This window comes from Geosporobacter ferrireducens, assembly GCF_001750685.1.
In the GTDB taxonomy this organism is placed as follows: domain Bacteria; phylum Bacillota; class Clostridia; order Peptostreptococcales; family Thermotaleaceae; genus Geosporobacter; species Geosporobacter ferrireducens.
Genome location: NZ_CP017269.1, coordinates 5,189,075 through 5,650,447, shown reverse-complemented (window position 1 = coordinate 5,650,447; position 461,373 = coordinate 5,189,075). Strand labels below are relative to the sequence as shown.

Below are 461,373 nucleotides of genomic sequence, written 5' to 3'. Positions count from 1 at the left end.
TTTACACCAATAATATCAGTGTCTTCCTCTGCCTCTATATCCAGTTCCTGTGATTGTTGTGTTTGGCTGTCATTGTTGGCTACCTCCTGGGTATCTTTACTGCAGCCTGTTACTGTCAATATCATTAAGGTAACTATCATTAGTATTATAAATTTTGTCTTATTCAAATTTTTCATCCTTTCTGTTATCTTATAGTTTAGCCAGTAGCTCTGACTTCTTGGATTGAAATTCTTCTTCCGTAAGTATTCCATTGTTTTTTAGATTAGCCAGTTTTTCAATTTGGGCTAAGATATCCTCCCCTTGACTTCTTCCTTCCTCTCTACTGGCAGCTACGGGAGCAGCTTTGCTTTTCCTTCTATATTCATTCACTACTTTAATGACTCGCTCTGCTTCAATTCTATTTAGGGTTTCAATTCTAAAGTTAGAACCTGCGACATAGATTTCTAGGTCACATTGTTTAAATGCTGTAGCAAGTAGATCTGTAAGTAATCCAGCATCTGTTGACTTGGCAGTTGAGATGGAGGTAATGTTCTCATATTCAAATTGCTTTATCTGCTCTGACAAGCCAAACATTTCTCGATTAATCAAAACTAATCTCTGGGTAGTACATACAACCCAATCCCTTGCAGTAATGGAATCCAATCCAAAGGCTAGATATAGGATATATTCATCTTCATAGAGGAAGCCTTTAATCCTGTTTAATAGCTTTGGTTCAATCTTTTCTTCCAGTACTGCTGAAATCTCCTGATTTGGGATATGGAAGTCTCCCTGATTCAATTTGTCTAAGTACTTCTTTAGGTTTAGTGCATCATAGGAGTTACTATCGGTATCTATGTAAAAGAATTGTTCATTGTTAAGGAAGAGGGCAGTTCCTTCCTTACTTAGCTCCTTTACCTTCATTGAATGAATCATGTTTATATCAATTTTTCCTTTGTAAGGGTGACTAATATTTTTTTCCTTCATTCTAAAGTAAATGTGTTTATCAGTAATGAGAAAGCCTTCCTTAATGAATCCTGCGTAGAGTACCAGTGGAGTTTCTTTTTCATCTAGGTCTGTTGCAAAGGAGCTTTTGACTTTAGTAATGGCTTTATCTGTTATGTATGGATGAAAGCTTAGTTTGGTGTATTCCCACTTTGTACCTGGCATACAAAGCTTTTCGTAGAACTCCTTTGTAAATTCGGTTAATTTCCCCTTTGGATACTTGGCGATTATTCCTTGTCCTCCATTAATGCTGTGTTCAAGCCTATCGATCTTTTCCGACAGAACAACCTGTGCCATTCTTTCTTGAGCTTCAAGTTCCTGTTTCTTCTCGGCTGACTGGAATTTTAATTTATCCAAGCCATTGTCTTTTAAATCCTGGATCTTATCTTGTCTATCCTTTACCACATCATCGTAGATTCCTTTAAATTCCTCTCCTGCTACAATTGCATCCTCACCAAAGGATTTCCTAACAGCCTCATATATGTTTTTATAGTTAACCTGCATGGAGGTAGCTGTATCTACAGCAACACTGATTTCTATGGTTGCCTTGGTGTTTTCTCCATCTAAGTCAACAAAGGAAATCTTTATATTTCCCCTTCCTCCTGCATTCATTGCTATTTTAGAATACTTGGCTTCTATTTGGTGATTATTATTTACTGAAATATTTTTAAAGGATTCCTTTTCTAGCTGACTAGGTAAATGATTCAGCCAGTATTCCTTCTTCCCTTTAACAATTAGAGTTTCCGTTTTGGATTTTGACAATTTAGAACTCACTTCATCTACTTTACTTTTAATCGTATCAGTAGCTCCCTTAGCCTTCTCCATGATATTAGCATCGTCTAGGGTTTTCTTAATATCTTCTGTTGCCTTTTTGAGTTTATTAAATAGACTCATTTTTCTGCCTCCTATCTTTTAGTTTTTTCTTCTGTTACAATCATTTTTCTAATCCATCGCTCTGAGTAGCTGTATTTCAAGGAAAGCTCTTTGATATTGCTACCGTTATATTCGATGGAAACTTGTCTCCTTACATACTCTGTACATAATAATCTTGTAGGGAATGTTATCTGTAGTCCTCTGTAGTGATTGAAAATCATCAGAGCTATATCTATCCCTAAATCATTTGCAATGTCTTTATATATACCATTTAGATGATGAGGTTTTAGTCCGTCCATTTCAACCACCCCTTTCCTAAGGAAAATTTTAACTGTTATCTTCTGATTAATCTTCTGTATTATTCATGGAATTATCTCTTGTAAAATACCATTTAGGTCTACACTTTAAAGATTAATAATAAATACGAAGCGAATGCATTTGAGGACACTCAGACAATTCCTAATGAATGGATTTATCATTAGAATGATTTCTTGGAATTGTCTTTGTGGCTGAAAATCTGCAGCAGCGTGTATTTTTTATTAAGCTTGTTAATTGAATATATAACAAAAGAACCTAGTCAAGATTGATTTCTTCACTAGGCTCTAATCCATCATATTTATTTCATCAAGTAATCTCTTTGGAGTAATGGCTACAGGCATGATTAATGATATGGCAAACTCATTATTTAGTATGATTAATGAGTTAGTATAGTCTTCTCCATCAGTCACCTTGATTAAATCAACATATTCAGCAATGACATCATCCATATCTATGTAAATATCTTTCAATTTTTCAAATTCATCTTTGTATTCTATCACCAAGATATAGCCTCCATCCCCACCATCTACGTCCCGATCTTCTCCGTATTCATTATCAAGGACCGTTGCAATATACTCAATTACTCCTACTACCTCCTGTGGTAAATTTAGACCTTCCGTTTCTTTCACATGTGCTATCTTTATCATATTCTTTTGCTCCTCTCGTTTAATTCATTTTATCCAAACCTCTTTTTATGGCTTTTTTCCCCTTTTGCTTGGTGCAGGCTTCCAAAGCTGTTTTCCTCGTTTTTTTCGGCTTGCCAGTCTTGTGTTCCCCTTCCTGTTCCACCAAACAGAAAAAGCCCAAGAAAGCGGTTTTAGCGGCTCTCTTGGGCTAGTTGTGTGATTCCTCTGGAGTTTTTTCTGATTCCAGTTGCAGTTTTTTCAGCTTCCAACTATGTCGAATTTGTGGGGCGAGGGGGTGGAAGCCTTCCCTCCCTTTGCTGTCCTGAATGGTGCAGAATTTATCTTTATATTCCATTAGCAGCTTTATTACTTGTTCCTGCCTTTCCTTTACCTTCTTATTATTTTCACCTACCTTCCCCCAGGCAATGATTATATTATCTACCTTAGTAGCGGATTTTAGAATTTGAGTATCATTTGTTTCATCTGCTAATTCTTCCACATCTCCTTTTGTAATGATTTTAGTATTTATCTTGGAAAAGATATTAACGATATCTACTGAACCAAAGCCAATCTTAGACAGATTATTGACTACGTACATGGTTGTATGATCTATCAGTAGTTCATCAGCCGAACTGGGGTTAATCATTATAACCATTGCTTTTTTCTTACCTTTATCCCATTCCTTTCTTAGCAGATATCTATGTTGTTTATCTTGGGAAAATATTACTTCTGTTTTCAATATACTTTTCTCTACTATTGACACATTTCTCCCTCCTAGAAAGTATTAGCCCAAGTGTTTTTGTATCACTTGGGCCAAAAGATGCTTTATTGCATATTCTTTATTATCTAATTTTGTTCAAAATCTTCTGGAAGCCAAAATCCATTGGTAACTCTCAGATCCCTTTGTTCATCAGTAAAAATTTTATCACTTTCATCAAGGAATACTTGCAATTTTTCTCTATCTCTAGTCATATTATTAAATCTAGTAACTATGGGATCAGGCGAGCCGATTTCCGAACCTATCCACCTTCTATTTAATAATTCAGCCGCAATATATGTCGTGCCACTCCCTCCAAATGGATCAAACACTATATCGCCTTCATTAGTTGCTAATGAGACAATTCTAAAGAGTAATTTGATTGGCAATTCATTTTCTTCTCTATTTTTATGTCCTTTATGCCTCACTGGATGAATGTCTTCCCAAATATCAGAGATTGTCTGTCCGTTTACATTCACATCTCTTTTCTTTCCACCATAGTCATGTATCTCTCCACCACAATGTCTGCAAGTTTTCATGGGAATTCGTTGAGTATTAAATACATTAGGTTTTTCACCTTTTATATAATAGAGTACCCCATAATGATTGACATTCAGTTTATTCGCAATAGGAGGTGTCACAGCTCTAAAATTAATGGAAATCCAATGTCTGAATAATAAATACTTATTCAAAATATTTGAAGTATACGTTAGCCACTTAGGTATATTATAAACAAATAAAGCTCCTCCTGGCTTTAAGATCCTTACGCATTCAGAAATCCATTTTTCTGTCCAAGCCAAATATTCTTCTTCTGATAAATTATCATCAATACCAGACCCATATGTTTTAGATAGGTTAAATGGCGGATCAGCAAAAATCATATCTATTGAATTTTCCTGCATAGCCTTCATCAATTCAATGCTATCTGCCTGATATAATTCACCGTATTGAGTTGTGAAGTTTGGTATCGGTAACTCTCCCAATGTGTTTATTGGAAGAGTATACTTATTTAGAATAATCTCTGGATTATCAGCTATCCATCTTATTATCTCATTATCTAGCATTCCCAGTCTTATCTTTAACTCAAGTTCTGTATAGCCTGTTACCTCTAAAATTCTATCAAGTACATGTCCATCTGGAAAAATCATATTATCATTATAATATTCCAATTGATCAACTTTGAGCTTTAACTTTTTAGCCACATTTCTCAAATCACTTCTTTCCTTGATATTCAGCACTTTATACAGTCTATTTAAATGAATCTTTTTTTCATTTTTCACATTCATCACTCCTCGTTAACAATAATATTTTATCATAATTTTGATTTCGATACATATAAATTTCCTATTGACTATGAGATCCATATGTAATATTATGGTATCAGGATCACATAACTTTATTTAGGAGGTATTTTATGAAAGTAAAAAGCATTAATACTATCATCAATATTAATAACACTCTTGAAAGGGAAGATCTAAGAACACTTTTAAATAAAGTCAAAGAATTAATAGAATCAATGGATCATCCTAGAGGCACAGGAAAGTTCACTCTATATGAAAAGGAAAAATCAAATGGTGTGAAACCAATAAAAGATAGTTTTTTTGAAGACTTGAAACATTATGGGTGGATACTAGAGCATCGCCTAGATGTGGGCGTAACACCTACTAAGCCAGGACCTATAGATGCTACCTATCCTCTTTCAGGAAAGCATATAGCTTTAGAATGGGAGACTGGAAATATTAGTTCCTCACATAGAGCTATTAATAAGATGGTATCTGGTTTATTAAAAGGCACCTTGATTTGTGGTATATTGGTAATGCCTTCTAGGGAAATGTATAGATATCTAACAGATAGAGTAGGAAATTTCAGAGAGCTAGAGCCTTATTTTCCTGTCTGGAAAAAAGCAAATTATAATATCAAAGAAGGTTGCTTGATTGTTATCGAAATTGAGCATGATGATTTATCCATGGATGTTCCGAAAATAGTAAAAGGCACAGATGGAAGAGCAAAGATATAAAAAGTCGAGCATTTGGATAATCCCTCATACAAAAGGTAGGAGTATGGTTATGTATACTCCTACCTTCTTATATCTTCATAGCTTTATCAATAATAAATTGTACTTCAGCAAATATCTCCCCGAACTTATCCTTACTAAGAAAATGATATTTATCTGTCAATTCTATAATGTTTCCTTCAAATTCTACACCATGAATATCTACACAGCTTAAAATCAACTGAGAATATTCAGGTTTATGATCCCTTATAAATTCGAGTATTTTTACACTATTTTTATCATCTTGTTCGTTTTGCAGAGGTGAATCTATAATTATTGGGCATTTGTAAGTAGAAGAATACTTCTCCATCACCAATAGAACACTGTAGGTATATGCTAACAATGCTCTTGATAGATCACTTCCATTTTCTTTAATAGAACTAGAAATCGATTTAAATGTCTCTTCCTTCAGCTTATTTACGTTTAACTTAAATAAGAATGATTTCATTAGCTTAAAATAGTATCCTTCTATCTCTTCTTGAAGTTCACCGCTAACATATTTTCTCATCTTTTTATTAATATTTTTAATTGTTCCATCAATATCTGCAATTCTATTTCGAAGAATACTTAGCTCATCTTTTAAAGCATCCACTAACTTGCTATTTCCTACGTTTTCGATGTAATCATTAAACTTTATCTCTTCTCTTTTTTGATTTAAGATTGCTTCTATTTCGTTTTTCTTATAAGAATACTCCTCGAGTTCTACATTTTCTTTAGATATCTTTGCTTCAATCTTTCCTTTTTCTTGATTAAGCTGCAATAACAGTTCATAGCATCTATTTTCATCTTGAGCAATAATATACCTCTGAGCAAATGTATTTGGATGCATCGCCCCACATGTAGGACATTCGATCGTTTCATTTAACTGCTCTGCAAAATCATAATCTTTATTTAATTCTTTTATAGTACTTTCTGCTAGCTTAATATGATGATCAATTATAGCCTTTTCATTATATAAGTCTAAAATCTTGGTCCTGTATTTATTCTCAATATCTTTGATTTCGTTCAGTTTAATAACCAGATGTTCAATGTCTTTTTCGAATTGCTTAACATCAATATTTACCTGTAAAACACTGTTATTCTTTTCAATCGCCTTTAAGTACACCCTTTCTAGTGCGTTTAGCTCAGAGGTTATTTCCTTTCCCAGTTCTGACATGAGAATTTTCTCAGCTTTTAATATATAGTATTCATTTGGTTTTATTCCTGTATGATATTCAATTAAATCTTTTCTCCAACCTTTGAATTCTGTCAATCTGTCAAAAGAGTTCCAATTCTTATTCCAGCCTACGTCCTGGTCAATATAGAATGGAAGAAAGTAATGTGAAGGTAAGGGGGTTTTTAGCTCTCCACTAGTAGAGTGAGTTAATTTCAATTTAAAATCAAAAAAGTCTTCATAGTAAGGAGAAAGTTCGTTTCCGATACTGGCAAATGTATTAATAATCTCATAGTTTTCATTGAATAATACGATGTAACTTCCATGCCTAAACATATTGTAAATAATATCATCCTTAGCGAACTTTAGTATCGTTATAGGCATAATTTGAGTCCATTCAGGATGTACCTGAGGAGGAGTAGCTCCTAATGCGTAGTAGATGCTTTTGATAAAGCTAGATTTACCAGTATCATTATCCCCAATAAATACATTAACATCTGCATCAAGATTTATTTTTCTCGCACTGCTCTCTACTAATGATATTATTATTAACTCTTTGAATCTTAATTTTTTCATTTTTCCCTAACCTCAAATTTCTAATTAATTTTTTATAATTTTCAATTTCATTATTTTTCATCATAAACAAAACTCCATTAGTATTATTGCTTTTATATAGTATTCATCATACAACACAGGAAATATCTCGTATCTCTTTGAATATTCAGTAAAAGTACTCTCCATAAGTATCTTATAATTTGAGTCATCCTCTATTGTTTCAAGAATGTCTATAATCCTCTCTCTTATCCCATTTAGTGTAGGATTGCTTTTAATACTAAGTCTTTCTATTTCATATGTCTTCCATTTATCTTTAATTGCCTTTATTTCTCTTAAGCCGCTTCCATTTGCTAAAAGATTAGGTTCAATGTTTTGCCAATCACAATAAACTTGGCTATGTCTTATCAAATCATTCAAGAACCCTGTAAATGTGCTCTTGCTTATCCCTTTATATGTTATGATATCTCCAAAAGACTGTATCTTCCATTCATAGTCATTTCTTTTTGCAATTTCATTGGATAGCATCCTGTATACAGCAGCAGGATTAACTTTTGTCCCTTTGTCTATAGCATCAAAAAACTCTGCTACTTTCCCCTTTGTATATGGCTCGCGTGAATGAATATCTAGTTCTGTAACACGCATATAAGTTATATCCTTAAATTGAGGCTCGTCCTTTAAAATAAACTCATCTTTTATTTTCTTGGTTATTTTTTTTAACGGTTCGTAATCTAATTGATTTAAACATATATCTCTATATCTTAAGCAAGCGTCCTCACTATTTTCATTTTTTAGTTTTAATTTGTAGTGAGCATTTGAGACAAAATTCAATTCTATATTATTCACAGGAAATATCATTTTATTATGATAAAGTTTTCCTAAATGGGAGTTCTTGCCTTTAGTGCTTGTGATTAAGCTATTTAATGTCCAATTTCCATTACTTTTTGTTTTCAGTTGAAAAAACTTTGCAATTTGAGGAGCTATATCTGAATCAATAATAAGAATGTCCTCATGAAAATCCATTATGAGCACATATTCTTCATCATTCATCTGCATTTCTAGCAATTTACATATAGCCCAATCTTTTTGGAATTGAAATCTATTAGCAGAGCTAGACCCACTTATTTCTCTTGGTTTATTTGCTACTAAAGCATCTTTCAAGCTCACTTTTATCCCTCAATCTAAGTATATTTTTTAGATATTACTAAAATAACTATTCAACATTTTCTGCCAGAAACCTCCTATTTTATTAAAATTCTTAGATTTTTTGCTATTGGTTGGTTTACATACTTACACATTTTGTATCAATAAGACCTAACGATCTAAAACAAAACTTCTGTTTTCTTTCTTTTTCAAGAAAACAGAAGTTTATCAATAGTCTACTGAAGAAGATCCAAGCCTCCTACACATGATTTAGGAAACTCTTTATCAAAAAACCGCAGTCATTTTGGTAAGGTTCACCGTTTCGCTTTAACTACTGTTTTCCTATTATATAGTAATCAATTAACAAAAATAATAGCCAACAGGACCATGCTGCTGACTATCATTATAATAAATTTATTTTTAACTATTTAGATGGTATTCTGCTCTTTTGTGATTACTAGAATTTTGCTGTATCTGTGTGTTAATTTTTGTCTTATTTACTTTATATAACCTAGCAAATCAAATTTTCATGTTACCTAATATGACTAATCCCCTCTGCAAATATTGATCAAACGGTACTTTACCAGTCATTTGACTAATTTCTACTTTTCTATCTATTTTACTATCTAATACAAAACCTAGTTCTTTCATTACTGAGTTTAATAAAGACTCTCTGCTTTCTTCATTTAGGTTCTCCTCGTTTTCATCCCTACCAATATACATTATTGTTTGTGTTAACATTATCTCTTTATCAGTGAATGTATTAAGATAATCCTCTAAATTTTTCAGGTTAGCATCATCTTTCACATTTTCAAGGATTCCCTCTAGACTATCCATATCAGAAGAGTCGATATCCATTGGTTGATTTTCAATATGTAACCTATTAATTCTGGCTAATTCGATAGCTTTTTCTAATTTAGGCATAAGTGTTTCTAAAGTCAAAGTCAAAATCATTGTCATCACCTCTCAGAGTTATAGTAAAACAATTTTATATTAATTTTAGCATTTATTCCCTTTATTGAGAATGGTATTTTCAATTATTTATTAAGAATGTTTTTCTCTTTTTTTCGTCTTTCCAGTCTTGTGTTCCCCTTCCTGTTCCCCCAAACAGAAAAAGCCCAAGAAAGCGGTTATAGCGGCTCTCTTGGGCTAGTTGTTTTGTTCTGCGGGGTTTTTTCTGGTTCCAGTTGCAGTTTTTTCAGCTTCAAACTGTGTTGGATTTGTGGGACAAGGGGAAATATTACTTCCTTGTCTTTGTTTTGCTGGTAGGGTTCTATTAGTTTGGGATTATTTTAGTTATTATATTTTAGTTATTATATTTAAAGTAGATTGGAATAGATCTTTACAATTAATTTTTCTCTATCCCTGCATAATTCCATATCAGTAAAGCAGCTTTTGCTAATTCTTCTCCTCTTTTTGAAATTTCTTTTAACCCCCATTTTTCATAATTACATAGCTTTTTAGTAATTTGTATATTTGAATAACTATATATCTTTGTTTTAGCTTGGAATGGATTATTTGAAGCACTAATATTAAGACCACTGCCCAATAAAGTTAGATTGCCTATTCTATTAACAAAAGATTTATGTTTAGTAGCATCTTCTCCTAGATAATACTCCCAATCTCCAAAGCTTTTCTTTGCATTGCCTGAATGAATTTCTACAGGCATTATGTGTTCGATATGTACATCTTGTCTATTGTTCATAGTTTTCTCATTAGTATTATTCGTAATAAAGTTTTCTATTGACTCAAGAATGTATTTTGTTTGGTCATCTCTTAAAAAATCTCTGTCTTTAAAACTTGAGAAAAATTCCTCATCACTAGGTGTTCTAGTTTTTAAATATTCGACAATATATTTTACAGGATTCTCTTGTGAAAATGAATGAATTGCTAAATGATTAAAAATTCTATCTAAATCCCTTGTAGTTGTATTACAAATGCTTCGCCTTAACGAGAATATTTCTATTGCCTTTAAAATACTACAAATAGTATCATCGGTCATGTTATGTTCACTAAAAAGCTTTAACAATAATGTATAAGATGTTGAAATTTCAATTCTATTTATTATTGCAATTTGATAATTAACATGCTTGCTACCAATAATTGAATTATATATTTTTCTGTATATTTCAGACTTCAAAAACATATCTTCTAAAAACCCAACTAAATCATCATTTTTTTCAATTAAATCTTGATACTTTGAATATAATTTAGGCTTACTTACAATTCCACTTTCTGTTGAAAAAAGATAGTGTCTAAAGAATTTTACCTTATCAATATTTTGACTACTTAAATTCTTTATCAAATTATCCCACAATTCTATGCCTCTATTTAGTAAGAAGTTATTATTTGATATTTTGCTTAGAATATCATTTTTAATTAAGTCTACAGCTGATAATTCAAGTCCCCTATTATTTAAAGTTTCAAATAACCTAAAAGCATCATAATACGAATTCGTTCCAATCAAAACGAGACTTACAGAGAATAACAGTTTATCGGTGATTTGTCTTAAATTTACTATTTGTGATTCTAATTTTGTTTTAAAGTAGGAATATGCTATGTATACTTTTCTATTTCTTAATTCAGATGGAATTGGTATCCTTTCCACGAGCATCTCAAAAATTGAGTTATCATTTCTGCCTAGTTGTAACTTAGATTTTTTACTATCAAAGTTTGAACTATAGATATAATTGTCGTTTATATACTTAGCATTGTTTTCATTGCCATTCTCTAAGTATAAGTCTCTTATTGCTATTAAAAATAACAATATTGAAGTTATTCTTTGTTGCCCATCAACTATTTCAAATCTGTTAAAACTTTTCTTATGTATATCGCTAACTACAACAATTGAACCTAAAAAATGAATATCTTCATCATCTGCTAAAGAAGAAATATCCTCCCATAAATCCTCTAACTGATCTTTTCCCCATTCATACGCCCGTTGATAAACCGGAATGCTATATATTTCATTTTTATTATTTAACAAATCGTGAATGCTAATTTCATCAGCAGTAATGCTTTTATTTTTCAACTTTATCCCCCCATTCATTAATTCTATAATAACCTTTGTCTTATAGCTTTTATATTTTTAATTTCTTCATAATTATCTATATTCCTTTATTTAATCAACAATCTTCTCCAAAATTTTTACGTCGATTATTCTACTATTACATTACACTTAAAACAGACACTTCAAATTTCACTATCAAAAAAGTCGAAAAAAGACCTTTAATAAGCCACTTATCTCAATGTTATTTCTAATAAACCACAGTAGTTTATGATAAGATTAACTCTATTAAAGCTAGTGTACTTCGCCGTCGACAATTCCGTCACCGCCGCCGCCTCACCGCCCAGTTATCTAAAAATATCAAAAAACAACGAAAGCCATTTAAAACTGGAATCGTCTTAAATGGCTAATATTCTTTATTTCCTAAACCTATTTAGCTTTTTCTAAAACTACCTAAAAACTACTTCACAAGATTTGAAGACCAGAGGCAACACCAGCCACCATCTACTCCCTTGAAATTGTTACGAGATACAATAGAAATTATACAATATAATGTCACCCAGCACAAGGCATTTATACAAAATATTTTAACTTACCGAATCAGATTGGAAGCACAATCTTCCAATCATTATTTTCATATATCAACTTCCAATACTCAACCAATTCGTCTTCAACACTGGAAATATTGGTCTTTTTTTTCTGATAGGTTATGACCAACACCATTTCTTTTGAATATTTTTGTGTTTGGTACCTTGCGATTTCGTAACCTTTTAATTCTCGCGCATAGTTTCCCATTATCAACCGGAATTTAACGAAATCAATTCGTTTTTTACTATCACTTTCTATCATTTCGTAAGCCGCATTATAATTCGTATTTTTCAAATGATCTAGAAAAAGGTTATAGGTTTCATAAGGTGTAAGGGCTTCTCTTTTTAGAAGCTCCTCATTACGGAAATAGGGCTGTTTTAAAGAGTAGTATTTTTCTATTACATCCACTTTATTCCCCTCTACCAATATTTGTACGCCCTGAATCTCATTGAGTTCTGTCAAGGAATTTACAATAGACCAAATCGTTATTGCCTCATTCATTTGTTGAGACCATCTATAGGTATTTAAGAATTCATTTGAAAGATTAACATAACAAATCCCATCAGTGGTGTTTACAGACAGGAGTTTTGTCTCCGGGGGAATGGATACTTTCAGTATTTTGTTTCTTGGCCCCTTTATTAACTCTTCCATAATTACTTTTTCTTCAGAAAGCTCTTCTGAAACAATTACCCGTTTTTCAATTACGAGCCGTTTGTAATCAGGGCTTCCAAAATAAAGATTTAGCTCATATTTTGTTTTGTCCGGTATGGGTGGTATCGGGGGCTGGTTTTTAGCTGGATCTACATCATTTCTTAAACTATAAAATCCATATCCAAATGTAACGATTATGAGTAATAAGAGTAATACTTTATAAAGTATTCTCAATCCTATTCCCTCCTCTAGTGACTGTATTAATTGCCCATTCCAATGCTTTTGGGGAGCTTGATATAGAATATCGTACCTTTTCCTAACTCACTGTCAACGCTAATACTGCCTTGATGGAGTCCAATAATTTGTTGTGATATTGATAAACCTAAACCTGTTCCGCCTGTGCTTCTTGCTCTTGCTTTATCTACACGATAAAACCGCTCAAAAATATGAGGCAAGCTTTCTTTAGGTATTCCAATGCCATTATCTTCAATTTTTATCACAACATCTTCGTACTCAGAGTATAAAAATATATCTACCTTGCCGCCCGCAGGAGTATATTTAATCCCATTGGATATGATATTGATCAACGCCTGCTGGATTTTGATTTGATCTAATTTAATCTGTATTTTTTCAGTTTCTGTGAAAGTAATCGATATGTTTTTCTTATCTGCCAAAGGCTTCAAATTTCGGATAAGGTTTTCTATGAGGTAATTAACATATGTTACTTGATAATCCAGTTCTAGGCTGTTCTTGCCCAAATCAACCAGCCGCAGAAGATTTTCTATAATTCGGTTTAATCGATCTACTTCCGAATCAATATCCTTGAGAAATTCTCTATAAATACTTACATCAGCTTGGTTCTGATGCAGTAGTGATTCAGACAAAATTTTAATTGCACTCAAAGGCGTTTTGAGTTCATGAGATACATTTGCTACAAAATCCTTTCGCTGTTGTTCTACCAGTGCAAGCTTTGTAGTCATTAAGTTAAAAGCATTTCCGAGATTACTAAGTTCGTCGTTGCCTGTGACTTCTACTTTTTGTTCTAAATTTCCTTGATGCATCTTATTAATCCTATCAGTAAGTTTTTCTATAGGAGAAGAAATAACTTTAGCAAATATAAAACTGATGAGTCCAGTAATGAAAATACTTAGCAGTGATAGCAAAGCAAATCTTTTCATTGTACGTGCAATATTTTGATGGATTTCCTCTACTGAGGAAGATATTAAAACTACCCCCTGGATTTCCCTTCCAAGAAAAACTGGTACTGCCACATAAATCGTTCTTCCATACTTTTTTAGATTGTGTAATCTGGCGTTGCTTTTACCTTGCAGGGCTTCTTGAACTTCCAAGTGATCTAATTTCTGCCCCGTTAATACATCATAAGAGTCACTGATTACAATTCCTTCTTTATTTAATAACATAACTCTCGATTTTATCTCTTTACTGAATCGCTTCATTAAATCAACTAAAGGCTCGTAATCATCATTCTCATTGAATTCCCGGATAGGACTGATAATGCGATCGGCTATAATATTTCCCTGCGCTAATAAATTCATCTTTTTTTCTGTCACATAGTTGATACGCATACTTTCGCTGATAAAAGAGTTGATCAATAATAGCGTCAGGATAATCAATAATAAATAGGTGGAAACCAGTTTCCAACTAATGCTAATAAATCTTCTATTTTGCCCGAAAATAGTAACCAACTCCCCACTTGGTAAGTATGTATTCCGGTTGGCTAGAATTTTTTTCAATCTTTTCTCTCAGTCTCCTAACATGAACATCTACCGTTCTTAAATCACCAAAATACTCATATCCCCATATAATCTCCAGAAGTTCTTCTCTACTGTATATTTTACCTGGGTTTGAAGTCAGCAAAAGCAGCAAATCAAACTCTTTAGCGGTAAGGTTGATTTCTTCATTCCGAAATATTACTTTTCTTCCTAGCGTATTAATAGTAAAATCCTCAATTTTTATAACACTAGTCGGTGAAACATGTTCTGTATTTTGTACCCTTCTAAAGATCGCTTTGATTCTTGCCTTCAACTCTAAAATATTAAATGGCTTCGTTAAATAATCATCAGCACCATACTCTAGCCCTAATATTTTACTGGTATCCTCTCCTTTGGCAGTGAGCATGATAATGGGTACCATGGATTGTTCTCTAATTTTTTTACAAACTTCCAGTCCATCTATCTCAGGAAGCATTAAGTCCAATATAATCAAATCAAAGATATCTTCCGTTGCCTTTTTTAGCGCCTCTTTGCCGTCCTCAGCAGTCTCGATCTGATAGGATTCTTGTTCAAGACTATATTTTAAACCTTTTAACAAAATTGGTTCATCATCAACGATTAATATTTTGTAGGTCATTTAATCACCTCTTAATATATATTATTCCTTTTTTGGAATAAAAAAGTCACCTTTAAAATGTATCCTCTTCAAACAAAAATTTTACAATTTGTAACAGTATTCGTTATTTTAATCATACTGTTTTTTCTTTTTTTTTGCAAGAAAAAAGCTGTAGTTCTTCTACAGCTAATATAATACCCTCTTTTCATCAATTCTTTTCGTTATTTTATTTTGATCGAAGTTTTCGATCAATGGCAGTGCATATTTTCTGGTAGTATGAATCAGGTCTCTGAATTCCGAAAGGGTTATTTGTCCATTTTCTTTTATAAACTGCTTTAACATTTCTTTTGCTTTCTCATAATTTTCTACATGCAATAGGATATCCTCATTGATTTTGATAAGTTGTTTCTTTTCAATAAGCGCTTCTAATACTTCTCTGTATTTTTGCTCATTTTTTTTACTATTTAGAAAATCTTCAGGTGCTGGTGTTTGAAATTCCCTTTCTAAGTACAATCGGTCTATTTCTTCTAAAATTACTAATTGTTCCGGTGAGTACTTAACCTCAAAATCAGCCAGAGCTGTGAAATTATTATGCAATCGAATGATTTGGTTGTTTTCAAAATGCTCTAGCAATTCATCATATAATTTTCCTTTTATTTTAATCTTTAGCTTATTTCTCAATTCTTCTTTACCCATGCCTATTTTTAATGGATTACTATTATGGTAATTTTGAAGTACTTTAATTATAGAATCTTCCAGCTTTGTAAGATAATCAATGTGGACTGGTACTGTACCGGAAAATTTTCTGATGATTCCTTTTTCTGTTAGTTTATCTACGATAGCCAGTATTGTATTTTCACTCAATCCAGTTTGTGTTGCATAAAAACCTATGTTTGCAAAGGCATCATTAAAACGTAAAATTACTTTCTCCAGGATTTGTTCGGGGCTGCCCTCTTCCTTTACTTTTAATTCTTCTAAGGTGTCTGCTTTGAACCGTTTATGTTTTATAGGATTTGGTTCTAAAATAACTCCGCCTCCAAGGGTCTCCATGGGAGAGTAAAAGCGAATTACAAAGTGGTCACCTCTCTTCGCTACAATGGATTCCTCTAATCTTAGCTGGGCATAACAACTTTCTCCAGGCTTAATTTCTTCGCGGTCCAGTAATACGACTCTACAAAGCACTTCAGCTGTACCATGATATAAACGGAGACGATCTCGATTGTCGATGATCCGCTCTGCATGTTTGAGCATATTTAGCTTGACATCAAGCATCATGGTTTCTTTCATGGAATTCTGTTCAGCAGCAACATTTCCTCTTAGTATATCTTCTTTTTTAACCCCTGATAGGTTAATCGCTACACGCTGTCCTGCATAGGCAGATTCTACTTTTTTACCGTGCACGTGAAGATTTCTTACTTTAGCTGTTAATTCTTGAGGATATATAGTCATTTGATCCCCCTCATGGACACTACCCTCAATGAGTGTTCCTGTTATCACCGTACCAAAACCAGACATTGTAAAAACTCTGTCAACCGGGAGTCGAAAAGGTATAGATGTATTTTTCTCCTCAGTTTCTTCTGTATAAAAATCGATTCTTTCAACCAGTTCTTTTAAACCCTGCCCTTGCGTTGAAGATACTGCAAGCATGGGAGCATCTCTTAAAAAGGTATCTTTTACTTTTTCACGAATTTCTTCTTGTACCAAACTTAACCATTCTGGGTCCACAAGATCTACCTTCGTTAGCACAATAATGCCTTTTTTAACTTCTAATATAGTTAAAATATCCAAATGTTCTTGGGTTTGCGGCATAAAGCCTTCATCTGCAGCGATAACCAAAAGTACAATATCGATTCCGCCAACCCCGGCCAACATGTTTTTTATGAATTTTTCATGACCTGGCACATCAATAATCCCTGCCCGCCTGCCGCTAGGCAGGTCAAAATGGGTAAAACCTAAATCAATGGTAATGCCTCGCTTCTTCTCTTCTAATAAACGGTCTGTATCTGTACCCGTAAGGGCTTTAATTAATGTTGTCTTACCATGGTCAATATGACCTGCAGTCCCTACAATTACATTCTTCATTTTGATCTCCCCTTTAAGTCCTCAAAATATCGGCAAAAGCTTCTAACACTATATCGAATTCCTCTCTCTTTATGGTTCGACAGTCAAATAGTAAATGATCATCACTGATTCTAGCTATAATAGGAATGCTCCTATTTCTCAATTCATTTTCTATTTGATTTACGGACTTATCTAAGGGCTTTAGAGCAATTAAAAGAGTAGGTAATTCTTCTAACGGCATAGCGCCACCCCCTACTTGAGATACCCCTCTTTCAATTCTTACATCATGTTTCAAGTCTAATTGCTTTATACTGTGCAGAAAGAGTTTCGCTTTTTCCTCAATTTCTTGAAATGGCATCGTTAACATATGCAGGGTTGGAATTTTCCTAATGGCACTTTTTTCATCCAGATAGAGTCTCAATGTTGCTTCTAAAGCTGCTAAAGTAAGCTTATCTACTCGCAAAGCCCTTGTCAGCGGATTTTTCTTCATAATATCTATATATTTCTTTTTACCAACAATGATTCCTGCCTGAGGTCCCCCTAATAGTTTATCCCCGCTAAAAGTAACAATATCTGCCCCCTCAGCAATACTCTCCTGAACGGTAGGTTCTTTCGCTAATCCATATTTAGAAAAATCAATCAAAGTACCGCTGCCGATATCTTCAACTACTGGTATGTTATATTTTTCTCCTAATGCAACCATATCTGATAATAAAACTTCCTGTGTAAAACCTAGTATTTTATAATTGCTCGTATGTACCTTTAGCAATGCTGCTGTTTCCTCATGAATGGCTCTCTCATAGTCTAACAGATGGGTTTTATTTGTGGTACCCACTTCTTTTAGACGGGCACCACTCTGTTCCATAACTTCCGGAATACGGAATGAGCCGCCGATTTCTACCAGTTGTCCTCTAGATACAATTACTTCTTTGTTTTTAGCTATAGCTCCTAGTACCAATAACACTGCAGCGGCATTGTTGTTAACGACCATGGCGGCTTCTGATCCGCAAAGCTTGGATAGAATTCCTTCCACATGTGTATAACGGGAACCGCGGGAACCTGTTTCTACATTAAATTCCAGAGTAGAATAGTTTACAGCTGTATTCCAAACCTCGTCCCTGATTTCATCACTCAGCAGAGAACGTCCTAAATTTGTATGTATGACTACACCCGTAGCATTGATCACCCTCTTTAAGTTCATACTGTATGCACTTTCAACCTGATGAGCGATTCGTTGAATCAGCCTGTCTTCATCAAGACAATAGCAATCTATTTCTTCATTATTTAATCCAATAATCTCTTGTCGTATCTCTTCAATACAAGCTCTGACTGTATCTACGATAATTGTCCTCGGAAATCTTTCAAATAGTAAATGTATTCTTCCTTCATTAAGCAATTCATCTACCTTCGGTATTAGACAGAATAAATCTTTCTTATGCAGCACACAAATCACTCCATATTCCTTATATTTTACTGTTCTCAAGTATTACCTATATTCGATAAAAATTATAACACAAAATCATATTTTGAAAAAAGTATGATTCCAAAGACAGGATTGAATAAATAAAGCACTGTTTTCAGTGCTTTATTTATCGTATGATAATATCCCATTGTTTTTTTGTAACAACCTCTCCAACAATCGCAAAAGGTAAATCTAGAGAATCCTTTAAAAGATCTGCTAAAGCCGATGCGTTTTCCTTGTCAACCGCGATTAATAAACCTCCAGAAGTTTGTGGATCATACAAAATATCTTCCATCACTTGAGATAGATTTTGGCTCATATGCACTTTTTCTTCGATATATTTTTTATTTGCATAGGTACCTGCGGGAATCAATCCCATTTCAGCGTATTGTACAGCTCCTTCCATAATGGGAATTTTCTCACTTTCTATAATTAAAGAAACAGCACTGGCTTTTGCCATTTCATAGGCGTGGCCAATGAATCCAAAACCGGTAATATCTGTGCATCCATTTGCGCCAACTCTTTGCATTGCTTTAGCGGCATGATTGTTCAGCGCAGCCATACTCTGCATTAGCGTACTTATTTGTTTGTCCGTCAGCATTTCAGCTTTTAAAGCTGTATTTAATATCCCTGTGCCTAAGGGCTTTGTTAAAAACAAGATATCCCCTGGCCTTGCACCGGCATTGCTTACTACCTTTAATGGGTGAACCAAACCTGTTACAGAAAGTCCATATTTTGGTTCATTATCATCTACACTGTGTCCGCCTACCAACAATGCCCCTGCTTCCGCTACCTTATCTGCACCGCCTTTAAGAATTTGTGTCAATATATCTAAAGGTAAACAAGTAGGAAAGCATACTATATTCATTGCCATAATCGGTTCTCCGCCCATTGCATAAACATCACTTAAGGAATTGGCAGCAGCAATCTGTCCATACATATAAGGATCGTCTACTACTGGGGTGAAAAAATCCAAAGTTTGTATAATTGCAGTTTCTTCATTTAGTCGATACACAGCCGCATCGTCTGAAGTATCAAGTCCGACGATCAGTTTTTCATTTTTAATTTTCGGTAAATGGCACAAAACTTGTGCCAAGGTCTCAGGACCTATTTTTGCAGCTCATCCTGATGTTCTCGACATTTCGGTTAATTTTTTATGTTGAATATTCATCATTTTACCATCACCTCCACACCATCATAACATAGTGCAAGAATCAATGTCATCTTTTTTCAATCAGCGTACTGAAATATAATCTTTTATTCCTTCAAATTTTTTATCACCAATTCCAGAAACATTTTTAATCTCATCAATGGTCTTAAATTTTCCCTTTTCATTTCTATATTGAAGAATTCTTTCAGCTAGTACCTTTCCAATACCGTTTAGAGCTTCTAACTCTGCTTGTGTCGCTGTATTAATATTGGTTTTTCCATTTTGTGCAGATAAATTTTCCTGCTGGACTTCTACATTAGCTGTATACTCAATTTCCCCGGCTTCAGGAATATATACTTGTTCTCCATCCTCAAGGATTCTTGCTAAATTAACTTGTCGTCTATCTGCTGTGGGCAATAAACCTCCTGCAATTTCTACTGCATCAATGATTCTGCCGCCTTCCTTTAATTTGACTACCCCTGGTTGTTGTACTGCACCGCATATATCTACTATGATAAACCGTTCCCGCTCCTGCTCCGGTTCATTTGCGTCTGTTTCTACAATATTGGAACCCTCAATTGCTTGATCTTGATAGAATTCGATGGTTGGTTTTTGAGATCTCAATAATATATGTTTTCCGATCATAAAGAAGATCATGCAGGCCGCTAAAGCACCAATGATAATGTATTCTCTTTTAGATAATCTTACCATATTTTTCACTCCTTTACCTTTCTTTACCAATTCTCCTTTTATTTCGGCATTCCTCTTTCTACTAAAATTTTTAATTTTAATTTTCTCTTAAATTTTTTGTAATTTTTTGTTATACTAATAAAAGCAGATATTATATCGACTACGAGGTGAATTCATGAAGAGAACAACACTTTTTTTATTTTTAGCGGTTATCTTTTTTATAAATACATTTGGTGTTCTGCCAAGTCATGCCACTGTTCTTTCACCAGAAATAACCGCTCCAAGTGGTATATTGATAGATGCAGCTACAGGGGATGTTCTCTATGAAAAGAACGCCCATGAAAAAATGTATCCAGCCAGTACAACAAAAATCATGACTGCAATTTTGGTATTAGAAAATAGCGATTTGCAGGATATCGTTATTATTGATAAAGATACGCCATTTACAGATGGCAGCAGAATATATGTATTAGAAGATGAAGAGTTTACTGTAGAACAGCTTTTATATGCATTATTGGTTCAATCTGCAAACGATGCTGCTGTTGCATTAGCCAAGCATGTGTCGGGAAGTGTTGAAGCTTTTACAGCCTTAATGAATCAAAGGGCTAAGGAATTAGGTGCAAAAAACACAAACTTTGTAAATCCTAACGGCTTGCCCAATGAGGCCCATATAAGCACTGCGTATGATCTGGCAATGATCGCAAAACACGGTATGACAATACCTGCTTTTCGTGAGTTTGTCAGCACTGTACGCTATGAAATTCCTCCTACCAATAAGCAGCAGGAAACACGGCATTTAAGAAGTTCAAACCGTTTTCTATGGGGTACTGGAGGAAATAACCGAATTAACTATCGGGGAAAGTGGATAAATATCAAATACGACATTGTAGATGGAATTAAAACAGGCTATACACTGCAAGCCCAACAATGCCTTGTTGCATCAGCGATCCAAAATGATCATCGTGTAATCAGCGTAGTCTTAAAAGCTCAGAACACAAATATCTATTTAGATTCCAGGACACTAATCGACTATGGATTTGAAAATTTTCATTTTGAAAAAGTTGTTGATGCAAATGAATTTATTGAGAAAATACCTATAAAAGGCGGCATAAAAAAAGAGGTTAATCTCATAGCTGAGAATGTTTTTTATAAAGCAGTTCCAAAAGGTGAGACGATTAACAGCATAACAAAGGATGTTGTGTTAAGAGAGGATCTTTCTGCCCCTATAGAAAAAGGCGAGCGATTAGGAAAAATCGTATATACCTCTGAAGATCAGATTATCGGAGAAGTAAATCTAATAGCGGAAGAATCTATCGCAAAAAAAGAAGGCCTCTATGCTGCTTTTCCTTCTGCTCAACGAAATAATATTCCTTTTTCTTATTTCATTGCCGTACCCCTTTTTGCCTATCTTCTATGGAGAAGCTTCGTAACCATTCAGCGCAGTAAGAAAAGGAAAAACAGAGGATTATCTGCAAAGAAAAATCGAAAAAAATCTTATGAAAATGACCTAACGGATATTAATTTTTACTATTACGACAAGCGAGATTAAATAAAAAAATGATGGTTGTTGCCATCATTTTTTTATTTTGTAATTTGAAAATTTTTCTATTTTTGTTCTCCAAATATTCTTTTTTGTATTTCTAAACCCGTAGGTGTAGCTGCTAAGCCACCTAGTGCTGTCTCTCTCAGTTCACAAGGCATCATTCTGCCCACGCGATACATTGCTTCTACTACCTCATCAAATGGAATGATGCTTTCTATTCCAGCTAGAGCTATATCCGCAGAGATAAGCGCATTTGCTGTACCAATCGCATTTCTTTTAACACAAGGTGCTTCTACCAATCCGGCGATTGGATCACACACGAGTCCCATGATATTCTTTATCGTTATCGCCGCCGCGTGAAATGCCTGTTCAGGGCTGCCCCCCATTAGCTCAACAGCAGCAGCTGCAGCCATAGCAGCTGCTGCGCCAGTCTCTGCCTGACAACCCCCTTCTGCGCCAGCAACCGTTGCGTTTCTTGTTATAATATATCCGATTGCAGAAGCTGTGATCAAGCCCCTTACTGTTTCCTCATCACTTAGTTCGAAGGACTCTGCTACAGTAATCAATACACCAGGTAAAATTCCACTTGATCCGGCTGTAGGGGCAGCTACAATTTGTCCCATAGCTGCATTTACTTCCAGCACCGCCATGGCACTGGCAACCGCTTTGTTCATTCTATATCCCGATAATGTTTTATGGTTTTCATATCTCTCTCTAAGTTTTTTCGCATCTCCACCCACTAAACCACTAACGGATTTTACATCCTCATATAAACCTTTCCTTACAGCATTTTTCATAATCTGCAAATTATCCATCATATAGTGGATGATTTCGTTCTTTTCTTTTCCTGTAATCGCGGCTTCTCTTTCTAACATAACTTCCCATATTTTTTTGTTGTTTTGATTGCATAGATCAATACATTCACGGCCATTGTTAAATTCGAAATCCATTCTTCCACTCCCTTTATAAAGCATCAATGAGGTATACGCTAATAAAGTCTTCGCCTAAAGCTTTTGTTTTGCCAATCACTTCTTCGTTTATGCTATTATCTGTTTCAATAATCATAAAGGCATCCTTGCCCTTACTTTGACGAAATACTCTCATAAAAGCTATATTAATATCATATTCACTTAATATCAGTGACACCTTTGCTATAGCTCCTGGTTTATCGATGTGTCTTATGAGAAGTGTTGGATATTCACCAGTAAATTCTACATCCAAGCCGTTGATCCGAAAAACTTTGATATTTCCACCACCTACTGAAGAACCTATCACTTCTGTAGTTTTCCCACTTATACCTTTCATAATAATTTTTACAGTATTGGGATGGACTTCTCCTAAATCAGCTTCAACAAATTCAAATTTAATTCCTTTTTCTAAAGCAATTTCCATGGCATTTCTCAAATTCTCATCGTTTGGCTCCATACCTTGTATTCCCGCTACTAAAGCGCGATCCGTACCATGACCTTTATATGTTTTCGCAAAGGATCCATGAAGATAGAAGGTTACTTCTGTAATCTCTTCTCCTCCAATTTTTCTTGCAACTTTACTCAACCTTGCTGCGCCCGCTGTATGCGAGCTGGATGGACCTATCATCCTTGGGCCGATAACATCAAACATGCTGTAATTTTTCATTTTCTCACCTTCTTTGGATAATATACTCCTATACATTATTTGCTTTTATTGCCATAATCCATTCATTAAAAAAGTGGTCATTTCACATGACCACCTTATCTTTATTTTATCACAGCTATAGCTTCAATTTCAATATTCGCATCTTTGGGCAATCTTGCCACTTCGACACAGGACCTTGCAGGTTTACCTCCTGGAAAATAATTTGCATATACTTCATTAATTTTTGAAAATTGATCCATGTCCTTAATAAATACGGTTAATTTTACAGCTTGCTCTAAAGAGGAACCAGCCGCCTCCAATATAGCCTTTACATTCTCGAGGCATTGTCTTGTTTCAGCCTGTATATCATCTGTAAGCAATTCTCCAGTTGCAGGGTCTACAGGCAGCTGACCTGATGTAAAAATTAAGTCTCCTACTCTTACCGCTTGGGCATAAGGTCCAATTGCTGCTGGCGCATTTTGGGTTTGTATCATTGTTTTATTCATATGAAACCTCCTACTTTGTATTTACTCTAATTTCATCTAAATAGTTATAGATGGTATATCTTGAAACACATAAAACCTTCGCAACGTAATCTATAGCCCCTTTTATTAAGAAAGCTCCCTGGTCATCTAATTTTTTTACAATCGTAACTTTTTCGTCTTTATTCATATACGCTACAGGTTTACCGATATCCTCCAACGTCGTTGCCACAATATTAGACAGTACATCATTAACGCTGTTGGAAACATTTTCACGCAACTTTGTATCTTCCTTATCTTCCGTCTGCGTAATCTCTTGAATGGCATTTTGAGCTACAATTAGTTCAGACATATCAAAGTTAATACAAAGGCAACCAATCACATTTTCGTTTTCGTCCTTTATAAACATCGTACTAGATTTTAACGCTCTACCATCGGTGCTTTTTCCAGTATAATTAATAATATTATCTTCAGTATGCCCTTTTCTTATTGCTTGTAGTCCTACTTCAGTCATTGGACTACCTATGCTTCTACCCGTAACATGACCATTTTCGATCGCAATAATAGAACTTTGAAAATTATTAAAATCATGAAGTACGACTTCACAATTTTTCCCAAAAGTTTTTGAAATGCCCTCCACTATCGGCATTATACTCCTTAAAATTGGATGTATTTCATTAGTCATTTCCCCACCCCTTTATCTTATTATTCAAATGTTTTTGTCTTATTGGAATTTTATATACAGTAATTATTTGATACATCCATAATAATTTTTGTATAATTTAAAATAACATGAGCTTTTCTAAAAAACTTTTTCGTGCTTTTCATAAAAAAAGTACCCTGATCAGTTCTAGTCCCATCAACGAGACGAGATATCTCTCGTGGTACTATATTCAATAGGACATTTTTATTGCCCTAAATCTACATCCCGGCTAAAAGAATCTACAAATCGCTTATAGCTTGTCTCTAAATTTGAAGGTTCAATATTATTTTGAAATGTACTAATATTTTAACAATTCACCAATTAATAATTATTATAATTAGTTAATTTCTATATGTCAATACCTAATTGTGTGGCATCTCTCCAAACTCTCTCAATACTGTAAAAACTCCGTTGCTCCTCAATAAAAATGTGTACAATTACAGTGTTATAGTCCATGAGAATCCAAGTACCAGAATCATAACCTTCTTTATGGTTCAACTCAAAACCCTTGTCCTTCATTTGATCTTCTATTTCATCTGCTATTGCCTTTACATGTCTTGTAGAAGTACCGCTTGCAATTACAAAATAATCAGCGAAGCTTGAAATCTGTCTTATATCCAATATAACGATATCTTGACCTTTTTTAGCATCAGCAATTTTTCCAATTTCAATAGCCATGTTTTTTGTTTCTCCTATCATGAACACCCTCCTGCATCTTTTGTATTTAAAAGGTTATATAATACAACATAAACAAATAACTAATATAGATCGAAAACAGCAAAAAGCCATGCATTCTGTCAATCATTCTCTTATATGAGCCACAAAGTACTAGAATCAACATCAACAGCAAGGATACGGGTATATCTAATACGAGGGTTTGTGGTACATTAACCAAAACATGGTCTAAAATGTGCATATCTCGTGATGATATCATAAGCCCCTTGCCAGAAAGTAGAGAAGACGCTCCCAGTACCATAGTTAGATTTAGAATGTTGGCACCGATAATATTTCCTATAGAAATACCCATATGTCCTTTGACCACTGCTGTAATAGATGTAATTAATTCTGGCAGTGAAGTACCCAAGGCTATCAATGTCAGACTTATAATTTGCTCTGGTATATTAAAAATATTCGCAATCGTCACACCGTTATCTACCAGCAGTCTAGCTCCCAGTATAATCATCCCTGCTCCCAAAATAAAGTTAAAAATATTCTTTATGACTAAAGGTATCGTTACGCTTTCTTCTGATTGATCAATAGCTGAAGCATTCCCCTTCAGTTCTAAGATATTTACTATTATATATAGAATTAAAATCATTAGCAACATATATCCTTCAAATTCATCAACAATAAAGTCACTGGCAAAATAGTAAAAGATCACCAATACAGCTACCATGAGTAATCCTTTAAAGCTGAAAAATTTTCTTCTAATAGCAACTGGAGAAATGATTGCACAGGTACCAAGAATAAGTCCCATATTGCATATCGTAGAACCAATCGCATTTCCAATAGCCATTTCTGTATAGCCCTTAGCAGATGCAATGGTTGAAACAAAGAATTCCGGTAAAGTAGTAGCTAGACTGACTAAAGTGGCCCCAATTATAATTGTTGGGATTCCAGTAACAATGGCCATCCATATAGCGGATTCTACGAACAAATCTCCACCTTTTATTATTATAATCAAACCTAAAAAAAACATCACAAATACTATTATATTGCCCATAGAATCCTCCTTTAAAACTTTATCAATAATATATATACAGGTTGCCTACTGAATATACTAGTTTTGTAAGTATAGGATTTACGGGCTTTTCCAGATTCAAATATAAAAACCACTGGCATCAGCCAATGGTTATTTTTTATAATCGCTGCCTACTATAATCGTAATGTCAGCCTCCGCCTGAAGATATATATCTTTTTCAACATCTTTTATGTCTAGTATTTTTGCTATTTTCTTAGCCTCTGCCATTTTATTCTTTCTGTCGTAGATGTGGGTTTGGCTGTATTTGATGCCTTTTATCGTATCTACATTGACGATATTATACCCTTCGGCTTTTAATTTATTCGATACATCCGTAGCTACACCGCTGATTCCTGAGCCATTTAATACTTCAATGGTAACATCACTTTTAAATTCACTGAGATCTTCAACTTTGTTTACCGGCTGGGTATTTTCTAAAGTATTCTGGAATAAATCCGTCATGATTGTTTTAATTTTATTGGTGTCAGGGATATAATAGGATACTCCGCTAACCATTTTAGGTGCTCCGGGAATTGTAAGCATTTCAATGTTATCCATACTTACCCCATTCGCTTTTAATGCATAGGCAGTTATGGTGGATACTGGCATATCTGTCGCTACATAGGTGCTGAAAGTTTTCGCGATTTTAGGCAGTTTAATAATGGTCTGGGGTTCCAACAGCTTGTCTGCCAAAGCCCTCATAAAGGTTTGCTGCGCTTTGATTCTACCCAAGTCTTGATCCGCATATCCTTTTCTAAAGCGTACAAACTGCATCGCTTTATCCCCATTTAAAACCTGTACACCCTTTTTTAAATCGATTTTTAAAGGTGGATCTGCTGTTGGATCACTATATTTCATATTCATAGGAACATCTACTTCCACGCCGCCTAAATCGTCTACAATCTTTCCTAATGCCTTATAATCCACCCGTACATAATAATGGATCGGAACCTCAAGTAAATCCTTAACGGCTTTTATTGCTAAATCTGGGCCACCATAAGCATGCGCATGGTTAATTTTATCCATTCCCTTTTGTCCTCGGATTACCACTCTCGTATCCCTTGGGATAGAAATCACATTAACTTTTTTGGATTTAGGATCAAAGGTAGCCAACATAATTGTATCGGATCTTGCACCCTGACTATTTTTCACATCCTTGGCATCGACACCTAGAATTAATACATTAACGGGTTCGTCCTTTTCCGGTAAATCTTCTCCTGTTTCTCTAGGGGTATTTAGGTCGTTTCCTGCACTGAGGCTATTGAGAAAAATATATGCACCTGCACTAAAAACGATTACAAAACAAAAAAAGGATATCAGTAGAACCTTAAAAAACTTTTTCACTCTCTCACTCCTGTTCAAGTCCATCTTGCCTCAATAGAAGGAAATTTCTTGCATGAATCGTATCCACATGCAATAATTTACTCTTTTTGATCACATAATAGATCGTATGTTCTAATGCCATTAAAGTAGCTCTATCCAGATTGGATGAAGCCATCGCACGCAGCTGATCCACTCCATCGAAATTTCTTGAGGGTTCAATAAAATCAGCTAAATAAATGATCTTATCTAACATTGTCATATTGCTTCTACCCGTCGTGTGGTATCTAACGGCATCAATGATTTCCTCGTCATGAATACTAAACAAGCTTTTCGCCAAAGCTGCTCCAACTGCCCCATGTAACAGCTCAGGATGGAATTTTGTAAGATCATCAATTATTATATCAAATTGTGCAGCATGTTTCAATAACTGCTCAATAGATAGATCTTTGGCGCAGTCATGAATTAAAGCTGCAATACTTGCTTTTTCAATAGACGCCCCATATTGCTTGGCTAGCTGGATCGCAGTTTTTTGGACGCCTAAGGAGTGTTGGTATCTTTTTTCTGTAAGCATTTCTTTGATATGATTCTCAATATATGACAAATCTTTCATTATATCTCCTCCTAGCGGTAAAGACCGTGTTTATAGATATAATACTCTACAGATTCCGGTAAAAGATACTTAATAGATTGTCCTTCTCTAACACGGCACCTTATATCTGTCGATGATATTGCTAATGCGGGTACATCCATTTTTCGAATGGATGAGTTATACTTATGTTGTAATTGCTGTATCTTTTCTTCTAAGTTCGGAGACTCTAATCCCGGGCGCGTTGCAGCAATAAAATCACACATAGTTACAAGAACCTCTACATCCTTCCAATTTTCTATATCACATATTGCATCAGCTCCTGTAATAAAAAACAACTGCACATCTTCTGAAAATATCTTCTTTAATTTTGTTAATGTATGAATCGTATAAGATATTTCGTCTTCTTCCATTTCGATTTTTGAAACTTCAAAAAACGGATTTGTTACTGTAGCCAGTAATGTCATAAAATATCTATGCTTGCTATTGCTAACGTCTGCATCTAGTTTATGCGGTGGATTTCCAGCGGGAACAAAAATAATTTTATCTAATTGATACTCACAGCGAATTTGTTCTGCTATCACTAAATGACCATAATGAATGGGATCAAAGGTGCCACCCATAATTCCTACTTTTTTAAAATCGCGATTTTCACGTTGAATAATGTCAAGTGAACTGATCGAAGTCATATTTATTCCTCCAAGGTAAATTATCTGATCTTTATTGTAATTATATTATATATAATTGTATGGTTTTGACAACAAAAAAACAAATATTCCTTTTTTTACGATAAACGGATTCCTTTTGTATATTTATTTTTCTTCATTAAAAGGAATTTAATTACTTTTCTAGAATAGTTTATATATCAGGAGGTTGGTGATATGGTGAGACAATCAAAAGCATATTGCGAAAGAAAATATCTTGTTGATCTAAATCCTTTGTCAAAAACTATTCATGATCTGGAAAATAAAAAACAAAGCTGTAATATAGAAAAGATTATAGATCCCTACATAAAGATGTATGACACAAAATCTCAAGTCATCTTTCATATATTAATGTATCCCGAATTTCAGTTTTGCAAATGCTGTATGCGGGACGATTATAATAAAATTCATACGAAATAAAAAGCTCAGTTGATATCCTGAGCTTTTTATTTTGTGTTATATATTTAAGACCTCGGCACCTCTATTTTAGGATTTTCCTTAGACTTCCTATATAGAACAAATTTACTTCCAATAGCCTGTACAAACTCTGCATTTGTCAACTGTGCAGCTTCATTTGCAGCTTCCTTTGAATCCAGAAGACTGTTCTCTAATACATGTACTTTAACAAGCTCTCTTGCCTCTAAAGCACTATCTAATTGTGCAATAAAACTATCAGTAATACCGCTTTTACCAATTTGAGTAATCGGAGTTATTGTATTCGCAAGTCCTTTTAAATAGCTTCTTTGTTTTCCAGTTAGCAATTGTATCCTCCTCTATTAAACCTCAATCTCTTTTCTGAGTTTTCTTCTATGAATTTCGTAGTTTTTGCTTCCTTTTTTCCATCCACCCCTAATTTTATCCTCTAAAGCCTGTGAATTTTGGGATTCATTAATGACAAAATCATTTTTTTCTAAACAGAAATATGCAGGTGATCCTTGTTTGCAGTTTTGGCAGTTAAAACAGCTCATATGAAATCTTTGACCTCCATCTCATCATTAATCATAATATTCAAATTCAAAATCATAAATTTTCACTGTATCGCCATCATGAATACCTAAGGCTTTCAGTTCATCCACAATACCCCTCTTTCTAAGAAAGTTTTGAAAATATCTTAATGAATCCATATCACTTAAATTGGTGGAATACATCAGTTTTTCTACTGGTTTTCCTTCTACAACATAATAATCGTTTTCCCTTCTAACGATGATCTGATTTTTCTCTTGTTCATCTAGCTTATAATATTTAAAGGTCTCTTCTTCTTCATATATAGGTTCCTCTTGTATTTCATCCAATCTATTCGCCACATAACGAAGCAACTGTTCAATGCCTTCTTTCGTTGCAGCAGAAAGAGGGAAAACTTCATATCCTTGTTCTTCTATTGCTTTTTTAAATTTATCAAAATTCTCTGTATCAGATAATAAATCTATTTTATTGGCAGCCACAATCTGAGGTTTTTTAGCTAGTCTTTGATCATAGTGTCTTAATTCGTCATTGATCTTATTAAAATCTTCTAGTGGGTCTCGCCCTTCTATGCCTGATACATCAACAACATGAATCAATAGTTTTGTTCGCTCAACATGTCTTAAAAATTCTAATCCCAATCCAATACCTTCGTGGGCCCCCTCAATTAAACCCGGTATATCTGCCAATACAAAGCTCTTTTTATCGATTTCTACGACTCCTAGATTAGGTGTAATGGTAGTAAAATGGTAATTGGCAATTTTAGGCTTAGCACTAGTAGCGATTGACAAAATTGTGGATTTACCAACGTTTGGGAATCCAACAAGTCCAACATCAGCCAATAATTTTAACTCTAAGATTACCCATCTTTCTTCAGGATGTCCTCCACTCTCTGCAAAATTCGGTGCTTGTCTTGTAGCAGTGGTAAAGTGTACGTTTCCCTTACCCCCTTTACCACCCTTTGCAATTATAGCACGCTGCCCAGAATCCGTCAGATCAGCAATAATAAGATTGGTCTTTTCATCACGCACGATTGTTCCTGGTGGAACCCGCAGGATTAAATCTTTGGCATCTTTACCAAACATTTTTTTCCCTTTACCGTTTTCTCCATCTTCCGCGATGTATGTTCTCTTGTAGCGGAAGTCCATTAGTGTCCTTAAGCCTGCGTCCACTTCAAAGATCAAATCTCCTCCGTCACCACCGTCGCCACCATCCGGGCCTCCTGCAGGAACATATTTTTCTTTTCTGAAAGAAGCAGAACCATCTCCGCCTTTCCCTGCCTTTACAAATATCCTTGCCTTGTCTACAAACATTATATATCACCCTTAACTATGTATTCAATATATTTTTATTCTCCAAAAAACAACAAGTTTCATGTCATCAAGCAGTTTAACTTACTTCATTTTCTAATAAATTTATTATATCAACTGCATATGGGCTGTCAACAGCTTTATTTTATATTTACTTATGCTTTTATATGTATATATTCAACCTATCAGCAGGAAATTATTCTATATCCATAATAAGATTGATGAACCCAATAAAAAATCCACGCTTTAATTGCGTGGATTTTTTATTATTTAGCAACTGCTTCTTCTTTTTCGTATACGCTTACTTGTTTCTTATCTTTACCTTTTCTTTCGAACTTTACAACACCTTCTACCATAGCAAATAGGGTGTCGTCTCCGCCCTTACCTACATTATTTCCAGGGTGAATTTTGGTTCCACGCTGTCTTACCAATATACTTCCGGCAGTTACCAATTGTCCGTCAGCTCTTTTTACGCCAAGTCTTTTAGCTTCACTGTCACGACCGTTCTTGGAGCTACCTACCCCTTTTTTACTTGCAAATAGCTGTAGATCTATATGAAATAGCAACATTCTCTACACCTCCTCATCACGAAGATCAATATATCTTCCATACATCCCTTGTGTCCCTTTAATGCCGATGTACAGCGTATCTAGTATAATACGCGCCTTTTCTCTCTGATCGGAGGAAAGGTCATCGGGCAGCTTGCAGAACACATGGCCGTCATTCACTTCATACATTATGTCAATTTCAGCAATTTCATGCAGCGCTAAAATCGCAGTTTGTGCTAGTATGGATATACTTGCACAAACGATATCTTCACCACGCTCCGCGTAATCTGCATGTCCTTTTACTAAATAACTAATGATGTTTTTTTCTTGATCTCTTGTAACTCTAATAATAATCATAGGACTTCACAAGCCTTATCCATTGATTTGTTCGATTTTCACCTTTGTATACGGTTGTCTGTGTCCTTGTTTCTTTCTATAATCTTTCTTTGCCTTGTACTTGAAAACTATAACTTTCGGTCCTTTACCATTTTCAACTACAGTTGCAGAAACCTTAGCGCCACCTACAACCGGTGTTCCAAGAACTAATTGGCCATCTTTGGAAACAGCTAGAACTTTATCAAATTCTACTGTGTCACCTTGGCTTGCTTCTAATTTCTCAATGAAAAGCGTGTCTCCTTCTTGGACTCTATATTGCTTACCACCAGTTTCAATAATTGCGTACATCGTTACACCTCCTCTAACCAGTCTCGCCAAATCCCAGGTACGTTTCCGTTTGCAACCCGATTTGTGCGGCTACCTACGAATATAAATAATATCATAACAGTTGTTAAATGTCAACGTTTTACTGTCAATTGTTCCCTATATAATAAACTATTAATCTTCTCTATACTCCCCATGGATCGGATAACTAATTCTTCTGGGGCATTATCCTCTACACTCTTAATAAATATTTTTATACCAATCTCATTTTCTAATATTTGAATATGCTGTTCTTCTTGTTTTAAAGCATTATACACAAAAGGATTTACCTCTACCAGCATTGCTTCTGCATTTGTATGCTTAGAAATCCTTTTTGCTTCTCTCTCTAATTGATGAATCCAGTTATGTTCTGAAAGAACTCTTCCTGAACCATCACAATAGGGACACTTTTTTTGAAGTACAGAGCTGATTCGTTGTCTTACTTTTTTTCTTGTCATCTCCAAGAGTCCCAGCTGCGTTATGCCTAATACATTTGTTTTGGTCCTATCATTTGCCAATGCCTGCTGCAGTACTTCCAAAACTGATTTTTCTCCATCAGGATGACTCATGTCAATAAAGTCAATGATAATAATCCCGCCAATATCTCTTAATCGCAGTTGTTTGGCGATTTCTTTTGCAGCCTCTTTATTGATCTTCAAAACTGTATCTTCTAAATCTACGCTTCCTACATATTTACCGGTATTTACATCAATAGCAGTCAATGCTTCAGTTTGATCGATTACAATATACCCCCCGCTTTTTAACCAAACTTTTTTGGAAAGTGCATTTTTAATCATAACCTCAATGTTATAAGTATCATATAAATCTGTTTCTGCCGCGAAAAATTCTACCCTGCTTTTTAATTGAGGAGCAATCCATTCTACCAGTTCTAAGATGGTATCATATTTTTCTTTACTATTAATAACAAACCGGTCAATATCGTTTGTAAACATATCGCGAACCGTTCTTTGCAATAAATCAAGGTCCTTATAGATAGTTTTTGGCGCAAAACCTAAGTATTTTTCTTTTTCAATTCGCTGCCATAGTTTAATCAAGAACTTCAAGTCTTCTTTCAAGTCCTTCTGCTCTTTTCCTTCTGCAGCAGTTCTTACGATAACGCCCATATTATTGGGTATAATTTCTTCCATTACTTTCTTGATACGTTCTCTTTCATTTTCATCTTTGATACGCCTAGAGACGCCAATGTAATTTACATAAGGCATTAAGACAAGATATCTGCCTGGAAAAGTTAGATGGGTTGTAACTCTTGCCCCTTTTGTTCCAATAGGTTCTTTAGTCACTTGTACAATAATCTCTTGTCCATTTTTCACAACATCTTTAATAGATACTTCTCTCGTAGATTTACTGTCGCTTTCGGTATAATCACTGGGAATCGCATCTTTTACATAAAGAAATGCATTTTTTTCTAACCCGATATCTACGAAAGCAGCCTGCATACCAGGCAAAACATTTGTTATTCTCCCTTTGTAGATGTTCCCTACCATTCTTCTATTACTTTCCCGTTCAATATAAATCTCTACCAAATCGCCATCTTCTAGCAAAGCAACTCTAGTCTGATTTAGACTGGCATCAACGACTATTTCCTTCATTCCACCAATCCCCCTAGGCATTAATTATGGCTTACACTATAGGTGTCACCATCTTTCCATCTACCATTGCATAAAGATCCAATCGATGAATTCTTGTTTTTTCTATCTCTAAAGGGATTTGTTCATCTACTGCTAATTTTTGTATAACAACTTCAGGCTTTAAGTTCCCTCTGCTTCCTGTTGCCAATACCATTTTCAGCATCAGCTCATCTTTTTCAATAGAAAATAATTCCAACTGATTAATGTATGTTCTTATGTTTATTTCTTTCTTATTATCATTATTCCTTTTACCTGGTTTCTTAAGCACTAAAATTTCCTCTAAGGATAAAAAATGGTTGATGCTATTTTTAATCTGTTCTATTTCAGCACTTTCTTTTAATCTTACATTTACCAGATAAGACGCATATTCAATCACTGCCATTATGGATTCAGATTTTTGCTCCATATATTTACATTGAAGTATTCTCATTCCTTCTGGGAGTACTTGATTTACTTTTGATTTAAATACATCCAGATCAATAAAGCTTTTGATCTCTACATCCAAGTATTCTCCCTCACTGGAAACACCTACGGATAAGGCTGTCGCAAAAGTAAGCTTTGGATGAGGATTGAAGCCTTGAGAATAGACCATAGGAATTTCTGCCCTTCTAAAAGCTCTTTGCATTAGTCTCACAAGATCCAAGTGAGAGATAAATTTCATCATATCTGTTTTTGTGTATCGTGCTCTAATTTTATACATTAGCAAACACCGCCTATCAAGCCTTGATTAATTCCGCATCCTGTACAATTCATTCTGCAATCCTGCGTTAAGATCCCTTCTTTGGCTTTTTCAGATTCGTTGATTAAAAATTGTTTTCGAATACCTGTCTGTATATGATCCCAAGGTAATCGTTCTTCATATTCTCTTCTTCTAGATGTATAAAAGTTTGGATCAAGTTCCGATTGTATAAAAGCATTCATCCATTGTTCGTAATTAAAAAAATCATTCCATCCGTCAAATTTACACCCCAGCTCCCAAGCTTTAATTATAGCTTGTCCTACTCGTCTGTCGCCCCTTGCAAAAACTCCTTCTAAATAACTGGTCTCTGCTTGATGATAACTATATTTTATATTCTTATGCCTTAATTTGTTTTTTAAGTAATTTTGTTTCTCTTTTATATCCTCTAGGCTGTTCTGCACTTCCCATTGGAAAGGGGTAAAAGCCTTTGGAACAAAGGAAGATGTACTGATGGTAACTGTCAAACCCTTATTTCTTTTTTCCTTAGGGACCTTATAGTAGGTTTCTACAACACGGTGGGCAAGGGCTGCAATACCATCTAGATCTTCGTAGGTCTCTGTAGGAAGTCCAATCATAAAATAAAGCTTTATATTGCTCCATCCCATTGAAAATGCCTTTTCGACAGTACTAATCAAATCTTCTTCTGTTACACCCTTATTGATCACATCTCTCAAGCGCTGGGTTCCCGCTTCCGGAGCAAAGGTTAATCCGGTTTTTCTTACCTTTTGTATTTCTTTGATTAATTCCATTGAAAAAGAATCCAATCGCAAGGATGGTAGCGATATGCCAACCTTTTCTTCTCCATATTCATCAATAAGATGTCGTACCAATGTTTCCAATTGGGAGTAATCGCTTGTACTGAGAGATGCCAACGATAATTCTTCATATCCTGTATTCTTGATTAATTCATCTGCCATTTTTTTTACTTTATCTAGAGATCTTTCTCTTAGTGGACGATAAATCATTCCTGCTTGACAAAATCTGCATCCCCTTGTACATCCTCGGAAGATTTCTACCATAGCACGATCATGAACAATATCCATAAACGGAACAATCACCTTTTCCGGATAATAGATTTCATCCAAGTTTTCAATAATTCTTTTTGTGATTTCCCTGGGATATTCTTCGGAAAGTGGAAAAAAATCCGTTAGCTTACCTTCTCCATCATACATTGCTTGATAGAAAGCTGGAATATATACGCCCGGTATCTTTACAATATGTTCTAAGAAACTATGGCGACTCTTGCCCTTCTGTTTCCACAGTTTGTATTCTTCGACGATCTCAAGAATTACCTCTTCAGCTTCTCCGATCACAAAAATATCTACGATCTCTGCCAATGGTTCAGGATTATATGAGCATGGCCCACCTGCAATGACAAAAGGATCATCCTCCCCCCGCTCGAAACTTCTTAGCGGTATATGTCCCAAATCCAGCATGTTAATAATATTCGTATAACTCAACTCATATTGCAAAGTAAATCCTAAAAAGTCCAACGCTTTTATTGAACTATGGGTTTCTAGTGTGAAAAGAGGAATTTTATTATCTCTCAATTGCTTTTCCATGTCTGTCCAAGGCGCAAAAACACGTTCACAATAAACATCCTCTTGCTGATTCAGCAGATTATAAAGAATATGCATTCCGAGATGCGACATGCCAACCTCATAGATGTCCGGAAAAGCAAATCCAAACCGAACTGAAATTTGATCCATTTGTTTTACTATACTATTAATTTCTTTTCCTATGTAACGGGATGGTTTTTCAACATTGTACAGCAATTCCTCTAAAACAGCTTTATTCATCATTTGTCCTCCTAATCAAAAACAATCTTATTCCTATTATTTGTATCCTTTTGTAGTTAAATGCAACAATACTAAGATTATATGAAGCATAACTATTTTATCATTTTACACTTATCTTAACAACTTATCCAGGGTAACATTTGCACCATACTGTATCATACCCTCAAGCATCTGATTTTCTGTAAGTGTTCCTACAATATTACATCTCGTGTCCATTACTGTAATAATATGATATTTTCTAGGAAGAAACTGATTCATTACCTCCTTTACAGAAGAATTCTGAACTGCAACGAGGTGCTTTGTTTTTAGAACGCCTTTAGAAAGAAGATATTGCTTTTTTTCAGTAATATCCTTCATAAATACAAAAGCTGCCATATTATATTCTCTTTGGGCTGCAACATAAATAAAAAGAGCTGCACAAGATAATATGATATTAATAGGATTATATTTCATTATATAGAAACCGAATGCAGCTAGCACCACACAAAGGATTTTAGAGATCCATAGACTAATTTTTGTAGCTCGTTTAAAGCCAACAAAGTATGCAAGGTATGCACGTAAGATTCTTCCACCATCCAGTGGAATGACCGGCAATAAATTAAAAAAACCGATTACTAAATTTGCCATGATAAAAAAGGTTATCAAATCATTTGTCATCGAACAAAGTACAGAAAATTGATAGCCTATCAAAGCTAATAAAAAACTAGTAAAGGGTCCAGCAGCAGCTATGATAATCTCCTGCCATGGATCTACGCCTATATTCTCTGTGAGTTTTGCTACACCTCCAAATGGGAAGATTTCAATATATTCTACATGATATCCGAAAAGATAAGCTGCTATTGTATGTCCCCACTCATGCAAGAAAACTAAAAGGAAAGAAATGATGGCATTTTCAACATATCCAAAGAAAAAAAAGAAAATAAACCCAATGCATAGCAGTAGGTTCAAACGAATTTCGATGTCATAAAGTTTTAATAACCGCATCGAATAAACCACCTTTGTTAAAGTGTTATTCTATCAAATTGTATATATTGGGTTGGATCCACTACATCTCCATCTATCCAGAGCTCAAAATGGAAATATTTTTCTTGTTCACTTTCCCCAACATTGATAATACCAATTTTCTCACCCTTTTCTAATTTGTCGCCTCGCTGAACAGCAATCTCGGAACAATTTGCATATAGCGAAATGATATTGTTACTATGTTGAATCTGAATATACTTTCCTAATGTGCTGCTTTCTCCAATTTCTATCACTTCACCATGTCCAATTGCAATAATATTTTGTCGTTGGTTTGGCTCTATATCGATTCCTCTTTGAAAGGTTTTTATATTTAGTACTGCATCATAGCTTTCTCCATAACTTGACATGATTTTTCCTTGAATAGGTGGAACGAAGGAAATATTCTCTTGAATAGGCTTTTCGCCATTCCGAAAAACTGCAACCGCTTTTTCAGGAAAATTAGGAATTTCCTTCGCATAGCGAATCGCTTTATTAAAAGAACCTCTAAAATCCATGCTTTCGATTAAAGATGTTTTAATGGCTTCCGTTGCTTTATTCGTTATCGGTAAATTAATTGTCTTTAGTAAAATTGCTAAAAGTACGAGTATAATGCAAATAACTACCTGGCTTAATAACTTTTTATATAAAGTCTTTCCCCTATTTTGTGTTCCCGGATAACTGTGTGTATAGTTTGGATAAGATGTTAGCCTTGGTTTATTTACATTTATTCTTCCATAGAATCTGTTCATAATTACCCTCCCTTTGTATTCTATGATAATAATATATTTTGTCTGGAAAGTAATTATTACAAAAGGACTAAAACTGTAGATAGCTTTAGTCCTTTTCCTTTTATAAGATTACTATTTCACTCTGATTGCCATTTCATCTATAAGTTTATCTAATATGATCACATTCGGGTGGTTCGGCAGATGTCTTAGCGTCTGCCTTGCTTTATGATAATATTTTCTCTCAAATTCTTGCGTATATTTTATGCCTCCAGCCTCTTTTACGAAGCTTATAATCTCGTAGATATCTTTATGCTCTAAGTTTCCCTTATCTAATAAGTCTAAGGTTTTCTTCCTAAACAAATTGTTTTTTAGCGTATACAATAAAGGCATTGTGTAGACTCCTTCTAGAATATCACTGCCAACTGGTTTTCCTGTAGTCTTTACATCGCCCGTAAGATCAATCAAATCATCCTTTAGTTGAAAAGCCGTTCCTATAGACATTCCATACCTTCGCAAACTCCGAATCATTTTTGGACTGCAGTTTGCCGTTTCAGCCCCTACCTGGCAACAAAGAGCAAACAGGAGAGCTGTCTTATACTTAATTCTCTTCAGATAGGTCACTACAGAACCGGAGCTATTGTATTTTGCAGCATGCTGCTCGATTTCCCCTTCACATATAGACTTAATAAACCTAGATAGATGAGTAACCTTTTGCCCTCCATCTATATGGGATACTAGTAAAAATGCTTTACTAAACAAATAATCTCCCGTGTATACGGCAATATCTTTCCCATACTTTGACTGCGCCGTTTCAACGCCTCTTCGTACACTCGCATTGTCAATAATATCATCATGAATCAAAGTCGCTGTATGAAATAATTCTAAAGCAGCTGCTAGGGTAGTCACTTTGTCACTTTCGTACTGCCCGAATTGAGCGGATATAATTGTTAGGGCAGGGCGGATTCGCTTTCCTCCTGCTTGAATTAAGTCCATAGAAGCATCTTGTACAATTTTTCTTCTACTTTTTACTGTATCTGTCAAGATTTCTTCTACTTTATCCATCTCTGTTTGAATATGAGGATATTTACTCCAGTAGCTCATCGTTTCACCTTCTTTGTACAAAATGCTTAGTTCGCCAGATAAAATGTGTCGTTAGAGATCTTTAATTTTCCCTCCATGCCAGAGGATAAATAAACACCTTTGTCCTCTGTTATGATGATACATTCCACATCATTAATATTTTCTATTAATTCCATTCCTTTTTCAAGTCCTAGAACGTATATACCTGTAGATAATGCATCTGCATCAATGGAAGAATTACTTATAATTACAGTACTAATCACTCCATTTTCTGCAGGGTATCCTGTTTTAGGGTCAATAATGTGGTGGTATCGTATATCCCCTTTCATGAAATATCTTTCATAATTACCAGAAGATACAACCGTCATATTATTTATCTCCACAATACCCATATGGGTACCTGTTGGTTCATAAGGATTCTGAATCCCCACCTTCCAATCATCCCCATCGATTTTGTTGCCTAATGCGTATACATTACCCCCTAAATTAACCATAGCATGTTGAATGCCTCTTTTTCTCAAAATATTTGCAACTTCATCAGCCGCATACCCTTTGGCGATACCACCTAAATCGATAAACATTCCTCTATCTGCAAGTTTAATCTTGTTTTCATCTTGAATTTGAATAGCGTTATAATTTACGTATTTGAGGGCTTCATCAATTTCATTTTTTTCAGGCACCCTCTCATGATCCGTTTCAATGCCCCACAATTTTACTAAAGGCCCTATGGAGGGGTCGTAAGCACCTTTTGTTAAAGCAGCATATTCTTTTGCTTTTCCTAATACAAAGGCAGTGTCATTGCTTACTGCAACTTGTTCTATGCCTGCATTCTTATTGATTTTAGTCACTTCACTGTCTTCGATATTGACACTCATATTTTGTTCAATTTCCTGTATTCTGCGAAAGCACTCCGCAATGACCTCTTTTCCTTTTTGTTGATCCTCTGTCCAAATGCTAATTTGCAGATAAGTACCTAACATATAAGCTGAATCTGTTATCAACGTTTTCTCTTTTGTACATCCTGTAAGTAACATTGACAAAGTTAAAATTATTATAAAGATTTTTTTGAACATCTACTTCCTCCATTCGTCAATGATTGTCTTTATCGATAAGAATTATAAACCCCAATACAAAATGCATTGGGACTCTATTCAGAAGTTTATATTTGTTTCATTCCATTTTAATAATATATCCTAAATAAAAAACTGTCAAATGTAAAAAAATAAATTTCCTCTGAATTCGTCCATAAATTTCTTAATAAATCAAAATCTGTAGATACTCTAAGTTTTCCCCTATATAATCTTATTTTCTATTATTTTTATCATTATACTTGGATTGACATTTCTGATATAATAAACTTGTATAATTTATATCAATACTATCCATTAATATTATTTATTACTTAAGGGGGGTTTTATGTGAAAAGAGTAATCGTTCTGGGTGCTGGATATGCAGGCGTAGAAGCAGCTCTAACGCTACATAAAAAGCTTAAAAAAGAACCAGTAAAGATCTCGATTATCGATGTTCATGAAAGACACACTTTATTAACAGAACTCCATGAAGTAGCTGGAAATAGAGTAGATGAAGAAAGTGTAAAAGTATATTTAAAGGATATTTTTAAATATACTAATGTGGAGATTATTCAAGATAAGATTACATCCATTGATTTTGATAATCAAAATCTTTTATCCGAATCAAGTCAATATGAATACGATTATTTGATAATCGGATGCGGTAGTGAACCAGCTTATTTTGGTATCGATGGTATGGAAGAAAATGCCTTTACACTCTGGTCATTAGAGGATGCTAAAAAGATCAATCAGCATATCCGTACCATGTTTCAATTGGCCTCTAAAGAAATGGATCCTGGAAAACGTAAATCCTATCTAACTTTTGTAGTGGGCGGCGGTGGTTTTACAGGCATTGAAATGATTGGTGAATTAATTCAATGGACGCCGGTTCTCTGCAAAGAACACAATATATCAAAAAGTGAAGTACAATTGATTGTTGTAGAAGCTATGGATAAAATCTTACCGGTTCTTGATCAAAGCTTAATAGAAAAAGCTATGAATTATTTGGGAAAAAATAATATTAAAGTTATGACGAATTCGCCGATTTCAAAAGTTTCAGCTGATGAAATCCAAATGAATAACGGTACTTCTATTCCTACACATACACTAATTTGGACCGGTGGTATCAAAGTAAATCGATTTATTGATACACTAGGATTTCCTGCTGCAGCAAGAGGCCGGGGCCGAATTGAGGTGAATGAATATACTCAATCCACCAAAAATCCAAATGTATTTTTTGTAGGTGATAACTCTTATTTTGTTGAAGAAAAAGGTTCTGCACTTCCACCTTTAGTAGAATCTGCATTGCATACTGGAAAAAGTGCTGCACTCAATATTGCCAATATGATTCATGGCAAGCCTTTGGAAAAATGCAAACCTAAATTACATGGCGTGATGGTTTCTATCGGTCGCAAGTATGCAGTTGCAGACACGATGGGTATGAAGACCTCAGGCATCTTTGCCATGTTTATTAAGCATATGGTAAATGTCCACTATCAATTTGGCATCGGTGGTTTTGAACAAGTAATCCGCTACTTGAAGCATCAATTCACTCATCAACGTAAGGACGACAATATCATTAAAAAGCATCTCACTACAGAAACATTTTCTTTCTGGATGGTTATTATGCGTGTTTATTTAGGATATATGTGGTTGATGCAAGGCATTCATAAGTATAGCGATGGATGGTTTTCAAAAGTATCTATTTATGCACAAAAAGTGGCTGCGGGTGCTGCTGATGTTACTGCTGCTGCTTCCCAAGCCGTAGAAGCCACAACTTCTGCCTCTCAAGCTGTCGAAGCTGTCGCCTCTGCTTCTCAGGTTGTTGATACTGCCACAGGTGCTGTTTTGCAAGGGATGAATCTGATCGGACAAAATACTCCGGAATGGTATGCTTGGATATGTGAGAACATTATTGTTCCTAATGCCATGTTGTTTCAACGGCTCATTGTTATCACAGAATTAGGATTGGGTATCGCTTTTATTACTGGAACCTTTACATTTATTGCAGCAATTGTATCTATTGGTATGAATATCAATTTCTTACTCTCTACAGGATTGTGGGATTACTGGTATCTGGTTACTTCTATTGCATGCCTTGGTGGAGCAGGACGTTCCTTTGGTGTTGATCATTACCTAATGCCATGGTTAATGAGACAATGGAGATATTTAGTAAGAAATAAAGGCGTAAAGATTAATATATAAATAAGCTATGAAAAAGGTATCACCCAATAGTGGGCGATACCTTTTTTATTTAATAATTTCTCTCCATTGGAAATCTCCTTTTTCCATGGCTCGTAATAATATTTCAGCAGTAGCAATATTGGTTGCAACTGGAATCTTGTGTACATCACATAATCTTAGTAATGCTAATATGTCCGGCTCGTGGGGTTGTGCAGTAAGGGGATCTCTAAAAAAAATCACCATATCCACACTATTATTGGCGATTTCAGCACCAATTTGTTGATCTCCTCCCAATGGACCTGATAAGTACCTCTTAATCTCTAAATCCGTTGCCTCCTGCACCATCCTTCCCGTAGTTCCTGTAGCTACCAGCTGGCATTGAGATAGAATATGCTTGTAGGCAATAGCGAAGTTCACCATATCTTCCTTTTTTCTATCATGGGCGATCAATGCGATATTCATTGTTTTTATCTCCTCTCTAAATTAAATTTTCATTCTACTCTTTCCTGCATTTAAAACAATCGTATACACAGCCATAGCACAGCCTCTATAACTAAAGTAAGGTTGTCCAGCATAACATCTGAAATTTTAAAATATTTACAAAGTAAACAAGGCTTTATTTTCTATTACAATCAATTTCCGGTACAATTATATCATATGGACCTGAATTTTCTCAATCTTTATTATTAAATGATTTTATCATTTCCTTTTCATGGCTGCAATTTTTACTAAGTTTGAAAATTGCACGCTCGTAGACAATAAAAAACCGACATCGTCGGTTTTTACCTCGTTTTCATTTTTTTAATCGGAATATTTGCTATCAAAGCAGGTACCATAGCTTCATCAGCAGTCCGCTTTGTTTTAGTAATTTTGATATCTGTACCTTCTTCATCAATTTCCATATAATCAGAGATTACTTTTAACAAATCTCCTTTAATCATTTCCAGGAAATCCGAGGAGCAGTTTGTCCGGTCATGGACTAAAACTAGTTTTAATCTTTCTTTTGCCACATTCTTGCTTGAAGTATCTTCTCTACTGAATAATTTAAAAAAATCCATTGTTACAACGCTCCCTTCAAAACTATTTGCCTACACCAAATAGCTTCCTAAGTTTTGACATAAAAGTTTCTTCTCCTTCTAGCTGTAAAAAAGGTACTTCCTCGCCCATAATTCTTTTTGTGATATTTCGATAGGCTCTTCCAGCCATTGACTTTTCTTCTATAACGGCAGGTTCACCTCGATTGGTTGATATAACGATTGATTCATCATCTGGTACAATCCCTAATAAGTCAATCGCTAGAATATCGATCATATCTTCGATATTCATCATATCTCCTCTTTTTACCATTTCAATTCGTATACGATTAATCACTAGCAACGGATTTCTTAATTCTGCTGCTTCTAATAAACCGATAATTCTATCGGCATCTCTTACAGCTGAAATTTCCGGTGTGGTTACAACAATAGCCCGGTCTGCCCCTGCGATTGCATTTTTAAAACCTTGCTCAATGCCAGCCGGACAATCTATTATAACATAATCAAAGGACTCCTTTAGTTCGCTGCACAATTCCTGCATTTGCTGTGGATTTACCGCATTTTTATCTTTAGTCTGAGCTGCGGGTAGAAGATAAAGACCTTCGAAGCGCTTATCTTTGATAAGGGCTTGTCTCAATCTGCATACGCCTTCTACAACATCTACAATATCATAAACGATTCTATTTTCCAATCCCATCACGACATCTAAATTTCTCAATCCGATATCAGCGTCTACAACTACTACTTTTTTTCCGTTTAACGCTAATCCGGCACCGATGTTGGCAGTTGTAGTTGTTTTTCCTACGCCGCCTTTTCCGGAAGTTATGACAATTACTTCACCCATTTTCATTCCCTCCATTGTCAATATTTCATATTTACAAATTTACTTATTGGGGAGATATGGCTCTATCACCACAGTATGATCCTTTATTATAGCTAATTCTGGTACGATTGGTTTAATCGTATCATGATCAGGGGATCTAGCAATTATTTCCGCGATTCGCAGTTGCGTTGGTTGAAGACAATATGCTGCAACAAAAGCCCTTTCGTTCCCTGATGAGCCTGCATGGGCAAAACCTCTCATTGCACCCATGACCAGTATATTTCCCTCTGCAACCACTTCCGCACCAGGATTTACATCTCCAATAATCACTACATTGCCTGGATAGTTGATTTTTTGCCCAGATCTGACAGTTGCTCTTAAAAATTTTGTATTACCTTCTTCAATTCCTTCAAATGCCTTTTTTTCAGTAAGTCTAATTGGATTCTCCTCTTTCTTCTCAAGGATTACCATACCGTATGAGTTATGTATGATTTCTTTTATTTCATTTTTTTCATCTTCTGTTAAAACTCTCCCAATAAAGTCAACAACTCTTGCACCATTGAAGAAGTGCTTACCTGCTTCAATTTTGCAGATAAGTTGCGTCTTTAAATTGTTAAAATCAACACTTCCATCAAAATGTATAATAATACCTTCTTTACTTCCTTTGAACTCTACACAACTATTTCTAGACATACTACTACGACCTCCAGAAAACTCATAAATCTACATCACTATATATTCTTCAAAACAGTAGCAATTCCTCTTTTTTTAGCAAAAAAGTCATATTGGAAAAAGTAGTAATAAAAAAACACACTTACACAGTAATTACTGTGTAAGTGTGTTTTTTAGATTAATCTTCTCTCCAGTGTTGTTTAGTCCAAAATACTCAGCCATAATTTCTCTTGCGATCGGCGCTGCGTATCCTCCAGAACCACCTTGGAATATCATAGAAACCACAACGATTTGAGGGTCGTCATAGGGGGCAAAAGAGACAAACCACGCGAAGTTATCATAATTATCCTTAAACTCGTCCATTTTTGCATCTGTTACCCGATTATTCGTAAGTTCTTTGATCGCTTGTCGCATAGCTAAACCTAGATCTTTATACTGGTCTCTATTTTCTCTCATGATCTCTTTCGCTTTTGCTTCAACCTGTTCTATTTTTAAACCTGGTGCGATCCATCTTAAATACTTTCGAAGATATTCGCCTTCATCTTTTGGCTGTATCTTTCCAGCTCTTTGCGCTGTACCAGTTTTTGCAGTTACTTCAAGGGGAAATTTTGCAAATACACTCCTTGAGGTTCCTTCTTCTCCCTGTGCCGCATCAGCCATTCCCCGTTTAATGTGATTTAAGTTGTTATAATCTTTTAAAGGTATTCTATTTTCCTCGTTTTGAAAATCTTCTTCAAAGGAGAAATCATTTCCTACTTTTTTTACTACACTTACCTTGTTTTTATAGCCTCCATTTGAAATCGCAGCGATATAATTGGCCATTTGCAATGGTGTATAGGCATGTTCCCCCTGACCAATTGAAAGGTTGAATGTATCTCCCTTTGTCCATTTCGCTTGATTAAAATAGCTGAACTTTGCAGTATCTGCAAGGGTTTCAACTTTTTCCTTTTTTACCCCTAGTTGACTGACTCTGTTGATTAGTTCGCCTCTTCCAGGGTTTTCCTCAGCCCAATTCACAATGGTTTCTATTTGTTTTTCCAGAAGTGCTCTGTCTGCAATTACTTCTGGTGTAAAATATTCCTTTGCATTTGCATTAATATGCCTTCGCAACATCGCCTTAATACTGGCAGTTTTTTTCTGCGGATTTGGTGCGCCATATGCAGCTTCCGATATTTCTATTCCCGTTGCTTCACCTAACCCAAACATTCTTGTATAATCCAAAAGCTTGTTTACATTCATACCTCCCGGTAAAGGTTGATTTTTGTAATGATCCCATCCTGTAGCCACATTATAGAAGTAATAATTACAGGATACCTCCAAGGCCCTGTACAAATCTACCCATCCGTGCTTTGCCTTGCTTCGGTTCCACAACCAGCATCCGAAACTCCTGGAACCAAGCTGTATAAAACCATTATCATACATTTTATGAGTTGGACTTAATCCCTGCTCTATAGCAGCTAACCCTGTTATCATCTTAAAGGTTGAACCTGGCTGAATAGCTGCTCTTGTAGCGATATTATATAATGGCAGCGGCGAAATGGGGTCTCTTGGATTCTGATCCTGCAATGCTTTCCAATCTACTGAAGAAATACCTGTAGAAAAAAGATTGGGATTGAAGGAAGGATAATTAGCAAGCGCCAAGACCTCTCCGGTTTTTGCATCTAAAGCCACTACAGCACCTGAAGTGGCATTTTTATATACTTTGCTGTATTTATAGTTTCCCCATTGGCTTTCAAAGGTTCCACCTACTTGGATCTGTTTTAAAGCGTATTCTAAGGCATCTTCTGCAATCTTTTGCAGCTCAGCATCTATTGTTAAATAAACATTCTCACCTTTAACAGGATTCTCTTCTCTTAACACATTAATCAATCTTCCGTATACATCTACTTCAACGTATTTAGCGCCATCTTTTCCTTTTAAGTTTTGTTCATAAACTTTTTCGATACCATCTTTTCCAATTAAGTCACTTGGCTTATAGTTTAATTCATTAATAAATTTTTCCTTTTCATTATCAGAAATTTTACTCAGATACCCAATAACATGAGATGCAAGAAAATCATATGGATAATGTCGAATAGGTTCCATTTCAACATTTACACCAGGGAGCTCCATATTCATTTCTTCAATAGCCGCTACTGTATTGTTAGATACATTAAGAGCAATTTTTACTGGTTGATATTGTCTATATCCCTGCTCTCTCAACTCGTGTCTGAGAATTAATATTTTTCTAGCATCGCCATAGTTATAGGTATCCGGAATGTTAAATCTCTTTTTTAATGCAATAAAACTTTCTTCGGCAGTCAAGGTTGTATCTAAGTTATATTTCTGCAAAAAGTTTTCTTTTTGCATTTCCTGCAAAAACTTCATTGTCTTAACAGAGATTGGCGGAAATATACCGTGATATTGCTGCATTTCCGCTTGTGCTTCAAAAACATCTGCTTTGGGGTCAATTTCTAATCTTTCTCTTAAAATGTTAAAAACTTCCTGTGCATCTTTTGTTTCGTAAATTCCTTGCTCTTCCAGCCAATCCTCAATTTCATTATCATAAGTAAAAATATATTTTCCATTTTCCAAAACGATAGGAAAATTGTCAATTGATTTTTCACCATTCTTTTCTAAAATATTTAAAAGCTTGATAGCAATTTCGTTTGTTTGCTCATCAATAAGTTCGTTCTTCATAATTTGAACAGTAAAACTTGGTTTGTTTCCAGCTAATAATCTACCATATCGATCACGAATTTCACCCCTCGGTGCAGTAATCGGTATCTTTTTAATGCGAATATTATCAGCCATTTCTTGATATTTTTCACCTTCAACAATCGTAAGTGTAAATATCCTAATAAACAGTATTATAATAAATACCGCAAAAAAGAGAATAACTTGATTATATCGATCCTTCAATTTTTCTAACATATTGATCACCTTGTTTTAACCTTAATATAAGGTAATTTAATAAACTCGTATAGCCGCTTGTAAATAAAAGGAGAAAGTAATCCATTATAGACTGCCTCTATAAGAATAACGTTTCTTAAAAGAGGTAAGAAGTCTGTTCGTATCTGGTAAATATACATGAGCGAAAAAAGAAAGAGATGATAAATTGCTGTTGATAATACTGTAAACAGCACCGGTGTTAATGGATTATCTTTAAATATAGCCTTTTCCAGCATTCCGATATTATATCCTAACAGCATATAAATTAATGCATTTACACCAAAGACATTCCCCAAAAAAATATCCTGCAAAAGCCCTGCAAAAAACCCGATCAATGCGCCTCTATTCTTTCCCCATAAAATAGAAAAATGAACGACAAGGATGAGTGCTGTATTTGGAAGGATGCCAAAAACTCTAAAATGCTGGAGAAGCGTTGACTGTAATAAAAAGTTCGTTATTAGAATCATAGATACTGCAAAAATTCTCATGCACAATACTCCTTTTTTTGCTATTCCCCTTGGGATATTAATACCATAACTTTATCGATCTTTTTGAAATTTACAGCCGGTTCTACAGTGATTGTTTTTAACAGCTCATCTTCTTTCTTTGAAACTTCCTTGATCTCTCCGATCACGATACCCTTTGGGTATATACTCAAACCAGATGTAATTAATTTATCTCCAACAACTACTTCGGCTTGCGGATCAATGAGATATCCTGTAAGACTTGCTTTAACACTTCCTCTGATGACACCAATGTATTCATTCTGTCTTAATATTTCAAAGCTTACAGAGCTTTTGTTATCAATGATGGTGATAACTTTCGCCCAGTTTTCTCCAACTTCATATACTCTTCCGACCAACCCATTGCCATTTACGACTGGACTGTCTTTTTTTATTCCATCTCTCGTTCCTACATCAATGGTAAAAATATTAAACCAATTTCCCGTATCTTTCCCTGTCACACTGGCAGAAACATGATGGAATCGATCTTCTTCCTGTACATAGTTTAAGGCTTTCGACAGATTTCTTAATTCCTCCAATTCACTTTGCGCTAATTGAAGTTCGACAAGCTGTTTTGTTAGCTGTTCATTTTCTTCACTTAACTTCTTATTTTCCCTATCAATGCGTCTAAAAGCGAAGATAGGCCTAATAGTATTTTCTACAAATTGTCCGCCGCTGTAAAGGAAACGCTGCACCGGGGTAAACATACTGCCAAAAACATTTTCAGGACCGCTGATTTTTACTCTTCCACCTATAGACATTCCCATTATAATAATGAGAATGATAGTAACAGCTGTTACTATCATTAATGCACCTCTTTTTAAAAGCACCTTCATCCCAATTCACCACTTTATCCCAATTTCTTTGGAGAAATGAGAACTCTTCTAAGAGTTTCTATTTCCTCAATGGTTTTACCTGTACCCAACGCTACACAATCTAAAGGTTCTTCTGCAATTTTAACCGGCATACCTGTTTCTCTTCGCACTAATCGATCTAATCCATCCAATAATGCACCACCGCCAGTAAGCATAATACCGAATTCCATAATATCAGAAGCCAGTTCTGGAGGTGTTTTTTCCAAAGTATACTTAATTGCATCTACAATTGCATTTACTGGCTCATGCAATGCCTCCATTATTTCTGTAGATGATATTTCTAAAGTTTTCGGTAATCCTGAAACCAAATCTCTTCCGCGAATGGCTAGTTTGTCTTCTTTTCCTTTAGGATAGGCAGAACCAATTTTTAGTTTTATTTCTTCGGCAGTTCTTTCACCAATCATAAGGCTGTATTCTTTTTTAATATATTGAACAATTGCCTCATCTAACTCGTCGCCGCCAATTCTTATGGATTTACTCGTAACAATACCACCAAGAGAAATAATTGCGATTTCTGTTGTTCCACCGCCAACATCCACCACCATGCTTCCTGTTGGTTCTTCTACAGGCAATCCTGCACCAATTGCTGCTGCCATGGGCTCTTCAATTAAATAAGCTTCCTTTGCACCAGCCTGCAGGGCTGCTTCTTCGACAGCTCTTTTTTCAACCTCCGTTACTCCAGATGGAACGCCTACAACGACTCTAGGCTGAAAAAATAAAGATTTTTTGGGATATGCTCTTCTGATGAAATATTTCAGCATACTTTGTGTTACATCAAAATCGGCTATAACACCGTCTTTAAGCGGTCTTATAGCAATTATATTTCCAGGGGTTCTACCAATCATTTGTTTCGCTTCCTGACCAACTGCAAGAACCTGTCTCGTATCTTCTTGGATTGCCACAACGGAGGGTTCCCGAACAACAATTCCTCTTCCTCTTACATAAACCAGTGTATTAGCAGTTCCTAAATCTATTCCCATATCTTTTGAAAAAAATTGAAACACTCCCATGAATTCTGCTCCTTCCTAATTGTACATTCGTGATCTTATATAATGGAAAGCTCTTTTAAACTTTTGTAACAACCATCTCCAATAATAATATGATCTAATACATCTATACCAATAATATTACCAGCCTCTATTAATCTTTTGGTGATCGATATATCCTCTTGGCTAGGTTGAGGATTCCCACTCGGGTGATTGTGCAACAGTATAATTGAAGCAGCGCTTTTTTTAATCGCTTTTACAAATACTTCTCGAGGATGCACCAAGGAGGCATTGAGATTTCCAATAGAAATAATTTCTGTAGCGATAATGCTGTTTTTGGTATTCAACAAAAGAATCTTAAAATATTCTTTTTTATGATATCTCATTTCCTCCATAAACATATCGGCTACATCTTTTGGAGATGTAATCTGATTGCTTTGAGTAGGTGTTATTTTTGCTATTCTGCGTCCTATCTCAATGGCTGAAACGATTTGACAAGCCTTAGATGGGCCAATTCCTTTTATCTCACTGAGTTCTTGGACGGTACAATCGGCAAGATATTTCACTCCCTCATGATCCATAGCCAAAATACGATGAGCTAGTTCTATAGCAGAAACATCCTTTGTACCTGTTCTTATCAGTATTGCCAACAGTTCTGCATTAGACAAAGAGGAAACGCCATTCTTTACAAGTTTTTCTCTAGGCCTCTCATTTTCAGCCATCCTTTTGATTAAGACACGTTGGTTTGGATTTATCACTACCTACCACCTACCTCAATAAAGCACAAAATTGACCATCGTCAATTACTTTTTTTAAGGTTTGCCTTATAAGAAAGATCCGTATCCGGACTCCTTTTTATCCAGCATCCCGTTTTACTCACATGAGTTCAATCTTAAAATACTTCCTTAAGATGTCATCAAGTTTTGATATAGGGAGACCTACTACATTAAAATAATCACCCTTAATCCAATCAACCAGTAGAGAGCCTTTTCCCTGAATTGCATAAGAACCTGCTTTATCCCAAACTTCTCCAGATTCAATATATTTCTGAATTCTTTCATGCTCCAGTTTTTTTAGCTTAACCTTTGTACTTTCAAAATCAACAATTTTGATATCAGTCGATTTTTGCATAACAGCAATGCCAGAAATTACAACATGTATATCGTTTTGCAATAGATTTAACATGCGATAAGCATCTTCATAATTCAATGGTTTGCCAAAGATCTCATTTTTGTATACTACTGTATCTGCTGCAATAACAATATCATCTGCCTCGCAATACTGTAAGACATTTAATGCTTTCTCGAAAGCCAAAGCCATTGCTATTTGTTTAGCTTCCTCTCCTTCATGAATACTTTCTTCAACATTTGCAGGTATTATGTCAAAGGGAACTTGAAAATTCTCTAGAATTTCCTTTCGTCGTGGAGAAGCAGAAGCCAAAATTAATTTATTCAAATCTGTCACCTACATTCTTGAAAATATAAATAGAGCTATTATTAGGCCAATGACACCCGCGAGATTTAAATGAAGCATAAATCCAAAAGTAAGCTTTATGACACTGAGATCCAATGTAAAGGGCTGCAGACCTACTGATTTGCCATAGTTCAATATAGGTACAGTTTGCTTAAATACTTCTCCTAAAACACCACCTATAACTGCTCCTACTGTTAACAATACAATAAGAATAAGTGGATTTGCACTTTTTACTTTCATAACAAGTCAAGCCTCCTATTGTAGATTGTTCTCTTGAAACGAATCATTTTGATTCGCAACAATATTTTTTAGATGTTTTGTTGCATATATCGAAGCAAGGCCAACAAAATATCCTGTAAAAAGGCTGACTAGTATCATAATCGGCAAATAGGTGAAAATTAAAGGATTATGGATCATTATACTTGCAACAGTAAGCTGTGCAATGTTATGGGCCATAGAGCCAAATATACTCACACCAATCAGGCTAAAAAAACGTGAAAAATGTTTAAATACAACCCACATAACCACTGTACTAAAAAGGGCTCCTGAAATACTATAGAAAAAGCCAGTTACAGCACCTGTTCCCAATGCAGCAACAATACATCTTGTGACAGCTACAAAAATCGCATATTTAAACCCAAATAATACAAGTGTAATTAGATTTACAATATTAGCTAGTCCTAGCTTCGCACCCGGCACGATAAAAGGAACCGGGATAGATGATTCAATGATATGAAGACATATTCCAGTTGCAACAATTAAAGATAAAAATAAAATATTTCGTATTTTCATATCGGCCCCCTCTAATAGCTAATAATGTCTATATCATTTGTTTCTCCACCAATCAGCTTGACAGAAACTCTATTTGGAAGACAAACACTTATCTGATTTGACCTAGAGAGCCACCCCATTTTAACACACAATTGATCTTTACAATCGGCTTCTTTGATCCTTACCCGATTCCCTTCTACCTCAATGACATTTCTTCCGGCAGCAGTTTCTACTGTAATTATTTGATTTGCTTGGGCCCCGCCTAAAGAAATTGTCTTATAAGGTTTTCCATCTACTTCAATAGCTAAATAAAGATTGGCCTTATTTGTAGATATGGATTTAACATAGAACATTCCAAGTACACTAGAACAAATAACCATAATTATCAATATCTTATCCCATTTTGTCAAGCTTATCATCTCACTATGTCTTATTTATAATTTTACCAAATTCTTCATGAAATATAACTTTTGTTCAATAGTCTTTATGGCTTAAAATGCTGTTTCTATCAATTCTAAACCCAGTTTAAGTTTAACATTTTGAAATTCTCATTACAAGTAGTATTTTTTTCTTATGATTTCCATATTTAAAACAAAAAGGAACATATCCTTTCGGAACCGTTCCTTTTTGTTTGCATATATTAAGACATCTTAATCGTTTTCTTAGGACATTTCTTTTCACAAACTCCACAGCCAATACATTTTTCGGCATTAACTGTGTGTACCTGTTTTAATTCTCCTTCAATAGCATCAACCGGACATTGCTTTTTACATATTGTACATCCAATACAGTTTTCCGCAATGATTTCAGCTTTTCTTCTTTTTTCAAAATTTGCATAGATTGCCTTTGTCGGACATTTTTCTGCACAGATCATACAATTGGTACATTTTTCATAATTAATCTTTGCAAGATTGTTTGAGAATTCCATGGCATCAAATGGACATGCTTTCACACAAATCTGACATGCAATACAACCCACATTACATTTTTGTCTGACCAGCTTTCCCGTCTCTTCATTATTACAATCTACGACAACGTCCTGTTCATAAGGGGTAAAGTGAATTACTTGTTTTGGACAAACTTCTATACATTTACCACAAGCAGTACATCTTTCAGGAATAATTCTCGCAACTTTTCCATCTGTGATCTCAATGGCATCAAATTGGCAAGCCTTTACACAAGTTCCCAAGCCAAGACAACCATAGCCGCAGCTCTTGCTGCCTCCTGCGATCATAGAAGCTGCTTTACAATCTTGTATTCCAAAATAGTCAAACTTCTCTTTACAGTTGCTGCTATCTCCTTTACAAATCACTCTAGCTACTTTTTTCGCCGTATCCCCTGCATCCACACCCATAATTTCAGCAAGTTTTTTTGCACACTCAGGTCCTCCAACAGGACATCCATTTACTGGCGCATTGCCTGCTACTACTCCATTGGCAAAACCATCACAGCCAGGGTAGCCACAGCCCCCACAGTTAGCACCTGGGAGCGCATCTCTTACTGCCACTACCCTAGGATCTACCTCTACTGCAAACTTCTGAGAGGCGAAGGCTAGGCCGGCTCCAAATAAAAGTCCCATTCCTCCCAAGCTTACAATTGGAAGGACAATTGCTGATATATCCATATCATCTTACCTCCTTCTAAACGAGTCCTGCAAAGCCCAGGAATGCTATCGACATTAATCCCGCAGTAATCAGTGCAATTGGAAATCCTTTAAAAATCTGTGGTACATCTGCAATTTCAAGCCTTTCCCGAATACCTGCAAACAGTACAATCGCTAGTGAAAAACCAATTGATGCACCAATAGCGTTTACGATTGTCTCTATCAGATTATATTCAAATTGAATATTTAGTAAAGTTAAGCCCAATACCGCACAATTTGTCGTTATCAGTGGAAGATATACTCCCAATGCTTGATATAGCGTAGGGCTAACCTTCTGAATAACCATTTCAACAAACTGTACTAAGGATGCAATAACTAAAATGAAAGCAATGGTTTGCAAATAAGCCAGGCCCATGAGATCCAATACAAAAACCTGTACAATATAAGTGATAATGGATGCTAAGGTCATTACGAAAGTTACGGCCATCCCCATACCTAAGGCAGTTTCAACTTGCCTTGAAACGCCCAGAAAAGGACAAATTCCAAGAAATCTAGACAAAACATAATTGTTTACCAGTATAGCACTTACCAGTATAACGAAAAGTCCTCCAACTGACATTGTTTACCCCCCTTAATATTGATTCGCTTTCTTTGATGAAGCCCAGTTATACAGTGCTAATAACAATCCTAGTGCAAGAAAAGCTCCCGGCGGAAGAATCATGATTAAAGCCGGCTGGTAAGAAGCACCTAGAAGACTGAATCCAAAAATAGAACCTGCTCCAAGCAACTCTCGCACAGATCCCAGCACTGTGAGGGATAATGTAAAACCAAGACCCATTCCAATACCATCCACGGCAGATTGATGTATAGAATTCTTTGAAGCAAATGCCTCTGCTCTTGCTAGGATTATACAGTTAACAACAATTAAAGGAATAAATAATCCCAAGGCCTTATCTAAGGCAGGTACGAATGCCTTCATTAATAATCCGACAACTGTTACAAAGGTCGCGATAACTACGATAAAGGCAGGTATACGAATTTTACTCGGTATAAATTTTCTGAGTAAAGAAATTACAACATTTGAACCTAATAATACTGCAGTCGTTGCAAGTCCCATTCCAACTCCGTTAACTGCTGAAGTTGTAACAGCTAATGTTGGACACATGCCTAATACTTGAATAAAAATTGGATTCTCATATAAAATACCTTTTATAAAAGTTTTTCCCAAGTTCACAAGCCCACCTCCTATTTCAATTTCTCATTGAATAAACGGACTGCCATATTGACACTGTTGGTAACAGCGCGAGAGCTAATCGTAGCACCTGCTATAGATTGAATTTCATTGTCTTTAGGAACCCCTGATTTGATAACCACTAGCTCAGCGTCTGTTGATTTACCGGTATACTGTCCCTTGAAGGAGTCCTCTGCAGCTTTTGCACCTAGACCTGGAGTTTCTGTATGATTACCCACACTTACGCCATGAACAATGCCATCCAAGCCAATACCTATCATAACTTCGATGGGGCCACCATATCCGTTGGAATTGGCTTTAATCGTATAACCTATAGACGTACCGTTTTGTAAACCCTTATAGACTTCAAGAATGTTATCATAACCATTAAATATTTCGGTTTCAAGAGCCTCAAATTCTTCAGCATCCGGCAAAACACTTTGTCGTGCTAATACGTTAGCCTGCATGATTTGATTTTCTATTGGAGTTTTTGTTACTTCATTGGTAAATCCTAATACTGCAGCAGCAACTGTTGTAATGATTAATAAAATAAGCCCTAACTTCAAAATCTCACGCATGCTATTTCACCTCCCCGAATACCCTTGGTCTGGAATACTTGTCAATTAACGGAGCAGCTACATTCATGAATAAAATTGAATAGGAAACCCCTTCCGGATAGCCCCCATAAAGTCGTATAATACTTGTAAAGAAACCACAGCCTAATGCGAAAATTACTTGACCTCTTGGCGTGACCGGTGAAGATGAATAATCTGTTGCCATATAAATAGCACCTAACATCAATCCTCCAGCTAATACCTGGTAACTCATAAAATAAAAATTAAATCCTCCCAGCAAGAAGGTCAATACTGCAACGGTAGCAATATAAATCACCGGAATGCGTGGTGTAATAACACCTCTATAGATTAGATATACGCCTCCTAGAATTAAAAGGATCGCAGACGTCTCTCCGATACATCCTCCTACATTTCCTATGAGCAAATTAAACAGCGAAGGAAGATTTTGGCCTGCTCCTTCCATTCCTCCGATCAGTGCAAGCGGTGTTGCGGTGCTTACAGCATCGGGTCCCGGCTTTATAAAATTTGTCATCTGTACAGGCCATGATGCTAGAAGCATTGCACGCGCCGCTAAAGCCGGATTCATAAAGTTATGGCCTAGTCCTCCAAAGGCATGCTTTACGATTGCTATAGCAAATACCGAACCTACAGCCGGCATCCACCATGGTGCAGTTGCAGGAATGTTAAAAGCTAGTAGTAATCCGGTTACAACTGCACTCCAATCATTGATGCTAATAGGTTGATTTCTCAATTTTTGCACTGCCGCTTCTGTAGCAACCGCTGCAATCACAGCAGAAAGAATTACCTTAACTGCTCCCATTCCAAAGAAGTAGATCCCCGCCATTGTTGCAGGCAGTAATGCAATTACTACATCACGCATGATTACATTTATAGCTTCATCTGAACGCAGATGAGGTGATGATGATACGATTAACCGATTCTGCATTGTGTTCCCTCCCCCTTACTTCACCTTTCTTTTCTTAGCGATGATTTCACGCTTCGTTACCCTAATTGACTGTAGTAAAGGCCTTTTTGAAGGACAAATAAAGGAACAGGAACCACATTCAATACAATCCAGGGCATTATACTTTTCTGCTGTTTCATGCATATTCTGTAATGCGTAGGCACTAATAAATAACGGTTGAATAAATGCGGGGCAAATCTCTACACACTTACCACATCGTATACATGGCTTTGGTTCAGGAAGCTTCGCTTCTTCTGGTGTTAATACCAGTATTCCAGATGTACCTTTTATGACTGGAATTTCATCTGTATACTGCGCTAGTCCCATCATCGGCCCTCCCATAATCAGCTTTCCAGGAGTACCACTGTATCCACCACATTGTTCTATTAATTCTTTAAATGAAACACCAATCTTAATCAGTAGGTTTTTAGGTTCTTTTATTCCTTTTCCTGTTATGGTTGCAATTCTTTCTATCAGCGGCATACCAGTTTTTAATGCATTGCTAATTGCAGCTGCTGTGCCCACATTATTCACAACGACACCAACATCCATCGGTAAGCCACCTGAAGGTACTTCCCTTTTCGTACATGCATAAATCAATTGCTTTTCTGCCCCTTGGGGATACTTCGTATGCAGTCCAACAATCTGAATCTGATCATTCTTTTCAACTGCTTTTTTCATAGATTCAATAGCATCTTTTTTGTTATCTTCAATACCGATGAATGCTTTATTTACATCTAGCACCTTCATCATAGCCTTCAATCCATAAATAACTTCCTCAGGGTTTTCTAACATTAATCTGTGATCTGCAGTTAAAAACGGTTCACATTCTGCACCATTTAATATAATTGTATCTATTTTCTTTTCTGGAGGCGGCGATAGTTTTACCTGGGTTGGAAATGCAGCTCCGCCCAAGCCTACAATTCCTGCTTCCTTGATAATGTTAAGAATTTCTTTGCCAGAAAGGTCCTCTATCTTGCCCTTTGGTATAACGCTTTCATGTACTGTATTCAGACCATCATTCTCTATAACAATACATACTGCCTCACCCGTTGGCGTCAACATTCTAGCAACTTGTTTTACTTCACCGGAAACACTGCTGTGAACTGGAGAGGACACAAAACCATTTGCTTCCCCAATCTTTTCCCCTACTTTCACCCTATCTCCTGGTTTAACCAAAGGTTCACAGGGGGCACCAATATGCTGTTGTAGCGGTATGGTTACAACTTTAGGTTCTGCTGCCCTTTCAACTCCCTTTCTTGCCGTTGCTTCCTTAAAGTGTGGTGGATGTACACCACCTCGAAAGGAAAGGAAACTCATTGACATTCACCCCTTATTCTTTAAAGTATAGTAAAAGGAAACACTCATTTTTCTTTGCAATACTAATATTAATTATAAAGTAAAACGTTTTTCATGTATACAGTATTATCCAACAAAAATGAAAATTTCTTATACTTATTCTACTATTCACTTAATTGATAAGTATAAGAATTTTTTTTGAAAGTTTATAAATATTCTTACTATATAATAGTATCTGCAATGTCGTTAAATGTCAATTGTTTGACTTTTTAACCATACTTGCATTTTATACAAAAGCAAAGAAAAATGAATTGACAAAAATCACATTTTTCATGATTTACTGTACAATTCATTTAATCCCTCTTGAATATAATCCTTTATCCAAGTTATGACTTCAACAGCAATAATAGGTAATTCTCCAGTGATTTTTTTTATTTCTTTTGTATCAAAAGTAAATATCTCTTTATTATAGATGTGCTTATAATAATATTCTATATATTCATTACCATGAATACAAGTAGCAATTGTTTCTGCCATATTTCCTAATGGCGCCCGATCTATATGACTTCTTTGAAAAACTGCTAATACAGTTGTTCCTTCTCCTTTGACAGACTCTATAGAGAAAGAACCATTACATCTTTCGGCAGCCGCTTTGAATAGAGATATTCCTAGACCTACTCTACGACTTTTTCTTGTAGTTATAAAAGGATCGGTTACCTTTTCCAGCATCTCTCGATCCATACCAATACCATCATCCGTTATCTTTATAGAAAACTTGTCCATTGAATCGTCCTCTTCAATGATTATTTTAATCAAGGAGGCATTGGCCGAAATACTATTTTGAATAATATCTAAAATATGGAGAGATAATTCTTTCATCCCCTCACCTCACTGTATTGTTATTCTGGGAAAGTACAGAAAAAATCTCATCTATCGCTAGTTCACCCACTTCCAAGTAATGTTCTCTTTCAGAAATTTCCCATAGATAATGAGCATCTGAATCTTGTATAATATTATAATTTTTAAGATTAGGGTGTTTTGTTTGGAAAGATTGTATATCTGTTTTTTTAGTTAGCTCTATGGTATTAATTGGAAGATGTTCTGGAATGAATCCCAGGTTAGTGATAATACTATAGGCACCTTTATTAATGTGTGCCGGAACTGCAATACCACCCAAGTTGCTTATTTTTTCTACTGCTTCTTCCAGCGTAATAGCTGCAGAAGTAATTAATAGCCGATGATTTTCTCCAACAATACAATCTTGTTCATCAAAGATCAGTTGTCTTCCAAAAAAATCTGGCAAATTTTCTTGAGTACCTAATTTACCGAGAATAATTTCATGAAAATTTTCTAACATTGAAAGATTTTTAAATAGGCATAATAAGTGGATTTCTTCCTTGGTCTGCAACTCCATTGCCGGTATGACCAAAATTCCATTTTTTTCACCTACTCGAATACAAGCACGACAATTATCTATACTGTTGTGATCTGTGATTGCAATAACGTTTAAACCTTTAATCACACTCATGTTGATAATATTATTCGGTGTCATATCCTTATCTCCACAGGGAGAAAGAGCAGTATGAATGTGTAAATCATAATATGCTTTTATCATTACCTCAGACCTTGTTCATATAGCCGTTTAAATATTTCAAAACTGCTCAAATGTGTTGCTAAGATTGCAATGTCCTCATCTACTGCTTTATCTACAGTGGCATTATCAATTTCTGCATCCTCAGGTATAATGATACATCCTAAATCAAGCAGACTGGCAATAGCTACCACATTCACATGAGTCTGAACAGTAATCCAAGCATCGCCTTGTTTTGCATGGGACATAACCCAGCTAAGCAAATCACAACAGTATAATCCGGTAAGTTCTTTTTCTAAAGCTGTTTTACCAGCTATATGCCGAAAGCCTACTTTCTCAACTAAATCTTTAACGCGCATTTTGATTTTCCTCCTTAATGATTAACCATTTATATAGATGATCATTGTAACAATAGTCGCTTCGCCTTTTTTTGAATGAATGCTAAATTCATTACTGCATCTTTTCATATTCGGCAGTCCCATACCTGCACCAAATCCCAGTTCTCTTACCTTATTGGAAGCGGTTGAATAACCTTCTTGCATAGCAAGTTCTATATTCTCAATACCTGGCCCAAAGTCTTCTGCTGTGATTTGAATATGATCCGGGTTAATTAGCACCTTTATCCTTCCCCCTTCGGAATGGATTACAATATTCATTTCTGCTTCATAGGTTACAATTGCGGTTCTTCGTATAACCGTATCATCAATTCCTAATTGTCTCAAGACTTTCTTTACATTACTGGAGGCTTCCCCTGCTCTAGAAAAATCATCTTTAATAATCTCATACTGTAATTTGATTCCGTTAATGTTGCTTTCTTTGTCCATTTTCTTTATTCAACTCCTCTAATAGGGACTCCTTTTAAACCATTTTTGAATAAAATGCCACATGCATTATACATAATATGTTTTGTTGATAAAAGAACAATGTTATTTTCAACAGCTAAATCTAAGACTTCCTTACTCGGTTTTTTTCCTCTTACGAAAACAATAACATGTATATCTAACATCTCTGCAGTCCGAATTACTTGAGGGTTTGTTAATCCAGTAAGCAACAGCGTCCTTCCACTGGTAAAAGCTAATACATCACTCATTAGATCACAGCCGAAGGCCATATCTACCTCCTCATCCATACATTCTTCCCCGATCAAACAATCAGCTTCTAATAATCTTTTTATCTCTTCAATTTTCAATTCAATCCCTCCATCAGTATGCATCACTAGTCGCAAAACTATAATATTGGTAAAGACTGCTTGTGAATGTATTTTGCAATCTAATAAAAGCATTTTGATCTTTTAAAATCAAAGATTCTTCAAGTCCAACAATCATTTGATCCAGCATTGCTATATAAGCAGCGTTCAACTTGCCCAATTCTGCTGTAGGTGCACTTTTTTCTATCTCTTCTTTAATTTCTTTTACCTGTTGTATCTGTTGGGAAATTTTCTCCAAGTCTTTTATATTTTGATTAATATAGTCCTCAGAGATTTGTTTTGAAAGTTGTTGATAAATTTCAATTAACTTTCTATTTTCGTTTGAAAGTAATAACGTATATTTTGCATCATCCTTATTATACTTCACTGCACGCACAGGTATGTTCGTTGTGACTACAAAAGCATTTTCATCAAAAGCTTTGACTTTTGGAAGTACTTTGTCCACTTCGTTTCTATCCATTAGTGCGATAGAAATCACTTTAAAACCATCCTTCTGCCATAGATAGACTCCAAAGTTTTCTTTTCTCAAAGTATCCATTAAAACTTGGGCATTGTCGGTAGTTGAAAAACTGCCTAGTTGAATACCGTGAATGGTAAAACCTTGAATCTCAAAGGTACTGGCATAAGCCTCCTGTGTTGTCTCTGCATTTGTATTTGCGCTCTCTTGCGGTGAAGGCTGTTCTCGGTTTTCCTGTACCATTTCTTTTTTCTGAGAAAGCTCTTGCTTTGATAAAATATTTGGAATAACAATATATTTGGTACCTATATATCCCAGCGAAATGGCTATGACTGGAAGAAGCAATGCAAAGGCAATAATAATCCCAATATTTCTTCCCTTATATTCCCTGCTTGTTTTCAATCTGGTTTGTCTCATTCCCATTCCCCCTTTATAACATATGATCAAAGTTTAGTTGCATTTGCATAGGTTCATTAGGATGTAGAATATTTGAAACCTGTATCCCAACAAGCCGCAGCTTTTTATCTCTAGATATTTTTTTTACCAGTACATTTTCAGATGCTTCTCTTAACAGCTTTAGATCACTTGTATATCCGCTGAATGAAACCGTTCTTGAGATCTGAGTAAAGTCCTCATATTTTACTTTTACTGTAAGCGTTCTAACAAGCAAATTACCTTCTTGCAGTTTTTTAACAATTGCCTCACATTGCTGATAAATCTGCTCTTTGAGTAGTGTAAGATCATCAGTATCCTTAGCAAAAGTGCATTCTTCTCCCAATGATTTTCTTTTGTATTTATTTTCTACAGGTCTATCATCTTTTCCTCTTGCATAGTTTAACAATTCTATACCTTTTTTCCCGAATTTACCTACTAGAATTCTTTCATCATATTTCAACAAGTCATGTACTTGATAAATCCCAATACGATTTAATTCTTTTTCTGTCTTCGGTCCAACACCCCAAAGTTTTCCAACTGGTAATCGATTTAAAAATTTTTGAATATTTTTCTCTTCAATGACTGTAAAACCATCTGGTTTTTGATATCCGGAGGCTAATTTTGCTAAAAATTTATTGACGGATATCCCTACAGATGCAGTTAAATCTAATTCTTGTTTAATTTTATGCTTGATTTCCAATCCAATCTCTATAGAATCACTTCCACAAACATCCAAGAAAGCTTCATCTAGAGAAAGAGGCTCGATCAAGTCCGTATATTGTGCAAATATCTCATGAATTTGATTTGATATTTCTATGTAACGCTCCATGCGGACAGGAATAATTAGTAACTCTGGACAAAGCTTTTTTGCCTTCACTGTCGGCATCGCAGAATGGATGCCATATTTCCTTGCTTCATAAGATGCAGTACAGACAACCCCTCGCTCCTCTGGATTCCCGCCTACAACAATTGGTTTATTCCTGAGATTTGGATAATCTTTTTGTTCTACAGAAGCGTAAAAAGCATCCATATCAATGTGCACAATGGATCTATGCACATTTTCACCCCCAATGATCTTAACATGATCTGATAATTGAATAAAAAAATAACTTTTTCTTCATTATATCATAAAGATTTTTGGAAATTTGTCCGATATTGTTATTGTGATATTTTTCTTCCAATTATTTTATACTGAGAAAGGAGTGGATTCACATACATAATAAAGTTATTCAGTCAATTTTCCAACAAAAACTTCAAGATATACAAAGCCGTCTTCCAAGTCAGGTGAAATTTCTTAAAAACGAGCAGACGACTGACTTCGAAGACATCTTACAGTCTGCTTTAGAAAGCTCTAAGTTGGATACTGGCCAGTCATCCACAGATTATGACAGTATGATCCAAGCAGCTGCAGACAAATATAAAATCGACTTCAATTTGATTAAAGCCGTCATGAGCACGGAATCCAGCTTCAACCCCAAAGCACTCTCTTCAGCCGGCGCACAGGGTCTAATGCAATTAATGCCACAAACTGCAAAAGGACTCGGGGTTAAAAACCCTTGGGACCCAAAGCAAAACATCGATGGGGGCGTTCGTTATTTAAGAAGTATGCTTGATCGGTATAGTGGCAATATTAACCTGGCTTTAGCAGCCTACAACGCTGGTCCTGCAAACGTTGATAAGTATAAAGGAATTCCGCCCTTCCAAGAAACCATTCGATATGTAGATAAAGTTCTGGCAAAAAAGTCTTCCTATGATACAAACAATCAAGAAGCATAAAACCCTACTACAAAATCTGTAGTAGGGTTTATTTTCTTAGTTAAATATTCTTCTTGCAGTAACAAACCGATCTTTATAGTAACCTTCATTGAGTTCTGAAATAACTACCTTTTTTGCGCTACTCCCAGAGGACGCATGTATGAACTTGCCATCACCGATATACATCCCAACATGTGTTATTTTTCCATCAATCTTGCCTACTGTATCAAAGAATACTAAATCACCTAAGCTTAAATCTTTCTTCAATACCTTTTCTCCTGCAGTAGCTTGATCCTTAGAGCTTCTTGGCAAAACAACACCAAAGTTTTTAAATATATAGGAAGTGAAGCCTGAACAATCAAAACTTTTTGGTCCACTGGTTCCATATTTATAGGGTGTTCCTAAAAATCCTTTTGCATACTCACCTAATTTTGCAAGGCCTGCAAATCGGCTAGCCGATCTGGAAACCGGAGTTGAAGCATCGCTATTATCCAGTACAATAGCTATAAAATCCTGGTGAATCCAACCTTCCCTGTCACTGCCGTCTATAACGCTATACCAACCCTCTTGAAAGCCTTTTACTGCAACATAGGTATCTTGATTTAACTTTATAAGCACTTTTGCATCCATAGATGGATTTGCTCTTAAGTTTACATTACTGCCCGTCACTCTTCCTGTTGAATAGTTAGGCTTCGTTGAAACATAATCACTATGAACCCATCCTTTTAGATCGTCCTGTAGAATGATGTGAAACCACCCATCCATTTCATCTACGATCGTTACTTGCGTATCTTTTCCTATCGTTTTTACAACTTCAGCATTCATATCCGGGCTTTTTCGTACATTCAGATTCTCCCCGGTAATTAAACCTTTTTTAATTAAATCTTTCTTTTCTTCAACGGGGATAATTAAATCGTTGTACACCCATCCAGTACTTCCGTTTGATAACTCAACCAAATACCAATCATCCTCATTGTCCTTTATATTCACATATTCACCGAGTTTTAGGGTCGTCATTACATCAGATGTCTGTTCAGGTTCTTTTCTGACATTTACTTCATTTGCTACTGTGATTCCTTTATTGGCTTCTTCCCCATAAGCTGCTGCAGACATTACCATTATACATAGAATACTGAACATTACAATAACCCGTAATTTAAAACCTTTTGTCATTTGAAACAACCCCCTAAACAGTTTAACATCCTCTATCTACGCTTGATTAAAATAAAGTCCTTACTATTTGATAGACTTCAGTCAACTATAGATATCCTTCTCCATACACTCTATCTCAGTACAATATATTGAAAATTCAGACAAAGTTTCACGATTTGTCCAACTTTATCCAAAGATAATAATTCTATGAAGAATGTCAAATTCCTTCAAAAAATACGAAAAAAATAATATTATACAAAAAAACAAAATGTATTGTAGTATATTTCCCGATTATCCGACTCTTTCACGGGTAGGAGATTGTCCTAAAAAACAGTATATACTTCATCTTTTCTAAAGCATCATACTCTAAGCCTTTCGGAAAACTTTGTTTTCAATAGTATGATCGCCTCTTCCAATCTTTTTTGATTTACTTCATCCAGCTTTTTATAAATGCTTTTTAACTCTTCAATTTCCTCATTGAATCTATCTTGTCTCTCTATCATGGCAGTCTCTCCTTTTTCGAGGTTTTCTGCATATTATATTCTATATCTTAAAGGGATTTCCTGCCTATTGTGTGTATTTTTTGAAAATTCTTTAATTATCAGGAACTTAACCAAAGTTCTTATAAATATACATTCCAGTTTATTTTGTGCCTTATTCTTATTCTATTAGAATTAAATGATCCATAATTTTTTCATAAAAAAAGAGTCTAAAATGACTCTTTAAGTAACTTTAACTCTTTTATAAATTGCGGGTTAATATTTGTGCCAGTAGTATTCAATTTTGTCTGCTACTTTTTGAGCTGTTGTTTCATCAAATAACTTATTCAATAAGTACAGGCCTACATCTATCCCTGAAGAAACACCTGCACCTGTAATGATTTTTCCATCTTGTACTACCTTTGATGACTTAACAATTACCCCCATTTCAGAAAGCTCATCAAAAGCGGTATGATAAGTAGTGGCTAATTTATCTTTCAAAAGCCCTGTAGCAGCAATTATCAATGCACCTGTACACACAGAAGATAAATATTTTAATTCAGCATATCTATTTCTTATGAAACTAAGAATTTTTTCATTTTCCATAGCCAATTTTCTTCCTTGACCACCGGGAACTACTAATACATCTAATTGTGGACAATTATCAATAGTATAATCTGAGAAAAAACGTAGTCCGTTATATCCTCGAATCGATTGTTCTTCATCACTTACAAGCCACACATTAGTGCTTTCAGGCTTTATTTTATTTACGTATGACAAAACTTCAAAAGGTCCAATAAAATCTAGTTCCTCAATTTTTTCAAAAACTAGTATTCCAATATTAATCAACGAATCCACTCTCCAATCATGCTTATTAATTAATAATAACTTCGTTAGCATATTCTTTTACGTTATCATAAAATACATTTGTATTGAATATCACTCGTTTATAATATTCAAGCCAAATAGACTTGCTGCGCCTCTATGACATTTTTGCCAGAAGATAAAGTTATTCCACTTTTCTCATACAGTCTAACTACATCGCTCATATTTTTATGTGTCATTATTGCATCTTCGATTACAGTAACTTTATAACCACGATTTAGAGCACCTATGGACGTGTAGTATACACAATACACTGCATCAAGTCCGGTAATATAGACCTCGTCTACTTGCTTATCAATTAAAAACTTGTTTAAATCTATATTAGAAAAAGCATCTGATATTTTTTTTGTAAAATCATTTTTATTTATTACATTGATTCTTGAATCAACTTCAATTCCTGGCTGTCCATTAATCAATCTACTACGTGTCAAAGTTCTGTTAATAAAGTTGTCTTTAAACCCGTGTCTAATATAAGCTACTTCCATACCTGAATCAGAAGCATACTGAATTATTTTGTTTATCATTACAATTTTTTCTTCTGTATCTTTGTAAGGTTTGACAGCCCCTGGACCGGTCAAATCTTCTTGTACATCAACCACCAAAAGGGCTTTGCATGGTTTTTCATATTTCTTTATTTTTTCACCTTGAGTAGGTGTGTACATCTTCTTATTAATATTTCTTAATAACAAAACAGCCGCAATCACTATAACTATCAAAAAAATTAAAACATAACTACTAAAAAACATAATTTTTCCCTCCTTAAATAACCTTATTAAATATATATAAGCCGCTGCAGATAAATGCCATCGATTTTATCTAATGATATATTACCGAACAGACAAGTTCACTTTTTGTACCTAATTTAATGAGACTTGTGAATGGAGGCACAAGGATATCTAATATACTTGAATTATTACAATAATTAACATTATTTAGATTTTCGAGATATAATTAAATTCTCCTCCTGTTTTCTACAAAATAGTATAGGAATAAAATTTTAGTCTAAAAACAAAAAAAGCCAGAGAACTAAACCCCGGCAATTGTTTTCTGTATATCTGTTGTGAAGTTCTATTCCAGTACCTATACCTTGCAATGATAGATGCTTGGTCTCTCTTGCAATCTATGCAGTGCTTACGACCTTCCGTTCAAAATAGAGATAGTAATTTAAAGCTCCAATTTAAAAGAGCCCTTCATGGGCTCATTACGAATAGAATTCTATTGTCCTTTTTTATTACTCAAAGTGTTATCTTCGCTTGGTATCCACTGCTGTTGTTTCAAATACTCTCCTACTAATTCTTGAGTGTCTTGTGTATTTTGAGTATTCGTGTTTTGACCAGGTTTCCCTACTTTATCTGCTAGCTTCTCTTTTCCACTAGGCACTAATCCAAATTCTTCAAGAAATTCTTTGCTAAGTTCATTGCTCTTAGGTGTACTTCTTGTGTTTTTACTTCTCATATAATCACCTCATCATTAGTATGTGATGCCGCGATTAATATATGCAAATAAAAAAGCTCAAAAGAGTCTCAATTTTTTTTTGTTATTTTATAGAATTTTATATTATTTTTTCTCTTCCGTTTGCATGCTGCTAGCAAATCACATTTTGTTTAGAAACAAAGTAAAAATAAAAAAAGGGCATCATGCCCTAAATTTACAATGGTGCGGATGGCGGGATTCGAACCCGCACAGTCGGTTGACCGCTACCCCCTCAAGATAGTGTGTCTGCCAGTTCCACCACATCCGCAAAAAGTATTAAATTCTTAGTTAGTAACTTTTACCTAGTAAAATAGTTACTTATATAGTATAAATTCATTCTTTATAAATGTCAAGATTACTTTTTAATAATCTTATTGTAATTTTCTGGAAGTCTATTCTTCCATGTCTTCAAGAATCCAATTTTCAATATTATAATAAATGTTGAACGGCTTCGGACTAACATCTCCTCCAACATAATCTCTTATGACCACAGAACTGTTTTTAAAGAATAAACCAAAATAAGGCAATTCTTCTGTGATTTTCCCCTGTATTGCACTATATATTTCCTTCTTCTTTTGGGCATCCGTAGTCACAGCAGCAGTAACTAACAAATTATCCATTTCCGGATTACTGAATCCAATAAAATTATTTGTAGTACCGCTGGCAGAATATAGTGCAAAGCTTAAATCTGGGATTATTGAAAGCTGCCATCCTCCTAAAACCATATCAAAATTATTTGAATAAAGCCTACTCAAATATTCTTCCCAGCTTACTTTATCAATTATTATTTCTATTCCAACATCTTTTAAATGATTTTTTATCATTTCAGCAGTTCTTACTCTTAAATTGTTTTCACTGTTTACCAATAGATGCAGGCTTAACTTCTGACCCGCTTCATTTTCAAAGTAGGGATTAGGATATTTGATTTGCCAGTTGTTTTCCACCAGGCTGTTTTTAGCCCGGGTAAGGTCATACCCATATTTTTTTTCATTCTCATCATAGAGCCATGAATCTGGGTTTATTGGAACATCGGATACGGTCGCATGCCCTAAATAAATGTCATTTATCAGTGCTTGCCGATCAACTCCATAGGCAATAGCCTGTCGAACATTTTTATTCTGCATTAGTTCTCTTTTAAAGTTAAAGCCTAGAAACTCGAATTCTTGGGTCATATGTTCATAAATTTTTAAAGTTTGGTCTTCGCTATACTTTTCCCAGTCAAAATCATTAGACTTTGCTAAAGCAACTTCATTTGCTTCTAATGAGGTTAAAGCGGTTTCTTTATCTGGTACAATTTTTGCGAAAATTGTTTTAATATTTGGCTGTTTTCCCCAATAATCAGAGTTTGCTACTAATTTAATATACCTTGACTTATGGTATTCATTAACCTTGTAAAGCCCGGTTCCAACAGGCGTTAGGTTTTTTGCCGTATATACTTCCTGGACACTTTTAAATTTATGCTTTGGCAAAATAGGAAAAGTAAACAGCTCTGGAAAAGCATTTGCCCCACTGTCAAAGACAATACTTACTTTATTCCCTTGCAAAACCTTCACTTCTTTGATACGGTCCGTATAAAAACCATAAATAGATGATTCTTTTCCCCCTTTACTTAAACGTAATACATCAATGGTAAATTTTACATCCTCGGCTGTAAACGGACTATCATCATGCCATTTCACATTATTTCGCAAAGTAAAAGTCCATGTATTGGCATCTGTCGAAACTTCCCATCCAGTAGCGAGGGCAGATTGCGGCTGCTGATTGCCGTCTAGCTTCAATAAGCCCTCATAGATTAACATATTCAAGTGATAAATACTATTATCCGTATTCATGATTGGATTTAGTGTCTCAAATTTTGTTACAGGTATCAGCAATTCATTGTTATGATTGATTTTCCTGCGACTATTAACGTTCTCTTCTATGTTTTGTATATCTTCGACATCTTCACACCCAGCTGCAAGCACGATGATAAATATCAAGCAAATACAGAATAAAAATCCTCTTTTTTTCACTGATATACCTCCGTATAATCACTGCCTCCATTACCATTCATAATATTTTTCATTACTTCATTTTCTTAAGCTTTGGATTATCGATCAATCCTGGTAGTCTGCCTCTTTTAGCTACAGCTTCACCATTTACCTCTTTAATGTCCATAGTCATATCAATAGCCGATGCACCAGATATATAACTTCCAACGCCAAAAGAATCAGCACCGGCAGCAGATAGTGCTCGAATCTTATCGGGAGACAATCCTCCAGAGACAAAAATCTTCACATATTGAAAACCTGCATGGTCCAGCTTGCTTCTTAATTCTCTTACTAAATGAGGGGTTACACCGCCTCGTTCGCTTGGCGTGTCTAAGCGTATACCAAATAATCGTTCTTTTAACTCACTGGCGATACGAATGCTTTCTTCAACTTCATCTTTAAAAGTATCTACTAGAACAATCCGTTTATGATCTTCTGGCATAACTTGGTCATAGACTTTGGCAATCTTCAATGTATCTCCGGCAATCAACATTGCAGCATGCGGGAGTGTACCGGAGGCACCAATGTGCATCATCTTTGCAGCAAGAACACAACTGGCGCCGTTTGCTCCGCCAATTAATGCAGCACGCTCCATCACAGGAGCGACAGCTGGATGCACATGCCGGGCTCCAAAGCAGAGAAAGGATTTTTCCCCACACGCCTCTTTGATTTCCCTGGAAGCTGTTGCCCAACCGCTGGCACTTGCTAGAGAACCCAGAATAATGGTTTCGTAGGCTCCAAAATTGCTATAGGGCCCTTTAATTCTTACCAATGTCTCCTTTTCCTCAAAAGTTTCCCCTTCGTCTACGGACCATACCTCCACATCTTTATCCCGTAAAATATTTTTCACTTCTTCAATCCCACAGAACACGCCCGGTCTTCTCGCAAAAATCTCCGCAGTTACGATACTTTTATCCAGATCCATCTTTTTTAACAAATCCATTGTTCTTAAAAAATAAACATCGGTTGTTGCTGCACTTAATATTTCTTCGTGAGTTGCAGAATGCAGCAAACGGCCTTCTTCTATCTTAAGCTTTTCTATATCTTCTAAACTTGTCATTGGTTTCATTTCATCACATTCCTTTCTGAATATACAATGGTACAAATACATTGCCGAGAAACAAAGATATCCATTGTCTCATTAAATTATAATGGACTTTTTTTTAATGTTCAACAAAATACTTGCTGCATTATATAAATATATAGATAACAGCATATATCTGTTATCTATATATCATGTTATATATTTTATAGCTTTTCAATACTTTATCGACATATGCTTTTGTCTCCAGAAAAGGTATATGATCTAAAGTCATCCCATCACTGCTATATCGGGGATCATTCAGCCACTTTCTTACATTTCCGCTGCCGCCATTATACGCAGCCAGCATTAACGGAAGATTATTTTTGAATTCCATACGCAACCTGTCTAAATACCAGCAGCCTATCATGATATTTAAATCTGGAATAAAAAGCATTTCTTCATCATAATCTTTTACACTCAATTCTTTAGAAGCCCACTCCCCTGTAATCGGTGCAATCTGCATCAAACCTCTTGCATTTTTACCCGATTGCGCTTTCTCATAAAATTTACTTTCCGTGCGTATAATCGCAGCAACTAAATACGGATCTAAATTATAGTTTTCAGCATACTTAAAGATTAACTCTTTATAGTGCAGCGGATATATCATCTTCATTACCCACCGGGAGCCGTTTACAGTCAGACCAAGTAACATTACGATAAGCACTGCTAAAATCCAAAAACGATATTTTTTTAAATCGATTAAAATCAATGCTATCCCTCCGAAAAATTGCCGGTTAACCCATCTAGCCGTTTCTGAATCTGTGTGTACAAATAATCAATTCCATTATTATTATCTATTACTACATCTGCAAAGTTCACTTTTTCTTCCATGGACATTTGTGCATTAATCCTATTCTCAGCTTCTGCAAAAGAAAATCCATCCCGATCCATCAACCGTCTTCGCTGTGTTTCTTTGTCTACTTTTACAAGCCATACTTCATCAACTAATTGTCTCATATTCATTTCAATTAGTAAAGCCGCATCCACAAATACAATAGAATTTTTTTTACTTTCCCTATATAGTTCTATTCTATTAATAATTCTGCTTATTATTCTTGGATGGGTAATCTCATTTAACTTTTTTAATAGCTTGTCATTTGAAAACACAATTTCTCCTAAGGCTTTACGGTTTAAGCTTCTATCTGCATTTAGAATTTTGCTGCCAAAGTTTAAGCAAATCTCTTCTAAGGCAGGTTGTCCTATATTAACGATTTCTCTAGCTATTTGATCGGCATCGATTACAGGAATATCTTTAGATTTTAAATAGTTAGATACTGTACTTTTGCCCGATGCAATCCCGCCTGTGAGTCCTATAACTTTCATACTCTCTTCTCCTTGCTATTTTGTATCATACCAGCTCTTTCCCAAATGGATATCCACTTTTAATGGAACTGTCAGCTGAATAGCCTCTTCCATTTCTTTTTTTACAATTTGTTTCACTTCTTCGATCTCCTCTTGATGTATTTCAACGATCAGTTCGTCGTGCACTTGAAGAATTAGCTTTGATCTCAGATTTCTTCTTTTCAACTCATCATATACACGGAGCATAGCTACTTTTATAATATCTGCTGCACTTCCTTGTATGGGGGTATTCATTGCCGTTCTTTCTCCAAAAGAACGGATATTATAATTACTGGACAGCAATTCTGGTATATATCTTCTTCGATTAAGGATCGTTGTTACATATCCATTTTTCTTACCTTCCTCAACCGCCTGATTCATATAGGATTTAACGCCTCTATATTTATCAAAATACTCATCAATATATTTTTGTGCTTCTTTCTTGGTAATGCCTAAATTTTCTGCTAAACCAAAATCGCTAATTCCGTAGACAATTCCAAAATTAACTGCTTTTGCACTGCTGCGTTGTTGAGAAGTTACCTGATCAAATGGAACATCAAAAACCTTCGAGGCCGTCATAGTATGTACATCCTGCTCTTTTTCAAAAGCTTCCATCAGGCCTGGATCCTGAGAAATGTGTGCAAGCACTCTCAGCTCAATTTGCGAATAATCTGCATCCAACAGCAGATAATTGTCATCAGTTGGAATAAAAACTTTTCTTATTTCTCTCCCCAGCTCCAATCGAATAGGAATGTTTTGAAGGTTTGGTTCCGTACTACTGATTCTACCAGTAGCAGTAACTGTTTGGTTAAAACTGGAGTGAATCTTTTTTGTCTTTTCGTTGATTACATCAATCAACCCATCAATATAGGTGGACTTAAGCTTAACATATTGTCTATATTCTATAATTTTTGCAATGATTGGATGTTTTTTGCTAAGCTTTTCCAGTACTTCTATATTCGTAGAGTAACCCGTCTTTGTTTTCTTTATTGCAGGCAGCTTAAGTTTCTCAAATAATATATCCCCAAGCTGTTTTGTTGAATTGATATTAAACTGTTCTCCTGCCATATCATAGATTTCAGATACTAATTGTTCTATCTTGCCATTTAACTCTTTTCCTAGACTGCTTAACATCTGGTGGTCTACCCTAAATCCTTCATATTCCATATCTGCAAGGACCTTTATCAGCGGTATTTCTACCTCTTGGAAAAGTTTTTTTAATTCTAAATTTTCCAGCTCAACTGCAAGAATCTTCTTTAATTCTTTTACTGCAGTACAAACTTGATGACCATATTTTACAAGCATATCTCGATCTATGTCTAGAAAAGTGATTCTATTCTTTCCTTTTCCTATTAGTGTTTCTTCACTATTCATATTTTTTCCTAGATACGTATTATATATCTCATGTATTTCATAGGAAGTCCGAGTAGGCTCCAGCAAATATACTGCTATGCTGGTATCAAAGTCTACACCAGTCAAGGATATACCGTATTTTTGTAATAATAGGATTTCATTTTTAATATTATGACCTGATTTTAGTATATTCTCGTTTTCAAAGATAGCTTTAAGCACATCTAGTGACTGCCCTATTTTCTCAAATTCCAAATAATAACTATGTCCATCATCTATTAGGATACTAATGCCCACAATTTTACGGTTTCTTACGTTTTCACCCGTACCAAATATCTTAATATAACAGTGAGCCGCTCGCTCTATGGCTTCTGCCATATCTGATACATCTTCTAAATTTTCAATTGTTTGAATTTTTGTCATATCTGTATCAAGTTCTGTCGTCTCTTCGTTCGTTTTCATTTTTTGAATAAAACTGTGAAACTCCAGGCGGCGAAATACTTCCATTAACTTTTCTTGATTAGGCGATTCTCTTTTCAAAGCCTCTAGAGACAGTTCAATTGGAACATCTGTCTTTATGGTAGCCAGCCGTTTACTAAATATTGCCTGTTCTATGTTAGATTCTATTTTTTCTCTCAATTTTTGATTTTGAATCTCTTTTGTATTCTGAATCATTTTCTCAATGCTTCCAAACTGCTTTAATAGTTTTATTGCCGTTTTCTCTCCAACTCCCGGTACGCCTGGAATATTGTCTGATGGATCACCCATTAATCCCTTTAGATCTATAAATTGACTAGGTGTAACCTCATATCTTTCTATAATGCTATCAGGAGTATATATCTCAAGGTCGGTCATTCCCTTTTTTGTAATGAGTATTCTTGTCTTATCCGAAGCCAGCTGCAAAGCATCCCGATCCCCGGTCACGACCAGCGACTCCAGATTTTTTTCTTCGCAATATCTTACCAGCGTTCCAATCAGATCATCAGCTTCAAAACCATCAATTTCCATCCGATGGATATTCATCACGTCTAAAAGTTCTTTTAAAATTGGAAGCTGTTGTCCTAATTCTTCAGGCATTCTTTTTCTTCCGGCTTTATATGCTTCATATTCTACATGTCTAAACGTGGGGGCTTTTCTATCGAAGGCCACGCTTATGTACTGTGGTCGATAATCTTCATATATTTTATACAGCATGTTTACAAAGCCATAAACTGCATTTGTATAGATACCGTCCTTTGTTGTTAGAGGCGGAAGCCCATAAAAAGCTCTATTGATCAAACTATTTCCATCAATTATAATTATTTTCTCCTGCATCATTCATCTACTCCTTTATCTATGGCACTTTAAATCTACCTATATCCTACCCAAAAAGCAAGTATATATTTAGATGCCTGTTCATACTTATATTCTCATAAATTTTGAAAAATCCTTCTACAATAAATTTCATATGCAGATTAAAAATGACCTCAAAATGAGGTCATTTATTTATCTGCTAATTTTTCTTTTTCTTTAATGCTTTTGCGATAAACCATGCAGATGGTGCTATCACGAGTCCTGCTAAGAGTACTATTGGAAGTATGCTAACAAATCCAATAAGCAGTCTTTCCCCAACTTCTACAATTTGGTTTATTGTTTTGATGAAGCCTTTTTTTGCCTTATCCCACACATGCTCACTGGGTGGTTGAATCCTCTGGTCTTTTGGCGAAATTTCATTTAATGATACCTGTACCGTAGAAAGACTGACAAGGTCATCCCAACGCTTGATCTCGCCTGTTAACCGGTTGATCTCACCACGAATCCGGCTTAATTCTCTCTCTACTTCCAGAATATCCTTTACCGTATTTGCTTTACCCATGATTTCCCGCAAGCGTGCTTCCTGTATTTTTAAGTTTTCTACTTCATTGGCAGTATCTCTGTATTGCAGCGTGATATCACTGCCATTGATACCATAATTTGTAACACTCCCTAGTGTTTTGATCTGTTCTAGAATATTTTCCATCTGATTTTCCGGTACACGTATCAGCATATCTCCAACTTTTAGGGACTCTTCAGGATTATTGACATTATAATATTTATACTGAGTATTTGAATTCTCGATATATCCTCCATAGGCTATAGCAGTGTTCATGATTTGATTAAACTTTTCGTCGTAATTAACAACATCTATATGGATGTTGGCATTTTTTATCACTTTTCTTCCATCCTGTTGTGCTGACTTAATCAGATTTTGCTTTTCCTTCATAGCCACATCCATTTGCTCATTTTCTGTTGACGAGGTTCCATATTCTTCTATGCTAAATTCTGCTCCATTGAGATCGCCTCTTCTGGCACTGTCTTGAGCAATTTGGGGAGACATGGGGGCACTTCCCGTCTGAAACATCTGCGGCTGCTCTGCAGTATTCTCCGTAGGCATTCCTTTACTTTGTCTACTCTTCATTGGCTGGTTGATAACAGAAACAGAAACAATAAAAACAATGAACACAGCAGCAATAGACGTAAGCACCTTCCAGTTGATTTTTCTCTTTTTACTTCTTACATCTGTTAGGTTTAGGATTTCTTCTTTTCCATCACGAACTTCCGTGCTGGCTGCAACCAGTTTTTCATGCAGGGAAGTCTCAAAATCTTCCGGTAATTCTGTCATAGGCAATTGTCTGCATTGGTCTAGGATACTCTTTAACTCCTGATATGCACTTTTACAAGCACTGCATTCTTGAATATGCTTATTTATTATCTCGTTTGTATGTTCATCCAACATATTATCTATATAAAGAGACATTAACTCGTTTAAATCTGTACAGTTCATTATGATCCCTCCTTTCTATATTTTGACGTAATGATTTTTATAAAGTTCCGTATTTTTTTTCAGGGTCTCCTTTAGGGCAATTCTGGCTCTACTTATTCTTGACTTAATGGTTCCTTGTGAACAATCAAGAATCTCTGCAATTTGATCATAGCTAAAACCCTTTATATCCCGTAAAACAATAACCACTCTGTGTTGTTCCGGCAATGCATTAATCGCTTGTGCCAGATCTTGTATGTGTTCTTTTCTTTCAACGAGTTCCTCGGGCATATTGCGGGTATCTGGAATCTCCCTTTCCAAAGCGCCTTCTTCCGTCTCAATATTTTTGTCATAGGATAGAAGGTTATCCTTTTTTTTCTTTCTTAACGCATCCAAACAAGTATTTGTAACAATCCTATAAAGCCATGTAGAAAAATTTGAATTTCCTTTAAAACTAGAAATTGACTTATACACCTTTATCATTGCATCCTGGGTCGCATCTGCTGCATCTTCTGTATTTCCTAACATTCTAAAGGCAATATTAAAAGCAAGCTTTTGATAATTCTTAATCAACAGCTCAAAGCTTTCAATATCTCCCTGCTGACTTTTTTCCACTAATTGTCTTTCCAAATCCGTCACATTTTTCACTCCCTTCTAAAAAAAATCCCCTGTTTGTTAGACGGCAAAAAATAAAAAAGGTTCCCAAATTCCTCCTATTTTTATCATTTTATATATATCATATACCATTCATTTATCTTCGTAAACAAAAGAGATAGTCTTAGAGGACTATCTCATAAAATATTATTGAACAATTGAAGCTGCTTCATCCGTTTCCACGTCTACTTTTTCCTGTGGTTTTGGTGACAGTCGGATATTAAGCTTATACTTATCATATAGGATATCATATTTCATTTCCAGGTCATTTAGTTCTATCCACTGATCCTTCACCACTAGGTTATTCATTTCCAAATCCGCTAAGTTAATTAAAACCCGGCCTTCTTCATATTTAGCAGGTAAAGTCTTGTCGCCAAAATAAAGGACCGGATTTTTAAGCAATTCTATTTGCTTATTATATGAATAGAAGTTATATTCTATTTGAAAAAAATCCTGCAGCTCTACTAAATCCATGTAAGGAATCTTATTGATCCATTGCAGCTTACCCATCTTACCAAGTTCATGCCCCAATACCTCAGACAATACTTTTACTGGAACCACCGGATTATGGGCAGCAACTCCACTTTGATTACTCTCTAAAAACACACCATTTAACTTCAGGAAAGATACATCATACCACAAATTTTTAAGTATGTTATTTTTCTCAAGGTGTCCGCCTACCATGGTTTTTATATCTTCTATAGAAATGTAGTTCTTTTCTTCTGCAGATTTCACTTCTACATCTTTTCCAAGTATTTTTACTTTACCATCTGCGTCCTTTTCAGCTACGATGCCAAAATACTCTTTTAGGGCACCCTCACTGATATAGGTCAATTGATTATCGGTAATGATATCTGTAATCATATCATGGCCATTTACGAGTAGTACCCATTGTTTCGAAAGCGCTACGGGTCTGTTTTTTGAAAATTTTACTGCCTCTTGAATTTTTGTCTCTTCAATGTCATCTTTCATTTTTTCTTCAATTAATTTATTGACAATTGCTTTTTTAAGATCCTTTTCTTTTTTATAGACATCGGGGTAAACCATAAGAACAGTTGGCTTTTCTCCAGTTCCCTGATATGTATGAAAAAGGCTGTATATGACATCTACCTTAGTATTCACTACAACACGCTCAAATAACTCTTTTACATCATAGTTGTACATGCGAACACATCCTGCTGAAGCAGTGGTGCCGATGGATTTTGGATCACTGTTCCCATGAATACCATAATTCGCTCTAAATCCTAACCACCTTATCCCTAAAGGATTTGAAGGGCTTCCGCCTGGAATTTTCAATTTACTGTAGTAGGGATTAATGATCTTGTTTAAGATTCTGTAGTTTCCCGTAGGTGTTTGTGTTGATTTTGATGGTTTGCCAACAGCAACCGGATAGATTTTCTCAACACGATCTCCGTTAAAGAGTGTTAGCGTCCTTGAAGCTATGTTAATAACAATTCTTTTATCTGCTGTAGACTGCTGTCCAAAGCCAAAGCTTAATCCTGTACTTGCAGTAATAAATGCTAAAATGAATAAAATGCTCAGACACTTTTTGACCAATCGATCCCACCCCTCCAATTTTTGATACTTATAATGTTTATGGAGTAAGAAGGGTAATTATGCAAACGAAATAAATTCAATTGTTTTAGGAAGTGGAAGCATTTATCTATAAAAAGAGCGTCTACGACGCTTTCGCTAGGGAATCCTAGGTTCCCTTCGACGACTGCTTTCGCAGTCTGAGCACCCTCCTTAGTACGGCAGGGGATTTCATCCCCTATTTTTTATATAATAGAAAAGTAGAACTTTTCTAATTATATAAGAAAACTACTGTCTCCAGTAGTTTTCTTAGTCTGTTTCTGTAACAGGAATATTCTTTTTTATGGAATAAGGATGAAAAAAAGATTCTACAATGTTTTTTTCCTTATCATAAATGGCAGTTGCATGGTGCATAAAGTTATTTCTCAGATAATATCTCAAATCAATCGATTTTAAGATAATCTTTCCCATTTCCTCAAAATGCATTACATGATAGATTGGTGTGAAATCACGGAAATACCTGCCAATATTTGTTTCTTCAAAGAGTTCCACAATTTCATTTTCTGGCTTCTTGAACTTTTTTCTTTCTTTCAATCCTTTTGTTGCTAAATTCACTTGCCCTACGATATGATGGCTACTTGTATTCACGATATAATCCCATTTATGGAAGACTGTCAGGGATGGCAGTACATTTACATCCATCAACTTATATCCATGTTGATAGTATTGCGTGACAATAATCTTTGCACAATACTTCATGTACAGTCGAAAAGCTAAATATAAACTAAAACTGATAAGTATTACGCCATAAAACAAATAGTTTTTTTGATGTACAAAAATAAGCAGGAAGCATAATATAGTAATCATCGGATCATATAGCATTAGAATACCAACTGTATGTTTCTTACGGGTAAAAGGCATAAATAATTTGGCTCCATAGGAGTTTAGAATATCAAAGAAGGTATGGGACAGGCAACCTATAAAAGTCCAAATAAATACCTGTAAAAAACTAAATTCCTGAAAAAACGGAGATAATCCTACTGTAATAACAGCCGCCAACCCTAAAAGCATCGGTATAGAATGTGAAGTTCCCCTATGATGCTTTAGATATACATAATCTCCCCAAATCCTTGTTACAATATCAATGTCCGGTGACATTGCTCCGATTGCACACCCTAAACTGACAGGATTGGTCAGGGTAACCGGATTGCCGCTAAAAGCTGAAATGGCCAAGCCGATAACCCCATGGGTAACTGGATCCATGTTTTCACCACCAATTATTATTTTGAACGCAATTTTAGTTTACCATAATCGTAGTTGTGTTTCAACTTTTTCTATATTTTTCATAAAAAAAAACCTTGCCATAATATTAATTCTATGCTAATATTATATTTGTAGCGCGCCGAAGTGGTGGAATGGCAGACGCACCGGACTCAAAATCCGGCGGTAGCAATACCGTGAGGGTTCAAGTCCCTCCTTCGGCACCAGTGAAATCAAGAACAATATTGTTCTTGATTTTTTTATTACATAAAAGTAATTGTAAAATATGTATGGCTCAAAGCTGCTTATGCATAGAATATGGTAATTAGCGTTCAATTCCAAAACACTCACACAACCAATGATAAAATATGATTAGATATTGCTACAGAGGTTTAAAAGGGGGTATTGGGATGCAAACAAGCAAAAAAATGGATTTGGTTTACAAGGTTCTAAAGCAATCACCTGAACTAACACCGATTGACCTGGTTTATTTATTTGGTCTCAATGATTCTGCACAAGAACTATTAGAAATCTACGAAAACTTATCTAATGAAAACCAAAGATTTTTGATCGGATATGCAAGGAAGTTTTTGGAGACAGAAAAGAGTGAAGCAACTTCATAAACAAAATAACCCTTTGGCCATAGGCCAAAGGGTTATTTTGTTTATATATACTCACGTTCTATCAATACTAAGAAATCAAGAGTTTTACAGTCTCCTTCATAGCAGTTTAGGGATTAACTCCTTGTGGGGTGCAGCGATGACGGTTGCACTAACGATTTGCCCCGTCTCCTTCAAATGATTCTCACAGGCCTGTACAGCGGATTTTACAGAAGAAATTTCACCCGTTATTACTACAAAACCTTTTCCGCCCAATCCTCTTGCTAAACGTATTTCCATTAATTCAATATTTGCTGCTTTTACAGCTATATCTCCGGCCATGACAGATGCTACAGCCGATATCGTTTCAACAACGCCCAATGAAGTTATCTTCTTCACATCTGCGGTGGCCGTTAGTGCCGGAAATACTTGAGGATGCACATTGGGGATTATAAAATCCTCTACAGTAAATATCCCTCCTGTATCCCTTCCAATTTTCACTGCGGTTTTCACTGCCCCTACATCTCCACGAATCAGGCTGATATATTTTCCAGGGCATAAAGGTGTTGACAAAATCAACTCAACATTTGCAGCTTTTAGCATTTTATCTGTTGCCTCGATTCCCTTTGCTATACTTTTATATTCAACCAATCCTAATGATTTTTTCATCATCTCACCTCGTCTCTATGGCATTCATCCCTTTGATCACAATATAGTAGTCATCAATCTTTTCAATTACCCCTGAGATCGACGCATGGATCCTTGCTCCCAACTTCCCCTCTCCAATCGTTCCTATTTCCTGCCCTTTCTGCACCCTTTCCCCAAGGCTTACGATTGGGTCGGCTTTGATGCCAATATGCTGTTTCAGGGGAATTTTCACTTGATTAAATTCTTCGCTGTTTCCTTCTCTCAAAGGAGCTTTAACGTCGTATTTCTCAAGTCCTAGTCTTGCAATTAATTTTGTAACCGGAAATTGCTTGTATTGTCTATAGGGATGTACTGCTTGAGGTTTGCATTTATGCGGATTTTTCATACCCATTGTATGCATTTGGGATTTTAGTAAAATATGGAGCTTCCATGGCTGCAAATCCATTACACAAGCATATTCACAGAGTGCACATTCACAGCATAAAAAAGCTTCTGTAACAGATGTTTCCTTTTCGCAGGTACTGCTATAGCTGGCTAAGCGGATCAGCTTATCCGGGTGAAGCCTGTGCCCCAGCAGGTTTCTGGGACATACCTCAGTACATAGGGAACAGTGCATACAAGCTGTTTTTGCCATACGCAGCATCGTATTCATGTTTTTTTCCTTAGAACGCAGTAAAGGGTGTCCTTCCGGAAGTATAATCAATCCTTTTGTTGTTTTCGATACCGTTTTTTGTATGTCATCAACAATTTTCCCCATCATAGGACCGCCGTCAATTACTTTGTAGTTTTGTACCGTTGCACCGCCTGCCAACTCAATTGCTTCAGCAATGCTGATCCCGACCGGTACCTTTAATGTCAGGGGGTTTTTTACAGCCCCAGTTACGGTTAAGTATTTTTCTGTAACTGGGGCTCCCTTTATTGCGTTGTAAACATTTAGAAGGGTTTCCACGTTGATGACAATTACGCCAACATCCAATGGAATTCCACCTTCCGGCACGATTCGGTTCAAGACCTCGTAAACGGTCACTTGTTCATCGCCAGCAGGATAAAAGTTCCCCAGCTGAAAGATCTCCATGTTATTAAAGGCCGTAATGGCCTCCTCTAAAGAAGTAACCGCTTCATGATATTTTTTCTTGAGTGCAATATATCCTTTCTGTGCACAGGTATTCTTTATAACAGCATCTAATGCGGATAAAATTTCAAAGGATTTTTCAGCCATTAACTGTTGATCTACACGCAATAAAGGTTCACATTCAGCGCCGTTTACAATGATATATTCCACTTTTGCATTCATCTTTACATGGGTTGGAAATCCTGCTCCCCCGGCGCCAACGATACCCGCATGTTCAATTAGGCTGATCAAGTTTTTTCCCATGGCTGCCACCCCTATTCTATTTTATAGAAAACCCGCCAACAAGAACGCATCTTCTTTTTCTTGTAAAGGTTCTTGCTGAAGTCAGGCCTTCTCCTGTCGGGCCTGCAATGGTAAATGTGGTATAGCCTTCGCCCCCAACACCAATTCCTGCATAAGAAGGACCATTCTTAACAAAAATAGTTGTTTGTATTTCTTTTGCTAAGGCGGTTAGATGATCAACATTCTTAGAATGCATAATTGCAGTATGCTTAAACCCATGCTCAACCTCAACGGCTACTTGAACCGCCTCATGGATATCCTTGACCCGGACAATTGGCAGTACCGGCATCATTAGTTCCTTTTGTACAAATGGGTGGTTTTTGGATACCTCTACAATGATTGCCCTGATCTCAGGGGCACAATCTATACCCATTTTTTTTAGAATATAGTCGGCATTTTTTCCAATAAAATCTTTGTGCGGATATCCTTTCTCATTTAATATAAGTTTTTCGAGCTTTTCAATGAGACTTGGGTCCTTAATCTCAAAAGCATTATTTTTCTTCATATTAAATATTAAGTAGTCTGCTACAGCATCTACTACGATAACTTCCTTTTCGGCAATACAAGGTAAATTGTTATCAAAGCTTCCTCCATCAATGATATCTTTGGCAGCTTTTTCTATATCTGCGGTCTCATCTACCACAGCTGGCGGATTTCCTGCCCCTGCACCAATAGCTTTCTTTCCGGAAGAAAGGACAGCTTTTACAACCCCTGGCCCGCCAGTAGCTACCAGCATATTTACTTTTTTATGCTTCATCATGATTTCAGCATTTTCCAAGGTCGGATTCTTTACGGTGGTGACGAGATTGCCGGGGCCGCCAGCAATAATGATCGCTTTATTAATAATTTGCACTGTCTGCAGGGATGTTTTCCTGGCACTGGGATGTGGACTGAAAACCACAGCATTTCCTGCTGCAATCATACCAATGGCATTGCAAATAACCGTTTCTGAAGGATTGGTTGTAGGGGTTATCGCTCCGATAACACCGTAGGGAGATGATTCAATTAAAGTTAAACCATCATCTCCAGAAAAAACCTCAGATTTTAAATCCTCAACACCGGGGGTTTTGTTGATGACTAAAAGATTTTTCTTTATTTTATCTTCATATCGACCCATTCCGGTTTCTTCATAAGCCATTCTAGATAATAATTCTACATTTTCACTACATGCCTTTCGTATTTCTGCGATAAACTTACTCCGTGTGTCCAAATTAAACTTAATGAGCTCTTTTTGTGCCAGCCATGCGGCTTCAATAGCATCCTCCATCTCGTTATAAATGCCATAATCATCCAAGACTTTTTCTTGTTTTGAAATAATTTCATCCATAACCCGCTTCACAATTTGCTCAATCTGTTGAGCTTCTGTCTTCAAGGCCTATTCTCCCCTTTCCAGTTCAAATATTCTTAGCGCATGCATTGCTATGGCCATATCTTGTTCTACTGAACCTCCGCTAACTCCGATTGCACCTACGATGCGATGATGTACTTTTAAGGGATATCCTCCGCCAAATGTTATGATTCTATTTCCATTGGTCCACTGTAAACCATATAATTCAGTACCAGGTTGGACTAAAGGTGCAACTTCATGGGTGGGAATTTTTAAGAATGCTGAAGTATATGCTTTGTTTATGGATATATCGATACTAACAAGGAGTGCGTCGTCCATGCGATGATACAGCATTAAATTACCGCCCGCATCGACAACAGAAAAAATAATCGGTACGCCTATCTGATATGCCTTTTCCTCTGCCGCTTTAGCCATCTTTTTTACAATTTCTAAATTTAAATACTCTTCTTTGTTTTGAACTTTCAGTTTTTCCAGTACCTTATTTTTTATTTCTTCAATAAAACTCCATTGTTCTTCCATACGCGCAAGCATAAACAAGGTATCTGAAAGACGATTGATATATTGAAGAATTTCCTCTCTAATTTTTTTATTTTTGTTAAGTGAAATTATATTTCTTTCCGCTCTCCGGATAATAGTCCTGGCAACATGCAGAAGGGCAGACCCTGTTGATTTTCCCGGAATAATAAATTCTCTCTGTTCACCCACGATTTGCTGGTAATGATCAATTTTTTCTTCCAGCCACTGAACTTCGTGCTGGTTAATTAGCTGCTTTAAACTGGATCTTCCCTGTGCATCACTTGCCAGCTCAGCACCTACTAAAAAAAGCTGTTGTTGTATTTGATGCAGAATTTCACGAATATCAGTGTTTTTTATGAGAGAGTAAGCAGTTCCAATCATCGCATTTGCCTCATCTAAAGTTCCATAGCAGGAAACACGCAGATCGTCTTTTTCGATTCTACTGCCCCCAAGCAGGCCCGTTTCTCCCTTATCTCCCTTTTTTGTATAGATCTTTCCCATCGTTTCACATCCTCTACTCACTAACCTCTATGGTATCAATAATACCTACAATAGCAGCATCTATAGGAGAATTTGGATTCCCAAAAATTTGCCTAGCCGGACTTCCCTTTGAAACCAGAACATATTCTCCTACACCTGCACCGACTGAATCTATTGCAACCTCCGGATTTCCCACTGGATCTTCCTTAGGGTTTACAGGTTGAACAATGAGTAATTTTTTTCCTACTAAGGTTTCATCTTTTCGTGTGGCCACTACCATGCCAACAACTTTTCCTAAATACATCTCGTCACCACCCTACCCTTCTTGTATGCAGAATTTTATACCAAGTTCTTTTGCAGCATCTCTAGCAAGTGATGTAATGATCGTTTGCGGGGAAATGATTATATGATCTCCGCCTGCGGCTGCATCTATTATATCCGCCCTGGATATTACTTTTTTATGTACTTGAGAGATCTTAGAAATACTATTTGTTGCAGTAGTAGAGCCTGTAAAAAGATTTAAGTCTTTTGCATGGCAATGTAAATCCCCTGCGTCCACCAGCTTTATTCCATAGGAAGATAAAGCTTTCAGATGTCCGGTCATTTTATCTAAGTAGGCTATTGGACTTTTATTCATTCCTAATTGTTTTCGTACAGGATTTTCTAAATCACAAGCATCCTTCGCTGCCAAAATTGGAATGCCTTCCATGATTGCATGGGCAGCAATATTTGTTACCAGTGTATCTGCAATTCCAATGGAAATCTTAACTGCTGTATTCAACGTCATTGTAGCTATAATGATTAATTCAATATCTGAGTAAAGAAATTTCATACTTGTGATCTCTCGTTCAAGATATACTTCCTGCACGCCCAACTCTTTATTGACAAGTTCCGGTGTTAGAACATATTCAGCACTATTAGATAGTAGGACTTTAAATTTCCATCTTTCTTCTTTTAAGCATTTTAATTGTTTTATAGCATCAGGAAAACCAATGGATGCTCCGGTAAACAAAATCAGTGCGCTTCTCGGTCTATTTTGAAGTTTTTTAACTACCTCATTTACAATCTCATCAAGAATTGCATTTATGTCCAACTCATTTCACCTCACTTCTGACAGTTCAGTGCAATACCTAAAGGCGTGACGAGAAGGGGCCTATGGGGTTTTATGGTTTCAATGCCAATTTCCTTTATAAAAACATTCTCAAATTCTGTAAAGCAGCAGGCCCCTCCTACCACATAAATATTTTCTACACCGTAACCAGCTATATGTTTTTTAACGATAGACGCCATCTTTTCTACTACTGGTCTAATAACTGGGAATATTTCCCGTTGTCTGTTCGGATCTTTTTTTAGTACTTCTGCTTCCTCGAAGGAAATCTTATAGTTGCCGGCTACAACTAGACTCATATGGGTTCCACCGGTTGGTTCATCCGCAGTATAAATGACCTCTCCTCCCTTGAGAATACTAATCCCTGTGGTACCACCTCCAACATCTACAACTGCTCCATCTCTTATATTTAGCACTGAAGCCGCAGCTGTAGGTTCATCTACTATATTGATAACCTCCATGTCAGAGGATTCCACTACATTTGCGATCGCTTTGGCGTTTCCTCCCACCGTGCCCGGCGGAACTGCGGTTGCAGCCTGCATTAATTTCTTTCCAAGGATATCTTCCACTTCCTGCCTCAAGTTCCGTACAATGCGAACTGCACCTACATAATCTAACACCAAGCCATCTTTTACTACCGAGGCAGGATACAATGCTCCGGCAATCGGGTTTCCAATACTGTCTACCACCGATATTACAATATTCGCCGTACCCAAATCTACGCCCACTCTTAAGTCGCCTTCATAAGGATTGACACATTTTTTTTCTACAAGTCTTGCAAAAGTTTCTATATATTCGTTAGCTCTTGTTAGATCCATAGACTATAATCCCCTTTAATCCTTTAAAATTTTAACACGATTTCCGGTTTTTAATCCCCCAGCGTTAGCTTCATCAGTATCTACATGCATTTCTAAAGCATATTGATCCGATACTCTAACCAGAACATTATAAAATACAATCTTCCGCAAACCCTCTGTGACTACATTTACAAAATTCTTGTCTTTTAAATCATGCTTTATTGCATAATCTTTTGGAACATGGATATGTCTTAATGCAGCAATGACCCCTTGATCTTTTTGTACTTCTCCTTTCGGCCCAATAATTTTAATACTAGGGGTTCCGCCAATTTTCCCAGATTCTCTTACAGGAGGCTCAAGGCCAAGAATATATCCATCTGAAAAAGAGATTTCTAATTGGGTTAGGTCTCTAACAGGGCCAAGTATTCTAACATTATCAAAAGATCCCTTTTTTCCGACTACCTTTACTGTCTCAACAGCAGCATATTGCCCAGGTTGCTTTAAATCTTTCAGTTTTGTCAATTGATATCCTTGACCAAATAAAGTATTCAGATCTTCCTTACTCAAATGAATATGTCGGTTAGAAACACCTATTGGGATACTATCCTCATTGATAATTTCGTCTATCCGTTTTAAAACTTCTCTTACAATTTTCTCAACGAACTGCTTATCCTGTTGAATCATTTGAAAGCTCCCTTCAATACCCAAGCCCTTATTCTACAGTTCCTTTTGGCAATAACTTTTCAGTATCTATATGAGGTCTTGCGATTACATGAACAGAGACAATCTCTCCAACTTTTGCTGCCGCAGCAGCTCCTGCATCTGTTGCAGCCTTTACTGCACCTACATCTCCTCTTACCATAACCGTAATTAATCCCGAGCCAATTTTCTCATAACCAATTAATGCAACATTTGCCGCTTTTGTCATTGCATCAGCAGCCTCAATAGCGCCTACCAGTCCTTTTGTTTCTATCATTCCCAATGCGTCACTCATCTGTTATTCCTCCTCTCCCTTTTCATCATAATGGATACATAAGGTTTTTAAATCTCCTTTTCTTCTTGGACATTTGGGATCCTTGCATAAATTACATATTTCTGTTGAAACTAGAATCTCTAATTCATCCTCTAAAGGAACTTCTTCTAATTGTAGGCTTTTTTCTTCTTCCCCCTCCAATATTACTTCTTCCGCTTTCTCTTCTATTGCTTTTTCTTCACTCGAGACCGGTTGAGTATCTCCTGCAAGCCCAACAGTTTCCTCCGTTCTAATCAGCTTATCTATTTCTTCATGGGGTCTTGGAATAACTTGTTTACTCCATACCTTATTGATTCTTTCAGCTGCAGCACAGCCTGCCTCTACAGCAGCCTTTACTGCACCTACATCTCCTTCAAATTTGATGGTTACCATTCCTCCACCTTTTGACAATTCGTAACCTATGAGGATTACATTGGCTGACTTTACTGCTGCATCTGCAGCCTCAACTGCTGCTGCCAAACCAACTGTTTCAATAATTCCTAAGGCAAGTTTAGACAATCCTTACACCTCCTTAAGCTTTTATTCTTTTCTTTAACTCCTCTAAAACCTTTACAATAATACTTTCAACATCCATTTCTGTACATTCTGGATCTGGTACCCCTATATCCCTTATAGAATCTACCGATTTAAAAGGTATCCCTTTCACTAACCTAGCAGCATTTGCACCTACAGCCCGCATAACACTTACACTGCTTGTGTGAGGTATTTGGAAAAGGGGCATTTCAAAAGGAAGCTTTCCATAGTGAAGAATAATCAAACCGTCACTGCCGATTCCCAGCCCAACGCTGAGGCTGGATGATTCTGCAGCCATATAACTCAGTTTTAATGAAGTATTTTCTGGCTGCGGCATCATTCGATAAGGAAGTCCTTCTTCTTCAATTCCCCAAATCAAATGATGAAATGCAGATAAATCATCTATACAGCTGCTATAGTACACATAGATAGAAGGTTTTTCTTTTCCATAGGCAATTTTCATAAGCTACGGCCCCACCTTCATCGCCAGAATTAGGCCCGTGGCCACTGCATTTCTAGGCCCTTCAGAGCCTCGAATGTTCCCTCTGCCTGCTACTACACCGTATTGTGATAAAGCATCGGTTACTAACTGCGGAACCTCAAAATCTAAAGCTGAGCCACCAACCAATACTACAAATTCAATATCTCTTATATTTCCGGTAGGACATACCATACTCAAAGCTCTTACTGCGTTGGTAACAAACACCTTTTCCTTTGCAGTCCGTCGAATCAGTTTAATCTTTTCTACTGAATTATGCTCTGGTATAGGAATCATGTTATCATCTTTTAAAATCACTACCTTCGCAAATACGTTAGGATCTAAAGATTTTTCAAAGAATTGGACAGTTCCATCTTCATGACGTATATGAAATAAGCTTTCTACCTTCGCCAATGGGTATTTTTTTATATCTTCAGCTATTTCCAGATCCTCCAGGCCCAATTCAGAGCGTATTAATAAGGTTACCATATTCCCTGCACCAGCTAAATGAATTGATTTGATTTCTCCATTTTTATTCATAATGGAAGCATCCGTAGATCCAGCACCCATATCCAATATTGCAAGAGGGGTACTACTGCCCGGTGTTGTGAGGGCTCCTCTGATTGCCATATCCGCTTCAACACCACCAACCTCTACTGTCACTGCCATCTCAGACTTTAATTCTTCTGCAATCATATCCATTTGCAGTTTATCTGCTTTTACCATAGCTGCTATACCCACAGCATTTTCCATAGAAAACTCTTCAGCTAACCCCCCTTTAACCTTTTGCGGAACAAAAGTATCTACTGCCAGCAAATCCTGAATTTTAATGGAATTAGGATGTTGCTTCGTAAGTTCAGACATCACCTGCCGAACTTTCTCTAACATCCCGCCTGCATTGGTTCCCGGTTCGCCTTTTACATCTTCAATAGGAGCTGCTATTTTTAAAATCTTCATGATTCTTTCAGCACCGTCATCCACATCAACAGTAGCCCTTCGCTTTTCACCGATTATATGAATTTGCCCTGCTGGAATCCTTCTTTCCTGTACATCCCCCTTTGGAGTTTTTATGACTACAGCTGATCGATTGCCTATTAATGCTCTTGCAATCGGTACGATTTGCTTTGTTTCTTCTGAAGTCAATCCAAAAACAGTGGCTATCCCATAGGGATTCGATAATATCTCTACTACACCGCCGGGACTAGCTACCTCTATTGCAGCCTTCATATGAACAGGAACCTTTTCTAGGAGTATCACTTCATCAACAATGGGAATCGGCTTTTTTAATCGATTGTTGATCAAAACACCATCATCCCGTTGAGCAACAGCCCCTGCGATCTGTATCCCGCACTCCATAAATCGATTGATCGTCTCCGCAGCATTCATAAAGTCTACCCATTTCGGAATTAAGACAATCACAGGTTCTCCATGATTACAGTTATCTAATTTATCAATATTGATTGTAATTCCTACTCCTAAGCCAATCCCTCCTGGCGTGGAAGGGTTGTGGCCAATCATGGTCGACTCGGTTATAATCGTTTCCGTAATCGTTTCCATGGCCACATCCCCAATTACAGGAGCAGCTTCATTTATTCTTATTAGATTTAAATCTTCTATTTTATGATTTATTTTATCTAAAGCTTGCTTAAGAGAGGCAAAGACACCATGAATGTTTTGTCTCGTTCCTTTTATCCCTGTAGTATTTACAATGCCGCTGGATAAAAAAATGGTTTCGTTTCGATCGTTGATTTGAGCTACAGCAACTTCTGTAGTGGCATTTCCTATATCTACTCCTGCTACAAGTTTCATATCTTTACCTCCTGGATTTTATCCCGGATTCTAGTCTTGTCTCAATCTATTCCTTTGCTCATATACTTCCGCCGCTTCTCTTACAAAGCTGGCGTTGATTTTAGCATTATATTTCCCCTCTAATTCATCGGCTATTTCTAATAGTTCTTGTTTTGTAGAACGATAAGGCCTTAGTGCATTGTAGATTTCGAGTATCCTATCATCTGGCACAGCAATTAATTCTGCTGCTCTTCTTAGGTTTCTTGCAAAAGCAGATCTTCCAACAGATTCAGCAACCTGTGCTTGCAGCTCCAGGGTTTCTGGGGATATTCTAACATCTGCGGGTGTAACCTCTCCGTTTAAAACACCTTTCAATGTAATTTCATCTAGGCTTTTTCCTGTAGGTGTTTTCACCCATTCAGGTCTGTTGGTCGCCAATGGATAATCAGTTTTAGGATTTATTTGACAAGCATTGGTTTCTTTTGCTAGACCAGCCTCCGCCTTTCCACTTCCCATGCTTAGCATGACTTCTCTTACAATTTGTTCAATTAGTTGTTGTTGATTCATCAATTTCACCTCCGTTTAATAAAAGCTAGCTTCCAGCTCAACAGGTTTCGCACCAGGTACTACATGCTCCGTTTCTTTTATATGAAGCAGTGCAGCCTTTGCTTGGAATTTTGGTCTTGCCATTTGGTCATTTCGTGTAGGAACAGGCTTTGGAGATTCTCCTTTTGCATATTTTGCGGCGTTTTTTCCGATTGCTCTAAAGGTTTCCAAATCAAGCAATGGTGCTTGTGGGAAAAGCTCCAGGTTATTTAGCGGTAATAGGTCTTTTTGATGAATAACGGTAGTACCTTTTGATTGGATTCCGATTCCAATCCCAGAACCACTCAGCTTTGCTGCATCATGGGCAGTAAAAGCTACATCAGATGTTCTGAGTACTCTAACAACTCTAGCCTTTAATCCTTCTTCCTCTATACCTGCAATTACTTCTCTTAAAACATCCATATGAGGAATGTCCGTGATCGTCTTTGTCTGAAACTTGCCGAATGCAGGTGCTAACGCTACTACAACCTCATCTTTTCTTACACCTACAGCAGCAGCACCTTTTTCATTCAATTCTAAGCCCTTTGCTGAGCTTGCCACCCTCGTTTCAACGCTTGTATCTTCAAGATTAAAGCCTTTTAAGACTTCCTCGATTACTTCTCGGATTAACTTTTCACTGACTGCCATCAGCTTTACACCCCTTTCTTTGCTTCCTTTTATTGAATATCTTCCGGTCTGATTGCATTTGGAATGTTCTTGATTTCATTCCATCTGGCTTCACTTAATTGATATCCAGTTCCAGGGCCCATGTAGTCATTGCAGTTATTGACTGCACTGATTACATTAAAGTCCTTATCGATAATCGCAGAGGTATGTAGGTAATCGCCTGAGATCCTTTGCTTTAACATATTTAATACATTTTGCGCCACGTCATCAAAGCCATGCTTGCTTAATGCTCTTACAATATCTAAGCCTGTTACAGCTCTCTTCATCATATCTTCAGCAGCCTTTAAATCTTCGACTACATTTCTGTCCGGCATATCTTTACTGCCATGGGCATATGTTGCTGCGTCTACCTCTTCATCTGTAATTGCGGGAAGTCCTATTTCTGCAAATACGGCCTGTAATGCTCTTGCAGCTTTATTTCTAATGGCAATTACCTCATCTTCAGATACTGGCCTTAATCCTCCATCTACCTTAAGGTCTCTTTGAATGGCATTAAAGTCATCAAAGTCCTCAGCATCTACGTTAGACCCTGCAAACATATTGTCATAGTTCGGAACTGCACTATATCCTGAAGTAATAAAATCAGTACCAGGAAGCATTTGCATCAATAATCTTGCCGTTCTTCTCATATCAGAATGAGAGAATGTCTGATCATTACCAGAGGCAACTTCCATATCTAACATCGTAGTAATTAAGTTTTCAGCAAGTACTGCCCTAATGCCAGAAGGCACGCCCCCAGGAACACCAATACAACTAATAGATCCGTTTTGTAATCCCTGAACTCCGGCACCCTTTGTAATGTAGATACATCTTGCTTCAAGGTAAAGCATTGATTTTCCTTCAGCATAGCCCATTTGTACTTCTGATCCGGTACCAGACGTAAATCTCATTTTTAGACCTCTAGAGGCATACGCAGAGGCTAAAAAAGATTTTGACCATGGCGTGTCATCCCCGTCGATAAACACAGGCTCTGTCCCGTATACAGATACAGTTTCAGCGTAACAAGTTAATCCTCTCATGCCTAAAAGCAGCTCAGTAGCTTCCTCAATGGCACATTGTGTTAATACACCACCTCGTCCTACCTGAGAACCTACTAGTAAAGACAATGCGTTGAAAGGTGCATACCGCACAATCCCTACTGTAGTCTCATGCTCATCGAATCCCCTTAATGCCGCTTCTGCCGAGTCAGCAGCGATTTGTACTGGATGATCCTTCACATTGGTAACGTGACATTGGTTTGAAGGTGTTTTCCTAGCTCTCATTTTTTGAAGTGCCATCATCATTTCTACAACGTTCATATAGCCCACAACTTCTACAATTTTTGCAGGTGTCATTGCGGTTGTTAACGCTACGATTCTTTCTCTTGGCACATTTACATCCACCAGCATCTTTGCCAACTCTTGAGAATTCATTCCCATAACTTCATTAGCCTTATCTAGGTTGATCGCATAATCAGCAACAAAACGGTCAATCATATCAAAATCTTCTCTTTTTTTACTATCCAGCTCAACTACTTTTCCATTTTCAATCTTAATGCTTGGCTTTGGATCATTAGGGCTATTCATGGCAATCAAACCAACTTCTGCCCATTCCCCTACGAATCCATCTTGATTAACAGGACGCTGTGCTAATGCTTGAAAGCGTTTTGATTTCATCCGTTTTCCCTCCTTTATTAACTGCCTGTTCTTATATATATGGTACCGTTACTGGATTTGCTTCGCCTGCAAGTGTTCCGAGAAGCTTTATGCCAACTTCTCGTGCTGCAATGATCGCTTGTCGTACTGCACCAGAATCACCACTAATAAATAGGATCACTTCGTTTGAGTAGCTTGTTCCACCTGCTGGAGATGCATAACCAACTACATCTACGTTGGCAGCCTTTACAGCTGTATCTGCGATCATAACGCCGATAGCTGCCGGAGCACCTACAATTAATCCGAAAGCTTTTCCTAATGGCGCATTAAAAGCTTTATTACAAGCATAGCTTGCTCTAGCTGTATATTGGAACTCTAAGTGTCCTGCATCGTTGGCATATACATCACCAAAGGTTCTATCCAATTCTTTTAATGCAACCTCAACCGCTCTTCTGGCATCAGATACATCTTCCGCACCAAACAGGATTAGGCATCCATGACCTGCGCCGCCCTTTGTATCTCTTGCTAATTCTATTTTAATTATTTCAGTATTTGTAGCTTTAACTGCTTCATCTGCCGCCATGATATGAGGACCTGCCCCTGTACGAGCTCCCAGGATTCCGATGGAGCGGTATTTCTTATCTAAACCCATAATTTCATGTAATTGATTATCTACATTGGCAATTACTAGTCCGATTGAATCACCAATCGCTGTTCCTACAAATTCAGTTAACCCGCAAGCCTTAGGTCCCTTTACTTCTTCGGCTTTAGGCGTTTCTACTTTCTTCATAACCTCTTCCATGATTTTTTCGATTAATTGTTCTTTCATTTTTTACACCTCCATAAATTTACAATTTAACTATCTCGGCAATATTTTCTCAACATCTGTATGAGGTCTTGGAATTACATGCACGGATACTACTTCTCCAACTTTTTCTGCAGCTGCTGCACCTGCGTCCGTAGCAGCTTTTACGGCGCCTACGTCCCCCCTTACCATGACTGTCACTAATCCTGAGCCTATTTTTTCGTAACCTACAAGTGCGACATTTGCTGCTTTAACCATTGCATCTGCGGCTTCTATTGCGCCTACTAACCCTTTTGTTTCAACCATGCCTAACGCTTCCTTGGTCATGCTTAATTCCTCCTTTAATTTTGGGTTTATATTTTGTTTCTAACAAAGACTTTTTCTGTAATAGATTTGATTTCTTTCTTCGCTTTTTACTGAAATCCTATGAAAATGTTTTTTAGCTGCTAGAATTTAAATGAATGATGTAACCAGCCCTCCTTCTTTTGAAATGTAAGTAGATTTCCAAATATATTTGTGTAACTAATTCGAATTTTTCATAAATTAACCTTGCGATAAAATTGGTCTATAGGTGCAAATTATTGTTCAGAATATTTTGTAAAATTTATAGATTGGGTAAATTGTAGTTTCTTAATGATATTTTTTTGTTATTCAACTGTGTTTTTTTGCTATTAGCCTATAACCCATATAAAAAGAGCGTCTCCGACGCTTTCGCTAGGGAACCCTAGGTTCCCTTCGACGACTGCTATTGCAGTCTGAGCACCCTCCTTAGTACGGCAGGGGATTTCATCCCCTACAACCCCTTTTTTTGTATAATAGAAAAATAGAACTTTCCTATTTATACAAAAAAACAATCAAGTTATTATTAATAACCTGATTGTTTTAAATCTTTCCTATTTGATCTCTATATTGAGAAGGTGTTATTCCCTCAACTTTTTTAAAAACCTTACTGAAATAATTTGGCTCATGAAATCCTAATTCAAGAGCAATATTTATTACTGGCATATTGGTATGTATGAGTAAGTCTTTAGCTTTTTCTATTTTCTTTTTTGTGACGTATTCAATAAAGTTTATACCAACTTGTTTTTTAAACAATTTACTTAAATAGAAGGGGCTTAATCCAACATGCTTTGCAACATCTTCTAGCGTTATACCCTTATGATAATTTTTTTCTATGTAATTTAGAATGATTTCTAATTCCTTATTCAAATTCATTTCTTTTTCTCTAAAGACCACATCATAGAGTTTTTCCATCAATCCATTAAACCATTGAATCATAGCTTCTATATTTTTTTGCGCGCCCAACTCATAGGTTGAATAAAATTGAAGATTAATTAACTTTTCTTGTTTATGACTGAGCCCATGGGATATTTTAAATATTTCGGCTATCCACTGGATCAATCTGCTTCTAAAAGAATCAACATCGTGTTTTTCAGCAGCAGCGATTTCCGGTATAATATCGTTTAATGCTTTTTTAAACCTATAATAGTCACCTTTTTTTAATAAGCCAAACATTTCTATTTCTTTCTCAGTAATATCATTCATTTTTATCATTTTAGCAGTATGTCTGTACTTGTTAATTACAGCCAAAATCTCCTGAGGTCTTGCCGGTTTTAAAATATAATCATCGGCACCAGCTTTGATTGCTTTTTGTGCAAGGGAAAACTCATCATATGCCGTTATAATAATAATAACTACATGGGGATTTTCTTTTTTTATTATTTCTGTTGCTTGTATGCCATCAATACCTGGCATTTTTATATCCATAAAAATAATATATGGTTTTAGCGTAGCATGCAAAGCAACAGCTTCTCTTCCTGAAGAAGCTTCTCCTACAATTTCTACATCCTGCATCCCTTCATGTATAATAATTTTAAGCGCCTCTCTTTCCAGATACTCATCATCTGCTAAAAGTACCGTTGTACACATAAATTAATCTCCTCATTTACTGCCTTGGTATTCTTAACTGTACCTTCGTCCCTTCATTAAGCTGGCTTTCTATGCATACACCATAATCAGGCCCATAATAATGAATTAATCTTTGATGTACATTGCTAATTCCAATTCCTGTAGTATTTTTTCCCGAAAAACTACTGTTTTTATCCTTCATAATCAATGCAAGTTTATTGGGAGAAATTCCTATACCATCATCGTAAATGTGAATGATTACATCTGTCTCTGATACAATTCCATCTACTTTTATTGTTCCTCCAGATTCCTTTGTCTCTAAACCGTGATTGATTGCATTCTCTATAAAAGGCTGTAATGTCATGAAAGGGATTCTTATATCTTTAGCATCATCAGGAATATTGATATTAAATTTTATTCTGCTGCCAAAGCGAATGCTTTGAATCTTCAAGTATCTTTCGATATGTAGTACTTCATCTTCCAATGAAACCATTTGACTGACTTTTTTCAAGGTATACCTGAGCATTTCTGCTAATAGAAAAACTGTCTCTTGCGTCCTGTCCGCTTTTTCAATCAATGCCAGTCTTCCAATGGTATTTAACGCATTAAAAAGAAAATGTGGATTGATTTGAGACTGTAAAGTTTTGAGTTCTGAGTCCTTCAATGCTTTCTCAAGTTCTATCCTTGCTTTCATTTCCTCCATCAGTTTAATATTCTTGTTGTGAAGCTCTTGCTGGACAATGTTAATAATTCCCTTTTCGACAATATAGTTCGAAACTAGAAACATCATTTCTGCTCCTGCTATAATTTTATCAAAGGGAATCACAGGGATTTCATTATATGCGTCTAAAATTTCTTGATTTTGTTCCCAACCTGCAACTGTTTTAACGATGTTATCCAATGTAAGCAATTTACTTTCCTCAACCAGTACTTGGCCGGCCATAATAGAACCTAGAAATTGTCCTTGTACGATGATCGGTACTGCAAAGTCTACCAAACCTGTGTGACAGCGGTATATGGATGGATTCCCTGTCCTTGCAGCTTCTAAACCGCCGTGAGCATCAGATTGTTCACATAATTCTCTACAACGATTATTTAGACGTATTAACTTGCAGAATGTGGAAAAATTACTATAGTTTGTAACCGGCTTTCCCTGATAGTCAACCGTTACCGCTGCAAATCCAGTAGCTTCGGCAAACTTGTCCTGAATTTCTTGTAGTATTTCTACATCAATAACATCCCTTAGATGAAATATGCCCTGCATACGTTTTCCTCCTAGAGATATTGAAATTTTCTATATTTTCATAATTCGATTCATTTCATTAAATTCCTTCACCTATTTTAAACTAATTAGAAAAATATTCTTAATGAAATAGTAGTTGATGGGTATAATAGTTTAATAGTAGATGTTTTCTTAAAGTAATTTTCATATGAAAGGAAATAGACATATGGATGAAACACAAAGATATCAAATAGGCAGAAGAACGTCATGGATGAATATTATTGGAAATGTTCTATTAACAGCGCTAAAAGCTGTGGTAGGATATATTGCAGGCAGTACGGCCATGGTTGCTGATGCTTTTCATTCAGGCTCTGATATTTTGGCAACAACCATCGTCCTTCATGGCCTTAAGATCTCTCATCAACCGCCAGACGAAGGACATCATTATGGCCATGGAAAAGCAGAATCCATTGTTTCTAAACTAATTGCAATATTACTGGTTATCACAGCATTGGGGATTGGGCTTTCTGCTTATAACTCCCTTAGAGATCCAGCATTAGAACCGCCAAATAAAATTGCTGTATGGACAGCCCTTATTTCCATATTGTTTAAAGAATGGATGTACCGTTACACAGTTGGAATAGGAAAAAAAATAAAAAGCCAAGCACTCATTGCTGACGCCTGGCATCATAGAACAGATGCTTTTTCATCTGTTGCAGCACTCATCGGGATTAGTGGCGCAATTTATGGCTATCCTATATTAGATCCTATTGCGGGGATTGTTGTAGCAGCTATGATTATCAAAGCAGCTGTTTCCATTTACTTAGAGGCTATTCATCAATTAATGGATACCGCCCCCGCTAAAGAAGTTATGGAGGATATTAAACAAACTTCATTGTCCGTAGATGGCGTTCGCTCTGTCCATGATGTAAAGGCAAGAAAATATGGAGCAGAGATTTTGGTAGATATGAAAATATGTGTAGATCCACTTATCACGGTTGAAGAAGGACATCATTTGGCAGGTCAAGCTAAGCATCTGGTTCTAGAAAAAATTCCTGATGTAAAAGATGTATTAATTCATGTAAATCCCTGTTCAGAAAAGGATTATGAAAAATGCAACCCCTGCGAGCACTATAAAAAAGGATAATTTACTTATCCTTTTTTTTAATTTGATTGATGCCGGGCAGTATTATTTTAAATAGATTTCTTTTTTCTAGGTTTATAATTCTTACCCCGCCAGTATTTGAGAATAACCTATTGATCCTGTGCAAATTCATCCCTTTATGCAAAATTCGATGATTGGCATCTAAAACCATCAGTCGACTATATAACCACTTGTTTCTTATCGAATGATTGTGATCTCTCAGTACGGACTGCATCGTATTCCCTTTAGCCAGGGCTCCGGGATTGCTGATTTCAATCTTATAATCACTAATAACAACGACTATATCTCTCGCAATATCAAAATAATCTCTATGAATCACTGCATTTACAATGCATTCATAAATACTCGCCGCAGGATATTCGTGTTCTGAAAAAAATGCTGAAATCCACGTGTTGCTTTTTTCTAATAATTCGATGAGATTTCCTGAGATGATATGCGTAGCTTTATCCCCGTCCCTGAAAATTACAAAACGAAGTGTACAGTGTGGAAGATAATTTTGGGGATGATTGCAAAATAGAAGCAAGCCTCCAACGGTAGGATATACCTTTCCGGTTTCACTATCTATATGTATAATTCCCATATTGTTCCATACTTCTTTTTCTAAGGATTCTTCAACTACCATTCCAATTTTATGCAAATATTGATTAATGTTTTTCTTGTCCAGATCTTTTATATCACTATGGTAGACTGGAATTAATTCATTATTTATGAGTCCTGCTTCCTGGAACATGCTTGCAATCTCATCTCTTCTTGCAAAATCTGTTGTAGATCCTCTGCGCAAATAAAAAGCACCGGTTTGTCTCATTTGATGCGGTCTCTGTCCACTCTTAAATATAGTTATAACACCAATAAAATTACCTTCATACATTACATGCTCTACTCGGATATTTATTGGTGGATCGCATCGATAACTAATAATCTGTTGAATTCTTTCCTCTTCAAATTCATCGGATTTAATGCCAACAATTTTCTTGCTTTTGTCCTCAACACCAATAATAATATAGCCTCTACCTCCCAAACTGTTGGCAATCGCTATGATGTCTTTAGCAAATTCCTTTTTGCCAGATTCAGTGTCCAGATTTAAACTCTCTTTAAAATCCAGCTTTGTTCCCTCACGCTGTTTCAACAGAATTTTCAGTCTTTGCAGATCCATAGCATCATCCTTTCGTAGTGATTGTTCTAATTATTATTATGCATATTCAAAGTAAAATATTTAAGACTCCCTATAACAGGTTGTAGCTCCATCGATACAATCAATTTGCACAGTTCTCCCTTTCGTTCCTTTTTTCAGTTTGATATAAATAGTACAACATGATAAGATTATTTTATGAAAAAAGGTATTGGAGTGATTTTATGGATTTTCGGCAACTTGAGACCTTTGTAGCAATAGCAAAGTTTAAAAGCTTTTCAAAAGCAGCAGATTACCTATTTTTAACGCAGCCTACCATTAGTAATCATATACAAAATTTAGAAAATCAATTAGGCACCATTTTGATTAATCGTACTAATAAAAAAGTTACTTTGACAAAAGCAGGAGAAATACTGTACTCTCACGCGTTGGACATACTGAATAAACGAGAGTTAGCATTATTCAACCTGGAGCAGTTTAAAGGCAAGATAGAGGGCACCCTCGAAATCGCTACCAGTACTACTCCTGAACAATATATTCTTCCTCAATTCTTAAATTCCTTTCATAGAATTTATCCTGATGTTAAATATCATCTGCTGCATTTTGATTCACTTCAGGTTGTAGATTCTATTATCAATGGAGAAATTGATTTTGGAATTGTTGGTGCAAGAGAAGATAACAAAAGACTGAATTATATAAACCTTATGGCAGACCGTTTAGTAGTTATAGCGCCTAATACAGCACCTTACCGGGATATGAATTCCATCTCTATTGATTTTTTGAAGAGTAGTAAAATGATTCTGCGGGAAGAAGGCTCGGGTACGAGAAAGATTTTTGAACAGGCACTCCATCAGCAAAACATTTCTATTGATGGTTTTAATGTCGTTGCTTATATAGAAAATACAGAGACAATAAAACAATGTGTAAGGCTTGGATTAGGATTATCTATTGTTTCAGAACTTTCCATCGCAGACGAAGTAAACTTCAATTTTCTTAAAAAAATTGAAATCGAAGGTTTGGATCTGTGCCGCAATTTCTATTTTACTTATCATCGATATCGTACATTATCTCCCTTGGCAGAAACCTTTAAAAACTATGTAATTGAGCATAGTCACCCGGCACCTATTAAACAAAAAGTATAATAACCGGCAATATCCGGTTATTATACTTTAAAAAAGGCATGATAAGCTTTGTAAGTCATATATACATCTACTTTGCTAACAATCTCTAAGGGTGCATGCATACTTAATACGGGCACGCCACAATCAACTACCTCGGCACCATAATTTGCTAAAATATATGCGATTGTACCGCCGCCGCCCTGATCAACCTTACCTAATTCTCCTACTTGCCACAAAACCTCATTATCATTAAAAATATTCCGAATCTCTGCTAAAAACTCTGCATTGGCATCGTTGGAGCCACTTTTTCCTCTGACACCAGTATATTTTACTAATATAACACCCTTCCCCAAATACGCTGCATTTCTTTTATCTAATACATCTGGAAAATTCGGATCAAAAGCTGCTCCTACGTCGCCGGAGAGCACTTTGGAATTTGCCATGGACCGTCTGATTAATAACTCAATCGGTCCTTGATTTTGAATAGCAATGAGCTCAGCCACCACATTCTCAAAAAACCTTGACTCCATTCCTGTATTACCCATACTGCCTACTTCTTCCTTATCAACAAATAATGCAACAGCCGTCTTATTTGGAGTTTCAATATCTAATACTGCTTTTAGCGCTGTAAATGCACAAACCCGGTCATCATGGCCATGAGCACCTACCATACTTTTGTCAAAACCAACATCCTTGGCCTTACCAGCAGGAACTGCTTCTACTTCTGCGACAAAAAAGTCATCCTCATATATTCCATACTTTTCATTGAGAATTCTCATGATATTTAATTTGACTCTTTCTTTTATTTCCTGATCTTTGAAGGGGATGCTGCCAATTAAAATATTCAATCCCTCTCCTGTAATCCCTTCACTCAACTTTTTTTCTGCTTGATCCTTTGCGAGGTGAGGCAATAAATCTGTTATAAAAAACACAGGATCTTTTTCATCCTCTCCAATAACGATATTTAGTTTTTCACCGTTTTTCTTTATCACAACACCATGGAGTGCCAAGGGGATTGCTGTCCATTGATATTTCTTAATTCCTCCGTAATAATGGGTTTTAAAAAATGCCATTCCACCATCCTCATAGAGTGGATTTGGCTTTAGATCTAGTCGCGGCACATCTACATGGGCACCGACGATATGCATCCCTTTTTCTAAAGGTTCACTTCCAATCACAAGCATCACAGCAGCTTTGTCTCTATTGTTTGCATAAATCTTTGTTCCAGGCTCTAGCTTGACTTCTCCCGCTATCACCTCTTTAATGGAAACATATCCATGCTCTTTAGCTGTTTCTATAATCTCCCGGATACATTCTCTTTCTGTTTTTCCCCGGTCCAGAAAAGATTTATATTCCTCATTTAATTCTAATAGTACTTTGTTTTCCCTTTCTGTAAGCAAATCCCATCCAGTTTTGAATTCATAAATAACTTTCTTTCTTAGTTCTTTCCCTATTAAGTTATCAGACATAATGATCGCCTCCATGTACAAATATTACTATATGTATGATTATTTTTTTGAATTTATGTGTATTCTCATTTTATAATAAGTTTTCCGTTTTTACCATCATTAATCAATAAAAATTTTTCCAACAAAAAAAGATCTAATTTCTAGATCTTTTTAATATTATGTTTATATGCATAAATTGCTGCCTGTGTTCTGTCATTTACATCAATTTTCTTAAAGATATTGGACACATGATTTTTTACAGTTTTTTCACTTATAAAAAGACTCTCGGCTATTTCTTTATTATTTTGCCCTTCAGCAATTAGTATAAGTACTTCATATTCTCTTCTTGTCAATCGCTCTCTTTTAAATTCTTCATCCGTTGACCCTCTTTTGTTAAATTCACGAACCAGAGAAGACGCCAGAGAAGGATGAATATAGGAATCACCAGCATACACATCTCGTATTGCCTTTGTTAAGCTAGAGGATTCAGCATCTTTTAAAACATATCCTGAAGCACCAATATTAATCGTTTCAAATAAATATTCTTTATCTTCATGAATCGTTAACATAATGATTCGGGCATCAACACCCATATCTTTTAATCTTCTTAGTGCCTGTATCCCATTCATTTGCGGCATATTGATATCCAGTAGCACGATATGGGGTTTTAACTGTTGTGTTTTTTTTATGGTTTCCTCCCCATTTATAGCCAAGCCAACTACTTCAATATCGTCTTCCAGCTCCAATATTTGCTTCAATCCTTGTCTCATAAGTGCATGGTCATCTGCTATCAGCACCTTTATTTTACTTTTTATCATACAATTCCTCCTCTTCTCCTAAAGGAATACTTACTCTAATTCTTGTACCTTTACCAACATCACTGGTAATTTCAATATTCCCTTTTAAAAGTTCTACCCTTTCCCTCATAATAAATAATCCATAGCTACATTCTTCCTTGGTCGATGTAAATGCTTTCTCAACATTAAATCCGATACCATCGTCAATTATGAGCATATTTATGTTTTTGTGCATTACCTCCAGTTTTATTACAACCATACTTGCCTTAGCGTGCTTATTAACATTATGTAAAGCTTCCTGTATAATACGAAAAACAGATAACTGAATAATTGAATCTATGGTAAGTCCCTTTGCCATTACTGAAAAATTAACATTGATCTTTGTCTCATCTTCAAAGTTAATAATAAACCTTTGTATTGTAGGCACCAATCCTAAATCATCTAGAGACATGGGACGTAAATCGTATATAATTTTCCTTAGATCTTTTAGTGCATCCCTAACAAAGTTTTTCAACTGATTCAACTCATACTTTGTTTGTTCAGTATCTCGATTAATTAGCTTTTCACAAATCTCAGCTTTTATGACCACATTTGCCATTGATTGGGCTGGACCATCATGGATATCTCTGGCAACACGCTGCCTTTCTTCTTCCTGTGCTTTAATAATTTTTATTCCCAGTTCTTGCTTTTGCTGGATATCCTCAAGCTGTTCAAAAACATCTCTTAGATTTCCACTTAAATAACCCATTGCCACCCCTACCTGTGAAACGAGCCTCTCTGCTTTTTTTACCACTTCATAGGCATGTTTAAGCCTACGCTCCAACTCAGTTCTTTGTTTAATGAGCTCTCTTTCTTCTTGCCTTTTAAGTGTCATCTTAATCTGTAAGTCTTTAGCTTCTTCATAAGCAGATTTAATATCCTGTTCTGTGAATTTTTTAAAATCCTTGCTCACTAGTACAAGCTTCTGTCTGCTTTTCTTTTCCAGTGCAATTAGCATATCCACTTCTTCAATCAAAAGAGATGCGGCTTTTTTTATGGATTCCAGATCTTGCTCAGCGCTTCTGCACTCATTTCGAGCACTCTCAGCAATATCAAATATCTCATTTTTCCCCTTTTCTAAGGAATCAATGGTTTTTTTTACGATATCATTTAGTTTTTTTACATCTAACGAAGGTTTGTACATACCTGCACCTCTGGCATATTTAATATTCTTACTCCGACAAAATATCTATTTCACTAACTACGATGTATGTAAATTCTGCATGAATATTACATAATCCTTCTGTTTTCTATCATAATTTATTTACGATTTCATGAAAATAGTACTATCTATCTATATATGAAATATTTCTCTTTCTCTACTACTTTCTCAATCGTTTACTTTAATATCTAACAAGAATCGTTTTCACTTTCCTGTTATCAAATTTATATCCTTCTGCCAACAATAAACAAGGCTGCAGAATCTGCAGCCTTTTATTGTGTGATACTGTAATCACTTAATTTCCATACACCTTTATCTTTTAACAAAACAACCTTATATTTTATTTCTTCTAGATAATGTCCTTCTAATCCCTGCATTTTCCATAAAATTGTTACGGTAGCTCGCATATTCGTCTTGCCATAGGATAAATTCTCGATTTTAATTACTTCAACTTTCAACACCTTATCCATATCCGTAGGATCGCTTATCAGGGACTCGAAAGCATCCGTATCAAAAGAAAGTAACGGTTCTGCAACAATTTGGCTTAATCTATTCTTAAACTGCTCGTGATTTTTGTTGGCCTCATACAAATCATTCCAGAGTTCTGTTCTTTGCTTAAATAGGCCCTCAATTAAGGTCATTTCACTTTCATTATTCATTACAGGATATTGATCTTGTACTATGTTATCGTCGGCGAAAATAAATTTTCCATGAATGAATATTGCAATAAGCAGCAAAAACACTAATAGCGCTTTTTTCATTGATTGCACCCCCATATGTTGTATATATGGATAAATTATATACTACTTATAGAGGTGAAATTTCAGTTAACCTGCTGTCAAAGACAATATTTTCATTTACATATTACTTTCTTTTTCTTCGCTTTCGTTTAATTATAGAAGAAAAAAAACAAAAAAAGACGGTTTAATAGAAGTTTCTTTACATATTCTGAATTTTTTCTTTTTCATCTTCTGATAAAATATATTCTAAATCTAATAGCAAGATAATCCTGTCTGCAAGTTTTCCTACACCAATAATATACTTTTTCTCAATACCAGCTACCAGCTCAGGTGCAGGTTCAATATCTTCTTCGGTAATTCTAAGAACCTGTGAAGCTTCATCAACAATAAATCCTACTTGACGATTGTTAATATTAATAACAATAATTCTCGTATCAGAATTCACATCCCCTTCTGGCAGATTAAATCGCTTCTTCAGATTAATAATCGGTGTAATATCTCCTCTTAAATTAATAATTCCATCTACAAATCTCGGCGTATTCGGTACTTTTACACTTTCCTTATATTCACAAATTTCTTTTACATTTACAATTTCAACCCCATATTCTTCTTTTCCTAATCTAAAAATCACATATTGTTTTTCAGACATGAATATCCCTCCCCCATCTTTATGTACATATTGTTTAAAAATCTCTTATATTCTAAATAATATATTCTAGATATTCGACATTTTTCCTCTAATTATACCAGGACTTATACAAATATTTTTTATAAGCCCTTTCTCGAAATATATATCTTCTCCATTATGCTGCGATACAATAAAAGGGAAGAATAAAGTCATTCTTCCCTACTGTTCATCTTTATCGACTATTTTTATAGACTCCAATTGCTTTCTAAAATTCTCTCTAAAATTTTGTAAATATTCTTCTCGAAGTTTTTTTTGTTCTAGTTTTTCTGCCTCTGTAAGTCCTTCTTTTTTAGATTTATTGGCTAGAACGTTAATACGATCGATTTTTTCTTTAAATTCCACTCTTTTTCACTCCCTCTTTTTTCTATCTTATCGCACAAATTATATCGAATGAAATCCCCTCTGTCAAATCATTCAGCACATCTAATAAAAAAAGGGGGACTATGCCCCCGTGTTTCTACAATAATCTTCCTATCGCTTTTTCTACTGCTTCAACAACACGATGACTGGATACTAGTTCTGCACATTTCTGAATATCTATATACATTACCCGGTCCTCATGAAGTGTACTTACTTCCTTCCGGACTATGTCGTATGCAGCCTTTGTTCCCTTTCCAAGATGCTCTGCCTCTTTAAAGTCAATTGCTTGAGCTGCTGCCATCAGTTCTATGCCCAATACATTCATGGTATTAAAAAGTATATCTTTCGCCTTCCTGGCTGCAATGGTTCCCATACTAACATGATCCTCTTGATTTGCTGATGAGGGGATAGAATCTACACTGGCAGGATGTGCCAATACTTTGTTTTCTGATACCAAGGCAGCTGCCGCATACTGTGCAATCATAAAACCGGAATGAAGCCCGCCCTTTTCAGTTAAGAAGGCAGGAAGTCCGCTCAACTGCGGATTTACCAATCTCTCAATTCTTCTTTCAGATACATTGGCTAACTCAGCTATTGCGATACCTAGAAAGTCAAAAGCTAAAGCCAGCGGTTGCCCATGAAAATTGCCGCCAGAGATTACTTCTTTATCTTCTGCAAAAATTAATGGATTATCCGTTGCAGCATTGATCTCAATAAGTACTTTATTTTTCACATAGTCAATGGCATCTCTGCTGGCTCCATGAATCTGAGGTATACATCTAAGGGTATAAGGATCTTGTACGCGGATCTGTCCTTGTCGGGTAGTAGCCTTACTTCCATTTGTCAAATCTCTAATATTTGCAGCGGTGCTCAGCTGACCTCTATGTGGTCGTACTTCATGGACTCTATTGTCAAAAGCATCCGTTATCCCGTTTAATGCCTCTAAAGTCATGGCAGATGCGATATCTGAAAGCTTCATGGTCATTTCCGCATCATAAACAGTTAATGCACCTATTGCCGTCATAACCTGTGTACCATTTATTAATGCCAAACCTTCTTTAGAGGTTAAATGAATGCTATCTATTCCGGCTGCCTCCATTGCATCTTTACCCGATAAACGTGCGCCTTTATAGTAGGCTTCTCCTTCCCCCAGCATAACTAAAACCATATGGGATAAGGGTGCTAAATCACCACTAGCACCTAAAGAGCCTTTCTCCGGAATAATCGGATGAACACCTTTATTCAGCATTTCTATCAAAGTATTTAATGTATTTAAACGAATACCAGAAAAACCTTTTGATAAAGCATTCGCTCTTAGGAGCATGATTCCTCTTACAATTTCTTCAGATAGAGGATTGCCTACACCACAAGCATGACTGATAATTAGATTTCGCTGTAAATCCCTTGTCTCTTCTTTTGTAATTACTATATCACTAAATTTTCCAAATCCTGTAGTAATACCATAGACTACTTTTTCTTCTTCAATAAATTCATCAACAACTTTTCTTGCTTGATTTACCTTCTCTATCGCTTCCTCTTTTAATTCAACAGTATACCTATTTCTTGCAACATTGATCACATCTTCTATCGTAAGACTGTTACCGTCAATATACACCGTTTTCATCAACATCTCTCCTTTTATCATATAGTCTGTCTTGTTATATTATTCTTTATGATTTTAATTTTCCCTTCTGAATTTCAAAATATTTTTTAATGCTTCAAATTATTTTAGCAATTTATAATTGTATTATAATAAAGTGCTAATTGGATATAAAAACAGCCTAGATTATTCTTAGGCTGTCTTACTATTACTTTTTTTTACTTCTATTTTTATTTTTACTATTATTTCGATTTCTATCTTTACCTTTTTTCTTTTGATGCTTATCTGCTTTTACTTCTTCACGATCTTTTCCTAATGGCTTTATTAGTGCTTTTGATCCAAAACCAATCAAATCTTTTCTTCCGGCCAACATCAATGCCCTTTTAACCAATTCGTAATTTTTAGGATTTTTGAATTGTAATAGAGCTCGCTGCATTGCCTTTTCATTTCTATCTTTCGGTACATATACAGGCTTCATCGTTCTTGGATCAAGGCCTGTATAGAACATACAAGTAGATAGCGTTCCCGGTGTTGGGTAGAAATCTTGGACCTGCTCCGGATAGTAGCGTATATCTCTTAGATATTCTGCCATTTCAACTGCTGCCTTTAAATCACTTCCAGGATGGCTTGACATTAAATAAGGTACAATATATTGTTCTTTTCCTAGTTCCTTGTTAATCTTATAATATTTGTCTACAAATTTATCATAGATCTCTCTTCTTGGTTTGCCCATCAAATCCAGTACCTTAGGTGATATATGCTCTGGAGCAACCTTTAATTGCCCACTAATATGATGCTCACTTAGCTCTTTCAAAAAAGTATCTTTGGGATCTGCCATAATGTAATCATAGCGCAGCCCTGACCGAACAAAAACCTTTTTTACTCCCTTTATTTTTCTCAATTTTCTGAGTAGATCTAGATATTCACCATGATCAACCTTCAGATTACTACAGGGATTTGGATAGAGGCACTGCTTGTTTTTACAAGTACCTTCTTTTTTTTGTTTTTCACAAGCAATATTCCTGAAGTTTGCTGTTGGCCCTCCCACATCATGAATATATCCTTTAAAATCATCACTTCCAACGATTTTTTCCGCTTCATCAAGTATAGATGTGTGACTTCGGCTTTGGATTACCCTTCCCTGATGGAATGTTAATGCACAGAAAGAACAACTTCCAAAACATCCTCTTGAGCTGATAATGCTGTGCTTCACTTCTTCAATTGCAGGCACCCCTCCATCTTTCCGGTATGTCGGATGAACTTTTCTACTATAGGGCAAACCATAAATTCGGTCTAATTCTATTTCCGATAAAGCCATAGCAGGAGGATTTTGAACAATATAACTGTTTCCATGTGGTTGAACCAGCACTTTTCCTCTGATTGCATCTTGTTCTTCATATTGTACTTTAAAGGCCTTAGCGTAGGCAATTTTATCCTTTGCAATCGTTTCATAGCTTGGCAGCTCAATAAAATGATATAGATTTTCTTTACTTTCTATTTTATAACAAGTTCCTGCAATATGATGCATGTATTTAATATCCAATCCATTTTTTAAGCTGTCTGCGATCTCAAGAATTTGATGTTCTCCCATTCCAAATACTAATAGATCTGCTTCGCTGTCGAATAAAATTGATCTTCTAACCTTATCGCTCCAATAATCATAATGGGCAAACCGTCTTAAACTTGCCTCAATACCGCCAATAATAAGAGGTACACCTTTATATGCCTGCTTTGCCATATTACAATAAACGATGGTGGCACGATCCGGCCGTAAATTCATTTTACCTCCTGGTGAGTAATAATCTTTTTCCCGCCTGCGCTTACTCACTGTATAATGATTTACCATAGAATCAATATTGCCAGCAGTAATTAAAAATCCATATTTAGGTCTCCCCAATTTTTTAAAATCTTGTACATTTCTCCAATCCGGCTGAGCAATGATGCCTACTTTATACCCTGCTGCCTCTAAAGTTCTAGAAATCACAGCTGCTCCAAAGCTTGGATGATCAATATAAGCATCTCCGGTAATCACAATAAAATCAGCTCGTTCCCATCCCCGCTCTTTCATCTCTCTCATCGTAATAGGTAAAAATTCATTGTGTTCCATTCTTTTCACTCACTCTCATCTATAGAAACTATTCGTGTAACACGATTAATGTCTCAATCACATTATTCTCTTTTTCATTATAGGCTATCCCTATCGTAAAAACTACGAAAATCTTCAACAAAAAAGATCTCCTTAGGAGATCTTTTTAGCTAAGCCTATTTTTTATCTGCTTATAAACATCCTCTACATCCATACCCCTAGCATTAATTACAGGAGCCTTTGTACTTGTGTCATGAATACCCATAAAATTGCCATCCTGACCAGAAACTACTACAGCATCAAATCCATCTAAATTATTTTTTGCAGTGTCTAAATCAGTAACAGCAAATCCCTTTTCCTGAAGATAATTTCTTACATTTCCAAGAGATTTCTCTACAGCTACTTTTTTCATTTTTTCATACCTCCTATCAGTACAATCGTGCAATCTTATTATTCGTACTACAGGAGTAAAATATACTTATTATGCCTACTTACTACTATCTCTCAACACAAGTTCATGCGGTAGTATAACAACTTTGTCCTGAATTTCCTGTCCATTGATCAGTTTTATAATCATTCTCATCGCTACCGCACCAATATCATAGATTGGCTGCCGAATCGTAGTCAAGTTTGGTCGGTAAATAGAAGCAAGCTTAATATCATTAAATCCTACTACCGAAACATCCCCGGGAACTTTGTATCCATGATCTAATAAACAATTAATCGCCCCTATAGCCATTACGTCACTGGTCGCAAAAATGGCCGATGGCAACACTTTATCATCAATGAAACCTTTAACAATATCATAGGCTTTATCCAGCATAAAATTACCATATTGGACTAGCCTTTCATCAATGTTAATTCCACATTCATCCATTGCCTGCTTATATCCTTTATATTGGTCTAAACCAAAAGCATCACTATCCAGATTATTTCGAATCAATGCAATGGATCGATGTCCAGCATCTATAAGGTACTTAGTCATCTCATAGGCACCTTTATAGTTATCGATGGAAACAGATGGAATCTCTAATTGGCTGGTATTTCTATTGATCAAAACAATAGGGATCTCTTGATCAGCCAAATATTGTGTTAGTTTATCATTCAATCGCCAAGTCATGAAGACAATACCTTCAACTTGCTTCGCTCTTAATAGCTTTAAATACCGGAGTTCTTGTTCTAAATCTCCATAAGTATTACATAGTAAAATATCATAGCCGTACATCTTTCCTATTTCTTCAATACCATTTAGTATTTCTCCAATAAAGAAATTGGATATATCCGGAATAATTACACCGATTAATTGACTCTTTTTCATAACTAAACTTCTTGCAACAGGATTCGGCGTATACCCCGTCTCTTCAATAATCTGCAATACTTTTTGTCTTATTTCACTGCTTACTGGTTTAGAGTTATTAATAACTCTAGAAACCGTCGATATAGAAACCCCTGCCTTTTTTGCAACATCTTTAATCGTAACGTTCATGCACTCCACCTCTTTTTTATTAGTTCTCTTTCTAAGATATTAGGTTTATCGGTATTTTTTTCAGAATCTACAGTATTTTACTTACTTTAAATGATTCTATTATAAAATAGCTCCTATAATACTTGTGATAGCATTTACATAGTTAAACGTATTTGAATCAAATTCTCTTTCTTTTATCGATACACTCAGATATAGAATTCCTTTGTTTTTTCCATTGTTTATAATCGGTAAAAACATAACTGATTGCCAGTCTGGAGTCCCCGTAAAATCATCTATGCTAGGTATTGTTTCCCAATCTATAAAAAAATCTCCTGTATTAGATGCTATAATCTCTAACATCTTCATTTCATTTATTTCTATTTTCTCCAACCACTCATCTTTATACCTTTCTCTTGCATAACTTTTTTCTACTTGTTCATTTCGTGTAATAAATAAAGCTCCTTTTTTCGAATCCGTTATCTCTATGATTCTTCCAAGCAATTCATAAACCTTCTTATCTGTATCCCAATCGGTTTTTAGCAATTCAATAATCTCTACTACTACCTCTACTCTTCTATGATCTTGTGCCATATTTCCTGATATAATGCCAGCCAGTTTATCTACTTTCCTCCTAATATTGGCAATATTTTTATCCCATATTACGGTTCTATTTCTTCCTATTTCTTTTGCATGATACAAAGCCTGATCTGCTTTTTCGATTAATTCCTCCTCAAAATAACCGTGTTCAGGAAAAGTAGAAATTCCGCAACTGATCGTAACCGGATGCTTTTCACTCAACAAGTCTGTATTTTCTATCATTCTTCGGACTTTCTCCAATACAGATTTTGCATCTATTTTATTGGTGTTAGGCAAAAGAATAATGAATTCCTCTCCCCCATATCTACCTACTAAATCAATACTTCTAAGATTCTCCTTTATAATACACCCAATTCTTGATAATACTTCATCTCCTTTTCTATGTCCATATAAATCATTCACGGATTTAAATTTATCAATATCACACATAATCAAAGAAAACTCTGATTTATTCCCTCTAGCTTGCAATATTTCTTCCTTGAATTTTTGTTCGAAGTATTTTCGCATATATACATTTGTCAGTTTGTCAATAGAGGCCGTCATTTTTAAATGATAATTTTCAATGGAGAGACTCAGTAGGTTCGTTACCATACTGCACATTTTAAATGCATTCCTATCAAATTTGTTAAAAATTTTATCTGTATCTAAATAGATATATCCGTGTATTATTTTTTCTGGAAGTATTTCTTGATTCTTTCGTTTTTCTTCTGTGACTGGATAGCGATTTTCTTCATTTTTAAAAATCGGAATACATATTGCTGCTTGTGCATCACTTGGTAAAAAATCAAAGGTTTGATCAGCGCGATTATCAAATCTCGTCTTTATAAGAATACCATCCTGCTTTAATTTTACTCGATCCACCAGTGGATAAATATCTGGTAATTTTTGTGACGAATCAAGACTGACAATATTGCCGATACAATTATCTTGATCTACAATGATTACAAAACCTCTTTTTGCAAGTGTAATTTGAACACAATAGCTTAATATTGCTTGTATATTTTCAATATCATTCAAGGTAAGTATTTGAATCAGATCATGAATACTGGAAATCTTCTTTGAAAACAGTTCTTGATATTCCATCATGGCAGATTGTAAAAATTTTGTGTTGCTAAATAAACTTTGTAAATCTGAAAAATCAAAATAACTTTTTAAATCTTGTATATTACGCCAATCATCTGTATTTGCTGAATACTGCTTTCCATGATCCTCTGTTTCAATGATTCTACGTATGTTGTCTATCTGTTTTCTAAGCAGGAGCTTTTTCTTATCTTGATTTAAGTAAGACAGTTGGAAAGAGTGTGGCACCTTATTCGTTAATCTCCGTATGATGTCCAGACCGTTGATATAGCAATTGACAGCATTGTAGTACTCAAATAACCTAAAATATTCGTTTCCTAAAGACTGATAAACTCTCCACTTTATTTCCATAAATTCATCTGAGGAAATCTGTTTTAGTAAATTTTCGAAATATAAAACTTTATCTTTTTGAAAATAGCCCATCAAATAATGCCTTTTTATGCTTAGCATATTTGTATCGAACTGCAGCATAAATGTTTCATCCTTCTGAAGCAGTTCTCTAGCTTCTTCAAATTGTTCTACTTCTATATGATGCATTGCTTCTTCTAAAAGAATTGTTCGAATTTCCTTTGTAAGATTTTTATCTTGAAACTGCTCTGCATGTTTATGTACCCAGGAAGTATGACGGTTTATATTTTGATGTTTATACGTATTCAGTTGATAATCATAATATCCCGTTAGAAATTTAGTTATTTTATCTGCATTCTCTATAAATCCTTCAATACAGCCGATTTCACTTTTAGCAAGATTCATTTCACCAACTGCTGCATACCAGTTCGTCTTAAGTAACCTCAACTGAATCAAATCCTTGTGGCTTACATGCTCGTTATCATATTCACTTTCTGCCTTGAGTAAATAGTTATATGCCTTTGCATACTCAGTCATTTTTAGATTTACTTCTGATAGGTAGAGATAAATCCAGAATAATTCAGTGCAATCTTCGGTTTCTTCTGAAATCTGCAATGCTTTTACAAAATGGTTTTCAGCTTTCTTTAGACAATCTTCTATTAAATAGGTTTCTCCTATATTAAAATGATAGATGTTCGTTCCTACAATATAGTTATACTTTTGAGCCATTTGCAAAGCTTTCTTGTAGTATTTCCTTGCGAGTTTAGTATCTCGAACATTTTCAATGATTAAAACACCCATATTATTAATTGGCTTTATTGCATCCATGACATTATCTGATTTCATAAAATTTTCCATGCTTTGTATGAAATACATCATTGCATCATCATAAGCACCGTATAAATGATACAATTTACCTTTTTGATTTAAAAAATGTCCAATATAATGATCATTCTTATATTCATAACTTTTTACCAGAGATGACTCTACAATTTTTTTAAATTCAGACATATTTTTTTCAATAAAATAAATATTGCTTAAGATATAATATGCTTCTAATGAGCCTTCACTGTATTGAATTTCTTCAGCAATCTGCATCGCATGAGTGATTGTTGTTTTACTTTCATAAATCATTTTCTTATTTAGGTAGACTTCTGAGATTTTATTTTTAGCATCAACAATAGATTGCATTAATTTAAAGGATTTTGCAGACTGTATTGTTTGCTCATAAATTCTCAGAGCTTTTTCACTCTCGCCCATATAGAGATAGATATCTCCCATGGACAATAATACTTTTGTTTTTCTATAATCATCATCACATAAATTATATAATCCTAAAACCTTATTATAAAATTCGAGAGCTTGTGAATGGATACTCAAATCAACCATTTTTTGTGCAGATTGTATACAATAATCAATAGCTTTTTGTATATTTCCACACTTTGTAAGATGATGAATTAATTCATCCTTATTTTCTCTGCTCTCTTTGATATAATTATCTTCTAGAATTTTTGCTGCTTGTCTATGAAAAAAAATGCGTTTTTCGTCAGGAATTCTACTATAAACATAATTTTTTAACTGTCGATTATAGTAATCATAGGTAAAACCCCAGTCTTCCAACTTTTCACTTAGAATCTTCATTTCTACTAAATCAGTCAATAACAACTGAAGCGTGCTATCGTACAGAGGAAGCATATTCGAAATAATAGAAGAAGAAATAGAGGTATTGAATATAGAGATACATTTTAATACTTCTATCATATTATGATCAAAAGCATCCATCTGATGAATCAGGGCTTCATCAATGTTCGCAGGCAGCTGTAGGTCATATAAGTCGTCCACATTGGCTACCCAAAGGTCGTTTTGATTCACAGAAATAAGTCGTTGAATAAATAGATTCTTAACTACTTCTTCAATATATCGGGGATTTCCATCTGTTACATGCATAATACGGGTAGCTAACTGGATTGGTTTCCATGCCATGCCCAGAATGTTTTGGATAATAGATGCGGTTTCTTCTAAATTAAACTTTGTAAGTTGAATCTCTTCCGTCTTGATCATGGAGCGCCATCGGTAAATATGATTCAGTACATCACCATTATCTTCTTTTCTATAGGTTAGTATAAATAATAAAGGGATTGTTTTTTTTTGTTTCAGAAAAAAATCCACTAACTCCATTGTATTTATATCTGCATAATGAAAATTGTCGATCACAATCACAGTAGGGCGCGTTGCTGCACAATCGTTTATAAAATTACAGATACGATCATAAAGTCTGAGCTTCTCCTTTTCGCCTGCCAGAGAAGCTGAAGGTTTTATATCCCAGACACTGCTCATGCTGGGTATAATTTTTACCAATTCAGTACCGTATTTCTGTATGATCTCTTTATTGGCATGCTTCAGCATCTGCTTAATAATCTCTATAAAAGGCTTATACGGAGTTTTGCAAGGCTCTACAAATACGGAAGAATACGTATTGATATTCTTTAATCCTAACCTATAAATGATCTCCTTAATAAATCTACTTTTACCAATTCCATATTCTCCTTGAATCAAAATACATTCTTTCTTCAAAGAACTATATCGGAGCGTATCTACATTATTAAGAACAGCTTGAAGCTCATTTTCTCGATTTACTAACATTGTCTTAAAATTTAGCTTCTCATAATTATTCTTGTCATTTTTAAAATTTTCGGATATTATCGCTTCGAGATTAAGTTCCAGAAGAATCTCTGCAATACTTTTCGGCCTATCTACTTTCTCATAAGCGGTCATTTTTTTAATAATCTGCATGATCATATCTTCTGATTCCAGTTGTTCATTTTCGCTAACTCTGTTCCGGTTAAACTCTGAATCTGTATAGCTTAAACCACAATAAAAATAATATAATAGAACACCTAGAGAATAGATATCACTCGTTGCATCTATACTTGCTCCAAGCTGATATTCTGGTGATAAAAATTTATGATGGCACCCATCTATTCTTGTCCTAGTATATTCAATCTGCGTTATATGTGCTAAATCTGTAAGCTTTACGGCTAATTCGTTTTCGCTGCGATATATTTTAATATTCTCAGGGTTCAAATGTTTATAGGTAATACCACGGAAATGTAAATATTTTAGTACTTTACAAATCTTATAAATACATTCTAATCTTTCTTCTTTAGATAATTGGATATAGGGGAGTGTGATCGATCCAATATATTCTGTGGTATAGAAATATTGGCGCAAAGAAACTTCCTTATTATCAATGGTATGCATAAGACCAAAAGAATAATTTTGCATCATATGTCCATGTTCCAGTGAAGTTAAAAAAATAAACTGTTCTATATAGTATTTTATCCAAGAGCTTTCTGCATACTCAGGTTCAAATAGTCTTAGACATAGCGGCGATTTATTTTTTACAATGTCTGAAACGATATAATAACTAGAGCAGAAATCTCGCTGTAAGTCTTTTATAATTTTATATCTGCCATTGATAAGTTTCATATTCGATTCATCCTCGTCGATAATTATTCTTTTATAATGAACTCACATTCTGAACCTGTTCTTTGATGAATTGTATTTAATGCTTCAATGAGGATTTGTTTGTTCTCTGTGTTTAAATCATATAAAACTTCTTGCAAGTAAGCCCTTCTCGCATCTAATACTTCATCAATCAACTTATGCCCTTTTTCCAACACACGTATTCTGACAACTCGTCGATCTTTGATATCTTTTACTCGTTCCACCAATAAATTTTTTTCCATTCTATCCACTAAATCTGTAATCGTACTGCACGCAAGAAACATCTTTGTACTCAGTTCACTGATTGTTAATTCTCCATCTTTGATCATATGCAATAGTGCTTCAAATTGTGGAGGTGTAATCTCAAAGTCCGATAAAATTTCCCTACCCTTACGCTTTATTGATGTACTTACCCACCTCAATAGTCGCTCTAATTCTACTATTTCTACAGTAAAAGTCTCATTATACATATAAGCCTCCTGAATATTTTTCCATTTAGTCTAATTTATGCTATAATAGTAAAAGTGTAATTTATAATTTTCTTATGATTATTTATACTAATTATATAATTATTTGTATGGGAGGTAAACCTATGTCAAAAAAACTATCTTTCAATCTAAATGCTGTTGAAATTATGCACTTTTACTGGATTTCTGTGGCATCTAGAGAAAAGTTAAATGAAAAATTCATAACAGATATTGCATCTTCAGACGCTTTTCAACTAACTTTTAACGAAAATTTTACAAAAGAATCTGTTCGAAGATGCTTAAGTGCGATCTCTAATCGAGAACCCTTTACCGGAAATCCTACTGAAAGCAGATTCTATACCAGAAATCTCATGATCTTAGAATACTACGATACCCTTGAGGCAAAAATTAATGGTTTTAAGTCACTCAGTCTCAGTAATTTCTCTGAAGACACTATTGAAAACTTTGAAAAGTCAGACCTACTTAATCATGAGATTCTCGTTGTTCCAAATCCCTTTGACACAATGATAAAAGCAGATAACAAATTGATCATCAACTTTTTTAAATTTAATATGATTGATGACACCTTATCAGCAGAAGGTAAAAGCATTGAACAGTGGATTGTAGAAGGTATCAACCTATAAAAAGAGCGTCGACGACAGCAAAGCTGTCTGAGCACCTTCCTGAAGGCGGCAGGGGATTTCATCCCCTACAACCCCTTTTTTTATATAATAGAAAAGTAGAACTTTCCTAACTTATATAAAAAAAGGGAAACCTATGTTTCCCTTTTTTTAACATAGACATAAACTTTTTTACTTTAATCCTTTAAAGCTTCTACAAAAAATTGTTTTTTCCTGCCATTTTCTTTCAAATTATTCTTCTGAAAAAATATTTTTTCCAGTTTCTAAAAGGATTTTGGGAAATTATGTAGAAAATTTTTATTAAATGAATTGTTTTACTGGAGGTATTCCTCATATGAATTTATATAGAAAATTAAAAGATCTTCACAAAGAGTATATGACCTTTATGATTGTTCCACATAGCGGCAGTAATATTAAGCAATTTCATCTAAAGAAAACATTCTACTATTTATTCCTATCTATTTCAGCTGTCCTATGCACGTCGATCATCATTCTGACTGTCTCACTTATCCAATTAAATCACCGATTAGATGTTAATCTGAATAATCTTAAAAAGCTTCAGGCAATAAACAAGGATCAATCTTTAGAAATTGCTGATTTAAAAAATAAAACCAGCTTTGTTAACGAAAAACTGTCCATTCTAAATGATTTAGAAAACCAGGTACGTAGTTTAGTAGGATTAAAAGCTGCGGACAGTCAAAGTACAAAAAAGCCAATATCACGCTCAGCTCTACGATATGCTACAGGAGTTTATGAAGAAATAGAAGTCTCTGATGATCTATCTATGAATGAAAGTTTAGACATCCTTGCAACAGAGATGGATCAAAAAATGGAGAATTTAAGTGATCTTATTGATGACGTGAGTGACCAGTTAAAGGTTTTAGCTGCAACACCTGATAAAATGCCAACAGAAGGCCGTATTACTTCAAAGTTTGGTTATAGAAAATCCCCTCTTAATGGACGCCGGGAATTTCATTCTGGCCTAGATATTGCGAATAAACAAGGAACAGAGATTCTGGCAGCAGGAAACGGTATTATCACTTTTTCAGGATGGAATGCAGGATATGGCAATACAGTGATTATATCGCACGGCCACGGCTATCGGAGTGTATACGCCCACAATAAAGAAAATTTGGTAGAAGTCGGACAGCGTATACAGAAGGGTGATGTTATTGCAAAGATGGGAAGTACAGGGCGAAGTACCGGTTCACACCTGCATTTTGAAATACACTATAATGGTGAGCAGATAAATCCTGAGAAGGTTCTTAAACCATAAAATATAAGTTAAGGAGGTACAAAAATGTTTAAAAAAAATGATGTGATTCCATCAGAAAAAATCGATACGTTCGTAGGTAAGAACTCCAGCTTTGAAGGTGTTCTTCAGGCAGAAGGTACCATTCGGATTGATGGTGCTTTTAAAGGGGATCTACAAATCAAAGGAAATGTAATTATCGGAGAAGAAGGTAAAATAGTTGGAAATATTGATGCCCATAATATTATCCTCGCTGGAAGCGTAGAAGGAAATATCACGGCTTCTCATCAATTGAAAATTAATACAACTGGCAAGTTATACGGTGATATTCAAGTTTCTAGCTTTGTAGTAGAAGAAAAGGCTATTTTTGAAGGGACTTGTAAAATGAAGGATAGCCCTGTCCAAGATAAAAACATAATATCAATTAAAAACAATAAAACAGCCAAAGCATAAGCTAAATTATACTTTGGCTGTTTCATTGCTTTTAGATATGAATATACAATTTTAATCAATAGCCTTTTCTAAAGGCGTATATATCAATCCATAGTTTTCAGCTGCCTTTTTATTAATCAGCAGACCTTTATAAAAAATCAGACCTTTTCTAAATCCCAAATCACGCATTAGTACATTTTTTAAACCTTTTTGCGCAATTCTTTCTACATAAGGCAAAGTTACAGCAGTTAGTGAAGCAGTCGCAGTTTTCGGTACAATTCCGGGCAGATTCGGTATAGCACAATGGATTACATCCTCTATAACATAAGCTGCATGATCATGAGTGGTCGGTTTAGAGGTCTCGATGGTTCCACCTTGGTCACAAGCAACATCTATAATTACACTGCCCTTTTTCATTTTTCGAATCATATCGTTAGTGATAAGGTGATTTTTCTTATCTCCCATTAAGTCTATTGTATTAATGATTAAATCTGCGCGGAGGACTGCTGACATTAATGATTCTTCTGTTAATAAAAGATAAACAATTCGGTCACCATAAATATTTCTTACTTCTCTGAGCCGCCCTATTCCCCTGTTTAGCATCGTCACCCGGCATCCAATTCCTGCAGCAACTTCAGCTGCACCTACAGCAGCATTGCCTGCCCCCAAAATAAGAACCTCAACCGGAGGAATTCCAGGCATAGACGCTAATAAGGCCCCTACTCCGCCATTGACTGATTGCATCAGTTTTGCACCCATAAACACTGCCATCTTACCTGCAATCTCACTCATGGGCATCAATAAAGTTTTTTTTCCTTGTTGGTCTTCTACTGCCTCATAACCTAATGCGGTGACTTTCTTTTCCATGAACATTTTTGTAAGCAATTCATGTCGCTCCGGTAAAATATATGAAAATATAATATGATTAGGAGCTAGATATTCTAACTCCTCTTGTCCAGGGGGTTTTACCTTAACAACTAAATCTGAATGTACATACAAATCCTCTAAGTTATTCAATAAGACAGCTCCAGCCTTCTCATACATCTCATCTGTGATCCCACTGATCAAGCCTGCATTCCGTTGAACGTAGACTTTTTTTCCATAATAAACCAATCTTCTTACACCAACATCTGTCATTCCTACTCTGCCTTCTCCTGAAGCAGTCTCTTTCGGTACACCAATAATCATCTATCCTTCCCTCCATCTCTTCTAAACTGATATATTTTTATTAAACAGATAGAGGGAATATGTCACGAACCTCTTCTTCAGATTCCTCTAGAGTAGTGGTGTATATACACTTGTGGAATTCTTTCTACTTTCTTTTTTTTCTATATATTCTCTTATGGCTTCTGACAATGCGATCATCCCTGGTTCAATTTGCTCTGGGTATACGGCAGCAGTGCTCAGTCGAAAACAATTGGAGTCTTTTTGGCCAACAAAAAAGACTGCACCAGGAACCATAAGGATATTCTTTTTGGCTGCAATATTATATAATTGATTTGTTGAAAAATTTTCATTCAGGCATAGCCAAAAACTCAAACCTCCTAAAGGCGGGTTATATGTTACGCCATATGGCAAGATGTGCTTTCGTATGGCTAGATCCATAATTTCAAACCGTTCTTTATAGATGTGCTCCATAAAATGAATGTGTCTTTTCCAGATACCTTTTCGAAGATATAAATCAAAGGCTCTTTGTATAAGTCCAGAGGTGGAAATATCTGAAGCATGTTTCGCTGCCAAAATACGGTGATAGGTTTTTTCAGGCAATACAAGAAAACCTAACCTTAATCCTGGCATAAATATTTTAGAAAAGCTCTTTATATAAATAACTTGATCATGTTGATCAATGCTTTTCAATGTGATATTCTCTGTATTATAAAAACTCAGATCACTGAGATAGTCGTCTTCAACAATCTGCAAATCATATTGGTATGCTAATTCTAATATCTTATGTTTTTTCCCATCACTATAAGAATAACCTGTTGGATTTTGAAAGTTTGGCATCATATAAATCAGTTTTGGCTTATGTTTTTGAATTACAGTTTCCAATTTTTCTATGTCCATTCCATCTTTATATATCTCTATATCGATAATCTTTGCTCCTCTTGATTTAAATGTAGCAATAGCTCCAGTATAAGTAGGCTTCTCCACAATAACAACATCCCCAGGATTCACAAATGCCTTGGCAATTACATCAATTCCCTGTTGTGCACCAGAAATAATCTGAATATTTTCTGGCTTTGTGTTTATTTCATACTGTTTCATATAAGCCACTAAGGACTCTCTAAGCGGATAATATCCTTGACTTTCTTGATAGCCGAAGGCGTTGCCTTTATCTCGATTAAGTATTTCGTTTAACAAATCTTGAAAATCATCAACCGGAAATAAATCAGGAGTTGGTGTAGCACTTGCAAAGCTAATCATATGCTCTTGAATTTGTATTTGTCCTCTATTCATTAAACTCAGGTCTTCATCTAGCGGAAACTTATCTGGTGCAGTTGAACCCATTTTGGAACGGATGTCAGGAGATACAAATGTGCCGCTGCCAATTCGCTTGTAAATGTATCCTTCCTTCTCTAACAGTTCATAGGCTTTTACCACTGTAGCATTATTGACTCCCAATACTTCTGCAAGCTGCCTTATAGGTGGTAGTTTTTCATCTGCCACAATTAAGCCTTCCAGAATGAAGTTTTTTATTGCTTCAAATAGCTGTACATATAGATGCTGTTCATTTTGTTTACTTAACTGTATTTGTTCATAATACTTCATAAAACGAACCTACCTTTATCAATGTAGAATACTTCCATAGTATATCATCATTATACATAATAATCATTCCTTTCGCCAACAATCAATATGAATCTTTCTTAAATCTTATAAAATTTAAAAATCATTTTATATGAAAACAAGGTGCGATAACCGCACCCTGCTAATGCTTTTCGTATTTATCTATCATCGCCTGGAGTTCTCTTGCCTGCATACCACATTCCTCTGCAAATCTCTTGAACAAATCAGCTACTTCATCATCATCTACCTGCTTAGAAAACATTTCATAATCTCTTACATTTTCCTGTGCATCTAACAGTTTTTTTACAATTGTATCTCTCGTATTCATTTCCATACATTAACACCTCCTCATAGACTCAAATTTATTTTTATCTTTCTGTCTGTATATTATGTATCAAAAAATGCAAATCCATTAGACCATTCTTCCCTGGCTCTCCGTTGTAGCAAATAGCGTTGTTGCCTCAGAACAAATTTGATCAATTTTTTTATTGTATAGCCTTAATAACTCCATCGCTATGTCCTGATCCATCTTTCCATGAAGTGTCTCTGTTTCAAAGAAACGCTTCGGAAATGCTATTTTTTTATAATCAAAGCCTAATGTTTTTTTAACCTGTATTTTAAGGTAAAATATTTTTTTTCCAAGTTTTTTTAATTCATCTTCTTTCCAGCTGATACCGATTGTTTCCAGTGCTTTTATTACAGTACCTAAGTCATAAATATTTCTGGCAAATAAGCAAATGACTAAACAGTTTAAGATGTTTCTTGTTATTTCCTCTTCAATTAACTTATCTACTATTTGATCTTGATCTGCTGGATCTGTTGCTTGATCAATGGAATAACCTGCATTGTCTAAGTGGGAATGTCTAGCCCCCACTGCCATCCCTAATAGATTGCCATAACCCGTATGATATCCTGCGATTTCATGACCGCCAAGCACAGCTGCGAAATCCTCTCCGCCATATTTTTTTGAAGCATATCCTGTTCCAAATGCTAAATCTTTATAAAAACTATTTTTTTCGTTAACAATGTTTTCAATGATCTGTATGTACGCACTTTCATTTCCGAAATCTACCTGTAGATCTAAATCTTTTTCAGTTATGATACCGCTCTTATACGCTTCCGTTATCCATCCCAATAGTACTCCCGTTGTAATACAATCTAATCCAAGCTTCTCGATGCAGTCAATAATTGCTAAAATTTTATTTTTATCTTTTATACCAATAAATGTTCCTACTGCAAAAACCAATTCATGATCGTAGGCAACCGGGGAATATTCATATTCCATTGGTTCTTGAAATTGATTTCTGTAAAGTCCAATATGTATACACCCTATTGGACAACCCGTGCATGCAATTTTTCTAATAAGTTTTTCTTTAGCAAATGCTTCACCACTAACTTCATCTGCAGCTTCAAAATAACTTTGCTTTAAATTTCTTGTAGGCAGTCCATTCATATCATTTAATGGAATTACATTGACCGTTGTTCCTAAGCCATGATATTTTTCCATCACATCGGTTTCCGTAACTTTTTTATAAATTTCAGCATACGTTTTTTGATATTCTTTTTTACCTTCTATCGGTACTGTACTATCCCCTGTAATCACCATTCCTTTTAAATTCTTACTTCCGAATAAAGACCCTAAACCCAATCTTCCGAAATGTCTATAGGTATCTACATTAACTCCAGCATACCTTATTCCTCTTTCTCCTCCTTGACCAATTCGCAGAATTGAACGTAAACCACTGCCTGACTCCATTTCTCTCAGCAATCTTCCGCTTTCTTCTGTATCTAAACCCCATAGTGGTTGTGCTTTTTTTAATTCTACACTTTGACTGTTAATACTAAGATATATTGGCCCTTTCGCTTTACCAGTTATCAGGATCGCATCGTATCCAGCGAAACGAATGGCCATTCCCAATCTTAATCCAGCATAACTTTCTCCTAGTTCCCCAGTTAAGGGAGATCGAAAAACAGCAACAGTTTTCGTTACCACAGGATAAATCGTTTCCAAAGGTCCAATAGAAAAAATGATTGGTTGTTTTTCATGAAAAACGTCTAAATCTGGTTGTTTATACTCATCAAATAACTTGATCGCAACACCTACACCCCCTAAGTAATCTTTCAAATCTTGCCGTTCTATTTTTTCAACTTCTTCCGTAGTCAAGTCTATATATAAAATTCGAATTCCTTCCTTATTTAACATTGATTTCGTTCCTCCATTGACAGAACCTGATGCGGACAAGATTTTACACATATTCCGCACTGTATGCACAGGATTGGTCTCCTACTGCTCTCATCAAAACCAATGGCATGTACTTCACAAGCTTCTATACAGCGTTTACAGCCGATACACTTTTCGCTGTTATATTTCAAGCCTCCCCCTGCCCTAGTCATCAATGACTGTGTTGGACAAACTGGAACACAAGAAGGTTCCTGACACCCCCTGCAGATATCTGCAACAAACTTTCCCTGCAAGCCCCCACTGCTTCTGATTTTTATAGCACTTTTCCCGGGAGAGTAATCCTGATAAACAGTTCTTGCACAGGCCAGCATACATGAAATACAACCTAAACACCGATTCATTTTTTTAGCTTTCAATATTTTTGAGCGCTTCTCCTCTGACATTTACTCACCTGCTTTTTTCATCTATCTCCAGTATTGCCTCTCACCTTTTTTTTATGCCTGCACTGATTGTTAGCATGATCAAAAAAACAAAAAAAAAGAAAGAGGTGAAATCTCCACCTCTTTCAAAACTATCTTACGATACCGACAAATACAAGTAATGCTCCAAATAGTACTCCACCGAATCCTAATACCAATAAGCCTCTGAAAAGCTTGTCTGTATCCTCTGTTTCATGGGCAGAAGCCATTGCTAATGCACCCAACGTAGATATTGGAGAATTTGTAACGAAGTGAGCTCCTAGAATAATCGCAGAGATTAATGTCTCACCTCTCATTGCACCGCCCATAGTCTCAACAATACCCGGTACAGTTGGAATTAATGTTGGCATAACTACTCCAGATGCAGAAGATACCGCGGACATTAAACCAGCAACGATTGTTAATATTGGTGCTGCTGTTTTAGTACCCATAAAAGCAGTCAATGTATCTGTTAAATATTGAATACCGCCTGCTTTGTCAACTACGTTAACCAATACACCAACACCGCAAACAAGAATCAATGTTCCCCAAGGCATAGCAGCAATTGTTTTCTTTTCATCAGCTGCATTCATAAGAAGCAGTACTGCACCGCCAAGGAATGCTACCATACCGATGTGTAGCTTTAAAAGAATAATTGCAGCTACAACCAATGCGATTACAACAAGGGTTTGAATCTGTACACCTGCAAATGCTCCTGGCTTTTCTTTTACTCCACCGGCATCTGATTTTAACTTCAATCCACCTAACACAATATAGCATGCTACAGCAATAACAACTTGAGCAATCAACATATTGATAAATACATGCATTGCAGTATTAAATCCTATTTTTTCCGCTAACTGTGTTCCAATGATTCCTGTTGGCGCGATTGGCGAAAGACCACCAGCATTTGAGCCGGCAATAACCATCGCAGCCATTAATAACGAACTGATTTTTTCTTCATGGGCAACTGCCATTGCAATTGGAAGAATAAGGGCACAAACAGCGATGTTTCCTGGTCCGATAGCAGCTAAAATTGTTGCAAATATGAAGAATAAGATCGGGATTAATTTTTTGTTCCCACCTGCCATATATGCTGCTTTTCGAGCCATTAATTCCAGTGTTCCGTTTACTTTTGCAATACTAAATAAGAAAGTCATACCTACTAGTGTGAAGAATAGGGATGTATTCCAACCAGCAACTAAGGCTGTACCTTTAGCATCGGCTGAAGACATTGATACCATTTTTGCTACTGCTGGGTCTTTAGAGATGTTGATCATTACAAAGAATCCAAGTAAGAATGCAAATGCAATACTTACAAGACCTGTGTTAACGCCTCTCTTAAAACCAATGAAAATTGCTACTACCAAGACTAATAAAGATATAAGTCCCATGTTCATTGTTTTTTTCCTCCTTTATTATTATAATTATTAGTTGTCATTGAAGGCTGAAAAACGTTTTCTTTTTCAGCTCCAATAAACTTGGGTGTAAACATATATAGCAAGTACCATGCCAATTTTTTATCAAAGCTTAATTCTGCATTTTACATTGTTTTCTTGCTAGAATATTGTTTAAAAAATAAAAATAGTGGTAAAATTATTACCACTATGATCAAAAGTTACCAGTTTTCCTTTATTTGGTAATGCTGTACTTTTCAATTTTACGCCTCAAGGTAAGCCTGGATATTCCTAACTCTAACGCCGTTTTGGTAATATTCCAATCATTCTGCTTCAAGGCTCTGTTTACAGTCTCCATTTCCACTGATTCAAGGTTCGCATTCGTAGATACAGCAGTGTCTGCAATACTCTTATCTGCAGTAATGTTTGGAGGCAGGTCTTCAACATCAATCCATTCATTTTCCTGAAAGATCATAATCCGCTCTATTGCATTTTTTAATTCCCTCACATTTCCTTTCCATTCATAAGCCTTGCAAATTGCCAATGCCTTCTCTGTAAAACCTCTAATATTTTTATTCAGCTCTTGATTATAGTAATCTATAAAAGATCTGATTAAAACAACAATATCTTCACTTCGATTTCTTAAAGGTGTTGTATAGATCGGAATAACATTTAGCCGATAGTAAAGATCTTCTCGAAAATTTCCTAGTTTTATTTCTTCTAATAGATTTTTATTGGTTGCAGCAACGATCGTTGCATCAAAAGCAATTTCCTTGACGCCACCAAGCCTTCTAAATCTCTTTTCTTGAAGAACACGCAACAGCTTAGCCTGTAATAGAATATCCATATCCCCGATTTCATCAAAGAATAGGGTTCCTCCATGAGCTTCTTCTATTAATCCTTTTTTAGCTGTTTTAGCATCTGAGAAAGCGCCTTTTTCGTAACCAAACAATTCACTTTCCTGAAGATTTTGGGGAATTGCTGCACAATTTAATGCAACATAGGGCTTATTATTTCTCACACCATTATAGTGAATGGCCTTGGCGATAATTTCTTTACCAGTACCACTTTCCCCTTGTATCAAAATAAAAGTATTGTAAGGCATTTGGCTGACTTTATTTGCGATTTCACGAACTTCCTCAATCTGTTTGCTCACACCAATAATTTCCGAATAGTTCTCATCTTTTTCCTTACACAATTCTTTCTTCATTTTTATATAGTGCACATGATTTTCAATAGAATCTTTTATTTCTTCAATATTAAAAGGTTTCGTAAAGTAATCATGGGCTCCTAATTTCATTGCTTCGACTGCAAGTCTTACTTCACTGATGTAAGTGATCATCAAGATGATGCAAGTTTTATTATCCTTTCGAATTCGTCTAAGAACTTCTATTCCGTCAATTCCCGGAAGTTTAATGTCGATAATCGCAATATCAGGCTTTGTTTGCTCAAATAGGGCAAGTCCTTCCTCACCAGATGCAGCAGTAAATATTTCTACACCTAATTTTTTTAGTCCTACCTGAAGAGATAATCGAATACTCTTTTCATCATCTATAATTAATAGTTTCATCTAATATCTCTCCTTCAAAACATATTATAAACTCTGTATATTCTCCCAATTCACTCCGTACAGAAATCGTTCCATGATTATCCCGGATAATCTTATGGACGATTGATAGGCCCAGTCCCGTTCCATCTTCTTTTGTCGTAAAAAATGGATTGAAGATTTGTTCAACTTTTTCAGGTATAATTCCAATTCCAGTATCTAGAACTGAAATAGATAATATTTTCTGCGAATCCTCTTGTATATTTTTTACTTCAATGATCATTCTACCATTATCCTCCATCGCTTGAATGCTATTTTTAAATATGTTTACAAAAGCTTGTCTTACGGCAGATGGATCAATTGTTACCAGCGGGACTTTATTGGGGTACTTTTTTTCCACATAAATATTTTTATTACTAATCTCGGAACTTAAAATGTTTAAAGCACTGTTAATGATGCCTAAAATGTTTGTAGCTACAGGTTTATTTTTATGGGTTCTTGTAAAATCCAGGAAGTTAATTACGATATTATTTAGCATATTTACTTCTTCTCTCAAGGCTGAATGGAGTTCCTCCCGTAAATCTTTTTCGTCAAAATTATCTTTTAGTACTTCCAGCAGATTGGTCATTCCTGCCAAAGGATTTCCAATTTCATGAATGATTGAGGAAGATAATTCTCCTATAGTTTTTAGACGATCTTCGCGGCGCAGTTGCTCTTCTAACGCTTTTATTCTGGTTAAATCCTTAATCAGGCACACTGTACTGATTACTTTTCCGTCATCATTATATACGGGAGATAGAGATATACTAATAGGAACAATAGTACCATCACTTTTCTTAATACTACATTCTCGTTCTGTCACTGTATTCCCTTCACCATTTATATAGTTTTTAAATATTTCCTTAGGTAGATCCGTATGTGAGGAAAGAAGGTCCAAGTTCTTATTAATAAAGAATTGACTTCGGTAACCAGTAATTTCTTCCGCAGCCGTATTAAAAATAGAGATTCTGTTTTCAAAATCAATAACAATGATGCCGCTGGCAGCACTTTTCAAAATGTTGTTGAGGTATTTTTTTATATCATATTCTCTTTTATGCAGATTTCTTAAAGCTTCCATCTTTAGTCGGAGTTCTTTGCTCATGTTATTGAATGCAAGTTCTAATTCTCCGATTTCATCCTTATTAGATATTTCCACTTCCTGAGTACTGCTATCAAAATTACTGCTCAAGCCTCTTACTAATTCAACTAATTTCTCTACCGGTCTAGTAATGGTATACGCAAAATACATACTTAAAATTAAAACTGCAATCATAACGAATATTACACCAGAAAGAAATCTATATTTTAAAGGGCCGATTTGTCCGGTAATATATTTTTCATTTTGTTCAATAATTACCATTCCACGATAATTTGGGATTTTTTTGAAAGACACATAAATATTTTCAAGATTTTCACTATATTCTCCAACACCATGATCATAATCTTGCAACATGTTTTGCAAGTCTATATTTCTATTATTTACAATTAGGTTTCTGGTTAAGGGCATTCCTTCTTCCTCATGATCTTGATTTGGGCTCACTAATATGGTTCCATCGATATCAACAACGTAAATTTTTCCGGTAAAAGATTCTTGTGTCTTTTCTACAATTTCTTTAATTTTTTCTAAAGGCACGCCTCCCCCGATAATTCCTTTTAGTTCACCGGTTTTTTCATCCATAATGGGTGCTACAATAATAATATGTGGCAAATCGAGTATACTGCTGATAAAAACCTTGCTAATATAAGTTTTCTTATGCTGAATCATGTACTGATAGTATTCTCGCTCTACATAGTCTCTTCTAAAAATAATATCATTGTGAGGATTGCTGTAAGTGATTCTTCCATCTGGTGTCATAAAAAACATCAAATCCATCCAGTTATAGTTGCTATATAAGCGATCAATACTCTCCTTAATTGCATCCATATCATTATGGGAAGCATACTTCGCTACATATTCTACAGTATCCTGAGCCGAAGAAAGATAGAGGCTCACCTGATCAGAGATCATATCTGTAATAATTAAATTCTGATTCAATATTTGATCCTTAATGTCATCTGTAAAAATCTTATAGGACATATAACTGGTACCAGCAATTGTAATAACTACTAACATGATAATTAGTGCAGGTATTCTTACCTTTAAGCTTTTTGTATTTATCATAATTACCTCCAAAGGTGGATAGGGCATTTTTTCTGTTGATTAGATATTCATCATCGCTTTAAATCTATTGGCATTGCTCCTGCTTACAGGGATTTTATCCTTTACATAGCCCTTCATCGTAACTTGATAAGTACCATTAAACCAATTATCAATTTCCAATATCTCATTAATATTAATTAAATAACTGCGGTGACATCTGAAGAATTGATTTGATTTAAGTTTTTCTTCCAACTCTACCAAAGTAAGATTAGAAGAAAAAACTCCTTTTTTTGATTTTATGCAAGAGTTTCTTCCGTCTACGCCAATATATATAATCTCCTCAGGATCTAAGGGGATATGCTTGCCATTGTTGTAAACACAGATTTTTTGAGATATTTTGGGTTGTGCCAAATAGCGGAGCAGTTGTTCGATATTGTCTTCAGTTTTATGTTGTTGCTGCAGTAAACTATATACCCGTGAAATTGTGTTTGACAGCCTAGATGCAGATATAGGCTTTAGTATATAATCTACTGCATTGATTTCGAATGCTTTAATGGCATATTGGTCAAAGGCTGTAATAAAAACGATGAAAGGACTGTTATCAAGCTGCACCACTTCATTCGCAAGGTCAAAACCATTCATTCCTCTCATTTGTATATCTAATAGCACCAAATCCGGCTTTTGTGTCTTTATGATTTCATAAGCAGTCTTTCCATCTCCGGCCTCTCCAATGATTTCAATATCATATCCCTTGATATTGTCTAATAAATATTTGATTTCTTCCCTGGCTGGGGCTTCATCATCTACGATGATACAGCGCATGGCAGTTCCTCCTTATACTTTTCATTTTTTGGAACCTTTGCCCTTACCATAGTTCCCTTCCCGAGTGTACTTATAATATCTAATCCATAATCTGATCCATATTTGACTTTTAGCCGCCGATCTACATTCATTAATCCAATATGATCCTGTTGATCCTTTACGTTCAGCAAATTACTTAGCCTTGTCGGGTCAATTCCCACCCCATCATCCTCGACAGTTAGTTCGATCCATGTATCCTTCTCTCTTGCAGATATCTTTACAATACCCCCTTCTTCTTTATTGAATATTCCATGTTTTACTGCATTTTCGACAATCGGTTGCAGGATTAAAGAAGGGATTACACATTTTATGGTTTGAGGTATATCGTACTGAATTTGAAGTTTGTCTCCAAAACGTGCCAATTCAATAGCTAGATAAGATTCAATATTCTTGATCTCTTCCATAAGGTCTACTTCCTCGCTATTAAATTGTAGATTTTGCCTAAAGTAATCAGCCAGATGAATGATCAGTTCTCTAGCATTTTCTGGCTTTGTCCGAATAAATGAAACGATTGTATTTAGCGCATTGAATAAAAAGTGCGGGTTAATCTGGGCCTGTAGTGCTTTAAGTTCTGCATTTGCTAAAAGTTTTTGATGATATTCAAGCTTACTTAGTTCAATCTGAGTAGAAAAAAGTTGTACCAAACCCAAGGCTAATTGAATATCCATGCTTGTAATACCCATCTTATCTGATTTGTATAATTTTAAAGTTCCTACAACTTTTTTTCCTTCTAATAATGGGACAATCACAACAGAGCGGAGTCTACAAGTTTTAGAGTAACATCCAATTTCTTCTGCCGTACGTGCAATTCTATATTCACCGGTCTGCACCACTTCTTTTGTTAGATTGGTCATTAATTCTTTTCCTTGAAAATGATGATCATTTCCCTCTCCAACATGTGCAAGTATTTTCTCATTATCTGTGATTGCGACAGCTGCCAAATTTGTCATTTCATAAATAATTCTGGCTGTTTTTTCTACGGACTCTACATTGAAACCTGTTCTCAAATAAGGCAAGGTTTTATTAGCAATGTTTAGTGCTAATTGTGCCTGTGCTGCGCCGACTCTTTCCTGTTCAATAAAAATACTCTGAGTCAGTGCAACAAAAATTGCAATTCCAATAGAGTTTACAAATACCATTGGAAACCAGATGATTCTTACCAGGCCTAAAGCTGCTTGAAAGGGTTGTACCAGTCCTAAAATAATAATCATCTGAACCATTTCGCTGACTGCACCTGTTACAAGCGCTCCTAACCAACTGATTTTTACATCTTTTACCAACTTGCTTCCAAACCCGCCAATGAGACCCTCGACAACTGTAGATACAGCACATGCTATTGCGGTGAATCCTCCAATGTCTATTACCCACCGGTGCCCTCCTGCGATGATCCCACTTAGTAATCCTACAAGCGGCCCCCCGAGCCATCCGCCAACAAATACGCCAATGACTCTTGAATTTGCAATAGCTCCGTTTACAGGAATTCCTGAGTAAGTACCGATGATTCCAAAGACTCCAAATACAATAGACATTAGAATTTTTTCGAATAAACTGGTATCTCTTTTTAACACCAGTTTTTTATACAGGGAATTTTTTGATAATAAAAATGCCAGAATAATAATGATGCCTGCACGATTTAGCAGGCTGCTAAATAAATCAAGTACCATATGCTATGCCTTCCTAACTTTAAAATATTGGAGGAAATAGTTTTCTTACTCTTTATTATACAAAATTGTATCCAAAATCTCAAATATAGGCCTACAATAAAGATTTTTATTTTAAAATGCACACGTCATACTCTGCTTTCCACAAATGAAAAAGCAGGTGAAATCATCCACCTACTTTTTTAATTAAAACAATTTAATGTCTAATGTTTTTTTCAATTTCCTCAATCAACATGTTTTCTTCTATGCCATAACGACGGGCAGCGTATCCTACGCTCTTATTTAAAACGCCGCCTCAACCAAAGCATCGAATTCCAAAGTTATTCAATACAGCTTCAGTTTCCGGATGCTTTGATAAAAGTTCACGAATAATCGTATCACTATTAATCATATAAACACCTCCTGTTTATAGCATAGGTAACTATCTTATTTTCATACAAATAAAAATTTATATTTTTTTACTTATTATACCTGTGTAATAGTTCTTCTTCAATTTCATCAATCGTAATATCTTTTTCTGCCATTAATACCAGGGTATGATAGATCAAATCAGAAATTTCATAAATAGATTCTTTTTTGTCCGTATTTTTTGCACTAATAATAACTTCCCCTGCTTCTTCTGCGATTTTTTTTAAAATCTTATCTATTCCTTTTTCAAAAAGATAATTAGTATAACTACCCTCTATTGGAGATTTTTTTCGCTCTCTAATTCTTTGATCAAGCAATCGAATAATCTCTTTTTTTTCTTCTGTATCTTTATCTTTAAAAATCTCCTGGAAAAAGCATGTTCTCTTGCCTGTATGACAGGCATTTCCTGCTGGAATAACTTCTATTAACAATGTATCTCCATCACAATCGTAGAAAATCTTTTTGACAGTTTGATAATTTCCAGAAGTTTCACCTTTATTCCAAAGTTTTTGCCGACTTCTGCTATAAAACCAAGTTCTTTTAGTTTTCAAAGTTTTTTCAAGGGCTTCCCGATTCATATATGCCATCATTAATACTTCTTTACTTGCTGTATCTTGTATAATTGCTGGTATAAGTCCTTTTTCATCAAAACTAAGTTTATCTATTATTTCCATTTATTCTACCCTCCTCACAGGTAATCCATTAGAAGCTAAATAATCCTTAAGATCACAAATTTTTATTTCTCCATAATGGAATACCGAAGCGGCAAGGGCTGCATCTGCCCTACCTTCTGTCAACACCTTTAAGAAATCCTCTTTTTTTCCAGCACCACCGGAAGCCACAACAGGGATCGTAACAGCATCCGAAATAGCTCTTGTCAGCTCTGTTTCATATCCATCTTTAATTCCATCCGTGTCAATACTATTGACAACAATCTCTCCTGCGCCTAATGATTCCCCTTTAATCGCCCAGGTTAACGCATCCAGCTTTGTATCCAGTCTTCCGCCATTAATATAAACCGTCCATTGGCCTTGCTGATTTTTCTTTGCATCGATAGAAAGCACCACACATTGACGGCCATACTTAAGTGCCGCTTCCATTATAATTTCAGGCTTAAGCACAGCTGCCGAGTTAACAGACACTTTATCAGCACCGGCACGCAAAACTGCATGAAAATCTTGTATTCCCCGAATACCTCCACCAACAGTGAATGGAATGTTCACTTCCTCAGCCGTTTGCTCTACTACGTTTAAAAAAATATTTCTCCCATCATTCGATGCAGTTATATCATAAAAAACCAACTCGTCCGCGCCCTCAGCGCTGTAGTATTTAGCCAATTTCACAGGGTCATCTACGTCCGTTAAGTTTTCAAATTTTTTCCCTTTTACAACCCTTCCTTGATTTACATCTAAGCATGGAATGATCCGTTTTGTAAGCATGATTACACCCCCTTATAAATCTTCTAATCGAATATCTCCTGTATATAATGCCTTTCCAATAATCGCTCCATAAAAATCCATCTTCTCAAGCTGTGATACATCCTCCCTGCTGCTAATTCCACCAGAAGCAATTAAATTGATCTCTAGATTTTTTTTCATTTCTACTAATTCTGAATAATTAGGACCTGAAAGCATCCCGTCTTTAGAAATATCTGTATAGATGATTGTTTTTAAACCTATATCCTGTAAAGTTTTTGCATAATCAAGGGCCTTTAAGTCAGTTACTGTTTTCCAGCCATCGACAGCAATCCACCCATTTTTTGCATCAATAGATACGGCAATTCTTTCACCAAATAACTGTATTGCTTGTTCTACAAAATCTTTTTTTAATACTGCCGATGTACCTAAAATAATTCTGGAAACCCCAGTTTCTAGCACTTTTTGAATATCTTCCAGCGTTCTTATTCCTCCGCCAACTTGAATTGGAATCGGAAGTTTTTCTGAGACCTCTTTTATCAAAGCCAAGTGTACCGGTCTTCCTTCTAATGCCCCATCCAAGTCTACAATATGAAGATATTGTGCTCCTTTTTCTAACCATTGTGATGCGATCTCCACCGGATTTTCTCCAAATATACTCTCCCGGTCAAATTCTCCCTGCTGCAGTCGTACACACTTTCCTTTTCTTATATCAATCGCCGGAAAAATAATCATCCTATCATCTCCCCAAAGTTTTTCAATAATTGTATTCCTGTTTTTCCACTCTTTTCAGGATGAAATTGCATTCCGATGATATTATCTCTTCTTACTATAGCAGGAAAATCCGTTCCATAATTGCACCAATAGACCACATCTTTGGGTTGGCAGGTTTTTAAGTAATAGGAATGTACAAAGTATACATACTCCTCGTCAGTCAATCCTCTCCCAATGGGATCATCTATATTCTTTTTAAGATGATTCCATCCCATATGTGGAACTTTTAGTCCTTCTTCAAATCGGTGAATTTCACCCTTTAAAAAGCCCAATCCTTGAAACTCTCCATCTTCAAAACTTTTGTCAAAGAGCAGCTGCATGCCCAGGCAAATTCCCAGCACGGGTTTTCCAGCCGCCACTGACTTCGTTAAACCCTTGATCAAACCGCTGTCGGATAACTGGATTATAGCATCCTTAAATGCACCGACACCTGGTAAAATAACTGCTGCACTGTTATGAATCTCTTGATTTGTAGTAGCTATAACTGCTTGAAGTCCTAAATTGTTCAACGCTTTATAGACACTTTTTAAATTTCCTACACCATAATCAATGATTGCAATCATCAATCAACCCTCCTCTTTCTAAAATCCTTTTATACCTTAAAGCAATCCTTTTGTAGACAAAACACCGTCAATTCGGTTTTGTAGGGCAGTAGCTTGATCTAGTGCTCTCCCCAGCCCTTTGAAAATGGCTTCTATTTTATGATGATTGTTTTTTCCATAAAGTACTTGTATGTGCAGGGTCACTTCTGCATGGGTAGAAAATGCTCTCATAAATTCTTCAACCAGCTCCGTATCAAAATCCCCTAATCTTGGTACATCGAGAACTGCATCAAAATGCAAAAATGCTCTGCCGCTAATGTCTAGAGCCACCAAAGCAAGGGATTCATCCATGGGTGTCAGCACAGTACCATATCTGGCTATTTTGCTTTTGTCTCCCAATGCTTCTTTAAATGCTTTTCCTAATACAATCCCTATATCTTCAACAGTGTGATGTCCATCAACTGCAAGATCACCTATACAATTTAAAGTCATATCCATAAATCCGTGCTTGCACAATAAGATCAACATATGATCAAAGAAACCAATGCCTGTTTGTATTTGTGCATCGCCACTTCCATCTACTGATAAAATAAGATCAATGTCTGTTTCTGCGGTTTTCCTTTTTATCTGGGCTTTACGGGTCATTGGCGCATCACTTCCTGAATCATATTTGTGATAATTTCATTCTCATTCTTTGTACCTATGGTTATACGCAAACAATCTTTTAAAATGCCTTCTTTCCCATAGCTGCGAATTCCCACTTTTCTACTTACGCACTTTTCTTGAAAAGCATCAGATTTCGTCGTTTTAATTAGAATAAAGTTCGACTTAGAAGGAAATACCTTTAATTCATCAAATCCCTTCAACTGCATGAATAACCTCTCCCGTGCTTCACAAATTTCTTGGATATAGCCTCGAAGGATCGTAATATTTTCTAAGAATAATTCACCTAATGCTTGTGAGTAAACATTTAGATTATAAGGAGGCTTTACTTTATAGATATAATCAATCACTTGTTTCTGAGCAAGCAAATAACCGACGCGCGCACCCGCTAAAGCCATTCCCTTTGAAAGTGTACGCAAAACAATAATTCTCTCTTCTTTCTTAATCCAGTCTGCCATGGTTTCCCCATGAAATTCATAATATGCCTCGTCCACTACGAGCATGGCCTTTGTTTCTTTTACCAACCGCAAAATTTCATTTTGAGGTATAACTGTTCCTGTAGGATTGTTCGGATTACATAGAAAAATTATCTTGGCTTGATTCTTATTTGCAGCTGTGATCATCCCTTCAATATTTATATTAAAGTCTTCGTCAGCGTCAATTTCAATAAAATTTCCTCCTGCGATTGCGGTAAATATTTTATACATCGAAAAGCTAGGTCTATGGCTGATGACAACATCTCCAGCCTCAACAAAAGTCTGTATGATGTTTTGTATCATTTCATCGGACCCATTCCCACAAAGGATGTTATCTGCTGAAAATCCTACATACTTGCCAATAGCTTTTCTAAGGGAAGTGCTATCTGTATCTGGATATCGATTCAAGTCGATTTCTTTCAATCTTTCTGCCAAGGTTTTGTAAAATAGGCTTCCGATGTTATAGGGATTTTCATTGGCATCCAGTCTTATAGAGATTTCTTCCTTTGGAACCTGATAGGCCTCTATCTCTGCGATACTTTTTCTAACTAATTCTATCATGGCAAAAACCTCACTTTTATGGAATTTGCATGAGCGTCTAAGCCCTCATGCAAAGCAAAGCTTTCTATTTGATTTTTTACTTTTCCTAATGCAGCTTTGCTATAATAAATCACACTGCTTTTTTTGATAAAATCCTCTACACCTAAAGGGGATGAAAATTTAGCAGTTCCACTCGTTGGCAACGTATGATTGGGGCCAGCAAAATAATCACCTAAAGGCTCCGGTGAGAAATGTCCTAAGAAAATAGCACCGGCATTTTTTATTTTGGGCAGCATTTCAAAGGGGTTATCTGTCATAATTTCTAAATGCTCTGGCGCAATATCATTCACCATCTCTATTGCAGTAGCCATATCCTCTACAATAAAAATTGCACTATTATTTCTTATTGCTTGTTCTGCTATTTGAGCGCGATCTAGAGAAACCATTTGCTGATTTACTGCAGCCTTTACTTTTTCAGCAAAACCATCCGATAAAGTAAGCAAAATAGAGGATGCCATCTCGTCGTGCTCAGCCTGCGATAAAAGATCCGCAGCAGCAAAGGCCGGATTTGCAGTTTCATCTGCTAGAATACATATTTCACTTGGTCCTGCAATCATATCTATATCCACGACGCCGTAAACCTTCTTTTTTGCACGGGCTACATAAATGTTTCCAGGCCCAACAATTTTATTTACAGGTACAATCGTCTCTGTTCCATATGCCAAGGCTGCGATTGATTGTGCTCCACCTGCCTTGTAGATCTCATCTACACCTACTGCTTTTGCAGCTGACAATATATATGGATTTACTTTTCCATCTTTCCCTGGCGGTGTTACCATTACAAGACGCTGTACTCCTGCAATCTTCGCCGGTATTGCATTCATTAGAACAGTAGACGGATATGCAGCCTTCCCGCCAGGCACATACATCCCAATACTTTCGATAGGCGTAACTTTTTGTCCCAGAATAATATCTTCATTGTAGTCAATCCATGAATTTTGAAACTGCTTTTCGTGGTAGGACCATATGTTATTTTTCGCCGCATCTATGATATCCTTGAATTCTTTTGAAACTGCATCCCATGCCTCTTGGATTTCTTTTTCCTCTACCTTGACCTTATTTAAAACAACTTTGTCAAACGTATAGGTGTAGTCTAACAAAGCCTTGTCTCCATATTTTCTAATATCCAGGATGACCCTTTCAACAGTTTCATCAATATCTGCTATATTTTCTTCTACCCGCTGCTTGAGCAATTCTTTTAAGTGTATTTTATAGTTATCTTTATTAACAGATATAATACGCAAAATTTTTATCCCCCTTCTATTCAGCACCCCGCTTTAATCCCTCAATAATGCGGGTAATATGATTCATTTTTGTTTTAAAGCTTACTTTATTTGCTACCAGTCTAGCGCTTACCTTACAGATTTCATTTATAACTACCAAACCGTTTTCTTCTAAGGTCTTTCCTGTTTCTACAATATCTACAATCACATCAGCTAAGCCGATAATAGGTGCTAATTCTACAGAACCATTTAATTTGATTACTTCTATCGGCCTTCCTAGTTCGTTGAAATATTTCTTTGATACGTTGGGAAATTTAGAAGCTACCCTGATTTTCTTTCCAGGCAGATCTACATAGTCTCTTAAAGCCGCTACAGCAAATTTACAACTCCCAAATCCTAAATCCATAACCTCATATAAATCTGCTTCGCTTTCCATTAAAATATCTTTACCCAATACACCTAAGTCTGCAGCCCCTTTTTCTACGTATATTGCCACATCACTGGGTTTTACAAAAATGATACGAATTTTTTCAAAATCATTCTCAAAAATCAGTTTTCTGCTGTTTGTGTGATAATCGGGAAATGTAATTCCCTGGTTATTCATCATTTTTATTGTTTTTTCTGCTAATCGTCCTTTAGCCAATGCAATATTAACAAATTCCACTTTCTGACCTCCCTAATGAATTGAAAAAACTGCTCCACTATTTTCTATATTTTTTAGAAATTGTGCCAAAGAGTTTTTTCTTATTTCATTATTTCTGATATTAATAATCTTCAAATTTTCTTCTAGCAATTGGACAATTTCCTTTATATTACGGAATTCAGCATTTTCAATCTGGTTTTTAATATCTTGTTCATAGAGATCAGATTCTACAATAAAACCTTTATTTCTTAATGTTTCTGCCAAAGCAATAGCTTTTTCCCTTGTTTTTTTTGTATAAAGAATTAAAAAATCAGTAAAGCATGTTGATCCTTTAAGCATATTGTTCATTTCCATAACCTCCATTAACTCATCAATATTTAAACCGAATCCTGTAGCAGGCAAAGCAGTACCATACTTTTTTGTAAGATTATCGTAACGTCCTCCGCTCAAAAGCGGTTTTCCATAATTTTGAACATATCCTTTAAAAATGACTCCGGTATAGTAATCCATATGATTTACTAGTCCTAAATCCACGGTTATATATTGCTCATAACCATAATCTTTGAGAATTTCATATACTTCTTCTAAATACTTTATTGCTTTTTCCATTTCTATATTTAAAGCTATTCTTCTCGCCTCCACAATCACTTCTGCTGCTTTACCATATAAATAAGGTATCTTTAATATCGTTTCTTTAACCCGGCTGGGGATATTGAGCGGTTTTAAAAAATGAGCTAACTCTGAAGTGTTCTTTTGCTCAATTAATTTCCGAATTTGGTCTTTAATTGGTCTTTCTACTGCCACCTCCATCATCAATCCTTTAAAAAATGCCGCTTGACCCAGGTCAAATTGGAAATTCTTTATACCACAATCAAGTATTATTTTAATCCCCACCGCAACCACTTCTGCATCTGCGTCAGCTTTTTCATTTCCTAGATATTCAATGCCTGCTTGCATAAACTCTCTTTTGTTTCCACATTGTTCTTCGCTCACACGAAATACATTGGACACATAGGAAAATTTTAAATATCCTTTGGATGCTTCAAAGCCATTCGCTGCCATTCTAGCAATGGGTATCGTTACATCAGGTCTTAATACTAGGATTTTGCCATTTCCATCTATAAACTTAAACATTTCATCTCGATGGATCGTCCCGTCAATACCAGCAAACAAATCATAATATTCAAAAGTTGGGGTCATGATTTGTCGGTATCCAAAATTTTTAAAATGCTTTTTAATTTGCCCCATGATCCTATCTTTTGTCTCATATTCATCCCAATGTGTATCCGCTACCCCTTCAGGAACATAGTTTTTATACTGCAGCATGATTTACACGAACCCCCTTTATTGATTTATCACTTTACTACACTAAACTATTAATAGTTTAATATTTTTTATTAAGTTCGTCAATAAAGATTTAGAATATTTTTCATAAAAAAAAGAATGTTCATTTTCGAACATCCTTTTATATAAAAACTCTATCAATTGATACTCTTTTATCGCTATTACAATGGCTACAATAAAATAAATGCATACATTGATCATGTGGTACTCCATCAATTCTCTGAGTGAGTTCCATTGGCAGATAGGTGCTATAATCATCAAAATAATCTTGGATTGCCCCGGTATTTTCCATAGAATGGTTACATTTCGGACACTTCAGCAAATAGCTTATCATCGCATTACATAAAGGGCATACCAATTCCATATCCAACGCCTCCATTCATTTCTTAATTCCATTATTATTCTTGGTAGTGTTGAAAAAAACATTCCTCTTAATATTTGGCAATATTGTATTATTTTCTGCTCAAGGCTTTAAAATATCAAACTTGGCAATAAACTTTTTTTCAGGTTGAATATCCGGGTACCAAAGTTCGAGCGCTTCGATTCGTTCATGGTATTTGAAAGTAAGGGTGCTTACCTCCAGCCAAGCTCTTTGACTCTCTTCCCTGCTCCAGCTTCTTCCATAAATGCCTGCTATACTCATGTGAAATACCATTTCATTAGGATGGAATGCTCTTACACGAATGCCTCTATTCTTCATCCCTTCATGTATTGTCGTATATATTTCCTTTAACTCTTTCGTTTTAATTACATGTATTGTAAGGCAGTTATAAGGCTCCGGAATATAACTAAAACCATTGGTTATTATCTCAAAAGGGTATAGTTCTTTGCTGATTTCCATCAGTGCATTTTTTATTTGATGAATATCCTCCATATTTTCATAATAAAAAGCATCAAGGGTTAGATGTAATTGCGGCAAATAGTCTTCTAACAGGTTATATTTCTCCCATAAAGTCCTTTGAATTATACTTCCATTATAATAAATTTCACCGGTGGGTATCGCTACCAAATATGCTAGTTTTTCCATACAATCTCCTCCTTGATCAAATTCTTGTTTGAAGAACAATATTATCCCTAAAGATAAAAGCTAGGTTTTCCCTAGCTTTATTGTATGCATAATCGATTAATTACTTCCAAGACCTCTTCCGGTTTCATATTAGAAGCATTCATAGTTAGAACATACTTTGCTCCGTACTGTCTCATCTCATATGTAAAGATCGTCTCCCAGACTTCATCCACTCCCGTGAAAACGATTGCTGCCACTTCACCGTCCAGTTTGTGGGATGGAATCACTTCATAGCCATTATCTATAAGCAGCTTTTTTACATCGATGAGTTCCTCTTCAACAGATACTTTTATCTTTTTGGGTTTATGATCATGAGTCAATACATCTGGATTCTCCGGTACTGCGGCCACTTGACCAGCTAGTTCGTTTTTCTCTCCTATTTTCTGTATTACTTCTAAAATCTCATTTTTTGTCAATTTAGATGCATTAATCGTCAGAAAAAATTTATTGTCATCATAATGCATCCACTCTAAAGAGCGTAATTGCTCCCAATCTTCATCAATATTTGAAATAATAAAGATAGAAATATCATGACTTACCTCATGGGATGTAATTACATCATGGCCCAGTCCTTTTAGATCTTCGATCAGCTCTTTCAGGTCACTCTGTACGGATATTTTTAGTTTTTTTTCCATTCATACCCCTCCTTTAACATGACGATAAATTTTTGATATACATTCATTGTAATTGCACGGAACTCCTTTTACCAGATGTTTTTTATCTGGACATCATGAATTATATTTATAGACATAATGATTTATTATGTCATCAATATTGACGCTTATCCTCCGCTCAATGATTTATGTTAATATATACCCCTTTAAAAAAAGAAATCACATTTTTATTCTTACGGTATTTTCTAACAACTTCCTCAAAGTAATAGAACAAGATTAGATCGAATATTAATTATATAGTAAATTCCTATGAAGAGGGTGTTGTTTTGAAAAAAAATTCCTTTCTTTACGGTACTTTGGTCTTGATTTTCGTGAATTTTGTTGTTCGATTTCTAGGTTTTGCATATAGAATTATCTTATCTAGAATGATCGGACCTGAAGCCATCGGCATATTCCATCTGGTATTTCCTATTCTTATGGTTATGATTACATTTACATCTGCAGGAATACCCGTTGCCGTATCCAAATTAGTTGCCCATTTTTCATCCTTGGACAACAAAGCTGGCTGCAAAAAGGTATTAGGCATATCTATGGTTATTGGATTAGCTATAAGTGCTGTTTTATCTATTCTTTTATATTTTAATGCTCAATTTATCGCTGAAAAACTCATTAAAAATATAGATATACAGCCTAGCCTTATGGCGCTAATTCCCGCAATTACCTTAATCACGCTTTCTTCCATCATGAGAGGGTATTATTACGGAATTAAGAGCGTAGGGCCTCCAGGTACTTCCCAAATATTAGAACAAATTTTCCGCATCGCTTTCGTCATTGGTATTCTGTTGATCCTTCCCCCATTGGTACCCAAATATGCTTCTGTTATTGCAATATTAGGAATCTCAGTAGGAGAATTTACGGGATTGCTTTGGCTGCTCATGCGATTCGGTGATTTTAAAACTTCTTATATAAAAAGAACTTATTTACAGTTCAAAAACCCTAGTAGTGATATTTTGTCTAAAATTATATATATATCTATTCCTATTACCATCACTCGGATGATTAGTGTGGTTATGCAATCTATTAATGCTGCACTTATTCCGCAAAGACTTATGCATGCAGGTTTTTCTATGCAGGAAGCAGTTGCTATTTTCGGTAAGCTTTCAGGTATGGCGATGCCTTTACTTTTTCTTCCTTTTATTGTCACTTCTGCATTGGTAGTCAATATCATTCCATCTGTAGCAGAGGAAGTAGCATTAAAAAATTGGCATCAACTTAGCTTAAAGTCAAACATCGCCATTCGAATGACCTTATTGGTAGCAATCCCCATAACAGCTCTGTTAATTTTCTTTGCTTCCCCCATATGCAATTTCTTATATCAACATGCGGATGTAGGCGAATATCTATCACTACTCGGATATGCAACGGTATTTTTAAGTCTCCAACATGTATTATCAGGTATTCTCCATGGAATGGGGAAACAAGTTATTACAACCGTTAATTATCTCTGCGGAATGCTGCTGCAAATTTTATGTACCTACTATTTAGTACCTCACCCAAGTTTTGGCGTGAAGGGTTTTATTATAGGTTTCATTTTATCTACTGTTACTATATCCTTACTTAACTACATCGCTCTTAATCATTATATTAAGCTGAAGCCCAAAATAGTCAACGACATAGGAAAGCCTGTTTTTTCAACGGCAATCATGATTTTGATACTACTCAATCTTTATGAGCTTCTTTTAAAATTTGCTATTTCACCGAATGCTGCACTCATCCTAAGTGTTCTGTCCGGCATATTGGCGTATATGATTTCTATTTTTTCTACAGGTTGCATCAATCATAGAACACTGCAATTTATCATTCGAAAAAAATAGAATGCTTATAAGCAAGAAATTCTTCAATTCGCTGCGAAGCGCTTATTTGTATTTACTCGATTAGACAATAAAAAAACTATCCCAGTGAATAATCAGGATAGTCATCAACACGAATATATCATTTTACTAATTGCCCTCAAGCAAATACTAAGTTAGCATCTACTTGAGGGCAATTAATCTTCCCAGAATGCCGTCTGCCTATAAATTCACACCCGCGGCTCACCTAGGTGGGTGCCCTATCCCTTGCTTTTGAAGTCCACTCTCCGGAGGCATTTCATACACGAGGGAACGCGAACTCCCGGATGTTATCTGTAGGTTGAATTTTAAGGTTTTAACGTACACCCCAGGTACTAATATATGACTATTATACACTATTCTCCTTCTTTTTAAAAGCTTTGTTATGGCCCGTGAATACGGTTTAAATTTAATTATCCACTATTACTGTATTATACTACTACTTTACGCAATTATAGTTAGGAAATCGCTTTTAGGAAATATTTACAGCATTCTAAATTGAATTATATTGCTTCTTCATCGGGCATTTTATAAGCGATGATTTCTAAAATTTCTCTATCTAGCTCTTTGAATTGTTTTAACCAATCAATTCTTTCCTTTCTTAGCTTCTCAACTAATCTCTGATATACTTCTGTATTATATATATAAGTATATATGACAATTATTTCATCGGGTTGTCTGTTATTATTTCGCAATATTCTATTTTATGATATACATATTATTTTTAAAAACAATAAAATACCAATAGCCCTCTCACCGGAGAGTTCTATTGGTTTGTAAAATACTCTATTGTACCTTTCAATATCCCCTTAACCAAACGGGCTTGATACGTTGGATCACTTAATAAGTCATCCTCCTGTGGGTTTGACATGTAACCGCATTCGATCAATACCACCGGAACCACAGACCAATTAAATCCTGTAATATCCGCTCTTGCTTTTATTCCTCTATTTTCAGCCTGGGTATTTGCTATCAGACCATCTAGTATATAGGTTGCTGCCAAACGGCTTTTACCAGCAATCTTTTCAGTGTGCTTATTATGCTGAGATGGGTATAGTATGGATATTCCCCGAATCTTCTCATCTGCAGCACCATCTGCATGAATTTTGATAACCAAATCAACATTCAAGTCGTTTCCAATTAATGCCCTCTCTTTATTGGATATATTTACATCATGGTCTTCTCTGATCATAAACACTTCTGCACCCATAGCTGCAAAGGATTCCTTCAACTTCAACCCCATTTCCAGTGTAAATACATATTCAGGAATTCCTGTCGCCACTCCGGTTGTACCATAAGTTACTTTCGTTTTCATTACAGTAGATCCTGGTGCAATGGGTTCCTTTTCTAAATTTCCTTTACCCTGATGACCTGCGTCTATCAAGATTTTCTTTCCAGCTAACGGCATTATTGAATTAGCTGCTGCCATATTGGTTAGGGTTTCATGCACTATCATTGCAGGCTTTAAATAGGATCCGATTTCAACAATACTTCCGATTATGATCAAAAGAAACAACAGAATATAGTATTTTCTCATATTATCACTCCTCTCTAAAAACATAAAAGCAGCTAGACAGCTGCTTTTACTTCATCTACTATTAATACATTTAAATCTTCCTCATTTAACGTTTCTTTATCTAACAATAGCTCTGTTATTTTCACAAGAAGCTCCATATGCACCTGTAACAGCTGTTTCGTTTCCATGTATAATTCTTCCATAATTCTTCTACACTCTGATACTACTTCGGTATCTGCTCCTGCGTTTCTACCACCATACAATACATCATAATTAATCATTCCAGCCTTTTTATTCATACCAAAATGCTTTACCATAGAGGCAATAATCTCTGTTGCCTTCTCTATATCGTTGCTTGCACCCGTCGTAATATTTTCTTCTCCGTATATGATTTCCTCTGCAATTCTACCTGCAAGTGCAATTTGTATATTTTGAATCATTTCCTTCTTGCTCCGGTACATTCTATCTGGAGGAATATTCATACTAAAACCGCCTGCACCTTTCGTGCTTGGAATAATCGTCACTTTTGTTACCTTATTCTCTGGAGCAATCAACTTTGTCATCAATGCGTGTCCCGCTTCATGATATGCAGTTATTTCTCTATCCTTGTTAGAAATCATACTCCTGTCCTTTTTCTCTTCTCCTGCAATGACAGTATAAAAAGCTTTGTCAATATGATGAATATCAATGTGCTGTGCATTCTGCTTAGCTGCTAAAATCGCCGCTTCATTCAGTAAGCTTTCCAGCTCTGCTCCACTGAAATATACGGTTTGATGCGCTAATTTTCCTAAATCAATACTCTGAGCAAGAGGTTTTTGTTGGCTGTGGACTTTTAGAATTTGATGTCTTGCTTTTACATCAGGCAGCCCCACCTCTATTTGCCGATCAAATCTACCAGGACGAAGAAGCGCATCATCTAACGTGTCCAAACGGTTTGTAGCGGCAATAACAATAATTCCTTCATTTTCGTTAAATCCTGACATTTCTGTTAGTAATGCATTTAGCGTTCGATCAGATTCATCATTTCCATTCAATCCATCTCTTTTCTTACCCAATGCATCAATTTCATCTATAAAGATTACACATTTTCCCTTTTCTCTAGCCTTCTTAAACAAGCTTCTTATCCTACCCGCGCCTAAACCGGCATAGATCTGGATAAAGTCAGAACCTGATACCGCATAAAATGGTACTCCAGCTTCTCCTGCAAGCGCTTTTGCAAGCAGAGTTTTCCCAGTTCCCGGCGGGCCATACAATATTACCCCACGTGGTATCCTAGCACCGTACTTTCCATACTTTTCCGGATTTCTCAAAAAATCTACCAAGTCTAAGATGCTTTCCTTTGCCTCTTCATTTCCCGCGACCTGCGAAAAAGTTATCTTTATCTCTCCTTGGGGAATGGCCTCAAAGTTTGACATTCTAGAAAATTCCCTTGATGTCTGTTTTGAAGATTGTTTAGTTAGATACACTCCCAGTGCACTAATAAGCAGAATCACACCAAAGGTACTCAGCACATTCATTATAGCAGAATTCGCTTTATGCTCTTCAACTTTTATATGATTTTTTAATAGAATCTCTTTAAAATTTTCGGTTCTAGGATTATCTGTTATAAACGCTGTGCCATTGCTAAACTCACCTTTTATCTTTGCTTCATCTACTAAGTAGACTGTACTTACTTGGCCGCCTTGTACAGCAGCTAAAAACTCATTATAGCTTACTTCTTTAACATCACTATTTGTATTTGTTTGAAAATACAAGCCAAATCCAATAGCACCTGCTGTTACAATCAGAAGTAGAGCAATGATCAATTTTTTATTTATCTTCATAACAATACCTCCTTCTATTTGTTATGCAGGTCAAGGTCAAGTTAACATAATGTCAATTATTATAACATAAAATCAAAAAATTGAAAAGCCATTTATAGCTGCCTATAAATGGCTTTAAATATATGCACGAAACGTGTTTTTGTTCTTTAGTTGCTATTGCCTTCAAATTCAACAATCTCCGTATAGATAAATGTGTCTATTTGTATTTCCTCAACCTCAGGATGGTTCTTGCTTAAAATCCCGTACACTATGGAAACTAGTTCTTTTGTCATATATTTATAGCTCTGGTGGACATTTAATATTACATGAATAATCCCTTGATCAATATGATTAAATAGCTGTTTTCTCGCCTCTTCATCTGGAATCTCACTATTAATATATCCCTTCCACAGGGGTTGCTCCATTAACATTCTTTTATTGTTCTCCGGAGATATATAATGAATGTGGGCTTCACAAATCCCTTCCTGAGTCCTTGGGTTGCTAAAAATCCACGATTGTGATGTATCTGTTAGGAAATGTGCATTCATCAATACAATGGTATCTTTTATTTGAGTGATATTTTGTTTATCAATATCTAAAAATCGAATCATTATTTCCTCCCCTTACCTTTCGCTTATTCTTCGAACATTTTTAATTATGATATCTACCGTTCCATCTCCTTGTGGCAGCATTTCAAATTTCATTTTGTCATCAAAGTCTTCAAATCCTGCTTTGATTTCTATTCCTGTATCTGTTTTTAGGATTCTTCGCTTCATTCTCTTTTCTACCCAAGCCTTATCAATATCAAATTGCGGATGGGTGAGTCCTTCCTGTGACAACTGTTGAATAAAATTTTGCTGTAGATCAATATCCTTACCGAGGACATCAATAGCAAATTTTTCTATATCAATTTCGATTTCATTTTTTAAAGATGCAGCAACTTCTTCTCTTACTTCTTGTGCTTTTTGAATATCATCTTTTAGATTTTTTCTTGTCCATTTTTCTGTAATTTGCCTAAAAAGTTTTGTTTTATCTCTGCTATCTACTAGAATTTCGCAGTTTAAAAAATGACTAGAAAAAAATTGTGCCACCTCACCTTCTTCATCTCCTTTAAATATCTGTTTATCTAACAAAATCAAATCAAAATCTTCCGTATTGTCTATTTCTTTAATGAAAGCGCATTTTTGCAAGCGCTGTCCCATATTTGGCAATCCAATCGCCTGAGGCATAATAGAAATTTTTAATTTTTCATCAAAAAATTCTACGTTATGTATAAAAGACTTTTTGTAATCCATCTTCAAGATGCCAATGTAATTATGCTCCTGTGCCTCATATAAACAAACAACTAAATCCGCTGAAGATACTTGATTATTTTGTTTCATCGCTTTAAATAATTGGTTGGCAATAAGCTTTGATGCTTCAACAAACTGCTCTTCATTTTCAAAAATACTTTTACAGGCATCTTTTACTACAGTTGTTCCTGCTCGAAATTTTGCTTTTCTATTATCCTCATCTTCTAACGCCTTTATAATATGCTTCTCTAAGAATTCATGAATATCCTCTATAATTTCTTGCTCATAGTCTGTAAAAATGGGTGCATCAGCATTTTTATCCAACACATGGATAATTGCCTTTCGGACAATCACTGCATCAATATTTCTCATGATGGGTTCTCCTTCCTAGATATTGTAAGAAACATCAACATAAATTATACTATATATAGTACCAGTTTCAAAATAGAACTATTTTTTTATTTTATTCTGCCGAAACATTAAGTAATAAAATATATAATATTATTGGAGTGACATTCAGATGAGTATAAAAGTAACTGATCTAAATAAACAAAACCCAGCCAGCCGTACTTTTTCTAGAGAAACAGTTAAAAGCGAAAAGGATTTTTCTGATAATTTCGCTGTGCGATTTAGAGAGTTAAAGGGTGATTCTACTACCGAAAAACTAACCAATCTATTATCAGAAATTGATAAACAAACAGAGAAGTTAGATAAGAATATGTATTTAGGAGACTTAGTAAAGTATAAAAAATTAGTGAAAGATTTTTTAGATGTTGCAGTGCGCAACTCCCATAAATTTCAGAAGGAAAATTTTCTCGATCGAAGGGGGCGCCACCGTGTCTTTTCTATTATTCGACAGGTGGATGAAGAGTTGGAAGATTTAACCCAGAAGTTTCTTCAAGATGAAAAAGATCGTATTCATATTCTAAAAAAACTTGATGATATTCGTGGTTTATTAATAGATATATTTATGTAAAAAATTAGTGTCCCTCGGGATGCTTTTTTATTTTTAAATACTTATATTTTTTTTGAATCATGCCACAATAGTAAAAACAAATAAATTATAGGAGATGATTATATGACAGCTTTTAGATGGCTGCTGTTGCTTTTTCTATCACTCATACAAAGTATTATCGGTATTATGGTAGCTAGGCGAAGAAATTTACCATCAGTGCTTGGGGGTACTATAGGATTTTTATTTATACCAATTTTTTTAAAATTATTGCCCAATATTGCGGGAGCAACCTCTCGCAATACTAATAATAGTGATAAATAACCCTTTTCGGTATAAAAAATTAAAGAATGGAAAAATGCCTTTTTCATTCATTGGCACCTTCCATTCTTTTTTCCTATTATTGTTTATACTGCGGTTCCTGTTGTCCCGTATGCTGCTGTTTATTTTTCAATGTTTGAATTGCATTTTCAAGCATTTGTGCAGCTTTCAGAAACTCTTGTTTCGCCTTCGGATCTGCTGTCTCCAACGCAAAAATTTTCAACGCTGCAGCGGCACTTTGGCCTCCTGCTATAGCTTGTTGAATTTGTGTTTCTATTGTCACTATAAACCATCTCCTCTGATCTATCCTTTTGGTTTAAAAACCAAAGCTGCGATAAAACCAAAAATGATTGCAGAAGAAATACCTGCACTGGTTACCTCAAAAATACCTGTTAACAGGCCAACAAGCCCGTTGCGCTTTGCTTCAGCCAATGCGCCCTTAACAAGGGAATTGCCAAAGCTCATAATCGGTACAGATGCTCCTCCTCCTGCAAATTTTATCAAAGGTTCATATAAACCAAGTCCTCCTAATATAGCTCCCACCACCACCATGCTAGTCGTAACATGAGCAGGGGTTAACTTAAAAACATCCAGCATAATTTGTCCAATAACACAAATTCCTCCTCCCACTACAAAGGCCCAGAAGAATTTCTCCATTATTTTACACCTCTCTTTTATATTTCTATAGATACAGCATGGGCAATACAGGGAATGCTTTCCTTTTGCTGATAGGATATAGGTGACATTAACGCACCTGTAGCTATAATTAAAATTCGTTTTAATTTACCGCCCCTCATTTGATTCATAAAATGTCCATATGTAACGGTTGCAGAGCATGCACAGCCGCTACCACCTGCAATAACCGGCTGTTCCGGCTTATAGATTAGCAGTCCGCAGTCTGTAAGAATATTCTCTGGAATCTTCAATCCATGATCCGTTAATAAATCTGATGCTATTCTATGCCCTACCTTGCCAAGATCCCCTGTAGCAATGATATCGTAATAAGTAGGATCAATATTCATATCTCTAAAATGTGCCTCAATCGTATCTACTGCTGCAGGTGCCATGGCTGCCCCCATATTAAAGGGATCTGAAATACCCATGTCTATTACGCGTCCGATCGTAGCCGTAGTTACTCTAGGCCCATTGCCTTCTTTTCCAAGTAGTGCAGCTCCCGCACCGGTTACTGTCCATTGAGCCGTGGGAGGCTTTTGAGAGCCGTATTCCGTTGGATATCGAAACTGCTTTTCAGCTGCGCCGTTATGACTGGATGCTGCTGCCAACACATAATTTGCAGCTTTGCTATCTACAATCAAACTTCCCAAAGCTAAGCCTTCCATTGAACTGGAGCAGGCCCCAAAAACACCTAGATAAGGCATTCCTAATGTTCTGGCTGCGAAACTGCTCGATATGATTTGATTCATCAAATCACCGCTTAGAAAAAATTGTACATCTTCTTTTTTTAATCCTGCCTTATCTATTGCTTTTTGAGCAGCCTCCTCTAAAAGTACTTTCTCTGCTTTTTCAAAACTATCTTGCCCTAGCCATATGTCTTGATGTAAAATATCAAAATCCTCAGACAGTGCTCCAGCTGCCTCAAAGGGTCCTCCTACCGCAGCTGATGCTAAAATAACTGGTTTAGATTGAAAAATCCATGTCCGATGCCCTTTAAGCATTTATATCCCACCTAACCCTTGAATGATTATTTTAATAATCGCTACAACAAAAGCCGAAAAAACCCCGAATGTAATTACTGGACCAGATATTTTAAACATATTTCCTCCGACACCAAGCACATACCCTTCACTTCGATGCTCTATCGCTGCTGATGCCATGGTATTGGCAAATCCAGTTACAGGTATGATGGTTCCCGCGCCTGCCCATTGTGCCATATGATCATATACTCCAAAACCAGTCAGCAACACCGAGATAATAATCATAACTGCGACTGTAGGATTACTTGCAGTCACCTCTGTAAAATCAAAATACGTAGTAAATATCCACTGTACACCTTGACCGATTGTACAGATTGCCCCTCCAGCAATGAATGCCTTACTACAATTATATAGAACAGATCGCTTTGGCTCCCTCTCTTTGGCAAAAGCTTGATATTGTTGTTGTGTTGGTGTCAATTTTTTCTTCATTTTATTTGACATCTCTTCACCCTCTATCTCAGTAAGTATGGTTCAAGTTTTTTCCGAACTGCTTCTAGTTTTAATGCATCTTGCTCATACATGCTTTTAGCCAGTTGATTTTTTGTTTCTAGGGAATAGTTAAGAAGATCTGAATGGCTCTTTTCTAAATTCGCATAGAGCAACTCTTTTACTGTTGGCTGTGGGAGTTGAACCGTATCATCAAAAGTGTCTATATATAGCTCACCAGTAGAATCCGCTTGGCCAATAAATACATTTTCTAATGCAACACCTGCTTGCTCTAACTGTTGATACAGCCATTTTTCATTGAAGGCTAGATTCATTAAGCCTTCATGAATAATATTTCCATCTAAAATGACCGTTTGTGGCTCATGTGCAGGAGCAATTTTTTGACCCATGGCTTTAGATGTAATAGGCAATTTATCAGATTTTAATAACACATTGATTTCCCCGTTGGCCTCCATAATTGCAAATTCGACATCAGCCATAAAAAAGGCATTTTTTGACCGAAGTTCACTCAATAATTCTTCTCCAGTCATTCTTGCCTGTTTTAACTTATCTTCCATAACCTTTCCCTGTTTTATTAATACTTTCTCCTTTCCATATAGTAAATCGTGGATTCCCTTACTTCTTAAGGATAAGTATTCAAATCCCAGGGGAAACAGTATCCATACACCTAATACTAGCAGTCCTAATGAAATATTTTTTATCACATCTGCCGAAAGCAACGCTGTCACAATGGCTATTATGATATAGCTGACTAGGCGAAAAGAAGAAATCTTTGATATCGTGTTATTTCCAATAATTTTTATGGTAGCAAATACAACAATAAATAGTCCAACTGTTCTCAATAAAACTTCTATCCATTCTTTCATAAATTTACCTCACCTAATTCCCTTTATATTGTGGTTCTTGAAATTCTATTGTTTTTAATCTTTCTTCCAGATCCTTAATAACCTCTTTTGTAGTAGCCAGTGCTTCCTGATATACTTTTTTTTCTTCCAGATTCTGTGATTGAACTGCATAAGTGAGAAGTGTACTATGACAATTCTTTAAACCTGCTAAAGTTTGCTTTACTTGAGAACTAACAGTCATCTAATCAACCTCCTCATAAATTATCACTTTTCATATAACGCTATTATTATTTTTCCAAGTATAAACAAAATTATTGCATCTTAAAGAATTGGTTGACATACCATTTTTTCTCTGATAATATTATTTTTGCCGAGTAACTTATTTTTATAAATATAAAAAAGTCTTCCTCTACTAGATAAAGGAAGACTTTTTTATATTTACATTATTAAATAAATTTCATTTGATATATAATTCTATCATTCTCTACTGACTTTCCAACTACTTGATATAGTAGTCCAAAGCAACTATAAATATCTCCTTCCTCTGCCTCCTGCGGTAATCGAATTTCCTCTGCAGGAATCGGTTCCATACTAAAAAAAGAGTAAAAAGCTTTCACCCTGCAATCACCTCGCTTATAGCTGTTCATCCATTACTTTTTCGATATAAGCAGGGTATTTCCTACTGCTTATCTGAAAAATCGTTCCCCATTATTCTCCAATATTTATAAAATACATTAAGATACAAGTCAAAACAAGAAGAATATTGGTGTATTTTGTTGTTTAAGATCAAAAAATTGTATATATTGTAATAATTATCTATCTAATAAGCCTTTTCTAAAACCTTTAGAACATCTGCCTCTAAAACTGGTTTTGGATTATTGTATACCGATCTTCCCTGAAAAGTCAACTCTACCAATTTAGAAAAATCCTCTTTTTCAACGCCGATCATCCTCAATTTTTCAGGAATGCCTATCTGAATATTTAGCTGTCTAATTCTGCTAATAACTGATTCTGCCTTTTCATAGGTTGATATATTTTCCCGTCTCGAATCTGTAAAACAATATAACTCTGCGATTTTTTCAAAGGCAACATCTTTGTTAAACTCTAATATATAAGGCAGCAACACCGCATTTGAAATTCCATGTGTAACGGTATAAATACTTCCTAATGCAGGGCTAATCCCATGACACAATCCTAGACCGACATTTCCGAAGGAAATACCGGCAATTAAACTTCCTAAAGCCATATTTTCTCTGGCCTCAATATTAGAACCATTTCGTACAGCTGCCTCTAGGCTATTAAAGATTAAAGCGATTGCTTTATATGACAAAGCTTCTGATAGAGGATTTGCCTTAATTGACAAATATGATTCTAATGCATGGGTAAAAGCATCCATTCCCGCCTCTGCTGTAACTTTTGGTGGTGCGGTTATTGTCAATTCAGGATCAACAATCGCAATCTTTGCAAACATGTTATCGGCATAAATACTCTGTTTCAATCCATTTTTCCTATTTTTAATAACAGCATTCCTTGTTACCTCACTGGCAGTCCCAGCCGTGGTAGGAATTGCAATGAATGGAAGTCCATTTTGGGATAATAGTTTTTGATTGGCTTGTGCGCCAAAATAATCCTGCGCAGAACCTCCATGAACAGCAATCATAGCCATTGTTTTTGCCACATCTAGAGCACTACCGCCTCCAAGGCCTATGACCATATCACAGTTTTCCTCTTTGATCAATGCCACGCCACGATCTACCATAAATACGTCTGGTTCTCCATCTACCTCACTATACAAAACTATAGATATATCTTCAGATGATAAACTCGTCATTAAACTCTCCAATGCTTTTGACTGTTTAGCAGAACTTTTACCAGTCACAACAACTGCTTTGCGTCCAAGATTTTTGCACAATTTACCAGTTTCCTTTATTTTTCCCTGTCCAAAAATAATCTTTACAGGAACCAAGTGTTGGAATTCCATGTTCGATCCTCCTAGCACTTTTTACTTTCCTAGTCTATTCTATCATATTTTAGAAATATTTACTATTTTCAAAAGAAATGAAAAGGACTATCTTCAAGCTTTTTTTGAAAATAGTCCTTTTCTTCTAATTTACTTTATATTTAATTTATTTCTTAATTTTCCAAGCATATCTTGAGTCATTGCAGCGAGATCATATTTTGGTTTCCAACCCCATTCTGTTCTTGCAGCCTGGTCATCCAGAGAATTCGGCCAAGAATCTGCAATCTTTTGACGTATAGGATCTACTTGATAATCTATTGTAAATTGTGGTATATGCTTTCTGATCTCTTCATTAATTTCCTTTGGGGAAAAACTCATAGCAGTTACATTGAAAGCATTTCTATGAACCAGTTTTGAAGGATCAGCTTCTGCCAATTGGATAATGGCTTGGAGTGCATCCGGCATGTACATCATATCCATGTAAGTATCTTCTTTTAAATAGCAGGTATATTTTCCAGTTTTCAAGGCCTCATAATAGATATGTACTGCATAATCTGTTGTTCCTCCACCAGGCAATGTTTCGTAAGAGATCAAACCAGGAAAACGAACTCCCCTAGTATCAACGCCAAATTTTTCATAATAATAATCACATAGGAGTTCTCCCGATACCTTTGTCACACCATACATGGTATTTGGCCGCTGCAGCGTATCTTGAGGCGTATTGTCTTTGGGTGTAGAAGGACCGAATGCTGCAATAGAACTAGGCGTAAATACGGCAACATTCTTTTCACGTGCAATTTCTAATGCGTTGAATAACCCTTCAACATTGATTTTCCAAGCTAAAGCTGGATTTGCCTCTCCTACTGCAGAAAGAATCGCAGCCAGATGGATGATCGTATCTACCTTATGCTTGCTAACTGCGTCAGCGATCTGTTTTGGTTCTAATACGTCTACCAGTTCAAATGGACCAGATTCTATTACTTTTGGATTGTCCTCCATGCTTCTACTACTTGCTACGATATTCTGATCCCCATATATTTTTCGCATTTCTAAAACCAATTCAGAACCAATCTGTCCCAAAGCACCTGTTATAAGAACTTTTTTCATAATTTCACTCCTTCTCTATATAATATTTCTATATTTATTCTACCCAATATAAGTTTAAAATGTCACCTCGATTAATACAATATACTTATTAAAAATTTTTTATAAAAAATCAAATTTTTTTATAGAACTCTTCTGAATTATAAAATAATATGAAACGATTTTGAAAGGGAATAATACTATAAATATAACCTTGTAATATTATGATTGAAATGAGGAATTTATATGCTAGGACTATTTGATATTATGATACGTCTAGGCCTATCTTGCCTACTAGGAGGTCTAATCGGCATGGAACGTGAAAGTATTAACCGGCCAGCTGGTTTTAGAACTCATATATTAGTCTGTATAGGCTCAACTTTAATCATGCTGTCAGGCCTTTTTTTATTCTATGAGTTCATATCATATACAAATATGGATCCAGCCCGTCTAGGGGCTCAAGTAATTAGTGGTATAGGCTTTCTAGGTGCAGGAACAATTATAAGGGATGGTTCTTCTGTAAAAGGATTAACCACTGCAGCCAGTTTATGGGCAGTGGCAGGTATTGGCATTGCCACAGGAATTGGCTTCTATACTGGTGCCATTGCTGCCACTGCTTTTATGCTCATGATATTAATTATTTTTTCAAAATTCGAAAGATATCTAAACAAAAAAAATAATGGAGTTGTAATACGCACTACAATCGTCAATAAACCTGGACAATTGGGAAAAGTAACTACTGAATTAGGAAATCACAACATTTCTATAACCAATATTTCCATGCTGCCGGCTGACGAACACCATGTTACCGTTGAATTCACAATGGTTATTCCTAGGCGATTATCCAGAATTGATCTAATGGATAAACTTTTACAGCTAGATACCGTACAATCTGTAGAAATTATCCATTAATATCAGAGAGTTTTTTGAAAGTTAAAGGATTTTTCTATTCTACACTACTTTGCTTTATATTTGCGATAGAAACAAAAAAGTAAGTTCTTTCTGGGAGGGATTATTATTGTTTGTCAATCAACTCAAAAAAAAATTAAAGGCTGGTGAGACAGCCTTTGGTACTTTCGTCGTTATCCATTCTCCAGACATTGTTTAAATCGCAGCATTGTCAGATTTTGACTTTGTATTGCTTTCAAAAATATATAAATCAGAAATCCATAAATTATCGGAGGGTTCTATTTAACATAAATGAAATCATAATCTCTTCATACTAACTACATCCTCAAAATATTTTTTTGAATAGCTGACACTGACCAATGCAGTTTGTTGAAATGCTTTTGCGCAATTGACTTTCTTAACAACTCCTTCACATATTTCCTGCCCCTGCCGGTTTACCATTACAACCTTTTTTCCTGGTTCAGGAAGCGGCGTATATTCAAAGGGAAAGGTTATGAGTGCTGTTTCCTCGGAATAGGTATAGTCCTTTATATATATGGCAAGGCCCGGACAGGCGGCAACACATATTCCGCATCCAGAGCATCTGTCAAAATCTATTCTCGGTAGATTGGTAATCGGTTTTCCGATAGTAATCGTCCTTTTCGGACAGGAAGTCTCACATGGGTTGCAAGGTATTTCTTCTATACATTCTATTACAGCAATGGGCCCCTTAAAGTAATCTTTTTCCCCTGGGAAGGCAGAAGATTGTCTCAACTCCTCTAGTGAAGGGGCCCCCATTCTTTTCAATCCAGTGTGCATCATCCAATTACCTCCTTCCCAACAGATATCATTCTATCCTTGGCTGTTTTTCGTTTCTGTCCAAAGTATCCGCATCGTAAAGCATCTAGCCTCTCCCAAACTTCCATGGAATATCTTTCCTTCTCCTCCTGATTGTAGAAACCTAACGATGCTGCTGCATTAATTCCAGCCAGCATCCCTTCCTCCATCGCGGTACTTGCCTCCTCAATACCTGTGATATCTCCAGCCACATAAATCCCTTCTGCTGAAGTTTCCATATACCGGTTATGAACGGGAAGATGGCCTCCAAGTTCTGGGATATAGTTGAATTGACATCCTGCAATCCATGCCAGTTCAGTTAATGGAGACAGACCAGCTGCTAAACAAATCGCATCCGCTTCCAATATTTTCTCTGTTCCCTTTATTGGTTTCCAGTTTTCATCTAATGCAATAATTTCAACCGCTTCTACTCTTTCTGTGCCGATTGCTCTAGAAATGGAATGTGAGGTATAAAAAGGCACTCCAGCTCTACATACCTTAGCTGTATGCACACCATATCCCCCTAATGCAGGTGAAGCCTCCACAATAGCACTTACTTCTGCTCCTGCCTGTAGAAGCTGATAAGATACAATTACACCCACATTCCCAGAACCTAACATCAGAATCTTTTTCCCAGGCAATACTCTATGAATATTGATCATAGTTTGTGCTGCACCTGCACCCATAACCCCCGGCAGCGTCCAACCAGGAAAGGAAACTGCATTCTCAGTTGCACCGGTTGCAAGAATAATTCTCTCTGCCTGAATATGAACTGTTTGTTTGCCATTCCTAACCGCCCAAATATTTCTCTCGCCATCAATTCCACAAACTTCGGTATTTAACCACACATCAATATGGAGTGCCTTCGCTTCTTTTAAAAGCTGTTCACCAATTTCATAGCCCCGTGTACCTGCTTTATGCTCTTTGGAACCAAAAAATTTATGTATTTGTTTAAATAATTGTCCTCCAGGCTTCATGTTTTCATCTAAAACCAATACTTTCGCCCCTGCTTTTGCTGCTTCGATAGCAGCACAAAGACCTGCAGGACCAGCTCCTATAATGACAACAGCAGTTTTATGCATTATCATTCCCCCGTTTCCATGCCCCTGTACCATATTGAGTTTCAATTCTCATTCCCTCTTGTACAGGCGTTACGCAGGTTCTTACATTAGGAACTCCGTCCACAATCATAATGCAATCTGTACATCTCCCAATCCCACAATATATCCCTCTAGGTGCATGATGTTTTGTAAAACGGAAAGTTTGAATGCCATTTGCCATTAAAGCTGCTGCAATCATCTCTCCTTCCAATGCTGTATAGGTTTTTCCATCAACCGAGATGCTTATTTTTTTAGATTCTCCTATTTCTCCTAAAATAGGATGTTCTATTATTCTTCCCACGCTCATCATCCTTCCTGTATTAAACTAAGTTGAATTCTCTCAGCGTCCTTTGAATCTCTGCTTTTATTGCTGGTTGAGCAGCTGTTAGTGGAAGTCTAGGATCTCCCACTTTGATTCCAATCATATTTAGAGCAGCTTTTACAGGAATTGGATTTGCTGTAATGAATAGATTATGAAATACATTTAGCAGCTTCAAGTGAATTTGTGCAGCCTGATCAACCGCTCCGTCTAAGTATGCATCTATCATTTTTTTCATTTCTTTTCCCACAACTTGCGCCGCTACGCTCACCACTCCATAGGCTCCAACTGAAAGACTTGGTAGTGTCAGTGCATCATCTCCTGTATACACTAAAAAATCATCTGAAGTTTTCTGTATCATATCAGAAAGTTGAGCTATATTTCCACTGGCTTCTTTTAACGCCACGATATTTTCAAGTTTGGAAAGCTTTCCGACAGTTTCTGGAAGCATATTCATACCTGTTCTTCCTGGAACATTATACAACATCAAAGGAGCCTCCACTGCTCTTGAAATTGCTTCAAAATGTGCATACAGTGATTCTTGATTTGGCTTATTATAGTAAGGAACAACAACGAGCAGTCCATCTACACCACATCTTAATGCCTTTTTACAATTCTCAATTGTTGAAGCTGTTGAATTTGTTCCAACGCCCGCTATAATCGGTACTTCAACTTTTTCCTTTAAAGTCTTAAATAACATTATTTTTTCTTCATCAAGCAAGGTTGGTCCTTCTCCTGTGGTTCCTGCAACAACTAAGGCCGTTGTGCCTTCCGCAATCAATTTTTTTGCCAATTCAACAGCCTTTATATAATCTACCTCCATATTATCATCAAAGGGTGTAACCATTGCTGTAATCAATCGTCCCCAGTCTATCATTTCTATTCCCCCTTTAGATTTATAAATACCTACCCTTTTTTAAAATTTTATTCTATTGTTTTTATTTCATTGCACAATAGTTCCATCTTAATAGGTCTTACAGGCTGTCTATAGGTTGAAGGCTTTACTTCTGCCGGGTGGATATTCATTCTTTCTGCCAGTAGTCTTTCTATTAATCTCCTGCAGGTTCTCCCCTGGCATAAACCCATTCCCGCTCTCGTCCATCTTTTTATTTCATTCACTGTAGTAGCACCTTCAAGGATCGCCCTTTCCACTTCTTCTATTGTAATTTCTTCACATCTGCAGATGATTTCATTCTTCATTATCCATCCCCCTAAAGTCCTCTTCATAGACATGATCATTATTTTCGTCCCAATATACAGTTACATCATGAATCAGATTTTCCATATGCTCCATCATACTTTTTTCTGCTGCTTCTTCATCATGATTCTTAATGGCATTGAATATATCCCGATGCGAAACCATGTAAGGAGATTTTACCTGGGTTCTGATTTTTTCAAACAATCTGGACTGTTGTCCGTATGTGGAAATAATAGAGTACAAGGAATCTAATACACTATTTCTCGACGCCTTTGCAATGGCTTTATGAAAACTAATATCATCTTCTGCAACACTCTGCTTGTTTTTGTAACGCTCCTCTTGTCTTAACAGTATCCCATCCAGTTGCTGTATTTCCTGCTCAGTAATATTTTGTGCTGCAAGGCGGGCTGTTTCCCTCTCAATGGCCTTTCTTGCCTGCAATACCATGATATAGTCCTCTAAGACTTTAGTACTGATCATTTTGTCCAGTTCACTTTTATGATAGTTTATTTTTTCAATTGTACGTGCTTTTTCTAAAGCCTCAATTCCCTGTGTTGTAATAATTCTTCCTTTAAATTTCTCCTTTTCCACGTAACCCAATTTCTCTAGGTGATTTAATATACGTCCAATCGTTGCGGAACTAATATTTATATCACGCTCTTCCAGTTTTTCTACGAGATACCAAGATCCTATAGGGCTTTGAGATGATGCAATACATTCTAGCACAATAATTTCTTTTTCATCTAAAATTTGTTTCATATTCTCTCCTCCAACCCAGTCTTTTGCATCGTATATAGCGGTACTTACATTTTAAGAGGATACGACAGGCATAGTTATACCCTTAATTTATGCCTGTCATATCTATTTTTATCAATGCTTTAAATCGTTTGTTTCTCTTCACTTGACCCTTTTGTCATACTGGATACTAATAGGATCAATACAGCTGAAATAACCAGGGCAACCAATACTCGATTCGGTCCGAGGGCAGGAATTTGTGTCAAAATAGAACCTGTCACAATCCCTACTCTTGCCCCCCAAGGTGTTACTTTACTATTTTTCTTACCCATTTCAAATTCTTCATTTGCTCGCTCTTTCCATAACAACCCTACCAGAAGCAATGGTACTAATCCTCCACCTGCCATGGCATACGCTTTTGAAAAGAGCCCTAGAATTGAACTAGCGTAAATAGCAGCTAATCCAGCGAATAGACCAATCACAATGGTTAATACTTTTGCATATTTTACAAGATCTGCATCCGTGGTATCTTCTTTAAATGGTTTAATCAGGTCATTTACAACCAAGATTGATGCCGAGTTCAAATTGGAATCTGCAGAAGACATGCCTGCTGCTAGGATGAGTGCAAAGATCATTGCTGAAATACCTACTGGAACATAATTCATCATAAACCAAGGCATTGCATCATCCGGATTCAAACCTTGATTCATCGTTAAAATAACCATTCCTACCAATGCAGTTAACATAACCATAATAATTGCAATAATACCACTATACAGTAACCCGTTTCTTGCAGTTTTACTGTCTTTAGCTGAAAAACATCTTTGCCAATAAATCTGAGCTACCAATATTCCCACACACCCGGTAACAAACTTTGTTAATAATTCTATATTATTGGTATTGCCAAAGGTCCATAACTCAGCTTTTCCAACCTCTGCTAACCGAGTTCCCAATTCAGCCATACTCCAATTAACCGGTGAAAAAGCATAGATATAAAAGGTAGTTCCAAAAATAACTACTAAGATTCCTTGCAGTAGGTCAGTCCAGACCACAGAATATATACCGCCCAATGTAGTATAAAGAATAAAGACTGCTGTAAACATTAAAATAATTGGAATTGGATCTGCGCCTGTAACAATGTTGAAAATATTACCAAATGCTTTTCCCTGTCCTCCTACCCATGCGATCATAATCATAGATGCCAATAATCCAGCTAAGGCTCTTGTAACTCTATCCCTTGCAATTAAGTCATCTATCATCTCTGGAAAGGTATTATAAGTGAATTTACCTGCCAGACCTGCAAAAAATAGGGCAAAAATGATTTTTGAACCCTGTTCTCCAAGAATAAATGCCATCCAAGGTAATCCTACCTTATATCCGCTTCCTGCATGACCGACAAAGTTGCCAACCCCCATGATTGTAGCAAATTGGGTAAAGAAGATCAAATACATGGGGAAGGACTTGCCACCGATAGCGTAGTTTGAAAAGCTTGATTGTGCAGCATCTTTAAATTTCCATGAAATATACAGAAACGCGCCACACATAAGAATTGTGATCATCCATAACGATGCTCCTAAACTCATTCAAAATCCCCCTTTTTATTTATTTTGAAAAGAGCTTTAGACCAACTTTCTGCTCACCTCCATTTCTTGTCTAAATCTCTTCAAATTCAGCTCACGAAGATCTACATGGCTTTCTTTTTGCTCAATCATTTCCGCAATCACTTTCCCTGTAATAGGCGCAAGGGCAATACCATCTCCCTCATGACCTGCTGCAATATAAAAACCTTTTTTATGTGGTACTTCTCCTATGATTGGCTTTCCATCAGCAGTAGCTGGCCTTAAACCTGAAAAACATCGAATCATATGAACATTTTTTAATACCGGAAAAAAATCTACTGCTTGCTTAATCATCATATTGATTGCTTTGAAGGTGGTTCCTTTATCAAATCCCACATCTTCTCGAGTACTGCCAATAAGATAATTCCCATCTGTTGCTTGTGTAAAAGCAAATCCAATACCCATTTTCCGGTATTCGTCATGAATATTATCTATCATTTCCGGCTTTAATTTAGAGGCAATATAAGCAGCGCTCCATACATTTGCTTGCCCCACTTGAGGTATTTGCTCTGTTACCACTATTTGCCCTTTCTTTGGCTTGACAGGAATCTCTAAATCAATCATCGTTCCAATTTCAGCTGCCCAAGCCCCAGCTGCATTAATCACATACTCAGCTTCTACCTGCATTCCATCATCTAGAGATATTTTCCAGTAGTCCTTTTTTTGATCAATGCTTGTGATTGTGGATCTTCTTATAACCTGTAATCCATTTGATATCCCTTTTCCAAGAAACCCTCGCATTACTTTTAGCGGATTCACCTGCGCATCTTTGCTGCTATATGTAGACGCAATAACCGTATCCTTCACATAGGGTTGTTTTTTCACAACTGCCTTTCTATCTATTACCTCTACCTCTAGACCAGATTTTCTTTGCTGCGCTACAAAAGCCTCCATAACTTCAAGCTGTTGCTGTGTTTCTATTAAAATCATACCGCCTCTGCTTTCAAATTCTAAATCCAGATTCAGTTCCTTTGATAAGGAACGATACATTTCTAAACTCTCCATAGCTAAGGCTAGAGAAATTCCAGGTTTTTTTGACTGCAATAAAATCATGTCGTCACAGGCACCGGATGCACCAGACCCTATTTCATTCTTTTCTATCAATAACACCCGTTTTCCCGTTTTTGTTAGATAATATGCGGAAGATAAACCAATGATTCCTCCCCCAATTACAACAACATCATAAGCTCTCTTCATTTTTCTTGTCCCCCTGCCATTATATACTACTCATCACATGATGAGTAGCTTAATATAATGATAACGGTTGCTTTTAAAACTGTCAATTACTTTTTTGAATTTTCTAATTATTATTAATTATGTTTAAATCCTATTCTTTATTATCAGTTTTTTTATTGAACATTACTGTATGGATGAGAGATTTTAAAAGCAAAACTTTATTTTTCAGAATTTTTTGTTTTTGTGTTGACTTGCAAACCATAAGCACATTATAATAAAAATATACTGCTCATCACTTGATGAGTAGCTAATAAAAGGGGGTATTTATATGCAGAAGTATACCATTGCAGTTGTAGGCGCTATGGGTGCCGTGGGCCGGGAAATGCTGAAAACATTAGAGCAGCGTAATTTTCCCGTAAAAAAAATCAAACCACTAGATATTCCATCAAATGCAGGAAAAAAAATAACTTTCCAAGAGGAGCCTATAGCTGTAGAAGCAGCCGTATCAGGCGCTTTTAAGGACGTAGATATTGCATTATTTTCAGCCGGTGCTGATGCAAGTAAAGTATTGGCACCTACAGCAGTTACCGAAGGTGCTGTCGTGATTGATAATAGTAGTGCCTGGCGGATGGACGAAAATGTCCCTCTCGTTATTCCAGAAGTTAATCCGGAAGACTTATCCTGGCATAAAGGACTTATTGCTAATCCTAATTGTTCTACAATACAGATGCTTGTTGCTTTAAAGCCACTTCACGATCGATACAATATAAAAAGAATTGTGGTTTCTACTTACCAAGCAGTCTCCGGCACAGGACAAAAAGCGATTGTAGAACTGAATCAGCAGGTTCAAGACTATGTAACCGGACAACCAATAAAAAGCAATGTTTATCCTTATCAAATTGCATTTAATGCCTTGCCTCATATTGATGTATTTCTTGAGAATGGTTATTCAAAAGAAGAAATGAAAATGGTGTTTGAGACAAAAAAAATTATGGATAAAAATATATCCGTTTCTGCAACCACTGTACGAATCCCTGTTTTTCGTTCACACTCGGAATCAATAAATATTGAAACAGAAAAGCCATTCAAGATTGATGAGGTTGTTACAACGCTTAATGAAGCACCCGGGATAATCGTAGTAGACAACCTAACCGCTGCTAATTATCCTCTTGCTATTGATGCAGAAGGTAAAGATGAAGTGTTTGTTGGCAGAATCAGAAGAGACTTCTCTATTGATAATGGCCTAAACCTATGGGTAGTAGCAGATAATCTGCGAAAAGGTGCAGCTTTAAATGCAATACAGATTGCAGAAACCTTAGTTCAAAAAGCACTTATATAGGGAGGTGGGTCGATGGGACTCGTAGTGCAAAAATTTGGTGGTACCTCAGTTGAAACCATTGAAGGTTGGAAAGCAATCTTAAACCATGTATGCGATTGTCGTGCAGCAGGAAACGATGTTGTCGTCGTCGTGTCTGCCATGGGCCGTAAAGGTGCTCCTTATGCAACGGATACATTGATCCATCTTTTAGAGGAAATTGATCCCCATATCGATCTAATGAAGAAGGATTTTCTCATTTCATGTGGAGAGATTATATCTGCTGCAATTTTATCCCATTACTTTGAAGTACACAAACTGGATGCCATCCCTATGACAGGCTTCCAGGCAGGAATTCTTACCAATAGTAAATTTAACGATGCGGATATTTTAAATATAGACACACAAGCTATAAAAAAGCGGCTTGAAGAGGGCAAGATTATCGTAATTGCAGGCTTTCAGGGGATCACCGCGAATGGATTGATTACAACACTTGGCCGAGGCGGAAGTGACACTACTGCAGTTGAACTGGGTGCTTATTTACAGGCAGATCGTGTAGATATTTTTACAGATGTTCCCGGGGTTGCAGTCACAGACCCTAGAATCGTCAGCAATGTTTCTTATCTATCACATATATCTTATGAAAACATGTATAAGCTTGCATCAAATGGTACTAAAGTAATTCATCCCAGAGCAGTAAAAGCAGCACAAAAATCCCAAATACCTGTTTTCGTTCGTTCTACTTTTAGTGATAATCCCGGTACACGCATCACCAATAGTGCTGAATGTAGTGAGCAAAGCATCGTTGGAATCTCTTACGATAAAGACTTTTCTTATATTAGAGTAAAAGCCAGCGATAAAATTTTGTATGATCAACTAAAGACCTTCTCCCTTTTCATAAAAGAAACAGATCAGCATATTGAAGCATATTATAAAGTAGGTTCACGCATAGACGGGAATCCTCACTCAAATCTATCGATGGTTCATGCTAGAGAAAATCTCTCTAAAGTCACTATTTTTTATGGTGAAAAAAATAGTGACTACATACATAATGAAATCCTCCATTATCTAAAGCAATCCACGTTTCCCATTCTTGATTCTTTTTCCTTCAATGATCATGTGGCGATTATGCTTCCTGATATACATCTGGAAAAGTGTATTCAAGAAATATACTCGCATCTGGACACAATCAGCCAAAACTTGGCTACACTTTCTTAAGGGCTGCGCAAGATAAACGCAGCCTTTAAAGGTATTTCTAAAATAAAACGGTTATTTCATATTTTGTATTTCCTCTCTTAAATAAGGAGGAAGAAATGTATTTTTTATTTTTCATTCCCTCTAAATAGCGAAGGATTTTATTTGTCTTGTCCGTATATATTTAAAAATACATCTTTTGCTTTTTGGATTTCTGAATCAGGTAAAAGTACTGGGGTGCCAATGCTTTTGGCTAAATGATATACCTTAGCTGCATCTTCCAGCATCACTGCTGCAACGAGTGCATGCCTTACAGAGGGGCCCACTGCCATAACTCCATGATTTGCAAGAAGACAGGCTCTTTTGTCTCCTATGGTCTCTACCACCGTGGGACCAATATCCCCTGAAGCCACCGGCGCATATTTGGCTAATGGCACAGTTCCTCCTACCTCATTGGCTAGAGTAGTACTTGCACAGGGAATTTCTTGGTTTAATACGGCAAAACAACTGGCGTATGTAGAGTGGGTATGAATAATGCTCTGTACCTCTGGTTTATGTTTATATATGTATAGATGATCCGATGTATCTACGGAAGGTTTCCACTTCGCTTCTACGGTATTTCCTTCTATATCAATGATGACAATATCTTCTGGTAAAAGTTTTTCATAGTCCATTCCACTTGGAGTAATAGCGATGTATCCTGTTTCAATGTCTCTACCGCTTACATTTCCCCCTGTAAGTGTAATTAATTTATATTTCATAAGATTTAAAGCTGCATCTAAAACCTCTTCCCTTAACTTTCTTAAAATCATTTATTGCATCTCCTTTGCGTCTTTTTTAGAATTATTCCCCAGTCCTATAGGACTGGGGAATAATTCTTGTGTTATCGAATTTTATTTAATTTTCTGCTTTTACATCTTGGGCTTTTCTAATTTTTTGATTAAGAAATGCCATTCCTACTACTATGGCACATAAAATGGCTGCTCCAATCATCTTAAATTTCGAAATCTGGAGAAGTACCCACGTTAACGGATTTGCTCCATCACAAATTGAAGCAATCTGTGTTGCTCCTTCTGGCATCTGAAAGTTTGCATTAATGGCTAATTGTGTATGCAGCGGAGCCATATTTGTAGCTATCAATAATCCGGAGGCAACCATTAGGAATCCTATTATAAAGGTTCTAAAAACGTTTCCTTTCGTTACAGGGATAACCATACATAACATAAATGGCAGCACAGCTAGATCTGCAAATGGAAGAACTTTATTTCCAGGTATAACTGCAGCCAATAAGATTGTAACTGGAACCAAAACCAAAGAGGCTGACATACAAGCAGGATGTCCAATAGCTACCGCCGAGTCCAGTCCAATATACACTTTCCCTGCGTTTTTAAATCTTTTTTCAATGAATTCCTGTGCAGCATCTGATATAGGTAATAAACCTTCCATTAACATCGCTGCCATTTTAGGGATTAATATCAGAACGGCACCCATTGTCACACCAAGATTTAATATAGCTTTAAAGTCATAACCTGCAAATGCACCTATAGCAAGCCCTAAAATTGATCCAATTATCATAGGTTCTTCAAAAATACCAAATCTTTTTTGTAACGTTTCTGGATCCGCTTTAATATTCTTTATACCCGGTATCATGTCAATTAGTTTATTAATAACCAGTGCTATTGGTACATAAGCTGCTGAGAACCCGTGTGGCAATGACACTCCAGGTAATCCATTGTACTCTTCTACACCAGGAGCAGTCCAATCTGCTAGATACATAACAATAACCATATTTATTGCTGAAGCAAAAACACCCCATGCTATACTATTGGTAGCCGCAGCAACCAATGCACCAGTAAATGCAAAATGCCAAAAATTCCAAATATCAATATTTACAGTTCGTGTTTGCTTTGTAATTAGCATCAAAATATTAATCCCTAATCCAATAGGTATCATAATTGCACCTACAACAGAAGCAAAGGATATGGCCGCTGCTGCTGGCCAACCTACATCAATTACAGTTAAGCTTAATCCTAGCCGTTCGACCATTTTTTGGGATGCTGGCCCCAGATTATTCATCAATAATCCGATAACCAGATTCAACCCAATAAATCCTATACCTACTGTAAGCCCCGATCTAATTGCTTTGCTGAACTTTGCTCCCAATAGTAATCCAAAAAGTGTGATAATTATGGGCATCATAACACTTGCACCAAGACTAACAATATAATCTAATATTGCCATAGTACCTTCCCCCTTAAAGCTTATATTTTCAAGATACTAAGTATTTCATCTACAACCTTGTCGATTCCTACACCTGTCAAAAAAGCTGTTCCTTGTACAATAGGAGTATTTATTTTTGCAGAAACTGTGGTTGTCGCAATTACTAAATCATAATCATTTCCCTTTGCTGCTAGTTCAGCAACCTTGCACTGATCAATTTTGAATAGACTTAGCTTTCCTCTTTTTTCTAATGCAGTTTTAAACTTATTGACTGCCATTGTCGAAGTACATATTCCAGTGCCACAAGCTACTAAAACTCTTTTTTCGTTTGCCATTTCTTCACCTCCTTTCTTTTAAATTTCAAATCATAAATTCTCAATAGAAAATATTTGCTCAAACTCTTCTATATCACTGACATCTATAAGATGTTTAAGCCTCTCTTCGTTTTGAAAAAGTTCCATTAATTTTTGTAATAAGCTAAGTTGTTTCTTAGGATCTTGTATAGCAAGGGCAAATATGACATCAACTTTCACAGTTCCACCTATAGAACCCATTGTTTCAAATACTATAGGTTTATTTAAAACCATTACAACAATTGCAGGATTTATAACATGATCTGCATCCGTATGAGGTATTGCAACATTTATATTTCCCATATCCAACCCAGTAGGAAAAACTCTTTCTCTTTCTAACAGTGCATAGATGAAGCTTTCCTTAACAAAGCCCTTTTTAAATAAGTAATTTCCAATATACTCTAATACTTCTTTTCTAGTATTGAATTCCATACCTTTTATGAGACATCTTGTTACATTATTTGTTGCAATGTTTCTCGTTAATGGCATCTAATAATACCTCCTTAAACTTCTCTGTTGAATCTGATCTTAGTAGCCGGTGAATGTATGTCGAATGATTTAGTAAATCCACTAATCCATGTAATGCTTCTATACAGTTCTCGTTTATTGCTAATATAAAAACTAATTGCACCTTATTTTTTCCCCACTTTATAGCTTGTTTCAATGTTGCTACAGCAATAGCTGGTTCTCTCGTAAATCTAGCATCCGCATGGGGTATAGCTACCATATTCCCAATTGCTGTTGAACCAATTTGTTCTCTGTTTGTAACTTCTTCATAAAAACCTTCTGATACTTTCCCTTTTTGAAAAAGTAAATTACTTAAATGTAAAATTACTTGATTTTGATTTTTTAGATCTAGGTTTATATTTATTAGTTCGGTTAATAACAAGTTTTTCAAAGGGTAATTTGAGCTCTTTTTCACTTGTGAATCTTCCTCCGTTATTTTAAATATTTTTCTAAGATTGGGAATTATATTTTCATTTAATAGGTCGTTTGTGGAGAAAAAAGGTATTTCTTGATCGAATATATTGAATGAACCAATGGAAGCCTTAATCTCATACTTCTGTCGCAATCTATGAATTTCATCACCTAAATTTTTTTCATTAATTAATCCCAATGTTATAATCTCGCACTTTTTTTCAATTCCCGAAACGAGAGACATAACAATATCTTTTATTTTAATTGCAGTGCCTTCACCTGTAACACACACTGCTACGATCGCAGGCTTCTTTTTAGTCATTTTTACTAGAAACTCATTATCATTCTTCAGTTCAACTCTCTCATCTACAATAAATCTGTAAATGTTATCCAATGTCTCTCCAGGAAGCACAGCACGCCTAATCGCCTCAATCACGGTTACCGTATCTGTTCTACTTATTGTCTTTATAGGAATTCCTGTATTTTCCATAATGATATCCCCAAAGCTGATCAACGATCCCATATCCACTAATAACAGTACGCCTTTTCCCTCATTTACCTCTTTGGCAGCTTCCGTTGCTTTCTCCAGTATTGATTCAGGGTGTTCGTTCATTGACATTTCGATGGCTACTCCATATTCTACACCCAGTAGCTTTCTTGCTACATCAAGCATATTTGATGCGACATGTCCATGGCTAATTAATACAACACCAATTCTTTCGTGCTTTTCATATGTACTTCTGTCATTCATCATCAGATAAATTGCTAAAAATCCTAATTCATCCTCTGGCAGACTAATATTATAAACGGATTCTATACTTTTACTGATCTTTGCTGCTAGGTTAAACTCGCTTTTATATTCTTTTTTTATTGTATCTAGTTGTGGATTATAAATTGTTTTACCTTGCTTTAATCTTTCAATTGTTGAATGCAGATGCATTGCTAAGCAGAAAAAGAATTTCTTATCATAACTTCGCTGTTGCTCCTCTTCAGCAATGTGTATAATAGATTCTGTTATTTGAGTGATTTTTGTACCTACTAAATTTTTTAGTGATTCTAAATCTAAGTCATTAATATTTTTCTCTACAGTCTTCATCAACTCTTCTATATAAGATTCTATTTCTTCGCCAATAACCTGATTTACTACATCATCGGGCAGTTCGTGCTTTGACAAGTCCTTATAACGATTTTCTATATACTGATAAATCTCATTTAACGTATTATTCATCCCTTTTTTAGTAAAATAGCTACTGGACTTATTATCATAACTAATTTTTATGTTTCCTTTTACCAGCAGCTCCATCTCTTTTCTACTATTTTTTAATTTCAATAGACCTTTTCGTGCATTTATTGGAATATCTGAAATGCTAATCTCCATATTCTTATTTTTTGAGATCATATAGCTTAAAAATGCTCTTGCACAGGAAACCTGTATGTCAGATTTTAATTGGCCAATATTGCCCTTACAATCATATATAAGCAATGCCCATAAAACTTCCATATGGATTATAATATCTGCTTTCGTTCGATTGGCCTCTTCAATAAAAAATAATTGTATAAGCTCTAATCGCTCATTTAAAGTTCGGGATTCTAAACTAGGCAATGAAATAACCATAGGAATCCTTCTTCTAAACGTATGCAGTAATCTTGATTCAACATCTTCTGTTGTTGCAGCAATGATCATCGTGCTTACAGTTCTTTGTGCTTCTGTTTCACCTAATCTCCTATAGGATCCTCGATCAATTACATTGAACAATATTTCCTGTCCTTCTGCAGAAAGTCTATGAACTTCATCTAAAAAAAGAATGCTTTCGTTTGCTTGATCAATTAAGCCTGTTTTTTCTTCAGTTGCCCCTGTAAATGCACCCTTTATATATCCAAATAATTGTGCTAACAGTAATTGGGGGTTTTCTGCATAATCTGCGCAATTAAAGCTCACAAAGGTTTTATCAGCAGATATTCTTTTTATATCTATTGCGTAATAATACATTGCCTCAGCTAACTGACTTTTTCCTACTCCCGTATCTCCTACAATTAATGTATGCAATCCCATTGGCGGGTACATAACTGCTGCTTTAGCCTGCATAATTTGAGTTTTTAAACTTTTGTCATATCCTACAATCTTTTTAAAAACGTTTTCATCATCTCCAATTCCGGCCTTGGTATAGTTTGGTAGAGAAATTTCATTCTGCGCATTAATTAAAAGATTATTTACTGTAAATCTGGAGATATTAAATCCCTTTGCTTTTAATTTTATTGTAATTTCACGTTGTGATATTTTGGAATTCTCTTTTAGTAATTTTATTAGTTCCTTATTTAGGCGCTCTCTCTTTCTTTCCCTTGAATTGCTTATCGAATATTCCTTTCTAGTTGTCAGTACAATATCTCTATTAATGCTTAATAATTCTGCAATTTGTTCATCTGTATAAGGATTATTTGGGTCCTCTTCATGAATCGTACTCACAATTTTTTCTTTCATGTTATCCTCATTCCCCGTCAGGCCTTCTACTAATTTTTTTCTCATTGAATTATTACACCTCCATATATAAGCAATTTTTTTGCCAACATTTCCGTTGGCTCCTCTATTCCTTGAAAATGCTGTAAATGTATTAATCATTTTCTTATTCCTCAACTTTTTATACCACAAAAAATCCCCTGTATAAATTAACTCCTTACTAGAAAATGTTTGATATACTTTATACTATCAATGCGATAAAGCGTTGAAAAGTGGATTGTAGTATTTATTTTTATGATATGTTTTTATCTATAAGCGCTTAGTATTTTCTACCACAATTTCTACCATTTATTAAAATTATTACTTCGTTATTTAATTCATTTAGCATCTATAGTAAAGTACTTTTTATATAAAATATTTCAAAAAAAATCCTGTGCACGTTGTTTCCAACATACTCAGGATTTTTTAATCAGTTTACAAATTGCCCTGATGCATACATACAGGAAGTGAGTTTTGTAGATTTATTATAGCAGAAGTTCATGTTTACCATATAACTCAGGTACTGTCTTTAAGAATTCTTTTTTAATAAAATCTAAATCAGTTTCGCTATCTGCCTCAAAACGAATTGTAATGCAGGGTTCTGTAACCGATTGACGTATAAGGGCCCATCCATTAGGAAACTGGACTCTTATTCCATCCAATTTTGTTATTTCGTATTGTTGATTTAAACTTTCAACCTTTTCCAGAAGTTCCAGCTGACAGTCTTTAGGATAAGGAATCCGTAAATCTGGAGTCATAACAGTTTTTTCTATTCTATCCGTATAATAAGATAATTTTTTATTGTTTTTTGTAAGTATTTCTGCCATTTTTAACGCTGCAAAAATACCATCATCATACCCTAGTTCTCTAAAAAAGAAATGGCCACTAATTTCTCCTGCCAATACTGCATGATTCTCCAAGAATGTTTTCTTAATGAAGGCATGGCCTGATCGTTCCATTATTGGCTTTCCATGATATTTTTCCACTTCTTTTTCAACAATACTCGAGGATTTTATGTCGTAAATCACAGGAGACGGTTTGTCCTTCAAATATTCTTGTATGAACACAGTAAAACTCTCTTCACTTGCAGATATTCTACCTTTTTCATCTACAAAAACCACCCTGTCTCCGTCACCATCAAAAGCAATGCCAAGATCTGCACCTTCCTCTAAAACCTTGCTCTGCAGCTTGCTTAAATTACTATAGATTGCTGGATTTGGTTCCCTGTATGGGAAGCTTCCATCGTATTCACAAAACAAAGGTATAACCGTATAACCTAGATTGCGAAAGAGCTGAGGCGCTATAATAGATGTAGTGCCATTTCCAGCGTCAATAACAACCTTTAAAGAACGATATACTTTCACTAGCCCCTTTATATATTCTTTATATGCATCATTTACTTCTATGCTTTGATAACTGCCTACTGCATCCCTATAGGCATGCCGGTCTACGATTTTTTTTATGTTTTGAATATCTTCTGTTTGAATGGGCATATCGCTTAGAATGATCTTGAATCCGTTGTATTTGGCGGGATTGTGTGATGCCGTTACAGCAACACCGCCATCTGCCTTTAAATAACCCTTTGCAAAATAAAATACCGGTGTAGGTACAGTTCCAATGTCTATAATTTTTGCACCACTGTCCATCAAACCATCTATCAGTTTTTCTTTTAGCAAGGGAGTTGAAATTCTAACATCCCCTCCAACTACAAGTGTCTTATTCTGCATAATTGTCCCTATGCTTCTTCCAATGTGATATGCCGTTTCTCCCTCTAAGTCCTCATTAAAAATTCCCCGTATATCACAATCTTTATAGATACTCAACAGTCTTCCCCCCTTCAATTAGGATATGATTTTCACATCCTCCCGTGAGACTTTTCAATCAATTCTGTAGTACTGAGCATTCTGCCACTGTAACAGGAATGGATATATAAATCGATTTTCATGGTTAGATGTACCCTCTTTGATGGCACTCTTCTAGAAAAATCCTGTACTTTTCATTATATTTTTTTACTTTATGGGGTTGGGGGTATATTGTTTCACCGATACGGACCATAGATTTTGCTGCTTCTGTAATGTCAGTAAACATAGTCTGAGAAGCCGCAATAATCGCACTGCCCATTGCCGGTTCAGCAATTTCTGGTTTTAGCAACGTTTTATTCATTACATTGGCCCTTATTTGAGACCATTCTTTAGATTTTACAGCTCCCCCTGTAATAAATAACCGATCTTTTATCTCACAACCAAGCGCTGCAAGCAAATCATAGGAAAGTCTTTCGGTGTAAGCAACCCCTTCCATTAAAGCCGCATAAAGTTCTTTATCATTTCTACTGTTTCCTATCATAAACGCCTCTGCATCAGGCTGTACAAAAGGAAATCTTTCTCCTTTCCCTACCAAAGGGTAAACCACTATATCTGTAGGTGTCTTCTGCTCAACATGTTGATTATATGCATCAAATAGAACTGGATCAAACCGTGCATTTAAGCATTTACCGCCTGTGTTTGAGGCGCCTCCAGGCATCCAGTAACCTTCTGGATGCAGATGACAATATACTCTTCCTTTTTCATCTTTGATTAGATGATTCACAACACCTTTAATTGTAAGCGTCGTTCCAATAGAAGTATTAAAGTCTCCGGGTTCTACTGCACCAGAAGCAATAGCTGAAGCATAGCCATCCGTTGCACCGGCGATTACCTTCGTTCTTATACTTAACCCTGTGGATTTTGCTGCCTCATCTGATATGTATCCAATTTTAGTACCAGGAGATAAGACCGTTGGAAGTTTTTTCAATTCTATCTCTAGATCCTTTTCAATAAAATCAGGCCATTTCTGTTCAATAAGATCATATCCCGTTTTTAATGCATTTGAGTAATCTGAGAAATGATAGCATCCTGTAAGCCGTCCTACAATATAGTCAGACTGATGTACAATTAGATGGATTTTATCATAGATATCTGGTCTGTGTTTTTTTATCCATAGAATTTTGGGCAAGGCATAGGATGAATTAAATCTATATCCAAGCTTTAGGGCTATTTCAAAGCCCTTTTCCTGAACGATAACTGCCTCTTCCGCTGATCGTCCATCATTATACATCAACCCATTGCAAAGGGGACTGTATAGATGATTTAGAGGCACAATAGTTCCCGACGTTCCATCTAATGCAATAGCTATGATTGCTTCTGGATCGATATTTTTTTTAATTAACCCATTTACAATTTCATTGATCGTGTTTAATGTTGCCTCCCACCAGATATGAGCATCCTGCTCTTTATGATTTTCTATTGTGGAAATGTTCATCTCTGCAAAAGGTGTACTATGTCCTGCAATTACGCACCCATATTTATCGACTGCCAATCCTCGAACACCCTGTGTGCCGATATCAATTCCTAATACATACACGTTATTATCCTCCTTTAAAACTCGTTTAAACCATCCCGGTTAATTCCTACAATAACGCTGTTATTCTAAATCTCCCCCGCCTTTATTTCTAGCTCTTTTCTTTGTATCTACAAATAAAAAGGACAGAATCTGTCCTTATCAATTAGGCTTCACCCATTTTTGATTGAATTAATCCAACCAGGTCCGTTACTGCGGCCTCTTCATCTTCACCCTCTGCTGAAATAGTAATTTCTGTTCCTTTAGAAATACCAAGGGATAAAACAGAGATAATTGATTTCGCATTAGCTGATTTTCCTTCCTTCGAGATAGTAATGTCGGATTTATATTTCAAAGAGGTTTGTGTAAAAACAGATGCAGGTCTTGCATGTAAGCCTGCTTCATTTTCTAAAACAACACTTTCCCAATACATTCTTCTCCCTCCTAGATTTTAAAATAGAAGTTTCTCATAAAAGGGAAATTTCTTTATTGAACCTATGCATACTTTCCAAACCCTATTATTTTTCTTTAATCTCTATTCCAAAAAAATTTTTTGATGTATTCTTCTGTTTATCCTCTTTCGGTTTAAAAATGATCCATATAAACCCACCAATCACAACAATGGTATTAAGAATGTTTTGATTAGCAATATAATAATCAATCAAAGCTCTTAGATATTTTCCGGCCATTAAGCGCATAAATTCGTAGATCATAAGAAATTTCCCCCTTAATTAAGGAATGATAGCATATTTAATCCCTTCTTGTCTTCCTATACTTTCTAAAGCATCAATTGTCTTTTCTAGTGGGTACTCTCCAGTAATAAACAATTTACCGTCTACTTGCCTAGTGGTCAATAACTCCAAAGCTTTTTTTACATAGTATGGCGTATGATGGAAAACTGCTTTAATAGTTATTTCTGAGTAGTGAAACAATTGGCAGTCAATTGTGAAAGTGGTTCCTTTTTTTGTTCCGCCAAAAAGATTTACAAGCCCTCCTGGTCGAACCATATTGATTGCTTGCTCCCACACTTCTGGAAAACCTGTTGCTTCAATCACTACATCGGGTCCCTTTCCTAACTCAGTAAGTGTTTTAACTGCAGATACTGAATCTTTTTTAGAAGGATTTACTGTCATTGCAGCTCCAAATTTTTTAGATTCTTCCAGTCTATAATCAGATAGATCAATACTTATAACTCTTGCTCCTTTTAAAGCAGCAAGCTTGATAAACATCAAACCAATGGGTCCAGCACCAATTACAGCCACTACATCGCCTACCCTTACAGGGGTTCTTTCAATACCATGTAACGCGCAGGCAAGCGGTTCTACCAAAGAAGCTTCTCTATAATCTAAGCCTTCCGGAATCTTATGATAATTATATTTTACAATCTGTTTTGGAACGGCTACATATTCGGAATAAGCTCCATTTAAAAACTCTAGATTCTCACATAAACTGTACATTCCTTGATTGCAATAATAGCAATGGAAACAAGGTGCTGAGTTTCCTCCTACTACGCGATCGCCGATTTTGAAATTATCTACATCCTTACCAACTTCTACGACTTCACCAGCAAATTCGTGTCCAAAGGTTGAAGGTACAGATTTGATAATTGATGGGTGCCCTCTTCGGTAGGTTTTCAAATCAGTACCACAAGTGGTAGCAGCTTTAACCTTCACAAGAATTTCGCCGTCCTTTGGCCTCGGGATATCCGTTTCTTCGAAACGAACATCTCCTGGGGCATAAAACATCATCGCTCTCATTTTACCGTCCATTTAACATCCTCCTCAGCAGAATCTAAAGTAATGTTTCAAAGTATTTTAATCACCTCATACGATGTGCTATGACACTTGTTTGAGAGCCTTTAAATAAAAATTAAAGGCTCTCATCATTCTAGGTTAAAAAATCAATTCTATTACTTTATAAATAATATATGGCACTAAGTGTGCGCCTCCATCGAGAGAAGAGATTTCTGCTGTTCCTTCTGGGAATGCAAATCCTACGCTCTTTGCCATTACTGTCGACACACCTGAGATTGCAGTACCGATATATAAAATACCGATCATGAAAATTGTTCCTGTAATGATTCCTCTAAAAACATTTCCTCTAGATGGAGCTACCGCCCAGATCATAAAGAATGGTAAAATTGCCAGATCTGTAAATGGCAGCAATCTGTTTCCAGGCAAAACGGCAGCTAATAGAAGTGTAATTGGGATCATTACCAAACCTGTAGAAATTACAGCTGGATGACCAATAGCAATTGCAGCATCCAATCCAATATATACTTCCTTACCCGGAAATTTTTTACTAATAAAATCACGGGCACTTTCCGAAAGAGGAATCAAACCTTCCATTAGGATGCGCACCATTCTCGGCATCAAGAACATAACGGCTGCCATATTTACCCCTAATTGAATAATGCCTCTTAGATCATAGCTAGCTACACCACCAATAATTGCTCCAAGGAATAATCCCATCAACATTGGCTCTCCGAAAATGCCAAATCGTTTTTGAATCATATCTGTATCTAATTCAATCTTATTAATTCCGGGTATTTTCTCAAGTATTTTATTAATCGCAATACCTACGGGTGCCCATGAAACGGTTTCCGTATGGGGAAGAGAGACCCCGTCTAATCCAAAGAAATCTTGCACTAAAGGTGAAGTCCAGTCTGCAAGTTTCAATATGATGATAATCGTTAGTGCTGCGGCAACCAAACCTAAAGCAAGGCTGTCAGTTGCAAACATAACCAGTGCCCCTGTAAAAATAAAGTGCCAGTAGTTCCAAAGATCAACGTTCATAGTTTTTGTCCAGTTCATTGCAAGCATAATGATGTTAATGACAAAGCCAATTATAAATACCGCGGGTACGATGGTGGTACCAAAACTTATCGCTGCAGAAATAGGCCAACCTACATCCATTACATCAAGCGATAATCCCCAGTTATTTACCATTGCTTGCGTTGCAGGAGAAAGATTGTTTACCAGCAAACCGATGACCAGGTTAATCCCTGCAAAACCAATACCAATTGTAAGACCTGCTCTAAAAGCTTTGGCAAATTTTTGTCTAAAAAGCAGTCCAAGAAGTGTAATAATAACAGGCATCATAACGGTTGGTCCTAAGTCGAGAATAAATTGAATAACTCTCATTGATAGTCCCCCTCTTCTTTTATATGTTAAGATGCAAACATAATCCTACTCTAGACTTTTTAGATATCCAGCAATTTCATCAGCCAGTTTATCCATACCTATTCCAGTAAGAAATTGGAGCCCTCTAAACATCTTAATTCCAGCTGCTGCACTTTCGCTTACTGGTGTCGTATGAATGATTACATCAGGGTTAAAAACCTGAACCTTTGATGCAACTTCTGAAGCTTTCGCCTCTACTACCTCTACATTCAAACCCCGTGTTTTTAACATTTCTTTTGTTTTTTCAGCTGCTACTGTAGATGTGGCAATACCAGTTCCACATACCGTTAGAACCTTATACCTTCTCATTTCCTCACCTCCTTTTCTATCATTTAAAAAGTAACCACATGATTTAATATCTCAAGAAGTTCTTTTTCATTTCTAGTTTTATAGATTTTCTTTAAAAGCATTGTGTCTTGTATGACATTCATTAAATTTGAAAGTAGTTGTAATTGACTACTGCTATTTTTCATTGCCAGCATGAAAACAATTCCCACTTCTGTCTTTTCTTCAGGATTACCCATGACGCTAAAGTTCACAGGTTTCTCCAGTGTAGCAACAGCAATCATAGGTTTGTTTACATGATGGGGGTCTGTATGCGGAATGGCAACCCCATAGCTTTCTATAGGCAGTCCTGTAGGAAAGATATCTTCTCTTTGTATGATTGCATCAATAAAACTATCCTCCACGTAACCCGCTTGGTAAAGCAGTGTAGCCATCTGCCTCAACACCTCTTTATCAGAACCGGCTTGTAACCTTGCTTTAACTGTTCTTTTATCAAATGAAAATTTAGCCATTTGTCAGTAACACCTCCATAAGCATGTCAGCAGTTTTACACTTCTTGATCTTGCTTAAAACCCTTTCATTATTGAAAATTGTATATAACTTTCTAAATTCTTTTTTGTAATACTGATTCAGTCCAAGCATAAAAACACAATCAACTGCATGTTCACCATCCCAAATAATTGGAGCAGCCAGTGTCATAATTGAAATTGCAGGCTGAATGATTTCTTCAGGACTACCATGTGGAAGTGCTACCATATTTTTAAAAACTGTAGGCATCATAATTTCTCTTTCATGAATGGATAGAACATATCTTTCTGTTACATGGCCATACTCAACCATTCTATTGGCCATTCTATTCAAAACTTCATTCTTATTACGCGCGCTTACATTTATATACATTAATTCGGGATTGAATAGATGTTGAAAAGATAATTCTTGAATTCCCTTTTTAAGCCTATCGGGAGGATTGTCAAAAATATCTATTAGGTTATGTAATCGATTAATGCCATCCCCTTTCAAAATTTCTTTGGCGGAAATATATGGAATACCTGGAACCTTTGGATCTATTGTACCTACAATTGATAGTATATTTTTTTTACTGGAAATGCTTTGAATGCTTTCGTCTAAGTTGCCATCCGTTAATGCACCTAGCGTGATAATTTCTACCTTTTCCTTGATGCGATTTTTTTCTTTAATAACCTTTCCTAACATTTCTGCTGCACCTTTTCCGGTTAGACAAACACTAAGAATTACATTCACAATCTTTTTAACTGATTTCAGTGGGGTTTGATTTTTGGGTAGAAAACGTTCATTTTCTAGAAAATCTGCAATATCATTAAGCTCACATTCTGCAGTTAACGCTTTCCTCACCGCTTCAATTACCATTGTTGTATCTACACGAGTAATCGTTCTCGTCCTTATACCAGTTCTTTCTGTAATGATATTCCCAAATCCAGAAAGCGACCCCATATCCACCAAAATCAATACACCTTTTCCCTGATCCATCATTGTAACTGATTCGATAGCTTTTTCTAAGACAATACTTGGTGATTCGTCTAAAGACATCTCAATAGCGCGTGCATGCTCTACTCCCAAAAGCCTATTTGCTACATAAACCATTCCTTCTGCTACATGTCCGTGAGATAATACTAAAACTGCTACATGATTTTCATTTAATATGTTTCTTGTAGAATAAGTTTTTAAATACATAGCAATAAAAGCAATTTCATCTTCAGGCAAATCGATTTCAAGATAATAGCTTGCTATCTTGCTCATCTCTTCTGCAATCTTGTATTCAGCCGGATATTCCATGCAAATCCTGCTCAATTGCGGATTTCCAGTAAACTTATTTTGAAGAATTCGCTCATAGGCGGCAGATAAGTGTGTTGCAAGGCAATAGAATAAGCTTTCATCGGTATCTGGTATATTTTTAATTGCTTTTTTCATCATTTCTTCAACTGCTAATATGATTTTTTCTCCAACAATTTTCTCTAAATCCTTTTTGATCAAATTATGTTTATTATATTGAAATTGTTTAATTAGCTGTCTAATCTTCATTTCCAGCTCATCAGCTAAGATTCGGTTGATAATTGCTGCATCGACTCCTTGGAATTCCATCTTCTGGTACTTATCCTCGATCTCTTTGTAGATTTCCTTCGGGAAAATATATCCGGATTCTTTAGCTGCTTCAAGTGCACTTTTCTGTAATATACTTTCGTCTTCAGGATAAATTTCTAAATTGCTGTTAATTATTTTTTCTATTGTCTTTCTATTTGTGTTGATTTTCAATAAACCCTTTACTACAGGACTAGGAAGATCAGTAATTTCAATATTGATGTTGTTTTGTTTCTTTACCATATAATTCAAAAAACCTCTGGCGCAAACTACTTGTATATCTGAGCGCAATTGTCCTATATTTCCATTCGTTTCATATAACAATAGGGCTATAATTACATCATAGTTAATATTAATACTTACATTCATTCGAGTTGCTTCTTGTCTGAAAAAGTTTCTTACAATTTCAAATTTTTCTTCAAGAGGTCTCTGGGATAAAGAAGGGATTTCAATCATCATTGGGATTCTACGTCTGAATGTTGCCAAAAGAGAAGACTCAAAATCTTCGGTTGTAGCAGCGATAATCATCAGTTTTACTTCTCTTATGATATTCGTTTCCCCTAATCGTCTGAACTTTCCTTTATCAATTAGGAAAAAAAGGATTTCCTGTCCCTCAGGGGGCAGCCTGTGCACCTCGTCTAAAAACAAGATCCCATTATTTGCTTTTTCTACTAACCCCTCTTTATTGGTTTCTGCGCCAGTATAGGCTCCCTTTGCATATCCAAACAATTGTGCCAATAATAATTGAGGATTTTCTGCATAATCAGCGCAGTTAAAAACGATAAATGGTGCATCCTGCGGTTTTACATTTGCTTCTATTGCGAATTTATACATACTTTCCGCCAATTCACTTTTCCCAACGCCTGTTCCACCGTAAATCAATGTATGCAAGCCATCAACAGGATATAGTACAGCCGCTTTTGCTAATTCAATTTGTGGTTTTAGACTGCCATCCGCACCAATGATTTTGTCAAAGGCTCCACGACTTTGTTTCTGAAATACCAATTCTTTATTATTACAATCTTGTTCTTTTCGCTTTGATAGTTTTAGAAACTTCGACACTACATTTCTTGATAGTTTAAAACCTATTGTATTTAATTCCTCAGTAAGTCCTCTTTCAGATATATCCGGTGCACTCTCAAGAATCTTCCGAATTTCTTCTTCCAGTAACTCCTTTCTCCGTTCTCGAGAATCTCCGATATTCAGCGTATGTCTTAAATTTACTACATCGCTTCTGTTAATCCCTAATGCCTTTGCAATTTCTTCATCTGTAAGCGGATTCTTTTTATCCTCTGTTTGAATTAAATCTAATAATCTTTTCATCTACTTCACCTATCCTTTATATTAGCAATATCTGTGCCAGCAAGCGGCACTTTTTGTAATTACATATTTCCTATTCTGCTAGAACGGATGTATATAGCTAAAAACCTCAAACACTCTTTTGTTTTATTTTTGATACTTTGTAAATTACTTAAAATGTAACAAAAGTTCTATAACATAATATGCCACCATCGTATTTTTCAGAATATATTTCATTCCAACTTGTCCCAGCATCAACGCCTACCCTATGAAATCGCTTAATTTCAATAATTACACTAAAGTCCTTTTAAACAAATCATGCCATCTGTAGTTATTTGCACTAAAATTTGCATGTACTCATCGTACTTTGCTGAAATTAAAAAAAGCCTAAGGTTTCCCTCAGGCTTTTAGCTCATTACCTCAATGTACATTTAATGATTCTATTTGATAAACCGATGATTAAAAATCTATTTATAGTATCCCGTGCAGTTTTGCAAAAGTCTCATAACTGTTTGATAGGCAGGAGCATTATTATATAATATATTATATAGCCCTTCTAATAAAGGCATTTGGTCTATGGATAGTTTCTGATCTTGCTCCAGTTGTTTTGCTAAATAATAGCCAAATTTGATCGCAGGATATCCTTCCACAGTAATTCCTTCCTGTTTCATTTTTTCGATTGCTTTACTTGCTGGCAACCCGCCTCCGATAACCTCTCCCAGCATTCTATTTCTTCCCGCTTCTCCAGTTACTTCTAAATCGCCAATTCCCGGCAATCCTATTACGCTTTCTAAGGAGCCTCCCATTGCCTTTGTTAAAATCCCCATTTCAGCTGTCGCAAAGGCGAAAAGTGCAGCCTTTGTGTTATTGTGAAGGAATCCTTGTTTCGTTTTAAAACCTTCCGCTAAGCCTAAACCTACAGAATAGGCATTTTTCATAGCCGCACATACTTCTGTTCCTATTACATCTGTTGTAACTTCAACACGATATACTTCAGTCATTAACAAGCTTTGCATAAATTTTGCCGCTTCAATATTTTTACTGCTATAGGTCACCGCTGTAGGAGATCTCCAAACCACCTCAACTGCCTTACAAGGACCCCCTACTACTATCAATGAAATATCCGGACACAGTGTTTTCGGCAATAGTGCTTCTAATATTTCTGGGAGAATCACAATTTGTCCGTTCTTGCTATAATCAAATCCTTTAGAAACACTCCCTACGATCATCCCTTTTTTTAAATAGGGTACAACTCTCTCGAAAATGATTCCCAATGCATCTGAGGTAATTGCCATGATCACAAGTTCTGCATCTTTTGTTGCTTCTGACAACTCATCTGCTTGATAAGTTTCAATTTGAGGCGGTAAATGGTGCTTATGCTTTGGATGTGGCAACCCTTTTCTTAATTTTTCAATAATACCACTATCCAATTCTGTACCCCATAGTCTCACTTGATGCCCATTCTCAGTTAGTGGTACAGTTAATGCACTTCCCATGGCACCTGCCCCTATGATTGTTACTTTTGCCATTTCCGATCCCCTTCTCCCTCATCAATCAGTGAGACCGTTTCACCAAAAACAGAAAATCTATTATTTCTTAGGAACGGTCTCCCAATCCTTTAAAAATTTATCAATACCGATATCTGTAAGCGGGTGCTTTGTCATATCCACAATAACTTTATAAGGTACTGTTGCAATATGTGCTCCTAAAGTTGCAGCCTGTACGATGTGGATTGGATTTCTTACACTCGCTGCAATAATTTCTGTCTTAATGTTATGTAGTGCAAAAATCTTTACAATTTCTTCGATTAGTACAGTGCTGCTATTCCCAATATCATCTACTCTTCCTAAAAATGGACTAACGTAAGTGGCTCCTGCTCTGGCTGCCAACAATGCCTGTGGAGCTGAAAAAATCAGTGTAACATTTGTTTTAATCCCTTTCTCTGTAAGTATCTTCACCGCCTTTAACCCTTCTACAGTCATAGGAATTTTGATAACAATATTTTTGTGCATTTGTGCCAAAGGAATAGCTTCCACTACCATTTCTTCCGCTTTCAGGCTAATTACTTCTGCACTGATTGGTCCATCTACGATTGCGGTAATCTCTTGAATAACCTCTTTGAAGTCCCTGCCTTCCTTGGCAATCAGAGAAGGATTTGTTGTTACACCACAAATAACCCCCATATCATTTGCCTTCCGAATCTCTTCCACATTTGCAGTATCAATAAACAGCTTCATTTCAGATACCCTCCTATCAATTTTCTTTAATTAACAGCTATATTCATTATACAATTTTTTGTAAATTTTGGCTATTTATATCATACTGGTACAATAGCGCTCTTAAAAATTCATATAAATTATTTTTTTTGCCCATAGGTTTTAAATTTCTCCAACATTAGTTCCATTTCACCTTCCGACAAAATTACAGGGGCTCCAATACTCTTTGTGCGATAATATATTTCTGCACAGAACTCAATTTCTTCAGCGATATTAAATGCTTGATGCAAATTGGCAGCACCAGCCAGCAAACCGTGATTCGCCAACAGCACAGCGTAACGATCTTCCATTCCTTTATAGGCATTTTCAGCTAGTTCTTTTGTTCCAAAGGTTGCATACTCTGCACATCGAACATTTTTTCCCGCAAAAGCAACCAGATAGTGTACAGCTGGCAGCTCCCAATTTAAGCTTGCGATAGTTGTGCTGTAAGTAGAATGTGCATGTACCACCGCATCAATATCGGATCTATTTCTATAGAAAATACTGTGCATCTCCAATTCACTAGAAGGCTTCCTATATCCCTCTATAATATTCCCTTCTAGATCCAATATCACAATATCTTCTGGCTTTGTAAGAAAATAATCTAATCCACTTGGGCTGATCGCCATTAGGTTCTTCTTTCGATTACAGATGCTGATATTTCCACCCGTTCCCTTTGTTAATCCACTGGTAATTAATTTTTTACCATATGCTACGATCAATTCACGTTCTTCCGTCAATAACATTACAATTCCTCCAATTCTTTTAAAATTTTCCTATTATATTATAGGATTCTTTAAAGCAAATAAAACATATTTCTCTCGCTAATAACTATGCAATTTCATTGCCAAAGAATGGCACTATTTGTTTCAACTACATAAATTCAGGAGTTTTCTTTCTTCTCTTTAATTTTCAAACAACCCTTTTTATTAATTCCTTGATGGGCAAGTCTGGTAGATGACTGTATCATCCTAATCCTTTTGAACAATAATATAGATAACTATATTATTCTGGGATGTGATTCAGATGAAAAAACTAAAAACTCTATTTTTATTACTTTCATTATCTACTGCAATATTATCCTGTAAGCCTGAAGTTGAAAACAATACCCCACAAATTCCAATAGAACAAGGCATGGAACAAACTGACTTTCAAAAGGCAGAGAGTCCTGAAGGTTTAAACCGTACATTTTTCATAGTTGAGGAAATAAATGCTGAAGAATTTTTAGATTCCTACGAAAGAACACTTCATAGTGAAGGCTGGGTCACTACAGATAGTAATAAGCCTGTTTCTATTACTGTAACAAAGGATTCACGTATTTTAATCGTAGTTGCTAAACCTATTGCAGGTACAGATAGGTTTGAAGTTGTTATTTTCTCGAATTGAGTTATACATCTTTATTACCCTGCACTCCTATAAAGATAATCTAGGACATTCTAAAATAAATATGACGCTAGATACTTATTCTCATGCACTTCCTACAACGCAAAAGGAAGCTGCAGAGAAAATCAGAAACATATTTACTAACATATAAAAACATGGTATAATTTTTTATGTTAGAAGTTGCATAAATTTTAAGCTTTCGTTAGAAAATAAAAGCAACCCAATAACAGTAATATTCATAACTTGGGAGATTAACTCAACTGGCAGAGTGCCACCTTGACGTGGTGGAAGTTGTAGGTTCGAGTCCTATATCCCCCACCAGTAAAGGATTGCCATAGGCAATCCTTTTATCATTTTATTATTTGCTTAATGCAGTCCGAATAGCTTTTGCAATTTCTTCGGCAGACAACTCTGACATTTTATGATCTTTTTTCTCTTGAATATCAGCTATTTCTTCTTTTGTATTTTTTACCGGAGCAATATTTTTCTTTTTTTTACTAAACAGTGACCCTAGCATAAAAAACGCACCCCTTCACAATTTGTATTTACTCGTCTAAAAAAAATATATTACAACTAAATTATAACAAACCGATAGGAGGTTATAAAGCCATGAAGAAGGTAAATAAAAAACCAAAAAGAATTGTTCTTGGCACCATAAAGGCAGTAGATCTACTAAAAAACTCAAGTAATAAATTAGGTACCCATGTAGCTACAGTTAGAACAGGTACTGGCGCCCATCAAAACAAAAAAACATATACGCGAAAAAATGAAAAATCAGTCATCGAAAAAGCCTTCAAGGATCATTTTGATGACTGATTTGTTTATATGTTCTTATAAAGTAGCTATTTATTCCATTTCCCAGTTGTGCCACACTTCTTGCACATCATCGTCTTCTTCAAGCATATCCACTAATCGATTCATCATTTTTAGCTCTTCTTCTGTAGTCAGCTTGGTAGTTGTCTGTGGAATCATGGTTACTTCCGAAGACACAAACTTGTAGCCCTTTTCTTTTAGGGCATCTCTAACCGCTGAAAAATCCTCTGGCGAGGTCACAATCTCATAACCCTCTTCATCTGGAATAAAGTCCTCGGCACCAGCTTCTAATGCAGCTTCCATTAATTCATCTTCACTGACATTCGGCGCTGCTTCGATAATGATTTGACCCTTCTTGTCGAACATATAGCCTACACAGCCTGTGGTTCCAAGGTTTCCTTTATTTTTATCAAAATAGTACCGCATATTTGCACCGGTTCTATTTCGGTTATCGGTCAAGGTCTCTACAATTACTGCAACACCATTAGGTCCATAGCCTTCGTATACAATGGTCTCAAAGTTATCTCCTTCACTGTTGGCTTCACCTTTTTTAACAGCCCTTTCAATATTATCATTAGGCATATTTAATGATTTTGCCTTATCAATAATATTTTTCAAGGTTGGGTTATATTCAACATCTGATCCGCCTTGACTTGCCGCAACTGCAATTGCCTTGGCATATTTAGTAAAAATCTTTGCTTTCTTTGCATCCTGTTTTTCTTTTCTATTTGCAATTGTACCATGTCTACCCATTTTTTCACTCCTTACATTGCTTAAACCATGAATTTTAACCATAGTCATTCTATCATAAAATAAAAATGAAGTAAATAAAGGGATAATAACGGATTCCTTAATAAAACATCATTTCATATTTGATATGGCAGGGATGTTGTGGAGATCATCTGCCTTCTGTATTCCTCTAATGATAGCCTCTTCCACTGCCTTTACAGCCAGAATTCCTACTACATTAACATCTGCTTCTTCTCTGCCGGTAGCCATTACAAATACAGTATCTCCATCTACCATCGTATGGGCTGGCCGAATGGTTCTTGCATATCCGTTATGTGCGATGGATGCAATTTTGTTCGCCTGTGCCTTGGTAAGTTTTGCATTTGTTATTACTGCGCCTATAGTCGTGTTTCCATGAAATAGATTTTTCTGTTCCCGATAATTATGTATCATCATTTCTTCAGTATTGCCTAGCCCACTCTTATCTTCATTTAAAATACCTGCTATAATCTTTCCAGTTTTCGGATCGATCACATCCCCCATGCAGTTCACCGCTACTACTGCTCCTATCTGGAGAGATCCTACTTGCATACAATAGATACCAATGCCACCCTTCATGGCATACTCCATGCCTAAATATTTTCCAATGGTTGCACCTGTGCCGGCACCTATAGTTCCTTCACTATAGGCTTGGTCATAAGCATTTTGACAAGCTTTATATCCCATTGCTTTATCCGGTCTTATTCCATAATCTCCTATCATCAAATCAAAGAGAACTGCGCCCGTTACAATCGGTACTCTCGTTACACCTACATCAAAGCCAATTTTCTTTTCCTCTAGAAACTGCATAATTCCTGCTGCTGCATCGAGTCCAAAGGCGCTACCGCCACTTAATAATACAGCATGTATTTTTTCAATCAAATTCATAGGATCTAATAGATCTGTTTCCCTTGTTCCAGGTGCACCGCCTCTAACATCAACTCCTGCCACAGCACCCTCCTCGCATAGAATTACAGTACATCCAGTGGCTCCATCTCTATCTTGTTCATGTCCAATCTTTACGCCTTCGATATCTGTGAGTTTAATCTCTCGCATATTCATCTCTCCAAATTATTATAATTGTTTTGGATAGCAACTACCAAGTTGGTAAGCACTTTATTGATAGGTGTATCTATTCCTGCTCCTTTTCCTGCCTTCACTACTACTCCATTTATGGTCTGAATTTCAGTAATTCTCTTATGTAGTACGTCCTGCAGCATAGAAGATTGATTGTTAGCAGTTGCTTTACATACATTTTTAACGTATTCAATAGGGTTGTCCAAGGTTATATAAATTCCATTGGCCCTTGCAACCGCTAAAGCTTCCTTAACCGCTGCTTCTAATAGTTCTTCTGTTTCAAGATACTCCAAAATCTGTCCATTTTTTAAGCCAGTAATAGCTGTAATACTATTGATTCCTACATTGACCATCAGCTTTTCCCAGAGCAGAATTTCAATTTGATCTGTAACGATCGTTTCTATTCCTGCATTGCAGAACAATGCAGCAATCTTTTTAACTCTCGAGGAATGCTCTCCGGTTAATTCTCCAATATAGGTTTTACCTGCACCTGCATGGTTAATGATACCCGGCGCTATGACTGTTGAACCATGAGAAGTGACTCCTGCAATAATCTTTCCTTCATCTATAACCTCATTTATATTTTCGATATTCCCCAAGCCATTCTGCAGTGTAAGAAGGATTGTATTATCTTGAAATAGCTCTAGATTTTCTTTCAATGCTTTTTGAGATGCATAAGATTTAACTAATAAAATTACCAACTCAACCGGCCCTATTTCTTCAGCAGATACAGCCGCTTGAATGCCTGTAATAATCCTCTTTGCTCCGTATTTTTGTACAATCAAACCATTCTTTTTTATAACTTCAAGATGCTCTTTCCAAAGATCTAGAAACCATACCTCATTTCCCCCTTCTGCCAATAACCCGCCATACAAACTGCCAATGGCTCCTGCGCCCAGAATAGCGATCTTCATATAGTACCTCCTCAATATTGTAACTTTTTCGAATCGGCTGCACAATAGTCTCTCTAATTTTTCAGCATTCTGATTCTACACTGTTAATATTTTCCCTATTGGTAAATCAGAATATTATAATAAACTTGACATAAAAGAAAAAATCGAATCTCTTAAAGATACGATTTTTATCAATTTTCTTCTGCTATGGCAAGTTTATTCTGTTTTTCATGTCTTTTATTATAGTACATATTCGCATCTGCCTGATTGATCAACTGTTCGAGAATCATGTCTGCATCACAACTATAAGCAGCCATTCCAATACTTATAGACAATTTGTACGGCAATATAGACTTTTGATTGAACTCATTTAAATGATCTATAACTCTTTTTCTTACAAGATCAGCTTGCTCTAATGAACAACCTGGTAAAATCATAAGAAATTCATCTCCACCCATCCTACATAGAATATCTGATTCTCTTAAATTTTCCTTTAATATGCTACAAGCTGCAATAATTAACGCATCTCCAGCACTATGTCCGTAGGTATCGTTAACAATTTTCAAGTCATTTATATCCAAATAACTAACTGTCAAATCTGTCCTATCTCGCTTTGCAATTTTTATCTGCTGATCTAAAAAAGATAGTCCGAAACTTCTATTATAAATTCCGGTCATTCCATCAATAGTACCATATATTTTTTGCTGGTCTATATGCTTTTTATATTCTTGATTTTCCTCTAATAAAAATATTTTTTCGAGTTCTAGCTCAATAATCTTTTTTTTGATTTGATTTATTTTAAAAATCAATGCGCCTGAAAGTACCAACAGTATTATATAGCCAATAAACAAAAATACCGTTCTCCTTCTCTCATCATCTTTGAAAAAGAAATCCCAGTCCCTTATATTCAGGAATATAAATATTATTATTGCTATGCTGTAGCAAAATACAATAAATAACTGGTATAAAGATGACGTATTTTTATTCTCTCTCTTCATTTCTTTAAATCCCTCAATCATACAGCACAATCCTTTCTGAACTTCTACCACTGATTGTTGCCGATTCTCTAAAATCTATACATCTTCTTGGTACTAATTGGAGCTTATTTAGATACCACTTCAGTACCATTGCCTTATTGGTGCTTGTCTTACGTAACAATATATGATGGATCTAAAAGAAATATGTTTAACGCTACAGCATACTTCTGTATTTCATTATAAAAAAACAGCTGTATCTATTCGTCAGATACAGCTGCTCATACAAAAAATTCTATTCGATTTCAAATAAATACTTAATTTCGTTTTCAGTCAAAGTGGAAAGCATCGTTTCTCCTGGCTGAATAACCGCATCAATTAATCCTTTTTTTCGTTGTTGTAAGTCAAATATTTTTTCCTCAATAGTCCCTTTAGTAATAAACTTTAAAACCTGTACCATATTTTTTTGGCCAATCCGGTGTGCCCTGTCTGTAGCCTGTTCTTCTACTGCCGGATTCCACCATGGATCAAAATGTATTACCATATCTGCCCCTGTAAGATTTAGACCGGTTCCACCTGCCTTCAGTGATATTAAAAAAATATCATTTTCACCCTGTTGGAAAGCGTGAACCATATTCCTTCGCTCTTCTGATGCGATGGATCCATCTAAATAAAAATAACTGATTTCTTTGCTGTCCAGCAGTCTTTTGATGATCTCTAACATACTCGTAAATTGAGAAAAAAGCAATATACGATGTCCACCAGATAGGGCATCCTCCAATATTTCTTCCAAAAGCTGCATCTTGCAGCTCTCTCCTTCATAATTCTCTATAAATAGAGACGGATGACAGCAAATCTGTCTAAGTCTAGTCAGAACAGCAAGAATCTTTAGGCGGCTTTTATCAAAACCTTGTGTAGAAAGGTCATTTTTTATTTCTCCCCGAACCTCATGCAGATAGGCCATGTAAATTTTCTTTTGCTCTGGCGTTAACTCTGTCATCATTTTGCTTTCTACCTTATCCGGTAATTCCTTCAGGACGTCCTTTTTCATTCTACGTAATACAAATGGCCGAATTTGTTTTGTTAACTGTTCCAATACAGCCTTATCATCACCTTTAATAATAGGTCTCTCAATTTTTTTGATAAATTTACTATGGTTATACAGATAGCCCGGCATGATAAAATCAAATATAGACCATAATTCTGTCAGTGAGTTTTCTATAGGCGTTCCTGTTAAAGCAAAATATCCCTCAGCTTTTATTTCTTTTACTGATTTTGCATTCATGGAATTTGGATTCTTAATATGTTGCGCTTCATCAATCACACAATAGGCAAAGGTAGTATTTTTATATAGCTCTACGTCCCTTCTTAACAAGGGGTATGAAGTAATTACTAAGTCCGCACTAGCAATCTCTTCCATAAGCTCATATCGTTCCTTTGGCATACCCGATATGACAACCGTTTTTAAATCCGGTAAAAACTTACCTGCCTCATCTTGCCAGTTATAAATCAGAGATGTTGGTGCTACCACGAGAGAAGGTCTTCCTATTCGTTCAACCTCAGAACTTATAAAAGCAAGTAGTTGAAGTGTTTTTCCTAATCCCATATCATCTGCCAAAATACCGCCCATTTCATAAGCAGCCAATGTTTTTAGCCACTTGAACCCTGTTTTTTGGTAATCTCTTAAAACAGTCTTTAAGTGACTAGGAACTGCATAATCCATATCCTTTGGTTCTTTAATATTCTGAACAAGCTGCTTAAAGGCTTGATTTCGCTCTACATTGAAGAGTGGTGTTTCTCTTAAAATCTCATCTAAATAAAGTGCACGATACTTTGGAATCTCGATACTTTTTTTATTCAGATCTTTTTGTGTTAGATCCAGGTACTCTATAAGATTATTCAGATATTTAATGTCTGTATTTTCCAGTGGAAGAAATGCTCCGTTTTTCAAACGGTAATATTTTTTTCGCTCTTTAAATGCTTCCAAAAGACACGTTAGTTCTTCCGGAGGTATATCCTCGTGCTCGAAGGAAAATTCAAACATAGAGGATTTGTCATTCATACGAACAGATACAGAAAACTGTACGGTTTCTTTTATAACCATACTCTTAAAGTCATCAGAATAATATATCTCAGCTAATTCTTGAAGTTTCTTAAGATTATCTTGTAAGAATCGAAATATTCTTTCCTCATCCTTCAAAATCACTTTATCGACGGAAACTATAAACTCTGATTTCTCTAATATGTTTAAAACACTTCTTTCCTCCTCAACATTCCTCACGATAATTTTCTTTGTACGAGCACTTAAATCTTTTGAGCTAAAAGGATTAATCATTTCTTCTCCATAATGAAACTCTATTCTAGATGCAATACCACCATCAATTTTATCGAGAAACATTTTAGTCATTAGTTTTTCTTCATATATATTTTCAGCAACTTCTGAAGAAATAGTGACTTTTCCGATAGCTTGAATTTGAGGTAAGATTTCAGATACAAACCGTTCTTTTTCTCCTTGGGTGAAGGTGATATCTTTTCGCTTTTGTTTTATCAATATATGGTAAAAAGGGAGAAAATACTTTTTCTGTTTCTCTGATGGACTATATAATACACCTTTATAAAAAAAATAATCGCCCTTTTTATTCAGTGGAATTAGATTATCATTCCAATTCAGCTGCAGCAGCAAGTCATCTTCCTTTGATTTTAAATCAAAATGAAAAGGGATGTCTTGATGTGCTATTCGAATATTAGTATATTCCCTTCCCAAAATCCTAGCTGAAAAGCTTTTGAACTGTAAAATATCCAAGACCCTTTTTACCAGCGGTGATGAAAGATAAACTTTCTTTCCCTTTAACAAACTATCTTGACGATAATTGTTATAGGATAAATTTCCTACTACCTTTTCATTTTCATAGATCTCTAATAAAAGCTCTATAATTTCCTTATCTACTGAAGAAAATCTATGTCTTTTGGGATCATAAGTGAAGCTCTTTCCAAATTGAATTTTCTCTCCCCGTTCTATATTTTCTAAAAAATCCGCCATATTTCTAACCACATATAAACGAGACTCACCAATCTTCAATTCAATAGAGGAAATCACTCCCTTATAGATATGTTCTAATTCAAAAGTTATTCCAAGCTCTACCTCTGCTTTTCCTGACTCCTCGTGGAATTCTTCAAAGTATGCAAAAATTTCATGGGCACTATTTTTCTGTTTCTCAATAGAAATTCTCTGTGACTGAAATTCCTTCTGAACTAATTTCAAAAGCGCTATGATATGCTTGCAGGCACCATCATAATTCATGTAAGCTGGGCAACTGCACTCCCAGTGGCCCATATTTCCATTCTTTTGAAAGGCAGCCTCCACTTTATATGGTTTCTCCCCAACGACAATCGCATGTGCAGTTAAAGTGTCTTCGTCAAAAGAAAATTTCTGTACCCTTCCATCTAAATAATATCCAATACCCCGGATTAATGTGGATGAATTACTGGCTGCATTTCGAATCATTGCATCATTTATAGATAATGGCAAGCTACTCACCTCTTTAATTAAAAATTCGTATTTTACCCAAGTCCGCCATCTCTGCAGCATTTATCAGATTGCTATCCTGCTCACTGTCTAGTAAATCATCCACTCATTAATATATGCATCATTGGTTTCTTCAATACCGTTTCTGCCACCTGGTATATATCCTCTGCATGAATCTTTTCCATAGCTGCCAGATCATCCACAAACCCATCAATTTTCTTCCCTGCCAGCTTCTGATGCACTACATAATTAGCTAGTTCCGAAGAATCTTCCAGCATTGAGGCTACAGCAGTCTTGATTACTCTTTTCATAAGCTGTATATTTTTTTCATCCAGGCAAATTTCCCTTGTTTTAATCTTATGAATACACCCTTCTATAATGGACTTGGCCTCAAAAACATCTTCTTCCCCTACGGATGTATAGATCGTAAGCACCTTGATATACTCAGTAGCATCCATTTCCGAATATACATCATAGGCAATTCCTTTTTCCTCCCGCAGCGCTCGAAACAGAATTGAGTTGGCACTTTCTCCAAGTTTGTGGTTTAGAATTTCCAGCGCCAGTTCTTCCATACGGCTAAGTCCATGGAAAGTATAAAGATATATCAACGTACTTTGTTCAATATGTTTCTTATAGGTAGTTTTTTGCAATGACAAATGCTTCTCTATGACTATATCTGCAAGATCTATGGCCCCCTGCTTCCAATCTCCAAAGTACTGTTTAATCATAGCTTCTATTGTCTCGTGCTCCATAGGGGAAACAATACTGATTACACATCGGTTAGGGATATAATGCTTTTGATAGAACTGCTTCAACTGTTCTTTGGTAAATGCTTTAATATTATCTTCCGTTCCAATCACATCATATCGCAGCGGACTCTTATTAAAAGCCAGCTCATGGGCTTTTTGAAAGCTATATTGTTCTACATCATCCATGCTGGTTTTATATTCTGCTAAAATGACACCTCTTTCTCTTTCAATTTCATCCTCTGGAAAAGTAGCGCGCATCATCATATCTGCAATTATTTCAGTAGAAGCTTCGAGCTCTTCAGCTAACGCAGTTACAGTAAACACCGTTGAGGTATAATCTGTATAAGCATTATAAGATCCCGCCCGTTCCTCCAATTGCTGATTGATTTGGTTATTGTCTCTATTTTTCGTTCCTTTAAAAAGCATATGCTCGATAAAGTGGCAAATTCCCTTTTCATTGAGCTTTTCCCACAGGGCACCCATTTTGATTCCTACATGGATAGACGCAAGTTTAGAATCTTTTTTTATTGTAACAAGCTGTATTCCATTTTCTAATAAAACTTCCTTCATATCAAAATATTGTCTGGTCATTATATTACTCCTACTCATGATTTCTAACATAGTATAACAAACACATAAGACTATTATAGATGATTTTTTATGAAATAAAAAGCCGCATAAATAACAAAGGAACCAAACTAAATTCGCATGATTCCTTTGTCTAAATTATTTTCTAATAAAGTTCGTATACGCTTATTCCACATTCTCTACAAAGTACGTCCCTTGCAATAACCCTTAATCAGGTGCCGTTCTATCTTGCCGAATATTAATAAATTGTGCCAATCCCGCTAATGTCTTTATGTAAATCTTCACGATAGTTTTCATGCATTGGATTTAGACTATTTACAAGTACCAATCCTTCTCTTCCGGTCGCATGTACATAATTGTCTTCTCCAATATACATTGCTACATGACCCGGAAAAAATAACAAATCTCCAGCTTTGATTTCCTCTAGTGGTATTGATCTCATATATTCCTCTTTGAGTACAGCATCCCGATAAATCATTACACCATTTAGCATATATGCCATGGAGCATAATCCGGAGCAATCAATTCCCAGAGAACTCTTTCCTCCCCAACGATATTGAGTACCCAAGTAGGATAGAGCTGTATTCACTAGCTTTACTCGAAAGCTTTCTTCATCTGCTTTCAGATCTCCTTGTGCTTTCTTTTGCAATAAGCCTTTTCTTACCCATCCAAATCGGTTATCCGGTAAACACACTTGTATCCAATCGTTCTCCTCCACAGTTGCTTGAATCAGGGCCCCTCTTGTCAATAAAATCATCGGACAGCTAGCATATTTGGGTTCACTCATCACATCAACAAAGTTATGTGTAACCACAGAATCAGCTCTTTCTTTCCACTGCAAAGCTTTTTCTGTATCGATTAGAATATTCTCCTTATATATATATCCACAATAACCATAATGGGTTTCTACGTAATACCACTGCTCATCCACTGCTTCAATAATCTTAACCACCATTCCAAACAACACCTCATCAACGAGGTCACTTTTTACATTTGGTTCTTTTGTCAATGAAGCAACTGTTCCTGTTACAATTGCCCATAATTCTATTTCTTTTTTCATAGCCTATCCCTCCAAGATCATATTTACAGATAGTATGTATATACTAATTTTGAGATTTCCCCAATGATTTGTTGTGCTGCCAAATTGCTTTGGGCCTCGGTCACAAACACACCCAATAAATAGGTCTGCTGCGGTAAGTAAAAAATACCTATATCATGATTTAGATTCGCCAGATCTCCTGTTTTATGGGCAATTACCGTATCTTCTGGGATATATCTTTTCAACATTATTTTATCTTTCTGCCGCTTTAGTATATCGATGGCGTGATTGCACAGCTTTTCATTCAAAATTTCTCTATTAAATATCTTCTCCATCAACATGGCCATATCTATTGCTGTGGTTATGTTTTGTCTTCCCATTTGAGCAGCTTCAAAATCCATCATCTTACGCTTCAGTTGAGTATTTTTCAGCCCAATTTTTGTAGCCATCTCATTAATAGCATCAAAACCTAACAGGTCGATCAAAACGTTGGTCGCTGTATTATCACTGACGATAATCATTAAAGTAATCAGATCCTGAAATGTATAGAAGTCTGTCGTTAAATCACTAATAATACTATAAGGAACCTTCTCTTCTTCCATTATAGAAACTTTCTCTTCTAGCTGATATTTTCCTTGCTGTATTTGATTTAAAGCCTCTGTCATTATCAGAATCTTAATCGTACTGGCAGATGGAATAACCATTTTTTCTTCTTTTTGAAAAATCCATATATCATTTCTTAAGTCTTTTAATACCACGGATGTTTTTGCAGATGTACTTTCAAGTGCTCTTATAATCTCTTTTTCTAACAAATTTACCCCTCCGCTTTATTTTCTTTAAAAAACTTGTACTACTTATACTAGGTATTTCCATGTTATTTTTAATTTTCCTCTTCTTGATTTCCATTTACAGAAATTTTTTTAATATTTTTCATTTAAATTCATACAAAAAAAATATTTTGTGGTATCATAAATATAGACGAAAATTGGCAATCAATGTAAATCTCATCTTAATATTTCGTTTACATATGTATACATTGTACATATGGCTTATATTCCCTACTCCATACATTCTAAATTATTATAAAGGGGGTTATACTATGGCAAAAAATATGAAGACTATGGATGGCAACACCGCTGCTTCTTATATTTCCTATGCGTTTACGGATGTTGCAGCAATTTATCCAATTACACCGTCTTCAACCATGGCAGAAAATGTTGATGAATGGGCTGCCCATGGACAAAAAAACATTTTTGGACAAGAGGTTAAAGTTGTTGAAATGCAGTCAGAAGCTGGCGCTGCAGGTGCTGTACATGGTTCCTTAGCCGCGGGTGCTTTGACCACTACTTTTACTGCATCACAGGGATTGTTGTTAATGATTCCCAATATGTATAAGATTGCAGGCGAATTGCTTCCAGGTGTATTTCACGTCTCAGCCCGGGCAGTAGCAGGCCATGCGCTTTCTATCTTTGGCGATCACTCTGATGTAATGGCTACAAGACAAACAGGCTTTGCACTCTTAGCTTCCAGTTCTGTACAAGAAGTCATGGATCTTGCCGGCGTAGCACACTTGTCTGCTATCAAGTCCAGAGTACCATTTTTACATTTCTTCGACGGATTTAGAACTTCCCATGAGGTGCAAAAAATTGAAGTGATTGATTATGATGACCTTGCAAAACTTGTTGACTATGATGCAATTAAAAGTTTCAGAGATCGTTCATTAAATCCTGAGCATCCTGTTACAAGAGGTACTGCACAGAATCCAGACATTTTTTTCCAGGCTAAAGAAGCATCAAATACATACTATCAGCAAGTACCAGAAATCGTTGCTGATTATATGACTGAGATTAATAAAATTACAGGTCGAGCGTATAAGCCATTTACATATTATGGCGCACCAGATGCTGAAAATATTATTATCGCAATGGGTTCTGTTACAGAAACGATTGAAGAAACGATTGATTATTTAATTACAAAGGGAGAAAAGGTTGGTTTGCTCAAAGTACATCTTTACAGACCTTTCTCTGCAAAATATTTCTTTGACGTATTCCCTGCAACAGTAAAAAGAATTTCTGTTCTGGATAGAACCAAAGAACCCGGAGCATTAGGTGAACCGTTATACCAAGATATCCGTACATTATTCTATAATAAAGAAAACGCACCTCTAATCATAGGCGGGCGTTATGGATTAGGCTCTAAAGATACAACTCCGGCTCAAATTATTGCAGTCTTTGATAATTTAAAACAGCCACAGCCTAAAGATGCATTTACGATTGGAATTAATGACGATGTTACACATACTTCTTTAGAAGTTAAAGAAGAAATCAATACAGCGCCGGAGGGAACCATCCGTTGCAAGTTCTGGGGATTGGGCTCTGATGGTACTGTTGGTGCAAATAAAAATGCCATCAAAATTATTGGTGATGAAACCGATCAGTATGCACAAGGCTATTTCTCCTATGATTCAAAAAAATCCGGTGGTGTTACAATCTCTCACTTACGCTTTGGTAGAAAGCCTATTAAGTCTACTTATCTTATTAATGAAGCAGATTTTGTTGCTTGCCATAATCAATCCTATGTCTATCAGTATGATTTATTGAAAGGATTGAAAAACGGCGGTACTTTTGTATTAAACTGTCAATGGACACCTGCTGAATTAGATGAAAAGCTTCCTGCTTCTATTAAAAAATATATTGCTGATAACAACATCGAATTTTACACAATTAATGCTACAGATATCGCTAATGAAATCGGCTTAGGGAACAGGATCAATATGATTATGCAATCTGCCTTCTTTAAGTTAGCAAAGGTGATTTCATTGGAAGATGCTGTTAAGTACCTAAAGGAAGCAATCGACCACTCTTACGGCAATAAGGGAGACGCTATCGTAAATATGAACTATATTGCTGTAGACCGTGGTATCACAGCACTTGTAAAGATTGATGTACCAAGCAGCTGGAGCACTGCCTTGGAAGAAGCTGCTGCAACCAGTGAGGTTCCTGACTTCATTAAAAATGTACTGATTCCAATGAATAGACAAGAAGGCGATACCTTGCCTGTTAGTACATTCGTCGGAGCAGAAGACGGCACTTTCCCTATGGGCACTTCTGCTTATGAAAAACGAGGTATAGCTGTAAACGTACCGGAATGGCAAATTGATAAATGTATCCAATGTAATCAATGTTCTTTTGTTTGTCCCCATGCTGCAATTAGACCTGTACTAATGTCTCCAGAAGAAACGAGCAAAGCACCGGCATCCTTTGAAGCAAAGAAAGCAATGGGTAAAGGCCTTGAGGACCTCTCCTATAGGATTCAGGTAAGTACAATGGATTGTACGGGATGTGGAAATTGTGCAGATATTTGTCCGGCCAAAGAAAAAGCTTTGATCATGAAGCCTTTAGAATCTCAATTTGAAGTTCAAATTCCTAACTGGAACTATGCAACGACGGTTTCAATCAAAGATGATTTAATGCCTTTGACATCAATAAAAGGCAGCCAATTCGCTCAGCCACTACTCGAATTTTCAGGTGCTTGTGCCGGCTGCGGAGAAACTCCTTATGCTAAGGTCATCACACAATTATATGGAGATCGCATGATTATTGCCAACGCCACTGGATGTTCTTCTATATGGGGCGCTTCTGCACCTGCTACACCTTATTGCAAAAATGCTGAAGGCAAAGGACCTGCATGGGCAAACTCATTATTTGAAGACAATGCAGAATATGGGTTCGGTATGGCTGTTGCAGTTAGACAGATTAGAGACCGACTTACTTTGATTATGCAAGAAGCTTTAAGTCTTGATATTCCTGTAAACTACAAGGAAGCCCTAAAGGCATGGTTAGATGGCAAAGAAGACGCAGATGCCAGCAAAGCAGCAACTGCTAAGCTGATGCCGCTATTTAATGCTTCGGATGTTGACGGAAAAGCCAAGGAAATATTTGCTGAGATTGCAGATAAAAAAGACTATCTCATCAAAAAGTCCGTTTGGATTGTTGGTGGAGATGGGTGGGCCTATGACATTGGCTATGGCGGGCTAGATCATGTACTGGCTTCCGGAGAAAATGTAAATGTACTTGTTTTCGATACTGAGGTGTATTCCAATACAGGCGGCCAATCTTCAAAAGCTACACCAGTCGGTGCTGTTGCTAAGTTTGCTGCTTCAGGTAAGAAAATGAAGAAAAAGGACCTTGGCATGATTGCCGCTACTTATGGTTATGTATATGTTGCACAGGTTGCCATGGGTGCCGATAAAAATCAGTTCTTGAAAGCAATTATTGAGGCAGAAAAACATGATGGTCCTTCCCTTATCATCGCTTATGCCCCATGCATCAACCACGGCCTAAAAGAAGGAATGGGACGTACACAAGCCAACTCACAGCAAGCTGTTGAAGCTGGATACTGGCATCTTTATAGATATAACCCGGTTCTTAAAGAGGAAGGTAAAAATCCTTTCATTTTAGATTCTAAGGAGCCTAAAGCCAGCTTTAGAGATTTCTTAATGGGACAGGTACGTTATACCTCCCTGATGAATTCCTTCCCGGAAGTTGCTGAGGAACTCTTTACGAAAGCTGAAAAAGATGCAAATGAAAAATATGAAAGCTATAAAAAGATGGCACAATAATATAAATATACAAAGAACCCAAGCTTAGGCTCGGGTTCTTTGTCATTATCAACTACAAATTCTTTTAAATCTTCGTTATACTTTATTAAGCTAATCTAAATCCTGTATATTCATTTTTTTAATTTCATCATTATTCCAGCCTTTCACAGGCTTCCTCATCGGCTATTGTAGTAATATCAGGATGAAGCTGTAGTATGCTGGCCGGCCACCTTGGGTCTACTTCCTTCCGGGTCATCTTTCTTAAGGCTTCGCTCTTTTCTCTGCCGTTGGCTAAGAGTATGATTTTTTTGGCCTCCATAATCTTCTTGATTCCCAGTGTTATGGCCTGCTGCGGCATAGCCTCCCTGGAAGAAAAGGCAGATGCATTGTCCTCTATTGTGGTTTCATCCAAATCCGTCAGGTGGGTATTCAGCTCCAACACAGGCTTTGGCTCATTGAAGCCTATATGGCCGTTGCGCCCTATTCCCAAAAGCTGCAGGTCAATCCCCCCCACGGCCTCGATTTTTTTATCATAGCTTTTGCACTCCTCCAGAGGATCTGTAGTACTGCCGTCGGGTATGTGAATATTCTCCGTGTTAATATCTGTATGCCTGAAGAGATGCTCCATCATATACTGATAATAGCTGGAGGGATTCTCCCTGGTTATGGGATAGTACTCATCGAGATTAAAGGTTATGACATCCCTGAAGCTGATATCCTTATTTTTATAATGCTCTATCAGTCGTTCATAGACGCCCACCATTGTTCGTCCGGTAGCCAATCCCAGCACGCTGTCCTTCTTTTCCCGGACCTGGAGCTTCATATATTCCCCGGCTCTTTCAATCATTTCATTATAATCCTTCACTCGAATCAAGTTCATAGAGTTCACCATCTTGTCTACTATATTTAAATTTCTTTTTCTCTTAAGCCTTTTTCTTTGTTGAGAAGTCGATCCATACGGCTAATAACAAAATTGCTCCCTTTATTATATACTGATACATGATGTTTACATTCATCAAGCTCATTCCGTTGTCTATACTGGCCATAACTAGGGCTCCTATGATAGCCCCGAATACGGTTCCCACGCCTCCCAGGGTGCTGGTGCCTCCGATAAAGCAGGCCGCAATCGCATCCAGCTCAAATAGGGAGCCTGCTGAGGTGGTGGCTGCATTCAGCCTTGCGGCAAATACAATGGCTGCCACCGAGGTTAAAAATCCCATTAGAACGAAGATAAAGAAGTTCACCTGCTTTGTATTGATACCCGAAAGCCTGGTAGCCTCCTTATTCCCTCCGAAAGCATAAATATATCTGCCAAACTTCGTCTTCTGGGAGACAAAGGATAATATGATGACGATACCCGTCAAGAGCAGTATGGCATAGGGTATACCCCTGTAGCTTATCATAATAGAGCAAAACATGGCGATGACGAGAGAAATGAGTATGATTTTCAATATCTGAAGAGGCATGGGAAGCACCTCAAAATCATATTTCTGTCTTGATTTTCTCTTTTTCATGTCAAAGACTATGTAAAGTATAATGGCTGCGGCACCGATTAGAATGCTGGTATCATGAAATGCCGCATCCTGAAAGAACAGTCTCGGTACATAACCCTGTCCAATGGATTTGAACAGCAGCGGGAATTCACCAATGGTGGCTCCCCTTGTTATTGCCAGAGTAAGGCCCTTGAAGGCACTCATGCTTGCCAGAGTCACGATAAAGGCCGGTACGCCCCTGTAGGCTATCCAGAAGCCGTGCCAGCATCCAATCAGAATGCCTCCAAGAAGTGTTAGCAGAATAGCAGGTATGGGTCCTAATCCAACTTTGACCATAAGGGCCGCAGCCAGGGCACCCAGGGTTCCGGCTACGGAGCCTACGGATAAATCGATGTGGGTCGCCACAATGACGAACACCATACCGGAAGCCAGGATGCCGATGGTGACCATCTGGAGAAACAGGTTGGATAGGTTTCTGGGTGTCAGGAAGATTCCATCTGTCAGGACGGTGAAGATGATCCATATGACGATGAGAGAAATAATCATTGTATACTGTCTGATGTTTTCTCTTACAGACTTTATCAAAAACTCCCTGTAAGAGGCTTTGTGTTCATCTGATTCTTGGGGCAGAACGGTTCCGGCGCTGTCCTTCATTTTACATCCCTCCTGTTGCATAGTAAATAATCTTCTCTTGCGTGGCATCCTTGCAGGAAAGCTCACCCTTTATCGCACCTTCGTGCATAACCAATATCCTATGACTCATGCCCAGCACCTCCGGAAGCTCAGAAGAAATCATGATGATGCAAACCCCTTCCTCCAAAAGCCGATTCATGACATTGTAGATTTCAAACTTCGCCCCCACATCGATACCCCTGGTAGGTTCATCGAGTATCAGGATCTTGGGCTCTGTCATCAGCCATTTTCCCAGTACAACCTTTTGCTGGTTTCCCCCGCTGAGATTGCCCACAAGCTGCTCGATAGAGGGTGTCTTGATATTCAGGGCGGAAACATAGCCCTCTGCTTTAATAATCTCCGCATTTTCATCGATGACTGTTTTATTTGAAATACTGTCCAGGCTCGCCAAGGAAATGTTTTTCATAATATCCTGGCCCAGTATGAGACCGTTTCCCTTCCTGTCCTCGGATAAATAGCTGATTCCCTTCCTGATAAGGTCCTTTGAATCACGGGACTCCAGCCTTTCGCCCTCAATCCAGAGCTCTCCCGATATATTGGAGCCGTAATAGCCCATAAGACTCATGAAAAGCTCCGTTCTTCCGGCTCCCATCAGGCCCGCTATTCCCAGTATTTCTCCCTTTCTAACGGTAAAGCTCACATCGTCGATGATTTTTTTCTCCGGCAGAAGGGGATCGTAGACCGTCCAGTTCCTCACTTCCATGGTGACTTCCCCTAATTGGGGTTCAATCCTCGGAAACCTCTGAGTCAGCTCCCTGCCCACCATGAGAGTAATAAGCTTATTTTCGTTAAGATCCCTGGCCTCCTGAGTGGTGATGGACATCCCATCCCGTAGGACAGTGATTCTATCAGCTATCTCAAATATCTCCTTGAGCTTGTGGGAAATGTAGATGCAGGTAATCCCCTTGCTTTTGAATTTTTTTAACAGCTCCAGAAGATTGGCTGTCTCTGCCTCCGTCAGGGCAGAGGTTGGCTCGTCAAGTATGAGGAGATCGGTTTTCTTGGCAATCGCCTTGGCTATCTCAATCAGCTGCTGCTGCCCGATACCCAAGTTCATCACCGCAGTGGCTGGACTCAGATTTAAGCCTACCTCCTGAAGGATTTTTTTTGTTTCTATAAAGGCCAATTCCCAGTCTATGATGCCCCTACGGGCCATCTCATTGCCAAGGAATATATTTTCACAAATATTCATTTGCTTGACCATGGTCAGCTCCTGATAAATGATGGCGATTCCCGCCTGCTCGCTGTCCTTGATCCCGTTGAATTTTTGAATGTTGTCATTGATTATAATATCTCCGCTATAGGTTCCATAGGGGTAAACACCGCTCAATATCTTCATAAGAGTCGACTTTCCGGCCCCATTTTCACCCACCAGAGCATGGATTTCTCCTCGTCTCACTTCAAGGTTCACATTATCCAGAGCTTTGACTCCGGGAAATTCCTTGGTTATGCTTTTCATTTTCAGTATATAATCACTCATAATGCTGCCACCCTTTATTAAATTATCAGAACAGTGAAGGACACTGTTCTGATAATTTATGATTTATTATTTAGGGGAAAACTCAGTTATTTTAAAGCCTCTTCCTTTATAAAACCACTTTCGATAAGAATTTTCTTGTAGTTGTCCTTATCCACAATTACAGGTGCTATTTCTATGGAAGGTACATCATATTTTCCGTTGTTGTTCACCTTGTCTGCTCCGGGATCCTCCCCATGGTAAAGCTTGATGGCTGAAACGATGGCTGCTCTTCCCAGATCTCGTATATCGTTGAAGATAGTCATTCCCTGGGTTCCTTCAATGATTCTCTTAATAGCGTCCACCTCGGCATCCTGTCCTGTTACAGGAACCTTTCCGTCCAGTCCCTGGGCAGCCAGAGCCTGAATAGCAGCACCGGCGGTTCCGTCATTGGGTGCAACGATACCCTGAATGTCGTTTTTGTTTACGGTCAATGCATTTTCTATATGTTTAAGGGCTTCGACGGGCTGCCAGTCCTTGCATTCCTGGTCAAGCACGAGCTTGATATCTCCGCTGTCTACCTTCGGCTTCAGCACATTTAGGGCGCCCTGTCTGTAAAGGACTGCACAGCTGTCTCCCGGGTCCCCGGCCAGCAGTGCGATGTTTCCCTTCGGTGCTCTTTCCAGCATCCATTTTGCCTGCATTTCTCCTACCACCAAGCTGTCAAAGGTAAGATACAGATCCACATCGGCATTCATGACCAGCCTGTCATAGGATACCACCTTTATTCCTGAATCATGGCACATGGTTACAATGTTGGCTGCAGCTGTTCCATCATGGGGTGCAATGATAAGTACATTGATTCCATTGGCTATCATATTTTCTACCTGGGACTGCTGCTTTGCTGCGTCGTTGTCCGCTACCTGGATAAGCACCTCTACCCCAAGCTCCTTGGCTACCTTTTCAAAGTTATCCTTATCCAGAACCCATCTTTCTTCTCTCTGGGTAGGCAGGGATATTCCTATCTTAACAGGCTTCTTTTCCTCCGTTCCCGGTGTGGCAACCGGTTCCGCCTGTTTTGGGGCACACCCAGCAAGCAGCCCTATAACCAATACCATCACCAGTAGGTAAGCAGTGATACTTGATAATCTTTTCATTTTAATCCCCCTTCTCATTCTTATCCTTTTCTAATTTTTTGCTGATTCCTTCCTCTTGCTCTGTGCTGTCTTCCATTCCGGACAGCACATTATAAACACAACCAAACGCTCCTCCTTCCCCCCCCAGCTTAGATAATCGGATTTTTGTCGGAAACATTGTAAGCTTTTTTACATAGCTCTTTATAGGGTCCAGAATACATTCCATGGATTCTGACACTCCGCCCCCTATGATAACATACTCTGGATTGAGTATATTAACCAGATTGGAGATGACGAGGGAAAGGTTTTTTATAAAGGAGTCGATGATTTCCTGAGCTGCGCTGTTTCCCTTATTGTATTCTACAAACAGCTCCCTCGCCGTCAGTCCAATCTGCCTTGCTTTTTCATCCAGTGCAAAGCCGGAGATTTTTCTTTCCAGATTTCCATACTGATCCCAGTCACTGTCGATGCCTTTTTTAATATCGTCACTGTCGGTTATATATCCAAACTCCCCTGCCGAATAGGTCGAGCCCTCCACCAGAGAACCGTTGGCTATAATGGCGCCTCCTACCCCTGTTCCAAGGGAGATATAGACCATATGACTGCTGTTTTCTCCGTTTCCCAGCCATTTTTCTCCTAATGCCGCACAATTTACATCGTTTTTGATAAAGACAGGAAAGGAAAAGCGCCGACTTATGTATGCCTTTATGTTTAAATCCTTCCAGCCAAGCTGAACGGAATTTTTTACGATTCCCTCCAGGCTGTCCACATGACCCGGTATGCCCACCGTCATGCCCATTATTTGATGATGGGCTATGGAAGCTTCTTTCAGAGCAGCGTTGATTATTTCACAGATTCTTTCTAGATCCCCTGTTGATTCCACCCTTTTCTTGAAGAGCACTCTTCCCGATTGGTCTGTTATTAGAATCAGTATTTTGGTGCCACCTATGTCAACACCCACCGCATAGAGTTTTGTTGTCCTGTTAGAATGCACATTCTTCCCTCATTTCTAAATAAACCTTAATAGGTGATAATTTTATCCAATATATGATCCAGAGACAAGGCAAAGCCTCCATATATGACCTCATCCTGATTCAGTGAGGCATACTCCGTCTTAACTTCTATCAGGGTGTTTTTTTTGATAATTTCATCCAGATCCTTTTTAATGTCGTATCCCATATCAATGGTTTTAGAACTTATAATAATCAATTCATTATCAAGAAAGACACTGATATTATATAAAACAAATCCCAATCTCTCAGAAACATCCTTCATTACTCCCAGTATATAAGGATCCTTCTCTATAACAGCTTTTTTCACTTCTGCAAAGTTGAGAATTCTTTTGTTGTTAATCAGAAAACGTTCCAGTCTATTTTCAATATTCTTCTCCATATCCCTTACTATACGATTCGTAATCCCTCGAATAGATATTTCATCTTCAAGTGTGGTATTTGATCCCATGTTGGTTTTAAAAAAAGCAATCTCACCAGAGGCAAACCGACTTCCTTCATATAAACAACCATCAATTATTATACCTGCTCCCACCCCCATATCCAGGCTGACATAGATCAAGTTCTTATAGCCTCTGCCTACACCATACCTCATCTCTCCAATGGCAGCAAGATTCATATCATTTTTTACTATTACATTGACAGCAGGAAATTCTTCATTAATTAACCTTTTTATGTTAACGCCTTCCCAAATATCTAGCCAGACAGGAAGCATATATGTTTGTCCGGTAATATTGTTAATGGAGCCTGGAAAGCCAACCGCAATGGAGAAAAGCTTTTCCTGAGCAATACTGTTTGCTTTCATTAGTGTTTTTAGTGATTCTATGCCTTTGTTAATAAGATCATTTCCATTCTTGAAGTCTCGCATATTGATATCTTCCCTGGCAATAATCTTTAATCCCAGATTTGCCAAGGCTAGTCTTAGGTACTCTCCCTTGAGGTCAACGCTTGCTATGTAGCCTAGATCATAGTTAAAGCTGAAGAGCATTGGCCTTCGTCCGCCTAAAGAATCTCCTTCCCCTGTTTCCTTAATAATGTTGTGATCGATTAATTGAGAAATGTTTTTATAAATACTCGGTAAACTCAGTTTGAAAATTCTAGATAATTCTGAGATTGCTGTAGGACTGTGTTCAAATAAATAGTGGGCTAAAACCTTTTGATTGTTTTCTCGAATCGTCTTTGGATTTCCGGCTTTTTTTTCCATGATTGTCGTCCATTCCTTTAACTTACTTATTTAACTTTATTAAGTAAGTATATTTTATATGATAATAATTAATCTGTCAATATTTTTTATTTATTCTGACAATAGATTGATTTTCGACTTGTGTCATAGCATATGTTATATTGAGGTCAACTTATGTGTGCACGTTAGAAATTTAAGTAAAATTAGTTGGTTTATTTATATAAAAGAGAACGCCAGCTAATTAACCGACATTCTCTTATAATTTCCCAGTCTTAAATTTGCTTCACACTGCGTAATATGGACATGCCTAAACACTCTAATCCACGCATGCATTAAACATATCTACACACTCCATGTCCAATACAACGGAAACATCAATTTTATATCTCAGCACCTTATTCCTGAAATCATCGCCATCTCTTGTAAAAGTAGTATATCGCACAAAGTGCTGAAAACTCAGGATTTCTACGTATCTTTCCTTTGCATTCCTATTACGCACTCCACGTGCCTTGAGTAGACAAAAATGATGTCGGCTAAGCCTGATAAGGCCTTAGCGGGAGGCTATTTTTCACGAAAACTGTTAATCTTAAACCTCGTTTTTGAATTTCGCCTCCGCACTTTCACATCGGTAACCTTCATTTCTGTCAGGCACTTTGAAGTGCTGCTACAACTTACCAATAAGTAAAATTTGTGCGCAATAAAACTTTCAAACATGACCTATGGGTTTATCCGACTGGCGGACAGATAAATCAGTAATTTCATAGGAGTTATTGATTTGCCTGCCGACGAGGAAATTTTTTGTAACAGCAATCAGCCCTGCATCCGAAAGCTGTTTGATAGCTTTGCTGACAGAGCTTACCGCAATTCCACAGACCGATGCGATGGTTTGCTTGCTTGGATAGCATCCGCTTTTTTTGTTTCTGCATTTGCATAGATAGCAATACACATAAAATGCAATCGGTGATAGTTTAAAATCAAAAATCTGATTTTGTACGACAAAAAAGTTACCTCGTTTCATGTTTGCGAACACTCCTTTCGAACGAGAAAGAGAAGGTATAAAACTGCCCCTCACTTCTTTTAAGGAAAAAGTGAGAAGCTGCACAACCCATAAAGTTGAGATTTATTCTCTTGATTTTATTCGTTTTTGCGTATACACTAAAAGTTATATATGCACAATGGAGGAATGCAAATGCTTAATTATATATCTGTACAGCAGGCTGCTGATAAATGGGGGATTTCTAAGCGGAGGATACAGAAGCTCTGTGAGGAAAACAGGATTACTGGAGCCATTCGCTTTGGTCATGCATGGGCGATACCAAAGGATGCAGAAAAACCTTTAGATGCAAGAAAGAAAAAAGCATTTTAATGTAATATTATTTGTTTAGCAAAGGAGAGATGAAAATGGAACAACATATTCTGCTGGTAGACGATGAAACTGGAATTTTAGATATGCTCGAGATCGTTTTGAGAAAAGAAGGCTTCCAGAATATCAAAAAAGCACAGTCTGGCAAGGAAGCACTACAGATGATTCAGGAATTTACACCCAGACTGATTGTATTAGACATCATGCTTCCAGATATCAGTGGGCTGGAGCTTTGTATGGAACTACGCAAGAATACAGATGTGCCCGTACTTTTTCTGACGGCTAAAACATCGGACTATGACAAATTAGCAGGGTTCGCCATGGGCGGAGATGATTATATTACAAAGCCTTTTAATCCAATGGAGCTTGCTGCGCGGATTAAGGTTCAACTCAGGCATCAGCAGATATATTTACACAAAGAACAGAAGCATATTTTAGAATTTGAAGATTTCAGTATCAACAAAGACTCGTGCGAGGTGAAACAAAATGAAATAATTTTGGAGTTCACTGCTTTAGAATATTCCCTTCTCCTTTTTTTCGCAGAACATCCCAACCGTATTTTTACGGTTGCGCAATTGTATGAAAGCGTATGGGGGCAAGCTAATTTCGGCGATGAAAAGACAGTTGTGATACATATTTCTAAAATTCGCAAAAAGATTGAACCAAGCAGCGAAAAACCAAAATATATCCAGAATATCCGTGGATTGGGATATAAATTTATCCCACATAAAAAGGAGAATTGAGGTTATGAAAACTTCTTTAAAAATGGGGATGCGAATTCTTGTTTTGATTGTTCTACTGTTGCTGGCTTATATACTTTGTTTTGGTATCATTATGATTTTATTTATTATGGTACGAAATGTATTTCCTTTCCTTAGAAATGTGAATGTGGGGATTTTCCGATCTACTGTGCTGCTTGTTTTAGGAATACTTACAGCATATCTGTTCATTTGGATAAGCATAAGACCCATTCTCCATATAATCCATTGGATTCAGTCGCTGGCGCAGGGAACCCTTCAGGAGCCTGTTATGAGCGGCTTTTTATCGCACAGGGATTCCTTTTTTTACAAATGTACACAGTTCCTATATAAAGAGCTTCTGATGCAGATGCAAATGTTGACCGATAAATTAATACAAAGCGAAACAGATCGAAGAATGTTAGAGAAAAACCGCAGGGAATGGCTTGCAGGAATAACACACGATTTGAAAACACCGCTTTCCTATATTCAAGGGTACGCTTCCATGATTTCTGCCGATCAATATAAGTGGTCTGACATTGAATTAAAAGATTTCGGCATAAAAATTGAGGGAAAATCCACACATATTAAAAACCTTATAGATGATTTAAATGTTTCATTCCAATCTGAGGATGGAAAAGTCACTCTTCAAAAGACGCAGACGGAAATGATAGAATTTCTGCGGAAGATCGTACTGGATATCGCCAATTCACCCCGTTGTGTTGAGTATGCTTTTTCTTATGAGTCGGATTTGGAAACCTGTTTTCTGGACGTAGATACCATCCTATTGCAGAGAGCGCTGCAAAATGTTCTCATCAATGCGGTAGTTCACAACCCGCCGGAGACAGAAATACGAGTATCTATAAAAAAGCAACAGAATACTTTTTGCATACAGATTACAGACAACGGCAACGGAATGAGCGAGGAAACCAGAAGCAATTTATTTAAAAATTATTACAGGGGAACATCAACAGACCGCCCACCCCAAGGCTCGGGGCTTGGCATGGCGATTGCCAAGCAATTTGTTGAGCTACATAATGGTACAATCCGTGTAGAAAGCGCACCCAGAAAAGGGACTACCATCCTGATCGAATTATCCATTCTATAATACGATTTTACTTACATTTTACTTTCGTTTACCTGAGAATAAGATTCATGATCTATAATCCTGTTATAAAGAAAAACAGGAGGAAAAATCATGTCTGAATATATTATTGAAACCAGCGGCCTGACACGGCGTTTTGGTGAACACGTTTCGGTGGATCATATTGATTTACGAGTTCCGGAAGGAAAAATTTACGGTTTTTTAGGAGCAAACGGTGCGGGAAAAACCACAACCATCCGTATGCTACTCAGCTTGATTCATTCAGATGAAGGGTCCATTCAAATCATGGGGCGCTCACTGAGGCGCGACCGGGAAGCAATTTTAAGAAATGTAGGTTCTCTTGTAGAATCACCCTCTTATTATAGACATTTATCGGCGTATAAAAACCTTAAAATCATATCGGAGCTTATGGGTTTACCAGAAAGGAACATTAGTGAAGTCCTTGATACCGTTCGGCTGACCCCATATGCACAGCAAACCGTAAAAGGGTATTCTCTCGGTATGAAACAGCGTTTAGGAATCGCTCAGGCATTAATCCGCAAGCCACGAATTTTAATACTGGACGAACCTATCAACGGCCTTGATCCAGCCGGTATTCAGGAAATTCGCAATTTGATGTTGTCCCTGTCTCACGAACAGGGGATAACCATTTTTTTGTCCAGCCATATTTTGAGTGAAATTCAATCAATTTCTGATTATGTGGGCATCATCCAGAACGGCAAGCTTATCTTTCAAGACCGTATTGAGGAACTTAAAAAGAACAGCCAAACACGACTATCTATTATTACCGATCATCCGGATGAAGCATACCGTGCGCTTTCTGCTCATGGAGCAGAGGTTGAACTAAAAAACAATGAACTGCTGATTCCTATAACAGAGGGAATGAGTCAGGCAGAAATATTCAAACTGCTTCAGCCGTATTCGGTGCAGCATGTCAGCGAACATACCGCATCTTTGGAAGATATCTTTTTACAGTTGACTGGAAAAGGAGAAAGCTTATGATGAAAAGGGTACTTTCTTCTGAGTACATTAAAATAAGGCGAATTTGCTTATGGATTCCGGCCATCAGTGCGGCCATTCTGCTTTTATTCACTTGTATTGAATGGTACTTGTATTTCCGTCAGGGTGAATCCGGCGTCTATGCAGGGCTGAATGTCATGTACATGTTTTTGTCTTTTACCGTGTTGCTGACGGGTTCCTTGCTGTGTAGTATCATGGCTGAAACCGAACATCAATCGCAGGGATTGAAATTGATATTTTCCATGCCGGTGAGCCGAACAACATTCTACTTCACCAAGGCAATTTGGATAGGTATTTTGATGTTGGGATGCAGCCTGTTGATTATTGGAGGGTCATCGGTGATTTGGCTTGTATATACTGACCAGCCTCTGCCATTCTATTTCTTAGTCAAGCAGGTTTTGGGCTGCCTTGCCGCATCTCTCCCAGTGCTTGCGATTCAACAATTTTTATCGCTTCGTTTTCACAACCAAACGCTTCCGTTGGCGGTGGGTGTGATTGGCGCTATCTCAAGCTTGTTTCTTGGAAGATTCGGAGTGAAAATCCTATATATCCTGCCGTGGGCATACCCCTCTATGGCCAGTCCTTTTATTAAAGGGTATATTAATTGGATTGTTTTGGGGGCAGTACTGGGAATGTTTTTGCTCTGGGCAGGAGCCATGCGCTTTCGTGCCCTGGAAATCAAATAGGAGGAATCTGATATGGGAAAATTATTTGTTTCAGAATGCAAGAAAGTCAGATGGCTTTTGGTTTTTCTTCTGATTTTTATGGATATAGCGGCTAGTTTTGTGCTCGCCGCAGGAAATGTAAAATCTTTGACTAATTACTTTGCCCCTAATTGGAACACACTGTATTTTCAGGCCGTCTCTTTTCATGGAATGTTTTTTCTTCCGCTCTTTGCCGGAATATTTGCAGCGTTTCTATGTTTTTACGAACACAAAAACGGGGCATGGAAGCAGCTCCTGACGCTGCCATTTCCACGCTGGAAAATATATCTGTCCAAATTTTTAGTGTTAATTTTTCTTTTGGCTATCGTACAAATCATGTTTTTAGCTGGCTATTTGATAACAGGGAATCTTATTCACGTAGAAGGGCTCATTCCATGGAAAACGGTATTGACCGGTATTGTCGGCGGATGGTTTGCTTGTCTTCCATTGGCAATGCTCCAGCTTGGCTTATCAACCCGGTTCAAGTCTTTTGGTACAGCACTTTTATTCAGTATCTCTATGGTGATACCCAATATAGTTATCACTGGATTCAATTCTTATATAGGGGCATGGTTTCCTTTTGCTCCGCCCTATTACGCCATGTTTCCGCAAGGACTGAATCTTTCTCCAAGGCTGGAGCCGATTCCATTTATATTGATTCTTACAGTCACTTTTATTATTTATTTTATCACTGGCTTTCGGTCTTTTGTTCGCAAGGATTGGATGTAACTAAGAAATAACAGCCTAACAGTCAGCTTACGCTTTACGGCAGCAATAAGTTTCAACAAATGCATCATGCATTTGCTTTAAGGTATCTTTAGCGTAGCTGTCATCTGCAGAATTGTAGGACTCATCAAGTTTTGCAAAATCCACAGTCGGAAGCATTTTGTTTAGGCACTCAATATAGGCTTCTTGAAGATTTCTATTTTACACTCCTTTTTTGTCATGAATTACCGCTTTACATCTCGCCCATGGTCATACCCATACGCTCAGTTTCACTTCCTTCCATCACTTCATCAATTAAGATAAAGTCGTGATAGCTAATTGTTATAGGCCACGATTCACGTCAGTAAAAGTTCAATTTTAAGCCTCTTTTTTGACAGTTGCTCCATTAAAAAAGCAAAAAAGAGATATACGTTTCACATACATCTCAAGTGATGATAAAATAAATCAAAAAAACTTGTACAAGTACATATTATCATTACTATCAACATTTTTAAATACTCCCAAGGAAGATTTTTATTGTGGGGTTAAGGAATATCCTCGAAATCTATTACAAGATACTTTGGTTTAATATATAAATTTCATTAAGCCATCGCCACATTTCATAATATGCGGCGATGGCTTATTTACTATAAGATGTGCTTTTACGGTGTATCGAGTTTTTATTTCAAAATTTTGTTATGACTACTTCTTTTAAGCTATCTGAAATATTTCGAATAAAATTGTGAGGTGAAATTGCTTTATCAGTTATCCTTTTAATTATTCAATAATTGTTATATTAATTAACATAAAAACTTACCACAAGTTTTTCGCATCTTGGGCTAATAACAGCAAAGCACAGAGGAAACACTTAACTTGCAAAGATGAATACCTTTAAAATCAAAGCATCCATCTTTATTTATATATCTATTACGTATTGGGGTCTCGCCAACATTTCCGACTTTGTTGGCAAGACCCTAATTAGGTAAAAACAAGCAATAAAGGGATTATGATTTTGGGAAAAATTAAGGAACACACAACCATTAGATTTCGAACACAAATCTAAGTTTAATGAATAGGTACCAATAACGACCTTTAAAGGACATGCAAATAGAAGGGGAAAAAGTATTTATAATATAGCTGTTTTCTAGTCCCAATAATTTTCCTAAAATATTACTTCCACTTTTGTATTGAAAGTTTCTAAAAGTATACCTTTAGGGACAAACCCTGTTTTTCATTACTTTTTATCTTGTATAAATTTTATTTTTTAGGATATATAATAAAATAGAAGTACTGCATTAACAGCACCAGTATCAACTGTTTGAGATTTAGTGGTACTTTTATAGTGACAAATGTTACTCATAGGGGTGGGGGGAGCATCCGGGGGCAAAGTAACTTCCAGTTAAATGTAATTAATTACTTTAATCAAGTATTAATGTAGATTTCAATTAACTTAATACAAAATTTAGCGCTTGCCTTAATTTATCGTCAAAGTCATCAGGTGCTCTATGGCCTACTCCATTGTTAATGTAATATGCATAACAAAGACCCGCCTCATCAAATTCTCTCAACATTTCTTCTTCACATTCTATTGGCAGTTCCAACTCACCTTCCATAAATATCCCCTTTACTCCCCTTGCAGCAGCCAGCTCCACATTCTCCTTAGAAAAAGTTTCCGGCTTTTCATGTGGGCAGAGGCAGATAAATCCTTTTATCGGGAGGACATTTGACATTATAAAATCAATAGTGGCTATAGCCCCACCGGAAAAACCTCCTATAAAGATCGTGCTTTCATTTACAGAATAGCTCTTAACTATTGAGTCATAACATTCTTTTATGTCACGTCTTGCATTTACTAAGTCTTTAAGCCATCCATATCCATTGTGACATATAGCCTGCGAGGACTGAATATAAACAAATATAAAGTTATTAGCTAAAAAAACATCTGGTTTCCAATATTGGCTAAACTCTTTTATATTACATACACCATCTCCATGTAAAGCTATAAAAATTGGATATTTCTTTTCCGGATCATACTTTTCCGGAAGATGTACTTCATATTCAGCCTTTGCTCTTGAATTAATTTCTGCAAACAATCTATTGTTCTGTTCAAGTAAATTTTTATATCCATGTTTTTGTTGTAGTGGTTTATAGCGTTCAAAGTGTAAAGGAAATGCATAACCTTGATTTATGACTTGCTTAATGGTTTCAAAGCACTCGTCATATTTCTTACACATAGTGAGTAAAACTGTTTTAACCCTCATTATCATAAAATAGTTATCGTTAAACTCTTGTTCAGGTAAGGTAACAACCCCCTTATAAAATAATTCCAATGCTTCTTCGTATTTTTTTGATCGTATAGATTATCAATATCCCTATCGAATTCTATAAACTTATTATATTGCATTATTATGCCTCCTTTTTAATTCATTTAAGATGTAGTTTGGATAGGTTACTCTTGATAATTCAGTTAATTCCTTTATTCTAATAAATTTTTAACTGCACACTCCATAATATTATCATCAACGCTCTGTAGATTTCAATTTGTCTAGTTCTAAATTTAATTCCAAATTTTCATATGCTTCCTTTGCGCCCGTTTTCTCATATAAAATTAGTATCGGTGGCGATGCCAAGACCATATGTGATGATGGCGAATTTGTAAACATAACAAAAATAACTGTTAATAAATATGGCTTGACTTCATTTAACTAAACATAAAAAATAATAGGAGATGATATGGGAATGGATGACTTTATATCGGGAAAACCATCACAAAAGTCCTCAGATAATTTAAGCCCACAAGTGTGGAATTTTGTTTCGGCTCCAGCCTTGCATCCCATGAAGGTCACTTTAAATGTGAATAAACCTGGAACAGCTCCCGGCTTAATATTCGTTGCGCCATATACTGCGTATGGGTCAACGATGATCGGGCAAACAGGCGCATTGATCATGGATCAGACCGGTAACCCGGTCTGGTTTAGACCACTCGATAGTAGATATATACAAAATACCGACTTTAGAGTACAATTCTACGAAGGAGAACCAGTTCTTGCCATGTGGCAGGGAACGATATCAGGTACTCAGTCTGCGAATCCTAATCTCCCAGCTGAGGATCCTGAGCCTGGTGCTTATTTTCAAATCATGAATCAGAATTATAAAGTTATAAAAAGACTCACTGCCAAAAAAGGGTTCACTTCCGATGTTCACGAGTTTATTATTACAAAACGAAATACAGCCTTGTTTACAGCTGTCAAACAAGTGCCCGCAGATTTAACACCGTATGGAGGTCCAGCAGATGGATATTTTGACAATTACTCCATTCAGGAAGTCGATCTCAAGACAGGCCAGCTTCTTTTCTTTTGGGATGTGCTAGCTCATGTTGATCCGGCCGACTCGATGATACCCGCCTCATCTGCAACAAGCTCCAATAATATTTGGGACTGTTACCACGTGAATTCAGTTGAAGAGGGGCCGAACAATACACTCTTGATTAGCATGCGTAACATGTGGGCTATTTATAATATTGATAAAAAAACGGGAAATATAATATGGCAGCTTGGCGGAAAACAAAGTGATTTTACTTTTGGTCCAAACGCTACATTTTCCTGGCAGCATGATGCGCGTCATAGACCAGGGAATAGGATAAGTTTGTTTGATGATGCTTGTTGTGCTTGTCCAAGTTGTCCGCCTGAGGGTCCAGCACGTGGTTTAATCCTCCAGCTTGATTTCCAGAACATGACTGCAAATCTAGACCGGACATATTACCATGATCCGACACTATATGTTCCAAGTCAGGGAAATGTACAAAAACTGCCGAATGGAAATCAATTTGTTGGATGGGGACAGGAACCATATGTTTCTGAATATACAAATGCCGGTAATAATGAAGAAGATCCTTCATTGAATTTTTTATATGATATGCAGTTTCCTGGTCAAAATCTTTCTTACAGGGCGTTTAAGAATAAATGGGTAGGTTTGCCGCTTTATCCACCCAGTATCGCTGCAGAGCTGTTTTGTAAAGCTGCGGTTGTTTATGCATCATGGAACGGTTCAACTGAAACTGCCGCCTGGCAGGTGCTGGCTGGTCCAACACCTTATAGATTATCAGTAGTGATAACTAGCACCCCTCGCACCGGGTTTGAAACAAAAATTGATGTTAATTCAGATGGACCGTATTTTCAGGTAAATGCATTGAATTCATATGGCCAAGTGATTGGTACGTCACGGATTATTCGTGCACGACAATTTCATTAAGTAAAAAAATAGAAAAATGTTCTTGATTAACTCGGTTACGTGGGATACATGTATTACACACTATATAAAGTACAACTGATTAATCTCTTTTTAGCCATAGAAAAATCTCCAGGGTGATATTATTTTATATCGCTCCGGAGGTATACATAAAACTATTCACACTCTCAGGTAAACTTCCTATCTTTAAACCAAGCCCAAAGAGTAGCTGTTACAGATTCAGGTCCTATCTTGGTCCGTATGTCCAAGATTGTGCTGCCAGCGCCCCCCGTATAATTGCCTGCTCAAGTACTACTGCTGCGGCTGTTCCCACCAACGTAACGAGTTCGTCACCCGTCAGGTTACTGGTGTATGAACCCAGGGCGAGGCAGAAAATCGTGTCACCGTCCCACTGAGTGTGATCGGGGGAGATGGCCCGAGCCATTCCATCTTCAGCGAGTGTTGCCACCCTGTTGGCCTCTGTCTTGGTTATCCGCGCTGTGGTAGCCACTACGGCGATTGTGGTGTTCATGGTCTGGCTATACGGTGAAGGCACACCGGCCAGCATCGCTCGGGTCTGATTGACGAAGGTTCCATCAGGACTTAGTGCTCCCACGACAATACGGCCCCCACACCATACGTCTCCGACGGGATTGACCACCGCCAGGGCCGCTACCACAGGGCCGCCGGGAATGTGCAGGGAGGCAGTGCCCAGTCCAGACTTCATCGGCTTCCCGTAGATTTTTCCCGCTGTCGCTCCCGCTCCAGCACCCACATTTCCTTCCTGCACGGGGCCTGCATTGGCAACTCGGCAGGCGGCATAGGCCAGGGCTGCATCAGGTGGAGGTGAGCCTTTGGCGAAGGGGAGGTCGTAGATGACCGCCGCAGGTACGAGAGGTAATTCATCGATCCCTTGTTCAACAAGCCAGCGCATCACACCGCCCGACGCCGGTAACCCAAAGTAACTGCCACCGGTGAGGAGGATACCATGTACAGGAGATTCTGCAGTACCTGGCCGGATCCTATCGGTATTCTGGGTACCGGGGCTACCTCCACTTACGTCTACGCCGGTAACCGCTCCATCTGGGCAGAGAATCACTGTGCATCCCGTACGGCCACCTTTGTCCTCGGCGTTTCCCACCAGGATGCCGGGAATATCAGTAAGTCCTCCCATATTAGTTATTTTCATTTCTCGATAATTTCCTTTGATCAAATATCTCACCTTCATCATTAAAGAATGTGGGAATCCGTTGAAGTAGTTGTTAAACGCCTCTCGGACTGCGTCATATTATGGGCACCTGGTAAAACGATACATCCAGTTAGAATTCCTTTTTGGGGACATACAAACAACTCTTCCTATCCCAGATTAATATATTACATAATATTAAAAATATATAAATTATGTGAATAAAGTTTTATGACCTAGCGAGGCAGTAGCTAGGGTACCAAGGCAGGCTACGGTTTATTTCTACCACCAAGCTTGGTCATACATTTTGCTCTGAGGCACCTGTAGTACGTCCAAAGGAGCAGCCTCAGGCATATCCAATATAATCTTGAAGATGCCCAGGTCCTTTTAGAAAATCTACTGCACAAACTTAGAACTACAGATGAACGATATCGCTGCTTAAAAGAATATCTCAGACGAAATCCTATAGAAATAGAATAAGCCCTGGCATTCCAGAGCTTAAATTTTATTTAGATGCTATTAAAAGTCTATTTTATATTAGCTTTATCGATCCATCAAAGATTACAAAAGACACAATCGATGTTACTAATAATGTCAATACATATCCCTTTTCAAAGATGTTTCCAAGTTTAGTACCTGTACTAATGAGTGGCACGCTAAGCCTAATACTTAAAACCTGGTGCAGCAAACTATACAACTTAAATTTTCTTAACCGCTTATGCAATCCTATCTTTTCTAAGATTCTTGGCAGCACCGATAGGGGGACCCCTTCCTTGGTAAAAATATCTGTAAAGTATAGATGGCTGATATACCCAATCATAAAGGCATATCTAAATTCCGGATAGCCTATCCTATTGGTTAAATAAGATACTGCAGCTGTAAAGATTAAAAATCCTTCTATGGAATGAAAAAAGCTTCTGTGGGGGAAAATTGCTACAGCAATAAATAAAGCTCCAACCAAATACAAGTATGGATCCTTTCCATGGGACGCGTTATATCCTATGATCCATAGTCCTGCACCCCCATAAATTATAATCATCATCATTCTTTTTAGTAACGCGCTTCCTCTATTTATTCCTGTAGTAATACTGGTGTAGATATTTCCTATCAGTGGCAACTTTGTGAGTACTCGTGTTCCCTTTCTTCCGCATACCCCTAATATCAAAAAGAATGCTGCAGCTCCATAGGTAATTCCCTCGGCATAGGGCTTTATATTATTAAAATACCAAAGCATTTTAATAATATCCCCTCGAAAAAACAAAATACCTGCCCCGATCCCAAGGGTAAATATTATAGATAATAGTTTTTTTAGTATGTCTTCCCCTGTATCCACTAATTTATTGGCGCTTCCTACTACGGGATTCATTTGATTAATCTTACTATGTTGACTGTCCACATCTGCCATCAACGCTGCTGCCCCGGCGATACACGCAGCGGCTATATTGATCTCTCCTCTCCCTCCTCCGATCACTGGTAAATTTGCTATATGTGGCACTGTACTGGCCAATACATAGCTTAGTATCCCCACTTGAAAATGGGTTCTTCCCATCATTTGTTCCACCTCCTTAGCTATTATATCAGGATATGTATCAATTTCAATCCTATTCTAGCAGTTTGAATTAATAGGTTAGCGCATTTTCTAGATAAAACAAAAAAACCTTTCTGGAATTTTGCTAACCTTTCCAGAAAGGAGTTTCTTACTTTACTCACCAACAAACTATTATATAAATTCAAGCCTAAGTTGGCTCTTTATTATACTATTTGTTTAATAAATTGAAAATAACTTGTGCACCTTCTGCACGATTTGTAATTCCTTTTGGAGCAAATTGATCTTCTGCTCTACCTTTCATTAATCCAACAGCTACTACTTTGTTTACATTTTCTTTAGCCCATGCACTGATTTGCTCTTCATCAGCAAAAGTAGCTTCTTCAGCATCTTCCACTTTTTCACCTATTTTTAGTTCATATGCTTGAAGGATCATTGTAGCCATTTCTTCACGCGTAATATTTTTATTTGGTGCAAAATGTGTTTCACTCATTCCTTTTACAATTCCTGCTTCATAAGCCGCTTGTACCGTATTCGCATACCAAGCATTTTCAGAAATATCAACAAATCTTGAACTTCCTGTTGCTTCTAATCCTAATGTATTTACTAATAAGGTAACAAACTCAGCTCTTGTCATTTGTTTTGCAGGAGCAAATTCAGTTTCACTCATTCCCTTAACAATGTCTTTATCTCTTAATTCATGAATCACATCAAATGCCCAGTGATTTTCTGGTACGTCAGTAAATAATTTTCTTTCCGGTGTTTCTTCATCGATTTCTTCTTCATCTACTTCTTCTTCGTCTACTTCTTCTTCGTCTACCTCTTCTTCATCTACTTCTTCTTCGTCTACTTCTTCTTCGTCTACCTCTTCTTCATCTACTTCTTCATCTACTTCTTCTTCGTCTACCTCTTCTTCGTCTATTTCTTCTTCATCTACCTCTTCTTCGTTCACTTCTTCTTCATTGGTTGAATCTGTTGTCTCTGTTTCTTCAGCAGTCACTTCTTCTGCAATTTCTGCATAAACCATATTTGGTGTAATAAACATAAAAACCATACTTAGTGTAATTAGTGAAACCAGTAAAGTTCTTATTTTTTTCTTCATTTGAGTATTCATGTACTTTCCCCTTTCTTGTTTTGTCAGATAACCGTTCTCTTTAAACATTTGTTATCCTTTTATTAAGTTACACTATTCTCCTGTTAAGTGCAATACATTCAGCCAAATTACAAGAAAGAGGAAATGTGTCCAGTTTTTAGAACAAACAAAAAGCTTAGGCTCCTAACCTAAGCTTAGTATCATGGTTTCATCTCAGTTGCAGTCAATTTTTCTGATTCCTTCTTGTCCTAACTTTTCTACTATACTTCGGATATTTTGATCAAATATCCTTATATCCTTGGCAATTTCATACAAGGGAATCATTACAAAGGAACGCTCGCACATTCTGGGGTGCGGTATTGTAAGTTCTTCCTCCTGAGATAGGTAATTTTCATAGAGAAGTATATCCACATCCAACGTTCGTGGACCCCATCTTATTTCTCTTTTCCTTTTTAACTCATTTTCTATTTCATTACAACAGGACAACAGTTGTTTTGGTTGTAAACTTGTTTCAATTCCAACGACAATATTTATAAAACAATCTTGTTCTAAGTATCCTACTGGGTCTGTCTCATAGTAAGAAGAGACATCTGTTATCTGAATATCCTTATAAGCTTCAAGAATTTTTAAAGCTTTTTCAATGTTTTCTTTTCTATTTCCAATATTGCTTCCCAATCCCAAATACGCTTTAGCCATTTCTACTTCTCCTTAATTCTATGCCGAAGTAATCATATATTCCTGGAACGGGTGCTTCTGGTTTACGTATGATTACGGAAATCTCAGCAACCCGCTCAAATTTTTGCAGGATGATACCAGTAATATTTTCACCTAAAGCTTCTATCAGCTGAAACTTCTTGTTTTCAACAATATCTTTTACGAGTTCATATACTTCTGCATAGTTCACTGTATCCGCAACCGAATCAGTGATCCCTGCTGTTTTAAGATCTAAAAACAGTTCTATATCTAAGAAAAATTTTTGACCTAATTTGTTCTCTTCTCCTAGAACCCCATGATATCCATAAAAACCTAGATTTTTCATTATTATTTTATCCATGTTGTCGTTCCTCTCACAATCGCATCGGTAACCTGAGCCGCTCGTAAATTTTCTTTGACATCATGAACCCGTAGTATATCAGCTCCCTGGATAATCCCCATCACCGAAGTAGCTACGGTGCCTTCAACACGCTCTGCAGGGGGTAAATCTAAAATTTTTCCAAGCATAGATTTCCTTGAAGTTCCCAATAGCCAGGGGTATCCTAGATCATTCAATTCTCCTAATCTGGCCATGACCTGTACATTTTGTTCCGGCATTTTTCCAAATCCAATACCCGGATCTAATATAATATGTTCACGCTTTATACCAGCCTGCAGCGCAATATCAATTGACTTCATTAAAAATCGCTTGATCTCTTCCATAATATCTATTTGATACGCTGAACCCTGTTGATTATGCATAATAATCACTGGAACATCGTACTTCGCTATGACGCCGGCAATATCGGGATCCCGCTGAAGGCCCCATACATCATTGATTATGTGCGCACCTGCCTTTAATACCTGCTCTGCTACTTCAGCTTTGTAAGTATCTACAGAAATAGGCACCTTCACTGCTTTGATTAATTCTTTCACCACCGGCAGAACCCTGTTCAATTCTTCTTCGGCTGATACCTCTGCAGCGCCTGGCCTAGTGGATTCACCACCTACATCAATGATATGCGCTCCTTGTTCAACCATATTGGCAGCATGCAAGATTGCATTTTCAATCTCTGTAAAACTACCACCATCAGAAAAAGAATCGGGCGTAACATTTAATATTCCCATAATATACGTGCGCGCACCGAATTGAAATACATCATTCCCACACTTTATCCTTATATCCCGGTTAAAACTCCTTTGAATTCCTCTCATTTCTCATCACTCCCATGGTTAGCTGCCAAAATTTATTAGAGCCATAGCTTCTGCTCTAGCTTTTGCATCGTCTTGAAAAATTCCCCTTACTGCGGAGGTGAGTGTTTTGGAGCCAGGTTTTTTAATTCCGCGCATAGTCATACACATGTGTTCAGCCTCTACCACTACAATCACTCCGTGAGGATGCAATTTCTCCACTATAGTGTCTGCAATGGTTGCTGTCAAACGTTCTTGCAACTGAGGTCTTTTTGATACTGTATCCAGTACCCTCGCTAACTTACTTAGACCAGTCAGTTTACCTCCTTTAGGTATATATCCAATGTGTGCTTTCCCGTAAAACGGTACCAAGTGATGTTCGCAAACAGAGAAAAAGGGTATATCTTTAACCAACACCAACTCTTCATGTTTCTCTTCTTCAAAATAGATTTCTAGATGATCTTTGGGATCAGCTTTCAAACCTGCAAAAATTTCTTCATACATACGCGCAATACGCTTTGGTGTATCCCTTAGCCCCTCTCTATCAGGATTCTCACCTATTGCTTCTAATATATCTCTAACTGCCCTTTCAATCTTTGCCTTATCCATTTCGCCCCTTCTTCCTTGGTAAGTATTTTATAAAAGCTATATTTTACATGCTTTTTCTATCATTTCCAAATAAGCCTTTGAAAGCATAGATGTTATCTTATTTTTGCCAATATCTAATTTTTGATTTTCAATCTGAGACACAGGCATAATCTCTAATATTGAATTTGTAATAAAGATTTCATCTGCTGCTATTAGTTCTTCCATTGAAAACTCTCCAAGACTTAATTGCATTCCCAATTCCTTCCCTAATGCCAGTACTTTTTCCCGTAGAATACCTGGAAGCAGTCCACAGGAAATACTGGGTGTACAGAGCACACTATCTTTAATAAAAAAGATATTCGAAAGGGAACCTTCACTGATTTTTTCATAAATGTTCAAAAACACCGCTTCATCAAAACCCCGTTTTGCAGCCTTCTGCTTTTCCAATAAATTTTCCAAATAGTTGGCAGACTTAATATAAGTTAACATAGCATAAGGATTTCTTTTCGCCTCTGCAAAACAAATTCTAAATCCTCGATCATAGTTTTCCTTCTTATAACTATTTTGTCGTGTTGAAATAATAATATCAGTGTTATCTTTACTTTTTCCAAATAGTATTTTAATAACGCCTGACAACATCTCGTTAGCGTCTATCAAATCATTACAATGTTTTCTCAATTCATCTGAAGAAAATGAAGTAGATAGACTAAGCTTTTTACATCCACTTTGAAGTCTTTGCAGATGTTCTTCAAAAAAGAGTATTTTTCCTTCAACTACTTTAATGGTCTCAAAGATACCATATCCAAAATTATAGCCTTCACTGGCTACCATAACAGAAGCCTTTTCACTTTCTATCCGTAAACCATTTTGTATAATATACATAGCTATTCCTCGTTTATATTAGCTGCTCAGGGCTTTAAACAAGGCCCTGCCTTTGTGCAGCGTCTCTTCGTACTCCATCTCTGCATCTGAATCCCACACAATCCCACCACCTACTTGAAAATAGGCTTTTCCATCCTTACATACGATTGTTCGAATAACGATGTTTAAATCCGTATCGCCGTTGAAACCGATGTAACCAATTGATCCGGTATAAATATTCCTTTGAGTGGGCTCTAGCTCATCAATAATTTCCATTGCTCGAATTTTCGGTGCTCCAGTAATGGATCCCCCTGGAAAGGTAGCTTTTATACAATCTACAACATCGCAATCCTCTTTCATTTCTCCTACAATTGTCGATACAAGATGGTACACAGTCGCATACTCTTCTAAGTGAAAGAGTTCTGTGACTTTTACGGTCCCAGTTTTAGAAACTCTTCCTAAATCATTTCTTTCTAGATCAACAATCATCAGTAATTCAGCCTGATCTTTTTCGCTGGTTAGCAAGTCATGCCGATTTTGTTGATCCTCTTCGGGTGTCTTGCCTCTTGGGCGTGTGCCTTTTATCGGGCGAGTCTCTATGATTCTATCTTTAATCTGAATGAATCTTTCTGGAGAGCTGCTCGCAATCATTCCCTCTCCAAAATTTATTAGGCTTGCAAATGGAGCAGGATTGATGGCTCTTAGCTTGGCATATAAATCGTAGGGCGTATTTTCAAGGGTACATTCAAATCTCTGTGTAAAGTTCGCCTGATAAATATCTCCTGCTCGAATATATTCTCTGATCTTCTGAATAGCATTCAGATATACTTCCTTTGACATATTGGCTTTGAAATCTACCTCTTTTGGATTCATTTCAATCCGGACGGAAACCCCTGTTTGTTCAGCTGCAACAATCATTTCTTCAATGCGATTAACACGCCGGTCTGCAGATGATTTGATTCCTAGGGCTGCAATATAGACCGTATTTTCCCGGTGATCTACAATGATCACCCCATCATAGATGCCAAAATAGCAATCGGGAATTTGCACATCGTCCACAGCCATCCGGGGCAGTCTTTCGATATAGTGGCATAAATCATAGGACAAATATCCTACCAGTCCGCCTACAAAGGGAATCTCTGTTTTATAATCCATTTTGTACTGAGCTAAAATTTCCTTTAGCTTGTCCAATGGATTTCCATAATAAGTATTGGTTTGTTTCCCTTCAGTAATATCAATTTTGTCATCTTTACTCTTAAATACTAATAAGGGATCAAATCCAATAAAAGAAAATTTTCCTAATTTTTCATGATCCATACCACTATCAAGAAAGAAGCTATAGGCATAGTCTTTAAATATAGTATAGAGTTGAAAACTGTCTAATTTCGTATCAATTTTTCGAATAATCATCGTTTCACCTGCTTTTCTTGATCTTTAACCTGTTGTAGAAAGTTATCCAGCAACTCCATTCCCATTTCTGTTAGAATGGCCTCAGGGTGAAACTGTACTCCTTCAATCATATATTCTTTATGCCGAATGCCCATGATTTCTCCTTCACCCGTCTCAGCAGTAATTTCAAAACAAACAGGCAGACTCTCTCTTTCAATAACAAGAGAGTGGTACCGCGTAACCTTTAGCGGATTTTTTAAACCTTTAAACACGCCTTGATTATTATGTGAAATCGGATGTACTTTTCCATGGACTGGTTCTAATGCTTTTACTATTTTACCTCCAAAGACTTGTCCAATAGTTTGATGCCCTAAGCAGATTCCTAGAATAGGTATTTTTCCTTTAAAACTTTTTACAACATCTATACAGATCCCAGCCTCATTCGGTGTACATGGACCGGGAGATAAAACGATCATATTGGGATTAATTTTTTTAATTTCTTCAAGATCAATATGATTATTTCTATAAACAAGCACCTCTTCCTGCAAGCAGGACAAATACTGTTTCAGATTGTATGTAAACGAATCATAATTATCAATCATTAAGATCAATTTAGGCACCTCTCTACTGATTATACTTGGAAATATTATCTATTATTTTCTACAAAATAACAATTTTTTCACAATATATTATACCCTTTTTCATTGTTTTCCGTCAAATCAAAATCCTCCATTCTATTATGTAACAACTATACCTAAACTGTTTAATATATTAATTTCGGTTTATCTCCTTTTGAAAATCTATTACAGTCTTCAATTTCATTGCATTCTAAACAGAGTCTAGATACCTTATCGCTTCTGAATATGATCACGCTAAGGGGCGTATCTCTTCTACCGTTCTTTCGATGATTTCGTATAGCATCTAAAATCAAATCAATTTCTGCTCTCTCAAACTCACTATCTACTAGAATCTCCTCTGCTAAGTCTGCGCTAGCCTTTGCATGACTAATTCCATCCACGTATTCTTTCCATCGTCCAATATCATGAAGTAATCCAGTTGCATAGATCACATCTTTTCTTATTGGAAGACCTTCTTCTAAAGCCATAACATATGCCACTCTAGCAACATCTATGCTATGCTGCAAATTGTGCCGGCAATATACACGATCTGTTTCAGCTATATAATTACGCTGCATATACTCTACAAACAAAGGATGATTTAATATACTGGTTACACGTTCCATCAGTTTCTCCTCCTATAATTGCGCCTCTACACCAACACCTGTTGTGGTAGTATATTTTCTAGGGGCCTTTTAAATTTATACAATAAATTGCATTTGCTGTGAAAACTGCATTCATAATTTGTTCCCTCCATAGTGTTTATTCTATATTAATTTCTGTTTATTTTTCATACTTCCTTCTCTAAATATAAAAAAAGCGTCTACGACGCTTTCGACCCATATTTTTAAAATAGTAACTATATGGAGTCATATTAATATAATACTGATCCAGTCAAAAGACTGGCAAATTGTCTAAATTATCACTTTGAATATCATTTGGATTGCTCCTTAGATATTCCCTTCCATTTTTAGCTTGTCCTACATTGATACCCTCAATCTTATGATCCTTTGCCAATGCAACCGCATCATTAACGGAATAAACATTTCCATCATTTAACATAACATCTGTAATATCTCCCTGAGCATTTTTACGTACTTTAATAATCTTTGCCTTATCATTCATTAGAATTCCCTCCTTGGCATTAGTATGGAGCAGATTCCATGGAATATGCAGCAATTCTTATTTTTCAAAAATTCTCTTAAAGGCTCCATATCCTTCACGTTCCAAATCCTCCTTTGCTGAAAGAGCCTTCTCATGGTAAAAAACATTATAAGAACAGCAGTGCCACACCGATTACTGTAATAAAGGCACCCAGCATTTCTTTCCTCGTCACCCGTTCTTTAAATATAAGGATAGCAGCAGGAATTATCAAAACCGGGGTAATCGACATAATGGTAGAGGCGATTCCTGTAGTAGTGTACTGAATCGCGAAAAGGGACAGGGATACTCCGATAAAAGGTCCAAAGGCCGCGCCAATGGCAATCACCGACATTGCTTTTCGGTCCTTAGTAGAAGTAAAAAGATTTTCCCAACCCTGTCTAAGTGTAACCACGATGATAAAACCTATTATTCCTGCGATAATCCGAATCTGCGTTGCTGCAAAAGGACTATAATTTCCCATGCCAAATTTACTCAAAATTAAACCCAGTGCTTGTCCTAATGCTCCAATAAATGCATAAATCAATCCTTTTAAAGGTTTAGATAATTCTACCTTGTCCTCACCCGTATTTTTTACGAGTATTACTAAAGCAATACCGCTGATGGTAATCATCATTCCCAGTAGATTCATTACTGAAATCCGCTCTCCAAGAATAATAAATCCCAGCAGTGCCGTAATGGGTGGTACAGTAGACATGATTAACATGGAAATGCGAGAACCAACCTCTACATAGGCTTGGAAAAGAAACAGATCGCCTAGTACAAAACCAATTAATCCAGATAAGACTAACCAAAACCACATTGTCCTAGTAGCATCTAAGGGCAGAAACATCCCTCTTGTAAAAAAAGTAAATACTCCTAACAGAAAAAAAGCCATAACTAAACGAATCAGATTTACAGATAACGATCCTACTCTTCTCCCTGCGGTCTCAAAGGCTACTGCTGTTACTGTCCAGCAAATCGCTGTTGCAAATGCCGCTATTTCTCCATAATGTGCTTGTAGCATATACTTCCCCCTATATGTAAATATTTCTACTATTAGAATCTATTTGCGCTAACATTATATCACTTTTTTCAAATACCCGATATGAATTTTTTTCAATGCTTATGTATATTTACTCTATGTTTTAGAGGGCTATCGTATAGAAATTTCTATACGATAGCCCTCTAAGTTTTTGGTTATTTTAATTTTGCGGATAGGTAACCTTCACTTCTTGAATATTGCCATTCCAATCCACCTTGCACCCAAGGTTCTCTACAATAAAACGAAGTGGTACCATAGTTCTCCCTGGTGGTATAATAATAGGCTTTACATCTTTATTATCCGGATCTATAAGCATCCTTTTTCCATCTACCCGTGCAGTATTCCTGTCAATCCATAACTCGATCACTTTTTTATTTTGAGTGACCGTAACTTTCTTCTCAGTGTTTGACCATGCTACTTTTGCACCAATTGCTTCTGCCACATATTTTATCGGTAACAATGTTCTTCCTTCTCGAATAATTGGTGCAGCGTCCATTTCTTTTAGCTCATCCTCTACATAATAGACAGTATTCCCAATATATAGTCGAATTTGTATCTGATCTGAATCTATCGGTATATTTGCACTGCTCACATTGGAGTATCCTGAATTTCCTGCACTATTGTAGGCTCTTATCCGGTAGGTATAGGTTACATTAGAGGATAGTCCTGTATCTGTATAGCCTGTTTTATTTGCTCCCACTGTGGCTATTTCCTCATAACTTCCGCTTCCTGTCTTTCTCTCAATCTTAAATCCTGTTTCATTGTTGGACCGGTCCGTCCAGCTTAATTCGATTCTTGAGTTTGAGGTCACACTGGCCGATAGATTGGTTGGTGTACTTGGGACATTTCCTGTCTTCCCGCTGACTTCATTAGAATACCCCGAGTTTCCTGCACTATTGTAGGCTCTTATCCGGTAGGTATAGGTTACATTAGAGGATAGTCCTGTATCTGTATAGCCTGTTTTATTTGCTCCCACTGTGGCTATTTCCTCATAACTTCCGCTTCCTGTCTTTCTCTCAATCTTAAATCCTGTTTCATTGTTGGACCGGTCCGTCCAGCTTAATTCGATTCTTGAGTTTGAGGTCACACTGGCTGATAGATTGGTTGGTGTACTTGGGACATTTCCTGTCTTCCCGCTGACTTCATTAGAGTATCCTGAGTTTCCTGCACTATTGTAGGCTCTTATCCGGTAGGTATAGGTTGCATTAGAGGATAGTCCTGTATCTGTATAGCCTGTTTTATTTGCTCCCACTGTGGCTATTTCCTCATAACTTCCGCTTCCTGTCTTTCTCTCAATCTTAAATCCTGTTTCATTGTTGGACCGGTCCGTCCAGCTTAATTCGATTCTTGAGTTTGAGGTCACACTGGCCGATAGATTGGTTGGTGTACTTGGGACATTTCCTGTCTTCCCGCTGACTTCATTAGAGTATCCTGAGTTTCCTGCACTATTGTAGGCTCTTATCCGGTAGGTATAGGTTGCATTAGAGGATAGTCCTGTATCTGTATAGCCTGTTTTATTTGCTCCCACTGTGGCTATTTCCTCATAACTTCCGCTTCCTGTCTTTCTCTCAATCTTAAATCCTGTTTCATTGTTGGACCGGTCCGTCCAGCTTAATTCGATTCTTGAGTTTGAGATCACACTGGCCGATAGATTGGTTGGTGCACTTGGAGCTATTTCAGTTTTAACACTGACTTCATTGGAATATCCAGAGTTTCCACCCCCATTATAAGCACTTACCCGATAACTATAACTCGCGTTTGGAGAAAGGCCTAAATCACTATAAGACGTGGTATTAGCTCCAAGAATCATGATTTCTACGTAGTTTCCGTTCCCAACCTTCCTTTCTATTTTAAAACCCGACTCATCATTTGCATTGTCGTTCCAGGTTAGATTAATTCTATCATTTGCAGGAACAACCGCTGTCAGGTTAGAAGGTTTTGCAGGTGCATTGACAACAATACTCGGTGTCGTTGCGGTGGCTTCGTTGGAAAATGGCGAATATCCTCCACTATTATGGGAACGGATTCTATAATAATAGGTAGCACCCGGTGCTAATCCAGAATCAGTGTAGGTTGTGGTATTTCCATTTAGATTTCCAATAATTTCATAATTTCCGCCTATTTTTTTCCTCTCTATTTCATATCCATCTTCTCTACCCGTTTTCGTCCATGACAGATTGATTTGTGCACTTGACACTGCTGCAGCAGTCAAGTTTGTTGGCCGTGAGGGCGGATCTACGGCTTCTGGCGGTGTTGTAGCTGATACAGTGTTTGAATAAGCTGATTCTCCCGCATCGGAGTCATAAACAGCCTTAACTTGATAGATATAAGTGGTATTGGGTGCAAGGCCTGAGTCTGTATATACGTTCGTTCCCCCAGAAATTACAGCAATTACCTCAAAAGTCCCTCCTCCTGATTTTCTTTCAATATAAATATTGGCAAGTTCAGAGTTGATAAAATTCCAATTCAGTAAAACTTGTGTCGGAGTTTTTATCTCCGCAGTAAGATTTGTAGGTGCTGCGAGTAGTACAGTATCTGGATTCGCATATATATACATTCCTGGAACTATTCCACTAAAAATTATACCTACACAGACCAGCATTGTAAGGAACAATTTTATCGTCTTCATACATAATCTCTCCCTTAATTGATTGTTGTTATATTTTATTTTTGTAAATACCAATTAGACGTTATATTAGATGGTTTTGTTTCATATTTGTGGTTTTTTTTCTACATTTATCCAAAGAATTTTAAAGAAAATACTGTATGCATTGGTAATTGTTGCAGAAGGTTGACATAATACCTATTTTTTTTATATAATAGGCACTATGTTAACACATTACATTTGCTGAATCCCGGATTTTTCCGGGTACGGAGGAACCAATTTAGGGGTTAATCCATGAACTGCATGGTAGGGATCCTTCTATCCCGAACCCGACAGCTAACTTCGGAGGCAATCAAGGAAGGAGTGTATTGTGCATGAAATTGCATAAAAAATCTATCGTTGCTCTGCTTATGGTGTTTTTGATCCTATCAGTACCTATAACCAGTGCCTTTGCTAATGAGGGACAGAGCACAACCTATGTTACATTGAAGTTTGGCAGCAGAGGATCCGCTGTCACACGCCTTCAGCAGGCTTTAATTAACCAAGGATATTTAAAGGGCTCTGCTGATGGAATTTATGGATTAAAGACAGAAAAAGCTGTTATTGATTTTCAGATTGCTAAGAAGCTAAGAATTGATGGAATCGCTGGCAGAGAAACACAAACAGCATTATTCGCTCAGCCAGTTTCACGAGGAACGGCGCTTCGTGATGATGATTTATATTGGCTCGCGCGTATTATTCACGCAGAGTCGGAAGCTGAACCTTATCGAGGTAAAGTTGCTGTTGGAAGCGTCGTCGTAAACAGAGTACATTCAAAATCATTTCCAAATACAGTCAAAGGTGTAATCTTTGAGTATTTCGAGGGAATCCCACAGTTCAGCCCAGTTGCAGAAGGTACCATCTATAATACACCCAATCAAGATAGTATTAACGCAGCCCGTGATGCCCTAAATGGTGTAAAACCTGTTGGCAATGCAGAGTACTTTTTTAATCCTGATAAAGCAGCAGGACGATGGATCGTACAAAATAAGACCTATGTAACGAGAATAGGCGACCATGTATTCTATAGATAGATAGAGGTGCGGACCAAATCCGCACCTCTTCTTTGTACTTATATAAAAATATCTATTATATTATAAACACTATGGATAATTTATACATGAGTACACCATGCTAATCATAGCATATTTTTTAGGAGGAGATATTCTATGGGTGTTGTAGATAAAACGTGGCATGAGGTTCTTAAAAAAGCAGGTTTTAATGGTCCTATAGCTGAATCTTTGATTGGATTTATTTCTTGGGAGGAGGATAAAATCTACCCAAGATTAGGCCATGAGATGAATGATGTGCTAAATAATTACGAAGGAAAATTAGTTGCGCATGATGTTCATAGTAGTAAATACCATCATCAGGGTATTCTATTTCTTAATAAAAGACTGCCTGAAGAAATATCTAATAAAATTTTAGATGCTATTCTAGACTACGAGTATGATGAAGTTTATAATCTGAAACAGCCACTATACTAACAAATCCAAAAATGCAAAAGAAATCCCTCACTCCTGAGGGATTTCTCATTCTTCGTCGTAAAAATCTAAATAGGAATAATGTTGTCCATCTTTTTCCCAACCTAAAATAGCATTCATATTAACATTTTGCGCTGCATTAAAAATGGATTTATCTACATCCTTAAAATTCTTCTTTAATTCCTGTATCAGACTCTTTATCTCATAACGCTTATTGCCTGTTTTCTTTGCAGCTACCATGCAGGCACAATTCAGTGGCCAGATACCACTTTCTTGTGTAAACTGCTCAATATGTCTCTCTTCGATATAATACATGGGGCGAATTAGCTCCAACCCTTTATGATTTGATGAATGTAATTTCGGCAACATCGTTTTAAAGCTTCCCGTATAAAGCATATTGAGCATTGTCGTTTCAATTACATCATTAAAGTGATGTCCTAATGCTAGTTTGTTACAGCCTAAAGCCTGAGCTCTTTTGTATAAAGCTCCCCGGCGCATCTTCGCACACATGTAGCAAGGATAATCCTTCGCAATATTATCAACAATATGAAAAATTCCTGAATCAAAAATGTGGATTGGAATATTTAAATATTGGCAGTTATCCATCATTAGTCTCTTAATATCAGAATGGTAACCTGGATCCATCACAATAAACTCCAGTGAAAAATTATCTTTTCCATGCCGTTTTAGTTCCTGAAATAGCTTTGCCATCAACATGCTATCCTTGCCTCCGGAGATAGCTACAGCGATTTTATCTCCATCTGCGATTAATTCATAATCCTTTAATGCCTTTATGAATTTTGACCAGATATGTTTTCTATACTTAGTAATAATGATTCGTTCAATCTGATCTAAAGGTTTTCGTTCTTCAAAAGGCACAAGGATGTCACAACCTTGACCCGAAATATTGTCCAAATTCATCACCTCTCATTCCGGTAATTATTATAACATTGATTCAGATAAAAAACTATAATGATTGAAATGGAAAGTACTTCTGTAACTCTACAAGCTTAGGATCTCTATCGTCACCTGTTATGATGAACCGTAATGATTGAATCTGGTTTTTAAACAATAAATGCTTTATACAATCATAGGAAAAGTTATCCATCCAATGAAAATTGGATATACAAAATAGTAAATCTATCTCCTTGCTAAGAATACGGATCAATGCATTGAAAGCAGCAGATATTCTTATTTTTTCAGCATCAGCAGATAGATAATCCCCAACTGTACGGTCACCGGTCTTCATTAATATCTTTCCTTGAATTCTGTATAGATCCCGCCAACACCAAGAAGGAACTTCACTAAGAATTTCTTCATCAACCTGGTTCAGAATCTCTTCAATAAGATTTGAAATCCAGTAATATTTCATGCTGCTTAGAGGTAAACAATCTGTTTTTATTTTCTTCAAAGTCTTATGTTCATTTACTTTCGCTATACTGTTCTTCATGTTTTGCTCTTCAACATAGAAAATCCTTATTTCATATTTGTCATAACGAATGTCTCTTGCATCATCCTTCTCCTTTAAATTTAGCCCACCATTATACCGCTGTATCTGTTGATATACTTTTTTAATACTTTCCGTCGGTCCAATATTTAATTCTTCCCGTAAAACCTTACAGCATTTTTTATATTGATTCAACGCTGCATTTCTATCTCCTTTTGCTAAGAATATTTCAATCGCTTCCAAGTACAATTCCTCTTGTAGTGGATTTAATTTTAACATTTCTTCCAAGATATCAATTGCTTTTGTATACTGGGAAAGTTTCTTGTAATAATAGATCAATTGGTATAGTACATCAAAGTACTTTCTTTGTAGTCTTTCCCGCTCATAAAAAATCCAATCATTTAATTCCGGGCAATTCTTAATATAACAACCTTCCAAGAATTCTCCCCGATAAACTTTTTTTGCCTGTTCTAGCTGGGAAATATATGCGTAATCATCCTTTTCATGTACTGACCCAGCTAAATCTTCGAAATCTAAAACATCTACATACATATTCTGGGAGACGTGAAAACAGCAAGATTCTTTTTGCGATATAATGATTTCCTGTTCTCGATCTTTTACCCTTAGAGCCTTCCTAAGCATCCATAAATTATAGCGTAGATTATATCTAGCAGTTTCCATATTGTCAGAATCCCAAAATAATGATGCTAGTTTTTCTCTTGACAACACTTTTCCCTTATTTGAAGCAAGATAACAAAGAAGTACAATCGCCTTGCTACTTAAATTCCCTAGTTTAGATTGACCATTAATCACAATATCCATATGTCCAAAGGTATATAGTTTTTTTTCATACATTTTTAATCACACCTTTACACTTGAAACAATATTTTCCCTTCCTTTACAGTTGCTTTAACTTGTATATCCTTTATCCGTTGTGCTTCTATCTCTAGTGGATTATCCTCGATTATGACCAAATCACCATATTTTCCTATTTCTATAGATCCTTTCTGACGTTCTTCAAATACTGCCCTTGCACCGTTAATTGTAAACATTTTTAATGCATCTATCCGATCTAAAGAAAATTCTTTTTTGGGATGATTAACAGCTGCATGCACTCCTAATAATGGATTCATCGGCGTAACATCACTATCGGATCCACCAGCTATACATATTCCCTTTTCAACGATCTTTTTGAGAGGATTAGTATTTTTTCCTCTCTCTTCACCTAATCTAATCTCATACATTCCGCCTTCATATCCCCAATATAACTCATAGGCTGGCTGCATAGACAAAATTAATCCTAATTGACGGGCTCTTTCTATATGTTCATCACTTGGAAGCTCAAAGTGCTCAATTCTGTGACGGCTATCTCCTCTAGGATGTAGTCGTTGAGCATTTTCATAGGCATTTAAAACTTGATCAATGGCTCTCGTACCAATGGCATGCAGCGTTATTTGAAGATTATTCTTATGGGCTGACAGAACAAAATCATTTAAATCATCTTGCTCAAAATATAACTCTCCTAGCGTATCATTTTTATCCGTGTAGGCTCTACTCAAAGCAGCCGTTCTGGAACCAAAGGAACCGTCTACAAATATACAGCCCCCGATCCTTTTCAAATTATTCTGCAGCACTTTTTCTATATCAACGGTCTGGTAGAAAAGGGTTATATCGATTGGAAAAATATTCTGATTTTTTAAAATGAAGGCTGCATCCATGTCGTGGAAAGTAAATCCGCCTTCCATCGCATTCAGAGATGTAATACCCTTCCTAACAGCATTTTCCAACACTTTCATGGCGCCTTTTTTTCTGGTATTATCTAATGTTTTCTGAAATATGCTGTTACGTACCCACGCATTGGCTTTGCCCATTAGTACCCCATTGGGTACGCCTCTCTCATCTCGACAGATTCCTTCAAGGTTATAGGGTAAATTCAATTTATGTAGAGCTAACGAGTTCACAATACTGGTATGATATTCAATTCGGTTAATCCAAAGAGGATGATTTGGTGCACAATAGTCTAGCTCGTGTCTAATAGGCAATCTGCCTTCTTTTATTTTACTTTCATCAAATCCAATCCCACGAATAAATTCACTGGCAGGCGTATTCTGCACCTTTCTTCGGATAAGATTAAATAGCTGATCCAAACTTGAGACACTGCTCAAATCTAAATCTAGTGCATTGAGACCTGTTTGCACCAAATGAACATGGCTATCATAAAATCCCGGCAAAACAATTTTTCCTTTTAGGTTTATTCCCTCTTTCGCTACTTTAATAAAATTGTTATTGGGAAGCCCTTGGCCTAGAGCAATAATTCTTCCCCCACCAATAGCGACCCAGTTGGCAATGGTATTTTTTCCATCCATAGTAAGTATCTTGCCATTATAAAGGATCAAATCTATCGTATTCACAAATATCTTCCTTTCATAGGCTATTCTAAGCTTTTTTCTACTTTGATCATAGCATAGAATTCAAAGAACGTACATTTTCCTTAATAAATCGGCTGTCGTTTTCACGACAGCCAATTATTAAAAAGCATATGCTTCCTACCTATATTTGTCTAGCAATCCGTTAACGTTTGGAGTAAAAAGTTGAAGATCACTTTTGCTGTTGTAACAGCGCTGTCAATACTTACATATTCATCAGGCCCATGGTAGTTTTCTCCACTGGGTCCAAAAACAAATGTAGGAATCTTTAGTCTTGTAGCAATATAATTAAAATCTCCTATACTGGAAAAATACTGAATATTTCCACTCAAGCCCGTTGTATTGCGAATACTCTCCAATATTTTTTTTGTATATAGATGCTCCACTGGCACAATATATGGATCAAATCCGGCATTTTTTTCATGGGGAGCATCTCGAAATGACATCCTTGCAGTTCCATAAATATTTGCTCTCCGAACTGCATCTTCAAATTCCTTTTTAATATATTCCTGATCCTCGCCCCTTACTACATGCCGAAACACAGTAAAGGATGCACTGTCTGCAACGCTGCAGGCAGCGCCTCCTCCGTTCAAACTCAAAATGCAAATGGAGCCTTTTCCAAGTTTTTCATCTATACCCAATGAGGCCTTTTCAAGTTCTAAAATTATTTTTGAAGCTTCAACCACTGCGTTGATTCCCTGCTCGGGATTGGCTGCATGGGCAGATTTTCCTTGTACCTCTACAGTATAATTCCATCCTCCTCTTGCACCTAGACAAAGGCTTGGGAATGGCACCTTGCAAAATCCACTGCTTGGTTCAGGCACAATAGCCACATCTGCATCACTCACCTTCTCATCTACAATCAGTGCATCTGTACCGAGGCCAAAGGGGCCCTCTTCATCTGAAACGAATGTATAGATAACTTCACCAGAAAAGTCTTTCACAAGTTTTTGAAAAGCATCTACAGCTAATAATATCGCTGCTGCACCGGATTTCATATCGAGAGCACCTAAACCGTATAATCTATCTCCTTCAACCTGTGCAGCAAGAGGATTTCTATTCCAGCCTTCACAGATTTGAACTGTATCCAGATGGCCATTTAATAGGATTTTGGTTCCTCTTCGATTTCCTTTTAATCGGCCGATTACATTGGCCCCTTGGAAATCTGTTATTTTTTCTTCATGATACAAATGATATTCTGCAGGCAACCCATTACTTAATAACCAGTGATAGACAAAGTCCATTATTTCCTTTTCTTGAAAATAGGGGCTGGGTATCTCTACCAATGCAGTCAACAGTTGCACCATTCTTTTTTCATTTATATATTGTTCGATATTTTCCATCACCGTCTCTATTCCCTCCCGTCAGAATCAGCAACATTTATATAGATTTTACAGCTTCCTTTTCATCATCATGGTAGGTTTTAACAGAAGATATATCTCCCTCTTTGAAAATAAACTTTCCAGTTATCCCATAAACAATTGCAATGAGTGGCGTAAAATAAGCTAAAAATACATAAGGCAAATAAGTCAATGTCCCAACGCCTAAAACACCTGTAAAATAGACACCACACAATCCCCACGGCACTAAAGGTGATGTAACCGTAGCAGAGTCTTCACTAGTTCTCGAACACACTTGCGGTAGAATTCTTAGTTTTTTGTATGCGGGTACCAACATCCTACCCGGAATAATAATAGCCATATATTGGCTGGCAGAAAAAAGATTTACTAGGATACTTGATAAAACGTGGGTAATAATCAAACCCTTAACATTGCTGACAATCCCTGCAATCTTCTCTAAAAGTACTTCCAACATCCGTGTTTTTTCTAAGATTCCGCCCATGCTTAGCGCAATAAATCCTAAGGATATTGTCCACATCATGCTTTGTAAGCCACCTCTGCTTAGCAGTTGATCGATGGCTTCAATCCCTGTCGTAGAAGTGAATCCATAATTCATAAAACTCATTACTTCCCCTAATCCATAGCCTTGCAGCGCCATAGCAAATACACCGCCTATTAGTGATGCAATGATCATAACTGCTAACCCAGACACCTTTTTCACCGCAAGAATAACTACAATAATAGGAGGAATCAATGTAATTGGGCTAATTAAATAGTTCTCTTGCAATCCAGTTAGGATTATATCAATTTGTTGCGTATCGATAGTTCCACTGCCATAACGCATGCCGATAATTCCATAAAGCAATAATGATAATAAAATGGCAGGGCCAGTAGTATAGATCATACTTCTTATATGATCAAATAAATCAGCTTCTCCCACTCCGGCGGCTAAGTTTGTTGAATCCGATAAGGGAGACATCTTGTCTCCAAAAATTGCTCCTGAAATGACCGCACCTGCAGTTATCGGAGCTGGTATTCCTAATCCATAGCCAATGCCCATAAAGGCTACTCCAAATGTTGCTCCCGTTGTCCATGAGCTTCCTGTTGCTAAAGATGCAACAGAACATACGAAACACACCGTAACCAAAAACACTGAAGGTGAAAGAATTTTAAGCCCATAATAAATTAATGTCGGTATTGTACCCGCCGGAATCCAAGAGGCAATCAAAACCCCTACCAGCATGAGAATTAACATGGGAAGCATTGCAATTTTGCAACCATATAATATACCTTCCTGAATATCATCCCATGTAAACCCTGAAATCATTGCGACAACAGCAGCCACTACACTCGCTATGATAAGTGTAATATGGGTTACCCAATCTTCATGTATTACAAAAATTTGCACATACATAGCCACACATAAAAAAAGAATCACAAAGAGTGCACCAATAAAACTAGGTCTTTTTTCATTGCCCTTTCTCATAAAAACACTTCCTTTCACTAATTGTTGGTTTATTGTAACATCTCTATGTAGTAAACCTCGTTTTAAATAGTGTTTATTTTACACATTCGTCAAAATATTTTAAATTTTTAAAGGATCATACTAGAAAAGTATGATCCTTTAAATTTTCAACTCATGCTAAGAAATTCATCTTAGCCGGCAATCAGAGATTCTTTTTTCATACGTATACGCTGTAATAAAATTACCAATCCAACCAGTACAAATCCTATTATATTTGTCATCATATTCGGGTCTACTAATAATATGCCTCCTCCCATGAGGAGAATTCGTTCCCATCCTTTCGAATTGGTTTGCAAATAACCGCTAACGCCTCCACCAATGGCGTACATACCTATTAATGCGGTGGCAAGCGCACCGATTAATTTTCCTGCATTTGTATCTACTAACACTAATTCCGGATTGGTAGCAAAGATAAACGGAACCAAATAAGCAGAGAAAGCAAGTTTAGAAGCTTCAACCCCAGTCTTAAATGGATTGGATCCTGCAATCCCCGAACCTGCAAAGGCAGCCAGCGCAACAGGCGGGGTAATATCTGCAACAATACCAAAATAAAAAACAAATAAGTGTGCAGCTATGATCGGTACACCTAGTTCTACCAATACTGGTGCTGCAATAGTAGCCTGGACGATATAGTTGGCCGTAGTAGGCATTCCCATTCCTAAAATAATGGAGGCAAACATGGTAAATAACATGGCTAAGTATTTATTGCCTCCAGAAAGAACAAGAATTCCAGTAGAAAATTTGACACCTAAGCCGGTTAGCGTAACTACTCCTACAATAATTCCTGCACAGGCACATGCCATTACTACTGGCAGTGCAGAACGTGCACCTTCATCTAATCCTAAAACGATATCTCTTAAGCTCATTCTTGTATCCTTGCGAATAAATGAAACTAGGATCGCTGCAATGATCGCAAACAATGCAGCTCTCATGGGTGTTCTTCCCGCTACTAATAGCCATACTATTGCAACAATTGGCGTTGCTAAAAACCATTTTTCTTTTATTAACTTGATTGGATTAGGAAGCTCATTTCTGCTTAGGCCTCGTAATCCTTGTTTTTTCGCTTCTAAATGCACCATAACAAAAATTCCCGTAAAATATAGAAATGCCGGAATTGTCGCTGCTAGCGCAATGCTAACATACGGTAGATTTGTAAACTCCGTCATGATAAAAGCTGCCGCACCCATAACAGGAGGCATCAACTGTCCACCGGTAGAAGCAGCGGCTTCTACTGCAGCAGCAAATTCACTTCGATATCCTATACTTTTCATTAAAGGTATGGTAACAGAGCCTGTACCAACTGTATTCGCCACAGAACTTCCTGATATCGTTCCCTGGGTAGCACTGGCAATAACAGCAGCTTTGGCTGGACCGCCTGTCGCTCCACCAGCGATTCCCATGGCCAAATCTGTCAACCAGTCTCCAATACCTGTTTTCTTTAAATAGGTTGCAAAAAGAAGAAATAGAAAAATAAAAGTTGAAGATACCATTATTGGAATGCCTAATATTGATTCTGTTGACATCCATCCGTAGGTAGCAATCCGATAAATACTGTAACCTCTATGGGATAAAAATCCTGGAAACATAGGACCTAGATACGCATAGAGAATAAAAATTGAAGCAACTGTAACAAGAACCGGACCTGCAATTCTTCTCGTTGCCTCCAGTACCAGTATTACTGCAATGATACTTATAAAAATATCTGTATTTGTATATGCCCCTGCACGATGTATGATCTCCTTATAAAAGACAAGGTGATATCCGGAGACCATAATCGATAAAAGTGCGAGTATCCCGTCATACCAAGGAATTTTGTTGCTTTTACTCTTTTTTCTGACCGGATATAATGTATAGATTAAAAACATGGCAAAACCAAGATGCTGGCCTCTCTGTATAGTGGAAGGAAACACGCCAAAGGCAGCGGTGTAAAGTTGAATCAATGACCAACAGATTGCTACTAGCATAAGGCCCTTACCCATAAATCCGCTTGGTTTACGATATGCAAACTCTCGATCATATTTTGCCATAATCTCTTCTTGCTTTTTCTCATCAATTTGTGGAGTTACATGAATGTCGCTTTTCGCCATAGTCCGATTCCTCCAATGATCATTTTTATAATAGTTGCTTTACGTATCTGTATGTATACCAGTCCCCCTGGTCTACTAATATCTTTCAATGGCAGTTCTTTCTGCTTGTAAATGAGTGTATGGTTCGCGATTACTTGTCCTATTCGAACTGGAACTCTGTCAAAAACAAGATCATAATTATATACACGAAAATATCCGTCTTTGATTTCCCACTTCGTTCCGCCCTCCGGACCGGCAGGCAAGTTAGGACCGTTTTCATTAAAAATCATTTCTAAAATGCCTATATGCAAATCTTCATGGATTTGATAGGTTTCCGTAACAGGCTGTTTACTAACAGAGTGAATCCATTGAATAGAAAACTGATCTAATGGTTTTGTTATTGTCTGGTATAGTACTCTGTTTTCCTGCCCATCTATAACTTCTAATACATAAACAGGCAAAAACATAATAATCAAAAATGCAGCAAATAAATAAAAACTTATTTTTGTTTTCATCATATTTTTACAATAAAGCCGGGTACTGAATACCCGGCTCTATGTATTAGTTCCACATACCTTTCTCTTGGTAATATTTGATTGCACCCGGATGAAACTCAGTAGTAATACCGTTTTTAGCATTTTCTAGCAAAATCTGATTTCCAGTAGCATGTGATTTAGCAATCTCAGCATTTTTTTCATACATAAATTTTACTAGATTATATACTAATTCTTCATCCATATCGTCTCTTACATATAAAACAGCTTGCAATGCAATCGTATGAATGTCTGGATAAGGTGTTCCTTTATAGTTATAAGTTCCCGCGGGAATTACATGCGGTGCTACTAATGGAAACTGAGCTTGTAATTCTTCAAGTTCCTGCCCTTTGATTTCTAAAAATGCAAGCTCCTTGTTTGTTAGAAGGTCTACAATCGCAGAGGCTGGAGCAGCTAATACATTCCATGCAGCATCCAAATGACCATCTTTCATTTTTTCTACAGCGTCGCCGAATGTATCGTTAACAACTGTCATATCACTTGCTTCTAAACCATATGCTTTAAATATGTGAGGCGTGGTAGCTGCAGTTCCGCTGCCTGGAGGCCCCCCAGCTACTCTTTTTCCTTTTTGGTCTGCAATGGTTCTTACATTGCTCTCAACCAAGCCTACACCTTGAATGATCTCAGGATAAACAACACCGACCGCTTTAAAACCCTTTACTTCTTTGCCTTCAAAGGAACCTTTCCCTTGCCATGCATCTTCCGCAATATTATTCATTGCCATAACAATATCTGCATCTCTTGAATCTAATAAACGTAGATTCTCTACAGATGCTCCAGAAGGTTGAATTGTTACATTAATCCCTTCAATATTAGCATTCCACACACCAGCGATGGCCCCACCAAGGGGATAATATGTCCCTGCAGTACCGCCGGTAGCAAATAACAACTCTTGTGTTTTCGCCGGAGCGGGAGCAGGCGTTGTTCCACTTTCCTGTGGCTTTGTACAACCTGTAAATACAAGACTTACTATCATCAATAGTACAATACAAAGTACAAAAACTTTTCTTTTCATAAATATCCTCCTTATTTACCCCATATGAATATATTGCATGAAAATACCAGACTATTCAAATAGTCTTTCAAGAGACTAAGTACAACGTACAAGCAATATTGGGATTTTCATGCCCTTATAAAGATTATAAAAAAATATATTCATGGGATTTGTAATAGAATGCATACATACGCAGTAAAAATTGAAGCATCTGTTTTTGGATTATTTCAATAGACAAGAATCAAATCTTATTGGATCCATTAGAAAAGAATTGAAAGGTACATTTCATATGTAATAATCGAATAATTGGAGAATTCTTATTGGAGATAATTTTAGATCTATGCTTTATAAATAGCTTCTTACTTTTAAATTCATTTTTGTTGCCGCTTAATATCTTCTATTAGCTCTGTCATTAATAATCCGGACAATCTAAACAATAAAACTTGGCGGAATTGTCTAATTATTTTAAATCCGTTAACCTCCTTCCCAATTCGTTGACTAAAAAAGCACTCTGTTTTACAACATTTTATTTTAGTTTAGGACTAGTGTCAAGAAATTTCTGATAATTACTTATCGACGAATTTTGAGTATTTTTTGTATTATGACATAAATAAACCTGCAATTTTCTCATATTTATCAAATACTAAACAGTCATAGTGCAAATTTAAAAGGTTGTATTGTGCCAGCACAATACAACCTTTTAAATTTTATCTATAAACCTCTCACGAAGCCTCACCTAGCCTACAATAGCTTCCCCAGCTTTTCTTCAACCAGCTCAATCAGTTTCCCTGTATGAATTAAATCCTTTAGCGTATTGATGTGAGGATATAGAAATATATCCTCATCCGTAATGGGTACTGCTCTCGCAATTTCTTCCAACACTGCTTGTGTAGCCCTTCCTGCCGAAAATTTTTCCCCAATAAACTGATGCGCCTGGTAAACAGATAACAACTCTATGGCTAATATGTATTCAAGCTTTTCTGCTGCTTGCCGCGCTTTTTTTGATGCATTGTAGCCCATTGCCACGTAATCTTCTTGATTTCCACAAGTGGGAATCCCATCTGCTGTAGCCGGATGAGAAAGTATTTTCATATCATTAAGCAGTCCCGCCTGTGTATATTGGGGAATCATTAATCCCGAATTCAAGCCAGGTTTCTTAATTAAAAACCATGGATATTCTGACAGATTCCCATCTATGAGGCGATTGTTTCTTCTTTCGGACATTTTTCCCAGCATGGTTGCTGCAATACATGCGGAATCCATCTCTATCCCTACATAGGATGAATCAGGATTCCCTCCTGATATGGCTTCCCCGTCATCATCTTCCGAATATATGATTGGATTATCAGAGCAGCCATTCATCTCTATCTCAATGGTCTTTAGCGCATCGAACAATGTCTTCTTTGCCGCACCATGAAGTTGTGGTATACATCGAATAGATAATGCATCTTGAAGACGATAATGTTCATGATTTATTGCAATCTGCGAGTCCTGCAATAATTTTCTTACATTTTCTGCTGTACTTCTCTGCTCTTCATGTGGTCGCACAGACATCAGTCTTTCATCGAAAGCCCTTATAGTTCCTTTTGTCACTTCTAGTGTCATTGCGCCAATGATATCTGCACATTTAGAGGCTTTTAGCATATCATATAACGTCAATGCACCTAATGCGGTGGCACTTGTTGTACCGTTTGTTAGTACAAGCCCCTCCTTAGAAGCCAATGAAATAGGTTTTAATCCTACTCGCTCGAGTGCATCTTTTGAAGGCAGTAGTTCTCCATTTAGAAATGCTTTTCCCTCTCCTATCAACACCAGCGCCATATGCGCCTCTGGACAGAGATATCCTACAGATCCTTCTCTCGGCGCAAAGGGAGTAAGGCCTAGATTTAAAAACTGTCGGTACATTTCTATGGTTTCTAACCTTGCTCCGCTAAATCCTTGTCCAACATTCTGAAGAATCATCAACATCGTTGCACGCACTTCTTCTACAGATAGTGGTTCTCCTACAGATACTGAATGGGATAGGACGATGTTTCTCTGAAGCTGTTCCGTTTCCTCTAATGAAATCACCTGTGTGCATAATGCACCAAATCCAGTAGTGATGCCATACATAACACGGTTTTCCTCAACCCATCTTTCCACCAGCGATCTTGCTTTTCTTACCTTATTACAGTAGCTGTCTGAGAATTCAACCTTTACACCGAAACGTACAATCGCTATAAACTCTTCAATATTTAGCTTTCCACCCAATACAACTTTCTCGATTTGTTTTGCATCCTTCGCTTTGTCAAACACAATCATCACCTCCTAATAAATTAAATGGTACAATCACAAAATTCATTTCTCGTGAAGGTCTCATACTGTGCAGTTTCTAGTTTTTTCGTCACACTGTGAATCAATTTTATATTGCAGATTACTAACCTAGCTCTATAACAGCACTATTTTTCTTTAAGAATACATTGCAAATTAAATGCCAAGTTGATTTGTTTTTCTGTATATTGTCAACTTTTTCAAAGCTTGATTTTCCATGGGTTTCTACTAAATATTAATACATACATACTTATCTTCCTTTCGATTTTTATACAAAAGCAATGGAACAAATGAATGATTTTTTTGCACTACTGCCACAATCAACTCTAAATTAAGTATTTTTCAAACAAAACAGGTGCCAATTGAATTGGCACCACTGCAAATTTTTTTTGCTCTATTCTACAGAAAGTCCTGTCTTTTTCATTCGATATTGAAGACTTTGCCTGCTAATTCCCAATGATTTTGCACTCTTTGTAATGTTCCCTCCATGTTTCTGGAGTTGCTGATATATGATCTCTTTTTCAAAAAAAGCCAACTGTGTTTCCAGCGTATTATTTTCATTGAAGAAATCTTTGGAACTTTTGATATCCCGCATACTCGTATGGTCCAGTGCTGATGGGGATAATAGATAGTCAGGCAAGTGGCTGATATCTACTTCTTCTATATCCTCTGAGGCACAATTGAATACATACTCAATTACATGTTGTAACTCTCTCACATTTCCTGGCCAGTTGTATTCAAGAAACACATCTAGCACTTGATTGGAGATAACCATTTGAGGCCTATTGTATTGATTACACAACTCAATTAGAAAATAGCGCGCTAAAATTGGAATATCTTCTTTTCGTTCATTTAAGGATGGGATCTCTATTTTAATCGCTGAAATCCTGTAATAAAAGTCCTTTCGAATTTTTTGCTGCTCCATCAGTTCATGTAAATCCTCATTCGCAGCAGCTATTATCCGTACATCACATCTTAGATACTTTTCTCCTCCAATTCTCTGAAACCGCTTTTCTTGAAGAACTCTTAACAGCTTCGCTTGCATTTCTATACTAATCGAATTAACTTCGTCTAAGAAAATCGTTCCCCCATCTGCCATCTCAAAAAAGCCTTTTTTTGCAATACTTCCTGTAAACGCGCCTTTCTCTGTCCCAAAAAACATGCTTTCAAAAAGATTGCTGGGAACAGCGCTGCAGTTTATATCAATAAACGGCTTGTCTCTTCTTGGGCTAAAAGAATGTATACTCTGAGCCATTAGTTCCTTTCCCGTTCCAGTAGCTCCAACAATAATCACAGAAGAATCCGTTAGCGATACTTTTTTGGCGAAGTGAATCATATTTTTCATCTTGTCCGACACATGGATGATGTCATCAAAAGCATATAATTGTTCCTGTGTGGCAGGTTGTCTGCCTTCCACATAAGCTTCCAGATTTATGGTACGGTTCTTGATCCTTTTTAATGCCGATAAATCACTTTCAAAAACAACTGCACCATAAAGAATATCATCTATTTTCAATGGGTACCCGTTATTGATCGTCGTCAAAGCTTTTCCTGTTTTCATTTTAAAACGATCACATCGGTTAATTACAGGCTTTTGTGTTCTTAATACCGTTAGGATGGTACTATACTCTTCTTTTAGATCGTAAAGGTCTAGTATATGTTTTCCCTTAAAGTCCTCATTTTTATAAAATTCCAAATCCTCACTGGCAGGATTGGCATATAAAAAGTATCCATTTCGATCATAGATCTGTATCCCTTCAGCTACATGCCGAATCGTTTGTTCATATAGATCCATTAATACGCCTTCACGGCTTAAATAAACAGTATTTTCATCTATATCATTAATCCATTGGTATTTAAAGAATTTGTTTTGTATTTCAACAATCCCACCTTCAGGCTTAATAGAGTCCCCCAAAACATATTCTATTTTTTGTCCTATCATTGCTTCTAAATGGTCATCTTGAAACCATTTTTTTGACTCTCCGATAAAAACAATTTCCTTCAGCCTCAATGCTGTATCAATTTTTAAAATTAGATCAAAGATAGCCATATGACACCTCTCATCCTAAGCTATTATTAGACTTGATTATACCATAAAAATATTATTTCTCAATTATTTGTTGTATAGATCCAAGGACAGAGTTTTTTCAGTTGTATCTAAAAGCTGAAAGAGAAAAAATCCAAGAACGCTTAGTACCAATATTCCGGAGAACATATCCAGATAATCCACCATCGTCCAAACATTCATAATATATTTTCATATATTTCATCGGCACTAACCCCTCTTGCCTTTAATCCTAATGTAATATTATTCCAGGTCGTCTTCCATGGCAGCTATCCATAATCTTGAAGCATAGCACCGGTTTTATCTCAATTTCAAATAATGCCCCTATATGGTTGTATACAGGCAGATCATAATAATCCATTATTCATATTTATACATCCTCTAATACTTATTATAAAATTATACTGGATTTTATATCGGATTGATTGCATATTTATTATCTATAATTATTTTTTTATACATCATTTCACTCTTGACATACCTTAATTTATTTTTGTATAATTGTATGCAATTATACTTTTATAGAGATAGGAGTTGAATTATTTGGGTAAGAGTTTGGTTTATAAAATATTGGAAAGAAATTTACTTTCGGGCAATCTGACAGATGGTTCCGAAATCTCCGTGAAGGTTAATCAAACCTTAACACAGGATTCTACTGGTACAATGGTTTATCTGCAGCTAGCCGCTATGGACATACAAGAAATACAGACAGAGCTTTCTGTAGCTTATATCGACCACAATACACTCCAAGCAGGATTTGAAAATGCAGATGATCACGAATTCATCAAAACTTGTGCAGCCAAATATGGAATCATCTATTCAAAACCCGGAAACGGAATCTGTCATCAACTGCATTTAGAAAGATTTGCAAAGCCCGGCCAAGTACTTATCGGATCTGACAGTCATACTCCAACCTGTGGTGGAATAGGCACCCTCAGCATAGGTGCAGGCGGTTTGGATGTAGCAGTAGCTATGGCAAAAGGCTATTATTTCTTTAAGATGCCTAAGGTAATGAATATTGAACTTGTTGGCAGTCTTCAGTCATGGGTTTCTGCAAAGGATGTTATCTTATATATATTAAAACGGTTAAGTGTTAAAGGTGGTGTTGGCTTCATAATTGAATATTCCGGAGAAGGTATCCGGAACCTGTCTGCAACAGATCGTGCAACGATCACTAATATGGGAGCAGAGCTTGGTGCCACTACTTCCATTTTTCCAAGCGATGAAATCACAAAGGATTTTCTGACAAAACAAGGACGAAGCCAAGATTTTGTTCCTTTGACAGCAGATTCAGATGCTCATTATGATGAAAAAATGCAAATTAACCTTGATGAAATAACATCTATGTGCGCTATGCCTCACAGCCCTGATCATGTAAAAGCTATCAGAGATATTGAAGTTACAAAAATTGATCAGGTAGCCATTGGCAGTTGTACAAATTCATCTTATACGGATTTGATGAAGGTTGCTAGAATATTAGAAGGAAAGAAAGTGCATCCGGATGTTAGCTTGGTAGTTTCACCCGGATCAAGCAGTATACTAAAAATGATGTCGGATAACGGTGCTCTTGGAACACTCATCCATGCAGGTGCAAGAATTCTTGAAGCAGCTTGCGGTCCTTGTATCGGTATGGGGCAAGCACCTAAATCAAAAGCTATATCCTTGAGAACTTTTAACCGAAACTTTGAAGGCAGATGTGGCACAAAGGATGCCAGTGTTTTTCTTGTAAGTCCTGAAACTGCTGCCTGCTCTGCCATAACAGGCTTTATAACGGATCCTTCCCTTTATGGCGAAAAACCTGTCATTGAGATTCCAAAACAATATCATGTTTCTAATCACTACTTTATATATCCCAGTGAACATCGAGCCGACCATGAAATTGTTATGGGCCCCAATATTAAGCCTTTCCCGGTAAATGAGCCCTTAGCATCTACAATGACAGGAAAGATATTGTTAAAGACAAAAGATAATGTGACTACCGATGATATTATACCTTCTCATGCAGCACTGCTTCCATTTAGATCGAATATACCAGAGCTTTCAAAACACTGTTTCGGGACTATCGCTAATGACTTTCATATTGTTGCCAAGAAATACAATGGCGGTTTCATCATCGGCGGAGAAAATTATGGTCAAGGCTCCAGCCGTGAACATGCAGCTTTAGTACCGCTTTATCTTGGAATAAAAGTTGTCATTGCCAAATCCTTTGCACGAATTCATAAAGCAAATCTAATTAATGCAGGTATATTGCCCCTTACTTTTGTAAATAAAAAAGATTATTTATGCCTTGATGAATTAGACGATTTACGAATTAGTGAAGTCCTTAGCGGTCTAAAAAATCATAAAGGCATAACGTTATATAACAAAACAAAAGAAATTCTTATTCCTCTGCAATTTACCGGTTCTGAAAGAGATGCAGCAATTCTTGCTGCTGGAGGATATTTAAACTACGCAAAACAATCAAATTTTTAAAGGAAGGTGATTTTATGTATAAACTTACACTTATACCAGGAGATGGTATTGGCCCAGAAATCGTTGATGCCGCAAAAAATGTTATAGCGGCCACATCTGTCCCCGTTAATTGGGAGATTGTTAATGCAGGATTAGAAGTATATGAGCAGGAAGGTACACTCATCCCTGAAAACGTGTTTGAAAGTCTTGAAAAAAATAAAATTGCTTTAAAGGGTCCTATCACAACGCCTATCGGCAAAGGATTCCAGAGCATTAATGTACACTTTCGGAAGAAATATGATTTATATGCAAATATTCGCCCTGTGAAAACACTTCCTGGAATAAAGGTTCCCTTTTCAAATATTGATCTTGTCATCTTCCGTGAAAATACAGAAGATTTATATATCGGTATTGAAAAAATGACAACACCAACTACTGCCGAAGCTACAAAACAGATATCAGAAAAAGGTTCCAGAAGGATTATCAAAGCTGCCTTTGAGTATGCAAAAACAAATAACAAATCAAAAGTTGCCGTGGTCCATAAAGCCAACATTATGAAACTGACCGACGGACTATTTCTAGCCTGTGCTAGGGAGGTTTCAAAAGAGTATCCGCAGATTCAACTCCAAGAGGTAATTGTTGACAATATGTGCATGCAGCTGGTCATGAATCCGGCACAATTTGAAGTAATTGTAACGACAAACCTGTATGGCGATATTCTATCCGATCTATGTGCGGGTCTAGTTGGTGGTTTAGGATTAGTTCCAGGTGCAAATGTAGGAAATAACATGGCCATATTTGAAGCGGTTCATGGCAGTGCGCCTGACATTGCCGGAAAAAACATAGCCAACCCTACGGCAATTATTCTATCTGGTGCAATGATGTTGGAATACCTGGGAGAAAAAAACAAATCCGATTTGATCTGTAAAGCTGTAAAGGAAGTCATCGGGCAAAGAAAATATATCACAAAGGATCTAGGTGGAAATGCTACAACAACAGAAATGTCCAATGCTATTATCGATCACATGTTGACAATAAAAAATCATATCAATGCATAGGAGGCTTGTACAATGACCAGTTTATTTCATGATCGCGCTTATTCCCGATTAGCCGAATTGGCCGAAAAAAACAATTTTATTCATCCAGATTTGTACAAACAACATAATGTAAAGAGGGGCCTCCGCAATGAGAATGGAACCGGTGTCATTGTCGGGCTTACTAGTGTAGGCAACGTTCAGGGCTATGAACTGGTAAATCAGGTAAAGGTTCCTGCAGCAGGAAAGCTTTATTACAGAGGTATCAATCTCGAAGACTTCGTTTCAGGATTTCAAAATGAAAAAAGAAGAGGTTTTGAAGAGTGTATTTATTTACTCTTATTCGGCGTGCTGCCCTCCAAGCTGGAATTAGAGGAATTTAACCGGATTTTAGATGAAGAACGGGAGTTGCCTGGCAGCTTTACAGAAAATATGATTTTAAAAATCCCCAGCAAAGATATCATGAATAAATTGCAAAGAAGTATCCTGGTACTCTATTCACAGGATGAAAATCCAGACGATACCAGCATTTCAAATGTACTAAGACAATGCATTCAGCTAATTGCTCGTTTTCCAACGATAATATCTTATGGTTATCAGGCAAAGGCACATTATTTCAACAAAAAGAGTTTATTCATCCATTCACCGCAAAAAGGGATCGGTACTGCTGAAAATATTTTATTTATGATTCGTCCGAATAATAAATACTCTTCTACAGAAGCAGAAATTCTGGATTTATCCTTTGTCATTCACGCAGAACATGGGGGTGGAAATAATTCTGCTTTTGCAACCCACGTAGTATCCTCATCAGGAACAGACACTTATTCTGCCATCACTGCAGCTGTCGGTTCCCTAAAAGGGCCTAAACACGGTGGTGCTAATATTAGGGTTCGTGAAATGATTGAAGATATTAAGGCTAATGTGTCCGATACTGGCAATCGGGATCAATTAAAGGATTATTTATGGAAGATTATTAGAAAAGAAGCCTTTAGTGGAGAAGGCTTGATCTATGGTATGGGTCACGCTATCTATACAAAATCAGATCCCAGAGCAGTATTGCTAAAAAGTAAAGCTTTGGAATTGGCAATAGAAAAGGATCGTGTTGAAGAATTTAATTTATACAAAAATATCGAAGAGTTATCACTAGAATTATTTAAAGAACTCAAGGGAGAAGATTTTACCATCTGTGCTAACGTAGATTTATATTCCGGCTTTGTTTATGAGCTGTTGAATATTCCGCCTGAATTATATACACCGCTGTTTGCAGCCGCACGAATTTCAGGTTGGTGTGCGCACCGGATTGAGCAGCTGGTATGTGATAATAAAATCATTCGTCCTGCTTACGCCAACACCGGTCCAAACATTGCCTATACCCTTTTAGCAGAGAGAAAGAAATAATCCGTTTACTATAAAACAGCGCCCTTTTGGACGCTGTTTTATGCTTTAACTAGAACATTGAAGAAAACTCTTCTAATGGATTTTGTCCATTTTTCCAGCGGTATGTAAAAAATGCAGATATATCTTCTTCTGCTACATCTGACAGAGTCTTCGGCTTCCATCTGGGCATTCTATCCTTATCTACTAATACAGCTCTAACGCCCTCATAGAAATCGTGGCTCTTCATAAAATTCATGCTCATCTCTAATTCCATCATAAAACAATCGAACAAATTCTTTTTTTCACCTTTTATAAGCTGCTGAAGGGTCACTTTTAAAGAAGTAGGCGATTTTTCCAGCAGTATATCTAAAGTCTCCTTTGCCCAAAGATCTCCATTTTCTGCGGATGCTTCTAATCTGGAAATAATATCCTCAATTCTTTCAAGGGCAAAATGCTCTGTTATTTTTTCTTCAGTCAAAGCTAAGGTAGATTCATTTAATAAATTCATCTGAAAATTTTTAGAGGATATCACTTGCTGGGATACAGCAAGCAAAACATTTAACTGCAGCTCTGCAGAATCCTTAATCCAAGTCATTCCTTCGATTACAGCCTTAACATCACCCCATGCACGGCTATCGATAAAATAGTCTGCAGCACCTGCATATAAAACATCAACTGGCCCAATCGTAACAGAAGTTAATGCCAAATAACGACCAACATAACCTGGCATTCTCGTTAAAAAATAACTGCCCCCTACATCAGGATATAGACCAATGTTCATCTCTGGCATTGCCCATTTCGTTTTCTCTGTAATGATTCTGTGGCTTGCTCCCATGGAAACACCTACGCCCCCACCCATGACAATGCCATTTATATAAGCCAGTATGGGTTTTGGATAGGTATGCATGGTCATATTCATACGATATTCCATAGAAAAAAACTTTAGGGCATATTCTTCAACATTAGAATCTCTTAAGTCATATAATGCTCTTACATCCCCTCCTGCACAAAAAGCCTTGTCGCCTTCCCCTTCGATACAAATAATGGCTACGCAGTCATCATTTTTCCATTTCTGCAAAACTTTATACAGGCTCTCAATCATCTCAAAGGAAAGTGCATTTAACGCATGGGAGCGATTAAATTTGATCCAACCGACACCCTTGCTTACATGATATAAAATTTCAGAATTACCCGTCATAAATTGTACCGCCTTTAATTAATATTTATCTTCATCATTTTATACAATAGTTAAGACGCTGTATGTACATATAATCTTATTATAATCAACTCTAATTAAATCATCCACTCATAAATAGGAAAGCAGAGAAATATTACTAACCTCCCTGCTTTCTGCTGACTTGACAACACTACTTTACTAAGCCTTGTTGACTACAGGTAATGTTGATCCGCCATAAGGCATCACCAAAACCTTTGCATCTTCTCCTAAAATACTGTAGGCACTTTTCAATGCAGTTTCTACCTCTTTATAAGGTTCAAGGAATATCTTCCTTACAAAATCATCCTCTAAATCGGAAACCAGGAATATCCTTGCCCGCTGATGCACCATGGCAATTGCAGCTGCCTTATGCCCCCCCAATTCAAATTTTTTTTGTATATTAACAATCATTTCTTCCGGAGAGTTTGAGGTAGTCATCCAACGTTCAAAGGTGTGTTCTCCTAGCCCTTCCTTACAGGATGCTACCAATATAATAATTCCTCCATCCCTAACAGCGTGTTGGGCATTATCCAATGCTTTTTGTGCTTGGTACACATTTATATCTTTTGGAAAACCTCCAGGTGAAACAACTACAATATCTGCTGGCTGCTCCATGTAGATTTTATATAACTGGTCTAGGAATTTACAGCCTTCTCTATGGGCTTCCAAATAATGTCCTGCTACAGATTTGATAATATTCTTTTTCTCATCAAGGACTACATTGAGTATAAAATCAATTGATAAAAAGTTTGATATTTCATCAATATCTCTTCTGAGAGGATTGTCCTCTAAAGTTCCTGCTTTTGCATCTTTTCTTACCATCATACTGTGGTTGGCTTGAATAGCTTCTCTGGTGGCAACACCAGGCATGATTGCCTTTGCCCCGCCGCTGTATCCTGCAAAATAATGATATTCTATATTGCCTAAGCAGATTCTTCTGTCTGCTTCTGCCACAGGCTTAAAGATATTTACAGGTGTACCCAGGGAAGTTTGTCCAAGATTTATGCAATTTTCTACATCAGAATCAATACATTCAATTCTTTCATAAATAGCTTCCCCTACAAGGTACTTCTTTTCCTCTTCTGTATGCTTTCTGTGACTTCCAAGAGCAAATACGATTTTGATATCTTTGTCAGAAATATTAGCTTCATAAAGTTCCTCTAAAAGTATCGGCAAAACAACTTTGCTCGGCATCGGCCTTGTAATATCACTCGTAATAATAACAACTTTTTCTCCTGTTTTTAAAATCTCCTTTAGTCTAGGTGATCCGATCGGCTCAAGCAGAGACCTTTTAACCTCTGCAACGCCGCTGCTTTCTATGTTGATCTTATTTGGCTCTAATACAGTCATTAAATTATTTTGATCAATCTTAAATGTCATGGTTTTCTTATCGAACCCCAATATAAATTCCATTCTAATCCTTCCTTCTGAAATTAATTTTGAATCCTGATCTGCTAGATCCGACTAACCTTTGTGTCTATTGCTGCTTGTGCTACAGCTTTCGCGATTTTGTCAGCCACTCTCAGGTCGAATGCATCAGGTATAATATATTCTTCATGAAGGTCTTCCTCAGCAATTAACGCTGCAATCGCTTGCGCTGCAGCTAATTTCATCTCTTCATTGATTTCTTTTGCCCTAACATCTAATGCACCTCTAAATACACCAGGGAAAGCAAGAACATTATTTACTTGATTTGGAAAATCAGATCTTCCGGTTCCTACTACTCTGGCACCAGCTCTCTTTGCCAAGTCAGGCATAATCTCCGGAACAGGATTAGCCATTGCAAAAACAATTGCATCACGATTCATTCTCTTAACCATTTCCTCTGTTACCGTATTTGCTGCGGAAACTCCGATAAATACATCGGCTCCTTCCATGGCATCTTTTAATAATCCTTGTTTTTTGTTCTTATTTGTTATCTTTGCCATGTCTTCCTTGTGCGGATCATTATCAGGAGCTCCAGGATAAAGTATTCCCTGTCTGTCGCATAATAAGATGTCTTTTACACCTAAATTGATCAACATATTTGTGATCGCAGTTCCTGCAGCCCCTGCTCCATTTACAACAACCGCTATATCCTCCACATCTTTCTTCACTAGCCTTAATGCATTGATAACCCCTGCAATTACCACAATTGCTGTTCCGTGTTGATCATCATGAAACACAGGAATATTTAATTCTTTTTTAAGTCTTTCCTCAATTTCAAAACATCTTGGCGCACCAATATCTTCTAAATTTATTCCACCAAAGGTTGGAGAAATTAGCTTTACTGTTTCAATAATTTTTTCTGTATCCTTTGTATCAATAAGGATTGGGAATGCATCCACATCAGCAAAGGTTTTAAATAACACACATTTTCCTTCCATTACCGGCATAGCCGCTTCTGGACCAATATCTCCTAATCCTAAAACTGCTGTTCCGTCTGTGACAACAGCAACGAGGTTCCATTTTCTCGTATATTCATAAGCTAGGTTTCTGTCCTTTTCTATTTCGAGACAAGGTTCTGCTACACCGGGAGTATAAGCTAAAGACAGATCCTGCTTATTTCCAAGGGGAACAGTACTAACAACTTCTATTTTTCCTTTCCACTCTCCATGCTTTTTTATTGCTTCTTTTTTAATATCCATTTTACATCCTCCACATCATCATTTAATTTTATAATAAAGGTTTATGACCTTCTTTTTTAATTGCTTCTTGATTCTTCCAGATAAAATATAAATTCTCCTGTATGAATAATACCTATAATATGTTCTGAACTTAACTGCATCTATACGTTTCCAGTTCTGTAATATTTTTTATCCAACAGTCTGTAGCCCTGTTGGGCAGTCAAAATTTTTTTTACAATTATCATCCTCATATACAACCCCCTTCCTTATATAATAATATAACTATAATTTTTATGCAAAATTTGGATAACGATTAGGAACCTTGCGGTAAAATATTTGCAGCAAAAATTGACTATATAAATTCTTTATTAAAGATTTTGCGCAATCATTTGGATTTATACACGCAATATATATGCCAACATATTCTAAAGTAATATGCTTGCTTTATTAAGAAGAAACAATAAAACGAACGTTAACTAAGTTGACGTTCGTTTTATTGTTCGTTTATTTTCTTAACATTTTATATTCCTTTAGCTTTTTCCACATTGTGGTACGACTCATTCCCAGCATTTCAGCTGTAACTGTCATATTTTCTCCATATTCTATATAAGTTTTTAAAATAATTTCCTTTTCCATCTCTCTTAACGTATCTTTTTTTATGTTGAAAGTATCTTTCAAACACATTTTTTGATCATCACTGTTATAATTAATTTGCTTATCAACAAAATCAAATAAAATGTTTTCAGAGTCCTCTTCGTCTCCCAGCAAAACCAATCTTTCAACAAAGCTTTGCAATTCCCTTACATTTCCAGGCCAATGATATTCTGTTAGTTTACTGATAAAATCAGAATTAATTTGAATAAATTTCTGATCAGCATAGTTCTCTATAAAATATTCCAACAATTCACGAATGTCTTCTTTTCTCTCTCGAAGGGGTACGGTTTGCAGCTTCAAAACATTCAGCCTATAATAAAGATCTCTCCTAAATAAATCTTTTTCCACCTCTTTAAGCAAATCTCTATTCGTTGCAGCAATAACGCGTACATCAATTTGAACAACTCTATTGGAGCCAACGCGCCAAACTTCTTTTTCTTGCAAAACCCTGAGCAAGCTTCCTTGCAAGTTCTTTGACATAGAGCCTATTTCATCTAAAAAAATAGTACCTTTATGTGCCAATTCAAAAAGTCCCATCTTTCCACCTTTTTTGGCACCGGTAAAAGCACCTTCATCATACCCAAAAAGTTCACTTTCTAATAGATGCTCCGGTATTGCAGAACAATTCACTGCAACAAAAGGATAGTTCTTTCTTTTGCTCTCATTATGAATGCCTTGAGCCAAAATTTCTTTTCCAGTGCCGGATTCACCATGAATCAGGACCGTAGAATCTGAAGCAGCATACTTTTTAGCTTTTGATAGCAATTTTTTTACAGATTCACTCTTTCCTACAAAATGTTCTAAAGTATATTTAGCAACCAGGCCCTTTTTGTATATTTCCGAACGAATTTTCATTTCAATATCCTGAATTTCACTTATATCTTTAAAAGTAGCTACGGCGCCTTGCACCTTATCTTTTATAATAATCGGTATTCTATTCGCTATAATCGTACTATTATTATGTTTTTGAATCTCTCCAACCTGACTTTCTCCTGTATGTAATACCTTGATCAAACCCGTAGTAGGAATAAATTGATCTGCTCTATTACCTATTATATCCGACGCCTTAATATCCATAATTTTTTCTGCTGCAGGATTAAATACTGTAACCATTCCTTCTGGATCAGTAACAATGATCCCTTCATGCGCAAAGTGGATGATTTGCTTTACTCTCTCCGCCTCTAGCATTTGCTGTCTTGCAATGTGAATGATTTCCACTGCATTTTGTATTACTTGCCTTACAGTCTCCTGTGCAGTTTTAAGTAGTACTCCCTGACGTCCTAATGATTCCACATGCTGTTTTGTCAGAATTCCGCCTATGATTACCTCAGCGCCTGCTTCTACTGCTTTTTCTACTAAGGTAATTGCTTCTGTACTTTTTTCATAGGAAGTCATGTATAATAAGTCCACATGGAATATCTCCGATAATAGTTGTGCGTTAAAAGCCACGGATTCAGATAGAATAAGGCCTATTGTTTTTGATAACTTCCTGGCTTCCTCAACTGCATACAATATATCAAAAGAGGTTATTGCACAATTTAAAACAGGCACCTTAACGCTTTTTGATATCAGAGAATAGGTTGCACCACGACTAATCATAATATCATATCCTTCTTTCTCAAGGACCGTTGCTATTTTAACACCAGCTTCAAAAGCGCCTTCAAAAACATCCAAGTCTATTTCCATTTGTTGAGAGGTTTCTTTTACTAAGTCAGCTAACTCCTCATATGGTGCTATAAATGCTATTTTCATCACATCAATCTCCTCTTATCAAACGTTCTTTAGATATCCTTCTATATTAAAATTGAGTTTCTCCTCCTTACAAGTAATTTTATCAGATTTTAGGGGGCTTATCCCATAATTCGTCTAAATTCCCTAGGTTTTAAATATGAAGGTTTATTTTAGATAATCTTCCGTAAAATCCTATAAATAAAAAATGCTGTATCTTTATAATAAAGAATACAGCATTTTTTATTTACGATTTCTTTCCTCGATGGTGGGTCTTGCTTTTAGTCATTCCCAGGCTTTTTCCTTTTGCGGTTTTATTATCGGGTCTCCGATTACCATCTTTTGCTTTGCCACTACGCGCACTTCTCTTATCTGAGGTTTTATTTCCTCCAAATCCTTTATCGCGGGCGCTATTTAATGGTTTTTTCTTACCATAGCCTCTTGTTTCAACATCTCTAAGTTTACTCTCTCTACGGTCGACTTCCTTAGCAATTTTCTTCCTTTCTATCTGCATGTCAATCCCTTTTTCAATCAAACTTAGCGCTTCACGGTCTCTAGGTGTTACAAAAGTAATTGCAACACCACTCTGTCCCGCCCGTCCCGTACGTCCGATGCGATGGATATAGCTTTCTGCATCTTGCGGAATATCATAGTTAAATATATGGGTCATTCCTTCTATATCCAGTCCACGGGCCGCTACATCCGTTGCTACCAGAAGCTGTATTTGGATTTTACGAAAAGCATTCATTACCTTTTCCCGTTTTGCTTGTGTCAGATCACCGTGCAGTTCATCAGAATTATATCCAAGCTGCTGCAATGCCTCATTAAGAGCAGTGACACGCCGTTTTGTCCGACAGAAAATGATTGCCATAAAAGGCTTATACTCGTCAATAGCTTTACAAAGCGCATCTTGCTTACCCCTATCAGTTGTTTCAATGACAATTTGTTTGATTTCATCCAGAGTTATATTCTTACTCTGTGCACGAATATGAATAGATTCTTTCATGTAGCGTGAGGCAATTGCCCGAATTCCTTTTGGCATTGTTGCAGAGAATAACATAGTATGACGGTTTTTCGGTGTCTGGCGTAAAATATCTTCAACCTCTTTTAAGAATCCCATATGCAGCATTTGATCTGCTTCATCTAATACAAGCATTTCAAGCTGCGCAAGGCTTATGCTTTTTCTCCTAAGGTGATCCAAGAGACGTCCTGGGGTGCCAATTACCAAATGTATATTTCCTTTAAGTTTTCTGATTTGTTGCTCTACATCTTGTCCACCATAGGCTGCCAGTATGTTTACTTTTTTTTCAGCGGCAAGCTTCTTCGTCTCTGCCGTAATCTGTATCGCTAATTCTCTGGTTGGTGTAATAATCAATGCTTGTACATTCGTTTTATTTACATCTATTTTTTCCATCATTGGTAAAATAAAAGCTAGAGTTTTCCCCGTTCCAGTCTGCGCTTGAGCAATAATATCTTTTCCCATTAAAAGCATGGGAATTGCCTGCATCTGGATTGATGTCGGTTCGGTTATACCATTTTCCTTTAATAAATCTACTATTTCCGTACTAATTCCAAGTGAATAAAAATTATTCTTCATATTCATTACCTTTCTTTTTTAAAATTATTATGATCCTATATGGTTGAATAAATTCAAAATTGTTAACATAACATATAACAGTAAAATACTTGTCCTATCTTACTAGATAAGACAAGTATTTCATGCAAGCTTTTTAAGAGGCTATCCCGACCTTCTATATGTTCAACTTAAACTACAATATAGCTTTATCTGCCATATAAGAGCTCCGAACCAAAGGTGCAGATGCCACATGATAAAAACCCATTTCTTCCCCGATTTGTTTATACTGATCAAATATTTCTGGATGTACATATTCAGAAACAGGATGATGATTTTTAGAGGGTGCTAGATATTGTCCTACAGTAAGCATATCACATCTATTCATTCTCAAATCTCTAAAAACCTCTATAACTTCATCTTGCTCCTCACCTAATCCTACCATTATACCTGATTTCGTTAATATAGATTGATCCATCTCTTTAACATTTTTCAACAGCTCTAGTGATCTGCTATAGACAGCCATTGGACGAACTGATGGGTAAAGTCTAGATACGGTTTCAATATTATGATTGATAATGTCGGGTTTTGCAGAGATAACCTGTCTGAGCGAATCTAAAGCTCCGAGAAAATCTGGTATCAAAACCTCAATAGCAACATGTCTATCGATGGATCTTATCTCTCTTATTACGTTCGCAAAGTGCTCTGCACCGCCGTCGGGTAAATCATCCCTTGTTACAGAGGTGATAACAACATGCTTTAAGCCTAATTCTTTTACCGCTTTTGCTATGTTCAAGGGTTCATCTGGATCTATTGGTAATGTAGAACCTTTCATAACATTGCAAAATGTGCATTTTCGTGTACACACATTCCCTAGAATCATAAAAGTGGCTGTTTTTTTACAAAAACACTCCATGAGATTTGGACAATTTGCCTCTTCACATACAGTATGTAAGGATAATCTGTTGAGAATCTCTTCGACCTGCTTCCTGTTTTCTCCACCTGTAACTTTTATTTTCAACCAGTCTGGCTTGGTCTTATGCATCACTCTAATCCTCCTGTTATTTGCCGAATCCATTCTTTATCCTTAAAGATAGCTGAACAATCAAAAACTTGACAGAGATGATGAACCACTTGTAGATTGACCTTTTCTAAGTCCAGGGATCTTCCTAGAAGCTTTTCTAATGAAGTTACCCCTTTATCAGTTATTCCACAAGGGTTAATCCAATGATAGTGTTCAAGATTCGTATTTACATTAAAAGCAAACCCATGCATCGTAACCCAACGTTTCACAGCGATACCAATAGCAGTTATTTTCTTTTCATTTACCCATACCCCTGTATATTTTTTATCCTTTATATAGGCTTCAATATCATATTCATTTTTTAGAAGACTAATAATAACCTGCTCAATTCTTATAACAAAACTTTTTATATCTCGATCATAATTATTAAGATCGAAAATAGGATATCCAACAAGTTGTCCAGGACCATGATAAGTTACATCTCCTCCTCTGTTCACTTCGTATATGTATATTCCTTGTTTCTCAAGAACTTCTTTCGAAACAACAATATTTGTATGCTCACCTCTTCTTCCCAAGGTTAAAACCGGAGGATGCTCCACAAGAATAAGTGTATCAATAATTTTTTCCTGTTGTCTCATAAGTAGGAGTCTTTCCTGTATTACAAGGGTTTCTTGATAATCCTTTTTACCCAAGTATACAACATTGATATTCATAACCTACCTCCATATATTTGATCCCAAATTAACATTTGCATTTATTTCCATACTGTTATGTAACCCTATATTTATCCTCATAATTAAAACAAGTATATCTTGTTTAATATATTGATGTAAAGAAATATCTACTACTTTAAACAACTTTTTCATGCTACGTAGATTTAAAAAGAAGTGACGGCCTTATTCGTCACTTCTTTTTAAATATAAACGCTTCTAAAATGGAACATACTTGTAGAGAACAGCCCCTGTTGTTCCGAAAAACGGGCAGACACAAGGCCTGCCCCTACAAAAATACATTTGGTTGTAATGGCGTTAATCTATGATATATAAACTATTTTTAAAACTTCTTAACCTCTCATTGCGTCATCAAAGGCAATATTAGAGGAAGTAAAATTGATTTTTTTCACAAATTCGAGGGCCTCTTTTGCACCAAACATTCTATCTAAACCACTATCTTCCCACTCTACAGAGAGGGGACCTTTATAATTCATTGCATTCAGTTCACGAATGATTTCAGGGAATTGAACATCTCCATGTCCTAAGGAACGGAAATTCCATCCCCTGCGCAGATCTCCAAAGCTCATGTGCGAACCTAATATCCCGGCTTTACCGTCTAATCTAACCGCTACATCCTTCATATGCACATGATAAATATGGGTTTTAAAATCTCGCAGGAATATAACTGGACTCACACCTTGCCAAAGAAGATGACTGGGATCAAAATTAAAACCAAGACTTGGATGCAAGTTGAACTTTTCCAACAGTTTTTCAGCCGTATAATAATCAAAAGCGATTTCAGTGGGATGTACTTCTAGTGCAAATTTAACATTGCATGCTTTGAATACATCTAATATAGGTGTCCAAACCTTTACGATCGTATCAAATCCTTGCTCCACCATTTCCTCTGTAGTCTGAGGAAATGAATACCAGTACTTCCAAATAGGCGAACCCATAAAACCAGTAACCACATAGCATCCCATATTTTGAGCGGCTTGTGCTGTATATTCCATCTCCTTGATTGCCCATTCGCCAATAGCTTCAGGCTTTCCATTGAGCTCATCTGGTACAAAATTATCCAGTCTTACATCATAAGCATATGCATCTCCAACACATTGTCCTGCTAGATGTCCTGAGATCGCCCAGCACTTCAGATTATATTTTTTTAAAATATCCAACCTTTCTTTGCAGTAAGCTTCATCAAGGACTGCTCTCCGAACATTCATATGGTCTCCCCAGCAGGCAATCTCAAGCCCATCATAACCCATTTCACTTGCAATTTTGCATACCTCTTCAAAAGATAGATCTGCAAACTGTCCTGTACATAAAGTAACTGGTCTGCTCATAAATCTCCTCCTTTAGTTTTTATTGATTTTTAATTTATGAATCTTCTATATAAACTACTCTACCTTAACCCATTGACCGATTTGTACACTCTCCATGATCTTTTCACAGAGTATCATTCCTCTAAGTCCATCCTCAAAGATCGCAAAATCCCTCAATGATCTATTCCCTTCAATAGATTGGTAAATCTGTGCAAAGCATTGTTTGAATGTATCTGGGAAACCCTCTACGTGTCCACCGGGATAACTGATGATTGTCTTTGTACCTTCATGTACTATCGAAGGATCTTTTACGATTATTTGGTTATAGCCATCACGTCTACCTAAAAATAACTCGTTGAGGTTTTCCGAATCCCACTCAGCAGATTGTTTGGATCCAGAGATAAAAAGGGATATTTTATTTTTTCTGCCCGCACACATTTGAGATATTGTAGCATTTCCCTTTGCACCATTATTAAAACGGAAAAGCAAGAATGCAATATCTTCTGTATCAATAGGAACTTCTTCGTAATCAGCAGATGCTGCCTGACTACGTTTAAATGTTTCAATGGGTCTTAACAATTTCTTTCTTGTCTTATGATAGGTTGTAAACTCTGCAAAAACTTCTACAATTTTAAGTCCCGTAACATTTTCCACAGTATCCATCCAATGGGAGCCAATATCAGCTACTGCTCTGGTCTTTCCAGACTCCTCAGAATTTATTCTCCAATTATAATCCGTATCATAAAGAAGCCAATCTTGTACGTAGCCCCCATGTATTGAAAAAACTTCTCCCAATTCTTCATTTTGAATCATCTTTTTAAGCTGATAAATCATTGGATTAAACCGATTGTGGAAGTTAACGGCATTTATAAGCCCCTTTTCTTTTGCAATCGCCACAAGCTCTTGTGCTTCTTTTACTGTAGTCGTAAAAGGCTTCTCGCATACAACATGTATTCCTTTTTGCAGCACATACATGGCAATTTCGTAATGGGTGTGATTCGGCGTACAGATATGAACTACGTCTAAATCTACCGTATCCAGCATTTCTCTATAATCGTCAAACCACTTGGGCACACACAACATTTTTGCCTTTTCCGCTGCATCGTTCGGGTTTACAATAGCTACTACTTCAATATTCCCAATCCTGCGTAATGCTTCAACATGCGCTACGCCAATGAACCCAATTCCGATTACTCCTGCTTTGAACTTTCTCATTCCTATTTCCCCCTTCATTCATTGCTTTTTTCTCAACAAACCTGCTTTTACCTGATCCCTGGTGCTAAGATCGGTACAACACCTGGATTTGCAGCACTTCCTGCACCACAGGTATCAATAACAGTTGTTAGGAGAATTACTTTTTCTTACTTTGGAATAATACTGCCAGAATAATAATAATTCCTTTTACCAAACCCTCAAGAAATGGTGGTATATTTGCGATCACCAGTATATTATTAATCATTTGGAGCATAATAGCCCCTAGGAAAGTTCCTGCAATTTTACCCCTACCACCAGACATGGCTGTCCCACCAATTGCAACAGAGGCGATGGCGTCTAGCTCAAATCCCATACCTGCGTTAGGTGCAGTGATTGATGTGAGTCGGGAAGCCAGTAAAAATGCAGAAATTCCAGAAAGAAAACCCGTTATTACAAAGGTCATGGTTTTAATAAAATCCACATTAATCCCCGTTAGCTTTGCTGCATGCTCGTTGCTGCCAACTGCATAAACATATCTCCCAAACTTCGTTTGATTCATAACTATAGTTATCGCTGCAGTAATCAGTACAAAAATAATTGCTAGGTTTGGAATCAAGAAAGTCTCTCCCGCTGCGATAATACGAAAACTATCAAATTTCTCCCTAGCAACACTAAAGGGGCCACCCTGACCCAACTGAACAATAATTGACCGATAAGCAGACATAGTAGCCAATGTTACAATAAAGGCAGCAATTCTTCCCTTTGTAACTAACAAGCCATTAAATAAACCCAAAAAAGTCCCTAAAATCATTGAAAATATCAACATCAAAAATATACTACCCGTATGATTGAGCACAAGTACACCTAACCCAGCAGTTAAAGCTACCATAGACCCAACAGATAAATCTATCATCCCTGCAATAATAACAAGATTCATCCCTAATGCTACTATCCCAATGATTGCAGCCTGTTTTAGCAAAGTAGATAAGTTGGTATAGGTTAAAAATCTCGGATTAATGGCGGTTGCAATGATAAATAGAACTGCAAAAGAAACCAAATAACTATAATTGCTGTAGAATTTTTGTAGTTTGGTCTTATAATCCTCAATATTCATTTTTGCACCTCCAAATTTGAGCCAGTAGCATAGAACATAACATTTTCTTCACTCAACTGCTCTCTTGATAAGATTGTATTTATTCCACCCTTATACATAACAATACAGCGATCTGCAATCTTCCATATCTCGGGGAATTCAGAACTAAAAACGACCAATCCTTTTCCTTTTTTTGCAAGATTACTTATTAACTTATAGATTTCAAATTTTGCGCCCACATCAATTCCTTGTGTTGGATTATCTAATATATACACATCTGAATCTAGTTCCAGCCATCTAGAAATAATAACTTTTTGTTGATTGCCTCCACTTAAGGAGGTAATCAAGTTCTGCGGATCTCCAGCTTTTATCCCCACAGCTTCTTTGTTCTTTGTGTATCGTCTGATCTCATCTGCTCTTTTTATAAATAAATTTTTATGACTATTTACAAAAAAAGCGATAGACAAATTGTCTAATATATTCATATCTTTAATAATTGCTCGCTCTTTCCTATTTCTAGGAACCATAGCAATACCACTGTTCATTACATTCTTAATACTCCTGGTGCCTACCACTTTTCCATGCAAGGATATAGTACCTGAATCAACCTTGCGTGCCCCAAACAAAGCCTCAGCCAATTCTCTTCTCCCATCTCCGTGCAAACCAGTGATAGCCAATACCTCGCCGCATCGCAGCTTAAAGGATATATCTTTAAAAACTGAACAGGTCAAACCTTCTACGGACAATAGTTCTTCATCAGAAATCGTCCTTTCTTCAATCTCTAAATCTATAATTTTTCTCCCAACCAGCAACTCTGTTACCTTTTTCTCATTAATATCCTTGAATTTTCCTGAGTCAATAAACTTACCATCTCTAAGAACCGTATATTCATCACAGATCTCGAAAAGCTCCGGCATTTTATGCGAGATATAGATAATGCTTACACCTTCTTTTTTTAGGATTCTCATAATATCAAATAAGGATTGGATCTCCTTATTAGTTAACGCAGTAGTAGGCTCGTCCATAATAATTAATTTTGATTCAAAAAGAAGTGCTTTAGCAATTTCAACCAGCTGCTTTCTTGAAGTTTCAAGATATTCCACCATTTCTTCCGGATCGATTTCCACCTTCATACGTTCAAAAACCTTAGCTGATCTTTTAATCATTGTCTTTTTATCTAAAAAACCATACTTATTTTTTATTTCTTCTCCAAGAAATAGGTTTTCATAAACCTTTAAATCATTAACAAGATTCAACTCTTGATGGATAAATCGAATTCCCAAGGCTGTAGATTTTCGCGTAGTCATCTCTTTGATTTCTTCTCCATTGAAATAAATCTGTCCACTCGAAGGCGGAAAAGCACCCGCTAAAATATTCATTAATGTAGTCTTTCCGGCTCCATTTTCACCCAGCAAACCATGGATCTCCGAATCTCGTACCGTAAAACTAACATCAGACAAAGCCTTTACCGGACCAAAATATTTAGATATATTTTTCATTTCTAATATCATTTTTTCACAGCCTATCTTTGAAAGTTTTAAGATAAAACACATATACACACTTATGAAGTACTTGTATAATTGGTATCGACCGATAAAAATTTATCGGTCGATACTCAGAATAGCTCTTCATTTTATCAATATCTACTGGATACTATATCTAATTTTATATGTTTCTGAGCTACGGAATGCCTCTTCATTGGATCTATCAACTTCCTCCGTAGGAATCAGATAGTCTTTTTGAAGTGTTTTTCCTTCCAAAACTTCTAAGCCCAATTTAACAGCCTGACGGACGTATGCAGGCGAAAAAGCATATGTAACCTGATCTACTTGCAGTGTTTCATATGTAGGTTTGAATGTATCAAGATTCTCTCTTCTTGCCCCAACACCAGATACTAGCTTTATATTCAACTTAGTAGGTCCCTTGTATCCACTGATCGCATCTAAAACTCCCAAGACAACCTCATCATCATGGGTAAAAACAGCTTTAATTTTCTCAATATCTTCCGGCTTACTTGTATTCAATAAGTTTTCCATTTGATCCTGAGCCTTTGCCCGCTGCCAATCCGTACTGAAAGATTGAACAATTTTAAAGTTTTTGTCTGCGGTTTTCAAAAATCCATCATGCCTCTGCTGTGGTACTGTTGAATTATCCCCCTTAAATTCTAAAATTTGTACTTCACCAGCCTTTAGTTCTTCAGCAAAATAGTTGTTAAAATACTTTCCAGTTAGTTCCCCAATGCTTACATTATCGCCCATAATGGTGGCCGTTGGCGTAAATCCATTGATTAAGCGGTCATAGATGATTAACGGTATTCCTGCATCCATAACAGATTGTGCAGCAGATCTTAACTCATCTCCATTGTGAGGCCATAGCACAATGGCATCAACCTTTTCATTTATAAGGGTATCGATCTGATTGTTTTGCTCAGAGGACTCTTTTGATGTAAGAAACTTGTAGTCAAAACCATTCGCTTCTGCAAGAGCTTTTACTTCTGCTTCAGCATGCTTAATACTTTCCCCGAGAAAGCCATGTGTTGCATTGGGCATAACAACACCTAATACTTTCTTGGCAGTTTGTTCATCGGAAGTATCCCCGCCTGTCGGTTGTTTAGGCGCACATGCAGCCAGTGTGAAAACCATTACAAGAACAAGTAAAAGGCTAACCAGCTTTTTCATTTTTCTCCCCCTTTTTTATGATTGTTTTATTCTTAAATCCACACTTATTCCGTGAATAACTGTGAATGATTTCTGTCATTTTTCTCAACCTATTGATCTTTGAAAAAAACTATAAAACAAACAAATATCTTCTGATGAATACGATTTCCCCGCGTTGATAAATTATTTTCCCATCAAGTAGATTCTCTGATAATTAAGTTATAATCTAGAATTAGATTATCAATTTTTGTATCTATATTATCTATTCTTTTTAAAAGCATTTTGGTTGCTTCACAACCGATTTGATACATGGGTTGGGCTATTGTGGTTAATGAAGGCGTACTCATATTGGCGAATTCTATATTATCAAAACCAATTACGGCAATATCTTCGGGAACACGCAGCTTCGCCTCATGGATTTCTTTAATAGCACCAATTGCCAGTATGTCTGATACGGCAAAAATAGCGGTTGGTGGTTTTTCTAATTTTAACAGTCTTTTCACCATGCGCCTTCCATTATCAAAACCTAATCCTACCTGCCCCATAAACTCTTCTCTAATACTTATCCCAGATTCTTTTAATGCTTCAATATACCCTTCCTTCCGGCGTCGTGCATATAGAAATTCTTCATCTGAGTTTATGAGCGCAATATCTTTATGCCCTAATTTAATCAAAAATTTAATCGCATCATAAGACGCCTTTTTATTGTCTATAGAGATAAATGGTATGTCAACTTCTTCACTATACTCACTACATTGAATAATCGCATATTTTTTAGCCAATGTATTGATAAATTCCGGTTCTTGAAGTGTATTCATCAGGATAACACCATCAATCAGCTTTTGCTTTAGAAGATTAAAATACAGGTTTTCTTTATCCATATTAGAATCTGTTCCACTGATTAATACGGTGTAGTTATTTTTAGTTGCAATGTCTTCAATTCCTTCTACGATTTGTGAATAAAATGGATTTGAAATACTTGGCATTAAAGCCAAGATCATTCCACTTTTTGATCTTCTAAGATTTCGCCCTAACATGTTCGGCTCATAATTTAGTTTCTCAATTGCATTTTCCACAACTAATTTCGTTTTCAGGGAAATATTATCATGTTTATTTAAAACTCTCGAAACCGTAGCCACGGACACTCTTGCCTCTCTTGCTACATCTTTTATAGTCGCCATCTTTTTGCCTCCATTTTGTAATCCGTTACATTAATATTTTAAAAAAAATATCAAGATTTGTTATATGATGTTTGTTACTGCTATTTATTCATCACTTTTTACTACTTCTTATACACTAATATGAAAAAACATATAAATTTAGAATAAAAAAATGTAACGGTTTTCATGTTTTGATTATAGCATTATGGAATTATGCTTACAATATTATTTTTATAATTTTCAGATTATTTTTTCGGTACGATTTGAAGAAATAGTAAAAATCAATGGGCACAATGTATAGTGATTCCCTTCTAAAAAACTCTTTAACCAAATCGGATGAAACAACAAAAGCCGCACATTGTGCAGCTTGAGCTTGCTTTAGTATTTATTTATAGCCGATTTTATACTGCTAATTATTATAATACAGGCTATCGGTAGGATACTCAGGGTCACAGGTTATATCTATACCAAGTTTTCTAAAGGTCTGTTCATCATTTCTACTTAAAATTGTTGTAGAATGGGCTTGACATCCTTTGAGAAGCGCTAACTTTTCCATAGCTACCTGGGCCGTTGGATTTGTGGCAGCAGATATACTCAGCGCAATTAATATTTCTTCACAATCCAGTGCTGTATTTTTATCTCCTAATGTCTTCGTTTTTAAATTTATGATAGGTTCCAAAATTACTGGAGAAATAAGATGGATTTCATCAGAGATATTTGCAAAATACTTAACAGCATTTAAAATGACTGCCGATGCTGCATTCATCACTGCAGAACCTTTTCCCGTCAATATGGTACCATCATTAAGCTCTATCGCAACAGCAGGACACACTTCATTCTTGTTCGCCTCTTCTTTTAGCCTAGATGAACGATTTCTTGCAGGTAAAACTACCTTTCTGTCCTCCTGTTTTAATACGAGTTCTTCCATAATCAGCTTTACTCTATCAAAGGTTTCCTTGTCGACATAACCTTTTTTATATTCGCAGCCTGTTTTGAAATATCTTCTAATGATTTCCTGTTTTGATGCCTCTTTCACTACCTCGTCATCAATGATGCCAAAGCCTACCCGATTGACTCCCATATCTGTGGGTGATTTATATATGGACTCTTCTCCTGTTATTTTTTCAATAATTCTTCTTAATACAGGAAATGTTTCAATATCACGGTTATAGTTTACTGCGATCTGATTATATGCATCAAAATGGAACGAGTCAATCATATTTACATCTTTAAGGTCTACAGTTGCAGCTTCATAAGCTATATTTAAGGGATGCTTTAAAGGCACATTCCATACCGGGAATGTTTCAAACTTCGAATAGCCGGCTACTTTTCCCTGCTTATGCTCATGGTACAACTGGCTAAGACAAGTTGCCAATTTGCCGCTTCCTGGGCCAGGTGCCGTTACTACTACGATTGGTTTTGATGTCTCTATATATGGATTTTTCCCGTATCCTTCATCACTAACAATGGTATCTACATCGCTTGGATACCCCTTTGTTGCTCTATGGGTATATACCTTTATTCCCCTACGCTCTAATTTATTAATAAAGACTGTAGTTGCCGGTTGTCCATCATATCTTGTTATGACAACACTATTTACATCGAGTTCATTTGCTCTCAAATCGTCAATTAATCGTAAAGCATCCATATCGTAGGTGATTCCAAAATCTCCTCTAATCTTGTTTCTTTCAATATCTCCTGCATATACACAAATGATCACTTCTACTTTTTCTTTCAACTTATGTAGAAGTTTAATTTTTGCATTTTCATCAAAGCCAGGTAAAACTCTCTTAGCATGAAGATCAAACAGCAGCTTGCCGCCAAACTCAAGATACAGCTTATCATAGTGATTAACTCTTTCCAAAATATACTTGGATTGCTCTTCTAAATACTTTTTGTGGTCAAATCCTATTTTCATTGGTTTCTCCTCACTTTATGAATTCATTATCAAATGCATATCCTTAAGCATCAAGTAAACATAACACTATCCATAGTTCACAACATTTTATTATCACATATTTAGGCAGTAAAGTAAATAAAAATCGTACAAATCTCTCCAAATAATCTCTTGGCTTTTTTATTACTATATAGACAGAACAAGTTTTCTGTAAGCAAAAGTAGCTTTTATTCTAGCAATAATTTCAATTTCTCCGCTGACTATTGGCGTTGCAGCGATTGGCGCTAAGAATTCATCTCTTTCTCGGACTATTCCCATATCGACACTTTCCTCTTGTATGGTGCTTGGTGTTTTATCAACAATAATTCTTAGTGTTTGCTCAATTGTACTGGCTTTATAAATTGCATCAATAATTGCTTGAGATAGCGCCCTTCTATAAGCATTAGACGGATCCGCTATTGTAAAATTAACACTATATACTATGTTGGCACCACTTGTTACAGCTGCATCGATAATCTCCCCCACTCTATTTATATCTCGTACAGTTATTTTCAGGTTATTTGTTACTCTGTATCCCCGGAATACCTGCGTGCCTTCCAAATAGTCATACTGAGGTACAACTGAATAAGATTCTGTTTCTATGCCCCTTTCTTCAATACCCATCCTAATCAAGGTATCGATAATTCTCCGTATCTTTTCGGCATTCTCCTGTTGTGTGCTTCTTAATTCCATACCTTCCGTCACTACACCTAGGATTACAACAGCAATATCTGGCTGTACTTTTATGATTCCAGTGCCATTTAGTGTCATTGTACCATTCTCAATTTTAATATCTCTGTTGAAAAATCCAGAATCATTCTTACCGAACATGTATGGATAATGATTATGATACGTGTAGGTACTGTGATACGGATAGTCGTTAATAGAAGACATAGCCATGCTCCCCTCCATAATAAAAATCTTTCTTCATTATTATATGAAAAAATAAAGGAAGAGGACCTCTTTGCTAAATTTAAATAGAAAAGAAGACATTATCGATTGCCTTCTAAGAACATTTCAAACGTAATTAGACAAGTGATTCACGGCTATACTAATAAATGCATCAATAAAGAGGAAATTAAAAAAACATGCAGAATTTGTTTCATGTATCGCTGTGTTCAATTTAATAAGCCACAAGGCAGGGAGGGTTTAATTATGCAGTATTATATGCTGGATGAACAGAAGGCTATGGACTATGTAACAGAAACAGGTTTGTTTTCGAAAAAAAACAACTTAAGCTGCAGAGAAATAGGAGATGGAAATCTTAATTTAGTTTTTATTATTAAAGATGATGTAACTGAAAAATCAATGGTTTTAAAACAAGCCTTGCCCTATGTAAGGGTAGTTGGGGAAAGTTGGCCATTAAGTGTTAACCGCACAAGAATAGAAGCAAATGCTTTAGAAGTTCAAAATAAATTAGTACCTGGTTTGGTCCCAAAACTATACCATCGAAATGATGATATGGCTTTGATTATTATGGAAGACTTGTCTCATCTCAGCCTTATGCGTTATGGCATGGTACAGATGAAAAAATTCCCAAAGTTCTCCGATCATATTTCAACCTTTCTAGCAAATATGCTCTTTTATACCTCTGATTTATATGTGGATTCAGAAGCTAAGAAACATCTGGTACAAAAATTTGTTAATCCTGAACTTTGCAAAATCACAGAAGATCTGATCTTTACAGATCCCTATTACGACGCAGAAAGAAATAACATTAACCCTGCCTTAAGAATCTATCTTGAGGAAACATTCTGGAAGAAAGAAGCACTTTGGCTGGAGGTATCTAAACTAAAATATAAATTTTTAACTGAAGCCCAAAGCCTCCTCCATGGCGATCTGCATACAGGCTCTATTTTCGCAAATGCCAACGAAACTCGCGTTTTTGATACTGAGTTTGCCTTTGTAGGCCCCTCTGCCTTTGATGTAGGAAAAATCATTGGAAATCTTCTGATCAATTATATTTCCTGGAGCGGAAAAGACATGAACCCAACTGATATAAAGGACTATAGAGTCTATTTATTAGATACCGTCAATGACTTATACCAGCAATTCGAACAAAAATTCAAGAACAATTGGGATAGGGACCTTCGGGATATCTCTGCAAAAGTAACAGGATATCAAGAATTTTACATGAGAAATATTTTCGTAGACGCCGTTGGTTATGCAGGAGCAGTAATGATTCGAAGAATGCATGGATTAGCCCATAACATAGATGTAGATGGTATTGAAGATCTTGAAAAAAGAAAATCTGTTCAAATATTAATATTGGAGTTAGCAGAAACTTTAATCATAAATAGAGCAAATTTCAATACCATTGAAGATATAACCATGCTCGTTCGCAACAGAATATATTAAGGAGGATTGACTATAGTGGAATTTATACAACCTATTTTGTGGAAAGATGATAGCCTCTACATTTTAAATCAACTAAAACTCCCTGAAACAACAGAATATAATTCCAAAAAAACTATTCAAGAAGTCTTTCATGCCATAAAAGACATGGAACTACGAGGAGCTCCTCTTATCGGTATCACAGCAGCATATGGCATGTATATCGGAATCAAGGATGCATCTGCCAATAATCATCGGAGCTTTATGGAATTAGTAAGGGAAAACGCAGAATATCTGCGTCAATCAAGGCCTACAGCAGTTAATCTGTTTTGGGCGATAGACCGTATGGTCAAAAGAGCCGCAGAATTAGAAGATAAATCATTGGATGAGAAAAAATATCTACTGCTGGAAGAGGCGATTGAGATCCAGAAAGAAGATGAATCTATCAATCGATCTATCGGGGAAAATTTTATGCCATTACTAAGAGATGGCATACGCATTCTTACCCACTGTAATGCAGGTAGTCTAGCTACAGCAAAATATGGTACCGCAACCGCTCCCATGTATATCGCTAAAGAAAAAGGATGGGCAATGAAGGTTTTTGCAGATGAAACAAGACCTTATCTACAGGGTGCAAGATTAACATCCTATGAACTTCATCAAGCTGAAATCGATGTAACTCTAATTTGTGATAACATGGCCGGATTTCTAATGTCACAAGGAAAAGTTGATGTTGTGATTGTAGGTGCAGATAGAGTGGCAGCCAATGGCGATACTGCTAACAAAATCGGCACCATGTCCTTGGCTGTATTGGCAAATCATTTTAAAATCCCTTTCTATGTTGCCGTCCCTACGCCATCAATAGACCTGGCTACGCCTACAGGAAAAGAAATTCCGATTGAGGAAAGAAGTCCCCTAGAGGTCACCAGCTGGTATGGGAAACAGATTGCACCTGAAGGAATCAACGTGTATAATCCCGCCTTCGATATTACGCCCCATGCGTTGATTACCGCTTTCGTTACGGAGAAAGGGATCGTGTTGCCAGATTATCAGATAAATTTACAAAAATTATTGGTTAAGTAATTGTTCCTCTAACACCTGCCTCCATATTTCTCTGGTTCGCATGGTACAATCTTACAAGTACCTTCTTTTCAGCAGCTATTGCACTATTTATGGCATATTCGGTGTTATAGGCATAGTAAAATCTATGCTAAAAGATATGATCATCCGTCACTGGATGATCATATCAAAAATTTTCTTTAAAATAATTATTTATTCTAAATCCTCTTTACTATATCGGGGTACCTTTTCGGCAAACTCTTTATAAATTTGCTTTCTTAGTTCCTTGTCTTTAAAAATATCTAATCCGGTCATGGCTAATGCTTTTGCACCCTTTATCATCTGTCCATGGGCTCTTTCTGTTGCCGATGCTTTTGTAAAATCCATTGAGTGGCTGTTTATTCCTCTATCTGCAATTTGCAGATAAGCATGAATAGCCGGTATGATCAAGCTCACATTTCCTATATCAGAAGATCCATATTTCATATTTGGTTCTGGATATTCCATTATCTCTCCAAAATGTGCTATGTTTTCCTTTAATTTTTCATCGATGCATCGGTTTGAATATCGTTCTGCATAAATTAAGGATTTGCTTACCTTTGCCTTTGCCCCGGTCAGTTTTTCTACAGATTCTACGATACGTTCCATATAAGCTACCACTTCTTTCAAATCTCTAACAGTATCTGCCCTAACACTGAATTTACATGCAGCGTAGTCAGGAATCACATTAGATGCCTTTCCTCCTTCTAAAATAATGCCGTTAATATTGGATTTGAGAGGCAGCAGTGCTCTCAAATGATCAATGCCGTTGAAAGTTTGTATAACTGCCTGCAGCGCATTAATCCCATCTTCAGGCGATGCAGAGTGTGCAGCTTTCCCAAAATATTCTATCTTGACCCCCCTGGTTGCCAATCCCCCTCTGCAGATCAAATTCCTTGTACTGGGATGGATCATTAATCCATAGTCAATATCTTCAAAGCAGCCCTTTTCAACCATCACTACCTTACCACCTCCACCTTCCTCTCCAGGGGTCCCCATCACTACGATTTTCCCATCTATTTTATCTCCCAGCTTACTTAAACCGATGGCAGCCCCTACAGACATTGCTGCAATCAAATTGTGTCCACATCCATGTCCTATTTCCGGCAGCGCATCATATTCTGCTATATACGCGATCGTAGGACCTTTGCCGCTTCCGCTGTATTCTGCTCTAAAGGCTGTTTCCAGTCCTGCTATTCCCTTTTCAATGTGAAAACCGTGTTTGTTTAGTAGAGAAATTATATTTTCTGCTGCTTCAAATTCATGAAAAGCCAGTTCTGGTTTACTATGAATTTTTTTACTCAACACGATAAGCTCATCTTTAAAACCTTCTATTTGCTGAATGATTATATTCTTTAAGTCCATAATGTCTCCCCTTTGACGTTTAATAAAGATGACACAAAACAAAATGATCCTTTTCTATCTCTTTCTCATCAGGCATTTCCTCTCTGCAAACAGGTTTTGCATATGGGCATCTTTCGTGAAAAAAGCATCCTGCCGGCAGATTGATCGGACTCGGTATCTCACCCTCTATTTCTTTGGAATTCATTAAATTTCTGCCCGTCAGCTTGGGAACTGCAGCAAATAAAGCTTTTGTATACGGATGCATTGGATTATTGAATATATGCTGTTTACTTCCTTTTTCAACGATTTTTCCCAGATACATGATACCCAAGTTATTACTTATATGTTTTACAACCGATAAATCGTGGGCAATAAAAAGGTAGGAAAAATTAAATTCTTCCTTTAGTTCGATAAGTAAATTTAGTATTTGTGCCTGTATGGATACATCCAGGGCTGAAACTGGCTCGTCCGCTATAATAAACTCAGGCTCAACGGCTAGGGCTCTGGCTATTCCGATTCTTTGTCTTTGTCCTCCACTGAATTGGTGGGGATACCTGGCAGCCTGTTCAGGTCGTATCCCTACTTTTTCTAAGATCTCCAGAGCCCGCTCTTTTGCCTCTTTTAGGTTATGTACAACTTTATGAAACAACATAGGCTCTGCAAGTATATCTATAATCTGTTGTCTTGGATTTAGAGAGGCAAAGGGATCTTGAAAGATCATCTGTATTTTTTTGCGGTACTGCAGCATTTCAACTGACGAAAACTGTGTGATATCATTTCCCTTAAACTTGATGATTCCGCCTTTTGGCTCAATGAGCTTTATAACTGTTCTGGCAGTCGTTGATTTGCCACATCCCGATTCCCCCACCAAACTAAAAACTTCTCCCCTATCTATATCAAAACTTATATCATTTACCGCCTTAACAATACGTTCTTCTTTTACAAGTTTGCCATTTCTGAGCTTTAATTTATCTAATATCCCCTTATTCAGATCAAATCTTTGCTCTAAATGCTTAACTTCCAGCATCTTTTCCATTTATCTTGCCTCCTTTCTTAACGGAAAGTGGCATGAAACAAAGTGCCTTTCTCCCACATGAACAAGTTCCGGTTCTTTTTCCAGGCAGATATCCTGACAATACTGACATCTTGGAGAAAAGTTACAGCCTTTAGGTAAGTCAAACATATTTGGCACAATGCCTGGTATTGTTTTCAGTCGCTCCTTCTCCTGATCTATATCGGGAATAGAGTCTAGGAGCCCTTCAGTATACGGATGAATATGTTCTTGAATGATATCTTCTGTATATCCACTTTCTACAATTTTTCCACAATACATAACATTTACTCTATCTGCCATTTCAGATACCACAGCCAGATCATGGGTAATCAACATCAAAGCACACCCTTGTTCTTTTACAAGTTGTTTCATAAGTTTCAGGATCTGTGCCTGAATAGTAACATCCAGGGCAGTTGTAGGCTCATCGGCTATGATCAGCTTAGGTTTTGCAGCAAGGGCAATTGCAATCACTACTCTTTGTCTCATCCCTCCACTAAATTGGTGCGGATAGTTCTTCAACCTGCTTTCAGGATTTGAAATGCCTACATCTTTCAGAAGCTGTATGCATCTTTCCCTTCTTTGTTGTTTTGATAAATTCTCGTGGAGCAGCAGCATTTCTTCTAATTGCTCTCCGATTGTATACACGGGATTTAAAGAAGTCATCGGATCCTGAAATACCATAGATATCTCTTTCCCCCTGATCAAATTCATTTGACTTTCAGATAGCTTCATTAAGTCCTGATCCTGGAAAAGAATTTCTCCACTCTCTATTTTGCCCGGTTCATCAATAAGTCCTATTACCGAAAATCCTGTAATTGACTTTCCTCCGCCAGATTCTCCGACAACGCCTAAAATTTCCCCTTCATGTATATCGAAGCTTACATTGTCAACAGCCTTTACAATCCCTTTGAATGTATGAAAATAGGTTCTTAAGCCTTTTACTTCCAACAATTTTTTCTGCATATCACCCACCCCCTCTACTTTAACTTCGGATTCAATTCATCTCGTAAAAAATCACCCAATAAATTAATACCAAACACAATCATCACAATGTATAAACCTGGGAAAATAGATACCCACCACAATCCACTGTAGAGTACCTTAAAACCATTGTCACACAACATCCCCAAAGAAGGTCTTGTAACAGGCACCCCTAGTCCTAAAAAACTTAAGGTTGCCTCCGTCAGTATAAACGTGCCTACTTGTATCGTCGATAATACAAGGATTGAGGTAAATACATTGGGGAGTACATGCTTAAAAAGAATCATAAAATTAGGTAGTCCAATGACCCTGGTTGCCTCAATATATTCTTTCTTCTTTACAGACAACGTCTCGCCCCGGACCGTTCTTGCATAACTTACCCAGCCAACCAGGCAAAGCGCAATTAAAATATTTCTAATCCCCCTGCCGAAAAAGGACATAAGAAATAAAGCAATCAACATAGTAGGAAAGGATAGTTGGATGTCTGCCAGCCGCATGATAAAAGCATCCACTTTTCCCCCGAAATAACCCGATGCGAGACCGAGTGTCACTCCTACTATGCTGGCAAATAGAGCTCCTACAAGACCGATAAGAAGCGATACCCTGCTGCCATATACAATGGCACTAAGGATATCTCTTCCCTGTTGATCTGTACCTAAAGGAAATCTTAGCTCTCCTCCCTGGATCCAGGCCGGAGGTTTATACGCATCGCTTAAATCAATGTTTGTCATATCATATGGGTTTTGAACAGTAAAAAAGGGGCCGAATATAGCTATCAAAAGAACAGAAATTGTAATAATCGAACCTATAATTGCGGTGGCAGATCTTTTATATTTGAAGAAAAACTCTGATCTTGCAAAAGACTGCCAGCCGGAAGGTTCCTTTAACGTTTGAGCTGCCTTTACTGTTTGAACTTGTCCCTGCATCCTATCACCTACTTTTTATTATTATAAATCAATCCGTGGATCTACAATTGTATAAAGTATATCTACAATAAAATTGATAAACACAAACATAACCGCCACGAATAAAATATATGCAGAAATAATAGGCCTGTCTGCGCTATTAATCGCGTCAATAAGAAGCTTACCCATCCCCGGCCATGCAAATATGGTTTCTGTAATTGTAGTAAACGCAATTAAGGTTCCTAGTTGCAATCCAAATATTGTAATTACCGGAATTAATGTGTTTTTAAGTGCATGCCCAAACAATACCTTTCTCCTTGACACACCTTTTGCCCTCGCAAATTTTACATAATCCTGTTTCATATTCTCCTGCATACCTGCACGGGTTAAGCGAAGTATCGTTGCCATATTCCCTAAAGCCAGAGTTATAGATGGCAAAATAATATGTTTCCACCCGCTTACTGTGGCAAGACTTGTTTTGATCCCTAAAAGGGTCCCTACCTCTCCTCTACCTGATACAGGTAATATTCCCAAGTAAAGACTAAACAAAAAAATCATTACCATACCTACCCAGAAAGAAGGCAATGATATCCCTGCGATGGATAGAGACATAATCGCTTTACTTAAAAATTTTTTAGGATAGGCTCCTGCAAACACTCCTAGTGGAATTGCTAAAAATGCCGATAACAACATCGCAACAATTACAATTTCTAATGTAGCAGGAAACCGCTCTGCGATAATCTTTAATGCCGGAAGGTGATAAACATAAGATTTTCCAAAGTCCCCCCTAAGTGCATTTTTGATAAAGATTACATACTGTACCGGCAAGGGCTTGTCTAAACCTAAATAAGCTACTGCAGCATCTATCTCTTCTTGTGTAGCATTTTCCCTAACCATCAAATATATTGGATTTCCCATAATGCTGGTCAATGCAAACACTAAAATAGACACTGCAATAAGAACAATTATTAATTGTGCTATTCTTGATGTAAAATATCGTAACACAGCCTCACCTCCATCTTAAATAAAGGGAAGGATTCAATTCCTTCCCCTTAACCCTTATTGTATAAACTCTATATCCCACGCAAACACATAATTATCATTTCTCGGATGATACTTAATCTTATTATTATGGGCATAAATATCTTTTTGGAAATGCAGCGGAATATAAGATATATCATCGGCAGCGATTTGCCATACTTGCTGCATGATCTTATCTCTTTCAGTTGGTTCTGCGGTAGCCATCGCCTGATTGATGAGTCCATCTACCTCCAGATTTTGATAATATCCGCGATTTACGGCACCGTAACCGGTTTTAATATATCCGTCTTGAGACATGCTGTATAACAAGTCCAGTGCCATTAGAGCGCTCTCTCCACCGCTATCTGCCCAACCTGTCATACAGAGATGTGTATTGTCTCCTTCCTTGTTTACTGCACCAATGTAGGTAAAGAATATGGTTCTTGACATCAGATTTAGATTTACTTTTATGCCTACCTTTTCAAAGTAAGAAGCAACTGCCGTTGCAATTTCTCCGTCCTTTACATATCTGTCATTTGACGCATCCAATGTAATTTCAAATCTGTAACCATCGGCCTGTCTCGGATAACCTGCTTCGTCCAGCAATTTTTCTGCCAGCTGGGGATCAAAGTCATACCGTTTAATATTGCCGTTATACCCGTTAAATCCCTCTGGAATATATGTAGCAGCAGGAACTGCAAATCCATTCATGATCTTTTCCACAATTTCTTGCTCATTGATTGCACGGTACAGTGCTTCTCTAACTTTGATGTTTTTGAACGGATTTGTGCCATCAGGCGATTTCATAGGCATCTTTGCATCTTTACTAGGCTTGTCAGTCCATCCGGCTAAGTTGAGATAGATTACCCGTAAACTCGGCTGCGAAACCAGTTCTGTATTTTCTTTTGCTTTTATGATTTCAACATCCCGCACCGGAACATCAACGATTAAATCTACTGCTCCGGAGATAATATTTGCTGTACGTGTGCCTTCATTGGTAATTGGTTTAAAAGTTACTTTTGTCGCCTCTGGAAGCTCTCCCCAAAAACTATCATTTCTTTCAAAAACAATTCTATCCCCTCTTACATGTTCAACGAGCTTATATCTGCCTGTCCCGTTAGGATTTAGTGCAATCCATTCATCGGTTTGCCCTTCACAGGTTTCTTTATCTAATATCATAAGATCCTTAATATGGGCCAATAACAGTGAATTTGGCTCTTTTGTGATGATTTCAACGGTATAATCATCAATTTTCTTATAACTTTCTACAGTTGCTACCGTATACTTAAATGCAGACAGATCCACCTTTGCTCTTTCTAAGGAATACAATACATCCTCTGCGGTAAATGGATTTCCGTTATGGAATTTAACGTCTTTTCTTAAGTGAAAAGTCCAAACTTTAGCATCCTCAGATATCTCCCAGGATTCTGCCAGAGCCGGTACTGGTTGTAAATTACTATCTGGTGCCACCAGCGTGTCGAACAAGTGCAGATTGATTGCATTGGTTATCGTTTCATTTAATGGGTATGGATCTAGTGAATATGCATCACCGGCTAATCCGATAACCACTTCTTTCGAAACATTGGCTGCACCTCCTTCGTTGGTATTGTTTTCTCCTCCTGTTGTACTCGTTCCTCCGCCACAGCCAGCCAATAGCGAAACCGTTAACGCAAGTACCAGCAGCAACGCAAATACTCTTCTTTTCATAAACATCCCCCTTATTTTATATTTTTCCTGAATAGACTTATCCATTCAGTTATTCATTGTAGATATCTTTTATCAAAGAATCTTGCACTTCTTCCAATGTCTCTAAGTTTTCCATAATCCGATCTTTCATATTAAAGGAAAGTACAATTAGAACCTGTTCAACCAAGGATATCGTTGCTGAAATAAAGTTATAAAATACTAAGGATTCATTATAACTCTTCAGTATGATTTTTGCATTCTTAGCCAATGGTGATTTTTCATTATCTGTAAGTACTATAAAATTAAGATTCTTTTCAGTCAAATATCTTGAAAGATTAATAATGAGGGGTGAATAACTTGGAAACGATATTAAAAAGAAGCAGTCTTCATCAGTAGCTCTTGCAAGCTCCGCACTAGCGGATACCATATCCCCTATATCCAGAATCCTGCTGTCAATATTAATCAGTTTTAACCGGCTATTTAGGTAATCTGCAACTACTTTTGATATACCTAACCCGCATATATATACAGTTCTAGCCTTCTCTATGTTTTTGCCTACTGCGTAAAGCGTATCAATACTATTTTGCTGAATAATCCTCTCAAAGTTCAATTTTTGTATTTGAACAGTATTGCTGAAAGCATCATTTAAATTGTCCAACGCTTGTAAAGAGGATTCAATCTTTGTTGGAACGTGAAGCTCTTTTTTGACTAACTCTTGAAATTCTTTTCTCATCTCCGTAAAAGAATCTATTCCAATGCATTTACAGAAGTTGAGTATCGTTACCTCCGTTACATTAATTTCTTCACTCAATTCTTTCAAAGTCATAAATCCAATTTTGTCTTTGTTTTGCATAAGATATCTTGCAATTACTTTCTGCTTATTACTTAATTGATCCATCGCCATCGAAATATTTTTTAGAATTTTCAAAATTGATCACCTCATTTTTTAGATTTTACTATAATATTTTATATTTTGTCAACAGTATATTAATATTTTTAAAGTAAATACAATATTTTTTAAATATTAAAAATTTTTTAGTACTCCTATAGAGTCTTATTGACATCACTTATGCGAATGATTTTTTAATTGTATTAATCATTTTAATTTATTCTATTTTGTAACAGCCGCCCTCACCAGGCGGGCGAGATCACTGCAAAAACGGACTATGGAAAATCCATAGTCCGTTTTTTGGCAATAGAGACATATTCTGCGTAGTTTTCTATTTCAGGGCAGTCTCCTAAAAAGTCTCACCTAGATATTCACTTACCATCTTATACGCACAAAATTTTCCGCACATTGTACAGCACTCTTCGTTTTCCTCATTCTTTTCTTTTCGGATTTTTGATGCTTTTTCAGGATCAATAGAAAGCTCTATTTGTTTCTGCCAATCTAACTGCTTTCGGGCTTTTGCCATCTCTAAATCCCATTCCCAAGCCCCTTTCACACCTTTCACAAGATCCGCAGCATGAGCTGCAATCCTTGTTGCAATCACCCCTTCTTTAACATCTTCAACGGTCGGTAGGCCCAGATGTTCTGCAGGAGTTACATAACAGAGAAAATCTGCACCACTAGAAGCAGCTAAAGTGCCACCTATAGCAGAAGTGATATGATCATATCCCGGTGCAATATCCGTAACAAGAGGACCTAAAACATAAAAAGGAGCATTGTGGCAAAGAGTTTTTTCAAGCTTCATATTCGCTTCTATCTGGTCAAAAGGAACATGCCCCGGCCCTTCTACCATGACTTGTACATCTGCTTCTCTCGCTCTTTTCACCAATCCTCCCAGTACAATTAATTCTTTAATTTGAGGCGAATCTGTAGCATCTGCTAAACATCCCGGTCTTAAGCCATCCCCTAAGCTTAGTGTCACATCGTATTTCCTAGCTATTTCCAAGAGTCTGTCATATTGTTCAAATAGTGGATTTTGTTTTTTATGGTGGAGCATCCACGCCGTAATAAAAGAGCCGCCTCTCGAAACAATATCCATAACCCTGCCTCTTTCTTTTAGTTCTTCTATAACTTCCAAAGTTACGCCACAGTGTACGGTAATAAAGTCGGCACCATCTTTACAATGTTTTTCTATTCCACTAAAGATGTCGTCAGCAGTCATTTCTACTATACCCTTACCATTTTTTTGAGTTTCAACTAATACTTGATAAAGGGGTACAGTTCCTACCATAACTGGACTGGTCTCGATAATGCTTTTTCTAACTTTATCAATATCTCCACCCGTGCTTAAATCCATTATAGAGTGAGCACCTGCTTTGATAGCTACATGCAATTTTTCCAGCTCTTTGTCTAATTCTGGATATGCATCTGAGGTACCGATATTCGCATTCACTTTAGTAGATAATCCTTTACCTACAGCTATGGGCTTTATCCCTTTGTGGTTAATGTTGCAGGGCAAAACGACCTCTCCTAAAGCAATTTTACCCCTCAGTTCTTCAGCTGTTATGCCTTCTAATTGTGCGGCTTGTTCCATTTCTTCTGTTACAATACCTTTTTTTGCCTCAGCTAATTGTGTCATCCAATCACGCCTTTCATTATTTTAATTTGAAAATAAAAAACACAAATCCAAATTGTAAGGATTTGTGCCCAATAGTTAAATGATTTAACTAACACGCTGCAACTTCCCTACGCTGGTATTATCCAGATCAGGTTAAAGGGTCAAAGAATTAATAGGTCCTTTATCTCAGCCGGCCTTTCCGGCACCCCCAGTTTATTTATACATTTATATTTTATATCATATTACGCTTAATCCAAATTTACAAGTATAAAATAATATTTTACTTTTAAAAATTTAAGAAACATCCCTTTTTATAAGAATATTATAAATATAAGGCTGTCTTATCAATGTCAAAAGAACAGAATACACGTAATCACAAGAGGAGGTTGATATACATGCAACAGTCCCTGATGATACCACCGGGACAACACCAGCTACCGCCCTTACCCTATGCACATAATGCCCTTGAACCGGTTATCAGCCCTAAAACATTACAAATCTATAGATTTGATAAAAAATTCCAAATCAATTATCGATGCTTTTCGGGCTAAAAACATCCTGATTTCATTTTGTTTATTCTAAAGGATTTATCGTCAATGGCCCTTTGAACGGCCAGTATTCCATCGAGATGGTCATATTCATGCTGTATTAGTTCCGATAAATCTCCTTCAAGGTCCAAAACACAGTCATTCCACTCTAAATCTTTATAATATATTTTACATTTTTTATATCTGTATAACTTTACTTCCAATCCCGGATAACTCATGCAGTCGTCCCACATCTCAAACTTTTCCTCATCTACAAACACTAATCTCGGATTTATGAATACAGTGGAGTCATTATCGATATTTAAATAAATTATTCTAAAAGGCTCATTTATTTGAGGGGCAGCTATCGCCCGGCCAAACCCATATTTTTCTCTGAAGTTTATTATTGTATCGTGTAAATCTTCAACAATCTGCTTTGCTTTCGCCATTTCATCTTTTGAAATTTCTTTACAGACCTTATACAAATTCTCATTTCCTAATAATAGTATTTCTCTTATAGCCATTGACTTTTCCTCCTATTCTTTGTTTTCCAGCTTTATTATAGCCGGCCCGGCCACTACACCATAGCAGCCGGTAAAATCTTCACTTTAATTTTTAATAGCTAGGAATGGAAGTAAATATATGGTTTATATCTTTTGAATCGTAAACAAGTTCCGCACTATACCCTTTCTGGGCTTTATCGTATACATAGTTTACCAATTTAAAATTCGCTCCGGTATCTGTAATCACTGTTATTGTAGGTAGTGGCTCATTATCATAATAAGATACATTAAAATATACTTGACCCAATTGAACATACTCATCCAGTAAGGAATAATACAAATCTCCGTCTTGTACTACTAAAAGCCATTTTTGCCCGTCGTCCCAAACCATTTCTCCATTTTTATTTCTTTCAGCTGCTGTATGTAACTCAATTTTTTCCTCTTCACCGTCTAAATCCAGATCTACAGCAAACTCACTTAGTTTTGTTGCCATACTATTCTGTCTCGGGTCCTTTTCAGTAGCTTGAATGATGGTATCCTTTGTTTTCTCATTCAATGGCTGTTGATTCATTGGATTCTTTTTTATAGGTTGACAGGCAATTAAACTTGTTACTGCGATCATAAGTAATATTACTCTAAAAATACCTGGTTTCAATAAAATCACCCCTCTATGTGTTTATATAAGTTTCCTCATTTATTCATTCTATATCTTCTTTATTATTTCCTGCCAAAATTGAATGGTAAAATTTGAAGCCGCACAGTGTGCGGCTTTCAGTCTTTGGATAAAGTTATTAAATGCTCCCTTTTATACCGGATAGTTCTTATTTTCAAAATCTGCATAATCACTATCTATCTTATATTTTTTAGCCTGCCTGAACTTAAAGAATTCCATTGCAACAGGGGGAAACAATGCATAGGATAAAGCATCTTCTTCCTGCTCCAGATACGCTTTCATCTCATTTCGAACATCCTCCAGCTGCGGTGCAATCAAATCAGCAGGTCTACAGTCAATGACTTCTTCATTGCCAATAATTTTTCTTTGAATGCTTTCAGAAATCGCAACGGCGGGTTTTCCGTATTCACCTCTTACATACGCTTTTATTTCCTTAGGTACCATCTTATATCGTTCTCCAAGAACAACGTTAAATACTGCCTGGGTTCCGACCATTTGGCTCAGTGGGGTCACAAGAGGTGGATAGCCTAGGTCTTCTCTTACCCGCGGCACTTCTTTCAGCACTTCATCATATTTATCGAGTGCGTTTTGCATCTTTAACTGGGAAACCAAATTAGATAACATTCCCCCGGGGACTTGATAAATAAGCGCATTTACATCAACCCCCAGCACTTTTGGATCCAACAATCCCTTTTCCATGTATCGATCGCGAATAGGTCTAAAATGCTCTGCTACCTGGTTTAAAACTTCAAGTTTTAAACCTGTGTCATATCCCGTTCCCTGAAGGGTAGCCACCAGCGGCTCTGTAGGCGGCTGGGATGTACCTAAAGCCATCGGCGAAATTGCGCAATCCACAACATCAATACCAGCCTCTATAGCTTTTAGATATGTCATGGAAGCTACTCCGCTTGTATAATGGGTATGCAGCTGAATTGGAATCTTTATAGCTTCTTTTAGCTTTGAAGTAAGTTCAAAAGCACTATAGGGAGTAAGAATCCCGGACATATCCTTAATGCAGATAGAATCTGCACCCATGCCTTCCATTTGCTTTGCTAGTTTTATATAATATTCTGTATTGTGTACGGGACTAATTGTATAAGAAATAGCTGTTTGGACATGCCCTTTTTCTTTTTTGGTTGTACGCAATGCAGTTTCAAGGTTTCTTACATCATTTAAAGCATCAAAAATTCTAATAATGTCAATGCCGTTGGCAATCGATTTTTTTACGAATTCAGAAACCACATCATCGGCATAATGCTTGTATCCCAAGAGATTTTGACCCCTTAAAAGCATTTGCAGCTTTGTATTTTTTACTGACTTTCTAATCAGCCTCAGTCTTTCCCACGGATCTTCATTTAAAAATCTTAAGCAGGCATCAAAGGTTGCACCACCCCATACCTCAAGGGAGTGATATCCAACTTGATCAAGGGTTTCTAAAATAGGAATCATCTCTTCCGTTTTCATTCTTGTTGCAATTAAAGACTGATGTGCGTCTCTTAAAACCGTCTCAGTTATTTTTATCTGTTTCATCAAATTCTCCCCTTTTATATTTATATATAATTTCTTTTTTCTGATTTTTAGTGGTGAAATTGCCATTCTAAGCAGAACAGCCTGTAACGAAAATGTATCCAATTATAATTGTATAGAGTGTAATCGTATATGTACATTCGTTATATTAATTGTTAAAATTAATATATCTTAATAAATAAAAAAAATAGAGAATATTTCTTTATTTTTTAAGGGGGTTTTCATATGGATAGTACCGATTACAGAATTATTGACATATTGCAAAGGAATGGAAGGATCTCTATGAAAGACTTGGGTAAAGCTGTAAATATGACTTCACCAGCAGTCACGGAAAGGGTAAGAAAATTAGAAGAAAATGGTGTTATTTTAGGATATAAAGCAATTATCGCTCCGGGAAAATTAAACAAAAATATTATGGCATTTATTAACGTTGGACTTTCACCAGAGAATTATCAGCCTTTCATTCGATACGCAGAAGAAAATGAAAAAATAATTGAGTGCCATCATGTAACTGGCGGTTTTAGTGTGATCATAAAAGTTATTACAGAAAATATGGGAGAACTGAAAAGTCTGATTGATGATATTAAAAAAAGAGGCCATACCCAAACCTCGGTTATTCTTTCCAGTCCCATTGAATCTAAGCTTCTATCAAAATAAATATACGTAAACTTTTTCAGAAAATATAAAAGCCGCACGGTGTACGGCCTTCCTCTAGTATTATTTGGTATTAGAATTTTACAGGTCAAATTTTCACACACTAAAGCAGTCCTTTTCCTTTAATCCTCAAATGCCAGCATTTACGTACAGCGCCGGTAAAATGTTTATTGGAGAATTTTCCAGCTAGTTTCCGTTGCTAAATATCCTTAATAATTCATTGTTCTTATCCAGGTAGATTATGGTATCACTGTCAATGCTATTTTCATAGGCTTTTAGTGTTCGTAAGAACTCATAAAACCCGGGATCTTTGCTAAAAGCTTCCGAGTAGATTTTTAGTGCCTCAGCATCTGCCTCTCCTCTGATTCCTTCGCTTTCCTCGATCGCTGCACCTAGCAGTTCCTTTTTTTCACGATCGGTATCAGCCACCACCTTATCATATTCCTCATCACCCTCACTCCTTATTTGCTGCGCTATCGCTTGGCGTTCCTTAATCATCTTATCATATGTGGATGCAATGTTCGCCGGAGGTAAAAGGGTTCTATGAATCTCTATATCATCAACTTCTATTCCATATAGTGCAATTTTCTCATTTAATTCCTTTTTACTTTCTTCTAATTCGCTGTATAATCTTTCCTTGTTTGTTAGAAACTCTTCACTTGGCAATTTATTTATCTTTTTAATAATTACTGGATAAATCAAGTTATCCAGCGTAGAATTAGCCTTAGAAAAGCCCCCCATACTTACTTCAAATAACCCAGGATGTGTGACTTTATATTGGGCGAAAAATTTAACCATGTACTGTCTTTTATCACCTGTTGTAACCAGTTCCTCTGTTGATTCATAAGTAATTAATTTACTCGTATAGCGATTTATGTCTTGTATAAAAGGCATCTTAAAAAACAATCCTTTATCTTTTACAATTTTCAGGTCTTTAAAATCCGGTCTTAAAGCGTTTTGAATGTCGACTGTTGCATTATCCTTGCTTACAATTACTTTATTCATGTTACCCAGGGTTTTTACTACAACTGTAGTAGATTCATCTACTGTAAAGGTGCTCAAATTAAATAAAAAGATCAACCCTACTAGGAATAAGACCATGCTTAATGCTTTTTTGTCAAATCGAAAATGGTTTGGGATTTGACTGAAATTGATATGCATATCTCCTAGTTTAGAATTTCTCATCGCACTTCCTCCTTGTTTTTCTTGATACAGAAGGGTATTTGGTATCTCATCATTGCATGCAGCTTCTTCTCCTTCTACTTCGTTCTTTTCATTAGAACTTTCAATCGAACGATTGATTCTTTTTAAAAATATTCCTTTCATCTTTTTTCGGTTTTGTATTGCGAGTATGAGTATTGTTATGATCAAAGAATTTTTCAACCCGAAAATTATTGTTGCAAAAACAAATAAAAGTGGCAAATAACTTGGAATAAACTTTGGGAATTTAAAACTAGTCCTGTTTCCCTTTAACACAGAATCTCCCCCCTACTGACCTATTGGAATGTATTTGATGGCACCGTCTTGGATGTCAACAATGTATTTATTTTTGGCATTCTTCAAGACCTTTTCCATTGTTTCTAAGTACAATCGTTTCTTTGTTCCAGTAGGAGCAACTTTATACTGTTCATAAACCTGTAAAAAGCTTGCAACATCTCCTTTTGCCTGACCCAATTTTTCCGATTTATATCCTTTTGCCTCCTCTACCATTTTATACGCTTCCGCTCTTGCTTCAGGGATTATAGAATTCTTATATTTGTTGGCTTCTTCTAATCTTCCACTTTTTTCGTTTTTGGCGTTATTCACATCATCATATGCCGATTTAACTTCACTCGGGACGCTGATGTTTTGAATTTCAACATTTACTACTTCTATGCCCAGCGCATATTCATTGACTTTCTTTCTGATCTCCGGCAAAATCTCAGCTGATATTACTTCTTTATTTAATAAAGCATCATCGAGACTCTTGTTTTGGACATTCCGTCTAATTACACTTTCGAGTGCAAGCCGCAATGTTCCTATTTTATCGTCTACTTTATAATGATAATCATAAATATTTCCGATCTTATACTGTAGAATCAGCTCACCGTTTACGATATAACTTCCTTTCGTAAGCAATAAGGATTCTGCTTGATTATCCGTATACCCCAATTTCACAGCTCGGTTGTCTTTGCCATTGCCTTCTTGATGAGATATGAATCCATATTCTAACTGATGCAATTCATCGGTATTATACTTGACAATACGGTCTATAAAGGGTATCTTAAATTTTAGTCCCGTTGTGGTTTCTATATGTACATTTTCCCCAAATCTGACTACCAGGACTTTTTCTCCTGTCTTTACAATATACCAGCTGTTTGAAACGAGAATGATTCCTAAAATGAGGTAGAGTATTATTTTAGACCGTTTTTGCATATGGCTTCCCCCTTTTGTAAGTCACGCTTCATTATGAACAACATTATTAACATTTGCCCCCTTACTTTTGAACAACATACATTTCTCAGCGATTGCATTCTTATAACCCTCCTAAAAGATCATATCCATAATAAATATTTCCACATTTGTATCTATATACCTTCTAAAAGAATCAGCAGCAGCTGGAAATGATTTTTTTGTCTATGTAAAAAGCCGCACAAATTGCGGCTTTTGAATAGCTTAAATAAAATGAATATTCAGCTTACCCCCATCATATTTCGCGTATGCTACTTCTTTAGACTGAAGCTTTGTTGGCAGTACAAAACTTCTTCTCTCATTTTTGATTGATATCGTCAGCTCATCACCCTTTTGAGTGAGCTTTAGTTCTCTTTTATCTACAAAAGGCATATTGATTGCAAGATTGTATCCTTCAGCTTCCTTTTCTATGGTAAATATTTTATCCTGAAAAAGGATATCTTCCGGACGAATATTTCCATAAATTTTATCCCCGACTTTTTGAAGCATTTCATATTTTCTAAGTTCGTCGCCCATTAATTCTAATTTAAAAATCGGGATTCCTTTAAAACCAGCGTGGATATCATCAATGCACTCTTTCTGAATGTCTTCCCATCTTTCAAAATACCCCTTTAGAGAGTCTTTTGAAAAAATCTTATTGATGATAATGCCATCCACATTATAATCGAATAAATGAAGATAGGAAAAGCTTCTTTTGGCTTCCTTCACTACAATCTTTTCTGGTGTTGTGACAATCCTTATACTAGCAATATCCTTATCAAGCATAAGACTGTGCAGTTCATCAATTTTAGCATACAATTTTTCAATATCATCGAAGATGTCATCTGTAGGCATAGGTATTTTCATAGCAGCTTCGACGATCGGCTTTGCAATCTTCGCTCCTTTTCTTTTAATAGGAAAAAGCTTTTCCATCCACCATTTAAATAAATCCGGAAATTTAAGCAATGACATCGTCTCTCCTGTAGGTGCACAGTCCACGATTAAAACATCATATTTTCCCTCATCGTATATATCTTTAATCTTAAGCAAGGCTAACAATTCTTCAAAACCTGGGAATACTAATAATTCTTCAGCTTCTATGCTTTTATCTGATTGTAATAGTATTAGCTTTTCAAAATAGTTCTTTATATTTGCCCAAGCATGCTCATTCTCTAAAACAGAATCTATTTCCATCCCATAGAGGTTATGACTTATTCTTAGAGGATCACTGGAAAGCTTCATGTCAAATGAATCCCCTAAGCTATGGGCCTGATCTGTACTCACAACCAATACACGTTTATCTTGATTAGCTATTCTGCAAGCTGTAGCAGCTGCTATACTGGTTTTTCCTACTCCACCTTTTCCTGTATATAATATAATTCTCATACTTTCCCCTCCCATCTACGAAGAAAAATCCACATCAACTTTTTTGACTGCCTTCTTACTTTTTTCTTCCTTTATATCCTCTTTCATCAGTTCAAATGCAACATCTTTAAATAGCTCAAATGCATCTTTCTCAAACTCTTCTACTCTTTTTCTGAGATGGGTAGGCAATATTTCCTTTATTGCTTCATATTTATATTTTTCAGCTTTAATGATTTTCTTAATAAACTCCTTATTCATCCAAAGCACCCTCCTCTCTTATTCAAAATAGATACTCAGTACTTCCTCATTTAGCTTAGCTGAAGCTATCGAGTATTTTCTAATGACATTCGGTATAGGTATGTTTCTTTTGAAATTTCCAATTTTCACTATAATATCTGTTCCGGATTCGAAAATTTCAAAATCTTTTTTATTGGTAAAAGGTATATAAACATCAAGTCGATAGCCATTCTCTGTTTTTGCAAATGTTTCATTAACTGTTGTTTTTAAAACTTTGAATAGATTTGCATCCTGTAAGGAATCTTCCATCACTCGCTCTAATCCGCTAACTCCATTTATATCTACTTCATACCACTTTATTTTATAGATTGGGATATTAGAAAATATTGAGTGAATTTCGTCTAAATATTTTTTTTGTATCTGCTTCCATTGATCAAAAAAGCTATTATCTATATCTGCCGGCATGATCCTGTTAATATAGAGTCCATCCACGTTAAAATTATATAAATTTAAATACATGTAGCTTCTCTTGCTTTCCTCTAGTACCATTTTTTCCGGTATGGTAACAAGCCGTATACTGCAAATTTCCCTATCCTTTAAAAGACTTTGCAGCATCCCCAGCTTAATATAGAGTTTTTCAATATCATTCATTGCATTTTCATTCGGCATATCCAGTTTAAAAGCCACCTTGGAAATGGGCCTTAATACTTTCATTGCTACCTTTCCAATAGGAAATAACTTTTCCATATACCAGGAAAAAAGCTCTGGAAATTTTAATAAGGAAAGTGTTTCACCCGTTGGTGCACAATCTACTATGATTAAGTCATAAATATTTTGATTATATAATTCTTGTATCTTTAATAGTGAAAATAACTCTTCAATACCTGGAAATACAACAATATCTTCCATTATCTCCTCATCTTTTGCATTTTTGAAGGAGATCATATTTTTAAAAGCTTCTGAAATACTTCCGTAATGTCTATTCATCTCATAATTTGAATCTATTTCCAATGCAAAAAGATTATCGAATATTTCCGCAGGTTCTTCTTTTATTTCTTTCATGAATAAATCACTTAAGTTATGCGCCATATCCGTGCTTACAATTAAAGTTCTCATCCCTTCTTTTGCAGCTTTGACTGCATGTGCTGCTGCAGTAGTAGTTTTTCCTACTCCGCCTTTTCCTGTAAAAATTATTATTCTCCCCATACGATACCTCCTATAATTCTTTTCTAGAATAGTTCTTTTATCGAAGTATTTTGCCAAAAAATAACTTAGTATCCTAAGCTATTCAATAATTATTCTTTTAACCTTCTTAGCTGTCTGATTTTCTTCTTTCTCTTTATTTCTTCCTTGTTTTAGTATAGAAATAATTTTATTAAATATATTCATAGCCGCAAGCTTTTCTTCATCCGTTAGGACTTTATATACTTCCCTAAAATAATATTCAATGATCTTTTTTTCTTGGTCTATGAATGCTTCAGCCTTTTCTGTCAAAACAATATTTACCACTCTTCTGTCTTCATCATCTCTTTTTCTTTCCACCATTAATTTTTTTTCCAGTCTGCTAATAACTCCCGTAGTTGTGTTCAAAGGCGCATTGATATAGTCTGAAATCTCAGTCATATTCGCACGCTTGTTTCTATAGAGAAACAAAAGAGCGAGGATTTCATTTTTCGAATAATCTAAGAATGCACTGCTCCACTGGTCCGGGAAAAACAAGATTTTTAATTCGTCAATATAACTAAAAATTATCGGCTCAAAACCAAATCCTTCATTGGGTGACATTAAGCATTCTCCTTGAAATAGTTCTTTAATCGAAGTATATTTTAATTCTACATTAGAAGTATTTATATGTCAATAGAAAGCAACAACAATACCTTATGTAATTGGATAAAAACTTAATTCTATTTACTTAGATTTTGCATCTATATACATTTCGTTGCAAATAAGTTATTTATGCTTGTTGCAGATTTTTTAACATTCACTTTACTTTATATCAACCGATTAAAATATTAACTATTTTTCAATGGCCGGGACTACCTTTTGTTCCTCTCCTTGAGCTGTTACAGGTGCCTGAAGCTAGCTTGGCTTCTCGAACATTGGTCGTAGGATTTGCGGATATGTTCCTTCCTTCAGTGATTGGAAGCCGAATCGAGAGTGAATTGACACGTTTTATCATTGCATGTATTTCTGTTACGCAATTAATATATATATCATCGACTTTGACAACAGCTCTGACACGATTACTTTTTATTTAAAATAAAAAACATATAATAGGTGCAATTTGAAATCAAATTGCACCTATTATATGTTACATATATGCATTTTAAACAACGAAATAGCGGTCTCTTAATTTTAAGCTGTATACTGCAAATATTGTACTCACAACCTTATCCTTTTTATTCTCTTTACTGTCCTCTTAGCAGCAATGTTAAAAAATGTTCATCTTCTCCTTTGTTCTGCTAAATTCATTCTGAATCTCTTTAACAAGATTGGGACTATGGACAAGGTCAAACGCTGTTCCTGCCAGTATTTTTGCCGCAATAATTACGGCCTTATGTGCCCTTTCCGTTTTTCCCTCATGAATAAAATCATATGAGTGCGAAGATACATTTTCATCGACGAAAGCCACTCGAATACAGGCACCCGGCAATATATACGTTACATTGCCAAAATCAGTGGACCCTGTTTTTTCTCTTGCTGGTTTTCTAACAGGCGCATCAACCAGTTCTGCATTATTCATCAATAATTCGTTCAGTTTATAAACTGGTATCTTGCTTTCAAGCGTTTTTTCTGTTTCAATCTCATAAGTTGTATCTGTCATTAAGGCTGCACCTTCAACAATTCTTTCAAATCGTCTTGTTACTTCCTTTAAATATATTGAATTATAAGAACGTAACATAAAAGAACCTACTGTTTTCCCTGGAACTACATTACAAGGTCCTCCAGCGTCCGATACTGTATAATGCATTCTCGTATCTTCAAGAACATGTTCTCTTAAAAACTCAACACCCTGAAATGTAAGTAATAACGCATCAAGTGCACTCCTACCAAGTTCCGGCTTTAGTGCCGCATGTGCACTTTTCCCATGAAATGTAACATTTATGCTTGATGCTGCCAATGACTTAACATCTGTTTGGGTAGCCGGACCGCCATGCATCATAAGTGCAAGGTCTATATCAGAGAGGTACCCTTCTCTTAACATGATGATCTTGCCACCACCGCCCTCTTCCCCTGGTGTACCATAAACTACCAACTTAAAGGGTTTTTCTTTTATACATTCTTTTATTGCAACAGCAGCCCCTAGAATACTCGGTCCTTGCATATGATGCGCACAACCATGACCTAATCCTTCAAGTGCGTCATATTCGCACAAAAGTCCTATTGTAGGCCCCCCTGTTCCATTTTCATACACTGCACGAAATGCAGTATCTAAAGAGCCTAATCCGCATTCTACATAAAATCCATTTCTTTCTAAGTATTGGGTTAAACTTTTCACCGCTTTAATTTCTTTAAATGCCAGCTCCGGATTATCAAAAATGTAATCCGACATATCTATCAATTCTGGTCTCATACGATCAATTTCTAGAAATAATTTATTTTTCATGTAACCCTCCCATTTTTACATCGGTCCTAAATGAATCATTTGTGCTGTAAATACTAAAACACATCCAGTTAACACCCATACCAAATACATCTTCCACATAAATTTCATCCATCTGTCATAGGGAATATTTGTGACCCCTAAAATCCCCATAAGCGCTGTAGACGTTGGCAAGATATAATTACTAAAGCCATCTCCAAAGTTAAATGCTAATACAGATGTTTGCCTAGTAATTCCCACTATGTCTGAGAGTGGAATAATAATAGGCATCGTAGCTGAAGCCTGTCCGCTTCCAGATGTAATAAATGCATTAATAAAATTATTTGCAATATACATTGCAATTCCTTGGGCAAATCTTGGAACAGTTCCTAAAATTATTCCTAACCCATTCACAATCGTGTCTATGATTTTGCCTGAAGTTAGTACTTCTGGTACAGCTCTTGCCAAACCAATAATCATAGCTGCTGAAACCATCTTCTTTGCCCCATCAATAAAACAGGAAGCAATTTTACTTGGACCATACCCTGCGGCTATTCCTGCGACAATTCCTAACCATATAAATGCTGCAGAGCTTTCACTTAGCCCCCAATCTAATTTTACACCCCCGTAGACGATTACTGCCAAGGTTCCCGCTAGAGAAAGCATGACAAACCAATTTCTGGCGTTCATATCTCCAAATGTGTCTAAATCCCTGCCTACTATGGATTGATCCATAATATCTAAGTCATACATAGAACTTGATTGTGGATTTTTTCTAACTGATTTCGCATAACGAACTAAGAATATATTCGTAACAGCCATATATACTAAAAAACTCAGAATACGAAATTCTATTCCCGAATAAAGCGGCAAGTCTGCTAGCTTCTGTGCAATTATTGTGGTATTCGGATTAAGGGTTCCTGTGGAGAACCCTACTGCCCCACCTAATAATATAATGCCAGCCCCTACTATTGAATCAAATCCCATCGCTCTAACGATCATAACGATAACTGGAGCAAATCCAATAAATATGTTAACCCCTTGTGTAGTGCAGATTAATCCAAATAGAAGCGTTAATATCGGAATAAATATTGATTCTTTCGTTGAAAATTTTTTGGCAACTTTGCCCACAGCAGCTTGTAATGCACCACTACTGGTAATTACATTAAATGCACCGCCTGATAATATAATCAAGAAAAATAAATCGGCGGACTTTATAAATCCATTAATAATATATAAAGGTATGCTGAATAAACTTACATGTGAAGAATCAATGTATTTAAATGTTGTTGGGTTTACTACTGTTATTCCTAAATCATTTTTAGTTCTCTCAAATTCTCCGGCTGGTATTATCCAAGTAAAGGCCACGGCAAATATTATGATGAAAAGGATAATAACAAATGAATGCGGAACTTTGAACATCTTCTTACTGTTCTCTTTTTGCACTGTTTCTACTTTGTCTTGCCTTTCTTTACTGAATGTTGACATAATTTACTCCTCCCCCTGTTATCTCACTCTCACATGGAATCATTTTATGTGAGCTATTATGCATATTTTATTACAAAACAAAAAACTACAGAAATATCAATATTTTATTGCTTACCCATAGAAATTTTCTATGGCTTATTCTTTTTATTTTTATCATCCATTCCCTTATCTCATTAAAATATTATTAATAGTACAAACTTGTTCAGCGTCTAACATTGTAGTATAATAATTAGAAAAATTAGAACATTACCTTTATTTGATCTCTTAATGATTATTTGATTGTATAAGAGGGGACTTATATGGATTCGATGGACTGGATTATACTTAAAACTATTGATGCTGAAAAAAGCCTATGCAAAACTGCAGAACGCCTTTATATTTCTCAACCTTCTCTTACTTATCGTCTTAATAAATTAGAAAAGGAGTTTGGGATAAAAATATTAAATCGTCACTCCAACGGAGTTTCCTTTACAACAAAAGGTGAATCTCTGTTAGCATACGCTAGAGAAATGTTAGAAAAATTTGAACTACTGAAAAATCATCTTCAGAATGCAAATGATCCAATAAAAGGTACAATACGGCTAGGTATTAGTACTGTCTTTGCAAAATACAAAATTGCACCCCTTCTCAAAACATTTCAAAATCGATTTCCTAATGTAGAAGTAGTTTTAAGGACAGGATCGAGCACGCTTCAGCTTCCTAATATGCTGCAGCAAGATGACGTTGACGTAATCATTCGTAGAGGCGATATGGGGTGGGCAGAAAAAAAACATGTTATTAGCGAAGAACCCTACGGTATTATATCTTCAATTCCTATTGAGTTCAAACAATTGCCTTCTATCCCTTGGATCCAAGATGATACAACAACAATTACACAATTAGATAAAGAATTTTATGATTGGTGGATGGATCATTTTTTCACTCCGCCACCCTCCAACATTATACGGGTAAACTCAATAGAAGCTAGCATTCAAATGGTTTCTCACGGTTTTGGATGGACGATTTTACCTAAAATGCATATCAGAAACCAACGTTCAATTCTCTTTTATCCTTTGATTTGGCTGGATGGACAACCTATGCTGAGAAAAACCGTTATGCTTTATAAAAATAAATCTGCAGAACAACCGGCAATTAAAGTTTTTACAGATTTTATAATAAATGAGTTTTGATCTTGTTTTAATCGTGGGCAAATCTCTCTGAATTGGGATAATTAAATCTGTAAAACCGCATTTATAAAAATAAAAAGAAAGCTCTCTAAGCGGCAGAGAGCTTTCTTTTTATTTTTAAATTCCGAATTGCATAAATTCACATTGAGCGCTAAAGTCTACAAAACAAAGGACAATAAAAGAAACAGTAATAAAGAAGCATATATAAACCGCTGCCGACATGAACAGTTTTGAAAAGAATCTGAAACTGCCAAACTATACCTGTTCCTTTTCTACGCTTTTCTCTTGACGTCCACCCAAAACATTGACTACCAAACCAGTCATCACCAATAATGCTCCGATCATCTGCCACAGAGAGAATGTCTCTTTCAAAAATACAGCTGCACTGCTCATGCCTATTACCGGTACCAATAGTGCAAATGGAGAAACCATCGCTGCAGGATAACGGGACAGCAGCTTCCCCCACAAGCCATAACCAGCAAGCGAAGCAAAGTAAGCCAAGTAAATTATCGAAAGGATTGTAATCCGATTGACGGAATGCCATGCAGCTTGCCATGCCGAGGGTCCTTCAAAGCATAAAGATAAGAATGCTAAAGGTAGTATAGCTACTGCCCCTGCCCAGACGACTAAAGATAACATAGAAAAGGGAGGAACGCCCTGCGTAGCACGACGCATAATTACATTGCCCGCACCCCAGCTGGCAGATGCTGTCAGGGTGAGCCAGAAGCCGGCTGCTGTCATACTGCTTCCTTGCTGCGATCCTACAACAACCATACCACCAGCAGCTATTATAAGACCTACTACATGATTCCAATGCCACCGCTCTCCTATCAACGCGGCCGCAATCACCAATGTAAAAAACGCCTGGGATTGATGTACAAGAGAAGATAGCCCTGCGGGCATCCCCAGTTTAACGCCCATGAAAAGAAAAGCAAACTGCCCCACGTTGAGGGTCAAACCCAGAGCAATGAGCCAAGGCCAAGCTACCGGTGGCTTTGGCAAGAAAAAGATTGCCGGCAGACATACAACAATAAAACGGACAGCTGCCAACAGCAATGGAGGCATATTTGCCAAACCCAGTTTAATGGCAATAAAGTTAAGCCCCCATAAAATCACTACAATTAATCCTATTCCGATATCACGTCTGTTCAAGATATCCTCCCCCTAAATATATTAAAGTTTAAGACTACTGCTTCTAAGCTTGATTATGCCATATTTGCTGCTAAAAAATGCTCTTAAATTCAATATTATCAATAAACCTGTTAATTGCTTCCTTGTCACCAGAATTATATCCACGCATTAATTGTATCCGTTTATTGAACATCCTTTCTCCTAGTGTAATATAAGCGATATAGGTACATAGGGTAAAATTCTCTATTGTTTTATCTCCAAAATAAAAGAGTATCGGTTCTATTTTACCAGCCTCTTTGTCGAAATCACTTGATACAAAGTTATATGAATTTTTTACGACTGTAACCTTATCACAGTAAGGTATTTTCCGGTCAATTACCTTATCAGACAGTTCGATTCCTAGTTTTAGATAGTAGGCCTTTACTTCTTTATTTATCCTATAATCGGTTTCCCAATCTTGATCATTTTCTTCCTTACTCTGCAGTCCCCACCGTTTACAGGCTATTGGCGCCACCTTATGAATTAAACATCTTTTGTTATTATCCAAAAAAGGGCAGCCTAACGTTGGATCAATCAGGCCATAAAAGAATTCTAGCATTGCGTTCTTCGTGATTTGCTTCTTTTGTATATCACGCAGTTCTCCATTGCGCAAATAATCTATAACATATAGTAATTCCGGATAGGTGATGACAGGAGAATCTGTACAACACACCCCGCAACCTGCACATGTAGTTTCTGGAAATTTCTTATAAATTCTGTCCAATTTTTCTTTATATCCTTTGCTTATAAACACCTTCAGATCTCTATCAATTGTCTTTCGACTCATCATCAGAATATCCCCCCTATAAATATTTATTCAATAGATTCAATCACTTTTACCATTATGCCATATTTTAAAGTATTTACAACTGATTATAACGAATATCCTATATTTTCTTTTATAAATTGTACAAGAAAACCACCTGCTATTTAAATAAGATTCACTATGAAACTAAGTTTCCTCTAGCATAATTTATTTTTTTTATGAATAATTGAATTTATATAGGGTAATATCTTTAATATCAAATGTACAGAGTTTGAGTATGTATTTTGCAAACATTTACAGAATGCATACTCAAAGTACATAAATAGTAGAAAGGAGAATTCAATAATGGAAAAGGTTAAATTAGCAGTTATATATTATAGTTCCACAGGAACGAACTACCAATTGGCAAAATGGGCGGAAGAGGCTGCAATAGAAGCTGGAGCTGATGTAAAGGTCGTCAAAGTACAGGAACTTGCTCCTGATGCAGCAATTGACTCTAATCCTGCTTGGAGAGCACATGTAAATCAAACGAAAGACGTACCTACAGCTACTCATGAAGACCTCGATTGGGCAGATGCTTATATTTTTAGTATGCCTACTAGATTTGGAAATGTTCCCTCTCAAATAAAGCAATTTATCGATACCGCAGGTGGTCTCTGGGCCCAAGGCAAACTTGTAAATAAGGTTGTCAGTGCTATGTCTTCAGCGCAAAATTCCCATGGTGGGCAAGAAGAAACCATTAAAAGCTTATATACATCCATGATGCACTGGGGTACAATTATAGTTCCTCCCGGGTATACAGATCCATCGATCTTTGCTGCAGGCGGCAATCCATACGGAACAAGTGTGACAGTAGATCAAGAGGGAAAAATGCTGGAAGATGTTAAAGAAGCTGTTAAACATCAGGCTAGAAGGACAATAACTGTTGCAGAGTGGGTTAAAAAAGGCCGCTAGAAGTAAATTTGCTTATCTTAAAAGGCTTTAGAAAATGATTATGCAAATGCACCTGCCCAAATACAATTAGATTTCTTAATAAAGCCAGACATTGCTGCATAGTAAAACCCCTTGGTTTAAACCAGGGGGTTAGTTATTTTCTAAAATTGTATTTAAGGAATAGTTTTTTTAACCTTGCCTAGCCAAAGTAAAAATTGAATTTTCGTCAGGGTTCAATTTGTCTAATTCCTTAGCTAGCAATTCTAGTGTTTTTATAGCTTTCTTAGCAGCACTTTCTAAGTCAATAAATTTTTTCATTTGTTCTTCTATATTATGGAAATTTATCTATATAAACACTAACAAAAGAGTCTCCTAAATTTCTAGCTGCATAATCAAATATGTATGCTTCAATAGCTAAAGAAAAAAATATAACTGTACTTAGATAATTCTCCTGAATCTCCTCCTGTATACCCATTGTCTCTGCTTCTTATATATGAATAGCGATCATAATCTATTTCTGACCAATCTGTTGTCTCTATTTCCAACTGCTCTATAATCTTTTTTAATTCAATTTCTTTGTTTATGGCTTTTTGTAAATTTTCTTTAGCCATTTTACTATAGACTACATGAATTACCCAACGGGCAAACCCTTTATCTTTTTTTCATTACACATTTTCTAGTTCCTCCTTCATAATTTTTAAGGAACATACTGACAATATATTTTTATAAATTCAATCCTATGTAAGCATCGTTGATCTCATCCTGGGTGATTCCTAAGTACCTTTTGGTTACCGATAAGCTGCTGTGGTTTAGTACCTCCATTATGATCGGCAGTGGCACACCACTCTTCCAAGCCCAATAGCCCCAGGTCTTCCTAAGGGTATGGGTACCTACATTTTCTTTTACCCCTAAAGCTGCACAAGCATTCTTTAAAATAGTCCATGTCATTTTTCGTCCTAGAGCGCAATTATCACCCTTTCTCGAGAAAAAAATATAGTGGGCAAAGGTTTACCTCTAATTCTAAAAGCCGTTTTAGGGCATCCTGAGCGCTCTGGTTGATAGGGAGTTTTTTCTCTTTACCGGTCTTACCTTCCCGTATATAAGTATGCTCCTTAAACTTCTTTTTTCTCTAAGGGTACTTTCTTTTTTCTTTAAATCTATTGCTGCAAAGGCAATAGATTTTTTTATGTAACTGCACAGGTTGATTCTGAATAGGTAATCATTAAACTTTTTGTTGAGGCTTTCTATGGATGTCTGATTCTTCAATAGGATGCCATTAATGTATAGATCCCTATTTTCTGTATCTTCTTCTAGAAAGCTTCTTGCCAGGTGATCCATCTTATCCCCTCCTTAAGTAAACCTCGATACATCCTTTTCCAATAGTAAAAAGCTTAAATTTGAAAGTAATTAAATTCCCCTACTATATAAGACAGATTTTATAAGATTTAATCATCCATTTTTTGTAAAAAAAAACTACAAGTTCTAAAAATAGGAATATATTCCCATATTATTACAGAGATAGAAATAATTATAACATATTTATAGAACGTATGTTCGATAAAATAAGTAAAAAAATATAGCTTTTCTAACTCAAAAATTTGCCTCACTTTATATAAAACGGAGAAAGAGATAAATAAATCAACCACTTTTGAAAAAAAGTTTTTAAAAAATATTTTTGGAATATGGTTGATTTATTTATCCTTTTTTTCTTCTTATCTAATGTAGGGCAAAACGAACTGGCCAGAGAGTGGAAGCCTAGAAAAATATAAAAAACAAAAGGGAGAGGATTTTATGCCATTGCAAGTTATAGGAAATGTTAGCTACAAAAATTATACGCCTGCTCAAGCTTTTCAATTTGCTGTAATGGAGCTTGGAACAAGTGCTAAAGATTTATTTGCACTTATTGCGGAGATAGGAATAACAGCTTATGCTTCAGCTGCTTTGAAAGGAATTGCTAAAACGGCTTTCCAAACAGCAGCTGATCCAGTAATGACAGAGCTTGAAATTTTTAAAGCTATTGAAGCTGCTGGTTTAACATCTAGTTTAAAAACAGTTGCAGATACAATGGTCAAGAAAGAACAGGCTGGTTTAAACCCAGGATATATGATCATTAAGTGGGCGGATTGCCAATGGGTTTCAAGCAATGGAAACCAATATTCTGGTGTATTTTATGGACCTGCATCAATTTTCTGGTCTGCTACCAAATACTAAAATAAAAAAGAAGAGGAATTTAGTATTCCTCAGACCATCGAAAAAGTGCTAAATCTGCGAAATTAATAAAGAAACCCCTTGAAAATTAAGACTTCGCGTAATGCAATTTCTTAAATCAAGGGGTTTTTCGATAACCTCAGGAATTTAGTATTCCTCTTCTTTTTTATTTTTTCTGTTAATATAAAATATTGAAATTGCTACTAGACAGGACAGAGCAACCATTGCTACTCTTAATAAAATATACTGATTTTTTATATTTAATAAAACCTCATTACTAGTATTTTCTTTAATAGAATTTAAATTTGATAATGTTCTTGCAAATTCTACTATTTCAATTCGGTGTATTATTTTATTTAAGAGAAATAGATATACAACAATACATACTATTGATAAAGTTACTCTTTTCTCTTTGCTAAAAGTTTTATTATCCACTTTGCACCTCCATAAAATATATGATAACCAAAAACTTAATATAAAAAGCAGTTTATTTTTTATTATATCATGTTATTGCTCTAAAGTTTCCTTTTGTAGATAGCACCATAGACTAGTATTTAAAGAACAATTTAGGGATTAGTTGCTACACTATTCAAATAGGTCGTTTACAATTGGGATAATATTAATTAGTGGTTCTTCATAAGAACGGCATTTTTAACGTGTTCTCTTTTACACCTTATTTCAACTTTGCATTCTTCACCTTCACATACTTTATCAACCTCACCATTAAATGGACTTGAGCCTTCTAAAGGTCTCCAATATCCCCTCACGTTTGTTATAGAAATAACGTTATCATAATCTCCAATCTTACAAGCGTTGACTTTATTGAGCTCATCTCTTAACTTTAATATATATTCTTCTGGAACATATATTTCTATTTTTACTTCTTTAAATTCCATAATCATAATCTCCTTTTTTCTTATGTTCTCTTATAAAGTATTATAAATTCAATCCCGGTTACCTTAATAGTAAAAGGAAAAATGATATCATCAAAGAATATGATCTTACTGCATCAGCGCTTGATAAATAGATCAAGCAGTCTGAAACGACTGGTTCCTTCCGTGAAAAAGACACTACTATGAGATAGAAAATCTAAAATAACTCTTAGTCTCTGAACTCTGAATATAACAGATTACATAACCAATAAAACCAACGAAAGCCACATTATTTGTGGATTTTAAAATGTTCTTTTTCTTTCCAATACAATAAATTCAAAAACAAGTTTATAAGCTTTGCTTGTTCCTTTAGTTCTTCTTCAGGTACTACTCCAAAATATTTTCCTTTCATATCTCTAGATTCCAGTGTCCACAAAAATGCCTTGAATTTAGGAAATTGTTCTATATGTTCCTGCATATAAAAAATCAAATCACTTATTTTTTTATATGCCATACTATTAGCATTTTTGTTTTGCATATATGCATCCGGATTTTTTAAGAGTTCTATAGATTTTGCAATTTTGTAGCGATATTCATCATGTCCTACACCATTTTCATATTGAGAAATATAATTTTCATAGCTCATGCAAAAAATCCTATACATTATATCGCTCCTTAAAATAGGGTAATTTCTCTATGAATGCCTCCCGCTTAGATGGATAAATATCCTCTCGCTGTAATACCTCTTCAATAATCTGTAAAATTAAATTCTTATCACTTTGCTTTATTAACAGAGCTATATCTTCAATATCTTTTGACTCCATCCTAATAATCTTGCTGACAATGATATCTTCTTTAGCTAAGACATATATTTGCAAATACTTAAACTCGGTTAATTGTTTAGCTCTTGTTTTATATGTAGGTGCAAGGATTGTGCTCTCATACTCTAACATATCAAAATCGCCTAAGTATCGGAACACTTTTCCCAGTTTAGCTGAATAACCAAGATCAACAAAATCAAAATCTCTTGTTGCTCTGTCGGTATATCTCCCTAATATGCAGGCAGAACCTCCCAAAAAATAAATTGAAAATGATTCCACCTCCAAAGCAACTGCAACTTTCTCCATATTTTTAAGATCTTCCACCATCGAATCATAGTTATTCATTAGTCTTCACCTCTTTATCCAAAATATCTTTTTTAGTATCTTGCTTTATATCGGTTATTATATCATAATTCTATTATTCTGTTATTAAGGTTTTGCCCACAAGATGAATCATTCTGACCGGATTTTATCTTGTATATGGTTTACAAAGGAAATTTATGGGATACAATATAAATCAATCATATTATGATGTAAGGCGGAGATAGAATGGATGATTATTTTGATAATCTAGATGTTATTGAAAAGAACCTTAAATATTTCATTGAAAATCATGGCGAGATCTATGATGCTTACGAAAACTTTGGAAGATTAGTTCATGTAGAAGGCGGCCCCCTAGATGAAAAAACCCGTTGGCTTATTAAAGTAGCTCTGTCTACAAGTTCTCAGTATGAGTATGCCTTAAGAACGCATATTTTAAAAGCTTTAAAAAGCGGATGCACAGAAGAAGAGATAGAACACACTATACTCCTTGTGGCACCTACCTGTGGATTTCCTAGGATGATGCAAGGCTTACTCATCCTGAGGCATATTCTAAAGCTGCAGAAATAACTTTCTCTCTTAATGTTTATTACCCAATCAAACGAGTGAAAGGAGCTCTGAACACAGAGCTCCTTTCACTCGTTTGGATGCTTCGTTTACTTCAATTATATACCGGCAGCTTCAGCTTTTGAAATTGCTTCACTGTTTTTAACCACACGCTGTTCTTCTTTAGGAAGAATAATATTCAACACTAGGGCAATCATACAGGAAACCACCATACCAGAACCTGAGAAAATAAGATTTACTGATTCAGGTAAATACTGCAGCGCTTCCGGAACTGATCCTAATCCCAATCCCAACCCTAAAGCCACCGCAACGATCAATAAATTTCTCTGATTTAATTCATCTTTCGTAACCAATACAATGCCAGAAGTTGCAATCATGGCAAACATTACAACAGCCGCTCCCCCTAGGACACTTTGCGGCATTACAGCAAGTACTGCTCCCAATTTAGGGATTAGACCCGCTAGAATCAAGAAAAAAGCACCCACGCTAACAACATATCTGCTCATAATTCCAGTCAGGGATACGATTCCAACATTCTGACTAAAAGAAGTATTAGGAAATGCATTAAAGAGCGCGGCAAAACTGCTGGCTAAACCATCTGCAATAACCCCACCGGAAAGTTCCCGGTCTGTTGCTTCTCTTCCAGCACCTCCAACGGTAATACCTGAAATATCACCAACTGTTTCAACTGTTGTTACTACGTATAAGATAAACATTGCGATAATAGCAGGTCCATGAAAGGTCATCCCATAAGCCATCGGTGTTGGAATAGAAAACCAAGCAGCATCCATCACAGAAGTAAAGTCAACTTTACCCATGAAAATAGCAGCTACATAACCTACCGTGATACCTATTAAAATGGCAGCCATTCTTAAAATTCCTTGAAAATATTGATTAAAGAATATAATAGTTACTAATACCAAGCTTCCTAGCGCTAGATTCTGCAAAGAACCAAAATCTGATGCACCGGCACCGCCAGCGAAATATTTAATGCCAGTAGGCAGTAATGATAGACCAATGGTCAGCAATACGGTCCCCGTAACAATCGGAGGAAAGAACTTACGCAGGGGTTTTAAAAAATAACCTAAAATCGCTTCGAAAAAACCCCCGACAAAAGCAGCACCTAATATACCAGATAAACCAAACTGTTTGCCAATCGCTATAGAAGTTGGAACAAAACCAAAGCTGGTCCCCATAACAATCGGCAAGTTGGCACCTACCGGACCAATGCGATTCGTCTGAATAAGCGTGGTAATCCCTGCTACAAACATAGCACACTGAATTAGAAATGTTTTTTCACCTACTGTTAGCCCAAGGGCACCAGCAATGATTAATGGTACTGTCACATTACCGGCAAACATAGCCAGCACGTGTTGCAAACCAAGAGGAACTGCTTCTTTTAAAGGTGGCTTACCATCTACATCATACTTTGAAGTAGCATTTGGATTATTGTTCTGGATATCTGACATTTTAGTTGCCTCCATTTTTTAGTTTATATTTTTAGGATAGATATACTCTAGATTTTCTTCATTGCTAAGAATACTTTTTCAGGAGTTATTGGAAGATCCGTCAATCGAATCCCTACTGCATTGTAAACGGCATCCAGTATTGCAGGTGCCGGTGTATTGATAACAACTTCTCCTATTGACTTTGCTCCAAAGGGACCTGTTGGCTCAAAACTTTCTTCAAAGACTACCCTAATGTTTCCAATATCTTTTCTGGTTGGAATTTTATATTGCATAAAGCTGTTGGTAGTCATCCTCCCGCCTTCGTCATATCTCACATCTTCATACATTGCTAAACCAATTCCTTGAACAATGCCCCCTTCAGCCTGAATCGTTGCTAAATTTGGATTAATTACTGTACCGCAGTCGATCACTGCTACATAGTCTATTAGCTTTATCTTGCCTGTTTCTTTGTCAACTTCCACCTCTGCAAATCCAGCTATGAAGGGCGGCGGAGATACTGGACTACCGTGGGTTGCAGTGCCAACCAGTTGACGATTACCTCCAAAAGCTAAAACCTGCAATTCTGCAATTTTCTTAAGGCTGATTTCTTTATTTCCACTAAAAGTACTTACCTTTTGTCCGTCAAACTCCACTTCATCTGGGGAAACTTCTAATAGTCTTGCACCACTCTCCAAAATTTGCTTTTTTAAATCTTCAGCAGCTTTTACAACCGCCATCCCTGTCACATAGGTTGTACTAGAAGCATAGGAGCCAGGATCATAAGGAGATATATCCGTATCTGCAGCATGGACAATGATATGTTCTACAGAAGTTTCCAAAACTTCAGCAGCCATTTGACTGAGTATAGTATCACTGCCTGTTCCCATATCGGTAGATCCTATTAGCAGCGTAAAGTTTCCATCATCATTTAACCGAATCTCAGCCGAGGCTGTATCTATATTGGCAATTCCTGAACCCTGCATGGTTACGGCCATTCCCAAGGCCCTTACCTTATTATCACCGATCTCTTGTTTCGGGTACTTATCTTTCCATCCGATCATTTCCCGACCTCTTGCGATGCATTCATGCAAAGTTGAGCTCCCCAGTTTTTTCCCATGATACAAGAGAGATGTTTCACCTTCTCTAATTAGGTTTTTTAATCGAAGTTCTGTAGGATCCATATTTAACTTCTCAGCCAGTTTGTTCACTGCTGTTTCTAATGCAAATGTCCCCTGCGTAGCGCCGTAACCTCGAAAAGCCCCTGCTGGCATCTTGTTGGTATAAACCACATTTCCCATAAATCGAACAGCTTTTGTCTTGTTATAAAGGGGGAGGGTTTTCTCACCTACAACTCCAAAAGTAGTAGAGGCGTGTTCCCCATAAGCTCCTGTATCTGATAAACCCTGAATATCTACTACTCTAATGCAGCCTTCCTTATCCGCCCCTAATCTAACCTTTAAACGCATTGCATGACGGCTATTGGTTGCAGTAAAAGTTTCTTTTCTATCATAGATAATTTTAGCGGGTTTTCCAGTGTTCAAGGTGACCATTGCTGCAAATACTTCCACTGCTCCCGTCTGCTTCCCCCCAAAACCTCCACCGATTCTAGGCTTAATCACCCTTATTTTACTGGCGGGTACCTTTAAAGCTCTCGATAATTGCCTTCGCACATGGAAAGGAATCTGCGTAGAGCTAACAACCACAAGTCTGCCTGTATGATCTAGATAGCTGAAAGCACGATAGGTCTCCATCATACTATGAGATTGAGCTTGAGTATAACAAGTCTCTTCCACTACTACATCGCACTTTTCCAGCTCTTCTTCCACATCTCCAACCTCCACCTTTTGGGTAGAGACGATATTCCTTTCCTTCTCCATACCTATATCAAAGTTACAGTGCAAATCTGTTTCCGGATGGATAATAGAAGGATGATCTATGGCTTTTTCAAAATCTAAAACCGGTTCAAATACTTCATAATCAACCTTTATGAGTTTCATAGCTTTCTCAGCGGTTGCTTCATCTGCAGCAGCAACGATTGCCACTTCATCTCCGACGTACCTTACAATTTCATCCAAAATTAAGCGATCATAGGGTGAAGGTTCTGGATAAGACTGCCCTGCTAGAGTAAATCTACTATCCGGTACATCTTTATAAGTAAAGATGCACGCCACATTCTCTAAGCTTTTAGCTTTTGTGGTATCTATAGATCGAATTCTAGCAAAGGCATGGGGACTTCTGAGCAGTTTTACAACCAGCGCATTTGGAGGTGCCATGTCTTCTGTATAAACAGGTTTACCTGTAGCAATGGCCATCCCATCTATCTTCGGTATGCTCTTACCAATAAAATTCATGCTAGACCACCCCCAAATATTTCTTTATTGCCCTTAGTTGTCCTAAGTAACCGGTACATCTACACAAGTTTCCAGTCAAATAGTGAACAATCTCTTCCTCATTAGGGTTTTTGAGTTCTCTTTTCATGGCTAATACGGTCATAATAAAGCCCGGACTGCAAAAACCACACTGTTCTGAGCCCTCTGCTACGAGAACCTGTGCAAATTCTTCTGCTTCCTCTTGAAGACCTTCCATCGTAGTAATATTTTTACCATTGGCCCGAATAGAAAGCATAGCACAGGACAAAACTGGTTTTTCTTCAATCCATATGGTACAAAGTCCACAACATGTGGTATCACAGCCTTTTCTTACACTGAAAACACCATGGTTTCTTAAGGTATCCGCTAGGAATTCATCATTTTTCACATTTAAAGCTACCTTTTTACCATTTAAGATTATCTCTATTTGCATTGTAAGACCTCCATAATCGCTCTTTTCACCAATACGCCGCACATGGCTTTCCGGTACTCTGCCGTGCCTCTCTCATTGCTTCCAAAATTCAATTCTTCAGCAGCAAGGTCTGCATAATATTCCAAGTTCTCAATACTTAGATGATTAGAGAGTGCAGCTGAGGCCTTCCTGGCCATAGCAGCCTTTTGTGGCCTGGCCCCTACTGTGATCCTCCACTGATTATTAAGACTTGAAACTGCAACGTTTAATATAGGGTAATCACTTACGGAATTTCTCAAATGCTGGTAGGATGCTTGTCTCTGATTTTTCTTTATATATACACATATTAAAATATCTTTCTCATAGGGTCTTTTCAAAAAGTCATCTAAGGACATTCTGCCTGCTTTATATAGTTCTACCTCTGTATCTAAGGCGAGCAGCGCTGTTAATAAGTCGGAAAACCCATATTTTGAAAAAACCGATGCACCCACTGTAACAATATTCCTAAATTGAACACCAATAATATTCTTTACTGAATTGGAAATGACACCATTAAAATGATCTATTAACAATGAACTGGTTTCAATTTCCCTAAAGGTTGTATATGCCCCAATTTCAATATAACCATCTTCATCTTTTATATAATTTAGTCTAAGGTTGGCTAAATCTACTGCCGTCCCAATTTTCTTTGAACCCAATCTCAAAAAAGCACTGCCACCAATTATAGTATTATTCCTTCTATCTACAATCGTGTTATACGCTTCTTCGATTGTTTTTGGTTGTACGAATTCATTTACCGTAAACATACTACTCCCCCCATAATCTAACAATAGATTCTTAATAAAAAAGCGTGTTAGGTTCTACTCGAGCAAAGAGTAAAACCTAACACGCCTGGAATATTTTCCTATTGTGTAGGTTAAAACGGTACACCTAAGATGAATCCTTCGGTGTTCGCTTGCTCATAGTCAGACCATTTACGGTAGTCCGGTAGAAACTTGCAGACCATATCTCTGCGATTATATGAACCCTATTTATTTTTAGATGTAAATACATTTTACGACAAACCCAGATAATCAGTCAACCCATTTCGTACATTTTTTTATGAATAATATTTATCGTTCGGATAATTCTATTTTGTTTTCGCATATTCTTACCGTAAAATTGAGATAATTTCAAACAATCATTTTTTATTTAAACTTGATCTTTCGAATGACTGCCTTTTCTACGAAAACCCTGCCATCCTGTTTAAATATCTTTGGCTCATACATCAATACACTTTTACTGTCGCTACTCCAGAAAGCCATAGGCATTCCGGGATACTCTATATCTTGTGATATCTGCATTTTATTTTCTAATGCATTGTCAACAATCTTTGCTGCATATACATTCCAAAGTCCTTTCTTTTCAGCATCTGTTGAATAGGTTGCATAGATTATTTTTTTATAATTTATCAACAAAAAAAGCCGCATAAAATGCGACTTTTAAATTATGGTGATCAAATTGATTAAGTTCATATATCGTGATGTTCTCCGGTAAATAACTGTATTGAAAGTATTCTTGCCAATTGAAACATTTCTTTACCAAAGGGCTGTCTCTTTGAAAGACCTTCAACAGGCTGCTTCTCCCACAGGCCTATTTATTTCCAAGCTCTTCCTACAGAATCAAACATTTGCATTTTTTCTGCTATCACTTGCTTCATAGCCTGTTTACTTGGTCCTAAAATCATTCTTGGATCATATTCATCGGGATTATTATGGATAAATTCTTTTACTGCCTTATGAAAAGCCATGCGTATATCCGTATCGATATTAATCTTATTAATCCCTAGCCCTATGGCTCTTTTAATACTTGCTTCAGGAACACCTGACGATCCATGTAAAACCAATGGAATATTTAGTTTTTCTTTGATCACCTTTATCCTGTCGAAATCCAGCTTTGGTTCTCCCTTGTAAGGTCCATGGGCAGTGCCAACTGCGATTGCCAAGCAATCGACGCCTGTCTCCTTAACGAATCTTTCTGCTTCATCTGGATCTGTATAAGTTGCATCTTTTTCATCAACGGTTATATCGTCTTCTGTTCCTCCAATTTTCCCCAGTTCCGCTTCTACAGAAACACCCACGGCATGGGCAGCTTCAACAATATACTTAGTTATCTCAATATTTTTTTCTAGGGAGTGCTTTGAAGCATCCACCATGACAGAAGTAAATCCATTCCTTATGCATAACATGATTTGCTTAAAGTTCGTACCATGATCCAAGTGGATGGCAACAGGCACTGAGGCTTTTTGTGCAGCAACTTTTGCCATTTCTGCAATATATTCAACACCTGCATATTTCAAGCCCCCTTGACTTGCTTGAATAATCACTGGAGACTCCATCGCTTCTGCAGCTTCAATAATCGCCTGGACTTGTTCCATATTGTTTACATTAAAGGCTCCAACGGCATATCCGTTTTCATGAGCATGCTGTAGTATTTGTTTACCGCTTACCAACATTCTTTTTCCCCCTCAAATATGCTGTTTTTCTTTGCTATAAAATTTTTTCACCGTTTATGCCTGTGGATGTTTTTATCCTGCTTGATTGAATTTTTCTATATAGGTTTCTATTTCATCGGCAGTTCCCATGGACAATACTTCATCGGCAAGCTTCTTCATCACATCATAATGCAATGATTGAATAAGTGCCCTGGCAGGTAAAATAGATGTCGGACTCATGCTAAATTCATCCAGTCCCATTCCCAGTAAAATGGGAATTATCTTCTTATCTCCTGCCATTTCACCACACATCCCAACCCATATGCCTTCCTTATGTCCATTATCAATGACCATTTTAATCAGTCTCAATACACCGGGATTGAAGGGTTGGTAGAGATGATGGATTTTTTCATTCATTCTATCTACAGCACAGGTATACTGGATCAAATCATTGGTTCCTATACTAAAAAAATCTACATGTTTTGCAAAAATATCACTCATTATTGCGGCAGAAGGAATCTCAATCATCATTCCTATTTCAATGTTATCAGCATAGCCTATACTCTCTTGATTCAATTCTTCTTTCACTTTATTGAATATTTTCTTTGCTTCCAAAAGTTCTTCCAAGCTAGAAATCATCGGGAACATGATCTTTAGATTTCCATATACGCTTGCTCTCAATAATGCTCTTAATTGCGTCTTAAAGATTTCTTGTTCATGCAGACACAGACGGATTGCCCTATATCCTAAAAATGGATTCATTTCTTCGCCAATCTCAAGATATGAAAGTTTTTTGTCCCCTCCAATATCCAAGGTTCTTATCACCGCTGGCTTTGGATTTAGTGCCTCCAGTACTTCCTTATACGCGCAAAATTGTTCTTCCTCACTAGGAAGCGTGTCTCTGTTCATATAGATAAATTCAGTTCTAAAAAGCCCTACACCTTCTGCATCATTCCTTTGAAGGCCGCCGATATCTTGTGGTGTACCTATATTTCCTGCAAGCTCTACCTTTCTGCCGTCTATCGTTACACTTTCTTTCCCTTTTACTGCTTCTAAAGCCGCTCTTTCTTTTTCATAGGCCGCTTTCAATTCTTTGTAATGCTGGATTTCTTTTTCAGATGGATTGATAATGATTTCTCCTGCTTCCCCATTAAAGATAACAAAATCATTAGCTGCCAACTTCTCTGTAACATCCTTTAGACCAACTACGGCTGGTATTTCAAGGGTTCTGGCCATAATCGCCGTATGAGATGTTCTGCCCCCGATATTTGTCAGAAAACCTAGCACCTTTTCCTTGTTCATCGTAGCTGTATCTGAAGGCGTTAAGTCATGGGCTATTAAAATTACATCTTCTTCAAGCATCGACAAGTCAGTGATCTTTTGTCCGGTAATATTCCTTAAAATACGGTCTGATACATCTCGGATATCCGCTGCTCTTTCTCTCATATATTCATTATCCATTGCCTCAAAAATAGTAATATATTCTTCAGCAACTTGTTTTAAAGCGTACTCGGCATTTAGTTTTTCTTGATCTATTTTCTTTATAACATTTCCGATTAATTCCGGATCTTCCAAAATCATATTGTGTGCATCAAAAATAGCCGCCTTTTCTTCTCCAAGTTCCTTAGATACCTTATCTCTAAGCTTGGATATCTCGACCTTGGAAATTTCCAAAGCTTCCAAAAATTTTTGCTTTGCATCCTCCACACATGTAATTTCTTTTTTTTCAATCCTTAACGGCTCATTCTTTATAATTAATACTTTCCCTAGTGCAATACCTGGAGAGGCACCTGTTCCTATGATCATATCTGAAACCTCCTTATTATTCACCGAATTTTGAATGAATAAGATCTACTAATGCTTCAACCGCTTTTTCTTCATCTACGCCTTTTGCTATAACCTTTATTTCATCTCCTTTTTTCAATCCCGCACTTAAAATACTCATGATCGATTTTGCATTAAATTCATTATCCTTAAACGCAATTGTTATATCAGAAGAAAAGGGTGTTGCTGCTTTTACTAATAGAGATGCAGGTCTTGCATGTAATCCTGTTTCATTTAATATCTTCACAATCTTTTCCATTTTCATTTCCTCCTTGAATTACCTTAGAATTTTTATGAATGAAGACACCACCCGAGTCTTTCACAATCAGCTATTATAAACTCGGGAAGTGTCTAATTTTTTCGTATAATCAAAAGCTATTGAATCGTTATTCTATTTTTTTCTCCGTGCTTTACTTGAATTCCAGCTTCAAAAGATACCCTTTGATCTTCTGAAAGGTTCGTAAAGATAACAGGTGTAATAAGGGACTTTGCTTGTCTTTTCACTGTGCTTAAGTTTACACGCAGTAACGGCTGTCCTATCTTAACCCTATCACCTTGCTGAACCAAGGCTTCAAATCCTTCTCCCTTAAGATTAACCGTATCGATTCCAAAGTGAATTAAGATTTCCAGACCATTTTCTGCCACAATACCTACTGCATGCTTTGTTGGAAATAAAGTCATCACCTTCCCATTTACAGGAGAAACAACTTCTCCGTCGGCTGGCTCAATCGCAAAACCCTCGCCCATCATTTTCTTTGAAAAAACCTCATCTGGTACTTCTTCCAGCTGTAATAATTTTCCCTTTAAGGGCATTGCTATATCATCTTTTCCTGTTATTTCATTTTTTTGCGGTGCATCAATTACGGTTGAAGGCGTCTTACCATTTATGATTTCTTTGATCTGTGTTTTCAATTGATCTGACTTTGGCCCAAAGATAGCCTGAATATTATCACCAACTTCCAGCACACCTGAAGCTCCCAGATTCTTGATGCGTGATTTATCGACTTTTTTAATGTCTTTTACAATCACACGAAGACGGGTAATGCATGCATCTAGATTTCGAATGTTCTCTTTTCCTCCTAGAGCCTCTAAAACATTCATTGCAAGTTCCCCTGCAATTACACCGCCAGCATTTGCATCTGCATCATTGTCTTCACGGCCAGGTGTTTTAATATCCCATTTTCTGATGGCAAAACGGAATCCAAAATAATAAATCACGGAGAATAACAATCCTACCGGAATCACCAACCACCATGCTGTCCGGTTTGGCAGTACTCCGAACAGTAGATAGTCAATCACACCCCCAGAGAATGTCATACCGATTTTCACATTTAAAATATGCATGGTCATAAATGATAATCCTGCAAACACAGCATGTACTGCGAATAAAGCAGGTGCCACGAATAAGAAAGTAAACTCTATCGGCTCGGTAATCCCTGTTAGGAAGGATGTCAATGCAGCTGACATCATAATCCCTGCGATATACTTCTTCTTGTCTTCTCGTGCTTCATGGTACATCGCCAGTGCTGCTGCCGGTAAACCAAACATCATGAATGGGAATTTACCAGTCATAAACGTACCGGCAGTAAATGAAACATTATCTTTTAACTGTGCAAAGAAAATGCTTTGATCTCCACGAACCAACTCTCCTGTTTTACTTACATACTCACCAAACTCGTACCAGAAAGGATTATAGAAGATATGGTGTAACCCGAATGGAATTAATGAACGTTCAATAATACCAAATATCAATGCTGATAAAGTTTTGTTTGCATCAATCATTCCATAAGAAAATGCATTTAACCCGCTTTGGATAACTGGCCAAACAAAAGTCATTGCAATCCCTAATCCCAAGGAAGCAGCAGCGGTAATGATCGGAACAAACCGCTTTCCGGCAAAGAAACCTAAATAGGGCGGCAGTTCGATATTATAATACTTCTGGTATAAAGACGAAGCCAGTATCCCAACAATAATACCTCCAAATACACCAGTTTGAAGTGTAGGGATACCTAATGCACTGGTATAAGCCGGACTTGTACCCAATAAATCTGGAGTAACGTTGGCAATAATCCCCATTGTTACATTCATTACCAAATATCCCACAATAGCAGCCAATCCTGCTACTCCCTCTCCTCCGGCTAATCCTACTGCTACACCCACTGCAAACAATAGGGGAAGATTTGCAAAGACAATTCCGCCGGATTGCTCCATCACTCTTGCTACCATTTGAAACCATTCAACACTTAAGGATGGTATTTTGTCCAACAGCGCAGGATTCTGAAAAGCATTTCCAAAGGCTAGCAATAACCCTGCAGCAGGTAATATCGCTACAGGCAACATCAGTGCTTTACCAACTTGTTGTAAAACTCCAAATGCTTTTTTAAACATATTGATCGCTCCTTTTCTTTTTCAATACTACGCAAAAAGGCATGAGCAAAAGAGGGTTGAAATAGAGATTTACACTATCTCAACAAATCTTTCACTCATGCCTGATCGAATCAGTAACACGTAGTATTTTATTTTTAGTAATTTATCATTATATTAGCATAAAACGTTTTCACATTCAACAACTTTCTTTATTTTTCTACTTTTTTCTACAAGTATATCTGCCTTATTCTTATCATCTCTTATAAAAGCTGCTTAAAATATTTATAAGCATATTTCCAATAATTCTTCTTTTGCCTGGATTTTTCCTTCCTTTAATACCCTTATCCCCCTAAAATCGTCACTATTTATAATAATAATCGGTGTTACAATAGATTTTGCTTTTGCTTCAATAAATGTACGATCAAATGTTATTAGGCGATCGCCGATTCTTACCCTGTCTTCCTGGGCCACCATTACCTGAAATCCTTCTCCATCCATTTTAACCGTATCAATTCCGATATGAATTAATATCTCCAAACCCTCTTCTGATAATATTCCTATTGCATGATTTGTTCGAAACAATTGAATAATTTTGCCGTTTACAGGAGAGTAGACCTCATTATCTGAGGGGTAAATGGCGATTCCGTCTCCAAGAATTTTATCTGCAAACAGATCATCAGGCACATCTTCTAGCTTCATAATTTCACCAGATATAGGTGCATAAACGAGAACATAATGACATTCTCCTGCTTCACGCTCCACGCTGCTTATTATTCGATTCATTTCAGACCCTTTTGCTATTTCATTATACTGGGATTTCGTTATCATATTCTTAATTTGGTCCCTTAACATGTCAGCTTCTGTACCAAATATTATTTGAAAACTTCCACTTCCTGCATGAACGATCCCTGCTGCTCCCAATTGCTTTAATCTTTTTTGATCCACCTTGTCAAAATCATAGACTGTAACTCTCAATCTGGTAATGCAAGCATCTATATGCTGTATGTTTTTTTCATCACCCAATGCTTTTAATACCTCAACAGCCTTTTGAGAAGAAGGGGTTGTAATAATTTCTTGCGGTTCCCCGGCTTCTCTGCCAAGGGTCTTTATATCCTGTAGGCCAATCAACCAATAAAATACCGTAAAATAAAGAATCGCTATAATTGGCCCGATCACTAAAAATAAATAGATACTATTTTCCTGATTATAGAATCCCAATACATAGTCAATCAAAGATGCAGAAAAAGTATATCCCAAACGGATATTAAAATAATTCGTTAGTATGCCCGCTAGAAAGGCCGCACCTACATGAAAGACATATAAGAGGGGGCCAACAAAAATAAATGCAAATTCTATGGGTTCAGTAATTCCTGTAATCATTGAAGTCAACGCAGCAGAAAGCATGATTCCTGTGACTGTTCTTCTTTCGCTTTTCTCTGCTCTTAGAACCATAGCAAGGGCTGCAGCTGGGAGTCCGAACAGCATAATAGGGAATTCTGAAGCCATAAATTTTCCCGCTGTAGGATCTCCGGCAAAATATCTTGGACTTTCACCATGCAGTACTTGTCCTGTACTTGTAGTAAACTCACCAAAATCAAAAAGAAAGGAAGGATAGTAAACATGGTGCAGCCCCACAGGAATCAACAGCCTCTTTCCTGCAGCATAGAAAGCAGGCCCTAAAGGTGAACTTGTTATGTATGTACCGAATTCTCTTATCATCCCTTGGATTAGAGGCCATATAAACCCAAAGCATATCCCTAGCCCAATCCCTACCATAGCCGTAATGATTGGTACCAACCTTTTGCCTGAGAAGAATCCAAATATCGGATGAAATTTTGTTTCAAAATATTTATTGTAAAGCCTGGCAGTTGCAAGTCCGATTACAATCCCACCAAAAACACCGGTATTCATTTCAAAACCTATCTGACGAATTTCTCCTAGAATACGTATTACATTTACCATGGTAAAATACCCCACAGCAGATGCCAAACCGGCTACACCTGCACCACTGGTAAATCCGATGGCTACACCTATTGCAAAGATAACTGGCAATTGTTCGAAGATGGCTAGCCCACCGCTATACAGGATTTGACTCAGAGCAAAAAACAAACTGCTTGGCGGTTCACCTGCTGCATGCATGATATTTTGAATCATTCTACCTAATGCCACAAGTAATCCTGCCGCAGGCAAGACAGTTACTGGAATCATTAAGGACTGGCCTATCTTCTGAAGAATTGAAAAATAATGGCCGCTTCCTTTCTTCATACGGTTCCTCCTCATTGACTGTATATTAACCTTGTCCGATGCATTCTACATACACCATTAGTGTTTGTAGCTATTTAACTTATGCAAATGGAGAGCAATATAACCCACTTCACTTTCCGGCACTTTAAGCTTTAGTGTTTTTTCCATTATTTTTGATATATCATAAGCTACCTTAAACTCGTATCTTAGCTCATCTTTCAATTTTGATACAAAGTTTTTTTCTATGCACTGATTTTTTTCCACTCTATTTATCACACCTCTTAAGTGCATAATCAATCTTTGACAATCAAAAGGATACTTATCCATATCTATCTCTAATTTCTTTCCTATATGACTTAAAATCCGATTCATCATCTTAGAATGCTTTAGAGCCTCTTCTTTGTCATTATTTCCTCTTCCCCCGTAAAGATGTAAAGCTAAAAAACCAATCTCTGCCTCTGGAATATTGATCTGCAAATTTTCTTTTAATATGAATACCGCTTTTTCAGCTAGTTCATATTCTACTGGATACAACAGCCTTGTTTCAAATAAAAATGGATTTACAATTTCAATCCCTTCCCTTAGCCTTTTAATCGCTAAGTTCACGTGATCAATCAATCCAGCGTGAATTTTGGGATTTAGGTTTTCACCTAATTCAAGAGATACCATTTCAATAATTCTATTACATAACTCTATAATCTTCGGGTCTACAGTTTCTAGAAAATGTTCATACTCAACATCATTTAACCCTTCCAATGATATGAACTTCTCTTCAATTTCCTTTAAATCTTCTAAAAAAACTCCCTTTTTTTTCCCAAAACCTATACCCTTTCCAACAAGCACATAGTTTTTTTGATTTTTTTCAACAAGGACTACGTTATTACTTAGTATTTTCTTTATCAGATATTCCTTCACGACAGACCTCCAAAATATCAGAATATTATTGTTGGAAAATTCGATTTAACATTACGAAAATTGTATTACATTCCCATATATCTGTCAATGCAGTCATGCTTCCTACTGCTTCAATTATCTAGGCTCCTTGATATACTTTCCTTTCATCTATTTTCTTATCCCGTCATGTAATCTTTATCCTATATCAATGCTCTTTAAAGTATTATTTATTCTTTTGTAAACCTTTATAAGAATCATCACTGCGCCGTTCAGAAAAAATTAGGAACAAATATTTTTAGCATCCGTAAACCCTTCCCCTGATAATTACTTCATTGACTGTTCTAAATCTTCCAGTAAGTCTTCTATGGACTCTATTCCTACGGATAATCGCAGAAGTTTTTCAGTAACTCCCAGCCTTTCTTTCATCTCTTGAGGGATTTCTGCATGGGTTTGTTGAAATGGATAGGTAATTAGACTTTCTACACCTCCCAAACTTTCTGCAAAAGCAATTAATCGAACTCTCTCAAGAATTTGTCCAACCAAACCTGCCTCGGTGACTGAAAAAGAGATCATTCCCCCAAATCCTGAGGCCTGCTTGCAAGACAAATCATAGGATTCATGCTCAGTTAGTCCCGTATAGTATACTTTTTCAACCTTAGGATGATTATTTAACCATTGAGCAACCTCAAGTGCATTTTTTTGTTGCTTTTCCAATCGAATACCCAAAGTTTTTATGCCTCTCAATATCAACCAACTATCAAAGGGGGACAGATTTGCTCCAATGGATTTTTGAATATATTGTATTTTTTCTTTCCAATGATCTTCACGAATCACAATTAAGCCTGCCAGCGTATCATTATGTCCACCTAGATATTTGGTCCCACTATGTATAGCGATATCTGCTCCTAGTGCAAGAGGACGCTGAAAATATGGCGTTAAAAATGTATTATCTACTATGGTTATCAACTCTGATTTTTGGGCGATATCAACGATTCCTGCGATGTCTGCAACCTTCATCAAGGGATTAGAGGGCGTTTCAATAAAAATTCCTTTCGTATTTGATTTTATATGTCTTTTTATATTTTCCAGATCTCCCGTTTCAGTAAAAGTAAATTCCAGGCCATGTTTTCGATAAATTTCCTGACAGATTCTATAGGTTCCTCCATAGAGATCGTCGGACAATATTAAATGATCTCCTGTAGAAAATAATTCCAAAATAGCATGTATAGCTGCCATCCCTGAAGAAAAAGCAAAACCACTGCTTCCTTCTTCCAGTATAGCGATTGTTTTTTCCAATTCTTCCCGTGTGGGATTCTGTACGCGAGAGTAATCATATCCTGTAGATTGGTTTAATGCTGGATGTCTGAAGGTAGCACTTTGATAAATCGGAAAGCTGATTGCTCCTGTATGGGGATCGCCTCCCTGACTACCGTGGACTACCTTTGTCTCAATACTTACATTTCTTTTTGTCATTTTGTCATCCTCCTAATTGGTTCATTTAATTATTCTTGTATGCTAAATAATAATTTCATATAGAACACTATCAAAAACATAGTTTTAAAAATCTAAGAACTTATTTTCTGCAATAAAAAAACACCACTTAACAATGAAAGAGGTGTTTTAATCATAAAATCAATTTCCTCTCTCATCTATCACTAGGCAATTGATATGCTAGTGCTGGAGTTAGCACCTTTTCAAATAATAAATTTGAAGGTTGCTGAAACTTCTTCGGGCCAGTCCCTCTGTTTCTCTTGATGAGATCTTCTATTCAGTTTTATATCACGAATCGGTAATCATATGAAAAAATATTAAACTAATCTTAATCTATTTTGTACAATTTGTCAATTAATCTTATTCTATATACAAAACTTTTTGATCTGATAGCTTTACAGTTCTGTGACTGAGAATCCTAATTTATTTAATTTACATTGTAGGGGCATATCTATATGTCTTTCCGCTTATTTTAGATTCGTCACACATCTATAAAAAGAATTTTCTTTAAGAATATTTAGTCATTCAGACAATCGAAAATAGAGATATAATAGCAGTTGATGCGCAATTTTAAATCGTTCCATCCTTGATATTTAGAACATAGATGCCTCCATATCAAGCAATTGCTTTTTTAGTTTGAGTCCACCACGATAGCCTGTAAGTGATCCACTGGTACCGATCACACGATGACAGGGAATAAATATGGGAATAGGATTGCGGTGGTTAGCAAGGCCGACAGCTCGGGCAGCATTTGGTGAACCTATTTTCACGGCAATCTCTTTGTAGGATACTGTTTCACCATAGGGTATTTCATATAGACATGCCCAAACCCGCTTCATGAAGTCTGTCCCAAAAGGGGTCAACGGTATTGAAAATACTTGAAGTTCACCTGAAAGATAACTTCTAAGCTGTCCTGCGGCTTCTTTCAATATAGGTGTTTCACAGGTTTCTATATCTTGTGGTAGTTCATCATTTTCAAAATACAAATTGGTGACACTTCCATCTTTTTCAGCAATACCAATTCTGCCGATAGGTGTTTTATAAATATAAATGGGCATTATCAATCACCTCTTCCTTTTTTATACGCATTCGGGGTACACCGGGTCAGCGCTTTAAAGCATTTATAAAAATTAGATAAACTTTTAAAGCCCGTCATGTATGCAATATCAATAATTTTTTCATCTGACAGTCCAAGCAGTTCTATCGCTTTATCTACTCTTACCTTTGCCAAATATTCCGTAATGGTAAAGCCCGTATGTTGCTTAAACAGTCTTGCTAAATGATTTATACTGACCCCTAGTTCTTTTATGATGTATTTTGAGTCTATTGACTGATTATAATTTGTATCCAGAAATTCTTTAGCTTTTTTTACCAGATCTAAATCCGGTTGAAAAACAACTTGATCCGGGCGGCATTTTTTACAGGGTCGAAATCCTGCCTTGATCGCCGCTGCTGGGCGATCAAAGAATACTGTATTTTCACGAATAGGAGGTTTTGCTCTACATGAAGGACGGCAGAAAATCCCCGTTGTTTTTACACCATAGAAAAACAGTCCATCATAGCTGTCAATACAGCTAATCACCGCTTGCCATTTTTCATTTTCAGAAATTTCTTTAGAATCTTTCATTGATTTTCTCCTCATTGGTGCGTATCTAGATCATCGATGCACAACCTGGTGCATAACCTTGTTTCATGATTACCTCTCACGGCACTACTATCCTATATAACCTATTTTATAAAAAATACAGCGATAAATCTTCCTAAATTTCATCAAGTAATTTTAACTTAATAGAAATCTATCTATTGAAAAATGTATTGGCAAAATTTAATCTTATAAAAGAAGGATTTTAGCACATTTAATAAAATAGTATAAGTAATGCATCATTGCGTACAGGTGCTAATTATTTAAAAAGAGGTGAGAACTACATGAAAAAAAATATAAAATGTATGAAAGATATGGATTTGTTTCAACCCCTTAATGATATGGAAAAGCAAAAGATTCTTAAGCTTGCACAAGGAAAAAATTACTTAAAAGATGAAATAGTGTTTTCCGAGGGCGAAAAATCCGATACCATATATCTCATACGTTCTGGCCGTATACTTCTTTTTAAAGTTTCTGAGGACGGTAAGAAAATTATCCTAGACATTCTAGAGGAAGGCGATATCATCGGAGAAAATACAATTTTTGATGACCTGTGTCATACATTTAGCGCGAAGGCCATAGAAGATGCCTTTGTCTGCAGATGTTTTAAAAGTGATTTCTCTAACCTTCTTTCAAACCCTGATATTTCAATCAAAATCATCAAATCGCTAACAGATAAGTTAAATAATTATACCGATACAATGGTTACTATGGCATTCTGTGATGTAAAGAATAGAGTTTTAACTATGCTTATGCGTTTAGGTAAAAAATATGGCAGTAATACTCCAGAAGGTATCAAATTAGATATATACTTAAGTCATGAGGATATTGCACATCTTACAAATGCATCCAGGGTAATGGTAACCAATACTATAAAGGCATTGAAAGCGGAAGGTAAAATCCTTGTTCATAAAAGACATTATATTATTAAAGATGAATCTTTGGTTAAATGGAACATTACAAATTTATAAAAAAATTATTATTTTGTAAAATACTTTACAGAAACCAAAATTGGTATGTGTTAACATGTACATAAATAAATTGAAAGGAAGTGGCTATTTATGAATGTACGTGAAACGATTAAATCTCAGATTATTGGGGCATTAAAAGATGCTTGTTTTCCAATCAGTTCTCCAGAAGCGCTGCTGGCAGCATTTCCATTAGGCGCAGATACAACATGTCAGGCAGGCGACTTAAAAGTCACAGCCGGTGATGCTGGCAAACTCCTTAAAGCAGATGATTTTCCATTTCAAAGTGCCGAGAATGTAGCTGAAACGATTGTAAGCCGTGCAGGACTTTAAGAAATTAAGCAGGAGGCGGTAATTATTTTATCTGCCTCCTGCTTGAAACTTTTATTTCTTTTTTTTAAGCTTCTTTTCTGCTTCAGTTTTATTTTCAGCAACTCTAAATCTAACTATTTCCTTTATTAATTCATCAGGCAGCGGTTCATCTAAAGGAAATTGAACGGCTCCTTTTGATCCTTTATACTGCGATAATTTATCTTTGAAAGCATCAATTCCACTAGCGCCAGGATAAAAACCTATATGTTTTTTATGCGCTGCAAAGTGCACCAAATTTCCATGGAAAACAAAAGTTGGCATTTGCCAGCTAATTTTTTCTTCTGCATCAGGTGCCGATTCTTTTATAAGTTTTCTTAACCCATTGAGTTTCTCCTGAACTGCAGGTGAAAACTGAAGAATGTATTCATCGATTGATCTAAATACCTGTTTATTTCCTTCCATGACTTCTCCTTTCAATCAAAAGCAAAGGCTCCTGTTTTACTTTCGAATCAATTTAGGGTAATGCCTTTATTTTTTAATATCGCAATAAGTGCATTGTAAAATGATTCTCCTGAATCCGACGGATCGATTTCTATTTTCATGATCTTTCCATTATTACTTACTATCTCAATAATATCACCATTGGTTTTATCAAATCTGTGTTTAACGTCTACAACATCCTTTAACGCAATGGCAGTTGACTGTCCATTTTTATGGTATATCACTCTTTCATCGGTAAGAATCGCCGCTTCAGTTCCATCTAAGGTAAAGGTAGCATCATAGTAAGCTATAATTTCCTCCGTACCATTTAGTATATCATGTTTTTCAATATACTCTAGTGCATAATCTTCCATTTCGTTAGCCATTCTCACACCGCTTTCTCCCAATCCTCCTATCCAAATTAAAAGGCAAATTACAATCACAGCCATGATTAGGACAATGACACCGCATCCAATTGCAGAAGGTCTGCAGCCAGTATTTTTTTCTGTCATTTGGTAATCCATCTTCTGTCTCCCTTCAATTTATTAACATACATTTACTATTTTACAGTAAATTATATATATATTTGGTATATTTGTCCATCATTCGTAACAAATGGCCGGGCGGCAAATCGTATGGCAACACATCCGTTTTCCCTATGAATGCAGTGTATTGAACTTAAGTACTTCTTTTCTTCATTTTTTATATACCGCAAGATACCTCCAGTAAACAAGTCTTCGAATCCTCACCTTTTCCCCTAGATACCTGCAATAAATTCGCTTTATATCTTTTATCGTCATATATTTATCAAGACGGCTATGTTCATTCCATGCGTCAATTTCTTCACGGTTGATTCTTCTTGAACTATTCATGATTCTTTTTATTATAAGGTTTGTTGGAACTGCAATAACATCAAGCAATAAATCTAATATGCCCCTTCTCTCGTACAAATCAAGAACGATGAGAATCCCGCCCGGTTTTAACATCCCTTTGATCTTAGGCAGGGCAGTATCTAATGACAAATGATGAAAGGTCGCAATACTTACGATGCAGTCATATTGTAGATGATCATCTAGGTTATCAAAATCTTGCAGCACATATTTTATATTTTCAGCGGGATGTCTTTTTTGTGCTTCTATTATCATTTGGGGAGCGATGTCTATCCCAACAACTTCCTTAGCCCTTATTGCTATTTTTTTAGTAAATTCTCCTGTTCCACAGCCTATATCCAAAACCTTTTCTAGTCCGGCGCCAATCTCTTTCAATAAAAGTTTTGAATACCTCTGGTTATGATCCCACTTGTCTTCAAGCAAGGCTATTCTGTTAAAACTTTCGATCATCCTGTCTTTCATAACTGCCTCCAATTTAAAATACTAAGTTTTACTCTATCTTTGCCAATAATACAAGACGATGCATTTTTGATGCCTAAGGGCCGTAATTTGCCTTTTGTACCCAAAGGAAAGGTATTTAGGTTTAGATAAGCAGCGTAAAAGAGAGTCAAAGGATTCTAGAAAATCCATGTAAAAAACTTTATAATGTTCAGCTTAAGTTACCGCGAATCCTATTCAAATAAAGAAATCAAGCAAGAGCATCTCCATTTGAATAGGATTCGCTTCTAGGGAAAAATCAGGCCTTTTCCATCTCGAATAACCATGGTACTGTTATAGCCTTCTGAATATTTTTGCAGGCGTTTGAGTATTCGTTCCCCATCCGCATCGTCTACCGGAGTAGGCTGACAGTCTATTATCTTGACAGGAATGAGGGTAGCCTCCTGCCACTGCCCTTTGCTTATCTTTACACGAAGCATAACCGTTTCATCCGTTCCATAGGGTACCTGTCGATCAAAGACAAAATTACCTAGACTGTAAAAAATTAGTTTTCCCTGGTATTGCTCTATCCCCTGCAGGAGATGAGGATGATGTCCTAAGATCAGGTCTGCTCCGCTATCCACCGCAAGGCGGGCTAATGTTCTTTGAAGTTCACTGGGATAGAAATCATATTCTTTACCCCAATGAAAAGAAACCACTAAAAAGTCGCAACTTTCTTTGGCTTTACTGATTTCTGCCGGCATAAGCTTTGGATCTATTCGCGCCACTTCCGGCCTATCAGAAAAATGCAAATAGCCTTCTGGAGGAAACTGTGAATATCCTAAGAAACCAATGGTGACACCTTTGATATTTGTAAAGACAGGCTGCCTGGCTTCCTGCGCGTTAAGTCCGGCTCCCAGAGTCCGTATTCCATTTTCCTTTAATATCTGTAATGTATCCATTAAGCCCTCCGGACCATAATCTAGAGTATGGTTATTGGCTAAATTCAATATGTTAAATCCTGCATTTTTTAAAAAACTGCCATTTTCAATATCTCCTTTGAAGATTAATGCCCTGTCCTTTAATACAGCACTACCTCCTGAGGTCAAGGGACTCTCTAAATTGGCAAAAGAGAGATCCCCTTTTTGAAAGTATTCCTGCACGCTGAGATAAGGATAATTGTAGCCATATTTCTCCATACACCTCCTTACGCCTCTATCCATCAGAATATCTCCAGCAGCTACAAGTGTTATGTCCTGGTTGTTATTCCATCTAATCAACGATAAGGCTGATACACTCAAGCAAAAACAGAAGATCATTAGAATTTTCTTCATCACCTTGCCTATTAGCATCCGGAACTAAAAGGATTCGCTGGTAATGGAATGTCTTTCTCTGCTCCATTTATAAAGCTTCTCAACCAACCAGGCTGACCAGGAGCCTTATTTTCTTTTAGCATCTTCTGCCACTGTTCATCATTGAATCGCTCTGTGGCATCAAATTCATAATAGCTAAATACCGCTCCGCGCGTCAACTGCAGTTCTTCCCCAATAGGAACTACCACATAAATTTCATGAGCAGGTCCTACAGCCACATGAAAGTAACCTCCAGGACTAAAAGCATTCGGAGCAATCGTATGGATATCGGCAATAACCGCCATGTTTTTATCTGTATCAGAAGTAATTTCAAACCACCGCATTCCATCATCACCGGCAAAGGAGCTGGTTAGATATTCCAGCATGCCTCCATAGGTTAACAGCTGATAATATTCATCTGCAGCCAATTCTTCATTACGCAGCTGTTTTATCGAACAATTAATAAGAAACTGCAATAGATCCTCAAACCGCTGCATTTTACTTTCTAAACTACCCGTTAAAATATTCCTTTCCTGCAAGTTAGCCCTAGAATACCGGGTCAGCCATAAAAGTTTCTCATAAACTTCAATATTAGGCTCTACATAACCTCTCACTTGGGGCGGTTCCTCCCCACCTCCGCACTCTGCACCGCTTTGTTTGCCGTAAAGGATCGTATCATGCCGAAGCTCTGCCCAGCTGCTCAATGCTGTACTTAGGGATTTATCTGCCCAGGCTTGGTTGGTCATAAAGGAAGGATATCCTTGATCAAAGGGTTTTAAGAGACTTTTAACAACCCACAGCCATCCGTAATACATATTGGAGCGCCAGGTTTTGTCTGGTAAACGTGAAAATTCTTCTTTATACTTTTTGTAGGCTTTTTCATAACCCGGCCACTTTTCAATAGCTTCCAGCTCCTTAACGGCCAGATCATAAGCCCGCTGTGACCCTAACACTGCCATAACGTCCAATCCTGAGGGAATAGGCCTTTCTATAGGCTCAGTCAGTTCCTGTATAGCTTCCGAATCAGGGATGTATCTTTGGCCCATTAAGCGAAATTGTTTGCCCACGGGAGTAGTTACGGAGGTGTATTTAGCCTTTATTTTAGGCTCTGGCAGTTTTTGAGCTTCTTGATACACCGCATCCAGTTTTTCAGGATGGTTCAGCTCATTTAAATCAAAATCTTTACCATATATCTTCAGAATTAAATCTAAATAATGATAAATATTTAAATCATCTGTATTCCCTACATAAAACACTGTAGGATCATAGATATTTTCCCATCTCGTTACATCTGGTGTCCCTCCATTCTCCATAAAGAGGCTATAGGTAAGCAACAGCGCTTGTAGAGTCTGTTCAACATTTCTGTCGGTTCCCTCTGCATCTTTATATAAGGGAAAGGGTGCCTGACCATACCACATCATTGTTCTAAAAAACCTTTCAAGATCTTTACTGCGTGTGTAATGCCCCCGGGGCTTATACTGACTATAATCCAAATCATAAGGGAAAATTGCAGACAGAGCATATCCCTGCTCCCCTTGAATCAGTTGATATTCCTCTACTGCTATTTTTCTAGCTTGAGCTGGCAGATCAACAGGCAGAGGTTTTTCCAGTGTCTGCAGTCCAACAGCAAAAAAAGCCATGTTTTTTATAAGGACATTCTTGAGTTCTTGGTCCGTAACCTCGCCGTAAAGCATCAGCGACTTTTTGTACATACTTTCTGTTAGTTCTTCTAAAATTCCTAACAGTTTTTCACTTTCCAATGTTCGGAGGGAATAATCAAAAAATACATGATAGACCTGCAGAACTGAATCGGTAGTAATAAAAGAAGGGAGCTTCTTATATTCATTATTTTCATATATATAAAACAACTGCTCTTCTTTGGAAGGCACAACTACGAAACCATTTTTGGCAATTAACTGCTGCTGTTCTGGAGTAAATTCCCCAAACTGGTTCAGATTTACGATATTAGACAGATCTTCTTTTACCTGATAGGGTTTCACCTGTGTCGTAAATTTTACCGGTTCATAGGGCACATCAACCGTTCTACGGTTTCTTTCCCCGGTAAAAGCTGTTATAGATTCCTTTTGTAAGGGATTCTCTATAGCCTCTTTCTGATAGCTGCCTTCCTTTTCCTTGCTGCAGCCCATTATAGATCCTAATATCATAATAACTAATAAAAAACTTAATATCCTTAAGGAACCTTTTCGGTTAAAACTCATTTATTTTCCCTCCCCGTTTTCTTTCAAAATTTCTATCTTTTCTTCTTTTAAACAGAAAGAATACCACTTTTCTTCGTCTCTTTCCTTAACCAAGGCATAAAGCTTCCCGTTATTATCTGCTTCTGATTTTTTGATTTCTTTTATATCCGCATAATTTGAAGATTCCCCTATACCCTCGAAGCCAAAGCCTTTCCATTTATAGGCATGGAGAACTTTTTCCCCATTTTCCAAAATTTCAATAGCAATTAATTCGTCACTGCCGCTTCCGTCCATATCTGAAAAAATATAATCGGTAAAAGGCCTGGATAATCTGGAACCCCTCCATTTTGGAACCAGCATACCCTCCTGCCATTCATAGATAAATGGTCTTTTAGCCATCACCGGATGCAATTGAGTTTCCTTATAAACGCCTAAAGAAATTTCCTTTTCATCATCTCCATCTACATTGCAGGTTTGAACCTTCCATGGATTAAGGACTTGAAAGGATTGATTGTGCACTTCTTTGATTGTTCCTCCATCAAAACTTAGGATAATCAATGTATCCCCAAATTCTGCACCTTTTTCACCGGCAACCAAGAATATATTGTCATAACCATCATTCTTTAGATCATCTATGTAACTGCTAATAATATTCCGATTTTCCCCTACAAGCTGGTAACTTTCCAGAATCTCACCCTTTGATGATAATATAAAAAGTTTCTTTTCCTTGAAATAGACAATAAATCTTTGCTCTTTTAATTTTAATGTCTTCAGATCTACTTTTCTGTTCAAGGAAATATCCAGTATTTGATGCCTCCCGCCTGATGCTGCACCCACAATATGGAATGGAAATAATTTGAGCATAAAAAAAGATCCGTCATCAATTGTAGTTACAGCGGGAAAATTTACTTTCATTGTCATGAGACAAAGGGAGCAAGAAGCTATTATGAAAACCATTATGAATACTAGAGTCTTTCTATGAATACAACCACCCTCTCTACATAAGCATACTTCATCTCTATTATGTTTTTTATAAAGCAATCATCCATAATTTTTTACGAAGTAATTTAATTTTGTTAATTGCAAACAAATTCTAATGATTTCCAGTATTCGAGAGTAAACAACCATATCCTTTAAGTTTTTATCGCATTATTCGACATTTCTTACACTCAAAAAAGAATCAGGTGCTTGTAATGAGTGAGGCAAATATTTTTTTCTTTCGAATAAAATTAAAATCGAGGGACATTAGAACCTCCCCCCAAAATTCAGCGCTGTACCTCTCATTAAAATAATAGGATTTTGTAACCCCTTTGTAACGATTTATCCTTTAATACGCTATAAAATGGATAATATAGAATTGATGCCGGGGAGGAAGCATGTAATGCGCAGTGGCAAGATCTCAAAAACAATTGCTGCATTTTTGGTGGCCGGTGCTTTTGCACTGGGAACATCCGGTTTAATGCAGGTCCAGGCATATGAAGGTGCATACCCGATTGAAAATAAACTTTCAAATGTAAATCTGGGCACTCCTGAAAACACTTGCATTATTAATTATCCATCCGCAGATATTACACGAGACAACACAGCCGGTCACACCCTTTTGCGTGGCGGCAAGCTTAACGGCCAAAATAATATTACAGGTATGTTGAAGCAGAAAAATAACTATAGTACAATCATCGACGGAAAATATATGGATGGATTTTTGGCAGAGATAGAGTTTATCAGTTTAGGCAAAACGGTCTATTTGGATTTAAGTTCAAACAAAGATTCATATATCGGCTTAGGCATTTATGATAAAGATGGAAAGCTATTATCAAAAACAACACCCTATATTATGCCCATTTCAAGGCTAAAGCCTATGGATTATAATGGAGACAGTACTTATGAAATTCACGGTTATCAGCAAATTATCGGCTCCTGCAATGGGAACACTATTACTGAGATGGATTCTCTATGGAAATATGAAGATGGAGAATGGCATATGATAAGACTTCAATACTCAACTTTCATGGTAAAATAAAAAAATCTAAGAAGGGTTTATTTTCTCCTTCTTAGATTTTTTTATTGCATTTATATTGTTGTACTGCTGATGAAATAAATCCTGAATCTGTCATTTAAAAGCTCTTTTATCACATAGCTCCGGTTTATTTGCCGAAGTATCCTTCATGCTTTAATTTAACCCTTGTTCAACCTCCAATCGATTCATTTTGGGTTTGAGCCTTAATATTTTTCTTATTTTATTTGCTATCTTGTCAAAATAAATATAAAGCAGCGGCACGAAGAACAAGGTAAGAAATGTCGATGCGGTCAGTCCACCTGCAATAACCAAGCCCATACTCTTCAGCATTTCGCTGTTTGAACCATTAGAAAGTATGATCGGGAACTGTCCCAAGATCGTAGTCATTGCCGTCATAAGGATCGGACGAAGTCTTGTAGGACAAGCCTTCAGGGCAGCTTCCTCCAGACCGTATCCGTCTCTTTCCCGCAAGGTATTGATATAGTCTACAAGCACAATCCCATTGTTTACAACAATCCCTACCAATACCAGGCAACCGATCAAGGCCATCATGCTGAGCGACTGTCCCGTTATAAAGAGCAGCAGGATGGCACCCGTAAAGGCCAAAGGTATGGTAAACATGATGATAAATGGATTTATCAACGACTCAAACTGCGCCGCCATAACCAGGTATACCAGTATTACCGCCAGAATGATCACAAGAAAAAGGGAACTAAAGGTTTCATTCATCATTTCATTGGTTCCGCCAAGGCCTACCGAATATCCGTCGGGGAAGGTCATTTGATTGATTCGATTCTGTATTTCATTTCCTACGGTACCGGATGGGCGGCCAAAAACATCGCAAGTAACCGTTACATAACGGGTCTGGTCAGACCTGCTGATAGAGGATGGTACTTCATCCATCATGATCTCCGCAACGGATGAAAGGGGAATATATGTTCCTGTGCCTGTGCTGATTGTGATATCGCCAAGATTCGTCAGCGTTGTCACAAATTTTTCCGGGTAGACAATCTTTATATCCATTTCTGATCCGTCTACCTTTAAAGTGGTTGCAGTATATCCGGAAATAATTTGCTTGACTTGTGAAGCTACCTGTGAGCCGGTAAGTCCATACTGCCGGATCTTGTCCTTGTCTATTTTAAGGGCAACCTGCTGATCCTGTTCCTTCAGAGAGCTTGTTATCTGTCTTACGCCTTCTATATCGGTCATCTGGCGCTCAATTTCATCACTGATTTCCTTCATCGTATCCAGATCTTCACCCTTGATTTCTACGGTGACGCCGCCCCCTGCCATCGAGCCCATGTTTGAAGAAGCAGAAACTGTAATTTTTGCCCCTGCAATACCCTTTGTAAGATTTCTGATCTCTTCCATAATTTGTTCCACACTCTTGCTTCTTTCTGTTTTATCCACCAGTTTAACACTGATTGAACTCTTTTCACTTCCCCCTCCCATCAATGCACCCATACCGCCTGATGCGCCAGAGATGGAAACGGTCATTGTTTTCATTTCCGGTATCTTCTCCAGTATTTCTTCAGCCTTCAGGGAAAGTTCATTTACAGCCTCCAGCTTACTCCCCTTTGGCGCCTCCACCGTAACTGTAAAAGTTCCTTCATCGGAAGCAGGCATTAGTTCCATGCCAATAAAAGGCATCAGGAAAAGGGAAGCTACAAAAATACCGACAATTGCCAGCAAGGTCTTCTTTTTATGACTCAAGGCCCATCTGAGGGATTTTTGGTATAAATGATCCAATTTCTTGATGAATCTATCAAATAAATCCAGTAGTTTATTTATAAAATTAAGGGGTTTCGGCGCCCTATTCCTATGTATGTTATTTACATAATTTGCGCTCAACATAGGAACAACTGTAACAGCAACCCCTAGGGACATCACGAGGGAGAAAACTACTGCCAGGGCAAGATCCATCATCATCTCCAATACCAAACCGCTTGTAAAGATAAAGGGTATAAAAACGGCTATTGTTGTAAGGGTTGATGCCGCTACCGCCAGTGCAACTTCTTTTGTCCCTCTGTAGGTTCCCGTTATTTTATTAAAACCTTCTGCAGTCCTGTACCTGTATATGTTTTCCAGTACTACAACCGAGTTGTCTACAAGCATGCCGACCCCGATTGAAAGACCTCCCAGAGAAATCATATTCAGTGTTGTTCCAGAAAAGTAAAGTAAAACAAAGGTACCAATGATGGACAACGGCATAGAAACGGCAATAATTCCTGTTAAACCCACATTTTTCAAGAAAATGAAAAGTGTCGCAATAGAAAGTATTGCACCAATAATAATATTGCTTATTACATTGTTTATAGAGTTTTCAATATCACTTCCCGACTCATTTACAATATCTATATGAATATTACTGTATGCTTTTGATATTTTTTCGACTTCTTTTTTAACTGCATTTACTGTGGTAACCGTATTTCCGTCACTGGCCTTTGTTACCGAAAGATTGATACTCTCCTCCCCATTATACCGGCTGATGGACTCAATTTTTTTATTCGTTTCTGTTATTCTGGCAATATCCTGCAGTCGAAGGACCGTGCCGCTGGAAAGCTTGATGGGCGTCGCTTTTACATCCTCAATACTTTCCATTTTCAATTTGCTGCTTACGGTAAGGGAATTCTCACCATATTCTATCGTTCCTCCCGATTGGTTTGTATTCTCTGCAGCAAGTATTTGTCCAATGTTCGCTATGGTAAGTCCGAGTCCTTCCAACCTTTCAGGATCAATTTCAATTCTGATTTCTTTTTCATAGCCGCCGGTGACATCTACAGAAGCAACTCCAGGCTGTCTTTCAATACGGGGCTGTATTGTATCTTCTGCAAATGCTTTTAATGCCTCTTTATCCATACTGTCTGATGAAATAACGATCTCTGCCACAGGTCTTGAGTTCATATCCATTTTCAAGATTGTAGGCGAGCTGGCTCCATCCGGAAGCATTCTATCTACCATGCCCAATTTGTCACGAATGGCGTTTATGGCATTATCCAGATCTACTCCATAGTTGAATCTAGCGATTACTATCGATACTCCCTCTGAAGATGTGGATGAAATCGTATCTATATTTTCTACATTTGCCACCGCTCCTTCAATAATTTCCGTAACGAGGTTTTCTATCTCCTCCGGACCTGCCCCTGAATATTCTGTCATAATAAGTGCAACAGGGAAATCTACGTCAGGCGTCAATGCCATCTGCATTTTGCTTATGGAAACAACACCCAAAATCAGCACAATCATCATCACTACAAATACTGTTACGGGCCTTTTGATCGAAATTTTTGTGAAATCCATTTTGCATCAGTCCTTTCTATCTATTAAGAATTTCAATTTCTGGCCGTAACATTCACAGTACTTCCATCAGAAATAAAAGTTTGGCCCTTCACAACTACCCGTTCACCATTTTTAACGCCCGTTACGATTTCTATATTGACATCATTTTTAATTCCTGTTTCAACAATTTTTTTATGTGCAATATTACTTTCATCAACGATATAAACAAACTTCTCATTGCCTCTTTCAATTACGGCGTTCAATGGAACGGAAACGGTATTTTCTCTTTTATCTACAACGAGCTTCAGCGATGCAAACATACCCGACTTTATGTTATTATCCCTATTATCAATATAGATTTCTACCGGATACAGCATTGTCGTGCTGTCTGCTGCCGGAGAAATATAAGTAACAGTGCCTTCATAAGGTGTCTCCGATGCTGCTGATATTGTAATATATACCTTTGAGCCGATAGAAACCTTGTTTATGTAATCATCTGCAATATTAAAGGAAAACTTCAGCTTATCAGTATTTACAATGGTCATGGCTGGACTTTGGGTGGAAACAGTGGCCCCTACCGTTACATTGTTTGCACTAATTACTCCGCCAATTTCTGCTTTCACCTTGGTGTATGCCAATTGGGTCTGTGCACTTTCCAGTGATACCTGCGCCTGGGCGATAGATGCCTGCCCGGATTTTTTTGTTGCCTGCACAGTCTTTTCTTGAATCAGCCTCAAATTCTCCCTTGCAGTGTCAAGCTGCAGCTTCATTTTATCTGTACTAGACTGCAAATTATCAAGTGTCTGCTTTGATACTGCCCCATGCTCATATAAGACTTTGGTATTTTCAAGGTCCTTCAACAGATCTCTATATTGGATTTCATATGAATCGACGGAAGCTTGCTGCTGTATGATCTGATTCTCGAGACTTACGTCTGCATTTATAGCATAACTGGCTTGGGCTGCAGAAAGAGCAGCTTCTGCCTGCTCTACCTGGAGACGCAGATTCGTATCATCTATTTCAAACAGAACATCGCCCGCCTTTACCGTATCCCCAAGATTAACATATACCTTTTTTACCGTACCGCTTACTTTAGGCATCACAGTTATTTCATTATTTGCAGTCACCTTTGAAGACACATTAACGTATTGTTCAATCGCTTCGGGACTGATTTCCTTAGCTTCAACACTGACAGAGAGTTCTGCACTTTCTATATTCCCCGCCTCGAGTTTTTTATTTTTTGCAGCACCTAATAGAACAATTGCAACTACAACAATGGCTGCAATAATCAAAAAAATAGACCTCTTGTTTTTAATAGCTTTCATAACTAATCCTCCTATAAATATATTCATGCATTGTTGTCTTGTAAAAAATACTTCATTTTAATTTAATGCATTATTGTTTACCTTTATCTTCTTTTCAGGTTTCATAGATCAATGGATCGCCACAGTTATGCGCTTCCCCTCCTTGATTGAAATTGTTCATTCATTTATATTAAGTGAATAACCTTAATCTTTCCTTAAAAAAATAATAAAAAATTTGTTAAAACTTATTAAGCTATTCTTAAGGTTGGCAATGTATAATGAAATTATGGAATAAGGAAAGCGGTGAAAAAATGAGAATATTGCTTGTTGAAGATGAAGTGCGTCTTTCGGAAGCCCTAGTATATACTTTGAAAAAAAATAATTATATTGTTGATGCTGCTTTTGACGGAGTAACAGGCCTGGAAATGGCTGAAACGGGAATTTACAATGTTATTATCCTTGATCGGATGCTGCCCGGTGCTGAAGGACTTGATGTTCTAAAAGCATTAAGAAAGCAAGGGATTACAACACCGGTCCTTATATTAACTGCAAAGGATACAATCAAAGACCGGGTTGAAGGGTTGGATAGCGGCGCGGACGATTATTTGATAAAGCCTTTCTCAAAGAATGAATTGCTGGCAAGAATAAGGGCTTTAGGAAGGCGGCAAACAGAAACCATCGTAAACGAGGTAATAAAAATCGGAAATATAGTCTTCAATTCCTTAAAAGGCGAAATACATATGAACGGCAAGATCACAAAACTCTCATCAAAAGAGTCACAGATATTTGAAATACTTGCTAAAAATAAAAACAGGGTGGTTGCAAAGGAACAAATATTGGAGAGAATTTGGGGCTTTCAATCGGATGTAGAGCTGAATAACATTGAAGTATATCTCTCTTATCTTAGAAAGAAACTTGTATTATCAGGCTGCAGCCTCGTTATTGAAACGATCCGGGGAAGCGGCTATTGCATCAAGGAGGTCTATTCCCATGTTTCAGAAGCTTAAAATCAGACTGATCATGATCAATGTCATTGCGTTAACCATTATCTTGCTCATGATTTTTTCCGGGATATACCTCTTGATGAAGCAAGGCATGCAGAAGCAAGCATATATGTTGATGAGTACCATCGCAGAGGAAGAGCGTGTGCTGCCGCCGTTTGGTGCACCCGATGCACGCAGGATACTTTTAGGAAGCTTTTTTATCAAGATAAATGCATCTGGAGAAATTATCACCTATTCTTCAGAGCTTCGTGTTCCAAAAGAAGACGTTGGAGAATTGAAAGAAATTGTACTAAATAAAGGAATTTCTACGGGTACTATAGCAACTAACAATTATCGGTTGCATTTCCTAAAGGTTTCGAAGGAATATGGATCTATTGTAGTATTTCTTGATAATAGCGGGGAAGAAAATGTTTTTAGATGGCTTCTTACTATTTCTATATGTATTGGGTTAATCAGTTTGACACTGGTTTTCTTTATAAGTCTTTTTCTTGCCAATAAAGCGATAAAACCGGTTAAAATTTCATGGGAACGGCAGAATACCTTTGTAGCAGATGCCTCCCACGAACTCCGGACTCCTCTTGCAGTTGTAACTTCCAATTTGGAAATAATAATGGAAAACGAAACCGAAACCGTGGGCAGTCAACATAAATGGCTTACCAACGTTCAAAGCGAGTTGGATCGCCTAAAGCAGCTGGTCAACGATTTATTGTTTTTAGCAAGATCCGATGCTGAGGGAGAGGAACTGTCTAAAGAACCTTTTGATTTAAGCAGCTTGCTATATAAAACAAGTGATACATTTATGCCACTTGCTCAAAAAAAAGGTATCCGTTTAGTTTTACATAATCAGGATGATGTTACGCTACTTGGGAATGAGTTTCGAATAAAGCAGCTTATAACCATATTATTAGATAATGCAATAAAGTATACGAGCAGCGGAGGGAAAATCGAATTACAATTGGAAGTTGGTATGAACACATTCCAATTGTCAATCAAAGATTCCGGTGAAGGAATTCCCAGGGAACATCTCAACAGAATTTTTGACAGGTTCTATCGGGTGGATCAATCTCGCTCAAGGAGCCATGGCGGTTCAGGGCTGGGGTTGGCGATTGCCAAATGTATCGTGGATGAACATAAGGGAAGCATCCACGTTATGAGTGAAGTAGACAAAGGAACAGAGTTTACAGTAGTTTTTCCTATAGAAAGCAGATGTCTTAGTTGATTCTCCAAGCACCGCGTAAAGCCAATAATACTTTTCATTTTCGTAAATATACTAAAAAAATAAAATTATTCATAACAGCATTCAACAGATATAACACTGATTTTGACAATGCAAAAACCACGGCATTTCTGTCGTGGTTTTTAATAGTGGCGGCGAAACAGTCATTCTATCCCCCGTCATTGCCTCAATCAGCAAATTGTTGCAATCCCTTCAGTCCAGCAGAGATTCTTGCTAGATAACCTTTTCCTGCAGCTTATCATATTGATCCCTTAACTCCTCTAAGGTAGCTATTAATATCTTCTGGGAGGCTTCCAATTCTTCATTTGCCGCTTGAATTTTTGCTTGTGACTCCAGATGTTTTACTTCTTTCAGTCCCATTTCACCTAAAATTTCTGCAAAGCTGCAAAGATAATTCATAATATGCTCCAATCGGTCTTCCTCTATTATGGGGACTTCCAACACAGCTTTTAAATAATCGGATTCATCAAAGCCGAATTCTCTAGCCTGTTTTATAAAAAAATCCAGATTGGGCTTATGAAATAATATCTGCCCTGTAAATACATTGGCCACATGTTTTCCTTGAAGAAACACAGGGGCTACAGCGTCAACCAATCCATTTTTACACTTATAAATAGTATATTTATTTCCATTTCGTAGCAGATGATTAATTTTTGTGTCACTTTCAATACAACTGCTTTTTGATTTTATATTCACCCGGTGAAATTTAGTGCAAACTGCTCTCCAACCTGATGCCGTCAAAATATTTCCTTCAAGATCCAGTATTGCAGTGAGAATCCCTGTTGCTTTATAGAAAAGATTTGTTAGTTCCTGAATTTTAGCAATATCTACGAGATCAACAAACTTATGTTCCATGTAAAACCTCCTCTACATAGAAGTATTATAAATAATTGCCTATTCCAGCTATCCTATGCCTTTATGCTACTGGCTCCTCTTTTCATTATTCTCCACAACAGTTAAATTTCCTGCCCATAATTCAATAAAGAAATATTAACACAAAGGCTTTATCCGGTTATTTGCTCTCTTTAATATAATGAAAAATAGAACTCCAGCACTGATAATTCATCATACCTGCTGAAGTTCTATTTTTAAAAACATAGAATCTTTCTGTCGTTTTCTTTTTTTCCGTATATTTATTATTGTGATACGTATTTGCCACAAAGTCTACTTGGGCAAATGAATGGCGTTATTATGCACAGCGTGACCTGCCTCATGAAGAGATTCTCCAACGGTAGGATGTGCGTGTATCGTTGTTATAATCTCATCAACGGTAGCCTCTAATCTCAAAGCCAATGCTCCTTCCACAATTAACTCCGTTGCTCTCGGTCCCGCCATATGCAGACCCAGCACTTCATCTGTTTTTCCGTCTACTACATACTTCACCATCCCATTGGGTTCTCCCATAATAAGGGATTTTCCATTTGCATATAGGGGAAATTTACCTGTCTTAACTTGATAACCTTGCTGTTTTGCCTGTTCCTCAGTCATTCCAACTGACGCCAGTTCAGGTTTTGTATACACTGCATAGGGAATGGTTCTAAAATCAATTTTTGATGTTTTCCCCATTATAGCTTCTACTGCAACAATGCCTTCAGCAGAAGCCACATGGGCCAGCATGATTTTTCCTCTGCAATCTCCTACCGCATAGATGTTGTGCATACTTGTTTGGAATTTTTTATTGGTTACAATTCTTTCCCCTTCCAGCTTGACGCCGATTTTCTCTAATCCCAAGCCTTTGGTGACCGGTTTTCTTCCTACCGATAAGAGCACCTTTTCTACTTCAAATGATTTCTTTCCTTCTTTTGACAGGGTGTTTACCTTCAGCCCCGCTTTTGTTTTTTCAATGCTTTCTACTTTCGTATCTGTATATATGTCTACGCCGGAATGTTTTAATTCTTCCACGAGGTAACCTGTCACCTCCGGGTCCATTGTAGCAACGATATGGGGAAGGGCCTCGACCATTGTAACCTTTGCTCCCATACTACTATAGACGCTGGCAAATTCACTTCCGATTACCCCACCGCCTATAATCAGCATACGCTCGGGAATTTCATCAAGTGAAAGGGCTTCATCGCTTGTTATAACGCCATCATGCTCCACACCAGGTATTGGAACAATCAGTGGTGTGGAGCCTGTAGCCACAATTGCATACTCAAAGTCTATGGTTATCTCTTTACCCGCTTTCGCTTTCACACGGATTTGATTTGCATTCACAAAGAATGCTTCACCCATTACAACTTTTATTTTGTTGGATTGCAGGAGCATATTCACGCCACCAACCAATTGATTCACCACTGCCTTTTTCCTGTTTTGAACTTTTGCCCACTCGATACTGAGCTTTTCAATTTTCATTCCCAGTCCTTCTGATTCATTTTGCAGCATACGGTATAATTCTGCAGTATGCAGCAGTACTTTTGTAGGTATGCAGCCAACGTTTAAACAAGTCCCACCAATATATTTTTTTTCCACAAGGGTTACATCTGCTCCCAATTGTGCCGCTCTGATGGCTGCTACATATCCTCCGGGACCTCCTCCTATGACGAGAACTCTCATTTTTGTACCTCCCATAAACGGTTTTATAAAAACAACATCGCCGGCTTTTCTACACAGGCTTTTACTTTTGCCAAGAACTGTGCAGCTACTGCACCGTCAACGACCCTGTGATCTGCTGTAAGGCTTAAATTCATCAGTGGCTTAATCATAATTTCCCCATTTTCCACAACAGGTGTTTCCGTAACTGCATTGACTCCCAGTATAGCGACTTCCGGTTGATTAATAATGGGTGAGAAGGATTCTATACCATACATTCCAAGATTGGTTATGGTAAAGGTTCCTCCCGTCACATCATCCTGACTTAATTCATTATCTCTCGCTTTTTGTGCCAGTGTTTTTACCTCTTCAGAAATTTGTTTTAATCCTTTTGTATTGGCATATTTTACAACAGGTACCACAAGCCCACCCTCTAGGGCAACGGCAACACCTATATTGGCATAGTTGCGTATACATATTTCATTATTATCAATGCGGCTATTGATATAAGGAAATTCTAACAAGGCAGTTGCAATGATTTTAATCAATAAATCTGTAAAGGTAACTTTGCATATATCCTTTAACTGATTTCTTATTTCATTCAGTCTTGTAACATCTACTTTTATGTCATAAGTCACAACGGGAGAAATGCTCCAGCTATCGGACATTCTGCCGGCAATTACCTGTCTCATCTGACTCATTGGAACTCTTCTTTCACCCGGTTCTTCCGAAGCTGTTACCGCTTTGTCCTTTAAATAATGATATACATCTTCTTTCATGATTCTCGAATCTTTTTTTATCTCCTTTAAATCCACATTTAAAGCATCTGCAATTTTCGCTGCCATGGGTGAAGCTTTGGGTTCCTTTGATAGATTTTTCATGTAATTTTCCACATCTTCCAGTGTAATTCTTCCATTAGGCCCTGTTGCCCTTACAAGGCTTAGATCAATATTGTTTTCCTCAGCCATTTTTTTTGCTACAGGAGAGACTTTTATTCGGCCCCCATCTTTAGGCTTATCTGCCGTAATCTTTTCCATCACTCCATCGTTATTCACCCTTTTATTATTCTCATTGGCTTTTTGATCCGAATCCCCTAACAAATGGGTAATATCTTCATCTGCCCCAGCGATAATGGCTACGGGCTTTAAGCATTCTATAACCTCCCACTCTGCTGCCAATACTTTTCTTAATATCCCGCTTTCAACTGCTTGCACTTCATTGGTAAGTTTATCGGTCGCAACATCAAATAGCGCTTCTCCTGCATTGACCGGATCTCCTTCCTTCTTATGCCATTTGGTTAATTTCCCTTCTTTCATCGTTAAACCTAATTTCGGCATTGTTACAACATGTGCCATTTCAAGTCCTCCTTCATACAATAACTACTTCCGCATTCATGAAAATCAATCTATATTTTATCGCTTAAAGAATCCGCCTGCTTGTGCATCTTCCAAAGCCTTTCTGATGTTTACACGGAAAGGTCCGCCCCTGGTAATTTTAAAGCTTATTTGATCATTTTTTTCAAAAGGTATTTCTCTTTCACCGTCAACAGCAATGATTCCACCTGATTTTGTTATACAGGCATATTCCTGGTTGAGCGTTAGAATTTCATGTTCACCCATATGAATTTCCTTTATTAGCCCTGCTGCCACTGGAGCTATAATGGTATACTGCTCTTCTGTCAAATCGACGGATGCACCAAAATCATCTTCGTCCCTTATGATTGTTTTGCATCCTACAATAGCAGAAAATCCTATGGTTGCAGGATGGGCTTTGGATACAATGATTTTCATAATATCTTCTATATTCCATATTGCTTTAGATCCGACGAACAGATTCTTGGATATTACTGCATCAATTAATGCAATATCCATAAACCCTTGATTCTTATAGATCTCTATTTTCTTATCCCTTTTACAGATGTCCCCTTTAGCATATTTTCCTGAAGCAGTTACTGCAGCAGCCATACCCGCCACAGTACCTTCCAGCATCTCCGGATAAACATTGTTTGTTCCTGTTGATATACTGATCAACGGTGTACTCGTTATTGTTTTTGCAACAGCCCTGTTGGTACCGTCACCACCAAGTACAACCATACAACCGACCTTCATTTCCTCCATCATTTTTGCAGCATATACGGTATCATGCAAATTTGCATTAAGCTTCATGGGCAAAATTTCCACCTTGCTTGTCAATTCCTTTGAATAGCACAAATTATCTATGGCCCTATAGCCTATGTTAAAGGTATCCGGCATGATGTATATGCTTTGCACTCCACACTGCTGGGCTCCCAAAATAATCCGCTCAACGATATTTACTTTTTCATGATTATCAATAACGGTTGCGTGGGAAACCAGTCTCCGTATGTCTTTACCGGATGCTGGATTGGCAATGATTCCTATGCTTGACATTTTATCACCCTTTTAAAGGGATAACCTCTTTGGCTACCCCTTTTAAATTAAACTGCACAATTTGATGTAACCGTAATACTCTTTACACCATTCACAATATCTACATAATTAGGAAGCACATAGTTCTCAAGGCAAGCAGTAAAGGGTATCGGGGTATTTAGTGCTCCAATTCTAACAACAGGAGCATCTAGATAGTCAAAGCATTTTTCTGCAATCAAAGCTGCAATTTCCCCGGCATAGCCGCCCCGCTTGTTCTCTTCTGTAGCTATTACTACCTTATTTGTTTTTTCAATGGAACTAAAAATAGTCTCCTGATCCAGTGGATATAATGTTCTTGGATCTACTACTTCAACTTCTATTCCTTCTTTCGCAAGCGCTTCTGCAGCTTTTAAAGCTTCGTGAAGCATTTTTCCATAGGCAATTACGGTGACATCAGAACCTTCTCTTTTTATATCCGCTACGCCAAAAGGAATAGGCGCTGCGTTTTCCTCTACTTCACCTTTTAAAGCATACATTGCCTTATGCTCTATATACATAACCGGATTGTCATCTTTAATAGCAGTTAACATAAGTCCCAATGCATCTTGAGGCGTGGAGGGATACACAACTTTTAATCCGGGAACATGGGTCAGCCATGCCTCAAGGGATTGAGAGTGTTGTGCTGCTGCCTGAACACCGCCGCCAGCCGGCAGCCTTACAACCATCGGCACAGTAATTTTTCCGCCAAACATATATCTCATCTTTGCCGCCTGATTTACGATTTGATCCATTCCCACGGTTAGAAAATCAATAAACATTAGCTCCGCTATAGGCCGAAGGCCAGTAGCAGCAGCTCCCACTGCACCCCCAATAATAACACCTTCGGATATAGGTGTATCCCTTATTCTTTTTTCTCCAAACTCTTCATAGAGTCCCGCAGTTACACCAAAACAACCGCCAAAGGCACCTACGTCTTCTCCCATGATGAACACATTTGGATCTTCTTTCATGGCAATTCTCATACCTTCTCTAATGGCTTCTCCATATGTCATTGTTCTCATCTGGCTCGAACCTCCTCTACGATATCGGTATAAATATCTTCAACTGCTGATTCCAGCGAAGGATAAGGACTCTTATTGGCAAATTCTACTGCATCTGCAATTTGTTGATCCACTTCCCTTTTTAACGTCTCCAATTCTTCTGCAGTCACAGTCTTATGGTCCAGCATATATTTCTCTAATCTGCTAATGGGGTCTTTTTTTAACCATTCTTCCAATTCATCATTAGATCTGTAACCGGTAGCATCCCCTTCAAAATGTCCCCGATGCCTGTAGGTTTTGCACTCTATCAGCGTTGGCCCTTGTCCGCTTCTTGCCCTCTTTATGGCTTCATTTGCTGCTTCATAGACAGCAAAAACATCATTACCGTCAACAGTAATACCAGGCATATTATAGGCAGCCGCTCTGTCAGATATATCTTGTATGGCTTGATGCCTGGATTGGCTCATGGAAATTCCGTACAGGTTGTTTTCGCAAACAAAAACCACTGGAAGCTTCCAGATGCTTGCTAGGTTTAATGCTTCATGGAAAGTGCTCTGATTGGTTGAAGCATCACCAAAAAAGCAAGCACAAACTTGATCCGTTCCCTTGTATTGCGCTGTTATCCCCGCACCTACTGCGATATTATGGCCTGCACCTACGATTCCGTTTGCACCTAGGATGCCTTTCGTTGCATCCGCTATATGCATGGATCCACCTTTTCCCTTGCAATAACCGGTTTCTTTTCCAAAAAGCTCTGCCATCATTTCTTTTAAATCTCCGCCTTTTGCAAGAATATGACCGTGGCCCCTATGGGTACTGGTAATATAATCTTCATCGGATAAATTTGCACAGACTCCCGTTGCAACGGCTTCCTCTCCAATATACAAGTGTACGAATCCCGGAATTTGCCCCTCAGCAAAAAGCCGCATAGCCTTTTCTTCAAACTTTCTTATTTTGAGCATTTGAATAAGCATTTCCCTAATCTTTCCATTAGATAAACTCACATGATTCCCTCCCTATTATTTCATGATAAAAAAGGTTTTTAATCTAATACGGATACTTCTACACATGCGTTTGCCACCACAATACTGTCTTTCAGATCTCCAAAGTCCTTTACATACAGTCCCGGTACCTCCATCCCCCCTTCCCGCACTTCTATGGACTTCTTCCCAATAGGCAGCACCTTCATAACCTTTTCCTGATTCACCAGGTTAGGATGCGGTGTGGCGACCGTTATGTGCACCCTCACTTCATTCAGGTCTTTCATTTCAAGAATCTCCCTTAAGCCACAAAGGCAGCTTCTTGAAATGGCATCCTTCACTGCTCTTTCTGCAGCCTTCGTCACATCTTGTCCATGAAGATCCGCCCCCCACCCCAGTTCAATGATATATCTCTTCCACATAACGCCACGTCTCCTTTACCAGTGCTTATGCCTTGCATCCTATTTATTAGCAATAAGCATGCCATAATACAAAAAACTGAAAGTGCCTCTTCCTCATGTAGAATCCTGTTGGTTTATTTAATCTTTCAGGATATCTTCTCCAGCTATTTGTTCGCTTTTCTAACACTTTTTCTGTTTTTGGAACTGTGAACCTCTAAATATGGTACTTCATTGCTCTTACTGTTAGAATATCTAACACTCATCAATTTCAGGACAATAAAAAAAGCATCTGAATTTCAGACGCCTAGTTTTTGATTTGATATTTTTTTATCTTTTCATAAAGTGTATTTCTAGCAATTCCTAGCGCTTGTGCGACTTTCGTAATATTTCCATTGTATTTTTTCATCGCTTTTATAATTGCATTGCATTCCAATACTGCCAAGCTCATAATATTATCTTCGCTTTCTATCCTAAGTTCTTCTTTTTTCAGATAAACAGGAAGACTTTCTTCTTTGATAATATTGTCATCAATCATGTTAATTGCATACTCTAGAACATTCTCCAATTCCCGAATATTGCCCGGCCAATAATAGCTATTTAAAATGTCTGTCACCAGTGAATCTATCTTGGGAATCTCCTTTCCTAATTTCAGCGACATCTTTTTAAGAAAATATTCCACAAGAAGGCTAATATCCCCTTTTCGCTCTCTTAAAGGTGGAATTCCAATGCTTACAACGTTGAGACGGTAAAATAAATCCTTTCGAAAGGTTCCTTTCTCAACTTCAATGCTTAAATTTTTATTTGTAGCCGCTATTACCCGAACATCGACCGGGGTGGGTTTATCCCCTCCAACCCTTATAACAGTTTTCTCCTGCAAAACCCTTAGTAGGTTTACTTGCATATCTAAGGGCATATCCCCTATCTCATCTAATAATAAGGTGCCTCCGTCGGCTAATTCAAATTTACCGGGTCTGCCACCCCGTTTGGCACCGGTAAAAGCACCATCACAATAGCCAAATAACTCGCTTTGAATTAACTCCCTAGGCATGGCCGCACAGTTTACAGCGATAAACGGGCCCTCTCTGCGTTCACTTCCATTATGAATCGCTTGTGCAAAAACTTCCTTACCCGTACCGCTTTCTCCCAGCAGTAATACGGTAGAAAGGCTTTGGGCAGCTATCTTTGCCCGCTTTATAACCTCTTGGATTATATTGCTCTCTCCAATAATATCTTTAAACTGGAACCTTGCTTGAGTAGCTGCCATTTTATTTACAATTTGATGAACTTGTTTAATTTCCCTTAATGTTATAACCGCACCAACCACCTGCATAAATTCATCTTTTATGGGAGCAGCTTTTGAGGTGCAATGAATTTGTTGCTTTGGCAGATTTACAACAATTTCTTCTTCCAAACAGCTTTCTCCCGTTTCCAGAACTTTGTAGATACGGTGACAGTCTCCTAAAATATGATGAATATCTTTCCCAACAATATCACTTGGAGGCATGCAAATAATTTTGGCAAGGGCTGAATTGACATGGGTAATCATAGCGTTCTTGTCAATGGATATGATTCCTTCGGAAATTGTACTTAATACCGTTGTCAAATGTTTATGGGCTGCAAATAATTTTTCTTGTGTTTCCTGCTTATGTAGTTGATTCTCAATGGCTCTTACTGCAGCAACTACCATTCCCAAGTCATTTGAATGATTACGTTCAATGAGTCCGGACATATCTAAACACCCTATAACATTTCCTGCAGCATCATGTATGGGTGCTGCCGAACAAGTCCAAGCATGATGCTTGCTGCAATAATGCTCAGGACCGGCTACTTGTATCGGACTATTTAAAACCAGTGCGGTACCGATGGCATTTGTACCGACGTACTCTTCCGACCAATTTGCACCTGGTAAAAAATTAATGGTTTTACTCATCTCCAATACATCGGGATCTCCTATAGACTCAAGAACAATACCATCTTTATTTACCAGTACCACAATAAAACTCGATCCCTGAACACATTTAAACAAGGTTTTCATAATAGGCTTTGCAATATAAATAAGCTGTTTTTTTTCTTTGATAAGTCCTTGAATCTCTTCACTTGACAGTAAATCTTGCTCATGACCGGCCAAGTAGTTAACCTCTGAACGATGACATCGAATCCATGATTCAATGATAGCATGCCGTACAATGCCTTCTTCAATTTTGCCTGATAAAACAAACTTATTCCACGCTTGTTTTATATTTTGTCTATTAGAATTACCTGTTTTACTTATCATTTCCTTCTTCTCCCTTCAAAATAGTGGAGGTTTATTTTCAACAAGAATTCCAGAATGAACAGAAGATATTTTCAGAGGATAAGTCCTATATATAAGTATAGTGATTTAAATTTATCATAACATAGATCGATCTCATTTAATGCTTAAATTTAGTAATTTCTTCTGTAAACTCACTGTCTATTATGAAAGTTTAGTCATTTTCATAGACCTATTATATGAAAAATCAGCACCGACGGCTAAACCATCGGTGCTGATCAATATACTATTAAACAAAAACTTTGTTATGATTTATAGATGTAACGTAGTTTCCAATGGAGTCTATTTTATAAAAATCAGCATATTGTAACGAGAATATATCCTCATATGGAAAATCAATTACAATCTTTTCTTTAATGAGATGACTCCAAAATCCGATTCTAGAAATATCCCCCTGAAAAATCAGGCCATAAATTACATTGTTTTTGTGAATAATCTTTTTGTATACATCTGTATCCCCAAAAACTTCCACACGATATGTTTCATCCGGCGGATCTATTAATCCAAGTGAAATGGTTTTTAGCCCCCAAACATTGAGGGCATTCTTTTCAGTAAAATAGTCCTCGTAGTATTTTTCTACGCCGGCCATATTGCTTGCGGCCACTATCCCTTGCTTTACTGCGGCAGGCCATATGGCCGATTTTCCAGTTACATCTCCAGCGGCATAAATATTGGGAATTGTTGTTTCCATTTTTTCATTTACACGGATTCCCTTTTCTACTTTAAGCTCTTCGGAATCTATAAACGCTTTATTGGGTTTGACCCCTGCTGCAACAATAATCATATCGCATTGTATCGCCGTATCATTATTTAATTTTACGGTATTGCGCTTTTCTCTACGCTCTACCTCTACCACAGAGACGCCTTTACATACAACAGCCCCTTTTTCCTCAAGAAGTTCCTTATACCTATGAGAGGCTATGCAGTCCAATTGAAGTGGCAGAATTCTATTGGCCATTTCTACGATGGTTACCGATATGTTTTTTTCAAGCAGAGCCATGGACGCATCTATACCGATTAGTCCTCCACCAATCACTACTGCAGATTTACCTGCATCTATGGCAGAAATAATTTTACGCACGTCCTTAAGGTTTCGCAAGGTGAAGATATTGTTTCCATCTTTCAGGCCTCTGACAGGCGGCAGGATTGCTTCTGCTCCGGAAGCAATTAGCAACTTGTCATATGAAATCCTATTACCATCATCCAATATGATTTCCTGAGACGAAACGGATACTTCAGCCACGGTAGTACCCTTTAGCCATTTTACATTATACCTTTGAACCCAGTCTTCCTCCACAAAGGCCAATGCTTTTTCATCGCGCTTGCCTGAAATAGCATGATGCAGCATACATCTAGAAATAATTTTTTCATCCTGGGATACCACTGTAATTTGTCCGTCTCTATCAAGGTTTCTAAGGGTTTTTGCTGCATGAATCCCGGCAGCACTGGCTCCAATAATTACATATTTCATTGTGACTTCACCTCCATCACATGAAGCGCCTTATTCGGACAATTTTCCACACAAGCCGGTGTACTCCTGTCACCGCAAAAATCACATTTAATCACGAACTCGCCCTTTGCATCATCAGGCTTTAATACTCCATAGGGACAGGACATTACACACATGAAACAAGAGGCACATTGTTGAGGATCATAGGACACAAGCCCTGTGCTATCGTCTTTTGCCATTGCACCGCTCATGCAGGCTAGAACACATTCTGGTTCATCACAGTGCCTGCAAAATATCGGTGTTGGTTTTCTTTTATAATCCAGTGTAATAAAGTGCCGTCCTTCATTTTCCTTATTCGTCAAGTCTAAATCATGTATGGACTTTCCATAAGGATTATGTTCTACCATACAGGCGAACGTACAACTCAAACAGCCATTACATTTCTCCTTTTCTATCATGATTCTTTGCATAAACTCATCCCCCCTGGCCTTAAAGACCTAAGCCTTTTCTTTTTTCAATGACAATTTGTTCCAGCTTATCTGCTGCCAGGATAATGTCATCTTCTAAAATCAATTGTCCCCCGGTAAGATTTTTCATATCCTCCGTCAGCACTTGGGTAACTAGCTTGCTGCCTGTAGAAAAAGGTGGAATTGCCAAGTGCAAGGGTAATCCCAATGCTAATCCAAAGGACCCATCTGCCAATGCTTGTTCTTCCAGCCACTGGGGTGCTGATAAAACTAAGGGCAATTGAGGTAAATCTACATTTAAAGTTTCTGCTATTTCTGCTGCAACCAGTTCTAATCTTCCAATTGCCAAACATGGACCAAAATTCAATACCGGTGGAATCCCAAGGCTTTCACATACTGCCCTTAACTGTTCTCCTGCAAATACAGAGGCCTTTGGAGACATTAGTCCAACATTTTCTAACCCTCCACTGGAACATCCTGCTGATAATACGATAATATCCCTTTTAATAAGTTCTTTGGTTAATTCCACTGTAAACACGTCATGTCCCTTTGCTGTAAGGTTAGAACATCCTACAATTCCCGCAATCCCCTTTATTTTACCTGCAACAATTAAATCAATTAATGGTTTCCAATTCCCTCCTAAGAAGTTCTTTAAAGAAACTTCACTAATACCTGTAAGTACATCATCATCACCGTGATTTCTTGGTATATGGATGGTTACATTTTTTCTTCTTTCTTTATAGCTTGCGATAGACGCTTTTATAATTTGTTCGCAGATGTCGCGATCATCCTCAAAATCATAAGGCAGCATTTCAGCATTTACTTTCTTCGCCATATCATCCAGACAATACATTTTAACCATAAATTCATTTGCTAATGGTTCAATGCCTGGAAGACTGCAGTTAAACTCAGACACAATAAGGTCAATGGCACCCGTCGTTATAACAGATTCACTAATAAAGTTGTTACCTGCATGACCTGAGAAAACCTTTTTGTTATGTTCTCCACGAAGTTGCATATCTTGACCAACACAGGTACATCCGATTAAACGAATCCCCTTTGCACCTGCCTCCATAGCTTTCGAAATAACATCTGCCTCTGCCAAGCGTTCTTCTAAGATAGCAAATAGAGAATGCTGATGTCCTGTAGCCATAATATTAATATAATCCTCATCGATAACCCTTAAACCGACAGCTACTTTCCTCAATAAAGGTTCCCCTAACATTACATCATTTAATAAATTTGTTAAGGTTAATCCATAGATACCTGTAGAGATTCCTAGCCTTAGACAGTGCAACAACATATTTACAGGATCACTATTTAAGTTGGTGGAGGTCTTCACTACACCATCAAATACTTCCGACTTAGCGCCTCCAGGTAAAATATTTAATTTTTCCCAAGCTTCCAGCCGAGGGCCATAAGCTAGATCTTTTATTAATTCCATTTTTTCATAGCTGGGTTTATAAAGATCTTTCAGTACAGCCTCCCCAATTTGATAAGCAATCTTATGGGGATCTTCCTCTTTAATATGAAAAATATCTGCCAATCTATTTAGCGTTTGAATACTTTTAATTGGAAGTTTCTTTTCTCCAATATTCTTTAGATTTCTGGCAGCGTTTTCAATAATATGAATATAGCAGCCTGATCCTGCAGAAACAGCCCTTAAAAAATTTCTTGCGACGATTGTATCTGCATCGGCACCACAAACTCCTTTCTGGCTTTCTGGTGTAATTCTGCAGGGACCATTAGAGCATAATCTGCAACAGACACCCTGTTGGCCAAACCCGCATTTAAGTTTCTGTTTCTCTACTCTGTGATGGGAGGTTTCATAGGCCATAGTTCCAATAAAATCCCCTAGAATCCTATCTGCAGTTTGACAGGTCATGCAATGTTTTGTAATTGTCATAAAATTACCCCCTTTAAACTATACTATTTTGGTATACTTTTATTTTTAAATTTATCGGGAATGCTATTCCCGATAAATTTGTCACTCAATATCTTGTTCCATAATTTTTTTGAAGGTAATACTTTCTAATTCTGATATAAGATTTTTTTGAACTTTATCCAGCGCTTTATGAACATCACAGGTATTGGTTCTGTTTAGGTTACAATAAGCGCTGTCATATAGACACCTATTGACGTAAATAGTTCCCTCTATAGCTTCAATCACTTGTTTTAAAGTAATACTCTGTGATTCGTGGGCTATCGTATATCCACCACCTACGCCTCTAAAAGACTTTACAATGTTTGCATGTACCAACTTCCTTAGTAGCTTCAATAAAAAACGAACAGGAATATTTTCATGCCTAGCAATAGTTTTAGCCTCCGTCTTCTCCTCCATACCTAATTTGCATAGATAAAGTACTACCCTCAATGCATAATCTGCTTCTTGAGTCAGTCTCATATTCACCTCAAAGTATACTTATTTGGTATATTTTAACTATATACTTTTGATAATCATTTGTCAATATATGTTTTTACAATTTTCTAATAGAAATTCCGAAACCTATTATACATTCATCATTAGGATCTTTTGAAATTTACTTCTTCCTGATGCCCTATGAATATTTCTGTTTTACTGGGAGCCGTCCTAGACAACACTCTGCCTTTTCTAATAGAATACAAAACAGGTACCTGTCGCCTTATTGCATCATATGGACTCTCTGCCGGTAAAATAATTAGATTTCCTGGCTTGCCTATTTCTAGGCCATACTCACTCTCTATGTTTAACGTCCTAGCACTATTATGCGTCAGTAAATCTATGGATTCGTTAATTTGACTATAGCCCATCAGTTGACATACATGCAGCCCCATGTGCAGCACTTGAAGCATATTTCCTGTGCCCAAAGGATACCAAGGATCAAATATATCATCATGGCCAAAACAAACATTGATGCCTGCTTCAAGCAATTCTTTAACCCGTGTGATTCCCCTTCGTTTCGGATGGGTATCAAATCTACCCTGTAGATGGATGTTTACCAAAGGATTGGCCACGAAATTAATTCCCGAAAGCTTCAGTAATCTAAAAAGTTTATACGTATAGGCATTATTATAAGAATGCATTGCAGTTGTATGGCTTGCCGTAACCCGATGACCTATGCTGTACGCATGGGCCTTGGCTGCCACTACTTCAATAAACCTGGATTGTTCATCATCAATCTCATCACAATGAACATCTATTAGCCTTTGATATTTTTCTGCAAGCCTGAAAGCTTTTTCTATAGATTCTACTCCATATTCCCTAGTAAATTCATAGTGGGGAATAGCTCCAATCACATCTGCCCCTAGCTTTACAGCTTCCTCTAAAAGCTCATATCCTTGAGGATATGAAAGAATTCCCTCTTGAGGAAAGGCTACTATTTGCAATGTAACATAATCTCTTAATTCATCCCTTAATTCAAGCATTGCCTTAAGTGCAATCAGATTATTGTCAGTTACATCAACATGGGTACGTATATATTGAATTCCATTGGCAATCTGCCACTGGATCGTTTCCTTGGCTCTTTTTTTTACGTCTTCCCTGGTCAATAAAGCCTTTCTTTCTCCCCATCTCTCAATTCCTTCAAACAATGTTCCGCTTTCATTCCAGCTAGGTTCCCCTGCTGTCAGGGTAGTATCCAAATGAATGTGAGGTTCTACAAAGGGTGGTATTACTAAATTCCCCTTAGCATCAATTATTTCTACTGATGCTTTACTAGTTGCTTCACCTATTTCTGCAATCATACCCTCTTCTATCAAAATATTTGTTAGATTTTCTGCATTCCTAAGTCTTGCATTTTTGATTAATATAGTATCGTTCTTATGCATTTATACTCACATCCTTTTTCTTGTCTGCGGCTGCTGGTGTCAATTTATGAAGCAATACATAGCATGCCAATGATGTTAGCACCGCATTTAATGGAGCAATACCCGGCAGAAACCTGGCTGCTACTACCCCAATCACCCATGTGGCAATTGCCTTATAGTTAATGCTTTCAAAACTTTTTTCTTTAATATCCTCATATTCACCCTTGTTGATTAAGTAGTAGTCTGCAATAATAATCCCACCTATGGCTGGTATAAAGGAACTTAAGAAATTTAACCATCCGACAAAGTTATTATATAAAAACATTGCGCCTGCAGTCCCTATGATACCGTTGAAAATTACGAGCTTGTTTTTGGGGAGCTTTGTTATATTAGAAAACCCTAACCCGGAGGCATAAAGAGCATTGTCATTGGTCGTCCATATGTTAAAGCCTAATATAATAATAGCTGGAAGAATTAACCCTTGCAGAAACATTACTTCTGAAATATCCGCCTGTCCTGTTACGGCAGCACCTACTGCTCCAAATATAAACATTAGGGAATTTCCAATAAAGAACGCAATTAGCGTAGTGCATACGCTTATTTTTTTGTTCTTGGAAAATCTTGCAAAATCAGGAGTTAAAGTTCCCCCGCTGATAAAGGAACCTACACACATCGTTAGCGCAGTGCCTAATGCAATTGTTTCTTTAGGTTCTATGGCCAGTAATCCTGAAATTCCGCCTACGGTTTCAACCGCCTTTAGCACTGAAAATCCTCCTAGGATTGATATAGAGGGTACCGCAATAATACTCAAGATGGTTAATGTTTTGATTCCAAAATAAGCAGTCGATGTCATTAGTATCCCAGAAACAAAGATTAATGTATATACGTTTATTCCTGTGATTTTTTGAACCGGAATTGCAAACATTGCTACTCCTACCCCGAACCAACCTACCTGGGTAATTCCCAGTATTCCGGATGCTAAGTAAGAACCTTTTTCTCCAAAAGCATATCTGGCAAGCAGGTGAGTTGAAAGGCCGGTCTTAGAAGCAGCATATGCCAATAAGCTTGCATACACCCCTAGAATTAGATTTCCTAGCAGTACTGTTATAATAAAGTCTTTAATATGTAAACCCGTTCCCAATGTTCCCCCGGTCCACATACTGGCTGAAAAAAAGGTGAATCCAAGCATAACTGCCAGCATAGATAAAAATCCTTTTCTATAATCCTTAGGTACTGCTTGCAAAGAAAAGTCATGATCGTGAGTTTGATTAGTCATTTTAAATCCTCCTATGTTTTCTTATTTATTAGTACCTATAAGCAAAAAAGGCTTCTTGTCAATAAACTGACAAGAAGCCTTTTTTATATGACATAATAGAGTATTCAATCATAGATATCATTAGCGCTCCTATTGTAGTCATATAATCCGTACACCTTGCCAGCCTCTCTGGACTGATTTAAAGGTACTAATATTTATTTAGTAACCATTATTACATATCTCCCTACGAATGTCAATGGAGTTCCACGATCCTTCTTTTGCTGCAATTATTATCATTTGATATAAAAAGCCATAATGCCCCCAGCAACATAACATTTCTATAAATGAAAGGATCCATCTCTAAATATAGCACATATGATATTATAAGTCTGCGAAAGGAATGAGTAATATGTATACTGTTTATGAACCATATCCATACCCTTACTGTATGAACACACCAATGTATCACTTACACAATATGTATAGAACCTATCCATATCCTTACTGGGTTAACACACCAATGCATAACTCAGATTTTTCTAAACCCTTTACGAAACCAAAGGATTATGGACCAAAACCCTTTGTAGTTAATATAGAAGAAGCGACTAAACAAAACAATACTTTTCGTACTGCTTTATGGACAGGAAGCCATTTGCAACTTACCTTGATGAGTATCAACGTTGGGGAAGACATAGGTTTAGAGATTCATCCCAACCTGGATCAATTTATACGTATTGAAGAAGGCCAGGGACTTGTTAAAATGGGTGATAGAAAAGATAGGCTGGATTTTCAGGAAAAAGTCTACGATGACTTTGCGATCATTATACCTGCCGGAAAATGGCACAATCTAATCAATACAGGCTGTAAACCACTTAAATTATACTCTATTTATGCGCCGCCGCAGCATCCGCATGGTACAGTTCACGAAACCAAAGCAATTGCAGAAACTGCTGAAGGGCATCACAACCACTAAATATCAAAAGGTTTATTTTTTAAGTGATTTGAAAATGTCTACAAATTTGTGCAACCTTTATTGGACAAAATATTGTTAATGTAAAAATTACTACAGGGAATTCCTTTCTGTAGTAATTTTTTTATTTATATCTGAATACATAGTCAATAAAAGGAATGGCTGTTAATGTTTAAATCATCAGCGCTTTCTTACCTTTCTTCCAAAGGTACTTCCACAGTGCCCATAAATGCTAACCGATCCTGTTACAGAACAGTCCCCTGTTATTGGCGAATTCTATATTAACCTTTGCCTGCATAGATTTTTAATCCTTTTTCCAATAAAGGCTGGAACTTATGCATCATATCAGGAGTAAACCCAGAGTCAGTGAGTATAATGTGATTGGATTCAACAGGAGCCACTGTAATCAAGGATTCTTCCGAGAACTTACTGTTGTCTGCCATGAAAAAGACTTTTCTGGCCGCTTTAATCATGGCCTCCTTGACAGGAGCTTCCTCAATTAAATCGGTTCCGATGCCCTTTGTAGGCGATAAAGTACATGCACCGATAAAGGCTTTGTCCACATATAGTTTTTGAATAGCCTGTATAGTGTCATAACTTACAGCATTGGAGCTTGGCTGGTGCACCAGGCCGCCGACAACAAACAGCTTCATATTTCCGGGTGTTTGCATAATATCATGGGCAATGTTGATGGAATTTGTAATAACCGTAAGATTTTTGAATTCGAATAAAAATGGTACCAATCCGGATACTGTAGTAGAGCCATCTAGCAATATGGCATCACCATCCTCAATAAATGCAGCCGCTAATCGGGTGATTTCACATTTTTCCTTTTTGTGCAGCATTGTTCTTGTGGTATAAGATGCAAAGGCTGCTGCTTTATTGGGTAAAATAGCACCGCCATGGGTTCTGGATATTAGCCCTTTCTTCTCCATAATGCGCAAATCTCTGCGTATGGTATCTTGAGATACTTGGAATAATTCACTTAATGAAAGGACTTCCACCCGTTCATTTTCCCTAATCATCCCCAAAATTTTTTTATGCCGCTCTTCTGTAAACACTTATATACCTCCTTGATAGCAAAAAAATCCTAAATCGTTCCGAAATTTTAATGATTGTTAATGTTTTTTCACGAATATATTTGATGTTTCCGATAACCGTGTTATAATTATTATACAATCTTCTATCGATTATGTACACAATTCCATATTGCAGTCTGCTTAAGAAGTATGCCGCTAACCGAAAATCTTTGACTTTGATCGTTTCAAAGAACTCAACCAGCAAACAGTAGGGGGAATTCGCATGAAAATAGATTTGCATATTCATTCAAACTATAGCGATGATGGTGAATTTACTGTAAAAGAAATCCTCGAGTTAAGTAAAAAAAACCATATAGAAATAATCTCATTAACTGATCATAATTCAGTCAGAGGAATTGAAGAAGCTATAACTTACGGAAAGGAAAATCATATAGAAGTTATACCAGGCATAGAAATTGATTGTATTTATAATGGTTTAAATCTTCATTTACTTGGATATGGATTTGATTTTACTCATGAAGACTATAAAATATTAGAGGAAAATGTTTATCAGCAAGAAATGAAATTTGCTTATGAGAAGATTGAAAAAATCAGCAATCATACAGATTTAATAGTTGATAAAGATAAAATTCTAAAACAGGCAAATGGGAGAATCATTACTGGTGAGCTGATTGCAGAAGTAATAATAAATAACCCGGAAAATCATAAAAAAAGTATTTTACTGCCCTACTTAGAAGGTGGGAGTAGAAGCGACATGCCCAATGTTAATTTTTATTGGGATTTTTTCTCACAAGGCAAAATAGCATATATACCTATTGAATATATTTCCTTGAAAGAAGCAATAGACTTAATCGAAGGAACAGGCGGCATCCCCGTCATTGCGCATCCCGGCAATAATCTTAGAAATAAAGAAAATTTAATTTATAAGCTAATACATGAAGGAATAAAGGGAATGGAAGTATACAGCAGTTATCATAGCGATGAGCAAATTGATTACTTTTTATCTGTTGCTAAAGAAAAAGGATTATTCATTACTTGTGGTACAGATTTTCACGGAAAAAATAAACCAAATATCCAGTTGGGATATTTTAAGCAGTCAATAGATTTTCAAGAAATTATAAGAAAATTAAAGGGTTAGCGCAGAATAAATCTTCCGTTCTTCTAACCCTTTGATTTCCTACTTCTTTTCTGTCCTCTCAGCACACCTCTTTCTTTTGCTTCACTGCCCGCCTACCCTGTATATAGTATCACATAATCGCTTCAAAAGGCTAGTCTCATGGCTGACCACAATCACCCCTATATCTCTGCTTTTACAGATGCTGAGAAATGCATTCCAGATTTTTGCCTGTGTTATTGCATCCAACATAGTCGTCATTTCGTCGGCAATAATATATTTTGTGTTCGGATTCAATGCCCGTACAATGCAAAACCGCTGCTGCTCTCCGCCGGAAAGCTCAATGGGCCAGCGGTTCATCCACTCCTCCCGTATTTCAAAAGCATCCAGAATGTCCTGGGAAGGCATATAGGATTCTGTTAAAACCTCCCGCATGCGCCATTTGGGATTAACCGCTTTCTCCGGGTGCTGGTAGATCAATTGCACCGGACGGAAAGCCCGCCGTTCCATAGGTTTTTGATCTACCGTCACACGGCCTGCCTTTGGTAAGATATATCCAGCTAAAAGTCTGGCCAGTGTTGTTTTTCCGCATCCGCTGTATCCGGATAAACCAAGCACTTCACCAGGCCCTACAGAAATGTTTACATTTTTAAAAATCCAACGGTCTTTTTGATAATAGTGGCCCAGATTCTCTCCCGTCAAAGACATTGCATACCCACATCCTTTCTCTGAAATTCCAGATCAAAATCATTTTGTGGCAGAGCTCTCCACAATCTTTGGGTATATTCGTCTTTCAGACGCTCACCCTTACCCTCGAAAGCCGCTGCTTCAGCGATTTCCACCGTCCGCCCATCTTTAATGACCGCCACCCGGTCTGCGATTTCCAAAGCTGACATAATATCGTGGGTAATGAGCATGACGCCGGCTCCTTTTTTTGAAAATTGCGCTAGCTGCTTTAATATCTCAGAAAGAATTTCCGGATGAATTCCAGGGGTTGGCTCATCGGCAATTACCAATCGGCCCCCCTCTCGAACGCTGGTGGCAAACAACACTCTACGGAGCATTCCTCCGGAAAGCTCGTGGGGATATAATTTACCATCACTTTCTTTCAATCCATACTGCTGGAACAATTCTTTTTGTATTCCTTGCGCTACACTTTTCTCCAGTCCGATCTGAACCTGCTTGCCTACCTGCATCAATGGGTCCAGATAATTCACCGATTGAGGGATAAAAGAGATTTCTCCGCCCCGCAGTTGGGCTTTGCGTTCTTCTGTCAGAATTTCACCACGGTACAGCATCCGCCCCTCCCACATAGCATTGCCTGGCAATATTCCAAGCACGGCATGTGCCAGCAAGCTTTTGCCCGAACCACTGGCTCCTACCACCGCCACGATTTCCCCTTCGCCGATTTCCACATGCAAGTCAACGATAGGTCGAATCACGCGTTTTTGTGTTCCCTTAAAATATTGAGAAAAACTAATTGACAGGTTTTCCACCTGCAGCAACGGTTTTTTGGATGTGTTATTCATAATGGCCCCCCTATTCATTGGAGCTGGCAGGCTCCATCAAAATACGAAGCTGCTCCCCAATATTATCAAAGCTTTTAATAACTACGACTAACAGCAGTCCTGGAAAAACCACCAGCCACCATTTTCCGGTGGAAATATGGCTCATAGCTTCTGAAAGAATAATACCGATTGCCGGAGTTTGCGGAGAAAGTCCGAAGCCCAAAAAGGTAAGAGCCGCCTCATGTAAAATCACATGGGGAAATAGTAGCAAAAACCCAATCATAATTTGAGGGAAAATGGAAGGCAAGATATGTTTTTTTGCAATATACCAGGAGGATTTTCCATAGCTTTTGGATATCTGAATATATTCCGCATTTTTTATTTGCAGTACCTCAGAGCGAACCACCCTTGCCAATGAAGTCCAGTGAGTCAGCGAAACAGCCAGTACAACCCCATGTATTCCCCCACCTACAATAAAACATATCAGTACCATGAAAACAAGATGAGGCATACCGATAAATAAATCAATGAGCCACGAGATAACCGCATCTACCGTTTTTCCAAAAGCCGCCGCACAAATTCCCATTACGGTTGCGACAAATACGCTTATGACAGAGGCAAAGGCCCCTACTGCCAATGACAGGCGCAGCCCCTTGATTGTCCGTGTAAACATATCCCGTCCAAGCCAATCGGTACCAAAGAAATTTTCAGGGCTTGGAGGAAGATTTTTTCTTACGGCACTGATACGAAGATTTTCATTGCTCAGAAAAAAACTGAGAATCAGGATTGCCAGTAAAAGAACAACGGAAAACGTAAGCAGCCAGATCATTTTTTCCCGTACGTTCAGCTTTTCCTGTTTTTTCTGCATCTTATACAGCTCCTTTCATACGGGGATCTACAACCGTATTTAAAATATCCGCAATAAAATTCCCTGTAAAAACAAACAAGGAGCTAATTAGGATAATTCCCATCAGCAGAGGCAGGTCACCCTTTAGTCCGGCAGTGGTCAATGTAGTGCCCAGCCCCGGATAGGCAAATACTTGCTCTGCCAGAACAGAACCCCCGAAGAGTTCGCCAAAATATGCAAATTGCAGAGAAATTGCCGGAATGATAGAGTTTCTAAATCCATGGTTTTTGAAAATCTGCCACATGGTTTCGCCCCTTGCCCTTGCAAAAATAATATATTCCGTATTTAGAATATCAATCATTTTTTCACGGGTATGCATTGCTACATTGGCAACGCCCAAAATACTCAGAGTCAGAGCGGGCAACACAAAATGGCGTACCCTGTCGGCAAACTGCACATCCTTCTCCAGCACTCCGGCCGGCACCGCCAAACCTACAGGAAACCACTTGAGCCATACCGCAAAAACAATCAGAAGAATGAGTCCCATCCAGAAGATAGGGGTGGAAACCAGTGTGTAACTGTACCATTTGATAATTTTATCAATGATTTTACCCCGGTTCATGGCGGCAACAACTCCCAGAAGATATCCTAAAACTCCTGATAAAAGCCATGCCATACCCATTAATGCAAAGGACGTAGCCGCACGGCTTTTAATAATATCAATAACCGGGCTGCGATAAAGCTTTGACATGCCAAAGTTGCCTTGCAGCAGCGCCCCTGCCCAGGAAAAATATTGTTCTACCGTACCCTTATCCACGCCCCAGTATTCTTTGATTTTTTCAATTTGCTCCGGTGATACTGAGCCGTCTCCCCCAATATATGCGTTTACAGGATCCATCGGAGATACATAGATCAGAGAAAAGGTCAAAATCGATAATCCAATCAACAGGGTCACAGCCCGAACCAGGCGAATAACGATTCTTTTTGTCATTACAAATCCTCCTTTCCACATAGAAAGAGGAGTTTTCAGAAGGAGCAAACCTTCACATAAAACTCCCTTTCCTCAGTAATATTCACCGAACTAGTTGCTCCATGTCCATTCTGTGATATTGCCGAACAATGCCCATTCATGACCATGAGAATGAATCGGCTGTCTTCCTAAATCAAGCTTCTCATTTGCCAGGTATAGATGATCTACACGGGCCAGCCAGATAATTGGCATATCCCCAAGCGTGCTGAAACCTGTTGTGCCATCCCATTGAGCAAGCTTCCAGTATTTGTTTGCTTCTTCTTGTGTAGCGGCATGCATCGCACGATCCAAATATTTGTCTACGGCCGGATTTATATAGACCGTCATGTTGTTATATCCCTGGTCAATTACCTTTGAAGAATACATGGTATACAACTGATGGGGATGATGACGTCCGCCACCCCACAACACCGCATTGGCCTTACCCTCGATATAGATTTCATCCCAGGTTTTTCCAATGGCATTGATCTTAATGCCAAATTCCTTGGCCATATCTGCAACGGTAAGGGAAAGATCACTGCGTAGCTGATCGCTGGAACTGAAGAGTAAATTAAACTCTGCTTTCATTCCATCCTTTTCAACAATTCCGTCATTGTTCGTATCTATCCAGCCGCCATCTGCAAGAATCTTTTTGGCTTCCCCAATATTTCCGTCTTCTATAGCGGTTTCCTCATTAAACCAAGGTAAATAGTCGCAAAGAGAGAAGGCTTTTTGTCCATAGCCGTCCAAAGCAACATCAATAAGCCCTTGACGGTCAAGGCCTACGCTTAATGCTTTCCGGATAGCTAAATCTGAAGTAACATCGTTTCCGACTGCAACGTCGTTATTATTAATTTTTCCTTTTCCACCGCTTTTTTGTGTGGGCATGGTAATACCCCGTGAATCAATGCTTTCAAACTTTCGCAGGGTCATTCCCTCCACCTTTTGATTTGCGAATGTCGGTGGAACATAAACAATGTCCGCTGTTCCGGCCTTTGCAGCCGCAAGTGCTGCATCCTCTTCTAACAGCAAAAAAATAAGTTTTTTGAACTGGGGTTCCGTTCCGTACCAATAAGGATTGTATTCCATAATGATTTGCTGCCCATCATTGTACTGAACCACCTTGTAAGGACCAGAGCCAATGGGATTTTGGGAATAATTATCATCATAATGAGCCTTGGGGACAATTCCAATTTCTGTGAGTTGACTTACAAAAGTGGAACGGGGCTCATTAAGTGTAAAAACAATTGTATTGCTGTCAACTACTTCTACCGACTTGACGAAGGACAAATCAAATTTGATACCGTCCTCCTTGAGCATTTCATATGTAAACTTGACATCCTCTGCTGTGACCGGCTCGCCACTGGAGAATTTTACATCATTACGCAGCGGGAAGGTCCATGTCAGGGCATCCTTGCTGACTTCATAATATTTTGCAAGATCCCCGATAAAATTGAGATCAGAATCAATGGTCAACAGTGAGCTATGGGTCAGACGAATCTGTGCGTGAGTCCCCCAGCCCTTTTTGGGATCAAAAAGACCTGTGTCCGTTTTTCCTACGGCAAGTACCAATTCCTCTTTTGTTTCAGGCGTTTTTGCCTCTTCTGAGTTCATTGCCGGATTCGTGCTGCATCCAGTAAAAGCAAAAACGAAGGCGCATAACAGTGCTAGAAATGATACGCTTACCTTACTAATCTTCATAACATTTACCCCTTTCACTAACTTTTATATACGAGCGGCTTTGCGTACGCAAATGATAATGCATATCATTTGCGTATATAGCCAATTATATCAATCCTCTCCCTAAATTGTCAATTCTTTCTAATGATCAATTTACAGCCTTTCCGGTTTCCCAGCGGCATATCAGCAAGAACTCCTCTTTTACAGCAGCGGGACCACGTAGGATGTGCACCCAACTTCTCTTTTAATCAATAGAGGTTTTATCTATTGAACCTATTTATTTATTTTCTTTTCATCTGGGCAGACCGAATCAGCAGATCTGTATAGGGATGTTTGGGATAATTGATAATATCATCAGGAGTTCCCTCTTCCACGATATTTCCTTCTTTCATGACAGCTACCCGATCACTGATATTGCTTACAAGAGCAATATCGTGGGAGATAAATAAATAAGATAAGTGTAACTCTTGCTTTAATCGCAGCAACAACCGTAAAATTTGCGCCTGTACGGAAACATCTAAGGCACTGGTAACCTCGTCACAAATCAGCAGTTTGGGTTCGTTGACGATGGCCCTGGCAATGGCTGCCCGTTGACACTCGCCGCCGCTCAGTTCTCCACAAAACCGGTTTGCGTATTCCCTCTTTAATCCTACCATTTCCATAGTTTCATATGCTTTTTGAACCATATCATTGCGGCTCATTTTTCTGCGGTAACGCAATCCTTCACAGATGGAATACAATAGGGTCATTTTAGGACTAAAAGAAGACAGGGGATTTTGAAAAACCATCTGCATATGCTTCCGTAGCTGAAAACCTTTTCGGCAGGATTTATTGGGAAGGATTTTTTTATCAAATATAACTTCACCTTCCGTAATATCCAGTAGGCCGGCAATCATATTTGCAGCGGTGGATTTGCCGCTTCCGCTTTCACCGATCAAACCAAGGCATTCGCCGGGAGAAATGTTGAAGTTGATATTGCTAACAGCTACAATCTTAGAATTTCCTTGCGGAAAAACCTTTTTAAGCTGCCTGATTTCTAACAAATATTCCTCTGTCATTATGAACCTCTTTTCATCCCAATAATGCCCAATGGGTTTGGGAAAAATATTTTCTCTCATTGCGGCCTTCTGCTACAGGAGTCATTTCAAATTTAAAACCGGCTTTTCCATGATTTTCACAAAGTACAGATGCTTCAACCATTTCTTTTCCCAATTTTGGAACTGCTTTCAACAAAATTTGTGTATAAGGGTGCCGGGCATGATATAAAACTTCGTCTTTTGTTCCCCATTCCACAAGGCGTCCGCAATACATGACACCCACTATATCTGCTATTTTCTCCACAATGGCCATATTGTGCGTTACAAATAATAAGGAAGTACCATATTGACGATGCATCTGCAGCATTAAATGAATAATTTCAGCCTGTACGGTTACATCCAATGCACTGGTAGGTTCATCCGCCATCATTAACTTTGGCCGGTTGGCCATAGCAAAAGCGATGGCTAACCGCTGGCACATCCCACCACTTAGTTCAAAGGGGTAGGAGCCTAAAACGCGCGCCGGATCACCAAACTGCAGCTCTGTCAGCAATGCAAGGACCTGCTTTCTAGCTTCCGCTTTTGTAATATCCTGATGCATCTTCATGAATTCATAAAACTGTTTTTCAATACGCATAGTGGGATCAAAAAAGGACTCCGGATTTTGGAAAACCATAGCAATATCATATCCCCGTATTTTTCGGAACGCTTCGTAGGACAAATTTCGCAGATTCCATTGATTAAACATAATCTCTCCTGAAGCGATGGTTCCGTTTTCTCCTAAAAGCCCAATGATACTGCGCAGCAAAGTACTTTTCCCGCTGCCGCTTTCCCCAACAATCACGACAATTTGCTTTTCCTTTACCTGCATGCTAATCTGCTTCACTACTGGTTTTCCACTATAGTTAACACTCAAATCATTAATCTGCAGCAAAGCAGCTCCCCCTTTATGCTCTTTATTTTGCCTCCACACTGCTGTCCAGGATATAAAACTCGGAAGGCTGCGTATGGTAATAAGCTACAGTGTCTGTATTGTAAGCACAAGTAAATTTTTTATGGGCGAAAAATATAAACGGTACATCGTCTAAGATATGCTGTGTAATGCTTCTGATAATCTGGTTTTTCTCCTCTTCATCCGCAGTTTCACGTAGTTTTCTAGCCAACATATCTACCTCGGCGTTGGAATATTTGCCGAAATTATTTGAACCGCCAGTTGTAAACATAAAATCAATAAATCCTTGAGGATTGCCTGTACCACCCATAGAATAGGACTCATAGCTTAAGTCAAATTGACCGCTTCTTCTGGCATCGCTTATATTTTCCATCGTTTCTACCTTTAACGTAATCCCAATCTCCGAAAGCTGGCTTTGTAATACCTGGCTTAATTCTAAAATGTCTTTTTGCGTGCTTAAACCAATCATTTTAAAAGAGAGCTCTCTTCCATCTTTCTCTAAGATGCCGTCCCCGTTGGTATCCATATATCCGGCGTTTACCAAAATCTGCTTTGCTTTTTCCGGATCAAAACGTTCGACAGCAGAATCGATGCCTTTTATCCCGCCATAGGGCAGGTATTCCGGAAAAACACCATAGGAAGCTGCTGTCGTATTCCCGCAGATAACCTGTGCATAGCTCTCCCTATCAATACAATAACTGATGGCATTACGCACAGCCGCATCCTGAAAGACCGGTGAATTCATATTAAATCGAATGAACTGGACGCGCATGGAGATTTTTCCGTCAATGGTCAGCCTGCTATCCCTTTGGATAATCGGCATACTGGTTTCAGGAACCGGCACAAGGATATCAATTTCGCCATTTTGAAAAGCCATGGTTAATGCATCCACATCGGTGATTGTTTTGAAAATCGCTTTATCCAGTTTAGGCGTATCTCCCCAGTATTGTTCATTTTTCACCACAGTAAGCTCTATATTTGGGTTAAATTCCGTTGGTATGTAGGGCCCTGTAAAATATGTTTTTTGGGCAAAATCCGTAGACCCTTCCGCATCATACACCGTCCATAAAGGATCGCATAAATCGTTGGGGAGAGTGGTATTTAGCTCTTTTAACTTTATTGTCAATATCTGGCCTTCAGCTTCCAGTCTTTCGACAGGCAATACCTCCGCTGCCCGTCCATTAACCTTTAGTGTGCGTTCAAAGCATTTTTTAACCGCATCTGCTGTCATTTTTGCGCCATTGTGAAAAAGGACATCCTCACGCAGTCTCAATTTCCAGGTCTTGTTATCTCCGGTACTGTAGGATTCAACCAGCCAAGGCTGAGCCTCAAAGGCATCATTTAACCGAAACAGGCATTCACTTACGCCATAAGACCCAATGTACCAGCCCTCCCAACCTGATGCAGTATCCCAAGCTTCATTGCAAAAATAACCTACCGATCCAAATACCAATGTTTTTTCACCACTTGCATCCTTTATACTTTCTTTCTCCATGTTTGAACAGCCGGTAAACATTCCAGCAGACACTATGACAATCAATAGCAGGATAAGTAATCTTTGCTTCACGTCAAAACCTCCTAAATCACTTTTTTAATTTCCCGTAACTCTTCTATCCAAAAATTCCCGGAGCTTGTCCCCTAACAAATTAAAGCTAACTACTACAAGGAATAGTACCATTCCGGGAGCTGCAACTGTCCATGGAGCCGTTTGCAGGTAGTTTCTTCCCTCACTCATCATGGCTCCCCATTCAGCCGTTGGCCGTTGTGCGCCCAATCCTAAAAAAGATAATCCGGCCATGCTTAAAATAACTGCACTGATGTCCAGTATAGCCGTTACCAAAATAGGGGAGGCAATATTAGGTATCATATATTTAAATATAATATGGTAGCTTTTAGCTCCACACAGTTTAGCCGCCTTTATATAGTTTTCATTTTTTATTCCTAAAACCAAGCTTCTTCCCAATCGGGCATAAGTCGTCCAAAATACAACGATTAATGAAAGTATTCCATTTACCAGACCTATGCCGAGCATGCCAGCCACAGCAACCGCTAATAGAAAATAGGGAAATGCTTGAAAAATCATAGTAATCCGCATAATGATTGCGTCACCAATTCCGCCCATATAACCGGATATAACACCAATGAATGTGCCCAGCGTCGCAACAATAAAAACCACAGCCAATGCAGAAAAAATAGATAATGGCGCTGCCGACAATATACGTGAAAGCACACACCGTCCCAAATGATCCGTTCCAAAAGGAAATTCCCTGCATGGAGAAAGCAATGCCTGGGCTAAATTTGTTTTATATGGATCATGAGGCGTAATACGGGCAGCAAAAAGCGCAATGACTATAATGATGAACACAAGCAGGCTGTTGACTGCAAGACGCACTCTCATTTTTTTTAGTTCCGCCAGCATCATCACCCCCTAGCTTTTTATCATCTTTGGATTTAATCGTGTATACAGCAACTCAATACTGGAATTTACCAAGAAATAAATGAATGCCATCCATGCAACATATCCCTGTATAATGGGATAATCCCGGTGTTTTATAGCTTCTACCGCCAGTTTGCCAATACCAGGCCAGTTGAATATACTTTCAACAATAATCGTACCTCCTAACAGAACACCCAGGGACATACCTGTTAGCGTAACAATAGGCGTCAGGGCATTTTTCAAAATATGGACCCAAAAAATATTGCGTTCGGTTACCCCTCTGGCCCACAATCCCACAACATAATCGTTTTTCATTTCCCGAAGTACCACCGCTCGGATTTGCCTCACATATACAACAATCATATTAAAGGATAAAGCCAGCGATGGCATGATAAGTCCTTTCATGCTGCCTCCGCTGATAGCCGGTAACATTTTCAGCTTCAACGACAATATGTACATCAGAATCAGGGAAGTAAAAAATATGGGAAATGATAAAAGCACATAAGCAGTCATCTGGACAACCCGATCAAAGCGGCTGTTCTGATATTTGGCACAGGCAATCCCCAAAGGGATTGCTATTAAAATTGTTAGCAGCATCGATGCGATAGTCAGCATAAGCGTATAGGGCAGCGCCTTAAAGAGTTCATAGCTGACGGGACGATTGGATTTTATCGATATTCCCATATCTCCTTTAAAGAAATTGACAAGCCAAGTTGCATACTGCACATAAATTGGCCGATTCAATCCTAACTCTTCTCTAGTTTTTTCCAGTAATGCTTCAGAAGGGGCGATACCATTCTCCGTAAGCAAAATCTCTGCCGGATCACTTGGCGAGAGATATGCCAGCGCAAAAGACAACATTGTGATGCCAACCAAAGTAATTAGAAACAGTACCACTGATTTTACAAAGGATTGAATCATGAATATATCCCCTCTCTGAAAAACAGCCTTCATAATTTAGCAAGTCTTATTTCATAGGCGCAGTAAAGCGGTAGATGTATGCTTCCTGATACTCATACTGCATTCTGTCAGCTATAGAATGAAACCATGGATCCTCCGGATTGATGGAAATATATCCTTTAGGCGGCATTCTCCGCATTTCTACAGAAAAACCTTCCTGAAAAAATGCCTCTGCAATGTCATTTAAGGAATGTAATTGCATCGGGATTGTTCCTTGCCTATCAATTTGTTTTTTGTAATGCAGCAGGCTCGGATTTTTACTATAGTCGGTATAAGTGCAGTAGTACACGCCCCCCGGTTTTAATGCTTTTTTGATTTTCCACGCGTGTTCTTTTAAGTTCTGTATTAAATAAATAACAGAAATGCTGAAGGCCAAATCAAAGACATGATTAAACTTTTCTACGTTAGCAGTTGCTTCATAGGTAAGAAGTAAATCTTTTTTTCTTTTATTGGCTACTTCAATGGATTTTCTGGCCAGGTCAATACCAATTCCTTTTGAAAAAGGTTTTTGACGATATAAAAACCTTAAAAAACCTCCTTGATTGCAGCCAAAATCCAAAACAGTACAGTCTTGAATATTTTGTTCCTCAATCATATCCAGCACTTTATGCCAATGGGCTTGATGATTATCCTCCATCGACTGCTCTCCATTGGCATCGTCATTCCACCACACATCGTACAGTTGTTGGTCAGACATTAAATCTCCTCCCTCTCGATTTTTATTATTTATGATTGCATATGAAATTACGGATAACCATAGCGTAACGAAATTTGGCTGTAAACCGTTTTAGTCATAGAATACGTGGCTTATGACCTTAATCATTATATCTGTTGATCACCAGGCCAGTTCTCCATAGGCCACCAGTTCGGTTCCTTGCGGAGCAGAAAGGGAAGCACATTGATATAACACAACACCGTCAAATTCTGCAAAATAGGTATCAAGAACTTGACCGAAAAAATCAGTCATATCTCCCAGTTTGTCGCCCTTCCTGATTTTCTGCCCGGCAGTAACCACAGGCAACCAGCAGCCTTTCTGCTTTGCTTCTATATAACAAACATTTGTTAGTTCAATGGGTGCTTGATCAGCATAAACAAGATGATCGTCCGAAAGGATATTCAGCTTTCTGAGCACACGTTTTACATCAAGTATGTATTTTTTTACATCGGCTTCTAGACAAAGACCGTTGCCGCCTCTTTCCACCAGGATGCTCGGTATTCCCCGCATAGCGGCACAGCCAAAGGCACCTACCGTTTCCATACAATTTACCATGTAAGGCAAATCCAAGACCGCTCCCATGTCTCTAGAGGCCCGCACAACTTCCGGGTGGCAATTGCCTGAAAAATAAGCATAAGGTGTGAGTGATTCATGTAAGTCGCCCCCATGTAAATCCATATAATAATCAGCAATCTCAAAAAAACTATTGTTTATGAGGTAAGCTATTTTTTCTGCAATGCTGCCGTTTTTACTGCCAGGAAACACACGATTTATATTTTTTCCATCTTCCGGCACAACGGCGGCGCACCGGGCTGAAAAGGCCTGAAGATTCACTGGGTGGATGAGAATGATTTGACCGGAAATGTATTTTGGATCAAGCTCTCCTGCTAACCGGATTGCTGTAAGAATACCAGGATATTCACTGCCGTGTATCCCCGCTGTTATGAGCATGATTTTTCCTTGCTTTTCTCCATTAATCAGTGTAACCGGCATCATTGTTTTCGTACCCAAAACCGTGACAAAGCCCTGGGCTTTGTCGCCGCGCTCCGCACTAATTCCGCATATAGACAATACAGGTTTCATTCTAAATTCTCCAATCTCAATAATAAAATCTTTTTTGCAGTAATTGAAAAGACCTCTCAACGGCGAACAGTCAAGAGGTCATATTAACCAATGCAAATAACTTACGTGCACAATGCACCTCCCTATCGCTCGTAGAGTTTAATGGTGATAAAACAGGCAGGTCTTCTGGCTCAAGCATCATCATCCTTACAGTCTTCCCAGTTTCCCAGTGGCATTTTGTAAGGACTTCTCTTTCACAGCGGCGGGACCGCGTGGGATTTCAACCCACTTTCCTTTTCACCGATTCATAATTTTGTTCATCAAAATCATAAGCGGCACCTGTTTTTTGATATTCAATAATGATTTATTATATATTCTTCCTGCCTCCTTTCCCTCATAAGATCTCTCAAATTTTTCCCTTTACTTATATCTTTCTTCTATATATGTTGATACAACTGTCCTTCTCCGCAGACAACATTACTTAACCGTATATTCTATATTGCTTTAAATAATTTATTGATAATACAACTCATTTGCAAATACATCATAACACTAACCGGATTTTTTGTCAATAATTTCTATCATCTCTTTGCCCTTTTTAAAAGCTCCTCCAAAGTTGCTCAACATCGCCGTCACCATTCCCAGTCCCAGGGCTACTATGCCGGTTCCTCTGGCCGTTCCACTGTTTTCCCTGAGCCAACCGCCTAGTATTACAATTCTAAACCAGCTTATATCAATATGCTTTATCCTAAAGTTTATAGCATATAATAATCCTTCGCCGCTTATCTCTATATAAGATATTCTATCAGCTTAAGCTCACCCATATCTTCGATAAGTGTTTTGATTTTATTTATATCTCCACATTTAAAAATTTCTTTGTATTCATCCTTTAAAAATTTTATATGTGCTTGAATAGACTCATCATTAATATCATCGTCCCAGCTCACTACTGATGTCCCTAGTTGAATAAACAAAAACTCATCAAAATCATTAGCCCAGAGATCCATATCTCCGGTATCATGTCCGTACACAGCAACCCTTGGCTCATCCTTACCCTCTTCATACCAAAAACAGTACAAATCCCCGGAACCCATTTGTGCAAAAGGAATAAACCTGTATTTAGGATTAATTTTTACCTTTCCGTTTTTATAATCCTCATCATAGGCCAGCATTTCTTCAAAATGTTTTATGGTTTCTTGTATTTCGGGAAATACAACTGGCTCACAATCGCCTCCAACCCTATAAAAAAAGGATTCTGCGTTCGCTTCAACTGTTTTCCTATTTTCACGAAGCCAAATATATGAATGTTTTAACCATTCCATTGCTCCTGAGTTATAAATATCATGAAAAGTTCTTGGAAATTTTATCTCAAGCATACTTTCTAATTTTTCTAAGGTAACAACCGTATTCATAAATACCTCCTATTATCCTAGTACTGCCTGCGCAATCATTATATAAATATTAATAAAGCTCTAATTATCTTTCACCTATTCTAAATCCTGTATTTCTTAGGCCATGATAAAAATTTCCCCGCACTGCCGTAAAACATAATACCGTATAATCAGGATCATCTACTCCAAGTGGGTAATAAATTTCACACCCATCATTCCATAGCATTTCCTTTGATTCCCTATCCTGTAATATCTCAATAGTACCAACCAACATAAGTCCTTTAAAGTTATTTTCATCAACAAAATATAAATTTGCTTTGTTATTGTTTTTTAAAAGTTCTACGCGCTTTGTAGAAGTATTTGTACTTAGCCAAAACTTTGATAAGCCATCATGCTTTAATCTCATCATTGCTTTTGTATACGGATATCCATCCTCTCCATTATTAGACAACATAACAATTTTAGAATTTTCCACCAATTCCAAACCGCTTAAATACGCTCTTTCCACTCCCATAAAGCCCTCCCCTTTCGATAATAAAACATTTCAGTTTTATAGCCTGTTCTAATGGAAACGGTAACAGGTTTGCCGTCCCACCATTCCTCATTTACCAGATTATTGTGTGTATAAAGATACTCCGAATATAGAATTTTTTTTATGTATTTCCCTATATTATTGTAAATCCCTTCAAATTTCGTACACTTTATTTCGACAACAAAGAATTATCAAAATTCATCTGTACAAAAACTAAATAACATTTTATATTCATTGATCATTTTCATTGGTGGAGTCACTCTCATAACGAAAAAAAGCCGCATAAAATGCGACTTTCATTAATTATTCTCCAAAAGAAAATTTATGCTCAAATGATTATCAATGCGCAAGCTCCAGTAGTTATTTCTGTTTTGTATCTTCCTCCGACCGCTCAGGTATAAACTCTTCTGAAAACTCCATATGCGTTTGTGGCGTAAGCCTTTTTAAACGGCTGGCAGGTATTTCTTCAATGCCCTTTCCGCTGCTGTCAACATACCGCTTAGACAATATCTTCTTTATGCGGTATATTCATAACTAAGATTATTCCTGCCAGTAAACCGTATCTTTGACCAGGAACTAAAGGCATGCTGATAGCCCTTTGTAATTTTTTTCCATCATCACACCTTCTCAATACTATCTTTTCAAATAGTATTTACGAATTACGGTTAAGCTACTCAACAGTCTATATTCCCTTCAATATCCTGAGCTTGTCACTCTTCCTCATCCTTATTTTGCCGATACTTTATGATGCCAACAATGCCAGCGATAACCAAACCTACAACTGATGTTATAAACAATAGCGACCCGCCTCCGTCATTGGTGGCTCCTGTAACAGCAATCCCTCTGCCTCTTATTAAAGTGATAGTAAATACAGATATTGCTACAGCCGTAATTAATGTAATCAAAGTTTTTATTGCCGGGCTATGCCTTCTACTAGTTGGAGTTCCTACATATGCATTATTCATTATTAACCTTATAACATAGCTTCCTGTAATAACCGATAGAATTAACACCACGTTTATAGGATAGCTCGCCCATTGAAAACCAAAGCCATATAAACCAACATCTAACAGCAGTAGATACATAAGCATCAAAAAGGACTGATTTCCAATCTTATTTCTAAGCTGTAGCTGCATTTCATCAAGATTGCTCTTATTCATTTTCATCATCCTCCCAAAAAATATCGTTTAGCGTCTTTCCCAATAGCTTGCAAATTGCAATGCATAAATTAATTGATGGGTTATAGTCTCCATTTTCAATTGCATTTATCGTTTGCCTGGTCACACCTACAGCATCAGCAATATCCTTCTGAGACATATCTTTCGCAGCCCGTGCTGCCTTAAGTCTTAAGTTCTTTCCCAATATACCACCTCTTATTCTTCACTTCTTAATTATATAGTAATATATATAAGATAATTTGTCAAATATATATTACATTTATTCATATATTTTTTACATTTGTAAATAATACAGTTAATACAACGGTGAATTGTAACGCGAACTTCCCGTTTGTAGAGCGAGAATCCCATTTTGAAAACGAGTTTCTCATTTTGTAAGCGAAAGTCCCATTTTGAAAATGAAAATACCGTTTAGGAGTATGATTTTTGAACGAAATTGGCAATAATGACGTTGGTTAGACATAAAAAAGCGTACAAAAACCGGAGGTAGATTTACGGGCGACTTTTTTGTAATCGGAAAATCCACCCCTGAAGCGGCTATTAAGCTATAAAGGTTGCTGGCAGCGTACATTTTTTTATGTGCTACTTTTTGAGAAGTTTTGGCTTCAGTATGATGTCCTCAGCGGCAACTGGGGAACACCCAAGCTGATGTAGTAGATCTTCTCCATAGTAAAAGCTAAACGTCTGGTATGGGCTTCGGTTGTTTAGCTTTTTTCTTTTGTAGGAGTTTACATGATTCATAACCAGGGATATATCCCCCTGTGTTAGTAAATCAAATGATGTTCCTTTGGGCAGTATCCTGCGGATTAACTCGTGGTTGACCTCAATGGCACCTTTTTGATGAGGAGAACTCGGGTCGCAGTAAAATATTTTGATCTGCAGCAGGCCATCTGAGCCATATTCTATAGCCTTTGGATTGGAAAATTCACTTCCATTATCTGTAAGGATAACGGGAAATAGCTTTTTGAAATTCTCCTTTCCTAAGGTCTTACTGATACCGCTAAAGATATCAATAACCGATTGTGATGTGTTAGCATCCCGCAGATAAGCCAGCATAAGGGAGGTTTCGACAAAATGAATAGTTAATAGCACTTTGCCGCCCCTACTTCCGATGACTGAGTCCATCTGCACAATAGGCAGGTCAGGATATTTCTCAACAAATGCCTGGAAGTCGTTGTAATTGCGGCCAATACGGCAGCCTTTATCTACCTTGAACTCAGGTTTTTTATATCGGGGACGATATTTTACTTTACGTGGAAGGTCTATATTTCTCACATCGAAAAGACAGGCATCTATGTAGTTGTAAATGGTCTTTTCACTGCACATGAGCTCATTCACATGGCTTGCATAAATCTGGTGAACCGATTGTCCGTTTTTGATCAGGGGTGATATTAAGGTATTCAACCGAGATAACTCTGATTCACTAGAGAGGATACCGCTTCTGGCTTCAGAGATGTTTTTGGAAAAAGCTATATGTGCATCTCCGGCATCGTAAATCGTTTTTTTCAGGGTACACTTGCTATACTGCGTGCATCCATTGCAGACATAAGGGGGCTTGAACCGGTAAGAACAGACTTCCTCTTCGAAGTCGGGACAAAGATCATTACAATAACTGCATAGTTTGCAGTAGGCTGTAGCTGGCCGTCTGCATTGGTCTTTAGCACAAACAGCTTTTAACTTACAGCCACTGCGGTGTCTGCATGCATTGTAAGGCCACCCACTATAGCCGGATTTCCTTTCATTAGAATGCTTTTTAATTTCCTTTGCTATTGTAGTACGGTCCTTACCAATTTGTCGGCCGATCTCTCCAAAGGAAAGGTTTTGTTTTAGGCCCGCTTCAATTTCGAGGCGTTCTTCGTAGGTTAAATATTTAGACATGGTAGTTCCTCCTTATCTGCCACCAGCATCTAAAGGATAGACACCTTGTTGAATATTGAACCATTGGGGCGCTGCCCCATACCCCGGCGCTCATTGCCGCGCGGCTAGACCTACAAAATACATGACAAAAAAAGAAGACCAAACATGAGTGGTAGTTAGTCTTCTAAAACTAGGTTTGTAAAGGGAAAATCCATACTCCCTTTAACAATGAATAATTTCAAATTTTGATTTTATGTGAACCAATTAGTATGGAATTTTATTTTACAATTGAGGCAGTTAATACAACTCCCTATTGTAAAGACATAGCCTTGGGCTGAAATCTTCCCTCTCACATAGAGAAAATCAACAAAAAACTGCAACCTTTTTGTTGCAGTCTTCTTGATTTAAAAACTATATACAGCTTTTCATAAACCCAATTGGAGACAGTCCTTAAAACTCCATACCCAATAAAACATATTCCTCATTGAAGCCACATTTTTTATAAAAACACTGTGCCTCCTTGTTAGTAATCTCTGTCCCTACTTCAAGTTCATCCATTCCTCTTTTTATTGCCTCTTCTTTAGCACTTTCAATTAATAATTTACCTATACCTTTTCCCCTGTAACTACTACGAATAATTAGCTCATTGATTAGTGCTGTACCGCCTTTATGAAAAAGAGTCTTATAGAAAATAATCGAAATAAAACCTACTATCTTTTCATCAATCTCAGCAACGAGGTTTAAATAGATTTCAGGTTTCATTTTCAATTCCTCAAATATCTTCACCAAATCCCCCACTGGAAAGTCATTATCTATATTGGCTACAGTTTTTAGTTCATGCAACAACCCTATAACTGCTTTAATATCTTTATCTTCACAATCTCTTATCGCTACACAAGACACATCTATCCCCCCTCATAAAAAGCTTTTAAACATGTGACCAGGAGCAGTCACACCAATAGTATAACTGCCATATAACATGTAAGAAGAAAATGAATGATTTTATATCAATATTGTGTGTCATAGGGGCGGTTTAACACGCTTATTTTTCTAACTGCCCCTCTATTTATTCCTGCCATCTCTGCTACTCTGCGTAATGACAGGCTACTTTTTTTAATCAATTCTTTAACTATAGTTTCTGCTCTGTCCGATACTCCTTTTGATTTAAATGCTCAAATCCAATTCTTTTCTTGTCAAGATAGCAAGTGCTTTCTCTTTGCTTGACTTTTCCTTATTCTCCTTCATTCCATAAAATATCATGATCTTCCTTGTTAGTAAATTCTCTAAAAAGTATCATTGCCCTGTTCTTATCTTCAGAAAATATACTTAATATTTCATCATATTCTAGTAGCTTTCTGCACAATAGACATAGAAATTACCTCTTTGGATGAACTATATCATATTGCCCATTTTATGTCAAAAGGACTGTCCCCTTGATACATAGATATTCATTTATTCAAATGGCTCCGATTTATTATTATAATAATCTGAAATCTTATTAACTACTTTAGTTGTAAACAACTCAACCCCTACTCTATAACTCCATGTAGCTTCTATATTGAATTTGTTAAAACCATGATTACAAACATCATCTAGAGATAAAAAAAGTAAAAACTCTGATTCATCTCTATCCTTTGCATTACTCCATGTACTTATTATTTGCTCTTTAGTAACATTTACTACTGCTGTAGAAAATAGCTCTGGATGGCAATAAACTGGGTCATAGGCTAGTCCGATAAAATTAAAATATAGAAATTCATTTGCACCTAATTCTTCATTAACTTCCCTTAATGCTTCATTCATTAAATTAATGCTATTTTTTTCGTCAAATTTTGGTTCTGCATACCCCCCACAGAAATATAATTTGTTTGGATTTTGCTCCATTTTCCCAGATCTTTTAGTAATAACTATATTTCTATCTGATGTAATTGGAATTATAGTCATACCAATAGGATTCGCTCTGATCCCTGTTAAACATCTTTCTTTAAAAACTGGATCCCTTGTTCCAATATAATGTGAATAATATGTTATCCCTGTATACAATTCCAAAATCTCATCTTCCTTATTCCAAGAACTAAGTCTTAAAAGTTTACTATCATAATACTTCACTCTTTTTTTGCAATATTCAGACCAAATATCCTTTATGTATATTTTTGTTTTTTCATCATTCTCAACTAAAGCATTGTCAAATATGATATTTACTTCATCATTCTCCCATGGGCCATATGCTAAAATATCATTATTATTCATAAAATACCTCACATTTTATATTTATATTTTTGAATTCAATAATAATATCTTATTATAAAGGGATAAGGAGACAGATTGTTCATCGTCTGCCCTTGTGGCAATGCGTTGTTCTTCGATGGATGGTGCATCCTCAAACTCTCGTGAATGCTAAGAAAATCTTTAAGGTTATTTCATAACCTAACCCCCGCAGGACAGCAGAACTAATGCATCATCTTTCGCAGAATGGTTTTGTTGTTGCCGATGTTTATCAGCTCTGTAACTCCTGACTACAACAACCTGTTATCTGATTTTGCATACGGAAATTACAGATAGCCATTATTTCAACCAATAATATAACAAATCCTTTTATTTTCCTTTTTGTGATACATAATTAAATGCTCTATTGATATCATCTGCAATCATGCTACGCTTTGACTTTTCAATTAAATAATTTTTTCCCGTTTGTAAATATGATGGAAATATCCTTATGTCCCCAAACATAAATTCCTCATTTCGTATTTTATAGGTAGAGTTGTTTGGGATAACTCTTTTCCCAATTTGCCTTCGTGCAATATTATTTATTGCACTTATAGCAACATCACCCATTAACATATAGACCTTGGCATTCTGATAGAGTTTCAGCTCACTTTCTAATAATTCGCTACATATCTTGATAGTACTGCTAGGGATACTATAATCTATTTTAGGACACTTTATCGCGGTTGTTATTTGAAACCCAAGAGATATAATATCTTGAAGACTCTTTACATTTAATCCTGCATCATTAAATGCTTGAATCGTAGTAATCATATAGTCGGTTTTATCCTCGGAAAAATATGCTGATGATTCCATAGGAGGTGCTTCTGAAATCATAATAATTTTCACTTTATTACAATCTATATCCCATTTTGGTGTAAGAAAACCACTCTTTTCAATACCCGAACAACTACTATTATTACATACCATAAACTCACCTACCCCTTTATAATATATTTATTATCTATAATATCATTAATAATATGACAACTACATGTCATGTTTTTTAACTAGTACGCAATGCCAGATAACATTTCATTACCGAAACTAAGTTCGCTTTTTATGACATATTAGTGGGATTTGCAAACTTTTAATATTATAATATCGTTTTGGCGCGAATTGTCGTACTCATAAAATGATATAAATCCAATTGCATCAATTGCTTCTAATATCTGCTCATAGCTTCCTGTATACAGACATTCTCTAAGATGCTTTAATGCAGGTATTCCTACCTTGCAAATAGTCCTTGATATTATATCTCTCGGGAGTGGATAATTATTCTTATCAAATGGTTTATCCGGCAATTCTTTGTATTGGTTTTTGCCAACTTTGCCTAAATACTCAATAGTCTCCCCAATCCACAGCGAACTTGAGTATTTTGTTAATAGAAGTCCCGTCACCTCAAAACCTTTAAGTTTCTACAGACGCTAATACTCTCCATTAATAATGTGAAACTATTCAATGAGCTTTTTTTTAGAAAGCCCTACTGTACCTATCTTTTCTGTAATCTTATAGTATTGTCCTGGAGCATAAATTAATGGTTTTAAGTTAATCATATCTATTTTCCCATATCCGATATCTTCTATTACTCCATCAACCAATATATTTTTTATTTCTCCTATATAAATGTATCCGTCACCCTTTTCAATAATATCAATAAGCGAACATTCATATATCCATGGTGATTCCTTCAATACAGGAACATTCAGGGCAGGGCCCTTTGAATATTCAGCTTGAATATCTTCACATTTATTCTTCTCATAACCTGATGTATTTCCAAAGTAATCTGCCATGAACATCATATTTGTTGTTACAAGATTTGCAGAAAACATTCCATTCTTTTCAACAAGTTCACGTGTTAATTTTTTTCCCCTTGATGCAAACATCATCATTGGAGGATTCACTGAGCAAAATGTTATCCACGTTATTAAAGCAAAATTCGGATTTCCATCATCTTTATATGTTCCTATCAAATAAACTGGTTGAGGAAAAAAACCTCTTTGTGGTAGAATCGAATGTTTTACCATGAAATATATCCTCCTAATTATTTTTATCTTAATAATTTATAATAAAAAGTTTTTTGTCACTTTCTTTTTTACTTCTCAGGGATTTCCACTAACGTTCCGCGTGTTCCCGAAATCTGGTTATTACATGCATATTATACCAGATTTTAGGAACATGTTGTTATATGCAGCGCCACAGCTTCTTGTTCAGAAGCCGCCATGAATGGTGTCCCCTTAAACCATCTGCCGGACTAACTACAAAGATCCTAATACCAAATTGCCTCATACTAATCCTTAACAAATTCTTTTCCATTCCATTTATAAAGGTCTTCAGAATTCTTCTCCTTTATATTATCATAATACTCTATATTAAACGTGACATTGTCTATTTTCGTAAGCTTTGTAGAGTAATAGCCTGTCACTTTGCTTATGAACAGTGAGGAATAATCTCTAATAGGCAATACCTCTATTTTTCCGTCCTCTCTTACAGTAAAAAGCTTATAGTCCCTACCATTATTTGATGTATACTGACCTATTGTAAAGTCCAAATCACCATCATCATTATAATCATCAAATTGAAACTCAAATGAAGAATTAAAAATTAATGGCTCTTTGTATATTGTACTCAAATCAGTTTTAGCAATAGTATTACCAAATTCATCAGCTAATTCAATAATGAAATACCCCTCCAAAAGTGTTCCCTGGTATGCTCCTGGATTCCACTCCTCATAATATTTACCTTTGGACATTCTTAGTCTTAAATATTGATGCTTTCCATTAACAGGGAACAAATCATTATTGGATACCGTCATAGGTGATTGGACAAGAATATCTGAGTAGTTTTCTTTATTCGCATCAGTTTTGTTAGAAAAAACTGTTTTCTGGGAAGAGCAAGATGAAAGAAACAAAATTAACACAAGAGCTGAAACCACTATACAAGTTATTTTTTTCAAAAAGATAACCCCTTCCTCTATTAATTGGTACTTCATACCAATATGAAATCGCTACAAAGCCTTTCCTCAGCAAAATCCGCGCAAGATGTACGGCCTTTTTGTGACATTGCATGTAACGTTCCGCGTCTCCGACATCCGCCAGGCCTAGATAACTCCTATCTTAGCCTGGCGGATGTCGGAGACGCATTGTTACTTGTCAAAAAAATCTTTTGCTAGTTTAACAAATTCATCTTTATTAGATAGTAGTGCAGGATGTCTACCTTGATCAAATATGTGCATTGATGCATTACACAATTTTCCAATAAGTTTGGAGTAGGTTTCTATGTAAAAATCTGGATGGACTAACTTAACATACTCATCTTCTTTGCTACCTGTAAGCAACATTTTTGTTTGCAATCCATTTAATGGCTTATGAAAGAATTTTCCTATGGTCTTCGCATGTTTGTAAATAGCATTTGTGTCGTTATCAACAACATTTTCCCAATCCTCTCCGTGCATTTCATAATAAAACCTCTTCCCTTCCTTATCTTTTTTTGACATTTCTCGTTCTTCTACTACATTTTGAACAAATTCTTGCAATGGAACTTCGCCCTCAAAGCTGTCAGCGATAACTTTATCCACTAAATCAGAGCGTTCTAAAGCTACATTTATAGCTACTAATGCACCACCGCTACTACCAATTAAATTTGCTTTTTTATAATGTGCTTGTTCTAAAAATGCTATTACTTGCAATGCTTCATCAAACCATAAATCTGTTTCAAGTTTTTCTACTCTGTCTGATTTACCATGTCCAAGAAAATCTATGAGGACAACTTTATAATGCTTTGCAAATGGCTCTACCACATTACAAAACATTTTTGAAGAAGCAGTATTTCCATGCAGAAAAAGCAAAGGTATACCATCTCCATGTTCTTCGTAATAACATGACTTTTCATTATATTTAAAATATGGCATTTATATCCTCCATTCAATTTTTTATTATTACAGAATGTCTAACATTCTCATTTTCATTACCTTCTGTTATATGAATAGCCTTTAACTCGCAGTTTCAATTTGGTGTACAATAATCAAATCTCCAAAGTCTTTCTTTCATGATCGGCCCAAGGATACACCGTTTTTATAGCCTACGTCATGTAACGTTTCATTACAGAAACTAGGTTCGCTTTTTATGACATATTCGTGAGATTTGCCAATATGGTTTTATGGGTAGATCTCTTGAGAACAAGCTCCTTTCTCATTTCTTGTTCAATTTTAACAAAATTAATTGATAGAGTTACAGCACTTTCATCGATTCATTCAATATCTTTAATTTAGCTCGGCTCTACACTCTGAAGTATTTGGAAAAACCCAATGTCTTTTATTTGAACTCCATCTTATCTCCTCATTCGCATATAAGCCTAGTCATAATCTAAAAGTCATTAATAATTCATTATTCTGTGCTTTTTTTTAATTTCCTCCCAATTATTGGATAATTATAGAAAATTATATGGAAATAAACAGTAATATATAAAAGTAATTGAAAATTTACAAATAATCCTATTAAAGTCCTTAATTCTCTTTGCTAGTGGAACTACCCTCACCTGACAAAACTCATATACGCAAAAAAGCCACATAAAATGTGACTTCTAAATTATCGCGGACTTGAATAGCGGAGATGATGCACAATAAGCAAAATTACACAGACTTATTCCAGAGTCATTCGGAACCGTCCCCTCCAGCTCATGTGCCTTCGAAATCTAGAGAACGCACAGATGTATCCACTTCAAACACCTCTTTTACCATTTCTCATATTTTAATTTTGGATAACTACAATTTATCCAGTGTAGAGAGCCTATCAGTGTTTTTTCATCACCTTCAATATCTGTTTCTTTTCCTGAAACTAAATTTTTCACCTTAACACCCACTGAAGTTACTTCCTCGACATGATCAAAAGCATGATAAACTTGATACTCATATTCTCCATTTATAAATGTAAGATAACTCAAGTTAAGTCCAGCATTTTCTGCCCCTCCAGAACGGTGATAATCTGAAAAAACAAATTGACTCCATGAATTATTTATATCCTCTGGAAATTCAAGTTCTATTTTATCTTTAGTTCCAAAGCGATAAACAATATAATCATCTGATCCTTCAGATGTGCAAAAAGAAAGGGTTTTCCCATTTTTAACTTTGAAACTAATAATTACCTTTTCATCACTTTTACTAAGATTTTCATCAACTATTTCTTTTTTCTCTTGCGTAGAACCTGCTAAAATTGGTGTTGACTCACCGGTATTACCTGATTGATTAGTATGAGTAGTAATGATGTTTTTGTTTTTATCAGTTTTCTTTTTGTCAGCACTACATCCCAAAAGTGATAGTATAATCATCATCATCATTATAAACAGAGCAAAACGCTTAATTTTCATATCTATCTCCTCAAAAGTAATTGATTTAAATTCGATTGCTGCAAGGCGCGGCAACTAATGCACGCGATTTTATATAGCGTTCCGCATCTGCGGCGTCTCAAACAACCCTAAAGGAATACCTCTTGGCGGTACCGCATGACGGTAATTGTTCCAGCGCTTACATAAAAAATAATAATCTACTTAAATTTCAAATATTATACTTTGAGTTCCATTTTTAAATCTGACTCTATGTACTTATTATTCACAATAGGAACTTCTTTAAAGCCAAATTTCTTGTACAACTCTATGGCTGAAATTAATATATAATTTGTAAAAAGGATTACTTTTTTAGCATTTTTTTGTTTTGCAACATACAAACATTTTTCTATTAGCATTTTCCCTATCTTTAATCCTTGATACTTTTCAGTTACAGCAAGTTTTGCTAATTCAAAGATATCTTCATCAACTTTTATTAATGATGCTGTTCCTACTATCTCCTCATTATACTTAGCAAAAAATATAAACCCACCTTTACTTAAAATGACTTCTTTGGGATTGTTTAAAATTTTTTCATCTTCTGGTTCTACTGATACATATTTTTCAAGCCACTCATAAGAAAGTCTTTTAAAATCACTATGGTATTTTTCTTCATACTCAACAATCTTTATTTCCTTCATAGTATGTTCATCCTCTCTTTTGAACTGAACTAACACAATAAGATTGTATTTTCTTCATAATATCTAATTGATATTGAGTAACATCATACAAGTCAAATTATTCTTACTTACATGAGTTTGAACTACTCCCACCCTTAGAGGTGGGGGATTCCTACGAACGCCGTTCCATCGAACAGATATTTAGTAGGCTATCCCCGTAGTCCCTACGGTTAGAAGTCTTATCGCTTCCTTTTTTAAGAGTATGCTTAAAAATCAATATCCACCACCGTTTGTCAGACAAAGTAAAATTTGGAGCTTTTATATTTTCTTTTAACTTTTTATTTTCCTTCTTTGATAAATACGTATTTATTCTCATTTGAAAGATCCTCTCCAAAAACATAATTAAGCCTGTTGAATTTTTTAATTTCTTCTACACTCTTAATTTGTTTTTCTGCCATGAAACGCACCATCTCTCCCCTGGCCATTTTCACCTGGGTCCCCTTTTCAACAACCTTTTCTCCTATCTTTTCGCCGAATACACAAGTAATAAACCGTATACTGCTGTCTAAATAATCTGAGATGCATCTACTGTATTCTTTGGAAGCCAAATTTACGATACAGCTGCTCTCAGAAAAAAGTTGTTCAGCAAGCTTTCTATTCCAAAATTTATAGAGTGAGTTTAGCTCACTGCCCTGCAGCTTTGCCTGCATTTCCAGCCTGTAAGGAACGACTCCGTCAAAAGGTCTAAGGATTCCGTAAAAACCGGACATAATGCGCAAATGTGTTTCGATGTAAGAAAATTCCTCAATTTTAAATATTCTAGGTGCTATATACTGGTATTGGATTCCTTCATATGAAAGGATCGCAGGTGTCAAATTGCGGTATAAATCCATTTTCTGAATACGTTCATAATTCAGTGCAGCTATCTCATCATTGCATTTCCATATGGCTTTTGCTTCTCCATAGGTTAAATTTTTTAGATATGACAGGAGGATTTCCGTCTCCTTTATTTGCTGGGGAAGATGATAATAGTCTAATAAATCTGTATCTGTTTTCATCTTCTTCGCTGGTGATATAATGATTCTCATATTTTTCCCTTTCTACTGTGATAAATCGAGAAGGTTTGGAGTATCTCTATTTGCACATAAATTCAAAATCAAGGACTTTGCAATGTAATAAAATCTTCGTTCTTATTTAGTGGAGGCGATGCACAATAAGTAAAACCACACAGAGTCATTTGAAACCGTCTCTGAAGTACATTACTTAAGTTTATATTATAATTGATCTAATGCCTTTTTTAAATCGGATATGATATCTTCAGGATTCTCCAGACCCACGGATATTCTGACTAACCCTTCCGAAATATCACATTCTGTCCTTTCCTCCGGTGAATAGGGTGAATGGGTCATAGAAGCAGGATGTTGAATTAAGGTTTCAGTGTCTCCTAAGCTGACTGCTAATGTACACAATTCCACTGTATTCATCAGCTTTTTACCAGCTTCTAAACCGCCTTTCACTTCAAATGCGATCATGGCCCCTGGCAATTTCATCTGTTTTTTAGCCAATTCATATTGTGGAAAGCTCTTTAATCCCGGATATGCAATGCTTTCTACTGCAGGATGTGACGCTAAGAATTCAGCAACAATTTGCGCATTTGCACAATGTCTCTCCATTCTAAGATCTAAAGTCTTCATTCCTCTGTTAACTAAGTATGCATCAAAAGGACTGAGAGATGCTCCAGTCATATCTTTTATACCTACCAGTCTTACCTGATTAATAAATTCCAGCTTTCCTACAGCAAATCCGGCTATTACATCTCCGTGTCCATTTAAATATTTCGTAGCTGAGTGAACCACCACATCCGCACCCAAATCAATTGGTCTTTGAAGATAAGGAGTGCAGTAGGTATTATCTACTACAACCATACACCCTTCTACTTCATGCGCAATTTTTGAAACTGCTTCTATATCTGACATAGCCATATTGGGATTTGCAGGGCTTTCAAGGTATACAACCTTCGTATTATCTCTCATTGCCTTTCTAACATTTTCAGGATATGCTGTATCTACAAAGGTGACTTCAACGCCAAATTTTGTTAATCCATGATTTAAGAATGCAAAGGTACATCCATATAAGGTTTTAGCTGCAACGATGTGGTCTCCGCCCTTTACAGCAGTCCATAAAACAGAAGCGATGGCGCCTATTCCTGATGCCATTGATACAGCTGCTTCAGCATTTTCCAAATTAGCAAGTTTTTCTTCAACTTGTGTATTGGTTGGATTTCCTAATCTGGAATAGATATATCCGCCTTCCTCCAATGCAAACCTTCTTCCCCCCTGCTCTGCTGAATCAAATATGAATGTAGAGGTTTGATATATTGGGGTTGCTAATGCACCAAATTCATTTTTTTGATATCCAGCATGTACTGCCCTCGTTGAAAAACCCATTTTACTTAAGCTTTCTTTGTTCATCTTAAATCCCCCTAATTTTTTCATTTTATGAAGGTATAGTCCCAACTAATCTTTAAGGTATTCCTTACATATGTCATACTTCTTCATTCTATTAATTAATAAAGTATGGGTAACCTTAAGACCTCTAGCTGCTTCTCTGATACTTTTAGTTGATTTCAAGCTATCGGTTATCATTTTCTTTTCCAGATTTTCTAAACACCCTTTAAGAGAGTTTTCTACAAATGTATCTTCCGTTATTAAATTATAATTAAGGATTATATCCCTAGCTGAAATTGTTTTTGTAGTAGACAGTGCAGCTGCTCTTTCCAATACATTTTGAAATTCTCTTACATTCCCTGGCCAATTATAATATATCAGCTTTTGCATCGCCTCTTGTTCAATTCCAGTGATGGTTTTGTTATATCTTTCAGAATGTATCTTTGAAAAATATTCAAATAATATGGGAATTTCCTCTTTTCTGTCCCTAAGAGGAGGTATATTGATATTGAATATATTGATTCTAAATAGTAAATCTAATCTAAATTCTTTATTTTTTACCATTTCATCCAGGTTTTGATTGGTCGCCGATATCAATCTGGCATCGATGGGCATTTCTTTATGTCCGCCTACTCTTCTTACTTTTCTTTCCTGCAGCACTCTTAGCAGCTTTGCCTGTATATGAGGTGCCATCTCTCCTATTTCATCGAGAAAAACAGTTCCCCCACTGGCAACTTCAAAGATTCCTGCTTTTCCTTCCTTCGTTCCTCCTGTAAAGGTTCCAGGTTCATAGCCAAACAACTCACTTTCTAATAACTGATCTGGAATAGCAGCGCAATTAATCGCAATAAATGGCTTATTTTTCCTGACACTGTGATTATGGATTGCCCTTGCAAATAACTCTTTCCCAGTACCGCTTTCTCCTGTAATAAGCACCGGCGAATCCGATTTAGCGTATTGTTTCCCTTCACTTATTATAGCAGTCATTCTTTCACTTTCACCTATAATATCATCAAATGTAATGGGGTTATCATAACGATTGAATACACTTGATTTATCTATATCGTAAAATGATATTAAGTACCCAGTTAAGATGTCTTCCTCATTCTTAATAAGCTGCAGGTTTACTTGATATAATTGATTTCCTATCCCCAGCCTTTCAGTTACTATGCTTTTCTTGCCTTTTACATTTGCTAAAGAAGATATAAGCCTATCATAATCAATGTATTTTCTAATATTTGCTTCAGTAATACCCTTACTATCACATTTGAGTATTTTCTCTGCCGCATAGTTATTGATATATTTTATATCTCCTTTTTTATTTACGAGAGTTACTCCATGGGGAATGAGATCTAATACATTTTTCATTTGAGTATCCTTTTCTTCAAAAGGAAACAGTTCTATTTCTTCGATACTCTCCCATTCACTAAGATCTTCAAACTCTTTTTTAATAAGTTCCCAAATGCGTTCTTCCACCGGCATCATCTTGATATATACAACATATGGATAAACCTCCATCCACATTAGTCCTACTCCATATTTGTATAGTACGGACAAAGCTTTGTAGGTTAGATGCGATCTATCCTCAACCGCTGTTAGTTTGATTTTCTTGGTTTCCATATTTTCACCCTCTTATATTGATTTAATGCAAATATTGCGCCAATTTTAATACTACTCAAATCCAGATAAATCCTACTATAAAAAACTCCTCGTCTAAATAATGGAACATTTTTATTCCATATATAAAGTTTTTCAGTCGATAGCATATAGCAAATGGTTTAATCTTAATCCAATTGGATTGAGATTAAACCATTTGCTATATTGAGTCAGTTTGTTGTTCTCTTAAAGAATTCTTGCTAGCATGAAAGAAATGGCCAGATTTATCGTTCTATGATCTTCTAATTTCACAAAATATAGGTTATACGCTCAGTCTAACATTCTTTTATGTAGTTCCATATATTGTTACAAACTCCTTCATTTTCTGTTCGCTATATTTCGACAACAGAAGATTGCTGCAAAAGATCTAAATAGCACCTTTCGTTTACCCATTGGCGGAGGAGATGTGTAACAAGCAAAACCACTATTATTAATTTGGAACTGGGACAAGGCACCTGTTCCCTCGTCCCTTTTAGCTATCTGCAGGACATCAGCAACTTTCCATATTCGCTTTTTGGGTGGTCAAATATTTCCAGACAACTGCCGTTCTCTACAATTTTTCCTTCGTGCATAATATATACTTGGTCTGCAATCTTTCGCGCCAGCAAAATATCATGGGTAATCTCTCCATGGATAGTGACTCTTCAAATCCCACTAAATCACTTTTAATAATTAAATATATTATAATACTGGAATCCCTAAACAGAGAATAAGGACTTATCGGTTTACTATATTCGCTTCTAAAAATGTCAATATTCTGTCGCAATACTCCGTATCTTGCTCAATATCTAAAAAGTTTTTATCTTTTATGATAAAATGTCCACTTGAGTCTGAATTTCTTAACCAGCTCTTGCTATGGTCAGGAGCTTTATTCAAAAGACGCTCCATGTTTTCAGGGGGAACTTCTGTATCAAGTTTACTTGCAACAAATAATGCGGGGCGCTCACCGATGTTTTCAACTTGCTTAATTGGTGTAATTTCATTCACCTTATTTCCAAACACGAATTGCAACCATAACCGCACTAAATACTTTTCAATTTCACGTACGAATCTGGGAATATTATAGTTGCCCATGGTATCACAAACGACATCCTCAAAACTTGAATAGGCTGACATTGCAATCAGTCCGTCTATTTCTTTGATTTGTCCGAAGGAATTTATCGCAATAGCCCCCCCCATAGAAACACCATGAAGCACAATTGGTACCTTCTTGTATTTTTCCTGTCCTTTTATATAATCCACTACGGCCATAACATCAGATACTTCTTCATACCCCAAGCACACTCTATCTCCATCACTGTTTCCATGGCCACGTACTTCTAAAAGAAACGAAGCATATCCGTTATTTCTCATCCATTTGGCATGACCATAAAAATAAGTAACAGATGGTTGTCTTATTCCAGACAAGTAAATAATTACTGCTTTTGGTTGTTCAGTCAATACCTCTGAAACCCATAGTTCATAGCCATCCTCTGTAAGAAGAGTTATTTCATTTGCCTCTAAATTAAAATCTGAAGCAGTATATATGTCTTGTAACGGATAATCAGCCGTTGCATAGCCTTTATAGTCAACACGGTTCTGTGTAGCTTGAAATACGATGATAGACGGCACGATGAGTAAAAACAATATTATAAAACACACAATACTAATACATATTCTTTTTACTACCCTTTTCCATTGTTTTGTTTCTACCTTATTCATTTGATTCAAATTATCCGTCCTTCTTTCTTCTTGGCTATATATACATATACCGAAGTTTTCTTAGAAAATCATATATTTACAATTTTGAAGTCATAAATCTAGTTGCTAATTATGAACATGATGATTAACTCTGATTTATTTTATTCCATGCAATTTGCCCTGAATGTCCTGAACTTCTAATTTTATACATGTTGTGTTAAAAACTAATGTAGTGAAAAACTTCAACGTATAACTTGCTCAATCTGTGCTAGAGCAGTACAATCTTTTTTGACCAATTTTACTTAACGTCTCGCATTTGCGACGCCTTCGAACTGGACCCATAGGAATACCCTTTAGCGGAGCTTCGCTCCCGGAGAAGGGATGTGGTGCACTGACCTTACCCTTGACACTTGCCCCAGCACCTCCTGTAAACACGCTGTTATCTGCAGTCCGGTTAACGAAAAAACATCTACACCCACCAATCAATTCCTTTTATTCACTGATGCCACATTAAAAAGATAATAGGAAACATATACAACTTTTTGTTTTTTCATAATAAGTAAGAAGAATAATGCGTCTTAAATACAAATGTAGAAACCTCATTAACATTTAAATGTCCTCTAACATCCACGTGTTGATCGTGACGGGTCTGGACAGCGGGTATTCACTTTCATCGCCAGCTGAACCACGATGGTTAGCTGGCCGGCTTCTTGAATTTACTAATCATTTATTTTATAAAATACATTTAATTTGTTCTTAAAAATACTAGATAGGTATGCGCAACATGAAAAATCGAAAATACGATGCATGGCAATATATAATGCCACTTAGAATATTTAAAATTAAAATAATATGAATCAGCCATAAGACTTATACCTATTAGCCATATAATAGGTAAATATGCAGGTGCTGCAAAACCAAATACACTATTACTCAATAGAGAATTCGGAGCATACATATGTAATAGCCAAGAAGCAAAATATAAAACTGTGCCAAAAATGTAAATAATCAGCCCTTGTTTTCCTTGTGTAGTAGCGATATTAGTTTTAAATAATAACGGAAAAACAAATATTATTATTCTAAACAAATTCTCTCCAATAAGAAGAAATGCTGGAATGTGGCTATTAAAGCTTTTTGGATCGTATGCAGGTGGCAATTTTGAAACAAAAATAATATTCCATGCAAAAATAGGTATCAGTGGGATATAGCCATTTGTAAGAATTGCTTTAATTAGACTCATATAAAAATTCCCCCTTATCTATTAAGTTGTATCTCACTTACTTTAGGTATGCATTCAAAATAGACTACTTTGTGCTTTCACATGTTTTTAAGGGAGTGCCCACGGAAGGGCCGACCTAGCGACCCGTCATGTCACATAACGGTTTGTATTCACGACGGCCCCCAGCTCCCACGATACTTGAAGAATAGTGCAACCTTGAAGTTTGCTATACATTCTCGTAAACCACGGCTGGGGGCTGTGCGTAGCGAATGGGAATATCTTGTTAAGTGGAGTGCGCATAGTACAGACTTGAAAATACCTCAAACTAATTATTTAGACTAACGGCATCTCCACGATTGCAATTCAGGCGTTAAAGCCAAGCGCAAAACCGAAACATCAATTCCGTTATATTTTCCAATAAACTCTTCAACTGTTCTAAAGCCATGCTCAAAATATAACTTTGTTGCTGCAATATTATTCTTTGCAACTAAAAGCCATGCCTTTTCACCAACTTCAGATAGAATTCGAGTTAGCAATTCAGTTCCTATCCCCTTTTGATAGTAACTTGGATCTACAAAAAGAAATGAAATCAATGAATTGCTTTCATATCCTACATAACCAACAACCTTCCCCTCATGCTCTGCAATAATGATTGTACTATTCCAAAATGATCTAAGAAGATTTTCATCTTTATCCAAAGGGACAATATCCTCTATACCACAAGAACCTCTCATTTCATCTGGCTTCGCTCTCAAAAAAATATTCAAAATGACTTCCCAGTCTTCTTCTCTATATTTTCTTAATGTATACATGGCACACCTCATAAAATCCTCCAAAATAAAAAACTCCAGTTTAGCACTCACCCTGGGGCGCATTTCACTTAACGTCTTGAGTGCATTGTTATGTGATCGTGCTCTATTACTTTTTTATATGTTTTTCAATTGTTTTATCAAATTTCTTTAAACCAAAATCTTTCCCATGTCCTGGATAATACTTTATACAATTATTTTCTCTTAATTTTTTCCAACTCTCTATTAATTTTTCTTCATCATTTGCAAATGGAGGATAAACCGAGTTAGGAAACATATTAAATAATGTATCTCCTGTTAAACAAAACTTTTCTTCTATTATAATTGAAACTGACCCTTCTGTATGTCCAGGTGTGTGAAGAATTCTACCATCTACTCCGTAATCCAATAAATCAAATTCATCTTTTATAATAATATCAACTTCAACTGGTATAAATTGATCTTGAGAAAAAAATACATTGTTTGCAAGACTAGAGATCATCCTTGAGAAAAACATAGTCCCATCAGGAAATTTGTTATATCCCTTTTCTAAAATATTCTTTTCTTTTTCATGTACTAAAACTGACGCATTTGATTTTCTCTTAATATCATATAGACTACCAACATGATCGTTATGTACATGAGTAATTATAATAAGTTTAATATCATTTAATTCAGCATCATACTCGCGTAAAACTTTTATTACTCTTTCAGTTTTACCAGGCATACCTGCATCAACTAGTATAAATCCATCCTTTGCCTTAATTAAATATGAATTTGATTTCCCCATAGCTACTCTAATAATTTCAGCTTTCATACAAATTTACTCCTCTAAAATTTTTAATTTACTTAATGCTCCCGTTGAGGCATGTCACATAACGTCTTGTGAATTCCCGAAGTCTGTTTATTACTTGCATATTATCTCAGATTTTGGAAATTCACTGTTATCTGACGTTGGTCGGCCCGCAAAGCCCAGGTCGCCACGGACGGCGGCCCCCCAGAAAAACGGTCTATAACATCAATTCTATTTGTTTTATCGCTTTCTTATCAAGCAATTCACCTGTAAGTGCTTGATAAATGTACGTATCAATTTCTTCTGAAGTATTATGTTTTTTAATTAACACAAGAATATTTAGAATATCAACTAATATTAACTTTCTCATTGTTGGTTTAATATTCATAATATCAATGGATATAAGTTCACTTGCAACTTTATTATGTAAATCTATTCTATAAGCAACTATTTTCTTTAATGACTGTATACACTGGCGTACCGTAATCGGCTTTTCATCATCTAGAATTCTTAAATAGTCATCAATTGTTATTTTAATTTTGTTTTCTCTATCCCATTTTACATTCGCAGCAATGAGCATTACCCCAATACTTCTCTGATAGGAATTGGTACTTCTTAATTTTTCACAAAAAATATCCCAAAAAGGATACACATCATTATATTCCTCTGAACGATGTTCTAATAATAGTAATGAATGATATCTCAATTTATCATCTTTTACAGTTAACCATTCCACCAGCTGAGATATGTCTTCTGCCTTTAGGGTTTTACTGAATTCAAGCAAATTCTCTTTTTCTATTGTAAATAGTCTCTCAAGATTAATCATACCTTCTATACCCCTTTCAAATAAAAATCTGACACAAAAATTAATCCTATATCCCGCACAGGACGTACGGGCAAATCAACTAATGTCAGATAACGTCCGGCGTCTACGATGCCTTGCAAGCTTAGTGACACTTTGACTTAGCTTGTAAGGTGTGGGCAGAATGACCTGATGTCGCATGCCCCACGTAGCCAGAATCGCCATGGACGGCCGATCCTCCAGCAAGTATCTGCAGCAACCACTGTGTCGTAAAAACAAAGAATATTATTAACAATAAATGTAAGTATTTATTTAAGTTCAACTTTATATTCACTATCACCAATAGCACTAGCCAAATCTCCAAAATGAAGACAAAACAACTCATGCTGTCCATTATTAATACTTCCCATCATAAGAAAAATCTGAATTATCTAATCTGTTATGCGATTAATAACATACTCATTTAAAAAATTAAATTCTTTAGGCAACTCCCCAACAGTCGGTAAAACAGCTAAATAGTACTTTTCTTCCGGAAGCATTTCTTCATTAAATTTTACATCCTTATATCCTAAATTGGTAATAACACTTTTTACAAATTCATAATGATTTATAACTTCATTGCTACCAAGATGAAATATTCCTTTTAAATCATTTTCAATTATATAGCATATTTGTTTTGCTAACATTTCATCTGTATTATTATTAAGATATAGATTTGTGTAAACATCAACTTCTTCATTATTTTTTAATGCGGTTAGAATACTATTTAATCTTGGTGAGTCTTTACCCCATATCATTGGCAGTCTAAAAATTATGCCATTGTCACTTAAGCCTTTTATTAATATTTTTTCGCACTCTATCTTAAACTTGCCATAATCACTTTCAGCAATTGGTTCATGATTTTTAAAATGAGGTTTAGTTATATCCCCATCAAAAACATTTCCAGTAGAACAAAAATAAAGTTTTCCATTGATGGGCATTAAATATTTTACAAGCTCATTAAGAAGCTCTATTTGAGCATCAAAATCTCCCCTTAAACAGTACACTATTCTTGCAGGTTTAACATTATTAAGAATATCAACCATCTCATATACTTTGCTTATATCATAGTAAATTGAATTTATCGAAACTATTTTATTGCTACTATATGTACCATAAACATCATATTTCTTATTCAATTCCTTTGATAAAGCTTTTCCTACTAATCCACTTGCTCCAAGTATTAAAACTCTTTCCATTTCAAACTCCTTTCCTTTCAAGCTCATAATTTTTTACAACTATGAATTAGCACAGCTTTTAAAGCGTTCTTCCCCAATCCACAGCAGGACGCCGCGGCCTTTGCGTATGGTTTCGGAGAACTTCTCGAGTGTTCACGACGTTCATCAGCTCTCACAAAGCCAGGCCCGAAATGCTGATGAATGTTGGGAACACTCTGTTAAGTGACGTAATTAACGGAAACCTACCGTTCACTTATTAATTGTTTTACAAATTATTACTTTGGATACTATTTATATTGGATAACTTCTAATTTTAATCTCTCATTTCATTGATTCCTCCTATGATTCTAATACTAAAATCATAGGTCAATTGAAAGAAAAAATATACAGAAAAATAATTGTTCGCTTGGAAAAATTAGTTATGCGAAATATGAGATATAACAAATGGTTTAATCTTAATTCAATTGGATTGAGATTAAACCATTTGCTATATTGAGTCAGTTTGTTGTTCTCTTAAAGAATTCTTGCTACCATGAAAGAAATGGCCAGATTTATCGTTCTAGGATCTTCTAATTTCACAAAATATAGGTTATACTCCCAGTCTAACATTCTTTTATGTAGTTCCATATATTGTTACAAACTCCTTCAATTTCTGTTCGCTATATTTCGACAACAGAAGATTGCTGCAAAAGATCTAAATAGCATCTTTCGTTTCCCCATTGGCGGAGGAGATGTGTAACAAGCAAAACCACTATTATTCATTTGGAACTGGGAGAAGGTACCTGTCCCCTCGTCCCATACATGTTTCCATAACAAAACCTCCATGATTAGATTTTGCATCTAATTATGGAGGTTTTGTGGCTATCTTTGAATAAAGTTAATATATTATCTTTTATTCTGCTATCTGATAGATTCTGCTATCTTAATCAATTGCGCCTTTGTTATATGCCCTCTACCCGATAGATTGTAAAGTACATCATTGGCCTCCCAATCTATGCTCCTGCCATCGGAGAGGATTCCGTCGAAGCCGTTTATTTTGATTTGCTCAATTTTGCCATCGGTTCCTATTTCATAGGCCGTTTCTTCATCGGCAAATCGCTGCTGCATATACAGATATTTATCGGGTTTTCCATTGGTAAAGTATAGGCTGATATATTTGTTGCTTACTTCACCCTTTTCATCTTTAAAAAATTCTGCTTTATCAAAGGAGTAGCCTTCTGGTAAATAGGAGGGGAGAATCACTTCAAAGCAGGTATAGTTGTTTAACTTATCAGGTTCGGTGACTATAAGACGGTTTTCTTTGCCTTCATCGGCTGTTATAATTTTCTCACCATTAAAACCAACAATTTCTTTTCCTTCAGCCGTATAAAGCTTTTCACCAGCCTCTGCCATTTCCTTGGTAATCTTCTCTATGGGGTTCCCATCTTTGTCAAAGGCTTTACCCTGTAGACCTGCTGGTAAGACAGTGGCCTCCCACTGGTGTGGTTCTACTTGAACAGCACTAATTCGTCCCGCAGTTAGGGTTTTAATTACTTTGTGTACCAAGTCCTGAGCAAAGGAGGGCTGCGTTAGGTTGAGGGTTACTGTGCCTACAAATAGGAGTGCCAAAGCTGCCGCAGCAAGGGTGGATTTCTTAAATTTCCTCTTCTTCATACTACTTCTCTCCTTATTTTCACAAATATTTTTCAGGGTCTTTTGATATACTGTATTTTTATCGGTGCTTTGACTAAAATCTCTGTCTGCCAAGGCCTTTCCCAAGGTCAGAAGTTCCTTATATACCTGTGGCTCCGAGGAATGACTTTCTTCCCCTCTTAAATAAGCTTCGATATCCTGGGAAAATTGATTTTCTATTGTTTCTTTTCTCATATCTTTTCCCCACCTTCTATTATCATTTTTAATTTTTTCATAGTGCGATAGAGTATAACCCCTACATTGCTCTCCGTAAGCTTTAGTATTTTTGCAATCTCACTATTCTTTAGATTGGCTCCAAATTTAAGAGCCACAATATTCTTTTCTTTTTGATTTAGCCCCTGTAAAGCCTTCATCAATTGATCATTACTTTCTGCCATCAAAACTGCATCTTCTGGCGTTCTGTCTCTGGATACCAATTCTTCTACTATACTAAAGGAAAAGATTTTACCCTTTTTTAAGTTTCTAAAATGATCATGCACCACGTTTTTGGCTATGGCAAATAGCCAGACCTCAAAGGGTGATTTATCTTGATGATACTGCTCAATTTTATACATCATCTTTTCAAAAACCTGGCTGGTCAAATCCTCTGCTATGTCCTGGGAATGTACCCGGTAGTAGATGTAATTGTAAACCCTTTTGTAGTAGGCATCAAAAAAATAGGCAAAGGCTTCTTTTTTATTCAAGTATTGATCAGTTTTTTCATTGGAGTTGCTCATCGAAAGAATTTGCTCCACTTTTTATCAACCCCCCTTCCATGATTTTTACTTAGCTAAGTAATTTCATAGGTAAATACGCAGAATCTATCATTTCATTACATCTATTTTCTATATTTCTTGAAAATCCTTTACAGTTAAAATCAATTTCTTAAAAAAGCTCTTAGATTATAAGAAGCATAGATTATAAGAAGCATAGCTTATAATCTAAGAGCTTTTTTATCTTACTGCGTTGTCATATGAAATCAGCCTCCATCAAAATATGATTATTTCATCTTAGTTAAGAAGTACTTAAGATGTCAGTATTTTTTATGAAATTAAAAAGACCCATTATATGTTATTTAGCAGCTTTTCATATTTTTAGTTCGTTACACAAAGCAGGGATTGCAGAATCTGCAACCCCTGCCAAAAATACAAAACCATAGGAAGGAACAGCATATCTTAATAGGAATATGTTTCAATTGTTTTAGACAATATAAGCAGGATAAGATAAAATAAATTAAGTCATGTAAATTTATATAGGGAGGATTATACGATGCGTGAAATTGGTAAATTATTTATGGAGAAAACAAGGTATGCGCACCTGGAAGAGTCTGATCAGGAAAAAGGTATGGTACAGCCACCCTTAGAAAAATCATATGATCCCGACAGCGCCCTAATAGCACTGCCTTCCGTTGATGAACTTGATATGGATTCCATTCAGTTAAAGGAGTTAATAGAAAATCGAAAAAGCCTAAGAAAGTATCATCAGGAAGCTTTGGATATAAAAGAGCTCTCCTATCTATTGTGGTCTACCCAAGGTGTAAAAAAAGTATTGGTTAGTCAAGGAGAGCAGGGTCCTATTTCAAAAACCCTGCGAACGGTCCCGTCGGCAGGGGGTAGGCATCCCTTTGAAACCTATATTCTTATCAATCGGGTGAGGGGAATTCGAGCTGGATTATATCGTTATGTTGCTACCAAGCATAGCCTGCTGCCTATAGAAGCTGAAGAAGATATAGGAGATAAGATAACCGATGCTTGTTTGAATCAGGTCTTTGTTAAGACTAGTGCTGTTACCTTTATATGGGCAGCTGATGCCTATAGAACCACTTGGAGATATGGTGAAAGGGGTTATCGCTACATCCATCTAGATGCAGGTCATGTTTGCCAGAACCTATACCTGGCAGCAGAATCCATTGACTGCGGCGTCTGTGCCATCGCCGCCTTTGATGACGAAGTTTTAAATGAAGTCATGGGCTTAGATGGCGAAAACGAATTTGTAGTCTATATTGGAACTGCAGGGAAGAAAATAAAATAATTAATTTGAATAGATATTCATTAAACATGATTCAAAATAAACAAATCTGTATTATCCTATACAGATCTTAGATAGGTTTTTAGCATCTGAAGAATAATCTTTATATTTCCTTGAAATAAAAGTGCAAACTCCACTGCAAACAAATAGCCCCAGTCTTTACATAGGGCCTGGACTTGAATGCTAATCATACTTTTCCCTCTTGTAGTTCCTTGGCACTGTTTATCTGGTATTTGTACTTGCTGATAATACTTTGTTGATTTCCTGAAGTTTTTTAAAATTGATACAAGTAGGGATGCCCTTATCATGCCAGTGTTTTTTGCATCCGCAATAATCCAATGGCACACATTGAGCAGGAATACCCATATCTTTTAACATCCATCCCCCGGAAATTAGATTGAGTATACAGGCCACACCAATAACCCCTGTGTGACTGTCAAATAAAGTATCTTTTCTATTATAAGCAGAAATAGAGGATTCATGGAGAACCACCATCACACGAAAGTTCAAACCTTTTTCTAATTTGGTTAATTGATTGACCATACATTCTTTAGAACAGGCTTTACATTTGAAATCTTTTCCAAATCCCTCTGACTGACATTTTAAGTACCGGGGAGAAGTCATGCATATAGGCAATAATAGAATCCTTTTATGAGTTTTTAAAAAATCTTCCCTAAAAACTCTGTTCATTATCTCTGCTCCAACCATATTTAGATGGTATTCTACTCTTCTTCGGTTACAGAATATAATATCCTCTCGCCGATTATATTTGTTTTTTGACTTGTGTAGATATTGATTGACATAGGCCGTGTATTGTCCCAGTATTTCTTCACTGCGACGCTCAAACCACCGGGCAAAAGAAAGAATTGTTTCAAGCATAATCAAAGTATCCTTATAGGGTAGCGTTTTAAGATATCTTTCCCACGCTTTTAATCTTTTTACTTCGCTGCCAAACTCTCCAGTAGCCTCCAGCCAACGAATAAGTTTATGAAGCTGTGACATATTTTGAATGGGGGTCATGTTGCTAAGCTCTGTATGGTAGGATAAAAATTGCTTGGATAGAATCCCTTTTAGATAACTCATTGCTGGTTTTAACTGCTTATACTTCTGCCGCATTTCAGTAACCCACTTTAACATACGATACTGCATTCCATTGATATTAAGGGCTTCTTTAAGATATACATCACTCAGCGTTCCCAAAATAAGCAGTTCTAATATTGTTTCCACTTGTGAATTATTTTCTTGATCTTGATGGTTATGGGCGATTTGAATTATTGGAGTAAGTCTATTCCTTGCCTCTGTTAATACCTCATCGGTAAAAGTCGATATACAATCATAATATTGATCCGAGTAAATCTGACACTGCTCTCTTAGAGAATAAGTAATACGCTCCATAACAATTCCCCCCATTTTCTGAATGCCTAAAATAATTAGGGCTTTCTATATCATTATACGGAATTTTTGTTAAAACTTCTAATCGTTACATATTTTTTCCGCCGGAACGAGGAACAGATCCGTCGTCCCAACATTACCTGCTTGTCAAATTATTTTGTACATATAGATACTCAAAGTATTGAATTCCTTTTACGTATTTCCTTATATTATTATAAATTTCTCCACTGTTTGTCTTAACTCGACAAACAGTGGAGAAACACCATTTTTTAGTCATTAACTTCATTTTGTGGAGCTAACCTCACCCAACTAGACCTATACATGCAAAAACCGCATTAAATGCGGTTGAGATCATCGAAAAAAGGATCTAGTTCGTACAACCACCTGAGGCCTCATTTCTTTAACCAAAGATTAACTCCTTTTGAGGCTCGCTACAGTGCATAAAAATATTAGACGACAGTGTTGCAATTTTACTTGACCAGAACAAAGGAAATCAGCAGCCACCGGGATTAGCAGTTTAGTTCTATAAGAAATTGCGCCGCATCCTAATTACACTTATGAGTTAAGTATTCATTTTCTTAAACCGATTATAGACGCAATCATCAAATTTATTTTCTCGGCTTGTTCCATTCTCTTCCCAAAGCCAATTCGATAGCCTTATTTACAAAGCCCTCACTGTCTTTTAAATATTTTCGTACTTCAGCAATACTACAGCCAGTCTCCCATAGTACTATGGCTTCTTTCACATTCCAATCCGTCTTTTCTAATATAGAAATCGCTTCATCTTCATCATTGTTTTGGGTTACTTCCTTTAATATTCTAATAGCCCTTTGTTTAAGCTTATGATTACTAGTCTGAAGATCAATCATTAGATTTTTATAGGTCTTTCCCAACTTTATCATGGTTGTTGTGCTAAGAATATTGAGTATCATTTTCTGGGCTGTACCTGATTTGAGCCTAGTTGAACCAGATATTACCTCAGGCCCAACGATTACTTCTATCATTACATCTGAATATTCTCTCATTTTCGATTGGGGATTACATGATATTCCAACAGCTTTTGCACCAATCTCTTTAGCATATTTTAAAGCACCTATTACATAGGGGGTTCTACCACTAGCAGCAATACCAATTACTACATCGTTTTGATTTAAATCTTCTCTCTTTAAATCCTTTATTGCGTCTTCTTCATTATCCTCAATTCCCTCTACTGCTTTTCGTAGAGCTATATCTCCCCCTGCAATGATTCCTTTCACTAATTCCGGATCTGTATTAAAAGTAGGTGGACATTCTGATGCATCCAGCACCCCAAGTCTTCCACTAGTTCCAGCTCCAACAAATATCATTCTTCCGCCTCTTTTTAATGCTAAAACTGTAAGCTCTACTGCATTAACAATTTGTGGAATTACTTTTTCCACTGCATAAGCAACAGTTTTATCTTCATTATTGATACAGGTAACAATTTCTGTAATACTCATGTTATCAATATCCACTGTATTTCTATTTATCTGTTCCGTTATCATGCCCATTACTTCATTTACCATGTTCATATCTCCCTCGTAGGTAAAATAAGAAAATCTGAAAATTTTTACCTAATTTGTTTATAAAGACTACAAACAGCTTTTGTAACAGAAATATCCTCTTTAATTATTATAAAATCTGACATATACTCACTCAATCGATTTTCAAAACTCTCCTTTACATAGCAGCTACTATGAAATATGCCTCCCTTAATTCCAATTTGTACTTGTTCATTGAAGTTTAGCCTATTATACACAATACCAGTAATATCCGCTAGAGATTTACCTGCTTCAATCAGAAGTTTTTCAGCTTCTGAACTTCCCTTTTGAGACATATTTAGGATGATAGGAAACAATCCAGCAATTTCATTTTTTTGTGAATTGTATATAAAGTGTTTGATACCTGATGGGTCCTGCATATCTATTTCTTTTAGCAGCGCTCTGCTAAGTTCATCCAATGGAATTTCACGATCCCATAGATAGATCATTTTTTTAAATGCCTCAAGAACAATATGGTATCCGCTACCTTCATCTCCCAGTAAATGCCCCCATCCCCCTGCCATAGCTTCTCTATCATTTCTTCGTCCATAACTACTAGAGCCAGTGCCGGCAATCGTCATAATTCCATTTCCACTTCCCAAATAGGCTTGATAACTCATTAAAATATCGTTTAAAACAATGGTGGGTATATTAAATTTATCATTAAAATAGCTTTTAATAAATTCTTTGCTATTACCCATTTGAGCTCCCGCAAGACCTATTGCAATCAATTTGCAGTTTCTAATATCTAACGCTTTCAATACCTGTTTTATCAATAGTTCAAGGTTCTTTAGAGTTTTCTCTTGATTGACCGCTGGATTCCCAAATCCCCCATTTTTTTTAAATATAGGTTTATTTTCCATATCATAAGCGATCAATTCTGATTTGGTGCCACCTGCATCAATACCAATTAAATAGTCCATATTTACTCCTTCTTATCATTACTGAATGGCACTAAGTGCCACATTATGAATATTCCTTCTCAGATCAATTAGTTTTGTATTTTTTCTGGTTGGATGAACTCTATTGGTTAGCAGAACAAAGCTCTTTTTATTATCTAGATCAATGATGATAGAAGTGCCCGTAAATCCCGTATGATAAAGTGTTCTTTCTCCAGTTACATCACAAAAAGTATTGGTTTTTCCTTTTAGCATCCAACCCAATCCCCTCTCTGAATTCATATATGGAGTATAGGAATTTGACATCAAAGAAATGGTGGATTGGTTAAGTACAATTTGATCGTCAAAAGCTCCATTATTTAGATACATCTTTAAGAAATTTACAATGTCTCCTATGGTAGAAAAAAGTCCAGCATGACCTGCAATACCCCCTAAAAGATAGGCTTTTTCATCATGAACAACACCTTTTATTATTTTTTTTCTCATTTGGCAGAGTTCAGTAGCCGCACATCTCTCTATATAGGCTTCCCTTGGATTAAAGAACGTCTCCTTCATGCTTAATGGTTTAAATAGGTTTTTATGTGCAAATTCTTCAAAGGAACCTGTTATCTGCTCGATTACTAGACCGAGAAGTATAAAGCCTATGTCTGAATAAACTACTTCCTTTTCGAATCGACTAGGTTTTATAGGTGAATTGTATGCTGTATGAAGAAGCTGTTCTTTATTCATGTTATTCCAATCTATATCTGCATCTAAGCCAGATGTATGAGATAATAAATGCTTTATACAAATACCCCTTTGCCTATATAAGGGTAGAACCTTACAAATCTCTGTATCCAGTGTTATATATCCCCTCTCAATTAAAAGCATAATGCAGCTAGTGGTAGCAACCACTTTGGTTAAGGATGCTAAATCATAGAGGGTATCTTCTTTCACGGAGGCAGGCTCCGGTACTATTTGAGCTTTACCTAAAAAGCCTATGTAGCTATCTTCTTGGTCCAATAAGGCAAAGGATGCGCCTGGAAAGACATCTTCCTTAATCAGTTTTTGCAAGTAATCCTCTAAGTATCGAATTCTTTCTTCTATTATCATCCTATCTCCTCACTATTCTTTCAATCCACCAATAAGAAAGCCTTTGTAGATTTTATCTTGAAATAACATATATATAAGAATCGTTGGTATCGTGGCTACGATCACTGCAGCAAATAACACTGTCCAGGAGGCATTATATTGCTGCTGCACCTGTAAGGTTCGAAGACCTACAGCCACGGTTTGCACTTTAGGGTTTGTTAAAACAATTGAAGGAATAAAATAGTCATTCCAAATATTTATTGCTGTTATAATCCCTACTGCAATAGAGGCTTCCCTTGCCATGGGAAACATAATTTTCCAAAAGACAGTAAAATCTCCTGCTCCATCCATAAAAGCTGCTTCTGCATAACTCCAAGAAATCTTTTTAAAGAAGGAATAATAAATGAGCATGTTCGTTCCCATTCCCACTGCATACATGATGAGGAGTCCGTACAAATTAAACAGACCTGTCTTTTTAAGGAAAACATACAAAGGGGCTAATGTCCCTGTGATCGGTAATAAAAATCCGATTATGGTCAGGGCATAAATAAATCGATTTCCTCTAAACTCGTATTTTGCTAGTATATAGGCTGTCATTGCAGAGAAGATAAGCTGCGTTCCTGTACCTATGATGGTTATTATCGCACTAAGTCCAAAATAGGACAGTATTTTGGTTTCCTTCATAGCACGAGCATAATTTGTCAGACTAAAAGATTCTGGTAGGGACCATATATTTTTATAAAATTCAGCTATGCTTTTGAAAGAATTAATAAACACCCATACATAAGGAAATACCAGAGAAATTGCATAAAACAGTAACAGTACCTCTGCTATGAGTAAAACTTGGCGACTAAATTTATTTTCCACCCTCTCTCACCTTCCCATCCTTTTTCAAATCAACTCCACTTTTTTTCCATCCTATCAAGATAAGCTTTAATCATATAGACTACTATGAAACCAAAAATGGCCATAGTGATTCCCGCTGCCGATGCAAGCCCGTAGTTGCCTTCTCCTAAAACTTCATCCACTACTTTAAGGGCAATATTAGAGGTTCCATATTCTCCATTGGTAAGTAACTTGGGATGTAGAAAAACTCTAAAAGCAGCCGTTGCACCTATAATGGTTATCGTCGAAATAGTTGGCCACACATTTGGAATGATAATATGTACAAACTCTTGCCAATGGGAAACACCATCTAACTGTGCCGACTCGAGTATTTCTTTCGGAATTTTTGCAATAGCTCCACCTAAAATAAGATTATTCCATCCTATTCCTGCCCAAACACAGTATAAAAATACCACGCCTAATGCCGTTCTGTGATCTCCCAACCATATTCGTTTATATTGCACCATTCCTAATAAATCTAACAATCCATTAACAATTCCTTGATTGGGTGCCCACATAAAGGACCAAACCATGGTTAATATTACAATTGAAATGATATTTGGGATAAATAGTATCGTATTAAAGAATCTATAGAAAGGTATTTTCTTAGAAAGGATGTAGGCCACCACCAAAGATATGGGAACAATTACCAGTACGTTGAGGCCTAACCACAAAAACGTATTTCTAAAGGCCACACCATAAGAGGCAGTATTATCAGATATTTTTTGAAATAACTCCATGTAATTTTCTAAACCAGAAAATCTCATTTTACCGGTAAACTTATTTAACCTTTGAAAAGAATAAAGAAAAGTCTGTATATTCATATAGAAAATGAATATACACCAATTTAATAAGGGCCATCCTAACATGGAAATGATAAAAAAAATCTTTTTCCAATTTATCCTTTTTTGCTTTTTTCCTTTTGGTATTATAACTTCAGCTTGATATCCCGTATTACTTTTCGTAGTTTCCATTGGTTTCTTTCCCCCCTTTCAATTTCTATTAATTTTATCTTCCATCAACTAGAATCCTATGGACATAGACCCTATAGAATTAATTCTTGATTTTTGGGGTCCACATCCATAGATATCACATTCTTTCTGTCAATTAATTTCCTAAATCTTTTTTCACCTTCTCAAATTCGGTAGCAGCATCTTTCTTAAAGGCCTCAGCAACCTGCTTAGGTGTCATTTCTCCTGTAGCTATCTTCGTTAAATAATCATTTCCTAATGTCTTATACATGAATGGATTACTGCTGGCATCTGTAAACTGATAGTAATTAGGATTTCGTATAATATCTTGACAACTCTTTGTAAACTCGGAGACCTCTACATTATCTAAATCATATTTAAAAGGTCTTAATCCTCCTGCAAGTTTTGCAAAAGCCTCACAAGATTCTGGGCTTAAAGAGAATAGCAAAAATTCTTTTGCTGCTTCCGGATAAGCGGTTTTACTGTAGATAGAAATATAGTCAGGCATATTTATGAAAGAAACTGGGGTATCAATTTTTCCATCCTGAGGAATAGGTGCCATCACGATCTCATACTCTTCTGGCCAAGCCTCTGACATTTCCTGCTCTAACCAATAACCATTCAATATCATAGCAACTTTATTATTGATGAATTCCATCTGTACTTGGGTATGATCCAGGGCTGTTGTTCCTTCCATAATCCAACCTTTTTTGAATAAATTATCAAATTTTTCCCAAGCTGTTAAAAGAGCTGGATCTCCATATATCTCAGGATCTGATGGATTTTTAAATTCATTGACAAATCTTTCAGGTCCTAATTCTTGTATTTGCCAGCTTCTCATAAAGGGTTTTACATAGTTTGGATATTTTCCTGGATAGGTTAGTGGAGCGATTCCCTCAGCTTTTATGGTCTCGCATAAAGCTTCGAATTCAGGCCAAGTCTTAGGATACTCCAACCCCTTTTCCTTAAACAGCTTCCCATTATAAACAACACTCATAGGTCCTGCTGACCAGGGCACTGCATATTTTTTGATGCCTCCGTTATTTTTACCTAAGTCAAAGAAAAATTTATCCTTTGCAGCATCCGATATGTAATCCTTTAGTACTAAATCCGTACCTGGTACCTTTTCATCATAAAACTCTGTTAAATCCATTACCAATCCTTGAGGGCCCCACTCTTCCCATTTACTACCATTGGTCATAAATATGTCCGGCGCATCTACACCACTCTCAATAATAGGTGTAATTGTCTCCATCAACTTTGCATCTCCCACAAGCTGGATCGTTATATTCTCGTGGTTTTTTTCGAACTCTTCCTTCAACCATTTTTGCCATCCATCCCCAAAACCTGCTTGAAAGAACATTACTTTTAATGTAATTTTTTTATCAGCAGATGTGCTAGACTCAGCTGTTGGTGTGGTCCCCTTTTCACCGCAGCCAGATAGTGCCATAGATAGCACGAGTAGAATAAGTACCACTGATAGCATTTTGTTGAATTTTTTCATCTCTTTTCCCCCTTTTATTTTTATAAATGACTTTTTGAAATCAAATTACACAATTTATGAAAAATTATGAAATATTGTTTTATATATATTATAATACTATAAAATATTTTTTCAATATAAGAATAGAACTTTATTTCGCTTTTTACTTATAAAAAAGACGTCCTTATGGACGCCATTTATAATCTGAACCGATAGGTTATTCCTTTCCATTTTTGAGTTGCATTTTTTCATATGACAAAGGATCATGAGCAAAAGATTTCATGATTCTGTACTTCCATTTTCTTAATTTTTTTAGCTTCTCTACGATTTTCTCGTCTACTAACTTTATAATTAAGTTTATTAATGTCACGAATATTTTTTTAATATATTATTTAAGCTTTAGACTAGATATGATATGGTCGGTTTCTCGTACATAATCTGGAATGCTCTGGTAGCGTTTTTTCATTAAGCACATAAATAAAATATCTATCACTGTTAATTGAGCGATTCTTGAAGAAATCGCCCCTACGCGGAGCTGCTGTTCCACTTCTATGGTATTGATGTTGATATCAGAAATAGCACTAATTGGATTTCGCCCTAATCTGGTTATAGAAATCGTTTTTGCGCCTCTTTCCTTACAGAGTTTTAACGCATTATACACTTCCTGTGTCTTACCACTATTAGAAATACCAATAGCAACATCATCTATATTAATGTTTGACGCAGCAACCAATTGCAAATGGTAATCGCTATGTAAACTGGTCAACATGTTGATTCGCACTAATTTGTATTGGAAATCCAAGGCTACGATATAAGAACTTCCTATACCGAAGAGATGAATACACTTTGCTTTAAGGATTTCATTTACACTCTCCTCTATTAGATGAGTTTTTATGATAGCAGCGGTATTCTTTATAGCGTCGATATTGCCCAAGGCTATTTTTGAAATGATATCTTCAGTGGAATCATTTACAGTAATTGCCTCATATAGATTCTCAGTGTTGATAGTATCCTTAGAAGTATCCTTGGCAATGGCAATCTGTAGGGCTTTAAATCCACTATATCCTAGCTTTTTAGCAAGACGAACCAATGTAGCAGGACTCGTATCTGTGGCATCTGCAATTTCATAGGTAGTCATATTACATATTTCATTATAATTCTGCATTATATACTCAGCGAGTACTTTCTCCGCCTCTGTGAAATCATGCTTCATGTTATTGAAGATTACCATATTGCTCATTACCCTTCTCCTTCCACTTGCCTACATTTATTATATAAACTGAATGCTACTATTCATCCCAATAAATAGCTTTGGAGATAGAATTAGCCGCATCAATATATTCAGCTGCTTTTTTAGCTGTTCCAATTATTGAATTTGAACGATTGATTTTACTATCATCACAATCCACATTTGTTACGAGAGCGGAGATGCCTGCTGCCAGCATTCCTGCCATACTAATTTTTTGTGCTTCATAATATTTAAGTCAATATTATCAAATGCAGCTGACGTAATAACGTAGGTTAAGATTCCAATTTTAAAATGGGTTTTACCAATCATTTGTATCAACTCCTTTTAAAATACAAAGATAGGTGTTCCTTTCAACGCTATCATCTTTAGCTATTATATCAAGGTTTATATTAATTTCAAAGTGTTGACATAACCTTTTCTTTTTATTTGAATCTATTCAAAAGTAGGCTTTGGCATAACATTTAGCATTTGGTTTTCTGATTTCCTTATTATATTGCAAATTCCCCCATCTTTTTTGCCTTACCTCGGCAAACAGTGAAGAACTACCATAAATTCGTCTATATATATAGAAATACCATTTTTTACTCATTAACTTCATCTGATGGAGCTACCCTTACCTAACTAAACCCATACATGCAAAGAAACCGCATTAAATGCAGTTTCCAAACTATCTTTTAAAAATCAGTTTAAGACAGCTCCTTTTAATGATTTTCTATAATTCTTTTTAAATAGGTTCCCACTATGTCAGAAAATTTCTCTATATTTCTAGTGTATACAAAATCTTTCCCATAAATTAGTTTTTCCGCCTCAAGTTCCTCTTCTTTTCCTGTAAATACACCAAAAAGTAAAATTCCATTTTTTCTAGCCTTTCTTACTTCAAGTGCAGTATCTTTTATTGCAGTCATTCCTTTATAGAATGCTTCTCCTCTTATGGTTCTTATACTATCATTTAAAATTTTTACATCATTGGGCTTTCCATCGCTTAAAACAATTAATATTTTATTTTCTTCACTTCTATTTAACAGACCTTGGCATACGGCTTGAATGGCAAGACCATCCCTATTGTTTCCAGCAGAAAAGTATTCAAATATATTTTCATTTGCACTTCGTGGACAGTTATAATCTCTAAATCTTCTAAGAATGGTATAGTCTAAAAAATTGCAAAAGCTCATTACTCTATTTGGGATTCCTGCAAGGGTTAATGCCTCAGATATGATATACCCCTGAGTAGCCACTTTTCCCTGTCGTACTTGTTGAGAACCGCTGGCATCTAGTAAAATATCTACTACATATCCACCTTTTTGATTGTCTATTACTTTTGTAAATAATTTTTGGTTATTACTTCTTCCAACTCTCCAAAGCTTATTTACAGCCAATAGTCCACTATCAGAAGGAACTATTGAATTTTCTTGCTCTGCCGTTAGTGTTTTTAAGATCACTTCTTTTAGTTTTACAATATTTCTTTTGTGGACCTTTATATTATCTCTAAAACCAGACAAATTTTTCTCCTTTTGCCTTGTCACATACTTTTTTTGAAATACATTATCGCAAGGAGCTCGTAAAACCCCTTCTGTAAAATGAACTCTACACCCTTCATGTACATTTCTACAGACCTTTTTTTCAATCTTTTTTAGTTCTTCTTTTGTAATACAGGATTTACCATAATAGTGTTCTATTTTTTTATAAATTTTCTCTACCATTTCTTCATCAATAGATATAACTCTGTTTTCATTTGGATTGGTAGAAATCTCCTGCTTTAATTCTCCTATAAACTCAACTAAAAGAGAAGATTGCATTCCATCTACTACCTCTGAAATGGCGGCATCTTCTTTATATAACTCTTCATACATAAAAGAAGTAAAGCTTTGATCTTTTGTATATTCTACTTCTCTATACTCTTCTTTTGCATTATTCTCTTCTTCCATTTCATATAGAAAAGTTGGATTCTCTATCATCTCTTTAAAATGAACAAGATATAAAGCATCTATATTTTCTAACAGGGCTAGAGTATTCTCTACATCTTTACACTTTTTTATATCTGAGAGTAATTTTTTTACTTTAGAATCAAAACTTGCATGTTTTCCCATTTGTTCTAGTACATAGGCATACTTTACTTTTTCCATAAAAGTGTTTAGTTTTATTCTAAAATATCGCTCCAGTAAATCTTCTAGTCCTTTTTTCCTTATATCTTCTATTCCAGGTCTTTCCTTGATAAGCTTTTCCTCAACCATTGCATCAGCACACATCTCCACAAGGGGAACAATCAGGTCTTGATCTGCGCCATTTTGTATTCTGTGATTTAAATACTTTTTTATCAGGTTCCAGTCTATGTATTTTCTTCTCGCCCCTGCCTTAGCAGCATAATACACGGCTAGATCTTTAGAGGTTTTTGTAAACTTTTCTAATTCATCTAATTCCTGATCATAATCTCCGCATACGGTCCACATGAGATTTGTAAGCCTATTTTCAAAATCGTATTCTCCATATATCCACTTCATAGTACTCCTCCGTTAACTAGATGGAAAAATATCCTTTGCTTCCCACTTTTCCGGTATTCTAGTTCTTATTACATCTTCTACAATTTCTTTTTCAAATTGATCAAAGGTTTTCCCTGTTACTCCCATATTTATTGCAAGTCTAGGTTTAAGCCCTCTCTTTATGGTTTTAATACTGGCTATTATTCCTCTTAAATCAACAGCTTTTGTAGATATTTCGGAGTTTTGTGCTTTTGTTTGAAGGTCTAAAAATATTCCCGCAAACTGGTCTAATTTATCTTCATGAGCATCTTCAAATTCTAATTTTAGTATAGTCATTAATTTTTCTTCTTCTATTTGTGGTATATCTATCACCATAAACCTGGAAACCAATGCTTCATTTAATTCTTTTGTTCCTGCATACTCATAATTCATTGTTCCAATAAATCTTGTTGCTTCATGAAGTTTAATTTTTTCATAGCCTGGAACATCTATAATCTTTCTATAATCTAGCGCCGAGTGCAGTACAACAATGGCATCATTCTTTGCCATATTAATTTCATCAAATACTCCAAATCCCCCATAGGTTGCACATTCATAAACTGCCCCCCTTCTTAACCTTACCGCATTGTCTATGAAAGTGTCGGTTCCTATAAGGCTTGAACTGTCTGTATTGACATGAAAAGATACATTCCATTGAGGTCTTGCAAATATAGCACATAAATTGTCTGAAAGGACATTTTTTCCTGTTGCTTTTGGTCCTGAGAGCAAAATGTTTTCTCCTTCTAAAATTGCAGCAATACACATAGACCATATTTCTTTTCCAAAAAAGAAATTTTTAGGATCGGGAATTCTATCCTTTACCGCTTCGTCTATCTGATAATACTTTCTAAAATAAAGCACATCCTGTATCAACTTTTCTTCTATACCTTGTTTTCTTAAAAAATCAAATACGTCCATAATATTCCACCCTCTATATTTATTAATTTTTTGATTATCTCGAGTATTTTAAAAACCACGAGTGCAGTCATTGTTTTAGTTTCTCGTCTCCGGCAGCGCCCAATGACAGGCTATGCTTTTGACCAGTCCCAATTTATCCGCGGTTGAGTCGAGACACCCTCAGCACAGTTCCCTACTAAGTTGACGTCCTGGGTCCAAGCCGTAGGCAAGCTCATCTGGTTTTTGTGAAAACAATGAGTGGCTATACTCAATTTTAAGGTAGCCATTCTGTTTGTATACTCCAATATATCCACTTATCTCCTGAATTCAATACACTTAATCAACACCTTATAGAAAATAATTATTTAAATAGTTTTACTCTATTTTTAGTAATATTCGATGTACGTATATACTATCCTTTTAATGCCGAAAGAATTATTTTCTAATCTTAGATAAATATTCATATAAAAAACGGACTATGGAATTTTCATTGTCCGTTTGATTAATTGGAAAGTTAGGTCAAAAAAGATGTTGATATTAAGCAAGCAGGGGGTCCTTGCTTGCTTAATTATCATTGTTTTACCTATTCATTCTAAAGATCTTTCAAATACTTACTTTCTAGAATAACTCTAGAATTTATGATATGGTCTTTTTTATCACCTTGAATGCGATTTTTGCATAGTTCGCTATCAAGTGAGCTATAGAGGCAAGGAAATACAGTCCTCACTTGCCTTTGTATACGAGGGTCAGGTTCCCGTCTTTCATACCCCATACTTCATCCGCAACAGAAGATACCTTTTTGGAATGGGTAACGATTATTACGCATTTACCTTCATTATGGGCCAGAGAAGTTAATATAGATAAAATGCTCTCTTCCGTATCAGTATCTAAGTTACCAGTGGGTTCATCGGCAATGATAATGTCAGGATTATGGGATAAAGCTCTTGCAATACCAACTCGCTGTTGTTCGCCGCCGGAAAGCTTGAGGATTTTACGATTAGCGGTTTCCTTATTAATTCCAACTTTTTCAAGCAGCTTATATGCAACTTTTTTCTTATTGTTTTCCTTTGTTTTGCTAATGCACATCGACAGCACAATATTTTCAACAGCGGTAGCGTTTGTTAAAAGATTATAACCCTGAAAAATAACGCCAATACTTTCAGCTCTGTATTTATCACGGTCAATCTGAGAAAGTGGATTGCCGTCAAAATTTATTGCGCCGTCGGTACAATTATCAAGCCCTGAAATCAAAGATAAGAGAGTAGTCTTTCCTGAACCTGACTTGCCCATAATCACGTAGAGCTTACCACTTTTAAACTCCGCCGAAACTTTTTTTAATACGGTTTTCGTTGTGCCGCTGTATTTATAGGATACATTTTCCATTGTTAATAGACTCATGATATTCACCTTAGTTCCTTTCTGAGAGTATTTTTATCGGTTCATATTTTGTGATATACATGATACCTGCAACGCTTGATATACCTGCGAGAACAAGAGAGATTAAAATAATCTGTGTAATGGCGTTCGCACTTAAATTTACCTGAAGCTCTGAAAGTGGTTTAGCCTCTGATGAAAATGTTGGAGCTCCAAGTCCTGTTCTGCCCGACGTTGGCACGCCGCCATTTGTATTATTGTTTTCAGCAGCAAGTTCAATTTGATTTGTAAGCAGGCTATCCGCTACAGGTTGCGATGCCGCTAATCCTACGCCTAAACCAAGCATCAAACATAGCACTGTGATAACCAGCATTTCTGTAAGCAGTCCAAAAACGACCTTAACTTTTTTCATACCCATTGCACGAAGGACACCGATCTCGTATTTACGTTCACGGATCGCAAGGGTTGATAAAAGAATAAGAACCATTGAACCGAGTATCAAAACAACAATCAAGAAGGTATTTGTTACCCTGGCAAGCCCTTCAACAGGCCCTACAACTTTTTTATATCCGGCTTCATCGGTGACAACCTTGTAATAATCAGCCAATCCCTTTTCCCTCAGTTCTTTTTCATAAGCAGGAAGCAGTGTGGGTTCTTTCAAGAAATATTGCGCCGAAACACGCCCGTGTCCAGTAAACATTTCCATATTAAGGGCCGTATCAAAACCGGTAAGAATCTCGTTATTTCTATTTTCCATCGAAGATATTACTTCAGGATTTGAGCCAAGCATAGTATTATCCATATAAATACCTGTAATGGTCAAGCTATGCGTCATTGGGTCATTTTTGTAATAACTGTCCACATCAATGGTGTCACCAACAGATAAGTTGTTAAGGTCTGCGTACTGTTGGCTGACAATACATTCGTTGAGATTTTTATACATTTCACCGCTGATAATTTTACGTGTTCCATTTTTGAAATCATTGCCTACTTCCGGGTTGTCCGTCGCAATGATTTTGCCTTTTACTGGAACTGTTTCAGGGTTTTTTGTACCATCCGCCCTTGTCGCACCGCTAAGAAAATTAGAAATAAAATGATCCATTTCGCTTTCACTTAGTGAAGACAGCTTTCTTGGTGAAATGTCAATTGTTGCCGAAAGGTTTACGCTTTGCAGCAAATCAGACTTTCCAAATTCTATTTGCTGCTGAGGTGTGAGTTCTTTGTAGCTCTCAGCCACTTTTTTGTTTTGAAGCATTTCGAAATCTGTTTCAATCGAAACCTCCGCACCAAATCTCGACTTATAATCTGTAATGATCGCCGATGTTGTTGTGTTAATGATAATAGACACGGCGGTCGTGAGAATGATGGCAAAAATGATGATTGCCATTAAAATGTTTCTGCCCTTATTTCTGCCGATGTTCTTAACGGCATTTGCAATAATGTACATTGTTTGGTCTCTCCTTTAATCAGTATTTGTTTGTTGACATAACATAGTATAGCATATGGATTGTTAGGTTTTCGTTAGTTTACAAAGAGACGGACAACTTTATTGTCCGTCTCTTTGTCAGTGCTTCCGCCTGTCTGGCAGATCATGGTTGGGTCATTTATTGTATTTACATATGAACTTGAAATTCGCTGTCAGGCCTTCTTGATTTTAAGCAAAAACCTGATGTAATTGCCCCTTGTTTACACGCATTTTTACATTCACCGCAACGAATGCATTCCGGCGAGTTAATGTTTTTTGTGATTTCTACATCCATGTTACACTTTCTTTCACAAATCTTACAGCCATTACATCTTTCTTTATCAACACTCATTTGATAAAAACTGAAGCTGTTGAAAAGCGAGTAGATTGCCCCTAAAGAACATATATATTTGCAAAATGGGCGATAAGTAAACACTGAAGCAAGCATGATAAAAACCAGCAGTCCCAGCTTCCAATTAAAGAGAAATCCTAACATGCTCCTTAAGCCTTCATTTTTCAATATCAACGGGACACCGCCTTCCAAGGTTCCTGCTGGGCATATCCATTGGCAGAAATACGGCGGTGCAATGCCAAACTGATTGGTCAAGAATATCGGTAGCGCAATTACAGCCACTAACAATACGATGTATTTTAACCACCGCATAGGGACGTCGATTTTGGGAGGGATTTTTAATTTGGGTACCTTAATCTTATATAACAAGTCTTGCATAAACCCGAATAGACACAGAAAACCGCAAATAAAACGCCCGAGTATAACTCCAAAGAAAATAATTATTCCGATGACATAGAATGAAAAGTTGTGCTTATTTCCTCCAATTACTGCTTGCAGTGCCCCTATGGGGCAAGAGCCGATGGCGCCGGGGCAGGAGTAACAGTTAAGCCCTGGAACGCACACAAGTTTACTTTTCCCTTTCCAAATCTTTCCTGTAAAAAAACCTTGAATATTGGCGTTGGCAATAATTGCAGCTAATGCTTGAATAAAGGGACGACTCTTTATGAAATTTATAATTCCCATAGATTCACCCCAATCCAATACACTCAAAGCAAATGTTTATGGCTTTCTTCAGTACAACCCAATGCTCCTGGCGCAAAACGCCAAATGTAATAAATAGTATTGAAGTGATAAATAATCCATATTTGCTATAAAGATTTATACGCTCTCTCATTTGCCAGTCGCTCCCGTCTCGGCACCTACGTCTCCCAATCGTTCTTCGATCATTTTTAAATAATTTTCAGCAGGATTTTTACCGGGAACCCCAAGTTCTGAGTCACCTACAAGATTTCCATTTCGGTCAAAAAATACGGTTGTAGGGTATCCGGTAACTTCTTTGAGAAGCGATTGCTCTAACTGTTCGTTTGGGTAGAGCGTTTGGAATGTGCAGCCTAATTCTTCTATAATTTTTTTTGCAAGCTCCGATTCTTCATTGGCATCAGCGCAAATCGTAATCATATTGACGTTATCAGGTAACATCTCATAAAGTTTTTGCAGATCAGGCATTTCATTTACACAAGGGCCGCACCATGTTGTCCAAACATTAACCATAGTAAGGTCATATTCAGCAAGGTTATCTTGTGTAAAGACGTCGCCGTTAAGGGTTTTTGTGCTAAAGCTATTCATATTTACATCTGAAGACAGCTTTTCTATTTCAGCAGGGAACAGGCAGATGCTGTTTTTAAGAGATTCACGGGCGGATAGCAGTTTCTCGATATTGGATTTATCGGCATTTGTTGGTGTAATGACAGAATAATCATCATTATACGCGAAATAATAGGTATCTTTACCGAGTGTGGTAATAGGATCTACATGGGAAAACAAATTATTAATCCTCTCCAATTCCATCTCAGCATTTTCATCATTGGCAGGAATCCGCAAAATAATAAAGCATTGAAAAATACCGTTTTTTAGAGCTTCCATTTGTTCTTCCTCACTGACGTTGGAATTCTCCGCTTCTGAAATCTTCTCAGAAAGATACATAAAATAAATGGAATACTGTGAACCTACATAATTAAAACTTCCGCTGTCACTTAAGTCCTTCATGATTTGCGGAAGAGTGAATCCAAATCCCAACTTGTTAAGCACTATACCATTGGCGTAATCGAAATTGCTGTTGCTGATGGTCTTCATTCCAGAATCACCATATTGCTTGTTGGCAAAAACTGTGTCCTTGTTATCCTTACATGCAGTAAGGAAAGTCAGCATTACTAAAGACGCAATCACCAGAGCGATGCCCTTGTTGAACATACTTTTTTGTTTCATATTTTCTTCTCCTTTATCATTTTATTTGTGAGCCTGTACTCAGTATAAAGGAATGATTGTTAGATTAACGTTAGGGAATAGCATAAGGCGCAAAAAAGACGGCCAACTTCCTTCGTTGACCGTCTTGTAATTTGCGTGGAAATGCTGTGAAAATTATTGAGGAAGCTGTATTGAGATTTTTGTACCTTTCACATTTTCACTCGAAGCGCTGATTGTTCCTCCGTGCCTTTCTATGATGGTTTTTACAATGGATAAGCCGAGTCCTGAGCCTGCAATTTTCCGAGAGCGTGAGCTGTCCACCCGATAGAAAGCATCAAATATAAAGGGTAAATGCTCGGCTGGAATTCCTATCCCGATATCTTCAATATCAATTCTAACGCACTTATTTATTTTGCTTCCACGAACTGCAATACTTCCTTTATCCCGGTTATATTTATATGAGTTTTCGATCAGGTTAAAAAAAGCTCTGTAAAGAAGCGCCGCGTTTCCATAGAATGATATAGCGTCACATTCGATATTATAAGTGATTCCGCAATGTTCATATATCGGCGACAACTCATCAAATATTGTCTCAAACATGGCATCTAGATAAACTTCTTCCTTTAATTCATCCGCCTCCTCATTTGGAGAAGCCAGAATTAATAAATCGTTTACTATTTGCGCCAGCCTGTCAACGCTTGCTTCCATTATATGCGCATTTTCCTTATATTCGTCCAATGTGGTGGATTTGTCTATTCTAAGCACCTGAATTCCCGCTTTCATTGTGGCAAGGGGTGTTTTTAGCTCATGTGCGGCACTTGCCGAGAAACGTTTTTGCCTGTTAAATGCTTCTTCTAATCGCTCAAGGGCTTGATTGAAACTCTTTGTCAGGCTACTCACTTCGTCATGTGATAAACTTTCAGTTAATCTTTGAGATAAGTCCCGTTCGTCAATTTCAGTCACCTGTTTGCTCAAATCTTTGAGAGGCCGCAGGGCTTTCCCGGAAACAAAATATACAAGCCCTGTTCCGACAGTAGTTAGCGCAAGAAAAAACATTATGCTTTTCAAATCAAAATCTCTCTTGGCTGTTCTTAAAGGCGTAACACCATTTTCTATTCTGTTATCGTCCATACCTTGAATCACCAGATCGCCCGAATTATCATCCGCTTTGGTTATGCTGATTGAACCGTTTATTAAAGGTATAAGAGTTCTTTGCGCGTTTAATATGGAGAATGCGGTCAATGCCGCGGAGCATATTATCAACACGATGGCTGTGAGTATTGTAATCCGCCATTGCAAAGTTAGTTTCATAAATAACTTCATTCTTGCGCCTCCTCTATGATATAACCTTGACCACGGATTGTTTTTATTACTTCTTCATTGCTGAAGTCAGACAGCTTCTTTTTTAGTGTATGAATATGGTAACGCAGGGTATTTGAAAAAGGATCGAACTCACTATCCCATATATGTTCCACTAATTGTTCCGCACTGATAATTTTATTCTTGTTCAAAATAAGGTACTCAAAAATACTATATTCTTTTCGTGTCAAATTCAATACATTGTTATCACAGATTACCCTTTTAGCATTTGTGTCAATGATAAAATTATCTAGCATAATTGTTGTCGGAGTCCCTGAAAAATTTCGGCGCAGTAAATTTCTGATTCTTGCTTCTAATTCTCCAAAATCGAAAGGCTTAATAAGATAATCGTTTGCACCTTCATCCAGTCCAAGAATTCTCTCATCAACTTTCGTTCTTGCAGATAGAATTAATATCTTTGTATCTGTATCTTTTTTACGAATTGTCCGCAATACGTTCAAGCCATCTATTTTCGGGATATTCAAGTCTAAAATGATAATATCGTACTCATGGATTTCGTAATATTCTAAGGCTTCTTCGCCATCAAATACCGTATCAACCGCATAGCCTACCTTACGCAGTCCCTTCGCTATAATAGCTGAAAGCATTTCTTCATCTTCAACAAGCAATATTTTCATAAAAACACCTCTGTATATTATTCATTTTTTATATTATATCAAAAGGAATGTTAGTTTTTCGTTTGTTTTCTTTTATATTTCATTCATCTACGATGAATCACTTAACATTCGTTAGATTTCCGTCTTTCATACCCCATACCTCATCAGCGACAGAAGAAACTTTCTTTGAGTGGGTGACTATGATAACGCATTTACATATATGAGGTACTTCGTCAACTTCATTTTTCTTTTCTTTTAAACAAAATTTCGAGGTAATCGCACCTCCTTTGCATACGCCTTTGCAGTCGTTACAACGAATACATTCTAACGAATTGATGTTTTTTGTAATTTCCACGTTCATTTTACATTTTTTTTCGCAAATCATACAGCCGTTACACTTTGACTTGTCAACGTGCATTTGGTAAAAGCTGAACCGATTAAATAATGAATAAACAGCACCTAATGGACAAATATATTTGCAGAACGGGCGATATGTGAGAATTGATGCAACTACTATGAAAGTGAGTATACTCATCTTCCAACTCCACAGAAAGCCTAACATATTACGCAAGCTCTCATTTTTTATAACAAGCGGTATGCCTCCTTGAAGCGTTCCAGCCGGACAAATCCATTGACAAAAGTACGGTGAGGCTATTCCAAACTGATTTGTCAGAAGAATCGGCAATGTAATCACCGGCACTATCAGAACTATATATTTAAATCCGCGCAGTGGTCTATCCATCCTTTGGGGAATTTTGAATTTAGGTACTGGAATTCTATACAGTAAATCCTGAATAAAACCGAACAGGCATAAAAACCCGCAAATCAAGCGTCCAAACACAACGCCAAATAGTATGAGTATTCCGATAACATAGAAAGAGAAATTATGCTTGTTTCCACCTAATACTGCTTGTAATGCCCCTATGGGGCACGCCCCCAGTGCGCCTGGGCAGGAGTAGCAGTTTAACCCCGGCACACACACGATTTTGCTGTTGCCTTTCCAAATCTTTCCTGTTAAGAAACCTCCGATATTCGCGTTCGTAACGACAGAGGCTATTGCCTGAATAAAAGGGCGACTTTTAAGGAAATCTATTATTTTCATATATTCAACCCACCCCTATACATTCAAGGCATATCTTGACCGCTTTTTTCAACACAACAAGATGTTCTTCCCGGAGTAATCCTGCGGCAATGAATGAAACAGAAATGGCCAGTAGTGCGTATTTGCCATAGGACGTCATTATCTGCACAAACTTTTTCATTGACCATTCACCACCATACGCAAGCGTTCGTTAATCAATTTCAAATACGCATCTGCTACTTTTCCATCAGCCGATGGCGCGCCCATTTGTGGGTCACCGACAATATTCCCTTCGCTGTCAACAAAAATTGTTGTGGGAAAAGCTTGCACTTCATTAAGTAAGGATTTTTGAAGTTTTTCATCAGGAACGAGTGTTTTAAAAGTACATTCTATCCTCTCCATAATTTTCCTCGAAAGCTCAGGTTCCTCCTTCGCATCACCGCAAATCGTTATTAAGTTTACATTGTCGGGCAACATATCGGAATATAGTTTCTGCAAGTCAGGCATTTCTTCTATACAATAAGTACACCATGTTGTCCAAATATTTACCATTGTAAGGTCGTATTTTGCTAAGTCATCGTTGGTAAAGATGCTGCCGTCCAGTGTTGCTGCACTAAAATCATTCATGTTGATATCACTCGAAATAGTCGGTGGCTCGTAGCCTCCAAAATCATCCTTACCAAGAGGAAACATACAAATACTATTTTTCAGTGCATCGAATTGTGCAGCAAGTAAATCCACATCAGCCTTATCCGTTTCATTTAGCGCAAAGCTGGAAAAATCATCGTTGTATGCAAAATAATAGGTATCATTTCCTCGGACTGTGATAATGTCTACATGGGAATAAGTGTCTTTAACCTCCTGCAATATTTCAGCGGCCATGTCGTCCTTTGAGGGAATACGCATAATGGAATATAAAGCAGGGGCGTTTTCCGACACGATTTTTTGCATTTCCTCCGGGGTTGGAGCATCATCTTTAAGCTGTGCTTCTCTTATCAGCTCTGATAAATTGTTAGGATTAAAGCGAAGCGTAATTCCATACCCGGGCATAACGCCGAAAGAAGTTTTTCCAGCTTTGTTCAATTCTGAGATTTCAGGTGTCAACTGCAATCCAAATCCCGCCGATTTGAGCATCATACTGTTTTCAAAATCGACGGCTGTTTTGTTGATTGTCAACATATCTGTTTCAGAGAATTCCTTGTTGACAAAAATGCCGCTGCCTTGCCCACAGGCCGTAAGCAGACTTAATGTCATGCAAATAGTGATGAGGAGTATGAGGGGACTCCTTTTCTTTTTTAAGTTGTTCATATTATTCGCTCCTTCATTTTTTATTTACTTCTACTAAAGAATAACACCCATCTCTAACACCGATCTAACAAACACAGTTTATTTTTAAAAAAGATACCGGCAGTTTTTCTGCCGGTAATTGTTGATTATAATTCTTGACGGCTACAAAATCAAATCCATCCAAAACACAACATCATCGCCGTTGTTCTCAATCGCAAAAGGTATTTTCATGGAATCCAATGATTTCTTTACAATCGTTAATCCCAATCCGCTGCGACTTTGACCTCTATTCCTAGTCTTGTCTATACGATAAAAGGGCTCGTATAACTTTGGAAGACTCTTTTCATCTACATGTGCGTTCGAGTTTAGTATATACAGCCGTATAGTCTGGTTATCCTGTTCTTCACACCATATGCGGATATGCCCTTGTTCCGGTGTATTCTGAACAGCGTTTATAAGGATATTGGATAATGCTCGGCTGAATAAATTTTGATCAAGAATACATGTAAGTGTATCGGGGACAGAAACCGTAATTATTTGCATCTTTGTATCGGCCAACGGTTCATGAACCGACAGAACAGATTGAATGACAGCTTTCAGATTAACATCTTCAAGTTTAGGATCTATTTTTTTATCGTCCAACCGGACGATTTCCAATATTTCTGATATTAATTTTCTTTGCAAGGCCATCATATTTAGACATTTCTTTAAATATTCAGGGTATTCCGAGGGCTTTACCACATTCGCTAACATACCTTCTAATATACTGCTGGCGGCGGCAATTGGTGTTTTTAACTCATGGGAAACTGCAGAAAAGAAATATCTTTGGTTTTCTTCCATTTCCTTTTCCCGCTCTATTTCTAATTTTAATGTTTCATACATTTTATAAACATCACCTGCAAGTTGACCGATTTCGTCATGACGGGTCGCAGGCGGAGCTACAAACTCTAATTTTGACATTTTTGTGGTATCTGCCGCTAATTTTTTGATAGGAGCTGCCATGCTGCGTGCGAAGAGTGCCGCTGCAAAAACGCTGAAAATTAATAAAATAGTAATTGCTATAATCGTTTTAGTGACAAAGTCCGCATACAGATCTGATATATCCTTTGCAGGCTCAAATGCTTTTCCATCTATTAAGCGCGGAACGTCAATTTGATCATTTTGGTCTAATAACGACCTTTCAAGTAAATATGTTTGACTTCTTTCTATTATCAGATTTGTTTGCCCTCCAAAAAATAAAACGAGAGTGGTAATAATCAATACAAGAAGAAGCAGAGTATAAATGAAAATCTTTCCGAATATTCCAAGTCCATTTTCTCTTTTCACTTTTCATTTTCCTCCAAACAATATCCTACACCTTTAACCGTCTTAATCATATTAACCGGAAGTTTATCCCGTAACCGTTTCATACTGGCATGAATAATTCCTTCATTGCCGTCAAAATCGTAGCCCCATATTTTTGTTATCAACGTTTCATGGGGGATTATATCCCCTTTGTTCTGTGTCAATAAAAATAAAATATCAAATTCTTTCGGCGTAAGCCCTAAATCCCTTCCGTTATACTCAGCCTTATATGATAACGGATATAACGTAAGTTTTCCCATGCTAATTTCTTTTTTAAGCGATCCGCTGCGGCGCAAGAGCGCCTCTACTCGCTTCATCAGAATTTGCATAGTAAAAGGTTTAGTGACGTAATCATCAGCCTCATTATTAAAAGCTCGTATTTGGTTATCAGCATCGTCTAAAGCGGTCATCATCAAAACTGGAATATCATGAATTTTACGAAGCTCCTTCAAGAGTTCTTGTCCATTTGTACCGGGCAGCATAATATCAAGGATTACAAGCTGATAATTTTTTTTGTAAAGTTGTTCCAACGCTTCATCTCCGTCGAAGCAAGTGTCCACACTGTAGCCCTCTGCCACCAGAAACTTTTTAACCATATCATTGATACTTTCATCGTCTTCAACGACTAATATTTGAATATCCATAAAATCACCTCAATATTAAAATACATTACCAATCTAACATCAATCTAACAGTCATTTATTTAACCTGAGTCGTGCACCTTTGGGTTTTTCGGGATAGTCCGAACCTTGTCGAATCGAACTATTCCGTCTATATGGCCTTCCTCTCACAGTTTTTGGATGCAGCGTTCGGAGTGCCCACTTCACGGAAGCCTCCTTCGGTGTAATATAGTCCACTGTTTTCCCTCTTAAAGAACAATCTTTCATTTATTATATACGTCATGACAAATAATATAAAGTCAAGAAGCCGCAGTTCACAAAGAATTTACAAAGCAGAAAAAGCCCCACTGCCTTCAGGAGCAAACTGGCTGGCAGTGGGGGATATTGCAAGGAGGTGCGCGTAACGAACACGAAAATGATGCAAAAAAACGCCGTGAAAACGCCTCCGGATGCAGAAGGATTTTATCTATAAAAAGCAAAAAAAGCCCAGTATCACTGGACTTTTCGGCTCGTCAGCATTGTTTAAATATTGACGTTTTCATTTGGTGGAGGCGAGAAACCCTCAGCGCACTTCCCTACTAAGTTCTGGTTCCAAGCCGTAGGCAGTCTGGGCAGGATGAGCAGCTATATTAAGCTGCTAAAGGGTAATTTTCATTTGCGTATATTTACCAATTAAACACAGATTCTATCTTCACTAGAAAGTTCATTTTTCACCTTTTATTTTACAACATACGAACATGCACACTCTTCTGGATTTGTTACTGTAGTCTAGTCATGACAAACAAATCCATGATTCTACTTTGTATTAGCGAAGTAACCTGTTTTATTATCTTTGCTATTTATGGTTCAAAGAGTAATCATCTAATATATGCTTTATCTCTTCTTTAATACCTGATAGTTCTTTTTCTATAACATTCCAAACAATTTTCAGATCTACTCCAAAATAATCATGAATTAATATATCCCTTAACCCTGCCATCTCTCGCCATGGCACAAGTGGATAACTATCTCTCAAATCAGGAGTTATCTTTTTTGTTGCTTCTCCAATAATTTCTAGATTCCTTATAGCTGCATCTTGAATCAATCGTGAATACATAAATTCTTCTTTACCTTGTTTAGTATAATCCTCAATATTTGTTATGCATTCAAGAATATGTAGCAGGTATGTTTTATCATCTCTCATATCTCTACAACCTCTCTCATTACCTGTTCTCTTATATTCCAGTGCAAGGCATTCTCTGTTACAACATCAACTGGTCTTTCTAGTAAGTCCTCAAGATCATTCTTCAAAGCTATTAAATCAAACAGACTTCTCTCTTCTTCAAAGCTAACCAAGAAATCTATATCACTTTTATCATTGTCTTCACCTCTAGCTACTGATCCAAAAATTCGTATTGTTTTTGCTCCACGATTTAAGGCTAATCTAATAATATCTTTTCTTTTTTCTTCGATTAACTTATTTTTCATCATATTTATCACCCTAGTATTATTATACCTGCACTATAATAATAAAAAAAGATTATTCTTAAAAATTTAAAATCTTATAAAAGATTTATGTGAATGTCTGTAAGTCGGTACAGATCTGTGGTTTTCCCCACATATCCATTGGCATTGCCGTCGTTTTAACGTTACGGTTTCATCCGTCAAGCCAGATTTTCACTTACAATTCACACTTCAAGGCGACTCTTTTGGGTCGAGACACCCCCTTGGTATTTCCCTGGTGTCAAAGTGTGTCAAGGGGACGGGGTTTCCGTCACGCTACAATCTTTGAATAATGCCTCTATTAATTCCTGTGAATCTTTCAATTTGTCTAACTGATAGGCCATACCCTTCCTTTAATTCTTTTATATATGTATTTCTTTTATCTACATCAACCATTTGTAAATCTGACCCCCGCTCAACCTTACAAAGATTCTTAATTATTTTTATAGCATCATTATCCGTTATTTGACGGTTTTCTTTTATTTCTAGACATTTATCATCGTTATCTTTATCAATAAAATCGACAAATTTCCTTACAGCTTGTGCTCTATCTACATTTAAAATATTAAGGCCCAAGTCCGTATCCGTCTGATATTTACTTCTAATATAATCTGTATAATTCGTCCATGGATAGTCTTCGACTTTAGTCACTATGCCAGCTTTTACAGGATTTTGAAGAATATATCTCAGGACTGTTAAAAAGTATGCATCGTCCTCTACGGGCTCATTTTTGAATCGATCCTGAAATAACGGCCCTATTCTTCCATATTTTTTGTTATACCATAAAACATAGCTACCGCATATTCTTCGCATCACAGTCTCCAATGGATCCTTGTCTTCCATTAGCAGTAAATGAAGATGGTTACCCATTAAACAATAGGCATATAGTTTATATTCACTGATTTCCCTGTATTTTTGCAAGGTTTGAATGAACTTATGACAATCTTCCTCATCTTCAAATATAATTTGACGATTTATTCCTCTCATAATAATATGGTATATTCCACTTTTACTTTTTATCCTTGGCACACAAATCACCTCTATAAATAAGTTATATCATGGATGTATTTTGCGTGTCAACAACTCCGTCCCTATGTCACCTTTAGGGATTGGTACCATGTCCGGAACCATTGGAACTTTTGACCGGAACTGGTGGGCAATCAGCTTCGGATTATTCAATTATATGCGGTATGGCGAATAATATCTAGTCAAGAAGCCGCCGTTCACAAAGAATTTGCAAAGCAGAAAAAGCCCCACTGCCTTCAGGAGCAAACTGGCTGGCAGTGGGGGATATTGCAAGGCGGTGCGCGTAACGAACACGAGAATGCTGCAAAAAACGCTGTGAAAACGCCTCTAGAAGTAGATGGATTTTATCTATACAAAACAAAAAAGCCCAGTATCACTGGACTTTTTTGCTTGTCAACATTGTATCAATATTGATGTTTTCATTTGGTGGAGGCGAGGGGACACTTTGTTCCATTGTTTCCAATGGCGCTGACTATATCTTGAACTCCTTATGAAGTCCTCCGGCGTATTATGAAAGCTATAACGTAAGGGGTCACACCCCTATTGGGAGTATTCCTCTTCTGTTGGGGAATGTCCCCAATCAAAACTTCCATCCTAGTACATCCTTTTTGGATGCCTATAAGTCGATACAGAGCTGTTGGGTTTCCCCACATACCCCTCGGTATTGCCATCGTCTTAACGTTACGGTTTCACCGATCAAGCCGGATTTTCACTTGCAATTCACACTGCAAGGCGACTCTTTTGAATCGAACCCCTGTCCGAAAGCACTTTACCAGCAGCTTCTCCGAGTGCAGTCATTGTTTTAGTTTCTCGTCTCCGGCAGCGCCCAATGACAGGCTATGCTTTTGACCAGTCCCAATTTATCCGCGGTTGAGTCGAGACACCCTCAGCGCAGTTCCCTACTAATTTGACGCCCTGGGTCCAAGCCGTAGGCAGCTTGGGCAGGACGAGCAGCTATATTAAGCTGCTAAAGCGTAATTTTCGTTTGCGTTTATCTTTAATTCCCCAGTTTTTTAAGGCGGACCCCAAGGAAAAACCTCCACTCGCTACTCCTGACTCCATACCCCCGTCGAAACCAGTACGCCCCCATGATCTATAGCAAAAGTCTTTAAGACCTTTGTCTCTCTCTGAGTTCTTTCTGGATACGTCTTTGGGCATCTTTCTGGGCGATGTCCTCCCGTTTATCATACATCTTTTTACCCTTTGCTACGGCCAGTTCCATCTTGACCAATCCCTTTTCATTGATATATACTTTAAGGGGTACCAGGGTAAGACCTTTTTGTGTGGTATAACCCAAGAGCTTACTGATCTCTCTTCTGTGCAACAAGAGCTTTCTCTTTCGCACTGGGTCTACATTAAATATATTGCCCTTCTCGTAGGGACTGATATGCATATTATGAATGAAGATCTCACCATGATCTACTTCAGCATAGCTGTCCTTGAGATTCAATCTACCCATGCGGATTGATTTTACCTCTGTTCCTGTTAACACAATTCCTGTTTCATAAGTTTCTTCGATAAAGTAATCGTGTCTTGCCTTTTTATTATTGGCAACTACCTTTGTTTCTCTCATGTACTCACCTACTTCAAAGGGTAATCTTTATAAGGTCTGTTGATTATAATACCATGAAATTAATATTATGTCAAGCACCTATATGGTCACTGATCTGTTCCAAAATCAGTGCTTTAATATTTTCTAGCTGCCCGTAGACTACTACTTTATCTCCTTGTTGAAATACAAATTTGCTGTTGGGAAAATGGATGATATGAGACCCTCTATCGATATTAAGCACTTGAATATATCTTCTTTTTAAATCAGACTCCTCTAGAACAGTTCCAACTAATCCACTGCTATCTTCAATAATAAACTCGGCCACCCCATATTCGCCGTTTAGCTTTAATACTTCTTCCACAGTACGCCTTTTATTATTTCGATCCATTTTCTTTTTTAACTGCTTTTCGATGTAACGTTCTATACGCCTTAGAATCCAACGGTTTCTAGATAAGAATAGTATCAGTAAAATCACGCTTGCTACTCCAAAAACTAGATATAGAAACCCTTCACCCCTAGATAAAATGTTAAGGATATTCAAAATAAAAGCAATAAGGGTGGCCGTTCCAACATAACTAATCAGCATTAATATCTGCGCAATTCGCCTTCTTGTAGGGTGTTGGGTGATCAGCTCCGATTCCCTGGTTGTAAATCCAGTATTGGTAATGATCGATATGACCTGGAATCTAGCCTTATCCATATCCAGTCCAGTGACTTTTAAAGCAATCGCTAATATTTCTACGATCAGCAAAAGAAATAAAATGATGGTCAGTCCATATAATATACCCAAGTCTCTCTCCTCCCTTTCAAAAGGCTATATTCATATATACGCCTAATAGGAGAATAAAAAAACAAACTATAATACAAATTTTTTTATAGCTGCTGCAACCCCATCTTCATCATTGGTTAGCGTAACATAGTTCGCACGTTCTTTTACAATTTCATCGGCATTCCCCATGGCAACGCCTAGCCCTGCATATTCTAACATACTAATGTCATTTTCATTATCTCCAAAACAGATCACTTCTTCCTGCTTCACACCCAACGATTCTGCCAAGCTTTTAACTGCTATGCCTTTAGAAACCCCTTTATTCATCATCTCTATGTTATTATGCCACGATTTGCTGACAGAAATCGTTTCTATGTTTTCAAGTGCTTCTCTCGCTTGAGTCAAAATATTCATATCGTCACTAACGACCTGAAATTTGTATACACGGTCTGCTTTGTTTTTTATAGTTTCATAGGTATCTTCTATAATACGAATATCAATTCGATCTTCTTCCTTTAAGGTTTTGTTCCACTCCGAATATTTTAAGGAACCTCTATCTAACTTTTCTGTATAGAAGGTTTCTTGAGAATAAAAGTGATAGTACAAATCATATTTTCGGCAGATATCCACTATTCTCAAGCAATCTTCTGTCGACAAGTGATTTTCATAAATTATGCGATTATCTTTTAAATCTTTTACAATCGCGCCATTGCAGGCGATGATAGGGGTTTTAATGCCCAAATATCTTGCAAAAACCCTAGCAGAGGTATAGATTCTCCCTGTAGCTACTGCCACATGAATTCCTTTATCGTGAAGTACTTTAAAGATTCTTTGGTTTTCTTCCGAAACCTTTCCTTCACCATTTAATAATGTACCGTCCATATCTGTTACCACGAGTCTATAGCTCATATAAATCCCTCCTCTTTCTCCTTTTCCATTATACACCATTTAGACTAAAGGACAAAATACTTCAAAAAAGTTTTCTGCATAAGAATAGACACACCAGGGTGTGCCTATTCTTATGGTGTTACATTAGCATAAAGTCTATTTCCTTTTGCGACACATCTGCTTTTATGACTTTCACGCGAACTTCATCACCGATCCGATAGGTTTTCTTTGTTCTTTCTCCCCTAAATAGTAAATTTTCTTGATCGTAGATATAATAGTCATCTACCAAAGAACTGATGCGAACCAATCCCTCGATGGTATTGTCCAATTCTACAAACATACCGAAGGACACTACGCTGCTAATGATACCTTCAAATTCTTCTTCAAGGTGATAGGTCATATATTCTGCTTTTTTCAGATCGTCGGTTTCACGCTCTGCCTCTACTGCAACCCGCTCTCTTTCAGAGGATTGATCTGCTGCATTTTGGACGATCTTCTTAAGTTTATCAATTCTTTTTCCCGTTAGCTTTCCTTGCAGTGTTTCTTTGATGATCCGGTGAATTTGCAGGTCTGGATATCTTCGGATCGGTGATGTAAAATGGCAATAATATTGTGCTGCCAAGCCAAAGTGACCTGCATTTTCCGGAGAATATTTTGCTTGTTTTAGTGATCTCAACATCAATGTGTTGATGATTCGCTCTTCTTTCTTACCTTCTACATTATGCAATAGATCTTGTAGTGCTTTTGGATGCACTTCGTGACCAAGACCCTTGAGGTGATAGCCAAAATTATGAATAAATTTATTAAAAGCCTCGATTTTTTCTGAATCAGGGTCCTCATGAATCCGATATACAAAAGGTGTATTCGACCAGTAATAATGCTCGGCAACGGTTTCATTGCAAATCAACATAAATTCCTCGATGATTCTATTGGCAATGCGTCTCTCTGCTTTTTTGATTTCTATAGGTTTACCGCTTTCGTCCAGTATAATTTTTGACTCATCGAAATCAAAGTCTATGCTTCCTCTACTGTCTCTTCTTTTTCTAAGCATTTTACTTAGCTCTTCCATTAAGTAAAAGTCGTCTAATAAGTAATCATATCGTTTTTTTAGTTCTTGATCATCTTTTTCTAATATATCCGATACATCGGTATAGGTCATGCGCTCAGCTGTTTTGATCACACTTTCAAAAACCTCATGATTTACCACGTTTCCTCGATGATCAATTTCCATAGATACAGATAAAGTAAGGCGGTCTACCTTTGGATTTAAGCTGCAGACCCCATTGGACAGCTTTCTTGGCAGCATGGGAATTACACGGTCTACTAGATATACACTGGTAGCACGTTTTAAGGCTTCCTTGTCTAACGGCTTGCCTTCTTTTACATAGTGTGTTACATCTGCGATATGTACTCCTAACATATAGTTGCCGTTTGGGAGCTTTTTCACCGATACCGCATCATCCAAGTCTTTTGCATCGGCACCGTCTATGGTTACAATTCTGTCATTACGTAAATCTCTCCGCCGAGCAATCTCTTCTTCCGGCACGATTTCCGGAATAGCAGCGGCTTCGTCTTCAACCTTCTTAGGAAACTCTTCTGGCAGCTTATATTTTCGGATAATGGATACAATATCGGTACCCACATCATCCTTATGTCCTAGCACTTCAATTACTTTTCCCTCAGGATTCCTACGAGGTTCAGGCCAGCGTGTAAGCTGCGCGACTACTTTATATCCGTCTTTTGCTCCATTAAACTCACTTTTGGGAATATATATATCCATATTGATTCTTGCATCATCCGGTACAACAAATCCAAAGTTTTTACTGCTTTCAAAAGTTCCAACAATTTCATTGTTTGCTCTGGAAATAATTCTAATAATTTCCCCCTCAGACTTTTTCCCATCATTGCTTTTTTTCGTAATTCTTGCAATAACACGGTCGTTGTGCATAGCACCATTGATATCACTAGCAGGGATAAAGACATCAGGATATCCTTGCAATTCAGATAACACAAAGCCAAAGCCTTTTCCATGCTGCTGCAATTTTCCTACTGCTAAATTCATTCTTTCAGGAGCTGCATATCGATTCTTCTTTGTTTTGATGATTTGGCCTACTTTCTCCATTTCATCCAGTATAGAATAAAATTCTCCAATTTCACTTTGTTGAATATTTAATGCCAGAGCTAGCTCACTTTCTAACATGGGACTATAAGCTTTTTCCCTCATAAATTCCAGGATTTTTTCTTTATGATCCAAAATAACTCCTCCGATCCTATTTTACTCCTGATAATACAACCTCATATTCTATTTTACCCCTTAAATAGATAAATATTTAATTATTTTAAATAGAAAACATAGATATATAGAAGAAGGCAGCCTATATTCATTATAAACAAGAATGGTATGCCGATTGTAAAGGATTTATGCAGAGTTTTATGTCGAATAACCTTCATTCCCATCAATACTCCAGCGGCACCTCCCATTAGGGAAACGATAAAGAAGAACTTTTCTGCAATTCTCCATCGATGTGTTTTCGCATAATACTTATCTAAAGCAGTAATGATAAATCCCGCCGTGTTTATGAATAGAATATATAATCCTATATAAACTTCCTTGGTCTTGAATAGCTCATAAATAGACATCGCTATTGCCTCCTTGCCTCATAATCATGCAACTGTATTATATCATAATTACAGATTAAGTAAGTATTTATTAAAAAATAAACACTCCCTGATTCATTCAGGGAGTGTAATGTTTTTTACAGTAATCCTCCAAACTTTAGGAACAATGGAGCAAATACAAGGGCTACGATTGTCATCAGCTTGATTAGGATGTTAATAGAAGGGCCGGAAGTATCCTTGAACGGATCTCCAACTGTATCTCCAACAACAGCAGCCTTGTGTGGCTCGCTGCCTTTTCCACCGTGGAATCCTGACTCGATATATTTCTTTGCATTATCCCAAGCTCCGCCTGCATTGGCCATCATGATTGCCAACAATACCCCGGAAACAAGGGCGCCGGCTAATAATCCGCCTAAAGCCTCAGGTCCGAGAATAAACCCAGTTGCAACAGGTGCCGCAACCGCCATGATACCAGGGATAAGCATTTCTTTCAATGCTGCGGCTGTACTGATATCAACGCATCTAGCATAATCAGGCTTTGCTTTTCCTTCCATGATGCCTGGTATTTCTCTAAACTGTCTTCTTACTTCTTCGATCATTTGGAAAGCTGCTTTTCCTACGGACTCCATCGTCATCGCAGAGAATAGGAACGGCAGCATACCACCAATTAATAAGCCGATAACTACCAAAGGATCTAATATATCTATTTTTTCAAGCTGTACAACCTGTGAATAAGACGCAAACAATGCCAACGCAGTTAACGCTGCAGAACCGATAGCAAAACCTTTTCCAATTGCTGCAGTTGTATTTCCTACTGCGTCTAGTTTATCTGTAATTGCACGAACAGTCTTTGGAAGTTCTGACATTTCTGCAATACCACCTGCGTTATCTGCAATGGGACCATAAGCATCAACGGCTACAGTGATACCTGCTGTGGAAAGCATACCTACTGCCGCAAGGGCAATACCATATAAACCAAAGAATTTGAAAGCGATCAAAATACCCGCTGAGATAAATAGGATTGGTAAAGCTGTTGAGTACATTCCTACAGCCAAACCGCTAATAATAGTAGTCGCAGGACCAGTCTCTGATTGCTGTGCAATTTTCTTTACATGTTTATAGTCACCAGATGTGTAAATTTCTGTCAAGGATCCGATAATTATACCTACAATTAATCCAGAAGCAATTGCTGCAAAGGCTTTTAAATCACCAAATAACGCTCTACTCAAGAAGAAAGCACCTACAATTACAATCACGCCACTTACATAGGTACCAAATTTTAATGCTTTTTGTGGATTTGTGTTTTCATCACCCTTTACAAATAGGGAACCGACGATAGAAGCAATAATTCCAAGAGATGCTAAGGCCAATGGGAACATTGCACCATTAACAGGATCGATATTTGGAATGACAACCCCTAAGGTAATGGCTGAAATGATAGAACCCACATAAGACTCAAATAAGTCAGCACCCATTCCGGCAACATCCCCTACGTTATCTCCTACATTGTCAGCGATAACAGCAGGATTTCTAGGATCATCCTCAGGTATTCCGGCTTCTACTTTACCTACCAGGTCAGCACCAACGTCTGCAGCTTTTGTATAAATACCTCCGCCAACACGACCGAAAAGTGCGATAGAAGAAGCACCTAGTCCAAATCCAGTAATGATTTCAGGTTGTCCAATGAGTAAATAAAGTCCACCAACACCAATAAGTCCTAATCCAACTACGGACATCCCCATTACAGCACCACCATTAAATGCTACGCCTAGTGCTTTATTCATACCACCCTCTCTTGCTGCATTTGCAGTTCTTACATTTGCCTTTGTAGCAACCTGCATACCAAAGAATCCGGCAAGTGCAGAGAAAAGTGCACCGATCAAGAAGCAAACTGCTGTCAATAGATTAATGCCAAAAGCCAATACTACAAATAAAATACCTGCAAAAATAGTAAGCGACTTATACTCTCTTGTTAAGAAGGCCATTGATCCTTCATGAATATATGAAGAAATCTCCTTCATTCGATCCGTACCTACCTCAACCTTATCAATCTTCGTTGCAAGCATATAAGCAAATACAAGTGCAATTACACCGACTATCGGTGCAATAACTGAAAAATCCATCTATTTTGCCTCCTTTTATTTCCTAGATCCATTACAACTGACTCTAGTGTTTCCTAAATACAATTACTGTTGTAAATACACAAGTATGAGAGAACAAATAATAAAAGCTGCTGCCCCTATTGTCGTCACTCTACTTAATAAATCTTCATACCCTCTGCCTTTTTGCTTTCCCCAAAGCTGCTCAGCTCCACCAGCAATTGAACCGGATAAACCAGCACTTTTTCCAGATTGCAAAAGAATGCTAACAATTAATACAAGACTCGCAATTACTTGTATAATCATAAATGCTATTCTCATTATTCCACCTCCTCCGTGTAATTAACATACATATTTTAACATAGCTACTTTTCAAAATCAATAAATATTATTTTATCACACTTTAAAATTCCTTATAAAATAATATAAGGGTAGATTTCTCTACCCTTATATTATTGCTAAATATTTCTAAGGCTATACTCTTCTTACTTTAAATTATAGAATGCACTCATTCCCGCATACTTAGAAGTGAAATCCAGCATTTCTTCAATTCTTAACAATTGATTGTATTTTGCAACCCTATCTGTTCTCTGTGGCGCTCCTGTTTTAATCTGTCCTGCATTTACAGCTACTACTAAATCTGCAATCGTAGCATCTTCAGTTTCTCCGGATCTATGGGATACAACTGCAGTAAAGCCTGCTCGTTTTGCCATTTCGATCGTATCCAGGGTTTCTGTGATGGTTCCGATTTGGTTTAATTTAATTAGAATAGAATTTGCAGCCTTTGTTTCAATTCCTTTAGATAATCTTTCTGTATTGGTTACAAAAATATCATCTCCAACGATTTGAATCTTCTTACCTAATCTTTCATTCATCAATCTCCAGCCATCCCAATCTTCTTCATCTAATCCATCTTCAATAGAGATAATTGGATAACGATTTACAAGGTCTTCATAGAAAGCTACCATCTCTTCAGATGTTTTTACAACACCTTCTCCTGCTAAATCATATTTTTTCTCTGCTTGGTTATAGAAAGAAGACGCAGCAGCATCAATTGCCAGCATTACATCTTTTCCTGGCTCATAGCCAGCCTTTTTAATCGCTTCAATGATTACCTGCAGTGCTTCTTCGTTAGAAGTTAGGTTTGGTGCAAAACCACCTTCGTCGCCAACTCCGGTATTTAAGCCTTTATCCTTTAAAACCTTCTTTAAGTTGTGAAGGATTTCAGTTCCCATTCTCAATGCTTCTCTAAAGTTTGGCGCACCTACTGGCATTACCATGAACTCTTGAATATCTACATTATTATCTGCATGCTGTCCACCATTTAATATGTTCATCATTGGTACAGGCAATGTTTTGGCATTAACACCGCCAAGATATTGAAACAATGGTAATCCTAATGATTCTGCAGCTGCTCTTGCTACAGCCATAGATACACCTAAGATTGCATTTGCACCTAATTTACCTTTATTCGGTGTTCCGTCCAATTCGATCATGGTCATATCAACGGCCACTTGATCCAATGCATCCATATCCATGATTTCCGGGGCAATAATGTTGTTTACATTATCAACCGCATCAAGTACACCTTTACCTAAGTATCTTCCCTTGTCGCCATCTCTTAATTCAACTGCTTCGAAAGCTCCTGTAGATGCTCCTGAAGGAACAATGGCTCTTCCCATGGATCCATCTTCTAAATATACCTCCACCTCAACAGTAGGATTCCCTCTTGAATCTAATACTTCCCGTGCATATACATCGATAATTGTCGTTGACATTTGTATCTTCTCCTTTCAATTTGCATATTTAAAAGTTTACTAACGCTACATAATCATCTGGCTTGAGGCTAGCGCCGCCTACCAGTGCTCCGTCAATATCTTCTTGATTCATGATTTCTTCAATATTATCCGGCTTCACACTGCCACCATATTGGATTCTGATTTCTGTATAGACTTCTTCGCCGTATAGCTCTCGTATCACTTCCCGTATATTATAAATGGCTTCATTTGCCTGCTCAGATGTAGCTGTTTTTCCGGTTCCGATGGCCCATATCGGCTCATAAGCAATTACGATTTCCGCAACACGGTCTCCTGGAACCCCTTCAAAGGCCTTTACAACTTGATTCTTTACTAAGGTATTTGTTTGCCCGCTCTCACGCTGCTCTAAAGTTTCACCTACACATATAATGGGCTTTATATTGTGCTTTAGTGCTGCATGGACTTTTTTATTTACGGTTTCATCAGTTTCATTGAAGTATAGCCTTCTCTCTGAATGTCCAATGATACAATACTCTACACCCAGTTCCTTTAACATCAGCGGTGATACTTCGCCAGTATATGCCCCTTGATCTTCCCAGTGCATATTTTGTGCAGACAGCTTGATATTCGTACCTTTAATAGCTTCTTTTACAGGATATAAAAGTGTATACGGCGTGCATAAGACCACCTCTACATCAGTACCCTTTACCTGCTCTTTAATACGCTCAACAAACTGAACAGCTTCAGAAGCTGTTTTGTGCATTTTCCAGTTTCCTGCAATAATGGGTATTCTCATTTTTTCCCCTCCTTGAAACTATTTATCTTGAATCACTGCGATTCCGGGCAGTTCAATTCCCTCTAGAAATTCAAGGGATGCGCCGCCCCCGGTAGAAATATGTGTCATTTTATCGGCATAGCCCAATTGTTCTACTGCGGCAGCGCTATCTCCACCACCAATAATGGTTGTTCCTTTACTTTCAGATACAGCCTTGGCCACATCTTCTGTACCCACTGCAAAAGCCGGCATCTCAAATACGCCCATGGGTCCGTTCCAAATTACTGTTTGTGCTTCTTTAATCACTTTAGCAAAATAATCTACTGTCTTTGGACCAATATCCAGACCCATCATATCTGCAGGAATTTCTGCTACATCTACTGTCTTATGATCTGCATCCGCCTTAAATTCAGCAGCCACCACTACGTCCACTGGCAACAACAGTTTCACGCCTTTTGCAGCAGCCTTTTCCATTAGCTCTCTTGCTAATTCCAGCTTATCCTCTTCCAGCAATGACTTCCCGATTTCATTTCCCATTGCTTTCAGGAAGGTAAAGGCCATACCTCCGCCCACAATGAGTGTATCTACTTTTTCAAGTAAATTTGTAATGACGCCGATTTTATCGGAAACCTTAGCACCGCCTAAAATCGCAACGAAAGGTCTATTCGGATTATGTAACGCCATTCCCATGATTTCAATTTCTTTTTGGATCAGATAACCAGAAACACAAGGAAGATAATCAGCAATCCCTGCAGTAGAGGAGTGCGCTCTATGGGCTGTTCCAAAGGCATCGTTTACAAAGATTTCACCTAGGCTGGCCAATTCCTTAGAAAAATCCGGATTGTTCTTCTCTTCTTCTTTTCTAAATCGAACATTTTCCAGTAGTACAACTTCTCCATCCTTCATTTCTGCAACAGCTTTTTTTGCACTTTCTCCAACTACAATATCATCTGCTGCAAAAACAACTTCTTGATTTAGTAGTTCTGCCAATCGTTTCGCAACAGGCTCCAGCGAATATTTTTTATTTGCTTCACCTTTAGGTCTTCCTAAGTGAGACATTAATATTACGCGGGCGCCATTATTCACTAAATACTTGACCGTCGGCAGTGCACCACGAATTCTGATATCATCCGTAATGTTTTTATCTGCATCCATTGGTACATTAAAGTCACAACGTACCAGTATTTTTTTGCCCCGTACGGCTACATCTTCAATGTTTTTTTTATTTATCATGTTTTCACCTCTCCTCAATCGATAGGGGTTTCCGGTTTAAATCAATGTTCTCCTACTTAAGGGGAATATTGTACATCGTTATCCTTATAATTCAAAAGGAAGTCCAATCTTGTTTTTCTAAGATTGGACCCCATTGGTGCCTATAATCCTTTTTTCACCATGAAGCTGATTAGGTCTACTATTCTTGCAGAGTATCCCCACTCGTTATCATACCATGATACGATTTTTGCAAGGTTCCCATCGATTACCATAGTAGATAATCCATCAACGATAGAGGAGCGCGGATCCTGTCTGTAATCAATCGATACTAGCGGCTCATCGCTAAAGCCCATGATTCCTTTCAACTCACTATCCGCTGCTGCTTTTAACGCTTCATTGATTTCTTCAGCAGTTGTATTTTTATCTAATTCGCACACTAAATCTACTACAGAAACTGTAGGCGTAGGTACTCTCATGGCAAATCCATTTAATTTTCCTTTTAATTGCGGCAATACAAGCGCAACTGCTTTTGCTGCACCTGTTGTAGTAGGAATAATAGATTCAGCAGCAGCTCTGGCTCTTCGTAAATCTTTGTGTGGAAGATCTAAGATTCTTTGGTCATTTGTATAAGCATGAACGGTTGTCATTAATCCTTTTTTGATTCCGAATTTCTCATCGATTACTTTTGCAAAAGGTGCTAAGCAGTTTGTAGTACAAGAAGCATTAGAAATAATATGATGGTTTGCAGGATCATACTTGTCTTGATTTACACCCATTACGATTGTAATATCTTCATCTTTTGCTGGAGCAGAAATGATAACCTTTTTTGCACCCGCCTTAACATGCTTCATTGCTTTATCTTTTTGAGTGAAGACACCTGTTGATTCAACAACAATATCAACACCCAATTGTCCCCACGGAATATTTTCAGGATCTTTTTCTGCAAAGATTTTTACTTCTTTTCCATTAACGATTAATGCATTTTCTTTTACTTCTACTGTACCATTAAATTTACCAAAGCAGCTGTCATACTTCAATAAATGTGCTAAAGTTTCTGCATCAGTCAAATCATTAATTGCTACGATCTCAAAATCATTTTGCTGACCTTCAAAGGCAATCTTGAATGCATTTCTTCCTATTCTTCCAAATCCGTTAATACCAACTTTTACACTCATAAATCTTCCTCCTTTAAATTAATCTATTTCAAAATTTCTATAGCTAACCCTTCATCAATCACCAAAACCATATTGGGATTCAATTTACTGATGGCCATCACAGCCTCTGCCTTTTCTACACCCGTAGCAGCGCCGATGATATGTTTCAACTCTTTATAATGATTTAAGCTGACCCCAATCGTATTAATTTCTTCTACAATTTCACCATTTTTGTTAAAATAGTAGCCAAAGGCTTCTGCCACAGCGCTGTGTTGAATCAATTCTTCAATTTTATCCTGGGACAATCCCCTTCTAGAGGCCATCTTATCCGCTCTTCCAATACCAAAAAGTAATACTTCAATTTTTTGAACAAAATCCATGGCATCCCTTATATGCGGGTCTTCGTATAAGCTAGTCAAAATGTCTTTGGATATATGATCCGGCATATATAAAAGCTTATAGGAACCTCCCAGCTTTTTTGCAAGGCTTGCTGCGATCGTATTGGCTTGTTTCTCTACATCTTTTCCCAGGCCTCCTCTGGCTGGAATCACGGTTATATTCATTTTCTTAGTAGTGTCCTCAACCATTTCTTCAGCAATTGTAGCCATTGTACGGCCTCCGGTAACACCGACCACTGTATTGGGTCGTAGTAGAGATTTCAGATAAGCAGAAGTTACCTTTCCAATTTCTCTTAATACCATAGGATCTTCATTTGCATTGCCTGGTACAATAATTGCCTTCTTAATATTTAATCTTTTTTCAATTTGATCTTCAATGCTTGTCAATCCTTTGAACCTATGGATAAAGTGTTTTAGCGTCTCCAGAGTATTCTCTCCAAGTTCTGTTGTATTCATTCCTTCTGCTTTGATTTCGATGAACCCTTGTTCCTTTAAAAAATTAACTTCTCCACGAATTACTCTTTCCCCCATGCCAAGAGCTGCGGAAAGATTCCTCCGTCCAATGGGCTGGTGGAAATAGATCAGTCTCAGTATATTATATCTTTCAATCAATGTGTTAATCAGCTCTGGGATAATTTTCTTCTGAAGATCAAACAATTTTTCTAAATCAAAATCTTCTCTCATACTGGACTTTTCGCCACCCCTCCAATCTGCTATACTTTTCAGTATAGCCCTTATGTACGGGACTTTATTCGTCCCTATAGTCATTTTTAGTCCCTATTGAAACAAAAAAATATCCTAACCATATTTTAGTATATATTTCTATAAAAAGCAATAGCTGAAAAAAGCATTTTGCTTGAAAATGTCCAGAAAACGTTTTTAACATAAAAAAGAGCGTAAAATTTACGCCCTTAATACCGTTTTCTCTTAGATGAAGATAGAATATTCATTTCATCTCTATACTTTGCCACTGTTCTTCGTGAAATGTTAATGCCTTTTTCCTGCAACATTTCTGCGATGATTTGATCACTCAAAGGTTTTTGGTGATTCTCTTCCTCAATCATTTCCCTAATCATACTCTTAATACTTTGTGAAGCAACGCCTTCGCCTTCTTGATTAGATACGCCACTAGTAAAAAAGAATTTAATCTCAAAAGTCCCTCTTGGCGTCTGCATATACTTTCCATTAACTGCGCGGCTAACCGTTGACTCATGAACGCCTACTTCTTCTGCAATCTGTTTCAGCGTTAAAGGTTTTAGGCTTCTTTTTCCATTTTCAAAAAATTCTAGCTGATATTCTACAATCGCCTTAACAACTTTGTAAATCGTTTGCCTTCTCTGTTCAATGCTTTTAATCAGCCACATAGCCGAGTTCAGCTTATCTGTAAGAAATTTAGAAGTATTGGAGTCTTTCTCTTCATGCATCAATAATCGTTTATAGTAGCTACTAATCGATAATCTTGGTGCAGTTGAGTCATTTACAATAACGATATATTCTCCGTCAATTTTCTCTACAGATACATCCGGTGTTATATATTTAATATCGTCATCGGAACTAAAGAGCCTTCCGGGCTTAGGTTCCAGCGTTTTGATAAAATCTGCAATTTCCTGTACTTCCTTTGGAGATATATTGAGATCCTTAGAGATATTCGCCAGCCTGTTTTCTGCTAAATCATCTAAATGGGTCGTGACGATCTCAAATATTTTAGGGTTCTCTACTCCCTTTTGTTTTAACTGAATGAGCAGACATTCCTTTAAGTTCCTGGCTGCAATGCCTGGAGGGTCAAAAGTTTGTACAATAGACAATATATTTTCAATAATTTGATTGCTCACTTGAAAATAAGCTGCAATCTCTCCTATATCCATAGTTAGATAGCCATTTCTATCTAAGCTCTCTATAATAAATTTTGCTACATTCTTATATTGACTTTTTAAAATGGAAAACTGTAGCTGAAAGAGTAAATGATCCGTTAGTGAAGTATCCGTTGAAACGAATTGTTCGAAAGAAATATCTTCTTTTTGTTCTCTCGATGATGTTTGGCGATAGCTAATATCATCATATTCTCTAAAATATTCCTTCCAGTCGATTTCATCCTTCTCTATTTTTTCCGGTTTTTCCGTTTTCTGAACGGTATCACTCTCTGCAGTAGGAGATATATCTAATACAGGGTTTGTCAACAGTTGTTCATCGATAAACTGATTTAATTCCTGAGTATTATATTGTAAAATTTGTATTGCTTGTTTTAATTCAGGTGTCATTACAAGCTTCTGGATCTGTTCAATGTTTAAATGAAACCCTATTTTCATCGTTTATCTCCCTCCTCTACACACTGCTTTGCTTGTTATATTCTATAGTCACATACAAGAATCATACCTATTTACGTAATATTATACCATTAAATTATTGTTAAATAAAGCTTGTTCCACAATTTGCTCGAAAGACGGAAAATAGGCAGGAACTTCTCCTGCCTACTGATCGCCTTTTTCATAGGGAATACCATCTGCCGCCGGTGCCACTGCTTTCCCAACAAAACCCATCAACACAATCAATGTAATAATGTAGGGAATCATTGAAAGTAAATTTGTAGATACCTGCAGTCCTACTTGCGGACTTCCCAAATAAATTTGGATGCCTGTTGTAGCGCCAAATAACAGGCACGCCAGCATAGCCCCATGGGGCTTCCATTTACCGAAAATCATTGCTGCCATTGCAATAAACCCCTGACCGGATATCAGCGTTGGCCTAAAGGAAGCTACAATAGCCATACTCAGGGAAGCACCACCCCATCCTGCCAAAATACCTGATAATATTACTGAAAAATACCGTATTCGCTGTACATTTACACCAAGGGTATCCGCTGCCTTTGGATGCTCCCCTACGGCACGAATCCGTAACCCAAGCTTGGTTTTGTATAGTACATACCAAGATATAAGTACTAATATAAAAGCAATATAGACTGAAGCATATTGATTAAATATAATTCCAGGAATACTCCCTGCCTCAAAAAATTGGTTCAAAGGTCTTGGAAGCTTTGCATCTAAAGGAATCGGCGGTGTCGTCGTAGCATTTTGGAACAGCCTTCTGGATAGAAATAAAGCAAACCCTGGTGCTAGGAAATTAATTGCAATCCCAGAAACTGTTTGGTCCGCATGAAAACTAACCGAAGCAATCGCATGAAGAAGACCAAACAGTCCACCTGCCAAGCCTCCTATCAAAAACCCAATCCATGGCACCCACCATAAATGTCCATAGGTTTGTGCAAGGATATAAGTGGATGCAGCTCCTGAAAAAGCACCGATAGTCATCATGCCTTCAATTCCAATATTGACTACACCTGAATTTTCTGAGAACACAGCTCCTAAAGCTCCATAGATCAGGGGTGTTGAATACATGAGTGTAGTTGCCAAAATAAAAGCCAAATCTCTCATCGTCTATTGAACCTCCTTTTGGAGTTTTTTTCGATTGAATAGGATTAGGACATGCCTAAAAATCCTATAGGTAGCAATAAAGAAAATAATGGATCCGATTACAATATTGATAACTTCCGTCGGTACTCCAATGGTTTGCATTTTGCTTCCCCCATAAGTTAATCCTCCAAAAAGGAATGCCGATAACACCACACCAAAAGGATTGTTATTTCCAATCAATGCAACAGCAATGCCGTTAAACCCGTTTCCTTCCATGGCCGCCAAAATAGAGACTCGAAAGGACACTCCCATAACATGTATAGCACCTGCTGCCCCTGACAATGCTCCTGCAATGGCCATGGAGAGTATAATACTTCTATTTACATTGATGCCGCCATACTTAGCGGCGTCCTTATTGAAACCTACAGCCCGCAATTCATATCCGATGGTAGTTTTAAACAATAGGTAAAAAATAAGGCCAGTAATCACCAGAGCGATGATAATTCCCCAATTCACCTTCGTGGCAGGGCCAAGCAGATCTCTCATCCAAGCGATAGAAATACGTGCGCTTTCATGAATATCATAAGACGCCTCTGTATTTGGTCTTTTAAATCCTGGTTGTTCAATGGTAAAATTCATCGTATAGAGGGCAATCCAGTTGAGCATAATGGTTGCGATTACTTCATGAATACCAAATCTTGCTTTTAAAAATCCGGCAATACTTCCCCAAAGCGCCGCTGCTAATACTGCACCGAAAAAAACAATAGGGATATGTATTATGGAAGGGAGCTTTAAAAAGTATCCTAGTAACGCAGCTGTTAATGCACCTATGATAAATTGACCCTCTGCACCGATATTAAATAAACCCGTACGAAATGCAAAAGCAACAGACAGACCCGTCAAGATCAGTGGTGTCGCTCGAATCACAGTCCAAGCAATATATCTAGGCTGTGAAAATATTCCTTCTAACATCAAACGGTAAGCCGCTAAAGGACTATATCCCGACAGAAAAATAATAAGTGCACCTACTAAAAGTCCCATAATGATAGACAGTAGGGTTAAAACCAAAGTCTCATTGATCACAAAGCTCTTTAGTTTTTCTTTTCTGCTATTTGCTTCCATTAGCGTTCACCCCCTGCCATCATCAATCCCAATTGATTCTCATTTGTCTCTTTCGCATTAACTTTTCCAACGATCGTTCCTTCATAAATCACAGCTATATTATCTGAAACACTCATAACTTCATCCAACTCAAAAGAAACCAATAAAACTGCCTTATTTTTATCTCGTTGATCTACCAGGAAACGGTGTACAAATTCGATTGCACCTACGTCGAGCCCCCTAGTCGGTTGAGCTGCAATCAGCAGATCTGGATCATTGGTAATCTCTCTTGCAATAATTACTTTTTGTTGATTGCCGCCAGATAATGATCGGGCTTTTAACGCTTTATTGCGGGGCCTCACATCAAACTTTTCCATTAAGTTCTCTGCAAAGGCATAAATTTCCGAAAAGTTAAGTCTTATCCCTTTAGAAAATGGCTCTTTTCGATAATTCTCCAGCACCATGTTTTCTGCAATCGTAAAATCCAATACTAAGCCATGTTTTTGCCGATCCTCTGGAATATTACAAACCCCCGCTTCAAATACTTCCCTTGGCGTTCTGTTTGTAATATCTTTTCCATTAATCAATACTCTTCCACTTTTAATTTTTCTCAGTCCTGTAATTGCCTCAATAAGTTCTGTCTGCCCATTTCCGTCTACGCCGGCAATACCTAAAATCTCGCCCGAACGAACTTCCAGATTCAATCCTTTTACTGCTTCTTGGCCTCGGTTATCTTCTACTACAAGATTTTCGATCTTAAGCACGACCTCTTCAGCTTCTCTTTCTTCTTTATCAACCTCAAAGCTGACTTCTCTTCCAACCATCATTGAAGCCAACTCATTTTCACTGGTTGTATCTACGTCCACCGTTTCAATATATTTCCCTCTGCGAATGATGGTGCAATAATCAGCTGCCGCCTTGATTTCCTTTAATTTATGCGTAATTAAAATAATAGATTTTCCTTGTTCCGTTAGATTATGCATAATTGCAACAAGTTCTTTAATTTCTTGCGGTGTTAAGACAGCTGTAGGTTCGTCCAAAATTAAAATATCGGCACCTCGATAAAGGGCTTTTAAAATCTCTACCCGCTGTTGCATCCCAACGGTAATATCCTCGATTTTTGCTTCCAGATCTACTTGTAAGCCGTATTTTTCAGATATACTTCGTACATCTTCAATGGCTTTTTTCATATTCACACGATTGAATCCTAGAGTTGGTTCCATCCCTAATATGATGTTTTCTGCTACTGTAAAGGGTTTTACCAACATAAAATGCTGATGAACCATCCCCACACCATGGGCAATAGAAACATTAGGATTTTTCACTTCTACCTTCTTTCCCTTAATCCATATTTCTCCACTGGTAGGTGTATATAAGCCGTAGAGGATATTCATCAATGTAGACTTACCGGCACCGTTCTCCCCAAGCAAAGCATGAACTTCTCCCTTATGTACCTTAAGTTGAACATGGTCATTTGCAACAAAGTCACCAAATTTCTTCACAATATCCTTCATTTCAATGACTGGGGTATTAAAATCGATATGTTTTTTATGGGTATTCAAAAGGATACCTCCTAACTACTGAAAAATAATGATTTGCATTTATTATTATACTAAAATTGTCAATTCATAACAACAGCTTATTGAAAGGTTACAAAATCTACTCATTTTCACGCTGAAAATTCAAGCCCAGAACGTATGTCCTGGGCTTGAATTTTTTTATTACTGTGCTTCAAATTCTTCTTTGCTTTGCGGAACTTTGATTTCTCCGCTAACAATTTTTCCTTTTAGGCTCTCAACTTCGGCTAGTATTTCAGCTGGTACATGCTTGTCAGAAGTAGGAGCGATATCAACGCCACCTTCAGCCAAACCGTAAACCACTGTTGTTCCACCAGGGAAGTTTCCGTCTTTTAACTCTTCAGCAATATTAAACATTGCATTGTCAACACGCTTCATCGCTGAGGTGATTACATGGTCTGGTGCATCTGCATTTTGATCCTTATCAACACCGATTGCAAATTTATTTTGCTCTCTGGCTACTTCAATCATACCATTACCTGTATCTCCAGCAGCATGGAATATGATATCTGCGCCTTGTTGATACATACCTTCTGCAATACTTCTACCAATTGCCGGCTTATCAAACGCTCCAGCATATTGCTCTAAAACTTCTGCATCTGGGTTTGCAAATTTAACACCAGCTTTGAAACCATAGTGGAATCTGTGAATTACATCAAAGTCCATTCCACCGATAAAGCCTACTTTATTTGTCTTTGTCATCTTGCCTGCAATATATCCTACTAAGAAGGATGCCTCTTGTTCTTTAAATACAACGCCAACTAAGTTTGCAGGTGTATTTTCATATGCATAGTCAATGATAGCAAATTTTTGGTCTGGATAATTTTGAGCAGCGTCTTCAATTGTATTGCCCATTAAGAAACCGATACCCCATACTAAGTCATTTCCTTGGTCTACTAATGTCTCAATATTTGTTTCATAGTCTGCTTCTTGTCTTGACTCTAAGTAATTAGCTTCAACACCTAATTCACTTTTTGCTCTTTGTAAGCCTTCCCAAGCAGATTGGTTAAAGGAACGGTCATTTACACCGCCTACGTCGGTTACCATGGCAATCTTTACAGCTTGTTCAGCAGGTGCTGGTGTTTCTCCTTGTGGTGCTGGTGCTTTTGGTGCACAGCCGGCAAGTAAACCTAAAACAAGCACCATTGCTAAGAATACTGACATTCTTTTTCTTAACATCTAAGATTCCTCCTCTAATTTTTTTGTCTTCCCCTAGACATTAGCCTTATAATATTCTATATTCTTTTGTTAAAATCCTGCTATCCTTCTATTTTTTTCTAATTAATTTTAGATATTCATATCCAGAAAAAGGAAAATCTCCAGCCTAAGCTGGAGCTTCCTATATACATTAGCAAATACCGCCTTCTTGGGCTACAAATCCAGCCTTAGCCAAGACGCGCATCGCCTCTTGCAATTTGTCTTCGGCAATCATAACAATAGGTCCTGTGCATCCCATACCGCTCTCTGCATAGATGCCAGCCTTCCACAGCGCCTTTACTGCATCTTCTAAATCCATGATGTCAATTCCTGAAATTGAGCCAGTAACTACTTCTTTTGGTGGCGCTGTGATCTCTCCTTCATCTTCCTGGGCAGCTTTTTTTGTATCCTTGGACAGCCCTTTTAGGATTTCATCCAGCTTTGCTTCCCTTGCCTTTTTAAACTCTCTTGCTGCTACTTCTACCAGGTCGCCTTTTGCCAGTCCTGCTGCATATTTGATTGCATTGGCTACCACGGGTACGCCAGAGGCTCTGGATAGAATAAGGATTACCCGTTTGTAATCTTCTCCTACCCCAGGTCCATAGCCATAGCCTAAGGCTTCATAGCTTCCCCCTGTAGTATAGGAAGAAAATACTTTCATCATGATATTTCCGGTTAGGGTATCGCTTACCATCACGTCTACGGTTCCTGCCAGCAGGTCATTGCCTCTCATGACTGCTCCACCGTCGGATCTCATGGATTCTGAGAAGTTTACGGGGTATCCATTGGCGTTTAGTTCTTTTAATGCTTTCTCGGTTTGTCTTGCACCATCTAAGTTCAGAATTCCTACTGTTGGATTTTCAATCCCCATTGCTTTCGCAGTAATGATACCATAGATCGCATTTTTTACCATGGCCTCTACTCTATGGGCAGATGAGGTGCCCGTAGTGGTAGCTAAGAACATTTCCCGGCCCATACCCGGTGTAATTACTTTTCCAACGGTGGATACACCAATCGGAAAGTTGTAGTGCATGGTAACGCAGGCTTTGATATAGCCGCTGTCTAAAAGTTCTTCCATCTTTTTGTGCATTTCTTCTTCGTTATTGACTTCTACTATTTCTAAGGGGGTATCTACCTTTGGACCAATGAGGACAATGTCAAAGTCTGTACTTGTTTTTGCTGCCAGCTCCGCACCTTTTACCAGGTTATCTACCCCATGCTCGCTGCCTAGGGTAGTAAGACCGACCTTTATTTTTGCACCAAATTGCCCTGTTTCAATGGCATCGGCGATATCTATAAATACTTTTCCTATCATCTGTTTTACAGATTTGTTTTCGGTCATTGTCATCACTCCTATTCTCCTAAAAGATGTGATGCAAAGTCTCTCATTGCTTCTGCAATAAAGCTCTTAACCTGCTCTTGGGATACAGCAGCGTCCTTTGTCTCTACTTTTCCATTATTTCTTTCCATTACAATGGATACGCCATCAAATTGGTTGGTCATGCGTCCTAAGAACAGGCTTCCTTTTCCTACAATCATAGCTCTGTTTAAGCTTCCTTCTGTCAAATCTTCTCTGGCAAAGCCAACGTAAGGTACTCCTGAAGGAATATGTCCCTGTGTTGGTGCCCATCCTGGCATACCGTGTTTTTCAACGAAACCGGCTAAGTCTTTTCGATCTAACTCATTTCGCTTTACTCCTAGGGCTGCAATCATTTTATAGTTCGCTTCCGGTACATCTCCTGCACCGGCAGGTTTTGTAACATCAGGATTTTGCATTTCTACAGAATATTTATCAATATCTGTAATCTTCAGTCCACCCTTGTCCAGCGGTGCAGTAATTAGAGCGGTAATCACTGCCTGTGGTGAAGATCCGGTTCCTACGGTATGTCTTCCTACAAGGTCTGTACGAAGTACCGGGTTCACGCCATCATTCTTACTGACTAAGATAGCAAAACCACCTAAGGTATCCTCTAGAATCGGCATACCTTTCTTTACATGGTCTTTTCCGTTCATCCCCAGCTTCGCTGTAGCCCCGCCAGCTACCAATACTACGTTATTATATACACCGGATTGTACCAAGGCTGCCGCCTGAATCAGGGCATGGGTTGGTGCTGCACAAAAACCTCTTGTATCAGAGCCTGTAGCATTGGCTGCACCGACTACTTCAGCAATGGCTTTTGCAAAGTTTCCGCCGCCCCTTTGGTTCATATCCCCGCAGGCCTCTTCTGAACATTCGATGACATAGTCAATGTCCTTAATATCAATATTATTCTTTTCAATTAAGTGTTTAAAAGCTAGAACACCGGAAGCTTTAACTACAAGATTTTCAAAGAGAACATGGGCATTCAGGTTAGAATCAATATCATGAGCTCTTTTTACGCAGCCCACTAGCTTGTTTTCATGATAAAGCGCCTCTGCATGCTGCTCGTGAATAAACTTTTCAATCTCTGAAAGGTCTTCCCCTTCTTTTAAGGCGGCTAATTCTGCTTCTGTAAACAATGGATGCTTCGCCAATTTCTCTTTCACTGATGTTATGAAAGCTTTGTCCAGCTTTACTAAATCAAATGCATCGGACATCTTCATCATACCAATGAATTCATCCTGGGGCATGATTTCGCCAAACCTGCCGAAACGGTCTGCATTTGCTACATCCCTATCATACCAAGGCATTTCATAGCTTCTTAGCTCCTCCGGCGTTAGGTTTCCGATATACACCTGATTGGGTGCATAATTGATTACCTGTTCAAAGGATCTTGTATTCTCAGGCACCTTCTTAAGATATTCTGAATCAGGATTGGCAAGTCTTTCAGTAGTTTGTGTTGTACCATTATGAAGAATCATATCAGGGGTATACACTAAAACGTAACCAGCACCCCTTACAACGGCATAACTCATAGCCTTCACCTCCGCTTAATATAAAAAGATTATTTTGCTGTAAGCATATCCTTGCAGCTCGCAGCTGCAGACCATATAAAAAGTGTTGATAATCCTATTAGATCTTAATGAATGTTTTAAATAAATGGGTGATGAAAGTATCACCCATTTATTTGCTAGTCTTAGCAGCTGCCAGCTGCAGAAACAGCTGGCCTATCATTAATTTTCGAATACTGTTTGTCCTTCTACTTCTGTTTCTAAAGCCTTAAGTGCCTTCTCAACAATCTTTCTTCTTAGCTTTTTCTCCTCTGCTGGCTCTAAAGCTGGATTGCCAAGTGGGTGAGGTATTGCAATAGCTGGTACAATTCTGTTTGCCCCAACTGTTAGAGAAATCGGCACTACTGTACAGATATGCACAACAGGAATTCCTGCTCTTTCTATTTCTTTTACCATTGTTGCACCGCAACGTGTACAAGTACCTCAGGTGGAGGTTAGGATAACCGCATCCACACCATCTGCCACCAGTTCCTTGGAGAATTCAGCTGCAAATTGTTTAGAGTTTGCAACAGAGGTACCGTTTCCTACGGTTGTATAGAAGTATTTGTGCAGTTCTCCAATAACACCTTCTTTTTCCAAGTCACGAAGTACATCTACTGGCAGTACTCTATCAGCATCTGCATTTGCATATACTGGGTCATATCCACCATGAGCCGTTTCATGAGATGCCTCTGTAAGATCCCCAAACTGTGCAATATCATACTTGCCATATTTTGAGGCACTTGAGGACTCAATATGATTTGGGTTGCCTTTTGGAACAATACCACCAGATGTAACAAGTGCAATCTTAGCCTTAACCATATCCTTTACAGCTGGATTTGGCGTTACATTATCAAAATCCGGCATTGGATACTCTGTTATAAATTCCTGCCCCTTAAGTTTTTTCATCATCATATCTACTGCTCTTTTGGAACCTCTATCTTCTGTGAAAATGTTCTTACGAACACCTCTTGGAATATAACCGTCAACATTTGGTGCTTTAATTTCTTCTCCTTTAGCTAACTTCAGAGCAAGTTTTGCTAAGGCAGGTGCAGCTGTTCTCATTGCAGCAGCAGAGTTTCCTGTTTCTACAATGTATAAATCCTTTTTATACATATCTGCACCAGGATTTTCAATATACATTGCTGTAGCTACCGGAATATTCAATTCCTCTTTAACGATTTTAGAAATAGAACCGCAAGCTACACCATATCTTCCTGCATTAAATGCCGGTCCTGCAATGAACAAATCAGGATTGTATTTTTTTACCATTTCTAGAATTTCTGTCTTAGCATCTTCAAGGTTTTCGTTATAATAGGAATCTCCACAAATAACCGTAGCCACGATTTCAGCTTCGCCTCCAAAGGCTGCTTTTAATGCGGCTCCGGGCCCAACTACACCGTCCCGTACCTCTGGCTTAATATCTGCCTTTTCTTCTCCGCCGATTCCGGCAAAGAACTGGTTTATATAATGAACAACTCTAATTTTGCTCATAGTTTCCCCCCTCTCTTATTTTTACAATGGGAAATTGTTTTTTCGTTACAGAATTGTTCTTTTTAATATTTTGTAAATTGCTCTCTGATTGAAGTCATTTCAGCAACGATAGAATCTACATCTAACACCATTTCCATCATTCCGATTTGTTCATCATATACATCAGCGTCTACATTATCTTTAAACTCCGGTTCTACTGCATGGTATACTCTGAGTCCTAACTGGACTCCTGCCAATGAACCTGCATACGTTGGGTCTCCGTTTGTTACGGTTTCAGCAGCTAAGCCTGCAGCTTCCGCTTCCGCCGCACCAAGAAGTACGATAATATTTTCAGCACCATACTTCTCCGTCAAATTTTTAACCCTATTTTGATTCTCCAGGTCCATTGCGCCAGCAGCCGTTCAGACAAAGCACTCCGTTGCAGAAAACACAACTTCTGCGCCTGTGTTCTTTAGGCACTCTTCCATAGCAGGACCCGGTATGCCATCTCTGTCGCCAATGATGATGACCTTTTTACCATCATACATACTCATGGATACCATCCTCTCATTATTTTATTGTTCTATTTTTAGAAGCTTGTTGCAGAAATTTTATTGAATCCTAGTTCATTGGTAGCTCCTGTAATTACTTGAATCTCAGCAACAATGCTGCCGTCTTCCTTTAAGCTGCCATCAAAACCGCCAGCAATTTTATCCGTATAATCCAACATACCAATAATTTTTTTCATCGGTGGCAATTCAATTACCTCGTTGGCATTTCCGCCGGTTACAACTGCATCTGCCTTTGGATCTGCATCTGCAAGGGATTGTGATGCACCGTCACGACCAGCATATTCATCGGTAACGATGACCGTTTTGATTCCTTCATTTTCTATCTTTCTAGTGTTCATGATCAGGTCCGTATCTGGATTTCCGAAACCTTCCTGAGAAATGATCGCACCATCTAGACCTAGGAACTTACAAAGTTTTGCAGTCCAGTTAGATGATCTTTCTTTATCTGCCAGGTAAACGTTTTCATTTGTGATGATTACACCCACAAAGTTTAATTCCTTGCCATGTTTCTCAAAGAGATCATGGATGATTGGATTATTTTGATGATGGTAAGTTGTGTTTTTGTCGCAGGCAGAAACGCAATTTCCACTTAAGATCGCCCCATCCATTACCTCCGTTGGATAAAGAATCGTTGGCACAATTTTCTTTGCATCTACCCCATAAACATAGGTATCATGAAGAAGTCCTTGTGTTTGGAGCATGTATACATAGCCAATCTTTGGCAGATTTGGGTATTGAGCGATGCTTTCCAGCAACGTCTTGGTTTCAAACACTTCTACTTCATCCGGTTGCACGTTTAATCCTGCTTTTCCGATGAAAGATGCAGCTTTTAATCCAGCCATTCGTGCAGCCGCTTCATACTCATGCTGCTTTAATCCTTCTACCGGTTCAATGACTAAGCAAACATTATAGGTCTTTGAGAATGGCGTGTATTCCGCCCCTGGTCCAGTCATGTCGATAATGCCTTCCTGGAAACCTACGATTTTGCCGCAAGTAACTACTGCAGCACCGCTTAGTACATGTGTGCGACCTGTTCCCACAGTTGTAACCTTATTAATCACGCCTGGGAAAATTCCTCCTGGTCCTTCTACCTTAACTCTTGGTTCGATTACGTCCTTAACCGGTGTAATTCTTGTTTCTTCACCCGGTTTTGCAAGATCAACATCTACGCTCTTTATGTGCTCATCTTCCATAATGAGATTGATGATCTCTTGCTTGTTCACATAGAGTGTTCCATTTTCTACTTTCGTTGTGTCACCAAATTGAACATCTTTAATCTTAATTTTTCCTAATTCAAGGCGCACATAATTCACCTCCCTTTATATTTATAGCCTACAACTGGCGCGGCTATACACGCCAGTGCATGCTACGTACTAACCAATATTTCTCTCTAACATTGCTTCAATATTAGCTTTTGTTGCATCTTCTTTTGTCACTTCATCAATTTTTTGTCCATCTTTATAAAGTGAGATCGTTGGAAGTCCTAAAACTTTTTGAGATATAGCTAATCTTCTTGCTTGTGTTGTATTTAGCTTTACAAATTTTATCTTGCCTTCATATTTTTCTGACAAACCTTCTACATCAGGCATTAAAGCAATACAAGGCTCACAGCCGTCACTCCAAAAGTCCACAAGTACTAGGCCTTGTGCTTCTAAAACTTCAGCTTGAAAAGTATCTTTATCTACAGATAACATGTTTTCACCTCCTTTAATAAACATTTGGTTTTCCATAGACTATTCTTCAAAATTATGCTCGATATATTTTTCTGCTTGAACAGCAGCAATAGCACCGTCAGCTACAGCCGTTACTACTTGTCTCAATGATTTAACACGAATGTCTCCAGCTGCAAATACACCGGCTATATTTGTCTTCATATTATCATCGGTAGGAATATAGCCTACAGAATCTAGGGTGATTTGTCCTTGATATAAGTCGCTTAGCGGCTTATATCCAACGAAAACAAAGATTCCAAAAGTGCCATCCTCTTCACTTGCATTGTATTCATTCACTTCATTGGTTACGAGGTTTTTGAACACTACTGATTCAACTACACCATCTCCCTTGATTTCAGTGATGGTAGTATTCCAGAGAAAATCTATTTTAGGATTTTTGAATGCTTTTTCTTGAATGGATTTTGCTGCTCTTAGTTCATCTCTTCGGTGAACAATCGTTACTTTTCTTGCAAATTTTGTTAGATAAATCGCTTCTTCAACAGCTGAATCTCCTCCACCTACTACGAAGACTTCTAAATCTGTAAAGAAATCTGCATCGCAAGTTGCACAGTAGGATACACCTTTACCAGTAAGTTCAATCTCACCGGGACAGCCAATCGGCTTTGGCTCTGCACCGCCGGCTATAATTACAGCTTTTGCTTGATATTCTCCTTGTTCTCCCTTAATTACTTTGATTTTTTCAGAAAAATCAACAGATTTGATTGTATCTTTTTTTCTTTCTGCGCCAAATTCTTCTACCTGCTCTACCATTCTAGCTGTCAAACTTGGGCCTGTAGCATTTGGGATAGATCCCGGATAGTTGGCCACCTCATTGGTAGTTGAAATCTGACCACCTACCTTGTTTTTCTCCAAAATCAAAGTCTTCATCTTCGCCCTCGCTGCATATAGTCCTGCAGATAATCCGGCTGGTCCTGAACCAATTATGACCACATCATATAGATTCTCCACTTCTATTCCTCCTTACATTTAAATTAATAAGTTAATACACCATTATGAAAATTGATCCATGCTTTCTACTGCACTTCTAATGAGATAATAGTCTATCAGTTCAAAATCCTGCAGTATTTTTTCAGTCCATCGCGGTGTGTTTTTTCCCTCAATAAACTTTTTTGCCGTTTCTATACTTGACTCGATGATTGAGAGTGAATCAAAGTCCAGCTCTCCTTTATCATTGCTAATGGCAACCGATTTATAAGGGGTTTCATTAGGTTTTACACTTCCAGATAATGGATGCGTTAACAATCGATGTCCTTCATGGATTTTGTCTCTTGCAATACCTAATATATCTAGATAGGTATAGTTATTCGAATAAATTATGTCCAATTTATCCTTATAATTTGCATGAACCAATGAATTATTTGTAACCAGTATTTTTTTCAACTACTTCACCCCAAGATAAAGTTCTTTTCAGGAAAACGTTTTATTGATTAGTTTTTTAAAAATATATCGAATGTATACTTCTACACAAAACAAAACAGAGAAGCATGGCAAAGAAACCTCTGCCATATCTCCTCTGTATAATAACCTGAGAGTTTCTTCTAAAAACTAGAATTGCCCCTTCGGTGCTTTTTAAAAAGCTTTCCAGAGTTCTGTCAAAATACGGTCCCTTTGCCTGAGAATTTCGCGGTGTGACAGGCAGGCCAGCACCACTTTTTCCTTCGGCGGTTCATTACGAACTCTCTCCCGCATTCATCGACCAGATCTATAGATATTCTATATGTATTTTAAAATTACCATAATTTCTTTCTATAACCATTATATTATAAATGTGAAATTCCTGACAACATTTTTCTCACATTTTTACGATGAATTTTTCGTAATGTCCCTTTGCTTTGTATGATTTATTCAATTCTTACTATTCTATCTCTATCAATTTATACTGATTTTTTCCTAAACCGAGTTTTTCACTATACTCTAGAATATACTCCGAATGAACATCTTGATAGAGCCCTTGGAACTTATCCTCTCCTTCTCCATAGTTGCAGGTTAGCGCATTTTGATATTGAACGTAAATTGATAAAATATACTTTACTACTCAATTGTATACCCCTTTCTGACAACCATAATCGAATTTGTGTTTTATGAAAATTTTCTAATTTCCTCTTAAATAAAATACAGCCAATAACCCAGGTCCTGTATGAGTACCGATAGTGCAGCCGATTTCTGTTGAAACCAACTCTTGCGGCGCAAATTCTTTAATGACTTCCTGCTTTAAAACCTCGAAATCTTCCGAATTCATACCATGGGCAATGCCCATTCGCTCGCATTCTCTTTCTATTCCTCTTTCTTTAGCGAGCTCAATCATACGGGGTATGATCTTTTTGCTGCCTCGCACCTTATCTAGCGGTTCTACTTTACCATCCTGGATCGTTAAAATAGGTTTTACATTAAGGATTGTTCCAATTGCCGCCTTCGTTGCACTAAGTCGCCCGCCTCTTTTTAAAAATTCCAGGGTTTCAACGGAAAATAAATGATCTACGCGCTTTTTCATATTTTCAATTCTATGCAATATTTCCTCTTTAGATTTGCCTTCCTTGGCCATTCTTGCAGCTTCTACTACAATCATTCCACAAGAATAGGACAAAGCCAACGTATCAATCACAGTAATTTGCGTTGAAGCTAATTGCTTAGCCGCCATAAGGGCTGATTGATGCGTTCCGCTTACACCCGAGGACCCATTAATTACAATAACCTCATATCCGGCTTTTAATGCCTTCTCCATCTCTCTCATAAATTCGTTGGGGGGAACTTGAGAAGTATTCGGCAATTGCTCGGACTGCTTCAATTTTTCAAAAAACTGCCCTGTAGTTATATCCTCTCTATCCTTATATTCTTGACTTCCAAAACGAATGGTTAAGGGCATAACAGAAATTTCATATTGCCTCACAAGGGATAAGGGTATGTCCGACAAACTATCGGTAATGATTTTAATCGGTTTCATGCCTATTGCCTCCTCTTATTTATCAGAGTGTCTTTCATCCAAAAAATAGATTGCTACTGCACCTGGCCCTGCATGAGTTCCTACAACACAACCGGTTTGCGATAATATTATTTCCTTTGGCGCGAAATGTTCTTCGATTTCTCCAATCAACTCCAATGCATATTCCTCATCATTAGAATGATTGATCCCAATGGTTTGATTACGAATATCGATATCATTGTTTTGAATCCAATCAATAACCCACTTTATCGCCCTTCTTCTGCCTCTTACCTTATCTTCTAAGATCAATTTCCCTTCTTCCATCTTTAGGATCGGTTTAATGTTAAGAATTTTTCCTACTATAGCCCCGACCGCACTAAGACGCCCTCCCTTATAGAGATTGTCGAGCGTATCTACAATAAATTTGTATTCCATTTTTCCAATCATATACTGTATACGCTTTACAATATCTTCTTTAGGATGCCCTTCTTTTGCCATTCTAGCCGCTTCAATTACTAAAAGTCCATATCCCAAGGTTACCCCTTTGGAATCAATTACTTCGATATCCCTATTTTTAAGCATTTCTTTTGCGGTAAGTGCTGAATTATATGTACCACTTAATGCAGAGGACATAAGAATTGCAATCACAGTATCCCCTGAACTTGTCAATTCGTCAAAAGCCTTTAAGAATTCTCCAGGAGATACCTGGGATGTAGTAGGAAGATTTTCATTTTCAGCCATTAGTTGAAAGAAGTCTTCTGGAGTTAAGTCTATGCCATCCTTATAATACTGTTCTCCAATATGCACCACCAAGGGCATCACTTTAATATTTAGCTCTTCACATAATTCTACAGGTATGTCGGAAACGCTGTCTGTTATAATTCGAATCATTTCTATCACCTCTTGTTTTGTTGGCGCTAATTATATTTTATTATCATTGGCATTATTTTACAACCTTATTTTCTTTTTCCAAATCATCTGTAAAAAGGCTTATCTCCCTCCTTAAGAGAGAAATAAGCCTTTTTTAATACTTTTCTGTTGCATCAATTACTGCAAATGCAATCTTTGCTGCATGATCACCGATTCTTTCCAGATTGCTGATTATATCCAGGAAGATCACACCTGCACCGGCACTGCATTGTTGCTTATTCAAACGCGCAATATGGCTGGCACGGAGGGATTTTTCCATATGATCGATTTCCCCTTCTCTTTCAATAACCCGCTTTGCAATATTTGTGTCACCTGTCTTCAGTGCCAAGATTGCTTGATCATAAGATTTCAATACGCGGTCATGCATCATCACCAGTTCTTTGATCGCTTGATCACTGAATTGAAGCTTATTTTCGATGCGATAAACAGCTAGTTCTGCCAAATTATCTGCATGATCCCCTACTCTTTCAATATCATTGATCGTATTAAACAAACCATCTACAATTTCATGCTGCGATGCAGAGACTGAAGTGTTAGATAGTTTTATTAAATAGGCAGCAATATCTCTTTCTAAATGGTTAATTCCACTTTCCAGTTTAAATACTTCGTGGGCGATCTTTTCTTCCATTTTGAAAAAAGCTTCCATTGATTTTTGATAGGATTCCTGTGCTAACCGCCCCATATGAAGAACTTCTTTGATTGCCTGTCCTAATGCTATAGAAGGCGTCTCTAAAATCCTGTCATCCAAATATTTGGCCCCCACATGAATTTCTTTTTCTTCGGTTTTCTCCGGAATTAGCTTTTTTGCAACATATACCAGTATACCGGCAAAAGGAAGCTGAATGATCATATTTGTAATGTTAAACAATGTATGGGCATTGGCAATCTGTCTTGCAGCATCCCCAGGCGTTAAGCTTGTTACTATATGCAGAACCGGCTGCTTTAATATAAACACAAAAATAACTGTACCTATAATATTAAAAAGCAGATGGATAAAGGCGGCTCTTTTTGCTGTCTTATTGGCACTTATACTCGATAATAATGCAGTAACACAAGTACCGATATTATCTCCAAATAAAATAGGCAATGCTGCTTCAATAGGCAGCAGACCTTGGCTTGCAAGTGCAATTAAAATGCCAATGGAAGCACTGCTGCTTTGAATAATCGCAGTCAGGCCAAAGCCAGCCAAAATGCCTAACAGTGTATCTAACAGCGTATTCTCCCCAAAACTCATCAACAAAGCTTTAAACCCTTCATATTCCCGCAGCGGCTTCATGGCATCGGACATCATCTCCATACCGATAAACAAGACACCAAAACCGATCAAAGCTTCTGCAATATTTTTTGTACGTTTATTATTGGAGAATAACCAAATTCCTACTCCAATAGCAACGGCAATCGGCGCATAATCTATTAACTTAAAAGATACCAGCTGAGCGGTTATCGTAGTACCAATATTGGCACCCATGATTACACCAACAGCCTGTGTTAGACTCATGATGCCTGCATTCACAAATCCAATTACCATCACGGTAGTAGCACTGCTGCTTTGAATCACCATTGTTACAATGGTGCCAACGAACACACCCATTACCCGGTTGTTGGTCAATATTTCAATTAGACGCTTCAACCGGTCTCCAGCTACCTTTTCTAAACCATCACCCATGATTTTCATGCCATATAGAAAAAGTCCTAAGCCACCCATCAATCCAAAAACAATTTTCATGCAAGGTCCCCCTCTAAATTAATCACAGCCCCACACATTTTTTTGTATCATTTATCGTAATGCTGCCGCACCAAATTGAGACGGCCACCCCCTCTATTCATTCATACCCTGTATATCATACGATATTTTTTTCATATTATTGTTAATTTTGTGTTAATTTTATTAACTTTTTGCTTTTAGAACATATTAAAGGAGGATTTCATTAATGAAATCCTCCTTTAATATGGTTTTATTTTTTTGTAGTATCTAAAACAGCTAGTGCAATATTGGAAGCATGATCTCCAATTCTTTCCAAATTACTAATAATATCTAAAAAGATCACGCCCGCCTCGGCTGAACAGGATTGCCTATTTAGTCTTGCAATGTGATTGGCTCTTAGGGTTTTTTCCATTAAGTCAATTTCCCCTTCCCTTTCTGCAACTTTTTTTGCAATCCTCATATCTCCAGTCTTTAAAGCAAGTATAGACTGATTGTAAGATTTTACTACCCGTTCATGCATATGATTCAATTCCTGCATGGCCTTTTCTGAAAATTCTATATTATGCTCTATTGTATACATGGCTAGCTCTGCAAGGTTGTCACTATGATCTCCCACTCGCTCAATGTCATTGATCGTATTGATTAACCCGTCTACCATTTCATGCTGTTCTGCAGAAAGAGATGTATTTGAAAGCTTAACCAAGTATTCGGCAATGGATCGCTCCATACTGTTAACAATTTTTTCCAATTTAAAAACCTCATGTACTATTTTTTCATCCTTCTTAAAAAAAGCTTCCATTGATTTCTGATAGCTTTCTAGGGCTATATCCCCCATGTTCAGTGTTTCTTTAATTACTTGAACCATAGCAATGGATGGGGTTTCAAGAATCCGGTCGTCCAGATATCTTATTCCCTTCAGTTCGTGATCTTCATAGTCTTTCTTTGGAATTACTCGATTGGCGAAACGAACTAATAAACCTGCAAAGGGCAGTAACAATAGCGTATTGGTTATATTAAACAGCGTATGAGCATTAGCCAGCTGTCTTGCTGCACTGTCCGGTGAAATACTCTTGACTAAATTAATAGTAACTCCTCTGAAAAAGATCATAAATATAATCGTTCCGATGATATTGAATAAGAAATGTATAAATGCGGCTCGTTTTGCTGTTCGATTGGCCCCGATACTAGATAGCATGGCCGTAACACATGTACCAATATTCGTTCCAAAAACAATGGGCATTGCTGCTTCAATCGGCAGTAAGCCTTCACTGGCTAAAGCGATCAAAAGTCCGGTAGAGGCACTGCTGCTCTGTACAATTGCGGTAATGGCAAAACCTGCCAGTACAGCCAATATGGAATCAATAATCGTTGGCTTTCCAAAGCTTAGCAGCATATGTGTAAATCCTTCATATTCTCTTAAAGGCTTTACAGCCTCTTTCATAAAATCCATACCGATAAATAAGATTCCAAAGCCGATGAAAATTTCAGCAGCATTTTTCGTCTTTTTATTATCGGAAAACATCCAAATTGCCACAGAAATTCCTACAGCAATTGGTGCAATAGCACTGATATTTAAAGAAGCGATTTGTGCTGTAATCGTTGTACCTATATTGGCTCCCATAATAATTCCCGTAGCTTGCGTTAAGGTCATAATCCCTGCATTTACAAATCCTACCACCATAACCGTGGTAGCACTGCTGCTCTGAATAATCATGGTAACTAATGCGCCGACAATTACCGCAATAATCCGGTTATTTGTCAATACTTCAATGATTTTCTTCATTTTGTCTCCGGCTGTTTTTTCTAGTCCGTCACCCATAATGGTCATGCCGTAGAGAAATAGCCCTAAACCGCCTAGTAATTCAAATAGAATTTTCATCATTTCCCTCCAAGTTTGTCTATTTCATTTTCTCCCTTGTATATCATACACTATTTATTACGTTTTTTGTTAAATGCATGTTAAATTTTTTAATGCAAATTTTACTTTTTTATATCTTATTTTGTTATTATACTCCTCTAAATTACAGTATCTCCAGATTTTATACAAAATAAAAAAGCCTTTCCTTAAGCGTTTCAAAGAAAGACCTTTTTGAACTGTACTACCTGCATAATAAAACAGTTCCATAGATTATAAAATTCATAATCTCATTTGCATCAAAAAGAGATTATCTGCATGCTCTAGATGAGATTTTGAAATCCGTTTTGTCGTAGGGCTTCATATAGAATAATATTCACTGAGTTTGAAAGATTTAATGACCGTGCCTTTTCATTTTCTACCATAGGAATTCGTATACACTGCTCCTCATGGGCTTTGAGAGTTTCTGACGGAAGTCCTGCAGTTTCCCTGCCAAACATGATAAAACACTCATCCTCAAATTGTACCTCTGTATAAAACTTTTTTCCTTTTGTTGTCGCAAAGAAAAATTTAGCGTCTCTATGTTTTTGAAATAGCTCTTCCATATCCTCATAGACTG

At 36.9% G+C, this 461,373-nt stretch carries 432 protein-coding genes, 3 tRNA genes, 2 other RNA genes, 2 pseudogenes and 7 riboswitches (2 of these 446 only partly in view); of the genes and pseudogenes, 50 read left to right on the top strand and 389 right to left on the bottom strand.

All coding sequences use genetic code 11. From position 1 onward, the window contains the following. From Gferi_RS26525 to Gferi_RS26500, 6 genes are all read right to left on the bottom strand, one after another. A protein-coding gene (locus Gferi_RS26525) for a hypothetical protein (RefSeq protein WP_069981107.1) crosses the window boundary here: on the bottom strand, positions 1–167 show its 5' end (the start). The gene continues 757 nt to the left of window position 1, outside the view; the window shows 167 of its 924 coding nt (coding positions 1–167); its start codon is at positions 165–167; its stop codon lies beyond the left edge, outside the window. 22 nt (positions 168–189) lie between these two features. Further along, on the bottom strand, positions 190–1,875 hold the full coding sequence (locus Gferi_RS26520) for a PH domain-containing protein (RefSeq protein ID WP_069981106.1): 1,686 nt from the start codon (positions 1,873–1,875) through the stop codon (positions 190–192). A gap of 11 nt (positions 1,876–1,886) precedes the next feature. After that, positions 1,887–2,153, bottom strand: coding sequence for a Mor transcription activator family protein (locus Gferi_RS26515; protein WP_069981105.1), 267 nt, complete (start codon positions 2,151–2,153; stop codon positions 1,887–1,889). 303 nt (positions 2,154–2,456) lie between these two features. Continuing rightward, on the bottom strand, positions 2,457–2,819 hold the full coding sequence (locus tag Gferi_RS26510; RefSeq protein WP_069981104.1) for a hypothetical protein: 363 nt from the start codon (positions 2,817–2,819) through the stop codon (positions 2,457–2,459). Positions 2,820–3,006: 187 nt separating this feature from the next. After that, complete coding sequence (locus Gferi_RS26505) at positions 3,007–3,561, bottom strand: DUF1643 domain-containing protein (protein WP_069981103.1); 555 nt, start codon at positions 3,559–3,561, stop codon at positions 3,007–3,009. Between the two features lie 83 nt (positions 3,562–3,644). Beyond that, positions 3,645–4,835, bottom strand: coding sequence for a DNA-methyltransferase (locus Gferi_RS26500; RefSeq protein ID WP_169833040.1), 1,191 nt, complete (start codon positions 4,833–4,835; stop codon positions 3,645–3,647). Positions 4,836–4,969: 134 nt separating this feature from the next. Between Gferi_RS26500 and Gferi_RS26495 the strand changes: the two genes are divergently transcribed. Further along, the gene (locus Gferi_RS26495) at positions 4,970–5,572 is read left to right on the top strand and encodes a PDDEXK family nuclease (RefSeq protein ID WP_069981101.1); all 603 of its coding nucleotides are present in this window, start codon (positions 4,970–4,972) and stop codon (positions 5,570–5,572) included. Between the two features lie 67 nt (positions 5,573–5,639). On the opposite strand, the gene Gferi_RS26490 is transcribed toward Gferi_RS26495, so the two are convergent. The 11 genes from Gferi_RS26490 to Gferi_RS26440 all read right to left on the bottom strand — a co-directional run bounded on the left by Gferi_RS26490 (position 5,640) and on the right by Gferi_RS26440 (position 20,435). After that, positions 5,640–7,337 carry an AAA family ATPase gene (locus Gferi_RS26490; RefSeq protein ID WP_069981100.1) on the bottom strand — a complete coding sequence of 566 codons (1,698 nt, stop codon included), beginning with the start codon at positions 7,335–7,337 and terminating at the stop codon, positions 5,640–5,642. 60 nt (positions 7,338–7,397) lie between these two features. Next, positions 7,398–8,480, bottom strand: coding sequence for a dsDNA nuclease domain-containing protein (locus Gferi_RS26485; protein ID WP_069981099.1), 1,083 nt, complete (start codon positions 8,478–8,480; stop codon positions 7,398–7,400). A gap of 495 nt (positions 8,481–8,975) precedes the next feature. Further along, positions 8,976–9,410 (bottom strand): hypothetical protein, encoded by a 435-nt coding sequence (locus Gferi_RS26480; protein ID WP_069981098.1) that lies wholly within the window; start codon positions 9,408–9,410, stop codon positions 8,976–8,978. 394 nt (positions 9,411–9,804) lie between these two features. Further along, positions 9,805–11,487: a DUF262 domain-containing protein gene (locus tag Gferi_RS26475; protein WP_069981097.1), complete on the bottom strand. Its 1,683-nt coding sequence runs from the start codon at positions 11,485–11,487 to the stop codon at positions 9,805–9,807. A 576-nt stretch (positions 11,488–12,063) separates the two neighbouring features. Continuing rightward, positions 12,064–12,936 carry a GerMN domain-containing protein gene (locus tag Gferi_RS26470; RefSeq protein WP_069981096.1) on the bottom strand — a complete coding sequence of 291 codons (873 nt, stop codon included), beginning with the start codon at positions 12,934–12,936 and terminating at the stop codon, positions 12,064–12,066. A 26-nt stretch (positions 12,937–12,962) separates the two neighbouring features. After that, entirely contained in the window at positions 12,963–14,456 is a 1,494-nt protein-coding gene (locus tag Gferi_RS26465; protein ID WP_236932665.1) for a sensor histidine kinase, read from the bottom strand. Next, positions 14,383–15,072 carry a response regulator transcription factor gene (locus Gferi_RS26460; protein ID WP_069981095.1) on the bottom strand — a complete coding sequence of 230 codons (690 nt, stop codon included), beginning with the start codon at positions 15,070–15,072 and terminating at the stop codon, positions 14,383–14,385. Before Gferi_RS26460 ends, Gferi_RS26465 begins: the two co-directional genes overlap by 74 nt. A 165-nt stretch (positions 15,073–15,237) precedes the next feature. Continuing rightward, positions 15,238–17,133 carry a selenocysteine-specific translation elongation factor gene (selB, locus tag Gferi_RS26455; RefSeq protein WP_069981094.1) on the bottom strand — a complete coding sequence of 632 codons (1,896 nt, stop codon included), beginning with the start codon at positions 17,131–17,133 and terminating at the stop codon, positions 15,238–15,240. Between the two features lie 13 nt (positions 17,134–17,146). Continuing rightward, a complete protein-coding gene (selA, locus tag Gferi_RS26450) occupies positions 17,147–18,553 on the bottom strand; it encodes an L-seryl-tRNA(Sec) selenium transferase (RefSeq protein ID WP_069981623.1) in 1,407 nt (468 codons plus the stop codon). A 148-nt stretch (positions 18,554–18,701) separates the two neighbouring features. Further along, positions 18,702–19,745, bottom strand: a complete 1,044-nt coding sequence (selD, locus tag Gferi_RS26445) for a selenide, water dikinase SelD (protein WP_083273891.1) — start codon at positions 19,743–19,745, stop codon at positions 18,702–18,704. Positions 19,746–19,808: 63 nt separating this feature from the next. Beyond that, the gene (locus Gferi_RS26440; RefSeq protein ID WP_069981092.1) at positions 19,809–20,435 is read right to left on the bottom strand and encodes a helix-hairpin-helix domain-containing protein; all 627 of its coding nucleotides are present in this window, start codon (positions 20,433–20,435) and stop codon (positions 19,809–19,811) included. A 154-nt stretch (positions 20,436–20,589) separates the two neighbouring features. On the opposite strand from Gferi_RS26440, the gene Gferi_RS26435 reads away from it, so the two are divergent. Further along, positions 20,590–21,963 carry a D-alanyl-D-alanine carboxypeptidase family protein gene (locus tag Gferi_RS26435; RefSeq protein WP_069981091.1) on the top strand — a complete coding sequence of 458 codons (1,374 nt, stop codon included), beginning with the start codon at positions 20,590–20,592 and terminating at the stop codon, positions 21,961–21,963. Between the two features lie 56 nt (positions 21,964–22,019). Here Gferi_RS26435 and sdaAA read toward each other — a convergent pair whose 3' ends face one another. The 9 genes from sdaAA to nadD form a co-directional block, all read right to left on the bottom strand. Continuing rightward, positions 22,020–22,907 carry an L-serine ammonia-lyase, iron-sulfur-dependent, subunit alpha gene (sdaAA, locus tag Gferi_RS26430; protein WP_069981090.1) on the bottom strand — a complete coding sequence of 296 codons (888 nt, stop codon included), beginning with the start codon at positions 22,905–22,907 and terminating at the stop codon, positions 22,020–22,022. A 13-nt stretch (positions 22,908–22,920) separates the two neighbouring features. Further along, positions 22,921–23,592 carry an L-serine ammonia-lyase, iron-sulfur-dependent subunit beta gene (gene sdaAB / locus Gferi_RS26425; RefSeq protein ID WP_069981089.1) on the bottom strand — a complete coding sequence of 224 codons (672 nt, stop codon included), beginning with the start codon at positions 23,590–23,592 and terminating at the stop codon, positions 22,921–22,923. 101 nt (positions 23,593–23,693) lie between these two features. Further along, a complete protein-coding gene (locus Gferi_RS26420) occupies positions 23,694–24,077 on the bottom strand; it encodes a RidA family protein (RefSeq protein ID WP_069981088.1) in 384 nt (127 codons plus the stop codon). 10 nt (positions 24,078–24,087) lie between these two features. Beyond that, positions 24,088–24,702 carry a helix-turn-helix transcriptional regulator gene (locus Gferi_RS26415; RefSeq protein WP_236932664.1) on the bottom strand — a complete coding sequence of 205 codons (615 nt, stop codon included), beginning with the start codon at positions 24,700–24,702 and terminating at the stop codon, positions 24,088–24,090. Positions 24,703–25,104: 402 nt separating this feature from the next. Then, entirely contained in the window at positions 25,105–25,455 is a 351-nt protein-coding gene (gene rsfS / locus Gferi_RS26410; RefSeq protein WP_069981086.1) for a ribosome silencing factor, read from the bottom strand. A gap of 25 nt (positions 25,456–25,480) precedes the next feature. Then, positions 25,481–26,479, bottom strand: coding sequence for a calcium/sodium antiporter (locus tag Gferi_RS26405; RefSeq protein WP_069981085.1), 999 nt, complete (start codon positions 26,477–26,479; stop codon positions 25,481–25,483). 129 nt (positions 26,480–26,608) lie between these two features. Further along, the gene (locus Gferi_RS26400) at positions 26,609–27,841 is read right to left on the bottom strand and encodes an LCP family protein (RefSeq protein ID WP_069981084.1); all 1,233 of its coding nucleotides are present in this window, start codon (positions 27,839–27,841) and stop codon (positions 26,609–26,611) included. A gap of 4 nt (positions 27,842–27,845) precedes the next feature. Beyond that, complete coding sequence (gene yqeK, locus Gferi_RS26395; protein ID WP_069981083.1) at positions 27,846–28,430, bottom strand: bis(5'-nucleosyl)-tetraphosphatase (symmetrical) YqeK; 585 nt, start codon at positions 28,428–28,430, stop codon at positions 27,846–27,848. 11 nt (positions 28,431–28,441) lie between these two features. Next, the gene (gene nadD, locus Gferi_RS26390; RefSeq protein ID WP_156782496.1) at positions 28,442–29,095 is read right to left on the bottom strand and encodes a nicotinate-nucleotide adenylyltransferase; all 654 of its coding nucleotides are present in this window, start codon (positions 29,093–29,095) and stop codon (positions 28,442–28,444) included. Positions 29,096–29,287: 192 nt separating this feature from the next. Between nadD and Gferi_RS26385 the strand changes: the two genes are divergently transcribed. Continuing rightward, the gene (locus Gferi_RS26385; protein WP_069981082.1) at positions 29,288–29,530 is read left to right on the top strand and encodes a hypothetical protein; all 243 of its coding nucleotides are present in this window, start codon (positions 29,288–29,290) and stop codon (positions 29,528–29,530) included. A 44-nt stretch (positions 29,531–29,574) separates the two neighbouring features. On the opposite strand, the gene yhbY is transcribed toward Gferi_RS26385, so the two are convergent. From yhbY to Gferi_RS26320, 12 genes are all read right to left on the bottom strand, one after another. Further along, entirely contained in the window at positions 29,575–29,871 is a 297-nt protein-coding gene (gene yhbY / locus Gferi_RS26380) for a ribosome assembly RNA-binding protein YhbY (protein ID WP_069981081.1), read from the bottom strand. A gap of 234 nt (positions 29,872–30,105) precedes the next feature. After that, the gene (obgE, locus tag Gferi_RS26370) at positions 30,106–31,383 is read right to left on the bottom strand and encodes a GTPase ObgE (RefSeq protein ID WP_069981079.1); all 1,278 of its coding nucleotides are present in this window, start codon (positions 31,381–31,383) and stop codon (positions 30,106–30,108) included. Between the two features lie 263 nt (positions 31,384–31,646). Continuing rightward, complete coding sequence (gene rpmA, locus Gferi_RS26365; RefSeq protein WP_069981078.1) at positions 31,647–31,949, bottom strand: 50S ribosomal protein L27; 303 nt, start codon at positions 31,947–31,949, stop codon at positions 31,647–31,649. Positions 31,950–31,952: 3 nt separating this feature from the next. After that, positions 31,953–32,285: a ribosomal-processing cysteine protease Prp gene (locus Gferi_RS26360; protein WP_069981077.1), complete on the bottom strand. Its 333-nt coding sequence runs from the start codon at positions 32,283–32,285 to the stop codon at positions 31,953–31,955. A 15-nt stretch (positions 32,286–32,300) separates the two neighbouring features. Beyond that, a complete protein-coding gene (gene rplU, locus Gferi_RS26355; protein WP_069981076.1) occupies positions 32,301–32,612 on the bottom strand; it encodes a 50S ribosomal protein L21 in 312 nt (103 codons plus the stop codon). A gap of 110 nt (positions 32,613–32,722) precedes the next feature. Next, entirely contained in the window at positions 32,723–34,237 is a 1,515-nt protein-coding gene (locus tag Gferi_RS26350; protein ID WP_069981075.1) for an Rne/Rng family ribonuclease, read from the bottom strand. A gap of 31 nt (positions 34,238–34,268) precedes the next feature. Continuing rightward, positions 34,269–34,976, bottom strand: a complete 708-nt coding sequence (locus Gferi_RS26345) for a TIGR03936 family radical SAM-associated protein (RefSeq protein ID WP_069981074.1) — start codon at positions 34,974–34,976, stop codon at positions 34,269–34,271. After that, entirely contained in the window at positions 34,976–36,814 is a 1,839-nt protein-coding gene (locus Gferi_RS26340; RefSeq protein ID WP_069981073.1) for a TIGR03960 family B12-binding radical SAM protein, read from the bottom strand. The genes Gferi_RS26345 and Gferi_RS26340 overlap by 1 nt, the downstream gene beginning before the upstream one ends. Positions 36,815–36,925: 111 nt before the next feature. Continuing rightward, the gene (locus tag Gferi_RS26335) at positions 36,926–37,798 is read right to left on the bottom strand and encodes a M50 family metallopeptidase (protein ID WP_069981072.1); all 873 of its coding nucleotides are present in this window, start codon (positions 37,796–37,798) and stop codon (positions 36,926–36,928) included. 17 nt (positions 37,799–37,815) lie between these two features. Further along, positions 37,816–38,565, bottom strand: coding sequence for a M23 family metallopeptidase (locus Gferi_RS26330; protein WP_069981071.1), 750 nt, complete (start codon positions 38,563–38,565; stop codon positions 37,816–37,818). 111 nt (positions 38,566–38,676) lie between these two features. Beyond that, positions 38,677–39,645, bottom strand: a complete 969-nt coding sequence (locus Gferi_RS26325) for a polyprenyl synthetase family protein (RefSeq protein ID WP_069981070.1) — start codon at positions 39,643–39,645, stop codon at positions 38,677–38,679. Between the two features lie 26 nt (positions 39,646–39,671). Then, positions 39,672–40,697, bottom strand: a complete 1,026-nt coding sequence (locus Gferi_RS26320; RefSeq protein WP_069981069.1) for an FAD:protein FMN transferase — start codon at positions 40,695–40,697, stop codon at positions 39,672–39,674. Positions 40,698–41,042: 345 nt separating this feature from the next. Here Gferi_RS26320 and Gferi_RS26315 point away from each other — a divergent pair, with 345 nt between their 5' ends. Further along, on the top strand, positions 41,043–42,899 hold the full coding sequence (locus tag Gferi_RS26315) for an NAD(P)/FAD-dependent oxidoreductase (RefSeq protein WP_069981068.1): 1,857 nt from the start codon (positions 41,043–41,045) through the stop codon (positions 42,897–42,899). A 45-nt stretch (positions 42,900–42,944) separates the two neighbouring features. Here the strand turns inward: Gferi_RS26315 and mgsA are convergent, their stop codons facing one another. The 26 genes from mgsA to dinB all read right to left on the bottom strand — a co-directional run bounded on the left by mgsA (position 42,945) and on the right by dinB (position 63,365). Beyond that, a complete protein-coding gene (gene mgsA / locus Gferi_RS26310) occupies positions 42,945–43,340 on the bottom strand; it encodes a methylglyoxal synthase (RefSeq protein WP_069981067.1) in 396 nt (131 codons plus the stop codon). Between the two features lie 320 nt (positions 43,341–43,660). Beyond that, a complete protein-coding gene (gene minE / locus Gferi_RS26305; RefSeq protein ID WP_069981066.1) occupies positions 43,661–43,936 on the bottom strand; it encodes a cell division topological specificity factor MinE in 276 nt (91 codons plus the stop codon). Between the two features lie 22 nt (positions 43,937–43,958). Next, positions 43,959–44,756, bottom strand: a complete 798-nt coding sequence (minD, locus tag Gferi_RS26300) for a septum site-determining protein MinD (protein WP_069981065.1) — start codon at positions 44,754–44,756, stop codon at positions 43,959–43,961. A 39-nt stretch (positions 44,757–44,795) separates the two neighbouring features. Next, the gene (minC, locus tag Gferi_RS26295) at positions 44,796–45,428 is read right to left on the bottom strand and encodes a septum site-determining protein MinC (RefSeq protein WP_069981064.1); all 633 of its coding nucleotides are present in this window, start codon (positions 45,426–45,428) and stop codon (positions 44,796–44,798) included. Positions 45,429–45,560: 132 nt separating this feature from the next. Then, positions 45,561–48,320: a penicillin-binding transpeptidase domain-containing protein gene (locus tag Gferi_RS26290; protein WP_069981063.1), complete on the bottom strand. Its 2,760-nt coding sequence runs from the start codon at positions 48,318–48,320 to the stop codon at positions 45,561–45,563. Between the two features lie 5 nt (positions 48,321–48,325). Beyond that, positions 48,326–48,826 carry a rod shape-determining protein MreD gene (gene mreD, locus Gferi_RS26285; protein WP_069981062.1) on the bottom strand — a complete coding sequence of 167 codons (501 nt, stop codon included), beginning with the start codon at positions 48,824–48,826 and terminating at the stop codon, positions 48,326–48,328. 20 nt (positions 48,827–48,846) lie between these two features. Continuing rightward, complete coding sequence (gene mreC / locus Gferi_RS26280; protein WP_169833039.1) at positions 48,847–49,647, bottom strand: rod shape-determining protein MreC; 801 nt, start codon at positions 49,645–49,647, stop codon at positions 48,847–48,849. A gap of 44 nt (positions 49,648–49,691) precedes the next feature. Further along, on the bottom strand, positions 49,692–50,726 hold the full coding sequence (locus tag Gferi_RS26275; protein ID WP_069981060.1) for a rod shape-determining protein: 1,035 nt from the start codon (positions 50,724–50,726) through the stop codon (positions 49,692–49,694). Between the two features lie 35 nt (positions 50,727–50,761). Further along, a complete protein-coding gene (gene radC, locus Gferi_RS26270; RefSeq protein ID WP_069981621.1) occupies positions 50,762–51,424 on the bottom strand; it encodes a RadC family protein in 663 nt (220 codons plus the stop codon). 154 nt (positions 51,425–51,578) lie between these two features. Then, positions 51,579–52,166 (bottom strand): Maf family protein, encoded by a 588-nt coding sequence (locus tag Gferi_RS26265; RefSeq protein ID WP_236932663.1) that lies wholly within the window; start codon positions 52,164–52,166, stop codon positions 51,579–51,581. Continuing rightward, positions 52,167–52,415, bottom strand: a complete 249-nt coding sequence (locus Gferi_RS26260; protein WP_069981058.1) for a DUF4321 domain-containing protein — start codon at positions 52,413–52,415, stop codon at positions 52,167–52,169. A gap of 15 nt (positions 52,416–52,430) precedes the next feature. Further along, positions 52,431–52,967, bottom strand: a complete 537-nt coding sequence (locus tag Gferi_RS26255) for a Gx transporter family protein (protein ID WP_069981057.1) — start codon at positions 52,965–52,967, stop codon at positions 52,431–52,433. Between the two features lie 11 nt (positions 52,968–52,978). Next, complete coding sequence (locus Gferi_RS26250; RefSeq protein ID WP_069981056.1) at positions 52,979–53,356, bottom strand: NusG domain II-containing protein; 378 nt, start codon at positions 53,354–53,356, stop codon at positions 52,979–52,981. A gap of 230 nt (positions 53,357–53,586) precedes the next feature. Continuing rightward, the gene (locus tag Gferi_RS26245; protein WP_069981055.1) at positions 53,587–54,570 is read right to left on the bottom strand and encodes an RnfABCDGE type electron transport complex subunit B; all 984 of its coding nucleotides are present in this window, start codon (positions 54,568–54,570) and stop codon (positions 53,587–53,589) included. A 16-nt stretch (positions 54,571–54,586) separates the two neighbouring features. Continuing rightward, positions 54,587–55,168, bottom strand: a complete 582-nt coding sequence (gene rsxA / locus Gferi_RS26240; RefSeq protein WP_069981054.1) for an electron transport complex subunit RsxA — start codon at positions 55,166–55,168, stop codon at positions 54,587–54,589. 12 nt (positions 55,169–55,180) lie between these two features. After that, the gene (gene rsxE / locus Gferi_RS26235; protein ID WP_069981053.1) at positions 55,181–55,783 is read right to left on the bottom strand and encodes an electron transport complex subunit RsxE; all 603 of its coding nucleotides are present in this window, start codon (positions 55,781–55,783) and stop codon (positions 55,181–55,183) included. An 11-nt stretch (positions 55,784–55,794) separates the two neighbouring features. Beyond that, entirely contained in the window at positions 55,795–56,358 is a 564-nt protein-coding gene (locus tag Gferi_RS26230; protein ID WP_069981052.1) for an RnfABCDGE type electron transport complex subunit G, read from the bottom strand. A gap of 1 nt (position 56,359) precedes the next feature. Further along, positions 56,360–57,301: an RnfABCDGE type electron transport complex subunit D gene (locus Gferi_RS26225; RefSeq protein ID WP_069981051.1), complete on the bottom strand. Its 942-nt coding sequence runs from the start codon at positions 57,299–57,301 to the stop codon at positions 56,360–56,362. 15 nt (positions 57,302–57,316) lie between these two features. Then, on the bottom strand, positions 57,317–58,639 hold the full coding sequence (gene rsxC, locus Gferi_RS26220) for an electron transport complex subunit RsxC (protein WP_156782495.1): 1,323 nt from the start codon (positions 58,637–58,639) through the stop codon (positions 57,317–57,319). Between the two features lie 309 nt (positions 58,640–58,948). Further along, entirely contained in the window at positions 58,949–59,497 is a 549-nt protein-coding gene (locus Gferi_RS26215; RefSeq protein ID WP_069981049.1) for an ATP-binding protein, read from the bottom strand. 4 nt (positions 59,498–59,501) lie between these two features. Then, positions 59,502–60,170, bottom strand: a complete 669-nt coding sequence (locus Gferi_RS26210) for a PHP domain-containing protein (RefSeq protein ID WP_236932662.1) — start codon at positions 60,168–60,170, stop codon at positions 59,502–59,504. 62 nt (positions 60,171–60,232) lie between these two features. Next, entirely contained in the window at positions 60,233–60,568 is a 336-nt protein-coding gene (locus Gferi_RS26205) for an AraC family transcriptional regulator (RefSeq protein WP_083273780.1), read from the bottom strand. Between the two features lie 21 nt (positions 60,569–60,589). Then, positions 60,590–61,033 carry an ATP-binding protein gene (locus Gferi_RS26200; protein ID WP_069981046.1) on the bottom strand — a complete coding sequence of 148 codons (444 nt, stop codon included), beginning with the start codon at positions 61,031–61,033 and terminating at the stop codon, positions 60,590–60,592. 5 nt (positions 61,034–61,038) lie between these two features. Then, positions 61,039–61,398, bottom strand: a complete 360-nt coding sequence (locus Gferi_RS26195) for a DRTGG domain-containing protein (RefSeq protein WP_179948115.1) — start codon at positions 61,396–61,398, stop codon at positions 61,039–61,041. Between the two features lie 13 nt (positions 61,399–61,411). Further along, complete coding sequence (locus Gferi_RS26190; protein WP_069981044.1) at positions 61,412–62,290, bottom strand: SPOR domain-containing protein; 879 nt, start codon at positions 62,288–62,290, stop codon at positions 61,412–61,414. 13 nt (positions 62,291–62,303) lie between these two features. Then, positions 62,304–63,365, bottom strand: a complete 1,062-nt coding sequence (dinB, locus tag Gferi_RS26185; RefSeq protein WP_083273779.1) for a DNA polymerase IV — start codon at positions 63,363–63,365, stop codon at positions 62,304–62,306. 299 nt (positions 63,366–63,664) lie between these two features. Between dinB and Gferi_RS26180 the strand changes: the two genes are divergently transcribed. Next, on the top strand, positions 63,665–64,084 hold the full coding sequence (locus tag Gferi_RS26180; RefSeq protein WP_330389518.1) for a lytic transglycosylase domain-containing protein: 420 nt from the start codon (positions 63,665–63,667) through the stop codon (positions 64,082–64,084). 36 nt (positions 64,085–64,120) lie between these two features. Here Gferi_RS26180 and Gferi_RS26175 read toward each other — a convergent pair whose 3' ends face one another. The 15 genes from Gferi_RS26175 to Gferi_RS26110 form a co-directional block, all read right to left on the bottom strand. After that, positions 64,121–65,236, bottom strand: a complete 1,116-nt coding sequence (locus Gferi_RS26175) for a C40 family peptidase (RefSeq protein ID WP_083273778.1) — start codon at positions 65,234–65,236, stop codon at positions 64,121–64,123. A gap of 338 nt (positions 65,237–65,574) precedes the next feature. Continuing rightward, positions 65,575–65,718, bottom strand: coding sequence for a hypothetical protein (locus Gferi_RS28390; RefSeq protein ID WP_156782493.1), 144 nt, complete (start codon positions 65,716–65,718; stop codon positions 65,575–65,577). A 252-nt stretch (positions 65,719–65,970) separates the two neighbouring features. Next, positions 65,971–66,543, bottom strand: coding sequence for a DJ-1/PfpI family protein (locus Gferi_RS26170; RefSeq protein WP_069981042.1), 573 nt, complete (start codon positions 66,541–66,543; stop codon positions 65,971–65,973). A 107-nt stretch (positions 66,544–66,650) separates the two neighbouring features. Further along, on the bottom strand, positions 66,651–67,325 hold the full coding sequence (locus Gferi_RS26165) for a cysteine hydrolase family protein (protein WP_069981041.1): 675 nt from the start codon (positions 67,323–67,325) through the stop codon (positions 66,651–66,653). Positions 67,326–67,794: 469 nt separating this feature from the next. Beyond that, positions 67,795–68,034, bottom strand: a complete 240-nt coding sequence (locus Gferi_RS26160; RefSeq protein WP_069981040.1) for a hypothetical protein — start codon at positions 68,032–68,034, stop codon at positions 67,795–67,797. 199 nt (positions 68,035–68,233) lie between these two features. Next, positions 68,234–68,320 (bottom strand) — tRNA-Leu (locus tag Gferi_RS26155). Positions 68,321–68,444: 124 nt separating this feature from the next. Further along, the gene (locus Gferi_RS26150; protein WP_069981039.1) at positions 68,445–70,064 is read right to left on the bottom strand and encodes an ABC transporter substrate-binding protein; all 1,620 of its coding nucleotides are present in this window, start codon (positions 70,062–70,064) and stop codon (positions 68,445–68,447) included. Positions 70,065–70,116: 52 nt separating this feature from the next. After that, positions 70,117–71,151, bottom strand: a complete 1,035-nt coding sequence (locus tag Gferi_RS26145; protein WP_069981038.1) for a nicotinate phosphoribosyltransferase — start codon at positions 71,149–71,151, stop codon at positions 70,117–70,119. Between the two features lie 154 nt (positions 71,152–71,305). After that, positions 71,306–71,875, bottom strand: a complete 570-nt coding sequence (locus Gferi_RS26140) for a lytic transglycosylase domain-containing protein (protein ID WP_236932660.1) — start codon at positions 71,873–71,875, stop codon at positions 71,306–71,308. Between the two features lie 2 nt (positions 71,876–71,877). Further along, the gene (gene coaE, locus Gferi_RS26135; protein WP_069981037.1) at positions 71,878–72,489 is read right to left on the bottom strand and encodes a dephospho-CoA kinase; all 612 of its coding nucleotides are present in this window, start codon (positions 72,487–72,489) and stop codon (positions 71,878–71,880) included. Positions 72,490–72,504: 15 nt separating this feature from the next. Next, a complete protein-coding gene (gene polA / locus Gferi_RS26130; RefSeq protein WP_156782492.1) occupies positions 72,505–75,174 on the bottom strand; it encodes a DNA polymerase I in 2,670 nt (889 codons plus the stop codon). Positions 75,175–75,349: 175 nt separating this feature from the next. Next, positions 75,350–76,660 carry a DUF4349 domain-containing protein gene (locus Gferi_RS26125; protein WP_069981036.1) on the bottom strand — a complete coding sequence of 437 codons (1,311 nt, stop codon included), beginning with the start codon at positions 76,658–76,660 and terminating at the stop codon, positions 75,350–75,352. 15 nt (positions 76,661–76,675) lie between these two features. Beyond that, positions 76,676–77,275, bottom strand: coding sequence for an RNA polymerase sigma factor (locus Gferi_RS26120; RefSeq protein ID WP_069981035.1), 600 nt, complete (start codon positions 77,273–77,275; stop codon positions 76,676–76,678). Between the two features lie 162 nt (positions 77,276–77,437). Next, positions 77,438–78,847: a L,D-transpeptidase gene (locus Gferi_RS26115; RefSeq protein ID WP_069981034.1), complete on the bottom strand. Its 1,410-nt coding sequence runs from the start codon at positions 78,845–78,847 to the stop codon at positions 77,438–77,440. Between the two features lie 285 nt (positions 78,848–79,132). Then, positions 79,133–80,086 carry a metal-dependent hydrolase gene (locus Gferi_RS26110; protein ID WP_069981033.1) on the bottom strand — a complete coding sequence of 318 codons (954 nt, stop codon included), beginning with the start codon at positions 80,084–80,086 and terminating at the stop codon, positions 79,133–79,135. 138 nt (positions 80,087–80,224) lie between these two features. Between Gferi_RS26110 and Gferi_RS26105 the strand changes: the two genes are divergently transcribed. Next, positions 80,225–80,310, top strand: a tRNA-Leu gene (locus tag Gferi_RS26105). A 183-nt stretch (positions 80,311–80,493) separates the two neighbouring features. Beyond that, positions 80,494–80,706 carry a hypothetical protein gene (locus Gferi_RS26100; RefSeq protein WP_069981032.1) on the top strand — a complete coding sequence of 71 codons (213 nt, stop codon included), beginning with the start codon at positions 80,494–80,496 and terminating at the stop codon, positions 80,704–80,706. Positions 80,707–80,802: 96 nt separating this feature from the next. Here the strand turns inward: Gferi_RS26100 and Gferi_RS26095 are convergent, their stop codons facing one another. The 19 genes and pseudogenes from Gferi_RS26095 to Gferi_RS26005 all read right to left on the bottom strand — a co-directional run bounded on the left by Gferi_RS26095 (position 80,803) and on the right by Gferi_RS26005 (position 97,688). Continuing rightward, positions 80,803–81,354: a BMC domain-containing protein gene (locus Gferi_RS26095; RefSeq protein WP_330389517.1), complete on the bottom strand. Its 552-nt coding sequence runs from the start codon at positions 81,352–81,354 to the stop codon at positions 80,803–80,805. A gap of 1 nt (position 81,355) precedes the next feature. Beyond that, positions 81,356–82,705 (bottom strand): SLBB domain-containing protein, encoded by a 1,350-nt coding sequence (locus Gferi_RS26090; protein WP_069981030.1) that lies wholly within the window; start codon positions 82,703–82,705, stop codon positions 81,356–81,358. Between the two features lie 16 nt (positions 82,706–82,721). Further along, positions 82,722–84,116 (bottom strand): aldehyde dehydrogenase family protein, encoded by a 1,395-nt coding sequence (locus Gferi_RS26085; RefSeq protein WP_156782491.1) that lies wholly within the window; start codon positions 84,114–84,116, stop codon positions 82,722–82,724. Between the two features lie 3 nt (positions 84,117–84,119). Beyond that, complete coding sequence (locus tag Gferi_RS26080) at positions 84,120–85,109, bottom strand: cob(I)yrinic acid a,c-diamide adenosyltransferase (protein WP_069981029.1); 990 nt, start codon at positions 85,107–85,109, stop codon at positions 84,120–84,122. A 13-nt stretch (positions 85,110–85,122) separates the two neighbouring features. After that, positions 85,123–85,392: a EutN/CcmL family microcompartment protein gene (locus Gferi_RS26075; protein WP_069981028.1), complete on the bottom strand. Its 270-nt coding sequence runs from the start codon at positions 85,390–85,392 to the stop codon at positions 85,123–85,125. Positions 85,393–85,404: 12 nt separating this feature from the next. Then, positions 85,405–86,181 carry a flavoprotein gene (locus tag Gferi_RS26070; RefSeq protein WP_069981027.1) on the bottom strand — a complete coding sequence of 259 codons (777 nt, stop codon included), beginning with the start codon at positions 86,179–86,181 and terminating at the stop codon, positions 85,405–85,407. 11 nt (positions 86,182–86,192) lie between these two features. Continuing rightward, the gene (gene eutJ, locus Gferi_RS26065) at positions 86,193–87,014 is read right to left on the bottom strand and encodes an ethanolamine utilization protein EutJ (RefSeq protein WP_069981026.1); all 822 of its coding nucleotides are present in this window, start codon (positions 87,012–87,014) and stop codon (positions 86,193–86,195) included. Positions 87,015–87,029: 15 nt separating this feature from the next. Then, positions 87,030–87,677 carry a phosphate propanoyltransferase gene (gene pduL / locus Gferi_RS26060; RefSeq protein ID WP_069981025.1) on the bottom strand — a complete coding sequence of 216 codons (648 nt, stop codon included), beginning with the start codon at positions 87,675–87,677 and terminating at the stop codon, positions 87,030–87,032. A 28-nt stretch (positions 87,678–87,705) separates the two neighbouring features. Then, positions 87,706–87,987: a BMC domain-containing protein gene (locus Gferi_RS26055; protein ID WP_069981024.1), complete on the bottom strand. Its 282-nt coding sequence runs from the start codon at positions 87,985–87,987 to the stop codon at positions 87,706–87,708. Between the two features lie 270 nt (positions 87,988–88,257). Beyond that, positions 88,258–88,524: pseudogene (locus Gferi_RS29340) on the bottom strand (BMC domain-containing protein); the annotation flags it as partial. A 13-nt stretch (positions 88,525–88,537) separates the two neighbouring features. Continuing rightward, positions 88,538–89,002, bottom strand: a complete 465-nt coding sequence (locus tag Gferi_RS26045; protein WP_069981022.1) for a glycerol dehydratase reactivase beta/small subunit family protein — start codon at positions 89,000–89,002, stop codon at positions 88,538–88,540. A 3-nt stretch (positions 89,003–89,005) separates the two neighbouring features. Beyond that, positions 89,006–90,826: a diol dehydratase reactivase subunit alpha gene (locus tag Gferi_RS26040; RefSeq protein ID WP_069981021.1), complete on the bottom strand. Its 1,821-nt coding sequence runs from the start codon at positions 90,824–90,826 to the stop codon at positions 89,006–89,008. Positions 90,827–90,856: 30 nt separating this feature from the next. Next, entirely contained in the window at positions 90,857–91,372 is a 516-nt protein-coding gene (locus tag Gferi_RS26035) for a diol dehydratase small subunit (RefSeq protein WP_069981020.1), read from the bottom strand. Positions 91,373–91,387: 15 nt separating this feature from the next. Further along, positions 91,388–92,038 carry a propanediol/glycerol family dehydratase medium subunit gene (locus Gferi_RS26030; protein WP_069981019.1) on the bottom strand — a complete coding sequence of 217 codons (651 nt, stop codon included), beginning with the start codon at positions 92,036–92,038 and terminating at the stop codon, positions 91,388–91,390. A 29-nt stretch (positions 92,039–92,067) separates the two neighbouring features. After that, a complete protein-coding gene (locus tag Gferi_RS26025; protein WP_069981018.1) occupies positions 92,068–93,732 on the bottom strand; it encodes a propanediol/glycerol family dehydratase large subunit in 1,665 nt (554 codons plus the stop codon). Positions 93,733–93,763: 31 nt separating this feature from the next. Then, the gene (gene pduB, locus Gferi_RS26020; RefSeq protein WP_069981017.1) at positions 93,764–94,540 is read right to left on the bottom strand and encodes a propanediol utilization microcompartment protein PduB; all 777 of its coding nucleotides are present in this window, start codon (positions 94,538–94,540) and stop codon (positions 93,764–93,766) included. Between the two features lie 30 nt (positions 94,541–94,570). Next, positions 94,571–94,843: a propanediol utilization microcompartment protein PduA gene (gene pduA, locus Gferi_RS26015; protein ID WP_069981016.1), complete on the bottom strand. Its 273-nt coding sequence runs from the start codon at positions 94,841–94,843 to the stop codon at positions 94,571–94,573. 555 nt (positions 94,844–95,398) lie between these two features. Further along, positions 95,399–96,445 (bottom strand): response regulator, encoded by a 1,047-nt coding sequence (locus tag Gferi_RS26010; protein WP_069981015.1) that lies wholly within the window; start codon positions 96,443–96,445, stop codon positions 95,399–95,401. A gap of 16 nt (positions 96,446–96,461) precedes the next feature. Next, positions 96,462–97,688: a sensor histidine kinase gene (locus tag Gferi_RS26005; RefSeq protein ID WP_069981014.1), complete on the bottom strand. Its 1,227-nt coding sequence runs from the start codon at positions 97,686–97,688 to the stop codon at positions 96,462–96,464. A 184-nt stretch (positions 97,689–97,872) separates the two neighbouring features. Here Gferi_RS26005 and Gferi_RS26000 point away from each other — a divergent pair, with 184 nt between their 5' ends. After that, complete coding sequence (locus Gferi_RS26000; RefSeq protein ID WP_069981013.1) at positions 97,873–98,793, top strand: cation diffusion facilitator family transporter; 921 nt, start codon at positions 97,873–97,875, stop codon at positions 98,791–98,793. 1 nt (position 98,794) lies between these two features. Here the strand turns inward: Gferi_RS26000 and Gferi_RS25995 are convergent, their stop codons facing one another. Further along, entirely contained in the window at positions 98,795–99,964 is a 1,170-nt protein-coding gene (locus Gferi_RS25995) for an RNA-binding domain-containing protein (protein ID WP_069981012.1), read from the bottom strand. Between the two features lie 200 nt (positions 99,965–100,164). Here Gferi_RS25995 and Gferi_RS25990 point away from each other — a divergent pair, with 200 nt between their 5' ends. Continuing rightward, positions 100,165–101,082: a selenium metabolism-associated LysR family transcriptional regulator gene (locus Gferi_RS25990; protein WP_069981011.1), complete on the top strand. Its 918-nt coding sequence runs from the start codon at positions 100,165–100,167 to the stop codon at positions 101,080–101,082. A 20-nt stretch (positions 101,083–101,102) separates the two neighbouring features. On the opposite strand, the gene Gferi_RS25985 is transcribed toward Gferi_RS25990, so the two are convergent. From Gferi_RS25985 to Gferi_RS25930, 12 genes are all read right to left on the bottom strand, one after another. After that, positions 101,103–102,530 carry an aminopeptidase gene (locus Gferi_RS25985; RefSeq protein WP_069981010.1) on the bottom strand — a complete coding sequence of 476 codons (1,428 nt, stop codon included), beginning with the start codon at positions 102,528–102,530 and terminating at the stop codon, positions 101,103–101,105. A gap of 140 nt (positions 102,531–102,670) precedes the next feature. Continuing rightward, positions 102,671–103,327, bottom strand: a complete 657-nt coding sequence (locus tag Gferi_RS25980) for a response regulator (protein ID WP_069981009.1) — start codon at positions 103,325–103,327, stop codon at positions 102,671–102,673. Beyond that, the gene (locus Gferi_RS25975) at positions 103,314–104,489 is read right to left on the bottom strand and encodes a sensor histidine kinase (protein WP_069981008.1); all 1,176 of its coding nucleotides are present in this window, start codon (positions 104,487–104,489) and stop codon (positions 103,314–103,316) included. Before Gferi_RS25975 ends, Gferi_RS25980 begins: the two co-directional genes overlap by 14 nt. Positions 104,490–104,779: 290 nt before the next feature. After that, positions 104,780–105,268: a hypothetical protein gene (locus Gferi_RS25970; protein WP_069981007.1), complete on the bottom strand. Its 489-nt coding sequence runs from the start codon at positions 105,266–105,268 to the stop codon at positions 104,780–104,782. Between the two features lie 178 nt (positions 105,269–105,446). Further along, positions 105,447–105,896: a chemotaxis protein CheW gene (locus Gferi_RS25965; RefSeq protein WP_069981006.1), complete on the bottom strand. Its 450-nt coding sequence runs from the start codon at positions 105,894–105,896 to the stop codon at positions 105,447–105,449. Between the two features lie 198 nt (positions 105,897–106,094). Continuing rightward, positions 106,095–106,277: a DUF896 domain-containing protein gene (locus Gferi_RS25960; protein WP_069981005.1), complete on the bottom strand. Its 183-nt coding sequence runs from the start codon at positions 106,275–106,277 to the stop codon at positions 106,095–106,097. Positions 106,278–106,392: 115 nt separating this feature from the next. Next, a complete protein-coding gene (hutH, locus tag Gferi_RS25955; RefSeq protein WP_069981004.1) occupies positions 106,393–107,919 on the bottom strand; it encodes a histidine ammonia-lyase in 1,527 nt (508 codons plus the stop codon). Positions 107,920–108,103: 184 nt separating this feature from the next. Continuing rightward, positions 108,104–110,002: a YgiQ family radical SAM protein gene (locus Gferi_RS25950; RefSeq protein ID WP_069981003.1), complete on the bottom strand. Its 1,899-nt coding sequence runs from the start codon at positions 110,000–110,002 to the stop codon at positions 108,104–108,106. Between the two features lie 145 nt (positions 110,003–110,147). After that, a complete protein-coding gene (locus Gferi_RS25945; RefSeq protein ID WP_069981002.1) occupies positions 110,148–110,393 on the bottom strand; it encodes a YkuS family protein in 246 nt (81 codons plus the stop codon). Positions 110,394–110,468: 75 nt separating this feature from the next. Then, a complete protein-coding gene (locus Gferi_RS25940) occupies positions 110,469–111,467 on the bottom strand; it encodes a LacI family DNA-binding transcriptional regulator (RefSeq protein WP_069981001.1) in 999 nt (332 codons plus the stop codon). Between the two features lie 99 nt (positions 111,468–111,566). Beyond that, complete coding sequence (locus tag Gferi_RS25935; protein WP_069981000.1) at positions 111,567–116,960, bottom strand: diguanylate cyclase; 5,394 nt, start codon at positions 116,958–116,960, stop codon at positions 111,567–111,569. Positions 116,961–116,983: 23 nt separating this feature from the next. Beyond that, complete coding sequence (locus Gferi_RS25930; RefSeq protein ID WP_069980999.1) at positions 116,984–117,448, bottom strand: MarR family winged helix-turn-helix transcriptional regulator; 465 nt, start codon at positions 117,446–117,448, stop codon at positions 116,984–116,986. A gap of 122 nt (positions 117,449–117,570) precedes the next feature. Between Gferi_RS25930 and Gferi_RS25925 the strand changes: the two genes are divergently transcribed. From Gferi_RS25925 to Gferi_RS25915, 3 genes are all read left to right on the top strand, one after another. Then, complete coding sequence (locus Gferi_RS25925; RefSeq protein ID WP_069980998.1) at positions 117,571–118,089, top strand: TDE2712 family protein; 519 nt, start codon at positions 117,571–117,573, stop codon at positions 118,087–118,089. Between the two features lie 331 nt (positions 118,090–118,420). Further along, positions 118,421–119,362 (top strand): M23 family metallopeptidase, encoded by a 942-nt coding sequence (locus Gferi_RS25920; protein WP_069980997.1) that lies wholly within the window; start codon positions 118,421–118,423, stop codon positions 119,360–119,362. Positions 119,363–119,386: 24 nt separating this feature from the next. Beyond that, positions 119,387–119,791 carry a bactofilin family protein gene (locus Gferi_RS25915; RefSeq protein ID WP_069980996.1) on the top strand — a complete coding sequence of 135 codons (405 nt, stop codon included), beginning with the start codon at positions 119,387–119,389 and terminating at the stop codon, positions 119,789–119,791. Between the two features lie 51 nt (positions 119,792–119,842). On the opposite strand, the gene Gferi_RS25910 is transcribed toward Gferi_RS25915, so the two are convergent. The 21 genes from Gferi_RS25910 to Gferi_RS25810 all read right to left on the bottom strand — a co-directional run bounded on the left by Gferi_RS25910 (position 119,843) and on the right by Gferi_RS25810 (position 142,630). Further along, a complete protein-coding gene (locus tag Gferi_RS25910) occupies positions 119,843–120,958 on the bottom strand; it encodes an alanine dehydrogenase (protein WP_069980995.1) in 1,116 nt (371 codons plus the stop codon). An 87-nt stretch (positions 120,959–121,045) separates the two neighbouring features. Then, the gene (gene pdxR, locus Gferi_RS25905) at positions 121,046–122,539 is read right to left on the bottom strand and encodes a MocR-like pyridoxine biosynthesis transcription factor PdxR (RefSeq protein WP_069980994.1); all 1,494 of its coding nucleotides are present in this window, start codon (positions 122,537–122,539) and stop codon (positions 121,046–121,048) included. 160 nt (positions 122,540–122,699) lie between these two features. After that, a complete protein-coding gene (locus tag Gferi_RS25900) occupies positions 122,700–122,891 on the bottom strand; it encodes a ferritin family protein (protein ID WP_069980993.1) in 192 nt (63 codons plus the stop codon). Positions 122,892–122,969: 78 nt separating this feature from the next. After that, positions 122,970–124,760: an aldehyde ferredoxin oxidoreductase family protein gene (locus tag Gferi_RS25895; RefSeq protein ID WP_069980992.1), complete on the bottom strand. Its 1,791-nt coding sequence runs from the start codon at positions 124,758–124,760 to the stop codon at positions 122,970–122,972. After that, on the bottom strand, positions 124,754–125,182 hold the full coding sequence (locus tag Gferi_RS25890) for a 4Fe-4S dicluster domain-containing protein (RefSeq protein WP_069980991.1): 429 nt from the start codon (positions 125,180–125,182) through the stop codon (positions 124,754–124,756). Before Gferi_RS25890 ends, Gferi_RS25895 begins: the two co-directional genes overlap by 7 nt. A gap of 128 nt (positions 125,183–125,310) precedes the next feature. Continuing rightward, positions 125,311–126,597 carry an ArsB/NhaD family transporter gene (locus Gferi_RS25885; protein WP_069980990.1) on the bottom strand — a complete coding sequence of 429 codons (1,287 nt, stop codon included), beginning with the start codon at positions 126,595–126,597 and terminating at the stop codon, positions 125,311–125,313. A gap of 232 nt (positions 126,598–126,829) precedes the next feature. After that, complete coding sequence (locus Gferi_RS25880) at positions 126,830–128,164, bottom strand: sigma-54-dependent transcriptional regulator (protein ID WP_069980989.1); 1,335 nt, start codon at positions 128,162–128,164, stop codon at positions 126,830–126,832. Further along, positions 128,142–130,340 (bottom strand): PAS domain-containing sensor histidine kinase, encoded by a 2,199-nt coding sequence (locus Gferi_RS25875; RefSeq protein WP_069980988.1) that lies wholly within the window; start codon positions 130,338–130,340, stop codon positions 128,142–128,144. Before Gferi_RS25875 ends, Gferi_RS25880 begins: the two co-directional genes overlap by 23 nt. Positions 130,341–130,379: 39 nt before the next feature. Beyond that, positions 130,380–131,141, bottom strand: a complete 762-nt coding sequence (locus Gferi_RS25870) for a LytR/AlgR family response regulator transcription factor (protein ID WP_069980987.1) — start codon at positions 131,139–131,141, stop codon at positions 130,380–130,382. After that, positions 131,123–132,844: a sensor histidine kinase gene (locus Gferi_RS25865; protein WP_069980986.1), complete on the bottom strand. Its 1,722-nt coding sequence runs from the start codon at positions 132,842–132,844 to the stop codon at positions 131,123–131,125. The genes Gferi_RS25870 and Gferi_RS25865 overlap by 19 nt, the downstream gene beginning before the upstream one ends. 455 nt (positions 132,845–133,299) lie before the next feature. After that, the gene (hisIE, locus tag Gferi_RS25860; RefSeq protein ID WP_069980985.1) at positions 133,300–133,923 is read right to left on the bottom strand and encodes a bifunctional phosphoribosyl-AMP cyclohydrolase/phosphoribosyl-ATP diphosphatase HisIE; all 624 of its coding nucleotides are present in this window, start codon (positions 133,921–133,923) and stop codon (positions 133,300–133,302) included. Further along, positions 133,924–134,688: an imidazole glycerol phosphate synthase subunit HisF gene (hisF, locus tag Gferi_RS25855; protein WP_069980984.1), complete on the bottom strand. Its 765-nt coding sequence runs from the start codon at positions 134,686–134,688 to the stop codon at positions 133,924–133,926. It lies immediately after the preceding gene. Positions 134,689–134,700: 12 nt separating this feature from the next. Continuing rightward, positions 134,701–135,399, bottom strand: a complete 699-nt coding sequence (gene hisA, locus Gferi_RS25850) for a 1-(5-phosphoribosyl)-5-[(5-phosphoribosylamino)methylideneamino]imidazole-4-carboxamide isomerase (RefSeq protein WP_069980983.1) — start codon at positions 135,397–135,399, stop codon at positions 134,701–134,703. Next, on the bottom strand, positions 135,396–136,001 hold the full coding sequence (hisH, locus tag Gferi_RS25845; protein WP_069980982.1) for an imidazole glycerol phosphate synthase subunit HisH: 606 nt from the start codon (positions 135,999–136,001) through the stop codon (positions 135,396–135,398). The genes hisA and hisH overlap by 4 nt, the downstream gene beginning before the upstream one ends. Positions 136,002–136,037: 36 nt before the next feature. After that, positions 136,038–136,625, bottom strand: a complete 588-nt coding sequence (gene hisB / locus Gferi_RS25840) for an imidazoleglycerol-phosphate dehydratase HisB (RefSeq protein ID WP_069980981.1) — start codon at positions 136,623–136,625, stop codon at positions 136,038–136,040. Further along, complete coding sequence (gene hisC / locus Gferi_RS25835; RefSeq protein ID WP_069980980.1) at positions 136,622–137,680, bottom strand: histidinol-phosphate transaminase; 1,059 nt, start codon at positions 137,678–137,680, stop codon at positions 136,622–136,624. Before hisC ends, hisB begins: the two co-directional genes overlap by 4 nt. After that, positions 137,677–138,963, bottom strand: coding sequence for a histidinol dehydrogenase (hisD, locus tag Gferi_RS25830; RefSeq protein ID WP_330389516.1), 1,287 nt, complete (start codon positions 138,961–138,963; stop codon positions 137,677–137,679). Before hisD ends, hisC begins: the two co-directional genes overlap by 4 nt. Before the next feature lie 16 nt (positions 138,964–138,979). Next, positions 138,980–139,606 carry an ATP phosphoribosyltransferase gene (gene hisG, locus Gferi_RS25825; protein ID WP_069980979.1) on the bottom strand — a complete coding sequence of 209 codons (627 nt, stop codon included), beginning with the start codon at positions 139,604–139,606 and terminating at the stop codon, positions 138,980–138,982. Between the two features lie 12 nt (positions 139,607–139,618). Further along, positions 139,619–140,911, bottom strand: coding sequence for an ATP phosphoribosyltransferase regulatory subunit (gene hisZ, locus Gferi_RS25820; RefSeq protein ID WP_069980978.1), 1,293 nt, complete (start codon positions 140,909–140,911; stop codon positions 139,619–139,621). Positions 140,912–141,392: 481 nt separating this feature from the next. Continuing rightward, positions 141,393–141,956, bottom strand: coding sequence for a 2'-5' RNA ligase family protein (locus tag Gferi_RS25815; RefSeq protein ID WP_069980977.1), 564 nt, complete (start codon positions 141,954–141,956; stop codon positions 141,393–141,395). Positions 141,957–142,033: 77 nt separating this feature from the next. Further along, a complete protein-coding gene (locus Gferi_RS25810) occupies positions 142,034–142,630 on the bottom strand; it encodes a YkuS family protein (protein WP_069980976.1) in 597 nt (198 codons plus the stop codon). 305 nt (positions 142,631–142,935) lie between these two features. On the opposite strand from Gferi_RS25810, the gene Gferi_RS25805 reads away from it, so the two are divergent. Then, positions 142,936–144,483 carry a putative polysaccharide biosynthesis protein gene (locus tag Gferi_RS25805; protein WP_069980975.1) on the top strand — a complete coding sequence of 516 codons (1,548 nt, stop codon included), beginning with the start codon at positions 142,936–142,938 and terminating at the stop codon, positions 144,481–144,483. A 175-nt stretch (positions 144,484–144,658) separates the two neighbouring features. Here Gferi_RS25805 and ssrS read toward each other — a convergent pair. The 5 genes from ssrS to Gferi_RS25780 form a co-directional block, all read right to left on the bottom strand. Next, positions 144,659–144,836: non-coding RNA, 6S RNA (gene ssrS, locus Gferi_RS25800), on the bottom strand. Positions 144,837–145,264: 428 nt separating this feature from the next. Beyond that, positions 145,265–146,035 carry an N-acetylmuramoyl-L-alanine amidase family protein gene (locus Gferi_RS25795; RefSeq protein WP_169833038.1) on the bottom strand — a complete coding sequence of 257 codons (771 nt, stop codon included), beginning with the start codon at positions 146,033–146,035 and terminating at the stop codon, positions 145,265–145,267. 32 nt (positions 146,036–146,067) lie between these two features. Then, a complete protein-coding gene (gene ftsH / locus Gferi_RS25790) occupies positions 146,068–147,837 on the bottom strand; it encodes an ATP-dependent zinc metalloprotease FtsH (protein WP_069980974.1) in 1,770 nt (589 codons plus the stop codon). 146 nt (positions 147,838–147,983) lie between these two features. Continuing rightward, entirely contained in the window at positions 147,984–148,427 is a 444-nt protein-coding gene (locus Gferi_RS25785) for a hypothetical protein (RefSeq protein WP_069980973.1), read from the bottom strand. 12 nt (positions 148,428–148,439) lie between these two features. Further along, positions 148,440–149,480, bottom strand: a complete 1,041-nt coding sequence (locus tag Gferi_RS25780) for a nucleoid-associated protein (protein WP_069980972.1) — start codon at positions 149,478–149,480, stop codon at positions 148,440–148,442. A 148-nt stretch (positions 149,481–149,628) separates the two neighbouring features. Between Gferi_RS25780 and Gferi_RS25775 the strand changes: the two genes are divergently transcribed. Together Gferi_RS25775 and Gferi_RS25770 are read left to right on the top strand one after the other, a co-directional pair. Further along, on the top strand, positions 149,629–150,084 hold the full coding sequence (locus tag Gferi_RS25775) for a YaaR family protein (RefSeq protein WP_069980971.1): 456 nt from the start codon (positions 149,629–149,631) through the stop codon (positions 150,082–150,084). A gap of 102 nt (positions 150,085–150,186) precedes the next feature. Then, positions 150,187–150,384 carry a hypothetical protein gene (locus Gferi_RS25770; RefSeq protein ID WP_069980970.1) on the top strand — a complete coding sequence of 66 codons (198 nt, stop codon included), beginning with the start codon at positions 150,187–150,189 and terminating at the stop codon, positions 150,382–150,384. A gap of 76 nt (positions 150,385–150,460) precedes the next feature. Here the strand turns inward: Gferi_RS25770 and Gferi_RS25765 are convergent, their stop codons facing one another. The 9 genes from Gferi_RS25765 to Gferi_RS25730 all read right to left on the bottom strand — a co-directional run bounded on the left by Gferi_RS25765 (position 150,461) and on the right by Gferi_RS25730 (position 156,455). Continuing rightward, positions 150,461–150,664 (bottom strand): DUF1657 domain-containing protein, encoded by a 204-nt coding sequence (locus Gferi_RS25765; protein WP_069980969.1) that lies wholly within the window; start codon positions 150,662–150,664, stop codon positions 150,461–150,463. A gap of 20 nt (positions 150,665–150,684) precedes the next feature. Further along, a complete protein-coding gene (gene spoVAE, locus Gferi_RS25760; protein ID WP_069980968.1) occupies positions 150,685–151,038 on the bottom strand; it encodes a stage V sporulation protein AE in 354 nt (117 codons plus the stop codon). 17 nt (positions 151,039–151,055) lie between these two features. Continuing rightward, a complete protein-coding gene (gene spoVAD, locus Gferi_RS25755) occupies positions 151,056–152,057 on the bottom strand; it encodes a stage V sporulation protein AD (protein ID WP_069980967.1) in 1,002 nt (333 codons plus the stop codon). Next, positions 152,058–152,537, bottom strand: coding sequence for a stage V sporulation protein AC (gene spoVAC / locus Gferi_RS25750; protein ID WP_069980966.1), 480 nt, complete (start codon positions 152,535–152,537; stop codon positions 152,058–152,060). Positions 152,538–152,548: 11 nt separating this feature from the next. Beyond that, on the bottom strand, positions 152,549–153,409 hold the full coding sequence (locus Gferi_RS25745; RefSeq protein ID WP_069980965.1) for a DUF421 domain-containing protein: 861 nt from the start codon (positions 153,407–153,409) through the stop codon (positions 152,549–152,551). 13 nt (positions 153,410–153,422) lie between these two features. Beyond that, positions 153,423–153,629 (bottom strand): DUF1657 domain-containing protein, encoded by a 207-nt coding sequence (locus Gferi_RS25740; RefSeq protein ID WP_069980964.1) that lies wholly within the window; start codon positions 153,627–153,629, stop codon positions 153,423–153,425. 205 nt (positions 153,630–153,834) lie between these two features. Further along, a complete protein-coding gene (locus Gferi_RS28380) occupies positions 153,835–154,005 on the bottom strand; it encodes a hypothetical protein (protein ID WP_156782488.1) in 171 nt (56 codons plus the stop codon). A gap of 203 nt (positions 154,006–154,208) precedes the next feature. Next, on the bottom strand, positions 154,209–155,369 hold the full coding sequence (locus Gferi_RS25735; RefSeq protein WP_069980963.1) for an iron-containing alcohol dehydrogenase family protein: 1,161 nt from the start codon (positions 155,367–155,369) through the stop codon (positions 154,209–154,211). Positions 155,370–155,498: 129 nt separating this feature from the next. Next, complete coding sequence (locus Gferi_RS25730; protein ID WP_069980962.1) at positions 155,499–156,455, bottom strand: L-threonine 3-dehydrogenase; 957 nt, start codon at positions 156,453–156,455, stop codon at positions 155,499–155,501. A 288-nt stretch (positions 156,456–156,743) separates the two neighbouring features. Between Gferi_RS25730 and Gferi_RS25725 the strand changes: the two genes are divergently transcribed. Then, positions 156,744–157,343: an MgtC/SapB family protein gene (locus Gferi_RS25725; protein ID WP_236932659.1), complete on the top strand. Its 600-nt coding sequence runs from the start codon at positions 156,744–156,746 to the stop codon at positions 157,341–157,343. 294 nt (positions 157,344–157,637) lie between these two features. On the opposite strand, the gene Gferi_RS25720 is transcribed toward Gferi_RS25725, so the two are convergent. From Gferi_RS25720 to Gferi_RS25685, 8 genes are all read right to left on the bottom strand, one after another. Next, the gene (locus Gferi_RS25720) at positions 157,638–158,141 is read right to left on the bottom strand and encodes an NADH-quinone oxidoreductase subunit I (RefSeq protein WP_236932658.1); all 504 of its coding nucleotides are present in this window, start codon (positions 158,139–158,141) and stop codon (positions 157,638–157,640) included. Then, positions 158,138–159,238, bottom strand: a complete 1,101-nt coding sequence (locus tag Gferi_RS25715; protein WP_069980960.1) for an NAD(P)/FAD-dependent oxidoreductase — start codon at positions 159,236–159,238, stop codon at positions 158,138–158,140. The genes Gferi_RS25720 and Gferi_RS25715 overlap by 4 nt, the downstream gene beginning before the upstream one ends. Then, positions 159,231–159,557, bottom strand: a complete 327-nt coding sequence (locus tag Gferi_RS25710; RefSeq protein ID WP_083273890.1) for a (2Fe-2S)-binding protein — start codon at positions 159,555–159,557, stop codon at positions 159,231–159,233. Before Gferi_RS25710 ends, Gferi_RS25715 begins: the two co-directional genes overlap by 8 nt. Before the next feature lie 19 nt (positions 159,558–159,576). Continuing rightward, positions 159,577–160,452, bottom strand: coding sequence for a 4-hydroxy-tetrahydrodipicolinate synthase (dapA, locus tag Gferi_RS25705; protein WP_069980958.1), 876 nt, complete (start codon positions 160,450–160,452; stop codon positions 159,577–159,579). A 47-nt stretch (positions 160,453–160,499) separates the two neighbouring features. Next, a complete protein-coding gene (locus Gferi_RS25700; RefSeq protein ID WP_069980957.1) occupies positions 160,500–160,775 on the bottom strand; it encodes a (2Fe-2S)-binding protein in 276 nt (91 codons plus the stop codon). Beyond that, entirely contained in the window at positions 160,765–161,532 is a 768-nt protein-coding gene (locus Gferi_RS25695; RefSeq protein WP_069980956.1) for an FCD domain-containing protein, read from the bottom strand. The genes Gferi_RS25700 and Gferi_RS25695 overlap by 11 nt, the downstream gene beginning before the upstream one ends. A 119-nt stretch (positions 161,533–161,651) precedes the next feature. After that, on the bottom strand, positions 161,652–163,091 hold the full coding sequence (locus Gferi_RS25690; RefSeq protein ID WP_069980955.1) for a sodium:solute symporter family protein: 1,440 nt from the start codon (positions 163,089–163,091) through the stop codon (positions 161,652–161,654). A 36-nt stretch (positions 163,092–163,127) separates the two neighbouring features. After that, on the bottom strand, positions 163,128–164,324 hold the full coding sequence (locus tag Gferi_RS25685) for an NAD(P)/FAD-dependent oxidoreductase (RefSeq protein WP_069980954.1): 1,197 nt from the start codon (positions 164,322–164,324) through the stop codon (positions 163,128–163,130). A 307-nt stretch (positions 164,325–164,631) separates the two neighbouring features. Between Gferi_RS25685 and Gferi_RS25680 the strand changes: the two genes are divergently transcribed. Next, the gene (locus Gferi_RS25680; protein WP_069980953.1) at positions 164,632–165,642 is read left to right on the top strand and encodes an aspartate-semialdehyde dehydrogenase; all 1,011 of its coding nucleotides are present in this window, start codon (positions 164,632–164,634) and stop codon (positions 165,640–165,642) included. Between the two features lie 12 nt (positions 165,643–165,654). Further along, complete coding sequence (locus Gferi_RS25675; protein ID WP_069980952.1) at positions 165,655–166,836, top strand: aspartate kinase; 1,182 nt, start codon at positions 165,655–165,657, stop codon at positions 166,834–166,836. Between the two features lie 137 nt (positions 166,837–166,973). Here the strand turns inward: Gferi_RS25675 and Gferi_RS25670 are convergent, their stop codons facing one another. The 17 genes from Gferi_RS25670 to Gferi_RS25590 all read right to left on the bottom strand — a co-directional run bounded on the left by Gferi_RS25670 (position 166,974) and on the right by Gferi_RS25590 (position 186,054). After that, entirely contained in the window at positions 166,974–167,624 is a 651-nt protein-coding gene (locus tag Gferi_RS25670; protein ID WP_156782487.1) for an L-ribulose-5-phosphate 4-epimerase, read from the bottom strand. Positions 167,625–167,709: 85 nt separating this feature from the next. Then, positions 167,710–169,053 (bottom strand): PTS galactitol transporter subunit IIC, encoded by a 1,344-nt coding sequence (locus Gferi_RS25665; protein ID WP_069980951.1) that lies wholly within the window; start codon positions 169,051–169,053, stop codon positions 167,710–167,712. A gap of 20 nt (positions 169,054–169,073) precedes the next feature. Next, positions 169,074–169,367 carry a PTS sugar transporter subunit IIB gene (locus Gferi_RS25660; protein ID WP_069980950.1) on the bottom strand — a complete coding sequence of 98 codons (294 nt, stop codon included), beginning with the start codon at positions 169,365–169,367 and terminating at the stop codon, positions 169,074–169,076. A 30-nt stretch (positions 169,368–169,397) separates the two neighbouring features. After that, the gene (locus Gferi_RS25655) at positions 169,398–169,874 is read right to left on the bottom strand and encodes a PTS sugar transporter subunit IIA (protein ID WP_069980949.1); all 477 of its coding nucleotides are present in this window, start codon (positions 169,872–169,874) and stop codon (positions 169,398–169,400) included. Beyond that, positions 169,843–172,827: a sigma 54-interacting transcriptional regulator gene (locus Gferi_RS25650; protein ID WP_169833037.1), complete on the bottom strand. Its 2,985-nt coding sequence runs from the start codon at positions 172,825–172,827 to the stop codon at positions 169,843–169,845. The genes Gferi_RS25655 and Gferi_RS25650 overlap by 32 nt, the downstream gene beginning before the upstream one ends. A gap of 455 nt (positions 172,828–173,282) precedes the next feature. Beyond that, positions 173,283–174,620, bottom strand: coding sequence for a phosphomannomutase/phosphoglucomutase (locus Gferi_RS25645; protein WP_169833036.1), 1,338 nt, complete (start codon positions 174,618–174,620; stop codon positions 173,283–173,285). Positions 174,621–174,744: 124 nt separating this feature from the next. Continuing rightward, positions 174,745–176,196, bottom strand: coding sequence for an FGGY-family carbohydrate kinase (locus tag Gferi_RS25640; RefSeq protein ID WP_069980947.1), 1,452 nt, complete (start codon positions 176,194–176,196; stop codon positions 174,745–174,747). A 142-nt stretch (positions 176,197–176,338) separates the two neighbouring features. Then, on the bottom strand, positions 176,339–176,605 hold the full coding sequence (locus Gferi_RS25635) for an HPr family phosphocarrier protein (RefSeq protein WP_069980946.1): 267 nt from the start codon (positions 176,603–176,605) through the stop codon (positions 176,339–176,341). A gap of 85 nt (positions 176,606–176,690) precedes the next feature. Further along, positions 176,691–176,885, bottom strand: a complete 195-nt coding sequence (locus Gferi_RS25630; protein ID WP_069980945.1) for a hypothetical protein — start codon at positions 176,883–176,885, stop codon at positions 176,691–176,693. Positions 176,886–176,903: 18 nt separating this feature from the next. Further along, positions 176,904–177,941: a zinc-dependent alcohol dehydrogenase gene (locus Gferi_RS25625; RefSeq protein WP_069980944.1), complete on the bottom strand. Its 1,038-nt coding sequence runs from the start codon at positions 177,939–177,941 to the stop codon at positions 176,904–176,906. A 123-nt stretch (positions 177,942–178,064) separates the two neighbouring features. Further along, positions 178,065–179,315 carry a PTS galactitol transporter subunit IIC gene (locus tag Gferi_RS25620; protein WP_069980943.1) on the bottom strand — a complete coding sequence of 417 codons (1,251 nt, stop codon included), beginning with the start codon at positions 179,313–179,315 and terminating at the stop codon, positions 178,065–178,067. A gap of 45 nt (positions 179,316–179,360) precedes the next feature. Next, positions 179,361–179,663, bottom strand: a complete 303-nt coding sequence (locus Gferi_RS25615; RefSeq protein WP_069980942.1) for a PTS sugar transporter subunit IIB — start codon at positions 179,661–179,663, stop codon at positions 179,361–179,363. 23 nt (positions 179,664–179,686) lie between these two features. Then, positions 179,687–180,151 (bottom strand): PTS sugar transporter subunit IIA, encoded by a 465-nt coding sequence (locus tag Gferi_RS25610; RefSeq protein WP_069980941.1) that lies wholly within the window; start codon positions 180,149–180,151, stop codon positions 179,687–179,689. Further along, positions 180,144–183,077: a sigma 54-interacting transcriptional regulator gene (locus Gferi_RS25605; RefSeq protein ID WP_069980940.1), complete on the bottom strand. Its 2,934-nt coding sequence runs from the start codon at positions 183,075–183,077 to the stop codon at positions 180,144–180,146. The genes Gferi_RS25610 and Gferi_RS25605 overlap by 8 nt, the downstream gene beginning before the upstream one ends. Before the next feature lie 443 nt (positions 183,078–183,520). Next, positions 183,521–184,582 (bottom strand): NAD(P)H-dependent glycerol-3-phosphate dehydrogenase, encoded by a 1,062-nt coding sequence (locus tag Gferi_RS25600; protein ID WP_069980939.1) that lies wholly within the window; start codon positions 184,580–184,582, stop codon positions 183,521–183,523. A gap of 60 nt (positions 184,583–184,642) precedes the next feature. After that, on the bottom strand, positions 184,643–185,290 hold the full coding sequence (gene fsa, locus Gferi_RS25595; RefSeq protein WP_069980938.1) for a fructose-6-phosphate aldolase: 648 nt from the start codon (positions 185,288–185,290) through the stop codon (positions 184,643–184,645). Positions 185,291–185,409: 119 nt separating this feature from the next. Further along, positions 185,410–186,054, bottom strand: coding sequence for an L-fuculose-phosphate aldolase (locus tag Gferi_RS25590; RefSeq protein WP_069980937.1), 645 nt, complete (start codon positions 186,052–186,054; stop codon positions 185,410–185,412). Between the two features lie 280 nt (positions 186,055–186,334). On the opposite strand from Gferi_RS25590, the gene Gferi_RS25585 reads away from it, so the two are divergent. Both Gferi_RS25585 and Gferi_RS25580 read left to right on the top strand, forming a co-directional pair. Next, positions 186,335–186,694, top strand: a complete 360-nt coding sequence (locus Gferi_RS25585; protein WP_069980936.1) for a hypothetical protein — start codon at positions 186,335–186,337, stop codon at positions 186,692–186,694. 242 nt (positions 186,695–186,936) lie between these two features. Continuing rightward, a tRNA-Val gene (locus Gferi_RS25580) sits at positions 186,937–187,012 on the top strand. A 37-nt stretch (positions 187,013–187,049) separates the two neighbouring features. Here Gferi_RS25580 and Gferi_RS28375 read toward each other — a convergent pair. Then, a complete protein-coding gene (locus Gferi_RS28375; protein ID WP_156782486.1) occupies positions 187,050–187,208 on the bottom strand; it encodes a hypothetical protein in 159 nt (52 codons plus the stop codon). Between the two features lie 92 nt (positions 187,209–187,300). Here Gferi_RS28375 and Gferi_RS25575 point away from each other — a divergent pair, with 92 nt between their 5' ends. Continuing rightward, positions 187,301–187,507: a ubiquitin family protein gene (locus Gferi_RS25575; protein ID WP_069980935.1), complete on the top strand. Its 207-nt coding sequence runs from the start codon at positions 187,301–187,303 to the stop codon at positions 187,505–187,507. Between the two features lie 30 nt (positions 187,508–187,537). Here Gferi_RS25575 and Gferi_RS25570 read toward each other — a convergent pair whose 3' ends face one another. The 8 genes from Gferi_RS25570 to Gferi_RS25535 all read right to left on the bottom strand — a co-directional run bounded on the left by Gferi_RS25570 (position 187,538) and on the right by Gferi_RS25535 (position 197,930). After that, positions 187,538–188,257, bottom strand: a complete 720-nt coding sequence (locus Gferi_RS25570) for a YebC/PmpR family DNA-binding transcriptional regulator (RefSeq protein WP_069980934.1) — start codon at positions 188,255–188,257, stop codon at positions 187,538–187,540. Positions 188,258–188,365: 108 nt separating this feature from the next. Further along, positions 188,366–189,328: a P1 family peptidase gene (locus Gferi_RS25565; RefSeq protein WP_069980933.1), complete on the bottom strand. Its 963-nt coding sequence runs from the start codon at positions 189,326–189,328 to the stop codon at positions 188,366–188,368. Positions 189,329–189,330: 2 nt separating this feature from the next. Beyond that, the gene (locus Gferi_RS25560; RefSeq protein WP_069980932.1) at positions 189,331–190,263 is read right to left on the bottom strand and encodes a ketopantoate reductase family protein; all 933 of its coding nucleotides are present in this window, start codon (positions 190,261–190,263) and stop codon (positions 189,331–189,333) included. Between the two features lie 170 nt (positions 190,264–190,433). Further along, a complete protein-coding gene (locus Gferi_RS25555; protein WP_069980931.1) occupies positions 190,434–191,261 on the bottom strand; it encodes a GGDEF domain-containing protein in 828 nt (275 codons plus the stop codon). Positions 191,262–191,511: 250 nt separating this feature from the next. Further along, positions 191,512–194,745 (bottom strand): DEAD/DEAH box helicase, encoded by a 3,234-nt coding sequence (locus Gferi_RS25550; protein ID WP_069980930.1) that lies wholly within the window; start codon positions 194,743–194,745, stop codon positions 191,512–191,514. 95 nt (positions 194,746–194,840) lie between these two features. Further along, on the bottom strand, positions 194,841–196,082 hold the full coding sequence (locus tag Gferi_RS25545) for a M16 family metallopeptidase (protein ID WP_069980929.1): 1,242 nt from the start codon (positions 196,080–196,082) through the stop codon (positions 194,841–194,843). A 235-nt stretch (positions 196,083–196,317) separates the two neighbouring features. Further along, the gene (locus Gferi_RS25540; RefSeq protein WP_069980928.1) at positions 196,318–197,139 is read right to left on the bottom strand and encodes an SH3 domain-containing C40 family peptidase; all 822 of its coding nucleotides are present in this window, start codon (positions 197,137–197,139) and stop codon (positions 196,318–196,320) included. Between the two features lie 23 nt (positions 197,140–197,162). After that, the gene (locus Gferi_RS25535) at positions 197,163–197,930 is read right to left on the bottom strand and encodes a serine hydrolase (RefSeq protein ID WP_069980927.1); all 768 of its coding nucleotides are present in this window, start codon (positions 197,928–197,930) and stop codon (positions 197,163–197,165) included. A 287-nt stretch (positions 197,931–198,217) separates the two neighbouring features. On the opposite strand from Gferi_RS25535, the gene nifJ reads away from it, so the two are divergent. Beyond that, complete coding sequence (gene nifJ / locus Gferi_RS25530; protein WP_069980926.1) at positions 198,218–201,739, top strand: pyruvate:ferredoxin (flavodoxin) oxidoreductase; 3,522 nt, start codon at positions 198,218–198,220, stop codon at positions 201,737–201,739. 130 nt (positions 201,740–201,869) lie between these two features. Here nifJ and nagB read toward each other — a convergent pair whose 3' ends face one another. The 7 genes from nagB to Gferi_RS25495 form a co-directional block, all read right to left on the bottom strand. Beyond that, positions 201,870–202,598 carry a glucosamine-6-phosphate deaminase gene (nagB, locus tag Gferi_RS25525; RefSeq protein WP_069980925.1) on the bottom strand — a complete coding sequence of 243 codons (729 nt, stop codon included), beginning with the start codon at positions 202,596–202,598 and terminating at the stop codon, positions 201,870–201,872. 43 nt (positions 202,599–202,641) lie between these two features. Beyond that, positions 202,642–203,865, bottom strand: a complete 1,224-nt coding sequence (locus Gferi_RS25520) for a sugar ABC transporter permease (RefSeq protein ID WP_069980924.1) — start codon at positions 203,863–203,865, stop codon at positions 202,642–202,644. 1 nt (position 203,866) lies between these two features. After that, on the bottom strand, positions 203,867–205,384 hold the full coding sequence (locus Gferi_RS25515; RefSeq protein WP_069980923.1) for a xylose ABC transporter ATP-binding protein: 1,518 nt from the start codon (positions 205,382–205,384) through the stop codon (positions 203,867–203,869). A gap of 86 nt (positions 205,385–205,470) precedes the next feature. Next, positions 205,471–206,517, bottom strand: a complete 1,047-nt coding sequence (locus tag Gferi_RS25510; RefSeq protein WP_069980922.1) for a sugar ABC transporter substrate-binding protein — start codon at positions 206,515–206,517, stop codon at positions 205,471–205,473. A gap of 1 nt (position 206,518) precedes the next feature. After that, on the bottom strand, positions 206,519–207,490 hold the full coding sequence (locus tag Gferi_RS25505) for an ROK family protein (protein ID WP_069980921.1): 972 nt from the start codon (positions 207,488–207,490) through the stop codon (positions 206,519–206,521). A 26-nt stretch (positions 207,491–207,516) separates the two neighbouring features. Further along, entirely contained in the window at positions 207,517–208,710 is a 1,194-nt protein-coding gene (locus Gferi_RS25500; RefSeq protein WP_069980920.1) for an ROK family protein, read from the bottom strand. Between the two features lie 685 nt (positions 208,711–209,395). Beyond that, entirely contained in the window at positions 209,396–209,707 is a 312-nt protein-coding gene (locus Gferi_RS25495; protein WP_069980919.1) for a helix-turn-helix domain-containing protein, read from the bottom strand. A 171-nt stretch (positions 209,708–209,878) separates the two neighbouring features. Here Gferi_RS25495 and Gferi_RS25490 point away from each other — a divergent pair, with 171 nt between their 5' ends. From Gferi_RS25490 to Gferi_RS25465, 6 genes are all read left to right on the top strand, one after another. After that, positions 209,879–210,055, top strand: coding sequence for a helix-turn-helix domain-containing protein (locus tag Gferi_RS25490; protein WP_069980918.1), 177 nt, complete (start codon positions 209,879–209,881; stop codon positions 210,053–210,055). A 35-nt stretch (positions 210,056–210,090) separates the two neighbouring features. Next, a complete protein-coding gene (locus Gferi_RS25485; protein WP_236932657.1) occupies positions 210,091–210,795 on the top strand; it encodes a response regulator transcription factor in 705 nt (234 codons plus the stop codon). Positions 210,796–210,799: 4 nt separating this feature from the next. Further along, positions 210,800–211,897, top strand: coding sequence for a sensor histidine kinase (locus tag Gferi_RS25480; protein ID WP_069980916.1), 1,098 nt, complete (start codon positions 210,800–210,802; stop codon positions 211,895–211,897). Between the two features lie 90 nt (positions 211,898–211,987). Then, positions 211,988–212,896 (top strand): ABC transporter ATP-binding protein, encoded by a 909-nt coding sequence (locus tag Gferi_RS25475; protein WP_069980915.1) that lies wholly within the window; start codon positions 211,988–211,990, stop codon positions 212,894–212,896. Then, the gene (locus Gferi_RS25470; RefSeq protein ID WP_069980914.1) at positions 212,893–213,600 is read left to right on the top strand and encodes an ABC transporter permease; all 708 of its coding nucleotides are present in this window, start codon (positions 212,893–212,895) and stop codon (positions 213,598–213,600) included. Before Gferi_RS25475 ends, Gferi_RS25470 begins: the two co-directional genes overlap by 4 nt. Before the next feature lie 12 nt (positions 213,601–213,612). Then, the gene (locus tag Gferi_RS25465; protein ID WP_069980913.1) at positions 213,613–214,347 is read left to right on the top strand and encodes an ABC transporter permease; all 735 of its coding nucleotides are present in this window, start codon (positions 213,613–213,615) and stop codon (positions 214,345–214,347) included. A gap of 1,421 nt (positions 214,348–215,768) precedes the next feature. Here Gferi_RS25465 and Gferi_RS25460 read toward each other — a convergent pair. Continuing rightward, entirely contained in the window at positions 215,769–216,653 is an 885-nt protein-coding gene (locus tag Gferi_RS25460; RefSeq protein ID WP_156782485.1) for an alpha/beta hydrolase, read from the bottom strand. A 409-nt stretch (positions 216,654–217,062) separates the two neighbouring features. On the opposite strand from Gferi_RS25460, the gene Gferi_RS25455 reads away from it, so the two are divergent. Beyond that, positions 217,063–218,574: an arylsulfotransferase family protein gene (locus tag Gferi_RS25455; protein WP_069981610.1), complete on the top strand. Its 1,512-nt coding sequence runs from the start codon at positions 217,063–217,065 to the stop codon at positions 218,572–218,574. 223 nt (positions 218,575–218,797) lie between these two features. Here Gferi_RS25455 and Gferi_RS25450 read toward each other — a convergent pair whose 3' ends face one another. The 14 genes from Gferi_RS25450 to Gferi_RS25385 all read right to left on the bottom strand — a co-directional run bounded on the left by Gferi_RS25450 (position 218,798) and on the right by Gferi_RS25385 (position 232,528). Then, entirely contained in the window at positions 218,798–219,763 is a 966-nt protein-coding gene (locus Gferi_RS25450; protein WP_083273769.1) for a P1 family peptidase, read from the bottom strand. Between the two features lie 505 nt (positions 219,764–220,268). Continuing rightward, positions 220,269–221,288, bottom strand: a complete 1,020-nt coding sequence (locus tag Gferi_RS25445; protein ID WP_069980911.1) for a metal-dependent hydrolase — start codon at positions 221,286–221,288, stop codon at positions 220,269–220,271. 205 nt (positions 221,289–221,493) lie between these two features. Further along, positions 221,494–222,396 (bottom strand): S-layer homology domain-containing protein, encoded by a 903-nt coding sequence (locus Gferi_RS25440; protein WP_169833035.1) that lies wholly within the window; start codon positions 222,394–222,396, stop codon positions 221,494–221,496. 192 nt (positions 222,397–222,588) lie between these two features. Next, positions 222,589–223,071 carry a 2-amino-4-hydroxy-6-hydroxymethyldihydropteridine diphosphokinase gene (folK, locus tag Gferi_RS25435; RefSeq protein WP_069980909.1) on the bottom strand — a complete coding sequence of 161 codons (483 nt, stop codon included), beginning with the start codon at positions 223,069–223,071 and terminating at the stop codon, positions 222,589–222,591. After that, positions 223,064–223,429: a dihydroneopterin aldolase gene (folB, locus tag Gferi_RS25430; RefSeq protein WP_069980908.1), complete on the bottom strand. Its 366-nt coding sequence runs from the start codon at positions 223,427–223,429 to the stop codon at positions 223,064–223,066. The genes folK and folB overlap by 8 nt, the downstream gene beginning before the upstream one ends. Next, positions 223,417–224,283 (bottom strand): dihydropteroate synthase, encoded by an 867-nt coding sequence (gene folP, locus Gferi_RS25425; RefSeq protein ID WP_069980907.1) that lies wholly within the window; start codon positions 224,281–224,283, stop codon positions 223,417–223,419. The genes folB and folP overlap by 13 nt, the downstream gene beginning before the upstream one ends. 18 nt (positions 224,284–224,301) lie before the next feature. Then, entirely contained in the window at positions 224,302–224,868 is a 567-nt protein-coding gene (gene folE, locus Gferi_RS25420) for a GTP cyclohydrolase I FolE (RefSeq protein WP_069980906.1), read from the bottom strand. Between the two features lie 36 nt (positions 224,869–224,904). Next, positions 224,905–225,729, bottom strand: coding sequence for an aminotransferase class IV (locus Gferi_RS25415; protein ID WP_069980905.1), 825 nt, complete (start codon positions 225,727–225,729; stop codon positions 224,905–224,907). 18 nt (positions 225,730–225,747) lie between these two features. Next, complete coding sequence (pabB, locus tag Gferi_RS25410; RefSeq protein WP_069980904.1) at positions 225,748–227,118, bottom strand: aminodeoxychorismate synthase component I; 1,371 nt, start codon at positions 227,116–227,118, stop codon at positions 225,748–225,750. Continuing rightward, positions 227,115–227,708 (bottom strand): anthranilate synthase component II, encoded by a 594-nt coding sequence (locus Gferi_RS25405; protein ID WP_069980903.1) that lies wholly within the window; start codon positions 227,706–227,708, stop codon positions 227,115–227,117. The genes pabB and Gferi_RS25405 overlap by 4 nt, the downstream gene beginning before the upstream one ends. A 152-nt stretch (positions 227,709–227,860) precedes the next feature. Beyond that, complete coding sequence (locus Gferi_RS25400; RefSeq protein WP_069980902.1) at positions 227,861–228,340, bottom strand: HD domain-containing protein; 480 nt, start codon at positions 228,338–228,340, stop codon at positions 227,861–227,863. Between the two features lie 268 nt (positions 228,341–228,608). Then, positions 228,609–228,839: a DUF3892 domain-containing protein gene (locus Gferi_RS25395; protein ID WP_069980901.1), complete on the bottom strand. Its 231-nt coding sequence runs from the start codon at positions 228,837–228,839 to the stop codon at positions 228,609–228,611. Positions 228,840–228,984: 145 nt separating this feature from the next. Then, positions 228,985–229,881: a DMT family transporter gene (locus tag Gferi_RS25390; RefSeq protein ID WP_069980900.1), complete on the bottom strand. Its 897-nt coding sequence runs from the start codon at positions 229,879–229,881 to the stop codon at positions 228,985–228,987. Between the two features lie 178 nt (positions 229,882–230,059). Further along, positions 230,060–232,528 carry a fibronectin type III domain-containing protein gene (locus Gferi_RS25385; RefSeq protein WP_069980899.1) on the bottom strand — a complete coding sequence of 823 codons (2,469 nt, stop codon included), beginning with the start codon at positions 232,526–232,528 and terminating at the stop codon, positions 230,060–230,062. 207 nt (positions 232,529–232,735) lie between these two features. Continuing rightward, a riboswitch (cyclic di-AMP (ydaO/yuaA leader) is annotated at positions 232,736–232,870 on the top strand. Between the two features lie 8 nt (positions 232,871–232,878). Here Gferi_RS25385 and Gferi_RS25380 point away from each other — a divergent pair. Together Gferi_RS25380 and Gferi_RS25375 are read left to right on the top strand one after the other, a co-directional pair. Next, a complete protein-coding gene (locus Gferi_RS25380) occupies positions 232,879–233,577 on the top strand; it encodes a cell wall hydrolase (protein WP_069980898.1) in 699 nt (232 codons plus the stop codon). Between the two features lie 135 nt (positions 233,578–233,712). Continuing rightward, a complete protein-coding gene (locus Gferi_RS25375) occupies positions 233,713–234,030 on the top strand; it encodes a hypothetical protein (protein WP_069980897.1) in 318 nt (105 codons plus the stop codon). Between the two features lie 45 nt (positions 234,031–234,075). On the opposite strand, the gene Gferi_RS25370 is transcribed toward Gferi_RS25375, so the two are convergent. From Gferi_RS25370 to Gferi_RS25325, 10 genes are all read right to left on the bottom strand, one after another. Continuing rightward, positions 234,076–234,948 (bottom strand): tRNA 2-thiocytidine biosynthesis TtcA family protein, encoded by an 873-nt coding sequence (locus Gferi_RS25370; protein ID WP_069980896.1) that lies wholly within the window; start codon positions 234,946–234,948, stop codon positions 234,076–234,078. Positions 234,949–234,994: 46 nt separating this feature from the next. Continuing rightward, the gene (locus Gferi_RS25365; protein ID WP_069980895.1) at positions 234,995–236,329 is read right to left on the bottom strand and encodes an AfsR/SARP family transcriptional regulator; all 1,335 of its coding nucleotides are present in this window, start codon (positions 236,327–236,329) and stop codon (positions 234,995–234,997) included. A gap of 14 nt (positions 236,330–236,343) precedes the next feature. Then, the gene (locus Gferi_RS25360; protein WP_207645784.1) at positions 236,344–237,885 is read right to left on the bottom strand and encodes an amidohydrolase; all 1,542 of its coding nucleotides are present in this window, start codon (positions 237,883–237,885) and stop codon (positions 236,344–236,346) included. Between the two features lie 149 nt (positions 237,886–238,034). Then, on the bottom strand, positions 238,035–239,243 hold the full coding sequence (locus Gferi_RS25355) for a M20 family metallopeptidase (protein ID WP_069981607.1): 1,209 nt from the start codon (positions 239,241–239,243) through the stop codon (positions 238,035–238,037). Between the two features lie 37 nt (positions 239,244–239,280). Next, entirely contained in the window at positions 239,281–240,726 is a 1,446-nt protein-coding gene (gene nhaC / locus Gferi_RS25350; RefSeq protein WP_069980894.1) for a Na+/H+ antiporter NhaC, read from the bottom strand. A gap of 170 nt (positions 240,727–240,896) precedes the next feature. Next, complete coding sequence (locus Gferi_RS25345; protein WP_069980893.1) at positions 240,897–242,852, bottom strand: TRAP transporter permease; 1,956 nt, start codon at positions 242,850–242,852, stop codon at positions 240,897–240,899. Continuing rightward, positions 242,828–243,349: a DUF1850 domain-containing protein gene (locus Gferi_RS25340; RefSeq protein ID WP_083273768.1), complete on the bottom strand. Its 522-nt coding sequence runs from the start codon at positions 243,347–243,349 to the stop codon at positions 242,828–242,830. The genes Gferi_RS25345 and Gferi_RS25340 overlap by 25 nt, the downstream gene beginning before the upstream one ends. Positions 243,350–243,392: 43 nt before the next feature. Then, entirely contained in the window at positions 243,393–244,400 is a 1,008-nt protein-coding gene (locus tag Gferi_RS25335; RefSeq protein WP_083273767.1) for a TAXI family TRAP transporter solute-binding subunit, read from the bottom strand. Between the two features lie 720 nt (positions 244,401–245,120). Next, entirely contained in the window at positions 245,121–246,674 is a 1,554-nt protein-coding gene (locus tag Gferi_RS25330) for an HAL/PAL/TAL family ammonia-lyase (RefSeq protein ID WP_236932656.1), read from the bottom strand. A 409-nt stretch (positions 246,675–247,083) separates the two neighbouring features. Further along, positions 247,084–248,739 carry a sigma-54 interaction domain-containing protein gene (locus Gferi_RS25325; protein WP_083273766.1) on the bottom strand — a complete coding sequence of 552 codons (1,656 nt, stop codon included), beginning with the start codon at positions 248,737–248,739 and terminating at the stop codon, positions 247,084–247,086. Between the two features lie 558 nt (positions 248,740–249,297). Between Gferi_RS25325 and Gferi_RS25320 the strand changes: the two genes are divergently transcribed. From Gferi_RS25320 to Gferi_RS25310, 3 genes are read left to right on the top strand one after another with little or no spacing between them, the layout of a single operon-like run. Then, a complete protein-coding gene (locus Gferi_RS25320) occupies positions 249,298–251,226 on the top strand; it encodes an aconitate hydratase (RefSeq protein WP_069980890.1) in 1,929 nt (642 codons plus the stop codon). A gap of 14 nt (positions 251,227–251,240) precedes the next feature. Beyond that, on the top strand, positions 251,241–252,263 hold the full coding sequence (locus tag Gferi_RS25315) for an isocitrate/isopropylmalate dehydrogenase family protein (RefSeq protein WP_069980889.1): 1,023 nt from the start codon (positions 251,241–251,243) through the stop codon (positions 252,261–252,263). Positions 252,264–252,275: 12 nt separating this feature from the next. Continuing rightward, complete coding sequence (locus tag Gferi_RS25310; RefSeq protein ID WP_069980888.1) at positions 252,276–253,637, top strand: citrate/2-methylcitrate synthase; 1,362 nt, start codon at positions 252,276–252,278, stop codon at positions 253,635–253,637. A gap of 49 nt (positions 253,638–253,686) precedes the next feature. On the opposite strand, the gene Gferi_RS25305 is transcribed toward Gferi_RS25310, so the two are convergent. The 15 genes from Gferi_RS25305 to Gferi_RS25235 all read right to left on the bottom strand — a co-directional run bounded on the left by Gferi_RS25305 (position 253,687) and on the right by Gferi_RS25235 (position 273,389). Beyond that, the gene (locus Gferi_RS25305; RefSeq protein WP_069980887.1) at positions 253,687–254,814 is read right to left on the bottom strand and encodes an enoyl-CoA hydratase/isomerase family protein; all 1,128 of its coding nucleotides are present in this window, start codon (positions 254,812–254,814) and stop codon (positions 253,687–253,689) included. 177 nt (positions 254,815–254,991) lie between these two features. Next, positions 254,992–256,245: a nickel-dependent lactate racemase family protein gene (locus Gferi_RS25300; protein ID WP_069980886.1), complete on the bottom strand. Its 1,254-nt coding sequence runs from the start codon at positions 256,243–256,245 to the stop codon at positions 254,992–254,994. 41 nt (positions 256,246–256,286) lie between these two features. Then, positions 256,287–257,459 (bottom strand): NAD(P)-dependent malic enzyme, encoded by a 1,173-nt coding sequence (locus tag Gferi_RS25295; protein ID WP_069980885.1) that lies wholly within the window; start codon positions 257,457–257,459, stop codon positions 256,287–256,289. 483 nt (positions 257,460–257,942) lie between these two features. Further along, positions 257,943–259,844, bottom strand: a complete 1,902-nt coding sequence (locus Gferi_RS25290) for a sigma 54-interacting transcriptional regulator (protein WP_069980884.1) — start codon at positions 259,842–259,844, stop codon at positions 257,943–257,945. Positions 259,845–260,067: 223 nt separating this feature from the next. Then, complete coding sequence (locus tag Gferi_RS25285) at positions 260,068–261,417, bottom strand: DEAD/DEAH box helicase (RefSeq protein WP_069980883.1); 1,350 nt, start codon at positions 261,415–261,417, stop codon at positions 260,068–260,070. A gap of 172 nt (positions 261,418–261,589) precedes the next feature. Then, positions 261,590–262,438: a lipoyl synthase gene (gene lipA / locus Gferi_RS25280; protein WP_069980882.1), complete on the bottom strand. Its 849-nt coding sequence runs from the start codon at positions 262,436–262,438 to the stop codon at positions 261,590–261,592. Beyond that, entirely contained in the window at positions 262,438–263,130 is a 693-nt protein-coding gene (gene lipB, locus Gferi_RS25275; RefSeq protein ID WP_069980881.1) for a lipoyl(octanoyl) transferase LipB, read from the bottom strand. Before lipB ends, lipA begins: the two co-directional genes overlap by 1 nt. Positions 263,131–263,480: 350 nt before the next feature. Further along, the gene (locus tag Gferi_RS25270) at positions 263,481–264,476 is read right to left on the bottom strand and encodes a sugar phosphate isomerase/epimerase family protein (RefSeq protein ID WP_069980880.1); all 996 of its coding nucleotides are present in this window, start codon (positions 264,474–264,476) and stop codon (positions 263,481–263,483) included. 54 nt (positions 264,477–264,530) lie between these two features. Further along, a complete protein-coding gene (locus tag Gferi_RS25265) occupies positions 264,531–265,670 on the bottom strand; it encodes a Gfo/Idh/MocA family protein (RefSeq protein ID WP_069980879.1) in 1,140 nt (379 codons plus the stop codon). 136 nt (positions 265,671–265,806) lie between these two features. Then, positions 265,807–266,763: an ABC transporter permease gene (locus tag Gferi_RS25260; RefSeq protein WP_069980878.1), complete on the bottom strand. Its 957-nt coding sequence runs from the start codon at positions 266,761–266,763 to the stop codon at positions 265,807–265,809. After that, on the bottom strand, positions 266,760–268,253 hold the full coding sequence (locus Gferi_RS25255; RefSeq protein ID WP_069980877.1) for a sugar ABC transporter ATP-binding protein: 1,494 nt from the start codon (positions 268,251–268,253) through the stop codon (positions 266,760–266,762). The genes Gferi_RS25260 and Gferi_RS25255 overlap by 4 nt, the downstream gene beginning before the upstream one ends. A 132-nt stretch (positions 268,254–268,385) precedes the next feature. Continuing rightward, complete coding sequence (locus Gferi_RS25250; RefSeq protein WP_069980876.1) at positions 268,386–269,420, bottom strand: sugar ABC transporter substrate-binding protein; 1,035 nt, start codon at positions 269,418–269,420, stop codon at positions 268,386–268,388. Positions 269,421–269,593: 173 nt separating this feature from the next. Continuing rightward, positions 269,594–270,580 carry a LacI family DNA-binding transcriptional regulator gene (locus Gferi_RS25245; RefSeq protein WP_069980875.1) on the bottom strand — a complete coding sequence of 329 codons (987 nt, stop codon included), beginning with the start codon at positions 270,578–270,580 and terminating at the stop codon, positions 269,594–269,596. Positions 270,581–270,968: 388 nt separating this feature from the next. After that, positions 270,969–272,477, bottom strand: coding sequence for a DUF1846 domain-containing protein (locus Gferi_RS25240; protein WP_069980874.1), 1,509 nt, complete (start codon positions 272,475–272,477; stop codon positions 270,969–270,971). Between the two features lie 165 nt (positions 272,478–272,642). After that, positions 272,643–273,389 carry an SIMPL domain-containing protein gene (locus Gferi_RS25235; protein WP_169833034.1) on the bottom strand — a complete coding sequence of 249 codons (747 nt, stop codon included), beginning with the start codon at positions 273,387–273,389 and terminating at the stop codon, positions 272,643–272,645. A 261-nt stretch (positions 273,390–273,650) separates the two neighbouring features. Here Gferi_RS25235 and mtnK point away from each other — a divergent pair, with 261 nt between their 5' ends. Together mtnK and mtnA are read left to right on the top strand one after the other, a co-directional pair. Further along, the gene (mtnK, locus tag Gferi_RS25230) at positions 273,651–274,853 is read left to right on the top strand and encodes an S-methyl-5-thioribose kinase (RefSeq protein WP_069980873.1); all 1,203 of its coding nucleotides are present in this window, start codon (positions 273,651–273,653) and stop codon (positions 274,851–274,853) included. A gap of 15 nt (positions 274,854–274,868) precedes the next feature. After that, on the top strand, positions 274,869–275,912 hold the full coding sequence (gene mtnA, locus Gferi_RS25225) for an S-methyl-5-thioribose-1-phosphate isomerase (RefSeq protein ID WP_330389514.1): 1,044 nt from the start codon (positions 274,869–274,871) through the stop codon (positions 275,910–275,912). A 189-nt stretch (positions 275,913–276,101) separates the two neighbouring features. Here the strand turns inward: mtnA and Gferi_RS25220 are convergent, their stop codons facing one another. The 8 genes from Gferi_RS25220 to thiC form a co-directional block, all read right to left on the bottom strand. Then, entirely contained in the window at positions 276,102–277,292 is a 1,191-nt protein-coding gene (locus tag Gferi_RS25220; protein WP_069980872.1) for an amidohydrolase, read from the bottom strand. 19 nt (positions 277,293–277,311) lie between these two features. Further along, on the bottom strand, positions 277,312–278,307 hold the full coding sequence (locus Gferi_RS25215) for an ABC transporter ATP-binding protein (RefSeq protein WP_069980871.1): 996 nt from the start codon (positions 278,305–278,307) through the stop codon (positions 277,312–277,314). Further along, positions 278,308–279,288, bottom strand: a complete 981-nt coding sequence (locus Gferi_RS25210) for an ABC transporter ATP-binding protein (RefSeq protein ID WP_069980870.1) — start codon at positions 279,286–279,288, stop codon at positions 278,308–278,310. Between the two features lie 14 nt (positions 279,289–279,302). Further along, positions 279,303–280,232, bottom strand: coding sequence for an ABC transporter permease (locus tag Gferi_RS25205; protein WP_069980869.1), 930 nt, complete (start codon positions 280,230–280,232; stop codon positions 279,303–279,305). A 21-nt stretch (positions 280,233–280,253) separates the two neighbouring features. Beyond that, positions 280,254–281,216 (bottom strand): ABC transporter permease, encoded by a 963-nt coding sequence (locus tag Gferi_RS25200; protein WP_069980868.1) that lies wholly within the window; start codon positions 281,214–281,216, stop codon positions 280,254–280,256. A 54-nt stretch (positions 281,217–281,270) separates the two neighbouring features. After that, positions 281,271–282,938, bottom strand: a complete 1,668-nt coding sequence (locus tag Gferi_RS25195; protein ID WP_069980867.1) for an ABC transporter substrate-binding protein — start codon at positions 282,936–282,938, stop codon at positions 281,271–281,273. Positions 282,939–282,987: 49 nt separating this feature from the next. After that, a complete protein-coding gene (locus Gferi_RS25190) occupies positions 282,988–283,845 on the bottom strand; it encodes a MurR/RpiR family transcriptional regulator (RefSeq protein ID WP_069980866.1) in 858 nt (285 codons plus the stop codon). Between the two features lie 310 nt (positions 283,846–284,155). Further along, on the bottom strand, positions 284,156–285,445 hold the full coding sequence (gene thiC / locus Gferi_RS25185; protein ID WP_069980865.1) for a phosphomethylpyrimidine synthase ThiC: 1,290 nt from the start codon (positions 285,443–285,445) through the stop codon (positions 284,156–284,158). 87 nt (positions 285,446–285,532) lie between these two features. Beyond that, a riboswitch (TPP riboswitch) is annotated at positions 285,533–285,644 on the bottom strand. A gap of 175 nt (positions 285,645–285,819) precedes the next feature. On the opposite strand from thiC, the gene Gferi_RS27835 reads away from it, so the two are divergent. Then, complete coding sequence (locus Gferi_RS27835) at positions 285,820–285,975, top strand: hypothetical protein (protein ID WP_083273763.1); 156 nt, start codon at positions 285,820–285,822, stop codon at positions 285,973–285,975. On the opposite strand, the gene Gferi_RS25180 is transcribed toward Gferi_RS27835, so the two are convergent. The 3 genes from Gferi_RS25180 to Gferi_RS25170 form a co-directional block, all read right to left on the bottom strand. Continuing rightward, complete coding sequence (locus tag Gferi_RS25180) at positions 285,972–286,475, bottom strand: peptide deformylase (protein ID WP_069980864.1); 504 nt, start codon at positions 286,473–286,475, stop codon at positions 285,972–285,974. The two genes, Gferi_RS27835 and Gferi_RS25180, sit on opposite strands and share 4 nt — an antisense overlap. Before the next feature lie 91 nt (positions 286,476–286,566). Then, positions 286,567–287,109, bottom strand: coding sequence for a hypothetical protein (locus Gferi_RS25175; protein WP_069980863.1), 543 nt, complete (start codon positions 287,107–287,109; stop codon positions 286,567–286,569). A gap of 150 nt (positions 287,110–287,259) precedes the next feature. Continuing rightward, on the bottom strand, positions 287,260–288,657 hold the full coding sequence (locus tag Gferi_RS25170; protein ID WP_069980862.1) for an oxaloacetate decarboxylase subunit alpha: 1,398 nt from the start codon (positions 288,655–288,657) through the stop codon (positions 287,260–287,262). A gap of 222 nt (positions 288,658–288,879) precedes the next feature. Between Gferi_RS25170 and Gferi_RS25165 the strand changes: the two genes are divergently transcribed. Beyond that, complete coding sequence (locus Gferi_RS25165; protein ID WP_069980861.1) at positions 288,880–289,311, top strand: Lrp/AsnC family transcriptional regulator; 432 nt, start codon at positions 288,880–288,882, stop codon at positions 289,309–289,311. 183 nt (positions 289,312–289,494) lie between these two features. On the opposite strand, the gene hflC is transcribed toward Gferi_RS25165, so the two are convergent. The 8 genes from hflC to Gferi_RS25125 all read right to left on the bottom strand — a co-directional run bounded on the left by hflC (position 289,495) and on the right by Gferi_RS25125 (position 298,411). Next, positions 289,495–290,784: a protease modulator HflC gene (hflC, locus tag Gferi_RS25160; RefSeq protein WP_069980860.1), complete on the bottom strand. Its 1,290-nt coding sequence runs from the start codon at positions 290,782–290,784 to the stop codon at positions 289,495–289,497. Positions 290,785–290,796: 12 nt separating this feature from the next. Then, entirely contained in the window at positions 290,797–291,723 is a 927-nt protein-coding gene (gene hflK / locus Gferi_RS25155) for an FtsH protease activity modulator HflK (protein ID WP_069980859.1), read from the bottom strand. A gap of 240 nt (positions 291,724–291,963) precedes the next feature. Further along, on the bottom strand, positions 291,964–293,124 hold the full coding sequence (locus tag Gferi_RS25150) for an ArsA family ATPase (protein WP_069980858.1): 1,161 nt from the start codon (positions 293,122–293,124) through the stop codon (positions 291,964–291,966). Between the two features lie 15 nt (positions 293,125–293,139). Next, positions 293,140–293,361 (bottom strand): hypothetical protein, encoded by a 222-nt coding sequence (locus tag Gferi_RS25145; RefSeq protein ID WP_069980857.1) that lies wholly within the window; start codon positions 293,359–293,361, stop codon positions 293,140–293,142. 18 nt (positions 293,362–293,379) lie between these two features. After that, the gene (locus Gferi_RS25140; protein ID WP_069980856.1) at positions 293,380–294,546 is read right to left on the bottom strand and encodes an ArsA family ATPase; all 1,167 of its coding nucleotides are present in this window, start codon (positions 294,544–294,546) and stop codon (positions 293,380–293,382) included. A 78-nt stretch (positions 294,547–294,624) separates the two neighbouring features. Next, complete coding sequence (locus tag Gferi_RS25135; protein WP_069980855.1) at positions 294,625–295,125, bottom strand: MarR family winged helix-turn-helix transcriptional regulator; 501 nt, start codon at positions 295,123–295,125, stop codon at positions 294,625–294,627. 646 nt (positions 295,126–295,771) lie between these two features. Further along, the gene (locus Gferi_RS25130) at positions 295,772–296,947 is read right to left on the bottom strand and encodes a M20 family metallopeptidase (protein ID WP_069980854.1); all 1,176 of its coding nucleotides are present in this window, start codon (positions 296,945–296,947) and stop codon (positions 295,772–295,774) included. Positions 296,948–296,962: 15 nt separating this feature from the next. Next, positions 296,963–298,411 carry a YfcC family protein gene (locus tag Gferi_RS25125; RefSeq protein ID WP_083273762.1) on the bottom strand — a complete coding sequence of 483 codons (1,449 nt, stop codon included), beginning with the start codon at positions 298,409–298,411 and terminating at the stop codon, positions 296,963–296,965. Between the two features lie 299 nt (positions 298,412–298,710). On the opposite strand from Gferi_RS25125, the gene Gferi_RS25120 reads away from it, so the two are divergent. Beyond that, on the top strand, positions 298,711–299,580 hold the full coding sequence (locus Gferi_RS25120) for a LysR family transcriptional regulator (protein ID WP_069980853.1): 870 nt from the start codon (positions 298,711–298,713) through the stop codon (positions 299,578–299,580). 252 nt (positions 299,581–299,832) lie between these two features. On the opposite strand, the gene Gferi_RS25115 is transcribed toward Gferi_RS25120, so the two are convergent. Beyond that, positions 299,833–300,729, bottom strand: coding sequence for an EamA family transporter (locus Gferi_RS25115; RefSeq protein WP_069980852.1), 897 nt, complete (start codon positions 300,727–300,729; stop codon positions 299,833–299,835). Positions 300,730–300,799: 70 nt separating this feature from the next. Beyond that, positions 300,800–301,537, bottom strand: a complete 738-nt coding sequence (locus tag Gferi_RS25110; RefSeq protein WP_069980851.1) for a YkgJ family cysteine cluster protein — start codon at positions 301,535–301,537, stop codon at positions 300,800–300,802. A 321-nt stretch (positions 301,538–301,858) separates the two neighbouring features. Between Gferi_RS25110 and wrbA the strand changes: the two genes are divergently transcribed. Beyond that, entirely contained in the window at positions 301,859–302,467 is a 609-nt protein-coding gene (wrbA, locus tag Gferi_RS25105) for an NAD(P)H:quinone oxidoreductase (RefSeq protein ID WP_069980850.1), read from the top strand. A 168-nt stretch (positions 302,468–302,635) separates the two neighbouring features. On the opposite strand, the gene Gferi_RS29070 is transcribed toward wrbA, so the two are convergent. The 4 genes from Gferi_RS29070 to Gferi_RS25090 all read right to left on the bottom strand — a co-directional run bounded on the left by Gferi_RS29070 (position 302,636) and on the right by Gferi_RS25090 (position 303,784). Then, the gene (locus Gferi_RS29070) at positions 302,636–302,764 is read right to left on the bottom strand and encodes a hypothetical protein (RefSeq protein ID WP_257785960.1); all 129 of its coding nucleotides are present in this window, start codon (positions 302,762–302,764) and stop codon (positions 302,636–302,638) included. Between the two features lie 89 nt (positions 302,765–302,853). Further along, complete coding sequence (locus Gferi_RS25100) at positions 302,854–303,057, bottom strand: hypothetical protein (RefSeq protein WP_069980849.1); 204 nt, start codon at positions 303,055–303,057, stop codon at positions 302,854–302,856. Positions 303,058–303,169: 112 nt separating this feature from the next. Continuing rightward, on the bottom strand, positions 303,170–303,439 hold the full coding sequence (locus Gferi_RS25095; RefSeq protein WP_083273761.1) for a tyrosine-type recombinase/integrase: 270 nt from the start codon (positions 303,437–303,439) through the stop codon (positions 303,170–303,172). A gap of 39 nt (positions 303,440–303,478) precedes the next feature. Further along, the gene (locus tag Gferi_RS25090; RefSeq protein ID WP_069980847.1) at positions 303,479–303,784 is read right to left on the bottom strand and encodes a hypothetical protein; all 306 of its coding nucleotides are present in this window, start codon (positions 303,782–303,784) and stop codon (positions 303,479–303,481) included. Between the two features lie 453 nt (positions 303,785–304,237). Between Gferi_RS25090 and Gferi_RS25085 the strand changes: the two genes are divergently transcribed. Next, positions 304,238–304,657 carry a hypothetical protein gene (locus Gferi_RS25085; RefSeq protein WP_069980846.1) on the top strand — a complete coding sequence of 140 codons (420 nt, stop codon included), beginning with the start codon at positions 304,238–304,240 and terminating at the stop codon, positions 304,655–304,657. 144 nt (positions 304,658–304,801) lie between these two features. Here the strand turns inward: Gferi_RS25085 and Gferi_RS25080 are convergent, their stop codons facing one another. The 4 genes from Gferi_RS25080 to Gferi_RS25065 form a co-directional block, all read right to left on the bottom strand. After that, the gene (locus tag Gferi_RS25080; protein WP_069980845.1) at positions 304,802–305,089 is read right to left on the bottom strand and encodes a hypothetical protein; all 288 of its coding nucleotides are present in this window, start codon (positions 305,087–305,089) and stop codon (positions 304,802–304,804) included. Positions 305,090–305,277: 188 nt separating this feature from the next. Beyond that, positions 305,278–305,550: a hypothetical protein gene (locus Gferi_RS25075; RefSeq protein ID WP_330389513.1), complete on the bottom strand. Its 273-nt coding sequence runs from the start codon at positions 305,548–305,550 to the stop codon at positions 305,278–305,280. Positions 305,551–305,815: 265 nt separating this feature from the next. Next, positions 305,816–306,172: a hypothetical protein gene (locus Gferi_RS25070; protein ID WP_236932655.1), complete on the bottom strand. Its 357-nt coding sequence runs from the start codon at positions 306,170–306,172 to the stop codon at positions 305,816–305,818. A gap of 10 nt (positions 306,173–306,182) precedes the next feature. Further along, the gene (locus tag Gferi_RS25065; RefSeq protein WP_069980843.1) at positions 306,183–306,692 is read right to left on the bottom strand and encodes a DUF6036 family nucleotidyltransferase; all 510 of its coding nucleotides are present in this window, start codon (positions 306,690–306,692) and stop codon (positions 306,183–306,185) included. A gap of 204 nt (positions 306,693–306,896) precedes the next feature. Between Gferi_RS25065 and Gferi_RS25060 the strand changes: the two genes are divergently transcribed. Then, complete coding sequence (locus Gferi_RS25060) at positions 306,897–307,238, top strand: carboxymuconolactone decarboxylase family protein (RefSeq protein ID WP_069980842.1); 342 nt, start codon at positions 306,897–306,899, stop codon at positions 307,236–307,238. 95 nt (positions 307,239–307,333) lie between these two features. Here Gferi_RS25060 and Gferi_RS25055 read toward each other — a convergent pair whose 3' ends face one another. The 14 genes from Gferi_RS25055 to Gferi_RS24990 all read right to left on the bottom strand — a co-directional run bounded on the left by Gferi_RS25055 (position 307,334) and on the right by Gferi_RS24990 (position 324,384). Further along, complete coding sequence (locus tag Gferi_RS25055) at positions 307,334–308,704, bottom strand: uracil-xanthine permease family protein (protein ID WP_069980841.1); 1,371 nt, start codon at positions 308,702–308,704, stop codon at positions 307,334–307,336. A 47-nt stretch (positions 308,705–308,751) separates the two neighbouring features. Continuing rightward, a complete protein-coding gene (locus Gferi_RS25050; RefSeq protein ID WP_069980840.1) occupies positions 308,752–311,034 on the bottom strand; it encodes a xanthine dehydrogenase family protein molybdopterin-binding subunit in 2,283 nt (760 codons plus the stop codon). 1 nt (position 311,035) lies between these two features. Further along, positions 311,036–311,485 (bottom strand): (2Fe-2S)-binding protein, encoded by a 450-nt coding sequence (locus Gferi_RS25045; protein ID WP_069980839.1) that lies wholly within the window; start codon positions 311,483–311,485, stop codon positions 311,036–311,038. After that, complete coding sequence (locus Gferi_RS25040) at positions 311,476–312,270, bottom strand: FAD binding domain-containing protein (RefSeq protein ID WP_069980838.1); 795 nt, start codon at positions 312,268–312,270, stop codon at positions 311,476–311,478. The genes Gferi_RS25045 and Gferi_RS25040 overlap by 10 nt, the downstream gene beginning before the upstream one ends. A gap of 136 nt (positions 312,271–312,406) precedes the next feature. Further along, positions 312,407–312,508: riboswitch (purine riboswitch) on the bottom strand. A gap of 143 nt (positions 312,509–312,651) precedes the next feature. Beyond that, entirely contained in the window at positions 312,652–312,921 is a 270-nt protein-coding gene (locus Gferi_RS25035) for a hypothetical protein (RefSeq protein ID WP_156782483.1), read from the bottom strand. 179 nt (positions 312,922–313,100) lie between these two features. After that, positions 313,101–313,958, bottom strand: a complete 858-nt coding sequence (locus Gferi_RS25030; protein ID WP_069980836.1) for a class II fructose-1,6-bisphosphate aldolase — start codon at positions 313,956–313,958, stop codon at positions 313,101–313,103. Between the two features lie 72 nt (positions 313,959–314,030). Further along, entirely contained in the window at positions 314,031–315,743 is a 1,713-nt protein-coding gene (gene ptsP, locus Gferi_RS25025) for a phosphoenolpyruvate--protein phosphotransferase (RefSeq protein WP_069980835.1), read from the bottom strand. A gap of 16 nt (positions 315,744–315,759) precedes the next feature. After that, positions 315,760–316,020 carry an HPr family phosphocarrier protein gene (locus tag Gferi_RS25020; RefSeq protein ID WP_156782482.1) on the bottom strand — a complete coding sequence of 87 codons (261 nt, stop codon included), beginning with the start codon at positions 316,018–316,020 and terminating at the stop codon, positions 315,760–315,762. Positions 316,021–316,136: 116 nt separating this feature from the next. Continuing rightward, the gene (ptsG, locus tag Gferi_RS25015) at positions 316,137–318,149 is read right to left on the bottom strand and encodes a glucose-specific PTS transporter subunit IIBC (RefSeq protein ID WP_069980833.1); all 2,013 of its coding nucleotides are present in this window, start codon (positions 318,147–318,149) and stop codon (positions 316,137–316,139) included. Positions 318,150–318,410: 261 nt separating this feature from the next. Beyond that, positions 318,411–320,393 carry a glucose PTS transporter subunit IIA gene (locus Gferi_RS25010; RefSeq protein ID WP_069980832.1) on the bottom strand — a complete coding sequence of 661 codons (1,983 nt, stop codon included), beginning with the start codon at positions 320,391–320,393 and terminating at the stop codon, positions 318,411–318,413. Positions 320,394–320,450: 57 nt separating this feature from the next. Beyond that, on the bottom strand, positions 320,451–321,287 hold the full coding sequence (locus Gferi_RS25005; protein WP_069980831.1) for a BglG family transcription antiterminator: 837 nt from the start codon (positions 321,285–321,287) through the stop codon (positions 320,451–320,453). Between the two features lie 303 nt (positions 321,288–321,590). Beyond that, positions 321,591–322,739: a trans-sulfuration enzyme family protein gene (locus Gferi_RS25000; RefSeq protein WP_069980830.1), complete on the bottom strand. Its 1,149-nt coding sequence runs from the start codon at positions 322,737–322,739 to the stop codon at positions 321,591–321,593. A 169-nt stretch (positions 322,740–322,908) separates the two neighbouring features. Beyond that, positions 322,909–323,027: riboswitch (SAM riboswitch) on the bottom strand. 323 nt (positions 323,028–323,350) lie between these two features. Further along, entirely contained in the window at positions 323,351–323,815 is a 465-nt protein-coding gene (locus Gferi_RS24995; protein WP_069980829.1) for a methylated-DNA--[protein]-cysteine S-methyltransferase, read from the bottom strand. Positions 323,816–323,817: 2 nt separating this feature from the next. After that, the gene (locus Gferi_RS24990; protein WP_069980828.1) at positions 323,818–324,384 is read right to left on the bottom strand and encodes a bifunctional transcriptional activator/DNA repair enzyme AdaA; all 567 of its coding nucleotides are present in this window, start codon (positions 324,382–324,384) and stop codon (positions 323,818–323,820) included. A 299-nt stretch (positions 324,385–324,683) separates the two neighbouring features. On the opposite strand from Gferi_RS24990, the gene Gferi_RS24985 reads away from it, so the two are divergent. After that, positions 324,684–325,370 carry a Crp/Fnr family transcriptional regulator gene (locus Gferi_RS24985; RefSeq protein WP_069980827.1) on the top strand — a complete coding sequence of 229 codons (687 nt, stop codon included), beginning with the start codon at positions 324,684–324,686 and terminating at the stop codon, positions 325,368–325,370. A 90-nt stretch (positions 325,371–325,460) separates the two neighbouring features. Beyond that, positions 325,461–325,700, top strand: a complete 240-nt coding sequence (locus Gferi_RS24980) for an MTH865 family protein (protein WP_069980826.1) — start codon at positions 325,461–325,463, stop codon at positions 325,698–325,700. 51 nt (positions 325,701–325,751) lie between these two features. On the opposite strand, the gene Gferi_RS24975 is transcribed toward Gferi_RS24980, so the two are convergent. The 6 genes from Gferi_RS24975 to Gferi_RS24950 form a co-directional block, all read right to left on the bottom strand. Next, complete coding sequence (locus Gferi_RS24975) at positions 325,752–326,141, bottom strand: iron chaperone (RefSeq protein WP_069980825.1); 390 nt, start codon at positions 326,139–326,141, stop codon at positions 325,752–325,754. Positions 326,142–326,188: 47 nt separating this feature from the next. Beyond that, positions 326,189–326,683, bottom strand: a complete 495-nt coding sequence (locus Gferi_RS24970) for a PH domain-containing protein (protein WP_069980824.1) — start codon at positions 326,681–326,683, stop codon at positions 326,189–326,191. Positions 326,684–326,854: 171 nt separating this feature from the next. Further along, positions 326,855–327,511 carry a class I SAM-dependent methyltransferase gene (locus Gferi_RS24965; RefSeq protein WP_069980823.1) on the bottom strand — a complete coding sequence of 219 codons (657 nt, stop codon included), beginning with the start codon at positions 327,509–327,511 and terminating at the stop codon, positions 326,855–326,857. A gap of 263 nt (positions 327,512–327,774) precedes the next feature. After that, positions 327,775–328,800 (bottom strand): CapA family protein, encoded by a 1,026-nt coding sequence (locus Gferi_RS24960; RefSeq protein WP_169833033.1) that lies wholly within the window; start codon positions 328,798–328,800, stop codon positions 327,775–327,777. 11 nt (positions 328,801–328,811) lie between these two features. Continuing rightward, positions 328,812–331,037, bottom strand: a complete 2,226-nt coding sequence (locus tag Gferi_RS24955; protein ID WP_069980821.1) for a DUF3160 domain-containing protein — start codon at positions 331,035–331,037, stop codon at positions 328,812–328,814. Then, the gene (locus tag Gferi_RS24950) at positions 331,038–331,880 is read right to left on the bottom strand and encodes a hypothetical protein (protein WP_156782481.1); all 843 of its coding nucleotides are present in this window, start codon (positions 331,878–331,880) and stop codon (positions 331,038–331,040) included. Positions 331,881–332,397: 517 nt separating this feature from the next. On the opposite strand from Gferi_RS24950, the gene Gferi_RS24945 reads away from it, so the two are divergent. Beyond that, positions 332,398–333,036, top strand: coding sequence for a hypothetical protein (locus Gferi_RS24945; RefSeq protein ID WP_069980819.1), 639 nt, complete (start codon positions 332,398–332,400; stop codon positions 333,034–333,036). Between the two features lie 150 nt (positions 333,037–333,186). Here Gferi_RS24945 and Gferi_RS24940 read toward each other — a convergent pair whose 3' ends face one another. After that, positions 333,187–336,333: an efflux RND transporter permease subunit gene (locus Gferi_RS24940; RefSeq protein WP_069980818.1), complete on the bottom strand. Its 3,147-nt coding sequence runs from the start codon at positions 336,331–336,333 to the stop codon at positions 333,187–333,189. Positions 336,334–336,365: 32 nt separating this feature from the next. Further along, a complete protein-coding gene (locus tag Gferi_RS24935) occupies positions 336,366–337,637 on the bottom strand; it encodes an efflux RND transporter periplasmic adaptor subunit (protein WP_169833032.1) in 1,272 nt (423 codons plus the stop codon). 257 nt (positions 337,638–337,894) lie between these two features. On the opposite strand from Gferi_RS24935, the gene Gferi_RS24930 reads away from it, so the two are divergent. Both Gferi_RS24930 and Gferi_RS24925 read left to right on the top strand, forming a co-directional pair. Next, positions 337,895–338,623, top strand: a complete 729-nt coding sequence (locus Gferi_RS24930; RefSeq protein ID WP_330389512.1) for a response regulator transcription factor — start codon at positions 337,895–337,897, stop codon at positions 338,621–338,623. Continuing rightward, positions 338,607–339,839: a sensor histidine kinase gene (locus tag Gferi_RS24925; protein WP_069980817.1), complete on the top strand. Its 1,233-nt coding sequence runs from the start codon at positions 338,607–338,609 to the stop codon at positions 339,837–339,839. The genes Gferi_RS24930 and Gferi_RS24925 overlap by 17 nt, the downstream gene beginning before the upstream one ends. Before the next feature lie 231 nt (positions 339,840–340,070). On the opposite strand, the gene Gferi_RS24915 is transcribed toward Gferi_RS24925, so the two are convergent. From Gferi_RS24915 to codB, 14 genes are all read right to left on the bottom strand, one after another. Then, a complete protein-coding gene (locus tag Gferi_RS24915) occupies positions 340,071–340,712 on the bottom strand; it encodes a PocR ligand-binding domain-containing protein (RefSeq protein WP_069980815.1) in 642 nt (213 codons plus the stop codon). Between the two features lie 309 nt (positions 340,713–341,021). After that, entirely contained in the window at positions 341,022–342,410 is a 1,389-nt protein-coding gene (lpdA, locus tag Gferi_RS24910; protein WP_069980814.1) for a dihydrolipoyl dehydrogenase, read from the bottom strand. Positions 342,411–342,433: 23 nt separating this feature from the next. Continuing rightward, on the bottom strand, positions 342,434–343,741 hold the full coding sequence (locus Gferi_RS24905; protein WP_069980813.1) for a dihydrolipoamide acetyltransferase family protein: 1,308 nt from the start codon (positions 343,739–343,741) through the stop codon (positions 342,434–342,436). Between the two features lie 57 nt (positions 343,742–343,798). After that, the gene (locus Gferi_RS24900) at positions 343,799–344,794 is read right to left on the bottom strand and encodes an ATP-NAD kinase family protein (RefSeq protein ID WP_069980812.1); all 996 of its coding nucleotides are present in this window, start codon (positions 344,792–344,794) and stop codon (positions 343,799–343,801) included. 47 nt (positions 344,795–344,841) lie between these two features. Next, positions 344,842–345,834: an alpha-ketoacid dehydrogenase subunit beta gene (locus Gferi_RS24895; protein ID WP_069980811.1), complete on the bottom strand. Its 993-nt coding sequence runs from the start codon at positions 345,832–345,834 to the stop codon at positions 344,842–344,844. After that, positions 345,831–346,817 (bottom strand): pyruvate dehydrogenase (acetyl-transferring) E1 component subunit alpha, encoded by a 987-nt coding sequence (pdhA, locus tag Gferi_RS24890; RefSeq protein WP_330389511.1) that lies wholly within the window; start codon positions 346,815–346,817, stop codon positions 345,831–345,833. Before pdhA ends, Gferi_RS24895 begins: the two co-directional genes overlap by 4 nt. Before the next feature lie 38 nt (positions 346,818–346,855). Then, positions 346,856–347,215 carry a Lin0512 family protein gene (locus Gferi_RS24885; RefSeq protein ID WP_069980810.1) on the bottom strand — a complete coding sequence of 120 codons (360 nt, stop codon included), beginning with the start codon at positions 347,213–347,215 and terminating at the stop codon, positions 346,856–346,858. Positions 347,216–347,498: 283 nt separating this feature from the next. Then, the gene (locus tag Gferi_RS24880; RefSeq protein ID WP_069980809.1) at positions 347,499–349,469 is read right to left on the bottom strand and encodes a sigma-54-dependent Fis family transcriptional regulator; all 1,971 of its coding nucleotides are present in this window, start codon (positions 349,467–349,469) and stop codon (positions 347,499–347,501) included. A gap of 265 nt (positions 349,470–349,734) precedes the next feature. Beyond that, complete coding sequence (locus Gferi_RS24875) at positions 349,735–350,976, bottom strand: NAD(P)/FAD-dependent oxidoreductase (RefSeq protein ID WP_069980808.1); 1,242 nt, start codon at positions 350,974–350,976, stop codon at positions 349,735–349,737. Continuing rightward, positions 350,973–351,425, bottom strand: coding sequence for a 4Fe-4S dicluster domain-containing protein (locus tag Gferi_RS24870; RefSeq protein WP_069980807.1), 453 nt, complete (start codon positions 351,423–351,425; stop codon positions 350,973–350,975). The genes Gferi_RS24875 and Gferi_RS24870 overlap by 4 nt, the downstream gene beginning before the upstream one ends. A 19-nt stretch (positions 351,426–351,444) precedes the next feature. Further along, entirely contained in the window at positions 351,445–353,328 is a 1,884-nt protein-coding gene (gene cooS / locus Gferi_RS24865) for an anaerobic carbon-monoxide dehydrogenase catalytic subunit (protein ID WP_069980806.1), read from the bottom strand. Positions 353,329–353,409: 81 nt separating this feature from the next. Beyond that, positions 353,410–353,826: an RrF2 family transcriptional regulator gene (locus Gferi_RS24860; protein ID WP_069980805.1), complete on the bottom strand. Its 417-nt coding sequence runs from the start codon at positions 353,824–353,826 to the stop codon at positions 353,410–353,412. A gap of 119 nt (positions 353,827–353,945) precedes the next feature. Next, complete coding sequence (locus Gferi_RS24855) at positions 353,946–355,229, bottom strand: cytosine deaminase (RefSeq protein WP_069980804.1); 1,284 nt, start codon at positions 355,227–355,229, stop codon at positions 353,946–353,948. Beyond that, the gene (gene codB / locus Gferi_RS24850; RefSeq protein ID WP_069980803.1) at positions 355,222–356,484 is read right to left on the bottom strand and encodes a cytosine permease; all 1,263 of its coding nucleotides are present in this window, start codon (positions 356,482–356,484) and stop codon (positions 355,222–355,224) included. Before codB ends, Gferi_RS24855 begins: the two co-directional genes overlap by 8 nt. Positions 356,485–356,983: 499 nt before the next feature. Here codB and Gferi_RS24845 point away from each other — a divergent pair, with 499 nt between their 5' ends. Beyond that, positions 356,984–357,436: a cupin domain-containing protein gene (locus Gferi_RS24845; protein ID WP_330389510.1), complete on the top strand. Its 453-nt coding sequence runs from the start codon at positions 356,984–356,986 to the stop codon at positions 357,434–357,436. 278 nt (positions 357,437–357,714) lie between these two features. On the opposite strand, the gene Gferi_RS24840 is transcribed toward Gferi_RS24845, so the two are convergent. Next, positions 357,715–358,494, bottom strand: a complete 780-nt coding sequence (locus Gferi_RS24840; RefSeq protein ID WP_069980801.1) for a DeoR/GlpR family DNA-binding transcription regulator — start codon at positions 358,492–358,494, stop codon at positions 357,715–357,717. A gap of 241 nt (positions 358,495–358,735) precedes the next feature. Between Gferi_RS24840 and Gferi_RS24835 the strand changes: the two genes are divergently transcribed. Then, positions 358,736–359,611 (top strand): PHP domain-containing protein, encoded by an 876-nt coding sequence (locus Gferi_RS24835; protein WP_069980800.1) that lies wholly within the window; start codon positions 358,736–358,738, stop codon positions 359,609–359,611. A gap of 81 nt (positions 359,612–359,692) precedes the next feature. Here the strand turns inward: Gferi_RS24835 and Gferi_RS24830 are convergent, their stop codons facing one another. From Gferi_RS24830 to Gferi_RS24645, 37 genes are all read right to left on the bottom strand, one after another. Beyond that, positions 359,693–360,295, bottom strand: coding sequence for an ABC transporter ATP-binding protein (locus tag Gferi_RS24830; RefSeq protein WP_069980799.1), 603 nt, complete (start codon positions 360,293–360,295; stop codon positions 359,693–359,695). Then, complete coding sequence (locus Gferi_RS24825) at positions 360,286–361,116, bottom strand: ATP-binding cassette domain-containing protein (protein ID WP_069980798.1); 831 nt, start codon at positions 361,114–361,116, stop codon at positions 360,286–360,288. The genes Gferi_RS24830 and Gferi_RS24825 overlap by 10 nt, the downstream gene beginning before the upstream one ends. A gap of 10 nt (positions 361,117–361,126) precedes the next feature. Further along, a complete protein-coding gene (locus tag Gferi_RS24820) occupies positions 361,127–361,963 on the bottom strand; it encodes an ABC transporter permease (protein ID WP_069980797.1) in 837 nt (278 codons plus the stop codon). Between the two features lies 1 nt (position 361,964). Then, positions 361,965–362,933 carry an ABC transporter permease gene (locus Gferi_RS24815; protein ID WP_069980796.1) on the bottom strand — a complete coding sequence of 323 codons (969 nt, stop codon included), beginning with the start codon at positions 362,931–362,933 and terminating at the stop codon, positions 361,965–361,967. Between the two features lie 90 nt (positions 362,934–363,023). Further along, complete coding sequence (locus Gferi_RS24810; protein WP_069980795.1) at positions 363,024–364,652, bottom strand: ABC transporter substrate-binding protein; 1,629 nt, start codon at positions 364,650–364,652, stop codon at positions 363,024–363,026. Between the two features lie 92 nt (positions 364,653–364,744). Next, a riboswitch (cobalamin riboswitch) is annotated at positions 364,745–364,923 on the bottom strand. Next, positions 364,913–365,689, bottom strand: coding sequence for an ABC transporter ATP-binding protein (locus Gferi_RS24805; RefSeq protein ID WP_069980794.1), 777 nt, complete (start codon positions 365,687–365,689; stop codon positions 364,913–364,915). It overlaps the preceding riboswitch by 11 nt. A gap of 13 nt (positions 365,690–365,702) precedes the next feature. Then, complete coding sequence (locus tag Gferi_RS24800) at positions 365,703–366,602, bottom strand: ABC transporter ATP-binding protein (RefSeq protein WP_069980793.1); 900 nt, start codon at positions 366,600–366,602, stop codon at positions 365,703–365,705. Between the two features lie 22 nt (positions 366,603–366,624). Beyond that, positions 366,625–368,187 (bottom strand): ABC transporter substrate-binding protein, encoded by a 1,563-nt coding sequence (locus Gferi_RS24795; RefSeq protein ID WP_069980792.1) that lies wholly within the window; start codon positions 368,185–368,187, stop codon positions 366,625–366,627. Between the two features lie 24 nt (positions 368,188–368,211). Beyond that, positions 368,212–369,042 (bottom strand): ABC transporter permease, encoded by an 831-nt coding sequence (locus Gferi_RS24790; RefSeq protein ID WP_236932654.1) that lies wholly within the window; start codon positions 369,040–369,042, stop codon positions 368,212–368,214. A 6-nt stretch (positions 369,043–369,048) separates the two neighbouring features. Beyond that, the gene (locus Gferi_RS24785; protein ID WP_069980790.1) at positions 369,049–369,978 is read right to left on the bottom strand and encodes an ABC transporter permease; all 930 of its coding nucleotides are present in this window, start codon (positions 369,976–369,978) and stop codon (positions 369,049–369,051) included. Between the two features lie 46 nt (positions 369,979–370,024). Continuing rightward, positions 370,025–370,714, bottom strand: a complete 690-nt coding sequence (locus tag Gferi_RS24780) for a class I SAM-dependent methyltransferase (RefSeq protein WP_069980789.1) — start codon at positions 370,712–370,714, stop codon at positions 370,025–370,027. A 138-nt stretch (positions 370,715–370,852) separates the two neighbouring features. Next, the gene (locus Gferi_RS24775) at positions 370,853–371,815 is read right to left on the bottom strand and encodes a M14 family metallopeptidase (RefSeq protein WP_069980788.1); all 963 of its coding nucleotides are present in this window, start codon (positions 371,813–371,815) and stop codon (positions 370,853–370,855) included. 138 nt (positions 371,816–371,953) lie between these two features. After that, positions 371,954–372,152: riboswitch (cobalamin riboswitch) on the bottom strand. Positions 372,153–372,582: 430 nt separating this feature from the next. Beyond that, the gene (locus tag Gferi_RS24770; RefSeq protein WP_069980787.1) at positions 372,583–373,206 is read right to left on the bottom strand and encodes an SMI1/KNR4 family protein; all 624 of its coding nucleotides are present in this window, start codon (positions 373,204–373,206) and stop codon (positions 372,583–372,585) included. A 64-nt stretch (positions 373,207–373,270) separates the two neighbouring features. Continuing rightward, on the bottom strand, positions 373,271–373,699 hold the full coding sequence (locus Gferi_RS24765) for a pyridoxamine 5'-phosphate oxidase family protein (RefSeq protein ID WP_069980786.1): 429 nt from the start codon (positions 373,697–373,699) through the stop codon (positions 373,271–373,273). Positions 373,700–374,077: 378 nt separating this feature from the next. Further along, on the bottom strand, positions 374,078–374,224 hold the full coding sequence (locus Gferi_RS28370) for a hypothetical protein (RefSeq protein ID WP_156782480.1): 147 nt from the start codon (positions 374,222–374,224) through the stop codon (positions 374,078–374,080). Between the two features lie 203 nt (positions 374,225–374,427). Next, complete coding sequence (locus Gferi_RS24760) at positions 374,428–374,877, bottom strand: DUF6773 family protein (protein ID WP_083273758.1); 450 nt, start codon at positions 374,875–374,877, stop codon at positions 374,428–374,430. Beyond that, positions 374,870–375,079, bottom strand: a complete 210-nt coding sequence (locus tag Gferi_RS24755; protein ID WP_069980784.1) for a helix-turn-helix transcriptional regulator — start codon at positions 375,077–375,079, stop codon at positions 374,870–374,872. Before Gferi_RS24755 ends, Gferi_RS24760 begins: the two co-directional genes overlap by 8 nt. Before the next feature lie 398 nt (positions 375,080–375,477). Continuing rightward, positions 375,478–376,773 (bottom strand): IS30 family transposase, encoded by a 1,296-nt coding sequence (locus Gferi_RS24750; protein WP_069980783.1) that lies wholly within the window; start codon positions 376,771–376,773, stop codon positions 375,478–375,480. 429 nt (positions 376,774–377,202) lie between these two features. Continuing rightward, positions 377,203–377,655 (bottom strand): GNAT family N-acetyltransferase, encoded by a 453-nt coding sequence (locus tag Gferi_RS24745; protein WP_069980782.1) that lies wholly within the window; start codon positions 377,653–377,655, stop codon positions 377,203–377,205. A gap of 549 nt (positions 377,656–378,204) precedes the next feature. After that, positions 378,205–379,002, bottom strand: coding sequence for an NUDIX hydrolase (locus tag Gferi_RS24740; protein ID WP_069980781.1), 798 nt, complete (start codon positions 379,000–379,002; stop codon positions 378,205–378,207). 345 nt (positions 379,003–379,347) lie between these two features. Further along, positions 379,348–379,947, bottom strand: coding sequence for a uracil-DNA glycosylase family protein (locus tag Gferi_RS24735; RefSeq protein WP_069980780.1), 600 nt, complete (start codon positions 379,945–379,947; stop codon positions 379,348–379,350). A gap of 524 nt (positions 379,948–380,471) precedes the next feature. After that, positions 380,472–381,044, bottom strand: a complete 573-nt coding sequence (locus Gferi_RS24725; RefSeq protein ID WP_069980778.1) for a flavin reductase family protein — start codon at positions 381,042–381,044, stop codon at positions 380,472–380,474. Between the two features lie 263 nt (positions 381,045–381,307). Then, positions 381,308–381,973, bottom strand: a complete 666-nt coding sequence (locus Gferi_RS24720; protein WP_069980777.1) for a hypothetical protein — start codon at positions 381,971–381,973, stop codon at positions 381,308–381,310. Between the two features lie 189 nt (positions 381,974–382,162). After that, complete coding sequence (locus Gferi_RS24715) at positions 382,163–382,927, bottom strand: alpha/beta fold hydrolase (RefSeq protein WP_069980776.1); 765 nt, start codon at positions 382,925–382,927, stop codon at positions 382,163–382,165. 821 nt (positions 382,928–383,748) lie between these two features. Next, positions 383,749–384,381, bottom strand: coding sequence for a hypothetical protein (locus Gferi_RS24710; RefSeq protein WP_069980775.1), 633 nt, complete (start codon positions 384,379–384,381; stop codon positions 383,749–383,751). Positions 384,382–384,575: 194 nt separating this feature from the next. Then, positions 384,576–385,037: a GNAT family N-acetyltransferase gene (locus Gferi_RS24705; protein ID WP_069980774.1), complete on the bottom strand. Its 462-nt coding sequence runs from the start codon at positions 385,035–385,037 to the stop codon at positions 384,576–384,578. Between the two features lie 317 nt (positions 385,038–385,354). Then, a complete protein-coding gene (gene yaaA / locus Gferi_RS24700) occupies positions 385,355–386,104 on the bottom strand; it encodes a peroxide stress protein YaaA (protein ID WP_069980773.1) in 750 nt (249 codons plus the stop codon). A 186-nt stretch (positions 386,105–386,290) separates the two neighbouring features. Next, positions 386,291–387,487, bottom strand: coding sequence for a methionine gamma-lyase (megL, locus tag Gferi_RS24695; protein ID WP_069980772.1), 1,197 nt, complete (start codon positions 387,485–387,487; stop codon positions 386,291–386,293). 45 nt (positions 387,488–387,532) lie between these two features. Next, positions 387,533–389,083 (bottom strand): sigma-54 interaction domain-containing protein, encoded by a 1,551-nt coding sequence (locus tag Gferi_RS24690; RefSeq protein WP_069980771.1) that lies wholly within the window; start codon positions 389,081–389,083, stop codon positions 387,533–387,535. Between the two features lie 753 nt (positions 389,084–389,836). Further along, positions 389,837–390,820, bottom strand: a complete 984-nt coding sequence (locus tag Gferi_RS24685) for an alpha/beta hydrolase (RefSeq protein WP_069981599.1) — start codon at positions 390,818–390,820, stop codon at positions 389,837–389,839. 724 nt (positions 390,821–391,544) lie between these two features. Continuing rightward, the gene (locus tag Gferi_RS24680; RefSeq protein WP_069980770.1) at positions 391,545–392,039 is read right to left on the bottom strand and encodes a hypothetical protein; all 495 of its coding nucleotides are present in this window, start codon (positions 392,037–392,039) and stop codon (positions 391,545–391,547) included. A gap of 317 nt (positions 392,040–392,356) precedes the next feature. Continuing rightward, positions 392,357–392,830 (bottom strand): GNAT family N-acetyltransferase, encoded by a 474-nt coding sequence (locus Gferi_RS24675; protein WP_069981598.1) that lies wholly within the window; start codon positions 392,828–392,830, stop codon positions 392,357–392,359. Positions 392,831–392,936: 106 nt separating this feature from the next. After that, on the bottom strand, positions 392,937–393,623 hold the full coding sequence (locus Gferi_RS24670; protein WP_083273757.1) for an MBL fold metallo-hydrolase: 687 nt from the start codon (positions 393,621–393,623) through the stop codon (positions 392,937–392,939). Between the two features lie 193 nt (positions 393,624–393,816). Then, positions 393,817–394,425, bottom strand: coding sequence for a hypothetical protein (locus tag Gferi_RS24665; RefSeq protein WP_069980769.1), 609 nt, complete (start codon positions 394,423–394,425; stop codon positions 393,817–393,819). Positions 394,426–394,832: 407 nt separating this feature from the next. Further along, positions 394,833–395,639 carry a sugar nucleotide-binding protein gene (locus Gferi_RS24655; protein ID WP_069980767.1) on the bottom strand — a complete coding sequence of 269 codons (807 nt, stop codon included), beginning with the start codon at positions 395,637–395,639 and terminating at the stop codon, positions 394,833–394,835. Positions 395,640–396,518: 879 nt separating this feature from the next. Beyond that, on the bottom strand, positions 396,519–397,484 hold the full coding sequence (locus Gferi_RS24650) for a DUF4367 domain-containing protein (protein WP_069980766.1): 966 nt from the start codon (positions 397,482–397,484) through the stop codon (positions 396,519–396,521). After that, positions 397,481–398,044, bottom strand: coding sequence for a sigma-70 family RNA polymerase sigma factor (locus Gferi_RS24645; RefSeq protein ID WP_069980765.1), 564 nt, complete (start codon positions 398,042–398,044; stop codon positions 397,481–397,483). The genes Gferi_RS24650 and Gferi_RS24645 overlap by 4 nt, the downstream gene beginning before the upstream one ends. A 514-nt stretch (positions 398,045–398,558) precedes the next feature. Here Gferi_RS24645 and Gferi_RS24640 point away from each other — a divergent pair. Further along, entirely contained in the window at positions 398,559–399,320 is a 762-nt protein-coding gene (locus Gferi_RS24640; RefSeq protein ID WP_069980764.1) for a SagB/ThcOx family dehydrogenase, read from the top strand. Between the two features lie 56 nt (positions 399,321–399,376). Here the strand turns inward: Gferi_RS24640 and Gferi_RS29065 are convergent, their stop codons facing one another. The 59 genes and pseudogenes from Gferi_RS29065 to trmL form a co-directional block, all read right to left on the bottom strand. Further along, on the bottom strand, positions 399,377–399,508 hold the full coding sequence (locus tag Gferi_RS29065; protein ID WP_257785957.1) for a hypothetical protein: 132 nt from the start codon (positions 399,506–399,508) through the stop codon (positions 399,377–399,379). A 31-nt stretch (positions 399,509–399,539) separates the two neighbouring features. After that, positions 399,540–400,712 carry a DUF116 domain-containing protein gene (locus tag Gferi_RS24635; protein ID WP_069980763.1) on the bottom strand — a complete coding sequence of 391 codons (1,173 nt, stop codon included), beginning with the start codon at positions 400,710–400,712 and terminating at the stop codon, positions 399,540–399,542. A 605-nt stretch (positions 400,713–401,317) separates the two neighbouring features. After that, on the bottom strand, positions 401,318–402,253 hold the full coding sequence (murQ, locus tag Gferi_RS24630) for an N-acetylmuramic acid 6-phosphate etherase (protein ID WP_156782479.1): 936 nt from the start codon (positions 402,251–402,253) through the stop codon (positions 401,318–401,320). 44 nt (positions 402,254–402,297) lie between these two features. Beyond that, positions 402,298–403,191 carry a BadF/BadG/BcrA/BcrD ATPase family protein gene (locus Gferi_RS24625; protein WP_069980761.1) on the bottom strand — a complete coding sequence of 298 codons (894 nt, stop codon included), beginning with the start codon at positions 403,189–403,191 and terminating at the stop codon, positions 402,298–402,300. An 18-nt stretch (positions 403,192–403,209) separates the two neighbouring features. After that, the gene (locus Gferi_RS24620) at positions 403,210–404,259 is read right to left on the bottom strand and encodes a serine hydrolase domain-containing protein (protein ID WP_069980760.1); all 1,050 of its coding nucleotides are present in this window, start codon (positions 404,257–404,259) and stop codon (positions 403,210–403,212) included. Positions 404,260–404,271: 12 nt separating this feature from the next. Beyond that, positions 404,272–405,105 carry a carbohydrate ABC transporter permease gene (locus Gferi_RS24615; RefSeq protein WP_069980759.1) on the bottom strand — a complete coding sequence of 278 codons (834 nt, stop codon included), beginning with the start codon at positions 405,103–405,105 and terminating at the stop codon, positions 404,272–404,274. A gap of 29 nt (positions 405,106–405,134) precedes the next feature. Next, complete coding sequence (locus Gferi_RS24610; protein WP_069980758.1) at positions 405,135–406,097, bottom strand: carbohydrate ABC transporter permease; 963 nt, start codon at positions 406,095–406,097, stop codon at positions 405,135–405,137. 133 nt (positions 406,098–406,230) lie between these two features. Further along, a complete protein-coding gene (locus Gferi_RS24605; protein WP_069980757.1) occupies positions 406,231–407,598 on the bottom strand; it encodes an ABC transporter substrate-binding protein in 1,368 nt (455 codons plus the stop codon). Positions 407,599–407,802: 204 nt separating this feature from the next. Further along, a pseudogene (locus Gferi_RS29620) lies at positions 407,803–407,935 on the bottom strand (IS91 family transposase); the annotation flags it as partial. A 30-nt stretch (positions 407,936–407,965) separates the two neighbouring features. Beyond that, positions 407,966–408,817 (bottom strand): MurR/RpiR family transcriptional regulator, encoded by an 852-nt coding sequence (locus tag Gferi_RS24600; RefSeq protein WP_069980756.1) that lies wholly within the window; start codon positions 408,815–408,817, stop codon positions 407,966–407,968. Positions 408,818–408,866: 49 nt separating this feature from the next. Continuing rightward, positions 408,867–409,031, bottom strand: coding sequence for a hypothetical protein (locus Gferi_RS28365; RefSeq protein WP_156782478.1), 165 nt, complete (start codon positions 409,029–409,031; stop codon positions 408,867–408,869). A 496-nt stretch (positions 409,032–409,527) separates the two neighbouring features. Next, the gene (locus tag Gferi_RS24595) at positions 409,528–411,324 is read right to left on the bottom strand and encodes a cobaltochelatase CobT-related protein (RefSeq protein ID WP_069980755.1); all 1,797 of its coding nucleotides are present in this window, start codon (positions 411,322–411,324) and stop codon (positions 409,528–409,530) included. A gap of 12 nt (positions 411,325–411,336) precedes the next feature. Further along, complete coding sequence (locus Gferi_RS24590) at positions 411,337–412,260, bottom strand: AAA family ATPase (protein ID WP_069980754.1); 924 nt, start codon at positions 412,258–412,260, stop codon at positions 411,337–411,339. A 702-nt stretch (positions 412,261–412,962) separates the two neighbouring features. After that, positions 412,963–413,637 (bottom strand): ABC transporter ATP-binding protein, encoded by a 675-nt coding sequence (locus tag Gferi_RS24585; protein WP_069980753.1) that lies wholly within the window; start codon positions 413,635–413,637, stop codon positions 412,963–412,965. Positions 413,638–413,647: 10 nt separating this feature from the next. Continuing rightward, positions 413,648–415,060 carry an ABC transporter permease gene (locus tag Gferi_RS24580; protein ID WP_069980752.1) on the bottom strand — a complete coding sequence of 471 codons (1,413 nt, stop codon included), beginning with the start codon at positions 415,058–415,060 and terminating at the stop codon, positions 413,648–413,650. Positions 415,061–415,226: 166 nt separating this feature from the next. Continuing rightward, positions 415,227–416,114: a 4Fe-4S binding protein gene (locus Gferi_RS24575; RefSeq protein WP_156782477.1), complete on the bottom strand. Its 888-nt coding sequence runs from the start codon at positions 416,112–416,114 to the stop codon at positions 415,227–415,229. A gap of 4 nt (positions 416,115–416,118) precedes the next feature. Then, positions 416,119–416,265 carry a CD1871A family CXXC motif-containing protein gene (locus Gferi_RS29335; protein WP_252100482.1) on the bottom strand — a complete coding sequence of 49 codons (147 nt, stop codon included), beginning with the start codon at positions 416,263–416,265 and terminating at the stop codon, positions 416,119–416,121. After that, a complete protein-coding gene (locus Gferi_RS24570; RefSeq protein WP_069980751.1) occupies positions 416,262–417,356 on the bottom strand; it encodes a TlpA family protein disulfide reductase in 1,095 nt (364 codons plus the stop codon). The genes Gferi_RS29335 and Gferi_RS24570 overlap by 4 nt, the downstream gene beginning before the upstream one ends. A 153-nt stretch (positions 417,357–417,509) precedes the next feature. Next, a complete protein-coding gene (locus Gferi_RS24565; protein ID WP_083273755.1) occupies positions 417,510–418,658 on the bottom strand; it encodes a sensor histidine kinase in 1,149 nt (382 codons plus the stop codon). Next, positions 418,655–419,332 (bottom strand): response regulator transcription factor, encoded by a 678-nt coding sequence (locus Gferi_RS24560; RefSeq protein WP_069980750.1) that lies wholly within the window; start codon positions 419,330–419,332, stop codon positions 418,655–418,657. The genes Gferi_RS24565 and Gferi_RS24560 overlap by 4 nt, the downstream gene beginning before the upstream one ends. A gap of 97 nt (positions 419,333–419,429) precedes the next feature. After that, a complete protein-coding gene (locus Gferi_RS24555) occupies positions 419,430–420,413 on the bottom strand; it encodes a 4Fe-4S binding protein (protein ID WP_069980749.1) in 984 nt (327 codons plus the stop codon). A gap of 4 nt (positions 420,414–420,417) precedes the next feature. Then, on the bottom strand, positions 420,418–420,552 hold the full coding sequence (locus Gferi_RS29330) for a CD1871A family CXXC motif-containing protein (RefSeq protein ID WP_252100483.1): 135 nt from the start codon (positions 420,550–420,552) through the stop codon (positions 420,418–420,420). Positions 420,553–420,569: 17 nt separating this feature from the next. Then, positions 420,570–421,700 carry a TlpA family protein disulfide reductase gene (locus Gferi_RS24550; RefSeq protein ID WP_069980748.1) on the bottom strand — a complete coding sequence of 377 codons (1,131 nt, stop codon included), beginning with the start codon at positions 421,698–421,700 and terminating at the stop codon, positions 420,570–420,572. 141 nt (positions 421,701–421,841) lie between these two features. Continuing rightward, the gene (locus tag Gferi_RS24545) at positions 421,842–423,005 is read right to left on the bottom strand and encodes a sensor histidine kinase (protein WP_069980747.1); all 1,164 of its coding nucleotides are present in this window, start codon (positions 423,003–423,005) and stop codon (positions 421,842–421,844) included. Beyond that, complete coding sequence (locus Gferi_RS24540) at positions 423,002–423,667, bottom strand: response regulator transcription factor (protein WP_069980746.1); 666 nt, start codon at positions 423,665–423,667, stop codon at positions 423,002–423,004. Before Gferi_RS24540 ends, Gferi_RS24545 begins: the two co-directional genes overlap by 4 nt. 811 nt (positions 423,668–424,478) lie before the next feature. Further along, entirely contained in the window at positions 424,479–424,826 is a 348-nt protein-coding gene (locus tag Gferi_RS24535) for a HepT-like ribonuclease domain-containing protein (RefSeq protein ID WP_069980745.1), read from the bottom strand. Further along, a complete protein-coding gene (locus Gferi_RS24530; protein WP_069980744.1) occupies positions 424,823–425,113 on the bottom strand; it encodes a nucleotidyltransferase family protein in 291 nt (96 codons plus the stop codon). The genes Gferi_RS24535 and Gferi_RS24530 overlap by 4 nt, the downstream gene beginning before the upstream one ends. A gap of 288 nt (positions 425,114–425,401) precedes the next feature. Next, the gene (locus Gferi_RS24525) at positions 425,402–426,154 is read right to left on the bottom strand and encodes a transposase (RefSeq protein ID WP_083273754.1); all 753 of its coding nucleotides are present in this window, start codon (positions 426,152–426,154) and stop codon (positions 425,402–425,404) included. Between the two features lie 739 nt (positions 426,155–426,893). Beyond that, positions 426,894–427,231: a transfer-messenger RNA gene (gene ssrA / locus Gferi_RS24515) on the bottom strand. A 28-nt stretch (positions 427,232–427,259) separates the two neighbouring features. After that, entirely contained in the window at positions 427,260–427,724 is a 465-nt protein-coding gene (gene smpB / locus Gferi_RS24510; protein WP_069980742.1) for an SsrA-binding protein SmpB, read from the bottom strand. A gap of 70 nt (positions 427,725–427,794) precedes the next feature. Next, positions 427,795–428,493 carry a cation:proton antiporter regulatory subunit gene (locus Gferi_RS24505; RefSeq protein WP_083273753.1) on the bottom strand — a complete coding sequence of 233 codons (699 nt, stop codon included), beginning with the start codon at positions 428,491–428,493 and terminating at the stop codon, positions 427,795–427,797. 66 nt (positions 428,494–428,559) lie between these two features. Continuing rightward, a complete protein-coding gene (locus Gferi_RS24500) occupies positions 428,560–429,381 on the bottom strand; it encodes a Cof-type HAD-IIB family hydrolase (protein ID WP_069980741.1) in 822 nt (273 codons plus the stop codon). Positions 429,382–429,499: 118 nt separating this feature from the next. Then, entirely contained in the window at positions 429,500–431,614 is a 2,115-nt protein-coding gene (rnr, locus tag Gferi_RS24495) for a ribonuclease R (RefSeq protein WP_083273751.1), read from the bottom strand. An 80-nt stretch (positions 431,615–431,694) separates the two neighbouring features. Then, entirely contained in the window at positions 431,695–432,000 is a 306-nt protein-coding gene (locus tag Gferi_RS24490) for a DUF1294 domain-containing protein (protein ID WP_069980740.1), read from the bottom strand. 116 nt (positions 432,001–432,116) lie between these two features. Continuing rightward, complete coding sequence (locus Gferi_RS24485) at positions 432,117–434,102, bottom strand: sodium-translocating pyrophosphatase (protein WP_069980739.1); 1,986 nt, start codon at positions 434,100–434,102, stop codon at positions 432,117–432,119. A 63-nt stretch (positions 434,103–434,165) separates the two neighbouring features. Further along, the gene (secG, locus tag Gferi_RS24480) at positions 434,166–434,399 is read right to left on the bottom strand and encodes a preprotein translocase subunit SecG (protein ID WP_069980738.1); all 234 of its coding nucleotides are present in this window, start codon (positions 434,397–434,399) and stop codon (positions 434,166–434,168) included. 164 nt (positions 434,400–434,563) lie between these two features. Further along, positions 434,564–435,856, bottom strand: coding sequence for a phosphopyruvate hydratase (gene eno, locus Gferi_RS24475; RefSeq protein WP_069980737.1), 1,293 nt, complete (start codon positions 435,854–435,856; stop codon positions 434,564–434,566). A 28-nt stretch (positions 435,857–435,884) separates the two neighbouring features. Next, positions 435,885–436,631: a triose-phosphate isomerase gene (tpiA, locus tag Gferi_RS24470; RefSeq protein ID WP_069980736.1), complete on the bottom strand. Its 747-nt coding sequence runs from the start codon at positions 436,629–436,631 to the stop codon at positions 435,885–435,887. Between the two features lie 18 nt (positions 436,632–436,649). After that, positions 436,650–437,843 carry a phosphoglycerate kinase gene (locus Gferi_RS24465; protein WP_069980735.1) on the bottom strand — a complete coding sequence of 398 codons (1,194 nt, stop codon included), beginning with the start codon at positions 437,841–437,843 and terminating at the stop codon, positions 436,650–436,652. Between the two features lie 140 nt (positions 437,844–437,983). Next, positions 437,984–438,997, bottom strand: a complete 1,014-nt coding sequence (gap, locus tag Gferi_RS24460) for a type I glyceraldehyde-3-phosphate dehydrogenase (protein WP_069980734.1) — start codon at positions 438,995–438,997, stop codon at positions 437,984–437,986. A gap of 23 nt (positions 438,998–439,020) precedes the next feature. Next, positions 439,021–440,058 carry a sugar-binding transcriptional regulator gene (locus tag Gferi_RS24455; protein WP_069980733.1) on the bottom strand — a complete coding sequence of 346 codons (1,038 nt, stop codon included), beginning with the start codon at positions 440,056–440,058 and terminating at the stop codon, positions 439,021–439,023. A 227-nt stretch (positions 440,059–440,285) separates the two neighbouring features. Continuing rightward, positions 440,286–441,680 (bottom strand): RNA polymerase factor sigma-54, encoded by a 1,395-nt coding sequence (rpoN, locus tag Gferi_RS24450; protein ID WP_069980732.1) that lies wholly within the window; start codon positions 441,678–441,680, stop codon positions 440,286–440,288. A gap of 162 nt (positions 441,681–441,842) precedes the next feature. Further along, the gene (locus tag Gferi_RS24445; RefSeq protein WP_069980731.1) at positions 441,843–442,802 is read right to left on the bottom strand and encodes an ABC transporter permease; all 960 of its coding nucleotides are present in this window, start codon (positions 442,800–442,802) and stop codon (positions 441,843–441,845) included. Positions 442,803–442,805: 3 nt separating this feature from the next. Further along, a complete protein-coding gene (locus Gferi_RS24440; RefSeq protein WP_069980730.1) occupies positions 442,806–443,903 on the bottom strand; it encodes an ABC transporter permease in 1,098 nt (365 codons plus the stop codon). Continuing rightward, the gene (locus Gferi_RS24435; protein WP_069981591.1) at positions 443,903–445,396 is read right to left on the bottom strand and encodes an ABC transporter ATP-binding protein; all 1,494 of its coding nucleotides are present in this window, start codon (positions 445,394–445,396) and stop codon (positions 443,903–443,905) included. The genes Gferi_RS24440 and Gferi_RS24435 overlap by 1 nt, the downstream gene beginning before the upstream one ends. Positions 445,397–445,603: 207 nt before the next feature. Further along, the gene (locus tag Gferi_RS24430; RefSeq protein WP_069980729.1) at positions 445,604–446,638 is read right to left on the bottom strand and encodes a BMP family lipoprotein; all 1,035 of its coding nucleotides are present in this window, start codon (positions 446,636–446,638) and stop codon (positions 445,604–445,606) included. A 169-nt stretch (positions 446,639–446,807) separates the two neighbouring features. Then, a complete protein-coding gene (grdD, locus tag Gferi_RS24425) occupies positions 446,808–447,998 on the bottom strand; it encodes a glycine/sarcosine/betaine reductase complex component C subunit alpha (protein ID WP_069980728.1) in 1,191 nt (396 codons plus the stop codon). Between the two features lie 11 nt (positions 447,999–448,009). Further along, a complete protein-coding gene (grdC, locus tag Gferi_RS24420) occupies positions 448,010–449,551 on the bottom strand; it encodes a glycine/sarcosine/betaine reductase complex component C subunit beta (protein ID WP_069980727.1) in 1,542 nt (513 codons plus the stop codon). A 198-nt stretch (positions 449,552–449,749) separates the two neighbouring features. Then, a complete protein-coding gene (gene grdB / locus Gferi_RS24410) occupies positions 449,750–451,060 on the bottom strand; it encodes a glycine reductase complex selenoprotein B (RefSeq protein WP_083273750.1) in 1,311 nt (436 codons plus the stop codon). 62 nt (positions 451,061–451,122) lie between these two features. Further along, positions 451,123–451,593 carry a glycine/sarcosine/betaine reductase complex selenoprotein A gene (gene grdA, locus Gferi_RS24405; RefSeq protein ID WP_083273749.1) on the bottom strand — a complete coding sequence of 157 codons (471 nt, stop codon included), beginning with the start codon at positions 451,591–451,593 and terminating at the stop codon, positions 451,123–451,125. A 35-nt stretch (positions 451,594–451,628) separates the two neighbouring features. Next, a complete protein-coding gene (locus Gferi_RS24395) occupies positions 451,629–452,915 on the bottom strand; it encodes a glycine/sarcosine/betaine reductase component B subunit (protein ID WP_069980722.1) in 1,287 nt (428 codons plus the stop codon). Positions 452,916–452,984: 69 nt separating this feature from the next. After that, positions 452,985–453,305, bottom strand: a complete 321-nt coding sequence (gene trxA, locus Gferi_RS24390; RefSeq protein WP_069980721.1) for a thioredoxin TrxA — start codon at positions 453,303–453,305, stop codon at positions 452,985–452,987. A 39-nt stretch (positions 453,306–453,344) separates the two neighbouring features. Continuing rightward, positions 453,345–454,292 carry a thioredoxin-disulfide reductase gene (gene trxB, locus Gferi_RS24385; RefSeq protein WP_069980720.1) on the bottom strand — a complete coding sequence of 316 codons (948 nt, stop codon included), beginning with the start codon at positions 454,290–454,292 and terminating at the stop codon, positions 453,345–453,347. Between the two features lie 42 nt (positions 454,293–454,334). Beyond that, positions 454,335–454,724, bottom strand: a complete 390-nt coding sequence (locus Gferi_RS24380) for a GrdX family protein (RefSeq protein ID WP_069980719.1) — start codon at positions 454,722–454,724, stop codon at positions 454,335–454,337. Between the two features lie 210 nt (positions 454,725–454,934). Then, a riboswitch (glycine riboswitch) is annotated at positions 454,935–455,040 on the bottom strand. Between the two features lie 396 nt (positions 455,041–455,436). Further along, the gene (locus tag Gferi_RS24375; protein WP_069980718.1) at positions 455,437–456,285 is read right to left on the bottom strand and encodes a DegV family protein; all 849 of its coding nucleotides are present in this window, start codon (positions 456,283–456,285) and stop codon (positions 455,437–455,439) included. Between the two features lie 15 nt (positions 456,286–456,300). After that, positions 456,301–457,155: a DegV family protein gene (locus Gferi_RS24370; RefSeq protein WP_069980717.1), complete on the bottom strand. Its 855-nt coding sequence runs from the start codon at positions 457,153–457,155 to the stop codon at positions 456,301–456,303. 133 nt (positions 457,156–457,288) lie between these two features. Continuing rightward, a complete protein-coding gene (locus Gferi_RS24365; RefSeq protein ID WP_069980716.1) occupies positions 457,289–458,920 on the bottom strand; it encodes a Na/Pi cotransporter family protein in 1,632 nt (543 codons plus the stop codon). Between the two features lie 229 nt (positions 458,921–459,149). After that, the gene (locus tag Gferi_RS24360; protein ID WP_069980715.1) at positions 459,150–460,778 is read right to left on the bottom strand and encodes a Na/Pi cotransporter family protein; all 1,629 of its coding nucleotides are present in this window, start codon (positions 460,776–460,778) and stop codon (positions 459,150–459,152) included. A gap of 299 nt (positions 460,779–461,077) precedes the next feature. Then, positions 461,078–461,373 carry the 3' portion of a tRNA (uridine(34)/cytosine(34)/5-carboxymethylaminomethyluridine(34)-2'-O)-methyltransferase TrmL gene (gene trmL / locus Gferi_RS24355; protein ID WP_069980714.1) on the bottom strand. 175 nt of this gene lie beyond the right edge of the window, so 296 of the gene's 471 nt are visible here — the last part of the coding sequence; its start codon lies beyond the right edge, outside the window — the gene reads right to left on this strand; it ends in the stop codon at positions 461,078–461,080.

Excerpts from the sequence above, each read along its gene's own strand:
- Gferi_RS26520 (WP_069981106.1), bottom strand. The coding sequence starts at position 1,875 with ATGAGTCTATTTAATAAACTCAAAAAGGCAACAGAAGATATTAAGAAA.
- Gferi_RS26515 (WP_069981105.1), bottom strand. The coding sequence starts at position 2,153 with ATGGACGGACTAAAACCTCATCATCTAAATGGTATATATAAAGACATT.
- Gferi_RS26510 (WP_069981104.1), bottom strand. The coding sequence starts at position 2,819 with ATGATAAAGATAGCACATGTGAAAGAAACGGAAGGTCTAAATTTACCA.
- Gferi_RS26495 (WP_069981101.1), top strand. The coding sequence starts at position 4,970 with ATGAAAGTAAAAAGCATTAATACTATCATCAATATTAATAACACTCTT.
- Gferi_RS26490 (WP_069981100.1), bottom strand. The coding sequence starts at position 7,337 with ATGAAAAAATTAAGATTCAAAGAGTTAATAATAATATCATTAGTAGAG.
- Gferi_RS26480 (WP_069981098.1), bottom strand. The coding sequence starts at position 9,410 with ATGATTTTGACTTTGACTTTAGAAACACTTATGCCTAAATTAGAAAAA.
- Gferi_RS26460 (WP_069981095.1), bottom strand. The coding sequence starts at position 15,072 with ATGACCTACAAAATATTAATCGTTGATGATGAACCAATTTTGTTAAAA.
- selB (WP_069981094.1), bottom strand. The coding sequence starts at position 17,133 with ATGAAGAATGTAATTGTAGGGACTGCAGGTCATATTGACCATGGTAAG.
- Gferi_RS26440 (WP_069981092.1), bottom strand. The coding sequence starts at position 20,435 with ATGGTAAGATTATCTAAAAGAGAATACATTATCATTGGTGCTTTAGCG.
- Gferi_RS26435 (WP_069981091.1), top strand. The coding sequence starts at position 20,590 with ATGAAGAGAACAACACTTTTTTTATTTTTAGCGGTTATCTTTTTTATA.
- sdaAA (WP_069981090.1), bottom strand. The coding sequence starts at position 22,907 with ATGGATTTCGAATTTAACAATGGCCGTGAATGTATTGATCTATGCAAT.
- sdaAB (WP_069981089.1), bottom strand. The coding sequence starts at position 23,592 with ATGAAAAATTACAGCATGTTTGATGTTATCGGCCCAAGGATGATAGGT.
- Gferi_RS26420 (WP_069981088.1), bottom strand. The coding sequence starts at position 24,077 with ATGAATAAAACAATGATACAAACCCAAAATGCGCCAGCAGCAATTGGA.
- Gferi_RS26415 (WP_236932664.1), bottom strand. The coding sequence starts at position 24,702 with ATGCCGATAGTGGAGGGCATTTCAAAAACTTTTGGGAAAAATTGTGAA.
- rsfS (WP_069981086.1), bottom strand. The coding sequence starts at position 25,455 with ATGATAGGAGAAACAAAAAACATGGCTATTGAAATTGGAAAAATTGCT.
- Gferi_RS26405 (WP_069981085.1), bottom strand. The coding sequence starts at position 26,479 with ATGGGCAATATAATAGTATTTGTGATGTTTTTTTTAGGTTTGATTATA.
- yqeK (WP_069981083.1), bottom strand. The coding sequence starts at position 28,430 with ATGAAAGATTTGTCATATATTGAGAATCATATCAAAGAAATGCTTACA.
- nadD (WP_156782496.1), bottom strand. The coding sequence starts at position 29,095 with ATGACTTCGATCAGTTCACTTGACATTATTCAACGTGAAAATCGCGAT.
- Gferi_RS26385 (WP_069981082.1), top strand. The coding sequence starts at position 29,288 with ATGGTGAGACAATCAAAAGCATATTGCGAAAGAAAATATCTTGTTGAT.
- obgE (WP_069981079.1), bottom strand. The coding sequence starts at position 31,383 with ATGTTTGTAGACAAGGCAAGGATATTTGTAAAGGCAGGGAAAGGCGGA.
- rpmA (WP_069981078.1), bottom strand. The coding sequence starts at position 31,949 with ATGTTGCTATTTCATATAGATCTACAGCTATTTGCAAGTAAAAAAGGG.
- Gferi_RS26360 (WP_069981077.1), bottom strand. The coding sequence starts at position 32,285 with ATGATTATTATTAGAGTTACAAGAGATCAAGAAAAAAACATCATTAGT.
- rplU (WP_069981076.1), bottom strand. The coding sequence starts at position 32,612 with ATGTACGCAATTATTGAAACTGGTGGTAAGCAATATAGAGTCCAAGAA.
- Gferi_RS26350 (WP_069981075.1), bottom strand. The coding sequence starts at position 34,237 with ATGAAGGAAATAGTCGTTGATGCCAGTCTAAATCAGACTAGAGTTGCT.
- Gferi_RS26345 (WP_069981074.1), bottom strand. The coding sequence starts at position 34,976 with ATGTATAAAATTAGAGCACGATACACAAAAACAGATATGATGAAATTT.
- Gferi_RS26340 (WP_069981073.1), bottom strand. The coding sequence starts at position 36,814 with ATGAATAAAGCTGTTTTAGAGGAATTGCTGTACAATGTTGAAAAACCA.
- Gferi_RS26335 (WP_069981072.1), bottom strand. The coding sequence starts at position 37,798 with ATGCGGTTATTAAAACTTTATGACATCGAAATTCGTTTGAACCTACTG.
- Gferi_RS26330 (WP_069981071.1), bottom strand. The coding sequence starts at position 38,565 with ATGAACAGATTCTATGGAAGAATAAATGTAAATAAACCAAGGCTAACA.
- Gferi_RS26325 (WP_069981070.1), bottom strand. The coding sequence starts at position 39,645 with ATGAGCTACTGGAGTAAATATCCTCATATTCAAACAGAGATGGATAAA.
- Gferi_RS26320 (WP_069981069.1), bottom strand. The coding sequence starts at position 40,697 with ATGTTCAAAAAAATCTTTATAATAATTTTAACTTTGTCAATGTTACTT.
- mgsA (WP_069981067.1), bottom strand. The coding sequence starts at position 43,340 with ATGAATATCGCATTGATCGCCCATGATAGAAAAAAGGAAGATATGGTG.
- minE (WP_069981066.1), bottom strand. The coding sequence starts at position 43,936 with ATGGATTTTTTTAAATTATTCAGTAGAGAAGATACTTCAAGCAAGAAT.
- minD (WP_069981065.1), bottom strand. The coding sequence starts at position 44,756 with ATGGGTGAAGTAATTGTCATAACTTCCGGAAAAGGCGGCGTAGGAAAA.
- minC (WP_069981064.1), bottom strand. The coding sequence starts at position 45,428 with ATGTCTAGAAATAGTTGTGTAGAGTTCAAAGGAAGTAAAGAAGGTATT.
- Gferi_RS26290 (WP_069981063.1), bottom strand. The coding sequence starts at position 48,320 with ATGTTAGAAAAATTGAAGGATCGATATAATCAAGTTATTCTCTTTTTT.
- mreD (WP_069981062.1), bottom strand. The coding sequence starts at position 48,826 with ATGAGAATTTTTGCAGTATCTATGATTCTAATAACGAACTTTTTATTA.
- mreC (WP_169833039.1), bottom strand. The coding sequence starts at position 49,647 with ATGATAGTAACAGCTGTTACTATCATTCTCATTATTATAATGGGAATG.
- Gferi_RS26275 (WP_069981060.1), bottom strand. The coding sequence starts at position 50,726 with ATGGGAGTGTTTCAATTTTTTTCAAAAGATATGGGAATAGATTTAGGA.
- radC (WP_069981621.1), bottom strand. The coding sequence starts at position 51,424 with ATGGCTGAAAATGAGAGGCCTAGAGAAAAACTTGTAAAGAATGGCGTT.
- Gferi_RS26260 (WP_069981058.1), bottom strand. The coding sequence starts at position 52,415 with ATGAAAGTAAAAAGTGCAAATCCACTTATTCTTATTGTATTGTTAACA.
- Gferi_RS26255 (WP_069981057.1), bottom strand. The coding sequence starts at position 52,967 with ATGAAAATACGAAATATTTTATTTTTATCTTTAATTGTTGCAACTGGA.
- Gferi_RS26245 (WP_069981055.1), bottom strand. The coding sequence starts at position 54,570 with ATGGATATATCAGCAATTGTCCTTCCAATTGTAAGCTTGGGAGGAATG.
- rsxA (WP_069981054.1), bottom strand. The coding sequence starts at position 55,168 with ATGTCAGTTGGAGGACTTTTCGTTATACTGGTAAGTGCTATACTGGTA.
- Gferi_RS26230 (WP_069981052.1), bottom strand. The coding sequence starts at position 56,358 with ATGCGTGAGATTTTGAAGTTAGGGCTTATTTTATTAATCATTACAACA.
- Gferi_RS26225 (WP_069981051.1), bottom strand. The coding sequence starts at position 57,301 with ATGCAGAATCGGTTAATCGTATCATCATCACCTCATCTGCGTTCAGAT.
- rsxC (WP_156782495.1), bottom strand. The coding sequence starts at position 58,639 with ATGAGTTTCCTTTCCTTTCGAGGTGGTGTACATCCACCACACTTTAAG.
- Gferi_RS26215 (WP_069981049.1), bottom strand. The coding sequence starts at position 59,497 with ATGAAAGAATTATCTCTCCATATTTTAGATATTATTCAAAATAGTATT.
- Gferi_RS26210 (WP_236932662.1), bottom strand. The coding sequence starts at position 60,170 with ATGACACCGAATAATATTATCAACATGAGTGTGATTAAAGGTTTAAAC.
- Gferi_RS26205 (WP_083273780.1), bottom strand. The coding sequence starts at position 60,568 with ATGCGCGTTAAAGATTTAGTTGAGAAAGTAGGCTTTCGGCATATAGCT.
- Gferi_RS26200 (WP_069981046.1), bottom strand. The coding sequence starts at position 61,033 with ATGGACAAAGAAAGCAACATTAACGGAATCAAATTACAGTATGAGATT.
- Gferi_RS26190 (WP_069981044.1), bottom strand. The coding sequence starts at position 62,290 with ATGAGACAAACCAGATTGAAAACAAGCAGGGAATATAAGGGAAGAAAT.
- Gferi_RS26175 (WP_083273778.1), bottom strand. The coding sequence starts at position 65,236 with ATGACAAAAGGTTTTAAATTACGGGTTATTGTAATGTTCAGTATTCTA.
- Gferi_RS28390 (WP_156782493.1), bottom strand. The coding sequence starts at position 65,718 with ATGATAGAGAGACAAGATAGATTCAATGAGGAAATTGAAGAGTTAAAA.
- Gferi_RS26165 (WP_069981041.1), bottom strand. The coding sequence starts at position 67,325 with ATGTTTTTTAGTAGTTATGTTTTAATTTTTTTGATAGTTATAGTGATT.
- Gferi_RS26160 (WP_069981040.1), bottom strand. The coding sequence starts at position 68,034 with ATGAGAAGTAAAAACACAAGAAGTACACCTAAGAGCAATGAACTTAGC.
- Gferi_RS26145 (WP_069981038.1), bottom strand. The coding sequence starts at position 71,151 with ATGAAACCAATGACAAGTTTAGAAGATATAGAAAAGCTTAAGATAGAA.
- coaE (WP_069981037.1), bottom strand. The coding sequence starts at position 72,489 with ATGAAAGTTATAGGACTCACAGGCGGGATTGCATCGGGCAAAAGTACA.
- polA (WP_156782492.1), bottom strand. The coding sequence starts at position 75,174 with ATGATGCAGGAGAAAATAATTATAATTGATGGAAATAGTTTGATCAAT.
- Gferi_RS26125 (WP_069981036.1), bottom strand. The coding sequence starts at position 76,660 with ATGAACTGTACAGATTTAAACGAGTTAATGTCTCTTTATATAGATAAT.
- Gferi_RS26110 (WP_069981033.1), bottom strand. The coding sequence starts at position 80,086 with ATGGATCCAGTTACCCATGGGGTTATCGGCTTGGCCATTTCAGCTTTT.
- Gferi_RS26100 (WP_069981032.1), top strand. The coding sequence starts at position 80,494 with ATGCAAACAAGCAAAAAAATGGATTTGGTTTACAAGGTTCTAAAGCAA.
- Gferi_RS26095 (WP_330389517.1), bottom strand. The coding sequence starts at position 81,354 with ATGATGAAAAAATCATTAGGATTGGTTGAATATAAAAGTATAGCAAAG.
- Gferi_RS26090 (WP_069981030.1), bottom strand. The coding sequence starts at position 82,705 with ATGGGAAAAAACTTGATCAGCCTAATTGAACATGCGGGTATCGTTGGC.
- Gferi_RS26080 (WP_069981029.1), bottom strand. The coding sequence starts at position 85,109 with ATGGGAAAGATCTATACAAAAAAGGGAGATAAGGGAGAAACGGGCCTG.
- Gferi_RS26075 (WP_069981028.1), bottom strand. The coding sequence starts at position 85,392 with ATGTATTTAGGAAAAGTTGTTGGCATGGTAGTGGCCACACGAAAAGAT.
- eutJ (WP_069981026.1), bottom strand. The coding sequence starts at position 87,014 with ATGGATCTAACAAGAGCTAACGAATATATAGAAACTTTTGCAAGACTT.
- pduL (WP_069981025.1), bottom strand. The coding sequence starts at position 87,677 with ATGATTCAACAGGATAAGCAGTTCGTTGAGAAAATTGTAAGAGAAGTT.
- Gferi_RS26055 (WP_069981024.1), bottom strand. The coding sequence starts at position 87,987 with ATGAGTGACGCATTGGGAATGATAGAAACAAAAGGACTGGTAGGCGCT.
- Gferi_RS26045 (WP_069981022.1), bottom strand. The coding sequence starts at position 89,002 with ATGAAAATTGCCTATGGAAAAGAAAAACCTTCTATCTATGTGTACTAT.
- Gferi_RS26040 (WP_069981021.1), bottom strand. The coding sequence starts at position 90,826 with ATGAAACTTGTAGCAGGAGTAGATATAGGAAATGCCACTACAGAAGTT.
- Gferi_RS26035 (WP_069981020.1), bottom strand. The coding sequence starts at position 91,372 with ATGAATCAACAACAACTAATTGAACAAATTGTAAGAGAAGTCATGCTA.
- Gferi_RS26030 (WP_069981019.1), bottom strand. The coding sequence starts at position 92,038 with ATGGCAGTCAGTGAAAAGTTAATCCGAGAAGTAATCGAGGAAGTCTTA.
- Gferi_RS26025 (WP_069981018.1), bottom strand. The coding sequence starts at position 93,732 with ATGAAATCAAAACGCTTTCAAGCATTAGCACAGCGTCCTGTTAATCAA.
- pduB (WP_069981017.1), bottom strand. The coding sequence starts at position 94,540 with ATGAAAGAACAATTAATCGAAAAAATCATGGAAGAGGTTATGAAGAAA.
- pduA (WP_069981016.1), bottom strand. The coding sequence starts at position 94,843 with ATGACCAAGGAAGCGTTAGGCATGGTTGAAACAAAAGGGTTAGTAGGC.
- Gferi_RS26010 (WP_069981015.1), bottom strand. The coding sequence starts at position 96,445 with ATGTGTACAACGGTACTTTTAGCAGATGATGAGTATCTGGAAAGAGAG.
- Gferi_RS26005 (WP_069981014.1), bottom strand. The coding sequence starts at position 97,688 with ATGCAGGGCATATTTCATCTAAGGGATGTTATTGATGTAGAAATACTA.
- Gferi_RS26000 (WP_069981013.1), top strand. The coding sequence starts at position 97,873 with ATGGATGAAACACAAAGATATCAAATAGGCAGAAGAACGTCATGGATG.
- Gferi_RS25995 (WP_069981012.1), bottom strand. The coding sequence starts at position 99,964 with ATGGATCTGCAAAGACTGAAAATTCTGTTGAAACAGCGTGAGGGAACA.
- Gferi_RS25990 (WP_069981011.1), top strand. The coding sequence starts at position 100,165 with ATGGATTTTCGGCAACTTGAGACCTTTGTAGCAATAGCAAAGTTTAAA.
- Gferi_RS25985 (WP_069981010.1), bottom strand. The coding sequence starts at position 102,530 with ATGTCTGATAACTTAATAGGGAAAGAACTAAGAAAGAAAGTTATTTAT.
- Gferi_RS25980 (WP_069981009.1), bottom strand. The coding sequence starts at position 103,327 with ATGATAAAAAGTAAAATAAAGGTGCTGATAGCAGATGACCATGCACTT.
- Gferi_RS25975 (WP_069981008.1), bottom strand. The coding sequence starts at position 104,489 with ATGTACAAACCTTCGTTAGATGTAAAAAAACTAAATGATATCGTAAAA.
- Gferi_RS25970 (WP_069981007.1), bottom strand. The coding sequence starts at position 105,268 with ATGAAAAAAGCGCTATTAGTGTTTTTGCTGCTTATTGCAATATTCATT.
- Gferi_RS25965 (WP_069981006.1), bottom strand. The coding sequence starts at position 105,896 with ATGTCTGAAAAACAATATGTGATTTTTAGATTAGGAAAAGAAGAATAT.
- hutH (WP_069981004.1), bottom strand. The coding sequence starts at position 107,919 with ATGAAAACGGTGTATATTGACGGTAACAGTCTTACGATAGAAGATGTG.
- Gferi_RS25950 (WP_069981003.1), bottom strand. The coding sequence starts at position 110,002 with ATGGAACACAATGAATTTTTACCTATTACGATGAGAGAGATGAAAGAG.
- Gferi_RS25945 (WP_069981002.1), bottom strand. The coding sequence starts at position 110,393 with ATGAAAAAAGTAGCTGTAGAGAAATCTCTTGGAAATGTAAGAAATTAT.
- Gferi_RS25940 (WP_069981001.1), bottom strand. The coding sequence starts at position 111,467 with ATGAACGTTACGATTAAAGATGTTGCAAAAAAGGCAGGGGTTTCTATA.
- Gferi_RS25935 (WP_069981000.1), bottom strand. The coding sequence starts at position 116,960 with ATGAAACTTATCAATGGCAGATATAAAATTATAAAAGACTTACAGCGA.
- Gferi_RS25930 (WP_069980999.1), bottom strand. The coding sequence starts at position 117,448 with ATGTATAATGAGACTTTTACTGTAGAAATAGTAGAATTAGAGCGACTA.
- Gferi_RS25925 (WP_069980998.1), top strand. The coding sequence starts at position 117,571 with ATGTCAAAAAAACTATCTTTCAATCTAAATGCTGTTGAAATTATGCAC.
- Gferi_RS25920 (WP_069980997.1), top strand. The coding sequence starts at position 118,421 with ATGAATTTATATAGAAAATTAAAAGATCTTCACAAAGAGTATATGACC.
- Gferi_RS25915 (WP_069980996.1), top strand. The coding sequence starts at position 119,387 with ATGTTTAAAAAAAATGATGTGATTCCATCAGAAAAAATCGATACGTTC.
- Gferi_RS25910 (WP_069980995.1), bottom strand. The coding sequence starts at position 120,958 with ATGATTATTGGTGTACCGAAAGAGACTGCTTCAGGAGAAGGCAGAGTA.
- pdxR (WP_069980994.1), bottom strand. The coding sequence starts at position 122,539 with ATGAAGTATTATGAACAAATACAGTTAAGTAAACAAAATGAACAGCAT.
- Gferi_RS25900 (WP_069980993.1), bottom strand. The coding sequence starts at position 122,891 with ATGGAAATGAATACGAGAGATACAATTGTAAAAAAACTGTTAGATGCA.
- Gferi_RS25895 (WP_069980992.1), bottom strand. The coding sequence starts at position 124,760 with ATGTTAAATAAGGAAGGAATTCGAATTTTATATATAGACTTGACTACG.
- Gferi_RS25890 (WP_069980991.1), bottom strand. The coding sequence starts at position 125,182 with ATGTCAGAGGAGAAGCGCTCAAAAATATTGAAAGCTAAAAAAATGAAT.
- Gferi_RS25885 (WP_069980990.1), bottom strand. The coding sequence starts at position 126,597 with ATGAACATGGGACTTATATCTTTATTAGTCTTGGTAGTAGCAATTTTC.
- Gferi_RS25880 (WP_069980989.1), bottom strand. The coding sequence starts at position 128,164 with ATGAAACTATTAATTATAGATGATGAAAAGAGTATTCGATTATCTCTT.
- Gferi_RS25875 (WP_069980988.1), bottom strand. The coding sequence starts at position 130,340 with ATGATAAATACAAAAAGCTTAAAGGTAAGAATACCTGCACTAATTATC.
- Gferi_RS25870 (WP_069980987.1), bottom strand. The coding sequence starts at position 131,141 with ATGCGCTGTATCATCGTAGATGATGAAGCCCCAGCCAGGGAAGAAATC.
- Gferi_RS25865 (WP_069980986.1), bottom strand. The coding sequence starts at position 132,844 with ATGGTACTTGATTTATTTAGCAGCCTGCTAAATCGTGCAGGCATCATT.
- hisIE (WP_069980985.1), bottom strand. The coding sequence starts at position 133,923 with ATGGAAATAATAGATAAACTTAGTTTTGATGAAAAAGGACTTATACCA.
- hisF (WP_069980984.1), bottom strand. The coding sequence starts at position 134,688 with ATGCTTACAAAACGGATCATTCCATGCTTAGATGTAAATCAAGGAAGG.
- hisA (WP_069980983.1), bottom strand. The coding sequence starts at position 135,399 with ATGATTATTTTTCCGGCGATTGATATAAGAAAAGGAAAGTGTGTACGA.
- hisH (WP_069980982.1), bottom strand. The coding sequence starts at position 136,001 with ATGATTGCAATCATTGATTATGGTGTAGGAAATTTAAAAAGTGTCTAT.
- hisB (WP_069980981.1), bottom strand. The coding sequence starts at position 136,625 with ATGACCCGTAAAGCCCAGATAAAAAGGAAAACCGCAGAAACAGACATT.
- hisC (WP_069980980.1), bottom strand. The coding sequence starts at position 137,680 with ATGATAGAATTAGTTAGAAAAAGTATCGCAGAGATAGAGGCCTATCAG.
- hisZ (WP_069980978.1), bottom strand. The coding sequence starts at position 140,911 with ATGCTGCAGTATAAAAACTATGTTCCTGAAGGGGTAGCGGATACACAT.
- Gferi_RS25815 (WP_069980977.1), bottom strand. The coding sequence starts at position 141,956 with ATGGAAAAACTAGCATATTTGGTAGCGATACCCACCGGTGAAATTTAT.
- Gferi_RS25810 (WP_069980976.1), bottom strand. The coding sequence starts at position 142,630 with ATGGAAAAAAAACTAAAAATATCCGTACAGAGTGACCTGAAAGAGCTG.
- Gferi_RS25795 (WP_169833038.1), bottom strand. The coding sequence starts at position 146,035 with ATGAGAAAATACTATATTCTGTTGTTTCTTTTGATCATAATCGGAAGT.
- ftsH (WP_069980974.1), bottom strand. The coding sequence starts at position 147,837 with ATGAAGATAAATAAAAAATTGATCATTGCTCTACTTCTGATTGTAACA.
- Gferi_RS25785 (WP_069980973.1), bottom strand. The coding sequence starts at position 148,427 with ATGATTCGATTTTTAGATATTGATAAACAAAATATCACTCAAATAAAA.
- Gferi_RS25780 (WP_069980972.1), bottom strand. The coding sequence starts at position 149,480 with ATGAGAAATATTGATGCAGTGATTGTCCGAAAGGCAATTATCCATGTG.
- Gferi_RS25775 (WP_069980971.1), top strand. The coding sequence starts at position 149,629 with ATGAGTATAAAAGTAACTGATCTAAATAAACAAAACCCAGCCAGCCGT.
- Gferi_RS25770 (WP_069980970.1), top strand. The coding sequence starts at position 150,187 with ATGACAGCTTTTAGATGGCTGCTGTTGCTTTTTCTATCACTCATACAA.
- spoVAE (WP_069980968.1), bottom strand. The coding sequence starts at position 151,038 with ATGGAGAAATTCTTCTGGGCCTTTGTAGTGGGAGGAGGAATTTGTGTT.
- spoVAD (WP_069980967.1), bottom strand. The coding sequence starts at position 152,057 with ATGCTTAAAGGGCATCGGACATGGATTTTTCAATCTAAACCAGTTATT.
- spoVAC (WP_069980966.1), bottom strand. The coding sequence starts at position 152,537 with ATGTCAAATAAAATGAAGAAAAAATTGACACCAACACAACAACAATAT.
- Gferi_RS25745 (WP_069980965.1), bottom strand. The coding sequence starts at position 153,409 with ATGAAAGAATGGATAGAAGTTTTATTGAGAACAGTTGGACTATTTATT.
- Gferi_RS25740 (WP_069980964.1), bottom strand. The coding sequence starts at position 153,629 with ATGACTGTTAGTTCTCAAGTAAAGCAAACTTTAGCAGGTTTAAAGAAT.
- Gferi_RS25735 (WP_069980963.1), bottom strand. The coding sequence starts at position 155,369 with ATGGAATTCCAACACTTGGTTCCTGTAAAGATTATTTTTGGACAGGGA.
- Gferi_RS25730 (WP_069980962.1), bottom strand. The coding sequence starts at position 156,455 with ATGAAAAAAGTTCTTATAACAGGTGCTTTGGGACAGATTGGTTCTGAA.
- Gferi_RS25725 (WP_236932659.1), top strand. The coding sequence starts at position 156,744 with ATGGAACGTGAAAGTATTAACCGGCCAGCTGGTTTTAGAACTCATATA.
- Gferi_RS25720 (WP_236932658.1), bottom strand. The coding sequence starts at position 158,141 with ATGATGCACACTGGATTGAAAAGAATGGGGGCCCCTTCACTAGAGGAG.
- Gferi_RS25715 (WP_069980960.1), bottom strand. The coding sequence starts at position 159,238 with ATGCATAAAACTGCTGTTGTCATTATAGGAGCTGGTCCTGCAGGTCTT.
- dapA (WP_069980958.1), bottom strand. The coding sequence starts at position 160,452 with ATGATAGACTGGGGACGATTGATTACAGCAATGGTTACACCCTTTGAT.
- Gferi_RS25700 (WP_069980957.1), bottom strand. The coding sequence starts at position 160,775 with ATGAAGAATGAAATCATCTGCAGATGTGAAGAAATTACAATAGAAGAA.
- Gferi_RS25695 (WP_069980956.1), bottom strand. The coding sequence starts at position 161,532 with ATGAAACAAATTTTAGATGAAAAAGAAATTATTGTGCTAGAATGTATT.
- Gferi_RS25690 (WP_069980955.1), bottom strand. The coding sequence starts at position 163,091 with ATGAGTTTAGGAGCATCGTTATGGATGATCACAATTCTTATGTGTGGC.
- Gferi_RS25685 (WP_069980954.1), bottom strand. The coding sequence starts at position 164,324 with ATGAAGAGAGCTTATGATGTTGTTGTAATTGGGGGAGGAATCATTGGT.
- Gferi_RS25680 (WP_069980953.1), top strand. The coding sequence starts at position 164,632 with ATGCAGAAGTATACCATTGCAGTTGTAGGCGCTATGGGTGCCGTGGGC.
- Gferi_RS25675 (WP_069980952.1), top strand. The coding sequence starts at position 165,655 with ATGGGACTCGTAGTGCAAAAATTTGGTGGTACCTCAGTTGAAACCATT.
- Gferi_RS25670 (WP_156782487.1), bottom strand. The coding sequence starts at position 167,624 with ATGATTTTAAGAAAGTTAAGGGAAGAGGTTTTAGATGCAGCTTTAAAT.
- Gferi_RS25665 (WP_069980951.1), bottom strand. The coding sequence starts at position 169,053 with ATGGCAATATTAGATTATATTGTTAGTCTTGGTGCAAGTGTTATGATG.
- Gferi_RS25660 (WP_069980950.1), bottom strand. The coding sequence starts at position 169,367 with ATGGCAAACGAAAAAAGAGTTTTAGTAGCTTGTGGCACTGGAATATGT.
- Gferi_RS25655 (WP_069980949.1), bottom strand. The coding sequence starts at position 169,874 with ATGCCATTAACGAGAAACATTGCAACAAATAATGTAACAAGATGTCTC.
- Gferi_RS25650 (WP_169833037.1), bottom strand. The coding sequence starts at position 172,827 with ATGAGAAAAAAATTAGTAGAAGGCCTGACGGGGAATGAGGATAACATG.
- Gferi_RS25635 (WP_069980946.1), bottom strand. The coding sequence starts at position 176,605 with ATGTATTGGGAAAGTGTTGTTTTAGAAAATGAAGCAGGCTTACATGCA.
- Gferi_RS25630 (WP_069980945.1), bottom strand. The coding sequence starts at position 176,885 with ATGATCTACGAATTTATGCGCTTAATGGCCGGAAAATATCTAAGAGCT.
- Gferi_RS25625 (WP_069980944.1), bottom strand. The coding sequence starts at position 177,941 with ATGGACGGTAAAATGAGAGCGATGATGTTTTATGCCCCAGGAGATGTT.
- Gferi_RS25620 (WP_069980943.1), bottom strand. The coding sequence starts at position 179,315 with ATGAGAGTTATTCAATTTATTCTCGACTTAGGACCAACCGTTATGATG.
- Gferi_RS25615 (WP_069980942.1), bottom strand. The coding sequence starts at position 179,663 with ATGAGAAGGTATAAGGTTCTAACGGTATGTGGAACTGGTATTGCCACA.
- Gferi_RS25610 (WP_069980941.1), bottom strand. The coding sequence starts at position 180,151 with ATGGCTAAATTTTCATTTGATAAAAGAACAGTTAAAGCAAGGTTACAA.
- Gferi_RS25605 (WP_069980940.1), bottom strand. The coding sequence starts at position 183,077 with ATGAAAAGATTATTAGATTTAATTCAAACAGAGGATAAAAAGAATCCG.
- Gferi_RS25600 (WP_069980939.1), bottom strand. The coding sequence starts at position 184,582 with ATGGCAAAAGTAACAATCATAGGGGCAGGTGCCATGGGAAGTGCATTA.
- fsa (WP_069980938.1), bottom strand. The coding sequence starts at position 185,290 with ATGAAGCTGTTTATTGATACTGCAAATGTGGAAGAGATTCGGAAGGCA.
- Gferi_RS25590 (WP_069980937.1), bottom strand. The coding sequence starts at position 186,054 with ATGTTATTGACGGAAGAACGTGAATTGATCGTAGCATATGGTAAAAAA.
- Gferi_RS25585 (WP_069980936.1), top strand. The coding sequence starts at position 186,335 with ATGAAAAAACTAAAAACTCTATTTTTATTACTTTCATTATCTACTGCA.
- Gferi_RS28375 (WP_156782486.1), bottom strand. The coding sequence starts at position 187,208 with ATGCTAGGGTCACTGTTTAGTAAAAAAAAGAAAAATATTGCTCCGGTA.
- Gferi_RS25575 (WP_069980935.1), top strand. The coding sequence starts at position 187,301 with ATGAAGAAGGTAAATAAAAAACCAAAAAGAATTGTTCTTGGCACCATA.
- Gferi_RS25570 (WP_069980934.1), bottom strand. The coding sequence starts at position 188,257 with ATGGGTAGACATGGTACAATTGCAAATAGAAAAGAAAAACAGGATGCA.
- Gferi_RS25565 (WP_069980933.1), bottom strand. The coding sequence starts at position 189,328 with ATGCGAGAGATTAAACTCACAGATATCGAAGGCGTAAAGATTGGACAT.
- Gferi_RS25560 (WP_069980932.1), bottom strand. The coding sequence starts at position 190,263 with ATGAAGATCGCTATTCTGGGCGCAGGAGCCATTGGCAGTTTGTATGGC.
- Gferi_RS25555 (WP_069980931.1), bottom strand. The coding sequence starts at position 191,261 with ATGATTGAGGGATTTAAAGAAATGAAGAGAGAGAATAAAAATACGTCA.
- Gferi_RS25545 (WP_069980929.1), bottom strand. The coding sequence starts at position 196,082 with ATGACCAGACAATATTTTGATATGAAGGAAGTTTTATTAGAAAATGGA.
- Gferi_RS25540 (WP_069980928.1), bottom strand. The coding sequence starts at position 197,139 with ATGAAAAAAGAAATAGAATTATGGGCAATTGTAACAGGAACAGTTGCT.
- nifJ (WP_069980926.1), top strand. The coding sequence starts at position 198,218 with ATGGCAAAAAATATGAAGACTATGGATGGCAACACCGCTGCTTCTTAT.
- nagB (WP_069980925.1), bottom strand. The coding sequence starts at position 202,598 with ATGAACTTGATTCGAGTGAAGGATTATAATGAAATGATTGAAAGAGCC.
- Gferi_RS25520 (WP_069980924.1), bottom strand. The coding sequence starts at position 203,865 with ATGAAGGACAGCGCCGGAACCGTTCTGCCCCAAGAATCAGATGAACAC.
- Gferi_RS25515 (WP_069980923.1), bottom strand. The coding sequence starts at position 205,384 with ATGAGTGATTATATACTGAAAATGAAAAGCATAACCAAGGAATTTCCC.
- Gferi_RS25510 (WP_069980922.1), bottom strand. The coding sequence starts at position 206,517 with ATGAAAAGATTATCAAGTATCACTGCTTACCTACTGGTGATGGTATTG.
- Gferi_RS25500 (WP_069980920.1), bottom strand. The coding sequence starts at position 208,710 with ATGGAAAAAAAAGCCGGAAATCCAAAGACGATTCGAGAAAACAATCAA.
- Gferi_RS25495 (WP_069980919.1), bottom strand. The coding sequence starts at position 209,707 with ATGAAACGAGGTAACTTTTTTGTCGTACAAAATCAGATTTTTGATTTT.
- Gferi_RS25490 (WP_069980918.1), top strand. The coding sequence starts at position 209,879 with ATGCTTAATTATATATCTGTACAGCAGGCTGCTGATAAATGGGGGATT.
- Gferi_RS25485 (WP_236932657.1), top strand. The coding sequence starts at position 210,091 with ATGGAACAACATATTCTGCTGGTAGACGATGAAACTGGAATTTTAGAT.
- Gferi_RS25480 (WP_069980916.1), top strand. The coding sequence starts at position 210,800 with ATGAAAACTTCTTTAAAAATGGGGATGCGAATTCTTGTTTTGATTGTT.
- Gferi_RS25475 (WP_069980915.1), top strand. The coding sequence starts at position 211,988 with ATGTCTGAATATATTATTGAAACCAGCGGCCTGACACGGCGTTTTGGT.
- Gferi_RS25470 (WP_069980914.1), top strand. The coding sequence starts at position 212,893 with ATGATGAAAAGGGTACTTTCTTCTGAGTACATTAAAATAAGGCGAATT.
- Gferi_RS25465 (WP_069980913.1), top strand. The coding sequence starts at position 213,613 with ATGGGAAAATTATTTGTTTCAGAATGCAAGAAAGTCAGATGGCTTTTG.
- Gferi_RS25455 (WP_069981610.1), top strand. The coding sequence starts at position 217,063 with ATGGATGACTTTATATCGGGAAAACCATCACAAAAGTCCTCAGATAAT.
- Gferi_RS25445 (WP_069980911.1), bottom strand. The coding sequence starts at position 221,288 with ATGATGGGAAGAACCCATTTTCAAGTGGGGATACTAAGCTATGTATTG.
- Gferi_RS25440 (WP_169833035.1), bottom strand. The coding sequence starts at position 222,396 with ATGAATACTCAAATGAAGAAAAAAATAAGAACTTTACTGGTTTCACTA.
- folK (WP_069980909.1), bottom strand. The coding sequence starts at position 223,071 with ATGGCTAAAGCGTATTTGGGATTGGGAAGCAATATTGGAAATAGAAAA.
- folB (WP_069980908.1), bottom strand. The coding sequence starts at position 223,429 with ATGGATAAAATAATAATGAAAAATCTAGGTTTTTATGGATATCATGGG.
- folP (WP_069980907.1), bottom strand. The coding sequence starts at position 224,283 with ATGAGAGGAATTCAAAGGAGTTTTAACCGGGATATAAGGATAAAGTGT.
- folE (WP_069980906.1), bottom strand. The coding sequence starts at position 224,868 with ATGGATAAGGCAAAGATTGAAAGGGCAGTTAGAGATATATTAGAAGCA.
- Gferi_RS25415 (WP_069980905.1), bottom strand. The coding sequence starts at position 225,729 with ATGTATATTATACAAAATGGTTTACGGATAGAAAGTGAAAAGGCTTCT.
- pabB (WP_069980904.1), bottom strand. The coding sequence starts at position 227,118 with ATGATTATTCGAAAAATTGATACGAAATTAGACAGTTTTCAACTCTAT.
- Gferi_RS25400 (WP_069980902.1), bottom strand. The coding sequence starts at position 228,340 with ATGGAACGTGTAACCAGTATATTAAATCATCCTTTGTTTGTAGAGTAT.
- Gferi_RS25395 (WP_069980901.1), bottom strand. The coding sequence starts at position 228,839 with ATGAATGATAAGGCAAAGATTATTAAAGTACGTAAAAATGCTCAGGGA.
- Gferi_RS25390 (WP_069980900.1), bottom strand. The coding sequence starts at position 229,881 with ATGCTACAAGCACATTATGGAGAAATAGCGGCATTTGCAACAGCGATT.
- Gferi_RS25385 (WP_069980899.1), bottom strand. The coding sequence starts at position 232,528 with ATGAAGACGATAAAATTGTTCCTTACAATGCTGGTCTGTGTAGGTATA.
- Gferi_RS25380 (WP_069980898.1), top strand. The coding sequence starts at position 232,879 with ATGAAATTGCATAAAAAATCTATCGTTGCTCTGCTTATGGTGTTTTTG.
- Gferi_RS25375 (WP_069980897.1), top strand. The coding sequence starts at position 233,713 with ATGGGTGTTGTAGATAAAACGTGGCATGAGGTTCTTAAAAAAGCAGGT.
- Gferi_RS25370 (WP_069980896.1), bottom strand. The coding sequence starts at position 234,948 with ATGAATTTGGACAATATTTCGGGTCAAGGTTGTGACATCCTTGTGCCT.
- Gferi_RS25365 (WP_069980895.1), bottom strand. The coding sequence starts at position 236,329 with ATGTATGAAAAAAAACTATATACCTTTGGACATATGGATATTGTGATT.
- Gferi_RS25355 (WP_069981607.1), bottom strand. The coding sequence starts at position 239,243 with ATGGAAAATATCGAACAATATATAAATGAAAAAAGAATGGTGCAACTG.
- nhaC (WP_069980894.1), bottom strand. The coding sequence starts at position 240,726 with ATGAGAAAGGGCAATGAAAAAAGACCTAGTTTTATTGGTGCACTCTTT.
- Gferi_RS25345 (WP_069980893.1), bottom strand. The coding sequence starts at position 242,852 with ATGGCGAAAAGCGACATTCATGTAACTCCACAAATTGATGAGAAAAAG.
- Gferi_RS25340 (WP_083273768.1), bottom strand. The coding sequence starts at position 243,349 with ATGATGAAAACAAAAATAAGTTTTTATTTATTTGCTGCATTTTTGATT.
- Gferi_RS25335 (WP_083273767.1), bottom strand. The coding sequence starts at position 244,400 with ATGAAAAGAAAAGTTTTTGTACTTTGTATTGTACTATTGATGATAGTA.
- Gferi_RS25325 (WP_083273766.1), bottom strand. The coding sequence starts at position 248,739 with ATGGCTATCTTTGATCTAATTTTAAAAATTGATACAGCATTGAGGCTG.
- Gferi_RS25315 (WP_069980889.1), top strand. The coding sequence starts at position 251,241 with ATGTATAAACTTACACTTATACCAGGAGATGGTATTGGCCCAGAAATC.
- Gferi_RS25310 (WP_069980888.1), top strand. The coding sequence starts at position 252,276 with ATGACCAGTTTATTTCATGATCGCGCTTATTCCCGATTAGCCGAATTG.
- Gferi_RS25305 (WP_069980887.1), bottom strand. The coding sequence starts at position 254,814 with ATGACGGGTAATTCTGAAATTTTATATCATGTAAGCAAGGGTGTCGGT.
- Gferi_RS25300 (WP_069980886.1), bottom strand. The coding sequence starts at position 256,245 with ATGGAATTTATATTGGGGTTCGATAAGAAAACCATGACATTTAAGATT.
- Gferi_RS25295 (WP_069980885.1), bottom strand. The coding sequence starts at position 257,459 with ATGGATATTAAAAAAGAAGCAATAAAAAAGCATGGAGAGTGGAAAGGA.
- Gferi_RS25290 (WP_069980884.1), bottom strand. The coding sequence starts at position 259,844 with ATGAAAATAGCATTTATAGCACCATATGAGGAGTTAGCTGACTTAGTA.
- Gferi_RS25285 (WP_069980883.1), bottom strand. The coding sequence starts at position 261,417 with ATGAAGAATAATTTTTATTCACTTGGAATTAGTACGGAAATAGTAGAT.
- lipA (WP_069980882.1), bottom strand. The coding sequence starts at position 262,438 with ATGCATAAGACCAAGCCAGACTGGTTGAAAATAAAAGTTACAGGTGGA.
- lipB (WP_069980881.1), bottom strand. The coding sequence starts at position 263,130 with ATGAATATCAATGTTGTATACTTGGGTAAAAAGGATTATCAAGAAACC.
- Gferi_RS25270 (WP_069980880.1), bottom strand. The coding sequence starts at position 264,476 with ATGAGCAGACCAGTTACTTTATGTACAGGACAGTTTGCAGATCTATCT.
- Gferi_RS25265 (WP_069980879.1), bottom strand. The coding sequence starts at position 265,670 with ATGAGAAAGTTCAAAGCAGGAGTAATCGGAATTGGGTTCATTGGCGTA.
- Gferi_RS25260 (WP_069980878.1), bottom strand. The coding sequence starts at position 266,763 with ATGAATATTGAGGATTATAAGACCAAACTACAAAAATTCTACAGCAAT.
- Gferi_RS25255 (WP_069980877.1), bottom strand. The coding sequence starts at position 268,253 with ATGATATTAGAAATGAAAAATATATCTAAATATTTTGGTCCGGTAAAG.
- Gferi_RS25250 (WP_069980876.1), bottom strand. The coding sequence starts at position 269,420 with ATGAAAAAGCTGGTTAGCCTTTTACTTGTTCTTGTAATGGTTTTCACA.
- Gferi_RS25245 (WP_069980875.1), bottom strand. The coding sequence starts at position 270,580 with ATGGCGACTATAAAAGATGTAGCAAGAGAGGCAAGAGTGTCCGTGGCT.
- Gferi_RS25240 (WP_069980874.1), bottom strand. The coding sequence starts at position 272,477 with ATGAAAATAGGATTTGACCACAAAAAGTATTTAGAAGAGCAATCCAAG.
- Gferi_RS25235 (WP_169833034.1), bottom strand. The coding sequence starts at position 273,389 with ATGTCTTCTATTAACGACTATCCGTATCACAGTACCTACACGTATCAT.
- mtnK (WP_069980873.1), top strand. The coding sequence starts at position 273,651 with ATGCAGTATTATATGCTGGATGAACAGAAGGCTATGGACTATGTAACA.
- Gferi_RS25220 (WP_069980872.1), bottom strand. The coding sequence starts at position 277,292 with ATGGACTTAAAGAATATAATCATTCAGCAAATAGAAGGTTTTAAAGAT.
- Gferi_RS25215 (WP_069980871.1), bottom strand. The coding sequence starts at position 278,307 with ATGGAAAAGATGCTGGAAGTTAAGCATTTAGAGCAAAGATTTGATCTG.
- Gferi_RS25210 (WP_069980870.1), bottom strand. The coding sequence starts at position 279,288 with ATGCAGAAAAAATTGTTGGAAGTAAAAGGCTTAAGAACCTATTTTCAT.
- Gferi_RS25205 (WP_069980869.1), bottom strand. The coding sequence starts at position 280,232 with ATGCAGGGACAAGTTCAAACAGTAAAGGCAGCTCAAACGTTAAAGGAA.
- Gferi_RS25195 (WP_069980867.1), bottom strand. The coding sequence starts at position 282,938 with ATGAAAAGAAGAGTATTTGCGTTGCTGCTGGTACTTGCGTTAACGGTT.
- thiC (WP_069980865.1), bottom strand. The coding sequence starts at position 285,445 with ATGACACAATTAGCTGAGGCAAAAAAAGGTATTGTAACAGAAGAAATG.
- Gferi_RS27835 (WP_083273763.1), top strand. The coding sequence starts at position 285,820 with ATGCAACAGTCCCTGATGATACCACCGGGACAACACCAGCTACCGCCC.
- Gferi_RS25180 (WP_069980864.1), bottom strand. The coding sequence starts at position 286,475 with ATGGCTATAAGAGAAATACTATTATTAGGAAATGAGAATTTGTATAAG.
- Gferi_RS25170 (WP_069980862.1), bottom strand. The coding sequence starts at position 288,657 with ATGAAACAGATAAAAATAACTGAGACGGTTTTAAGAGACGCACATCAG.
- Gferi_RS25165 (WP_069980861.1), top strand. The coding sequence starts at position 288,880 with ATGGATAGTACCGATTACAGAATTATTGACATATTGCAAAGGAATGGA.
- hflK (WP_069980859.1), bottom strand. The coding sequence starts at position 291,723 with ATGCAAAAACGGTCTAAAATAATACTCTACCTCATTTTAGGAATCATT.
- Gferi_RS25150 (WP_069980858.1), bottom strand. The coding sequence starts at position 293,124 with ATGAGAATTATATTATATACAGGAAAAGGTGGAGTAGGAAAAACCAGT.
- Gferi_RS25145 (WP_069980857.1), bottom strand. The coding sequence starts at position 293,361 with ATGAATAAGGAGTTTATTAAGAAAATCATTAAAGCTGAAAAATATAAA.
- Gferi_RS25140 (WP_069980856.1), bottom strand. The coding sequence starts at position 294,546 with ATGGGGAGAATAATAATTTTTACAGGAAAAGGCGGAGTAGGAAAAACT.
- Gferi_RS25135 (WP_069980855.1), bottom strand. The coding sequence starts at position 295,125 with ATGTCACCCAATGAAGGATTTGGTTTTGAGCCGATAATTTTTAGTTAT.
- Gferi_RS25130 (WP_069980854.1), bottom strand. The coding sequence starts at position 296,947 with ATGAAAAATAAATTATTTCTAGAAATTGATCGTATGAGACCAGAATTG.
- Gferi_RS25125 (WP_083273762.1), bottom strand. The coding sequence starts at position 298,411 with ATGTCAACATTCAGTAAAGAAAGGCAAGACAAAGTAGAAACAGTGCAA.
- Gferi_RS25120 (WP_069980853.1), top strand. The coding sequence starts at position 298,711 with ATGGATTCGATGGACTGGATTATACTTAAAACTATTGATGCTGAAAAA.
- Gferi_RS25110 (WP_069980851.1), bottom strand. The coding sequence starts at position 301,537 with ATGATGAGTCGAAAGACAATTGATAGAGATCTGAAGGTGTTTATAAGC.
- wrbA (WP_069980850.1), top strand. The coding sequence starts at position 301,859 with ATGGAAAAGGTTAAATTAGCAGTTATATATTATAGTTCCACAGGAACG.
- Gferi_RS29070 (WP_257785960.1), bottom strand. The coding sequence starts at position 302,764 with ATGAAAAAATTTATTGACTTAGAAAGTGCTGCTAAGAAAGCTATAAAA.
- Gferi_RS25100 (WP_069980849.1), bottom strand. The coding sequence starts at position 303,057 with ATGGCTAAAGAAAATTTACAAAAAGCCATAAACAAAGAAATTGAATTA.
- Gferi_RS25090 (WP_069980847.1), bottom strand. The coding sequence starts at position 303,784 with ATGGATCACCTGGCAAGAAGCTTTCTAGAAGAAGATACAGAAAATAGG.
- Gferi_RS25085 (WP_069980846.1), top strand. The coding sequence starts at position 304,238 with ATGCCATTGCAAGTTATAGGAAATGTTAGCTACAAAAATTATACGCCT.
- Gferi_RS25075 (WP_330389513.1), bottom strand. The coding sequence starts at position 305,550 with ATGGAATTTAAAGAAGTAAAAATAGAAATATATGTTCCAGAAGAATAT.
- Gferi_RS25070 (WP_236932655.1), bottom strand. The coding sequence starts at position 306,172 with ATGAGCTATGAAAATTATATTTCTCAATATGAAAATGGTGTAGGACAT.
- Gferi_RS25065 (WP_069980843.1), bottom strand. The coding sequence starts at position 306,692 with ATGAATAACTATGATTCGATGGTGGAAGATCTTAAAAATATGGAGAAA.
- Gferi_RS25060 (WP_069980842.1), top strand. The coding sequence starts at position 306,897 with ATGGATGATTATTTTGATAATCTAGATGTTATTGAAAAGAACCTTAAA.
- Gferi_RS25055 (WP_069980841.1), bottom strand. The coding sequence starts at position 308,704 with ATGTCAGATATCCAGAACAATAATCCAAATGCTACTTCAAAGTATGAT.
- Gferi_RS25050 (WP_069980840.1), bottom strand. The coding sequence starts at position 311,034 with ATGAATTTTATTGGTAAGAGCATACCGAAGATAGATGGGATGGCCATT.
- Gferi_RS25045 (WP_069980839.1), bottom strand. The coding sequence starts at position 311,485 with ATGCAAATAGAGATAATCTTAAATGGTAAAAAGGTAGCTTTAAATGTG.
- Gferi_RS25040 (WP_069980838.1), bottom strand. The coding sequence starts at position 312,270 with ATGTTTACGGTAAATGAATTCGTACAACCAAAAACAATCGAAGAAGCG.
- Gferi_RS25030 (WP_069980836.1), bottom strand. The coding sequence starts at position 313,958 with ATGTTGGTAAGCGGTAAACAAATACTACAGCATGCTCATGAAAACGGA.
- ptsP (WP_069980835.1), bottom strand. The coding sequence starts at position 315,743 with ATGATCATAGGAACAGGTGCCTCTCCAGGTATTGCACTAGGGAAAGTA.
- Gferi_RS25020 (WP_156782482.1), bottom strand. The coding sequence starts at position 316,020 with ATGGAAAAGATTGTGAAGATATTAAATGAAACAGGATTACATGCAAGA.
- ptsG (WP_069980833.1), bottom strand. The coding sequence starts at position 318,149 with ATGTTTAAAAAAGCATTTGGAGTTTTACAACAAGTTGGTAAAGCACTG.
- Gferi_RS25010 (WP_069980832.1), bottom strand. The coding sequence starts at position 320,393 with ATGAAGAAAGGAAGCGGCCATTATTTTTCAATTCTTCAGAAGATAGGC.
- Gferi_RS25000 (WP_069980830.1), bottom strand. The coding sequence starts at position 322,739 with ATGACAAAAAGAAATGTAAGTATTGAGACAAAGGTAGTCCACGGTAGT.
- Gferi_RS24995 (WP_069980829.1), bottom strand. The coding sequence starts at position 323,815 with ATGCCCATTTATATTTATAAAACACCTATCGGCAGAATTGGTATTGCT.
- Gferi_RS24990 (WP_069980828.1), bottom strand. The coding sequence starts at position 324,384 with ATGAAAGATTCTAAAGAAATTTCTGAAAATGAAAAATGGCAAGCGGTG.
- Gferi_RS24985 (WP_069980827.1), top strand. The coding sequence starts at position 324,684 with ATGAAAAAAAATATAAAATGTATGAAAGATATGGATTTGTTTCAACCC.
- Gferi_RS24980 (WP_069980826.1), top strand. The coding sequence starts at position 325,461 with ATGAATGTACGTGAAACGATTAAATCTCAGATTATTGGGGCATTAAAA.
- Gferi_RS24975 (WP_069980825.1), bottom strand. The coding sequence starts at position 326,141 with ATGGAAGGAAATAAACAGGTATTTAGATCAATCGATGAATACATTCTT.
- Gferi_RS24970 (WP_069980824.1), bottom strand. The coding sequence starts at position 326,683 with ATGGATTACCAAATGACAGAAAAAAATACTGGCTGCAGACCTTCTGCA.
- Gferi_RS24965 (WP_069980823.1), bottom strand. The coding sequence starts at position 327,511 with ATGAAAGACAGGATGATCGAAAGTTTTAACAGAATAGCCTTGCTTGAA.
- Gferi_RS24960 (WP_169833033.1), bottom strand. The coding sequence starts at position 328,800 with ATGAAGAAAATTCTAATGATCTTCTGTTTTTGCTTGAGTGTATCAGCC.
- Gferi_RS24955 (WP_069980821.1), bottom strand. The coding sequence starts at position 331,037 with ATGAGTTTTAACCGAAAAGGTTCCTTAAGGATATTAAGTTTTTTATTA.
- Gferi_RS24950 (WP_156782481.1), bottom strand. The coding sequence starts at position 331,880 with ATGCTCAAATTATTTCCATTCCATATTGTGGGTGCAGCATCAGGCGGG.
- Gferi_RS24945 (WP_069980819.1), top strand. The coding sequence starts at position 332,398 with ATGCGCAGTGGCAAGATCTCAAAAACAATTGCTGCATTTTTGGTGGCC.
- Gferi_RS24940 (WP_069980818.1), bottom strand. The coding sequence starts at position 336,333 with ATGGATTTCACAAAAATTTCGATCAAAAGGCCCGTAACAGTATTTGTA.
- Gferi_RS24935 (WP_169833032.1), bottom strand. The coding sequence starts at position 337,637 with ATGAAAGCTATTAAAAACAAGAGGTCTATTTTTTTGATTATTGCAGCC.
- Gferi_RS24930 (WP_330389512.1), top strand. The coding sequence starts at position 337,895 with ATGAAATTATGGAATAAGGAAAGCGGTGAAAAAATGAGAATATTGCTT.
- Gferi_RS24925 (WP_069980817.1), top strand. The coding sequence starts at position 338,607 with ATGTTTCAGAAGCTTAAAATCAGACTGATCATGATCAATGTCATTGCG.
- Gferi_RS24915 (WP_069980815.1), bottom strand. The coding sequence starts at position 340,712 with ATGGAACATAAGTTTGTTGATCTCGTAGATATTGCTAAAATTCAGGAA.
- lpdA (WP_069980814.1), bottom strand. The coding sequence starts at position 342,410 with ATGAGAGTTCTCGTCATAGGAGGAGGTCCCGGAGGATATGTAGCAGCC.
- Gferi_RS24905 (WP_069980813.1), bottom strand. The coding sequence starts at position 343,741 with ATGGCACATGTTGTAACAATGCCGAAATTAGGTTTAACGATGAAAGAA.
- Gferi_RS24900 (WP_069980812.1), bottom strand. The coding sequence starts at position 344,794 with ATGTCAAGCATAGGAATCATTGCCAATCCAGCATCCGGTAAAGACATA.
- Gferi_RS24895 (WP_069980811.1), bottom strand. The coding sequence starts at position 345,834 with ATGAGAACAATGACATATGGAGAAGCCATTAGAGAAGGTATGAGAATT.
- Gferi_RS24885 (WP_069980810.1), bottom strand. The coding sequence starts at position 347,215 with ATGTGGAAGAGATATATCATTGAACTGGGGTGGGGGGCGGATCTTCAT.
- Gferi_RS24880 (WP_069980809.1), bottom strand. The coding sequence starts at position 349,469 with ATGATAAGTAAAACAGGTAATTCTAATAGACAAAATATAAAACAAGCG.
- Gferi_RS24875 (WP_069980808.1), bottom strand. The coding sequence starts at position 350,976 with ATGAAATATGTAATTATTGGAGCCAGTGCTGCCGGGATTCATGCAGCA.
- Gferi_RS24870 (WP_069980807.1), bottom strand. The coding sequence starts at position 351,425 with ATGCAAAGAATCATGATAGAAAAGGAGAAATGTAATGGCTGTTTGAGT.
- cooS (WP_069980806.1), bottom strand. The coding sequence starts at position 353,328 with ATGACAATTACAAAACATTGCATGACCTGTCAAACTGCAGATAGGATT.
- Gferi_RS24860 (WP_069980805.1), bottom strand. The coding sequence starts at position 353,826 with ATGAGACTGACTCAAGAAGCAGATTATGCATTGAGGGTAGTACTTTAT.
- Gferi_RS24855 (WP_069980804.1), bottom strand. The coding sequence starts at position 355,229 with ATGCATAAGAACGATACTATATTAATCAAAAATGCAAGACTTAGGAAT.
- codB (WP_069980803.1), bottom strand. The coding sequence starts at position 356,484 with ATGACTAATCAAACTCACGATCATGACTTTTCTTTGCAAGCAGTACCT.
- Gferi_RS24845 (WP_330389510.1), top strand. The coding sequence starts at position 356,984 with ATGCATAACTCAGATTTTTCTAAACCCTTTACGAAACCAAAGGATTAT.
- Gferi_RS24835 (WP_069980800.1), top strand. The coding sequence starts at position 358,736 with ATGAAAATAGATTTGCATATTCATTCAAACTATAGCGATGATGGTGAA.
- Gferi_RS24830 (WP_069980799.1), bottom strand. The coding sequence starts at position 360,295 with ATGTCTTTGACGGGAGAGAATCTGGGCCACTATTATCAAAAAGACCGT.
- Gferi_RS24825 (WP_069980798.1), bottom strand. The coding sequence starts at position 361,116 with ATGAATAACACATCCAAAAAACCGTTGCTGCAGGTGGAAAACCTGTCA.
- Gferi_RS24820 (WP_069980797.1), bottom strand. The coding sequence starts at position 361,963 with ATGCAGAAAAAACAGGAAAAGCTGAACGTACGGGAAAAAATGATCTGG.
- Gferi_RS24815 (WP_069980796.1), bottom strand. The coding sequence starts at position 362,933 with ATGACAAAAAGAATCGTTATTCGCCTGGTTCGGGCTGTGACCCTGTTG.
- Gferi_RS24810 (WP_069980795.1), bottom strand. The coding sequence starts at position 364,652 with ATGAAGATTAGTAAGGTAAGCGTATCATTTCTAGCACTGTTATGCGCC.
- Gferi_RS24805 (WP_069980794.1), bottom strand. The coding sequence starts at position 365,689 with ATGACAGAGGAATATTTGTTAGAAATCAGGCAGCTTAAAAAGGTTTTT.
- Gferi_RS24790 (WP_236932654.1), bottom strand. The coding sequence starts at position 369,042 with ATGATGCTGGCGGAACTAAAAAAAATGAGAGTGCGTCTTGCAGTCAAC.
- Gferi_RS24785 (WP_069980790.1), bottom strand. The coding sequence starts at position 369,978 with ATGATTCAATCCTTTGTAAAATCAGTGGTACTGTTTCTAATTACTTTG.
- Gferi_RS24780 (WP_069980789.1), bottom strand. The coding sequence starts at position 370,714 with ATGTCTGACCAACAACTGTACGATGTGTGGTGGAATGACGATGCCAAT.
- Gferi_RS24775 (WP_069980788.1), bottom strand. The coding sequence starts at position 371,815 with ATGAAACCTGTATTGTCTATATGCGGAATTAGTGCGGAGCGCGGCGAC.
- Gferi_RS24770 (WP_069980787.1), bottom strand. The coding sequence starts at position 373,206 with ATGAATACGGTTGTTACCTTAGAAAAATTAGAAAGTATGCTTGAGATA.
- Gferi_RS24765 (WP_069980786.1), bottom strand. The coding sequence starts at position 373,699 with ATGGGAGTGGAAAGAGCGTATTTAAGCGGTTTGGAATTGGTGGAAAAT.
- Gferi_RS24760 (WP_083273758.1), bottom strand. The coding sequence starts at position 374,877 with ATGAATAAGAGCAATCTTGATGAAATGCAGCTACAGCTTAGAAATAAG.
- Gferi_RS24750 (WP_069980783.1), bottom strand. The coding sequence starts at position 376,773 with ATGTCTAAATATTTAACCTACGAAGAACGCCTCGAAATTGAAGCGGGC.
- Gferi_RS24740 (WP_069980781.1), bottom strand. The coding sequence starts at position 379,002 with ATGAATAATAATGATATTTTAGCATATGGCCCATGGGAGAATGATGAA.
- Gferi_RS24735 (WP_069980780.1), bottom strand. The coding sequence starts at position 379,947 with ATGGTATGTAATAATAGTAGTTGTTCGGGTATTGAAAAGAGTGGTTTT.
- Gferi_RS24725 (WP_069980778.1), bottom strand. The coding sequence starts at position 381,044 with ATGGTAAAACATTCGATTCTACCACAAAGAGGTTTTTTTCCTCAACCA.
- Gferi_RS24715 (WP_069980776.1), bottom strand. The coding sequence starts at position 382,927 with ATGCCATATTTTAAATATAATGAAAAGTCATGTTATTACGAAGAACAT.
- Gferi_RS24710 (WP_069980775.1), bottom strand. The coding sequence starts at position 384,381 with ATGAAAATTAAGCGTTTTGCTCTGTTTATAATGATGATGATGATTATA.
- Gferi_RS24705 (WP_069980774.1), bottom strand. The coding sequence starts at position 385,037 with ATGAAGGAAATAAAGATTGTTGAGTATGAAGAAAAATACCATAGTGAT.
- yaaA (WP_069980773.1), bottom strand. The coding sequence starts at position 386,104 with ATGAGAATCATTATATCACCAGCGAAGAAGATGAAAACAGATACAGAT.
- megL (WP_069980772.1), bottom strand. The coding sequence starts at position 387,487 with ATGAACAAAGAAAGCTTAAGTAAAATGGGTTTTTCAACGAGGGCAGTA.
- Gferi_RS24690 (WP_069980771.1), bottom strand. The coding sequence starts at position 389,083 with ATGGAAACCAAGAAAATCAAACTAACAGCGGTTGAGGATAGATCGCAT.
- Gferi_RS24685 (WP_069981599.1), bottom strand. The coding sequence starts at position 390,820 with ATGAATAAGGTAGAAACAAAACAATGGAAAAGGGTAGTAAAAAGAATA.
- Gferi_RS24680 (WP_069980770.1), bottom strand. The coding sequence starts at position 392,039 with ATGAGTCTAATTAAAGCAATTCTTACAAATGGCTATATCCCACTGATA.
- Gferi_RS24675 (WP_069981598.1), bottom strand. The coding sequence starts at position 392,830 with ATGTATACATTAAGAAAATATAGAGAAGAAGACTGGGAAGTCATTTTG.
- Gferi_RS24670 (WP_083273757.1), bottom strand. The coding sequence starts at position 393,623 with ATGAAAGCTGAAATTATTAGAGTAGCTATGGGGAAATCAAATTCATAT.
- Gferi_RS24665 (WP_069980769.1), bottom strand. The coding sequence starts at position 394,425 with ATGATTAATCTTGAGAGACTATTTACAATAGAAAAAGAGAATTTGCTT.
- Gferi_RS24655 (WP_069980767.1), bottom strand. The coding sequence starts at position 395,639 with ATGGAAAGAGTTTTAATACTTGGAGCAAGTGGATTAGTAGGAAAAGCT.
- Gferi_RS24650 (WP_069980766.1), bottom strand. The coding sequence starts at position 397,484 with ATGAGAAAAGAAACAATAGAAAATCAATTTTCCCAGGATATCGAAGCT.
- Gferi_RS24640 (WP_069980764.1), top strand. The coding sequence starts at position 398,559 with ATGCGTGAAATTGGTAAATTATTTATGGAGAAAACAAGGTATGCGCAC.
- Gferi_RS29065 (WP_257785957.1), bottom strand. The coding sequence starts at position 399,508 with ATGATTAGCATTCAAGTCCAGGCCCTATGTAAAGACTGGGGCTATTTG.
- Gferi_RS24635 (WP_069980763.1), bottom strand. The coding sequence starts at position 400,712 with ATGGAGCGTATTACTTATTCTCTAAGAGAGCAGTGTCAGATTTACTCG.
- murQ (WP_156782479.1), bottom strand. The coding sequence starts at position 402,253 with ATGGTAAATGAAGTAATGGGCATGATAACGGAACAGATAAATAGAAAT.
- Gferi_RS24625 (WP_069980761.1), bottom strand. The coding sequence starts at position 403,191 with ATGGACTATTTAATTGGTATTGATGCAGGTGGCACCAAATCAGAATTG.
- Gferi_RS24620 (WP_069980760.1), bottom strand. The coding sequence starts at position 404,259 with ATGATAATAGAAGAAAGAATTCGATACTTAGAGGATTACTTGCAAAAA.
- Gferi_RS24610 (WP_069980758.1), bottom strand. The coding sequence starts at position 406,097 with ATGGAAACTACGAAAAGTAATACGGGATATCAAGCTGAAGTTATAATA.
- Gferi_RS24605 (WP_069980757.1), bottom strand. The coding sequence starts at position 407,598 with ATGAAAAAATTCAACAAAATGCTATCAGTGGTACTTATTCTACTCGTG.
- Gferi_RS24600 (WP_069980756.1), bottom strand. The coding sequence starts at position 408,817 with ATGAGCAATATGGTAATCTTCAATAACATGAAGCATGATTTCACAGAG.
- Gferi_RS28365 (WP_156782478.1), bottom strand. The coding sequence starts at position 409,031 with ATGGCAGGAATGCTGGCAGCAGGCATCTCCGCTCTCGTAACAAATGTG.
- Gferi_RS24595 (WP_069980755.1), bottom strand. The coding sequence starts at position 411,324 with ATGAAGTGGATATATGGAGAATACGATTTTGAAAATAGGCTTACAAAT.
- Gferi_RS24590 (WP_069980754.1), bottom strand. The coding sequence starts at position 412,260 with ATGGACGTATTTGATTTTTTAAGAAAACAAGGTATAGAAGAAAAGTTG.
- Gferi_RS24585 (WP_069980753.1), bottom strand. The coding sequence starts at position 413,637 with ATGAGTCTATTAACAATGGAAAATGTATCCTATAAATACAGCGGCACA.
- Gferi_RS24580 (WP_069980752.1), bottom strand. The coding sequence starts at position 415,060 with ATGTACATTATTGCAAATGCCGTTAAGAACATCGGCAGAAATAAGGGC.
- Gferi_RS24575 (WP_156782477.1), bottom strand. The coding sequence starts at position 416,114 with ATGGGAATTATAAATTTCATAAAGAGTCGTCCCTTTATTCAAGCATTA.
- Gferi_RS29335 (WP_252100482.1), bottom strand. The coding sequence starts at position 416,265 with ATGAGAGAGCGTATAAATCTTTATAGCAAATATGGATTATTTATCACT.
- Gferi_RS24570 (WP_069980751.1), bottom strand. The coding sequence starts at position 417,356 with ATGAAACAAAAAAGTATGTTCAACAAGGGCATCGCTCTGGTGATTGCG.
- Gferi_RS24565 (WP_083273755.1), bottom strand. The coding sequence starts at position 418,658 with ATGAAGTTATTTATGAAACTAACTTTGCAATGGCGGATTACAATACTC.
- Gferi_RS24560 (WP_069980750.1), bottom strand. The coding sequence starts at position 419,332 with ATGAAAATATTGCTTGTTGAAGATGAAGAAATGCTTTCAGCTATTATA.
- Gferi_RS24555 (WP_069980749.1), bottom strand. The coding sequence starts at position 420,413 with ATGAAAATAATAGATTTCCTTAAAAGTCGCCCTTTTATTCAGGCAATA.
- Gferi_RS29330 (WP_252100483.1), bottom strand. The coding sequence starts at position 420,552 with ATGACGTCCTATGGCAAATACGCACTACTGGCCATTTCTGTTTCATTC.
- Gferi_RS24550 (WP_069980748.1), bottom strand. The coding sequence starts at position 421,700 with ATGAACAACTTAAAAAAGAAAAGGAGTCCCCTCATACTCCTCATCACT.
- Gferi_RS24540 (WP_069980746.1), bottom strand. The coding sequence starts at position 423,667 with ATGGATATTCAAATATTAGTCGTTGAAGACGATGAAAGTATCAATGAT.
- Gferi_RS24535 (WP_069980745.1), bottom strand. The coding sequence starts at position 424,826 with ATGAGAGATGATAAAACATACCTGCTACATATTCTTGAATGCATAACA.
- Gferi_RS24530 (WP_069980744.1), bottom strand. The coding sequence starts at position 425,113 with ATGATGAAAAATAAGTTAATCGAAGAAAAAAGAAAAGATATTATTAGA.
- smpB (WP_069980742.1), bottom strand. The coding sequence starts at position 427,724 with ATGAGAGAAACAAAGGTAGTTGCCAATAATAAAAAGGCAAGACACGAT.
- Gferi_RS24500 (WP_069980741.1), bottom strand. The coding sequence starts at position 429,381 with ATGAGCTATAGACTCGTGGTAACAGATATGGACGGTACATTATTAAAT.
- Gferi_RS24490 (WP_069980740.1), bottom strand. The coding sequence starts at position 432,000 with ATGTCTATTTATGAGCTATTCAAGACCAAGGAAGTTTATATAGGATTA.
- Gferi_RS24485 (WP_069980739.1), bottom strand. The coding sequence starts at position 434,102 with ATGGATTTTTCAGTTATTGCACCGATAGTCGGTGTAATTGCACTTGTA.
- secG (WP_069980738.1), bottom strand. The coding sequence starts at position 434,399 with ATGAGAATAGCATTTATGATTATACAAGTAATTGCGAGTCTTGTATTA.
- eno (WP_069980737.1), bottom strand. The coding sequence starts at position 435,856 with ATGTCAACGACAATTATCGATGTATATGCACGGGAAGTATTAGATTCA.
- tpiA (WP_069980736.1), bottom strand. The coding sequence starts at position 436,631 with ATGAGAATACCCATTATTGCAGGAAACTGGAAAATGCACAAAACAGCT.
- Gferi_RS24465 (WP_069980735.1), bottom strand. The coding sequence starts at position 437,843 with ATGATAAATAAAAAAAACATTGAAGATGTAGCCGTACGGGGCAAAAAA.
- gap (WP_069980734.1), bottom strand. The coding sequence starts at position 438,997 with ATGAGTGTAAAAGTTGGTATTAACGGATTTGGAAGAATAGGAAGAAAT.
- Gferi_RS24455 (WP_069980733.1), bottom strand. The coding sequence starts at position 440,058 with ATGAGAGAAGATTTTGATTTAGAAAAATTGTTTGATCTTCAGAAGAAA.
- rpoN (WP_069980732.1), bottom strand. The coding sequence starts at position 441,680 with ATGAAAATAGGGTTTCATTTAAACATTGAACAGATCCAGAAGCTTGTA.
- Gferi_RS24445 (WP_069980731.1), bottom strand. The coding sequence starts at position 442,802 with ATGAGAGATTTGGCTTTTATTTTGGCAACTACACTCATGTATTCAACA.
- Gferi_RS24440 (WP_069980730.1), bottom strand. The coding sequence starts at position 443,903 with ATGGAAGCAAATAGCAGAAAAGAAAAACTAAAGAGCTTTGTGATCAAT.
- Gferi_RS24435 (WP_069981591.1), bottom strand. The coding sequence starts at position 445,396 with ATGAAGGATATTGTGAAGAAATTTGGTGACTTTGTTGCAAATGACCAT.
- Gferi_RS24430 (WP_069980729.1), bottom strand. The coding sequence starts at position 446,638 with ATGTTAAGAAAAAGAATGTCAGTATTCTTAGCAATGGTGCTTGTTTTA.
- grdD (WP_069980728.1), bottom strand. The coding sequence starts at position 447,998 with ATGACCGAAAACAAATCTGTAAAACAGATGATAGGAAAAGTATTTATA.
- grdC (WP_069980727.1), bottom strand. The coding sequence starts at position 449,551 with ATGAGTTATGCCGTTGTAAGGGGTGCTGGTTACGTTTTAGTGTATACC.
- trxA (WP_069980721.1), bottom strand. The coding sequence starts at position 453,305 with ATGTTATCTGTAGATAAAGATACTTTTCAAGCTGAAGTTTTAGAAGCA.
- Gferi_RS24375 (WP_069980718.1), bottom strand. The coding sequence starts at position 456,285 with ATGAAACCGATTAAAATCATTACCGATAGTTTGTCGGACATACCCTTA.
- Gferi_RS24370 (WP_069980717.1), bottom strand. The coding sequence starts at position 457,155 with ATGATTCGAATTATAACAGACAGCGTTTCCGACATACCTGTAGAATTA.
- Gferi_RS24365 (WP_069980716.1), bottom strand. The coding sequence starts at position 458,920 with ATGAAAATTGTTTTTGGATTGATGGGTGGCTTAGGACTTTTTCTATAT.
- Gferi_RS24360 (WP_069980715.1), bottom strand. The coding sequence starts at position 460,778 with ATGAAAATTCTATTTGAATTACTAGGCGGTTTAGGGCTATTTCTCTAC.